The sequence below is a fragment of the Pseudomonas macauensis genome (genome assembly GCF_047902425.1).
Taxonomy (GTDB): domain Bacteria; phylum Pseudomonadota; class Gammaproteobacteria; order Pseudomonadales; family Pseudomonadaceae; genus Pseudomonas.
On record NZ_CP138377.1, the window covers coordinates 5,484,001 to 5,847,500 of the forward strand.

Below are 363,500 nucleotides of genomic sequence, written 5' to 3' on the forward strand. Positions count from 1 at the left end.
GCAGCGTCAGCGGGGGCTGCTCGGCGACCGGCGCCAGCGGCACGGCCGGTGCGTGACTATCGGCCCGCAGCGACTGCTGCCACTGGCCGATCCACTGTTCCTTGTTGCCCTGCCAGAGCGCCAGGTGCAGGCGCGACAGCGCAACCGGATCGCTCAGCAGCGCCAGGCGCAGGCTGCCGTCCAGTTGCTCGGGGCTGGCATCCAGCGCCCTCTGAACGCGCTCGGCGCGCATCGCCTCGATGGAATCGGCCTTGCCGTGGCGGGCCGTACCCATGGCGCAGGCCAGGGCGTTGAGCACCGGGTCGACGGCGGCGCGGACGAAACCGTCCTTCAGCGCCTGCCAGCGGTTCTGGTAGGTGTACTCGTCGGTAGCACGCAGTTCGCGCGGGGTGTCGTATTCCTCGGGGATGAGGAACAGCTTTTCATCGCGCGAGGCCAGGCCCAGCTTGACCCGGCTGCTGATCACCGAGACCGGGATCGACAGCATCAGAGCGCCGACGATGGGCGACAGCCACCACAGGAAACGCGGGTTGAGCCAGGCCACCAGCAGCGCCCAGCACAGGCCCAGCAGGGTCTGCAGGCCGTGACGGCGGATCGCCTCGCTCCACGGGGTGTCATCGTCGTCACGCTGCGGCGACTTCCACTGCGCTTCCCAGCCAAGGAACGCGGCCAGCACGAAGCGGGTGTGGAAGAGCATGCGTACCGGGGCGAGCAGCACGGAGAAGAGCATCTCCAGGAGCATGCTCAGGGTCACCTTGATCACGCCGCCGTAGCCCTTGGCGCCTTTGGCCCAGATCAGCATAACGCTGAGCAGCTTGGGCAGGAACAGCAGGGTCAGGGTGGTGGAGAACAGGGCGATGGCCTTTTCCGGGTGCCACTGCGGCCAGATCGGGAACAACTGGCGCGGCTCGAGGAAGTACTGCGGCTCCATCAACTGGTGCACCGCCAGCAGCGCGGTGGACAGCACCAGGAAGAAGAACCACAGCGGCGCCGACAGGTAGGACATCACGCCGGTGAGGAACACCGCACGGTGCACCGGGTGCATGCCCTTGACCAGGAACAGACGGAAGTTCATCAGGTTGCCGTGGCACCAGCGGCGGTCGCGCTTGAGCTCGTCCAGCAGGTTGGGCGGCAATTCCTCGTAGCTGCCTTCCAGGTCGTAGGCGATCCACACGCCCCAGCCGGCGCGGCGCATCAGCGCGGCTTCGACGAAGTCGTGGGAGAGGATCGCACCGGCGAATGAGCCCTTGCCCGGCAACGGCGCCAGGGCGCAGTGCTCGATGAAGGGCTTCATGCGGATGATCGCGTTGTGGCCCCAGTAGTGCGACTCGCCCAACTGCCAGAAGTGCAGGCCGGCGGTGAACAGCGGGCCGTACACGCGGGTGGCGAACTGCTGCATGCGCGCATACAGGGTGTCCATGCCCGACGCCTTGGGCGCGGTCTGGATGATGCCCGCCTCGGGGTTGGCCTCCATCAGGCGCACCAGCTTGGTCAGGCAGTCGCCGCTCATCACGCTGTCGGCGTCCATGACGACCATGTACTTGTACTGGCCGCCCCAGCGACGGCAGAAGTCGTCGATGTTGCCGCTCTTGCGCTTCACCCGGCGCCGCCGGCGGCGGTAGAAGATGCGACCGAAGCCCTTGGCCTCGTTGCACAGCTCGATCCAGGCCTTTTCCTCGGCCACCGCGATGTCCGGCTGGTTGGTGTCGCTGAGCACGAAGAAGTCGAAGCGGTCCAGCTCGCCGCTGGCGGCCACCGACTCGAAGGTCGCGCGCAGGCCAGCGAAGACCCGCGGAACGTCCTCGTTGCAGATCGGCATGACGATCGCGGTACGCGCTTCCGGGGCGATCGGCTCGTTGCCGGCGCTGCTGCCGGAAATCCGGTAGCGGTCACGGCCGGTAAGCAGTTCCCAGAAGCCCATCAGGGCGGTCCAGAAGCCGGCGGACACCCAGCAGAAGAGGATGGCGAACAGCGTCAGCACGCCGAACTGGATCAGGTACGGCAGCACCTGCTCCAGGGTCTGCAGCCAGGTCTGGCGGTTGATCTCTTCCAGATCGACGAACGCCCAACCCTGGTACGGCAGGATGCCCTTCATGTAATAGGTGGCGACGCTGGTCTGGCCCAGCATCAGCAGCACCAGGATGAAACGGCGCCAGGAGCCGACCCGCTGCCAGCGCGCCTTGGGCAGGTCGCGAACCGGTCTGGACGGGTTGCTGCGCCCGGTGAGGCGACGCCAGCCGCGAATCAGCGGGTTGGTGCGCCAGGGTTCGGGGATGACCTTGGTGCGCTGGATCGGCGGCGCGGCCTTGAGGTAGGTACGGCCGTTGTCGTCCATACCCAGCATCCGGGCGTCGTCCAGCTCCTGGCCGTAGCCGTGGCGCAGGCGCGCCCCGACCGAGGCCAGCGCGACGTCGTCGCTCTGGGAATCATCGCCAGCGAGCTGCTCGTGCAGCTCGCTGAAGGACCCGGCCCGGGCCAGACGCTCACGCTCGGCCGCCGAAAGCGGCAGGTGCGCGAGGTAGTCGGCCACCGGCGCGGTGGTAGCGGTGGAGTTATTCATCGGCAGGCAGCTGGTAGCTCCAGGTTTCGGAAATGGTCTGGCCGCCATTCACCAGCGCGGCGCGCATTTCCGTCGGCTTCTTCGGATCCTTGACCTTGATCCGCAAGGTCAGACGCCAGCCTTGGGTCACCGGGTTGTAGCGCAGGTTGTTCTCCTTGACCTCGGCATTGTCGTCCGTGCTTACCTGAGTGCTCACCGGCGCATCACCGGCCAGCGCCTTCAGGGTCGGGCCGACGAAGTCGACGACCAGAGCGGTGCTGCCGTCCGGCTGGCGGATCAGGTTCTTCTGCTTCACGTCACCCACGGAACGCAGGGTCTGCATGACCCAGGAGGATTTCGGATCGTGCAGCGCCTCTTCGTCCCTGGTCCAGCGCATGCGGTAGGCGAAGTCCAGCGGCTCGCCGGCTTCGGGACGCTTCTCGGGGTTCCAGAAGGCGACGATATTGTCGTTGGTTTCGTCCGGAGTGGGGATCTCCACCAGCTCGACGGTGCCCTTGCCCCAGTCACCCTGCGGTTCCACCCAGGCGGACGGGCGCAGGTCGTAGCGGTCATCCAGGTCCTCGTAGCGGGAGAACTCGCGGCCGCGCTGCAGCAGGCCAAAGCCTTTCGGGCTCTCGACGCTGTAGGCGCTGACGGACAGGTGTTTGGGGTTGTTCAGAGGACGCCAGATCCACTCGTCGTTGCCGGCGTGGATCTGCAGGCCGGTGGAGTCATGCAGCTCCGGACGGAAGTTGTGCTCGGCGGACGGCTGGTTGGAGCCGAACAGGAACATGCTGGTCAGCGGCGCCAGGCCCAGTTTGGACACCTTGTCGCGCAGGAAGACGCGCGCCTTCACATCGACCACGGTGTCGTTGCCCGGGCGGATGATGAAGCGATACGCACCGGTGGCACGCGGCGAATCCAGCAGGGCGAAGATCACCAGATGCTTGTCGGTGGGCTTGGGATGCTCGATCCAGAACTCGCGGAAGCGCGGGAACTCCTCGCCGGACGGCAGCGCGGTGTCCATCGCCAGGCCACGGGCGGACAGGCCCCACCACTGGTCCTTGCCGATGATGCGGAAGTAGCTGGCGCCCAGGAAGGTGCCGATCTCGTCCTGCTTTTCCGGGGAATTGATCGGATAGAGGATGCGGAAGCCGGCGTAACCCAGGTCCTTGGTGGCATTGGCGTCGAATTTCAGCGTACCGAAGTCGAAACGCGAGGGATCGTACTTGATCTCCTTGACGCTGGTGGAGGTCACTTCGTTGATCTTCACCGGCGTGTCGAAATGCATGCCCTGGTGATAGAAGCTGATCTTGAAGGGAGTCTTGTCGCCAGCCCAGTAAGCCTTCTCGTTGCGGAAGCGGATCTGCTGGTAGTCAGCGAACTTCATTTCGCTGAATTCCGATGGCAGGTTGCTGGTCGGTGCGCTGTACTTTTCGCCCGCCAGCGACTTGGCGCGCTCGGCCACGTCGTCAAGATTGAAAGCCCACGCCTGGCTGGTGCTCAACGCCACAAGAGCGGAACCGACCAGCACGCGCAGGAAGCTAAGAGGTTGTTGAACGGAACGGAAAATCACGAGTCCCCCTCGTCCGTGAACACAAAACTAATAAGGCCAGCAAAGGCGATGCCAATTTGCCGGCGATTGAATTCCGACCCCGGTGAGCCTGAATGATTCCCCGTTATTTTCCACGGGTACTTACGACTCCCGGAGACGCATTGTTCTAGATGCATATGCCCTAACCATCATCCCACGGCGTTATGACAAGCTGCCGCGCGTTCAAGCCTCCAGAAGAAAGGTCACCGGCCCGTCATTGACCAGGTGGACCTGCATGTTGGCGCCGAAACGACCCGTGGCGACCAGCGGATGACGGGCTCGTGCCTGTTCCACGAGTAGATCGAACAACGCGGCGCCCCTTTCGGGTGGCGCCGCGCTGGAAAAGCTTGGCCGAAGCCCCTTGCGGGTGTCCGCGGCCAGGGTGAACTGCGAAACCAGCAACAAACCGCCACCGACATCGCTCAACGAAAGGTTCATTTTACCTTCATCGTCGCCAAACACTCGATAGTTAAGCAGCTTGTGCAACAAACGATTTACCGACTCCTCGCTGTCCTGCGGCTCGACGCCCACCAGGACCAGCAGGCCGTGATCGATGGAACCGACCACTTCACCCTCGACTTCGACGCGGGCGCCACGCACCCGCTGGATCAAACCCTTCATTCAGCCTCCGGCGGGAGGTTCAGCAGGCGGCGGCCGATTTCATTGGTCGCACGCACCAGCGCATCGGTGATTCCCGCCTCGCTCGCCGCGTGGCCGGCGTCGCGGACGATCTGCAGTTCGCTGTTGGGCCAGGCCTTGTGCAGCGCCCAGGCATTGTCCAGCGGACAGACCACGTCGTAGCGGCCGTGGACGATCACGCCCGGCAGGTGGGCGATCTTGTGCATGTCGCGCAGCAGCTGGTCCGGCTCCAGGAAGCCGCGGTTGACGAAGTAGTGGTTCTCGATGCGGGCGATGGACAGCGCGCGATGCGGGTCGGAGAAACGATCGACCACCGCCGGGTTCGGCCGCAGCGTGGCGGTGCGCCCTTCCCAGGTAGACCAGGCACGGGCGGCGTGCATCTGGGCGATCTGGTCGGGGCCGGTCAGGCGGCGATGGAAGGCGTTCACCAGGTCGTCCTGCTCGTCCGCCGGGATCGGGGCCAGGTAGTCCTCCCAGTAATCGGGGAACAGGCGGCTCGCGCCTTCCTGGTAGAACCAGTGGATTTCCTGCGGGCGGCACAGGAAGATGCCGCGCACGATCAGCGCCAGCACGCGCTCGGGATGGCTCTGGGCATAGGCCAGTGACAGGGTCGAGCCCCAGGAGCCGCCGAACAGCACCCACTTGTCGATGCCCAGGTGCTCGCGGATGCGCTCGATGTCCTGCACCAGGTGCCAGGTGGTGTTGTTCTCCAGGCTCGCGTAGGGCGTGGAGCGACCGCAGCCACGCTGGTCGAAGGTGACGATGCGGTAGATGTTGGGATCGAAGAAGCGGCGCGACATGGCATCACACCCGGAGCCCGGGCCGCCATGGATGAACAGAACCGGCAATCCATCGGGCATACCGCTTTCATCTACATAAAGGACGTGCGGCTCCTCGACGGCCAGTTCATGGCGGGCGTAAGGCTTGATTTCCGGATACAAAGATTGCATGGCTCGCTCCTGGATCAGTGCATACGGTCGCTCCCGGGCCATTAACCATCCTAGGGCCTGCACCGACTTGTCGAAAGTCGCATTGCCGTAGCGCGATCTCTATCAAAGGTCTTCGGCGTCCACGGTGTCGGGCATGATACTCGGGCCAGCGAAAAACCCATAAGGGAGTTAGTGCGCCATGCCACGGAAGTTGTTTCTTTCTCTGATATTGCTGCTGGTGGCGTTGACCGGTTGCGGTCACGACGACCCACGGGTGCAACTCGACGCCGCCGTCAAGCAATTGCAGGACAACCTGGAAGCCAAGAATAGCGGGGCGGTGATGGATCAGCTGCATGCCGACTTCCGCGCCAACGGCGAGTTCGACCGCGACTGGGCGCGGCGCACCATGACGCTGATGTTCCTGCGCCACCAGCAGGTAAAGGTGATCGTCCTCTCCAGCGACAGCCAGCTCGACCCGACCTACTCCAGCCGCGGCCACACCCAGGCCCAGGTCGCCCTCACCGGCGCCGAGAACCTGATCCCCGACAGCGCCGCGCACTACAGTGTGAAACTGGAATGGTGGCGCGAAGGCTCCGACTGGAAACTGGCGAGGCTCGACTGGCAATGACTTCTCCCCTGCAACACCGCATTCGCGCCGCCGGCCTGCTGGTGCGCGACGAACACATCCTGCTGGTGCGCCACGAGGTGGCCGGGGACGTGTACTGGATCCCACCGGGCGGCGGCTTCGAGTCGGACAAGGACGAATCCACCCGCGACACGGTGCGCCGCGAGTGCCGGGAGGAAACCGGGCTGGCGGTGGAGGTTGGCCCGCTGGTGTACGTGCGCGAGTTCGCCGAACCGGTGGCCGGGCGCTTCCACATGGAGCTGTTCTACCGCGTCGATGCCTGGGACGGCCGGGTCAGCCTGGACAACCTGCACGGTCTGGGTGGCGACGAGTTCGATATCCGCGAAGTCGCCTGGGTGCCGCGAGGGCAGCTGCCGCACCTGCCCTCCTTCTACCCCGCCGAATTGCTCGACGACGTCTGGGAACGCCTGGCCGAGGCGCAGCCGATGATCCGCCACCTCGGCCTGCAACGCTGACCAGGGTTACTGCACGGGCTCGCTGGTCGGCTTGGCGATGATCGCCTGGAGTTCGGCAGTCATGGGGAATTCCAGGTTGAGGTTCTTCGGCGGGATCGGCTGCTCGAACCAACGCTGATAGATGCCCTTGATCTCGCCGGAGGCGTAAAGATCGGCCAGCGTCTGGTTGACCAGGGCGAGGAACTGCGGATCGTCCTTGCGCACCATGCAGGCATAGATTTCCCGCGATTGCGGCTCACCCACCACCACCCACTGGTGCGGGTCACGGGCCTTGGCCTTCTCGCCGTAGAGCAAGGCGTCATCCATATAGAAGGCCACCGCACGGCCGGACTGCAGCATGAGGAAGGCTTCGCCGTGGTCCTTGGCGCTGACCACGTTCATGCCCAGGTTGTGTTCGGCGTTGTAGGCCTTGAGGTAGCGCTCGTTGGTGGTGCCGGCGGTGGTTACCACGTTCTTGCCCTTGAGGTCGGCAAAGTCGTGGATGCCGCTGTCCTTGGCGGTCAGCAACTGGCCCTTCACATAGATGAAGCCGTAGGAGAAGGCGACCTGCTTCATGCGCTCCGCGGTGACGCCGGTGGAGCCGCATTCCAGGTCCACGGTGCCGTTCTGCACCAGCGGGATGCGCGTCTGCGAGGTCACCAGGTTGTACTTCACCTTCAGGTCCGGTTTGTCCAGCTTCTGCTTCAGGCGCTCGACCACCTTGCCGGCCAGGTCCACCGAGTAGCCCATGGGCTGGCCACTGTTGTCGCCCAGGTAGGAGAACGGCACCGAGGCATCGCGATAACCCAGGGTTATCGTGCCGCGCTCAGCGACTTTCTTCAGCGTGCCGTCCAGTACCTCGTCGGCCTGCGCCAGCGCGCAGACCAGGCTGGACGCCGCCAGCATTCCCAGTGCAAATCGTTTCATGGGTTTGATCCTTCTTGTTGTTGTGAGTCAGGTTGAGGTTCAGGGCCTGGCGGCGATCACCGTGATTTCCACCAGAACCTGCGGCCGCGCCAGCAAGGCCTGCACCGTGGTGCGGGTCGGTGCGCAACCGGCTGGCAGCCAGTCCGACCACACGCCGTTCATGGCCTCGAAGTCGGTCGTGATGTCCTTGAGGTAGATGGTCGCGCTGAGAATATTCGCCTTGTCGGTGCCGGCCTCGGCCAGCAGCGCGTCGATCTTCGCCAGCACTTCCTCGGTTTGCCCCCGGATATCGGTGGCTTGGGCAGGCACCTGCCCGGAGAGGAACACCAGCGAGCCGAAGACCATAGCGCCGGAGAGGCGGTCGTTGGTGGCGATGCGGGTAAGTTGCATGGTCAATCTCCAGATTCGCGAAATCAGCTGGCCAGACGCTGGGGCGTCAGGCCCTGGGTATCGATGCCGGGGCGGCGCCCGGCGATTTGTGCGGCGATGAGCTGCGCGCTGCCGCAGGCCAGGGTGAAGCCGAGCGCACCGTGGCCAATATTCAGCCAAAGCCCGCGCGGCCCGCAGGCGCCCACCAGTGGCACACCCGTGGGCGTCGCCGGGCGCATGCCGGCCCATTCGATGGCGGCGCCGTAGTCGCAGGCGTCGGGCAGGGTATCCACCGCCTGCTGGCGGATCAGCGCCAGCCGCTTGGGCTCCAGGCGCGGATCGAAGCCGACGATATCGACCATGGCGGCAATGCGCAGGCGATCGCCGATACGTGCATAGACCACCTTGCGGTCGTAATCGGTGAGGCTCACGTCGGGCGCGCGGTCGCCGGCGCGGATCGGCGCGGTCAGGCTGTAGCCCTTGAGCGGATAGAGCGGCAGGCGCGGCCCGCCCGGCAGCAGGGCCGCGCTGCGATAGCCGGCGGCGAGCACGACGTGATCGGCCTCGAAGCTCTCCCCGCCCGCCTCGACACCCGCCACGGCACCATTACGCAGGAGCAGCCGCGAAGCCGGGTGGGCGTAGAGCAGACGGCAACGCCCGGACGCCTGAAGCCGCTCGGCCAGCCGCTGGCAGAACAGGAAGCAATCGGCGACCTCCTCGTCCGGCGTGTGGATGCCACCCACAAAGGGCGCACGCTCCAGTGCCGGGTCCAACTCACGGCACTGCTGCGCCGAGAGCACGAACTGCGCGGAGGGATCGGACAGGTTCTGCCGAGCGCTGCGGAAGCTGCCTGCGTCGCGAAAGGCCACCAGCTTGCCGTTACGCCGCCAATCGAAGCCGTCCAGACCGATTTCTCGCCACTGCGCCAGCGTCGCCTGGCTGAACAGCGCCAGGCGCAGCAGATGCTTGGCGTTGGCCTGGTTCACCGAACGCCGGCAGGCCGCCGTGAACTCCATCAGCCAGCGCCACTGCGCCGGGTCCAGGCGCGGGCGCAGGCGCAGCGGCGAGTCCCCGCGCAGCAGCCAACCCAGCGCCTGCTGCGGTACGCCGGCATCGGCCAGCGGCGCCACATAGCGGTAGGACAACTGGCCACCGTTGGCGAAGCTGGTTTCCAGCCCGGCCGCATCGCGCGCCTCCAGCACGGTGACGTCGAATCCTTCGAGGACCAGCGCCTGGGCGGTGGCCAGTCCGACCACGCCCGCGCCGATGATGCAAACCCGCTGTGCCATTTCCGCCCCACCACCCGAGAGATTCCAGGCCTCGACCTTAGGGCCGGATGACAGGCGGCGAACAATGAATAAAGATGGGCAACCCATAACCTTGCGTTATACACGTTCGTTATTCATACAAGGGGGAGACCCATGCGCCTGCGCCATATCGAAGTGTTCCAGGCCATCCGCGAGACCGGCTCGGTCAGCGGCGCCGCGCAGTTGCTGCACGTTTCCCAACCGGCGGTGACCAAGGTGCTGCAGCACGCCGAGCAGCAACTGGGCTTCCCGCTGTTCCTGCGCGTACGCGGAAAACTGCAGGCAACGCCCGAGGCGCTGGAACTGGAGCGCGAAGTGGCCAAGGTCAGCGAAAGCCTGCAGGGCGTGCGCCGTCTGGCGCAGAGCCTGCGCGGCCAGCCGGAGAACCGCCTGCGCGTGGGCGCCACGCCGGCCATGGCGCTGTCGCTACTGCCGCCGGTGATCCGCGAATGGACCGACCGCTATCCGCAAAGCAGTTGCGAGCTGGCCACCCAACATTCCCGCGAGCTGATCCAGAACCTGCTGATGCGCGAGCTCGACCTCGCCCTGACCCTGCAGCAGACCGACCACCCCGGCCTGCGCTCGCAGCCCATCGCCAGCGGCCCGCTGGTGGCCTTGGCGCCGAGCGGGCACTGGCCTGAGGAACGCCTGGGCAAACCCCTGACACTGGGCGAACTGGCGGGCGAACCGATGATCGGGCTGTCCACTTCCGATCCGCTGTCCGCCCGCCTGGAAGGCCACCTGGCGAATATCGAACCGCCGCCGCGTGTGCGTATCGCGGTGCAGACCTACGCACTGGCGCGCACGCTGGTGGAAGCCGGGACGGGATTGGCGCTGGTCGATCCCTTCACTGCGCTGGGCGCGGACGAGCGCCTGACGGTGCAACGCACCTTGTCGCCCACCGTGAAGGTGACCCTCTATGCCCTTACGCGCGCCGACGAAACGCCACCACACACCCAGGCGCTGCTCCTGGAGATGCTGGTGCGGCATGCCGAGGGACAACTGGCGCAGCACCGCTTCGAATAAAAGACAGCCCCCTGCCGCCCCGGGGAAACGCCGCCGGGATGCGTGGTCCAGCGGCGCCGCGCCGACAACCCCCGGGCGCGGCAGGAAGCTGCGTAAACTCAGCGCCCGTAGCGTTCGCGACCCCAGGCGATGAAGGTTTCCAGCATGCGCCGGAGCACCTGGGCGGTGGGCGCGGCGAGGTCTTCGCGGTAGCCGAAGGGCGCCTGCTCATCCATGTAGTTGCACTGCGCGAGCTCCAACTGCACCGCGTGCACGTTGTCCTGCGGCTGGCCATAGTGGCGGGTGATATGCCCGCCCTTGAAGCGGCCGTTGAGGATGTGGAGATAGGCAGGCGCGTCGGCGCAGACCGCTACCAGTCGCTCGGCCAGCTCCGCGTCACAGCTGGCGCCGCTGTTGGTGCCGATGTTGAAGTCCGGCAGCTTGCCGTCGAACAGGTGGGGGATCACCGAGGCGATCGAGTGGGCATCCCACAGCAGCGCGTAGCCGAATTCGGCCTTCAGGCGCGCCAGCTCGTCGGCCAGGGTCTGGTGATAAGGGGTCCAGACTTCGGCCAGGTAACGCGCGCGCTCCTCGGCGGACGGGACCTGGCCGTCCTTGAACAACGGGCGGCCATCGAACAGGGTGTCCGGGTACAGGCCGGTGGTGGCGGTGCTGTACAGCGGCTTGTCGTCGGCCGGGCGGTTGAGGTCGACGACGTAGCGCGAGTAGCCGGCGGCCAGGGTGCTGGCGCCCAGCTCTTCGGCGAAGGCGTAGAGCCTGGGAATGTGCCAGTCGGTATCGGCCAGTTCGCGGGCTTCGTCGACCAGGCCGGCTTCCACCGCCGGGGTCAGGCGGGTGCCGGGGTGCGGCATGCTGATCAGCAACGGCACGCGGCCGCGCTTGAATTCGAGAACGTTATCCATGGGTAACCTCTTCTCCATGACGAATGACGCGCTTGGGCAGGTCGCCGCCGAGCCAGTAGGCCAGTTCGGCGGGACGCTGGATGTCCCAGGCGATGAAGTCGGCGACCTTGCCCGCTTCCAGGCTGCCGTGGCTGTCGGCCATGCCCAGCGCCCGCGCGGCGTTGAGGGTGACGCCGGCCAGCGCTTCTTCCGGCGTCAGGCGGAAGGCGGTGCAGGCCATGTTCAGCATCAGGCGCAGGGACAGCGCCGGCGAGGTGCCGGGGTTGAGGTCGCTGGCGATGGCGATGTTCACGCCGTGCTTGCGCAGGGCGTCCATCGGCGGCAACCGGGTTTCACGCAGGACGAAGAAGGCGCCCGGCAGCAGCACGGCGACGGTGCCCGCCTCAGCCATGGCGATGGCGTCGCTTTCGTCCATGAATTCGAGGTGGTCGGCGGACAACGCGCCGTAGCGCGCGGCCAGGCTGGAGCCATGCAGCGACGACAGCTGCTCGGCGTGCAGTTTCACCGGCAGGCCCAGGCGCTGGGCGGCCTGGAACACGCGCTCGACCTGCGCCGGGGAGAACGCCAGGTGTTCGCAGAAGGCGTCCACCGCGTCCACCAGCCCTTCCTCGGCCAGTACCGGGAGGATGTGGGTGCAGATACGGTCGATGTACTCATCGGCGCGGCCGGCGTATTCCGGGGGTAGCGCATGGGCCGACAGGCAGGTGGTGCGCACGGTCACCGGCAGTTCCTGCTCCAGCCGGCGGGCCACGCGCAGCATGCGGCGCTCGCTTTCCAGATCCAGGCCGTAGCCGGATTTCACTTCCAGCACGGTCACGCCATCGGCCAGCAGTGGGCGGGCGCGCTTGATGGCGCTGGCCAGCAGCTCGTCCTCGCTGGCCTCGCGGGTGGCGCGTACGGTACTGGCGATACCGCCACCGGCGGCGGCGATCTCGGCGTAGCTGACGCCATTCAGGCGCTGCTCGAATTCGCCGCTGCGATCACCACCGAACACCAGGTGGGTATGGCAGTCGATGAGGCCAGGCGTGACCCAGGCGCCGCCCAGGTCGGTGCTCTGTGCGGGTCGCTCGGGCAGTTCGGCGCGCGGGCCGATCCAGGCGATGCGATCACCTTCGGTGATGATCGCAGCGTCCTCGATGATGGCGTAGCGACCGCCCTTCATGGTCGCCGCGTGACAGTGGTGCCAGAGGTGTTTCATTGCAGTCTCCCGATGCTCGCGCCGACGCCTTGCAGCGCCGCCGGGTCGGCCAGCAGCGCGGTGGCGCGGTCGATGTCCGGCGCCAGCCAGCGGTCGCTGTCGTAGGCCGGTACCTGTTCGCGCAGCAGGCTCCAGGCGCAGTCAGTGCCGGCGCCGAAGCGCTGCGGCTTGAGGAATTCGAAGGCCTGGGCGGCCAGCAGGTATTCGATGGCAAGGATACGTCGGGTATTGTCGATGGCCCGGCCCAGTTTGAGCGCAGCGCTGGTGCCCAAGCTCAGGTGGTCTTCCTGCAGGCCGGACGTGACGTAGTTGTCGACCACCGCCGGTTGCGCCAGCTGGCGGTTCTCGCCGGCCAGGGAGGCGGCGACGTACTGCACGATCATCATTCCCGAGTTGACGCCCGGCTGGCTGACCAGGAAGGCCGGCAGACCGCTGACCAGCGGGTTGATCAGGCGGTCCAGGCGGCGCTCGGCAACGCCGCCCAGCTCGGCCACCGCAATCGCCAGCAGGTCGGCGGCCATGGCCACGGATTCGCCGTGGGGGTTGGCCTGGGACACCACGCGGTAGTCGTCCGGCGTGCCCAGCACCAGCGGGTTGTCGGTGGCGGAATTGAGCTCGGTCTCGATCTGCTTCGCCGCGTGCTCCAACTGGTCGCGGCAGGCGCCATGGATCTGCGGCATGGAGCGAATGCTCAGGGCGTCCTGGGTGCGGATGCCCTTGCTGGCGGCGATCACTTCGCTGCCTTCGAGCAGCGCGCGCAGGTTGGCGCCGACCTTCTGCATGCCCGGGTGCGGCTTGAGCGCGATGATCTCGGCGTCGAAGGCGTCGATCTGCCCGCGCAGGGCTTCGAAGCTCATGGCGCCGATGACGTCGGCCCACTGGCTCAGGCGCGTCGCGTCGTCCAGGGCGAGGCAGCTCAGGCCGGTCATGCACGGCGTGCCGTTGACCAGGCAGAGCCCGTCCTTGGCGCCCAGTTGCACCGGCTCCAGGCCTTCAGCAGCCAGGGCGCGGGCCGCGGGAACGACTTCGCCGCGATAGCTCACGTCCCCGATACCCAGCAGCGCCACGCCAACGTGGGCCATGTGGGTCAGGTAACCCACCGAGCCCTGGGATGGCACGCGTGGGGTGATGCCGTGGTTGAGCAGCGCCAGCAGGGCTTCCACCACGCGGCGGTGCAGGCCGGACTTGCCGTGGCTGTAGTTGCCGATCGCGGCAGCGATGATCGCGCGGGTCTGCTCGTCCTTCAGCGGCTCGCCCACGCCGCAGGCATGGCTGAGCAAGGTGTTGCGCGACAGTTGCGCCAGTTGCTCGCCCTGCAGCACCACGTTGCACAGCGCGCCCAGCCCAGTGCTGATGCCATAGGCCCGCTCACCCCGGCTGACGATGCGTTCGACGATGCCGTGGGCGTTGTCGATGCGCGCCCAGGCCGCCGTCGACAGTTGCAGGCGCGCGCCGTGGCGCGCCACCGCGACCAGGTCCTGCCAGCGCAACGGGCCGTTGCCGAAGGTGATGGTGGAAGAGGACGACATGCGGAACTCCTGTAGGCGGGGAAGCCCCCTTCCCCGCCGGTAAATGGCGTTAGATCGCCGCGACGCGGCGCTGGACGAAGCGGTCGACGTACTCGTCGGCGGGCTTGTGCAGGATGTCGGTCGGCGCGCCGACCTGGATCAGCTGGCCGTCCTTGAGGATGGCGATGCGGTTGCCGATGCGCACGGCTTCATCGAGATCGTGGGTGATGAAGACGATGGTCTTGTGCAAGGTCTTCTGCAGCTCCAGCAGTTGGTCCTGCATGTCGGCGCGGATCAGCGGGTCGAGGGCGCTGAAGGCTTCGTCCATGAGGATGATGTCGGTGTCGGCGGCCAGTGCGCGGGCCAGGCCAACCCTTTGCCGCATGCCGCCGGAGAGCTGGTGCGGGTAGGACTTCTCGTAGCCCTTCAGGCCCACGGTGGCGATCCAGTGCAGCGCACGCTCCTGGCACAGCGCCTTGCTTTCGCCGCGGATCTTCAGGCCGTAGGCGACGTTGTCGAGCACGCTCTTGTGCGGCAGCAGGCCGAAGCTCTGGAACACCATGCTGATCTTGCGCCGACGGAAGTTCTCCAGGGCGGCGGCGTCGTAGGTGAGGATATCTTCGCCGTCCACCAGGATCTGCCCGCTGGTGGGGTCGATCAGGCGGTTGAAGTGGCGCACCAGGGTCGACTTGCCGGAACCGGACAGGCCCATGATGACGAAGATTTCCCCGGCCTCGATGGACAGCGAGAGATCGTTGACGCCAACCACGCAATCGGTGGCGGCCAGCACCTCGGCCTTGCTCTTGCCCTGGCGGATCATCCCCAGCGCAGCGTCGGCCTTGGCGCCGAAGATCTTGTAGACGTTCTTGACCTGGATCTTGCTCATTTGCTGGCCTCATGGTGGCGCGAGCGGCCGTAAGCCTGGGTGATGCGGTCGATGACCACGGCGAGGATGACGATGGCCAGACCCGCTTCCAGGCCCTTGCCGACGTTGAGGGTCTGGATGCCTACCAGCACGTCCTCGCCCAGGCCGCGGGCACCGATCATCGAGGCGATGACCACCATCGACAGGGCCATCATGGTGGTCTGGTTGATGCCGGCCATGATGCTCGGCAGCGCCAGCGGCAGCTGCACACCGAACAGTTGCTGGCGGCGGTTGGCGCCGAAGGCGGTGATGGCTTCCATCACTTCGCGGTCGACCTGGCGGATGCCCAGGTCGGTCAGGCGGATCAGCGGCGGTGCGGCGTAGATCACGGTGGCGAAGATCGCCGGTACCTTGCCCAGGCCGAACAGCATCAGCACCGGGATCAGGTACACGAAGCTGGGCATGGTCTGCATGATGTCCAGGAGCGGCAGCAGCACGGCGCGAAAGCGATCGCTACGCGCGGCAACGATGCCCAGCGGGATGCCGATCAGCACCGAGATGATCGTCGCGACCATCATCAGCGCAAGGGTCTGCATCAGCTTGTCCCACAGACCCACGGCGCCCACCAGGAACAGCAGTCCGACGATCACGACGGTCGGCAGGATGCGCCGGGTGGCGTGCCAGGCGATGCCGGCGACGATGGCCAGCATCAGCCACCAGGGAGTGGCCCGCAGCACGCCTTCCAGGTTGACGATGGCCCAAAGCAGGGTATCGGAGATGTGGCGAAACACGTCACCGTAATTGGTGACCAGGGCATCGACCCAACCGTTGACCCAGTCGGCGATGGAGAAGGTGAAGCGTTCGGGGAACATGGCACGTACTCGTCAGGAGTGGGCATCACCGGGGACCGTGCTAGCGGCCCCCGGATTCGGCGGCGTCAGAGCGCAGCCTGGACCTTCTTCGCAGCGTCCTCGCTGACCCAGGTGGTCCACACTTCCGGGTGCTCCTTGAGGAAGGACTTGGCCAGTTGCTCGGAGGTGAGTTTCTCCTTGGCCATCTTCGCCAGGTTCTGGTTCAACAGGTCGATCGGCAGATTGACCTTCTCCAGCACGGCCACCAGCTCCGGCGCCTGATCGTGGAAGGTCTTCGACAGACCGACCTGGATCTTCACGTCCTTGTTCACACCTGGTTCATCCAGCTTCACCAAGTCGGCCTGGCCCATCAGCGGCGTCGGCGACCAGTAGTAGAAGAGGATAGGCTCCTTGCGCTTGTAGCTCGACAGCACGGCGGCATCCAGGGCCGGGCCGGTGCCGGGACGGAAGTTGGTGTATTTGTTCTCGAGGCCGTATTTCTTCAGCATCTCGGAGTTCTCCAGCTCGCAGGTCCAGCCGGCCGGGCAGTTGTAGAAGCGGCCCTTGCCCGGCTCTTCCGGGTCGCGGAACAGCTCGGCGTACTGTCCAAGGTCGGTCACGGCCTTCAGGTTCGGTGCCTTGGCTTCGATGCCACGCGCCTTGTCGCCTTCGATCACGAAGCGCGGCACGTACCAGCCTTCGGTGGCGCCGACGATGGGGGCGCCCACGCCGACCACCTTGTTGGCGGCGGCGGCCTTGTTCCAGGCGTCGCTGCGGCCGATCCACTCTTCACCGAAGACCTGAATGTCGTTGTTGGCCAGGGCCTGTTCCATGGTGATGGAGTTGCCCGGCAGGCTGTCGGTTTCGCAGCCGTAGCCGTTCTTCAGGATGATCTGCATGACGTCGGTGAGCAACATGCCGCTCTCCCAGTTCAGTCCGGCGAATTTCACCGGCTTGCCACTTTCGCACCAGCCGGCAGCCTGGGCCGAAGCCATGGTGCCGCCCAGCAGACCGGCGGAAAGGAACAGTCCCAGCAGCGTCTTCTTGGTGTTGTTCATCTGATGCTCCTAAACGTGAATGAGGTTGGGCAGTGCAAGGGCCGCCTCCTTGCGCAGGCGGCCGGCCGGTCTGTTCAGGTGCGGGCCGGCAGGATCAGCCGGTCCGGTACTGCCCGCGTAACGCGCCGGGCGACCAGGTAATAGAGAACGGCCGGAACCACGAGGCCGATGATCCAGGAGATATCCACGCCACCGAGGGCGTCCACCAGCGGGCCGGTGTAGAACTTGGTGGAGATGAACGGCAGCTGCACCAGCACACCGATCACGTAGACGCTGATGCCGGGGATGTTCCAGCGACCGTAGCGGCCATCGGGGTCGGCCAGCGCCGGCACGTCGTAGTGCTCACGGGTGATGCAGTAGTAGTCCACCAGGTTGACCGCGCTCCACGGGGTGAAGAAGGCCAGCAGGAAGAGGATGAACGACTTGAACGCGCCGAGGAACGAGTGCTGGCCGAGCAGCGCGATCAGGGTCGCGGCGCCCACGATCAGCAGGACGAACACCAGTCGCTGCAGGCGCGACACTTCCAGGTGGCCACGGAAGCCGCTGATCACGGTGGCGATGCACATGAAGCTGCCGTAGGAGTTCAGCGTCGAGATGGTGATCTTGCCAAAGGCGATGCTGAAGTACAGCAGCGCGGCCACGGCGCCACTGCCGCTCAGGCCGACGATATAGGCCACTTCATGGCCGGCGAATTGCCCGTTGGCCCCGGCCGCAGCGAACACGCCGAAGATCATCGCCACTTGCGCACCGATCACAGAACCTGCGCCGACGGCGAGGAAGGTCTTCACCGACGACGTCTTGCTCGGCAGGTAACGCGAGTAGTCGGCGACGTAGGGGCCGAAGGCGATCTGCCAGGAGGCCGCCAGGGACACCGCGAGCAGGAAGCTGCTCCAGCTGAAGTGGCGGATTTCCAACAGCGCACTGATGTCGGTCTGGCTCATCAGGCGGCTGAACAGGTAGACGAAGGCGATCACGCCGATAACGCTGGCGATGCGGCCGATGACATGGATCACCCGGTAGCCGAGCACGGTCACCAGCACGATGACACTGGCGAACATCAGGATGCCGATGCTGTCGCTGACGCCGAACAGCTGGCCCAGCGCCTGGCCGGAAAGCACCGTGCCGGTGGCGGTGAAGCCCAGGTACATCAGGCATACCAGCACGATCGGGATGGCTGCGCCGTAGACACCGAACTGCACGCGGCTGGAGATCATCTGCGGCAGGCCGAGCTTCGGCCCCTGCGCCGCATGCAGCGCCATCACGCCACCACCCAGCAGTTGGCCGATCAGCAGGCCGATCAGCGACCAGAACACGTCGCCACCCAGCACCACGGCCAGGGCGCCGGTGACGATGGCGGTGATCTGCAGGTTGGCGCCCAGCCACAGGGTGAACTGGCTGTAGAGCTTGCCGTGGCGCTCGGCCTCGGGAATGTAGTTGATCGAGCGCACCTCGATCAGGGGGTTGGAGCTATCACTGGCTTGGGACATCGTTATTGTTCTCCCGAAGGGAATTCTTGTCGGTCGATGTACATCTCTACGGACCGGGCCGCCGCACCACGCCGTGCGGCGGCCCCCTCCCTGGTCCCGGCGGCGAACCGCCCTCTTATTACTTGCCAGTGATCATCGGCAGGTTCAGGCCCTGTTCCTTGGCGCAGTCGATGGCGATCTGGTAGCCGGCGTCGGCATGGCGCATCACGCCGGTGCCTGGGTCGTTGGTCAGTACGCGGGCGATGCGCGCGGCGGCCTCGTCGGTGCCGTCGCAGACGATCACCATGCCCGAGTGCTGGGAGAAGCCCATGCCCACGCCGCCGCCGTGGTGCAGCGAAACCCAGGTGGCGCCGCTGGCGGTGTTCAGCAGGGCGTTGAGCAGCGGCCAGTCGGACACGGCGTCGGAGCCGTCGCGCATGGCTTCGGTTTCGCGGTTCGGGCTGGACACCGAGCCGGAGTCGAGGTGGTCGCGGCCGATCACGATCGGGGCTTTCAACTCGCCGCGGCGCACCATTTCGTTGAACGCCAGGCCGAGCTTGGCGCGCTGGCCCAGGCCGACCCAGCAGATGCGCGCCGGCAGGCCCTGGAAGCTGATGCGCTCCTTGGCCATGTCCAGCCAGTTGTGCAGGTGGGCGTCGTCCGGGATCAGCTCCTTGACCTTGGCGTCGGTCTTGTAGATGTCCTCGGCATCGCCGGACAGCGCGGCCCAGCGGAACGGGCCGATGCCACGGCAGAACAGCGGGCGGATGTAGGCCGGAACGAAGCCGGGGAAGTCGAAGGCATTCTCGACGCCCTCTTCCTTGGCCATCTGGCGGATGTTGTTGCCGTAGTCGAAGGTCGGGATGCCCTGCTTCTGGAACTCCAGCATGGCGTTGACGTGCACGGCCATGGACTGCTTGGCGGCCTTCACCACGGCGGCCGGTTCGGTCTGCGCGCGGTCGCGGTACTGCTCCCAGGTCCAGCCGGCCGGCAGGTAGCCGTTGAGCGGGTCGTGGGCGGAAGTCTGGTCGGTGACCATGTCCGGGCGCACGCCGCGCTTGAGCAGTTCCGGGAGGATTTCCGCGGCGTTGCCCAGCAGGGCGATGGAGATGGCCTTGCCTTCGGCGGTGTATTGGGCGATGCGCGCCAGGGCGTCGTCGAGGTCCTTGGCCTGCTCGTCGACGTAACGGCTGGCGAGGCGGAAGTCGATGCGGCTCTGCTGGCATTCGATGTTCAGCGAGCAGGCGCCGGCCAGGGTCGCGGCCAGCGGCTGGGCGCCGCCCATGCCGCCCAGGCCGGCGGTGAGCACCCAGCGGCCCTTGAGGTTGCCGTCGTAGTGCTGGCGGCCGGCCTCGACGAAGGTTTCGTAGGTACCCTGGACGATGCCCTGGCTGCCAATGTAGATCCAGGAGCCGGCGGTCATCTGGCCGTACATGGCCAGGCCCTTGGCGTCCAGTTCGTTGAAGTGTTCCCAGTTGGCCCAGTGCGGCACCAGGTTGGAGTTGGCGATCAGCACGCGCGGGGCATTGGCGTGGGTCTTGAACACGCCGACCGGCTTGCCGGACTGCACCAGCAGGGTCTCGTCTTCATTCAGCGCTTTCAGGGTCTCGACGATCTTGTCGTAGCACTCCCAGTTGCGCGCGGCGCGGCCGATGCCGCCGTAGACCACCAGTTCCTTCGGGTTCTCCGCGACTTCCGGGTCGAGGTTGTTCATCAGCATGCGCAGCGGTGCTTCGGTCAGCCAGCTCTTGGCATTCAGTTGAGTGCCGCGCGGGGCACGGATTTCGACGTCGCGGAATTTGGTCACGGGAGACTCCTTCGGTAGCTCGGTTTCGGGAAGCTCAGGGGCAGCTTCGGGCGGTTCGTTCGAAGGTTCCGAGCTGTCAGGCGAATCGCTCAGAATCTTCATGTCTATGCTTGTATGTACAAGTATAAGCAAACGAAAGGCCAACCTCGCTTTAACCGGATCGAAGAGCGTCCAAATAAAGATTCAACTAATTGATTTATAAGAATTTATTTTTAATGATCAGCCAGACTCGAACGACTGACAGGCGTTTCGCAGCGAAGGCAAACGCACCAGGAAGAAGCTCATCTGCACCCTTTCGTGGCATTCGGTAACACCGCCCGTTACGAAGGAACGCAGGTTGTATAGACAAGCAACTCGCCGTTACCCCGCATGCCCGGCGATTCGCTTCCACTCCGCTTCGATCTTGCTGATCACCCGACCTGTGATCACTGCTACCGCCCCGATGAAAAAGCCGTTTCGGCGGAGCAAGGCCGTAACTGCAACAGCCGAAACATCCGTGCCAGCCCCGGAGCTCTTCAGGGAAGTTGTGGGGCATGTCACTCCCCCGGCGCCCGCAGCAGATCACGACCATCGGACTGGAAATGCCCCGGACGGCAACATTCACTTACTGGAGAACGGCCGCACGCAGCACCGACCGAGGCTGGCGCAAATCCGAGGCCATGGCACGGCGATTGCTATACCTGTATATACAGGATACGACCACGGTAACACTTCACCGATTCCAGGAAGCTGACATGTCCGAAACCCTGCTCCTAACGCCCGGCCAGTTCGACCTCGACCAGCTGCGCGCCATCTATCAACACCAACCCCCCCTGCAGCTCGCCGACGAGTGCCGCGAGACCATCCTGCGCAGCGCCCAGACGGTCAGCCAGATCATCGCCGACCAGCGCACCGTCTATGGCATCAATACCGGCTTCGGCCTGCTCGCCCGCACCTCGATTCCCGAGGACCAGTTGGCGACCCTGCAACGCAACCTGATCCTCTCCCACTGCACCGGCACCGGCCCCTTGCTGGACGACGCCAGCGTGGCGCTGATCATGGCGCTGAAGATCGGCTCCCTGGCGCGCGGTTTCTCCGGCGTCGGCCTGCCGGTGATCGAGACGCTGCTCAAGCTTTACCAGGCGCGGGTCTATCCTTGCATTCCGTCCCAGGGCTCGGTGGGCGCCTCGGGCGACCTGGCGCCGCTGGCGCACCTCTCCTCTGCACTGATCGGCGTCGGCCAGGTCCGCCACGAAGGACGCATCCTCGACGCGGTGGAGGGTCTGGCCCTTGCCGGCGCCACGCCACTGACCCTCGGTCCGAAGGAGGGCCTGGCGCTGATCAATGGCACCCAGGTCTCCACCGCCCTGGCGCTGCGCGGGCTGTTCGCGGCGGAGAAGCTGTTCATTTCGGCGGTGGTCGCCGGCAGCCTGAGCGTGGAAGCACTGAAAGGCTCGTTCGTCCCCTTCGACGCGCGCATCCAGGCCGTGCGCGGCCAGCCGGGACAGATCGCGGTCGCCGCGCTGTACCGCGAGCTGCTGCATGACAGCCCGATCAACCAGTCGCACATCGACTGCAAGCGCGTGCAGGACCCCTACTCCCTGCGCTGCCAACCGCAGGTGATGGGCGCCTGCCTCGACCACCTGCGTTTCGCCGCCGGGGTGTTCCTGCGCGAGGCCAATGCCGTCTCCGACAACCCGCTGGTGTTCAGCGCCGACGGCGACGTGCTCTCCGGCGGCAACTTCCACGCCGAGCCGGTGGCCATGGCGTCGGACGTGCTGGCGCTGGCGATCTCCGAGATCGGCGCACTGTCGGAGCGACGCATCGCCCAACTGGTGGACCCGGCGATGTCCGGCCTACCGGCCTTCCTGGTCAAGGAAGGCGGCCTGAACTCCGGCTTCATGATCGCCCAGGTCACCTCGGCGGCGCTGGCCTCGGAGAACAAGACCTGGGCGCACCCGGCCTCGGTGGACAGCCTGCCGACCTCGGCGAACCAGGAAGACCACGTGTCCATGGCCACCTTCGCCGCCCGTCGCCTGCTGGACATGGCCGGCAACAGCGCCGGGGTCGTCGCCATCGAACTGCTCGCCGCAGCGCAAGGCGTGGACTTCCACGCGCCACTGCAGAGCTCGCCGCAATTGCAGGAAGTGCGCACGCTGATCCGCAGCCAGGTGCCGCATTACGAGCAGGACCGCTACTTCGCCCCGGACATCGCTGCGGCGCGGGCCTGGGTCGAAGAGGGGGTGATGAGCCGCTGGATTGGCTACGAGCGGTTGTATTCGTAACCCACGATGTAGGGCGCATAACGCCTTTGGCGTTATCCGCCGCTCGGCCATGACGGCGGATAAAGCGTTCCGCTTCATGCGCCCTACGGATCAACATCCCACCAACAAAAAGGGCGCCTCCCGGCGCCCTTTTCTGTTCAGCGTGCTTCGAGTTCTATCACGCAGATACCCGCACTGCCCGCCACCGTCAGCCGCCACTCGTGCAGCATACCGTCGCCTTCGGCGATCAGCGTGTCGTGCAGTCCCAGCACGGCGCTGGCCTGGCCGTTCAGGCTGGCGTGAATCCCCTCGCCGGCACTGAATAGCAGCACCGTCGACGCGCTGCTGAAGAAGTGCGCGTCGCGGTCCAACCGCAGCCACTGCAAACGTGCCCGGTAGCGAGAGGGCGAATAGATCAGGTTGAAGTCGCGAATCGCGCCGCCCAGCAGGGTGCAATCCACCGCACTGGCGCCATCGAAGGCGAATGCATCGAGGACGTGCAGGTCACGGGAATCGATGCCATCTACGTTCAGGCGCATGCCCTCGCCTTCCAGGACGCTGATGACACGCTGGTAACCAGTGAAAGCCGAGAAAGGCCCTGGGGCGCCAACGTCGGCGATGGACACGCGCCAGCCGAAACCTTCCAGCCCGTCGCCAGCGTCGCGGACGATCTCACGGGTAGTGCCCGCGCCGTTCTTCCAGGGCATCGCCGGGTAGTCGGCGGCGCGCAAAAGCTTCACATCGGTCATGAGCTGAAACGTCCTTCCAGGCGGTAGCGCGACCCCGGATAGAGCAGGCGCGCGCTGGTCACGGTATTGCGTCCCGACCAGGTGCGCCGACGAATCAGCAGGCACGGCTCGTGGCGGTCGATGGACAGTAGCTTGCATTCCTCAGGGCTGGGCAGCACCGCCTCGACCACGTGCTCGCCCTCGCTCAGTGGCGCGACCTGGGTGAGGTAGGCGAACGGCGTCTGCCCGGTGAAATCCTGCTTCAGGTAATCCGGCGCCACGGCGGCGTTCACGTAGCGGTCCTCGATCTGCACCGGGATATCGTTCTCGTAGTGCACGATCACCGAGTGGAAGATGCGCTGGCCTTCGCGCACATCCAGCGCCAGGGCGCGCTCGGCACTGGCCAGCTCCTCCACCAGGCTGACCACCACCAGGTGATGCTTGTGCCCGCGGGCGGTGATTTCCTCGGCGATGTTCTGCACCTGGAACAGCGCCGACTGGCCCTTGGGCTCGGCGACGAAGGTCCCCACACCCTGCATGCGCACCAGCAGGCCGTCGGCGGTCAGCTCGCGCAGCGCGCGGTTGATGGTCATCCGGCTAACACCCAGTTCCGCCACCAGTTCGGCTTCCGATGGCACTCGGTGGTGAGGCGGCCAGGTGCCGGACTGGATCTGCTGGACGATCATCTGCTTGACCCGCGCGTACAGCGGCGCGGGAATTTCCCCCATCTGCGCGGCGAGCGACGAACCCTCGACGGGCGGGGTAGGCGTGGGCGATGCGGGCACGGGAAACTCCTTGTCGTGGCGACAGTACGGTGCAACTACGGTATGACTCCGGCATGTACCGGATTCGACTCGTGCAGACAAGTCCTCAGACCGTCGGGTTGCCACGCAGTTTACGGACTTGGCAAACGTCTGTATATGTATATACAAATTCCAAGAACCCTGCGAGGCCCCGCGCATGTCCGTCCTGTTCGCCGAATCCGCCCTGCTGCCCTCCGGCTGGGCGCGCAATGTCCGCTTCGAGATCGATGCCGACGGCTTGTTCACCGCGATCACTGCGGACGCCAGCGATGCAGGCGCCGAGCGTGTTGCCGGCCCGCTGCTCGCAGGCATGCCGAACCTCCACTCGCACGCATTCCAGCGCGCCATGGCGGGCCTGGCGGAGGTCGCCGGCAATCCCAACGACAGTTTCTGGACGTGGCGTGACTTGATGTACCGCCTGGTCGGCCGCCTGTCGCCCGAACAGGTCGGGGTGATCGCCCGCCAGCTCTACATCGAGATGCTCAAGGCCGGTTACACCGGCGTCGCCGAATTCCATTACGTGCACCACGACGTCGACGGCAAGCCCTACGCCAATCCGGCGGAGCTGGCCCTGCGCGTCAGTCAGGCCGCGGCCGACGCCGGCATCGGCCTGACCTTGCTGCCGGTGCTCTATTCCCACGCCGGCTTCGGTGGCCAGGCGCCAAGCGAAGGCCAGCGCCGCTTCATCAACAGCACCGAAGGCTACCTGAAGCTGATCGACGGCCTGCGGTCGCACCTGGCGACCCAGCCGCAGCAGAGCCTCGGCCTGTGTTTCCATTCCCTGCGCGCGGTCACTCCGCAGCAGATCGCCGAGGTGCTGGGAGCCGACTCCACCGGCTGCCCGGTGCACATCCACATCGCCGAGCAGCAGAAGGAAGTCGACGACTGCCTGGCCTGGAGCGGCCGCCGCCCGTTGCAGTGGCTGTACGAGAACGTCGATGTGGACGAGCGCTGGTGCCTGGTCCACGCCACCCATGCCGAGGCCGACGAAGTGACCTCGATGGCGCGCAGCGGCGCGGTAGCCGGCCTGTGTCTGACCACCGAAGCGAACCTGGGCGACGGCATTTTCCCGGCGGTGGACTACCTCGCCCAGGGCGGCCGCTACGGCATCGGTTCGGACAGCCACGTCTCCCTGAGCGTGGTCGAGGAACTGCGCTGGATGGAATACGGCCAGCGCCTGCGCGACCAGCGCCGCAACCGCCTGTATGGCGCCAACCAGCCGATGGTCGGACGCACCCTGTTCGACGGCGCCCTCGCCGGCGGCGCCCAGGCTCTTGGCCAACCCACTGGCGCACTGGCCGTCGGCAAGCGTGCCGACCTGCTGGTGCTCGATGGCAGCGATCCGTACCTGCAGACCGCCAGCGGCGACGCCATCCTCAACCGCTGGCTGTTCGCCGGCGGCGACCGCCAGGTGCGCGACGTGATGGTCGCCGGACAATGGCGGGTGCGCGAAGGCCGGCATGCTCTTGAGGAGCAAAGCACCCAGGCGTTCGCTGGCGTGCTGCGCGAACTGCTGGACTGACAGGCCCCTGTAGGAGCGAGCTTGCTCGCGAACAATCTCCGCAGCGGGGCTGGTTCGCGAGCAAGCTCGCTCCTACAAACAGCCCGCACAGGCAGTACCACCGGAATAGCCGCCACGAAAAAAACGCCCCTTGGGGCGTTTTTTCATTGGGCCGCTGAAGTGGAATCGGCTGCCCGCCAGATCAGGTCGTCAGTCTGATAACCCCGCGCGTGCGCCAGCTCCAGCATCTTGTCCCGCGTCGCATCCGGCACCACTGGCTTGCGCGAGAGCAGCCAGAGATACTCGCGGTTGGGGTTGCCCACCAGCGCCGTTTGGTAATCGTCGTCGACGTAGAGCACCCAGTAATCGCCCTTGGCGATACCGGGGAAAATCTTCGAGAAGGTGTTATCGAAGCGCACCCAGAGCTTGTCGGTTCGCCCCGGAACCTGCGCCTCGGCGCGACCCGTAGCCTGGTCCCATTCACCGTCCCTGGTCAGGCATCGGTTGGTTACGGCGAGGCTGGCGTCGTCCTGCAGGCGGTAGTGCGCTTCGGATTGGGTGCACTGCCGCTGGAAGAACATCGGCTTGCGCGCCAGCTCGTACCAAGTTCCCTCATAGCGCCTGAGATCGACCTGTACAGTCTGCGGCGGCTGCATGGAGCCCGCGCAACCGCTCAGAACAACGAGGCAGGCCAGCCAGGTGATGGATCGACGCATTCACTCCTCCTCGGCTGCCTGCCCTGCCTGGGCGATTACTTCAGGCCCTGGGCGGAGAACAGCAGCACCTTGTCACCGGCGTACTGGATGCTGATGAATGCCTTCTCATCACCCCAGGTGCAACTGGATACGCCCAGCGCGCCGGAGCATTCGGTCGGCTTGCCGAGCAGGCTCTCGACCTCGGCCTTGGTCATGCCGGTTTTGATCTTGGAATAGTTTTCCTGGTTGATCTTGCTGCAAGCGGCCAGGACGACACAGAACGCGACGAGCGCAAGGCGGCGGAAGGACATCGACAACTCCATTGTTTGAGGGACATGCCAACAAGCTTGGCACAGGGCGGCCGAATCGGCCGCCCTGTTGGAGTCAGAAACGCGAGCCGGGTTCCGTGAGGAACTGCGTTTCCTCGGCGCTGCACGGACGCCCGAGGATGGCGTTGCGGTGGGGGAAGCGACCGAAGCGGGCGATCACCGCCTGATGCTTGCGCGCATAGGCTAGGTAGCCGGCGAACAGGACCTTCTCGCTGTCGCTGGCTTCGGCCTGCAGCGCTTCGTACAGACGCACCGCCTCGTCCTGGCTGGCCAGGTCTTCGGCGTGCTCCAGCACGATGTAGACGAACACCCGCTCGATGCGCGGCAGCTGGCGGTCGAAACCGGCTTCCAGACCCTGGCGCACCAGTTGCTGGGCGCGGGCGTCACCGGCATAGGCGCGCGGGCTGTCGCGAAAGATCATGCGCGGCAACTGGTCCAGCAGCAGGATCAGCGCCAGCCAACCCTGCGGTGTCTCGGCCCAGTCCTCCAGGCCGCCGTCCAGGGCCTGGCGCACCAGGCCGCCGAAACGGTTCTCGGAGTCCACGTCCTGGCAGGCGCTCTTGCCGAACCACAGCGCATTGCGCTGGGCGGCCACCTCATTGGCATCCAGCGAGCTGCCGAACCACCAGTCCAGCAGTGCCTGCCAGTGCGACTCTGCGGCCATCAGCCTTCCTTGTGGTAGGCAGTGGCGCGCTCGACTTCTTCCTTGGAACCCAGGAACACCGCGACACGCTGGTGCAGGTTTTCCGGCTGGATCTCGAGGATGCGCTGGTAACCGTTGGTGGCGGCGCCGCCGGCCTGCTCGATGATGAAGGACATCGGGTTGGCTTCGTACATCAGGCGCAGCTTGCCGGGCTTCTCCGGCTCACGGGAGTCGCGCGGGTACATGAACACGCCGCCGCGGGTCAGGATGCGGTGCACGTCGGCCACCATGGAGGCGATCCAGCGCATGTTGTAGTTCTTGCCCAGCGGGCCTTCCTTGCCGGCCAGCAGTTCGCTGACGTAGCGCTTCACCGGGGCTTCCCAGTGACGCTCGTTGGACATGTTGATGGCGAACTCGGCGGTGCTGGTGGGAACGGTGATGTTCTCGTGGGTCAACACGAAGCTGCCCAGCTCGCGGTCCAGGGTGAAGCCCTTCACGCCGTTGCCCAGGGTCAGGATCAGCATGGTCTGCGGGCCGTAGATGGCGTAGCCGGCGGCGACCTGGGTGGTGCCCGGCTGGAGGAAGGCTTCTTCGCGCAGGCTGTCGTTCTGGCTCAGGTACTCATGGGGGCAGCGCAGCACGGAGAAGATGGTGCCGACCGAGACGTTGACGTCGATGTTGGAGGAGCCGTCCAGCGGATCGAAGACCAGCAGGTAGGCGCCTTTGGGGTACTTGCCGGGGATCTGGTAGGGATGGTCCATCTCCTCGGAGGCCATACCGGCCAGGTTACCTGCCCACTCGTTGGCTTCCAGCAGGATTTCGTTGGACATCACGTCCAGCTTCTTCTGCACTTCGCCCTGCACGTTCTCGGTGCCCATGCTGCCCAGCACGCCACCGAGAGCGCCCTTGGACACGGCATGGCTGATTTCCTTGCAGGCGCGCGCCACCACCTCGACGAGGAAGCGCAGGTCGGCCGGGGTGTTGTGACTGCGGGTCTGCTCGATCAGATAGCGGCTCAGGGTAACGCGGGACATGAAAGGCTCCAGGGGAGAAGGGGAAAAATCAGGGCGCATTCTAGCGTGGAATCGGGCGCGTTGCCTCCTGCACGGTGGCCGCGCCGATTGCTTGGAACCCGCCAGCCACGGGCAGTTCCCCGGCCCGAAGCGCGGCTGCGGCCTTCAGCCGCGTCCCAGCTCGCCGTTGAGCGAGGCCTGGACGATCTCGACCCAGTAACCATCGGGGTCGGCGATGAAAGCGACGTTCTTCATGCCGCGCTCCAGCGGCTTGACGAACGGTACGCCCAACGCCTCGAAGCGCGCACAGGCGGCGCGGATGTCCGGCACCGAGAAACAGATATGGCCGAAGCCGCGCGGCTCGCTGTTGCCGTTGTGGTACTGGCTGTCATCGGACTCGGTGCCCCAGTTGTGGGTCAGTTCCAGCACCGACTCGCGGCCGAATGTGTAGCGCTGGCGCTCGCCGGTGTTCTCCGGCACGTCATGTCCCTTGGTGTGAGCAAGGAAGTACAGGGAGAAGCGGCCTTCCTCGAAGTCCAGCCGGCGCAGCAGGCGCATGCCCAGCACGCGGGTGTAGAAGTCCAGCGACGGCTCCGGGTTCTTCACCCGCAGCATGGTGTGGTTGAACACGTAGTCCTGGGTGACGGCTTCCGGCTCGGCACAGACGCCGGGCTGCAGTTCGGTGGTGAAGGTCATGGCGGGTCCTCGAATAACGGACCGGCAGTCTAGCGACACGAGGATTTGGCGGGGTAACCGCGGGGTATTACGGGCGAGGGAGGCCCGGCGCGCGCCGGACTCCCTGCCCTCTCGACTCGTCAGAAATCCAGACTCAAAGCCAGGTTCACGCCCTGTGCCAGGTCATCGCTGCTGTGGTGCGCGCTATAGCCTCCACGCAGCGACAGCTCCGGCGTCAGCTTCTGCGAGAAGCCCAGCGACAAGCGCTGCATGTGGCTCTGCGGGGTGTAGCCCTCCAGGCTGAAGTCGTTGGCCGGCAGGCTGGTGAAGTTCATCCCGACGTTCTGGGTGTCATCGGCGTATTCGCGCTCCACCGCCACCTCGCCGAACAACTGGGTCTCGGCGGAGAGGTCGAGCTTGCCCTGCAAGCCGACGCCAAGACGCCGGGAGTAGCGATCCTGCTCGTCGAAGGCCAGCGAGGTGGAGTTGCCGCCATCCTCTTCGTAGCTGTCCACCTTCACCCGCGCCCAGTCGGCGCTGACGAAGGGCGACAGGTGCCAGTTCTCGCCGCCCTGGGCGATGTCGTAGCCGAGGCGGCCGCTGAAGGCCAGCAGGCTGCCGTTGGTGTCCCCCTTCTCCTCGACGGTGCGGTCAACGAGGGCGAACTTGCGGTTGGCCTCGTCGTAGTCGAGGTAGCCGCCGGTCACCGCGGCGTCGGCCCACCAGCGGTTCTGCTGGTACTGCGCGAACAGGCTGCCCAGGTAACTGTTGAGCTTGTAGTCGGAGTCCTCGGCACCCGCCTCCAGCTTCTGCCGGTAGAAGCCGGCGGCGGCGCCGATGCGCCAGGCGTCGTCCAGGCGGTAGCTGCCGCCCAGGGTCAGGTTGTAGCCGAAACCATCGCCACTGGCGGCGCTGTCCTGGTCGTCGTAGTCCAGGTGCTGGCCACCCCCGGAGATGAAGCCGCGCCACTGACCTGTGGCCTGCCAGTTCTCCCAGTCAGCCAGCCATTGGCTGTGCAGCGTGTCCTGGAAGCCGTTGTAGGTACCCAGCGCCATCTCCGGCAGCATGGTGGCCTCCCAGGGCGCGGCCAGTACTGAATAGGCGTAGTCGGCAATCAGGCGTTGGCCGGCGATGGTCGGGTGCACGCCGTCGTTGAAGATCAGCTTGGTCGGATCGGGGGTTGCGCTGTGGCGGCCGTAGAGCGGGTTTTCCGGGCAATTGTTGCCGCTGAAGCAGGTACCCACCAGGTTGGTACCGGTAGCCAGGCCGTAGGCACCCGGGTCGGCCAGGACTTCCTTGAGCAACCCCGGGATGTTCAGCGGGATGACATTGGCGTCGGACGCGGCGAGCTGGTTGACCAGCTCCTCGTTGAAGATGCCGGACAGCTGAGTGCCGAAGGACTGCAACGGAGTACCGTTGGTGGCCGGGGCCAGACCGAGATCGGGCAGCAGCCAGACCATGATGTAGCGCGCGCCGGCGTTGTGCAGCGCGTCAACACTGTCCACCAAGCGCCCGGCCGCCGCGCGCGCGGTGGGGTCGTTGGTGATACGCAGCTGGAGGAAGTCGTTGCCGCCACCAGTGAGGTAGTAGAGCGCGTTCGGGTCCGCCCGGCGCCCAACCAGGTAGCCGTCGCGGGTGCGGGTATTGCCCCCGGCGCTGACCACCGAGCCACCCGGCGCGGTGATGGAGTCGTAGATCTGGTCGGTGCGGTAGCCGCCCACCGCCCAGTTGTTGCCGTCCTGGGTGCCGCCGACCAGCGAGGTCGAGGGGTTGAGGTCGGACGAGGAGACGCCCAGCTTGCCGCCGAGGATCATCGGCGCGGTCGGCCCGAAGGCTTCGCCGTGGCCTTCCAGATAGCTCGGGCCGGTGCGGTTGGTGAAGCGCGTGGAGGCGCCTGCCGGGCCGCCGGCGTCGGGGAACTGACCCGAATCGCTGAGGCTGTCGCCAAACACCACCATGGTCGAATAGGGGGAAGGGGCTGCCGAGGCCTGCGAGGCAATCGCCAATACGCAGGCAGCCGCCAACGGGGTGAGCGCCTGTCTGATCATCCTGCTACTCCGTGCTTGTTTTTATTGGGCTGACAGAACGCCCTCACAGTAGCAGAGTTTTCCCAGGCGACACCCCTATCTCGCGGCTATCTCCGTGAACCTTGCTCAGTTTTGCGGGCGACTGCTACGCAACAGGCTCAGCGCCATCACCCCGAGCAGGCCGACGCCGGCCAGCAGCACGGCCCACAGGCCGTAGCGCTTCCAGCGGCCATCCGCCTTGGGTTGCACGCCCGGCGCCTCGACCACCGGGGTCTGCAGGTTGCCTTTGAGATGGGCCTCGCCCAGGGTGGACAAGCGCTTGGGCTCGAAGCCCGGCACCAGGGTGGACAGCGGCAGGCTGCCATCAGTGGCCGATGGGCTGCCGACCGCCAGTTGATAAGGCTCGCCACCGCGGGCGAGGAAAACGACTTCGGTGGCGCGCACGCCAATGCTCAGGTTCGCCGTCGAGCCGCCCAGGCCACCGCCCCGGGTATCCGGTTGCAGGCGCAATTGGCTGACCGCGCCCCCCGGCAGTTCCAGTTCCTCCTGGGTGATCTCGCCGCTCTCCCCCGGCAAGCGATACAGCACGCCACGCGCCAGCGGCGTCCACTGCACATTGCCGTCGTGGCGACCGGAGACCACCACCGGCGCCAGGGTATTGGCCTGTTCCAGCGGTATCCGTACCCGCTCCACCGGCAGCGCCAGCGGCAGGCTCCAGCTGAATTCGCCGTTGGCATCGGCCTTGGCCGCCAGCGGTACCGACCACAGCATGGGGATCGGCCCGCTGCTGTTGCGGCTGCCGCTCAGGGTGGCGCCGCTCAGCTGCGCAGCCTGCTCCGGCGACGCCCACCACAAGCGCAGGTAGCGCGCCGTTTCGCCGGGCAAGGCAATGTCGTTCTGTTCGATACGCTGGCCGTTGAAGTCCAGCCGCGCCAGCTGCCCTTCGCCGAGGGAACGCCAGTGCTCCAGGTCGTCGCTGGCCTCGATGCGCAGACGCTGGAAGCCATCGGTCGCGGCCGTCCAGTCCAGTTGCAGGCGGTCCAGCGGCAGGTCACCGCTGCCGGTTTCCAGCAGCCAGCCGCGCAGGACTGGTTGCGTGTCCTGAGCCGGCACGTTCGGGGTGATTTCCAGAATGGTACCCGTGGTGCTGCGCACGACTTTCACGCTGTCGGCGGCGGCGCTGCCGCTCTGCCCGCGCAGCGGGAAGATGCGCGCCTGCACCTCGCTGCGCACGCGGCTCTCGCTGGCGGCGCTGGTACGCAGGCTGTAGGGCAGCGCCTCACCTTCGGCGTTGAAGATACGCACATCGCGCAGGTCGCCATGGCGCGCTGCGAACAGCACCTCGATGGGCAGCTGGACGCGGTACCACGGGCCATTGCCGGACGTTTCCAGCGGCACACGCTGGGCAAAATCGGCCGGCGTCGGCGCGGCGCCGGCTGCGCCGCAGAACCCTGCTGCGGCGAGCAGGACGAGAGCTTTGAGCTTCATGCGGAAGGTTGCTCCTGTTGCGGTTGCTCGTCGGGCGCGGGCCGGCGCGGCGGCAGCGGCGCGAAGTAGCCGACGATCAGCATCAGCACGCCGACGCCGATGAAGGAAATGATGCGTTCCAGGCTGCCGCCGCTGGCGCGGTCGACCAGGAACAGCTTGACCACCACGACTACCAGCAGCGCCGCGCCGACCAACCAGAAATCGCGGCGACCACGCAGGTGCCCGGCGATCATCAGACCCAGCGCGATCAGCGCCCAGACGATGGACAGGCCTGCCTGCACCAGCATCGACTCGCGCAGGGCGAAGGCCTCGAACGGCACGCCGCCCCAGTGATGCGCGGTACGGCACACCGCCATGGTCAGCAGTGCGAACAGCGAGGCGCCCAGCACGGCTTGCACCGGCAGACGCAGCCTCGCTTCGGCGATCCCGAGTTGCGGCAGGCCCAGGCGCGTCCACTGGAACACCGCCGCCAGCACGATCAACATGCCCAGCTCCAGCGGGTTGAGCAGCGGCAGGTAAGGCAGCGGCTCCGCCGAACCGTCGCTGAACAGGTTAACCAGCCAGAACCAGCCCAGCAGCGCCACTGCTACCGGCACGGCGACAATCGCCCGGTATTCGCGCTCGAAGGCCGCCACCGGCCACGGCAGGCGCCGCACGCCGCCCATCAGGATCAGGTAGCAGCTCGGCACCAGCGCCCAGCCCAGCCAGCGCCAGGCGTTGTAGTGCTCGGCCAGGGCGAAGAACAGGTAACGCAGCTCCAGCGCCGCCACCGCGAGGATCAACCAGCAACCCAGCACGTGGGCCGCCCGCGCCGCCACGCGTGGCAGCAGCGCATCCAGCCGGCGCAGCGCGAAGAAATGCACCGCGAACAGCGCCAGCCAACCGAGCCAGCCCAGCTGCGCCAACGGGTGGTATTCCAGGTTCCAGGCACTGGCCAGCGCCACCACGCCCAGCGGCGACAGCGCCAGGCACAGCAACGCCAGCGCACGCCATTGATCGCGGCGCGCCAGCAGCGACCAGAGCGCCACGCTGACGGCGGCCACCAGCAGCGCCACGTGCTCGCGCATCGGCGCCGGCACGAAGCGGGCGATCTCCCACAGCGCGGTCAGCGCCCACCAGCCGGCGCCCCAGATCAACAGCAATTGCGACAGTTGCTCCAGGCCCAGCCCGCCCAGCGCCAGACGACGCTCGTGCGCGCTGGCCCGATGCAGGCGCCAGGCACCGACCAGCGCCGCCAGCGCCAGTACCGCCGGAGTCCAGAAGCCCATGTGCGCCAGCGGCTTCAGCCCCTCGCTGGGCAGGTCGCCGAACAGCGCCGGGCCACCGAGCAGGAAGGCTCCGGCACCGATCACCTGCAGCACCAGGCCGAAGACGAAGGCCGCGCGCTGCTGCAGTTGCAGGCTCAGCCAGAGGATCAGCAGGCCGCTGCCGGCCCAGACGGCGGCCGCCGTGCGCCACGGCAGCACGAACAGCACGGCGAGGTTGATGAAGGCCAGCCCCAGCAGCAGGACGACGCTCAGACCGAGCATCAGCCGGCGGTCGTCGCGCACCAGGGAATCCCGCGCGGCGATCAGCATGGCGGCAATCAGCGCAAGGCCGATCAACGAGGCGGTCACCAGTCCGCGCCAACCGGAGCCGAGCACGCCGCTCCCCGCCTCGGCTCCGCGCAGATGCAGGAGGAAGATCGCACCGCCCAGCAGTTGCACCGCGAAGGCGCAGGCCAGGAAGGTACGCGAACGCAGGCGCAGGCCGGCGAACAACGTCGCCAGCCCCGCCACCGCCCAGATCATCGCGGTGCCGTCGGCCCCCAGGCACAGCGGCGCGATCAGGTAGAGGAAGCCCAGGCCGAAGGTCGCCAGCAGCGGGCGGACGTTCGGCTCCCAGCTGCGCAGCGTCTGCGTATTGGCATTGCGCAGGTTCCAGAAGCTGAACAGCAGCGCCACACCGAGCATCAGTGCGCCCAGCGGCGCGCCCTCCAGCAGGTGCAGCGACAGAGGATCGGAACGCAGGTCGGCGAGGAACGCCAGCGCCGCGCCGATCTGCAACAGCAGCGCGAAGATACGCGCCAGCGGCCGCTGCTGACGCAGGCCGAGCCAGTAGATACCGGCGCCCTCCACCGCCCAGGCGGCGGAGGTCCAGCGTGCGTCCAGGCCCAGCGGAATGGCCAGGGTGCCGAACACCACACCCAGCGCCAGGCAGGTCTCCACCAGCAGCAATGCGCGGCCGGCGGTGCGCCCGGCCAGCAGGCGCGCCAGGATCATGTAGAACAGCCCCAGCGCCAGGGCACTGAATGCCGCGCCGAACTCCAGGTGCTGGATGACGCCGTATTGCAGGCCGAAGCCCACCAGCGGCGTGCCGAACAGCACGGTGCCATCGACATAGTCGGTCTGCCGCGCCGACCAGCGCAGCAAGGCGTCACGGGAGTCATCCTCCGGCGCCCCGGCGGCTTCGCGCAGGCGGCGGCGGGCGAACAGCAGGCCGATGGCGACATAGGTGAGGAAGAACAGGACCAGGAACGGCTCGGTGGTGGCGAACAGCTCGGGCTTGTAGGAGCGCAGCCCCCAGGCCAGGCCGATGCCGAAGGTACCGAAGAAGCCGATCAGGTTGAGCATGCGCCAGGCCTTGAACCAGGCGATGGCGAAGATGCCGGCGTTGAGCAGGGCGAAATAGCTGAACAGGGCGACGTGATTGCCGCCCCCGCTGGATGCCAGGATCGGCGCGGCGAAGCCGCCCAGCGCGGCAGCGGCGGCGAGGCCGAGGGCGTCCTGGAGGATGGCCAGGATCGCCGAGAACAGGGTGACCGCCACCAGCAACGCGAAGCCGGCCTGCGGGTCGATCAGTACCTCGCCGTGGTTCATGGCCGGGTACAGCTTGATACCGGCGAACACCGTCAGGTACAGCACGGCGACGCCGGTGCCCTGCAGGACCAGCGCGTAGGCCGGGCGCCGTTGACGCAGCCACCAGCCAAGGCCGAGCAGCGCCAGTGCCGCGAAAGCAGTGCCGATATAAGGGCCCTGGGGCGGCATGGTCATGCCTTCGGTGGCGTAACGCAGCAGGAAGGCCAGGCCGAGGAACAGCAGGACCACGCCGACGCGCAGCACGGTGTTGCCACCCAACAGCCAGTCGCGGGCAGCGCCGAAAGCCCGATCGAACAAGGACGGCGCCGGCGGCTTGGGCGGTGACGGCGGCACGGAGGGAGCGGCCTGGGGCCGGGGCGCCTCGGCGCGCGCCTGGGATTGGCTCGGGGAAGGCTGAGACGTTTCCAGCGGTTCGAGGGCCAGCTCGGACCATTCGATGGCCGGCTCGGCGGGAGCGGCGGCAGCGGGCGCCGGCGACGGCTCGGCGGCAGGCAGCTCGATATCCCATTCCAGCTCCGGCGCAGAGGTTTCGGCAACGGGCTGCACCGTTTCGGCTGCCGGCGCGGGTTCCACTGGAGCCTCGGGCTTCTCGGGAGTGACGAATTCGACGCTGGACAACGGCGTCTGCTCAGCGCGGCGCTCGACCTGCAGCAGCCGTTCATACAGCGCCTGGGTACCCTGCTCGAAGCGCTCGCCAAAGGCTTTCAGCTCGCGACGCAGGCCGGCGTTCTCCTGCCTCAGCCCCTGCAACGCGACGGCTTGCCCCAGGGCGAGGCCGGCGACCGCACCCAGTACAGCGCCGATGATCGACTCACCCGCAGCGGCGCCGATGACCAGACCGACCAGCATGAAAATCCATTGCATGCTTTCAAATCCTTGAAGTTCTGTACGAATCCATCCCGAGCCGGACGGCGATGTCCGGGAGGCTGAGTATATCGGTCCGAGTCCGTGACCGGTCTGCTACACACTCACAGCCTTGAACATTCAGACGTCGCGACACTGCCTTGCGGCCACGCGAAGGCGGTGGCTTTTCGTTGGACCGAGGGGCGCTGGGCCCCTGTTCACGCACAAAGCCCCGCGGCGGAGTCGGTTCGCGAGCAAGCTCGCTCCTACAAGGAGCGGCGGCGGTCGGGCCCGAATGCCGGGCAAAAAAAAGCCGGGCATAAGCCCGGCTCTTTCGTGTTGCTGGTCGATTTAGACCTTGCTGCGCTCGTAGCGCTTGCGGTCGTTCTCGTTCAGCATCTTCTTGCGCAGACGGATGGACTTCGGAGTCACTTCCACCAGCTCGTCGTCGTCGATGAATTCCAGGGCCTGTTCCAGGGTGAATTTCAGCGCCGGGGTCAGCTGGATGGTCTCGTCCTTGCCCGAAGCGCGCATGTTGTCGAGCTTCTTGGCCTTGGTGGGGTTAATCACCAGGTCGTTGTCGCGGCTGTGGATGCCAGCCAACTGGCCTTCGTAGACTTCGTCGCCCGGGGACAAGAACAGCTTGCCGCGGTCCTGCAGGGTTTCCAGGGAGTAGGTCAGCGCGGTGCCGGTGGCCATGGAGACCAGCACGCCGTTCAGGCGGTGAGCAACGTCGCCGGCCTTGATCGGACCGTAGTGGTCGAAGGTGGAGGTCAGGATGCCGGTGCCCGAGGTCATGGTCAGGAAGGCGTTACGGAAGCCGATCAGGCCGCGAGCCGGGATCACGTATTCCAGGCGGATACGGCCCTTGCCGTCGGGGATCATGTTGGTCATATCGCCCTTGCGCAGACCCATCTGCTCCATCACCGGACCCTGGTGCTGTTCCTCGATGTCGATGGTGACGTTCTCGTAAGGCTCCTGCTTCTCGCCGTCGGCCTTCTCGATGATCACCACTTCCGGGCGGCCCACGGCCAGCTCGAAGCCTTCACGGCGCATGGTTTCGATCAGAACCGACAGGTGCAGCTCGCCACGGCCGGAGACCTTGAACTTCTCCGGGGAGTCGCCTTGCTCGACGCGCAGGGCCACGTTGTGCAGCAGCTCCTTGTCCAGACGCTCCTTGATGTTGCGGCTGGTGACGAACTTGCCTTCGCGGCCGGCGAACGGCGAGTCGTTGACCTGGAAGGTCATGCTCACGGTCGGCTGGTCGACGGTCAGCGGCGGGCGGGCTTCGACGTTCTGCGGATCGCACAGGGTGTCGGAGATGAACAGCTCGTCCATACCCGATACGCAGACGATGTCACCGGCTTCGGCTTCGGCGACTTCAACGCGCTGCAGACCGGAGTGACCCATGATCTTCAGGATGCGGCCGTTGCGCTTGGTGCCGTCGTCGCTGATGGCGACCACCGGGGTGTTGGTCTTGACCTTGCCGCGGGCGATACGGCCGATGCCGATCACGCCGAGGAAGCTGTTGTAGTCCAGCTGGGAGATCTGCATCTGGAACGGGCCGTCGACGTCGACCTGGGGAACCGGAACGTGGTCGATGATCGCCTGGAACAGCGCGTCCATGTTGTCGTCCATCTTCTCGTGGTCGAGGCCGGCGATGCCGTTCAGGGCGCTGGCGTAGACGATCGGGAAGTCCAGTTGCTCGTCGGTGGCGCCCAGGTTGTCGAACAGGTCGAAGATCTGGTCGATGACCCAGTCAGGACGCGCGCCCGGACGGTCGATCTTGTTCACCACCACGATCGGACGCAGGCCGGCCTTGAAGGCCTTCTGGGTCACGAAGCGGGTCTGCGGCATGGGGCCGTCCTGGGCGTCGACCACCAGCAGTACGGAGTCCACCATGGACATCACGCGCTCTACCTCGCCACCGAAGTCGGCGTGGCCGGGGGTGTCCACGATGTTGATGTTGTAGTCATTCCATTTGATGGCGGTGTTCTTCGCCAGAATGGTAATGCCACGCTCTTTTTCCTGGTCGTTGGAGTCCATCACGCGCTCGTTTTCCGCTTCTTTGCGGTCGAGGGTGCCGGACAGCTTCAGCAGCTTGTCAACGAGGGTGGTCTTGCCATGGTCGACGTGGGCGATGATGGCGATATTGCGCAGTTTTTCGATCACAGTGTCAGTCTCGATAGTGAATCTTCGGCTGCCTCTCTGGCAGCGGGGCCGGGCCGTGGCGCGGCGGTGCAAAAGGTCAGGGCGTGAGCCTACGCACCGAATGTGTCGGGTGGTCGATGGCGGATGCTGCCGCCGAACAGTCCGGGCTGGCGGCGTTGGTCCGCGCCTTTATTGCGGACGGTAAACACGCACATTGGTGTGCCCTTCGTTGACCAGATGGTGGGCATGCAGGCGACTCATCACGCCCTTGTCGCAGTACAGGAGGTACTGGCGGTTGGGGTCCAGTTCCTTGAACTTGCTGTTGATGGCATAGAACGGCATGGCCAGGACTTCGATGCCTTCGAGCGCCAGCGGTTCATCTTCCTGGGCATCCGGGTGGCGGATGTCCACCACGATCTGGCCGGGCAGCACCTCGTCGACCATTTCCACCGGCAGGTCCTTGCCCAGCTCGTCGATCACGCGGTCGACGGTCATCTGGGTGGAGCGCTCCAGGGCGCGGTCGAGCACGGCCATGTCGAACTTGGTTTCTTCGTGGTCGACGCGGTAGGGCTTGGCCTGGGTGGTCGGGTTCACCGAGATCACGCCGCAGTACTCAGGCATGTGCTTGGCGAACTCGGCGGTGCCGATCTTCGTCGCGGTGTCGATGATGTCCTGCTTGTGGCTGACGATCAGCGGACGCAGCACCAGGGTGTCAGTCACCCGGTCGATCACCGAGAGGTTCGGCAGGGTCTGGCTGGACACCTGGGAAATCGCCTCGCCGGTCACCAGCGCGTCCAGCTCCAGGCGCTCGGCCACCCGGCTGGCGGCGCGCAGCATCATGCGCTTGAGGGTCACGCCCATGTAGCTGTCGTCGACCTTGGTGAGAATCTCGCCGACCACTTCCTCGAAGGGCACGCTGACGAACAGCACGCGCTGGGAACGGCCGAACTTCTCCCATAGATAGTGTGCAACTTCCATCACGCCCAGTTCATGGGCACGGCCACCGAGATTGAAGAACACGAAGTGGCTGATCATGCCGCGGCGCATCATCTGGTAGGCCGCCACGGTGGAGTCGAAGCCACCGGACATCAGCACCAGCACCTGCTCCAGCGCGCCCAGCGGGTAGCCGCCTAGGCCCTCGTGCTGGGCGTGGATCACGTACAGGCGGTCATAGCGGATTTCCACCCGCACCTGCACTTCCGGGTTCTTCAGCGAGACGCCCGCCGCGCCGCACTGCTGGCGCAGGCCGCCACCGACGTAGCGCTCGACGTCGATGGAGGTGAACGGATGCTTGCCGGCGCGCTTGCAGCGCATGGAGAAGATCTTGCCCGGCAGCTTGTCGGCGAAGTGCAGCTTGCACTTCTCCAGGATGTCGTCGAAGTCGCCCAGCGGGTACTCGTGCACTTCCAGGAAGTGGCCGATGCCCGGCGTGCAGGTCAGGCGCTCGATCATCTCGCGCAGGACCTTCGGGTCGGTGACCTGGGTCTCGACGTCCAGGTTGTCCCACTCGCCTTCCACCCGCAGCTCGGGGTCGAGGTCGCGGAGCACCGTGCGAATGTTCTTCGCCAGCTGGCGGATGAAGCGCTTGCGCACCGGCCGGCTCTTGATGGTGATTTCCTGGAAGACCTTGACGATGAGTTTCATGCGGACCGGGCGATTGCCATGGGACAGAAAAAAAGGGGCAAGATTATATCCGAAATTGCTCAAGACTTGAGCAGAATTCGGAGACTTTCTTTTAGGTGCACCAAAATGGACGGACGCACCATGATGAAGCACTAAAACGGTGCACAATTACCCTGCAATTCCCGGTTACGTTAGCCAAAGCCCCGGAAATCAGCGCTTCTGCACGATTGCGGGCACTGGCACGCAACTTGCTCTCTTGTGAGGCAGGTTGCCCTGGCGGACTATCCGGCCGGCATCACCCGATACTGGGGCACAGAAAGCTCCCAGCTCTAATCCCTCCTGGAGGACAGCATGTCGTACAAGTCGCAACAACTGATCAAAGATCATGACGTGAAGTGGGTAGACCTGCGCTTCACCGACACCAAAGGCAAGCAGCAACACGTCACCATGCCGGCTCGCGACGCGCTGGACGATGACTTCTTCGAAGCCGGCAAGATGTTCGACGGCTCCTCCATCGAAGGCTGGAAAGGCATCGAAGCCTCCGACATGATCCTGCTGCCGGACGACAGCACCGCCGTGCTCGACCCGTTCACCGAAGAGCCGACCCTGATCATCGTCTGCGACATCATCGAGCCGAGCACCATGCAAGGCTACGAGCGCGACCCGCGCAACATCGCCAAGCGCGCCGAGGAATACCTGAAGTCCACCGGTATCGGCGACACCGTATTCGTAGGTCCGGAGCCGGAGTTCTTCATCTTCGACGAAGTGAAGTTCAAGTCCGACATCTCCGGCTCGATGTTCAAGATCTTCTCCGAGCAGGCCTCCTGGAACACCGACGCCGACATCGAGTCGGGCAACAAGGGCCACCGTCCGGGCGTGAAAGGCGGCTACTTCCCGGTACCGCCGGTCGACCACGACCACGAAATCCGTACCGCCATGTGTAACGCCATGGAAGAGATGGGCCTGGTCATCGAGGTTCACCACCACGAAGTGGCGACTGCCGGCCAGAACGAAATCGGCGTGAAGTTCAACACCCTGGTTGCCAAGGCTGACGAAGTTCAGACCCTGAAGTACTGCATCCACAACGTGGCCGATGCCTACGGCAAGACCGTGACCTTCATGCCGAAGCCGCTGTACGGCGACAACGGCTCGGGCATGCACGTTCACATGTCCATCTCCAAGGATGGCAAGAACACCTTCGCTGGCGAAGGCTATGCCGGCCTGTCCGACACCGCCCTGTACTTCATCGGCGGCATCATCAAGCACGGCAAGGCCCTGAACGGCTTCACCAACCCGGCCACCAACTCCTACAAGCGTCTGGTTCCGGGCTTCGAAGCACCGGTCATGCTGGCCTACTCGGCCCGCAACCGCTCCGCCTCGATCCGTATTCCGTACGTATCCAGCCCGAAAGCCCGCCGTATCGAAGCGCGCTTCCCGGACCCGGCTGCCAACCCCTACCTGTGCTTCGCCGCTCTGCTGATGGCCGGCCTGGACGGCATCCAGAACAAGATTCACCCCGGCGATGCCGCCGACAAGAACCTGTACGACCTGCCGCCGGAAGAGGCGAAGGAAATCCCGCAGGTTTGCGGCAGCCTGAAAGAGGCGCTGGAAGAACTCGACAAGGGCCGTGCGTTCCTGACCAAGGGCGGCGTGTTCACCGACGAGTTCATCGATGCCTACATCGAGCTGAAGTCGGAAGAAGAAATCAAGGTGCGCACCTTCGTGCACCCGCTGGAATACGACCTGTACTACAGCGTCTGATCCACGAGTACCTATAAATAGCGTCAGTATTAAGGCCTCCTTCGGGAGGCCTTTTTTATGGGCGGATAAAACAGCGGCTCCAGGGAAACACCAGGGCCGTGCCTGCGAACGAACTCTCCGACCGGGTCCTACCCTACGCCATACAAGCAAGCACCACGGAGCGTAGGGCATATAACGTTCGACGTTATACGCCGTCTGACCTTGGCCCCAGACCACTCCGGGGCTGGCCACGGCTCCGACGACAGGGCGCGGTGAATCGGCGTACAACCGCGAACGGCTGTACGCCCTACGGATACCTCAGATCCCGCCGTCCGCCGGCGCGCCACGCCCGTCGTCATCGTCGCGCTGCGAAGTGCGCATCCGTGAAAGCTGCACGTTCAGGCGCGGCATCGCCAGCTCCAGGCCCGCCTTGTCCAGCTTCTGGCGCAGGCGCAGGTTGAAGGCGCGCTGCACTTCCCACTGTCGGATCGGCGCGGTCTTCAGGCGGAAGCGGAGGATCGCCTGGCCGTTGTCGAAGCTCTCCACACCCTGCATCTCCAGCGCCGACCACATGGCGCGGCTGATGGTGCGGTCGCCGCGCAGGTCGCGGGTCACCTCATGGACCAGTGTCACCGCATCGTCGATCGGCATGCTGGCGGGCACCGGCCAGCGGAACATCGCGTAGCCGAACTCCCGCGAGTAGTTCTTGATGCTCTTGATCTCGCTGAACGGGATGGTATGCACCACGCCGTCCAGGTCGCGCAAGCGCACGGTGCGGATGGTCAGGCCCTCGACGGTGCCGAGGTGGCCGCCGACATCCACGTAATCGTCGATGGACAGCGAGTCCTCGATGATGATGAATAGGCCGGTGATCAGGTCCGCCACCAGCGACTGCGCGCCGAAACCGATGGCCAGGCCAATGACGCCCGCGCCTGCCAGCAGCGGGGTGACGTTCATGCCCATGTTGGCCAGCGCGACGATCAGCGCAATCACCGCAATGGTCACGAAGAGCACGTTGCGGATCAGCGGCAGCATGGTCAGCGCGCGGGTGTTGCTGCGGTTCTTGCCGCCCAGGCCAAGGCTGTGCTGGACCGCTGTGTCGGCAAGAATCCACACCAGCCAGGCCACCAGCAGGGTGGTGCCGAAGCTGATCAGCTTGAGGCTGATCTCCGAGCCGTCGCCTTCGGTGAAGGCGATCAGCGACATGCCCCAGACGCGCAGGCCGATCTCCAGGAACACCAGCAGGTTGGCGATGTGCAGCAAGGTGTAGGCGAAATTCTGCAACTGCTCGACATAGGGCGCGCTGCGGCGGCTGCCATGGCGCGAGGAGCGCAGGTGGGCGCGACGGATCAGGCCGTTGACGGTCATCGCCACCACCGCGATCAGGGCGCACAACAACGCGCGGCGCAGGGCATAGGTACTGTCGCCGGCGGTGACCACGGTGGCGAACAGGGAAATCCCCACCAGCACCAGTACCGGCAGGAACCACAGCGAACCCACCAACTCGACCAGCTCGTGCAGGCCTCGGCGCTTGAGGCGGCGTTCCAGTGGCTGATTGCGGATCAGGTGGGCGATCGGCCGGCGGAACTGCAGGACGAACAGCGCGGTGAACAACGCCGCGAAGATGTTCGCCAGCGAGCCGACGCACAGCGCCGTGCTCGGACCGAGGCTGTCGGTGACGCGCGGGTCGTGCATCACCTCGCCCAGCGACGCCAGGCTGCCGATCAGCCACAAGGGGCGGAAGGCGCGCCGCCGCAGGATATCCAGCGCACGCATGCGGTGCGGGCCGCTGAGCAGCGACAGGGAAATCACGCACAGCGCGGAGAACAGCGTGCCGCACACCAACACATAGGCCATCACCATAGCCAGCAGCTTGCCCAGGGAGCTGGGCAGCACCACCGACAGGTAGAGGGTGATCAGGAACGCCACCAGCCAGGGGCCGAGCTTGCGCAGGGCGAACAGCAGCAGGTCGCGGGTCTTGGGATGCTGCGGAAGTTCGTTGGCCAGGCCGAAGCGCTCCTGCATGCGCCGCGCCACCCAGCGCAGCCCCACGGCCACGCAGGCCCAGAGCAAGGTCACCAGGAAGAAGTCGAAGAGCATCCCCGACCATTCCTGCCAGGATGGGATGCGGGTCTCCAACTCGTCGCGGGCCTGGGCGAACAGTGAACTCCAGCGCAGCACCGGGCTGTTGGCGCCTTCGAACTGCTTCTCCAGGCTGCCCAAGGTGTCGCCGATCAGGCCCAGTACGCCGCCCTGCTCGTCCGCGCTCTTCTTGCTCACATCGCGCAACTGCTTGAGCTTCTTCAGCAGGTCGGCCCGCTGCTGGTCGTTCTCCAGCGTCTTGATGACCTGGTCCAGCGACTGCTGCAACTGCGCATCGCTAACCTTGTCGCCGCCCCCCGCCACATTCGCCAGGGGCCCCGGCAACGCCGCCAGCGCGGGCCCTGCGAGCAGGCCGAGACTCAGGCAGCACAGCAGCAGGCACTGGCGGAAACAGGAACGGAACAGGTCGGTCACGGGCACACCCCAAGGCAAATAAAGGAACGCTCGCCGGCATCATACAGAGGACTCAGCCCGGCAATGGACTACCGAGCCATATGAAAAGGTCCGTCGGCGAGCGGCAGCGCACACTCTGAGCTGCCATGCTGAATCACAATAGGCAACTTGCCAGCCGTCGTCGGCAGTGCAAGGCTTGGCATGACCATCCGGAGATCGCCCATGCGCCTGATCCTCACCGCCCTGCTGCTCGCCGCCGCGTTGCCAGCCAGTGCGCAGATCTACAAGTACACCGATGCCAGCGGCAAGACGGTGTTCACCAACCAGCCGCCGAGCAATGTCGACGCGCAGCCGGTGCAGTTACCCCCGACCAACACCGTGGCCCCGCAGGCGCCGGTGAACACCGACAGCGGGAACGGCGCCGCCGAGGCCCAGAGCGCCTACACCATCCTGGCGCTGAGCAACCTGCCCAACGACGAAGCCCTGCGCGTCAACAACGGCACCTTCGTCGTCGAGGTGGTGGTGCAGCCGGCGCTGGCCATGGACCACCAGCTGCAACTGCTGCTCGACGGCCAGCCGTACGGCGCTCCGACCCAAGCCACCAGCATCACCATGCAGAACATCGACCGCGGCGAACACACCCTCGCCGTCGAGGTCGTGCAAGGCAGCCGGGTGATCCAGACCAGCGCGACGGCAAGCTTCACCCTGCAGCGCATCAGCACCAACAGCCCGCAACGGCCCCAGGTGGCTCCCAGGACGGGCGGCTGAACATGCGTCATCGGGTGACTCTCGTGCTGTCGGCCCTGCTGTCGGCGCTGGCCTGCTTCGCCGCCAACGCCGAGGTCTACACCTACATCGACAAGGACGGGAACCGCGTCTTCACCGACCAGCCGCAACGCGGCAACGCGCAGAAGCTGCAGCTCGCACCGCCCAACGCCATGCCGAACCAGCCCGGCGTACGCATGCCACCACCGCTCTACGCACCGGCCACGCCGGCACTGCCACCGGGCCCGCCCGCCTATCAGCTGCTGCGCATCCTCGTGCCGGAACCCGATACCACCATTCGCGCCAACGACGGCGCGCTGATCGTTTCCGCCACCAGCGACCCAGCCCTGCTGCCCGGTCATCTGTACCGCCTGCTGCTCGATGGCAAGCCAGTTGGCGAGCCCGGCCGCAGCCCGGTATTCCCGCTGCACAACGTCGACCGCGGCACGCACCAGCTGTCGGTGGAGATCATCGATACACTGGGTCGCACCATCGAACAGACGCCCAACCAGCCCTTCCACATGTTCCGCGTTTCGGTGGCCGAATCATCTGCCCTGGACGCCACCCAACCGCTCAGCGCCGCCAACCACTGACGGCGGCGTGCGCCCCGGCACAAATGCACCATATCGGTGCATTGGCCTGCACCACTTTCTATACTCTCCCCATTTCAGGTCACTCCCGCTGGCCGGATTGACTGTCCACGCCGCGCCAACCAGCGTCAGGCCGCGAAATACGCGGCCTTTCAGGGTCTGGTTTGTTTCTTGCATTTTCCCGCACAGTCTTGGGACATCTCTTACGCCATGCCTACAGAAACCCAGCTCCGCCTGTTGCTCGACAACCTCACCACGGCGGTCATCCTGCTCAATGCCGAGCTGCGCCTGGAGTACATGAACCCGGCGGCGGAAATGCTCCTGGCGGTCAGCGGGCAACGCAGCCACGGCCAGTTCATCAGCGAGCTGTTCACCGAGTCGCCCGAGGCGCTGAACTCGCTGCGCCAGGCGGTGGAAGAGGCGCACCCCTTCACCAAGCGTGAAGCGACGCTGACCTCGCTGACCGGCCAGAGCATCACCGTGGACTACGCAGTGACGCCGATCCTCAATCGCCGCGAGACCCTGCTGCTGCTGGAGGTCCACCCGCGCGACCGACTGATGCGGATCACCAAGGAAGAGGCGCAACTGTCCAAGCAGGAAACCACCAAGCTGCTGGTGCGCGGCCTGGCCCACGAGATCAAGAACCCGCTCGGAGGCATTCGCGGCGCGGCGCAGCTGCTCTCCCGCGAGCTGCCGGACGAGTCGCTCAAGGACTACACCAACGTCATCATCGAAGAGGCCGACCGTCTGCGGAACCTGGTGGACCGCATGCTCGGCTCGAACAAGCTGCCGCAGCTCTCGGTCACCAACATCCATGAAGTGCTGGAGCGCGTCTGCAGCCTGGTGGAGGCCGAGACCCAGGGCAGCATCCCGCTGGTGCGCGACTACGACCCGAGCATCCCCGACCTGCTGCTCGACCGCGAGCAGATGATCCAGGCGGTGCTCAACATCGTGCGCAACGCCATGCAGGCGATCGCCTCGCAGAACGAACTCAAGCTGGGCCGCATCACCCTGCGTACCCGCACCCTGCGCCAGTTCACCATCGGCCACACCCGCCATCGCCTGGTGTGCAAGGTGGAGATCATCGACAACGGCCCGGGCATCCCGGCCGAACTGCAGGACACCATCTTCTATCCCATGGTCAGCGGCCGTGCCGAAGGCACCGGCCTGGGCCTGGCCATCACCCAGAACATCATCAGCCAGCACCAGGGCTTGATCGAATGCGAGAGCCACCCCGGCCACACCGTGTTCAGTCTGTTCCTGCCCCTGGAACAAGGAGTCCATTGACCATGAGCCGATCTGAGACCGTCTGGATCGTCGACGACGACCGCTCCATCCGCTGGGTGCTGGAAAAAGCCCTGCAGCAGGAGGGCATGACCACCGTCAGCTTCGACAGCGCCGACAGCGTGATGAGCCGCCTCGGCCGCCAGCAACCGGACGTGATCATCTCCGACATCCGCATGCCCGGCACCAGCGGCCTGGACCTGCTGGCGCAGATCCGCGAGCTACACCCGCGCCTGCCGGTGATCATCATGACCGCCCATTCGGACCTGGACAGCGCGGTGGCGTCCTACCAGGGCGGCGCCTTCGAGTACCTGCCCAAGCCGTTCGACGTCGACGAGGCCGTCTCCCTGGTCAAGCGCGCCAACCAGCACGCCCAGGAGCAGCAAGGCCTGGAGGCACCGGCCAACCAGGCGCGAACCCCGGAGATCATCGGCGAGGCGCCGGCGATGCAGGAGGTGTTCCGCGCCATCGGCCGCCTCTCCCACTCCAACATCACCGTGCTGATCAACGGCGAATCGGGTACCGGTAAAGAACTGGTCGCCCACGCCCTGCACCGCCACAGCCCGCGCGCGGCCTCGCCGTTCATTGCGCTGAACATGGCGGCGATTCCGAAGGACCTGATGGAGTCCGAGCTGTTCGGCCACGAGAAGGGCGCCTTCACCGGCGCGGCCAACCAGCGGCGCGGCCGCTTCGAGCAGGCCGACGGCGGCACCCTGTTCCTCGATGAGATCGGCGACATGCCGGCCGACACCCAGACCCGCCTGCTGCGCGTGCTGGCGGACGGCGAGTTCTACCGCGTCGGCGGCCACACCCCGGTGAAGGTCGACGTGCGGATCATCGCCGCCACCCACCAGAACCTGGAAAACCTGGTGCGCGAAGGCAAGTTCCGTGAGGATCTGTTCCACCGCCTGAACGTCATCCGCATCCACATCCCGCGCCTGGCCGACCGCCGCGAGGACATCCCGGCGCTGGCCCGTCACTTCCTCGCCCGCGCCGCGCAGGAGCTGGCGGTGGAACCCAAGCTGCTCAAGCCGGAAACCGAGGACTACCTGCGGAACCTCGGCTGGCCGGGCAACGTGCGCCAACTGGAGAACACCTGCCGCTGGATCACCGTCATGGCGTCCGGCCGTGAAGTGCACATCGACGACCTGCCGCCCGAGTTGCTGACCCAGCCGCAGGACAACCTGCCCGCCGCCAACTGGGAACAGGCGCTACGGCATTGGGCCGACCAGGCATTGGGACGCGGCCAGTCCAGCCTGCTGGACACCGCCGTGCCGGCCTTCGAGCGGATCATGATCGAGACCGCCCTCAAGCACACCGCCGGCCGTCGCCGCGATGCCGCCGTGCTGCTGGGCTGGGGGCGCAACACCCTGACCCGCAAGATCAAGGAACTGGGCATGAAGATCGACGGCCCGGACGATGAGGGTGACGACTGAGGTGTTGTGATGACGAAGGGGCCGGAAGGCCCCTTTTTCATGCCCAGCCATTACCCGAAACGCGTTCTCCGCCGACGCCCCCTGTAGGAGCGAGCTTGCTCGCGAACGCCCCAACTTCCGTGCCGTCCGGTGATGCTGTTCGCGAGCAAGCTCGCTCCTACAAAGGCGGCTACCGAGCGACGGCCTGCTCCGTCACCTCCCCGCAGCATCTATCCCCAAAACCTGTGGATAACACTGTGAACGGAACGGGGAAGGAACGTGCTACAGCCCAGAGCACGCGCGGTCTGCGGGTTTGCGCGGTTTCTGTGCAGGAATTTCCGGTTTGCCCACAAGCGCTGTGCGCCCGGCTGTGGATAAGCTTGGGGCAAGCCGCTGTACTCCCCGCCCGGCGCGGCTTTGCGCGGATCGATCGAAAAACGCTCAGTCCATCGCAAAGCCGTGCTGACGCCAGGCCTCGTAGACGGTCACCGCCACGGTGTTGGACAGGTTCAGGCTGCGGCAGCCCGGACGCATCGGCAGGCGCACGCGCTGCTCCGGCGGCAGGGCTTCGCGCACCTCTTCCGGCAGGCCACGGCTTTCCGGACCGAACAGGAAGGCGTCACCGCGCTCGTAGGCCACCTCGTGGAACGGCTGCGAGCCCTTGGTGGTGAAGGCGAACAGGCGCGGATGACCGAGCTGTTCCAGGCACTCCTCCAGGGTCGCGTAGCGGCGCACGCTGGCGTATTCGTGATAATCCAGGCCGGCGCGGCGCAAGCGCTTGTCGTCCAGCTCGAAGCCCAGCGGCTCGATCAGGTGCAGGCTGCAGCCCGCATTGGCGCACAGCCTGATAATGTTGCCGGTGTTTGGGGGGATTTCCGGTTGAAAAAGGATCACGTGGAACATGCAGCGCTCCGAGCCTGAGAACGGCGGGCATTCTACTCCCGCGCAGGCGCAAATGCGGCCCAGGCCGTTGCTGAAGGTCTGGGTTTCGCTGTGCGTGCTGGGGCTGCTGGTGGGCCTGATGATCGGCCGCCTGGTGCATCCGCCGGTGGACGGGCCACCGCAGATCCTCGCCATAGAGCCGGCGGCAGACGGCCTGCTCGTTCGGCTGAATGCCCAGCCAGCGGTGCGCGCCGGCCAACTGGAGGGCGCCCTGGCCCTGCAGATCGATGCCCACGGCACTGCGCAGCAAGGCCAGCTGCGGCTCGGCGACGCGCCGGTGCGCTGGAAGCTGGAGCTGCAAGGACAAGGTGTGCTGCTGACGTTGCTGTCGACCCGACGACTGCAAGGCGCCTGGGACGGCGCCGAGGTGGAGGGCCAATGGCACCTGAACGTCAGGGTGCGGCCCGAATAAAAGCGGGGTTTTCCCGGCCTGCCTGGTCCGGGGCCCCGAAGCGGAGGGCAAGCCATCCACAAGGATGGCCGCCGGTATAAAAGGGGGGCTTACCCGGCCTGCCTGTACCAGGACCCCCAAACCGGTTGCGGCGGCCGCTGCTTCGAGCGGCGCACCCGCGAGGTGTAAAAGAGGGGTTCCCCAGCCTGCCTGTACCGAGGCCCCTGAAATCGCTGTTGTCAGGGGTATTGCAGAGGGCGTGCCAAGATCGCTCGCCGGACCTTTCGAGCGGACTCCCGCGCCTTCCTGAAATGGCTGAAAGCCTTGAAACCAGGGGCTTCCAGGATATCCGCATTTTTCCGAAACACACTGTGCCGGCGCCTGCGCCTGGCATTTCAGGGCGGTACCGCCGCGCCCGCCCCTGCGCCCTGCCAGTGCGCACGCACCAAACTTGAACGCTCTACCCCGCGGTTCATTACCCACAGCAACCTTGAGCAACCTACGGAACAGCCTGTGGATAAGCACCTCAGAGCGCGATCTGGCGTGGCCTGCAAACCATTGCTCAAATTTCGACCAGAACGTAGGGCGTACAACCGTTCGCGGTTGTACGCCGATACACCGCAAGCGCTCGCTGCTCCATGGCCACCCCGGAGTCCCCTGAAGCCCATGCCCAGGCCAATACAGAAGTGTCGGAAACCAAGGTCAATCGGCGGATAACGTCGAACGTTATTCGCCCTACGTTCAGCCCCGAGCCAAATCCCAGGCAAAGAAAAAGGCGCCCGAAGGCGCCTTTGTCATGCAGCGGCCAGGATCACTGAACCGCCGGGATCTCGCCGGAAGCCTGCATGCGGGCGATTTCCTGCGCGTACAGCGCATCGAAGTTCACCGGGGACAGCATCAGCGCCGGGAACGAGCCACGGACAACCAGGCTGTCCAGGGTCTCGCGGGCGTACGGGAAGAGGATGTTCGGGCAGAAGGCGCCGAGGGTGTGGCTCATGCTGGAAGCGTCCAGACCCTTGATCAGGAAGATACCGGCCTGCTGCACTTCAACGATGAAAGCGGTTTCTTCGTTGTTCTTCACGGTCACCGAAACGGTCAGCACCACTTCGTAGAAGTCGCCGTCGAGCTGCTTCTGGCGAGTGTTGAGGTCCATGGAAATGCTCGGCTGCCACTCCTGGCGGAAGATTTCCGGCGCCTTGGGCGCTTCGAAGGAGAGGTCGCGGATGTAGATGCGCTGCAGCGAGAACTGCGGATTGTTATCGTCTTGCTGGCCTGCGCCGTTGGCTTGTTCAGTCATTTCGGGACCTTCTTGTGCTTCGTTTCAGGATTGGGGATCACGCCGTGAGCAGCGTATCCAGCTTGCCCGCGCGTTCCAGCGCGTAGAGATCGTCGCAGCCGCCGACATGGACTTCGTCGATCCAGATCTGCGGCACCGAGGTGCGGCCGGCCTTGCTGGCCATCTCGGCGCGTACGCCCGGCTTGCCGTCCACCGAGATCTCCTCGTAGGCGACACCTTTGCGGTCCAGCAGGGCCTTGGCGCGGATGCAATAAGGGCACCATGCGCTGGTGTAGATCAAGATCGACGGCATCTCACTTCACCAGGGGCAGGTTGTCGCCACGCCAGCTACCGATACCACCGGACAGTTTGGCGGCAGTGAAGCCCGCCTTCTGCAGCACGCTGCACCAGGTGCCGGCGTGCTGGCCCATGCCGTCGACCACGATGATGGTCTTGGCCTTGTGCTTGTCCAGCTCGGAAAGGCGTGCGTTCAGTTTGTCCGCCGGAATGTTCAGCGCATCGACGATGTGGCCGGCGGAGAACTCCTTGGTCGGGCGGATATCGAGGACCACGGCCTGCTCGGCGTTCACCAGAGCAGTCAGCTCGCGGGTCGACAGGGCGCGGCCGCCCTTGCGCATTTCATGCAGGGCCAGCAGTACCAGCAGCACGACCAGGGCACCGACCAGCAGGTAGTGATGGGTGGCGAATTCGATCAGACGAGGGAGGAACGAGGACATGGCGCAGGACATCCAGACGTAAAAATGCCGGCCAGTATACACGCGCGTATCTGACGGCTGCACCCTGCGGATCATGGCGTCTGTCGGCACCAATCGGTAAAATGTGGGTCCTTTTCTGACCCCTATTCTCGGAAAGAGCCGTACCTATGACTGCAACGCCCAAACCGCTGGTCCTGATCATTCTGGACGGCTTCGGCCATAGCGATAGCCCGGAATACAACGCCATCTACGCCGCCAAAAAGCCCAACTGGGACCGTCTGCTGGCCAGCCAGCCCAACGGCCTGATCTCCGGCTCGGGCATGGACGTCGGCCTGCCCGACGGCCAGATGGGCAACTCCGAGGTTGGCCACATGAACCTGGGCGCCGGCCGCGTCGTGTACCAGGACTTCACCCGCGTGACCAAGGCCATCCGCGACGGCGAGTTCTTCCAGAACCCGGTGTTGACCGACGCTGTCGACAAGGCCGCCGGCGCTGGCAAGGCAGTGCATATTCTCGGCCTGCTGTCCGACGGCGGCGTGCACAGCCACCAGGATCACCTGGTCGCCATGGCCGAGCTGGCCGCCCAGCGCGGCGCCGAGAAAATCTACCTGCACGCCTTCCTCGACGGCCGCGACACACCGCCCAAGAGCGCCGAGCCGTCGCTCAAGCTGCTCGACGACGCCTTCGCCCGCCTCGGCAAGGGCCGCACCGCCAGCATCATCGGCCGCTACTTCGCCATGGACCGCGACAACCGCTGGGACCGCGTCGAAGCCGCCTACAACCTGATCACCGAAGGCGCCGCCGAATTCACCGCGGAAAACGCCGTGGGCGCGCTGAATGCCGCCTATGAGCGCGGCGAGAGCGACGAGTTCGTCAAGGCCACCCGCATTGGCGCACAGGTGCGCGTGGAAGACGGCGACGCCGTGGTCTTCATGAACTTCCGCGCCGACCGCGCCCGCGAGCTGTCGCGCGCCTTCGTCGAGCCGGGCTTCAAGGAATTCCCGCGCCAGCGCGAGCTGAAGCTGGCCAGCTACGTGATGCTGACCCAGTACGCGGCGAGCATCCCGGCGCCCAGCGCGTTCAAGCCCGAATCCCTGGACAACGTCCTGGGCGAGTACCTGGCCAAGAACGGCAAGACCCAGCTGCGCATCGCCGAGACCGAAAAGTACGCCCACGTAACCTTCTTCTTCTCCGGCGGCCGCGAAGAGCCGTTCGAAGGCGAAGAACGCATCCTCATCCCCTCGCCCAAGGTCGCCACCTATGACCTGCAGCCGGAAATGAGCGCGCCGGAAGTCACCGACAAGATCGTCGACGCCATCGAGAACCAGCGCTACGACGTGATCATCGTCAACTACGCCAACGGCGACATGGTCGGCCACACCGGCGTGTTCGAAGCTGCAGTGAAGGCCGTCGAGTGCCTGGATACCTGCGTCGGTCGGATCGTCGAGGCGCTGGACAAGGTCGGCGGCGAAGCCCTGATCACCGCCGACCACGGCAACGTCGAGCAGATGGAAGACGCCATGACCGGCCAGGCGCACACCGCGCACACCTGCGAGCCGGTGCCGTTCGTCTACGTCGGCAAGCGCAAGCTGAGCATCCGCGAAGGTGGCGTGCTGGCCGACGTGGCGCCGACCCTGCTGACCCTGATGGGTCTGGAGCAGCCCAAAGAGATGACCGGCAAGTCGATCGTCACCCTGCTTTGAGGGTGAGGATTTGACGGGAACGTGAGCCATCTCCCGTCGGTCAGAGCAAACGCCCCACGCCATGCGGCCTGGGGCGTTTTTTTTAGCGCCCGCCACGGGCATACTAGCCCGACCCAGAATTCAGGTTCCCGCCGCCCAATGCCTCGCGCCCTCCTCCCGCTGCTGCTGATCTGCCTCCTGAGCCCGCTTGCGGCCGGTGCCGACGAACGTGCCGACACCCAGCGCCAGCTGGAGCAGACGCAGAAAGACATCGCTGAGCTGAAAAAGAACCTGAAGAACATCCAGGAAGAAAAGTCCGGGGTGCAGAAGCAGCTCAAGTCCACGGAAACCCAGATGGGCGACCTGGAAAAGCAGATCCAGCAGATCCAGGACGAGATGAAGAAGAACGAGGAAGAGCTGCAGCGCCTCGATTCGGAGAAAAAAAAACTCCAGGGCGCGCGCCTTGAGCAGCAGCGTCTGATCGCCATCCAGGCCCGCGCCGCCTACCAGAGCGGTCGCGAGGAATACCTGAAGCTGCTGCTGAACCAGGAACATCCCGAGAAGTTCAGCCGCACCCTCACCTACTACGAGTACATCAACAAGGCCCGCCTGGATCAGCTCAGCGCGTTCAACGAGACCCTGAGCCAGCTCAACGCCGTCGAGCAGGACATCACCGCGCAGAAGAACCAGCAGCTGGAGCAGCAGAGCGCGCTGGAATCACGCCGCCAGGAACTGGCCGAGGCCCGCAAGGCGCGCCAGGAGGCCCTGGCCAAGCTCGACAGCGACCTCAAGGACAGCAATAGCAAACTCAAGAACCGCGAGCAGAGCCAGGAAGACCTGAACAAGGTCCTCAAGACCATCGAGGAAACCCTGGCCCGCCAGGCCCGCGAAGCCGAGGAAGCGCGCCAGCGCGCCCTGGCCGCCGAGCGCGAACGCGCCAAACGTGAACGCGAACTGGCCGAACGCGGTGAAAAGCCCGAACCCCCGAGCAAACCCCGCGCCGACTACAGCGGCCCGCTGGTCTCCAGTGGCGCAGGCTTTGGCGGTTCCTTCGACGCCGCGCGCGGCAAGCTGCCCTGGCCGGTCAACGGCCGCGTGCTGGCGCGCTTCGGCAGCCCGCGCGGCGACGATCCCCGCGCCACCTGGGACGGCGTGCTGATCGGCGCCTCCGCCGGCAGCACGGTACGCGCCGTACACGGCGGCCGCGTGGTGTTCGCCGACTGGCTGCGCGGCGCCGGCCTGCTGGTCATTCTCGACCACGGTGGTGGCTACCTCAGCCTTTATGGGCATAATCAAAGTCTTCTGAAGGACGCCGGCGACACCGTCAAAGCAGGCGACCCCATCGCGACCGTAGGTGCCAGCGGTGGGCAGAGCACCCCGGCGGTCTATTTTGCCATTCGCCATCAGGGCCGCCCGGCGGACCCATCTACCTGGTGTCGCACGCAGGGATAAGCGGCGAACACGCCTTAGGAGCCCCAAACATGTCGCAAGCTTTCCGTCTCACCACCCTGGCCCTGGCCCTGCTGCTCGGCGTCGGTGCGGCACAGGCCGCCGACGCACCGGCCGCAGCCGCCCCTGCGGCCAACGGCAAGGAGGCTCCGCTGCCGCTCGATGAGCTGCGCACCTTCGCCGAGGTCCTGGACCGGGTGAAGGCCGCCTACGTCGAGCCGGTGGACGACAAGACCCTGCTGGAGAACGCCATCAAGGGCATGCTCAGCAATCTCGACCCGCACTCGGCCTACCTCGGCCCGGAAGAGTTCGCCGAGCTGCAGGAAAGCACCAGCGGCGAGTTCGGCGGCCTGGGCATCGAGGTCGGCAGCGAAGACGGCTTCGTCAAGGTGATCTCGCCGATCGACGACACCCCCGCGGCCAAGGCCGGCATCCAGCCGGGCGACCTGATCGTCAAGATCGACGGCAAGCCGACCAAGGGCCAGTCGATGAACGAGGCAGTGGACAGCATGCGCGGCAAGGCCGGCTCGCCGATCACCTTGACCATCGTGCGCGGCGGCGGCAAGCCGTTCGACGTCGAACTCAAGCGCGCCATCATCAAGGTCAAGAGCGTGCGCAGCCAGATGCTCGAACCGGGCTACGGCTACCTGCGCATCACCCAGTTCCAGGTCAACACCGGCGAGGAAACCGTCAAGGCGCTGACCAGCCTGCGCAAGGAGAACAACGGCCGGCTCAAGGGCGTGGTGCTGGACCTGCGCAACAACCCCGGCGGCGTGCTGCAGTCGGCGGTGGAAGTGGCCGACGCCTTCCTCACCAAGGGGCTGATCGTCTATACCAAGGGCCGCATCCCGAACTCCGAGCTACGCTTCTCGGCCGATCCGTCCGACCCGTCCGACGCCGTACCGCTGGTGGTACTGATCAACGGCGGCAGCGCCTCGGCGGCGGAAATCGTCGCCGGCGCCCTGCAGGACCAGAAGCGCGCGATCCTCATGGGTACCGACAGCTTCGGCAAGGGCTCGGTACAGACCGTGCTGCCGCTGAACAACGACCGCGCCCTGAAGCTCACCACCGCGCTGTACTACACCCCCAACGGCCGCTCCATCCAGGCCCAGGGCATCACCCCGGACATCGAGGTGGAACGCGCCAAGGTCACCCGCGAGCAGAGCGAGTTCGACGGTTTCAAGGAAGCCGACCTGCAGGGTCACCTGGCCAACGGCAACGGCGGCAAGGACCGCCCCACCGCTGCTGGCAAGCGCCCGGAAGACCGTCCGCAGGAAAGCGACTACCAGCTCGGCCAGGCCCTCAGCCTGCTGAAAGGACTCAGCGTCAGCCGCGGCAACAACTGAGCCATGCGCTGGGCCCGGCTGCTGCTCGGCCTCGGCCTTGGCGCGCTGCTGTACCAGCCGGTGCTGGCGGCGCCGCCACCGCCGGCTGGCGCCAGGCCGCTGGTCAGTATCGTCATCGACGACCTCGGGCAGAACCTGGCGCGCGATCGCCAGGTGCTCGAACTTTCCCCCGCCATCGCACTGGCGATCATCCCCGGTACGCCCCACGCCGCCGAACTGGCCCGCGAAGCGCACAAGCTGGGGCGCACCGTGATGCTGCACATGCCCATGGACCCGGCCGGCGGCGAGTTCGCCTGGCGTCCGGAACTGAGCCAGGAGGAACGCGCCCGCCGGCTCGACGCAGCGCTGGCGCGGGTGCCCTACGCCCAAGGCCTGAACAACCATGAAGGCAGCCGCATGACCGCCGACCGCCCGGCCATGGCCTGGCTGGCCGCGGAGCTGCAGCGGCGCCACCTGTTCCTGCTCGACAGCCGCACCAGCGCCGCCACCGTGGCCGCCGCCGAGGCGCAGAAGATCGGCCTCGCCAGCCTGTCGCGGGACGTGTTCCTGGATGACGATCCGAGCGAAGCGGCGGTGATGGAGCAGATGCAGCGCGGCCTGAAGCTGGCGCGCAAGCAGGGCACGGTAGTGATGATCGGCCACCCGAAGCCGGCGACCCTGGCGGTGCTCAGGCGGGTGCTGCCCGGCCTCAAGGCACAGGGCTTCGAGCTGGTGCAGCCGTCGCTGATGATCGGCGAGCGCGCCAACCGCGCCATGCAGGGGCATGGGCGGGATGGGGTTTACCGGTAGGGCGTACAACCGTTCGCGGCTGTACGCCGATACACCTCACACCACCACAGCTTCGTGGTCGAGGTCGGAGCACCCGGAGGCCAAGGTCAAACGGCGTATAACGTCGAACGTTATACGCCCTACGGTCCCGGCGACTTCCGCTTATAGATAGTTGTTGGTGGCCTGCTCGATGAAGCCATCCGCGCGCATCTCGTCCAGCGCCTTCTGCAGCTTCGCCACCACCTCGTCCGGCGTGTCCTTGTTGATCGCCAGGTACAACTGCGCCTCGTTGAAGCGCAGCACGGTCTGCAGGCCGGATACGCCTTCCTGCTTGGCCAGGTAGCGGCCAACCGGATCGGTGGTGGCCCACAGATCGATCTCGCCGGTGGTCAGCTTCTTCACGTTTTCCTGATCGCGCAGCGCGTTGACCACCGGGATGCCCTGGCTCTCCAGGTTCTGGCTGACGGCGTCATTCTTGTAGGCACCGAGCTTGTACTTGGCGGCGTCCTTGAGGTCCTTGACCTTGATCGAGCTGCCCTGCGGCGCCAGCAGCACCCAGCTGGTCTTGGCGATCGGCCCGACCCACTTGAACAGCGGTACGCGCTCGGGGGTGTAAGTGGTGGAGAACAGCCCATAGTCGGGCTTGTCCAGGGCCAGCTTGTACAGTCGATCCCAGGGAAAACGCAGGCTCAGGCTGTACTGGATGCCAGCGCGCTTGAACATCTCGCGGACGATATCGGCGCTGATACCGTCGATGCCTTCGTCGCGGGCAAAGTTCTTGTCGTCCACCGCCATATTGAAAGGCGGGAAGTTCTCGGTGAGCAGCACCATCTTGTAATCGGCGGGCAACTCGGCGCGGGCCGTGGCGGCCCCCAACAGCAGACCCAGGGTCAGGGTCTTGATCAGGATTTTCAGCATGGTCATACCGCTCGCTTGGTTATCATTATTGGGCTTGCGGCATCCCTGCAGAGGGGACGGAATACTTCGCTCGTCTGCCTTCCGTGGCAAAACCGGCGCCAAGGGATGTCGGCGCCAAACGCAAAGGCCGGCGAGTGGCCGGCCTTCGGGTGTTACAGGTAACTGTTGAGCACGTCGTCGACGAAGCCTTCGGCGCGCATCTTGTCCAGCGCGGCTTGCAGCTTCTGCACCACCTCATCCGGTGTCTCGCGATTCAGCGCCAGGAACAGCTGGTCGCTGTTGAAACGCAGCACCGTCTTCAGACCGGAAATCCCCACCTGCTTGGCCAGGTAGCGCCCCGCAGGATCCCCGCTCGCCCACAGGTCGATCTGGCCTTCCTGCAGCTTGCCGGCGTTCTCCTGGTCGCGCAGCGCCAGCACCGGTTCGAAACCATGCTTGGCCAGGTACTCGGCCATGGCGTCGCCCTTGTAGGCGCCGACGCGGTACTTCTTGGCCTCTTCCAGGTTGTTCAGGGTGATCTGGCTGTCGCCCTTGGCCAGCAGGACCCAGTCGTCCGGGCCGATCGGACCGACCCACTTGAACAGGTTCTCCCGCTCGGGCAGGCGAGCCGTGACGAATACCCCGTAGCCGGGCTTCTCCAGCGCCAGCTTATAGATACGGTCCCAGGGGAAGCGCAGGGTCAGGCTGTAGGAGACGCCGGCACGCTTGTACATCTCCTTGACGATGTCGACGGCGATCCCGTCGATGTTGTCTTCCTGGGCGAAGTTCTTGCCGTTGATGGCCATGTTGTACGGCGGGAAGTTCTCGGTCAGCAGCACCATGCTGTAGCCGGAGCCATCCGTTTCCGCCTTTGCCGCGCTGGCCAGCAGCAGGCCGCAGCCAATCCATGCAAGCAGAATGCGCTTCAGCATCTGGTAATTCCTGAGTGGGACAATTCTGAGAAGGCGCAGAGCTTACTCGGAGTATTGACGCCAAGAAACCCTACACAGATGGCAATCACACATCCAAACGCCATCACCTCGACCAGCGGTATCGAACACTCGGGATTCGGTGGCGAAAGGGCCTGCGACGACAGGACGCAGGCCCTCGAGGGCCGGGAGAGCCCCGGCCCGGAAGGGATCAGCGAACGACGATGCCGCGGCTGGCCAGATAGGCCTTGGCCTCCGGCACGCTGTACTCGCCGAAGTGGAAGATGCTGGCGGCCAGCACCGCATCCGCCTTGCCTTCGATGATGCCGTCGGCCAGGTGCTGCAGGTTGCCGACACCGCCGGAAGCGATCACCGGAACGTTCACCGCCTCGCTGATGGCGCGGGTCACGCCCAGGTCGTAGCCGCTTTTCACGCCGTCCTGGTCCATGCTGGTCAGGAGGATTTCACCGGCGCCCAGGCCTTCCATCTTCTTCGCCCACTCCACCGCATCGAGCCCGGTGGGCTTGCGGCCGCCGTGGGTGAAGATTTCCCAGCGCGGGGCTTCGCCTGGCGCCGAGACCTTCTTGGCGTCGATGGCGACCACGATGCACTGCGAGCCGAAGCGCGCGGCGGCTTCGCCGACGAACTCCGGGGTGAACACTGCGGCGGTGTTGATCGAGACCTTGTCCGCACCGGCATTGAGCAGGTTACGGATGTCCTGCACGGTACGCACGCCACCGCCCACGGTCAGCGGGATGAACACCTGGCTGGCCATGCGCTCGACGGTGTGCAGGGTGGTGTCGCGGCCATCGACGCTGGCGGTGATGTCGAGGAAGGTGATTTCGTCCGCGCCCTGCTCGTCGTAGCGGCGGGCGATTTCCACCGGGTCGCCGGCGTCGCGGATGTTCTCGAACTTGACGCCCTTCACCACGCGGCCGTTGTCCACGTCGAGGCAGGGGATGATGCGTTTAGCCAGTGCCATATCAGGGTTCCCCGTGGTTCAACTCAGCCCTTGAAGGCGTCGCACAGTGCCTGGGCCTCGGCGACGTCCAGGGTGCCTTCGTAGATCGCGCGGCCAGTGATGGCGCCGACGATGCCCGGCGTGCGGGCGTCCAGCAGCTTCTGGATGTCGCCCAGGTTGTGGATGCCGCCCGAAGCGATCACCGGAATGCGCGTGGCGTTGGCCAGGGCGGCGGTGGCTTCGACGTTGCAGCCCTGCATCATGCCGTCCTTGGAGATGTCGGTGTAGACGATGGCGGAGACGCCGTCGGCCTCGAAGCGCTTGGCCAGGTCGATCACCTGCACTTCGCTCACCTCGGCCCAGCCGTCGGTGGCGACGAAGCCGTCCTTCGCGTCGAGGCCGACGATCACTTTGCCCGGGAAGGCGCGGCAGGCTTCGCCGACGAACTCCGGCTGCTTGACCGCCTTGGTACCGATGATCACGTAGCTGACGCCTGCACGCACGTAGTGCTCGATGGTTTCCAGCGAGCGGATGCCGCCGCCGATCTGGATCGGCAGGTTCGGGTAGCGCTTGGCGATGGCGGTGACCACTTCACCGTTGACCGGCTTGCCCTCGAAGGCGCCGTTCAGGTCCACCAGGTGCAGGCGACGGCAGCCGCCCTCCACCCATTTGGCGGCCATGGATACCGGGTCGTCGGAGAACACCGTGGCGTCTTCCATCAGGCCCTGGCGCAGGCGCACGCAGGCGCCGTCTTTCAGATCGATTGCGGGGATGATCAGCATGGGTTGAACCTGCTCGAATCCAAAGATGAATGGGGTCGGGGTCAGCTCTTCTCGAGCGCCCACAAGTCGCTTTCGATGCTCTCGAACCGGTCTTTCAGGTGAGATTGCACGTCGAAGATCGCCTTGTTGTAGAACAGCGGGCCGAACTCGCGCATGAAGAAATCCAGCGCTTCTTCGGCCTCGAAGGAGCCCACGTCCAGCTCGAAGCGGTCTTCGAGAAAACGCTGGATGGCCCGCGCCGCGCTCTGGCGCTGGGCGCCATCGAGTTCGAGGATCGCGGGCTTGTCCTTCTGGCGGGCCATGGCTTACCAGCGCCCGTCCCAGGCGGCGAAGTTCTGCAGCAGCTGCAGGCCGTGGGTGTGGCTCTTCTCCGGGTGGAACTGCACGGCGAAGCGCGAACCGTCAGCCAACGCGGCAGCGAAATCACGCCCGTAATGGCCGCGACCGACCACCTGGCGCGGGTTGCCCGCCTCGATGTAGTAGCTGTGCACGAAATAGAAGCGCGCGTTGTTCGGGATGTCGTGCCACAACGGGTGGTCGACGCTCTGCGCCACTTCGTTCCAGCCCATGTGCGGCACCTTCAGGTGCTCGCCGTCCTCGTGCAGGTCCTTGCCGAAGAAGCGCACCTTGCCGGGGAACAGGCCGATGCAGTCGACGCCGTCGTTCTCTTCGCTGTGCTCCAGCAGCGCCTGCATGCCGACGCAGATGCCGAGGAACGGACGGTCCTGGCTGACTTCACGCACCAGGCTGTCGAAGCCCAGGCGCTTGATCTCGGCCATGCAGTCGCGGATCGCGCCGACGCCGGGGAAGACCACACGGTCGGCCTCGCGGATCACATTGGCGTCGCTGGTCACCAGCACGCGCCCGGCACCCACGCGCTCCAGCGCCTTGGACACCGAGTGCAGGTTGCCCATGCCGTAGTCGATGACGGCTACCGTCTGCATCACAGGCACCCTTTGGTGGACGGCATCTGGCCGGCCATGCGCTCGTCCAGCTCGATGGCCATGCGCAGCGCGCGGCCGAAGGCCTTGAACACGGTCTCGATCTGGTGGTGGGTGTTGTGCCCGCGCAGGTTGTCGATGTGCAGGGTCACCTGGGCGTGGTTGACGAAGCCCTGGAAGAACTCCATGAACAGGTCGACGTCGAAGCCACCGACGCTGGCGCGGGTGAACGGCACGTGCATCTGCAGCCCCGGGCGGCCGGAGAAGTCGATGACCACGCGCGACAGCGCCTCGTCCAGCGGCACGTAGGCATGGCCGTAGCGGCGGATGCCCTTCTTGTCGCCGATGGCCTTGGCAAAGGCCTGGCCGAGGGTGATGCCGATGTCCTCGACGGTATGATGGTCGTCGATATGCAGGTCGCCCTTGCACTCGATGTCCAGGTCGATCAGGCCGTGGCGGGCTATCTGGTCCATCATGTGCTCGAGGAAGGGAACCCCGGTATCGAAGCGGGCCTTGCCCGTTCCATCCAGGTCGATGGAAACCTTGATCTGGGTTTCCAGGGTGTCGCGCGCGACGGATGCCTTGCGTTCGGCCATCACCAGCTCCACAGCTAACACTGCACGTAATTATAAGAAGGGGCAGCATTATAGGCGCGCCAGGCCCGGCGCGGCTATGGGCGGTGGTCGGCACTGGCCGATCGACAGCACTTTTCCCTACACTGCCGGACCGCCACCGAGGAATCGCCCATGCCCGTCATCGTCCAGCACCTGACCCAGCCCAGCGACCAGGACCGCCAGGATCTGCTGAAGATCTACGCCGACGCCCCGGACTGGCTGCTGGCGCCCTTCGCCAACGCCGAGGAGCTGGTGGATCACGGCCTGCGCGAAGGCCTGCTGCAGACCGGCCGCTTCAACGACCGCCTGCTGGGCGCCGCCTGGATCGAGCGCAACGCCGACACCTGGAACCTCTCACGCCTGTGCGTACGCAAGGTTACCCGCAGACGCGGCGTGGCCCGCCGCCTGCTGGAAGAAGCCCAGCGCCTGGCCATCCTGCAGGGCGCCGCGCTGCGCTTGAGCGCGCCGGCCGATCAAGCGGACGCCGCCGCCTTCGCCGAACGTCTCGGGCTGACCCTGCTGCCGGCCTGAGCCGGGCGAGCCCCATTACTGCGACCGGTTCGGCAGCAGCGACACTCCGGGGAACCGTGCGCCGACCGTCCGCTCAAACCTGGAAGCTCCTGCATCTTTTCCCCCATCTGAGGCGCGGGTGTGACGTTGATATACTTTTCCGTTACCCCACCCGCCGCCTGAACAAGGACCCGTCATGAAAGCGTTCGGCAAAATCCTCGGCATCGTTGTGCTGGGCCTGCTGTTGCTCCTCGTCGCAGCTGGCTTCGTGCTGACCCACTTCTTCAACCCGAACGACTACAAGGACGAAATCCGCCAACTGGCCCGCGACAAGGCCAACGTCGAGCTGAACCTCAAGGGCGACATCGGCTGGAGCCTGTTCCCCTGGCTGGGCCTGGAACTGCACGACACCAGCGTCGCCACCCTGCAGGCCCCCAACCAGCCCTTCGCCGACGTGCAACTGCTGGGCATGTCGGTGCGGGTGTTGCCGCTGCTGCGCAAGGAACTGCAGATGAGCGACATCCGCGTCGAAGGCCTGAACCTGAGCCTGAACCGCGACAAGAACGGCGCCGGCAACTGGGAAAACATCGGCAAGCCCCTCCAGCCGGCCGGCGGCACACCCGCCACCGCGCAGCCGGCGCCCGCGCCCAGCGAACCGGCCAAGCCGGCCGCCGCCGAAACGCACCAGGCGATGAAGCTCGACATCGACAGCCTGACGGTGAAGAACGCGCGCATCGACTACGCCGACGCGCAGAGCGGCAAGAACTACACGGCCGAGGGCATCGAGCTGACCACTGGCGCCATCCGCGAGGGCAGCAACATCCCGGTCAAGTTCAGCGCCTACCTGGGCAGTAACCAGCCGGTGATCCGCGCCCGCACCGAACTGACCGGCAACCTGCGCTTCGACCGCGCCCTCAAGCGCTATCAACTGGAAGACACCAAGCTGTCCGGCGAAGTCTCCGGTGATCCGCTGCAGGGCAAGACCGCCAACTACAGCGCCCAGGGCCAGTTGATCCTCGACCAGGCCGCCCAGATCGCCGAGTGGAACGGTCTGAAGATCACCGTCAATCAGCTGCGCGCCCTCGGCGAGCTCAAGGCCCGCGAGCTGGACAAGGAGCCCAAGTTCGATGGCGGCCTGTCGCTGGCGCCGTTCAACCTGCGCGAATTCCTCAATGGTATTGGCCAGACCCTGCCGGAAATGGCCGACGCCAACACCCTGACCAAGCTGGAGCTGTCCACCCGCGTGGCCGGCACCCGCAACAGCCTGAATCTGGGTGACATCAAGCTGAAGCTCGACGACAGCAACTTCAGCGGCAACCTCGGCATCGCCGATTTCAGCAAGCAGGCCATCCGCGCCCAGCTGAACGGCGACCGCCTGGACCTCGACCGCTACCTGCCGGGCAAGGCTGCCAAGGCCCAGGAAGCCACCAGCGCCGCGCGCAAGGCTGAGGTCGAGGCCACCACCAGCAACGCCATCCAGGGCGACAGCCCGCTGCCCAACGCGCCAACCCAGCAGGCCTGGAGCGACGCCCCCATGCTGCCGGTCGCCAAACTGCGCACCCTCGACCTGGACGTCGCGCTCCAGCTTGCTCAGCTGACCCTCGACAAGCTGCCAATCGAGAACGCCAACCTCAAGCTGCGCGGCCAGGACGGCCTGCTCAACCTCGACGACATGCGCGGCGAACTCTACGACGGCAAGTTCAACGCCACCGCAAGCCTCGACGTACGCCAGGACGTGCCGCTGCTCAAGGCGCAGAAGCACATCGCTGACGTACCGGTGGACCGCCTGCTCGAATCCCAGGGCCAGAAGCCGCCGGTGAAAGGCCTGCTCGACCTGGACGCCGACATCACCACCCAGGGCCTCAGCCAGAAGGCCTGGATCGATAACCTCAACGGCACCGCGCACTTCGTCCTGACCCAAGGCGTGCTGCTCAACGCCAACCTGGAGCAGCAGCTGTGCCAGGGCATCGCCACCCTCAACCGCAAGGCGCTCGAAGGGCAACATGGCGGCAAGGACACACCGTTCCGCGAGCTACAGGGCAACCTGACCTTCCGCAATGGCGTGGCCAGCAACCCGGACCTGAAGGCGAGCATCCCCGGCCTGACCGTCAAGGGTGACGGCGACATCGACCTGCGCGTGCTGGGCATGGATTACCGCGTCGGTGTGATCATCGAAGGCGACAAGAGCGACATGCCCGACCCGGCCTGCCAGGTGAACAAGCGCTACGTCGGCATCGAATGGCCGCTGCGCTGCCGCGGCCCGCTGGAGCTGGGCGCCAAGGCCTGCCGCCTGGACAAGGACGGCCTCGGCAAGATCGCCGGACAACTGGCCGGGGAACGGCTGAACGAAAAACTCGAAGAGAAGTTCGGCGACAAGGTCAGTCCCGAGCTCAAAGACGCACTCAAAGGGCTGCTCAAGAAGAAATGACCCCGGAACGCTTCAACTCGGCGGTGCTCGACTGGTTCGACCGCCATGGCCGCCATGACCTGCCCTGGCAACAGGGCATCACGCCCTACCGGGTGTGGGTCTCGGAAATCATGCTGCAGCAGACCCAGGTCGCCACCGTGATGGGCTACTTCGACCGCTTCATGAACGCCCTGCCGACGGTGGCGGACCTCGCTGCTGCGCCGGAAGACGAAGTGCTGCACCTGTGGACGGGCCTGGGCTACTACACCCGCGCCCGCAACCTGCACAAGACCGCGAAAATAGTGATGGCACGGCACGGCGGCGAATTCCCCCGCGACGCCGAGCAGCTCGCCGAGCTGCCGGGCATCGGCCGCTCCACCGCCGGCGCCATCGCCAGTATTTCCATGGGCCTGCGCGCCCCGATCCTCGACGGCAACGTCAAGCGCGTGCTGGCGCGCTACCTGGCCTGCGACGGCTATCCGGGCGAGCCGAAGGTAGCCAGGCAACTGTGGGACGCCGCCGAGCGCTTCACGCCGCATGCGCGGGTCAACCACTACACCCAGGCGATGATGGACCTGGGCGCCACCCTCTGCACTCGCAGCAAACCCAGCTGCCTGCTCTGCCCGCTGCGCGAGGGCTGCCGCGCGCACCTGCTGGGCCGCGAGGCCGACTTCCCGGTGCCCAAGCCGCGCAAGGAGCTGCCGCGCAAGCGCACGCTGATGCCGATCCTGGCCAATCGCGAAGGCGGCATCCTGCTCTACCGCCGTCCTTCGACCGGTCTCTGGGGCGGGCTGTGGAGCTTCCCCGAACTGGACGACCTGGCCGCCCTCGACCCACTAGCCCAACGCCACGCCCTGCGCCTGGGCGATCGCCGCGAGTTGCCCGGCCTCACCCACACCTTCAGCCATTTCCAGCTGGCCATCGAGCCCTGGCTGGTGCGCGTCGAGGACGCAGCCCCCGCCGTGGCCGAGGGCGACTGGCTCTGGTATAACCTCGCCACCCCGCCGCGGCTCGGCCTTGCCGCCCCGGTGAAGAAGCTGCTCAAACGAGCCGCCGACGTGTTGAATGCAGGAGAAATGTCATGACCCGACTGGTGATGTGCCGCAAGTACAAAGAAGAGCTGCCCGGCCTCGATCGCGCGCCCTACCCCGGAGCCAAGGGCCAGGACATCTACGAGCACGTCTCGAAGAAAGCCTGGGACGAATGGCAGAAGCACCAGACCATGCTGATCAACGAGCGCCGCCTGAACATGATGAACGCCGAGGATCGCAAGTTCCTCACCGCAGAGATGGACAAGTTCCTCAGTGGCGAGGAATACGCGCAGGCCGAGGGCTACGTCCCGCCCAGCGCGTAAGTTTCGGTATTATTTGAAAAATTTTTTCGCGGCACGCTTGACACCCTTTCCGAAAACCCTTTTAATGCGCGCCACGTTGCCCAGGTAGCTCAGTTGGTAGAGCAGGGGATTGAAAATCCCCGTGTCGGCGGTTCGATTCCGTCCCTGGGCACCAAGCCTTCCGAAAGCCCCTGAAATCGCGAGATTTCAGGGGCTTTTTCGTTTCCGCCCGCAAAAGTTCCTCCCAGCCCTGGCAGCGCCGCACGAATCGTGTCGAATGTTTGCCGATCTACACTGTCTACTGGCACGTAGCACGTTGTTCTTTCAGAATCATGACGAACCGGACGACTCCTGCCTTTTTGGCGAGATACCCTCCGGGAGTCCGATGTTTCATAGCGGAGTCACTGTGCGCGCACTCATTCGCTGGTGGAATTCACGGGGCAACCTGGCCACCCTGTCTGCCCTTTTCCTGCTGATCCCCCTGATTGGCCGCTACAGCCTTGGCTGGGGCACGCCGCAGGGCTATCTCTCCGACCTTGCGCTCGGCACGCTGCTGGTCGTGGCGCTGCACAGCCGACGACTGTTCATCGCCATTCCAGTGATGCTGGTCTGGGCACTGTCGGTGATAGGCACTGCCGAGCTGGTCAGCGCCGTGGGCCGCATGCCCGCGCCGGAAGACCTGCACTTCCTCGCCGATCCCACCTTCGTCGCCAACTCCACCGAAGGCGGCGGCCTGAATCACCAGCACCTGGCGATCGCCATCGGCATCGGCATCCTGCTCTGCGCCCTGCTCTGGCGCCGTCGCGAGCAGCCGCTGCCGCGCTACGCCTATGCGCTGCCGGCCGCACTGCTGGCCGGCCACTTCGGCCTGCAGTACTTCCAGCCCAGCGACGCGGAGATGTGGAAGCAGTTCAACCTGCCGCACCAACTGGTTTCCCGCGCCATCACCGGCGGCGAAATCGCCTACGAGGACTGGCGCGACCGCGACCTGCCGGAAGTCAGACCCGACGTCACCGGCCTGACCCAGCACGACCTCAATGGCACACCGCTGCTGACCGGCCGCGGCCAGGCGAAGAACGTACTGATCATCGCCATGGAAGGTATCCCCGGCGCCTATGTCGCCACCAACCGCGCCGCGCTGAGCAGCAGCTACGAAGAATCGATGATGCCCAAGCTCAGCACCTGGGCCGAGCGAGCGATGACCACCCCGGATTACGTGGTGCACAGCCACCAGACCATTCGCGGCCTCTACGCCATGCTCTGCGGCGACTACAGCAAGCTGGACAACGGCACGCCCAAGGGCGTCGAACTGCTGGGCAACCCGACCCGAGCCGCCGAATGCCTGCCGGCGCAGATGCACCAGGCCGGCTTCAGCACCCACTTCCTGCAGGGCGCCGGGCTGCGCTTCATGGCCAAGGACAAGGTCATGCCAGCCATGGGCTTCGACAAGACGCTGGGCCGCGACTGGTTCAAGAAGAAACCGTACCTGGAATTCGCCTGGGGCATGGACGACAAGGCCTTCTTCGAGGGTGCGCTGGACTACGTCGGCCAGCTGCGCCAGAAGAAGCAGCCATGGATGCTCACCCTGCTGACCGTCGGCACCCACCAGCCCTATTCGGCCACCCCGGAATACCTGGCCAAGTACCCGACCCCGCGCCAGGCCGCCATTGCCTATCTGGATGACGCCGTGGATGCCTTCCTCAAGGGTCTGGAAGAGAAGGGCGTGCTCAAGGACACCCTGGTGATCGTCACCTCCGACGAGTCCCACGGCATCGACAATGTGCGTCTCGCCTCGGCCTGGGGCCTGAACCTGGTGTTCGCACCTGAGCAGGCCGCGCTGCCACCGGTGAAGGACGGTGTTTATGGCCATGTGGACCTGGAGTCGTCGGTCCTCGATTACTTCGCCATCAAGGCGCCGCAGGATATCGCCGGCCGCTCGCTGTTCCGCGAGTACGAGACAGGGCGGGAGATGGTCTCCTTCACCAATGGCATGCAGCGCTATCACGACGGCAAGAGCACCTTCACCGAGTGCGACTTCCAGCAGGTCTGCCGGCGCTACAAGAGCGATGGATTCATCGCCGACAGCGCCAAGTTCGAAGGCCGCTTCAGTGGCCGCGATGCCCGCCTGATGACCGCCCGCGCCGACATCCTCGACCAGTCGGTGGTCAACGCCCAGTCGACCCGCGAATACCAGTTCGCGACCAAGGAACGCATTCGCCTGAAGCCGCAGATCGACAATGAGTACACCGACAACCTGATTGGCGCCCAGTACCTGGAGTTCCCGGCCAACTCGCGCACCACGGTGAGCCTGAAGATTCGCGCCATCCAGATGGACGCCAACGGCGCCAAGGTCACGCTCAAGACTCGTTCCTTCGAGAAACCGGTCCCCATCCAGATGCCGGAATTCCCTCTGGTGAAGCGCAACGAACCATTGGCGGTCAGCTTCTCTTTCGACAACGAGGAGGCACGCAAGGCGTTCTCCTTCCACCTGCTGGCCGAAGGCAAGGGCATCATCGAGATCACCGACTTCCACGTCACGACGCAACCACGCAAGTCGCCGATCAACGCCAGCGAGCCGGGCGCAACAGGTCTGGCTGACGGCAAGGTGCTGCCGATTCCCCGCCTCTCCGGTCACCCGAACCTGATGGCCAGCCAGCCCCAGGAATCCGAGGATGACGTGACGCCGGCCGAGGTCATCAGCGATCCGTCACCGCAACTGCGCCAGCTGATGCAATGATCGAGACCGGCGGCCTCCAGGCCGCCGGTCTTTTCCGCCTCAGCGGAAGCTGGCACTATCGCGCCCCCGCGACGCAGTGCCCTCCCCCCGCGAGTTCAGCCCAAGCGACAACACACTGTGGCAATGCGACAACTTGCCGCTATCCCGAGGAACGGCGAGGGAAGAGCGCTTGGCGCCCCCTGGGACGCGTGTTAGCTTCCCCCTCGCCAGGATGGCCCCGATTCTGCAGTACCCCGCTGCGAGAGCGTCCTAATAACAATAGAGGAGCCCCCTATGGCCGAGGCCATACCCGCACTGGAAATCCGTAATCTGCACAAGCGTTACGGTGACCTGGAAGTGCTGAAAGGCATTTCCCTGACTGCCCGCGACGGCGATGTGATTTCCATCCTCGGCTCCTCCGGTTCCGGCAAATCCACATTCCTGCGCTGCATCAACCTGCTGGAGAACCCGCACCAGGGTCAGATCCTGGTCGCCGGTGAAGAACTCAAGCTGAAGAAGGCCAAGGACGGATCGCTGGTCGCCGCCGACGGCAAGCAGATCAACCGCCTGCGCAGCGAACTGGGTTTCGTCTTCCAGAACTTCAATCTCTGGCCGCACATGAGCATCCTCGACAACATCATCGAGGCCCCGCGCCGCGTGCTGGGCAAGACCCGCGCCGAAGCCACCGAGATCGCCGAGGCGCTGCTGGCCAAGGTCGGCATCGCCGACAAGCGCCACAGCTTCCCGTCCCAGCTTTCCGGCGGTCAGCAGCAGCGCGCCGCCATCGCCCGCACCCTGGCGATGCAGCCCAAGGTCATCCTCTTCGACGAGCCGACTTCCGCACTCGACCCGGAAATGGTCCAGGAAGTACTCAACGTGATCCGCGCGCTCGCCGAGGAAGGCCGCACCATGCTGCTGGTCACCCACGAAATGAACTTTGCCCGCCAGGTTTCCAGCGAGGTGGTGTTCCTCCACCAAGGCCTGGTAGAAGAGCAGGGACCGCCGCAGCAGGTATTCGAAAACCCGCAATCGGCACGCTGCAAACAATTCATGTCCAGCCACCGCTAACGGAGCATCACTGCATGAACAACTATAAGAAGATCATCCTGGCTGTCGCGGCCACTCTGGCCATCGGGGGCAACGCCATCGCCGCGGAGAAGCTGCGCATCGGTACCGAAGGCGCCTACCCGCCCTTCAACGGCATCGACGCCAGCGGCCAGGTTATCGGCTTCGACGTCGACATCGCCAAGGCCCTGTGCGCCAAGATGAAGACCGAGTGCGACGTCGTGACCTCCGACTGGGACGGCATCATCCCCGCCCTGAACGCCAAGAAGTTCGACTTCATCGTCGCTTCCATGTCGATCACCGACGAGCGCAAGCAGGCAGTGGACTTCACCAGCCCGTACTACACCAACAAGCTGCAGTTCGTGGCACCCAAGTCGACCGACTTCAAGACCGACAAGGGCTACCTGAAAGGCAAGGTGATCGGTGCCCAGCGCGCGACCGTTGCCGGTACCTGGCTTGAGGACAACATGTCCGACACCGTCACCATCAAGCTGTACGACACCCAGGAAAACGCCTACCTCGACCTCTCCTCGGGCCGCCTCGACGGCGTACTGGCCGACAAGTTCGTGCAGTACGACTGGCTCAAGAGCGACGCCGGCAAGGACTTCGAGTTCAAGGGCGAGCCGGTGTTCGACAACGACAAGATCGGCATCGCCGTGCGCAAGGGTGATCCGCTGCGCGACAAGCTGAATGCCGCTCTGAAGGAAATCGTCGACGACGGTACCTACAAGAAGATCAACGAAAAGTACTTCCCCTTCAGCATCTATTGATGCACGTGCCGCGCCGCCCGGACTCGGGCGGCGCGCGCCCTCAGGCGTGATTCCCCATGATTTTCGACCTGCACGGCTTTGGCGATCAGCTGATCGCCGGCACCTGGATGACGCTCAAGCTCTCGCTTTCCGCAGTCTGCGTCGGACTGATCCTCGGTCTGCTGGGCGCGGTAGCCAAGACGTCCAAGAACAATTTCCTGCGCATGCTCGGCGGCTTCTACACCACCGTGGTGCGTGGCGTACCCGAGACCCTCTGGGTACTGATGATCTACTTCGGCACCGTGACCGGACTGAACGCCCTGGGTGACCTGTTCGGCCACCCCGAGTTCGCCCTGTCGCCCTTCGCCGCCGGTACCTGTGCACTGGGCCTGTGCTTCGGCGCGTATGCCACCGAGGTGTTCCGTGGCGCGCTACTGGCAATCCCCAAGGGACATCGCGAGGCCGGCCAGGCGCTGGGGCTTTCCGCGCCGCGCATCTTCTGGCGCGTGGTGCTGCCGCAGGTGTGGCGCGTGGCATTGCCGGGCCTGGGCAACCTGTATCTGATCCTGCTGAAGGATACCGCCCTGGTTTCGCTGATCAGCCTCGACGAAATCATGCGCAAGGCCAGCGTCGCATCCAACGCGACCAAGGAGCCCTTCACCTTCTACATGGTGGCCGCACTGATCTACCTGGGTCTGACCATCTTCGTGATGGCCGCCCTGCATTATCTTGAGCGCCGCGCCGGCCGTGGCTTCGTGAGGAACGAGCTATGACCGACTTCGAGCTGATCATCAAGTGGATGCCGAAGATGCTCCTGGGTGTGCAACTGACCCTGGAGCTGCTGGCCATCGCCGTGGTCGCCGGCCTGTGCCTGGCAATACCGCTGGGCATCGCCCGCGCCTCGCGACACTGGTACGTGCGCGCAGTGCCCTATGCCTACGTCTTCTTCTTCCGCGGCACACCGCTGCTGCTGCAACTGGCCCTGGTCTACTACGGCCTCGCGCAGTTCGATGCGGTGCGCAAGAGCAGTCTCTGGCCCTATCTGCGCGATCCCTACTGGTGCGCGCTGTTGACCATGACCCTGCACACGGCGGCCTACATCGCGGAAATCCTCCGCGGCGCCATCCACGCCATCCCGTTCGGTGAAGTGGAAGCGGCCCGTGCGCTGGGCATGTCGCGGCGTCAGGCGCTGTTCCACATCATCCTTCCGCGTGCGGCGCGTATCGCCCTGCCGGCCTACAGCAACGAGGTGATCCTCATGCTCAAGGCCAGCGCCGTGGTGTACACCGTGACTCTGTTCGACATCATGGGCATGACCCGCACCATCATCGCGCGCACCTATGAGGCCATGCTGTTCTTCTGCCTGGCCGGCGCGTTCTATCTGCTGATCACCCTGCTGCTGACCCGTATCTTCCGCCTGGTCGAGCACTGGCTGCGCGTCGACATGATGCAAGGCCGCTGATCGGCACGCCCAGCGAGGCACGGGGCCGCTATACTGCGCGCCCCGTGATCTTGCCCGCCGTGCACCGTGCACCCGAACGACACTCCCCTGACCGGCCCCGACCTGCTCCAGCGCTTTCTGCAGCTGGACGAGTTTCTGTTGCAGCACCAGACGCTCTGGCGGCCGAAGCCGTTCACCGTGCTCGAACTGCCGTGGGAGCGCGAACACCCGGAGCTGGCCGGCTGGCTGCGTAGCCGCAGCCTGGAAGAGGCCGATGCGGACCACCACCTCACCGCGCAGCTGCACGCTCCCGCACCCTTTCCCGAACTGGCAGCCCGTGCCGCACAGCTGTCCGCCGTCGGGGAATTGCCAGCAGTCGCGCTCGGTCAGTTGCCCACAGCCCTGACCGTCGATGTGCCCGGCCGCAAGTGGCAACAGATCGAGGCATTCGCCAGCCGCCTGGGCTTCGCCCAGTCACCTCGCCAGTGGCTCGACTGGTGCGCTGGAAAAGGCCATCTCGGCCGTTTGCTGGCACGCGATGGCAATCCGCTGCTCAGCCTGGAATACGACGCCGCCCTGGTGGAGGACGGGCAGCGCCTGAGCGATCGACTGAAGCTGCAGGCCACCCACCGCCAGCAGGATGTGCTTGCCGCCAATGCCGCCGAGCACCTGGAAAGCGAGCAGACAGCGGTGGCCCTGCACGCCTGCGGCGACCTGCACGTTCGGCTGCTGCAACTGGCCAGCGAACGCGGCTGCCGCCAATTGGCCGTCGCGCCCTGCTGTTATAACCGCATCGACAGCGACAACTACCAGCCCCTCTCTGGCGCTGCACAAGGCTCGACGCTGCTGCTGTCGCGAGACGACCTGCGCCTGCCGCTGGCCGAAACCGTCACCGCCGGCGCGCGCGTGCGCCGACAGCGCGACCGCTCGATGGCGCGCCGCCTGGCCTTCGACCTGCTGCAACGGGATCTGCGGGGGACCGACGACTACTTGCCGGTCCCCTCGGTCCCACCGACCTGGCTCGACAAGCCGTTCTCAGACTACTGCCGCGACCTGGCCGCGCTGAAAGGCCTGCCCTCCCCCGCCGAGCGCGACTGGTCGGACCTGGAGGCGCAGGGCTGGAAGCGCCTGGCCGTGGTGCGCAACCTGGAACTGGTGCGCGGACTATTCCGTCGTCCACTGGAGCTATGGCTACTGCTGGATCGAGCGCTCTTTCTTCAGGAGCGTGGTTATAAGGTCACCCTCGGAGGCTTCTGCGAGCCCCGTATGACACCCCGCAATCTGCTCCTGCTCGCGGAACGCTTCTGAGACGGGCGTTCCAGCCATCCATCCACAGCTGCTGTGGATAACTCTGTTGAAATCACCGAGAAAAATAGCGCTCAAGCCCAGCCCAGCGGGCACCGGGGCTCTTTGGCCATTTTCCGAACTTTTTCTTAAATCCTTTAAAAACAATCGATTAGAAAAAGCCGTGATGGACCTCACAATGAATATTCAATTTCTTCAGCAAAACGCCGGGCACTGTGCATAAGGCCCCGGCTACGCATCCCGTCCTCACAGAACTTGTTGCTCCACGCACATCAATTTCGATTCATGGAATTGATTGTTCCCCCGTGGCGACAATCCCCTCTTGTCAATCCCTGCCTAAGCAGTAATATTTCGAAATATATCCCTGCCTAGACAGCTATTAGTCTTGCCATGAATCACTACGACGTCGCGGATTTTCCCTTCAAGGGCTCCATCGGCCACCTCCTGGGGGCCAGCGCGCTCCTCAAGGACCGCCTGCTGGACAAGCACCTGGCACACCTGGACATCACCGCGGCCCAGTTCAAGGTGCTGTTCTTCATCGGCCACGACCGCGCCAACACTCCGGCCGAGCTGTGCCGCGAACTGTCCATCGACAGCGGCTCGATGACGCGGATGCTCGATCGCCTGGCGCGCAAGGACCTGCTGGTCCGCCAGCCCTGCCAGAACGATCGGCGCAGCGTACGCCTGCACCTCAGCGCGGCCGGCCAGGCAGTGCACGCCCAGTCCCCACAGATCGCCGCGGCGGCGATGAACGAGTTGGTCGGCAGTCTTTCCCGCGAAGAACTGCACACCCTGACCAGCCTGCTCGACAAGATCCTGCATGCCCACGGCGTGCTACCCATCGATCCGGCGCAGGAGAACAGAACATGACGCCCTTGCGCATCGCCCGCCTACCGGCCTGCATGCTGGGCGCGGCGCTGAGCCTTGCGGGCTGCGTCAGCTCCTCGGGCTTGCTGCCCAGCGGCCAGGCCACCGACCCCGCCAGCCTGAAAGCCGGTACTACCCTCAATGGCACAACCCTGTCCCCCGCCTCCTGGCCCAGCCAGCGCTGGTGGACCAGCTTGGGCGATCCGCAACTGGACCACCTGATCGACGAAGCCCTGCGCGGTACGCCGGACCTGGACATCGCCAGCGCCCGCGCGCGCCAGGCCATCGCCGCCGCCCAGGCGCAGGACGCCGACCGCCTGCCCAGCGTGAAGGGCACCGCCAGCTACGCCGGCATCCGCGCCCCCGAAAGCGTGCTTCCCGCCCCGATGGGGGGGCGTTATTCGGCAGTGAAGTACCTGTCGCTGAGCTTCAGCTATGACCTGGACCTCTGGGGCGGTAAGCGCGCCGCCTGGGAAGCGGCCCTGGGCCAGGCCAACGCCGCCGAAGTCGACCGCCAGGCCGCGTCGATCACCCTTTCCACCAACGTCGCCCGCGCCTACAGCAACCTGGCCCATGCCTTTGTCGTCCGCGACCTGGCCCGTGACGAGTTGGAGCGCTCGCAGCACCTCTACCAGCTCAGCCAGAAACGCATGGACGCTGGCCTGGATAGCAAGGTCCAGCTGCAGCAGACGCAGACCCAGGTCGCCAGCGCGAAGCAACAACTGGCGGCTGCGGAACAGGAAATCGCCAGCGATCGCATCGCCCTGGCCGTGCTGCTGGGCCAGGGCCCGGACCGCGGGCAGAGCCTGCAGCGCCCGCAGGTACTAAAGCCTGGCGCTCTGGCACTGCCCTCGAACCTGCCTGCCGAACTGCTCGGGCGCCGCCCGGACATCGTCGCAGCACGCTGGCGCGTCGAGGCGAGCGCCAAGGACATCCAGTCGGCCAAGACCGAGTTCTATCCGAACCTCAACCTGGGGGCGATGGTCGGCCTGGCCGCGATGCACACCGAGGACGTACTGAAGGCGCCGAGCCGCTTCTTCCAGATCGCCCCGGCGATTTCCCTGCCGATCTTCGACGGCGGCCGCCTGCGCGCAAACCTCGCCGGGAAAGACGCCGACTACGACCTGGCCGTCGCCCAGTACAACAAGACCCTGGTCAACGCCCTCGGCGAAGTCACCGACGACCTCGGCCGGCTGCGCTCGCTGGAGCAGCAGATCAACGACCAGCGCGAAGCACGGGATATCGCCAAGTCCAACTTCGACCTGGCCATGCGCCGCTACGGCGAAGGGGTCGGCAACTACCTCGACGCCCTCAGCGTGCAGCAGCAGCTGCTGGTCGCCGAGCGCCAACTGGCCAACCTCGACGCCGAGCGCATCGACCTCTCGGTCCAGCTCGTCCAGGCCCTGGGCGGCGGCTACCAGCCCGATACCACCTCCACTCCCGCCCCGCTCGCCCAGGCGAATGCGGCCGCCGCGCATTGAACGAGGCACCCGACATGAGCACCCCCACTCAAGAAATCCCGAACGGCAATCCCAAGCGCAAGCGCTGGCTGCTGATCCTGCTCGCCGTCGTCGTACTGGCCGGCCTCGCCAGCGTGGCCTGGCAGATCATTTACGGCCGCTGGCACGAAGACACCGAAGACGCCTACGTGAACGGCAACGTCGTACAGATCACCCCGCAGATCACCGGCACCGTGGTCAGCATCGGCGCCGATGACGGCGACCTGGTGCAGAAGGGCCAGGTACTGGTGAAGTTCGACCCGAGCGACGCCGACATCGCCCTGCAGCAGGCCGAAGCCAACCTCGCGCGCACCGTGCGCCAAGTTCGCGGCCTGTTCAGCAACGTCGACGGCTACAAGGCCGACGTGGCGGCGAAGAAGGTCGCCCTGGCCAAGGCCGAAGCGGACTTCAAGCGCCGGCAGAATCTCGCCAACGACGGCGCCATTTCCCAGGAGGAGCTGGCCCACGCCCGCGACGCCCTGGACACCGCGCGCAGCTCGCTGACCAGCGCCGAACAACAGCTGGACACCAACCGCGCGCTGATCGACGACACCGTCATCGCCTCCCATCCGGACGTCAAGGCTGCCGCCGCCAAGCTGCGCCAGGCCTACCTGGACGACGCTCGCGCAGTGATCATCGCGCCGGTCACCGGCTACGTCGCCAAGCGCACCGTGCAGGTCGGCCAGCGCGTGCAGCCGGGCGCCGCGCTGATGGCGGTGATTCCCCTGGACCAGGTGTGGATCGACGCCAACTTCAAGGAAACCCAGCTCAAGCACATGCGCATCGGCCAACCGGTGGAAATTCGCTCCGACCTCTATGGCAGCGAAGTGAAGTACTCCGGCACCGTCGACAGCCTCGGCGTCGGCACCGGCAGCGCCTTCTCCCTGCTGCCGGCGCAGAACGCCACCGGCAACTGGATCAAGATCGTCCAGCGCGTACCCGTGCGCATCCGCATCAGCCCGGACGAGCTGGCCAAGCACCCACTGCGCATCGGCCTGTCGATGAGCGTCAACGTCAACCTGCACGACCAGAGCGGCCCAGCCCTGGCCCAGCAGTCACCGCGCGAAGCGCTGTTCTCCACTGACGTCTATCAGCAGCAGCTGGCCTCCGCCGACCAACTGATCGAACAGCTGATCCACGCCAACCTGGCCGACGCCACCCACCGCACCGCGCAGCGCTGATGCCCCCGACACCATGAGCCAGAACAGCAGCTTCTCCCCGCCCAGCCTGGTGATGGCCACCATCGGCCTGTCGCTGGCGACCTTCATGCAGGTGCTGGACACCACGATCGCCAACGTGGCGCTGCCGACCATCTCCGGCAACCTGGGCGTCAGCTCCGAACAGGGCACCTGGGTGATCACCTCCTTCGCGGTGAGCAACGCCATCGCCCTGCCGCTGACCGGTTGGCTCAGCCGGAAAGTCGGGGAGGTACGGCTGTTCATCGCCGCCACCCTGCTCTTCGTGATCGCCTCCTTCCTTTGCGGCGTTGCACAGCAGATGGGCATGCTGGTGGGCTTTCGCGCCCTGCAGGGCTTCGTCGCCGGGCCGCTCTACCCGATCACCCAGACCCTGCTGATCTCCATCTACCCTCCCGCCAAACGCGGGATGGCACTGGCGCTACTGGCCATGGTGACGGTGGTCGCGCCCATCGCCGGACCGATCCTCGGCGGCTGGATCACCGACAGCTACAGCTGGCCGTGGATCTTCTTCATCAACGTGCCCATCGGCCTGTTCGCCGCCATGGTGGTTTACCAGCAGCTACGCGAGCGACCGGTAGTGATCAAGCACGCACCAATGGACTACATGGGGCTGGCGATGCTGGTGCTGGGCGTCGGCGCCCTGCAGATCGTGCTCGACAAGGGCAATGATCTGGACTGGTTCGAGTCCAACTTCATCATCGGCGGCACGGTGGTCGCAGTGATCGCCCTGGCCGTGTTCGTGATCTGGGAACTGACCGACCGCCACCCGATCGTCAATCTGCGACTATTCGTGCACCGCAACTTCACCGTCGGAACCCTGGCCCTGGTCGGCGGCTACGCCGGCTTCTTCGGCATGGGGCTGCTGCTGCCGTTGTGGCTGCAGACGCAGATGGGCTACACCGCCACCTGGGCGGGCCTGGCGGCGGCGCCGATCGGCGTCCTGCCGATCTTCCTGTCACCGATCGTCGGACGCTACGCACAGAGCTTCGACCTGCGCGTGGTCGCCGGCCTGGCCTTCCTGACGATGGCCGGGACCTGCTTCATGCGCGCCAACTTCACCACCGAAGTCGATTACACCCACGTCGCCTTGGTGCAGATGTTTATGGGCTTCGGCGTGGCGTTCTTCTTCATGCCGATCCTCAGCATCCTGCTCTCGGACCTGCCGCCGGAGCAGATCGCCGACGGCTCGGGCCTGGCCACCTTCCTGCGCACCCTGGCCGGCAGCTTCGCCGCCTCCCTGACCACCTGGCTGTGGAACCGCCGCGCCACCATGCACCACGCCTACCTGACCGAAAACCTCAGCCCATACGATCCGGCTACCCAAGCGACCGTCGATCAGCTCGGCGGCCCCGGCCAACACAGCGCTTCGCTGCTGGAGCGCATGGTGGAGAGCCAGGCCTACATGATGTCGACCATCGACTACTTCACCCTGCTCGGCTGGCTGTTCCTCGCCATGCTGGTAGTCATCTGCCTGGCCAAGCCCCCCTTCGGCGCCAAACCCGGCGCGGCTACCGCGGGCGGACACTGACCTGGGACTGCATCACACTGCAAAATCAGTGGTTTACACCCCTGCCCGCGCCGCTATAATGGCGGCCCTCCTTGCCGGTATAGCTCAGCTGGTAGAGCAACTGACTTGTAATCAGTAGGTCCCGGGTTCGATTCCTGGTGCCGGCACCATTTCCTGAAGCCTCGTCCGTCGACGAGGCTTTTTTCTTGGCAAAGGAACCTCCCGAGGCAGCTAGTGTCGTAGTTTTCTATTTCTGCCCGCGTTGCTCTGTCGGTTTACTCCTTCGCCTTGATGAATATAATCGCCAGCAATCTCAAGTCTTCAGTAGAGTCTTGCGCTCCCAGTGCAGGTTGTCCGCCGCAGACTGAAGGTTCATATGACTTCAGGACGACTACGCCAGGGGGGGCACGTTGACCTACAAACCTCAACCAGCGCCGTGCCCAGCAAGGAAGCAGGAGCAAGGCCAGCACGTTGCCATCCTGATGTCGACTTTCAACGGCGAGTCGTTCCTTCAGGAGCAGCTTGACTCACTGTATCAGCAGACCCATACAAACTGGACTATCCATGCATCGGACGATGGCTCCAGTGATGGCACACTCGACGTTCTCCGACAGAATCGGCAGCAGATCGGTGCTGAACGGCTGAGCGTACGTCTAGGTCCGGCTAGAGGATTCTCAGAAAACTTCCTGTCGCTGCTCCGCGCCGACGACATCGGTGCACAGTACTTCGCCTTTTGCGATCAGGACGACATCTGGGCCCCGCGAAAGCTGGAGTACGCGCTAAAGTGGCTGTCATCCGCTCCTGAAGCGACTCCCGCGCTATATTGCTCTCGCACTCGCTTGGTGGATGAGAGCAGCAATCCTATTGGATTCTCTCCGCTGTTTCGACGCCCTCCCTCCTTCAGCAATGCGCTGGTTCAGAGCATCGCGGGCGGGAACACCATGGTGATGAATGAAGCAGCCAGAAAACTACTAGGCAGAACCCCCCCGCATACAACCATCATCTCTCATGACTGGTGGGCATACCTGTTGGTCACCGGCTGCGGTGGCGCCGTCTTTTACGAGAGCACTCCTCAAGTAGACTATCGCCAGCATGGCCAGAACCTGATGGGTTCCAACACTCGCCTACGAGATCGACTCGCGCGACTGAACAAGATGTTCGACGGCACTTTCAAAGCCTGGAACAGCGCAAACATTGAAGCGCTGGCGTCGTTCGAGAACGAACTGACTCCATCCAGCCGGGCCAGCCTGCTAACGTTCCGCAATGCGAGAGGGGCCTGCTTGAGCTCGCGACTGGCCGGGTTCCGACGAGCCGGCGTCCACCGCCAATCCGCGATTGAGAATGTCGGTCTGACTGCCGCCATGTTGATCAATCGCGTATGAAGGCCATGCATCAGTACAGCCCCCCCCTATCCAAGAAATTCTATAAGGCAGGCTGTACGCACGTAGCGTCGCCACTTTCCTTTTCCTTGGACCGAATCGCCCACCGGCGAACTCGTCTCCAGACCACAGCGTGAGATCTGAATATTATGCAACTGATTCCCACCATTCTGTGCGGCGGAGCAGGCTCCAGGTTGTGGCCCGTATCCCGTGAGCAACACCCAAAGCCATTCATCAAGCTGGCCGACGGCCTCAGCCTGCTACAAAAGGCCTTCACACGCGCAAGTGTCCTTCCTGATGTTGCAGAGATTCTGACCGTCACCAACAGAGAACTGCTGTTCAAGACGAAGGATGAATACGCCGCGCAAAATCAGGGGGCGCTGAAAACCTCGTTCATTCTCGAGCCCTTCGGTCGCAATACCGCAGGTGCTATTGCATTAGCCGCTCAATTCGTTCTAGACACCTATGGCGACGACGCCCAGCTGCTCGTGCTACCCGCCGACCATCTGATCCTCGACGAAGCAGCATTTACCTCTGCAGTCGGCAAGGCCATGGAACTAGCTGCCAAAGGGCAAATCGTAACGTTCGGCATCACACCCGAAAGCGCGGAAACCGGATACGGCTACATCCAGGCGACAGGCCACAAAGTTGACCGATTCATTGAGAAACCCAACAAGGCCAAAGCCGAGGAGTACCTGACGGCCGGGAACTACTACTGGAACTCTGGCATGTTCTGCTTTGCCGCAAAGACCATGCTGCAAGAGCTCTTGAAACACTCTCCAGAGATTTTACGGTCCGCCAATCTCTGCTTGGATAGCGCTGTTCGCACCGAGGGCAATAACTATCGGCAGATCGAGCTCGACCAAGAGAAATTCCAAGGGATGCCAGAAGACTCGATCGACTACGCGATCATAGAAAAGTCCGATCAGGTTTCTGTTGTTCCCTGCACCATTGGCTGGCGCGACATTGGTTCGTGGAGCGCAATGGGCGACTTGGTTTCCTCCGACGACAATGGCAATCGCGTCGAAGGCGAAGCGCTTCTGCACGACACCAAGGACTGTTACATCCGTAGCTCCAATCGACTAATCGGAGCGGTTGGCGTTCAGAACCTGATCATCATTGACACCAGTGACGCACTGCTGATCGCTGAGCGCGACCACGCGCAATCCGTCAAGGAAATATACAACCGACTGAAAAACAGCGGCCACGATGCACACAAGCTGCACAGCAGCGTTGCCCGCCCCTGGGGCACCTACACAGTTCTGGAACAGGGCTCCCACTTCAAAATCAAACGTATCGTCGTGAAGCCGCAAGCCAGCTTGAGCCTACAAATGCACCACCACCGCAGCGAACACTGGATCGTTGTTAGCGGGATGGCGAAAGTGGTGAACGGTGACAAAGAGTTCCTAGTAAATACCAATGAGTCCACCTTTATTCCTGCCGGCCATAAACATCGGCTGGAAAACCCTGGGCTGATTGACTTGGTGATGATCGAAGTCCAAAGCGGGGAGTACTTAGGAGAGGATGACATTGTTCGTTTCGAAGATATTTACGGCCGAGCCTAGAACATCGGTCACTGAGCAAGGGAAACGAGATGTCAGAACGACTCAAGATCAAGCTCAAGCGCTTCCTGCTTCGACGCTCCAGCTATTACGTGCTCGCAGCTGCCAAGTATTACATTGCCAACAACTGGATAGCGCGCTGTCCGAACGAGCGACTGCGCAACGCATATTACCGCCGAGTCCTCGGGATCAGCATAGGTAGCGATACACATCTGAGCATGCGTTTATTCTTTACCGGATACCACAGTCGGTGCCAGGTCAGTATTGGCGACAACTGCGTCATCAATCGCGAGATATATATCGACGGCCGGACAGGGGTAGAAATCGGAAACAACGTTAACGTTTCCTTTCAGGTGTGCCTCCTCAGCCTGCATCACGATCATAACGCCCCCGACTTTTCAGCCATTGGCGCCCCTGTAATCATCAAGGACCATGCCTGGATCGGAGCACGAGCCACGCTGCTGCCCGGAGTCACCGTAGGAGAGGGTGCGGTCGTAGCCGCGGGAGCAGTGGTGACCAGATCGGTCCCCGATTACACAGTGGTAGGCGGAGTACCAGCCAAAGTCATTGGCGAGCGCAATCGTAACCTGACTTACAAGACAAAGTTCTCGCCCTATTTTGACACCGATATTTTTAATGAGTCACATGAATAAGATCACCAAGAAAAACCTTCTTATCTTCACGCTGTCTCCGCCGCTGCCGGCAAACTCTGGTGCGCCGATTTATGTCACCAACACTCTCCTTCCGCTGGCCAACAAGTACAATCTGCACCTGTACACCATCGGTGGAGAGGCGGAAGTAGCCCACATCCGGAAGCACAAGGAGGAATACGATCGCTATTTCTCCAGCGTGCACGTCGAACCCCGCGCCCAGATGCCGTCGGAGAAGAAGACGCTAGGGCGAATCCTGCATACTTTGGAGCACATTCTCCATGGTCTGCCGTTCATGGATGCCAGCTACTACAGCAGAGCAGCCGTGAGGAATGCACGACGCATAGTCAAAGAACGAAAGATTGACGCCATGGAGATCCACTCCAGCCACTTGGCGTTCTTCAAGAAATTCCTGCCCAAGACGCCGGCTCTCCTAGTGAGCCACAATATCGAATCCGATATCTTCCCATTCTGGATACCTCAACATCTTGCCGGGTGGAAGAAGTCCGCCATTGAGTTCGCGGCGAAGATCAGCAGGCAGAACGCTCACCAGGTTGAATGCGATAACAAGTGGAACTTCGAGGCCATGACCTTCATTTCGATGAATGACATGAGCCGAGTGACCGCTCCAGTCGAAAAGCACTACATCCCGCTCTGCCTCCCGGTAAAAGATATCGATTACAACGAGAAGCCGGAAAGTCCCATCAACCTGCTCTGGATGGGTGGTTTCTGGTGGTACCCCAACGCAGAGGGCGCCCTGTGGTTCGTCCGAGAAATCCTGCCACTCATGCGCCACAGACTTGCCGAGCACAATATCCAGATTCACTTCCTGGGCGCAGCTCCGCCAGATGAGCTCAAGGCGGCAGATGACGGCAAGCATGTGCTGGTCCACGGCTTTGTCGAATCACTAAGCGATGTATTAGCACAGACTCACCTGCTGTTCGTGCCTCTGCTTTCAGGCGGTGGCGTACGAGTGAAGATCCTTGAGGCCATGAGCAACGGCATACCAGTCATCAGCACCAGCAAAGGCTGCGAAGGGCTTGGAGCATCCGACGGCAAGGACATCATCATTCGCGACACTCCCGAGGCGTTTGCCCAAAGCCTGATCGAGCTGGCCATGGACCCGGAGCTCAGGAATCGCCTATCGATAGCATGCAGGGAACTCCTGGATAATAAATACAATCTGCAACAATGCATCACTGTCAAAGATATCTTGTACAAGAAGCTTACAGCCTCGACATGATGCATAAAATCTTCAAGGCACAGGCATTATGATTAGGACATTGATTTTCGGAATCCAGAGTTTCCGAAAGAATCATGAACTGATATGGCAACTTTCTAGACGAGAGATCAGCCTACGTTACAGTGGTTCTTTTCTCGGAATAATCTGGTCATTTATTAACCCGCTTGCCATGTTGATGGTCTACAGCTTTGTCTTCGGCACTGTATTCAAGGCACGCTGGGGCGTAGTCGCCACGGACAGCCATAACTACACCGTCCTCTTGTTTGTTGGGATGCTGTGCCATGGCCTCTTCGCCGAATGTTTGAGCAAGTCTGCAACATTGATTGTTGGAAACAGCAATTATGTCAAGAAAGTCATATTTCCGCTGGACATTCTGCCATGGACTGTCATTGGCGCAGCCCTTTTCCATTTCTTCACCGGATTGATTGTACTGAGCGGCCTCCAACTGGCCCTGACCAAGGAGCTGAGTTGGACGATGATTTACCTTCCACTCATCCTGATTCCATTCATTTTATTCCTGGCAGGACTTTCGTGGCTGGTTTCCGCTCTCGGCGTATATTTCCGGGATATAAGCCAACTAGTAGGAATGCTTACCGCGATCATGATGTTCCTGTCGCCGGTTTTCTACTCTATTGACTCGATCCCTGAAAAATTCAGACCTTACATGCTCGCAAATCCCCTGACCCTGGTCATCGAGCAAGCACGACAGGTTCTCATCTATGGCTCCGCGCCATCCCCTGATGCGCTGTTGAACATCAGCGCCATTGGCCTGCTCAGCGCCTTGTTGGGGCTGTGGTTCTTCAACAAGACTCGCCGGGGGTTCAGCGATGTCCTCTAAGACGCTGATCGACGTTCAGAACCTCTCCAAGTGCTTCCATATATACGACAGTCCTGCACACCGCTTCCTGCAGTTCATAGTCCCTCGATTGCAGCGTCTCCTCGGAGCAAAGCCACGTAGCTACGCCCACGATTTCTGGGCGCTCAAGGACGTTTCCTTCCAGATCCATCGAGGAGAAACTGTTGGCATCATCGGGCGTAACGGCTCCGGGAAGTCCACGCTTCTTCAGATTATCTGCGGAACGCTGAATGCAACCAGCGGCATGTCCGTCACCAATGGACGAATTGCCGCCCTGCTCGAACTCGGTGCGGGGTTCAACCCCGAATTCACGGGCCGGGACAACGTATTTCTGGCAGGAAGCATTGCCGGAATATCTCAAGATGAGATGCGGAAACGATTCTCCGATATCGAAGCTTTCGCCGATATTGGTGAGTTCATCGACCAACCGGTCAAGACCTACTCTTCTGGAATGTTCGTACGACTCGCCTTCTCAACGGCGATCCATACGTCCCCAGAACTGCTCGTCGTCGACGAAGCACTGGCCGTCGGCGACACCGCCTTCCAGACAAAATGCCTGACCCGGATTCGCGAACTGCAAAAGGCCGGCACAACGATATTGCTCGTCACGCACTCCACCAATACCTTGATCGAGTATTGTGATCGCGCCATTTACCTCAAGCGCGGCGTTCTGATCGAAGACGGCCCGTGTCGCGAGGTTGTAAAACATTATGCCAACGACCTGGTCGAGGAAGAAGGCGGGATTGCCGTTTCCGCCCCTCCCACAGAGCCTGTATCCGACGCTTCGGAAACCACTATCCAGCAGGAGCAACCGGAAACCGTCGCGCGGCTGAGCATCCTCAATGTCGCAATTACGGACATGGCGGGAAATCAGCGCAGCGTTTTCTCATATAACGAAGAATTTCTTGTTCGGGTAGACATCCGGAATACATCTTCCATTCAGTCCCCCTGTTTCGGAATGCAAATAAAGAGCACTGACGATATCGTGCTCTGGAGCGCAACCACTCAGCAGTTGGGCTTTAGCTCCGATTATCTCGAGATTGGCGTCCATCAGTTGGTGTGGCGTTGTAAAGCGAGCTTTTCTGGTAATCGTTATGTTCTGGCAATTGGTGCCGGCGATATCGAGAGTGGAGAGTACAAACGACACGCAAGGCTCGCCTATGCAGGGCATATAGACATATTGCCGCAAGAGCACGGCGGATCTGGCTGGTTGGCGCCTTGTCCAGTTGTGACCATTTCGCAAGCTCGAGCGCAAGGGTGATTCAGATGACTGGTAAATCCAAAATTGTTCTGTGTGGCTGGTATGGTGCCAGCAATATTGGAGATGAGTTGCTGCTCGGCGCCATTGTTGACTGGATTAAAGAGCTGGGCGGCCAACCTACCATCATAAGCCTGAACCCCGCGCATACCGAGCAAATCTACGGCGTACCGGCCGTGGACTTTCACAATCTAGGAGAGATCGGGCGGGCACTGGCCGATAGCGATCTATTCCTTATGGGGGGAGGCGGAATCTTCCAGGATCACCACCCTTTCAATGCTTGTGCGCTCTACGCCCCCTTGATGTCGGATATCGCTCAGTACGCACGCCCGTTCTACATGGCCCAGCAGTTCGGGCTCAAGACGATGATCCTGGCGCACGGCGTTGGGCCACTGCGAAGCCAGCAGGCTCGGGCCATCGCACGGGACGTGTTCTCCAAAGCCGATGTCGTCACCATTCGCGATGAGCAAAGCACGGAGCTGCTGAGAAGCATTGGCGTCACTCGCCCCATCGTCACGGCTCCCGACCCGGGCTGGCACGCTGCAAACCAAGTCATACACAAGCTTGCCCCCGAGGTGAGCGCCTCCCGTCATGACTCGAAGAAGACGCTGGGTCTGATTATCCGGGAGTGGCCTAAGGAGGAAGGCTGGAGTGACAAGCTGGTCATTGCGATCAATGCGCAACTGCCCGAGAACTGGAGATGTGTCTGGCTTGCCTTCCAGCACTCGCTGGATGAACAACGCGCAGCTTCGGATCGCCCGTACCTGGAGCAACTTTCCGATGCCCTCGCGGATCACATTGAAGACCAGATCGTTGACTGCATTGAAGTAGAAGCGATGACGGCCGAACTGGCCCGGTGCGACGCCCTGGTTTCGATGCGTCTGCACGGCAGTATTCTCGCTATTGCCCTGGGCAAACCCTGCGTCTTCCTCGAGTACGACGACAAGATGGTCAAGGCGCATGAAATGGCGGGGGTGCCGGAGAAGCTGCGCATGGGGCTCAGCGCTCCACTTGAGAGTTACAAGGAACTGATCAGAACCGCAACGCAGCCGAACGGACAACCCCCAGCGTGGATCATTGCCCCCAGTACCCACGAAGCGCTTCAGCAGGCGACGCTTGCGCACCGGGACGAACTGGCCGGCCTGCTGGAAAGCCTGAGCGTCGAAGAACGAGGAGGGCGCTGGGGAAGTGACAAGGGCTTCGATTGGCTGAGCGCCTGGCTGCAGGATCTCATCTGGCAGAACAGAGAAATCCAGCGTGCCAGTGATCGTGCTCATGCACTGCTGCGCTACAAGGAGTCACTGCTTCACCAACAGACAGCCCAGGCAGAGAGTCTGGAGAAAATCTCTCAGGAGCTGTCCCTGCAGTTCGACGATCTTCAACAAGAAGCCCAACAGCTCCATGACTCCATCGAGGAGAGGTCTCTCGAGGTCAAGCACCTCCAGGACGCCATCCAGGAGCGGATCCTCGAAGCCAAGCATCTACATGATCGCATTGAGGGGAAAACCCTCGAAACACTACAACTCCAGGAAACTATCAACAGCATCAAGGCAGAAAATGACAGCAAGACTGCCTATATCCTGGAAAAAGAAATGCATGTTGCCATGCTAGAACAGTTCATTCAGCAAAAAAGCAAATCCCTAGGAAGCAAGATGGCAGGAGCATTGAGAGTGCTAAATCCGAAAATCCAGCGTGCAATTTATCTCCTGCAGAATGGCGGCCCTAGCGCTCTACTCTCTGCCCTGAAAAGACGCCGTCAAATGCAGGCAGCACTCAATGAAGAGCCTATCGCATCGATTCCGGCGTACCCGGACAATCTCCCGGATGCCTACTTCAATGCATCGGCGCAGCTTCGCAATGAAGAAATCGTCATCTTTGCCAATCATGGATTCTCCGCTTTCGGAGAACAGCACCGTGGCGCTCAACTAGCGCGAACCGCTCTATCTGCCGGGCATCGCGTCATCTACATTGCCCCAACTCCCGAGCACGAACCCCGCCATGTCGCCGGGATGTTGAATCTTGCACTTTCCGAGATAACCAGAAGCGACCTGTTCAAGAAGCTTTCTGAGCACTCGATCATTATCTACCTGAACGGCAGCGCAGATGTCATTCCCTTCGCAAAGTATGCCAAGGATCGAGGACTGATTACCGTTCTCGACACATCACACTACGAACTGTCTTTCAATGGCCTTGCTGATTCTGTAGACCAGCAACTTGCAGAGCTTTCGGACCGGATATGCATCACCCTTCCGGAGACTGCCAGTCACTTCGATAGCTCTCTATCGAATAAAGTCATGAGCCTCCCACAAGCCGCAAGCCATACCTATTTCGACATTTATAAGCAATATCAGAAGCCTTCTGAGTGGCAAATTGAAAGTCGCGAGAAGGGGCTTCTTCTTGTGACCGATGGCGCCGATAGTTGGGTCGACTGGAGCTATATGAAGCGCTGTGCGGAGCAAAATGACCACATGGCGTTCTACGTCCTGGGGACAGAGCCTGTTCCAGAGATGCCACACAACGTTGGATTCCTCCCGGCTCACTGCCTGGAACGGGCCAATTGTTTCGTGGCTCACGCAGACTTCATCTTGGCCCCTGTAAAAGACTCCGTCGAGTCTACAGGGCACGCAATGGCGAGCATCCTGTCCGGACTTTTTCTCAACAAGCCCGTCATATGCTCGAAAGAAGTGAACCTGATCGAATCTCAGAACGTGTTGCACTACCCCGCGCCGGCACCGCTGGATCTCAGCGGCGCTAGTGCCTCGACGCAGAAGAACAATGACCTGCTCGTAGCTGGAAACTCCTGGCTCAGCCGTCTGGAACAATTGATTCCAGAAAGACCGCGCCATGACGTCAGCGTAGTAATCTTGATCCACAATAACGCTAAGATCATCGGTCGTTGCCTGCAGACACTGTTGCAACACTGCTCCGCTTATATCAGCGAGGTCATCGTTGTCGACAATGCCAGCAGCGACGACGGAGCGGCCATCGTCGAACGGGACTTCCCCAGCGTAAAACTGGTACGAAACCCCGAAAACGGATGTTCTTCCGGCCGAAACCTAGGCGTCGAGCATGCCAACGGTAAGTACATTGCATTCTTCGACAGTGATCAGTGGTTTACCGGCTCATCCGGCTTCGCCGAAGCACTGGCCATCCTTGAAGCGAACGCAAACGTGGGCGTTATCGGCTGGAACGCCGGATGGTTCGATGCAACTCGCACTGATCTCGGAGGAATGATCGCCGACTACTGCCCCAACCGTGCAATGAATGCACAGGCAATCCGTGACGGCTATCGCTCCGATATCGGCTTCCTGGGGACGAGTGGTTTCTTCATGCGCCGGGCTACCTTTGATGCCATCGATGGGTTCGATACCTTCTACGACCCCACCTGCTTTGAGGATACTGATCTGTGCTTCCAGATCCGGGCGCTCGATATGGAAGTGTCGTTCAGGGATCTTTCAGGCATCCGCCATCAGCCACACCAGACGACTGGCGCAGATAGCGGTAGCGACCGTTATAAAAAACTTTTCCTACGCAACTCGAATTACTTCAAAGAAAAGTGGCATGCGCATCCGGAGTATTTCCTCGACTATACCCCGTGACCGCCATGTGAAGTCAGCCTGTCACTCCGGTGACTGGCTTCGAGCAATCCTCACAGAGTACTGAAGGCGCTACTTTTTTCTCATGAAAACGCTCTCGAAGAAAATTATCTGCATCGTAGGCACGCGCCCGGAGGCCATAAAAATGGCTCCGGTCATACTGGCACTGCGCGAGCGGCCCTGGGCAGAAGTCAAAGTTCTGGTCACGGCACAGCATCGAGGCATGCTTGACCAGATACTTCGAGAGTTCTCGATCGTCCCGGATTTCGACCTGAATGTGATGCAGCCAAATCAGTCGCTGAGCGCGCTGACTGGCAGGCTGCTGATTGATCTGGAAAAGGTACTGAAGGCTGAAATGCCGGATGTCGTACTGGCTCAAGGTGATACAACAACTGTGTTGGCCGCCGCAATGACCTGCTTTTATGCAGGCATTGCCTTTGGCCATGTAGAAGCAGGCTTGCGCACGGGGAATATGCACAATCCGTTCCCAGAGGAGTTCAACCGAGTTGTTGTTGGGAGACTCGCGAAGTGGCACTTCACCCCGACCCCTCTCTCCGCGCAAAACCTGCTTGCGGAAGGAACTCCCGAGCCCCAGATACACATCACTGGCAATACAGTCATCGATGCACTGCAATACATTGCGGCGAAAGACTCCCTACCCCCCGAAGAACATGAGCGAAAGGTCATCCTGGTGACAGCGCATAGAAGAGAGAACTTCGGCGAGGCCTTTCGCAACATATGCACTGCCATTCGTACGCTCGCAATACGCAACCCCAATATCGATGTCATTTTCCCTGTACACCCGAATCCAAACGTCAAAGCCACGGCCCACGAACTGCTTTCTGGCATTCAGAACATAAACCTTATCGAGCCACTGGGGTATAGAGAGTTCATCCACACGATGAACAGGTGCCACTTGATACTCAGTGATTCGGGTGGTGTTCAGGAGGAAGCGCCTGCACTAGGAAAACCAGTCCTTGTGCTCCGGAATTCTACCGAACGGCCGGAAGCGGTAGAAGCTGGCTGTGTTCGCTTGGTTGGGAGCAATACTGAGAATATTGTCAGGGAAACTGAGCTGCTACTCAACGACAGTCTAGCGTATCGGGAAATGGCGAAAGGCACTTCTCCCTATGGCGATGGAAATGCCGCCTCTAGAATAATTGGTATTCTGCAGGAGCATTTCTCTTGAATCGCCTGGTTTATTTGTCTCCGGTTCCATGGAACAGCTTTGCGCAACGCCCCCATAAATTCGTGGAGTGGTTTCATGCAGCTACCCACGGCGAAGTGCTTTGGATCGACCCCTATCCAACCCGTTTCCCGAATCTGTCGGACTTCAGGAAACTATCCAACAAGTCGCATACCCCGCTGCCCCCCCGAACAGAGAAGTGGCTTAAGGTTTTGCCGGTTCGCTCACTCCCGATAGAGCCCATACCCGGCTCGGGGCTGGTCAACACTTTTCTGTGGCGAGACTTGCTCCGCGAGATCGATGAGTTCAGCAAGACCAGGGAAACATTACTGGTAGCAGGAAAACCATCAGAACTGGCCATATACCTGCTGACGCATGGTACTTTTTCCAGCACGGCCTATGATGCGATGGATGACTTCCCAGCCTTCTATTCGGGCATCTCGAAGTGGGCAATGCAGCATCGAGAGTCAGTTGTGGCCGAGAAGGTACAACACATCCTTGCATCCTCGACCGCCTTGCTGGAGCGTTTTTCCAATGCAGGAAGCGCAAAACTATGTATGAACGCCTGCGCTCTCGAGACACTTCCATCAGTTATTGATCTCCCAGATCGACCACATCAAAGAATCCTTGGCTATGTTGGAACTATCGGACCTTGGTTTGATTGGACAATGATCCATAAAATTGCCAAATGCAATAAAGTCAAAATAAAGTTAATTGGCCCCATGTTCAGCCCGCCCCAAGGAACTCTACCGCAAAACGTAGAGATCCATCCTCAATGCACTCATACTGAAGCTATTGCCGCAATACAGGGATTCGACATAGGGCTCATTCCCTTCAAGCAGACAGAACTCACTGACTCCGTGGACCCGATAAAATATTACGAATACCGAGCATTGGGTCTTCCGGTATTATCATCTCATTTCGGAGAGATGCGAAACCATGCCCACAAAGCAGGGGTTTTCATTCTCAGAGAAAACGATGACGCAATAAATGTTTCAAGCACAGTAGACTCTGCGCTGGACTATGTCAGCAGCACCAAAGAAATCATATCTTTCCGCAAGGAAAACTCTTGGTCCTCTCGATTCAATAATACCCATCTAATCTAGGCTCTGGGCGTTCGATGCAGGATCGAATCGAGGCTTGTGAAAGCGTAGCGCGCCTTCCTATGGCAAACCATATGAAACGGGGAAAGATTCTAGCAGGCTCCCTGAAAAACCCCTCTTAATGTTGTTCCGCCAAGAATTAAGCATCAGAACAGCCTACAAGAGATTTTTCTGGAGTTGGTAGATGGCCTTCACCGAAGCCAAGTATTCCGGCAAGCGCAAGCAAACCCGCAAGGAGTTGCTCTTGATCGAGATGGATCAGGTGGTACCGTGGAAGGTTCTGGTTACCCTGATCGAGTCGCATTACCCGAAGTGTGAAGCGGTCGTCCGGCGTATCCGCTGATGGCGATGCTACTAATGCTGAATTGATCCGGCTACAGCATCCGGCAACGAAGGAAGCGCTGTATAAGACCACTATACTACGCCAATTTGCCGCGAGGATTAGCCAAGAATGCCGTGCAAATGGTGGCGCCGTTCACCTTGTCGAATCTTTGGATGGCCCGCCGACAAATAGAGAGGTGCACCTGCAACGTGGGAATAGCCGCCGCGAGGTGATCGCAGCGGCTAATAGCGCCGAAATGAGCGGCTGGTCTGATCGTTTTTGATAGACTATCCACTTTCAAAATCGGCGAAAGCGAAGTCGATCAGCAATATCCGGCTACTTCAGACCTTCCTTGGGAAAATTCACTGCCATTCATTTCATGATTCTTCCAGCAACCTGTCAAAGAACCTACCCAGGATGAAATTAGGCATGAGGGGTTTTACAGAAGCCCCTTCTTTGGTCTTCTATATTTTTCCCGCCGAATGATAACAAATAAACTCCTCATAAACGGCACTACAAACAAGATCTGATTTATTCGATTCTTCAGATGAAGTCCATTCTATGCCGGCGCGACTAAAGAAAGACTCCAAATGAAATTTTTTCATATCCCACACCAGAACTCCGGTCGGAGATCTTTTGGATAATTCAATAATTGATCCAATAACTTGATCTTTTACCCCATCAGCGTATCTACTCATGGAATTATAGATCAGCATCGAGTTCAGGATAAGCAACATAGCAAGAGCGCTCGATATTATCCTCCTCCCATTATCAAACATTAGAATTAGCAAAAACAAGGCAAATGTATGAAGTTGCGGATTGAACCTTGCCCACCATGACTCGGGATTTACGATCGAAATGGCAAGCAGAGTCAATGTAACCCAGCAGAGATCCCTCTTGCCCTTACCACCTAAAGCAAAAACCATCCCTATAAGCAAAACCCCACTAAAAAGAGGCCCCCAGCCTGCGGCCCGAACATCTATCGCCTTAAATGCATCAATCTCACCAGGGTATATCGCAAATGGTATTTTTGCTGGAGGTAATGCTGTTGGCGCCCACGGACCATGATCCGAAGATTCAGAAAAAACACTTAAAACCAACCTTGTCCAGCGATCAAGAGAGTAAAACTCTATTCGCGTTTGCCCACTAATCAGATCATCAATCTTCTCCGCCCCAAGTGCCGGGTGAAAGATATGACGGCCATCAATAATATTATTTAAATATGGATTAACAACTAGAATCAGCGCAAATAATGAAACCATCAAACATAAACCCAGCGTCCTGCCAGCCATGTTTTTATATGAATACACAAGTGAGGCAGTGTTTTTCTCAAGAAATACCTGGAAAAGGCACCAGATTATGAAAGAAAGAAATATCACGCCCGAAAATACAAAGCCTGTAAACTTGAGTGTTGAAGCCCCCGCAATCCCTACAAGCACCAGAGGAAGCCCCTTATTAAAATCCGAGCTTATTAATTTATAAAGACCAAAAATTGATATAATCAGAAAGCCGCCAAGAGCGCCATCAACGTAGTTTGAGTAAACTTGACTAACTGCAATCGGATTCAGAGCAAGAGCTATACTAAAAATCATACGCGCAACTAGGGAGAACGGGATAACTGACAACCCGATCAAGAAAGTCGCAGCAATTATTAATGTATTCAAAGATTTTGAATACACAATATCGCCAGTCAACTCGGTAATGCCAGCCCCATAAAACCACGACAACTTCGGATAGTAACTGGTAAGATGCGAGTACTTCCCCGGAATATAGTTATTTATTAACGAGAACTCCCCCTTTATTAAATTAAGCATCGCATCTTGATGATAAGTAATTCCATCGTAATAAATATCTAATGCAGATTTTTGAAGAAAAATTGACCCGATTATTAGCACAAGCGCGGATGAAATCGATAAGATCGAGGCCCGAATGAAAAATCCCGCACCGATCGTTAGGATCAAAGCAATTATTGGAGAGTATTGTGCCAAAGAAGCCAGGCTGACTTTTGTTATCAAGAAAGAAAATGCTGTTGATAGTAAAAAAACAACCACCAACAACCCCGTCTCGTAACAGTACTCATGAGAATCGGCCGATTTGCTAAGCATATTAATCTTCATGACGGACACTTTAAGACTCATTTAAACTCTCAGGCGAAATTTTCAGACCATCAAAGATCGCACAGGACAAACATTAAATTATGCCATAATAAATAGCTATTTTCTCGCGAACACACCAGAAACCTTCCAGTTTCAATCGCGCCCAAAACCTACTTTGCTACGCTCTCTAAAAAGGCCAGATTCGCCCTCCTATCCTTGAGGTAAGCCGTCACAGGGAAATCGGTTGGCCCCGGCATTACCTGTACCACCTTGACTCCGGCACCCACAAAACTGCACAGAGAGCCATGGGCGTAGCGAGTAACCAGCCCTTGACCACACCGTAAACGCACCTGGATTTGCGATGGCGATTGCCAGCTGAGCCGATAAGGACAATGGCGCCATGGATAGTTTTTGTCGTCTGTTTGGCGAGAGCCTTAGCATAGAGCATCGGCGTTCACCATTGACCTCAAGCGCTTCACAACATGCCTGAGGTCATCTTAACAGTCGACTTGCTCGGATAGTGAGCCGTAGCCTCATCAACAACAGTATATCCGTCGACATACATCGAGGACGGATGCTTATGCCTTCTTCAATTTATTGACCAGCCCAGAGTTGTTCGAACGTGTAGAGGCAATGTTGCTACCCCATCGGGAGCGCCTGTTCCCGCCCACGGAGATGCGGTCCATGTTTATGGCACAGGCATTGAGCACTGATCGCTCCTGTCAAAAGGTAGTCAATGACATGGCCGTCATGCAATTGTTTGGCGGTTTGAGGCCGTGTAGCACGCACTGGTGGTTACTATCGCCTTCGTCAGCGGCTATTCAGCCAAGGCGGGCAGTGGATGGGACGGCCTGTTCGGCCGGTGGATGGCACGACGGTGTCAATGCCGGATACGGCAGCCAATCAAGCGGCCTATCCGCATTTGCTCGAACGGAGACACAACGGCATGGTCATCCCCAAAGGGTTAAGTGCCATTCGTCCCCATCCATTGTCCACCAATACCCTGTCGGAGTCCGCGAACGGTAGGTGGTAAGTGGCTCTATGCCAATGCTACCGGGTTACCGGAGCAGCACTTGCCGAGAATTCCTCGTGGCTTGGTATAGTCATCAACAGCAAGGCTCAAAGGTGATCCCCTCCCCCTCCAGACTTGGCTATCACTGCCATGAGAAGTATCCTGACACTCTCAAGCTTCGGCCTTTAGCTCGCCCGCCATCGACGGAGACTCAACTGAACGTCTCGCTACTGGGGCGATGTGACTCAGGAAAAACCTCCACCCCAAGCACCACCGACCAGCGAGATCAGCGTATCCACGAGTTCGTCAAAGCTCACTCCTCGTGCTATTGCACCGAATGCTCAGGCTGATTAATCCATCGGATGAACACCGACAGACGCGTTTGGGCATCCTAGGATTAGTTATCGCAACGGTCATTCAGAGGCTGTGACACCATGACGATTCTAGTTACCGGCAGTGCCGGCTTCATCGGCTCAAACTTCGTACTGGACTGGTTCGCCGGGCATGACGAACCAGTCGTCAGCCTGGACAAGTTGACCTACGCCGGCAATCGGGCGAACCTGGGCAGCCTTGATGGCGACGAACGACACACTTTCGTGCATGGTGACATCGGTGACAGCCCATTGGTTGCCGGGCTCCTGAAGCAGCATCAACCCCGGGCGGTACTGAACTTCGCAGCCGAATCCCATGTAGATCGGTCCATTCTCGGTCCCGAAGACTTTATCCAAACCAACGTGGTCGGAACTTTTCACCTACTTGAGGCTGTCCGCGCTTACTGGTGCACTCTGGACACCCCACACAAGGTCGAATTCCGCTTCCTGCACGTCTCCACTGACGAAGTCTATGGCTCGCTGGCACCTGACGCGCCTGCCTTTACCGAGAACAATCCTTATCAGCCCAACAGCCCGTACTCGGCGTCCAAGGCCGCATCCGATCACCTGGTCCGAGCCTATCACCACACCTACGGGCTACCAGTTCTGACCACTAACTGCTCGAATAACTATGGCCCCTATCACTTCCCGGAAAAACTGATCCCGCTGGTCATCCGCAATGCACTGGCCGGCGAAGCTCTGCCTATCTATGGGGATGGACAGCAGATTCGCGATTGGCTGTACGTCAAGGACCACTGCAGCGCCATTCGCCGCGTGCTGGAAGCCGGGAATGTTGGAGAAACCTATAATGTCGGCGGCTGGAACGAGAAAGCCAACCTGGAAGTGGTGCATCACATCTGCGATACCCTCGATCAAGAGGCACCCCGCAGCGACGGCCATAGTTATCGGGAGCAGATCAACTTCGTCAAAGATCGTCCCGGCCATGACCGCCGCTATGCCATCGATGCGACCCGACTGGAACGTGAGCTGGGCTGGAAGCCCGCGGAAACTTTCGAGACAGGCATTGCCAAGACCGTCCGCTGGTATCTGGACAACCAGGGATGGGTCGAGAACGTGGTTAGTGGGGCCTACCGGGAATGGCTGAGCAGACAGTACTCATGAGCAATATCCTGCTTCTCGGCGCCAACGGCCAAGTTGGCTGGGAGTTGCAACGGTCCCTAGCGCCCTTGGGCAGACTGATCATCTGTGATCGCAAGCGTGGTGATCTGGAAGACCTAGCAGGCCTACGCGCTCTGGTAAGCACCGAGCGACCCTCGATCATCGTGAACGCGGCCGCCTATACGGCTGTCGACAAGGCGGAAGCCGACGTCGACCGGGCGCGCCGAGTGAATGCCGAGGCCGTGGGACTGCTGGCAGAACTCGCCGCCGGGCTTGAAGCATGGTTTGTGCACTACTCCTCTGACTATGTGTTCGACGGCAGCGGAGAGCTCCCATTTTCCGAGGATTCGCCCACGGGACCATTGAATATCTACGGTCGAACCAAACTGGATGGCGAGCAAGCCATCCTGCACAGTGGATGCCGTCACCTGATATTCCGTACGAGCTGGGTCTACGCCGCACGCGGAGCGAACTTCGCCAAGACCATTCTACGTCTGGCGACAGATCGCGACGAGTTGCGAGTCATTGCGGACCAGATTGGAGCCCCGACCAGTGCCGAGCTGATTGCCGACATTACTGCCCAGGTACTCGCCCAGCTACGCCATCGTCCTGATGCCCAATCACTTTCCGGCATCTACCACTTGGCCGCTCAAGGTGCGACCAGCTGGCACGGCTATGCCCGTTTCGTCATCGAGCAAGCGACTCGCCTAGGACTGCCACTACGTACCTCTCCAGAACGGGTGCTACCGATCCACACTCAAGAGTACCCGCTGCCGGCGCCTCGCCCACTCAATTCCCGACTCGATACCCGCAAACTGCAGGCAGCCTTCGACTTGACCTTGCCTGCCTGGGAAACTCACGTTAAGCGGATGCTGGTCGAGCTGACAGGAGAAAAACTCGCATGAAGCGCAAAGGCATCATCCTTGCTGGTGGCGCAGGAACACGATTACACCCGGCCACGCTTTCCGTGTCCAAGCAGTTGCTGCCGGTGTACGACAAACCGATGATCTATTACCCGCTGAGCACACTGATGCTGGCGGGCATCCGCGACATTTTGATCATCTCTACGCTTCAGGACACTCCGCGCTTTGAGCAACTGCTCGGCGACGGCAACCAATGGGGCCTGAACCTGCAGTATGCCGTGCAACCCTCGCCGGACGGCCTGGCCCAGGCGCTCCTGATCGGCAAGGAGTTCATCGGTAACGACCTTTGCGCTCTGGTGCTGGGCGATAACATCTACCACGGCCACCACCTGCAGGAGCTCCTGGCCAGCGCCATGCAGCAGAAAAGCGGCGCCACCGTCTTTGCATACCACGTGCATGACCCCGAACGGTACGGCGTTGTGGAGTTCGACGCAGGCGGTAAGGCCATCAGTCTGGAAGAAAAACCCACGCAGCCAAAATCCAGCTATGCCGTGACAGGGCTGTATTTCTACGACCAGCGTGTCGTCGAAATCGCCAAGAGCCTCCGCCCTTCCGCGCGCGGCGAGTTGGAGATCACCGACGTCAATCGCCACTATCTAGAGCAGGGCGAACTGTCGGTAGAAATCATGGGCCGCGGCTACGCCTGGCTGGACACCGGCACCCATGAGTCGCTGCTAGATGCCAGCCAATTCATCGCCACCCTGGAGAACCGGCAGGGACTCAAGGTAGCGTGCCCCGAGGAGATTGCCTTCCGCCAGGGCTGGATCAGTCCCGAAGACCTACAACGCCTGGCTATACCGCTGTCCAAAAGCGGCTACGGTCTGTATCTCCAACACCTTTTGACGCAAACGGTCTACTGATGAAAGTCACCCCACTGGCCATCCCGGATGTTCTAGTGATCGAACCTCAAGTCTTCGGCGACAGCCGCGGCTTCTTCCTCGAAAGCTACAACCGGCAGAAGTTCGAACAGGCGATTGCTCGCGAGGTCGATTTCGTCCAGGACAACCACTCCCGCTCATCCCGAGGCGTGCTACGCGGGCTGCACTACCAGATCCGCCAGCCCCAGGGAAAACTGGTTCGCGTCGTCCGGGGCGAGGTATTCGACGTCGCCGTGGACCTCCGCCGCAGCTCATCAACTTTCGGTCAGTGGGTCGGTCAGCTCCTCAGCGAAGAGAACAAATTGCAGATGTGGATTCCCGAGGGTTTCGCCCACGGCTTCCTGGTGCTCAGCGAAAGCGCCGAGTTCCTCTACAAGACCACGAACTTCTGGGCGCCGGCGCATGAGCGTTGTATCGCATGGGACGATCCGGATTTGGCCATCGAGTGGCCCCTTGACAGGGAACCTGCACTGTCCTGGAAGGATCGCGAAGGCTGTCGGCTGGCGGACGCCGAGCTCTTCGACTGAAAGTCCCTGAGACGTAGCCCCATAGCTACCCGAGCGCCTGCCCCATCATCCGAAGGTCACTGCCCCACTAAGGACAGATCGGTGTAGCATCCACAGTGGATACGATCCCACGCGATGTATGCCGCCTTGAACCATCACCTCACCCGCTGGCGCTCCCTGGCCTTCCTCACACTTCTGCTGGCACCGCTGCTCTGGCCGCTGCACCACCTCGCCGACCGCTACTACAGCGAACAGATTGCCCAGCAAAACCAGCAAACCCTTGATCTCTACGTCGCCAACCTGCTCGGTACACTTCGCCGTTACGAAGATCTGCCGCCGATCCTCGGCGAGCTGCCCACCCTGCGAGCAGCATTGCAGTCTCCCGGCAACCTGGCCCAGCAGAATGCCGCCAACCTGGAGCTGGCCCGCATCCGCGGCCGTACCGGCGCCGACGTCATCTACCTGATGCGTCCAAACGGGATCACCCAAGCCGCTTCCAACTGGGACCAGCCCGACAGCTTCGTCGGCCGCAATTTCTCGTTCCGCCCCTACTATAAGGAAGCGATGCAGGGGCGCCCGGCACGCTTCTTCGGCCTGGGCACTACCTCCAAGCGCCGCGGCTACTTCTTCGCCAGCGAGGTGCGTGATGGGGAAACGCTGCTGGGCGTACTGGTGGTGAAGGTCGACCTGGAGCACATGGAGCAACTGTGGGGCAATACGCCCGACCAGTTGCTGGTGATGGACAGCGACGGCGTGGTCATCCTGTCCTCCAACAAGGCCTGGCGCTTCCATTCCAGCCGGGAACTGTCGCCTGCCAAACAGCGCGAAATCGCCGAGAACATCCCTTATCCTGTGTTGCACCCTGCGCCGCTGAAGATCGACCAGCGCCGCTGGATCAGCCAGAGCCGCGAACTGCCGGAGACCAACTGGACCGTCAGCATCTACACCCCCCGCACTCAGGTGGACGGCCCGGTGCGCAGTGTCGTGCTGATCGGCGCTGCCACCCTTGTCGCGCTGCTCCTGCTGCTGTCGCTGCTGACCATCAGCCGCCGCCACTATCTGGAGCGCATCGAGCTCGAAGAACAGGCCAAGCACGAACTGGAGCTGCGCGTACAGGAGCGCACCCAGGAGTTGGAAGACGCCAACAGCCGCCTGCAGGAGGAAGTCAGCAACCGCGAGCAGGCGCAGCGCGAGCTGATGCACGCCCAGGATGAAGTGGTGCAGGCCGGCAAGCTCACCGCCCTGGGCACCATGTCCGCCAGCATCAGCCATGAACTCAACCAGCCGCTGGCAGCGATCCGCAGCTACGCCGACAACGCCCGTGTACTGCTCGACCACGAGCGCTACGACGACGCACGCGGCAATCTCGAGCAGATCGGCGAACTGACCGGGCGCATGGCCTCGATCATCGGCCACCTCAAGGCCTACGCCCGCGGGGCCCGGCGCGCGCCAGAGAACGTCGCCTTGCAACCGGCGATCAACGATGCCCTGGCGCTGGTCGCGCCGCGCCGCCAATCGATGAACGTGGAACTGCTGCGTGACCTGCCGGATGCGGCGATCTGGGTTCAGGCCGGCGAGACCCGGCTGCGGCAGGTTCTCTCCAACCTGTTGTCCAACGCCCTCGACGCGCTCACCGAGAAAGCGCCACCGCGGCGCATCTGGCTGACCGCCGAGCAGACGCCCGAGCGCATCATCCTGTCCCTGCGCGACAACGGCCCCGGCTTCTCCGAGCAGGCGCTGGCCCATGCTCGCGAACCTTTCTTCACCACCAAGACCAGTGCCAAGGGCCTCGGTCTCGGGCTGGCCATCTGCGACACCCTGTTACGCACTCTCGGCGGACACCTGGAGTTGGGGAATCACCCCGAAGGCGGCGCTCTCGTACAATTGCACCTGTTGCCGGGCATCCCCGGCGTGACTTCGACGCCGCAGGAGGAAACCCGCGCATGAGTTCGGCCGCGCCCTTCGATTCCACCACCCAGGTGCTCCTGATCGACGACGATCCGCATCTGCGCCAGGCACTGTGCCAGACCCTCGACCTGGCTGGCTTCAAGGTCGTCTCCCTGGCCGACGCGCACCAGCTCGATACGCAGCAGGCGCGTGACTGGCCCGGGGTGATCGTCAGCGATATCCGCATGCCCGGCATCGACGGCCTGCAGTTGCTGGAGCAGTTGCACGCCCAGGATGCTGAGCTGCCGGTGATCCTGGTCACCGGCCACGGCGACGTGCCGCTGGCGGTCAAGGCCATGCGCTCGGGCGCCTACGATTTCCTGGAAAAGCCCTTCCCCAGCGATGCACTGCTCGACAGCGTGCGCCGCGCCCTCGATGTGCGCCGCCTGGTGCTGGAGAACCGCAGCCTGCGCCTGGCGCTTTCCGAACAGAAGGAATTGCGCGGCCGCCTGGTCGGTCAGTCCGCCCCGATGCAACGCCTGCAGCAGCAAGTCGCCTCGCTGTCGGCGATCCAGGCCGACGTGCTGATCCTCGGTGAGACCGGCTCCGGCAAGGAGGTGGTCGCCCGCGCCCTGCATGACCTGTCCAGCCGTCGCAACGGTCCCTTCGTCGCCATCAACGCCGGCGCACTGGCCGAGTCGGTGGTGGAAAGCGAGCTGTTCGGTCATGAGCAAGGCGCCTTCACCGGCGCGCAGAAGCGGCGCATCGGCAAATTCGAATACGCCAATGGCGGCACGCTGTTCCTCGACGAAATCGAAAGCATGAGCCTGGATGTGCAGGTCAAGCTGCTGCGCCTACTACAGGAGCGCACGGTAGAACGCCTGGGCTCCAACCAGCTCATTCCGCTGGATATCCGCATCATCGCGGCAACCAAGGAAGACCTGCGCCTGGCTGCTGACGAAGGTCGTTTCCGCGCCGATCTTTATTACCGCCTGAACGTCGCCAGCCTGCGCATACCTCCGCTGCGCGAGCGCGGCGACGACATTCTTCTATTGTTCCAGCACTTCGCCGAGCGCGGCGCACAGCGACATGGCCTGACACCGCGTCCCCTCGACTCCGCCCAACGCGCACAACTGTTGGCCCACGGTTGGCCGGGCAATGTCCGCGAGCTGCAGAACGCCGCGGAACGCTATGCGCTGGGGCTGGATCTGGGGCTCGACGAGAGCGGCGCCCATACGAGCCCGGCCTCTGCCGGCACGGGTCTGAACGAACAGGTCGAGGCCTTCGAGCGCTCGTTGATTGCCGCCGAGATGAGCCGTCCGCACAACTCGCTGCGCAGCCTCGCCGAAGCCCTCGGGGTGCCGCGCAAGACGCTGCACGACAAGCTGCGCAAGCACGGGTTATTGCTTAACTCAGGCGAGAGCGACGACCGAGAAGGCTAGCTGACAGCACCACATCGGATAACGTCTTTTTCTATAAGGCTTCTGGCGTTACCATCCGCAAGCTATATAGAACACCGCTCCACCGCATCGGACTCTTGTTCTTTCATACGGACTTGTCGAGGTAGTTGTACGTGTCAACCCCTTTGGTCATCGATCTTGATGGCACCCTTATACACAGCGACCTACTACTCGAATCCGGCCTGAGCTTTCTCAAGCGCCACCCGCTGAAGGCTCTCTCGCCGCTGCGCTGGCTGGCGCAAGGGAAAGCCAATCTGAAAAGCCGCCTGGCTCATTCCGCACCTGTCGACGTCTCCGTGTTGCCGTATAACAAAGACGTGCTGGAGTTGATCCACAGAGAAAAGCAGCAGGGTCGCCGGATCGTTCTAGCAACGGCTAGCCATCACAGTTACGCGCGGGAGATCGCCGATCACCTTGGAGTTTTCGATCAGGTTCTGGCCTCCGATGAGCAGACCAACCTCTCCGCAGAACGTAAACGCGATGCGCTGGTTGCCGAATTCGGCGTGCAGGGCTTCGATTACGCAGGCAACTCTGGCGACGACCTTCCGGTCTGGAAAGCAGCGCGGCGTGCCTATGTTGTGAACTCCAACGGCAAGATCAGCCGCCGCGCGCACGACCATGGAAATGTAGAAAGCGAAATCAAGCGTGAAGCCCAAGTCGCCCGCACATGGTTCAAGGCCCTGAGGATCCATCAATGGGCCAAGAACGCGCTGATTTTCGTGCCCTTGCTTGCCAGTCACCGTATATTCGAGCCACAGCTTCTGCTCAACGGCCTGCTGGCTTTCCTATTCTTCGGCCTCTGCGCGTCCAGCGTTTATGTGCTGAACGATTTGCTCGATCTAGAAGATGATCGACACCACTCCAGCAAGTGTCGTCGTCCCTTCGCCAGCGGAGCTCTGTCGATCCAGAGTGGGTTGCTCGCTTTTCCAATATTGCTACTTGTTGGCTTTCTGGGCTCTGCATGGCTCTTGCCATGGAAGTTCAGCCTGGCTCTGGCCGCCTACTACCTACTCACACTGGCGTACTCCTTCTGGCTAAAACGCAGAATGGCGGTTGACGTCATCGTGCTGGCGATGCTGTATACCTCACGCATCATTGCAGGCACCTTTGCGTTCGGCGTGAAGCTGACATTCTGGATGCTGGCCTTCTCAATGTTCATATTCCTCAGCCTTGCGCTGGTAAAACGCTATGCCGAGCTGCGTGAAGCAAGGATGAAAGGCAAGAGCCAGAAAACCCGTGGCCGCGGCTACTACCCAGACGACCTGGAGATGGTGGCGTCACTGGGCGCGGCATCCGGCTATCTGTCTGTCATGGTCCTGGCCCTCTATATCCAAGATGCAGCTACCGCAGCGATGTACCACTATCCACAACTGATCTGGCTGGCTTGCCCACTTCTGCTGTTCTGGATCACTCGTGTCTGGATGCTTACCCATCGAGGTTTGATGCATGACGACCCAGTCGTCTTCGCCATCAAGGACCGAGCCAGCCTGGTGATTGGCGCAGCCTTCTCTCTCATTTTCTGGGTAGCGGCCTGATGGCTCGGGAGTTGGCGTCCTGGGGACGCTATCCTTACTTTCCCCAAGAACGGCACCCTTGCGCCTGGCAAAGCGAATTGCCGACGCTCTTACGCCGACTGGCAGAAAACCCGCAAGGTACCCTGCCCTATGGCAACGGTAGAAGCTACGGAGATAGCTGCTTGGCGCTGAGTGGCGAATTGCTCCAGACCCGGCAGTTGGATCGATTAATAGCCGCCGACTGGGACACCGGAGTAGTTCGCGCCGAAGCCGGCGTTACCTTGGCTGAAATTCTGGCCGTAGCCATTCCTCGCGGCTGGTTTCTGCCCGTCACCCCAGGTACCAAGTTTGTCACCCTGGGTGGCGCGCTGGCCAATGATGTGCACGGCAAGAATCACCATCTCCGCGGGACCTTTGGCCGCCATGTGCGGCGCTTCAGCCTCCTGCGCTCTGATCAGCAAGAGCCGCAGATCTGCTCAACGCAGGAAAATTCCGAGCTGTTTCGCGCGACCATCGGCGGCCTGGGACTGACCGGCGTGATCACCTGGATCGAATTGCAACTGATGCGAGTCGCCTCAAGCCAAATAGACAGCATCACCGTGCGTTTCGACTCCCTCAGCGAGTTCTTCGCCCTATCTGAAGAGTTCGACAGGACGCACGAGTACACCGTGGCCTGGATCGACTGCCTAGCCAAGGGTAACTCTGCCGGCCGAGGTGTATTCTCCGTGGGCAACCATGCTCGTGACGGACAGCTTCAGTTCGATGGACGGACACGCCTGAGCGTTCCACTGACTCCGCCCCTCAGCCTGATGAACGGCCTTAGTCTGAAACTATTCAATAATGCTTACTTTCACCTACACAAACCTGGGCGCCACAGCTCCCGGGGTAGCTATGATCCGTTCTTCTACCCCCTGGATAGCATCCTGCACTGGAATCGCATCTATGGCCGCAAGGGCTTCCAGCAGTATCAGTGCGTGATTCCCGATCCGGCGGCCGAAACCGTCATGACCGAGATACTCGCCAGCATCTCGTCCAGCAGTAGCGGTTCGTTCCTCGCCGTTATGAAGCGTTGCGGCAACGTGCCCTCCCCAGGCCTGATGTCCTTCCCCATGCCTGGAGTTTCCCTGGCACTGGACTTCCCGCAACGACAGCACCTAGAGGCAGGGCTGTTCCAACGTCTTGACCAGATCGTCAGGACAGCAGGCGGACGCCTCTATCCGGCCAAGGACGCTCACATGTCTGCCGATGACTTCCGCGCCTTCTACCCTGCCTGGCAGCAGGTCGACGCTCTGCGCGACCCCGCCCTTCTATCTCAATTCTGGAAACGCGTGACCCAAGCATGAAAAACATCCTGATCATCGGAGCCACCTCCACTATTGCCAACGCTTGTGCACGTTCCTGGGCCGCCCAACAAGCTCGCTTCTTCCTGGTCGGTAGAAACACCGAACGACTCGCTCAGGTTGCCGACGACCTGCGTGCCCGCGGCGCTAAAGAAGTGCTGACCTATCCCTTGGACATGAACGATTTGCCGGCCCACGAAGCCATGCTTGGCAGCGCCTTTTCCAGCCTCGGCACCCTGGATATCAGCTTGATCGCCCACGGCACCCTGCCCGACCAATCAGCCTGCCAGCAGGATGTTGAACTGGCCCTGCGCGAATTTTCCAGTAATGGCATCAGCGTAATTGCCCTGCTTACCCGGCTGGCCAACCGCTTTGAGCAACAGCGCAGTGGCACCATTGCGGTGATTTCCTCGGTAGCGGGTGACCGCGGTCGCCCCTCCAACTATCTCTACGGCACAGCCAAAGCTGCGGTCTCAACTTTCTGTGAAGGACTGCGTGCGCGCCTCTTCAAATCTGGCGTGCATGTACTGACGATCAAGCCTGGCTTTGTCGACACCCCGATGACCCAAGGCCTACCGCTGCCCAAGGCGCTGGTCGCGACACCAGAACGAGTAGCCAAGGATATCGTCAGTGCCATCGAGAATAAGAAAGGCAGTATTTATACACCAAACTTCTGGGCGCTAATAATGCTCATAATCCGAAGCATCCCACAATTCATCTTCAAGCGCATTTCACTTTGATGAAAACACTAAAAATGCCGACCACCAATACAAGACAACGAAATCACAACACCAATTGAAACCAAAGCCACACAGCAAAATCCTATTAATTTAATTACTGCGCTCGCCAATCAAAAATCCCAGCAGCCATAAATGACCACATCAACAAGAATCGCAACTCTCTATATACTTTTCGCCATGATAGCGACAATCATCAACATTGGCGCACAAGATTTATGCACTCGATTTTATACTGGCCCTTTTAGCATTTTGCTTTCCATAACCATAGGAACAGCCGCAGGCCTGGTCACAAAATATATACTTGACAAACACTACATCTTCCGATTTGAAACTCGAGACACCCTGCATGATAGCAAGCTCTTTGCCTTGTACAGCCTCATGGGCCTAGCTACCACAGCAATTTTCTGGGGTTTTGAATTTACTTTTCAGCACATATTTGAAAGTAAGGAAATGCGCTATCTTGGGGGCATTATCGGATTAGCCATAGGATACATTACGAAATATCACCTTGATAAAAAATTTGTTTTCTACACAGACAAAGAGCAATCAACCCAGCCACAAACTAGCCGCCCATAAAACTGGCTCACTGTGCCCCACGCGGAAGACAGATTTGACTTTCAGGAAGATCAGGCTCAATCCCGGAAATCGTAGAGCAAACGCTTGATCACGTTGATGTGGTGACTCACTTCTGGCGGCAGACTGATTTGCATGATGAAGCCGCCGCCCTCACAGCAGAAGCTATCCGACCGATAGTTCCTACTGCTAAAGGAGAAGAGCAACGTCGCATCAAACAGGGCCGTCTTGATATCGCCCCTCTGGCGACTACTCACAGAGCTCCAATGCCCGAGAGTGGTTTACAGAGCGTTTTTCTGACGCTTTGAGAACCTGCTCGTCGCCCCTTGATATCAAACCCGCGCAAGACCCTGCACGACAAGCTGCGCAAACACGGCCTGCTCTTCTCCGGTGGCGGGAATCCCGCCGACGATGTCGACGGCTGAGCAAGAATCCGCCTATTCGACGGGCTATTTCCCCCAGGCAAAGCCCGGAAACCGGGGCTTGGCGGACTGGCACACCCCTTGCTCTTCACTCGCCGATGCGCCTTGCGCATCGCTTCGTGCTGCACCTGCTTGCAGCACGCCCTCCGGGCCACGAACCCGGCGGTGTCCTTCGGCCTCCATGCCATCCAGCGCCTTCGGCGCTTCGCCGGGAGCAGCGATCCTGCCCCGGCCAATCCCCCCTCTTTTGCGTAACGCTGGCCCCATCCTGGGGCCTTCACTTGTATCCGATTGTTCCAGCCGCCCTACGTCGCCTCCTCCGTGCCGGAACGCCAGCGCCCGCCGCCAGCACGCCCCTGCCTGAATGACCCGCGCCCAGACCTGCCACGAAGCGGTCACAATAACGCGATCAAATTTTCACGAAATCCTCTCTAAATCGGGCGTTATCAGAAAATTCCTTCTATCTTGTCTGCGGGGTGAGCGGGGCTGGACTACCGCTCAATACATTGGATAGCAAGCTATTGACCTACATCAGGGAGTGTCCCTGACAGACGGCGCCTAATAGCTACACTCTCCAACTTCCTATAGGGAGATTCTTAAATGTCGCAAGAAAGCAGCCAAAAATTAAAACTCGGCGCGCTGACTGCCCTGGTCGTCGGTTCCATGATTGGCGGGGGTATCTTCTCCCTCCCGCAAAACATGGCCGCCAGTGCTGACGTCGGCGCCATCCTCATCGGTTGGGCCATTACCGCGGTCGGGATGCTGACCCTGGCATTCGTCTTCCAGACCCTGGCCAACCGCAAACCTGAACTCGACGGCGGTGTGTACGCCTACGCCAAGGCCGGCTTCGGCGACTACATGGGTTTCTCCTCAGCCTGGGGCTACTGGATCAGCGCCTGGCTCGGCAACGTCGGTTACTTCCTCCTTCTATTCAGCACCCTGGGCTACTTCTTCCCGATCTTCGGCAAGGGCGACACCCTACCGGCAGTGATCTGCGCGTCGGTGTTGCTGTGGGCCCTGCACTTCCTGGTGCTGCGCGGGATCAAGGAGGCGGCGTTCATCAACACCATCACGACCGTCGCCAAGATCGTGCCGCTGTTCCTGTTCATCCTGATCTGCCTGTTCGCCTTCAAGCTGGACATCTTCACCGCTGACATCTGGGGCGCGAGCAATCCGGAACTGGGCAGCGTGATGAACCAGGTGCGCAACATGATGCTGGTCACCGTCTGGGTGTTCATCGGTATCGAAGGCGCGAGCATCTTCTCCTCCCGTGCGGAAAAACGTTCCGACGTCGGTAAGGCCACTGTGATCGGCTTCATCACCGTACTGCTCCTGCTGGTGCTGGTGAACGTGCTGTCCATGGGCGTGATGACCCAACCGGAACTGGCCAAGCTGCAGAACCCGTCGATGGCCCTGGTACTGGAGCACGTCGTCGGTCACTGGGGTGCGGTGCTGATCAGCGTCGGTCTGCTGATTTCCCTGCTGGGTGCCCTGCTCTCCTGGGTGCTGCTGTGCGCCGAGATCATGTTCGCCGCGGCCAAGGACCACACCATGCCGGAGTTCCTCCGTCGGGAGAACGCCAACCAGGTGCCGGCCAACGCCCTGTGGCTGACCAACATCTGCGTGCAGATCTTCCTGGTGGTGACCTTCTTCTCCTCGGGCAGCTCCGACGGGATGGACCCGTACACCAAGATGCTGCTGCTGGCCACCTCGATGATCCTCATCCCGTACTTCTGGTCCGCGGCCTACGCCCTGCTGCTGGCAGTCAAAGGCGAGACCTATGACAAGGACCCGGGTGACCGCACCAAGGACCTGATCATCGCGGCTATCTCGGTCATCTATGCCATCTGGCTGATCTACGCCGGTGGCCTGAAATACCTGCTGCTGTCGGCGCTGCTGTACGCGCCGGGCGTCATCCTCTTCGCTAAAGCGAAACATGAAGTGGGCCAACCCATCTTCACCAATGTCGAGAAGCTGATCTTCGCAGGCGTCGTCATCGGCGCACTGATTGCGGCCTACGGCCTCTACGACGGCTTCCTCACTCTGTAACTCCTGGAGACATCTCATGAGCACGGAAAAAACCAAACTTGGCGTTCATTCTGAAGCTGGCAAATTGCGCAAAGTGATGGTCTGCTCGCCTGGACTCGCCCACCAACGCCTGACCCCGAGCAACTGCGACGAGTTGCTGTTCGACGACGTAATCTGGGTAAACCAGGCCAAGCGCGACCATTTCGACTTCGTCACCAAGATGCGTGAGCGTGGCATCGACGTCCTTGAAATGCACAACCTGCTGACCGAGACCGTCCAGAACCCCGAGGCCCTGAAGTGGATCCTCGACCGCAAGATCACCAACGACAGCGTTGGTGTAGGTCTGACCCAGGAACTGCGTGGCTGGCTGGAAAGCCTGGAGCCGCGCAAGCTGGCCGAATTCCTCATCGGTGGCGTGGCCGCTGACGACATCCCCGACAGCGAAGGCGCCAAGGCGCTGAAGATGTACCGCCAGTACCTGGGCCACTCCAGCTTCCTGCTGCCGCCGCTGCCCAACACCCAGTTCACCCGCGACACCACCTGCTGGATCTACGGCGGCGTGACCCTGAACCCGATGTACTGGCCGGCGCGACGTCAGGAAACCCTGCTGACCACCGCCATCTACAAGTTCCACCCGGAATTCACCAACGCCGAATTCGAAGTCTGGTACGGCGATCCGGACAAGGACCACGGCATGTCCACCCTGGAAGGTGGCGACGTGATGCCGATCGGCAACGGCGTCGTCCTGATCGGCATGGGTGAGCGTTCCTCCCGCCAGGCCATCGGCCAGGTAGCCCAGAGCCTGTTCGCCAAGGGCGCTGCCGAGAAAGTCATCGTCGCCGGGCTGCCCAAGTCCCGCGCCGCCATGCACCTGGACACCGTCTTCACCTTCTGCGACCGCGACCTCGTCACCGTCTTCCCGGAAGTGGTCAAGGAAATCGTGCCCTTCATCCTGCGTCCGGACGAGAAGAGCCCCTACGGCATCAACGTCCAGCGCGAAGAGAAGGACTTCATCACCGTCGTCGCCGAGTCGCTGGGCCTGAAGAAACTGCGCGTCGTGGAAACCGGCGGCAACAGCTTCGCCGCCGAGCGCGAGCAGTGGGACGACGGCAACAACGTGGTGTGCCTGGAGCCGGGCGTGGTAGTCGGCTATGACCGCAACACCTACACCAACACCCTGCTGCGCAAGGCCGGTGTGGAAGTCGTCACCATCAGCGCCGGCGAACTGGGCCGGGGCCGTGGCGGCGGTCACTGCATGACCTGCCCGATCATTCGTGACCCGATCGATTACTGATTCCAACAGAGCGCACACACCCTGCCAGGCGGCCCGAACAGGGCCGCCCACCTCGCCAACCGCTAAGCCCGACGGCGAGGCCGAGAATTCCATCCAAGGAGAAAGATCATGGCTTTCAACATGCACAACCGTAACCTGCTCAGCCTGATGCACCACAGCACCCGCGAGCTGCGCTATCTCCTCGACCTGTCCCGCGACCTCAAGCGCGCCAAGTACACCGGCACCGAGCAGCAACACCTCAAAGGCAACAACATCGCCCTGATCTTCGAAAAAACCTCGACCCGCACCCGTTGCGCCTTCGAAGTGGCCGCCTATGACCAGGGCGCCAACGTCACCTACATCGACCCGAACTCCTCGCAGATCGGCCACAAAGAGAGCATGAAGGACACCGCCCGCGTGCTCGGCCGCATGTACGACGCCATCGAATACCGTGGCTTCAAGCAGGAGATCGTCGAGGAACTGGCCAAGTACGCCGGCGTGCCGGTATTCAACGGCCTGACCGACGAATATCACCCGACCCAGATGCTGGCCGACGTGCTGACCATGCGCGAGCACAGCGACAAGCCGCTGCACGACATCGCTTACGCCTACCTGGGCGACGCCCGCAACAACATGGGTAACTCCCTGCTGCTGATCGGCGCCAAGCTGGGCATGGACGTACGCATCGCCGCGCCCAAGGAACTCTGGCCGACCGACGAACACGTCGCCGCCTGCAAGAAGTTCGCTGAAGAAAGCGGCGCCCGCATCACCATCACCGAAGACCCGAAAGTGGCGGTCAAGGGCGTGGACTTCATCCACACCGACGTGTGGGTCTCCATGGGTGAGCCGGTGGAAGCCTGGGGCGAGCGCATCAAGGAACTGCTGCCCTACCAGGTCAACATGGACATGATGAAGGCCGCCGGCAACCCGCGCGTGAAGTTCATGCACTGCCTGCCCGCCTTCCACAACAGCGAAACCAAGGTCGGCAAGCAGATCGCCGAGCAGTACCCGAACCTGAAGAACGGCATCGAAGTCACCGAAGACGTCTTCGAGTCCCCGTACAACATTGCCTTCGAGCAGGCGGAAAACCGCATGCACACCATCAAGGCAATCCTCGTTTCGACCCTCGCCGACATGTAATGCCGGGCCGTCCCCGGACCGCGACGCCGTCGCCGGTCCGGGGGCGTTTCCACTCTTTCGGAGGTAATGAATATGCGTATCGTCGTCGCATTGGGCGGCAACGCCCTGCTGCGTCGTGGCGAGCCCATGACTGCCGACAACCAGCGCGCCAACGTGAAGATCGCCGCCGAGCAGATCGCCAAGGTCGCTCCGGGCAACGAACTGGTGATCGCTCACGGCAACGGCCCGCAGGTTGGCCTTCTGGCCCTGCAGGGCGCGGCCTATGAAAAGGTCTCCCCGTATCCGCTGGACGTCCTGGGTGCCGAGACCGAAGGCATGATCGGCTACATGATCGAACAGGAAATGGGCAACCTGCTGCCGTTCGAAGTGCCGTTCGCCACCATCCTCACCCAGGTCGAAGTCGACGCCAAGGACCCGGCCTTCCAGAACCCGACCAAGCCGATCGGCCCGGTCTACTCCAAGGAAGAAGCCGAAGCCCTGGCCAAGGCGAAAGGCTGGAGCATCGCGCCCGACGGCGACAAGTTCCGTCGTGTGGTCGCCAGCCCACGCCCGAAGCGCATCTTCGAGATCCGCCCGGTCAAGTGGCTGCTGGAGAAAGGCACCATCGTCATCTGTGCGGGCGGCGGCGGCATCCCGACCATGTACGACGAAGCCGGCAAGAAGCTCTCCGGCGTCGAAGCGGTGATCGACAAGGACCTGTGCTCCTCGCTGCTGGCCCAGGAACTGTCGGCTGACATCCTGATCATCGCCACCGACGTGGACGCGGCCTACATCGACTGGGGCAAACCGACCCAGAAGGCCATCGCCCAGGCCCACCCGGACGAACTGGAACGCCTCGGCTTCGCCGCAGGCTCCATGGGTCCGAAGGTCATGGCGGCCATCGAGTTCGCCCGCAACACCGGCAAGGACGCGGTGATCGGCTCGCTGGAAAACATCGTGGCCATCACCGAAGGCAAGTCCGGCACCCGCGTCAGCACCAAGAAAGCTGGCATCGAGTACCGCTGAGCAATACCCGCAGTATCCCCGGGAGCCCATCGTGGCTCCCGGTTCTCCCCTCCTTCCGTAGTCCTCGCTCCATCTGTACGGAAATTCGTCGTCTTCTTCCGCCAAATCCTGGCGTTAGCGTGACTCGACGGTCATCATCCTCGTCAGCTAAAGCATTCGAATCACTCTAGCCACCGCTGGCTTTGTGCCATCGGGCCGCCCCGCCTTGGGCAACTACCGCCCGAACGCACAAGATGGACTTGCTGAAGGAGTTTCCGAGAGATGTCTCGACTACCGGTCATCGTTGGTTTTGGTGGGTATAACGCTGCGGGCCGCAGCTCGTTCCACCATGGGTTCCGCCGCACCGTCCTCGAATCCATGGAGAGCGCCGCTCGCCAGGAAACCCTCGCCGGCCTCGCTGTCATGATGAAGCTGGTGAAGTTCGACGCCGGGCACTACCGCGACGCCGAGGGCCAAACCCTCACCCTCGCCGAAATCGAACAGCGCTTCGCCGACCAGATCCGCCAGTCCACCCTGATCCGCCGCATCGAGCTGCAATACCTCGACGTCGATGCCGCCCACTGCCACAAGAGCATCACCCTCGGTGCCGCTGGCAGCCCGGTCACCTTCAGCACCCAGCGCAAGCAACTGCCCGAGCCGCTGCCGGCCAACTGGTCGGTGGAAGAACTCGAAGGCGGTGAAGTCCGCGTCACCCTGCACGACAGCTGCGAATTCAAGGTCGACAGCTACCGCGCGCTGCCGGTGAAGTCCGCCGGCCAGTTGCCCACCGGCTTCGAGCCGAGCGAACTGTACAACTCGCGCTTCCACCCGCGCGGCCTGCAGATGTCCGTGGTTGCCGCCACCGACGCGGTGCGCTCCGTCGGCATCGACTGGCAGACCATCTGCGACAAGGTGCAGCCCGACGAAATCGCCGTGTTCTCCAGCAGCATCATGAGCCAGCTGGACGAAAACGGTTACGGCGGCCTGCTGCAATCGCGCCTGCGCGGCCACCGCGTGTCGGCCAAGCAGCTGCCGCTGGGCTTCAACAGCATGCCCACCGACTTCATCAATGCCTACGTGCTGGGCAGCGTCGGCATGACCGGCAGCATCACCGGCGCCTGCGCCACTTTCCTCTATAACCTGCAGAAAGGCATCGACGTCATCACCACCGGCCAGGCCCGCGTGGCCATCGTCGGCAACGCCGAAGCGCCGATCACCTCCGAGATCATCGAGGGCTATGCCGCCATGGGCGCGCTGGCCACCGAGGAAGGCCTGCGCCACATCGAAGGCCGCGACAGTGTCGACTTCCGCCGCGCCAGCCGCCCGTTCGGCGAAAACTGCGGCTTCACCCTGGCCGAATCCGCGCAGTACGTGGTGCTGATGGATGACGAACTGGCCCTGGAGCTGGGCGCCGAAATCCACGGCTCGGTGCCGGACGTGTTCATCAATGCCGACGGCTTCAAGAAGTCCATCTCCGCCCCCGGCCCGGGCAACTACCTGACCATGGCCAAGGCCGTGGCCGCCGCCGCGCAGATCGTCGGCGAAAAGAGCGTGCGCCAGCACAGCTTCGTCCATGCCCACGGCTCCAGCACCCCGGCCAACCGCGTCACCGAATCGGAAATCCTCGACCGCGTCGCCACCGCCTTCGGCATCAGCGAATGGCCCGTCACCGCGGTAAAAGCCTTCGTCGGCCACTCCCTGGCCACCGCCAGCGCCGACCAGCTGATCTCCGCCCTGGGCACCTTCCGCTACGGCGTGATCCCCGGCATCAAGACCGTGGACAAGTTCGCCGACGACGTCTTCAAGGACCATATCGCCCTGTCCAACACCGATGTGCGCCGCGACGACCTGGAAGTCTGCTTCATCAACTCCAAGGGCTTCGGCGGCAACAACGCCACCGGCGTGCTGTTGTCCCCGGCCGTCACCGAGAAGATGCTGCGCAAGCGCCATGGCGATGCCGCCTTCGCCGACTACCAGGCCCGCCGCGAAGCCACCCGCGCCGCCGCCCGCCAGTACGACGAAGCCGCGACCCAGGGCCGTTTCGACATCATCTACAACTTCGGCAACGACATGATCGACGAGCAGGCCATCGAGATCAGCGACAAGGGCGTACAGGTACCGGGCTTCAGCCAGGCCATCGCCTACAAGAAGGACGAGCGCTTCCGCGACATGCTCGACTGATCGCCGCCGCTCCACGAAAAAGCCGGGCAGATGCCCGGCTTTTTCATTTCTGACGCGATAGGCTCGGACCGTAGGATGGCGTGGAGCGCAGCGATAGCCATCAGACCGTGCCCCGACAGTATGGGTATCGCCTAGGCGCGTAGGGCGTATAACGTTCGACGTTATGCGCCGCTTGACCTGGGTCCCAGGCACTTCGGATTCAGCCCAGGCGCCAGCTATGAAGCGCGGTATAACGGCGTACAACCGCGAACGGTTGTACGCCCTACCCCATGCCACGAAGTCAGTACGTTCCCTGCCCCACACCCAGCTCGAGAATGCTGGCCTTGAGATTCTCGAAGTCGTACTCCGACAGCCCTACGTAATCCAGCACCTTGGCGCGGATGCTCTCCCACTCGTGATCTTCCGGCTGGTTGCCCAGCACGCGGTGCGAGCCGCAGATGTGCTCGGCCATCTTGAGGATCGCCAGCAGGTTCTTCAGCTGGGTATCGCGGGCGCTGTCATCGCTGAAGATCGACAACGCGTTGTGATGATTGGCGATGGCCTCGCACACGTGCTCCGGCAGGCGCCACGAGCGCGCGGTGAAGTAGCCGACCACCGCATGGTTGGTGTTCAGCACGCGGTTCTCGGTGTCCACCACCCGACGCTCGTCACTGGCGCTGGCATAGGCCTCCTCCAGCACCGCCATGTAGTGCGGGAAGCGCTTGAGCATCAGCGGAATGCCGCAGTTGTGGAACAGCCCCAGCGCATAAGCCTCGTCCACCGACTCATAGCCGATGCGCTTGGCCAGGTTCAGGCAGCTCATGGCCACGTCCTGCGCGGTATCCCAGAAGCGATTGAGGGTAACGATGGTGTCGTCGCTCATCTCGCCCTTGATCGACTGCGCATTGATCAGGTTGATCACCGAACGGCTGCCCAGCAGGTTCACCGCGCGCTGGATCGAGGTGATGCGGTTGGCCAGCCCGAAGAACGGCGAGTTCACCAGCTTCAACAGCGCGCCAGACAGCCCCGGGTCCTGGCTGATCAGCTTGGCGATCGCCTTCAGGTCCGGGTTGGGCATGAACTGCTCCATCTGCAGATCGACCATGATCTGCGGCTGCGGCGGCACACTGATGCCCTGCAAGGCCTGGCGGATCTGTTCAGCGGAAAGTTCTTGGGACATGAGAAGGCGGCAGGATGAATGTTGATGGGCCGCACAGTTTACCCAGAGCGCAAGGTTCTGGAACCGGCGTTTTAGACTGAACTTTCATCGGCGGCAGTGTCGGAATCTTTACACCCAAAAGGACCACACGGGAGATTCGCCATGACCCAGACACTCAACGGCAAGACTGTCGCCATCCTGGTTACCGACGGCTTCGAGCAGGTGGAGCTGACCGGACCGCGCAATGCCCTGGAACAGGCCGGGGCCAAGGTACGTATTCTTTCCGACAACAAAGACAAGGTCCGCGGCTGGAACCATGACAAGCCCGGCGACAGCTTCAAGGTGGACGGCACCTTCGAGACGGCGCACATCGACGAATACGACGCCGTGCTGCTCCCCGGCGGCGTGATCAACTCCGACCAGATCCGCAGCCTGCCCAAGGCCCAGGAACTGGTGCGCCGCGCCGACCACGCCGGCAAGCCCATCGCGGTGATCTGCCACGGCGCCTGGCTGCTGGTTTCCGCCGGACTGGTGAATGGCCGAACCCTGACCAGCTGGAACTCTCTCAAGGACGACATCAACAACGCCGGCGGCCATTGGGTCGACCGTCCGGTGGTCAAGGACGGCCATCTGATCAGCAGCCGCAAGCCCGACGACATCCCAGTCTTCAGCAAGCAGCTGATCGAAACCCTCGCCGCCTGACCACCCCCGGAATCGACCAAAAGCGCACGCGCCCGGCTCCGGCGGCGCGTGCCGCTGCGCTATAATCGCGCTCTTTTGCCGGAGCCTTTCCCCATGACCCTGCCCAGCCTGCGTCTGAAAGCCAACGCCGAGCGCCGCCTGCGCGCCGGCCACCTGTGGGTCTACAGCAACGAGGTGGACGTCGCCGCCACCCCGCTGAACGGTTTCGGCGCCGGCGAACAGGCCATCCTCGAAATGGCCAACGGCAAGCCGCTGGGCATCGTCGCGATGAGCCCGAACAACCTCATCTGCGCCCGCCTGATTTCCCGCGATACCAAGCACGTTCTCGACAAATCCCTGCTGGTTCACCGCCTGAACGTCGCACTGAGCTTGCGCGACCGCCTCTTCGACAAGCCCTTCTACCGCCTGGTCTACGGCGACTCCGACCTGCTGCCGGGCCTGGTGGTGGACCGCTTCGGCGACGTGCTGGTGGTCCAGCTCGCCTCGGCGACCATGGAAAAGCACCGCGACGATGTCCTCGCCGCCCTCCTGCAGGTGCTCAAGCCCAGCGCCGTGCTGTGGAAGAACGACTCCAGCGCCCGTGACGCCGAAGGCCTGGAGCGCTATGTGGCGAACGCCTACGGCGAAGTCCCGGAATGGGTCGCCCTGGAAGAGAACGGCGTGAAGTTCGAGGCCCCGGTGCTGGCCGGCCAGAAAACCGGCTGGTTCTACGACCACCGCATGAACCGCGCGCGCCTGCAGCCCTATGTGCAGGGCAAGCGCGTGCTTGACCTGTTCAGCTACATCGGCGGCTGGGGCATCCAGGCCGCGGCCTTCGGCGCCAGCGAAGTGATGTGCGTGGACGCCTCCGGCTTCGCCCTGGACGGCGTGGAGCGCAACGCCGCGCTCAACGGCGTGGCCGAGAAGGTCGCCTGCGTCGAAGGCGACGTATTCGAGGCCCTGCGCGAGCTGAAGGCCGCCGACGAGCGCTTCGACGTGATCGTTGCCGACCCGCCCGCCTTCATCAAGCGCAAGAAGGACCTGAAGAACGGCGAGGCCGCCTACCGCCGCCTCAACGAACAGGCCATGCGCCTGCTCTCCAAGGACGGCGTGCTGGTCAGCGCCTCCTGCTCGATGCACCTGCCCGAGGACGACCTGCAGAACATCCTGCTGGGCAGCGCCCGCCACCTGGACCGCAACATCCAGCTGCTCGAGCGCGGCGGCCAGGGCCCGGACCACCCGGTGCACCCGGCGATCCACGAGACCCGCTACATCAAGAGCCTGACCGTCCGCCTGCTGCCCAACGGCTGAGGCACTGCGGCACGGAAAACGGGGCGCTTCCTGGCGGGAGCGCCCCGTTTTTATTTCGGCGACGGAGGGCGCATGAAGCGGAACGCTTTATCCGCCATTACCGTATCCCGAGTACGCGTCCTTATTTCATCGGCATCAGCGAATCCGCTTCGCTGAGCACCGCCTTGCCAGTCTTGCGCTCAAACAGGCACAGCTCGCGGCCCGGTTTGCCCTTCATGTGCTTCTGCGAATAGGTCCCACCAATCATCAGCGCCGTGTAGCCCACGCTGTCATCGAACAGCACCGGCGCGCCCAGCACCTTCTTGTCCTGCAGATGACTCAGCGCCAGGCAGGTCTCGCGCTGCAGCTTGTCCTGCGCCTGCCAGGCCTGGTCGGACGAGGCCTGCACGCTGCCGACGAAGAACGCGGCGAGCAGGGCAATGCGGTTGACTTTCATGGGGTTGCTCCTTCAACGAATGGGGCGAGAAAAGCGTCACTGGCCATTCAGACCACGTCCACGCAGCGAAAGTCTATGCCGCGGCCGACCGCCAGCCTTTCCCTGGCGGCAAGGCCCGGCGTAGAATCCGGGCATTCCTGCCATCTATCCCCCGGCGGGCCTGTGAGCCCCGGCCGAGCAGGCGGTGACCCCGCCACGCCCCGCGCCGACCTCGCCCATGCAAGGCCATCTGCTGTTTGCATCCGGTGCGTACCGCGCTCACGATACGAAATCAGAGTCCGCTCAAGGTCTCGCCGGCCAGCCCTACCCGCTGCACGCCGCCGCACGAAAGACCCGGATCGGCTCCCACCGTGACCTGATGCGCAGGAACCCGTCATGCCCGATTACCGCTCGAAAACCTCCACCCACGGCCGCAACATGGCCGGCGCCCGCGCCCTCTGGCGCGCCACCGGGATGAAGGACGAAGACTTCAAGAAGCCGATCATCGCCATCGCCAACTCCTTCACCCAGTTCGTGCCCGGCCACGTACACCTGAAGGACCTGGGTCAGTTGGTCGCCCGCGAGATCGAGAAAGCCGGCGGCGTGGCCAAGGAATTCAACACCATCGCCGTGGACGACGGCATCGCCATGGGCCATGACGGCATGCTCTATTCCCTGCCGTCGCGCGAGATCATCGCCGACTCCGTGGAATACATGGTCAATGCCCACTGCGCCGACGCCATCGTCTGCATCTCCAACTGCGACAAGATCACCCCCGGCATGCTGATGGCCGCCCTGCGCCTGAACATCCCGGTGGTGTTCGTCTCCGGCGGCCCGATGGAAGCCGGCAAGACCAAGCTGGCCAACCACGGCCTGGACCTGGTGGACGCCATGGTCGTCGCCGCCGACGACTCCTGCTCCGACGAGAAGGTCGCCGAGTACGAGCGCAGCGCCTGCCCGACCTGCGGCTCCTGCTCCGGCATGTTCACCGCCAACTCGATGAACTGCCTGACCGAGGCCCTGGGCCTGTCCCTGCCGGGCAACGGTTCCACCCTGGCCACCCACTCCGACCGCGAGCAGTTGTTCCTGCGCGCCGGCCGTCTGGCCGTCGAGCTCTGCCAGCGCTACTACGGCGAAGGCGACGACAGCGTGCTGCCGCGCAACATCGCCAACTTCAAGGCGTTCGAGAACGCCATGACCCTCGACATCGCCATGGGCGGCTCGACCAACACCATCCTGCACCTGCTGGCCGCAGCGCAGGAGGCGGAGATCGCCTTCGACCTGCGCGACATCGATCGCCTGTCGCGCAAGGTGCCGCAGCTGTGCAAGGTGGCGCCGAACATCCAGAAGTACCACATGGAAGACGTGCACCGCGCCGGCGGTATCTTCTCCATCCTCGGCGAGCTGGCCCGTGGAGGCCTGCTGCACACCGACGTGCCGACCGTGCACAGCCCGAGCATGGCCGACGCCATCGCCGAGTGGGACATCACCCAGACCCAGGACGAGAAGGTCCACACCTTCTTCAAGGCCGGCCCCGCTGGTATCCCGACCCAAGTCGCGTTCAGCCAGAGCACCCGCTGGCCGACCCTCGACGCTGACCGCGCCGAAGGCTGCATCCGCAGCGTCGAGCACGCCTACTCGCAAGAAGGCGGCCTCGCCGTGTTGTACGGAAACATTGCCCTGGATGGCTGCGTGGTGAAGACCGCTGGCGTGGACGAATCCATCCACGTCTTCGAAGGCCGCGCGAAGATCTTCGAGAGCCAGGACGGCGCCGTGAAGGGCATCCTCGCCGACGAAGTGAAGCCGGGCGACATCGTGATCATCCGCTACGAAGGCCCGAAAGGCGGCCCGGGCATGCAGGAAATGCTGTACCCGACCAGCTACCTGAAGTCCAAGGGCCTGGGCAAGGCCTGCGCCCTGCTCACCGACGGCCGCTTCTCTGGCGGCACCTCGGGCCTGTCCATCGGCCACGCCTCGCCGGAAGCTGCCGCTGGCGGCGCCATCGGCCTGGTGCAGGACGGCGACAAGGTGCTGATCGACATCCCCAATCGCAGCATCAACCTGCTGGTCAGCGATGAAGAACTGGCCGCCCGCCGCATCGAACAGGACAAGAAGGGCTGGAAGCCGGCTCAGCCGCGTGCTCGTAAAGTGAGTACCGCACTGAAGGCCTACGCCCTGCTGGCCACCAGCGCCGACAAGGGCGCGGTGCGCAACAAGGCGCTGCTGGAAGGCTGAGCCTCGCAGCGCTAAGAAAAAGCCCGGCGAATGCCGGGCTTTTTCGTTTCGGTTGCGATGCTTTTCGCTTTTCGTAGGAACGAGCTTGCTCGCGAACCCGATCAGCCTCGGCGTCACAGGTGAGCTCTGTTCGCGAGCAAGCTCGCTCCTACAGGTTCATGTAACTCCACTACCTGATGGCCGGTTGCGGATTTCGTCAGACCTCACGAGTCGGTTTTCTGCGTCTTCGGGCAGTCGCCATACCCCGGCTTCATGCCACGCTCCGCATTGCAGATCGAACCTTGCTCCTCCCAGACAATATTGCCGGTCTTGCTGTCCTTCACGGGCGTCAACTTGATGGTCAGCGCATCGCCGTCAGCATTAGTAGCGCCGGTTTTCGCCTCAATGACACCATCGGTCACCGAATAGCCTTCGGTCACGTTCGATGTATAGGTGACGCTCCCAGGGATACCGAATGCCCCGGCAACACACTCCGATGATTTGGCTTCCGACAGACAAAGGCTGACCGCTGTCTTCACACCAGACAGCTCACTCTTGGCCGCCGCCGCGCGCGAACGCGAGGAGTAATCCGAGTACAAGGGCAAGGAAACCGAAGCCAGGATGCCGATGATCGCTACCACAATCATCAATTCGATCAGGGTGAAGCCGTTCTGCACTTTCTTCATCTTCAATTCCGTCCTCTGGATAGCTCCGGAAACCTGGATGGCTCCGGATGCAGTCCAGTGAAGTCGCGGAATCAGGGGGCGAACATTCAGACGCGTCCGCGCAAGCGGTTGAAAATTCTCCTCTTTTCGCGGAGCTGAAAGCCTCCGTGGTACTCCTTGCAAGGCATGCCGTAGGAAATCTGGTTCCTCCGCTCATCCCTCCTTGCCTTATGGCACTGTGCGATCCCGCCCCAGGCCAGTAAAATCGCGCTCTTTTTTCCGGACCGCCCCCATGAGCTCCTTCGAGAACCCGTCCGCCGCCAAGGATCAGCCCGATCTGGTCTACGGCCTGGAAGACCGCCCGTCCCTGCCGATCGCCTTGCTCGCCGCGCTGCAGCACCTGCTGGCGATCATCGTGCCGATCGTCACCCCCGGCCTGCTGATCTGCCAGGCGCTGGGTGTATCGCCGCGCGATACCAACCTGATCGTATCGATGTCGCTGGTGATCTCCGGCATCGCCACCTTCGTCCAGTGCAAGCGCTTCGGGCCGTTCGGCGCGGGGCTGCTGATCGTCCAGGGCACCAGCTTCAACTTCGTCGGCCCGTTGATCGCCGGCGGTGCGTTGATGGTGAAGAACGGCACGCCGGTGGAAGCGGTGATGGCGGCGATCTTCGGCGTGGTCATGGCCGGCTCCTTCGTGGAGATGGGCGTGTCGCGCATCCTGCCGTTCGTGAAGCGCCTGATCACCCCGCTGGTCACCGGCATCGTGGTGCTGATGATCGGCCTCACCCTGATCAAGGTCGGCCTGATCAGCATGGGCGGCGGCTTCTCGGCGATGAGCAACGGCACCTTCGCCAATGGCGAGAACCTGATGCTGTCGGGCCTGGTACTGGCCATCATCGTCATCCTCAACCGCATCCCCGTGGTGTGGATGCGCAGTGGCGCCATCGTCATCGCCCTGGCCGTGGGCTACGCGCTGGCCGGCTACCTGGGCCGCCTGGATTTCACCGGCATGCACGAGGCTCCGGCCTTCCAGGTGCCGGTGCCGCTGCACTTCGGCCTGGGCTTCTCCTGGAGCCTGTTCATCCCGATGCTGGTGATCTACCTGGTGACCTCGCTGGAAGCCATCGGTGACGTCACCGCCACCAGCAAGATCTCCAAGCAGCCGGTCGAAGGCCCGCTGTGGATGCAGCGCATCAAGGGCGGCGTGCTGGTGAATGGCGCCAACTCGCTGCTGGCCGGCCTGTTCAACACCTTCCCCAGCTCCGTGTTCGCACAGAACAATGGCGTGATCCAGCTGACCGGCGTCGCCAGCCGCCACGTCGGCCTGTGGATCGCCGCGATGCTGATCGTGCTGGGTCTGTTCCCCAGCGTGGCCGGGGTGATCCAGGCCGTGCCGGAGCCCGTGCTGGGCGGCGCGGCCATGGTGATGTTCGGTGCGGTCGCCGCCTCGGGCATCAACATCCTCGCCGGCATCCACCTGGATCGCCGCGCCCTGCTGATCATCGCCGTCAGCCTGGCGCTGGGCCTGGGTGTTTCGCAGGTGCCGGAGTTCCTCGCGCACATGCCCCACGCGATCCGCAACGTGCTGGAGTCCGGCGTTGCCACCGGCGGCATCTGCGCCCTGCTGCTGAACTGGTTCCTGCCCGAGTCCGACGCTGCCAAGGCCTCGCACAACGGCTGATCCGCCACGACGCCACCCTCGGGTGGCGTCGTCGTTTATGCTCCCTGGCATGACCACTTCCCTGCGCATCGGCGTCATCGCCGACACCCACGGCCTGCTGCGCCCAGAAGCGCTGGCGGCGCTGCAAGGCTGCGCGCGCATCCTGCACCTGGGCGATATCGGCCCCGCCTCACTGCTCGACCAGCTCCGCGAACTGGCGCCGCTGGAGGTGGTGCGTGGCAACAACGACACTGACGGCTGGGCCGCCGCGCTGCCGGAAACCTTGCTGCTGGAGCTGGGTGGGCTGCGGCTTTACCTGATCCATGACCTCAAGCAGTTGGCCGTCGATCCGGCGGCCGAGGGCATCGACGTGGTGCTCGCGGGGCATTCGCACAAGCCGCTGAATGAAGTGCGCAATGGGGTGCTGTACCTGAACCCGGGGAGCGCGGGGCCGAGGCGGTTCAAGTTGCCGATTGGGTTGGCGATTCTGGAGATTGTCGACGGGCAGCCGAGGGTGGAGATGGTCACGCTCGTCTAAGAGCGTTCGCGAGCAAGCTCGCTCCTACATGTGCACGGCTCTTCGTAGGGGCGAGCTTGCTCGCGAACCGCCCCGGCATCGCGGTCATGGCACCAGCAGTTGCGCCGCCAACTGCGCCACCGCCTCCTGCCGCTCGGTCTTTTCGCTGCGGCGGCCGCCATTGAGGGCGGACCACTCCGGGTGTGCCCGCGCCTTGCGAAGGGCCTCGGGGAGCTTGCCCTCGCGCCACTGCTTGTCTTCGGGCGACTGCACGTGGATCGCCTCCACCGCCGCATGCCCGCGCGTCTGCAACGCCGCCAGCAATTGCCGCTGACGCAGCGCCAGCAGGCGCAGAACGCTGTCGTCCACGGACAGCTCGCGGCTGCCCTTGAGCTTGCCCAGCAGGCGCTGCCCGTAATGGCCGACGGTCTGCCAGGCTCCCCCGGCGATGGCGCCCAGCGCGGTGGCCGCGCCCAAGGTAAGGCCGCCCACCAGCAGGTCGATCCCCGCCCCCGCCGCCGCGCCGGCCGCGACACCGCCGCCCAGGCGGATGCCCAGTTGGCGCAGGGTTTCCGGGTTGAACAGGTCATCGCCCCAGCGACCATCCAGCAGCGGCAGGTCGGCCGCGCGGGCGTCGTCCTTGCGGAAGGCGTAGAGGCTGAGCAGCGCCTTCACGCAGGTGTCTTCGCGTTTGCGCACCTGATTGCGCAGCGTCTCGGTGGCGGCTTGCACGGCGGCATCGCCGGCGGGCACCAGCTGGCGGCAGGCGGCGACATCCACCAGCAGTTCGGCGATCAGCCGCGCACCGGCCTCGCGGCGGGCCACGGCCTGGGCTTCGTGATCGGCCACCAGCCGGTCCAGCTGCGAACGCGCGCGTTCCAGCATGAGTGCAAGGCTTTCGTAGAGGCGGCGCTCGCCATCCAGCGGCGGCGCCACGCTGTCGAAGCGCACCAGCGCGTGCAAGCCGAGACGGGACAAGGCCTCGCGCCACTGTTCCTCGCGGTGCTGCGGGCTGGCGACGAAGTTGAGCACCGGCAGCAGCGGCCGGGCGCAGGCGGCGAGCACGGCCAGTTCGTCGCGGTACTTGGCCAGCACCGGCTCGCGGGCGTCGATCACATAGAGGCCGGCGTCGGAAGCGAGCAGTTGGCGCAGCACCTTGGCCTCCTGTTCGAAACGGCCACGGGCTTCGCTGCCGTCGAGGAAGCGGCGCAGTTTCTCCGGGCCGTCCAGGCGTTCGCCCGGGCGCTCCAGGCCGTCGAGGAAGTCGCGCAGGGCGATGGCGTCTTCCAGGCCGGGCGTGTCGTACAGCTCCAGCAACGGCTCGCCGTCCACCGAGAGACGCGCTCCCTCTACATGCCGCGTGGTGCTGGGGCGGTGGGAGACCTCGCCAAAGCCCACGTCTCGGGTCAGGGTGCGGAGCAGCGAGGTCTTGCCGACGTTGGTGTGGCCGACCACGGCCAGTTTCAGCGCATCAGTCATGTCCGCTCTCCAGCCAGCCCAGGGGCGATGCCGAGGTGTGCGGTAATTGCAGGCGGTCGATGGCCGTGTGCCAGTCGCCCAGGCGCTCGGCGTCCAGCGCTTCACCCGGCGGCGCTTGCAGCAGCCAGATGCGGGTAGCGGCGGCGCAGCGCGAGAGTTCGGCGATCAGCGCCAGGGTGCCGCGATCCGGTGAGCGGCGCGGGTCGCAGGCGATCACCAGGCGTGCCGGCGGATAACGGGTGAGTTGTTCCAGCAGACGGCGGCGCTGGGCGCCATCGTCGAGGTCGCCGGCGTTGGCGATGCTTTCCGGCAGCTTCGGCGGCCAGTTCGGCCGGTCGAGCAGTTCGATGGAGACCAACAGTGCGCCGTCGGCAGTGGACGCCGGGGCCTGCGCTCGCGGCTCGACCAGTTCATCCGGCGCCGCATCGCTCACACCCAGGCGCTCGCTGGCGGGCATCAGGCGTTCGCGCAGCAGCGCATAGCCGGGCAGCGAAACGTCCAGCGCCAGCTGCGCGCGGCCGCGCTTCCAGCGCCACAGGCACAGCAGCCAAAGCGCGCCGCGCAGCAGCACGCCGTAGACCAGCAGGATGCCGACCAGCCAACCGGCCCAGGCATGGCGCGCATTTTCGCTGGCCACCAGGGCATCGCCGCTGGCGCGCACCAGTTCCGAATCCGGCTGCGGGAAGCCGAGCAGCGAGGGCAGCGCGCCGAGGCCGTGGGTCAGCGCGATGAAGGTATCGCCGCCGAGGATGGTGGTCTCCCAGACGAAGCCATAGCGCCGCGTCGCCAGCAGCGCCAGCATCACGCCCAGGGCGCTGGTCAGCGCTACCAGCCAGAGGCCGTGGACCAGCAGGCCCAGGGCCCAACGGGTGAGGCGCTGGCGGTCCAGCAGCACCAGCAGGGCCGGCGCGAGCTGCGCGGCCTGGGCATCGCGGGCCAGCTTGCCGCTCAGCCACAACCACAGGCGGCCGAGCGCGCCGGTCGCCTCGCCGCTGGCGGAGAAGGCCAGAAGCCAGCCGATCAGGGTAATCAGGTGCAGGCCGAGCAGGCTGGCCAGGGCCCAGAACACGTTGACCGGGCGCACACCGTCTCCCAGCGCTGCGAGCGCCAGGCCGCCGCCGGTGAACAGGGCCAGCGCCAGCAGGACATAAATCGCCAGCCGCGCGCCCTGGGTCCAGGTACGCAGGGCGGCACGCTGGCCGTCGCGTTCGGCCAGCAGCAGCGCACGGTTTTGCAGGCGCCGGGCCAGGTCGCCGCCGCCGACGATGGCGCGGCGATTGGCTTCGCTGTCTTCCAGGGGACCGGCCTGCTCCTCGCGCAGGCGCACGGCCTCGCACAGCCACAGGGATTGGAGGGGGGACTCGCTCACAGGGTCTCCGACAATCGGTATTCGCCAGCAAGGATAACCGCTGCTCGCCGCTACGTCCCGGCACCGCCGGTAACACCCCTTGGCATCAACCAAACCAAGGAGGGGCTCCCGGCGTGAGCGGGCAGGCTCAGACTCAGCGGATAACGCTGCCCCTATAAAAACAACAATGAGGCCTCGCCATGCTGCGCTCGCTGCTCAGTGCCTTGCCCCTGCTGCTCGCCGCCGCCAGCGCGTCGGCCGTGGAAACGCCCCCGGTGCGGCCCTCCGACTGGGGCCCGGACACCCCGCTGATGCAGGCCGTACCGCCTCGCGTGCTGGATGCCAGCGTCAGCGCCCGGCAGTCCGCCAGCAACACCTCGCAACTGTGGATCAGCCAGACTGACTTCCGCCTGCACGACGACATCGGCTTCTTCATCCGCAAGATGCTGATCCAGATGAGCCCGGTAGCCGGCGCCGGTACGCCGCTGATGCTGGACGACCCGAAGTCCATGGTCGCGCGTATCCAGGCCGGAGACATCTTCGTCGCCGACGCCACCCTCGCCACGCTGCTCAACGAGGAGCTGCGTAACGCCAACGCCCCCGTGCGCAATCTGAAGCTCAGCACTCGCGCCGATGGCCAGGAAGTCCACGGCGAACTGCTGCGCAAGGGCCGCTGGCGGCCGCTGCGGATGGTCACCGGGATCGAGCAGGCCGGGCCACTGAAGGTGGCGCTGGTGCCGCAGCGGATCTTCGTCGACGGTGTGGACGTCACGCCTTCACTGACCGCCGCGTCCATCGAGATGTCCGAGGTGCTGCAGCTGCACACCGCACACATGCAGCTGATCGGCAACCGTATCCTGGTCGACCTCGACGGCCTGTTCCCGCCGCCGCGCCTGGACTTCACCGTACGCAGCCTGAAGCTCGCGGACGGCGGCATGGACCTGCTGCTGGGCGGCGACCTGGCCGAGCTGAAATGGCCGCAGCTCAAGGCGCCGAAGAGCTACATGTTCATCGAGGGCGGCGACATCAAGATGGCGCGGACCATCCTGGTGAAGGCCTACGCGTTGTTCACCAGCCTCAGTCCCGATGCGCCGCTGCTGTTCAATCTCTACGACTACCGCCGCCAGCTGCAGTACGGCGAAATCCGCCTGCGCGAGGACGGCATGGTGCACATCGCGGTATCTCCCATAAAAGCGCCGGCCCCGGAGGAGAAAGCCCTATGAGAACCCTCCTCGCTTCCCTGCTCCTGCTGGCGTTTGCCGGCAACGCCGTCGCCGAGAGCGCCATCGACAAGCAGCAGCGTGAACTGGGCGTACTGCGCCAGGGCTGGTTCCAACAGACGCCGCCGGCGCCGGAATTCAAGGCCAGCCGACCCGGCGGCCTGCGCGACTCCGGCCAGGACGGAGTGGGCATCCTGCTCAACAACGTGGACATGTACTTCCAGGGCGGCGTCGGCTTCCACAGCCCGCAGCTCAAGGGCTGGCTGGTGCCGCTCAAGGCCGGCGAGCCGATCGACTTCGACCGCCCGCAGGACATGCGCATCGAAGTGTCCGAGGGCGAGGTGATCCTCAGCCCCGAGCAGCTCGCCAACCTGTTCAACCAGCACATCCTCGCCTACCCGGAAACCATGCTGCGCGACTTCCAATTCAGCGTCGAAGGCGACCGCCTGCTGGTCTCCGGCGAGGTGCGGCCACTGGGCGTCGGCCCCTGGCTGCCGCTGCGGCTCTCCGGCACGGTGAAGCTCGACGGCGACAACCTCGACTACCAGCCCGACAGCGTGAAGGTGCTCGGCGTGCCCAGCTACGGCGCCATGAGCGTGGCGGGCCTGCACCTGGATTCGCTGGTAACGCTGGAGCGCCCCGGTGCGCTGTTGCAGGGCAACGTGCTGCACCTGAACTACCACCAGGTCTTTCCCCTGGTGGGCATTGGCGGCCGGGTCGAATCCAGCTGGCTGGACGCCGAGGGCCTGCACCTGAAGTTCGTGCCCAAACCGGGAGCCGCGTCGCTGGCCTTCGAACCGCCGCGCCAGGCGGGACCGTCCTATATCTGGCTGCAGTCGGGCGACTTGAAGATCTTCGAGATCCTCATCACCTACTCGCAAGTGCTGCTCAAGGCCGAACGACCGGACCAGACCCTGGCCTTCAACCTCAAGGACTATCGCAAGGTGCTCTCCACCGGCGTCACCCAGGTCAACGAAGACGGCACCTTCTTCATGCGCGTTCCGCCCTCCGGTCCCACCGGGGAGGTGCGACTGGTATCCTCTGGCAACGGGAGTTCCCGCTGATGTTCACCACTGGAGTCACGATGTCCGAAGTCCTGCCCCTGGCGATGATCGCCGCCCTTGCCGAGAACCGCGTGATCGGCGTCGACAACCGCCTGCCCTGGCACCTGCCGCAGGACCTCAAGCACTTCAAGGCCATGACCCTGGGCAAGCCGGTGATCATGGGCCGCAAGACCTGGGATTCGCTGGGCCGTCCGCTGCCGGGCCGCCTCAACATCGTGGTCACTCGCCAGACGGGCCTGAAGCTCGAAGGCGCGGAAGTCTTCACCAGCCTCGATGCCGCGCTGGAACGCGCCGCGCAGTGGGCCAGGGAGGAGGACGCCGAGGAACTGATGCTGATCGGCGGAGCGCAGCTTTACGGTGAAGCCCTGGGCCGCGCCGAACGCCTGTACCTGACCCGCGTGGGCCTGAGCCCGGCGGGCGATGCGCATTTTCCCGAGGTGAACGAGGGGCAGTGGCGCCTGGCGTCGAGCATCGAGCATGACGCGGAAGGCGAGACGCCGGCCTATGCGTTCGAGGTTTGGGAGCGGGCTTGAGCGAATCAAGAGCCCCTCACCCTAACCCTCTCCCGGAGGGAGAGGGGACCGACCGGCACGTATTGAAAGCTCTGCGTTAGCCGAGCGTATCAGCGAAGGCAGGACTCATCTCGGCACATACGGCCCCCTCTCCCCCTGGGAGAGGGCTGGGGTGAGGGACCGCCCAGCACCGAACCTTCAAAGAAAAACGCCGCCCCGGTCCCGGCGCGGCGTTTTTCTTTACCTCAAGCCATCAGAACGCGAAGTGCTCCGCGTCCAACCCCATCAGGCAGTCCGCACCGCCCAGCAGGGCCTCGCGGTGCATGCTGGCGCGCGGCAGGATGCGTTTGACGTAGAACTCCGCGCTGGCGAGCTTGGCGCGGTAGAAGTCCGCATCGCCCTCGCCGGCGGCGAGTTTCGCCTGCGCCACGCCAGCGGCCTGAACCCAGAGCCCCGCGAGCAGCGCGTAGGAGCAGTACTGCAGGAAGTCCACCGAGGTGGCGCCGATTTCCTGCGGGTCGCGCTGGCAGGCGGCGATCACGTCGTCGGTCAGGCTGCGCCACTCTTGCAGGCGCTGGCGGACGGTTTCCGCCAAACCGCCAAGCTCGGCATGGGCGCCCGCGGTTTCGCAGGCGGCGGCCAGCTCGCCGATCAGCGCATTGAGCTCCGCGCCACCGTCACCCAGCAGCTTGCGGCGGATCAGGTCGAGCGCCTGGATGCCGTTGGTGCCTTCGTAGATCTGCGTGATACGGCTGTCACGCATCAGCTGTTCCATGCCCCACTCGCGGATGTAGCCGTGGCCGCCGTATACCTGCACGCCGAGGCTGGACACCTCCTGGCCGACGTCGGTGAAGAAGGACTTCACGATGGGGATCAGCAGCGCCGCGCGCTTGCTCGCGGCCTTGCGCGCATCGGCCTCGGGGTGCCCGTGCTCCAGGTCCAGTTCGCGGGCGCAGAGCGCGGCGATCATCCGGCAGCCTTCGGTGAGGGTCTTCTGGGTCAGCAGCATGCGCCGCACGTCCGGGTGGACGATGATCGGATCGGCGGCCTTGGACGGCTCCGCCGGGCCGGTCAGCGCGCGCGATTGCAGGCGCTCGCGGGCGTAGGCCAACGCGCCCTGGCAGGAACGCTCGGCGATGCCCAGGCCCTGCAGGCCGACCTGGAAGCGCGCGTCGTTCATCATGGTGAACATGCACGCCAGCCCCTGGTTGGCCTGGCCGATCAGCCAGCCGGTGGCGCCGTCGAAGTTCATCACGCAGGTGGAGGCGCCCTTGATGCCCATCTTGTGCTCGATGGCGCCGCAGCCCAGCGAATTGCGCGCGCCCGGCGTGCCGTCGGCCTTGGCGATGAACTTGGGCACGAGGAACAGGCTGATGCCCTTCACCCCGGCCGGTGCGTCCGGTAGCCGCGCCAGCACCAGATGGACAATGTTCTCGGAGAGGTCCTGCTCGCCACCGCTGATGAATATCTTGCTGCCGCTGATGCGGTAGGAACCGTCAGCCTGCGGTTCGGCGCGGCTACGCAGCAGCGCGAGGTCGGTGCCGGCCTGCGGTTCGGTGAGGCACATGGTGCCGGTCCACACGCCGCTGACCATCTTGCCCAGGTAGTCGCGCTTCAGGTCCTCGCTGCCGTGCTTGTACAGCGCCAGCACCGCGCCCTCGGTCAGGCCGGAGTAGACACGGAAGGACAGCGACGCGGCCATCAGCATCTCGTGGAAGTTCGCCGCGACCATCTGCGGGAAGCCCTGGCCGCCGAACTCGGTCGGCCCGGTCATGCTTGCCCAGCCGTTGTCGCAGTACTGCCGGTAGGCCTCGCGGAAGCCGTCCGGGGTTGTGACTTCGCCATTGAGCAGGGTCGCGCCCTGCTCGTCGCTGTTGCGGTTCAGCGGCGCGACCACTTCGCCGGTGTAGCGCGCGCCCTCTTCCAGCACGCCGTCGATCAGCTCGCGGTCGAGGCCGTTGCCCAGCAGCTCGCAATGGGCGCTGACGTCGAACAGCTCATGAAGGACGAAGCGCATGTCGCGCAGGGGTGCCTGGTAACTCATGCGAAGGGCTCCTGTTTCACGTCGGCGAAGCGGCCATTGGCGGCGGCCAGGCGCTCGATCAGCGCGGCCGGCTGCCAGTGCGCGCCGTGGGCACCGGCCAGGTCACGCAGGCGCGCCAGCACGCTCTGCAGCCCCTGGGCATCGGCCCAGGCCATGGGGCCGGACTTGTCCTTGGGGAAGCCATAACCATTGAGGTAAACGGTGTCGATGTCGCCGCTGGTGGAAGCGATGCCTTCGTCGAGGATCTTCGCGCCTTCGTTGACCAGGGCCAGCAGGCAGCGCTCGAGGATTTCCTCGTCGCCGATGTCGCGGCGCGCGTAACCCAGGCGTTCGGATTCGCGCAGCACCAGGGCGTCGACTTCCGGGTCGTGCTCGGCCTGACGGCTGCCGGGTTCGTAGTGATAGAAGCCATTGCCGGTCTTCTGGCCGAAGCGGCCCATCTCGCACAGGCGGTTGTCCACCTGCACGGTCGGCGCGTCCTGGCCTTTGCCGGCCAGCTCGCGGGCGCGCCACTCGAGGTCGATGCCGACCACGTCGAACATGCGGAACGGGCCCATGGCGAAGCCGAAGCCCTGGATCGCAGCGTCCACCCGGTGCGGCAGCGAGCCTTCGAGGATCAGCCGGCGCGATTCCTGGACGTACTTCTCCAGCATGCGGTTGCCGATGAAGCCGTGGCAGTTGCCGGCTACCACACTGACCTTGCCCATGCGCTCGCCCAGCTCCAGCGCGGCTTGCAGCACGGCGGGAGCGGTCTTCGCGCCACGCACGATTTCCAGCAGCTTCATGATGTGCGCCGGGCTGAAGAAGTGCAGGCCGAGCACCTGGGACGGCCGCGAGGTCACTGCGGCGATGGCGTCGACGTCGAGGTAGGAGGTGTTGGAAGCCAGGATGGCCGAGGGTTTCAGCGCTGCGTCCAGCTCGCGGAAGATCGATTGCTTGAGTTCGAGGTTTTCGTACACCGCCTCGATCACCAGGTCCACTTCGCGGATGGCCGCGTAGTTCGCCACCTGGGAGATGCGTGCGCGGCGGCGGGCGGCTTCGGCCTCGTCGATGCGGCCCTGGCGCACGTTGTGGGCGTAGGTGTCGGCTACGGCGCCGAGGGCCTGGGTCAGCATCTGCGGGTTGTTGTCCAGCCACAGGACCTGCACACCGGCGTTCGCCAGGCACATGGCAATGCCCCGGCCCATGGTGCCGGCGCCGATGACGGCGGCGCTGGCGATGCGGATGTTCTGGCTCATGTTGTTCCTCTTGTCAGCCGGAAACGCTCGTTTGAAGACCACTCACCTTAGGGAAGGCGCTACTATTTTTGAAATTTTGAGTTGTGATAAGTGGCATTCACTCAATGAATATGAACACCTTCGACCTCAACCTGCTGCGGGTACTGGATGCGCTGCTGCGCGAGCGCAATGTCTCCCGCGCGGCGGAGCGCCTGTCGCTGAGCCAGCCGGCGGTGAGCAACGCGCTGAACCGCCTGCGCGAGCTTCTCGATGATCCGCTGCTGGTGCGCGTCGGCCGGGCGATGCAGCCGACGCCCCGGGCGCTGGAGCTGGAAGCGCCGATTCGCGATGCGCTGCAGCGCATCGGCCAGAGCCTGGCCGGCGGTGACATCTTCGACCCGGCGCGCAGCCGCCAGCGCTTCACCCTGGCTCTGACCGACTATGTCGAGGCGCTGTGCATGCCGCACCTGCTCGAAAGTCTGGGCAGGACGGCGCCGGGCATCGGCCTGGCTATCCAGCACCTGACGCCGACGCTGCCGGCCGAGGCGCTGGACAAGGGCAACCTCGACCTGGTGCTGGGGCGCTTCGAGGAGCTGCCGGCGCGCTTCCTGCGCCGCCCCTGGGCCAGCGAGACGCTGCGCCTGCTGGCCCGGCGCGGGCATCCGCAGGTCGATGGGAGAATCAATCTGCAGACCTTTCTCCAGCAGCGGCACCTGTGGGTTTCCGGCGGGCAGACCAAGGGCATGGTCGATCAGTGGCTGGCCAGCCAGGGCCTGAAGCGGCAGATCGCCTACACCACGCCCAACTACCTGCAGGCGGCGCATCTGGTGGCGACCACGGATTTGCTGACGGTGCTGCCGACGCGGCTGGCGGCCTATTTCTCGGAGTTGCTGCCGTTGCAGGTGCTGGAGCTGCCGTTCGACGTAGGCCATTTCGACCTGGAGCTGGTGTACCTCGCCCAGCGCGAGCGGGATACGGCGTTGCAGTGGTTGATCGAGCGGATTGTCGAAGCGGCGCCGGAGTGAGTGACGTAGCCAGGCCCAAGTTGTAGGGGCGAGCTTGCTCGCGAACAGACGTCCCCCAAAACACTGGTGTTGGGCTGGTTCGCGAGCAAGCTCGCTCCTACGAAAAGCAAAACGCGCCCGGAGGCGCGTTTCGTGGGGATCAGAACCGATCGCGAATGATCGTCTCTTCCACCGGCAGCCGGCCGATGCGCGGTTTGGCTTCCACCGCCTGCTTGCCCACGGCGACCATCAGGCCGATCACGTGGTTGTCCGGCAGGTTGATCAGCTGGCCCACGGCGTCGAAGTCGAAGCCGTCCATCGGCACGCTGTCCAGGCCGCGGCCACGGGCGGCGAGCATCAGGGTCTGGGCCACCAGGCCGCAGCTGCGCATGGTTTCGTCGCGCTGGGTCTGCGGCTTGTCGCGGTAGTAGCCGTCGATGGCGTTGGTCATGAAGTTCTGCACTTCCGCCGGGGCGCCGTCCCAGACGCGGCTGGCGTTGGCTTCCCAGCTGTCGGTGCGGGCGCAGATCACCACCAGCATCGAGGCCTCGGTCATCTGCGCCTGGTCCCAGCCCACTTCGCGGATGTGCGCGCGCAATTGCGGGTCGCTGACTTCCACCAGGCGCACGTGCTGCAGATTGAAGGCGGTGGGCGCGAGCAGCGCCAGTTGCAGCAGCTCGTCCTTCTCCTCGCGGCTCATCACGTAGGAAGTGTCGAAACCACGGATGGAACGGCGGCTGCGGATGGCGTCATCGATATGCATGAAATTTCCTCTGGCCTGCATGATTGCGGATGGCGCGCATGGTAAGCCGAGCGGAGGGATCGTTGCAGAGTGGCGTATCGATAATGTCTATCCAGCACTTCGATGGAACGGCGCCCGCCACGGCAGGCGGGCGCCGGCGGGGGGGGTCAGCCCTCCAGCGCCTCCACCGGCGCCGCCGTGGCCTGGCGCTGCCGGGGCGAGGTGAAGGCGAGATAGCCGTCCTCGACCTTGCCGAAACGCAGCAGGGCCAGGTCCAGCGCGTAGTTCTGGTAGAGCTTCCACGGCGTGCGGTCGCCCTGCTTGGGCATGCGGTCGGCGGCGCGCTGGATATAGCCGGAGTTGAGGTTGAGGAAGGGTTCTTCCTTCACCGATCCATCGGTCTGGCGCGGCGTGCACTGGCGCATGCCGATGGCGTCGAGGTGGTTGATCAGGCGGCAGAAGTATTCGCTGGAGAGGTCCGCCTTGAGCGTCCAGCTGGCGTTGGTGTAGCCGACGATGGCGGCGAGGTTGGGCAGGTCACGCAGCATGATGCCGCGGTAGCCCATGCTCTGGGTGACGTCGAAGGGCTTGCCGTCGATGGCCAGCTCGGCGCCGCCGAACATCACCAGGTCCAGTCCGGTGGCGGTGACGATCACGTCCGCTTCGAGCAGTTGCCCGGATTTGAGCAGGATGCCTTTCTCGGTGAAACGCTCGATGTGGTCGGTCACCACCGAGGCCCGGCCCTGGCGCAGCGCCTTGAACAGGTCACCATCCGGCACGCAGCACACGCGCTCGTCCCACGGTTTGTAGCGCGGGCTGAAGTGGCGCATGTCGAAGTCCTTGCCCAGCTGCAAGCTGGCCAGCTTGAGCATGAGTTTGCGCACCGCGCCGGGGAACGCCTTGGATGCCATGAAGAAGACCATCTGCATGGTCACGTTGCGCGCCCTCGCCTGGCGGTACACCCACTTCTCCGGCAGGAAGTTGCGCAGGAAATTGGAGATCGGGTCCTTCGCCGGCAGCGTGATCACGTAGGACGGCGAGCGCTGAAGCATGGTGACGTGGGCGGCCTTGTCGGTCAGCGAGGGGATCAGCGTGACGGCGGTGGCGCCGCTGCCGATCACCACGATGCGCTTGCCGCTGTAGTCGAAGTTTTCCGGCCACAGCTGCGGGTGGATGACCTGCCCGGCGAAGCTCTCGCGCCCCGGGAAGTCTGGTGTGTAGCCGGCGTCATAGCGGTAGTAGCCAGTGCACATGAAGAGGAACTGCGCGCTCATGCGCACCGGTTCCTGCTCGTCGCCGCGCTGCACGGTGAGATTCCAGCGCGCGCTGGCGCTATCCCAGTCGGCCTTGAGCACACGGTGGCGGTAGCGAATCTTGTCCTCGACCCGATACTCGTGGGCGGTCTCGCGGATGTAGTTGAGAATCGACGGGCCGTCGGCGATGGCCTTGGGGTCGGTCCAGGGTTTGAAGTTGTAGCCCAGGGTGTACATGTCCGAGTCGGAGCGGATGCCGGGGTAGCGGAACAGGTCCCAGGTGCCGCCCATGGCCTCGCGGCCTTCGAGGATGGCGTAGGACTTGCCGGGGCACTGCTTCTGCAGGTGGCAGGCAGCGCCGATGCCGGACAGGCCGGCGCCGATGATCAGTACATCCAGGTGCTCGACGGACATGCGGGGTTCCTCTTGCGACGCCCTTGTGAGTCTAGGCAGGAATGCCTCCCCACACCCTACAAGGGAGCCCGGCGGCGCCACGCCGACCTTTAGTCGTGCGTGGCGTCTGGCCTGTTACAGCTGCGCCTGCACCCAGTTGCGCACGCGGGCGTAGGGGTAATCCTCCAGCGTCGCGTAGCCCGGCAAGGTGCGGGCGCGCATGCGGGTAAAGGCCGGCACGCTGATGCCGCAGAGGAAGCGCGTCAAGCAGTCGGCGCTCGGCGCCATCCCTCGCGCGCTGCGGTATTTCTCCAGGAAGGCGGCGCAGCGGTTGTGCAGGGATTGGCCGTCCAGCGGCGGCAGCGCAGGTGGCTCCGGCAGATGGGCGACGCGGCCGGCGCACACCGAGCAATGGCCACACTGCCGGGGCGCCTGTTCGTCACCGAAGTAATGCGCCAGGCGCCAGCTCAGGCACTCCTCGCTGGCCAGCAGGTCGAGCATGGCGCCGATGCGGGCGATCTCGCTCTCCTCATGCCGCTTGAAGTAGCGGTGCAGCTCGTCACTCAACTTATCCACATCGAACTGGGCATCGCGTACTGCGTAGACCTCGGTCATCTGCTTGCTTTCCAGCTCGACCCAACCGCGCTCCTGGAAGTAATCCAGCGCCTTCACCACCCGCGCGCGCTCGGCACCATGGCGGCTGTAGAGGGTGTCGAAATCCAGGGTCGCCCAGGTCCGCGCACGCGCCGAGGTGTTGAGGATGGCTTCGACGAACTGCCGCCGCTCACCCTCGAAGTGGCCGAGCAATACGGCAGAATCGATGAGCAGTTTGTAGCGATATTCGGCGAAATAGGCGAAACGCGGCGCGATGATGCCGCGTAGCTCCAACTGCACCAGCAGCGTCTTGAGCGGCAACTGGCGGATATTGGACTGGTCCGACAGCGGCACCAGCATGGTCTCCCACTGGCCATTCGGCGCCTGGCGGATGTCCTCCAGCACATTGCGGATGCCCTCGCGCTCGGGGGTGTCGCCGTAGACGAAGTTTTCCAGCACGTTGAGGCTGTCGCGGTTGGCCAGCACCAGGCATTCCGAGCGCTGGCCGTCGCGCCCGGCGCGGCCGATTTCCTGGCTGTAGTTCTCCAGGGACTTGGGCAGGTCATAGTGCACCACCTGGCGGATATCGCTCTTGTCGATGCCCATGCCGAAGGCGATGGTGGCGACGATGCAGTTCAGCTGGCCATCCATGAAGCGGCGCTGGATGCCTTCGCGCTCGGGGTGCTCCATCCCGGCGTGGTAGGCGCACGCGGGAATGCCGCGTTCGGCCAGGTACGCGGCGATGTCCTCGGCGGTCTTCTGCTGGGTGACGTAGACGATGGCCGGTTTGCCTGGCCGCTCCCGCAGCCACTCCACCAGCCGCGCCCGGCGGGCGGCGCTGGAGATGGGCTCCACCTGCAGGTCGAGGTTGGCGCGGTAGAAGCCGGTGGTGACCACATCGCTTTCGCTGATGGCGAACTTGGCGCGCATGTCGGCGATCACCGCCGGCGTGGCCGTGGCGGTGAGCAGCAGCACCTGGGGAATGCGGAATTGCTTCTGGTAGTCCGGCAGCTTCAGGTAATCGGGGCGAAAGTTGTGGCCCCATTCCGAGATGCAGTGCGCTTCATCCACCACCAGCAGGGAAATGGGCACCTCGCTGATGAAGTTACGGAAGCGCTCGTTCTTCAGCCGTTCCACCGAAATCATCAGCACTTTCAGCTCGCCGCTACGCGCGCGGGCCATGGTCTGCGCGGTCTGCTCGCGGCTCTGCGCCGAATCGATGCTGGCGGCGGCGATGCCGTGGCGGGTGAGGAAGGCCAGTTGGTCCTGCATCAGCGCCAGCAGCGGCGACACCACCAGCGTCAGGTGCGGCATCAGCAGCGCCGGCAACTGGTAGCACAGCGACTTGCCCGAGCCGGTGGGAAAGATCGCCGCCGCCGAGCGCCCGGCGAGCACGGCGCTGACCGCCGCCTCCTGGCCGGGGCGGAACTGGCGAAAGCCGAAGACGCGTTCGAGGGTGTCGTGCATGGGAGTACTCCGTTACGTGGGCATCCACCCAGCCTAGAAAGCGTCATTGTAGGAGCGAGCTTGCTCGCGAACCGGAGCTGGGCTGTTCGCGAGCAAGCTCGCTCCTACGAAGAGCGCAATGGCGTAGGACCGTTCCCAGGCGCCAATGAAAAAGCCGCCCGAAGGCGGCTCTTTCGAAGAACGGGCTCGCTTACAGCTGCGGGCCGGCGTTCTTGATGGCGTCGCTCACGTCGAACTTCTTGAAGTTCTCGATGAACTTGCTGGCCAGGCCCTTGGCGGCTTCGTCGTAGGCGGCCTTGTCAGCCCAGGTGTTGCGCGGGTTGAGCAGGACGGTCTCGACGCCCGGAACGGCCTTGGGCACGTCCAGGTTGATGATGTCCAGGTGCTCGGTCTCGGCACCGACCAGAGCGCCGCTCTGGATTGCAGCGATCACGCCACGGGTGGTCGGGATGTTGAAGCGCTTGCCAACGCCGTAGCCACCACCGGTCCAGCCGGTGTTGACCAGGTAGACCTTGGAGCCGAAGGCCTTGATGCGCTTGATCAGCAGCTCGGCGTAGACGCCGGCCGGACGCGGGAAGAAGGGTGCGCCGAAGCAGGTGGAGAAGGTCGACTTGATGCCGCCGCCCGAACCCATTTCGGTGGAACCCACCAGCGCGGTGTAGCCGGACAGGAAGTGGTAGGCCGCCTGCTCGTTGTTCAGGATCGACACGGGCGGCAGAACGCCGGTCAGGTCGCAGGTCAGGAAGATCACGGCGTTGGGTTCGCCGCCGAGGTTCTTCTCGGAACGCTTCTCGACGTGTTCCAGCGGGTAGGCTGCGCGGGAGTTCTGGGTCAGGCTGTCATCGGCGTAATCCGGGGTGCGGTTTTCGTCGAGGACGACGTTTTCCAGCACAGCACCGAACTTGATGGCTTTCCAGATCACCGGCTCGTTCTTCTCGGACAGGTCGATGCACTTGGCATAGCAACCGCCTTCGATGTTGAAGACGACGCCTTCGCCCCAGCCGTGCTCGTCGTCGCCAATCAGGTAGCGGCTTTCGTCAGCGGACAGGGTGGTCTTGCCGGTGCCCGACAGACCGAAGAACAGGGTGACGTCGCCGGCTTCGCCGATGTTGGCGGCGCAATGCATCGGCAGCACGTCTTTTTCCGGCAGCAGGTAGTTCTGCACGCCGAACATGGCCTTCTTCATCTCACCGGCGTAGCGCATGCCGGCGATCAGCACTTTCTTCTGGGCGAAGTTGAGGATCACGCAGCCATCGGAGTTGGTGCCGTCACGCTCGGGCACGCACTCGAAGTTGGCGACGTTGAGGACCTGCCACTCTTCGCGGCCAGCCGGGTTGTACTGCTCAGGCTCGATGAACAGCGCACGGCCGAACAGGTTCTGCCAGGCGGTGCCGGTGGTCATCTTTACGGCCAGGTAGTGGTCGTGGGCCGAACCTACATGGACGTGGGAAACGAAGTGGTCCTGGGCGTTGTTGAAGGCCTCGACACGGTCCCACAGGGCATCGAACTTGTCAGCCGGGAACGGACGGTTGATGGCACCCCAGGCGATGGAATCCTTGCTGCCCGGCTCTTCGACGATGAAACGGTCGGCAGGCGAGCGGCCGGTGCGGTGGCCGGTACGTACGACCAGCGCGCCGTTGTCGGCGAGTTCGCCTTCGCCGCGGCGAATGGCTTCTTCGACCAATTGGGCAACGCTGATGTCGGTGTAAACGGCTTTATTGGCTTGCGTCATGTGGGTCCCCGTCGGCCGAAGCCGAGTCCTCCAAACATTGCGTAGTGACTTCTAATTCCCACTACCGCGGAAAAAAGTCGCGGGATTATGCCAGAAAAGAACTGTTTTCGTGCAGCCTCTGATCTGGCAAGAGCGCCATTGGTGCGGCTATCGGACGGATAGAAGCGGTCAGTGGCGGGTTTCCGAGGGCGTTTTGCTACCACCGCCGGAGAACAGTTGGGCAACGTCCGAACCGTCGAAACGGTAACGCTGGTTGCAGAACTGGCAGTCGATCACGACTTCGCCGCCCTGCTCGGCGAGCAGGCGCTCGGCGTCCTCGTGCCCAAGACTGACCAGCGCGTTGGCCGAGCGTTCCCGCGAGCAGCTGCAACGGAAGACCAGCGGTTGCGGGTCGAACAGGCGTACGTCGTCCTCGTGGTACAGGCGGTGCAGCACGGTGGCGTTGTCCAGGCCCAACAGCTCCTCGGCGGTGAGGGTGTCGGCCAGGGTGGTGACGTGCTGCCAGCTGGCTTCCCGCGACTCTGCGTCGCGCTGGCGGTCGGCCGGTAGCTGTTGCAGCAGCAGGCCACGGGCGCGGCGGCTGTCGGCGTTGAGCCAGAAGCGGGTCGGCAACTGCTCGGAGGTGGCGAAGTAGGTCGACAGGCAATCGGCCAGGGTCACGCCCTCCAGCGGCACGATGCCCTGGTAGCGCTTGCCCTTCTTCGGATCGACGGTGAGGGTCAGCACGCCGTGGGGCATCAGGTCGGCGAGCCCGGCGGCATCGCCGATGGCGTCCGCTTCGTAGCGGGCCAGGCCGCGCACTTCGCGGTCGCTGGAACACTCCACCATCAGCAGCGGTACCGCGCCATTGGAGCGCGCCTGCAGCACCAGCAGGCCGTCGAACTTGAGGGTGCCGCACAGCAGCGCGGCAGCGGCTAGCATTTCCCCCAGCAGCTGGGCGACCGGCTGCGGGTAGGGGTGCTTGGCCAGCACTTCGGCGTAGCTGCGGTCGAGCTCCACCAGTTCACCGCGAACATCGGTGTTGTCGAACAGGAAACGCTGACTTTGATCGATCTGGGACATGCTGGACACAACGCTGCGATAGGCACAAATAAATGACAAGTTGATGGCAAAGGCCTATAAAGCGCGCTTTGCAGCACCCACCCGCATTCGGGTGGTTCCGTAAGGGGGAATCGATTTTATGGATAAAGCCAATCCGTTCCAAGCCACCTGGTCCTGGAAGCCCTTCATCGCCTGTCACCTGTTCGCGCTCGCGTTGCTCCTGCTGTGGCTCTGGGAGCCTGCCCGAGAGGCGATGAACCTGTTCGACTTCAGCCTGTTCAGCCTTCTGAACGAACCACTGGCGACCAATGATGCCTGGCGGCTGACCTGGGCAGTGGCCAGTACCCGCCCGTTCGACCTGCTGGTCGGCGTGATCCTGCTGCTCCTGTTGATCCGGGGCGACTGGATCTTCAAGGCCACCCAAGCCCGCGCAGCCACCTTCGGCTTCCTCTGCGCCGCCGTAGTACTGGTGGTGGTGCGCATCCTCTACGCCAAGATCGCCCATCACTTCGGCTGGCAGCACGCGAGCATCTCCACCGTTGTGCCGGACGCCGTGCGCCTGGAGCAGTACTTCCCGAGCTGGGAAGACACCGCCTTCGAGATCAAGGATGAGTCTGCCCGCAGCTTCCCCGGCGACCACGCCTCGGTGCTGCTGATCTGGGCACTGTTCCTCACCCTGTTCGCCCGCAGCGCCCTGCAGTGGGTGGTGATCTGGGGCCTGGCGCTGCTGTTCATGCTGCCGCGCCTGGTGGCCGGCGCGCACTGGGGCCAGGACGACTACATCGGCGGCGTGCAGATGGCGCTGGTGGCCCTGGCCTGGAGCTGCTTCACCCCGTTCGCCGCCAAGGTCAGCGCCGCACTGGTGCGCTGGACCGAGCCGCTGTTCAACCTGCTGACGAAAATCCCGCTGCTCAATCGCCTGAGCGTCGTCGCGGCCTGAGTGGACTGTCGATCAGGGCGAGGCGCCTTCGGCCCTCGCCCCTGGATCACTCCTGACCGCGGAAGCTGAACAACTGGCGGCGCTGCTTCTTGGTCGGCCGCCCGTCGGTCTGCAGGCCCAGCGCACCGGCCTTGCGCATCGCGGCCGCGTCCTCGCGACGCTTCGCGCTGTCGGCGGTTTCTTCATACAGCAGCTGCGCCTCCGGCGCGCCGCGACGCACCATCGATAGCGCCTTGACCACCACGGTGCGCTCGTCGAAGCCGGTGCGGATCACATATTCCTCGCCGATCTTCGGCTCCTTGCCCGGCTTGCAGCGCTCGCCCCGGCAATGCACCTTGCCACCCTCGATGGCCTCTTTGGCCAGCGAGCGGGTCTTGTAGAAGCGCGCCGCCCACAGCCACTTGTCCAGGCGGACCTTGTCGTCGTCTTTCTCGCTCACTTCATAACCTCGTCATGCGGGTCTGCGAGTGTACCGCGCGCCCCGCTGGCGGGGCACAACCGGCCTGACTAGAATGCCGGCAAACGCCGGGGACGCCTGCCTTGAAGACATTCGACCAGTTGTCGGTAATCGGTTTGCGCGAATGGATCGCCCTGCCCGAACTGGGCATGGTCGGCCTGCGCGCGAAGATCGACACCGGCGCCAGTACCTCCAGCCTGCATGCCAGCGAGATCGTGCCGTTCAAGCGCAACGGCCAGAGCTGGGTGCGCTTCGTCGCCCACCTCGGCACCCAGGTGCAGCGCCGCCACCGCTGCGAAGCACCGGTGGTGACGATGAAGACCATCAAGAGCTCCAACGGCCAGGCCCAGACCCGTTACGTGATCCGCACCCTGCTGGCCCTGGGCGACCGCGCCTGGCCGGTGGAATTCACCCTGGCCTGCCGCAAGACCATGCGCTACCGCGTGCTGCTAGGCTCCAAGGCCTTGGTCCACGGCCAACTGGTGGTCAATCCGGGCCTGACCTACGTCCAGGACAAACCCCTCATCATGGTTTCCTCCACCCCTTCAGGTGATCAATGAAAATTGCTGTGCTGTCGCGCAATCCGCGCCTGTATTCCACCCGTCGGCTGGTGGAGGCCGGGCAGCAACGCGGCCATGAGATGGTGGTGATCGACACCCTCCGCGCCTACATGAACATTGCCAGCCACAAGCCACAGATCCACTATCGCGGACAGCCCCTGGAAGGCTTCGACGCAGTGATCCCCCGTATCGGCGCATCGGTGACCTTCTACGGCTGCGCCGTGCTGCGGCAGTTCGAGATGATGGGGGTGTTCCCGCTCAACGAATCGGTGGCCATCGCCCGCTCCCGCGACAAGCTGCGCTCCCTGCAGTTGCTCTCGCGCAAGGGCATCGGCCTGCCGATCACTGGCTTCGCCCACTCCCCCGACGACGTGCCGGACCTGATCGAGATGGTCGGCGGCGCGCCGCTGGTGATCAAGCTGCTGGAAGGCACCCAAGGCATCGGCGTGGTGCTCTGCGAGACGGAGAAGGCCGCCGAGTCCGTGCTGGAGGCCTTCATGGGGCTCAAGCACAACATCATGGTGCAGGAATACATCAAGGAGGCCGGCGGCGCCGACATCCGCTGCTTCGTGGTGGGAGACAAGGTGATCGCCTCGATGAAGCGCCAGGCCGCGCCCGGCGAATTCCGCTCCAACCTGCACCGCGGCGGCAGCGCCAGCCTGATCAAGATCACCCCGGAAGAACGCATGACCGCCATCCGCGCCGCGCGGATCATGGGGCTGAAGGTCGCCGGCGTCGACATCCTGCGCTCCCACCATGGCCCGCTGGTGATGGAAGTGAACTCCTCGCCAGGCCTGGAGGGCATCGAGACCACCACCGGCAAGGACATCGCCGGGGTGATCATCGAGTACCTGGAGAAGAATGGCGGGCCGCATCTGGCCAGAACCAAGGGCAAAGGGTGAGCCGGGGCTTTCGTGACGCATGCGTCACGCCGGCGAACGCCAGGCCATGGATGGCCTGGCAGGGGGCTCAGAGAAGCACGTAGTCACGACAGGGATGTCAGGAACGAACTTTCATGAAGCACCCTTAAGCCCTGCACGGGGTCTTGCCCTCACCCCAGCTATCTCCCAGAGGGCTGGGGTGAGGGAAGTGCACGGCAACCAAGCCAACAGAAAGCGCCGAACTCAACCCATCATTGCCCCACGGAACCCTTCGCGAGCAAGCTCGCTCCTACAGGTTCGCCCCGCCGCTACTGGATGTACCCATGCCGTCTTCCCGCTCCAACGCCGAACTCAAGTGGTCCCCCATCGAAGGCCGCGTCGCCCTGGTCGCGCCGGCCTCGGCCATTGCCGAAGAAGTGCTGGAAGCAACCCTGCGCCAGCTGGAAGTGCTGGGCGTGGATTACCGCCTGGGCGAGCACGCCGATGCGCGCTACCGCTACCTGGCCGGCACGCCGCAGCAGCGCCTGGAAGATTTCCACGCCGCCTTCGAGCTGGAGGGCGTCAGCGCCGTCTGGTGTCTGCGCGGCGGCTACGGCTGTGGACAACTGGTCCCGCGACTGGACTGGAAGCGCCTGCAGGCCGCCTCGCCGCGCCCGCTGATCGGCTTCTCGGACATCTCCATCCTGCTCAGCGCCTTCCACCGCCATGGCCTGCCGGCGATCCATGGGCCGGTGGCCACCGCCCTCGGCCTGCAACCGCTCAGCGCACCCAGCGAGCAGCGCGAGCGCCTGGCTTCGCTGGCCTCGGTCAGCCATGTGCTGGCGGGAAATCCAGGCAAGCTCCCGGTGCAGCACCTGGCAGGGCCGAAGCATTCCGTGGAGGGCGAACTGATCGGCGGCAACCTCACCGCACTGGCCTGCATGGCCGGCACCGAAGGCGCGCTGCACGTGCCGGACGGCGCGATCCTGATCCTCGAAGACGTCGGCGAGCCCTACTACCGCCTCGAACGCAGCCTCTGGCAGCTGCTCAACAGCCGCGGCGGGGCACGCCTGGGCGCGGTGTGCCTGGGCGGCTTCACCGACTGCCCGCGCAAGGGCGTGGCGCACAGCCTGGAAGAGATCATCAGCGAGTACGTCGCCAGCCTGGACGTGCCGCTCTATCACGGCCTACCCAGCGGCCACGGCGCGCACAATCGCGCCTGGCCCTACGGACGCCGGGCGCTGCTGGAAGGCAAATCCCTGCGCTGGGATTAGTGGGCGTTGCGCGGCAGCAGCAGCCCCAGCGGCAGGCAGACCCGCGCCTCCACCCCGCCACCCTCACGGTTGCGCAGCTCGATGCTGCCACCGTGCTGCTCGGCGATGCGCTTGACGATGGCCAGCCCCAGGCCGGTGCCCTTGCCGCCACGCGCCTTGTCGCCGCGAATGAAGGGATTGAAGATGCTGCTCAGCTCCTGCGGGTCGATACCGGCGCCGCGATCGAGCACGCTGAGCACCACATAGGGCGCCGCACCGCCACCGGCTACGTGCGCCGCGACTTCCACCTTGCCGCCGCCGTGATTGAGCGCGTTCTCGATCAGGTTGCCGAGCATGCGCTTGATCGACACACGGCGGAAACGGAACGGTGGCAGCGGCTCCAGGCACAGGCGCACGCGCTCTTCCGTCTGGTTGAAGGCATCGGCCGTCTCGCACACCAGGCCGTACAGGTCGCCCTCTTCCACTGGCTCGTCGCGGCCGTCGCGGATGAAGGCGAGGAACTGGTCGAGGATGGCGTCCATGTCTTCGATGTCGCGGACCATGTCCTCGACCATCTCCCGATCGCTCTCGGGCATCAGCTCAAGCGACAGGCGCAGGCGCGTCAGCGGTGTGCGCAGGTCGTGGGACACGCCGGCCAGCATCAGCTCGCGCTCGCGCCCGGCCTGCTCGACGTCGTCGGCCATCTGGTTGAAGGCGCGGTATACCTCGGCCATCTCGCTGGGCGTTTCCGGCCCCAGGGGCAGGCGCACGCTGCGGCCCTTGCCGAACTCGCGGGAAGCGAACACCAGGCGCTTGAGCGGCTGGCTGAGCAGGCGCACGAAGATCCACGCGGCAGCCGTAGACAGCAAACCAATGCCGAGGAACCAGCCCAGCACGCTCCAGATCTGCTGGCCGCGCAGCGGGTGCGGGTAGAGCGGAACGCCGATCCAACCCTCACCCAGGGTCGGCGCGCGTACCCAGAGCATCGACGGATGGTGGATGCGCAGGCGTGTCTCGGTGTCGATGCCCAGCTCCATGCGCATCTGCCGCTGGAAGATGTCGGTGTACGGCCAATGCACCTCTTCCGGCTGCCCCTGCTCGTGGGGCGCCCACTTCAGCCCGGCGGACTGGGCGATGGCCTCGCGCGACTTCTCGTCCGCCGCCCAGTAGGCGCGCACGGTCAGCGCCGCGCCGTGGCTGTACTGGCGGTCGACCAGCATGTCCTCGTTCATCAGCAGGTAGACCAGGGTCAGCGCCTTGGAAAACAGCACGACGATGAGCACCAGCCAGAGGGTGCGGGCGAAGAAGCTTTGCGGGAACCAGAGGGGTGTTTTCAAGAGGGCGTTACCAGGAAGCACGAACTGTAGGAGTGAGCTTGCTCGCGAATGAACCCACGCACCGAGGCGGGTTCGCGAGCAAGCCCGCTCCTACCAAAGAAACATCACTTGCGGGCGGCACCATCCGGTACGAACACATAGCCCACGCCCCAGACGGTCTGGATATAGCGCGGTTTGGACGGATCGGGCTCGATCAGCCGGCGCAGGCGGGAAATCTGCACGTCGATGGAGCGTTCCAGGGCGTCCCACTCGCGACCGCGGGCCAGGTTCATCAGCTTGTCGCGGGTCAGTGGCTCGCGGGCGTGCTGCACCAGGGCCTTGAGCACGGCGAACTCACCGGTGGTGAGCATGTGCACCTCCTCGCCCTTCTTCAGCTCGCGGGTGGCCAGGTGCAGCTCGTAGTCGCCGAAGGTGACGATCTCGTCCTCGCCCGCCGGCGCGCCCGGCACCAGCGGCGCCTGGCGGCGCAGCACGGCCTTGATCCGTGCCAGCAGCTCGCGCGGGTTGAACGGCTTGGCCAGGTAGTCGTCGGCGCCCTGTTCCAGGCCGGAGATGCGGCTGGACTCGTCGCCCTTGGCGGTGAGCATGATGATCGGGATCTGGTTGTTCGACTCGCGCAGACGCTTGCACGCGGAGAGTCCGTCCTCGCCGGGCATCATCAGGTCGAGCACCACCAGCTGGAACAGCTCACGGGCCAGCAGGCGGTCCATCTGCTCGGTATTCTCGACGGCGCGGACGCGGTAACCCTGCTCATCGAGGAAGCGTTCCAGCAGACGGCGCAGGCGCGCATCGTCATCGACCACGAGGATCTTTTCGCCTTCCGGCAGGGTGGCAGCGTTGCTCATGGAGACTCCCAGAATCTGATTCGGCGGGCATTATCGCCCAGCCGCCGCACATCACGGCTTGTCCATTGTTAGCAGATTTTTCCCCGACCAGCCGCCCACCCCGCGAAATTGTCGTGGGTATAATGCGGCGCTTTTGCGGCGGGGCGTTGTCACAGAGCCTGTCCGAAGGCCGGGGTCTCCGGTCCGGGCGCTCTGTTATGAGCCTGCTTCATGATCTCGCGAGCTAGAGCAGAACAAGGCGAGGGCAGCTGAAAAATGCTCATTGACTGCAGTCAACTCCGCTTTTTCAGCTGCCCTCAACGCAGTTATGCCGACGCGCAGCAGATCAGGCGCCCCGTATTTCGATTGTTTTGTCAGGTGGATTTATGGACAGCATCAACACCCGTATCGCCGAAGAGCTTTCCGCACTGCCCTCCGGCCGCGTTCAACCGCAGCAAGTCGCCGCTGCCGTCGCCCTGCTCGATGAAGGCTCCACCGTCCCCTTCATCGCCCGTTACCGGAAAGAAGTCACCGGCAGCCTGGACGACACCCAGCTGCGCATGCTCGAAGAGCGCCTGCGTTACCTGCGCGAACTGGAAGACCGCCGTGGCGCGATCCTCGCCAGCATCGAGGAACAGGGCAAGCTGACCCCGGAACTGGCCCGCGAGATCAAGCTCGCCGACACCAAGACCCGCCTCGAAGACCTTTACCTGCCCTATAAGCAGAAGCGCCGCACCAAGGGCCAGATCGCCCTGGAAGCCGGCCTGGGCGAGCTGGCCGACGCGCTGTTCGCCGACCCGACCCTGCCCCCGGAAACCGAAGCCGCGCGCTTCGTCGATGCCGAGAAAGGCTTCGCCGATACCCGCGCCGTGCTCGAAGGCGCCAAGTACATCCTCATGGAGCGCTTCGCCGAGGACGCCACCCTGCTGGACCGCCTGCGCGGCTTCCTCAAGGACAACGCCACCCTCACCGCGCGCATGGTGCCGGGCAAGGAAACCGAAGGCGCCAAGTTCAGCGACTACTTCGAGCACGACGAGCCGCTGAAGAACGCCCCGTCGCACCGCGCCCTGGCGATCTTCCGCGGCCGCAACGAAGGCGTGCTGAGCGTCGCCCTGAAGGTCGGCGAGGAGCTGCCGGGCACCGCGCATCCGTGCGAAACCATGATCGGCGAGCGCTTCGGCATCAGTAACCAAGGCCGCGCCGCCGACAAGTGGCTGTCCGAAGTGGTGCGCTGGACCTGGAAGGTCAAGCTCTACACCCACCTGGAAACCGACCTGCTGGGCGAGCTGCGCGAAGGCGCCGACGCCGAGGCGATCAACGTCTTCGCCCGCAACCTGCACGACCTGCTGCTGGCCGCCCCGGCCGGCCCGCGCGCCACCCTGGGCCTGGACCCGGGCCTGCGCACCGGCGTGAAGGTCGCCGTGGTCGATGCCACCGGCAAGCTGCTGGACACCGCCACCGTCTACCCGCACGCGCCGAAGAACCAGTGGGATCAGACCATCGCCGTGCTCGCCGCGCTGTGCGCCAAACACCAGGTGGAGCTGATCGCCATCGGCAACGGTACCGCCAGCCGCGAGACCGACAAGCTGGCCGCCGAGCTGATCAAGAAATACCCAGCGCTCAAGTGCACCAAGATCATGGTCAGCGAGGCCGGTGCCTCGGTGTACTCCGCATCGGAGCTGGCTGCGAAGGAATTCCCGGAACTGGACGTGTCGCTGCGCGGCGCCGTTTCCATCGCCCGCCGCCTGCAGGACCCGCTGGCGGAGCTGGTGAAGATCGAGCCGAAGTCCATCGGTGTCGGCCAGTACCAGCACGACGTGTCCCAGCTGCAGCTCGCGCGCAGCCTGGACGCGGTAGTGGAAGACTGCGTGAACGCCGTGGGCGTGGACGTCAACACCGCTTCCGCCGCCCTGCTGGCGCGCATCTCCGGCCTCAACAGCACCCTGGCGCAGAACATCGTCGCGCACCGCGACGCCAACGGAGCCTTCCGCACCCGTGACGACCTGCGCAAGGTCAGCCGCCTGGGCGACAAGACCTTCGAGCAGGCCGCCGGCTTTCTCCGCGTGATGAACGGCGACAACCCGCTGGACGCCTCCGCGGTGCACCCGGAAACCTACCCGCTGGTGCAGCGCATTGCCGCCGACACCGGCCGCGACGTGCGCTCGCTGATCGGCGACTCGGCCTTCCTCAAGCGCCTGGACCCGAAGAAGTTCACCGACGAACAGTTCGGCCTGCCCACCGTCACCGACATCCTCAAGGAACTCGACAAGCCCGGCCGCGACCCGCGTCCGGAGTTCAAGACCGCCGAGTTCCAGGAGGGCGTCGAAAGCCTCAAGGACCTGAAGCCCGGCATGGTGCTCGAAGGCGTGGTGACCAACGTCACCAACTTCGGCGCCTTCGTCGACATCGGCGTCCACCAGGACGGCCTGGTGCACATCTCCGCGCTGTCGGAGAAGTTCGTCAAGGACCCGTACGAAGTGGTCAAGGCCGGTGACATCGTCAAGGTGAAGGTCATGGAAGTGGACATCCCGCGTAACCGCGTCGGCCTGTCCATGCGCATGAGCGACACCCCCGGCGAGAAGGTCGAAGGTCCGCGCGGCGGCGGTCGTCCGCAGGGCGGCCAGCGTCCCGATCGTGGCGCCCCGCGCCAGCAGGAGAAGGCCCCGGCGAACAACGCCATGGCCTCGCTGTTCGCCAACGCCAAGCAACTGAAGAAGAAGTAAGGAAGGTCCATGAGCGAGATGCCCGCCCGCGAGCTGATGATCAGCCGCTTCAGCGAAACCATCGGCGTGCAGCCGGTGCGCGTCGCCGACGGCGAAGCCGAGGTGCTGCTGCCGATGGCCGAGCACCTGCGCAATCGCGGCAACGTCATGCACGGCGGCGCACTCTTCACGCTGATGGACATGACCATGGGCCTGGCCTGCTCCAGCGCCCATGGGTTCGACCGGCAGAGCGTCACCCTGGAATGCAAGATCAACTACATCCGCGCGGTCGCCGAGGGCGAGGTGCGCTGTGTGGCGAAGGTCCTGCACGCCGGGCGGCGCTCGCTGGTGGTCGAGGCCGACATCCACCAGGGCGACAAGCTGGTCGCCAAGGGACAAGGCACCTTCGCCCAGCTGTAACTGGCACCGCGACATCTGACCTATGCTGGACGCCGGAGCCCGGAATCACGGGCGCCGGCGCTGCGTCTGTACAAGCCAGGCGACAACGCCGGTTGTGTTCTCCCCTTGTAGACCGCCCAGTCCACCCCCATAGTGGGGCGACTGCCGTGTGAAGGACTTCCAACTTGAGCGACCAACTCTCCCGCCGCCTGGCTCTGCTCGGCGATGCTGACAACCTGTCCCTGCTCACCCAGTGCCTGCACGGTATCGAGCGCGAATGCCTGCGCGTCGACGAGCACGGCAAGCTGGCGCTGACCCCGCATCCGCGCACCCTGGGCTCGGCCCTGACCAACCCGCAGATCACCACCGACTACTCCGAGTCGCTGCTGGAGTTCATCACGCCGACCGCCAGCAGCGTCGAACAGACCCTGGACGATCTGGGCGAAATCCACCGCTTCGCCTACCAGAAGCTCGACGGCGAATACCTGTGGAGCCCGTCGATGCCCTGCGAGCTGCCGGATGAAGAGACCATCCCGATCGCCCGCTACGGCAGCTCCCACATCGGCCGCCTGAAGTACGTCTACCGCAAGGGCCTGGCCCTGCGCTACGGCAAGACCATGCAGTGCATCGCCGGCATCCACTACAACTTCTCCCTGCCCGAAGGGCTGTGGGAAGTGCTGCGCGAGGAAGAAGGCAGCGAGAAGAGCGTGCGTGACTACCAGTCGCACCGCTACATCGCGATGATCCGCAACTTCCGCCGCTACAGCTGGCTGCTGATGTACCTGTTCGGCGCCTCCCCGGCCCTGGACGCCGGCTTCCTGCGCGGCCGCCCGCACGGCCTGGAGTCCTTCGACGAGCACACGCTCTACCTGCCCTACGCCACCAGCCTGCGCATGAGCGACCTGGGCTATCAGAACAACGCCCAGGCGGGCCTGACGCCCTGCTACAACGACCTGGACAGCTACATCGACAGCCTGCGCCGCGCGGTCAGCACGCCCTACGCGCCGTACGAGAAGGTCGGCACCAAGGTCAATGGCGAGTGGGTGCAGCTCAATACCAACATCCTGCAGATCGAGAACGAGTACTACTCGAGCATCCGCCCCAAACGCGTCACCTACACCGGCGAACGCCCGATCCAGGCGCTGATGGCCCGTGGCGTGCAGTACGTCGAGGCACGCTGCCTGGACATCAACCCCTTCCTGCCGCTGGGCATCGACCTCGCCGAAGCGCGCTTCCTCGACGCCTTCCTGCTTTTCTGCGCCCTCTCCGACAGCCCGCCGCTGGGCGGCTGCGAGTGCGGCGCGGCCACCAGCAACTTCCTCAAGGTGGTCAAGGAAGGCCGTCGCCCCGGCCTGAAACTGGAGCGCGGCGGCCAGCAGGTGGAGATGAAGGAGTGGGCCAACGGTCTGCTCGACGCCATCGCGCCGATCATCGAACTGCTCGACCGCGCCCGCGGTGGCAGCCTGCACGCGCAGAGCCTGGCCGAACAGCGCGCCAAGGTTGCCGACGCCTGCCTGACGCCCTCGGCGAAGGTGCTGGCGGAAATGCGCGAACGCGGCGAGAGCTTCGAAGCCTTCGCCCTGCGCTACAGCCGCCAGCACGCCGCGACCCTGCGCGCGCAGCCGCTGTCCGCCGAGGAGCAGGCACGCTTCGAGGATATGGCCAGCCAGTCGTTGCAGGAACAGGCGGAACTGGAAGCGCAACCCGAGGGCGACTTCGACACCTTCGTCGCCGCCTACCAGGCGAGCATCCTGGGGCTGCTCAGCGTCTGATCTGAGTGCACAGCCGCGCAGAACGAAAAAGAGGCCCTCGGGCCTCTTTTTCATTTCCGCGCCACAGCGCCCTACGAAAAGCGCCTTACAGGCTCTTCTCGAAGACCTGCGAATTGCGCTGGTAGTTGTACAGCGAAGCGCGCGCCGCCGGCAGGCGCTCAACGCTGCTGGGCTGGAAGCCGCGCTCGCGGAACCAGTGAGCGGTGCGGGTGGTGAGTACGTAGAGGGTTTTCAGGCCCAGGTTGCGCGCGCGCTGCTCGATGCGCTCGAGCAGGTCGTCGCCGCGTCCGCCGTGGCGGTATTCCGGATTCACCGCCAGGCACGCCAACTCGCCGGCGTCGGAATCGGCGATCGGGTAGAGCGCCGCGCAGGCGATGATCAGCCCTTCGCGCTCGACGATGCTGAACTGCTCGATCTCGCGCTCCAGCACTTCGCGGGAGCGGCGCACCAGGATGCCTTGTTCTTCCAGTGGGCGGATCAGCTCAAGCAGGCCGCCGACATCCTCGATGCCCGCCTCGCGCAGCTGCTCGAATTGCTCCTGGGCCACCAGGGTACCGTTGCCGGTGCGGGTGAAGAGTTCGCTGAGCAGCGAACCATCCTCGGTGTAACTGACGATGTGGCTGCGGCGCACGCCGGCCCGGCAGGCCTGGGCGGCGGCGTCGAGCAGCTCGCCCTGGTAGCTCGCGCCGAGGCGTTCCAGATGCGCCGGCACCTGCTGCGGGCGCAGTTCGCGCACCAGTTTGCCGTCGTTATCCAGCAGGCCGCGTTCGGCTCCGTAGAGGATCAGCTTGTCCGCGCCGAGGTCGATGGCCGCGCGCATGGCCACGTCCTCGCAGGCGAGGTTGAAGATTTCCCCGGTGGGCGAGTAGCCCAGGGGCGAAAGCAGCACGATGCTGCGTTCGTCGAGCTGGCGGTTGATGCCCTTGCGGTCGATCCGGCGGACTTCGCCGGTGTGGTGGTAGTCGATGCCATCGACCACACCGATGGGACGCGCAGTGACGAAGTTGCCGGAGGTCACGCGCATGCGCGAGCCCTGCATGGGCGAGGCGGCCATGTCCATGGACAGGCGCGCTTCGATGGCGATGCGCAGGCTGCCCACCGCGTCGATCACGCAGCCCAGGGTCGGCGCGTCGGTGACCCGCAGGCCACGGTGGAAGCGCGGTGCCAGTCCATGGGAAGCCAGGCGTGCCTCGATCTGCGGGCGCGAGCCGTGCACCAGTACCAGGCGCACGCCCAGGCTGTGCAGCAGCACCAGGTCATGGACGATATTGCCGAAGTTGGGGTCTTCGACGCCTTCACCGGGGAGCATCACCACGAAGGTGCAGTCCCGGTGCGAGTTGATGTAGGGCGAAGCGTGGCGCAGCCAGTTGACGTAGTCGTGCATTGCTTGAAAAGCCTGTCGTGCGAGTGGGCGGAAAGCTGTCGAGTGCGGCCGGGATTCGGCCAGGGCGGCGCGGTTATCGTCGTCGCATGTACATCGACAGGTTTCTCCTCTTGGGTACGTTGGGCCCGTTATCCGGGCGCTCTACAGGCAAGTTTCACAAACAATAGTGACGGATCAGGCCGCGCAGCAATTCCACGGTCGGCTCGATGCGTTCGAGGGCAAGGTGCTCGTCCGGCTGGTGGGCGCAGGCGATGTCGCCGGGGCCGAGCACCAGGGTCTGGCAGCCGAGCTGCTGAAGATACGGTGCTTCGGTGCCGAAGGCTACCGCTTCCGCCGAATGTCCGGTGAGACTTTCGGCGATACGCACCAACTCGCTGTCGGCGGCTTCCTCGAAGGGCGGCACGGCCGGGAACAGCGGGCGGTAGTCGAGCTGCACCGCATGGCGCTCGGCAACCGGCCGCAGGCGCTCGCGAATGGCCTGGCGCAGGGCTTCGGGCTGCATGCCGGGCAGCGGGCGCAGGTCGAACTCCAGGGCGCATTGGCCGCAGATGCGGTTGGGGTTGTCGCCGCCGTGGATGCAGCCGAGGTTGAGCGTCGGCTGCGGCACGCTGAACTGCGGGTTGGCGAACTCGCGCTGCCACTCGCCGCGCAGCGCCAGCAGTTCGCCGATGGCGACGTGCATGGCCTCCAGCGCGCTGCGGCCCAGGCTCGGGTCGGAGGAATGGCCACTCTGTCCGACGATGTCGATGCGTTCCATCATCACGCCCTTGTGCAGGCGGATCGGCTTGAGACCGGTCGGCTCGCCAATCACCGCGGCCCGTCCCAGCGGCTGGCCGGCGGCCGCCAGCGCGCGGGCGCCGGCCATGGAGCTTTCCTCGTCGCAAGTGGCGAGCAGGATCAGCGGTTGCTTGAGCGGCTGTTTCCGGGTGTGGTCCAGCAGGGGCAGAACGGCCTCGATGGCCAGGGCGAAGAAACCCTTCATGTCGCAGGCGCCCAGGCCGAACCAGCGCCCATCGCGCTCGTCCAGGCGCAGCGGGTCGCTGCTCCACAAGGCTTCGTCATAGGGCACGGTGTCGGTATGCCCAGCCAGCACCAGCCCGCCGGAGCCGCTGCCCAGCACGGCAATCAGGTTGAACTTGCCCGGCGAGACTTCCCGCAGCTCGCAGGCGAACCCCAGCTCGTCGAGCCAGCCGGCCAGGCGCTCGACCACCGGCCGGTTCGACTGGTCCAGCGCGGCCTGGGTGCAGCTCACCGACGGCAGCGCGATCAGCTCGGCAAAGCGTTGTTTCAGGGGCGGCAACGACATGGTGGTCTCCAAAGGCTTTGTTCCCACTATGGACCATGCCGGCCTGCGGTAAAACCTCGCGCCGCCCGGCAGGCACACCGAACTCCCTGTAAACTGCACACCTTTGACGTCTTTTCCGCGCCCGTCCTCAGGCTTTTCGCCAGACGGACGCAACCGCCCTGACCCGGACATCGCCATGCAGAAAGAAACCGAAATCAAATTGCGCGCCAGCCGCGAAACCCTCGACGCCCTGCGCGATCACCCGGCACTGAAGAAGCGCAACAAGTCCGGCTGGGAACCCCGCGAGCTGTTCAACCAGTACTACGACACGCCAACCCGCGAGCTGGCCCGCGCCCGCGTAGCCCTGCGCATGCGCCGCGACGGCGAGCAGTTCATCCAGACCCTGAAGACCCGCGGCCAGAGCGTTGCCGGACTGTCCGAGCGCAACGAGTGGGACTGGTACCTGGAGAAGAACAAGCTCGACCTGAAGAAACTCGACGACCAGTGCTGGCCTGCTGCCCTGGCCGACCTGGACAAGAAGCAGCTCAAGCCGATCTTCAGCACCGACTTCACCCGCCAACGCGCCGAGATCGCCTGGGGTCGCGGCAAGACCAAGGTGGTCATCGAGGCCGCGCTGGACCTGGGCAAGGTGGTCGCCGGCAAGCAGGAAGAGGAAATCTGCGAGCTGGAGCTGGAACTGCGCCAGGGCGAACCCGCCGCGCTGCTGGAACTGGCGCTGGAGCTGGCCGCCGACCTGCCGCTGATGCCCTGCGACATCAGCAAGGCCGAGCGCGGCTACCGGCTGTTCGACCCGGCCAGCTACAGCATCCAGCCCGACACCCAGAAGCTGCTGGCGGAAACCCCGCTCGACGGCGCCTTCGCCGCGCTCGCCTGGGCGCTGCTGGGCAGCAGCCAGCGCCTGGCCGAGCAATACCGCTTCAACGGCCACTGGCGCCTGCTGGAAGACTGGCTGCGCCAGCTGATGGACCTGCGTGCGCTGCTCGGCAGCCTCGGCCAGGCCGTACCCCGCGCCACCACCCGTGAGCTGCGCGCCGCCCTCGACGCGCTGATCGCCGACTGGCTGCCGCGCATCGAGCAGGGTCGCGATGACGAAAGCGTGCGCCAGCAGATGCCGGAAGCCTTCCGCGAGGAACTGGCCAACACCCGCTGGGGCCAGTTCTCCCTGAGCACCTCCAGCTGGCTGTTGGCCAAGGCCTGGACTGCCGGGCGCAACGAGCGCGCCAACCGCCTGGGCGGTGCCGCGGTCGGCAAGTGGCTGCAGCGCACCCTGGCAGAAGAGGCCCAGGCCATGCCCCTGCAACGCGCCCTGCAACAGCCTGAAGTACTCGCCGACCAACTGCCGCGCCTGCAGCGCATGCTGGTCTGGCTGCGCCCGGCGCGCGGCGTGCTGGAGCTACCGGAAACCGACCGCCTGTACGGCGAGCTGGCCAAGCTGGAAGAGCTGCTGGCCGGCCCGGACGCCGAGGGTCGCCTGGATGCCCTGGCGGCCCAGGCCCATACTGTGCTGACCCTCAAGCCGTGGAAGGCGCTTTTGAAATAAGCTTCAGACGAGCTGCGTGCCCGGCCCGTAGCTCTCACCACGACCAACAGGAGTTCCGATGTCCGCCTATGCCCCATCCGCCCAGGACCGTTTGCTCGATCTGGGCGACATCCTGCGCGAACTGGTGAGCCAGGGCCGCGTGGCCCAGGATGACGCCGAGCAGTGCCTGGCGATCCGCCGCAGCGCGGTGAACAACCAGCAGCACCCGCTGGAGTTCCTCGCCGCGCAGCAGATCGAGGATCGCCAGCGCTGCGGGCGCAAGCTCGACCTCGACGCCCTGGTGCACTGGCTGGCGGACTACAGCGGACAACCCTACCTGCGCATCGACCCGCTGAAGATCGACGTCGCCGCAGTCACCCCGCTGATGTCCTACGCCTTCGCCCAGCGCCACCAGATCCTCGCGGTGGCCGTCGCGCCGGACGAAGTCACCATCGCCAGCGCGCAGCCCTTCGTGCAGGCCTGGGAAAGCAACCTCATCCACGTGCTCAAGCGCCCGATCAAGCGCGTGGTCGCCAGCCCCACCGACATCCAGCGCTTCACCGTGGAGTTCTACCGGCTGGCCAAATCGGTCAGCGGGGCGACCGCCAAGGACCAGAAGATCAGCGGCGTGGGCAACTTCGAGCAGTTGCTCAACCTGGGCGCGGCGGACCAGGAACCCGATGCCAACGACGCGCACATCGTCACCATCGTCGACTGGCTGTTCCAGTACGCCTTCCAGCAGCGCGCCAGCGATATCCACATCGAGCCGCGCCGTGAACAGGGCACGGTGCGCTTCCGCATCGACGGCGTGCTGCACAACGTCTACCAGTTCCCGCCACAGGTCACCATGGCGGTGGTCAGCCGCCTGAAATCCCTGGGCCGCATGAACGTCGCCGAGAAGCGCAAGCCGCAGGACGGCCGGGTGAAGACCAAGACCCCGGACGGCGCCGAGGTGGAGCTGCGCCTGTCGACGCTGCCCACGGCCTTCGGCGAGAAGATGGTGATGCGTATCTTCGACCCCGAGGTGCTGCTCAAGACCTTCGACCAGCTCGGCTTCTCGCCGGACGACCTGCGCCGCTGGCAGAGCATGACCAGCCAGCCCAACGGCATCATCCTGGTCACCGGCCCGACCGGCTCGGGCAAGACCACCACGCTCTACACCACGCTCAAGCAACTGGCCACCGACGAGGTGAACGTCTGCACCATCGAGGACCCGATCGAGATGATCGAGCCCTCGTTCAACCAGATGCAGGTGCAGCACAACATCGAGCTGACCTTCGCCAGCGGCGTGCGCGCCCTGCTGCGCCAGGACCCGGACATCATCATGGTCGGCGAGATCCGCGACCTGGAGACCGCCGAGATGGCGATCCAGGCGGCGCTCACCGGCCACCTGGTGCTCTCCACCCTGCACACCAACGACTCGCCCACCGCCATCACCCGTCTGCTCGAACTGGGCGTGCCCTACTACCTGATCCGCGCCACCGTGCTCGGGGTCATGGCCCAGCGTCTGGTGCGCACCCTCTGCCCGCACTGCAAGGCGCCGATGGAGCTGAACGAGGCGGACTGGCAGGAACTGACCCGGCCGTGGAACGCCCCGCTGCCGACCAACGCCCATCGCGCCGTCGGCTGCCTGGAGTGCCGCGACACCGGCTACCGCGGCCGCGCCGGGGTCTACGAGATCATGCTGCTGAGCGAAACCGTGAAGGAGCAGATCAGCGCGGATACCGACCTGATCCCGCTGCGCCGCCAGGCCTTCAAGGAAGGCATGCGCAGCCTGCGCCTGTCCGGCGCGCAGAAGGTCGCCGCCGGACTGACCACCATCGAGGAAGTGCTCCGCGTCACGCCGCAGAGCGAACAGAAGTGAGCCCGCCCCGGCTGCGCGACGAGGCGCGCGGGTTGCCGTAGGGCGTACAACCGTTCGCGGTTGTACGCCGATACACAGGCCCCTGTCGCGGCTCCGGGGCCGATCTCGGAGCGCGCTGAAACCCAGGCCAATCGGCGTATCACGCGGAGCGTCATACGCCCTACGAAAAGCAAAAAGCCGCCCGAGGGCGGCTTTTTCATTCAGGCGAAGCTCAGTTCGCCGCCGGCTGCGCCGGTGCACGGCGGTAGGCCCAGACCATCAGCGCGATGCCACCGAGGACCATCGGCACGCACAGCACCTGGCCCATGGTCAGCCAGCCCCAGGCCAGGTAGCCCAGCTGGGCGTCCGGCACGCGGACGAACTCGACGATGAAGCGGAAGATGCCGTAGCACAGCACGAACAGGCCGGAGACCGACGCGGTCGGGCGCGGCTTGCGGGTGAACAGCCAGAGAATGACGAACAGCGCCACGCCTTCCAGGGCGAACTGGTACAGCTGCGACGGATGGCGCGGCTCCGGGCCGCCGGTGGGGAAGACCATCGCCCACGGCACGTCGGTCACCTTGCCCCACAGCTCGCCGTTGATGAAGTTGCCGATACGTCCGGCACCCAGGCCGATCGGCACCAGCGGCGCGATCAGGTCCATCAGCTGGAAGAAGCTCTTGTTGTTGCGCTTGCCGAACCACCAGGTCGCCAGCATCACGCCGATCAGCCCGCCGTGGAACGACATGCCGCCCTTCCACACCTCGAAGATCAGCGTCGGATTGGCGATGTACTCGTCCAGGTTGTAGAACAGCACGTAGCCCAGGCGTCCCCCCAGGACCACGCCGCAGGCCACCCAGAACACCAGGTCGGAGAGCTTCTCCTTGGTCCAGGTCGGGTCGAACTGGTGGAGCTTGCGCGACGCCAGCAGCCAGGCACCACCGATACCGATCAGGTACATCAGGCCGTACCAGTGGATTTTCAGCGGCCCGAGCGCGACGGCAACCGGGTCGATCTGTGGATAAGGCAGCATCCGCTTCTCCTAGCAGGAATCAGATCAGGAAACTCAGCCCTACGCTGAACAGCAGCAGGGCGAACAGGCGCTTCAGGACTTTCGCCGGCAGGCGGTGCGCCAGCCGCGCCCCGATGCGCGCGAAGAACATGCTGGCCAGGGCAATGCCCACCAGCGCCGGCAGGTAGACGAAACCGACGCTCATTTCCGGCAGCTTGGCGTTGTGCCAGCCGACGACGATGAACGATATCGCACCGGCAATGGCAATCGGCAGCCCGCAGGCGGACGAAGTCGCAACCGCCTGTTGCATGGAGACGCCGCGCCAGGACAGGAAAGGCACGGTCAGCGAGCCGCCGCCGATGCCGAAGATCGCCGAAGCCCAGCCGATCAGCCCGCCGGCGACGCCCAGGCCGACGCGTCCTGGCAGCTCGCCGCCGCCCCTGGGTTGCAGGCCCAGCGCCATCTGGATCGACACCAGGATGGCGAAGACCCCGATGATCTTCTGCAGCACGTGCCCCTGGATCTTCGACGCGGTGAGCGCTCCCAGGGCGCTGCCCACCAGGATGCCCACGGTCATCCAGAAGAACAGCCGCCAGCGCACCGCACCGCGGCGGTGATGCTCGAGGACCGAGTTGGTCGAGGTGAAGATGATGGTCGCCAGCGACGTGCCGACCGCCATCTGCGTCAGCACATCGGCCGAGAAACCGTGGGCGCTGAAGCTGTACACCAGCACCGGAACGATGATCAGCCCGCCGCCGACCCCGAAAAGGCCGGCCAGCACACCGGCACAGGCGCCTAGCACCAGGTAGAGCACGAACTCCATGGGGCAACCTTCGTGAGCAAAACGGGCATGGTAGCCGATGCCTCCGGGGCGCTCCAGCCACTCCGGGACATCGGTGGAGTTGATAGACTGCCGACACACTACGGAGTTCGACCCATGTGCCTGATCGTCTTCGCCTGGCGCCCCGACCACGCCACGCCGCTGATCGTCGCGGCCAACCGCGACGAGTTCTACGCCCGCCCCACCCTGCCGCTGGCGGCATGGGAGGATTTCCCCGGCCTGTACGCGGGCCGCGACCTGGAAGCGGGCGGTACCTGGATGGGCATCGCCCCGGGCGGCCGCTTCGCGGCGCTGACCAACGTCCGTGATCCGGGCCAGCCGCTGGGGCCGCGCTCGCGCGGCGAGCTGGTCGCCGCCTTCCTGCAGGGCAAGCAGGCGCCGCTGGAATACCTGCAGCAGGTCGCGCGCCGCGCCAGCGACTACAGCGGTTTCAACCTGCTGGTCGGCGACGCCGGGCAGCTCTGCTACTTCAACCCGCGCATCGGCCCGCCGACGGCGGTGGCGCCCGGCGTGCACGGGCTGTCCAACGCCGCGCTGGATACGCCCTGGCCCAAGCTGCTCCGCGCCCGTTCAGCGCTGGAAACACAGCTCGAACAACCGGAGGCCGAATCGCTCGTCGCCCTGCTGGCCGACGAGCGCCAGGCCAGCGACGCAGAACTGCCCGAGACCGGCGTGGGCCTGGCCACCGAAAAGCTGTTGTCGAGCGTGTTCATCGCCAGCGCGAACTACGGCACCCGCGCCAGCACGGCGCTGATCGTTCACGCCGACGGTCGCCGCGAACTGCTGGAACGCAGCTTCGGCCCCAGCGGCGCGCGCCTGGGCGACGTACGCCTGAGCCTCTAACAGGTCACGATGCAGTCGCGCTGCTGCTTGGCGCGGTAGAGCCCATCGTTCAGCCGGCGCATCAGGGCCATCAAGTCCTCACCCGGGTGCATCGCGGTGATCGAGAAGCTGGCGGTCAATTGCACCGATAGCGAAGTGTCGGCCCGGCGCACGCTCAGGCGCAGCCGCTCAGCCAGCTCCCGTGCCGCGTCGCGGCTGGTTTCCGGCAGCAACACGATGAACTCCTCGCCACCCCAGCGGGCGAAGCAGTCCTCCTCGCGCAACTGCTGCCGCACCACGTCCGCCACCGCCACCAGTACGCGGTCGCCCGTCTGATGTCCCAGGCGATCGTTGACCCGCTTGAAATGATCGAGGTCGAACATCATCAGCGCGCAGGCGTGGCCATGGCGCTGCAGGCGCTGCCATTCGGCATGCATCTGTTGCTCGAAACGGCGGCGGTTGGCGATCTGCGTCAGCGGATCGATCTCGGCGAGGCGCAGGGCCTCTGCCGCCTGCTCGACCAGCGCCTCGTTGGCCCGGCGCAACGCTTCGGTGCGCGCTTCGACCAGCGCTTCGAGCTGCTGGTTGAGCTGCTGCAATTCGAGATTCTTCTGCTGCAAGGCCAGTTCGGCCAGCTTGCGTTCGTGGATATTGCGATGGGCGCCGATCATCCGGGTCGCCTTCCCCGTCTCGTCGAACTCGACGAAGCGGCCGTGATCGCTGACCCACAGGTAGCTGCCATCGCGGCAGCGGCAGCGGTATTCCTCGGCATACTGCTCGCTGCGCCCCTCGACGTAGGCGTTGAAGCCGCGCATCACCTGCTCGAAGTCGTCCGGGTGGATCACCTCATGCCAGGTCGCGACGTTCTCCGGCAGGCTGTCCGTGTCGTAGCCGAGCATGCTGTACCAGCCGGGGCTGCGGCTGACGTGATTGGTGCGGATGTGCCAGTCCCAGATGCCATCGCTGACGATCTTCAGAGCCAGGCGCAGGGTCAGGGCACTGTCGTGGGAGTCCGTGCCGGGACTGACGTCGAGCTCATCCATAAGCTTCGCCTTGGCCGGTGACCGGCCTCACCGTCTGGGTACCTCCCGCATCCGGGAGGGCATGGGGCCCGGCGTCAGGCCTGGATGGTCGCCGCCGGGTTGATCACGCGGCCGAGGCCGAGGTTGCGCAACGCCAGGTGCAGCGAGCTGTGGATGACCTGCGGGTTGTCGAAGGTCATCAGCTGGCCGAGCAGCTCGCGGGACTTGGACAGGGTCATCTGCCGCAGCAACCACTTCACTTTAGGCAGGTTGGTGGCGTTCATCGACAACGAATCGAAGCCCATGGCCATCAGCAGCACGGCGGCCGCCGGATCGCCGGCCATTTCGCCGCAGATGCTCACCGGCTTGCCTTCGGCGTGGGAGTCGTCGACCACCTTCTTCAACGCCTGCAGCACGGCCGGGTGCAGGTAGTCGTAGAGGTCGGCGACGCGCGGGTTGTTGCGGTCCACCGCCAGCAGGTACTGGGTCAGGTCGTTGGAGCCGACCGAGAGGAAGTCCACCTGACGCGCCAGTTCGCGGGTCTGGTACACCGCCGCGGGGATCTCCACCATCATGCCGATCGGTGGCATGGGAATGTCCACGCCCTCGTCGCGCACCTCGCCCCAGGCGCGGTGGATCAGGTGCAGCGCCTCTTCCAGTTCGTGGGTGCCGGAAATCATCGGCAGCAGGATGCGCAGGTTGTCCAGGCCTTCACTGGCCTTGAGCATGGCGCGGGTCTGCACCAGGAAGATTTCCGGGTGATCGAGGGTGACGCGGATGCCGCGCCAGCCGAGGAAGGGGTTGTCTTCCTTGATCGGGAAGTAGGACAGCGCCTTGTCGCCGCCGATGTCCAGGGTACGCATGGTCACCGGCAGCGGGTGGAAGGCAGAAAGCTGCTCGCGGTAGATGGCGAGCTGTTCCTTCTCACTGGGGAAGCGGTCGTTGATCATGAACGGCACTTCGGTGCGGTACAGGCCTACACCTTCGGCGCCGCGCTCCTGGGCGCGCGCCACGTCCGCCAGCAGGCCGGTGTTGACCCACAGCGGCATGCGATGGCCGTCCAGCGTCTCGCAGGGCAGTTCGCGCAGCGCGGCAAGGCCCTTGCTCAGCTCTTTCTCTTCGGCGACCACTTCGCCGTACTGCTTGACCAGCTGCGGCGACGGGTTGGTGTAGATCTCGCCGTGGTAGCCGTCGACGATCAGGTCGATGCCGTCGACCTTGGAATACGGCAGGTCGACCGCGCCCATGACCGTGGGAATACCCATGGCGCGGGCGAGGATGGCAACGTGGGAGTTGCCCGAGCCGAGCACCGACACCAGGCCCACCAGCTTGCCCTCGGGCACCTCGCCGAGCATGGCCGGCGACAGCTCCTCGCTGACGATGATGGTCTGGTCCGGGTAGGTCAGCGACTGCTGACGCTCTTCCTGAAGGTAGGCGAGGATGCGGCGGCCGATGTCCTTGACGTCCGAGGCGCGCTCACGCAGGTAGGCGTCGTCCATCAGTTCGAAGCGCTGCACATGCTCCATCACCACCTGGCGCAGGGCGCCCTGGGCCCACTGGCCGGAGCGGATGATGCGTTTGACCTCGAGGCCGATGGAGGCGTCGTCGAGCATCATCAGGTAGACGTCGAACAGGGCGCGCTCTTCCTTGCGCAGCTGGGTAGCCAGCTTGCTGGAGAGGTTGCGCATGTCCTCGCGGACGGATTCCAGGGCCTGCTTGAACAGCTCGACCTCAGCCTCGACGTCGTCGATGGGCTTGTCCGGGACCACTTCCAGGTCGGCCGGCGGCAGCACCACCACGGCCTTGCCCACGGCCACGCCGGGAGCGCCGGGGACGCCGACGAACTTGGCTTCGCTGATGCCCTTGCCGAGCTTGCCCAGGCCGCGGATCGAGCCGGTGGCTTCCGCGTGGGCGATTACGCCGGCGAGCTGCGCGCTCATGGTGACGAGGAAGGCTTCCTCGCCTTCGTCGAACTGGCGCTTCTCCTTCTGCTGCACCACCAGAACGCCCATCACCCGGCGGTGGTGGATGATCGGCGCGCCGAGGAAGGAGGCGTAGCGTTCCTCGCCGGTCTCGGCGAAGTAGCGGTAACGGGGGTGTTCGGAGGCGTTCTCGAGGTTGAGCGGCTCCTCGCGGGTGCCGACCAGGCCGACCAGGCCCTCGTTCGGCGCCATGCTGACCTTGCCGATGGAGCGCTTGTTCAGGCCCTCGGTAGCCATCAGCACGAAGCGGTTGGTCTCGGCGTCCAGCAGATAGACCGAGCAGACCTGGGTACCCATGGCCTCCTTCACGCGCTGCACGATGATGCCCAGCGCCGCCTTGAGGTCCTTGGCGGAGTTCACTTCCTGGACGATCTTACGCAGCGTGTTGAGCATGGCGTGGGGGTCTAACTCCTTGAACTTGCGTGCTAGTCGCGCGCCAGGAGGCGCGGTGCCAATTCCTTCAGGGCCCGGCGGTAGACCTCGCGCTTGAAGGTCACGACCTGGCCCAGCGGGTACCAGTAGCTGACCCAACGCCAGCCATCGAATTCCGGTTTGCCGGTCACATCCATGCGCACCCGGCTTTCCTCGCCGGTCAGGCGCAGGAGGAACCATTTCTGTTTCTGCCCGATGCACAGCGGTTGGCTGTTGGTCCGCACCAGGCGTTGCGGCAGGCGGTAACGCAGCCAGCCACGGGTACAGGCAAGAATCCGTACGTCCTGTTCTTCCAGGCCGACTTCTTCATTCAATTCGCGGAACAGCGCTTCCTCAGGGGTTTCGCGGGCATTGATGCCGCCCTGGGGAAATTGCCAGGCTTCCTGGTTGATACGCCGTGCCCACAATACTTGTCCGACATCGTTGGAAAGGATGATGCCGACATTAGGGCGAAAACCATCGGGATCGATCACGGCGGTACATCCTCGAAATCGCGTGTGCCCGCATTGTTCCACAAAGCTTGTGACAGCGGCAACGCGAGGCGCGGCGTCATGTGCAGGGCCGACAAAAGCCGTTACTCTAGGCGACTTTTCAGCATAGGCAACCATTGGTAATTCGACGTGCGATTGGCTCTCTTCGATCTCGACAACACTCTCCTGGCCGGTGACAGTGACCACAGCTGGGGCGAATGGCTGTGCCAGCGTGGCCTGGTCGACGCCGGCGAGTACCAGGCGCGCAACGACGCCTTCTATGCCGACTACGTGGCTGGCACCCTGGACGTGTTCGCCTACCAGGCCTTCACCCAGGCCATCCTGGGCCGCAACAGCCTGGAACAGCTGGCGATCTGGCACCGCCAGTTCATGGACGAGGTCATCGAGCCGATCATCCTGGCCAAGGGCGAGGCCCTGCTGGCCGAGCACCGCGCCGCCGGCGACAAGCTGGTGATCATCACCGCCACCAACCGCTTCGTGACCGGCCCCATCGCCGAGCGCCTGGGCGTGGAAACGCTGATCGCCACCGAATGCGAAATGAAGGACGGTCTCTACACCGGCCGCACCTTCGACGTGCCCTGTTTCCAGGGCGGCAAGGTGACCCGCCTGCAACGCTGGCTCGACGAGACCGGCCTGAAGCTGGACGACGCGTACTTCTACAGCGACTCGCGCAACGACCTGCCGCTGCTGGAACGGGTGGCCAATCCGGTCGCCGTCGACCCGGACGACACCCTGCGCGCCACTGCCCTCTCGCGCGGCTGGCCGGTGATAAGCTTGCGCGACTGAGCCACCTCAGAGCGTCTTGTTCACCATCAGATGGAAAATCGCCAGGAAGGCCAGAAACGCCGGCCACCCCAGGGCGAACCACCAGCGCATATAGAGAAAGGCTTGCGGCGGTAGCGCCGCACCTTCCCGGTGCGCCGTCTCGGCCATGTCCCGCACGCGGATCTGCAGCCAGACCACCGGCAGCCAGCAGGCGCCGGCAAACACATACAGCAACAGGCTCCACAGCAGCCAGCCCGAATCCAGCGGCCAGCCGGCGAGATGCGCCATGGCCATGCCACTCAGCGGCTGGAATACCGCCGTGGTGGCGATGAACAGCCAGTCGGCGGTGACCAGGTGGCGGAAGGTGACCCGGATCGCCTCCAGGCTGCCGCTGCGCCACGCGCGCCAGGCGTAGTAGGCCGAGCCCAGGCCGGTGCCGAACAGCAGCGTGGAAGAGAGGATGTGCAGGGTCTTGAGCAGCAGGTAGACGCTCACGGAGTGCGCGTCAGACCGGCTTGCTGATCATCAGCACCAGGATGGCGATCACGCACAGCAGCGCGAGCACGAAGAACACCAGGCCGAACTTCCACTGCCGTGCCGCGCCAGCGGCAATCGGCTCGCCGCTGCCCTGGGCGGCCAGGGCCAGCCCACGGATGCGCCACAGACGGGTGGTGAACAGCAGCCAGAACAGCGTGGCGACGATCAGCAGGCAGGCGCTGCCCAGCAGCCAGGTCTGCCCCAGCGGCAGGCCCGCGCCGTGCACCATCTGCCAGCCGGTGACCGGCAGGCTGGCGATGCTGCCGGCGACCAGCACCCAGCCGGCCAGGCCGATACGTTGCAGCGCCGTGGCGATCTTCCCGGCGTCGCCACCGCGCCAGCTGCGCCAGCCGTACCAGGCCAGGCCGATGATCGCGAGAAACGGCAGCACCGCCGCGACACCGTGGAGGATTCGGAAGGTCTGGTAGCTTTCCATGGTCATGCGTTCCTGTGAACAATCCTGCGTTCAGCGAAGACTAGCACCCGCCGCGGCGGCCCTGCTCCCCGGCGTCAGCCGAGGAACAGGCGATAGGCCGGGTTGTCGCTTTCATCCCAGTACGGGTAGCCGATCTCTTCCAGCGCTGCGGCCACCAGGTGCTGCTCATCGTCCGGCACCTGCAGGCCAGCGACCACGCGACCGTCCGCCGCGCCGTGGTTGCGGTAGTGGAACATGGTGATGTTCCAGCGCCCGCCCAGGCGGTTGAGGAAGTTGAACAGCGCGCCCGGCCGCTCGGGGAACTCGAAGCGGAACACCTGCTCGCCGCTGACCCGCGGCGAGTGGCCGCCGACCATGTGGCGAATGTGCAGCTTGGCCAGCTCGTTGTCGGTCAGGTCCAGCACCGGGAAGCCCTGGCCACGCAGCTGCTCCACCAGCGCCTCGCGCGGGTCGTTGTCGGGGTGGGTCTGTACGCCGACGAAGATGTGCGCTTCCTGGTTGGTGTTGTAGCGGTAGTTGAACTCGGTGATCTGGCGCTTGCCGATGGCTTCGCAGAAAGCCTTGAAGCTACCCGGACGCTCAGGGATGGTCACCGCGATGATCGCTTCGCGCTTCTCGCCCAGTTCGGCACGCTCGGCCACATGGCGCAGGCGGTCGAAGTTGATGTTGGCGCCCGAATCGATGGCCACCAGGGTCTGGCCGCTGGCGCTCTCGCGCTGCACGTACTTCTTGATGCCCGCCACCGCCAGCGCGCCGGCCGGTTCGGTGATCGAGCGGGTATCGTCGTAGATGTCCTTGATCGCCGCGCAGATCTCGTCGGTGCTGACGGTGATCACTTCATCGACGTAGTCCTTGCACAGGTCGAAGGTGTGCTGGCCGATCTGCGCCACGGCCACGCCGTCGGCGAACAGCCCGACCTGCCCCAGCACCACGCGCTCGCCGGCGGCCATGGCGGCTTGCAGGCAGTTGGAGTCATCCGGCTCGACGCCGATCACCTTGACGTCCGGGCGCAGGTATTTGACGTAGGCAGCGATGCCGGCGATCAGGCCGCCGCCGCCAACCGGGACGAAGATCGCGTCCAGCCGGCCCGGATGCTGACGGAGGATTTCCATCGCCACGGTGCCTTGCCCGGCGATCACTTCCGGATCGTCGTAGGGGTGGATGTAGACGTAGCCCTTCTCTTCCACCAGCTTCAGCGAATGCGCCAGCGCGTCGGGGAAAGCATCGCCGTGCAGCACGGCCTTGCCGCCGCGGGCGCGCACGCCCTGCACCTTCAGCTCCGGCGTGGTGCGCGGCATCACGATGGTCGCCTTGATTCCCAGCTCACGGGCCGCCAGCGCCACGCCCTGGGCATGGTTGCCCGCCGAGGCGGTGACCACGCCGCGCGCCAGTTCTTCCGGGGTCAGCTGCGCCAGCTTATTGTAGGCGCCGCGAATCTTGAAGGAGAACACCGGCTGCAGGTCTTCGCGCTTGAGCAGAATCTGGTTGCCCAGGCGCTCGGAGAGCTGGCGGGCGGGCTGCAGGGGCGTTTCCACGGCAACGTCGTAGACACGCGAGGTGAGGATCTTCTTGACGTATTGTTCGAGCATCGGAAGGGCACATTCGGCGGCATTTTCGAGGAGTTGCGAGTCTACTCCAGCCGGCGCCGGGCGGGCCACCGAACAATCCGCGCGGGAAAGACCGGAACAGTTGTCCGGCGGCGCAACACCCAGGCGCTCGCGGCCGCTATAATCCGACCCTTCGTACCTTCCCGGGCGCCCGGCGCGCCGACCATCCAGAAGACAGTCCGCCATGAACCAGGATCAGCTCAAGCAGGCAGTGGCCCAAGCCGCCGTCGACCACATTCTTCCGCACCTCGACAGCAAGAGCATCGTGGGCGTGGGCACCGGCTCCACCGCCAACTTCTTCATCGATCTGCTGGCCAGGCACAAGGCCGAGTTCGACGGCGCCGTGGCCAGTTCCGAAGCCACCGCCGCGCGCCTGAAGGGCCACGGCATTCCGGTCTATGACCTGAACACCGTCAGCGAGCTGGAGTTCTACGTCGACGGCGCCGACGAGACCAACGAGCGCCTGGAACTGATCAAGGGCGGCGGCGCCGCGCTGACCCGCGAGAAGATCGTCGCCGCGGTGGCCAAGCAGTTCATCTGCATCGCCGACGCCAGCAAGCTGGTACCGATCCTCGGCGCCTTCCCGCTGCCGGTGGAAGTCATCCCCATGGCCCGCAGCCACGTGGCCCGCCAGTTGGTCAAGCTGGGCGGCGACCCGGTGTACCGCGAGGGCGTTCTGACCGACAACGGCAACATCATCCTCGACGTGCACAACCTGCGCATCGACAGCCCGGTACAGCTGGAAGAGGCGATCAACAACATCGTCGGCGTGGTCACCAATGGCCTGTTCGCCGCGCGTCCGGCCGACCTGCTGCTGCTCGGCACCGCCGAAGGTGTGAAGACCCTCAAGGTCTGAGCCCGAGGGGCGCCATCCAGCCGATGGCGCTCCTTTCCGCGCGCAGCCGTCTACGCTGGGGGATACCTTCCACCCAACGGAGAAAACGGCATGGCCGGCAAGTACCATCTCAAGAAGGCCAGTGATGGCCAGTTCCACTTCAACCTGCACGCCAGCAACGGCGAGATCGTGCTGACCAGCGAGCTGTACAAGGCCAAGGCCTCGGCCCAGGACGGCATCGAGTCGGTGCGCAAGAACTCCCAGCGCGAAGGCGCCTTCGAAGTGAAGACTGCCTCCAACGGCAAGCACTACTTCGTGCTCAAGGCCACCAACGGCCAGGTCGTCGGCCAGAGCCAGATGTACGCAAGCCAGGCCAACGCCGAGAACGGCGTGGCCGCGGTGAAGCGCTACGCGCCCGAGGCGCCGGTCAGCGACGAAACCTGAGGCGCCCCCTTTCGGGGAGTATCGAATACCCCCGCCCGGACACGGCTGGCCAGCAGGCCGGCCGTGTATCACCATTGTTACAGTGACGCGACACTCTCTATCACTCAGGCGTCAATTTCCAAGCATCTTCGGCGAAACGGCGCACATCCTGCTTTCCTCCGGCGCACGCATCAAGACCGATGCGATTCCAATCGACACAGAGGAAAGTGCCGTGTTCAAACCCTTAGCCGTTGCGGTCAGCCTGGGATGCGCCGCGTTTTCGATCGATGCCAGCGCCTACGAGTACGGGGACTACGCCGGGGATACCCTCGACACCCTGATCAACGACTACCCCGGCCGTTACCGCGGCACCGCCAGCTTCGCCGGCGCCACCGCGCTGATGCAGTCGCGCCTGGGCTTCGGCTACCAGACGCAGGTGCAGGACTTCACCTGGGCCGGTAGCCGCAGCTCGCAGAACGTCATCGCCAGCGCTCCGGGCAGCAGCGGCCGGTACGTGGTGCTGGGCGCCCACTACGACACCTACTACGGCCGGCCGACCCTGCAGGGTCTGGACGACAACGGTTCCGGCGCCGCGGTGCTGACCGAAATCGCCCGCAACCTGGGCGGCATCGAGCTGGAGAACGGCCTGGAAGTGGTCGGCTTCGGCGCCGAAGAGGAAGGTCTGCGCGGCTCCCGAGCCTACGTCGCCTCCCTGAGCGACGAGCAGCGCAGCAACCTGCTGGGGATGATCAACCTCGACAGCCTGATCACCGGCGACAAGATGTACGCCCACGCCGGCTTCAACAGCGTGGACAATCCAGCGCTGGGCGCCTACCGCGACCAGCTCCTGCGCATCGCCCAGGAACTGAAGATCCCGCTGTTCACCAACCCCGGCCTGAACGAGGAATACCCCGCCGGCACCGGCTGCTGCAGCGACGGCGAAAGCTTCGAGGGCCTGAACGTCCCGGTGCTGTTCATCGAGGCGACCAACTGGGAACTGGGCGAGCTGGACGGCTACGAGCAGACCGACAACCCGGCCATCCCCGGCGGCGCCACCTGGCACAACCCGGCGCTGGACAACGAGCAGGTGCTCACCGGCGCCTTCGGCCAGGAACGCATCGACCAGCGTCTGCGCGACTTCTCCCGCCTGCTCACGCGCCTGGTGCTGGAACTGACCAATGCCGACCTGCTGGCCTCCACCACTTCCGGCGGCGCGATGGCGCGGCAGATGGAAGACCAGCTGCAGCGCCAGCACCTGGCCCTGACCCGTATGCACGACCGCCGCTGGCTGACGCTGCTGGGCAGCCCGCGCACCGTGGGCAGCTTCGATGGTGAGGTCGGCGTGGAAGGCGAGACCACCCCGGAAAGCGGCTTCGACATGCCCGGCGACCCGCGCTCGCACCGCGCCGGCGTGCACCTGCTGGGTGACTACCGTGCCAGCGAAGCGCTGACCCTCGGCGGCAGCCTGAGCTTCCAGCGCAGCCGCGACAACCTGGACCACAGCGCCCGCCTGGAAGCGGAAACCTGGCAACTGGGACTCTACGGCCTGCTCAACGACGGCGGCCCGGCCTGGCTCGGCGGCGAGCTGAGCACCGGCTACAGCGACCTCGACAGCAAGCGTGCAGTCTATCTGCAGGCCAAGGGCGGGCCGGTGCTGCTCGACCAGCGCATCGACGGCGATACCAACGCCTGGTTCTGGGGCGCCCGCGTCGACGGCGGCTACGACTTCGATATCGCCGGCATCAAGACCGGTCCGCAGGGCGGACTGGACTACGTGCACTACCGCATCGATGACTTCGACGAAGACGACGACCTGCGCACCGCGCTGGGCTTCGAGGAGCAGGACTACGACTCGCTGGAAGCCAGCCTCGGCTGGGGCCTGCGCGGCGGACTGGCGCTGGGTAAGCGGATGGCCGTGAAACCCTACGCCAGCGTGCGCTGGGTGAAGGAGCTGGCGGACGGCCGCCTGGACGATATCGCGCTGACCGCCCTGGGCGATGGCCGCACCCGTGTCGCCGATCTGGGCGATGTGGACAAGGACTTCGGCCGGGCCCAGGCCGGCGCACTGCTGGCGGTCACCGAGCAGTTGGGCGTGTTCGCCGAGGCCAATACGCGCTTCGCCCACAGCGAAGGCAGCCAGGCGTCCTATTCGCTCGGGGTGCAGTGGCAGTTCTGACCGAGGCAAGGCGAGGCGCCCTGGGGCGCCTCGTTTCTTTCGCTAAGTGCCGGAAGCGTCGAGCGAAGCAGCCTGCGCGGCTTCCACGGCGGGAATAATCCGCAGGCGGAAGGGCTCCGAATCGATTCGCAGACGCCGCGGATGGGCTGCCGCTGGCGGAGTTCTGTTTTGCAGTGTCGCCAGGCAGGTCTGCGGATCATCCAGCGGCAGTTCGCCCAGGACATCCAGCGGCAACTCCCACCAGTGGCTGGCCAGCAGACCCTCGATCACTTCGGGCTCGAAGCGATAGCGGATCACCCGCGCCGGGGTGCCGGCGACTATGGCGTAGGGCGGCACATCGGCGTTGACCAGCGACTGAGCACCGATGATGGCACCGGTGCCGATCTTGACCCCATCCAGGATCAACACATCGCGACCGATCCACACATCGTGCCCGATCACCGCGGGGTGGTAGGGATGCTCGCGCTTGATCGGACGTTTGATCAGCTTGGGGTTGGAGGCGAAGTGATGGGTGGTCAGCCAGTCGATGGGATGGGACTGGCGCGCCTGGCCGATGACCACCGCGGTAGCGATGGAGCAGTAACGGCCGATCTGCGAGACATGGCGGAACTCGCTGCCGCTGACGATATCGCTGTAGGCCCCGATGGCCAGCCTGGGCGAAAAGATCTTCGTCTTGCCGATCTTCACCCCCGGCTCGAGGATGAGCTGGGCGCCATCGCGCAGGGACTTGATGCCGCCGGCCAGGCGGCACTGGTGGCTGTCGAGTGATTTTTTCAAGCGCCGGTTGATCAGCGCTTCCTGGAAGATATTCATGGCCGATCCTGGCAAAACGCCATACTTCGTATCGGAAAGCAGCACTGTAACGACTTCATTACCGTGGCTCCATTGGCATGGGCTTTCTGAACACATAGAAGAGGTTGGGCTCGCTGACCAGGTACAGCGTGCCCTGGTCATCCATGGCGATACCCTCGGCCTGCGGCACGCTGCGGCGCAGGCCACTCATGCCGCGCAGCAGCGACAGCGAGCTGATCGGCTCGCCCTCGGCGCTCAGCTCCAGCACCAGCCGCGATTCGTCGGACAGCGCCAGCAGGTGCCCACTGCGCTCGTCGTACTGCAGGCTGGAAAGGTCGCGGACGAACAGGTTGCGGTTGTGCTCGAGATCTTCCACCACGTGCACCGCGAAGGGCTCCTGCGATTGCTCGTAGGGGAAGCCGCGCACCTCATAGATATGCACCGGATTGCGCTCCTTGGCGACGAACAGGCGCTTGCCCAGCGAATCGTAGGCCAGCCCCTCGAAGCCGCTGTTGCCGCCGCGCCCCAGCGCCAGGGCCAGCTGCTGTGCGTCTTCGGCGCGCAGTTGCGTCGTGTCGTCGCGCAATTCGACGCGGAGCAGCCGCTGGTGGGTTTCGTCGCTGATCACGTAGACGTTGCGGCTGATGTACTCGATGGCCTCGGTATCGCCGAAGCCGTGCAGCGCGATCCTGCGCAGCACCTCGCCCTCCAGCGACAGCTCGATCAGCTCGTTGCGCTTGTTGGTGACGGTGAACAGGGTCTGCCGGTCCGGGTCGTAGGTCAGCGCCGAGACGTTATCCGCCAGCCCCTCGATGGGTTGCGCCTCGATCAGCACTCGATAGCCGGGCAGCCAGATCGACTGATCCTGCCAGTGCGCCGCATGCCGCCATTCGTTGAACTTGAACCAGATGCGCTCGTAGACGCGCAAGCTCTGGCACAGCGCGAGCAGGGCGGCCAGGGCCAGCAGCCCCAGTAGCGGAAGCAGGCGACGGGGTTTGAGCAGGCGGCGCATGGGGGACTCGATGTTCTCGGAAAGGCCGCGCAGCTTCGCAGCCTGGGCTGAAGCCAAACTTAAAGGCGGCAGGGGAAATGCCCGCAGGCTAGAGTCAGGTTAGCGCAAGACCGATCGATCATCCCCGAAGGTGTACCGATGGCCGTGTCCCTGCTTCCCGAACAACGCCAGCAAGCCACCCTGCACACCGTGGTACTCGCCACCGAAGTGCTGCATCATGCGGGCATACCGCGCCAGCGGCTGCTGGAGGGCAGCGGCATCGACGAAGCGGACCTGCTGACCCCGCACAAGCTGATCACCCACGCCCAGGAACTGCGGGTCTTCGCCAACGCCCTGAGCTGTCACCACGATCCGGCCCTGGGCCTCTACCTCGGCCTGCGCATGCATGTCTCGGCCTACGGCATCCTCGGCTACAGCATGCTCGCCAGCCGCACCCTGCGCGACGCGCTGCAACTGGCGCTGTCCTTTCCCGACCTGCTTGGTACCTACTTCCGCCTGGCCCTGGTGCCACGGGACGATGAGGTGCACCTGAGCGCCGATGGCTACCGCTACGCGCCGGAACTGACGGTATTCAACACCGAACTGTGCCTGACCTCGATGCTCACGGTGATCCGCGACCTGCTCGGCGAATCGGTGCGCCCGCGTCGCCTGCTGCTGGCCTACCGCCCGCCGCTGCACGCGGCAACCTACACCGAACGCCTGGGCTGCCCGGTGGAGTTCGGCGCGCCAACCAGCGCCCTGTGCTTCAGCCCGGCGCTGCTGGACCGCCTGCTGCCGCTGGCCGACCCGGTGAGCTGCCACAACGGCGTGCAGCAATGCCTGCGCATGAGCGCGACACTCAGCAGCCGTGGCGATGTGATCGAGCAATTGCGCCAGCACCTGGCCAGCCACCTGCAGGACACCGCCAACCTGGGCACCGTGGCGCGCCACCTGCACCGCTCCACCCGCACCCTGCGCCGCCATCTGCAACAGCAGAACACCAGTTATCAACAGGTGCTCGACGAGGTGCGCTTCGACCGCGCGCGGCAGTTGCTCAAGGACACCGACCTGCCGATCTACCTGATCGCCGAGCAGCTTGGTTACAGCGAGACGGCCAGCTTCCGCCATGCCTTCCAGCGTTGGAGCGGGTCGAGTCCGAGCTTGTATCGGGGGTGAATCGGGAACGGTACCTATCTGGCGTTGCAACGCGCGCCGAACGGCCCTCTCTCCCTTCGGAGCGGGGCGCGCAGCCAGGGTTAGGGTGAGGGATGGCATTCGCACACAGGGTCGGAATCGCAAGGATCGCGAGCAAGCTCGCTCCTACAAAAGCCCCCGAACGACACGTCTCTGACGCCTGGATTCCCACGTTCCAGAGGCTATTTCCAACTTGGCCTGATTTATCCCTTATTGGCCTGATCTATCGTTCTGCGCATCGGGCTGCTTGGTCATTATCAATCCGCAGCTAGGTGAAACGGTCTCAGAAACCGTAAAACCTCAACAATAACAACTGCTTAACTGCATGGTACCAGCATGACCAGCGCGATCACCATCGAGCGGATATGCATGGAGTTCGGTACACCCGGACAAGGCCTCAAAGCCCTGGACGACGTGTCACTGGAAATCCGCGCCAACGAGTTCTTCACCCTCCTCGGGCCTTCGGGCTGCGGCAAGACTACCTTGCTGCGACTGATCGCCGGATTCGAACAACCCTCCTCCGGCAGCATCCGCCTCTACGGCGATGCGATGGAAGGCCTCCCGCCCTTCCGCCGCCCGGTCAACACCGTCTTCCAGAGCTACGCCCTGTTCCCCCACATGACGGTGGCCCAGAACATCGCCTTCGGCCTGGAAATGCAGGGCAAGAGCCGCGCCGACATCGACGCCACCGTGCAGAAGATGCTCGACCTGGTCCGCCTGCCGGATGTCGGCTCACGCCGCGCCGACCAGCTCTCCGGCGGCCAGCAGCAGCGCATCGCCCTGGCCCGCGCCCTGGCCAGCCGGCCCAAGGTGCTGCTGCTCGACGAATCGCTCTCCGCGCTGGACCTCAAGCTGCGCAAGGAAATGCAGATCGAGCTCAAGCGCCTGCAGCACGAGACCGGCATCACCTTCATCTTCGTCACCCACGACCAGGAAGAAGCCCTGACCATGTCCGACCGCATCGCGGTGATGAGTCGCGGCAAGGTCATGCAGATCGGCACGCCGACGGAAATCTACGAAGCGCCGGTCAACCGCCTGGTGGCCGACTTCATCGGCGAGACCAACTTCCTCGAAGGCGAATCCAGCGGCGACAGCGTGCGTCTGCCCGACGGCCAGTTGCTGCCGGCGGCGACCACCCTGCCGGGCAAGGTCACCCTGGCGATCCGCCCGGAGCGCACTGAGCTCGCGCAGGACGGGCAGCTCGAGGGCGTGGTGGAAAACATCGTCTACGTCGGCACCGACACCGTGTACCACCTCAATGTCGCCGGTCAGGGCGGCTTCCGCGTACGTCAGCAGAACCGCGACGGCGCCCATTCCACCCACGCCCCGGGCGCACGGGTACGGGTCCGCGTGCCCGCCACCGCCATCCGGGTGCTGGCCGAATGAGCACACTGCGCGCACAAGCGGAACGCAAATCGCTGTTCAATCGCCTGGCCCTGACCAGCCCGGCGATGATCATGCTGGTGGTGTTCCTCGTCCTGCCACTGGGCATCATGTTCGCCGTGTCGATCCAGGCACCGGGGGACTACGGCGGCGTGAAGTGGGGCCAGCACACCGTCGAGGCCTACATCAACTTCCTCTGGGAGCGCGACCTGGACGACAGCCTGGCGTTCAACGCCGACTACCTGGGTATCTTCCAGCGCTCCTTCTGGCTGTCGATCCTGACCACCCTGGGCTGCCTGCTGATCGGCTTCCCCACCGCGCTGTACCTGGCGCTGCAGGACGAACGCCGGCGCAACCTGCTGATGTTCCTGGTCACGGTGCCGTTCTGGACCAACCTGCTGGTGCGGGTCTACGCCTGGATCCTGCTGCTGCGCAACGGCGGACTGATCGACGAGGGGCTGCACGGGCTGGGCTTCACCGACGCCTCCATTGGCCTGCTCTACACCGACAACGCGGTGATCATCGGCCTGCTCTACACCTACCTGCCGTTCATGGTGCTGCCCATCTACACCAGCCTGGAAAAGATGGACTGGCGCCTGGTGGAAGCCGCCTTCGACCTGGGCGCCAACCGCTGGAAGGCGCTCAAGCGGATCATCATCCCGCTGGCCATGCCCGGCATCGTCGCCGGCAGCATTCTGGTGTTCATCCCCTCGCTGGGCAGCTACATCATTCCCGAGCTGCTGGGGGGCGGTAAGTCGCTGATGATCGGCAACCTGATCCAGCTGCAGTTCGGCACGGCGCACAACTGGCCGTTCGGCGCGGCGCTGTCCTTTGCCCTGCTGGCCTTCGTACTGCTGGCAATGATGATCTACAGCATGCGCTTCAAGCAGGGCACCGCGGGAGGTCATCCATGAAGTCGGCCAATCCGCTCTGGCGTTTCACCGGCGTACGGCCCGCGGCCTGGCTGTTCTTCGCCTTCCTCTACGTCCCGATCTTCGTGCTGGTGGTGCTGAGCTTCAACAGCGGTCAGTCGGCGACGCTGTGGGAGAGCTTCAGCCTGAAGTGGTACGCGGTGGTGGCGGACGACCCGGAGATTCTCCGCGCGGCGAAGAACTCGCTGATCGTCGCCAGCCTCGCCACGATCATCTCCACCACGCTGGCCACCCTCGCCGCCCTGGGCATGCGCGGCCGGACCTTCCGCGGCCAGGGTCTGATGAGCGGCGTGCTGGGCCTGCCGCTGCTGGTGCCGGAGATCGTCACCGCCGTGGCGACCCTGATGTTCTTCGCCTTCATCGGCCTGAAGCTGTCGCTGTTCACCATCCTGCTGGCGCACGTGGTGTTCTGCATCCCCTTCGCCTACCTGCCGATCCGTGCCCGCCTCGAAGGCATGGACCCGCGCCTGGCCGAAGCGGCAGCGGACCTCTACGCCTCGCCCTGGAAGACCTTCTGGAAGGTGACCTTCCCGCTGCTGATGCCGGGCATCCTCTCCGGGGCGATGCTGGCGTTCATCATCTCGATGGACGACTTCGTCATCACCTACTTCGTCGCCGGCGCCGGGGCCACTACCTTGCCGGTGTATATATTCAGCTCCATCCGCATGGGGATTTCCCCGAAGATCAACGCCATTTCTTCAATAATACTGTTGATTTCCATCGCGTTCGTTGCGTTGTCGTACTACGTCGGCCAGCGTCGCCGCTGACCTCCTGCCGCCAAAACAAAACAACATTGCAAGGAGCTTCACCGATGAAATTCCGCCGTACCCCCATCGCCCGCACGCTCGTCGCCGCCAGCCTGTTGCTGGCCGGCAGCGCCCACGCCGAAGGCACCCTGCACTTCGCCAACTGGTCGGACTACTTCCCGCCGGAGCTGCTGAAGAAGTTCGAAAAGGACACCGGCATCCACGCCACCCTCGACTCCTACGACAGCAACGAAACCCTGCTGGCCAAGCTCAAGGCCGGTGGCGGCGCCTATGACGTGGTGGTGCCCTCGGACAGCTTCATCGAGATCTTCGTCAAGGAAGACCTGCTGCAGAAGCTCGACAAGGCGCAGCTGCCGAACCTGGCCAACCTGAAAGACAAGTTCAAGACCCTGACCTACGATCCGGGCCACGACTACACCGTGCCCTACCTGTGGGGCACCACCGGCTACAGCTACGACAGCGCCAAGGTCCCCGGCGGCAAGCTGGAGGAAAGCTGGAAGCCCTTCTTCGAGCCGCCGGCCGAGCTGAAAGGCAAGGTGGTGGCGCTCAACTCCATCGAGGAGCTTTACGCCCCGGCGTCCTACTACCTGGGCATCAACGAGTGCACCGAAGACCCGAAAGAGGCGGCGAAGATCCAGGAGCTGCTGCTCAAGCAGAAGCCGATGCTGGCGATGTACAACAGCGACGGCACCATCGAGCGCATGGCCGCCGGCGAAGTTTCCATGCACCAGCAGTGGAACGGAGCCTTCCACCGCGCCCACGCCCAGCGCGCCAGCCTGGTCTACGTCTATCCGAAGGAAGGCATCCGCCTGTTCATCGACAACCTGGCCATTCCCAAGGACGCCACCAACATCAAGGAAGCCCACGCTTTCCTGAACTGGATGATGCAGCCGGAAAACATCGCCGCCGCCTCCAACTTCGCCAAGTACAACAACGCCATCGCAGGCTCGGACAAGTACATGGAGAAGGAGCTGTTCGACGACCCGGCGATCAACACCCCGGCCGACAAGCTGGACCGCCTGAAGCCCTTCCAGCTGTGCTCGCCCAAGGCGCTGCAACTGCGCTCCAAGGTGTGGACCAAGCTGAAGAAATAACCGCAAGCCACCCGGCGCGGCGGTGCGCGCCGGGTGACCCTGACAGTCAGTTTGGCCATTTCGATCCCTTTTTGACCCTTTGCAGGGTTCTGCCCGGCCACCTCGGTTGCTAGAGTCGGGCCGCTCGCGCAGGGAGCGGCAGGAAAGGCGGCCAGCTCCGGCGCCACATTCAGTGGTGCGGGAATATCCCAAGGGAACGCGAGCGCGTTATCCACAAGAACAAAGTCCCCGAGAACGCCCATGACCAGCTTTTGCGTCACCCTGCAGCACAGCCCTTCATTCCTCGCCCGTCGTCGCTGCTGCGGCTGATCCGTAGCCGACGACAACCCGGACGGCCACCGAACGCCGTCCCATCGCGCCCTATACAAGAGCCAGAACAATCGCGAGGAATCCCCCATGGCCAGCCAACACAGCGCCAGCACTGCACACACCACCCAGGGTAACGCGGCCTCCGCCGACGCCCGCCTGAAACGCGTACTGGGGCTGCCCGCCCTGGTCTTCTTCGGCCTGGTCTACATGGTCCCGCTGACCATGTTCACCACCTACGGCGTGGTCACCGAGATGACCGGCGGCCGCACCGCCACCGCCTACCTGATCACCCTGCTGGCGATGCTGTTCACCGCCGCCTCCTACAGCTTCATGGTGCGCAAGTACCCGATTTCCGGATCGGCCTACTCCTACACCAGCCTGAGCTTCGGCCCGGGGGTCGGCTTCCTGTCCGGCTGGTCGCTGCTGCTCGACTACCTGTTCCTGCCGATGATCAACTACCTGCTCATCGGCCTGTTCATGAACATCGCCTTCCCGGAAATCCCGGCCTGGGTGTTCGTGGTCGCCTCCATCGCCCTGGTCACCGTGCTCAACGTGGTCGGCATCAGCCAGGTGGCCGGCATGAGCAACATCATCGTCGGCGCCCAGCTGGTGTTCATCGTGGTGTTCGTGGTGATGTCGATCAAGAGCCTGGCCGGCGGCGCGCCGATCGACTTCAGCCTGCCCTTCGTCGGTGACGGCAGCAAACCCGGCTTCGCCCCGCTGATGGCCGGCGCCGCGGTGCTGTGCCTGTCGTTCCTGGGCTTCGACGCGGTCTCGACCATGGCCGAGGAAACCCGTGACGCCCGCCGCGACATCCCGCGCGCGATCATCATCACCACCGTGATCGCCGGCCTGATGTTCACCCTGCTGGCGGTGATCAGCCAGCTGGTGTTCCCCGGCAGCGTGTTCCAGAACGCCGACTCGGCGGCCAACGAAGTGATGCTCAAGGCCGGCGGGCAGTTCCTGACCAACTTCTTCACCGCCGCCTATATCGCCGGCTGCATCGGCTCGGCGCTGGCGTCCCAGGCCTCGGTGTCGCGCATCATCTTCACCATGGGTCGTGACGGCATCCTCCCGCGCAGCCTGTTCGGCGTGCTGCACGCACGCTTCCAGACCCCGGTGCTGGCGATCCTGGTGGTCTCCGCGATCTCCCTGCTGGCCATCGTGCTGGACCTGACCACCCTGGCCTCGATGATCAGCTTCGGCGCGCTGGTGGCCTTCTCCGTGGTCAACCTGGCGGTGATCCGCACCTACCTGGGCGTCGAGCGCCGTCGTGGCGCCGCCAACCTGCTCAAGTACGGGCTGATCCCCTTCGTCGGCCTGTGCCTGACCCTGTGGCTGTGGACCAGCCTGTCACAGCTGACCCTGATCGTCGGCCTGAGCTGGTTCGCCGTTGGCTTCACCTACCTGGCGGTGCACACCGGCGGTTTCCGCCGCAAGGCACCGAGCGTGAACTTCGAGGAAAACGCATGACGGTGTGCTCGGCGCCGACCCGCTCCGCGCGGGCCGGACGCTGAGCACGCCCTGACAATCAGAAACCAGGCGCCGCCAGGCGCCATGAGGAGCGCGTGATGTTGACGATCTACACCGACGACCATCGCTTGCACCACGGTCAGCACGAGCTGATCGGCGGCCAGTTCACCCCCTGCTTCGAGAAGCCCAGTCGCGCCGACATGGTGCTGGACCGGGTCAAGGCGGTGAAACTCGGCGACATCCAGGCCCCGCGCGACTTCGGGCTGGAGCCGATCCTGCGGGTGCATGACGAGGGCTTCGTGCGCTTCCTGCAACACGCCTGGCGCGACTGGCTGGCCACCGGCCGGACCCACGACATGCTGCCGATCGCCTGGCCCACCCGGCGCCTGCGGCAGAAGGAGCCCGACAGCATCGACGGCCGCCTGGGCTACTACTCCTTCGATGCCGGCGCGCCGATCACCGCCGGCACCTGGCAGGCGATCACCAGCTCGGTGAACGTCGCCATGACCGGCCAGGCCGAACTGGCCAAGGGCGCGCGCTCGGTGTTCTCCCTCTGCCGCCCGCCGGGCCACCACGCCTCGGCGGACTTCATGGGCGGCTACTGCTTCCTCAACAACGCCGCCATCGCCGCCCAGTCGATCCTCGACCAGGGCGCCAGCCGCGTGGCGATCCTCGACGTGGACTACCACCACGGCAACGGTACCCAGGACATCTTCTACGACCGCGCCGACGTGCTGTTCACCTCGATCCACGGCGACCCGCGCTTTGAGTACCCCTACTTCCTCGGCTACGCCGACGAGAAGGGCCAGGGCGTGGGCGAAGGCTTCAACTTCAACTACCCGCTGGCCTCGGGCAGCGATTGGTCGGTGTGGAGCCTGGCGCTGCAGGCGGCGATCCGGCAGATCTCGGCCTACAAGCCGGACGTGCTGATCGTGTCGCTGGGCGTAGACACCTTCAAGGAAGACCCGATCTCCCAGTTCAAGCTGGACAGCCCGGACTACCTGCGCATGGGCGAAGCCATCGGCAAGCTCGGCCTGCCGACCCTGTTCGTCATGGAGGGCGGCTACGCGGTGGAAGAGATCGGCATCAACGCCGTGAACGTGCTGCAAGGCTTCGACAGCATCGGCTGACACCCGGCCTGCTTTTGTAGGAGCGAGCACGAAAAAGCCGCGCGGGGATTACTCCCAGCGCGGCTTTTTCGTTGGTTTCGCGGCCGTACTACTGCAGGATCTCGACGCGATCCACGTCGATATCGGTGGCCTTCATCTTGTGGTGATCGACCTCGCCCGTCAGGCGCACCTTGGTGTTCTCGGAAACCCCGGCGCCCGCCGGCCAATCGTCGTTGTCGATCTCGACCTGGATGCTGCCGGTAGCGTCCTTGAACTCGTAGTGCTCACCGCCGATGCGTTTGGTAATGGTGCCCTCCAGCACGGCCGGGGTGTCGTCGGCGGCGGACTGGGCCTGCTTGACGGTGGTGACCTGGGAGGCAGCGGCCGGCTTGGCGGCATCGCTGCCCGGACCGGTGTAGCCGGCGGCCAGGGTGAGGGTGGAGAACAGGCCGGCGGCAGCGATCAGGGGGAGATGACTCAGTTTCATGGAAGTGCCTCCTGGGGCGTTTTCGATGGGGTCAGCTTAGTGCCGGTGGCTGAAACCAGCCTGAATCCGGGCTTAACCCAAACTTAAGCGCCCCAGACGCCCCTCCCCGGCCAGGATCAATCCGCCTTGGCCGGCGCAACCTCGCGCTTGAACACGTAGAACAGGTCGGGCTCGCTGACCATGTAGATGGTGCCCTGCTCGTCGATGGCCACGCCCTCGGCGCGCGGAATCCGGTCGTGCAGGCCATTGAGGCCGCCGAGCAGGCTGATGAAGCTCACCGGTTCGCCCTTTTCGTCCAGTTCCAGCAGCAGGTGCGATTCCGCCGACAGCACCAGGGTGTGCCCGGTGCGCGGGTCGATGCTCAGGGCGGAGACGTTGGTCATCAACAGGTCGCCGGCCAGCGGCTGCAGGGCGCCACTCACGCTCGGGCCACCGTTGCTGGGCAGGCTGAACAGCGCCAGCGGATCACGCTCCTGCCCCAGGACCAGGCGGTGCTGGCGTGGGTCCCAGGCGATGCCCTCGATGCCCTTGTTCTTCTTGCCGCGCGGGCCGAGGTCGAAACTGGCGAGCTTCTCGGTGCTCAGTTCGCGGGTCTGCGGGTCGACATGGAAGATGGTCAGCGAATTCCTGCGCTCGTCAGTCACGGCGATATTGCCGTTCTCCAGCACCGCCACGCCCTCGGGGTTGGACATGCCCAGCAGGGGGATCACCCGCAGCACATCGCCGGAGAGCGACAGCTCGGCGAGCAGCGGCTTCTTGCCGGTCACGGTGAACAGGGTACGGGTCACCGGGTTATAGGCCAGATCGGAGGCTTCCTGGCCTTCCAGGCCGCCGGTCAGTTGCTTGGCCTGGATCACGGCGCGGTAACCGGGCAGCCAGACGCTCTCGGCGCGCTCCTGTGTACCGGTGTCCTGCTCACGCAGCCAGAGACGGGCGCGATCGTCCCAATGGAAGCGGACGGTCAGAGCGGCCAGCACGATCAGCAGGAGCAGCAGTGCCAGCAGCAGCCAGCGCGGACGAAGCAGGGAAATGGTCATGGCGACTCTTGTTGGTAGGCACGAACGAGGTATCCCGCAACAAACGAAGGCCGCACAAACGGCGGCCTTCGGCGGAACAACGGGTTAAAGCACGCGGCTTTCGAATCGGCTGGCGCCGGGAAGTTCCAGCACCAGGGCATTGCCGCTCTGCAGAGGCCCGACGCCGACCGGCGTGCCGGTGGACACCACGTCGCCCGGCTGCAGCGAGAAGTGCCCGCAGATGTGCTGGATCAGCGGCACGATGGGGTTGAGCATGTCGCGGCTGTTGCCGTCCTGGCGGACTTCACCGTCGATGGTGAGGCGGATGCCAATGTCGGTCGGGTCCGGGAAGTGGTCGGCGCTGACGAAGGGCGCGAGCACAAAGGCACCGTCGAAGGACTTGGCCAGCTCCCAGGGCAGGCCCTTTTCCTTCAGCTTGGCCTGCACGTCGCGCAGGGTCAGGTCCAGCGCCGGTGCGTAGCCGGAGATGGCATCCAGCACCTCTTCAGCGCTGGGCTTGCGCGACAGCGGCTTGCCGATCAGCACGGCGATCTCCGCTTCGTAGTGCACCGCGCCGCGATCCTCGGGAATGGCGAAGCCGCCGGCCGGCGACACGGTGCAGGAACCGGGCTTGATGAACAGCAGCGGCTCGGTCGGCACCGGGTTGTTCAGCTCCTTGGCATGTTCCGCATAGTTGCGGCCGACGCACACCACCTTGCCCAGGGTGAAATGGATCGGGGTGCCATCGACATACTGATGCTGGTAACTCATGACCGACTCCTGAACGGGTGGGTGGAAGAGGCTCGCCAGGAGCCCGTGCTCCCGCGCGAGGCGCCGCGCCCGATGGCGCAAACGTGCGAAGGGCCGGCCCCTCTATCCAAAGAGCCGGCCCTTCTGGATAACTCGACTTATTCGGCGAAGATCTTGCCGGGGTTCATGATCCCGTTCGGATCGAACACCGCCTTGACCGCCTTCATGTAGCCGATTTCAGCCTCGGAGCGAGAGTACCCCAGGTAATCGCGCTTGGTCATGCCCACACCGTGCTCGGCGGAGATCGAGCCGTTGTATTTCTGAACCGTTTCGAAAACCCACTTGTTGACGGTCGCGCACTTGGCGAAGAACTCGTCCTTGGTCAGGTTCTCGGGCTTGAGGATATTCAGGTGCAGGTTGCCGTCGCCGATGTGGCCGAACCACACGACCTCGAAGTCCGGGTAGTTGGCCTCGACGATGGCGTCGATGTCCTTGAGGAAGGCCGGAACCTTGCTGACGGTCACCGAGATGTCGTTCTTGTACGGGGTCCAGTGCGAGATGGTCTCGGAGATGTACTCGCGCAGCTTCCACAGGTTCTGCAACTGCTGCTCGCTCTGGCTCATCACGCCGTCCAGCACCCAGCCCTGCTCTACACAATGTTCGAAAGTCGCCAGCGCCTCGTTGGCCACTTCCTCGGTAGTCGCCTCGAATTCCAGCAGGGCGTAGAACGGGCAGTCGGTCTCGAAGGCCGGCGGTACGTCGCCACGGGCCATGACCTTGGCCAGGGCCTTGTCGGAGAAGAATTCGAAGGCGGTCAGGTCCAGCTTGCTCTGGAAGGCGTGCAGCACCGGCATGATCGAGTCGAAGTCCGGGGTGCCCAGGACCATTGCGGTGAGGTTCTTCGGCTGGCGCTCCAGGCGCATGCTGGCCTCGACCACGAAGCCCAGGGTGCCTTCGGCGCCGATGAACAGCTGGCGCAGGTCATAGCCGGTGGCGTTCTTGATCAGGTCCTTGTTCAGCTCCAGCAGGTCGCCCTTGCCGGTGACGACCTTCAGGCCAGCCACCCAGTTGCGGGTCATACCGTAGCGAATGACTTTGATCCCGCCGGCATTAGTGCCGATATTGCCGCCAATCTGGCTGGAACCGGAGGATGCGAAGTCCACCGGGTAGTACAGGCCGTTTTCCTCGGCGAACAGCTGCAGCTGTTTGGTCACCACGCCCGGCTGGCACACCGCGGTGCGGTCGAAGGCGTTGAAGTCGAGGATCTTGTTCATGTAGTCGAAGGCCACGACCACCTCGCCATTGGCGGCGACGGCGGCAGCGGAAAGCCCGGTGCGGCCGCCCGAGGGGACCAGCGCGACCTTGTGCTCATTGGCCCAGCGAACGATGGCCTGGACCTGCTCGGTGCTCTTGGGGAAGGCGATGGCCAGCGGCGCCGGGGCGAAATGCTTGGTCCAGTCCTTGCCGTAGGTCTCGAGGGAATCGGCGTCAGTCAGCAGCTTGCCGGGCTCCAGCAGGGGCTTGAGCGATTCGATCAGGGCTTCGCGGGTCATGGGAGGAACTCTCAAAGGATTCATGGTCGTCCTGAGAACAGCTCAGGTCGTAACCGGGCAAGGAAAAGGGAGAACATGCTAGCATACGCACCCCACGCAGATCGCCACTTGGCGCCAAGTGTGGTATCGGCCGGTTCGGCCAGAGCTGTTCATTTTCTCGCCACATCCCGGGACTACAGGTTCAAAGCAGATGAGCAAGACTTCTCTCGACAAGAGCAAGATCAAATTCCTTCTCCTTGAAGGCGTGCACCAGAATGCCGTCGACACCCTCAAGGCCGCCGGCTACTCCAACATCGAGTACCTCAAGGGCGCGCTGTCCGGCGAGGAACTGAAGGAAAAGATCGCCGATGTGCACTTCATCGGTATCCGCTCCCGCACCCAGCTCACCGAAGAAGTCTTCGATGCCGCCAAGAAGCTGATCGCCGTAGGCTGTTTCTGCATCGGTACCAACCAGGTCAACCTGGACGCCGCCCGCGAGCGCGGCATCGCGGTGTTCAACGCGCCCTACTCCAACACCCGTTCGGTGGCCGAACTGGTGCTGGCCGAAGCCATCCTGCTGCTGCGCGGCATCCCGGAGAAGAACGCCTCCTGCCACCGTGGCGGCTGGATCAAGTCGGCGGCCAACTCCTTCGAGATCCGCGGCAAGAAGCTGGGCATCGTCGGCTACGGCTCCATCGGCACCCAGCTCTCGGTCCTCGCCGAAGCCCTGGGCATGCAAGTGTTCTTCTATGACACCGTGACCAAGCTGCCGCTGGGTAACGCCCAGCAGATCGGCAACCTGCACGAGCTGCTCGGCATGTCCGACATCGTCTCGCTGCACGTGCCGGAACTGCCGTCCACCCAGTGGATGATCGGCGAGAAGGAAATCCGCGCCATCAAGAAGGGCGGCATCCTGATCAACGCCGCGCGCGGCACCGTCGTCGAGCTGGACCACCTGGCCGAAGCGATCAAGGACGAGCACCTGATCGGCGCTGCCATCGACGTGTTCCCGGTCGAGCCCAAGTCCAACGACGAAGAGTTCGAAAGCCCGCTGCGCGGCCTGGACCGCGTGATCCTGACCCCGCACATCGGTGGCTCCACCGCCGAAGCCCAGGCCAACATCGGCCTGGAAGTGGCCGAGAAGCTGGTCAAGTACAGTGACAACGGTACTTCGGTGTCCTCGGTCAACTTCCCGGAAGTGGCCCTGCCGTCGCACCCGGGCAAGCACCGTCTGCTGCACATCCACGCCAACATCCCGGGCGTGATGAGCGAGATCAACAAGGTGTTCGCCGACAACGGCATCAACATCTCCGGCCAGTACCTGCAGACCAACGACAAGGTCGGCTACGTGGTGATCGACGTCGACGCCGAGTACTCGGACCTGGCGCTGGAGAAGCTGCAGCACGTGAACGGCACCATCCGTAGCCGCGTGCTGTTCTAAGCGCCGCTAGATGGTAAGAAAAAAGGAGGCCCTTGGGCCTCCTTTTTTTGTTTCTATACCGGGCGTTTCGGTACCAGGACATGCCCTGTAGGAGCGAGCTTGCTCGCGAACAACCCCACAACGAAGCGGTTCGCGAGCAATCTCGCTCCTACGAAAAGCATCAGCCTTCTGGAGTCACTTCACGTTGACAGTGATCTTCTGCGACTCCACCGGCGGGTCGAACGGCACGTGGTTCTTGTCGCCCACCAGCAGTTGCAGGGTGTGCTTGCCCGGCGGCAAGGTCACTTCGGTCTCGGTCTGGCCCTTGCCGAAGTGCTTGATGGTGTCGTTCATCGGCAGCGGCATGTTCATCGCCGGCTGCTCCTTCAGGTCGATCAGCAGGTGGTGGTGGCCGGTGGCCGGCGAATCCACGCCGGCGGGCGCTACGCCCATGCCCTTGAGGCCGAACTTGACGGTGAAGGTCTTGCCGACGGTGGCGCCGTCGGCCGGCTCGATGAAGTACACCTTGGCGCCTTCCGGGGCCGGGGTGCGCGGCATGTCGGCGGCAATCGCGGAAGACGCGGCGAGCAGCGCAGCGAGACCGAGGCAAGGCAACATGGTTCTCATGGGTTTCTCCTTCTTCACGGGATTCGGGGGAACGCGCCTAACATCAGCTATTCACCCGCATGGAACCCACAAGCATAGGTGGCTCCCCCGCACCCTCAAGAAAAAGAATGCATCTTCAAATGTCTTCGAGCGCTCTAGCCTCCGGCTTCCAGCCCGGCCAGGCAGACGGCGGCGGCGTCCAGCTCTTCCTCGCTGAACACCAGCACGCCCATGCGCTTGAGCGCGGCGGCGGTGACGCCCTCGCCGGCGACCTTGCGGCCAGTGAAGCTGCCGTCGTAGTTCTCGCGGTGACCACAGGACGGGCTGCGCGCCTTCAGTATGGCCAGGCGGATATCGTGATGCCGCACCAGCTTCACCGCCGCATCGGCGCCCGCCAGGAACGCCTGGCTGACGTCCTCCCCATCCACCGTGACCACTGGCCTGACCCGCTCCAGCACGGCCATGCCCTGGCCACCGGGAATTTCCGCCGGCGCGCGCGGCGTCGGCAGGCCGCCGGCCACTTCCGGGCACAGCGGCACCACGCGCCCCTGGGCTAGCCAGCGCGCCAGCAGGTCGAACGGGCCGTGGGCACCACCGTCGTAGCGAACGTGATGTCCGAGCAGGCAACGGCTGACGAGAACCTTCTGCATGGGCCAATCACTCCAAATCGAATGCCACAGACTAGCCGCTCGATTTCATCGGGTCACGCGGGGTAACAGGACATTCATCGGCGATCCGTTTCGAAGGATTTCGCACCCGCCAAAAGTCGGGGCGCACGGGCTTCTACCGACCGTCGGCGCGGTGACCGGGCATAACCTTTGGCGGGATTCGCCGTCCGGCACTGGCCGCCTGGGCGGCGCCTGACCAGACTGACGCATCGGCCAATCCCCTCGGAGCCCCCAGCATGTCCCGCCTGTTCGCCCTGTCCGCAGCCGCTGCGGCGCTGCTCCACCTGTCGGTCAGCCAGGCCGCCCTCGAAGCGCTCGACAACGCGAGCCTCGGCGCGGTCAGCGGCCAGGACGGCATCAGCATCCGCGCCGACGTACTGGCGCACATCGGCAGCGCCGCCTGGAATGATGGCGGCGGCAGCGTCTCGTTGCGCAACGTTTCCATCGATAACGGCTGCGTGAGCGCCAGTGCCTGCCCCAACGGCCGCGGCGGCAGCTTGCCGTATGGCGCCGCGCAACTGGGACTGACCCTGCCGATCTTCGGCATCGAGCTACCGACCCTGCAGGTGGACGTGGTGCAGAATGCCAACGGCAAGCAACAGCTCGCCCTGACGCTGCCGAACCTCACCAGCATCAACCAGCAACTCAACGCCAGCGGCCTGCCGGCGCAGACCATCCGCGTGCGGATGATCGGCGACCTCTATGTCGGCAACGGGCGCCTGGGCACGCTGGAAGTCCGCGATATCCAGGACATCAGCGGGACCCTGAAGGTATGGGGACACTGAGCCGGACGGCTCAGAAAGACGAATCACCGCGCCGGCGGAACCAGCCGGTCAGCGACAGGCGTTCATGGCTGGCCGGCAGCACTTCGTGGGGGAACTCGCTGGAGAGGAACACCACCAGCCGTCCGCCGATCGGCGCCAGGTCCAGCGTCTGCTCGTCGGGCAGGTACATCCGCAGCGCGCCGCCCTGCGCTTCCCGCCAGTCGGGATTGAGGTAGAACACCGCCGAGAGGGTGCGGCGATCATCGTCGCGGAAGCGGTCCAGGTGCTTCTGGTAGAACGCACCCGGCGGATAGAGGGCGAAGTGTCCCTCGAAGTCTTCCAGGCCGAGGTAGAGCGAGCGATTGATCAGCCGGCGCAACTCGTCCAGCGCCCGCAGATAGAGATCGCAGGCTTCGGACTGGCCGGGTTCTATCCACTGGATGCGGTCGCCACGGATGCCTTCGCGCACCGTCTGCCCCTCACCCCGGCCGATGGCAGCAGCGGCCAGCTTGCCGGACGCATCACGGGCACGGCACTCCGTCGCCAATTGGGCGATCAAGGCATCGGGAAGGAAGGCGTCCTGCTGCGACCAGCCCTTGTCGGCGAGGTCGTCGACGATGCGCTGCAGCAGGGAAGAATCGGTGTCGAAATCCATGGCGCATTGTAACGTCCGACGCCAGTGGCTCGACAAGCGGGGCAAGCCTTGCCGACAATAGCCCCCGGCGAGCGAACCCTGCCGCCCACAAGGAGTTGCAATGCGCGTACTGCTGGCCCTCACTCTTCTGGTACTGGGCATGCCCGCCCTGGCTGACAATTACCAGCGCCTCTACCAGGCCGCCGGTTGGCCCGAGCAGCGCGCACACTTCAATGACGCCCTGCACGCCGCGCAGAAGCGCTACCAGGGCAACTTGCCCCCGGCGCTCTACCAGGCCCTGGTGGACAACAGCAACCGCCGCTTCGCCGCTGCCGACATCGACCAGCGCGCCCTCTCCAGCCTGCGCCAGAACCTGCCGGACAGCACACCGGCACTGACCTTCTTCGAATCCCCCCTGGGCCGCAAGGTCGCCACCGCCGAAACCTTCGCCACCCGCAGCGACCAGTTGCTCAAGTACGCCAACGGCCTGCCGCGCCAGCAGGCCAGCGAGGCACGGCGCCAGCTGGTGCAGCGCCTGGGCAAGGTGCTGCCGGCCCGCGAAGCCGGCGCGGAAGTCAGCCTGGCGCTGGCCAGCGTCGCCGCCGACAGCCTCAGCCAGATGCTCCCCGGCCTGCTCGGCGCCGGCCAGGCGCAAGGCATGCTCGACGGCCAACGGCAGAAGCTGATGGGGCAGATCGGCGCCGATCTGGATAACACCTTGCTCTATGTCTATCGAGGGCTGGACGATGCCGAGCTGGGCCAGTTCGCTGCGTTCAGCGAGTCCCCGGCCGGGCGCACCTACTATCGTGCCGCCCTGGCCGCCCTGCGCGCCGGGTTGTCCGTTTCATCCGACGGTCAGTGATCGGACTTTACCTACCGCACCTGGGGACCACTCCGAGGAACCGCCCGCCTAGAATCGCTCCCGCTGTAGCGGGGGTGGCGCCTGAGGAAGATGGCGCAAGGAGTGAAGGACACACCCCCACTCGTCCGGACTCCCTCCCTACCCCAATCTCTCGCTGAGAAATTCGAAGTAGCGCTGGCGCAAGACCTCGCTCTCGTTCGCCAGATGGTGCCGCGCGCCGGTGAGCAGCAGACACTCGATTTTCTCGAACTTGTCCTCCAGCACCCTCAGGTTGTACCGCCAGTCCACTGTCTCGTCGGCGTCGCCCTGCACCACCAGCAGACTCTGCGCGCCCGGAGAGGCGGCCTCGATACGTGGAATCCAGCGCGCCAACGCGCCCACCCAGGCGGTCGGCAGGGTGCGCGGCTGCAGGGGATCGCGATCCCGCAGGAAGGCCAGGAATTCGGGGTCGGTGGAGTTTTCGGTGAAACGTCGCGGAATCGAATCCACGAAGGGCCGCAACACCTGGTAGCTCAACTTCGACCAGCCCCAGGCGCGCGGGCGGACCAGCGGCGCCAGCAGGATGGTTCGCCCCAGCTCCGGCCGCATCTCGCCGGTGAGCAGATAGTCCAGCAGGATCGCCCCACCGGTACTCTGCCCGCACAGATGCCACGGCTGCGGCAGATCCAGCGCCTGGGCCTGGCCGAGCAGGCCGGTCAGTACCGTCTGGTACTCGGAGAAATCGCCGATGCTCGCCGCCTTGCCTTCCGACAGGCCGTGCCCCGGCAGGTCGAAGGCCAGCACCGCGAAGCCCATGCCCACCGCCCAGTCGATCACATGGCGGTACAGACCCATGTGGTCGTAGTAACCATGCAGCAGCAGCAGGGTGCCGCGCGCCAGCGCCGGCCGCCAGAGTTGCGCGGCGATGCGATATCCGCCTGCCTCGAACGTGCCCAGGCGGCTGTGCAGGCCGGGGTAGCGCCCGCCCAGGTCGAGCCCGTAGAAACGCTGATACAGGGCGATGCCACCCTCCGTCGTCGCTGCGGTCAGTGGTCGCAGGAGCGGACGCAGCAGATCGGGCTGGAAGGCTTCAGACATGGGCGATTCGCTTATCGGCAGGAAGTGAAAGGGAGCTGTGCGCTGCTGGGATATTCAGCCGCGGCCGTCATCATGGCAAGCTTGACGGCTATCTTACTGGCCGCCGTCCGCGAGAGATGCCATGTCCACCCGCCGCAAAACGCTTATCGGCTGGCTGATCGCCGCCCTCTGCCTCGCCGGCCTGCTCAGTACCTACGCCTGGTACGAGAAGCGCTACATCCGGCCCTTCAGCCAGCAGCCGCAACTATTCTCCGGCGACCACCTGATGCTGCCGGCGCAGCTGGCCGGCCCGGGGCGCATCCGCCTGGTGCATTTCTGGGACCCGGCCTGCCCGTGCAACGTCGGCAACCAGCAGCACCTCGCCGAGCTGATCGCCCGCTTCGCCCCGCAAGGCGTGGACTTCTACGCCGTGCAGAAGGCCGGCAGTCACGGGCAACTGCCCGACACCCTCAAGTCCATGCGCCCGCTGCCCACCCTGCCCGGCGCCGAACAACTGCCCGCCACGCCTGCCGTGGCGATCTGGGACGCCCAGGGCAATCTCGCCTACGTCGGTCCCTACAGCGAAGGCGCGGTGTGCACCTCCAGCAACAGCTTCATCGAACCGATCCTCGAGGCGCTGGTGCAGGGCCGGCGCGTACAGGCGACCCATACCCTGGCGGTTGGCTGCTATTGCCCCTGGACCGGCACCGCGAAGAAGTAGTGACGCAACACCGGAAACGATCACCAATCCATGGCTACACTTGCAGCGCTGGCCCATGAAGGGCCACTTGCTACCAAGGAGTTCATATGCGTCTTCATTCCGCCCTCGCTTTCTGTGCCGTTCTCGCCCTGCCGCTGGCCGCTCACGCGGACGACACGCCCAGCAGCAGCCAGGTGATGGCCCAGCACAAGGAGGCCATCAACAACCGCCTCGCTGACATCGACTACAAGCGCAAGCGCATCGTCGAAGCGAACATGAAGCTCAACCCGCAGGAAGGCGAGAAGTTCTGGCCGATCTACAACAGCTACCGTACCGAGGCCGACAAGCTGAGCAAGAAGACGCTGTCGATCATCATCGACTACGCCGGCGCCTATAACACCGGCGCGGTCAGCAATGATGACGCCAGCAAGCTGCAGAAGCAGGTGCTGGAGCTGCAGGACGACAAGCAGGACCTGAAGGAGAAGTACGTCAAGCGCATCGCCAAGGAAGTTTCGGCCACCCGCGCCCTGCGCTTCCTGCAGATCGAGGACCAGCTCGACGCCATGGCCCTGCTCGAAGTGACCCGCGAGATTCCGCTGGCCGACTGATCGCGCTCAGGACTCGGCACCGCCCTCGCGCAGCCATTGTCGGTAGCGCTCCGGCGGCGCCGAGTACCAACGTCGGAACGCCCGGTAGAAGGGCGACAACTCGGCGAAGCCGCAGGCGCGAGCCACGTCGCGGATCGCCATCCCCTGATCCAGCATCTGCGCGGCACGCTGCCGGCGCACCTCCTCTCGTACATCCCTGAAGGTCTGCGCCCTGGCCGCCAGGCTGCGCTGCAGCAGCCCAGGACGCACGCCCAGCTCGCCCGCGCAACTGCGCAGCGAGCACTCCCCAGCACCCAGCCGCACGCCGATCAGATAGCGCAGGCGGTTGAGCAGGTCATTCTCGTCGAACGTCCCCAACTGCTCGCGAGCGTGGGCGCTAAGCAGGCGGTGCAAGTCCGGGTTGGCGGTGCGCGAAGGACGCGAGAGCAACGCACGATCGAACAGCACGGCATCGTGTGGCTCTCCGAATAGCGGGGTGAGCCCATACAGCCGCCGATGCTCGGTCAGGCGGCGCGGCGCGGTATGGCGGAACTCGATCGCGCTGACGCGAAATTCACCGTCGGTGATCAACGCCAGCAGCTTGAGGAACAGCAGCATCAGGCATTCCATCTGCTGGCGCAGGCTCGGCACGCCCAGGTAGTTGAGGTCGAGGATCAGCCGTACCTGCTCGCCCTCCTCCTGCATCTGCGCGGCGAAGCCCCCGGAAAGGATGTGCTGGAAACGCAGGAAGCTCGCCAGCGCCTCGCGCAGGTCAGCGCTGGCCATCAACAGGTAGCCAACCACGTCCAGCAGGCGCGGCTTCATCACCTCGCCCAGGTGCAGGCCGATGTCGCGGTCGCCGGTGATCTCGTCAAGCGTGCTCCAGAACAGCGGCGCGTCGTCATGCACCAGGCGGCCGCTCTGGGCCGGCGCCGGCAGGCGGACCTTCTGCAGGGCCTGGCGATAGATGTCGGTCGGGTCGAAGCCCAGGTCGGCGAGCGATTCATACAACAGTCGCCGCAGTGTGGCGGACTGGGTCAGCGCGGGGGTGGCCGGGAAATTCAGCTCGGGGATGGACACGGCGTCTCGTTGCTCGATCACAGCAGTTTGACCAAAGAATTCCAGCCCAGAGACATTCGGTCAATGAACGGCAACGTCCTTCCTTTGCAGAATCCCTCGCATAACAACAAGGAGTTGCCGCATGAAACGCACTTTGACTGTCCTCGCTGTCGTCGTGGCCGCCGCCGCGGCGGGTGCCGGCTGGTACCTGCACGGCAAGCAACCGCAACGTGACGGGCAGCTGCCCCTGGCCGGCCTGCACAGCGAGGTCACGGTTCGCTACGACGAGCGCGGCGTGCCGCACATCAAGGCCGGCAGCGAGGATGACCTGTACCGGGCCATCGGCTACGTCCACGCCCAGGACCGCCTGTTCCAGATGGAAATGCTGCGGCGCCTGTCGCGCGGCGAGCTGGCCGAGGTGCTGGGGCCCAAGCTGGTGGACACCGACCGCATGTTCCGCAGCCTGCGCATTCGCGACAAGGCCGCCGACTATGTGGCGCGCCAGGACAAGAACTCCCCGGCCTGGAAGGCGCTGGTGGCCTATCTGGATGGCGTCAACCAGTTCCAGGACAGCCATCCGCGCCCGCTGGAGTTCGACATCCTCGGCATCCCCAAGCGACCGTTCACCCCCGAGGATACGGTCAGCGTCGTCGGCTACATGGCCTACAGCTTCGCCGCCGCCTTCCGCACCGAGCCGGTGCTTACCTACGTACGCGACCAGCTGGGGACGGACTACCTGAAGGTCTTCGACCTGGCCTGGCATCCGGAGGGCGTGCTCAAGCCGAGCCCGCTGGCCGCCGCCGACTGGCAGGACCTCAGCGCCATCGCGCGGATCAGCCACGCGGCACTGGAAGAGGCCGGCCTGCCGCAGTTCGAGGGCAGCAACGCCTGGGCCATCTCCGGTAGCCGCACCAGGAGCGGCAAGCCACTGCTGGCGGGCGACCCGCACATCCGCTTTGCAGTGCCGGCGGTGTGGTACGAGATCCAGACCAGCGCCCCGGGCTTCGAGCTCTACGGGCACTACCAGGCGCTCAACCCGTTCGCCTCGCTCGGGCACAACGAGCAGTTCGGCTGGAGCCTGACCATGTTCCAGAACGACGACGTCGACCTGATCGCCGAGAAGGTCAATCCGGACAACCCCAACCAGGTCTGGTACCAGGGGCAGTGGGTCGACCTGAAGAGCGAGGAGCAAAGCATCGCGGTCAAGGGCCAGGCACCGGTGAAGATCACCCTGCGCAGCTCGCCCCACGGCCCACTGGTCAACGATGCCCTGGGCACTGCCTCGGGCAAGACCCCGGTGGCGATGTGGTGGGCCTTCCTCGAAACCCAGAACCCGCTCCTCGACGCCTTCTACCAACTCGACCGCGCCGACACCCTGGACAAGGCCCGCGCCGCGGCCTCGAAAATCCACTCGCCGGGCCTCAACGTGATCTGGGCCAACGCCCGTGGCGACATCGGCTGGTGGGCTTCGGCGCAACTGCCGGTGCGCCCGGACGGGGTGGTGCCCTACTTCCTGCTCGACGGCAGCACGGGCCAGGCCGACAAGAGCGGCTTCTATCCCTTCAGCGAAAACCCGCAGGAAGAGAATCCGGCGCGCGGCTACATCGTGTCCGCCAACTTCCAGCCGGTCCCGGCCAATGGCCGACCGATCCCCGGCTACTACAACCTGCCCGATCGCGGCCAGCGCCTGAACGAACGCCTGGCCGACACCTCGGTGAAATGGGACCTGCAGAACAGCCAGGCGCTGCAACTGGACACCGCCACCGGCTACGGGCCGCGGGTCCTCAAGCCGTTGCTGCCGCTGCTGCGCGAGGCGGCTTCGACGACCGAGGAGAAGGCGCTGGTCGAGCAACTGGCCGCCTGGCAGGGCGATCACCCGGTCGACTCGGTCACCGCCACCCTGTTCAACCAGTTGCTGTACCAGATCGCCGAGGGCGCGATGCGCGACGAGATGGGCGATGCCTTCTTCGACAACCTGCTGTCGACCCGCGTGCTGGACGTCGCCCTGCCGCGCCTGGTGGCCGATGACAGCTCGCCCTGGTGGGACAACCGCAAGACAGAACAGAAGGAAACCCGCGCAGATATCGTCAAGGCTGCCTGGAAGGCCAGCCTGGACCACCTGCGCGCGACGCTGGGCCAGGATTCGGCGCAATGGCAGTGGGGCAAGGAGCACACCCTGACCCACGGCCACCCCCTGGGACAGCAGAAGCCGCTTGACCGAATCTTCAACGTCGGCCCCTTCGCCGCGCCCGGCGGACACGAGACGCCGAACAACCTGTCGCACCGCGTCGGCCCGGCGCCCTGGCAGGTGGTGTACGGCCCGTCCACCCGCCGTCTGATCGACTTCGCCGACCCCGCCCACAGCCTGGGCATCAACCCGGTCGGCCAGAGCGGCGTGCCCTTCGACAAGCACTATGACGATCAGGCGCAGGCCTACATCGAAGGCCAGTACCTGCCCCAGCACTTCGAGGAGGCCGAGGTGAAGGCCAACACCCAGGGCCTGCTCAGGCTGGTGCCAGTGAAGCGCTGATCCACCGCTGCAAAAACAAAACCCCGCGAAAGCGGGGTTTTGTTTTGGAGCTTGAAAGAGAGTGCTGCGGGAGATGCCGAAGCTCCCTGGCGCGTTATTTCCCCTAGGGATAACACTCGGGGTGTTGTATTGGGCGCCCTCTCCCGCACGTGTGCCAATGGTTTCACTGGAAGTTGCCGCTGACGCTGCCGGCCCTGGTTCGGGGGAGGCCGGTAAACGCCACCGAACGAGTTAAATATTAGTTGGCGATTTCGCCGGAGTAGGGCTTTGTACTTACAGATTTTTCCGATAAACCCAGGAAATCCAGACACTTCGGAATAACGTGCGCGCAAAAAACACGGGCCACCCGAAGGTGGCCCGTGGTTCGACAATCGCCGGAAGCAACCGGCCGACAAGACGGTGTCAGGCGGTGGCTGTCGAACCCTTTTGCTGCCAGTCGGTCGCGTTGGACTCCATGGCTTCCTGGATCGCGCGCTTGCGACGCTCTTCGGCCTGACGGGTGAAGTACCAGGCGAAGAAGGTGAACAGCGAAACGGTCAGCAGGATCAGGCTGGCAACGGCGTTGATCTCCGGCTTCACACCCAGGCGCACGGCGGAGAACACTTCCATCGGCAGGGTGGTGGAACCAGGACCGGACACGAAGCTGGCCAGAACCAGGTCGTCCAGCGACAGGGCGAAGGACATCATGCCGCCCGCCGCCAGCGACGGGGCGATCATTGGGATGGTGATCAGCAGGAACACTTTCCAGGGCTTGGCGCCCAGGTCCATGGCTGCTTCTTCGATCGACAGGTCCAGCTCACGCAGGCGCGCCGACACCACTACCGCCACGTAGGACGAGCAGAAACTGGTGTGGGCGATCCAGATAGTGACGATGCCGCGCTCCTGCGGCCAGCCGATCAGCTGGGCCATGGCCACGAACAGCAGCAGCAGCGACAGACCGGTGATCACCTCGGGCATGACCAGCGGCGCGGTGACCATGCCGCCGAACAGCGTACGGCCACGGAAGCGCGGGATGCGGGTCAGCACGAAGGCGGCCAGGGTGCCCAGCGCCACGGAGGAGAACGCGGTGTAGACGGCGATTTCCAGCGAGCGGAACACCGAACCGATCAGTTGCTGGTTGTCGAGCAGGCCGACGTACCACTTGACCGACCAGCCACCCCAGACGGTCACCAGTTTCGAGCCGTTGAAGGAGTAGATGACCAGGATGATCATCGGCACGTAGATGAAGAGCAGGCCCAACACCAGCATGATGTTGGAGAACGACCAGCGCTTGTTCATACCTTGCCCTCCAGCTCTTTAGCCTGGTTCTTGTTAAAGAGAATGATGGGCACGATCAGGATCGCCAGCATCACGACGGCAAGGGCAGACGCCACCGGCCAGTCACGGTTGTTGAAGAATTCCTGCCACAGCACCTTACCGATCATCAGCGTCTCGGGGCCGCCGAGCAGTTCCGGGATCACGAACTCGCCCACCGCCGGGATGAACACCAGCATGCAGCCGGCGATGATGCCGTTCTTGGACAGCGGCACGGTGATCTTCCAGAAGCGGGTGAAGTTGCGCGCACCGAGGTCGGACGCGGCTTCCAGCAGGCTCATGTCGTGCTTCACCAGGTTGGCGTAGAGCGGCATGACCATGAAGGGCAGGTACGAGTAGACGATACCGATGTACACCGCGAAGTTGGTGTTGAGGATCGTCAGCGGCTCGTTGATCACGCCCAGCCACATCAGGAAGCCGTTGAGCAGGCCGTTGTTGGACAGGATGCCCATCCAGGCGTACACGCGGATCAGGATCGCCGTCCAGGTCGGCATCATGATCAGCAGCAGCAGCACGGTCTGCATCTCCTTGCTGGCGCGGGCGATGGCGTAGGCCATCGGGTAGCCGATCAGCAGGCAGAGGAAGGTACTGATCGCCGCCATCTTCAGCGAGCCGAGATAGGCGTCGATGTACAGCGGGTCGTCCGTCAGCATCAGGTAGTTGCCGAGGTTCATCACCACCTGCAACGTCTGGTCGGCGTACTGGAACACCTCGGTGTACGGCGGGATGGCCACGTCAGCGGCCGCCAAGCTGATCTTCAGCACGATGGCGAAGGGCAGCAGGAAGAACAGGAACAGCCAGAAGAACGGTATGCCGATGACGGCATGCCGCCCCCGTGGCATACGTTTCAGGATCGATGCGCCAATGTTCATGCTTGCAGTACCACGCCGCTGTCGTCATACCAGCTGATGTACACCGGCTGGTCCCAGGTCGGGCGGGCCACGTGACGCTCGGCGTTGGCCATGAAGGCCTGCACGATCATGCCGGAGGCCAGCTTGATGTAGTACACCGAGTGGCCGCCCAGGTAGGCGATGTCATAGACGGTGCCCTGGGCCCAGTTGCAGCCTTCGTGCTCCAGGTTCTCGGGCTTCTGCGCGCTGACCATGACCTTTTCCGGACGCAGCGCGTAGGTGATGCGCTTGTTCTCGGCACGGGTGCTGATGCCGTGGCCGATGTAGATCGGGTTTTCCAGCTTCGGACAGGCGATCACCGCGTGGTCCTGCAGGTCTTCCACGATATCGCCGTCGAACAGGTTGACGTTGCCGATGAACTCGCAGACCAGGCGGCTGGCCGGGGTCTCGTAGATGTCCATGGGGCTGCCGATCTGCTCGATGCAACCCAGGTGCATGATGGCGATGCGCTGGGCCATAGTCATGGCCTCTTCCTGGTCGTGGGTCACCATCACGCAGGTCACGCCCACGCGCTCGATGATCTCTACCAGTTCCAGCTGCATCTGCGAACGCAGCTTCTTGTCCAGGGCGCCCATCGGCTCGTCGAGCAGCAGCAGCTTCGGACGCTTGGCCAGCGAGCGGGCCAGGGCCACGCGCTGACGCTGGCCACCGGAGAGCTGGTGCGGCTTGCGCTTGGCGTACTGGGTCATCTGCACGAGCTTGAGCATCTCGTCGACGATCTTGTCGATCTCGTCCTTGGGCAGGCCGTCCTGCTTGAGGCCGAAGGCGATGTTCTGCGCCACGCTCATGTGGGGGAACAGGGCGTAGGACTGGAACATCATGTTGATCGGCCGCTCATAGGGCGGCAGGTCGGTAATGTCCTGGCCATCGAGGAAGATGCGACCTTCAGTGGGACGCTCGAAACCAGCCAGCATACGCAGCAGGGTCGACTTGCCCGAACCCGAACCACCGAGCAGGGCGAAGATCTCACCCTTCTTGATATCCAGGGACACGCTGTCCACAGCCAACGTTTCGTCGAACTGCTTGCTGACCCGGTCGATTTTTACCAGAACCTCTTTAGGTTTCTGGTCGCCGCTGAGGGCTTTCTTGTAGGCACCGGAGGCTATTGCCATTACCACAACTCCCAAATCATAGAGGCCCGGCCCCCGCGGCCGGGCATGCTTGGATAACTACAGGCTGGCGCAGTTTACGTGCGCCAAATGGGCATTCCGAGATCGCTCCGACGCACCGTGCCCGCACGGATGGAACTCGGAAGGACCCGGGTTTACTTGCCCGACTTGATCTTGGTCCAGGAACGGGTCATTAGGCGCAGGGTCTTCGGCGGCAGCTCATGCTGCACGAAGAGTTTGTCGAGAACCTCCTGGGGGGGGTACACCTCAGGATTGTTGCGCACGGACTCATCCATGAAATCGCCAGCCTTGGGGTTCGGGTTGGCGTAACCGACGTAATCGCTGACCTTGGCGATCACTTCGGGCTTGAGCAGGTAGTTGATGAACGCATGGGCGGCCTTGGGGTTGGAGGCATCCTTCGGAATGGCGAGGATGTCGAACCACAGGTTGGCGCCTTCCTTGGGAATGGCGTAGGCGATGTTCACGCCCTTGCCGGCTTCCTTGGCGCGGTTGGCGGCCTGGAATACGTCACCGGAGAAACCGGCCGCTACGCAGATGTTGCCGTTGGCCAGGTCGGAAATGTACTTCGAGGAATGGAAGTAGGTGACGTACGGACGCACCGCCATCAGCTTCTCTTCCACCTTCTTGTAGTCGTCCGGGTTGGTACTGTTGGGGTCCAGACCCAGGTACTTGAGCACAGCCGGCATCATCTCGTCGCCCGAATCGAGGAAGGCGACGCCGCACTGGCTGAGCTTTTTCATGTTCTCGGGCTCGAACAGGACAGCCCACGAATCGATCTTGTCGACACCCAGAACGGCCTTGACCTTGTCGACGTTGTAGCCGATGCCGTTGGTGCCCCACAGGTACGGCACGCCGTACTGGTTGCCCGGGTCATTCGCCTCGAGCTGTTTCATCAGGTGCGGGTCGAGGTTCGACCAGTTCGGCAGCTGGCTCTTGTCCAGCTTCTGGAACGCGCCCGCCTTGATCTGGCGGCCGAGGAAGTGGTTGGACGGCACGACCACGTCATAGCCGGTGCGGCCGGCCAGCAGCTTGCCTTCCAGGGTCTCGTTGGAGTCGAAGACGTCGTACACCGGCTTGATACCGGTTTCCTTCTCGAAATCGGCCAGGGTGGTCTCGCCGATGTAGTCCGACCAGTTGTAGATATGGACGGTCTGCCCCGCCTGGGCCAGCGAGGCCAGGCCGAATACGGAGACTGCGGCGATCAGGGTTCTGCGGAAGGGAATGCGCACACGTGAGTCCTCTCGTTGTCTTAACTTCTTCTGTCGGTTGGCGGCGACGGCCATTCCGTGGATAGCGCCGAAGCCTTCAGGTGCGCGAGAGCGCCTCGACTTGCGCAGCCATTCCACTGATGGAAGCTACGGAGTTCCTGCCGGGAGAACGGGGGAGCGAACTCCCCCGCCACCTACCCGGTACATCGGCCGGCGTGCAAACGCGCCGGCGACTACCCGATTACTTGCCGGACTTGATGGTGGTCCAGCTGCGGGTCATTGCACGCTGGGTCTTCGCCGGCAGGTCCGGGAAGGCGTACAGCTTCTTCATCACCTCGTCGGTCGGATAGATACCCGGGTCCTTGCGGATGGCTTCGCTCACCAGCGGAGTCGCGGCGGAGTTGCCGTTCGGGTAGGAAACGGTATCGCTGATCTCGGCGATCACTTTCGGCTCGAGCAGATAGTTGATCCACTTCAGAGCGCCTTCCGGGTTCTCGGCGTCCTTCGGGATAGCCACGGTGTCGAAGAACGCACCCGCGCCTTCCTTCGGAATGTTGTAGGCGACCTTCACGCCGTTCTTGGCTTCTTCGGCGCGGGACTTGGCCTGGTAGACGTCGCCCGAGTAACCGATGGCCACGCAGATGTTGCCGTTGGCGATGTCGGAGATGTACTTCGAGGAGTGGAAGTAGGAGATGTACGGACGGATCTTCAGGAACAGCGCCTCGGCTTCCTTCAGCTCTTTCGGGTCCTGGCTATCGGACTTGTAGCCCAGGTAATGCAGAGCAGCCGGCAGCATTTCGGTCGGCGAGTCGAGGAAGCTCACGCCGCACTGCTTCAGCTTCTGGATGTTTTCCGGCTTGAACACCAGGTCCCAGGAGTCGACCGGAGCGTTGTCGCCCAGTACGGCCTTGACCTTGTCCGGGTTGTAGCCGATGCCGATGGTGCCCCACAGGTACGGAATCGCGAACTTGTTGCCCGGGTCGCTGATTTCCAGGGTCTTCATCAGGTCGGGGTTGAGGTTCTTCCAGTTCGGCAGCTTGGACTTGTCCAGCGGCTGGTAGACGCCAGCCTTGATCTGCTTGGCGAGGAAGGAGTTGGACGGAACCACGATGTCATAACCCGACTTGCCGGCCAGCAGTTTGGCTTCCAGCACTTCGTTGCTGTCGTAGACGTCGTAGACGACCTTGATCCCGCTTGCCTTGGTGAAGTTATCGGCCGTATCCGGCGCGATATAGTCCGACCAGTTGTAAACGTGCAGCACTTTGTCATCTGCCTGCGCCATACCGGCCACAGCGCCCGCCAGAGTCACAGCGAGCAGGGATTTGCCGAGGGTGTTGAACATGCGGGTAGCTCCGTTTGTTTTTTTGATGTTCCGGGTGGCGTGGTCAGTTCGACCGTCACCACCCGGTGAGCCTGGCCAACGCACAGGCGCAGTCTGTCAAAGGTCCGGTGAAAGACTCAAGACAGAACGGCTGCGGCGGTTTGATCGAGGCACTTGCGCGCCAGGGTGATCAGGTCGTCGATCTGCGATTTCTCGATCACCAGGGGTGGCGAAATAATCATAGTGTCTCCGACCGCACGCATGATCAGGCCGTTGCGGAAGCAGTGCTCGCGGCACACCATCCCCACGCCCTTCTCGAAGCGTTCACGCGTCTTCTTGTTCTTCACCAGCTCCAGTGCTGCCACCAGACCGACACCGCGCGCTTCACCCACCAGCGGGTGGTCGGCCAGCTCCTGCCAGCGTTTTTGCAAATACGGTGCCGTTTCGGCCTTCACTCGCTCGACGATCTTCTCTTCCCGCAGGATGCGGATGTTCTCCAGCGCGACAGCCGCCGCAACCGGGTGACCAGAGTAAGTGAAGCCGTGGTAGAACTCCCCACCCTCATTCAGGGTATGGACGATTTCGTCGCGAACGATCACGCCGCCCATGGGGATGTAGCCGGAGGTCAGGCCCTTGGCGATCGGCATCAGGTCCGGGGCGTTGCCGTAGTACTGGCTGCCGAACCACTCGCCGGTACGGCCGAAGCCGCAGATCACTTCGTCGGCGATGAACAGGATGTCGTACTTGGCGAGGATCTCGCGGATCTTCGGCCAGTAGGTTTCCGGCGGAACGATCACGCCGCCCGCGCCCTGGATGGGCTCGGCGATGAAAGCGGCGACCTTGTCTTCGCCCACTTCCAGAATCTTCTTCTCCAGCTGCTCGGCAGCCCAGACGCCGAACTCTTCCGGCGACATGTCGCCGCCCTCGCCGTACCAGTAGGGCTGCGGGATGTGCACGATGCCCGGAATCGGCAGGTCGCCCTGTTCGTGCAGCGCTTTCATGCCACCCAGGCTGACGCCGGCGACGGTGGAGCCGTGGTAGCCGTTCCAGCGGCCGATGACCACTTTCTTCTGCGGCTGGCCCTTGATGGTCCAGTAGTGGCGGACCATGCGCAGCACGGTGTCGTTCGACTCGGAGCCCGAACCGGTGAAGAACACGTGGTTCATGCCTTCGGGGGCGATGTCGGCGATGGCCTTGGCCAGTTCCAGCGCCGGCGGGTGGGCGGTCTGGAAGAACAGGTTGTAGTAGGGCAGTTCCTGCATCTGCTTGTAGGCGGCTTCAGCAAGTTCCTTGCGACCGTAGCCAACGTTCACGCACCACAGGCCGGCCATGCCATCGAGGATCTTGTTGCCCTCGCTGTCCCACAGGTAGATACCTTCGGCCTTGGTGATGATGCGAGCGCCCTTCTCGTTCAGCTGCTTGTAGTCGGTGAACGGAGCCAGGTGGTGTTCGCGGCTGAGCGCCTGCCAATGCTGGGTCTTGGCGCTGGTCTGGATAGTCATCTCGTAAAAACCTCTCTCTAAGTAACACAGGGCCCGGACGGGGTTCCGGGCCCCACGCCGATCAGACGGAAAGCAGGAGGAACTCGCGCTCCCAGGAGCTGATCACCCGTTTGAAGTTCTCGTGCTCGGCGCGCTTGACCGCGACGTAACCGCGAATGAACTTGTCGCCCAGGTAACTCTCCAGGGTTTTGCTGCCTTCCATGCGTTCCAGCGCCGCCTCGATGGTCAGGGGCAGACGCAGGTTACGCCGTTCATAGCCACGGCCCTTGACCTGGGCACTGGGTTTGATGCCTTCGACCATGCCGATGTAACCGCACAGCAGGCTGGCGGCCAGGGCCAGGTAGGGGTTGGCATCCGCGCCGGCCAGGCGGTTTTCCACACGACGGTTCTCCGGGTTGGAGTCCGGCACGCGCAGGCCGACGGTACGGTTTTCTTCACCCCATTCCACGTTCACCGGCGCCGAGGTATCGGGCAGGAAGCGGCGGAACGAGTTGACGTTCGGGGCAAACAGCGGCAGGGCTTCGGGAATGAATTTCTGCAGGCCACCGACATGGTGCAGGAACAGCTCGCTCATGCTGCCGTCAGCATTGGAGAAGATGTTCTTGCCGGTCTTGAGATCGACGATGCTCTGGTGCAGGTGCATGGCGCTGCCCGGCTCGCCGGTCATCGGCTTGGCCATGAAGGTCGCCGCCACGTTGTGCTTGAGCGCCGCCTCGCGCATGGTGCGCTTGAACACCACGATCTGGTCGGCAAGGTCCAGGGCATCGCCATGACGGAAGTTGATCTCCATCTGCGCGGTGCCTTCCTCATGGATCAGGGTGTCCAGATCCAGGCCCTGCAGTTCGCACCAGTCGTACATGTCTTCGAACAGCGGGTCGAATTCGTTCGCCGCGTCGATGGAGAAGGACTGGCGACCGGTCTCCTGGCGGCCGGAACGGCCCACCGGAGCCTGCAGCGGGTAATCGGGGTCGTCGCTGCGCTTGGTCAGGTAGAACTCCATCTCCGGCGCGACGATCGGCTTCCAGCCCTTGTCGGAATAGAGCTGGAGTACACGCTTGAGCACGTTGCGCGGCGACAGCTCGATGGGGTTACCCATCTTGTCGTAGGTATCGTGGATCACCATCGCGGTCGGCTCGATGGCCCACGGGACGAGGAACACGGCATTCTCGTCCGGGCGGCAGACCATATCGATGTCGGCCGGGTCCAGCAGGTCGTAATAGATGTCGTCCTCGACGTAATCACCGGTCACGGTCTGCAGGAGAACACTCTCCGGCAGGCGCATGCCCTTCTCATTGAGGAATTTTGCAGTCGGCGCGATCTTGCCCCGGGCAATCCCGGTCAGGTCGGCGATCATGCATTCCACCTCGGTGATCTTGCGTTCCTTCAGCCAGCTGCTGAGCTGGTCTAACTTGCTAGTCATAAAGACCTCAGGGGGTTGAGAGCCGGGCACCAACGCCAGGCTCAACGGTTCCCCGCCCTCTTGCTGCAGGCCTTGCCGAAGGCCTGGAAGATAGCGAGATAGTTGGGGTTCGTTTCGACCTGCCACTCCGGGTGCCACTGCACACCGACGGCAAAGTCCACACCTTCGACGGAGAAGGCTTCAACCAACCCGTCAGGCGCCAGAGCTTCTACACGAAGGCCAGGCGCCAGACGTTCAACGCCCTGGCCGTGAATGGAGTTGACCTGGAACTGCGAGGGTAGACCGATACCGGCGAAGACGCCGCCCGGCTGCACGCTCACCGCGTGCCGCAGTCCGTATTGAACCTCGAGCGGCTGGTCGGCCGGCTCGCGGTGGTCCATGAAGCCTTCGACCTGATGCACTTTCTGGTGCAGCGTGCCGCCGAAGGCCACGTTCATTTCCTGGAATCCGCGGCAGATGCCCAGCACCGGAATCCCGGCCGCGACGGCGCGGCGAATCAGCGGCAGCGTGGTGCTGTCGCGCGCGGGATCATGAAGAGTGCCGGCTTCGCTCGCGGAGCCACTATAATGATGAGGTTCGACGTTCGACGCCGAACCTGTGAACAGCAGGCCGTCGAGTGCGGCCAACATGGCTTCCTGGTCGATGGCATCGCCCAGGGAGGGAATGATCACCGGAATGCCCGAGGCCCCGGAGATCACAGCTCTGAGGTATTTGTCGCCAGTGACGTGGTAGGGTTTCGAACCGATCTGCTTCAGGCAGGCGGACACGCCGATTAGCGGCAGGCGAGACATGGGGCACCCGTGTTTGTATGTGTTATGGGCTTGAGGCCGAGCTTAGCCTTGTTCATTTTTTTACACAATAGGAATGTAAAAAATCAAACACGCCCCACTGAACAGCCCGTCAGCCAAGGCTCTCCGCTCACCCGAAGCGACCTGTAACGCCCCAAAAACGGCCTACTGCGAATGCAACGCCCTATTTTGGTGCGACATTGACAACCCTTGCCAATTCGGATTGACTCACACCTCAGCCCTCGAATGATTGAAATTTTTAACAATAAAGGTGTTGCATCATGTCGGTACCCCAGAGTGCCGTTTCGCTTGAAGAAGCGAGTGAGTTCCTGAAGGAACACCCCGAGGTCCAGTTCGTCGACCTCCTTATTGCAGATATGAACGGTGTGGTTCGCGGCAAGCGCATCGAACGCACCAGCCTGCCCAAAGTCTATGAGAAGGGCATCAACCTCCCCGCCTCTCTCTTCGCTCTCGACATCACCGGCTCCACTGTAGAAAGCACTGGCCTCGGCCTGGACATTGGCGACGCGGACCGCGTCTGCTTCCCTATCCCTGACACCCTGTCCATGGAACCCTGGCAGAAGCGCCCGACCGCGCAGTTGCTGATGACCATGCACGAGATGGAAGAGCGCCAGCCGTTCTTCGCCGACCCCCGTGAAGTGCTGCGCCAGGTGGTGCAGAGGTTCACCGACATCGGCCTGACCATCGTCGCGGCCTTCGAGCTCGAGTTCTACCTGATCGACCAGGAAAACGTGAACGGCCGTCCGCAGCCGCCGCGTTCGCCGATCTCCGGCAAGCGTCCGCAATCGGTCCAGGTCTACTCCATCGACGACCTCGACGAGTACGCCGACTGCCTGCAGGACATCATCGACGGCGCCCGCGCCCAGGGCATTCCGGCCGACGCCATCGTCAAGGAAAGCGCCCCGGCACAGTTCGAAGTCAACCTGCACCACGTTGACGACGCCCTGAAGGCCTGCGACTACGCAGTCCTGCTCAAGCGCCTGATCAAGAACGTCGCGTACGACCACGAGATGGATTCGACCTTCATGGCCAAGCCCTACCCGGGCCAGGCTGGCAACGGTCTGCACGTCCACGTCTCGCTGCTCGACAAGGACGGCAAGAACATCTTCACCAGCGAGGATCCCGAGCAGAACGCCGCGTTGCGCCACGCGATCGGCGGTGTGCTCGAGACCCTGCCGGCGTCGATGGCCTTCCTCTGCCCGAACGTCAACTCCTACCGCCGCTTCGGTTCGGCCTTCTTCGTGCCGAACGCACCGAGCTGGGGTCTGGACAACCGCACCGTCGCCCTGCGCGTTCCGACCGGCGCACCGGAAGCGGTTCGCCTGGAGCACCGTGTCGCCGGCGCCGACGCCAACCCGTACCTGCTGCTGTCCGCCGTGCTGGCGGGCATCCACCACGGCCTGACCAACCAGGTCGAGCCCGGTGCACCGATCGAAGGCAACGCCTACGAGCAGCTGGAACAGAGCCTGCCGAACAACCTGCGCGATGCACTGCGCGAGCTGGACGACAGCGATGTGATGAACAAGTACATCAGCCCCGAGTACATCGACATCTTCGTCGCGTGCAAGGAACACGAGATGCAGGAGTTCGAATATTCGATCTCCGACCTCGAGTACAACTGGTATCTGCATACCGTATAAGTGGTAACGAAACGCCGGCCCTCGCGCCGGCGTTTCTTTGTGCCTCTGGCACATCCCGGGGACTGCAACATCGCAACGGCGAGAGGGGCGCCGCGGCGACCCATACCTGCATCTCCCTTCTGCTCGCGATGCCTCCATCCGCCCACTCGGGCGTCCGTCGCGTCTGTCGTGCTTTGCTGTTGCGCCATCAGCGGCTCAGGCCGCACCCGCTGACATGTGGTCAAATCAGGGAGATCGCCAATGCCACGCCTGTACGTCTTGCTGCTGTTGCTGCTGTGCCCGTTGTCCGGATGGGCCGACCAGGTCATCCGCGTCTACAACTGGAACGACTACATCGCCCCCGAAGTGCTCAAGGACTTCGAGAAGGACACCGGCGTTCGCGTCGAATACCACACCTACAGCACCGACGAGGAACTGCTCAAGGCACTGGAGCAGGGTGAACACATCGACGTTGCGGTGCCCTCCCACAACGACCTGCCGGCACTGATTCGCAAGAAGCTGATTCGCCCCCTGGATTTCGCCAAACTCCCCAACCGTGGCCACCTGGATAGCCAACTGCTGAGCAAACTGGCCGCGGTAGACCTGAACAACCAGCATGCCGTGCCCTACCTCTGGGGCGCCGTGGGCCTGGCGATCAACGAGCCGGAAGCCGAGAAGGCCTTCGGCGGCAAACTGCCCGACAGCTGGAGCCTGCTGTTCGACCCGCAGCAGAGCCAGCGCCTGAAGAACTGCGGCATGAGCCTGCTGGACGCGCCGGACGAAGCCTTCTCGGTGCTGATGAACTACCAGGGCCGCAACTTCGCCCGCAGCGCCCCGTCGCAGATCCGCCGCGCCGGCGAAGTGCTCACCCAACTGCGCCCGAACCTGCGCTACATCGACAGTGAGCGCTACATCCAGGACCTCAACAGCGGCAAGCTGTGCGTCGCCATGGCCTGGGTCGGCGACGCGCTGAACGCCGCCAACGCCGGCCAGCCGGTGCGCTTCGTGGTGCCGCAGGAGGGCTCGGTGCTGTTCATCGACAACCTGGTGATCCCGACTTCGGCCGAACAGCCCGACCTCGCGCACAAGTTCATCGACTACCTGATGCAACCCAAGGTCGCCGCGCAGATCACCGCCGCCACGCTCTACCCCAACGGCAACAAGGACTCCGCGCAGTTCCTCGACGCCGCCCTGCGGGCCCAGCCCGGCCTCTATCCCGACCAGGAGACCAAGCGCCGCCTGTTCGCCCTGGAAACCGCGCCGGAGAAGACCGCACCGGTGATCACCGAGCTGTGGAGCAAACTCCGCGCCGGCGGCAGCTGACTTGCCGAGCGCCCCGGAGCTGGCGTCCAATAACCGCCCAGCTCCGGAGGTCGACATGCCCGCACACGCCCCCACTCGCAAGCCCCGCGCCAGCAGCCAGGCGCGCATCGCCGTGATCCTCGACGCCGCCCGCGCGCTGCTGGCCGAGAGCGGCGCGGCGAGCCTGTCGATCTACGCGGTGGCCGAGCGCGCCCAGATACCGCCCTCCTCCGTCTACCACTTCTTCCCCAGCGTGCCGGCCCTGCTCCAGGGGCTCACCAGCGATGTCCACGCCGCCTTCCGCGCCTGCCTGGAACAGCCCGTCGACCACGCCGCCCTGCGCGACTGGCGCGATCTCGCGCACCAGGTCGAGCAACGCACGCTGGCGGTGTACGCGGGCGACGCCGCGGCGCGCCAGCTGATCCTCGCCAGCCACGGCCTGGCCGAGGTCACCCAGGCCGACAGCCAGCACGACGTGCAACTGGGCGCCGCGATGCGCCAACTGTTCGAACGGCACTTCGAACTACCGCCGCTGCCGCAGGACCTTGAAGTCTTCAGCCTGGCCATCGAACTGGGCGACCGCGTCTACGCCCTTTCCGTGCAGCGTCACGGGCAGATCACCGAGCGCTTGGCCGAGGAAGGCATGCGGGTGATCGATGCCTACCTGTCGCTGTACCTGCCGCCCTGCCTGCCGAAACGTCCCGCCCCACTGCCATAAATCGATTTTTATCCGACAAACATCCGGACAGACGGGCCCAATATTTCTCAAACGCCCTTCATAAATCGATTTTTATCGGCTATAAATTCTCCCATTTAGGGAGAAGCTCGACGCGACGCCGCAACCGCCGACCTATACTGGCCCCTTGCGACTCTCGACGGCGACGCCCTCTCGAATGACATAACCCACTGCGCAGGATGGGTGGAGCGCGGAGATACTCATCGATAAGTATCCGCCTTGCGCCCATCCTTCGAAGCCCTCACCAAGGATCGCCCCATGACCACTCTGACCAGCACTCCCCGCGCCGATGGCTTCCGCATGCCGGCGGAATGGGAACCCCATACCCAGACCTGGATGGTCTGGCCCGAGCGTCCGGACAACTGGCGCCTGGGCGGCAAGCCCGCGCAAGCCGCCTTCAGCGCCGTGGCCCGCGCCATCGCCCGCTTCGAGCCGGTAACCGTCGGCGTCTCCGCCGGCCAGTACGAGAACGCCCGCGCCCAGTTGGCCGACGCGACCAACATCCGCGTGGTGGAAATCAGCAACGACGACGCCTGGGTACGCGACACCGGCCCGACCTTCGTCACCGACGACAAGGGCGAAGTGCGCGGCGTGGACTGGACCTTCAACGCCTGGGGCGGCCTGGAAGGCGGACTGTACTTCCCCTGGCACCGCGACGACCAGGTGGCGAGCAAGATCCTCGGCATCGAGTGCTGCGCCGGCTACCGCACCGAAGGCTTCGTGCTCGAAGGCGGCTCGATCCACGTGGACGGCGAAGGCACCCTGATTACCACCGAGGAATGCCTGCTCAACCACAACCGCAACCCGCACCTGAGCCGCGAAGAGATCGAAGCCAACCTGCGCGATCACCTGGCCATCGATACCGTGATCTGGCTGCCGGACGGCCTGTTCAACGACGAAACCGACGGCCATGTGGACAACTTCTGCTGCTACGTGCGCCCGGGCGAAGTCCTGCTGGCCTGGACCGACGACGTCAACGACCCGAACTACGAGCGCTGCCAGGCCGCCATGCGCGTGCTGGAAAGCGCCCGCGACGCCAAGGGTCGCCAGCTGACCGTGCACAAGATCGTCATCCCCGGCCCGATCCACGCCACCGAAGCCGAGTGCGAAGGCATCGACCTGGTGATCGGCACTCAGCCGCGCGATCCGTCGATCCGCCTGGCCGGTTCCTACGTCAACTTCCTGATCGTCAACGGCGGCATCATCGCCCCGCGCTTCAACGACCCGGCGGACGCCGAGGCCGAAGCCACCCTCAAGCGCATCTTCCCCGAGCACGAAGTGGTAATGGTGCCCGGCCGCGAGATCCTCCTGGGCGGCGGCAACATCCACTGCATCACCCAGCAGCAGCCGGCGCCGCAGAAGCGCTGATTCGCGGTCATTGAAAAGGCCGTCGCCCCGTAAGGAGCGACGGCCTTTTCATTTTGCGGAAGACCATCCCTGTAGGACCGCGGGGGATGCCCGGTCCTTGCTCGCGAACAAGCCCCGCTGCCGAGGCATTCGCGAGCAAGCTCGCTCCTACAAAAGCCGGCGAGGCTTACAGCAGCGGGATGGTGTAGCTGACGATCAGGCGGTTCTCGTCCTGGTCACGCTGGGTCGCGGTGCCCTTGCCCTCGTAAGGCAGGCCACTGCGCAGGGCAGCGTTCTTCCAGGTGAAGCCCAGGCCCTTGAAGGCGCCGTCCGGGATCACGTAGGCCAGGGAGATGTCGCGCTCCCACTCGCTCTTGTCGCCGTACTTGGTGTCGATGTTGTCGCCGTGCAGGTACAGGGTCTGGAAGGTCAGACCCGGCAGGCCGGCCTGGGCGAAGTCGTAACCGTAGCGGACCTGCCAGGTGCGCTCGCCGGCACGCAGGAACTTGCCGATCTGCACGTCGGTGATCAGGTAGGCGGTGGCGCCGTCACCGTTGTTGATGAACGGGAAGTCGCTGTCGCCGCTGAGCTGCTGGTAGCCGGCGCCGAAGCTGTGGCCGCTCAGGGTGTAGGTGAACAGGCCGCTCCAGGCGCGGTTGTCGACCTCGCCCTTGGTCACGCCGTTACCGTAGTAGCCGTTGGTGTAGAACGCCTTGTCGTGGCCGTTCTTGCCGTCGTCGCTGCTGTTGAAGTAGCGCAGGTCGGACTTCAGCACGCCCGGGCCGATCGCCCAGTTGTGCTGCAGGCCGAGGAAGTGCTGTTTGTAGAAGTCCTGCAGGTTGCCGTAGTAGTACTGCAGCGTCAGGTCCTTGGTCAGCTTGTAGTCGGCGCCGCCGTAGTAGAACTTGTTGACGAACTCGCCAGTGCGGGCGTTGTTGGCGCCGGCGATGGACAGCCCCTCGTTGTTGCTGGAGCTGCGGCCCTTCATGTGCTCCAACTGGCCGCCGATCAGGGTCAGGTCCTTGAACTCGTTGGAGGTGACCTGGCCGCCATCGAAGGTCTGCGGCAGCAGGCGGCCGTCGTTGTAGGTGACCACCGGCAGCTTCGGCAGCAGGGTGCCGTAGCGCAGCTCGGTAGCGGACACCTTCACCTTGCCGGTGGCGCCCAGGTGGGAGAAATCGTCCACCGCGCGGCCATCGCTATCGGTGGGGAATACAGTCCCGGAAAAGTTCGAGCTGGTCGGGTTGTAATGTGTGCCCTTGCCGCTGTCGAGACGAACCCCGAGCAGGCCCAGCGCATCGACGCCAACGCCCACGGTGCCTTCGGTGTAGCCGGAGGTGTAGTTGAGCAGGAAGCCCTGGCCCCACTCTTCCTGCTTGCTCGGTGCGGAGGGGCCGTTGCGGTTGTCGGTGTTGATATAGAAGTTGCGCAGGGTGAGGTTGGCCTTGCTGTCTTCGATGAACCCACCGGCGACGGCCGACTGGGCCAGGCCCGCGGCAGCGATGGCGAGCGCCAGGCTCGATTGCGTGAGAGTGCGGCTTTTCATTGGATTTTCCCCATTTATTGATCTTGGAAAACAGGCCATTCAGCGCGACAACCAGCTCCCCCGGAGCCCGACCGAACGGCAAGCAGAAGCCACGGCGCGTACGTGCGGACACGCGCGGCAACGGTTATTCAGTGGTGATGCAACGCTCCCCTAGGCAGGGGTGATGCGCAGGCAAGCAGGCGGGAAGGCAGCAGCTGAAAGGGACGGCATGGGTCTGTTCTCGTGTCTTGTTGTCGTGGCGATGCGCGGGGCATGCACCACTGGCTAGGCAATCCCCAGGCCAACCGGCCTTGCCTGCCCGACTCCCCGCCAAATCTGCCTTTCAGACTTGTCAGCGAATCTTTTCCTCCAGACCACTAAGCGGGAAACCGCCACGAACATCGCCCTTGCTGGCGGGAAACCGCCACCCCAACCGCACTTGCCAACCGTCCTCACGACAGCGCTGGGGGCAACGATAAAAGAAGCTCTATAAATCAAAAAAGAATTAATTATTACAATGTAATTTCTTTATGGAATATATGATATCACGCCCAAACCTCGCCGGACTGCACCTCTGACGAGGTACCCCGGTTGATCGAGGAGACCGACTGTGGTTTTCCAGGGGCGGAAAAAAAAGAAACCCGCCCGTGCTGCAACACGGGCGGGTTATGGGCATTGCTAGGGGATGCCCAAGAAAACGCAGAATGACGGTGCCGAGCTCTGCTGGTCCGAAAGAGCGTGCACAGCCCTGTACAGCCCGGCGGATAGTCGCCAGTCGGATTGCCGCTCGCCCCTGTGACCAGTCCGATTGCCAGGTACGAGTTCTCCTTTCGTTGTATGGCGTGCCCCGGTTACTTATGACCGACCGTAGCGCTGGTCCCGATGAAGGAGGCCGACGGCAGCAGTTGGCTGATGAAGCGGTTCCACCGGGTAATGTTGGCCGGGCCGATGAACACCACGTCCTGGGGCTGCATGGCGAAATCACGGGCCAGGGCGAAGGCCGTGGGCTTCTTCGCCTCCAGGTGGAAGACCTTCGCCGTGAGGGCGCTCTGGGAACCATTGGCGTCCGGTTGCAGGTCACCGGCGCGGATCACGTAGACGGCGTCGGCATCGGAGGTTTCCTGGCTGAGGCCCCCCGCGTTGCCCAGCACTTCCAGCAGGCTCAGGCCAGTGGTGCGATAGGTCACCACGGTCGGCTGGTGCACTTCACCCACGATGTAGACTTTCTTGCGGTCGTTGTAAGGCAGGTGGATCTGGTCGCCGTTCTTCAGGTAGACGCCGCTCAAGGCGGAGCCGCTGCGATTGAGCGCATCGACGTCGATCAGGTACTCACGTCCGTCGCGCTTGAGGGTCAGCCCCGATAGGTCCGCGTCGCCGGCCACCACGCCGGCCTTGCTCACCGCCTGCACCAGCGTCGTCGGCGTATTGTTCAGTTCCACCTGGCCGCCGTTCTGGAAGGCCCCGGACATCACGATGTGCTGGCTGGCATAGCGCAGCACGGTCACGTCCACCTGCGGGTCGACAATGCCCTTCTTGGCCAGTCGACTGGCCAGTTGTCCCCGCAGTTGGGTCGGCGTCTTGCCAGCCGCCGCCACGGTACCGGCGTAGGGGAAGAACATGTTGCCGTCGGCACCGACCACACGACCGTTGGCCTCCATCTGCTGCGTCGAGCCGGGGCTGGTCAGTTCCGGGTGGTCCCAGACAGTGACCAGCAGCACGTCCCCTGCGCCGATCACGTATTCACCCTGCTGCGGCTTGTAGTTGAGCAGCTCCGCCGGCAGCTGCTGGTTGGCACGGGCCATGTCCTGGCTTTGCAGCACCTGCGGGGTGATGGGGACGAGGGTGATGCGCATGCCTTGGTCCCGCGCCTCTTTCTCGATATCGGAGTCCGTCATGTGCTGACCGGGGGAAAATACACAGCCTTGTAGCGTCAGACTGCCGACAACAAGACCGATCACGAACAGAGTTTTCATGGCGATCATTCCTTGAAGCAGGGTGTTGGTAGGGGGGACTGCCTCAGAACGCGTTGTGGTTGACGAAGCCCTTGAAGAGGGTCAACCCAACGATCTTCAGGTCCCACCAGACGGACCAGTTCTCGATGTAGTCCAGGTCGAACTCGATGCGTTTCTGCATCTTTTCCAGGGTGTCGGTTTCACCACGCCAGCCGTTGACCTGGGCCCACCCGGTAATGCCGGGCTTGACCTTGTGTCTGAGCATGTAGTGGCTGACCTGACGGCGGTACTGCTCGTTGTGCGCGACCGCATGGGGCCGGGGCCCCACCACCGACATGTCACCGCGCAGGACGTTGAGGAACTGCGGCAGTTCATCCAGCGAGGTCCGTCGCAGGAACGCGCCAAGGCGAGTGACGCGGCAGTCGTTGCGCGAGGCCTGGATCACCTGCGCTCCGTCTTCCATGACGGTCATGCTGCGGAACTTCCACACGCGGATCGGTCGGCCATCCATCCCGTAACGGGTCTGGCGGAACAGGACCGGGCCGCGCGAGGTGAGTTTCACCGCCACGGCAATCAGCAGCATCGGCACCGACACCAGCAGCAGGATCAGCGAGGCGAGGACCACGTCCTCGATGCGCTTGAGCACTGCGTTGGGCCCGTCCATGGGGGTATCGAAGATGCTGATGGTTTCCAGGCCGTTGATGCTCTCGCTGCGCGCGTGCAGCAGGTCGAACATGAACAGGTCGGGAATCAGGTAGACCGACACGGTGGTGTCGGAAAGTTCGCGAATCAGTTCGTTGAGCAATGGCTCGCGGGACAGCGGCAGGGTCAGGTAGACCTTGTCGATCTGTCCGCTGCGCGCCGCCTCGATCAGCGCCAGGCGCCCGCCCATGACCGGCACCCGCTCTTCCAGCGCCATCTGCTGCGGGCGGTCGTCGTAGAAGCCGACCAGGCGCAGGCCCATCCAGGGGGCGTCGAGGATGGTCGAGGCCAGGTGCGCGCCGACTTCCCCGGTGCCGTAGATGGCCACGTTGCGGCTGTTGAAGCCATGCCGGCGCGCCAGGCGCAGGAGCAGGCGCAGGAGCAGTCGGTAAGCGCACATCACCAGCAGTGCACCAGCGAACCAGGCGAAGCGGCGTTCGTCGATGACGATGCCATGGCGCAGCGCCGCATCCAGCAGCAGCACGGCGAAGAACGTCAGGGACCAGTAGCTGGTGACCAGCAGCGACTCGCGCAACATGGATTCACCGCGCCAGGAGCCATACAGCCGATTCAGCTCGCCCAGCCAGTGGAACAGCATCACGCACAGCAGGACCGTCACCCAGACGCGGGCATCCGGCATACCGCTGCCGTCACTCAGGAGAATCGCCCCGGAAAGGACGATGACCAGCAGATCGAGCAAACGGTGCGCCACCGCCAGGAGGGACTGGTTCGCCCGCAGTATTCCCTTCGATCGAATGGACATGGAAAACCTCACCACACTCGGCGCTCATCCTGGCGCCACTGCCTCTCACGGCAGATGGATCACTGACGCACCGCCACGGCCAATCGGCCAGACGTTTCAGGGACGGGCATCGCGCAGCAATTGCTGCAGGTAGCGGCCATAACAGGTCTTGCCCAGGCGCTCGGCCTGCAGGGCCAAGCCCTCGGTGGAAAGCCAGCCCTGCTGGAAGGCGATTTCCTCCAGGCAGGCGACCTTCAGCCCCTGCCGCGCCTCGATGGTTTGGACGAAGTGACCGGCCTCCATCAGCGATTCGTGGGTGCCGGTGTCCAGCCAGGCGAAGCCGCGCCCCAGGAGGCTCACGCGCAACTCGCCAAGTTCGAGGTAGAGGTTGTTGATGTCGGTGATTTCCAGCTCGCCGCGCGCCGAGGGGCGAATCTGCCGGGCCATTTCAACCACCCGGTTGTCGTAGAAATACAGCCCCGTCACGGCGTAGTTGGAGCGCGGCACCCGGGGTTTTTCCTCGATGGAAAGCACGTTGCCGTCGGCGTCGAACTCCACCACGCCGAAGCGCGCGGGGTCGGCCACCTGATAGCCGAACACGGTGGCGCCGCGTTCGCGCGAGGCGGCCTCGCGCAGGGTCGCGGTGAAGCTCTGGCCGTAGAAGATGTTGTCGCCCAGCACCAGGCACACCGAATCACTGCCGATGAATTCCTCGCCGATCAGGAAGGCCTGGGCCAGGCCGTCCGGCGAGGGCTGCACTGCATAGTGCAGGTGCAGGCCGAACTGCTCGCCGTCGCCGAGCAGCGCGCGGAAGTTGGGCAGGTCGGCGGGGGTGCAGATCAGCAGGATCTCGTCGATGCCGGCGAGCATCAGCACCGACAGCGGGTAGTACACCATCGGCTTGTCGAAGATCGGCAGCAATTGCTTGGAGACCCCGAGGGTGATGGGGTGCAGGCGGGTGCCGGAGCCGCCGGCGAGAATGATGCCTTTCATGGCAATGCCTCCTTGGCGCGGTAGCCGGGAACCGGGCTACTCGAGCGGTTTGAAGCGCGGCAGATAGTCCGCGCGTTCGGCTAGAAAGGAGTCGATCAGGGTGGAGAGACGCAGGGCGGAAAGGTCCCAGGAGAAGCGCAGGACATTCTCCAACCCGGCATTGCGCAGGCTGGTGCGCAGCTTCCCATCCCGCAGCACGCGGCGCATCGCCGTAGCCAGGGCCTGGGTATCGGCGGGGTCGAAGTACAGCGCCGAGGTGCCCAGCACTTCGGGGACCGAGGCACTGCGAGCAGCGATCACCGGGCAACCGCAGGCCTGCGCCTCCAGCGGCGGTATGCCGAACCCTTCGTAGAGCGACGGGAAAACGAAGGCTGCCGCGCCGCGGTACTCCTCGATCAGCTGCTGGTCGTCGATGCGTCCCAGCCAGCGCACGCGTTCGTGTTGCCCGCTGGACTGCAAGCGGTAATCGACGAAGGCACGGGCGGCCGAGCCGACGATATGCAGGTCGACGTCCAGATCGTGCAGCAGGTCGAACGCCTCGATCATCCGTGCGAAGTTCTTGTGCGCGGCCGGCGAGGACACCGCCAGCAGATAGGGTCGCCCGCCCGAGACCACGGGACCGGGGCAGAACGCGGAGGACACCGCGTTGGCGATCACGTGGATGCGCTCGCTGGGAAAGTGGTAGTGCGAGGCGATCTCCTGGCGGGAGAACTCGCTGACGCTGACCAGCGCCAGCACCCGCCGCAGCATCAGCGGGGTCAACGTCCGGTACAGCGCGCGAAAGCGCCAGGAAAAGCTCTCGGGATGCCGCACGTAGGCGATGTCGTGGTGCGTCGCCAATTGCGGGCCATAGGCCAATGGTGCGGTATTGCACAGCGACACCAGTAGCGGCCGTCCGTTGCGCAACAGCCACAGCGGCAGGTCGACCTGCTCCCACAGGTGCCCGTGGTTGCGCCCGATGCGCTCGACGTGCAGGCGCTGGGCGACCTCCTCCCGCTGCAGCGGGCCGGGTGGCGCAACGAAATGCACGTCGCCACGCAAGCGCGCCAGCGACAGCGAGATCTGCTCGGCGAAGCGCTGCACGCCACTGATTTCCTGGGACAGGAAACGCGCGTTGATAACGATCATGGAAGCCCTCTCGGCGAGTCGTCGCGCCGTATTCAGCGCAGTGACAGCTGATAGCCCGGAGCGCTGCGCAGCAGCGTCGGAGCGTTGTCGATACGGATGTCGGCCTGGCACGGCCCTCCACCCGCGGGGCAGTTCCAGGGCACCTTTTCGCCCGGATTGGCGCTGACGCCATCGAAGTCCCGCAGGCGCCAGAGGAGATCGGAGCTGCCCGGCTGGCTGGTGATCTTCAGGCTCTGTTCGCGGCCCAGGGTCCAGGCCACCAGGATTTCGTCGCCGGCCTTGGCAAAACGCAGCAGGTAGACGTTCGGGTCGTCGTTGGGCACCCGGCCGGCGAAGTGGTACTGCCCGATGATCGCCGCCACGCTGGTCATCGCGTGGTAGGCCGGCTTGGGCTTGCCGTCGGCGGTGAGCAGGCCGAAGTTGTGCTCCATCTCGCGGCGGTCGATGCCGTCGTCCACCAGGTCGTACCACCAGGAGCCCTTCACGTTCGGCAAGCTGCGCAGCAGGAAGTAGGCACGCGCCAGGTAGGCCGCCTGGCGTTCGCGGCTGAGTCCGCAGCCGCCTTCGTTGGCCGGCCAGCTGAACTCGGTGAAGTACAACGGCACCGGCTTGCCGGCGGCCCGTTCGAGCTGCTGGTTGACGCCCGTGAACCACCCCAGCCAGTTTTCCGGTGTCGCCAGGTCGCCCTCGCAGTACACCGACGGGTGCAGCGACAGACCGTCCGTGACGTCCAGCAAGCCACCGGCAACCAGGCGCTCGGCGAAGCCCTCGCGGATACCGCGCAGCGTCACGGCGCCGGCGATGATCCTGGCCTGTGGGTCTTCCTCGCGGATCACCTTCGCCGTGGCACGGACCAGAACCAGGTACTCGTCGCTGAAAGCCTTGTCGGTGGGGTTCTCCACATCCCATTCGTTCCAGATCTCGTAGATCGCCACCTGGCCCTTGAAGCTGCGCACCACATAGCGCACATAGCGCAGGTAGGCGGCACGGGAAGCCTCGTCACGGGGCTTGGCGTTGCCGTGGAACTGGTTCTCCACCCCCAGGATCAGCAAGGTGCTGATGCCCAGGCTGCGGGTACTGCGCAGCTGAGTGCGCCAACTGTCGTAGATGGACAGCACATTGGGTTCGCGCTCGACGCTGGACCAGAAGGCATCGTCGCGGAACGACTGGATGCCGGCCTGTTGTGCCAGGCGATTGATGCCGTCGCGGTTGCCCGGGCGGCTGTTCTGATGGGTACTGACGCCGACGATGAAATCCGGCGCAACCGACCCGGCCACCGGCGCCTCGTTGGCCAGTGCGCGGGGCGCCTGCCCTGCTCCGGCGAACAGCAGCGCGCCACACAGCAGCAGGCCGAGCAGCCCGCCCTTGCCCTGCAGACGCCAGGCCTGCGGCGCCGGCGGCGTGACCAGCTCCTCCGGCAAGCGCAACGCACGGCCGATGGCCAGGCCCAGGAACAGGCTCGGCACCTGCGCTTCCAGTACGTCGCTGGTCCAGCCCATCAGCAGGATGCAGTAGGTGATGCCCAGCAGCGCACGGGCCTCGCTTCCCGGCTGGCGCTGTAGACGCATCAGCAGCGGGATCGCCAGGACGTAGAGCCCAATACCTGCGACACCGAACAGCAGCCAGAGGTACAACAGCGTATTGTCCGCCACCGCCAACTGCTCGATGCCGAACACCGGGTAGGCTGCGTAGGCGCTGCCGGTCATGCCCAGTCCGGCGCCGGTGTAGGCCCAACCGTTGTAGGTCATCACCTTGACCAGGTCCGGCCAGGTGTGGACCAGGCGCTCCACCATCGAGCCGAGCAGATTGTCGCTGCTGGAACTGGCCAGGTACGGCTCGACATCCACGATCAAGCCGTAGAGCGGTAGCGCCAGCGCGCCGAACACCACCACCAGCGTGGCCAGCAGGAATATCAGACGGTACCCGGCAGTATTCATCACCAGCAGGACGATGACGAAGGCGACGGCGGAGGTCTTGTTGGTGGTCAGGACGATGCCCACCAGTGCCACCAGGTAGATCAGCCAGCGCAGCAGCAGCGACAGGCGGAACGAGCCCAGGTACAGGCTGAAGATCGACAACATGAAAGCCAGGCTCGCTGACATCCGCGAGAAGCCGGCGATGCGGTCCAGTCCGTAGGCGCTCCAGGCGCGGTTGCCGCTGATCACGACACCGGCCATGGCGTAGGTGTATCCCTTCCAGGGCACGTTGCCGAGCATGTCCAGCGCAATGCCCGCCAGCGAGGCGACGAAGCAGAAGAAGACGACCCAGCCCAGCATCTTGCGGTGCATCTCCAGATAGGTTCCGCAGAGCAGGCCGAATAGCAGCGGCGCATAGATGAAAATGCTGAAGGCCCCGGCCAGCGAGTTCGCGCCATGCAGCAGGCCGAGCATCAGCGAGGCCGCCGCCAGGATCAGCAGCATCCACAGGCCGCGCTGCTGCGGCCGGGTGAACAGCTCCCAGGCCACCGCGATCACGCAGCCCACCTTCGGCACGTAGACCAGCGCCGACAGGCCGACCTGGTCGGCGTAGAAGCGCAACGCCCCGTTGAAGGTCTCCACCAGCAGCACCGCCACCACTACCCACAGAACCAGCAGCGAGCGGTCGAAAGTGATGCCACGGGAGGGCTCAAAGCGTGGATACGGCGATTGCAGATCCATGGCGGGCTCCACGGCTGAGCAGGGTGCGGTTCAGGACGGCTTCGTACTCGTCGAGCATCCGCTCGACGCTGAGCATCGACGCCACGCTATCGCGGGCGTGGGAGGCCAGGCGCTGGCGTAGCGACGCGTCCTCGCTGAGGCGGCGCAGCGCTTCGCCCAGCGAGTCGGGGCGCTCCGGCGAGCAGTGCAGACCGTTGACTCCGTCCCGGACGATCTCGACGAGGCCGCCACGGGTCGAAACGATCACCGGCAAGTGATGGGCGCAGGCTTCCAGCGCCACCAGGCCGAAGGATTCCGTGCCGATACTGGGCACCACGGCCACGTCGATCTCGGCGAAGAATCCGCAGGAATTGCGATAGCCAACGAAGTGCACGTGCTGCGGGCCGGCGAGGGATTTCAGCGTGTTCACATAATCCGCCTCACCACGTCCTGCGATCAGCAGCGAAGCATCCAGCGCCTGCTTCTGGAACTGCTCGATCAGCCACTCCACGCCCTTGTTCGGGGTGAGCGCGCCGATGAAGCCGAAACGCAGCGGACGGCGTGGCGTGACCTCGGCCGGCGCCTCCTGCCAGGGTATGAACGGCGCGCAGTTGTAGATGACATAGCGCTGGCTGTGGGCGAAGTAGCCCGCATCGACCAGGGCAGACAGTTGGTAGCGGCTGACGCCGACCACCGTGTCGACCCGTGCCGACGCCTGCGCATGGGAGCGCCGCAGCAGCGCGCAGGAGACGCATTGCTGCTGGCAGTGCTTGCCCTTGTGGAAACGCATCCCGCGCGGGCAGGTGAGGTACTGGTCGTGCAGGACCTGCACGATGGGCATCCCGGCATCGCGGATCGCATCCCAGGCGGCGATCGACCAGCCCGCCAGGTTATGGCATACCACGAGGTCCGGCCGGTTCTGCGCCAGCACCTGCGCCAGCACATCGCGCATGCCCCGGTTGTAGCGGTCCAGCGCATGCCAGGCGAGCCGCCGCAGCGGGCCGGGGCGCTGGCCGGCGAACGGCCAGTAGAGGTTGCGCAGGCCGGCGCGCAACACCGGCACGCCATTGTGCAATTCGCCGTGCACGCCGGCGTCGGGGCCCGTGCTCAGCACCTGCACCGCATGGCCGCGCCCCTGCAGGCCCTCGACCATGGCTTGCACCATCAGCTCCGCGCCGCCGCCGATGTGCGGGGCATAGAGGGTGTTGAGGAACAGGAGTTTCATAGCGGATAGGTCCGGCTCATGCCCAGTGCGCCGGACTCGCCGTCGCGGATCGCACGCAGCAGCAGTTGCAGGCGCCCTTCGCGGCCATGCCGGCGGGCGAAGAAGTGCAACAGGCGCAGGAATACCCAGCGGTTGAAGCGGTACATCAGCGGTGAGGTGACCCACAGGTTCTTGTCGAACCAGGCCTGGTTGCGCGCGGCGTAGTAGGCGCGCAGGTCCGAGCTGCCGAGCAGGTAGGTCTCGTAGATGTTGGAGGTGCGCTGCTTGAGGTTCCAGGAGCGCTCCAGGTCATCCAGCCCGGCATCGGGTACCAGGTAGAGATGGCCGCCGCAGGCGCTGATGCGAAAGGTGTATTCGGTGTCGTCGGCATAGAGCACCAGCTCGCGGCGCGGCAGGCCGATGCGCTCGATCAGCCGGCGGTGCGCCAGCAGCCCGCCGTAGTAGGCGAATGGCAGCTCCAGCAAAGGCTCCAGTGGGTGCGGGTGGGGCTTGCCCCAGGGCGTGCGGCGCCAGAGCTTGTAGGGCAGTTGGTGCACGTGGAAGCCGAAGTAGCTGGAGCGCGGCGGCGCGATGAAGCGTCTCGGCACGCCAGCGACGACGTCCGCCTGGTGCTCCGCGCGAAAGCCCAGCACCGCAGTCTGGTCCGCCCCGTGGCGTTCCACGCAGTCGAGCAGGCGCTGCTTGAGCAGGGGGAAGGCGCCCGGCATCGGCGCGTTGTCGTCATCCATCAGCCAGATGTAATCGCAGCCGGTGTTCAACGCCGCCGCGATGCCCACGCAATAGCCGTTGGCCGAGCCAGTGTTGCTGCTGAGCTCGATCACCTGGACGCGGTTGGGCCAGAGCTTGAACAAGTGGTCCAGTTCGGCCACCGAGGCGTTGCTGACGACGATCGCACGGGCTATGTCCGGCTCGCGCAAGGCCCTGGCGAGCAGTTCCTCCAGGTACGCCAGGCGATCGCCATAGGTCAGCGTCACCAGTACGGTCGATCCACTCATGATGGCGCGTCTCCTTCGTCGCTCAGCGGGCACTCAGGCCCGCCCTCTTTTTTTCCCCGCCGGCCGCCGAGAGCTGGCTCAGCGGCACCCGCACGCGCTGTTCGCGCTGCAACAGGTTGAGCAGGATCAGCGCCCGCTCGGCGCCGTCGTCGCAGAGGAAGATCGCTTCCACCTCGCAGTTGCCGGCGCAGTGCAGGTGCACCACCTGGCCCTGCTGGAAGTGCCCGGACGCGCGCTCCGGCATCGCCTGGGAACGCTGGCGGATGTCCTCCACCAGCTCATCGGCCACCGGCAGCGGTTGCGGACCGAAGCTGACGATGCGCGCCACGCCGCGGGTCGAGCGAATCGGGAACCAGTTGTCGTGCTGCTGATCCAGGTGGATGAACAGGTAACCGGGGAACAGGGGTTGCGGGCGCGGACCCTGCCCGACCACTGGCCGGTAGCAGCAGAAGCCCTGGCGCGTCAGGTTTTCCTCGGCGCGCAGCTCCTGGTGTGGTTTGGTCTGGATCAGGTACCAGCGATGAAGGGGTTCAGCGTGACTCATGATGCGTATGCCTCGACGCCGGGGCAGGCGATGAGTGAGGACGGGGCCAGGCATGCCGTGGAACGGCGGCCCCGTAGGCAGTGATGGTTGCCCGGCGGTTCCAGCCCCGGCCCGTCATGAGTGGCGGGCCGGGCAGAAAGGTGCCGGACGTCGTGGCCTCAGTTGCGGTTGTCGTAGCGGTAGGCGTAGGCGCCGTAGTCGTAGGCGGCGGTCGAGGCCTTGCGCCTGACTCCGTTGAGGATCGCGCCCTGCAGATGGATGCCGTTCTGGCCCAGGCGGCGGCGGGCGGTATCGATTTCGCTGGTGGGGCTCTGGCCGAAGCGGGTCACCAGCAGGCTGATGCCGCACAGCCGGCCGATCAGCGACGCGTCGGTCACCGCCAGCACCGGCGGCGTGTCGATGATGACCAGGTCGTACATCGCCGAAGCGTCGCGCAGCAGTTGGGCGAAGCTTTCATTCATCAGCAGTTCCGAGGGGTTCGGCGCGGCGAAACCACAGGAGATGAAGTCCAGGTCCGACACCTCGGTCGGCAGGATCACCTCGCTCAGCGGGCGACGGGAACTCAGCGCATCGGACAGGCCATGCCGCGGGGTCAGGCCGAACACGCGGTGCAGGTAGCCCTTGCGCATGTCGCCGTCGATCAGCAGGGTGCGCAGGCCGGACTGGGCAATGATCGCCGCCAGGTTGCAGGAGACGAACGACTTGCCGGCGCCCGGCGCCGGGCTGGTGAGCATCACCACGTTGTTGCGTGCCTCCAGCAGGGCGAAGTGCAGGTTGGTGCGCAGGCTGCGCAACGCCTCGTTGGCCAGGTCGCCCGGATTGGAAGCGGCCAGCAGCATGGGCGCATGCGCGGTGATATTCCCCTTGCGCTCCCTTTCCAGACGCTCCTGCTGACGGGAGTACGGCACCGCCGCGAGCACCGAGAGGCCGAGCTGTTCGATCGCCTCGGGATTCTCCACGCCCCGGTAGAAGGCCTGGCGCAGGAACAGGATGCCCATCGAGACACAGAAGCCGAGCAGGGTGGCGAGCAGCACGATGATCTTGCGCATCGGCTTGGCCGGTTTTTCCACGTCAGCCTGGGCGGTGTCGATCACCCGCACGTTGCCGATGGTGCCGGCGCGCAGGATGTCCTGCTCCTGGGCCTTGTCCAGCACGGTGGTATAGGTCTGCTGGGTAACGCGCATGTCACGGGAGAGACGCAGCAGTTCCTGCTGGGTGGAAGGCAGGGCCTGGATACGCCCCTGCAACGCCTGCTTGCGGGCCTCCAGGCTCGCCACCTGCTTGAGCAGCGCCTGGTAGGTCGGGTGACTGGGGGCGTACAGGCGGTCGTACTCGGCGCGCTTGAGCTTGAGGTCGGAGAGCTGGTTGTCGATGCCGACGACCTGGTCCAGCACGCCACGGGTCTCGACGCTGATGTCGGCGGACTTGGCGCTGGTCTGGTAGGCGTTGTAGGCGGCCTCGGCGCGCTCCAGCTCCATGCGTACCATCGGCAGCTGCGAGCGCAGGAACTGCAGGCGCTGGGAGGCTTCGGCGGAACTGCGCTCGACGTTCTGCAGCACGTAGAGATGGCTGATCTTGTCGAGGATGAGGTCGGCCTGCCCGGCGTTGGGGTCCTCCAGGGTCATGTAGATGATTCCGGAATCCTTGCCGGCCTCGACCACCTTGAGCGCCTTCTGATACTCCAGGGTGGTGGTCAGCAGGCGGTTGCGGGTGAGGATGAACTCGGTGCCCGGATGTGCCACCAGCGCGTCCACCTCGATGGTGAAGCCCTTCTCGATGACGGTCTTGTTCACCTCGCCGCGCAGCAGCTGTTCCCCGTCGGCATTGAGCAGGACATAGGCGCCGCCATTCTCGGTGACCAGGGTCAGCGGTTCGCCGAGATACTCTTCGGGCACTTCCAGCTGGTACACCTTGATCTGCTCGCCGCCCCAGGCGAAGGCGCCCATGCCGAACAGCGGCGAGGCCAGCGGCTGGGCCGGGGTCGGCTTGAAGTGCCGCGCCATGTAATCGCCCAGCAGCGGCATGTGCCGGGGCTTGGCAACGATATAGAGCTTGAGCAGCTCCACCGCCTTGCCGAGCACCGCACGGGATTTCAACAGCTCGATCTCGGTGGCGGCCAGGGACACCGAGTCGGGGCGGTTGATCACCTCGGGAGTGCCGTTGAGGCCGTTCTTCTTCTGCTCGACCTGGATCATCGCGCCCGAGACGTAGATCGGCGTGGCGATCAGCGCATAGACCAGTCCCAGGGTGGCGAACAGCCCGGTGACGATGAGGATCATTCGCTTGTGGTCAAAGAGCAGGCGTAGCAGGCCGGCCACGTCGATTCGGGTGTCCTGGACATTCTCCAGGGACGAGTGGGGCATGATACTCATGGACTTCCATCCTCCGGTGACGTGACGCGGCTCAGCGCGCGTGGATCGGGTTCAGCCGCTTGAGCAGGTTCAGGCTGTGATTGCCGATCAGCAGCAGGAACGCCTCGATCTTGCGCGGCAGGGGAATCGCGGCCATCGACAGGCGGCAGACCTGGACCAGGAAGTACTCGTGCAGCGCCTGGTCGCCGATGCGCTGGTAGTAGCGCGACAGGCAGTAGTAGGTGTGCAGCGTCATCCGTTGCTGCACGCGGTCCGCCTGCATGGAGAAGATCCCGCCCTTGTGCCGGCGGTACGCGGCCGGGCCGATCTGTTCGAGGAACTTGCCCTTGCCATAGGCCCCCAGCAGCGACCACCAGCACAGGTCCACCATGCGGGTGGTGCGCAGCTCCTCGGGCATCTCGCCCAGGACATTGCGGAAGCAGGCAGTCAGGGTGGAAATCGCACGTCCCTGTTGCAGTTCCCGGCGGCTGGCATCACGGCGGAAGCGCCCGGTGAGCTGCCGCGGCTTGATGACGCCGTTCTCGTCGAAGACATAGGCATCGTGATAGGTGATCACGTAGTCCGGATGGCGCTCGAGGAAATCGACCTGGATCTGCAGCTTGTGCGGATCGGTCCAGAAGTCGTCGCCCTCGCAATAGGCGATGTAGCGGCCACGCGCCTTGCGGAAGGTCGGCATGCCGTGGGAGACGCCCTTGGAGTACTGGTTTTCCTTGTGGAAGATCGGCTTGATGATGTGCGGGTAGCGCGCGGCGTAGTCGGCGATCAGCTCGGCGGTGCCATCGGTGGAGGCGTCGTCGTTGATCACCACCTCGAAGCGGAAGTCGGTGATCTGTTCGAGGAAACTGTCCAGCGTGCGACCGATGTAGTTCACCTGGTTGTAGGCCAGGCACACGATACTCAGCAGCGGTTCAGGGGCTTCCGGCCAATTGGACAGAATCTGCAGCTCGGAGCGGATATCCATGTCTAGGCACTCGGCTTCTGGAACGGTTTGAACAGACGCAGCAACGCGGCAGCGCAGCCCACGCCCACCAGGGTCAGGGTGATCAGCCCGCAGGCGGCCAACGCCAGCAGCAGGGACAGGCGCTCGCCGGTACGAGCCAGCAACGCGTAGACGGGTTCGCTGAGCAGCAGCCCGGCACCGCTCAGCGCGGCGATCTGCAGGGTGTCGCGCAGCCAGGGCCAGTGCAGGTCATCGCCAAAGCGGCGATGCACGATCGGCGGCCAGATCAGGAAGGACGCCAGGCGCAGGCCGAACCAGCACAGCGCCACGCCGAGCACGCCGTACAGGTAAGCGCTGGCCACCACCAGCGGAATGCTCACCAGCGCCGACACCACGCTGTACCAGACGTGCAGGTGCAGCTGGCCGTGGGCGTACTGCAGGTAGAACTGGAAACTGCTCACCGCCATCAGGCCGGCGCCGAGCACATACCAGACCAGTACCGGCTGGCACCATCTGGCGGCCTCGGGATCGCCGCTCCAGGCCAGGATCAGGTCGTGACCATGAGCGGCGATCACCGCGACCATCGGGAGCAGCAGCACACAGACGAAACGGTTCGCCTTCAGGTAGAGCTGCTGCATGTCATCGTGACGCCCCTCGGCGATCAGCATGGTCATGCGCGGCAGCAGCGACTGCGCCAACGGGTTGACCAGACTGAGGATGCCGCCGCTGACCAGCGCCACCAGGGAGAAATAGCCGTAGTCTCGCAACGGCATGAGGCTCGACAGCAACACCTTGTCGAGTTGGGTGAGGATGATCCACAGCCCGGAGGTGAAGCTCATCCCCAGAGCGAAGGGAATCACCGGCCGCAACGTGTTCCAGCAGAACCGCGTGAACAGCCGCACCTCCATCCACAGGTAAGCCTTGGCGCCGAGCATCAGGGTTTCGAGCAGCGACACCGCCACCTGGAATTCGAAGAACACCAGCGGGTCCTGGCTGACCTTGACCACCAGCAACAGGCCGCCGAAGTAACGCAGGGTGGTGATGAAGACGTTGATCCCGTTGATCCAGCCGTGCAGCTCCAGCCCCTGCAGCGCGCTGCGGTAAAGCGTGCCGTACAGGCGCAGGGCGACCAGCAGGCCCATCAGGCTGATGCACTGCGCCACCAGCGCCGGGCTCAGCACGTGGACGTTCAGCCAGCGCCCGGCGATCCAGGAACTGCCGGCATACACCGCCAGCGAACTGAGCAGGGTCAGCGGCAGCAGGATCAGCTCGAAGGAGCGCAGCAGGCTCGCCTGGCCATAGGACTCGCCCTCGGTACCGCGGACGTGGGCCACCTCCCGCACCAGGGCTGGCGAGAGCCCGACATCCAGCAGCAGCAGCCAGGACTGCAGGACCGCGAAGAAACCGATCAGACCATAGGCCTCGGCGCCCAGATGGCCGAGATAGAACGGCTGGATCAGGATGCCGATGACGATCGCATAAGCCTGCCCCACGTAGTTCAGCAGGGTATTGCGGATCATCGACAGCGAGCGCTTGGCCGACATGACCGATTCCTCAGACCGCCACGGCCACCCGGCCGACGTCCATCTGCAGCACCTCGATCACCGCGTGCTGCACATCCTGCGGCAGCCCCGGATACAGCGGCAGGCAGAGAATGCGCTGGCTCAACTCCCGCGAGATGGCTTGCGGCTGCTGCGGCGCGAGGTAGTCGAGGGTGTCCAGCGAGGGGTAGAAGTAGCGCCGTGGGTTGACCCCGATGGCATTCAGCCCGCTGCGCACGCGCAGCACCTGCTCCTCGTCGCGCAGGCCGATCGGGTAGTAGCTGTTGTTCTGCCGGGCGCCGGCCTGGACGGTCTGCAGGTCGTAGTAGCCACTCAGGGCAGCGGTGTAGCGGGCAGCGATTTCCTCGCGCTGGGAGAGGATGCTGTCGATGTCATCGAGCAGGCACAGCCCCATGGCGGCGGAGAACTCATTGAGCTTGGCGTTGATCCCGGGGCCGGTAATCTTGTCCACGCCGGCGATGCCGAAGTTGCACAGCAGGCGGATCTGCCGGGCGAGCTCGTCATCGGCGGTCACGATGGCGCCGCCCTCGATGGTGTGGAACAGCTTGGTGGCGTGGAAGCTCAGGGTGCTCAGGTCACCCCAGGCCAGCACCGAGCGGTCGCGGTAGCGCGAACCGAAGGCGTGGGCGCCGTCGTAGATCACCTTCAAGCGATTGCGCTGGGCCACCGCCTGGATCTCTTCCACCGCGCAGGGGTTGCCGAACACGTGGGTGGCGACGATGGCCGTGGTGTCCGGCGCCAGGCTCGCCTCGATCAGTTGCGGATCGAGGTTCCAGGTGCGCGCGTCGATATCGGCGAAGCGCGGGCGGATGTGCTCCCACTCCAGCGTGCTGCTGGTGGCGACGAAGCTGAACGGCGTGGTCACCGCGCTACCGGTCACGCCCAACGCGCGGTACGCCACCTGCAGGGCGATGGTGCCATTGCAGGTGAGGATCACATTGCGCACCCCCAGGTAGTCCTGCAGACGCTCCTCCAGCGCGGTGGCGAAGGGGCCGTGGTTGGTCAGCCAGCCCGTGGCGTATATCTGCTCCACGTAGCGCTTGAACTTGTCCAGGTCGCCCAGATACGTCTTGGTCACATTGATCACAATCGCATCCCTCTGATGGATGAAAAGTGCCTCTGCCACTCAACCCAGCGCGGACAGCACGAAAGGCGTGCCGTCGAGCGGGGTTTCCAGTGACGGCTCGGGTGCTTGCGGGGCGTGGCCGGCCAGGTGTTCCTGAAGGGCTTCGATGACCCTGCCGCTGGCGTCGTGGTGGAACTGCCAGACGCCATAGATGCGGCTGTCGAAGGAGCGCTCGCTGCCGAGCATCGGGTTGGCCGCCAGCCCCGATCCGAGACCAAAGCTGTACAGCCCGGGGATCGGCTGGCCGTTGATATCGCGCAGGCAACCGGCGGCGTCAGAGTCCAGCCCGCCCTTGCTCTCGCGCACCTGCAGCGGCTCGCCGTTGGCGTGGCGCATTGCCGGCAGGCAGGGCTGATAACCGATGGCCTGGACCATCACACCCGGCTCGCTGCAACACCGTTCCAGGCGTTCGCGGGTAGCCGGCGAGCGGTCCTCCAGACGCAGCAGTTCGACCTTCACCCGGGTACCACTGACATGGCCGTTGGCGAGCACATCGGTACCCACCTGGTGGGCGCGGTAGCGCAGCCCGCCGGAGCGATTGACCCGGCCGGACACCGGGCAGACATCCATGCTCTCGTCCACCTGGTAACCGGCGGCCAGCGCCTCCTCGACACTCTCGAAGAACAGGCGGATCGGCGCGCGGTGCAGCAGGGTCAGCCGTTCCAGGCCGAGACAGTCGAGGGCGCAGGCCAGGTTGTCGAGCACCGAGAAGGCGCTGTGGGAGCCGCCGACCACGGTGAAATGGCTGTCCGGCGTCACCCGATCGCTGAACAGTTCCACCAGTTCGGCGGGACTCAGGCTGAGCAGCGCGTCGGAGGAATAGACGATGGGGCCGTCGGCGCTCAGGTGCAGGTCCTGCTCGGCCAGGCTCCAGTGCAGGTACTCGCGGGTCTGCCGGCCGCCGAGGTTGAGCACCAGGCCGCCCGCCTCCACCTGCCAGGAGCAGGAGCCGCTGCGCAGGGCCAGCTGGAAGCTGCCGTCGCCGTGGGCGGTGACCTTCTCGATGCGGGTACCCAGGGCGACATCGACACCCAGGTGCTGGGTGACGTAGCGCATGAACAGCGTCGAGGCGTGCGCCAACAACTCGCCCACTTGCGTGAGCATCGGCGCGCCGTGGGGATCGTCGCGCAGCCGGCGGAAGGCTGCCGAATGTTCCAGCGGCGCAAAGATCGGCAGCAGTGCCGGATCACGCAGGCAGTCGAGGAACACATCGCCCACCGAGTTGGCGGTGATGTGGTAGTCCCCCAGGCGGCCACGGCCGACCGCCAGCGCGGCATCCACGACCAACAGGCCGGAGCGCGCCAGGCTGGCGAGCGCTCCGGTCTTGTAGGCATTGAACAGAAACCCCATGCCGGCTGGGCCGGCACCACCGACCACACAGGCATAACTGGAACGAAAGGATTGCTCGGTCATCAGCCTGACTCCCTAGCGAGCTCGGGCACATGGCCCTCGTCGTGACGCCGGCACGACCGGCCGGCAAGGGGCGCGCGTTCGCGCCGAAATTCCGTCGCACACTGCAGGGGCTCGATCAGAGCGCAGAGCGGGGACGGATGCGTGAACGGCACATCGCGAACGAGTGCCGGAGAAAGCACTTCGAAAACCCGCCGAAGTTGCACTTTCTGCGATAAGGGAAATAGCGTTCGGTGCTTTTGAAGTTCGACAGGAAGTTCAAAAACAGCGAAGCCTGGAAGAAAGGGATAAATACGATTGGCGATATATCAGAAGGTCGTATAAAACTTCTTCCGGGACTTGAAACTATTAATGCTTACTTTTCCGGCAAACCTGCCGGAGGTGCATTCCTGCGTAACCAGATGGGGTTCCCGCTTGACTCGGCAGCCCCTGGGGCCTCACCTGCCGCCCTGCTTTCTTCGCTCATCCACGGTAGTGGCTCCGCCAGCGGAAATCGCTGCGCATCGGGCTCCTGGAAAAATTCGAAGACAAAGCTACCGCCCGAGTTCGAATGACCCGATTCCATCAACGATTGATCAGCTGCTTGTCCCTGCCGTGGCCGTTACGTTCCGCCGGGCAAAGCTACCGCCCCTCGGCCAACTCCGAAAATCTGGAAACGACAGCAAAAAAGCCTCGCTTCCGTTGCGGCGAGCGCCACGGAAGTGCGTGAGCTGAGGACAGGAGGTGGTGGGAAGACAGGGGATGGATCAAATCTTCCGTGACACGCCGCTCGTGAGATAACTCCCCTGGTGTCTCATCCAGACACCATTCGATATTGCTATGTGATTAGTAATAGAGGGGGGGCTGGAGGTATGTCAATCAACGAAGTCCCGAACCGCCAATAATCCGACAAAAGGCAACAGCGAACTTGTAGCTTATTGATTATTAAGCCGCCAATATAATGACATTATCAAACTGGCAACGGCAGTTATTCTCCACGATGAAACAATGGTATTAGCCGAAAAGTATTAGCTCCGCCACCTGATCCGAGGAGTGGTGTTTCATCCTTGAACTATGCGGTCCTTGCCGGTGCGCTTGGCCTGATACAGCGCAGCATCGGCGCGACTGTAAAGTGCCGACAGGTTCTGATCGTCCGGTTGCAGCAAGGTCAGCCCCTGGCTGATGGTCACGCTGAAGACCTGCTCGGCTTCGTTGAAGCGCAGGCGCTGGACTTCCCGTTGCAGGCGCTCGCCGATCTGCCGCGCCATCGTCTCGTTACATCCAGGCAACAGCACGGCGAATTCCTCGCCACCGATGCGGCCGAACAGGTCGCCACGGCGCAATGCGCCCGCCCCACTCTGGGCAATCCGTTGCAACACCACGTCGCCCACCTGGTGGCCGTAGGCATCGTTGATCTTCTTGAAGTCGTCCACGTCCAGCAGCAGGAAGGCCAGGGGCGTGGAAGTCGCCTTGCAGTCGAGGAAGGCCTGCTCGGCGCTGTCGAAGAAGTAGCGGCGGTTGCTGCTCTGGGTCAGCACGTCGGTGGTGGCCAGGCGGTGTAGCTCGGTCTCCATGTGCTTCTTGTCGGTGATGTCCTCGGCGATACCGACGATCATCTGCGGCACGCCGGCGTCGTTGTGCTGGCTGACGAAGCACTTGTCGCTCAGCCAGCGCACCTGCCCGTCGGCTCGCAGGATGCGGTACTCGCGCTGCTCGATGGCGCCGCGTTCGAGCACCTCCAGCAGGCTGCTCTGGGCGTAGTCCAGGTCATCGGGATAGATGCAGTTCTGCCATTCGCCGTAGTCCGCCAGCAGCAGCGCCGCGGAACGGCCGAAGATGCGCTCGTAGGCCGGGCTCACATAGACCATGCGCTGGGCTTGCCAGTCGAAGGCCCAGAGGACTGAGTTGATACTGGCAAGCAGCACGCTGAAGAGCTGTTCGCGCTCCTTCAGCCGCTGTACCTCGGCGCGGCTGTGCAGCAACGCCAGCAGGGCTTCGTCCTGATCCGCAGGCATCTTGTTCTGTTCATCCATGTATTGGCGCCTCCCGCTCATCGACCGGGGCTATGACCGCAAACTACGCCAGGCGGTTGCAAAATAAACGAAAAGCCCGCCGAACGGCGGGCTTTTCTTGCGACCGGCCTCACATCGTCCTAGGACGATGGAGTCGGCTACACGGCGGGGCGCAGCGAATAGGTCTTGAGCTGCTCGGCGAACTCCTTCAGCGACTGGATGCCACTGGCTTCCGCCTCCTGCACCCACTGCTTGATCGCGGCGAGCATGTCGTGGCCGTTGGCGCTGGTCTTCACCCAGATCTGCTGCAGCGCCAGACGCTTCTCGTAGATCACCTGCAGGGACTGGCTCTGCGCCAGCAGGTCCTGGATGCGCGCGTGGTGGCGCTCTTCCAGCAGGCTGGTTTCCCGCGACAGCAGACGCTTGGCGCGGCGGAACAGGTGGCGTACCGACGCGTCGGCCTTGGCCAGTTCCTGCTTGACCAGCGGGCCGATCACCAGCTTGCGGTACTGGGCCATGATCTGGAAGCGGTTGTTGAGGATGGCCATGGCGGTATCCATGTCCAGGCTGCCCTTGCCTTCGACGCGGTGGGCAATCGGCGCCACGCGGGCCACCTTGGCCAGGCGCAGGAAGCTGAAGACCTTGATCCAGGCCCAGCCCAGGTCGAATTCCCACTTCTTCACCGACAGCTTGGCCGAGTTCGGGTAGGTGTGGTGGTTGTTGTGCAGCTCTTCACCGCCGATCAAGATGCCCCAGGGCACCAGGTTGGTGGCAGCGTCGCGGCACTCGAAGTTGCGGTAGCCGACCGCATGGCCCAGGCCGTTGATCACCCCGGCGGCCCACACCGGAATCCACGCCATCTGCACGGCCCAGACGGTCAGGCCGAGGGCACCGAACAGGGCGACGTCGATCAGGAACATCAGAACGATGCCGCCCAGCGGGTAGCGGCTGTAGACATTGCGCTCCAGCCAGTCGTCCGGGCAGTTCTTGCCGTAGATGCGCAGGGTGTCCTCGTTCTTCGCCTCTTCGCGATAGAGCTCGGCGCCACGCCGCAGGACGGTGCCCAGGCCCTTGAACACCGGGCTGTGCGGATCGTCGGCGGTTTCGCACTTGGCGTGGTGCTTGCGGTGGATGGCGGTCCACTCGCGGGTGTTCATGCCCGTGGTCATCCACAGCCAGAAACGGAAGAAGTGTTGCAGCACGGGGTGCAGTTCGAGGGCGCGGTGCGCGGAATAGCGGTGTAAATAAACGGTGACACTGACGATGGTGATATGCGTCAGGACCAGGGTGACCGCCACCAGTTGCCACGGCGACAGGTCAAGAAAACCGTTGTACCACATGGTCGACAATGAACCTCGGAAGTGGTGTGAAAGAGCGACTTTGTCGGACAAAGCCAGCTCGCATTATCACCAAGCGGGTGCGGAAAACCATCCGGTCTTTTAGATAAGAACGACCGTCGGCGGGCATCCTTTATACTGCCTGGCCAATATCTCCACCTTGCCGCCGCATGAACCCTCGACTTAGCGCCCTTCGCATCAGCCTGCTGTACCTGGTGTTCGCCGCCCTCTGGATGGTGCTGGGTGACCATTGGTTACAAATGGTCTTCACCGAGCCGACCCAGCTCCTGCGTTGGATGATCGCCAAGAAGTACGTGTTCCTGGGTGTCAGCGCACTGCTGTTGTACCTGCTGCTGACCCGACACCTCTGCCGCCAGCAGACGACCGTGAGCGCCCTGGCCGACCGCGAGAATCGCCTGAGCCGCGCGCTGAACGTGGTCGAGGACGGGGTCTGGGACTGGGACCTGCGCACCCAGCGCGTCTATTACTCGCCAGGCTACGCCAACCTGATCGGCCTGCCCTGCGAGCGCCTGAGCGACGACTTCCTGCTCTGGGAAAACCGCCTGCACCCCGACGACCGCGACACAGCCCTCGCGGCCTACCAGGACCACATCGATGGGCTGAGCGAACAGCTCGACTGCGTCTATCGCATCCTCCACAGCGACGGCGGCTATCGCTGGATTCACGCCCGCGGCCGGGTCGAGCGCAGCGCCACGGGCGATGCGCTGCGCATGACCGGCATCAGCCGCGACGTCACCCGCCAGCGCAGCAACGAGGAACATCTGCGCCAGGCCGCAGCGGTATTCGAGGCGACCCAGGAAGGCCTGCTGGTCACCGACAGCCGCGGCATCATCGTGCACACCAATCCGTCGTTCTCGCGCATCACCGGCTACACGGCCGAAGAGGTGCTCGGCGGCCAACCGTCGCTGCTCAAGTCCGGCCGGCAGAACGCCGCCTTTTACCAGCACATGTGGGAAGCCCTGCTGCGCGACGGCGTGTGGAGCGGCGAAATCTGGAACCGCCGCAAGAGTGGCGAGGTGTACCCGCAGTGGCAGCACATCCGCGCGGTGCGCAACGACCAGGGCCAGCTGACCCACTACGTGGCGGTGTTTTCCGACCTGAGCAGCCTCAAGCGCTCGCAGCATGAGCTGGACTTCCTCGCCCACCACGACCCGCTCACCGGCCTGCCCAACCGCCTGCTGCTGCGCGAGCGCATCGAGCAGGCCCTGGCCCGCGCCGAGCGTGAACAGGGCGGCGGCGCCCTGCTGGTGATCGATCTCGACCACTTCAAGCACATCAACGACAGCCTCGGACACAGCACTGGCGACCAGTTGCTCAAGGCCATCGCCGAACGCATGCAAACCTGCCTCGACGAGCGCTGCTCCCTGGCGCGGCTGGGTGGCGACGAGTTCGCGGTGATCCTCGAAAGCCCGCAGCAACAGCACGCCAGCAGCCTCGCCCAGCGCCTGCTGGAAGCGATGAACGCGCCGTTCGCGGTCGACGGACAGACCATCTACATGTCCGTCAGCCTCGGCGTGAGCCTGTTCCCCGAGGACGCACGCAACGTCGACCACCTGATGCAGCACGCCGACGCCGCGCTGTTCCAGGCCAAGGCGAGCGGCCGCAGCCTGTACGCCTTCTACACCCCGGAACTGACCGCCCGCGCGCGCTCCCATGTGCAGGTGGAAGCCGCGCTGCGCCACGCGCTGGACCACGACGAACTACGCATCTACTTCCAGCCGGTGCACGACCTGGCCAGCGGGCGCATGGTCGGTGTCGAGTCGCTGGTGCGCTGGCAGCATCCGCAGCGCGGCCTGGTGCCGCCCAGCGAGTTCATTCCCGTGGCCGAGGAAACCGGACTGATCACCGCGCTCGACGCCTGGATGCTCGACCAGGCCTGTCGGCAGATGCGCGCCTGGCTCGATGCCGGCATCACCCTGGACTTCATCGCAGTGAACGTCTCCAGCCGGCTCTTCGGGCGCGGCGGCCTCGAAGAACGCGTCGCCCTGGCGCTGGAACAGAGCGGCCTGGAACCCCACTACCTGGAACTGGAAGTCACCGAAAGCGCGGTGATGCAGAACTTCGACCAAGGCCTGGAGCTGCTCTGCCAGCTGCGCCTGCTGGGCGTGCACCTGGCCATCGACGACTTCGGCACCGGTTATTCCTCGCTGATGCGCTTGAAGCGCATGCCGGTGCACAAGCTGAAGATCGACCAGGGCTTCGTCGCCGGCCTGCCCGACGACGCCGAGGATGCCGCCATCGCCTGCGCGGTGATCGCCCTGGGCCAGAGCATGGGTCTGCAGGTGGTCGCCGAAGGAATCGAACGCCCCGACCAGGCCGCTTTCCTCCTCACCCACGCCTGCGACTTCGGCCAGGGCTACTGGTACGACAAGCCGCAGCCCGCGCAGGCCCTGCTGGCGAAACTGCCGCGCCAGACCAGCTAACTGGCGCTAAAAACTTTCTGATATATAAAAATTCTTAAACAGTATTTTTAAGAATATACAGCTCCTGCCTAAGATGCGCTCACACCGCACGCGCCGCCAGTGAAACGGCCGGTGGTCAACTCACTAGGAGCAGATACCCATGAGCGCAACCCTCCGTAGCCTGGACGGCCAGGACGAAGCCAACATCCTGCGCGAAGTGCAGAGCGCCCTGCGTGGCCTGCGTTTCGGCGCCGTCGAGATCACCGTGCACAACGGCCAGGTCGTGCAGATCGAGCGCAAGGAAAAATTCCGCCTGCAGCAGAGCCCCGGCAAGCAAGCCTGAGCCTGAGGCGCGCCTCATAACGCGTGACATGACTGGACAACCGGAGCGTCGCCATGACCGCCCTACCCCACCTGTACTGCAGCAGCCAGCCGCGAATGCGCGGCTGATATAGCCCTCCGAAAGACCCTGCCAAACAAACACAAAGAACTGCATTTTTTTCAGGAGCTGCACATGTCCATCCGTCGTTTCGCCCTGGCCGCCCTCGCCAGCGCCCTCATTGCCGGCCCGGTTTCCGCCGCCACCCAACTGCTGAACGTTTCCTACGACCCAACCCGCGAGCTGTACCAGGCCTACAACGCCGCCTTCATCAAGCACTGGAAGGCCCAGGGCGGTGACGACCTGACCGTGCAGCAATCCCACGGTGGCTCGGGCAAGCAGGCCCGCGCCGTGATCGACGGCCTGAAGGCCGACGTGGTGACCCTGGCCCTGGCCGGCGACATCGACGAGCTGAACAAACTGGGCCAACTGCTGCCCGCCGACTGGCAGGCGCGCCTGCCGGATAACAGCACCCCCTACACCTCGACCATCGTGTTCCTGGTGCGCAAGGGCAACCCCAAGGGCATCAAGGACTGGGGCGACCTGACCAAGCAGGGTGTGGAAGTCATCACCCCGAACCCGAAAACCTCCGGCGGCGCCCGCTGGAACTTCCTGGCCGCCTGGGCCTGGGCGAAGAAAGAGTTCGGTAGCGACGAGAAAGCCCAGGAATACGTGAAGAACCTGTACAAGCACGTCCCGGTTCTGGACACTGGCGCCCGCGGTTCGACCATCACCTTCGTCAACAACAACATCGGCGACGTGCTGCTGGCGTGGGAGAACGAAGCCTTCCTGGCCAAGAAGGAACAGGGCGGCGAGAACTTCGAGATCGTCGTACCGTCGGTTTCCATCCTGGCCGAGCCGCCGGTGGCCGTGGTCGACAAGACCGTCGACAAGAAGGGCACCCGCAAGGTCGCCGAGGAATACCTGAAGTACCTGTACAGCGAAGAAGGCCAGCGCATCGCCGCGCAGAACTTCTACCGTCCGCGTAACGCGAAGGTCGCTGCCGAGTTCGCCAACCAGTTCCCGAAACTCAACCTGGTGACCATCGACAAGGACTTCGGTGGCTGGAAGGTCGCGCAGCCCAAGTTCTTCAACGACGGCGGCATCTTCGACAAGATCTACCAGGCGCAGTGATGCGCCACCCGCCCGGCCTCGCGCCGGGCGACCCGATCCGCGCGAGCCGGTGCACAGCTCGCGAGGAAGGAAAAACCCCCGCCCCATGGCGGGGGCTCAACGCGTTAGAGAGAAAGGACAGCCAATGTCACGACGCATTTCCCCGGTCATACCCGGCTTCGGGCTGACTCTGGGCTACACCCTGGTGTATCTCAGCCTGTTGGTGCTGATTCCGCTGGGGGCCATGTTCCTCAAGACGACCCAACTCTCCTGGGATCAGTTCTGGACCATCATCACCGCGCCGCGCGTCATCGCCGCGCTCAAGCTGAGCTTCGGCACCGCGCTGATCGCCGCCCTGATCAACGGCGTGATCGGCACCCTGCTGGCCTGGGTGCTGGTGCGCTACCGCTTCCCGGGGCGCAAGATCATCGACGCGATGATCGACCTGCCCTTCGCCCTGCCCACCGCCGTGGCCGGTATCGCGCTCACTGCGCTGTACGCACCCAACGGCCTGGTCGGCCGCTTCGCCACCGAGATCGGCCTGAAGATCGCCTACACCCCGCTGGGCATCACCCTGGCGCTGACCTTCGTGGTCCTGCCCTTCGTCGTACGTACGGTACAGCCGGTGCTGGCGGACATTCCGCGTGAAGTCGAGGAAGCTGCCGCCTGCCTGGGCGCCAAGCCTTTGCAGGTGTTCCGCCACGTGCTGCTGCCGGCACTGCTCCCCGCCTGGCTGACCGGTTTCGCCCTGGCCTTCGCCCGCGGCGTCGGCGAGTACGGCTCGGTGATCTTCATCGCCGGCAACATGCCGATGAAGACCGAAATCCTGCCGCTGCTGATCATGGTCAAGCTGGACCAGTACGACTACACCGGCGCCACCGCCATCGGCGTGCTGATGCTGGTCGTCGCCTTCGTCCTGCTGCTGCTGATCAACCTGCTGCAACGCCGCATCGAAACGCCTTGAGGAGCGCGCCATGAGTACCGCAAGCCTTTCCGCCGCGGCCGCTGCCAATGCTGCTCGCCGGGGTAATGTCTGGGGCCGCCGCGCCCTGATCGCGCTGGCCTGGCTGGCCTTCGCGCTGTTCCTGCTGCTGCCGCTGTTCGTGGTGCTGAGCGAGGCGCTGAAGCAGGGCTTTGGCACCTTCTTCGATGCCATCCTGGAGCCCGACGCACTGTCCGCGCTGAAGCTGACGCTGATCGCCGTGGGCATCTCGGTGCCGCTGAACCTGGTGTTCGGCGTCGCCGCCGCTTGGTGCGTGACCAAGTTCGAGTTCCCCGGCAAGAGCATCCTGGTGACCCTGATCGACCTGCCGTTCTCGGTCTCCCCGGTGATCGCCGGTCTGATCTACGTGCTGCTGTTCGGCGCCCAGGGCTACTTCGGACAATGGCTGTCGGAGCGCGACATCCAGATCGTCTTCGCCGTGCCCGGTATCGTCCTGGCCACCATCTTCGTCACCTTCCCCTTCGTCGCCCGCGAACTGATCCCGCTGATGCAGGAACAGGGCACCCAGGAAGAGGAAGCCGCGCGCCTGCTAGGCGCCAATGGCTGGCAGATGTTCTGGCACGTGACCCTGCCGAACATCAAATGGGGCCTGATCTACGGCGTGGTGCTGTGCACCGCGCGGGCCATGGGCGAGTTCGGCGCGGTGTCGGTGGTCTCCGGGCACATCCGCGGCGTCACCAACACCCTGCCGCTGCACGTCGAAATCCTCTACAACGAGTACAACCACGTCGCCGCTTTCAGCGTCGCCACCCTGCTGCTGCTGATGGCCCTGGTCATCCTGCTGCTCAAGCAGTGGAGCGAATCGCGCCTGACCCGCGCCAAAGTCAAAGCTGACGAAGAGTGAGAGCCACACCATGAGCATCGAGATCCGTAACGTCAGCAAGAACTTCAACGCCTTCAAGGCGCTGAACGACATCAACCTGGATATCCACAGCGGCGAACTGGTGGCCCTGCTCGGCCCGTCGGGCTGCGGCAAGACCACCTTGCTGCGCATCATCGCCGGCCTGGAAACCCCGGACGCCGGCAACATCGTGTTCCACGGCGAGGACGTCTCGCAGCACGACGTGCGCGATCGCAACGTCGGCTTCGTGTTCCAGCACTACGCGCTGTTCCGCCACATGACGGTGTTCGACAACGTCGCCTTCGGCCTGCGCATGAAGCCGAAGAAGGAACGCCCGAGCGAATCTCGCATCGCCGAGAAAGTCCACGAACTGCTGAACATGGTGCAGCTGGACTGGCTGGCCGACCGCTACCCGGAACAGCTCTCCGGCGGCCAGCGCCAGCGTATCGCCCTGGCCCGCGCCCTGGCGGTGGAGCCGAAGATTCTGCTGCTGGACGAACCCTTCGGCGCCCTCGACGCCAAGGTGCGCAAGGAGCTGCGCCGCTGGCTGGCGCGCCTGCACGAGGAGATCAACCTGACCTCGGTGTTCGTCACCCACGACCAGGAAGAAGCGATGGAAGTCGCCGACCGCATCGTGGTGATGAACAAAGGCGTGATCGAGCAGATCGGCTCGCCGGGCGAGGTCTACGAGAACCCGGCCAGCGATTTCGTCTACCACTTCCTCGGCGACTCCAACCGCCTGCACATCGGCGGTGACGAGCACGTGCTGTTCCGTCCGCACGAGATCTCGCTGTCACGCTCCGAAGTGGCCGAGCACCGCGCCGCCGAAGTCCGCGACATCCGTCCGCTGGGTGCGATCACCCGGGTGACGCTGAAAGTGGAAGGCCAGGACGAGTTGATCGAGGCCGAAGTGGTGAAGGACCACGACAGCCTGACCGGCCTCGCCCGTGGCGAGACGCTGTACTTCAAGCCGAAGGCGTATCAGCCGGTGGCGAATATCTGATCGCGCCCCGTGCCGGGGCAATGGCGCTTTTCGTAGGAGCGAGCTTGCTCGCGAACCAGGCCCTGCAGCGGGTTTTGTTCGCGAGCAAGCTCGCTCCTACGCGGTTGAGCCCTGCGACTTCTCGTCCAGGTGACGCGACAGGAAATCCCGACTCGACTCGACGATCGCCTTCTGCACCTTCTCGCTCGCCGCCATCCGCGCCAGCATGAGTGCGCCGACGCACTGCGCCAGCAGCGCCCAGGCATCTTCCTGCGAACCCAACACCTCGGCCCAGGCCTGCTGCAATTCCACCAACGCATCCTCTGCGCTCTGTCGCACGGATACGTCGGCACGGGCGATCTCCGCCCCCAACGCCGGAATCGCACAACCGGCAGCCGCGTCCTGCACATGGGCGACATTCAGATAACGCTTGAGCCCACGCTCAAGACGGGCGCGATCCAGCACCTTGCCTTTCGCCGCAAGCCGCTCGACGCTCTGCTGCAACTCGCGCTCGACGATGGCCGCGAACAGCTCGTCCTTGGAGCCGAAGTGGTTGTAGAACGCCCCGCCGGACAAGCCCACCGCCTTCATCAGCCCGTCCACGCCGGTGGTGGCGAAGCCGCCCTGCTTGGCAATCGCGCCGCTGCTGTCGATCAGGCGCTGGCGGGTTTCTTCCTTGTGGGTGGCTGAGTAGCGCATCGGGCGACTCCGGAAAGCGTGTTGACGGTCCGCCGGAGAATAGCATAACGTTCGTTTACCTAACGACCGTTTACCAAAGAGGAAAACGAGGATGTCGCAGAACAAGAAAGTCGTACTGGTGATCGGCGCCGGCGACGCCACCGGTGGCGCCATCGCCCGCCGCTTCGCCCGAGAAGGCTATGTCGCCTGCGTCACCCGCCGTTCGGCGGACAAGCTGCAGCCGCTGGTGGACACCATCCGCGCCGAAGGCGGCGAGGCCCACGGTTTCGCCTCCGACGCGCGCAAGGAGGAGGCAGTGATCGAGCTGGTGGAAACCATCGAGCGCGACATCGGCCCCATCGAAGCCTTCGTCTTCAACATCGGCGCCAATGTGCCCTGCAGCATCCTCGAAGAGACCGCGCGCAAATACTTCAAGATCTGGGAGATGGCCTGCTTCTCCGGCTTCCTCACCGGCCGCGAAGTGGCCAAGCGCATGGTCAAGCGCCAGCGCGGCACGATCCTCTTCACCGGCGCCACCGCCGGCCTGCGCGGCGCCTCGGGCTTCGCCGCCTTCGCCGGGGCCAAGCACGGCATCCGCGCCCTGGCCCAGAGCATGGCCCGCGAGCTGGGGCCGATGGGTCTGCACGTCGCCCACGTGGTGGTGGACGGCGCCATCGACACCGAGTTCATCCGCGAGACCTTCCCCGAGCGCTACAAGCTCAAGGACCAGGACGGCATCCTCGACCCCGAGCACATCGCCGACAGCTATTGGTATCTGCACTCCCAACCCAGGGATGCTTGGACTTTCGAACTGGATCTGCGCCCGTGGATCGAGCGCTGGTGATCCACCCATAACGACAACAACAAAGAGAGCCACTCATGAGCAAGAGCGTCGAGTTCTACTTCGACTTCGGCAGCCCGACTTCCTATCTGGCCTACACCCAACTGCCGAAGATCTGCGCCGAAACCGGCGCCGAGCTGGTCTATCGTCCGGTATTGCTGGGCGGCGTATTCCAGGCCACCGGCAACGCCTCGCCCATCGCCATCCCGGCCAAGGGCCGCTACACCCTGATCGACATGCTGCGCTTCGCCCGCCGCTACGGCGTGCCGCTGGAGATGAACCCGCATTTTCCGATCAACACCCTCACCCTGATGCGCGCCGCCACCGGCATCCAGATGCGCCAGCCGGAACGCTTCGAGGCGCTGCTGGCCTGCGTGTTCAAGGGCATGTGGGTGGACGCGCTGAACCTGGGCGACCCGGCCGTGCTCGGGCCACTGCTTGCCGAGGCGGGCTTCGATCCGCAGGCGCTGCTGGCACTGACCGCCGAGCAAGAAGTGAAGGATGCGCTCAAGGCCAACACCGAGGCGGCGATCAAGCGCGGGATGTTCGGCGCACCGACGATGTTCGTCAGTGACGAGATGTTCTTCGGCCAGGATCGCCTCGACTTCGTTCGCGAAGCCCTGGCGTAAAGCGGTTCGCGAGCAAGCTCGCTCCTACGAAGAGCGCACCCTGTAGGAGCGAGCTTGCTCGCGAACCCAAGGCCAGAACGGAAGCGAAACAACACCGTAGGGCGCTTAACCTGGAACAGGTTATCCGCCGGCTCCGGTCCGGCGGATAACGCTGGCGCGTTATGCGCCCTACTTTTGTTGCATTCACAGCGCCAGCACAGCCGACCGGCGCAGGCCGAAGAACTCCAGCTCGGCGAACAGCAGGACCACCAGCGCCTGCCCAATCACGAAGGCGTAACCCAAAGTGGTCGGCTGCACATAGCCGGTCACCAGCAAGGCTACGCTCTCCACCACCCACAGGCCGTTCAGCGCGATCACCGCCCAGACGCCGGTGCGGGACAGCGCCGGCTGGTTGCTCATCCAGTAGAGCACCAGCGCCAGCGGCAACAGCACGATGCCCGCCACCATCAGCAGGACGAAAGGCAGGTCAAACAGCTCGCCAAGCGGCTGCGCGGCCAGGGCCATCAGCAGGCCCATGGCGCCACCGGCGAGGGCGTCGATCTTCAAGGTAAGGCGAAGCAGCGGGGACGGTTGCAGCAGAGTCATGGCGAAGCTCCTTCAAGTGTCGCCACCGGTTGGCGGCGTGTGGCTGCAGAATCCGCCCGAGCCTGCCGCGCGTCGATTACCTGCCAGGTAATGGCCGTAATGAAGTGCAAGGTCTATCGTTCGATGCCATGAACAGTCCAGCCCAGAACAGCCCAACCCACCCCGTCGGCGCCCTGCTCCGCCAATGGCGCCAGCGCCGCCGACTCAGCCAGCTCGACCTCGCCTGCGACGCGGAGATTTCCACGCGCCACCTGAGCTTCGTCGAAACCGGACGCGCCCTGCCCAGCCGCGAGATGCTCCTGCATCTGGCCGAACAGCTGGACATTCCCCTGCGCGAACGCAACCGCCTGCTCAGCGCCGCCGGCTACGCCCCGGTGTATTCGGAAAAAGGCCTGGACGACCCGGCGCTGACAGTGGCGAAACAGGCCATCGACCAGTTGCTCAAGGCCCACGAGCCGAACCCGGCGATGGTGGTCGACCGCCACTGGAACCTGCTGGCGTCCAACCGCACGGTGGATATCTTCCTGATCGGCGTCGATCCGGAGCTGCTGCAACCGCCGATCAACGTGCTGCGCATGAGCCTCCACCCCAAGGGCCTGGCGCCGCGCATCCTCAATCTCGGAGCGTGGAAGGCGCACGTGGTGGAGCGCCTGCAGCACGACTTCGAGGCCAGCGGCGACCCGGCATTGGCGGCGTTGCGCGACGAAGTGGCGGCCTACCCGGCGCCGCCCTACGACGAGACGGCCAGCGGCGACATGGTGCTGATTCCGGTACAGTTGCAGACCGAACTGGGCGTGTGCAGCCTGATCGGCACCATCACGGTGTTCGGCACACCGGTGGACGTGACACTGTCGGAGCTGGCGCTGGAAACCTTCTTCCCCGCCGACCCCGACAGCGCGCGCATCCTGCGCCAGCTCAGCGGCACAGAATGAGCTGAATCAGGCGGTCGCCTTCTTTTCGCGGATGCAGGTGGGGCCGGCGCGCTCTTCCACGGCATGCCGCACGTCATCGCGCAGCCCCAGCAGGAAAGCCGCCTCGGCGGCGACGAACAGCGGGCCGACGATCAGCCCGGTGAGGTCATCGACGAACGCCGGTTTGCGGCCTTCGTACCAGTGGCCGACGAACTGGATGATCCAGCCGACCACGAACAGGCCGATGCCCCAGGCCAGCCAGGATGCGGTGGAGCCCGCGGCGAAGGCGGCCCCGCCCCAGAGCGAAAGCCCCAGCAACGCCGCCATCAGCACGCCGAAGCGCAGATCCAGGCGCAGGTAGAACACCACCGAGACCAGCGCCAGCAGTGTGGCGGGCGCAAGCGTCAGGCCGGCCAGCTCGAGGCCGGGGCGCGACAGCAGGGTGGCGATGGACAGGACGATCATCGGAATACCGATGAAGTGGCTGACGATATTCCGCCGGTCACGGTGGTAGGCGGCATATTGGGCAAGGTGATCGACGAGCGTTTTCATTGTTGTTCTCCCGCAAGGTGCTGGCATGATGGCGTTTGCGCGCTTTCCACCTCTGTCAGTTAGCCGACAAAGCCCATGACCGACGCCAAACCCTTCCTCCCCCGCCTCAACGAAGGCCGCTGGTTCCAGGCCCTGCCCGAAAGCCTGCGCCACGCGCTGTGCGCCGCCGCCCTGGTGCGCCGCCTACCGGCCGGGCAGCGGCTGTTCGCCCGTGGCGATGCGCCCTGCGGTCTGTATTGCGTGGTGGAAGGCGCGATCCGTGTCAGTGTGGTCGGCGAGAGCGGCAAGGAAGCGCTGCTGGCCCTGGTCGAGCCGCCCAACTGGTTCGGCGAGATCTGCCTGTTCGACGGCCAGCCGCGCACCCACGACGCCTACGCCGAGGGCGCCACCGTCCTCCTGCAGGTGCCCCTGGCGCCGCTGCAGGCCTTGCTGGCGCAACACCCGGAGTACTGGCGCGACTTCGCCCTGCTGATGAGCCACAAGCTGCGCATCACCTTTGCCGTGCTGGAGGAGCTGTCACTGCTGCCGGCCGCGCCGCGCCTGGCCCGGCGCCTGCTGATGATCGCCGAGGGCTACGGCGAGTCGGCCACCGCCAAGCGCGAGCTGCACCTGCCCCAGGACCAATTGGCGGCCATGCTGTCGCTGTCGCGGCAGACCACCAACCAGATCCTCAAGGAGCTGGAAGCTCAGGGCATCCTGCGCCTGAGCTATGGCGGCATCGAGATTCTCGACCGCGAGCGCCTGCGCCACGCCGCACATGCCTAAGCCTGCATCCTGACGAATCCTCCTTTTGGATGGTTGCAGAGGCACCGTTCAGCGCTAGCCTTGGAGTAGCTGCGACTCTGGCGCCAAGATGCCCACACCCCGACGCCTGGCGCGGCACACAATAACAACAAGGAAACGCCCGCCATGCTCCGAAAGCTCGATGTGCTTCGCGGTATTCTGCTGTGCTGTTTCGGACTCCTCGCTCTCACCGCCCAGGCCAACCTGCCCAGCGACGAACTGCAGCTGCAGACCTTGCAGGTCTACACCTGCCGCTCGATCAACAGCCTGCTGTTGCTGCGCGGCGAAGGCTTCCAGGAAGAACACGCCGCCCAACTGGAGAAAGACCTCGCCACGCTGGACCAGGCGGTCAAGACCTACCCCAAATCCGATGAGGCGCTGAAAAAAGCCCACGCCGCCTTCGTTACACAAATACGCAATGGCGTTTCCTACGGCCCCAAGGAAGAAGACCTGCCCTGGCGCTACAACCAGGAACTCAGCCGCGCCGTGCGCGACTTGTTGAGCCAGATCGAACGCTTCGTCCCCGCCAGCGCCGACGCCAGCCAGATTCCGCTATGGCAGTTGCCGGTACGGGTCGAATTCCTCGCCACCCAGTACCTGGGCCGCGCCTACCTGAGCGGGCTGGAACTGGCGCGCGAACAATCCCAGGAGTACCTGGGCCAGGACGAGCGCGTGCTGGTGCCGCTGCTGTCGCAGCGCATCGAGCAACTGCCGGACAGCGACGCGACCAAGAAGCTGCGCACCCGCTGGGAGTACCTGAGCAAGGCGCTGCAGGACATGAACAGCAGGAGCAACACCGTGGTCAGCGCCTCCGGCCGGCCCTGGGCGCCGATCATCGTCGAACGCAACGCCCGGGCGGTGTCCGGCCAGTTGATGCAGCTCAGCCAGCAATAAGGACTCAGGCCGGGACCGGCTCCGCCACGGGGGCCGGTACCAGGCGTTCCAGTTCGTCACGGTCCAGCTCGGCGGCCCGGCCGACCAGAAGCTCGTCCGGGGCGTGGGCGATCCTCGGGTCCTTGCCGGGATAGTCCAGCGAATGCAGGAAGTGGCGCAGGCAGTTCAGCCGCGCGCGCTTCTTGTCATCAGACTTGATCACCACCCAGGGCGCATCGGCGGTGTCGGTGTGGAAGAACATCGCCTCCTTGGCCTGGGTGTACTCGTCCCAGCGGTCCAGCGACTGGATGTCGATGGGCGACAGCTTCCAGTGCTTGAGCGGATCGTCGCGGCGCGAGACGAAGCGGCGCAGTTGCTCCTCGCGGCTCACCGAGAACCAGAACTTGAACAGGTGGATGCCGTTGCGTACCAGCATGCGCTCCAGCTCCGGGGTCTGCTGCATGAACTCCAGGTACTGGCGCGGCGAGCAGAAGCCCATGACCCGCTCGACGCCAGCGCGGTTGTACCAGGAGCGGTCGAAGAAGACGATCTCGCCAGCGGTGGGCAAATGCTGGACGTAGCGCTGGAAGTACCATTGCCCGCGTTCGGCGTCGCTGGGTTTCTCCAGCGCCACGACGCGGGCGCCGCGCGGGTTCAAGTGCTCCATGAAACGCTTGATGGTGCCGCCCTTGCCGGCGGCGTCGCGGCCCTCGAAGAGCACGACGATGCGCTGGCCGGTTTCCTTCACCCAGCTCTGCACCTTCAGCAGTTCGACCTGCAGCTGCGCCTTCTGCTTCTCGTAGGCCTTGCGCTGCAGGCGGGTGCGGTAGGGGTAGCCGGCGGGCAGCTCGGCGGACGTGGAGTCCTCGTTGCTGCCGCGCGGAGCCATGGCCACGGTCAGCGCCACCGGTCCGTGGCTTTGCGCGCGGATGTCCTCGCCACCGGCGGTGGGGGTATGGGCGGGAAGGGGCTTGTTGGCGTCGGGCTGCGGCATGGTCTCCTCCTGTGAGACGGGGTCGGCCCTCCACTGTGCAATCCGCATCGCGGGCCCTCGTTGACCCGCATCAACGCCTTACAACCAGCCTTTGTACTTGAACCAGTAGTACGGAATGATCGCCGAGACCACCATCGCCACCAGCGCCATCGGGTAGCCGGCCATCCAGGCCAGCTCCGGCATGTGCTGGAAGTTCATGCCGTACACGGTGCCCACCAGCGTCGGCGGCAGGAACAGCACGGCGGCGATGGAGAACACCTTGATGATGCTGTTCTGCTCGATGTTGATCAGGCCGAGGGTGGAATCGAGCAGGAAGGTGATCTCCGCCGACATCTTCGACTGGTACTCGCTCAGCGAGCGCACGTCGCGCTCCACCGACTTCATGCCCAGCTTGGTCTCCTCGCTGATCCAGCCGTTGCTGCCCTGGCGGAAGTAGGACAGCGGCCGGCTGATGCTCAGCAGGCTTTCGTTGAGTTTGGAGAGCAGCGAGTTGCCCCGCCCCAGCTGCTTGACGATGCCCTGCAGGTCCGTCTTGCCGCCACTGGCCTGGCCTTCCTGGAAAATGCCGTTGGACAGCGAATCGAGTTGTTGCTGTACCGTCTCCAGCACGTCGGCGATGCGGTCCACCACGCTGTCCATCAGGGTCACGAACAACTGGTCGCTCTTGCCCTGGCAGCCGCCGCGCTGGGTGCGCGCCTCGAATGTGCGGAAGGCCAGCAGGTCGGTGTAGCGCACCGTCACCAGCCAGTGCGGGGTCAGCACGCAGGTGACTTCCGAGGTACTCGGCTTGTGCTCGCGGATGCCGCCGACCACGGTGGTGGTCATATACAGCGCGCCGTTGCTCTCGTAGAAACGTGAAGAGTCCTCGATCTCGGCCATTTCCTCGCGGGTCGGCACATCCACCGCGATGATCGACTCCAACAGCTGCTCCTCTTCCAGCGTGGGCTGGAACAGGTCGATCCACAGGGTGTCCTTGGGCATGCCGTGGCATTCGCTGCCGTTGTGGCGCACCAGGCGGTCGCCGACGAGGGTGTAATAGGTGATCATGTCGCCCGACAGTCCTTCTACAAGCCGAAGTTGCCCGCAGGTTGGCCAACTTCCCGCCGCTTCACAAGCCCATCGGAGAGCAACGTGATGACCGACCACGACGATGGCGAAGAGTCCTTCGCCGAAGACACCCTGATCCAGGCCATCGAAAACCAGATCGAGAGCGAGAGCCCGCCGGCCGCCCGCGCGGTGTTCAACAAGCTCACCCTGGTCGGCTACGAGCGCGAGGATGCGCTGCACCTGATGGCCCTGGTGCTCGCCCACGAAATCGAGGCCATGCTGGCCGACGACCGCGCCTTCGACGGCGCGTGGTACGAGCAGGCCCTGCGCGCGCTGCCGACCCTGCCCGACGGTACCGAGGCATAAGAGCGCTTGCCGAACCGGTCGGACTTGAGACTAAACTGAGGCCTCACTGACCATTGGGAGTTGCGCGTATGGCTTTCACCAAAGATATGGTTGCGGAACTGGATCTGCTGGCACTCTTCGATCTGGAGAACAGCCAGGCGGGATTGAAAGTCCACCACGACGCCTCGCGGGACACCGTCGCGGCCGCCGAACGCCTGCACGCCAAGGGGCTGATCGACAAACCCGACGGCGGCTACCTGACCAGCCTGGGTCTCGACGCCGCCGAGCATGCCCAAGTCCTGCTGGGCATCCTGCGCAGCTGATCTCAAGATTCGCCATGAGCGGGCGATAACCTGGCAAATTTCCGGGCGCCGCACACCCTGATGCGGCGCCGTTGGCCAGGCCGTAGTACGCCATGACGCTCACCCCCGAGATTCGCCCGGACATCGACGACGGCATCGACCGCAAGGTATTGGCGCAGTTGCGCCAGCGCTTCCTGAAGGTCAATGCCGGCCGCCTGCGGCGCGCCAGCGAAGCGCTGTCCACCCGCCAGCAACTGGTGTTGAAGCTGCTGCCGCTGCTGCTGGACGTGAACCATCCACTGCTGCCCGGCTATGTGTCGGCGGCAACGCCGGCGGGCCTGTCCAACTTCGTCCCGGACGACGAGTTGCTCGCCGAAGCCCAGCGCCTGACCCGCTCCTTCAGCTACAAGCCGCGCCGCGGCGACCCGCCGTTGCCGATCCACGGCCTGTTCCTGATGGGCAGCCTGGGCACCGTCGCCCAGGCCGAGCAGAGCGACCTGGACCTGTGGGTCTGCCACGCCTCCGATCTTTCCCCGCAGGAACTGAGCGAACTGCGCCGCAAGTGCGACCTGCTGGAACAGTGGGCCGCGACCCAGGGCGCCGAGGTTCACTGCTTCTTCATCGAGCCGCAGCGCTTCACCCAGGGCGCGCGCGATACCCGCCTGACCTCCGACGACTGCGGCACCAGCCAGCACTACCTGCTGCTCGACGAGTTCTACCGCACCGCCATCTGGCTCGGCGGGCGCACGCCGTTGTGGTGGCTGGTGCCGGTCTATGACGAAGGCCGCTACGCGCAGTACTGCCAGACGCTGCTGAGCAAGCGTTTCATCCGCGCCGAAGATGTCCTCGACCTCGGCCACCTGGCGCGCATCCCGCCCGGCGAGTTCATCGGCGCGGGCATGTGGCAGCTGTTCAAGGGCATCGAGTCGCCCTACAAGTCGGTGCTCAAGCTGCTGCTCACCGAGGTCTACGCCAGCGAGCACCCGAACGGCGCCTGTCTGAGCCTGCGCTACAAGCAGGCGATCTACGCCGGGCGGCTCGATGAGGACGAGCTCGATCCCTACGTGATGCTCTACCGGCGCCTGGAGGAATACCTTTCGGCGCGCGGCGAGCGGGAGCGCCTGGAGCTGATCCGCCGCTGCCTTTACCTGAAGGTCGGCAAGAAACTCAGCCGCCCGCCGCGCCAGGGCCACAAGAGCTGGCAGCGCAAGCTGATGGAGCGCCTGTCCGCCGAGTGGAACTGGGACAGCCGCACCTACGGGCTGCTCGACAGCCGCAGCCAGTGGAAGGTCCGCCAGGTGCTGCTGGAGCGCCGCGCGCTGGTCAACGAGCTGACCCACAGCTACCGCTTCCTCTCCCAGTTCGCCCGCCTGCAGCAGGCCGCCAGCGGCATCGACCCGCGCGACCTGAGCGTGCTCGGCCGGCGCCTGTACGCCGCCTTCGAGCGCAAGGCCGGCAAGGTCGAGTTCATCAACCCGGGCATTGCCCCGGACGTCGCCGAAGACATCCTCACCCTCGCCCAGCTGCCCGCCGAAGCCAGCAAGCCGCCGTACTGGGCGCTGTTCAGCGGCAGCCTGTCACTGCAGGAAATGGCCGACTTCGCCCCGCTGCGCCGCGCCCGCGACCTGATGGAGCTGCTGGCCTGGAGTCATCGCAATGGCGTGATCGACGCCACCACGCGCCTGTCCCTGCAACCGGGCGCCAGCGACCTCAGCGAATTCGAACTGCAGAACCTGCTGGGCTGCCTGCAGCAGGCCTTCCCGCTGCCGCTCGCCGACGTGCCGGAAAGCGCCCTGCTGCGCAGCAGCGTGCCGGCGCAGACGCTGATCCTGGTGAACGTCGGCCTCGACCCGTTGCGCCAGCACAGCCAGATGAACGTGCACATGACCACCGAGCGCACCGACTCCCTCGGCTACTCCGGCGTGCGCGACAACCTGGTGCTGACCCTCGACCAGATCACCCTGAACAGCTGGAACGAGCTGGTGGTCAGTCGCTTCGCCGGTCCCCACGCGTTGCTCGACTGCCTGCGCGACATCCTCAACGGCCTGCCGACCGACGCCCCGCCGCCGCGCCTGCTGGTGCGCTGCTTCTGCCGCAACCGCGCCGTCGCCATCGCCCAGCGCGTGGAAGACCTGATCCGCGATGCCCACGGACAACTCGCCAGCGGGCGCGGCGGACGCTTCCTGCTGCAGGTGCGGCAGCACTTCCACCTGCTGCAACTGACCCCGGGCGACGTCAGCCACCGGGTGGTGGAAGGGATGTCGGCGCTGATCGAACACCTGGGCGACACCCAGCAAGACAACGGCGTCCTGCAACTGGACCGGCATGCGCTGGAAGGCGAGGACCTGGCGCTGATCCTGCCGCTGGGCCGGGCCAACTGCGTGCAGGTGTTCTATCGCCTGGACGAAGGGACCGCCGAGATCAGCGTCCTCGACGAACGCAATGCGCTCTGGCGCCGTCGTCAGGCCTACGACAACGAGGAAAGCCTGCTGCTACCGCTGCAACGCTTCCTGCAATCGGTGCAGTACCGGCGCAATGCGCTGCTGCCGCTGGTCGAAGGCCAACGCACGGTGGGCGCGGAGATACTCTTCTACGAGGTCCTGCCCAACGGCCACCAGCGCGCGCAGCGGATCGAGCGGCGCACCGCCCCGCAGGCACTGGAAGCGATGCCGTACTACAACGTGCAGGCGATCATCGAGCCAGGCGACGGGCAACGCGCCCGCACCACGCTGTACTGCAACCACCGCGAATTCTCCGAGTTGGAGTACGGCGACGGGCTGTTCCAGGCGGTGGCCCGGCACATCCTCAGCCAGCGCAGCGGCCAGGAGCGCTACCCCTGCTACATCACCGACCTCGACCTGACGGCGATGCAGGAAGGCGGCGAGCTACAGACGGTGCATTTCCTGCGTTACAAGCAGAGCCTGGAGCTGGCTCTGAACCGGGCGTTGGCCGAGGCCTGAGTGGCCGCGGCGCGAAACGCCCGGAGGCGGGGTCTTCAGAGACTGAACGCTCAGCGGTCGAAATCGCCGGCAGCCTCGGGCTGGTATTCCACTTCCAGCAGGGTCAGATTCAGGGTCTTGCCGCTGGGCGCCGGCCAATCGATGCTCTGGCCGGTGGTCAGGCCCAGCAGCGCGGTGCCCACCGGGGCGAGGATCGATACCTTGCCTTCGCCGCCGGCGTCGGCCGGGTAAACCAGGGTCAGGTGGTATTCCTTGCCGCTGCCTTCCTCGCGGCAGCGCACGGTGGAGTTCATCGTGACCACGCCCGGCGGTACCTCGTCGTGGCCGACGACCGTGGCACGGGCCAGTTCAGCCTCCAGCGCCTCGGCAGCGGGACCGTACTCATCCAGGCTGTCGAGCAGGCGCTCCAGACGTTGCAGGTCGAGTCGGGTAACGGTGATGGGTGTCGTGGTCATGATGGTTGGCAGTCTCCTTACAGGAGAGCCCCGGACGCTCGCGCGCTCGGGGCCCTGGTTCTCTGGTATCGAAAGCTAGTGACTACTGAAAGCGTTCTGGAATTCGAAAAATGAAAAACCCCGCCCTAAGGCGGGGTTTTTCCGGACACTAACACAGCACAGAAAATAAGCAACACCGACCAGTCACCACTTCGGTGCGGGGTTGTTTCGGCGCTTTTCGCAGTCCGCCAGGATCGTCCGGCGCCGCTCGTTGTCCGCTGCGCCCCACTCCAGGATCTCGCCCAGAGTGCGGCCGCAGCCCAGGCAGATGTCCGCCTCGTCCAGGCAACAGCGCCGGCAGCAGGGCGAGGCGACCCTCGCCTGCGGCTCAGATTCCGGGGAAGTCGACATCCTCGCCCGCCTGCTCCAGCGTGGCGCGGTTGAGCAGCGCACCCAGCGGCTCGCGGGTGCTGTCGCTGATCCACAGCGAGCCGGATTCGTCGTAGTCGAAGTGGAAGCCACCGGAGCGCGCCGCCACCCACAGCTGGCGCAGCGCCGGCTGGCGGCTGAGGATCAGCTGGGTGCCGTTCTCGAAGCGCACGGTCAGCACGCCGCTGGAGTTCTCCAGGTCCACGTCCAGGTCGCTGTCGTCGAAGGCGTCCTCCACCGTCACCTGTACGGCATCCACCAGGTCATGGAAGCGGGCTTCGCTCAAAGTGCTCATGCATCGTCCTCGGGATCGGTCAAAGGCACCAGTTTACGCCGGTATTGGCCCAGACTCTGCCCCGTCCAGCGCCGGAATGCGCGAGCGAGCGAGCCGGCCTCGCTGAAACCCAGCAGATAGGCGAGGTCGGCGCTGTCCAGCGCCGGGTCGCGCAGGTAGTGCAGCACCAATTGCTGGCGGGTTTCGTCCACCAGCTGGCTGAATGACAGGCCAGTATCGCGCAGCCGCCGCTGCAGCGTGCGGGGGCTCAGCGCCAGTGTCTGCGACAGGCGCTCGAGGTCCGCGCCCTGCTCCGGCAACTGGCGCGCCAGCTCCAGGCGAGCGCGGTCGAGCACGCTGTCGCCCTTGTTGATCTCCGCCAGCAGGCGCTCGGCGTAGGCGTCCAGGGTGCGCCGCACCTCGGCGTCGGCCTGGCCCAGCGGCAGCGCCAGCAGGCGTTTGGGGAAGACCAGGGCGTTGTCCGGCTGATCGAACAGCACCGGGCAGCGGAAGATGCGCTGATGCTCGCGGGTGTCGGCCGGCGCGCCGTGGCGGAAGCGCACCTCGAAGGGCGCCTCGTCCACACCGCTGACCCAATGGCCGAAGCTGACCCAGCCGGCCAGGGTCTCCTCGCTCATCTGTCGCTGCTGTTGCGGCAGCAGCGGCTCCCAGCTGTGCTTTACCAGGGCTTCGCAGCCCGCGCGCGGCGGTTCGTCGGCCAGTTCCACGCGACCCAGGTTGCCCACCAGCGCGGCGTAGCGAGCCTGGCGATGCAACGCATCGGCGAGGGTCGCGCAACTCATGATCAGGTAGCCCAGCACCCCGTAGTAGCCCGGGCGCACCGCCTCGCCCAGGTGCAGGCCGAGGTTGTCGTCGCCGCTGAGCCGCACGCCAGCGCCGACCAGTTCCAGGTACGCGCTGGCAGCGATGCGCTGATCGCGCTGGGCGAGGATCGAAGGCTCCAGGTGCACCGTCGCCAGCAGCTGCGCAGGCTCTACGCCCTGGCGCTGCAGATGCTCCACGAGGCCCTGCAGGTAGGCCACCGATACCGAACTGGGCAGGGGATCGCGATAGTCCATCGAGCTTTCCGTTTTTTGCCCGCATCATAGGGCCAGTTGCCCGCCCGGCGCGACCCGCAAGCCCCGCCGGGCGGGAGCCCGCTCGAATAGGCAAGCCGGCGGGGGGTCGGTATACTCCGGTCCAATTGACGCTTTATTACAAGGATTCCGCCATGAAGCGACTGCTGCTTCCCTTCGTCGCGCTGGCCGTGCTGACCGCCGCGCTGGCCGGCTGCGGCCAGAAAGGCCCGCTGTACCTGCCGGACGACGAGAAGGCCAAGAGCGAACACAGCAAGGACCGCTACGGTCTCTGAGGGTAGCTCCCATGGACGCCTTCTCCGTCCGCGACGGGCAACTGTTCGCGGAGGACGTGCCGTTGTCGGCGATCGCCGAGCGCTTCGGCACGCCGACCTACGTCTATTCCCGCGCGCACCTGACGCAGCAATACCGCGCCTACGCTGACGCCCTGGCGGGCGTGCCGCATCTGGTGTGCTTCGCGGTCAAGGCCAACTCCAACCTCGCCGTGCTGAACGTGCTGGCGCGCCTGGGCGCGGGCTTCGACATCGTCTCCCGTGGCGAACTGGAGCGCGTGCTGGCCGCCGGTGGCGATCCGGCGAAAGTGGTGTTCTCCGGTGTCGGCAAGACCCGCGAGGACATGCGCCGAGCCCTGCAGGTCGGCGTGCACTGCTTCAATGTCGAATCCGAGGTGGAGCTGGAACGCCTGCAGGCGGTTGCCGCCGAACTGGGCGTGAAGGCGCCGGTGTCCCTGCGGGTCAACCCGGACGTCGACGCGCAGACCCACCCGTACATCGCCACGGGCCTGAAGGAAAACAAGTTCGGCATCGCCATCGACGCCGCCGAGGCGGTCTACGCCCGCGCCGCGCAGCTGCCGAACCTGGACGTGATCGGCGTCGATTGCCACATCGGCTCGCAGCTGACCAGCCTGGAACCCTTCCTCGACGCCCTCGACCGCCTGCTGGCGCTGGTGGATCGCCTCGCCGCGCGCGGCATCGCCATCCGCCACCTGGACCTGGGTGGCGGCCTCGGCGTGCGCTACCGCGATGAAACGCCGCCTGCGCCTGCCGAGTACATCCGCGCCCTGCGCGAGCGCCTGGGCAACCGCCCGCTGGCGCTGGTGTTCGAGCCGGGCCGCAACATCGCCGCCAACGCCGGCGTGCTGCTGACCCGCGTCGAGTACCTGAAACACACCCAAGACAAAGACTTCGCCATCGTCGATGCGGCGATGAACGACCTGATCCGCCCGGCGCTGTACCAGGCCTGGATGGACGTGACCCCGGTCGTCGCCCGTGACGGCGAAGCACGCACCTACGACCTGGTCGGGCCGATCTGCGAAACCGGCGACTTCCTCGCCAAGGACCGCAGCCTCGCCCTGGAAGAAGGTGACCTGCTGGCCGTTCGTTCGGCCGGCGCCTATGGTTTCGTGATGAGTTCCAACTACAACACCCGGGGCCGCGCCGCCGAGGTGCTGGTGGATGGCTCGGCCGCGCACGAAGTGCGTCGCCGCGAGACACTACAAGAGCTGTTCGCCGGCGAAAGCCTGCTGCCGGACTGAGGCCGAGACGACGATGCTTCTGCGCTTTACCAAGATGCATGGGCTGGGCAATGACTTCATGGTCCTGGACCTGGTCAGCCAGCACGCCCATGTGCAACCACGCCACGTGAAACAGTGGGGCGACCGCAATTTCGGGGTCGGTTTCGATCAGTTGCTGATCGTTGAGCCGCCGAGCACGCCGGAGGCGGATTTCCGCTACCGCATCTTCAACTGCGACGGCACCGAGGTCGAACAGTGCGGCAACGGCGCGCGCTGCTTTGCCCGCTTCGTGGTCGACAAGCGCCTGACGGTGAAGAAGACCATCCGCGTGGAAACCAAGGGCGGGATGATCGAACTGACCATCACCAACGATGGCCAGGTCACCGTGAACATGGGCGCGCCGCGCCTGGCGCCCGAGCAGGTGCCGTTCCAGGCCGACGCCGAGGCGCTGAGCTACGGCGTCGAAGTGGACGGCCAGAGTTACCAGCTGGCGGCGATCTCCATGGGCAACCCGCACGGCGTGCTGCGCGTGGATGACGTGGACAGCGCCCCGGTGCGCACGCTGGGGCCGAAACTCGAAATCCATGAAAGCTTCCCGCAGAAGGCCAACATCGGCTTCCTGCAGGTGGTCGACCCGCACCAGGCGCGCCTGCGCGTCTGGGAGCGCGGCGTCGGCGAGACCCTCGCCTGCGGCACCGGCGCCTGCGCGGCGGCGGTCGCCGGAATCCGCCAGGGCTGGCTGCAATCGCCGGTACAGATCGAGCTTCCCGGCGGACGGTTGTCCATCGAGTGGGCAGGACCGGGTCAGCCCGTTATGATGACCGGGCCCGCGGTGCGGGTGTTCGAAGGCCAGGTACGTCTATAAGGCCTGTTTCCAACGCCGCATGAACAGGCGCAGGCAATAAACCGGGACGCTTATGACCGATACTCCGCAGGAACCCACCGTTACCCTCGAAGCCGACCAGGTCGCCGACTATCTTCGTCGGCACCCGGAATTCTTCGTCGACCATGACGAGCTGATCCCGGAGATGCGCATTCCGCACCAGCCGGGCGATGCCGTGTCGCTGGTGGAACGCCAGGTGCGCCTGCTGCGCGAGCGCAACATCGAGATGCGCCATCGCCTGTCGCAGCTGATGGACGTGGCCCGCGACAACGACCGGCTGTTCGACAAGACCCGCCGCCTGGTGCTCGACCTGCTCGACGCCACCAGCCTGGAAGACATCGTCAGCACCGTGGAAGACAGCCTGCGCCACGAATTCCAGGTGCCCTACGTCAGCCTGATCCTGTTCAGCGACAACAACCTGCCGGTGGGCCGCTCGGTGAGCAGCGCCGAGGCGCACCAGGCCATCGGCGGCCTGCTGTCGGGCGGCAAGACCGTCTGCGGCGTGCTGCGCCCCCACGAGCTGGCCTTCCTGTTCTGCGAAGACGAACGCGAGCAGGTCGGCTCCGCCGCCGTGGTGCCGCTGACCTTCCAGGGTCTGCACGGCGTGCTGGCGATCGGCAGCCCCGACCCGCAGCACTACAAGAGTTCGCTGGGCACCCTGTTCCTCGGCTACGTCGCCGAAGTCCTCGCGCGCACCCTGCCGCGCTTTTCCACGCCGCTGCGGTCGGTTCGATAACAGCAGCGGCACGCCTCACGCTGTAAGCTGCAAGAGGACAGCCTGTACTTGGAGCTGACGCTTGAAGCTTGAAGCCGACATCGACGCCTACCTGGAACACCTGCGCAGCGAGCGCCAGGTGTCCTCCCACACGCTCGACGGTTACCGCCGCGACCTGACGCGCCTGGCATCCCTCTGCGAAAAAGCCTCGCTCAGCGACTGGCCGGCACTTCAGGTGCGGGACCTGCGCCTGTTCGTCGCCCGCCTGCACCAGCAAGGCCTCGCCAGCCGCAGCCTGGCGCGCCTGCTGTCGGCCACCCGCGGGCTGTTCCAGTACCTGATTCGTGAAGGCCGCTGCCGGCACAATCCCGCCGACGGCCTGTCCGCGCCCAAGGGCGCGCGCAAGCTGCCGCGCACCCTCGATACCGACCGCACTGCACAACTGCTCGACGGTGGTGTCGAGGACGACTTCATCGCCCGCCGCGACCAGGCCGTGCTGGAGCTGTTCTATTCCTCCGGCCTGCGCCTGTCCGAGCTGGTCGGCCTGGACCTGGAGTGGCTCGACCTCAAGGAAGGCCTGGTGCGCGTGCACGGCAAGGGCAACAAGGTGCGCGAACTGCCCGTGGGCCGCGCCGCGCGACAGGCCATCGAAGCCTGGCTGCCGTTGCGGGCGCTGGCCTCGCCGCAGGACAACGCGGTGTTCATCGGCCGCAGCGGCAAGCGCCTGACCCCACGCGCCATCCAGCTGCGAGTGCGCGAAGCCGGCGTGCGCGAGCTGGGCCAGCACCTGCATCCACACATGCTGCGACACTCCTTCGCCAGCCATATGCTGGAGTCGTCCCAGGACCTGCGTGCCGTACAGGAGCTGCTCGGCCACGCCGACATTGCCACCACGCAGATCTACACCCACCTGGATTTCCAACACCTCGCCACGGTCTACGACCAGGCGCACCCACGGGCGCGCCGCAAGCACGATGGCGAGCCGGGAGCTGAAGAATGAGTATCCGTCTGGTCACCTTCGACCTCGATGACACGCTGTGGGACGTCGCCCCGGTGATGAACAGCGCGGAAGCCACCCTGCGCGAATGGCTGGCGGTGAACGCCGCACAACTGGGCCCGGTGCCCATCGAACACCTGTGGGCGATCCGCTCGCGCCTGCAGGGCGAAGACCCGATGCTCAAGCACCGCCTGAGCGAACTGCGTCGGCGCATCCTGTTCCACGCGCTGCTCGACGCCGGTTATCCACAGGCCGAGGCGGGTGACCTGGCCGAAGCCGGCTTCCAGACCTTCCTCCACGCGCGGCACCAGGTGGCGCTGTTCCCCGAGGTGCATCCGACGCTGGAGCGGCTGGCCAACCAGTTCATCCTAGGCGTGCTCACCAACGGCAATGCCGACGTGCGCCGCCTGGGCCTGGCCGACTACTTCCAGTTCGCCCTGTGCGCAGAGGAGCTGGGGGTTGGCAAGCCGGACCCGCATCCGTTCCAGGAAGCGCTCAAGCGCGGTGGCGTGGCGGCGGAGCAGGCCGTGCACATCGGCGACCATCCCAGCGATGACATCGCCGGGGCGCGGCGCGCCGGCATGAAGGCGGTCTGGTTCAATCCGGGGCGCAAGGACTGGGATGGCGAAGAGGCGCCCAGCGCGATCATCCACAACCTGGCGGAGCTGCCGGGGGTGCTCGCGAAGCTGTAAGGCCGTCACGCGACCGTAGGGCGTACAACCGTTCGCGGTTGTACGCCGATACACCCTGATTGCCAGCTGGCGGGTGGGTTGAGTTCGAAGCGCTCGGTAAGAGACTTCCGGGCTGGAGTCCGCGCGGCCGGAAACCAAGGTCAAACGGCGTATAACGTCGAACGTTATACGCCCTACGCTCCTGACGGCGACAACTCTACGAGTTCCATGAAAAAGCCCCGCCACTCCCTCTCGGGAATGGCGGGGCTTTTTCATGTCGCGTCAGATATCAGATAGGGCGGCTGCCGTATTTGCTATCCGGCTTCTTGGGCGGATCGGCGACCACGTTGGGTTCGATCTCCTGCACCTTGCCACCGCGATTGAGGAACTCCTCCATCGCCTTGGCCAGGGCATCGCGTTCCTTCTGCTTGGCTTCGACCGAGGGCAGTTCCTCTTCCTCTACCGCGGCCTTGGCTTTCTTGCCGCCACCGGAAGAAGAAGGGGCTTCATCCCCATCGTTGCCTTCGGCTTCACCATCGTCAGCCGCGGCGAGTTCCTCGCCATCGTCCTCATCGGCGCCGTCCAGCTCGTCCTGTTCCAGTTCTTCGTCGCTCATTGTTCAACCTCTGTGGTGCTGCAAAGCACGTTAGTTATAGCCCAGCTGCGCGCTTTGACGAACGCAGCTGGAAAAAATTCACACAAGCTCGCCCTGCCAGGTCGCCAGTATCCTGCGCGGGCCCCCGTGGTCACGGTGCTCGCCGAGATAGATACCTTGCCAGACGCCCATTGCCAAGTGGCCATCCTGTATCGGCAGGGTCAGCTGGCAGCCCAGCAGGCTGGCCTTGAAGTGCGCCGGCAGATCGTCCGGGCCTTCGTAGTCATGTTCGTAACCGCCCTCGCCCTGCGGCACCAGGCGATTGAAGAATCGCTCGAAGTCGCGGCGCACCGAGGGATCGGCATTCTCGTTCACCGTCAGCGACGCCGAGGTGTGCTGCAACAGCAGGTGCAGCAGGCCGACACGGCACTTCGCAAGCTCCGGCAACGCGGCCAGGACCTCGTCAGTGACCAGGTGGAAACCTCGCGAACGAGGGCGCAGGGTGATGGATTTCTGCTGCCACATGGCGGGCTCTCCTCCGTCGGGAACGGTGATGCGCGCGCATTCTAGCGTGATGCTCAAAAAAACAAAGGGCGCCCGTAGGCGCCCTTCGTCGAACTTGCGCGAACCCTTACAGGTTGTAGCCGCGCTCGTTGTGCAGGGAGAGGTCCAGACCCATGGTTTCCTCTTCCTCGCTGACGCGCAGGCCCATGAGCAGGTCCAGCACCTTGAGGATCACGAAGCTGACGATCGCGGTGTAGACGATGGTGAAGGCCACACCCTTGAACTGGATGAACAGCTGGGCGCCGATGTCGGTCACGGTGCCGAAGCCGCCCAGGGCAGGCGCGGCGAACACACCGGTGAGCAGGGCGCCGACGATGCCGCCGACCGCATGCACGCCGAAGGCGTCCAGGGAATCGTCGTAGCCGATGGCGCGCTTGAGGCTGGTGGCGGCGAAGAAGCAGATCACGCCGGCAGCCAGGCCGATCACGATGGCGCCCATCGGGCCGCAGGTACCGGCGGCCGGGGTAACGGCGACCAGGCCGGCAACCACGCCGGAGGCGATGCCCAGGGCGCTCGGCTTACCGTGGGTGATCCACTCGGCGAACATCCAGCCCAGGGCAGCGGCGGCGGTGGCGATCTGGGTGACCAGCATGGCCATGCCGGCAGTGCCGTTGGCGGCAGCAGCGGAACCGGCGTTGAAGCCGAACCAGCCCACCCACAGCAGCGCCGCGCCGACCAGGGTGTAGCCCAGGTTGTGCGGTGCCATGGCGGCATTCGGGTAGCCCTTGCGCTTGCCCATCACCAGAGCGGCGACCAGGCCCGCGACACCGGCGTTGATGTGCACCACGGTGCCACCGGCGAAGTCCAGCACGCCCCAGTCCCACAGCAGACCGCCGTCACCGCTCCACACCATGTGGGCGATCGGCGCGTAGACCAGGGTGAACCACAGCGCGGTGAAGATCAGCAGGGCGGAGAACTTCATGCGCTCGGCGAAGGCACCGACGATCAGCGCCGGGGTGATGATCGCGAAGGTCATCTGGAACATCACGAACACGCTTTCGGGGAACAGCGCGGCGGCGGACGTCAGACCGGTGTTGGTCAGGCCGCTGAGGAAGGCCTTGTCCAGGCCACCGACGAAGGAGGCGAAGTTGACCACGCCCTTTTCCATGCCGACGGTGTCGAAGGCCAGGCTGTAGCCGTAGACGACCCAGAGGATGCTGATCAGCGCGGTGATCGCGAAGCACTGCATCATGATCGACAGGACGTTCTTGGCGCGCACCATGCCGCCGTAGAACAGGGCCAGACCGGGGATGGTCATCAGCAGCACCAGCGCGCTGGAAATCAGCATCCAGGCGGTGTCACCGCTGTTCAGGACGGGGGCCGCGGCTTCGTCAGCCAGGGCCAGTCCGGGCATTGCGAGAGGCAATAGGGCGCCTAGCCCTGCGTATTTGCGCAGAGTCATTGTTGTTTCTCCTGGGGCGTGGGGTTCGGTGTGGGCTTGGCTTAGATCGCGTCGGTGCCGGTTTCGCCGGTACGGATACGAATGGCCTGTTCCAGGTTTACGACAAAGATCTTGCCGTCACCGATTTTCCCGGTGTTGGCGGCCTTGGTGATGGCTTCGATAACACGATCCAGTTGGTCATCGGCGATGGCGACGTCGATCTTCACCTTGGGCAGGAAGTCGACGACGTATTCCGCGCCACGGTACAGCTCGGTGTGGCCCTTCTGCCGGCCGAAGCCCTTGACTTCGGTCACAGTGATGCCCTGCACGCCGATCTCGGACAGCGACTCACGAACGTCGTCCAGCTTGAACGGCTTGATGATGGCTGTGACTAGCTTCATGTAACTCTCTCCCGTGTTTTGGTGGACCCGCCCCAGGAAGAACGAACCCGGGGACAAGTCTAAGCGCAGTGTCTGGCTTTTGTAATGCGCCGGCCGCCCTACCTCAGCACTCCGACTGCCTTGATCGAAGCAATCCACCGCCTCGCCTGCAGCACCGGAACTGCATCGGTGCACGCCATGCATGCCCCAAAGCATGAACCTTGCCAGCTCGGTGAAATGCCCGTGCTTTCAGCCACTTGCTGGAAGTCCGGGGCTTCTGGCCAATCGCCAGTGGCCATCGGGCGCACCGAAAGCGCGCACGCGCAGCGGGCATACTGCTCAAAAAGCGTGCAATCCCCCGCCCCGCTGCCAGTGCTGGCTGCGTGATAGACTGCGCTCTGATTCAATCCGGAACCCATGAACCATGCTGCCGCCCAAAGCCTTCCTCGATGCCATCAGCCAACAAGCCGGACGCCTGTTCGGCGGCGAATCGCCCCTGCCGAAGGCCGAGCTGGAAGCCCAGTTCAAGGTTCTGATGCAGAGCGCCTTCAGCAAGCTCGACCTGGTCAGCCGTGACGAGTTCGACAGCCAGATGGTGGTACTCGCCCGCACCCGCGCCCGCCTCGAAGCACTGGAAGCCAAGGTCGCGGAAATGGAAGCCAAGCTCTCGCCGCCCGCCGAGGCCCCGGCCGAACACGCCGAATAAGCCCCACCGGCGGGGCGGCATGTGATCAAGGAGTGATCCATGTCCCTCGCCATCGTCCACAGCCGCGCCCAGGTCGGCGTCGAAGCGCCCGGCGTTACCGTCGAGGCGCACCTGGCCAACGGCCTGCCGTCGCTGACCCTGGTCGGCCTGCCCGAAGGCGCGGTGAAAGAGAGCAAGGACCGCGTGCGCAGCGCCCTGCTCAACTCAGGTTTCGACTTCCCCGCCCGCCGTATCACCCTCAATCTTGCCCCGGCTGATCTGCCGAAAGATGGCGGGCGCTTCGACCTGGCCATCGCCCTGGGCATCCTCGCCGCCAGCGGACAGCTCGCCGATGCCGGTGGCCTGGATGACCTGGAATGCCTGGGCGAACTGGCGCTCTCCGGCACCCTGCGTCCGGTGCCGGGCGTGTTGCCCGCCGCCCTGGCCGCCCGCGCCGCCGGGCGGGCGCTGGTGGTGCCGAAGGAGAATGCCGAGGAAGCCAGCCTCGCCAGTGGGCTGACGGTCTATGCGGTCGGCCATCTGCTGGAGCTGGCCGCGCACTTCAGCGGCCAGGAACGCCTGCGGCCCTACGAGGCGAACGGCCTGCTGCGCAGCACGCCGCCCTACCCCGACCTGGCCGACGTACAGGGCCAGACAGCCGCCAAGCGCGCCCTGCTGGTGGCTGCAGCCGGCGCGCACAACCTGTTGCTCAGCGGCCCGCCCGGCACCGGCAAGACACTGCTGGCCAGCCGCCTGCCCGGCCTGATGCCGCCGCTGGATGAAGACGAGGCCTTGCAGGTGGCGGCGATCCATTCCGTGGCCGGTCGCGGGCCGCTGACCCACTGGCCGCAGCGGCCCTTCCGCCAACCGCACCATACGGCGTCAGCGCCAGCGCTGGTCGGTGGCGGCTGAGGCAACAAGAAATAATTGGGAAAATAAAGAATATTCTGAGACAGATTTAGCACTATCTCGCCCGACTAAAACACTTCCGTTGGCGCGCCGTCCCCTCGTATGATTTGAGAGAGCCTTTTCCTTCGCAGTGGCCCTAGCACAGGGAATCCGCGGTGCCGCACGTACTCAAGCGCGTCAAATACTACCCCTCTCCATCTCGGAGCAGGACCTACGAGCTGGACCTTGAATTACCTCCTGGCGACTGGCTTGTCTGGTGGTACAGCTCACTGGTTCGCAACACGAGCGACAACACAGTCCCGCTGGTGAACGTCATTTTTCGGCGTCTCGACGGTGACACCCTCACTGACACGTTCGATAAGCGTGAAATCGCGCTGAGCCGCCTGTGTTTCTATCAACCTGGCCTGATATTGGTTGATAACAAAGTGGCTGAAAGAGTCGTCTACGAGACCGCTTGGTTTGATGTGAGCTTTTCCTTCGAGGGGTCTCACTGGAGCTTCCGGACTGCGAAGGACTTGGGGCTATGCCAGGAGAACAGCCCTTACCCCCTGCCTCCCAAGTGTCATGGCGACTGGGCTATCGAATTCTCGATGGGCAAGAAACGCCTGCAATTGAACTGCATAGAACTCCTCGTCCGGGGTTACTCCAGGGGGTCAGAAATTCCGAGGATCCTCACCACTTACGGTTGGTCTGAGGCAAAAGCCCGGCTTTTCTCAAAGGACACACCTCCTGACGAGCTCATTCCCAAGAAAAAGCCACTAACTGGCAACGAAAAGTGGATCGTTTACCCCCACAAGGACATGAAGAAGGACGACGACCTCCTTCTAGCCCATCTGGCAAACGATGAGCCGTATGGGGCGACTTCGGCGCGACTCCTACATGCCCAGCTCAATAACGACAAATTCAAGTCGGGCTACTCCCAACAACTGCAGGTTCGCCCCTGGTTTAACAGCGCGACGAAGCTGAGATGCCGCGGCTTTTGGAACAGCGATGGCAAAAGCTTCCTGTGCACCGAATTGGTGGGGATGCAGATGCCATCGGGACTCCCGATTGAGGTCAGGAGAGATAAGGCTGAGCAGGTCGAAGGAGCCACTGAAGATCTGCTGGCGGGGGAAGGCAGCCGTTTGACTCCAGATGAGCTCGATTCGCTAGCTCTTACGGATCGGTCACAGCCGCGAAGCTCCTATCCACGCGAAGAAATCGAAGACGACTCCTTCGAAGTTTTGGGCGACAGATGCGTGGAGAGGGTCAAGGTCGCGAAGCCATACGAGCGACGGAAGTCGACTCCCAAGGATGAGGTACCGCCAGAGAAATACAGCACCGGAGATCCTCAGGGCCAACGCGACCAGACGACAGGAAAGGTTGTCATGGCCACAAGAGAGCTCGGCGTTAACTCACAAGGCGTTCTGCAGGAGATGTGGAAGTCCTTCAAGCGCCTGCAGGAGGCTAAGCAGATCGAAACGGTAGGATGGTTCCTACCTCCCGAGCACATTCGCCGCACCGACCCGCCAACATGTGTCTTGTTTTCTGATGAAGGCAGGACTTCCGACCAGACGAAATGGTTGAGCTTGAAGGACGGTAGCGCCAGGGGAATGCTTGCGCTGATTGTTATCGTCGCCGGAGATAAATACTTGGTCGTAGAAATCCAGCGCGACCAGCAGCAGAGAAAAGGACGACTAGTGGAAGAGTCGTTCTGCGGCTTCATTTGCCCCATTGCAGACTCAAACGAGGCAGGCGAAACCATCGCCTTCCTCGATGCAGAGCTTCCCCGCTGCGAAGGAAAATCCTCACGCCTCGAGAACATCCTTCCCCCCGACATACGCACTTTTGAGCACCGTCCATCCAGTGACAAGGAGGCGTGGTACGACGCAACTGCAGTCCTGGCTCTCCAGAAAGTGGGAGTAAAGGTGAAGCGCCACCCTCGAAGAGAGCAGGCGACTCGTTGCACCACAATAGTGCAACCCTAAATGCGGAATTGCACTCCACCTGACCATCCGCTTGCATTCGACCTGACCGGTCATTTTCATGCGCTCTGACCACAAATTGCATCGGATATGACCAGCATGCTTTGTAAACATGATGGGTAGAGAACGGCCAAAAGGGCTCATAACTATCTAGAAAGTTTGGACGATGTAAACGGCAGGCCTCGGAATGGCTGTAGCCTTGATCTAGCGCCAAGGCTACAGCCTCGCGTTTGAAATCCGAGAAAAACGCACGCCGTTGTTTGCTCCTCAGGCAACCTTGGGTAGCGAGAGCTTGCTCCTGAATCAGCGTTCGGCATCAGTAGATTAATGCAATTCGGCATGACATGATTGTCAATCTCCGCCAGAAATTTTCTGCTCCAATTTCCAGAAAACGTGACTCACGACCAAACTTAAATTTTATGCAAACAAGGAAAGTTCATGGAATATAAAAATCTTAACCACAGCGCTTTCTCTGAGCGCGAGCTTAAATCTTATGAAAAGCGGGCTCCTGATTTCTCCGGTCGATTTGTCAGATGGTTTTTAGAGAACATTTATCGTCTGGATGAGGTTAGCGCCGATGATTCCTGCGTGGATGCCAAGCATGATAAAGGCGTGGATGCCATTTATGTTGACGATGTCGCCGAGACCGTATACATAATTCAAGCGAAAACTAAAATTAAGGATAATGCAGAGTTCGGCGACACAGAGCTTAAGGAGTTCTACGGCACCCTCCAGCAATTCGATAGCAAAAAGAAGATAGACGAGATTTTTTCCGAAACGAAGAATGACAGACTGAAGCAGACCATTTTGAGGGCGGACCTTGCCGCCAAGGTGGATAGCGGGTATGACGTACTTGGTATATTCATAAGTAATGCGCGAGCAAACGGCGATGCAAAAGCAGTTCTCGCAAAACTTCCAAAGATCGAACTCTACGACGCTATTGCGATAGCCAATGATTACGTCGATTTAGATGTAGATGGCGGAATCAAGGACACCTACTACTTCGATGTTTCTGACTCTGATGTCATCAAATATGACGCCGGCGGTGCGACTGCCCGACTTTTTTTGGCGCCAGCCCTGAACCTTCTCAAGATGGACGGAATTGCGGATGGGCGTCTCTTTGAGCAGAACGTCCGATTGGCCTTGGGTAACACTAAAGTCAATAAAGGACTCCGAGAAAGTATCAGGGCAAGGGGGGAGCACAAGAATTTTCCGCTCTATCACAACGGAATCAATGTACTATGCAGAAAGATTGTTACTGAGTCAGAAGAGCGGATAGAGGTCGAGGATTACGTAGTAGTTAACGGCGCACAAAGCCTCACGTCGTTGATCGCCGAAAAGTCGAAGATTACAGACGATCTCAAAATATTGGTAAAACTGATTGAGACGAAAGATGACACAGTTCTGTCTCAGCGCATTACTACGAACAGTAACAACCAGAATGCAATCAAGGCACGCGACTTAAAGTCCAACCATAACATTCAGCAGCGACTAAAGGCTGAAGTCAGCGTCATCAGCAAGAATGTTGCATATGAAATCAAACAAGGCGAAGACAACAAGGGCAAGACTGTTGTATCAAACGAGCAGGCAGGACTGATCCTGCTCGCAATGGATCTTGCGCAGCCCTGGAGTTGTCACCAGAAATATAAGGTAATGGATGAGCTTCATTCAGACATCTTCGGCAGGCCTGACGTTACGGGCGAGAGGATTTTGGGTTATTGGGAGTGCTTCAAGTCGGTTGCTTCAGCGCTTGATGCGATCGAGGACAAGCATTTTGCTTACTATAACCTTACGAAGTATTTCTTGGCCTATGCAGTTGTAAGTCTTATCCGCACCGAGCCGACTGGTGCGGCAATGTTAAAGAACATGAAAGGAATTCTCTCGTCTGGACGGCAGGTAGAATTGATCGAGCTCTTTGGGAGCTTGGCCAAGTCGCTCGCGTTAGATCTGAACGCTGAAGTTGTCGGCGAGGCCTCTGAAACATTTGACTACAAAAACGAGCTTAAAAGTCCGACCTGGTGCAAGAAAGTTTCAGCGAGGCTGGTCGCACAATACTCAAAAGACGTAATACGGAAGAAGGCTGACTCCATTGACGCTCTTTGTTCGGACCTTTCTGTCGCAAAGTGAGGCACGTCCTTCGTCTGTATGACCACTTTTGGCCGGTTTCTGCTCATCACGACCAGCAGAAACCGGCCAAAAGCAACCGCTGATTAGATTACCCATTATCCTTGGCGTCCTCGCGGATACCGCGCGTCAATTGCTGTACCAGAGTTAATGCTTCCGCCACTGCCTCACGCTTGATCACCAATCGCTGCCCAGACTTATACCGCGTGTCACCGGTTTTCCTGATGTAATCATCATCGACGACGCCCTGAGTGTGGGCGAGCAGGTGACGCTGCTGGAAGACTGTCGTCAGCTGCTCCATCTCGACGGCCGTAAGGTGCTTATCGTAACCGTGCCCTATGGCGGCAACCCAAAGAGCTGAACCCTCTGCAAGGTTCTGAAATGCGTTGCGCCGAATCTTGGTTTTCGGCGCAACACGCGCGTGAAGCGCCTCTGCACTCCGCTGGAATGCCGTTACCGCGTTTTGCAAAGCGCTCTCGACGATCAGACGGCACGTATTCTCTGCAGTGTCCGCATCTGGAATGGCGGCTCTGATGGCGTCAACGGCTTCGAGCGACTGCCGGATGCCCTGGGCCGTGAGATCGAGGACAAGCTCCGCGGCATTTGCTCCACAAGACGGACAGAAATACGCCGCACCGACAACGGCATATCGACACCCGCATTCACCACAAGTGATTTTGAGTCGCATGGGCGCTGCCGCGGCATAGGGAATCGGTACATGCTGAGGCCGGCTATCCACCTTCATGCTCATCGATATGAAACCGCCCTTGGGCTGTCTCTGGTTGAATTTCTGCGCGTCACGACGAAGCGCACCACCGATTGCCCCCTGAATATTCGCCAGCGCAACGTTCCGAGCGTGATTAAGTTGTTCCTGCGTCCACCACTTCTGGGCATCAGCGGTGTGGCCGCAAAATGGACAAAAGACCTCCTCGTCCCTGACTTTGTCCGTCCAGTCGGCCATCAACACCTTAAACTGAGCTAAGCATTCAGGCGCGGGGCACTCCCGATCGAAGTAGTTGTCATCGTCTGCTGAGATGGAGACAGTAGATTTTTCGTCGCCAAGCTTTTTCAGTGCGCGGATTGTTTCTTCAAACATCGCCGGTCTCATCCTCCGAGCTATTTTCCTAGCCGCCTCTATATGCTTTGGCAGCGTTGATGCGCAGCAGGGAATCGCTTTCGCCACCACAGACCTCAGTCCGCAATGGCTTTCGCCGGCTATCCCTGGAGAAGCTTTTGCCTAAACCAGGCGTGCTCCACCCCGAAGTAAAACGCCTTGTGAGCCTCACGCATAAAGGCTGCCGGCGTTGATGCCTTCCCGACGTACCGATAGAAAGCCAGGCCGTAGAGGTGCTCGACTAAGGAATCTTCGCTGTCCTCCGAAGACTCATCGAAGGGATACCCGTCAGCTTCGTCTTCTTCACGCCAGTACTTGAAGAGGTGAGGGCGAATTGACGAGACCAAGCTACCTTCCCAGCTCGTCCCCATCAGCTCTGTCCGTTTCCAGTTCGACTCGTCCTCAAGCAGCACGTCTTGCTTGGGATCCACCGCTACCAATCCTATGGAGTCCATCAATACCTTCAGGTTGGTCTTCTTCCAATGATGGCGTGTACGCTCCAGCCAGCGCCCTAGCGTAAGCTCCAGGTTCGCCAGCCTGCCGAGAAGGAGCGAACAGGGAACACACGGCGCATAACCTTCCTCGATCCACCGACGCAAATTCTGGAGAAGACTCAAGACCCTCCGTTCCTCAGCTGGAGCCAAGAACGCTCGAGACCTGTAGTTTCGAGTTGCCTTGAAGTAGACCTCGCTTGCCACTTCAGCGCTGTCGGATTCGGCCGCTAGCCAGCCTGCTAAGGTGGTTCGGACGACGTCCAACCGCTTCCGCATACTTGGCTGTTCAGGGAGAAGCTGCTCGATCGAATGCAGGCTTTCAGCCAGCCAACGGTGCTGATCTTGAGGTAGGGGATGAGCCGGTCTACTCGCCTGCTTTATTGGCGCCCCACCGGATAGTGGGGCGGCTTTGTTCGTTTCCAGCAACTCAGCAGGCTGATCCACCCATCGCAACACGTGTGAATCGAATCGGGCGGGCCCAGGTTGCGCCCACTCGGACATTCCCGCGAAGGATATGACGATGCGGTGAGAACTGCCGAGCTGAGCATGCGCCTGCAGCCCGGCCAGAGCGTAGCCGACGAATGATTTGAAGCTGGGATGCTCCAGCACCGATTCGGGCCGATTTCCTAAGCACCTGATCAGCGACATCGAGTGCAACGCATGTAGGTAAGTCAGCACTCTAGTACGGACAAGCTCCGGTGTTAGCGGGGCACGCTCGCGAGGAAACGTGGAAGGCGCGGTCGGATCGATCAGCGCGGCAGCCAGTGACTGCAGCTTCATTCGACCGATTGCAATCTGGTCTTCCGCGTCTTCCAGCAGCAACACCGGGCGGAACCACAGCTTGGCATTATCGGTTCGGTTCAGATGCTCCGGAGCGTGGATATGCTCATACAAACGCAGGTACACAAGGCGCTTCGCAACGTTTTCGACATGCTGGGCCTCGCGGGGCATGTAGCGGATACCGACACGGTCATCCGCGGCATAGGGATACCCAACGGTGGCACGGAGCTGCACTGCAAAATGTGCGATTTCCTGAGGAAGAGACGACTCACATTCACGGATCCTCGCGTCCGCCCAAGCCATATGCTGGCGGGCCTGCTTCCAGCCTGTGAAGCCAAAGTCGATAGCGACGCGGTCTAGTGCTTGTTGATTGGTGAGCTCGCCAGCCTGCCGAAGCTTTCGAGCCTGGTTCTTGAGGTGGCGGTCCAATCGAGACGAATAGCTGCTCATACGAGTTCCTCGACGTTACGCAGCCGAGCGGCATCATCCGCAAATACCGACGAGGCTGCAGACAGCATCAAGTCGTCGTATGAAAAACAGAGGAATGCAGTCCCTATAAGGGTTCGCTGTAGCGGATGGCAGGCCTCTGCAGAAGGCCTCGTGCGGATCTAACCACGGTTGCGTGATTTCATCAATTGCCTTGGCAGAGCGGGCAAGAGACGAACGTCGGGGAGTTCAGCTGTCAGGCAACACCCGTCACCGCTTGAGCAAGCGCCCATTTCGAAACCAGTCCTTGGTGAAGGATCCACGCGTCGAGGTGGATGAAAATTGCCCACAGATGCCCTTTCCCGAGGTTCATAGCTTCCAGGCTGAAACCCAGCGCGCTAACCCTAAATCCCCACCCTTTCATTGCAGACAGCTCCATTCCAGTTACGAAGGACAGCTCCAAGGCGCTCCCAGAGCTGCGTTGTTCGGGCAATAGTGCGGCGCTTGCTGACAAATCATCTGGTGAAGTGCTTCAGTACCGCCGCCCGAACTCCATCATTCCTATGAGCAAGAACGCTGTGGCGCTTTTTCCCGCACGAGTTGCGACGAAAAAACGTTTAAAGAGCTCGAAATTCGCCCGCTGTCGGTGAAAGTTGACACTGGATTTCTTGTCATCCGTTCCAGCCGAAACTCTCAACAGGCGCTGACTGAAGAGTTTTCTCATCAATTCCTGGAGTTCTACAGGAATGGCTGGATGGAGCATCAGTAACGCTGCCCTTGGTTGCATACCGATAGGCTGGTCAAGTGGTGAGCAATTCCGCAGGGCTACTCCCTACTCCAGACGTCCAGAGATTGCCAGGATGGCGGGGTTTGCGAACTAGTGGAGCGAATTACTTCGTGAAGGCCTAAAGGCTGCTGGCGACGCCAGTGCGAAGGAGAGAGGGGGCTCTGGCTACGACCAAGAGCTCCCACAGACTTACCCTCTGTTTTGCAAGCGAGCCGCAGCCCGCAGCTGCTCCCTTTCTTCAACCTGCTGCTGAATCAGGGCCTGGATCTGGGTGTAGAGCTTTGCGTTCTCGTTTTCCCGGTCCGCCACGGTGACCACCAACGCGTAAGGCTCCTTGTCCAGCACATCAGGATGGCTCCATTCGCGATCCTGCCTGATCACCACCACGTACCATTTTTCATGTGGCTTGCGCTGCTTAAAGGTCCAACGCGAGGACTGAACTGTTCCGCGGCTGCGCGCCTGAGCTGCGATGTCACGACTGGTAGTCGCGTCATCGTTTCGCGTCTCGGTTTCAGCCTTCTTCAGCTGGTTGAAGTATTTCTGAACGTCATCCAGCGACGTGCCTTTCACCAAGCGATAGCTGATCTGCGTAGCCACGTAGTCGATCCTGGTGGTGCGGACTGCAGGCGAATAAGCCAGTGTCACGGAGAGTTCCCGTGTCGCGCGGGCGGAACGCAAGTATTCGGCCGGCAGCGGCAGCTCAAAGAACTGGCAGGAATCATTCTCGATGCTTTCCTCCGACATCAAAACGACGACGTTGTCGGAGGACCTGAAGAGATCGCTTTCGCTTACGACTCCATAGCCGGCCACATCCCGCGCGACCTCACGGTTGTAGGTGCTCTTGTCCTCCTTGTAGGCCTTTCTGAACTCATCCGAGAAGGTGGAGAGGACCTGCTCCGGCAAATAGGCCTGATTGACCAACATGGCACGAAGGAGGTTGGCAGATGCCGCTGGATACTCGTTCAGCAAACGTCCAGCCAGATGCGTAATGTAGGGAGCCGCGAAGCTGGTACCACTCACCTCTTTGAACAGCGTGTTTCCGATCACCTGGTGATTGAGGGTAAGCACACCCAACCCACGCATATCTGGGCGCCACTGCCCGTTGTTCTGCCGCATGGGACTCGCGAGATTACCACCCGCGGCAACGAGCTCTGGCTTGAATGCGCCTTTCACCGAGGGACCGTGACGGGTGAAGGGAGATGGCTGGTTTTCCGAAGCCGGTGAGAGCTGTTGGATCTCAGGGAACCGCTGGGCGTCGTAGGTAGCGTTGTGCCGAGAAATGCTCCCTACCGTCAGCACCGTCATAGCAGGCGCAGGGTCGATGATGGCGCTCTGTTCTGCCAGCAAGTACTCGGGGTACTCATCTCGCCAGCTGTTGATGGGTGTCGGTGGGTTTTCGGATCCGCAGAAGTTGCCCGTCGACACCACGAAGAGGACGTTGTGGCGCCTGGAAAGGACATCCAGGATGTAGGCAAGGCCACGGACATGGGCCCCATCATAGGGAGCGTGGCTATTGCCCAGCGATAGATTGAAGATCCGGCAGCCGAGGTCCACGAAGTACTCGACGGCCTTGGTCAGGGAGGCCTCAAGCGAGTGCTCGTCGTAGACCGCATTTCCAGTGTGCGGACATTTCTTCATCACCTTGCCGTTGTAGAGCCAGAACTCGGGCCGCCAGAAATTCGAGTTGTCACAGGCCTCCACATCACCATAGAGAGCGACGCCGGCTACAGCCGTACCATGACCGACCTCATCGGCGTCCCCCTCTTCATCGATGAAAGAGGCGCTCTCTGCCATGGCTGGCTTCAACAGCGGGTGGTTCCCATTGATCCCACTGTCCAAGATGCAGACCCGTGCTGCATCAGCAGGTGGGGAAGGAATGTTGCGGGGGAGCTCGTTGATGTCACGGTTCAACTGGCGAATGCTGATCCCGGTGGCAGGAAGAAGGTCAACTAACCGCACATCGCGATGATCCAGCAGGAGTTCCGCCTGGCCTGCAGTGACCTCTACCCGGTACATCAGCAGACTATCCAGATTGACCTTGTCGATCCTCCGGATCTTCTGGCTTTCCAGCCAGCCTTCGAAGGCGGTCGTCAGCCGGATGCGGCTGGGGTGGTTCGCTACGTCAACAGGCCAGAGCTCGACGTCAAGTTTGAAGCTAGGAGTATCGGGAAGGCCGACATTCTTAAGCGCCCAGCTCTTGCGATCCTCCGCCGACCACGCCTCGATCCCTTCGATCGCCTCCAGGATCTGGCGGTAGGTCAAGCTGGTACCGAGGACACCCAGCTTTTTCAGGTGGTCGGCGAACATGGCCAAGCCAGCCTCTGTCGCAAAGACCACGCAGAGCTGTTTGTCTTCCTGGCTGATGAACTCCAACCCGTGGTGTGACAGGTTGGCGAACGTAAGAGCGCCCTCGTATTTCAGTTTGAGGACATAGGGGGAGCTCGCTGTGGAGCCGATTTGCTTTCTAGCCTGACCTTCAGCCGTGGCGAAGTAGGCATTGAGCTTTTGGCCATGCCCGCGGAGATCTCCGCGGGTCACGAAAAGGGGAGGATTCTTGGTCCGGCGCTGGTTATCCAGCACCTCTCGCGCAATGCTCAGGTGCTTGTAGGTAGCCACTACTTCGTCCTTGAAGGCTGATGGTTAGGACTTCCTGAGGTCCTCCCGAACAAGGGCGTTCTTCAGCTCCTTGATGGTCAGAAACTCTTGCTCCCGCAGGATCATCCGTTTCGCTGCACGGCGTACGACGCGCTCGACGTCCGCTCCGCTCTTACCCTTAAACTCCTTCAATACTTCTTTGTCGTCAATCTCAAATTGACGACGGATACCTCGCAGCTTCAGATGCAAAATCTCTTTCAGCTGCTTCTCATCCGGGAGGGGGAATTCAATGGACTCATCGAATCTTCTCCAAATAGCCGAGTCCAGGATCCTCTCATGGTTCGTAGCGGCGAGAATCAAACTGCTACCTTCGTATGAGTCCATCATCTGAAGGACAGCGTTTACCACTCGGCGCAGCTCGCCGTGATCACTGCTATTGTCCCGCTCTTTACCGATAGCATCGAATTCGTCGAACAGAACTACAAATGGATGTTGGGCAATAAAATCGAAAACTTTCCGAAGGTTGGCGGCAGTCTCGCCTAAGAATGAAGAAACCAAGGCATCCAGGCGGACGATGGCCAGCGGCCGGTCAAGCTCGAATGCCACGACCTCTGCTGCCAGCGTCTTTCCGCAACCCGGAGGGCCAAAAAATATGACCTTCCCGGCAGGCTTCATTCCGTAGCTGCGCAGGACATCCGCACGCCTGTTCTCCTCGAGGATCTCCTCAAGGGCGGCTGAACTGCTCAGGGGAAGAATTACTTCATCGAGTGAACGCTTGGGCGTCCTGATATCCAGCAGCGGTAGACCTCGTTCCTTATCTACAGGAACATCATACTGAGTGCGTTGCGTGCTACCAGATGCCCGTAAATTTAAGTCGCCGCCGTAAAGGATCTGTTCAAGATCATTTGCGAGTAGATGGTGCTGCTTTTGCCGCTCCTCTTCGATAACAGCTTTCGACGCAAGGCGAAATGCATCTGCATCGCCTGCTGTACCTGCCCTGAAGAGCTGCCGAAGAATCTTCCCGTTCGCCATTTTACACCACCCTTTGGTTTATTGCTTACTCACCACTTAGTTAGTCATCGACTGAATCTATCGCGGCTAACCAGTTTGCAATAACCCGTCTCGCACTTTGGCCTTCATAATTAAGGACTCCATTCCTAATCAACTTTAAATCTACACGCGAAGCTCGCACGTCGTAACAGGGCAGCCGGCATGGCGGCGTAGCCTAGTTCACTTCCAGCATGCCTTAAACAAGATTCCGCCGAACTGCAGCCGGTCAAACCACCTCACGGCCTATGGCCTGAGCCATCCAGGACGGCAAGAGGTACCTTGCTGAACTCAACGCCTGCCAGTCGGCCGTCGATAGATTCTCCCGCAGCTTCACCATCACCTGGCTGACATGCGCCTCTCCCAACCACGCCAAGGCCCGAATAACACTACCCGCAGTCGAAGCCCCAAGCGATAGCATCCACTTGGGTGCATGGCGCAACTCTACTGTCACGCCACCCACTTTAAGCGTGCGAGCCCGGCCGCTGGTGAGAAACACGTATCCAACCGCACCTTGCGTTGGGAGGTCGAGCATTTTCGCGGATTGCGCCCCATCGGCTGCAATGACTTCCTGGGTTTTGGAGGCCAGAGAACTGACAACCTTTTCCACCGCGGGTGCTTCACGCCCGTGCAGCCCCGCCTTGGGCGCAACGTAGAGCCCGCGAGTAACCCGCAAGAGCAGACCACTCTTCGCTAACCGCGAAAAAGCCTGATCGACTGCTGCCCGGCTCCCCAGATGCAAGAACTCCTTCGCCGTAAGCATGTCTCCTTCGGGCAAGAGCTTGCTGCGATCTATGATCGCTTCAGGAAGAGTCGTCATAAGGCCTCGAGCACGGTTTAAACTGAATGTCAGAAATATTAATCAATTTCTGACATTGATCAAGCGCTTAGCAATTGCCGCCGGTGCGCGGCCTCTTCCGCACGTGCGAGCAGGGGATCCTTCGACTGACTAGTTTGGGCCCCTGCCTGGCTGTCCGGTGAGCGGACCCGCAAGGAGACGGGCTGGCCTATTCAGATTTTTCCAGGCATTTAAAGCCGTCTATGACGCAGATTCCCAGGCGAAATTCGGCAATTTCATTCACATTTCTTTTCCCATTTTTCGGTGACAGGAGTCCCGTTCGATGGGGTGTCGCAGAGGCACGCCCGCCCTGCATTCGAAAATTATGGAATTCCGCATAATTCCGCATAATTCCACCGGTCCCCCCGTCGTACGGATCGTCCAGGGAGATGCTTAACTCCTCCCAGACTACATCTCCGCCCGAAGCATTGGGGCCACTCATGCCAAAAGCCTTCTCACTGCGGCTACCCGATAAGCAAGAGGCTGCTGCCGCTGTCGAATCGCTTCTCAAGATGAAGGAGCTTCTTTCCTCGAGAGCAGGGATCCACCGTTTGACACTGGTTTCGGAATCCGGAGACGAGCAGATCCTGCAAGTGCCGGCACTCGCCCTACGCCTATTCGGAGAAATCCTTAGCGAAATTGCCGTAGGCCATGCGGTGAGAGTGGTCGCCATCCATGCAGAGCTGAGCACTCAGGAAGCCGCTGACCTTCTCAACGTATCGCGGCCATCTCTTGTGAAACTGCTGGACGCAGGAGTGATGCCGCACACGAAAGCCGGCAGCCATCGTCGAGTCAAACTCACGGATCTGGTGGCCTACACGGAGCAGCGCGATGCTGCTAGCCGCGCAGCCATGGATGAAATTGCGGCTCAGGCTCAAAAGCTGAGGATGGGATATAGAGAAGGCAAATAATTCTTTGTGTTAATGGATAAAAAGCCACTTAAAGCAAAAAATTGTTTGTGTTACGAGGAGGGCATCGACGTACTGTCCTTCCCATTTTGGGCGAGCAATTGGCCACTGGCGTGCTGGGAAAGCCCTCGTTGATCGAGGGCTTGATGCAGAACCAGGTCTGCTCGTTCGATACGACTAGGTTAGGTGGTGGCGCCTACGACACCTTCCGCCGCAGCTTCAAGTAGCGCGAGCAGTTCGCGCCGCGGCTTGCACTCACCATACCCTGAACGAAGTGTGCTAACGACCGATTCGATTGCGCCTAATGCCTGTTGCGGACTTGAATAACCGTCAACCGCAGCCCCGTAATAGAGCCTCTCCTCGACCTCGCGAGTAATAGCTGCCTTGTGCTCAATGAACACCCAATCTTCAAGGCGGGAACGCACAGCGTTGATCTTGCCGTAGGTCCGCGCCGTGATGCCGGTGGACTTGGCGGAACTGCAGCAAAGCTTATGCAGCATTGGCCCCACCCGCATGTGAAGCTCCAGCGACATGGCCGTTGCCGGCCTCCAGTCAGAGGGCATTCCAGGTGCGCCGCCGTAAGGCGTCGCACCCATACGGTCACCGTATGATGGATGAGGTCGAGGCCTTCTCGTCTTGCCACTGGCAACCCGTGATGGGCTGACGAAGTTGGAGAAGTATTTATCCGAGATGAGAAAGCCTTGGGCCGGGGGACGCTTCTGCAGCGCCTCAACTTGGATCTTAACCCTTGAGAGCACTTCATCACTGGGCGAAAGCAGGAAGGGATGGCACTGCCCTGGATTGTAGAGTCCATCCCACAGAGGCTCTGCGAGCTTCAGCCCGTGCTCATGCGCCCATTCATATCGCTCTTTATGAGCGCGAGGGCCATACGGCTCGTCAAGTGACAGCCATGCTTTAGTATGCGGCTCGATCCACCAGGACTCGTGATCCCTGCCTGGGACCCTGCTGGCAATCCTCATGGCATTGAAGTGCGCCTGGGTATGCGCCGGAATCAACCCCGTCGCATCTAGGAAGTGCAGTGCGTCCCTTGCACTATACAAAGCTATCAGCGCGCTCTCCCGGCTGTAGCTGTCGAGCACTTTTTCAAGGTGGTCTTCGGCCTCCCACTTGAAACCCTTCAGGTTGCGACCGCGGCCCAACTGGTGACGGGTAATGATGTCTCCAAGCTTGCGCGACAAAGTGACTTCCAGGGTTTCACGCCCCGCACGTCGAGGGCTACCTTCGCGATCGAGCCAATACGCCGTCAGGTAGACGGCATGCCTCTCCTGAACCAGCGCCCTGTTCAACACATGTTTGGCATGCACGAAGTTCTGAAAGCCTGCCTGCTGCGAGGCCGCTTCGAGGGCTTTTTGATGGGGGATTTGCTGAGCGCGCTTGATGCGGATGGCAAGGCGCTTAATTCCGTCAATGGTGGACGGAGGAGTTACGATGGTAACCATGACTTGCTCCCGGCCCATTACGCAGCGTCACCCGTCTCCGCTACTTAGGACCGAACAAAGTCATAGTCGGTCGTAAAGATCAAAGCAGTGCCGTTGCCAGCTTGAAGGACGGGTGTCGTACGCCTGCCATGCGCGCACTCATCGTAGCAATCGTTTCTGCGGCCACGCAACACCAAGTACACCGATCATCCTCAAGACTGCTGCCCCATAGCGGACGTTCAGCCGGCGATGTCCGGGTAGGCGGCTATCCACTGTTTGCCCGAGTGGCGGGTACTGGCTTGAGGGAAAATGCCCAAAGTCACGAAGCCACTATGCAGCCTCCTCCGGCACCTCTTGATGTAGCAGCATCTCGCCACTACCTTCGTTCGACCATTACGGCTCCTGTTCGGAATCCAAATGACCATCGCGCGCTGCAAGCAAAACCTACTTCAGACCTTGGAAGATCCATCTAACCGAGTCATAGCGCTCTCGGGAAATTGGGGTACCGGCAAGACTCACCTGTGGAAGGAGGTCCGACAGCAGTCGCCTGATCCGGCCATCAAGACTGCAGCCTCGGTATCGCTGTTCGGCGTCAGTAGCATCACCGATCTCAAGATGAAAATGGCTCAGGAGCTTCTTCCCAAGCTCGAAAATGACAGCGCTCTAAAAGCCCATGTCACCAACGCATTGTCTGCAGCCAAGAAAGTCGCCCAGTCTTTGCACCGTGGTTTCGCCGCACTTGATGATCTCGCTCTGCTCGCCATACCTACCTTGCTGAAGGGCAAGTTCCTCATCATTGACGATATCGAGCGCAAGCACGACAAGCTCAGCATCGATGAGATTCTGGGCTTCATTGATGAGTGTGTGCAGTGCTACGGCTGTCGGATCCTGGTCGTTTTAAACGACGACAAGCTCAAGGATAAGGAAATCTGGGAGCAATTTAGAGAGAAGGTCATCGACCAAGAACTGCGCTTGGACACTTCGCCGCGCGAAGCATTTGAGATAGCGCATGGGCTTGTAACCACGAGGTGGAGCGCTCAGCTACAGGAGGCCACCGCAGCTTGTGAGATCACGAACATACGCATCCTCTGTAGAATTATTCGTGTGGCGAACCGTCTCCTTGAGGGCCACGGTGAGCTTTCTCCTAACGTAATCGACCGCACGGTGCCGTCAATCGCCTTGCTGAGTGCCATTTACTACAAGGGGCTCTCTGATGGCCCGACCTTCGATTACGTGCTGGATCGAGACTTCGTGCATGCAGCGACAGTCCGGGCAATGAAAACCCAGCTCGAAGGCGGGGAGCAAAGCGAAGAAGACACGCTGCATGAACGCTGGGACTCTCTACTGAACGAGGTAGGTATCCGAAATAGTGGCGAGTTTGAGCATCTCGTCGTTGAGGTGCTGCAGACTGGGCTACTGGATACACAGGCGATTAGCAGTCACATCGAGCGCTATCAGATGGATGGCCAGATCCTGAACGTCCAGAAGAAGGTCTCGGAGTTTTTCGATCACTACAACTGGCACCCGGATATTGCCGCTGGCGCACTGATCGAAGAGCTACGCGCGCTCATTCCGGGAGTGCTTCACATCGAACCACCCTCGCTGAGCTATCTGATTGTCCTTGCTGACGAGCTTACGGGGAATCAAACGCTCGGCCAGGAGTTCATAGCGCGCTGGACAGCTGCATTGAATGAGGCGTTTCCCGCCGGTTTTGAGCGCTCACCCTGGCCAAGCGCAAAACCAATTCACCCGGACATCGACGCAGTGCTGAATGCTGCCTATTCGAGACATTCAGGTGCGACAACCCTGGTTCAAGCTTGCCGGAAAATCCGCGAAACCAAGGCCTGGGGTGAGGCCGAAGAGATCCTGTTGAAGAACATCAGCGCGGCCGAGTACGAAGACGAAATACGTAAGGCAAGCGGCCAAGATCTGCAGAACATTCTTTTCCCAAGCATGATGTTCGTCCGCCACAAGACTTCCTATGAACCGAGCTTTGGGGATGTCGCTGAGCGGTTCGTCGCTGCCTGCAAGAGTATCGTGGCAGCGGATCCAACTTCTCGGCTTGCCACAATCATCGTCAGATTCTTCAAGAGCCGCGGAGAAGAAGCGCAGTTGTAGCTTCGCGTCGGAAGGCCTCGCTGGTTCGACGCCCTTTGGTCCACCAAGGAGATAGCGATGACCAAATTCGTGTGCATTCAATGCATCCTTGACCCATACCTGCAGAGACGTTTTGAGTGGCACAACACGGACGAATGCAGCTACTGCGGGGAAATAGCTCCCGCTGTAATGCTGGAGGAGCTCGTTGACTGCTGTGAAAGCACAATTTGCTCGTCGTTCAGTTACGTCACCCAGCCCGCCGCAGCGATCCACTACGGATACCCTCCTTACGGAATGTCAGTCGCCGATGTATTGAGCGTGTTGCTGGCCAAAAGCGATACCAGCCTGCTTGAAGACATTGAGTACGAGCTGAGAGTCCGGTGGGCCGAGTGGGAGGATGGCGATCCATATTTTGAGGACAGGCCGGACTCCTCGCCTCAAATGGCAGCTGACTGGCGATCAATGCAGGAAAGCCTGCTGTACGAATCCAGATTGGTAAATACGTCGGTAGCGGAGGTGCTGGAAAAGGTCTTCGGAGACATTGAGCAGCTGACAGCCTCGGGTGGGAGCTCTGCCATCGTGAGTGCAGGTCCCGAGCATTCCATACGCGCATTTCACCGGGCACGGTCATTCGAATCTGAAGCCGGGTTGGCTCATGCGCTTAGTCATCCCGAGCTGAACCTTGGACCAACCCCCAAGGGCATCGCCTCCGCAGGCAGGATGAACGCCAAGGGTATTTCGGTCTTCTATGGATCAACGGACGAACAAACGGCAATCGCGGAGGTGCGTCCCCCAGTAGGAGGTTTTGTCGCTACTGCCGTCTTTGATCTCACCCGACCACTTCGGCTGTTGAGTCTCGCCGATCTATCGAGCGTTCGTCCGAGGGCTGACCGGAGTTACTTTGATCCGGACCGGCAAGAGCAAGCTGAGCGTTGTGCGTTTCTTCAGCGGCTCAAGGACCGAATGCTGATACCTGTGATGCCGAACGCGGCAGACCAGGACTATCTCATCACTCAGGCGATCGCCGACTTCCTAGCAACGCATCCAAAGCTGAACCTCGATGGGATACTTTTCCCTTCGGTTCAAGCACCGGAGGACAGCGCTCCTGGACAGAATGTGGTGCTATTTCACAAAGCGAGTGGTGTCGAACGAACCGGGACGGATGATGCCCTTGAGCATGTCGAACTCTGGGAGTCCGATGAAAACGACTGGCGTTTCGCTCCTGAGATATTTGAGGCAAAACCACAGCCGCAAAATGTCGTCTTTAGCCGAGGCCAACTCTCGAGCCGGGTCACGACCTTGCGACTAGACCGAAGCCGCATCGCGGTTCACAAAATCAAAGCTGTTTCGTTCGGCTACGAGACTGACCCAGTTCGCCATGTGCCATGGGATGAAAACCGCGATGTGTATGGTCGCCGTTAACCCTGGGTAGGCAACGATCCTGACGAGGATTTCATCTGTTGGTTGTCGGGGATCCTTGGAACCCAATATTCCGCATCCCGGTAGCTGACACTGAACCCTGGGCAGCCGTTTACTTCATCCAACTGATACTGAAAGGCCCTCATACCGACACGGCGCAGCTGATGGAAATGGGACAAGGCTGCGCTGATCCACCTGCGATCAAACGCTTCTCCTTGGCCCCCCTCATCGTACAACCCGAGTAGGTTCCTCTCCCTCAATGCTCGAGTTGCTTTCGAAACCCATTCGGCGTCCACCTTCGTGGTCATCTGGCAAGAGAAGAGGCGATTCAGATATCCCACGAAGCCCGCGAGCGAAGCCATGAGACCAGGACGCGAACGAAGTAGTTTGAGAAGCGCATCCTGATTTGGAAGCTTTTGCCCAGATGGGGCGGCACTATGAAGCAACCTCACGGCGGCTCCCAACGCGAGCCTGATCGAGCGCAAATTTGTTCTGCCTTCCTTCATGTGGGTTAGCAGCAGCTGGTGATATCCATGCAGCGCTCCCGAGCCTGGCTGTCCGGGAACAAAGGTCAGTAACTTGGCGATCCTTCGACGCTCACTTGCCTCTTCTCGGGTAGACGAATTGATCACAAGTTGATGGGCGTCCTCCAACCAATAAACCGCCAGCCGTACCCGCCTGAGCCCCTCAGCAGATGTGTGCTCCACCAATTCTGCGTAAGTCGGAATGTGATCCCAACGAGTGTGCAGTTCATGCAAGAACGGCAAGAAACGGTTCAGATTCAGGGACGCGAACTGAGCACCTCGCCGATTTTTCAACCATGAGGAGAAATCCAACACCGCGGTTCGCTCTCGTGGGTTGGTGGTGTATTCAGTAGCCAGCCTAACCCGTTTGCTCAGCGACTTATCCCACGCACATGCCTCGCAAGCTTTTCCCCGTCCAGCCGGCATTAGGATCGCGCACACAGGGCAAGGCACCTCGCCGTTGGCGAAGCACTTCTTACACAGCGCTGGTCCCTGGACGGTGACGATGACTCTTGGGCGCCGACAGGCAGAGCAGCACGAGGTTTTTAGCCTTGAACGGCAACTTGAACAGCATTTCAACAGGTGGCCGTCTACAGACGTCCGGACCAAGCTGGTCGATGGCCTCGAACAGCGCTCGCACGGTCGAGACTCTCGGAAATATGGGGCACAGGAGGCGCATGCTGGGCCCTCGGCAGTGAGCTTGCCAACGGGGCGCCCCGAGCGCTTGCAACGCACGCAAGGCGCCAGCAGCTCGCACTTCCTGCAAACATCGTTAGGACGAAACTTCGGTAGTCTGGCGAAATTGCCGCAACCAGGGCAGAGAGCACGCTTGAAGAGCCGGGCATAGCAGGTCTCACAGTACTTCGCACCGCGGTGTACTTTCTTGGCTTTACTCATATACCGGCCGCATTTACTGCACTCGCAAGCCGCATCGAGCTGCGAGGCCGCCACCACTTCATTGCTCAATCTGTTCCTCCAACATAGATAACTTTATCGAACCATCCCGCACCGATGCGCTTTGCGTTGGAACCGCAGCCAACTCCGCAGCACCGAGCGCTTCGAACGGGGTTTGTCGCGCCTCTTGTTTCCTGGCGTGTGCGCTTTGGGAGGGGAGTGAGGAAGGAGCACACCCAAGCAGGAATGCTCTTGTCCAACAGCGGCCAGGTAGTAGGAATGACAGAGAGACGTAGCCTGTGCAGCCCTAGAGAAACGCTCGGCTCCGGCTTGCAGAATGGCGTTCACCACGGCCAGGTATGCGACACGATCCGAGACAGAGAGACATTCCAGCGGCAGTCCGAGACCGATGTCCGGCAATACGTCCAGATCCACATCAAGCCGGGAAAGGAAATCCCGCACACCTTCAGTTCGCTGCCTGGATAGCGCTCTGACCAACTGATGCAACCCTCGTATAAGAACAAACCACTCATCGGCCGGCATGATCAGGCCACCGAAGCCGACCTCATTTCCCCAAACGACTGAATCAGCGAAAGACTCCAGCTCACTCGCCCCTGAGTCGCATGACTCCAAATCCGTTTCAGCAAGCCGGCCGTGGCAAGCATGGCAACACGACAGATCCGAGGCCATGTAATCCAATCGATGCGGGGAAATGATCGCCTGGCAATGCGGGCACCGATCCCTCAATCGCACTTGGTGAATTGGGCAGCTCGTGTACCACGCAAGGCGCCATTGAAGGCGATAAAAGGGCTTGGGCTCAGCGAAGCAGACGGGGCAATACTGCAATCCCCCAGCACGGCTGATGTTCCTAGTGCCAATGCTCAGCACCCAAGGAGTGATAGCGCGGGAGCTGCTATCTAAGCGAAGCAATTGGCAGACAGGATCTAGGGTGGAAGCCCGAAGCTCTTTATCCGAGATGCCAGCGTTTCGCGCGAGGTTATCCATGGAGAGCGTACAGACCCTTCGGTCGCAGTCCCTTGTCCAGAGACGGCGTCCAGGCCAAAGCAAATGAGCGATTTCCAAAGGATCGCAAGCGTGGCAGAGCGAGCATCGAATCAGCCAGGACGAAAAGAGCTCGTCCTCCCGTAGCGCAGGGACCAACGGCCATCGCTGGTTTACAGGGCGACTTCCCGAGTGCCAAAGGTATCTGTCGACCATTTCTTCTGGCTCAGTAGCTCTTGGTCAATGCACTCCTTACCGGTGATGATTGCCTGTCGAGCACAGCCAAGCAGCACCTCCTCGACCCTGGATGTGTTTCCTCCGGTCATCTCATAGATCAGCGCTGCCATCTGCTTCGTTGAGAGCCTGGAGGGCAGCCTGAGGGGCAGAAACGACTCGAATCCCTTCAACAGTCCCCTGAAGCCGGCCATCGACCATTCAGGTACCGTCACGGTCACGAATCGGTTGGCATACTGTTCATCCGTTGCAAGTAGTCGGCGGGCAGATTTCACCCCCACACCAACGATCGCGATGCCGGTCTTGTTGCTGAGGCGCTTGATCAGCCGCGCCATAGCGGTGACCTCTCGAGCTGTGCCCTGGGTTAGGGAATGCACCTCATCGATGATCAACATCTTCGTTCTGCACTCACGAAGCATGTTCATGACCTGGAAGAAGAGTTTCTCGACAGTCGAGTCCGGGTTGTAGGGGGAGATGGAGGTGTCCAAAATCTCAATAAGAAATTGCTTTGGACTCGGATGATCCACTTCGATAAGCAGAACAGGCTTTTCTCTGTAGCCTTCCTGATTGATATATTCCGGCGCATGAACCTCGATGAATCGTTTGATCATAGTTGTCTTGCCCATGCGGGAATCGCCAAGCAAGAAAATATCCGGCTGATCTCGATGGCCAGACAGCTTGGCATAGAGCATGGCATGGACCTTATCGGCAAACTCGTAGTCAACCCAGCGCGATTGAATTGAAGCAAGCCGATCAGCGTCAGAAAGTTCCATCAAAGGGCGAAACTGAGGAAGTATATGCAAATATTCGGTCATGCTACACCTCCGTAAAGCTCCGCCTCTTCCTCGTCATCCAAGTCGCCAAGCTCCGGAAATACGGGATTAGCCTTATTGAGATCCATATCGTCTTCGCCTTCCATGTACACTGCCGCCGGAGTAGTTTTTTCCGGTTGATTCTTGCTCTTCTGCTGCGCTCGCCTGGCGCTTTTGGATTTGGCTGACTCCTCTTCTATTAGCGCCACCTGGAAAGCAGTAAGCTTACGAATTTGCTGATCATCTTGAAGGCTCAGCCCATACTTCTTAACCTTCAGCTTGGCCTTTTTATAAGCTTCTACTCCGACCCCAGGATAAGGCCCTGTTGTTATAGGTATTTTGTGGTATTTTTTCTCCACAGGCTCATAGAACCAAATAAAGTTAATATCTCTAGGATCGCGCCGGAATAAGAATTTCTTCGTATCCTTTGTGCCAGGATCTTTATGCCCAATCCAGGGCCGTAGGACTTCGGCATAATAAAACGCATCCCACTCGACACCATAGGTCTGCACGGTCCGCATTTTGGAGGGAAGAAAGTCAATCTCCAGCGTTAGTGGGTCTGCCGGAATGGGGGGCAAGCCACAGATTGGCTTGCAGAGTGCGCTTCCAAAAAAGGCTTCATGCCATTTCGCAACGGGTGGCATGGAACCTATAGCGGAGTGAGAGGTGTTATTGTATTTGATGATTTGGGCGATGAACCATCTTTCAAATGCGGAGAACGAAATTACGGCCTTGCCCTCGGGGTTTACATCACCTCTTTCATCGATGTTACGAGCTGTCGCTCCGGGTAAAGTCGCAAAGGCCCTCGCTTTAGTATTCATAAGAAATTCGATTTTTCCGCCCCACTTGGGATTATCCTTAGGGCGAAACTCACGTTCTATGCCGTGCGCAGTGCAAGAGGCGATCAAACTACGAGTTTTAAAATCTGGGCCATTATCCGAATGAATTTCGTAAGGCTTACCCCAAGCAGCCCACTCGGCATCAACACCATGCAAATTAAGCCATTTATGCTTCGGTAGCATTGTATGCACCAAGCACATAGCGACCGATACGGCTGAAGGTGCATCAAGCGATAGGAAATAGCCCACGATCATCCGCGTATACATATCGATTGCCAAAGTTACCCAAGGCCGACCGATAGGGAGGCGATACCTGTCATCGACCAGGATTACATCTCCTGGAGTGTGGTCTATTTGTATCCTATGAAGAGGGTAGTCAGCGTCGAAGGTATTCGGAGATGGCTCGTGTCGCTGAGCCAACTTCCCATAGCCTCGTGACTGCAGGACCACTTTTTGTGGGATTTTTTTGATCCGTTTTGTCACAGCAGGTATTGACGGACTCAGTAACCCTTGGGCCTCACAGACCCTCTTTACTTCATTAAAAACATCAAGCTGCGTGCCGCGAGTTGTGGATAGATAGACACTCCTGATTGTTTCGGCAATGATCTTTTCAATTTCCTCGGACACCCTGCTATTCCCGGATTTCCAACCCCGCTTCTCCGGAATCAGACTGAGGAATTGATCGCCTTCGGTATACGCCGACAACCACCGATAGACGCTAGATTTGCCGACTCCACACTCTTTCGCCCGAGCTTCGACTGCTCCTTTAACGAACATCTCACCTTGGAGTAAGGGTTGGATGATCGCCATGCGTCGCTCAGCCTCGAGCCAACTTTTGTCGGCAATGTCATCCAGGGAGTAGTTGGCGTATGGGCCTTTAACACGCCCCAATGACGCGCGCGTGAGCTCTGCAATCGGCAGGATCCTTGAAGTGCCAATGACGACGTCGACGCCTAGCACGTGGGCAAAGTCGACGGTTGCGGTCAAACGGTACGTCGATTGCCGATGGCCAACATATGCCCCAATCTCCAGCGATACAGTTGCCCGATTCAGGGCATGGCCTTCTGTCTCAACGCCCTTCATGGCGCATCCTCAGAATCGAATGATCATCCAGCTCAAGCTCGAGATCCGTATGTACCTGCTCAGTGGCTATCAGATGCAGCAGGTGCGAGCGTCCGATAGCCTCGTTTCCGGTGAAGTGCAGAGCCAGAAGATGGTGGAAGGGCGCCGCCTTCATAAGAGCAAGCGTGTTCAGGACCTTGGACGTAAACGCGGGATCGAAATCAAGGTTCCGGTAACGCTGGAGGTACTCGACATTCTGAAGGACCGGGCCACGAATCCTAGTCTCGTCGTAAACCCGAAACTGCCAACCGCGCTCCCGTGCGTAGCGATAGGCAGCTTTCCACTTGGGCAGCCACTCTCGCCAGTTCGCCGTCCACTGCTCGCGCATTTTCACTTCCACCAGCAGAGGCTTTCGGCCGGTTCGCTCGTCGAAGTGAACAAAGAAATCGGGGGGGTAGATGTAGTCCCGTCCGTTGAGAGCAGTGAAGGGGATCTGCGCCGGCTGAGCGACAATAGCTACCACGTCCGAATCCAGCATCCAAATGCGGATAAAGTCCCGCTCCAGACCCGATTCGTAATAGATCCCTTGGCCACGGAATGGGATGACTCCGGAGAGGCTCCGCGTCATTGATCTGGCTCGCCTGGTCTGCGAGATCAGTTGGCCTTTATAGACGGTAGAGGACATAGGGCACCCTTTGGCTTACATGCCAGGGATGTTACCCAGTGCTCTGCGGCTGACCGGCCCAATCCGACCCCCTCAGAGGGACAGAACTCCTCCGGACTGTACATCTGGTCCTTGTCGCAGCTTCAGCCTGGGTCCAATTGCTGAATCCAGCAATGGACTGCTCAAAAACGGTACTCCTCCTTCATTACCGCAGCGTGACGAAGGATTCCGCTACGAGCCGAAAACCTTTCTCAGCTATTGCTTTGGTTTTTGGACCCAATCTCAGCTATTTGGTGGATTTTGTCCCAATAATTACCTACTAAATCGACGTAGCAATGGGCCTTTCAGGGGTAAAACGTCTCACCTATTTCGTGTTGCCTCAGCGGCAGCCGCCCGCAGCCGGGTGAAATCACCCTGGCTCACGAAGGCGTGCTGTTCCTCGATGAGCTTCCGGAGTTCGACAGGAAGGTGCTTGAGGTGCTTCGAGAGCCCCTGGAAGGCGGCGAAATCGTCATCGCCCGCGCCAGCGGCCGGGTGCGCTTCCCGGCGCGTTTCCAACTGGTGGCGGCGATGAACCCCTGCCCCTGTGGATATCTCGGCGACCCCAGCGGCCGCTGCCGCTGCACGCCGGAGCAGGTCCAGCGCTACCGCGCCAAGCTGTCCGGGCCGCTATTGGACCGTATCGACCTGCACCTGACGGTCAGCCGCGAAAGCACCAGCCTGGCGCCCAGCGGCCCCAGCACCAGCAGCGCCGAACTGGCCGTGCAGGTCGCCGCCGCACGCCAGCGCCAGTTGGACCGGCAAGGTTGCGCGAACGCCTTCCTCGACCTGAAGAAGATGCACCAATTCTGTGCACTGAGCGCCGAGGACCAGGCCTGGCTGGAGAAGGCCGGCGAGCGCCTGAACCTGTCGTTGCGCGCCCTGCACCGGATTCTCAAGGTGGCCCGCACCCTCGCCGACCTGCAGCAGGCGCAAGCCATCGGCCGGACGCATCTGGCCGAAGCGCTGCAATACCGCACCGGTCATTAGCAGCGCCAGAACGGCCGCATCGCCTCCAGCCGCGCCTGTTCGCGGCTGATGCCGATATCGCGCAGTTGCTCGTCGCTGAGTTCCAGTAGCTGCTTGCGGGTGCGCAGCCGGCGCCAGAACTGCTGCCAGCGGTTTTCCCGGGGGCCACCCGGTATCACGCGGGCCTCGGGAAGGCCCAGCAGTTCCTGTTGATACAGGGTCAGGCGTACATCGCTCATGCCGGTCATGTCGTCGCTCCTCCACGTTCGGGTTCACCGGATGTGGGATTAGCCTGACGAATTAGCAAAAAGCATTACAGATTCAACACTTCTGAATTTTCTCCATACAGAAAGGCGCTAAAAGCCTCTGAATGGCGTATTTTTGTTCGATCTGTACTGCTTTCAGCCAGCCACGACCGGCTTGGGAGATCTGTCATGAAGCGCTATGCACAGCTCGCCGCCACCCTCGGCGAACGTATCGAGCAGGGGCTGTACCGTCCCGGCGACCGCCTGCCCTCGGTGCGCGCGCTGAGCGAAGAACACGGCGTCAGCATCAGCACGGTGCAGCAGGCCTACCGCGTGCTGGAGGACTCCGGGCTGGTGGAGCCACGGCCGAAATCCGGCTACTTCGTGCCCGAACGCCGCCACCTGCCGCCGCTGCCGGCGATGACCCGGCCGGCGCAACGGCCGGTGGACGTGTCGCAATGGGACCAGGTGCTGGAACAGGTGCGCTACGCACCCGGCAGCGACTTCGTCCAACTCGGGCGCGGCACGCCGGATGTCACCAGCCCCTCGCTCAAGCCGCTGCAGCGCGCCATGGTGCATGCCGCTCGACGCACCGACGTACACAGCCTCGGCTACGAGGGCATCCAGGGTTCGCTGGCGCTGCGCGAGCAGATCGCCCGGCTGATGCTCGACTCCGGCTGCCAGGTGCCGCCCAGTGAGATCGTCATCACCACCGGGTGCCAGGAGGCGCTGGCGATCACCCTGCGCGCCATCTGCCAGCCGGGGGACATTGTCGCCATCGACTCGCCGAGCTTCCACGGCGCCATGCAGGCACTGAAGGCCTATGGGCTCAAGGCACTGGAAATCCCCACCGACCCGATCAATGGCGTCAGCCTGGAGGCACTGGAGCTGGCCATGGAGCAGTGGCCGGTGAAGCTGATCCTGCTCACCCCCAACTGCAACAACCCGTTGGGCTACATCATGCCCGACGCGCGCAAGCGCGCCTTGCTGTGCCTGGCGGCGCGCTATGACGTGCCGATCCTGGAAGACGATGTCTATGGCGAGCTGGCCTATGCCTTCCCGCGGCCACGCAGCATCAAATCCTTCGACGCCGACGATCGCGTGCTGCTGGCCAGCTCCTTCTCCAAGACCGTGGCGCCGGGCCTGCGCACCGGCTGGGTGGTGCCGGGGCGTTACCTGGACCGCATCCTGCACTTCAAGTACATCGCCAGCGGCACCTGCGCGCCGCAGCCGCAGATGGCCCTGGCCGAGTTCGTCGGCGGCGGCCACTACGAGCCGCACATCCGCCGCATGCGCGCGCAGTATCAGCGCCACCGCGACCTGATGACCGAATGGATCGGCCGCTACTTCCCTGAAGGCACCCTGGCCAGCCGGCCGCGTGGCGGCTTCATGCTCTGGGTGGAGATGGACGAGCAGTTCGACAGCGTGCGGCTCAACCACGAGCTGCGCCGCGACAACGTGCAGGTGGCGGCGGGCAACATCTTTTCCGCCTCGGGCAAGTACCGCAATTGCATCCGGATGAACTACTCCAGCCGCGACCTGGCGCGGATCGAGGACGCCGTGCGCAAGGTCGGCGCCTGCGCCACGCGGCTGACCGCCGAGCGCCGCGCGCAGGACGAGGAACTGCTGCCGGCCTGACGGGAAACATTTATCCACAGCCTGGCGCTGCCGTGCGGCGCCGGGCTGCTGTACCTTCCGCCTTTCCGCAAGGCACTCTCGATTCAAGGCGCTCGCGTTGACCAGTCTCACCCTCGGCTCCCTGGCCATTCCCCTGCCCCACGTGCTGCTCTACCTCGGCTTCTTCGCCGCGCTCTTCGCCGGCTGGCTGGCCGGGCGCAAACGCGGCGCCAACCCCGAGGGCGCGCTGTTCAGCATGCTCGTCGGGGGCCTGCTGGTGGCGCGGCTGGCCTTCGTCGCGCGCTACGCCGAGCAGTATGCCGCCACGCCACTGGGCATCGTGGATATCCGCGACGGCGGCTTCCTCGCCCTGCCGGGCATCCTCGCGGCGGTGGTGGTCGGTGGCCTGCTGGCCTGGCGCAAGGCCGCACTGCGCCGGCCGCTGGCGGTGGCCGCGCTGGTGGGGGCCTGCGTCTGGGGTGGAGGCAATGCCGTGGTTTCGGCGCTGGACCGCAGCCAGCAGATTCCCGCGCTGACGGTGCTGGACCTGCGTGGCCAGCCGGTCGACCTGCGCGCCCTGGATGGCCGGCCACTGGTGGTCAACCTCTGGGCCAGCTGGTGTCCGCCCTGCCGACGCGAAATGCCGGTGCTGGAAGCCGCGCAGCAACAACGCAGCGACGTGCGCTTCCTGCTGGTCAACCAGGGCGAATCCGCCGAAGCCGTGCAGCGCTTCCTCCGCGACCAGGGCCTGAGCGATGCGGCGGTGCTGCTCGACAGCGGCAACCGCCTGGGCCAGGCCACCGGCGCCTACGGCATGCCCACCACGCTGTTCTACGACGCCCAGGGGCGCCTGAGACACAGCCAGATGGGCGAACTCTCCGCCGCCAGCCTGGAATATGGGCTGGGCCGGCTCAAGGGCGCCGACTGACGTCACCTCCCGGCACAGCCGTTCGACAGGCTGCTTCTACCGAGGTCTTGAGCAAGGGAAAGTCACGGCTGGCACTCAACCTGAACACAACCTCGAGAATGTTCGAGATCAGCCTTGAAATACCAAAAAGCTATCGACTAACAGCATTCAGATCAAAGAAAGCTATCAATTTGTGCTAGAATGTTGCGTCTTCCGCCCTCAGGGTGGCAATCCGATAACAAGGAGAGCTAGCTCAAGATGGAGACACCTTCCCGCCCCCGGAGCACCTTGAACCCTCCGGTTTTCTATACCTCCGCCGTACTCATCCTCGCCCTCGTCGCCTTCGCGACGCTGCTGCCGGAGCAAGCCCAGTCGCTGTTCGGCCTGGTGCAGAAATGGATCATCAGCAACGCCAGCTGGTTCTATGTCCTCGCCGTGGCGCTGGTGCTGATCAGCGTGGTCTTCCTCGCCGTCAGCCGTTACGGCGACATCCGGCTCGGCCCCGACCACAGCCGCCCCGACTACCGCAACACCACCTGGTTCGCCATGCTGTTTTCCGCCGGCATGGGCATCGGCCTGATGTTCTTCGGCGTCGCCGAACCCGTCATGCACTTCATCGCGCCACCTGTCGGTGAGCCGCACACCGTGGAAGCGGCGCGCGAAGCGATGAAGCTGACCTTCTTCCACTGGGGCCTGCACGCTTGGGCGATCTACGCCATCGTCGCGCTGATCCTGGCCTTCTTCAGCTTCCGCCACGGCTTGCCGCTGACCCTGCGCTCGGCGCTCTACCCGCTGATCGGCGAACGTATCTACGGCCCCATCGGCCACGCGGTGGATATCTTCGCGATCATCGGCACGGTATTCGGCGTGGCGACCTCGCTGGGCTACGGCGTGCTGCAGATCAACAGCGGCCTGCACTTCCTGTTCGGCTGGCCGGTGAACCAGACGGTGCAGGTGATCCTGATCGCCGTGACCTGCGGCCTGGCCACCCTCTCGGTCGCCAGCGGCCTCGACCGCGGCATCCGGATCCTCTCCGAGTTGAACCTGGGGCTGGCGGTCATCCTGCTGCTCTTCGTGCTGGTCCTCGGCCCCACCGTGTTCCTGCTGCAGACCTACGTGCAGAACACCGGGGCCTACCTCTCGGAAATCGTCAACAAGACCTTCAACCTGTACGCCTACCAGCCCACCGACTGGATCGGCGGCTGGACCCTGCTCTACTGGGGCTGGTGGTTGTCGTGGTCGCCCTTCGTCGGGCTGTTCATCGCACGCATCTCGCGCGGGCGGACCATTCGCGAGTTCGTCTGCGGCGTGCTCTTCGTCCCTGCCGGCTTCACCCTGCTGTGGATGACCGTGTTCGGCGACAGCGCGATCCACATGATCCTCCAGGACGGCTTCACCCAACTGGCGGACGTGGTGAACCAGGACAGCTCGGTGGCGCTGTTCGCCTTCCTCGAACACTTCCCGCTGGGCAGCCTGATCTCGCTGGTCGCGGTGGCGATGGTGGTGGTGTTCTTCGTCACCTCGGCCGACTCCGGCGCGCTGGTGGTCGATATGCTCGCCTCCTCCGGCCACGACCACTCGCCGCTGTGGCAGCGCATCTTCTGGTCGGTGCTGATGGGCGTGGTGGCCATCGCCCTGCTGCTGACCGACGGGCTGAAAGCGTTGCAGACGGCGACCATCGCCAGTGCGCTGCCCTTCGCGATCATCCTGCTCGCCTCGATCTGGGGGCTGTTCAAGGCCCTGCACCTGGACGCCACCAAGCGCGGCATCCGCCACCAGGCGCTGAACTTCTCCCCCGCCCGCAGCCGCAGCAGCGAGGGCTGGCAGCGCCGCCTGCGCAACATCGCCATGTTCCCGCGGCGCAGCCATGTCAACCGCTTCATCGATGAGGTGGCGCGCCCGGCCTGCGAAGATGTCGCGGCCGAACTGCGCAAGCAGGGCTACGATGCCACCGTGACGACGGGCGACGACCGCCGGGTGCGGCTGGAGGTCGGGCATGGCACCGAGGTCGACTTCATCTACGAAGTCCGCCCGCGCGCCTTCACCACTCCCAGTTTCGTCATGCGCGATACCGAGGACACCAGCGAGTCGCGCAAGTACTTCCGCGCCGAGGTGCACCTCAAGGAGGGCGGCCAGGACTACGACATCATGGGCTGGGGCCGCGACGGGGTGATCAGCGACATCCTCGACCAGTACGAACGCCACCTGCACTTCCTGCACGTGGTGCGCTGAATGAAAGAGGCCGGCAAATGCCGGCCTCTTCGTTTCGGGCTTACTGGATCTCTTCGGGCTTCACGATCACCCAGTTCTTGTCGGCGGTGACCGTCTGGCCCAGCTTGGCCTGGGCCTCGGCGTTCTTCTTGATCATGCCGTTGAGCTGGTCCATGTACTTGGGCTTGCGGTTGACCCACAGGTGGATGCCGTTGTCGGCGGTGCCGTTGAACAGCATGTAGCCATCGCTGCTGGGGGTGTCGCCGCCGACCAGGATCGGGCGCTTCCACTGGTCGATGTAGGTAAGGATCGCGGCCTGCTTGCCAGCCATCCAGGTCGCCGGGGTCCACAGGTAGGGGGTGACTTCCAGGTCCAGGTTGGCCTTGGGATCGTACTTGCCGGCGGTGATCTGCTTGCGCGCAGTGGTCAGCTCGCCGCTCTTGCGGTCCTTGAGCAAGGTGGTGACGCCGATGACGTTCTCCGGCTTCACGTTGTAGCCGTACTTCGGATCGGAGGCGACCATCCGCACCAGCTCTTCGTGGGCGGCGGTCATCACGTAGACCTCGATGCCGTTCTCCATCAGCTTGTTGTACAGCTCGGTCTGGCCGGTGAAGACCTTGGGCGGGTTGATCTCGATGGGCTTGACCGCATCGCCTTCGTAGTAGGTGCTGGGGATCGGCTTGCCGTACGCCATCAGCTCGTCGACGTAGCCCTTGAGCTCCTTGAGGGTGAAGCCGGAGAACACCTGGGCGACCCAGGGGTAGCAGACCATGTCGTCGATTTCGCAGAGCCGGTAGTAGTAGCTGTTGAGGCTCTCCTTGTGGCCGTTCACGTCCTTGAACGGAATCAGCTTGAGCGAGGGATCGAGCTTCTCGCGGGTCAGCACGCCCTTCATTTCCAGGAAGGGCAGCAGCGATTCTTCCAGGTCGTAGCGGTAGCTGGTGTTGTCCATGTCGAAGACCGCGAAGGCGCCCTTGTTGGCGTTGGCGGCGATCAGGGCGTCGAGCTGTTTCGCGGCCGGCTCCGGCCAGTGCTTGAGCTCCGTGGCGGCGTTAGCGGTGGCGGCAACGGCGGTGCTGGCGAGAAGCAGGCTGGCGAGCAGAGTACGCATGGGCTTCATGGGGTTCCCCCGAGGTGGTCTTTTGGGTTGGAAAGAGCCCGTTGCGGGCTCCTCCCTGGACTAGTCCACCCATGACGCTAGCAAAGCTCTGTTTCAACTCGACTACTGAAGCCGACCTGGAACATCGTGTCCGCGCCAGGACGTGTCTGCCTGCGGCAGCGCTATTCGAGCAGTTCGACCGGCGGCAGCTGCATGGCCTGGACTTCGGCCTGGAGGAAGTCGCGCAACCGGCGCAGGCGCTCCTGCTGCCGGCGCGCCCGCGGCCAGACCAGGTAGTAGCTTTCGCCGCTGGCCACCGCGCTCGGCCAGGGCAGCGCCAGCCGGCCCTGGTTGGCGTCTTCGGCGACCATCACCAGGTCGCCGATGGACACGCCATAGCCCCGCGCCGCAGCGACTATGCCCAGTTCCAAGGTGTCGAAGACCTGCCCGCCCTTGAGCGAAACCTGCTCGCTCAGGTCCATGCGCTGCAGCCAGCGGCGCCAGTCGCGGCGGTCCGGCGTGGGGTGCAGCAGCTCGGCGCGGGCCAGGCGCTCGACGTCCCACGGACCGTCGTCGAGCAGCGCCGGCGAACCCACCGGAATCAGCCACTCGGGGAACAGCAGGGTGCCTTCCCAGTCCGGCGGGAAGTGCCCGGCGCTGAGCAGCACCGCGCAGTCGAAGGGCTCGTTGACGAAGTCCACCTGATCCACGTCCATCCAGGCGCTGGTCAACTGCACCTCGATATCGCTGTTGCGCATGCGGAAGTTGCTCAAGCGCGACAGCAGCCAGCGCATGGTCAGGGTCGAAGGCGCCTTCAGGCGCAGCACGCCCTCCTCCGCCCGCAGGCTGGAACAGGCGCGCTCCAGTGCGTCGAAGCCATCGCGCAGGCCGGGCAGCAGCAGGCGCGCCGGTTCGGTCAGTTCCAGTTTTCGGCCACGGCGCTGGAACAGACGGCAGGCGAAGTGCTCTTCCAGGGTCCTGATGTGACGGCTCACGGCGCTCTGGGTGATCGCCAGCTCCTCCGCGGCGCGGGTGAAGGACGCATGCCGGGCGGCGGCCTCGAAGGCGCGCAGGGCATAGAGGGGCGGCAATTGGCGGTTCATCGCGGGCTCCAGGGCGCAACCAGGCATGAGTATGACTCATGAATGGCATCGTTTTTTTCCTTTTGTGCCCGCCCGTACACACGCCAGAGAATGAGGCACTTTCCATTCGGAAGGCCCCACTGCGGGCCACCGCTGACTGAGCCTGACTCATGAAACGCCTGTACCGTGACGAACTCGCCGCCATACTGCGCCTGGCCGGCCCGCTGATCGCCGCCCAGCTGGCCTACGTGGCCATGGTGTTCACCGACACCGTGATGATGGGCAAGCTCGGCCGCGAGGCGCTGGCCAGTGGCGGCCTGGGCGCGTCCAGCTACGCGCTGGTCTCGACCTTCTGCGTCGGCGTGGTGGCGGCCACCGGCAACCTGGTCGCCATTCGCCACGGCGCGCGGGACACTTCTGGAGTAGTCCAGGCAACCCAGGCCGGCCTGTGGATCGGCCTCGCGCTGTCGCTGCTGGCGGGACTGCTGCTGTGGAACCTGGGGCCGATCCTGCTGACCTTCGGCCAGGCGCCGGAAACCGTCGCCGGCACGATGAGCTTCCTGCGCAGCATCGTCTTCGCCCTGCCCGGCTACATGGTCTTCATGGTGCTGCGCGGCTTCACCAGCGCCATCGAGCGCACCGGCCCGGTGATGGCGATCAGCGTGCTCGGCGCGCTGGCCAACTTCGCCCTGAACTATGCCTTCATCGAGGGCCTGTTCGGCCTGCCGCGCCTGGGGCTGGCAGGGATCGGCCTGGTCACCGCGGTGGTGATGAACGCCCTGCCGGTGATACTCGCGCTGTACCTGCGCTGGCACCCCGCCTACCGCGACTACCCGCTGCTGCGCGGGCTGTCGCGGCCGGACTTCAAGGTGATCGGCGAATCCCTGCGCCTGGGCCTTTCCATTGGCGGCACTTACGCGGTGGAGTCAGGGATGTTCACCGTGGCCACGCTGTGCATGGGCGCCATCGGCAGCACCGCGCTGGCCGCACACCAGATCGCCATCCAGTCGGTGTACGTGGCCTTCATGGTGCCGGTGGGGATTTCCTATGCGGTGACCTTCCGTATCGGCCAACACTACGGCGCCGGCCGGCTGGTCGAGGCGCGCCGCGCCGGACGCCTGGGAATCGGCTTCGGCGCCGCCTGCATGTTCGCCTTCGCCGCGCTGTTCTGGCTGGCCCCGGAGCTGGTCATCGGCCTGTTCCTCGACCACGACAATCCGGCCAACCAGGAGGTGGTGCAACTGGCCGTCAGCCTGCTGGCGATCGCCGCCTGGTTCGAGCTGTTCGACGGCACCCAGAGCATCGCCATGGGCGCGATCCGGGGCCTGAAAGATGCGCGCACCACCTTCCTGGTCGGGCTGGCGGGTTACTGGCTGGTCGGGGTGCCGATGGCCTTGCTGCTGGCCTTCCCGCTCGGCTGGGGACCCAGCGGCGTATGGTGGGGCCTGGCATCGGGGCTGGCTTGTGCGGCGATCGGCCTGTGCCTGGCGTTCGAAGCCAAGACCGCCCGACTGCTGCGGCCGCAGGCGACGGGCAGCGTCCTCGGCACTTGCTAGCTGTTGATCGAGTCCTGCAGGCGTAGCGCGCGGGTTCCGCCGAACACCAGGAAGCGCGCCAGCTCCGCCAGGGGCAGCGGCCGGCTGATCCCGTAGCCCTGGACCTGGTCGCAACCGAACTGGTTCAGCTGTTCCTGCTGTTCGACGGTCTCGACGCCCTCAGCCACCACCTCGAGGTTGAGGTTGTGCGCCAGGTTGATCATCGCCCGCACCAGTTGCAGGTTTTCTGGACGCTCCTGCATGTCGCCGACGAAGCTCTTGTCGATCTTCAGCAGGGTGATCGGCAGGCTGCTGAGGTGTACGAAGGATGAGAAGCCGGTGCCGAAGTCATCCAGGGAGAAGCGCACGCCCAGCCGGCCGAGGACCTGCATGGTCTGCAGCACCTTGTCGCTGCGACGCATCACGGCGGTTTCGGTGAGCTCGAACTCCAGCCAGCGGGCATCCACGCCGCGCAGGCGGATCAGGCGCTCCAGGGTCGGCAGCAACTGGCCGTCCTGGAACTGGCGGAACGACAGGTTGATCGCCATGTGCAGCGGCGGCAGGCCTCGCCCGCGCAGCCATTGCATGTCGCGCAGGGCGCGGGAGATCACCCAGTAGCCGAGCGGCACGATCAGCCCGCTTTCCTCCGCCAGCGGCACGAAGTCCCCCGGCATCAGCAGGCCGCGTTCGGGATGACGCCAGCGCACCAGCGCTTCCAGGCCGACGATGTGGCCATCCTTAAGGTCCAGGCGCGGCTGGTAGTGCAGTTCCAGCTCGTCGCGGCGCAAGGCACGGCGCAGTTCGCTCTCCAGATCGGCGAGGCTGCGCGCGCCACGGTTGATGCGCTCGTCGAACACATGGAAGGTGCAGCCCTGGCGGGCCTTGGCCTGCTGCATGGCGATGTGCGCGTGCCACATCAGCGGGTCGGCGCCATCGCCGGCGTGAGCGTGGGCCATGCCCAGGCTGCAACCCAAGAGCAGGCTTTCCCCCTCCACCCGGTAGGGCTCGCCGAGGACCTCGACGATGCGTTCGGCGACCCATTCCACCCGCTCCGGATCGTGGCGGGTATCCAGCAGCAGGGCGAATTCGTCACTGCCCAGACGGGCGATGAGATCACCGTTGTCCAGTTGGGCCTTGAGTCGGTCGACCACCTGCAGGATCAGCCGGTCCCCGGACTGGTGACCGAGGGCATCGTTGACGTGGCGGAAGTTGTCCAGGTCCAGGTGCCCCAGCGCCAGGCCGCGGCCACCGCACTCGCTCAGGCGGGCGGCGAGCAGGGTCTGGAAGCCCTGGCGGTTGGCAATGCCGGTAAGCGGATCCTGTTCGGCCAGGTTCTGCAGGGTGTTCTGCAGCGAGGCGCGTTCGCGCACGTAGCGCAGGCAGCGGCGTAGCACTTCGACGCTGAGGCTTTCCGCGGCCAGCCAGTCGGCAACGCCCACCGGCTCCTGTGTGGGCTCGCGTTCGAGCAGCAGGACCATCGGCAGGTGGCATTGCTGGGAGGATGGCAGCTTGCCAGGCGTGGCCAGGACCAGGCCGACCTGGCCTTCATCGAACAGGCTGCTGGCGGCCTGCCAGGACGGTGCTGTGATCAGGGAATAGCCCTGCCCCAACGCGGCCAGATATCCGCGAAGTAGCTGGGCCCACTGCGGCGCTTCCGCCAGCAGGAGCAGGCGCGCTGGTTCGACCGACGCTGCCACGCGACCCCCGTCATGCGATGGGAAGAAACCTGGCGCCGTCCCTGTGCCCGTCCTTCCGGTTTTGAAGCCTCCGCCGCCTCCGGCTCCCCGGATACAAACGAGACTTCAGAGAAACTCTTAAGAGTTTTCTTCAAGTATTGCTCACACAAGCCTAATACATGTACGGATTTATCCAAAATAAGGAAGTACGATCCCGTCACAGATCGCCGCTATTCCGAGCGGCACCCCGACGCCCGGCACGGCCTGCTAGAATACGCGCCCGCTCCACTACAGACCCCCGCCCTTCATGTCCCGACTCAATCCCCGGCAGCAAGAGGCCGTGAACTACGTCGGCGGCCCGCTCCTGGTGCTGGCCGGCGCCGGCTCCGGCAAGACCAGCGTGATCACCCGCAAGATCGCGTACCTCGTGCAGCAATGCGGCATCCGCGCCCAGTACATCGTCGCCGTGACCTTCACCAACAAGGCCGCCCGCGAGATGAAAGAGCGCGTCAGCACCCTGTTGCGCCCGGGCGAGGGCAAGGGCCTGACCGTCTCCACCTTCCACAACCTGGGCCTGAACATCATCCGCAAGGAGCACGCGGCCCTGGGCTACAAGCCCGGCTTCTCGATCTTCGACGAGAGCGATGTGAAGGCGCTGATGACCGACATCATGCAGAAGGAGTATTCCGGCGATGACGGTCTGGACGAGATCAAGAACCTGATCGGTGGCTGGAAAAACGACCTGATCCTTCCGGAAGAAGCGCTGGAAAAGGCGCGCAATCCCAAGGAACAGACCGCCGCGATGGTCTACCTGCATTACCAGCGCACGCTCAAAGCCTACAACGCGGTGGACTTCGACGACCTGATCCTGCAGCCGGTGAAGCTGTTCCAGGAGCACCCGGAAATCCTCGATAAGTGGCGCAACCGCGTGCGCTACATGCTGGTGGACGAGTACCAGGACACCAACGCCAGCCAGTACCTGCTGGTGAAGATGCTGGTGCAGCAGCGCGCGCACTTCACCGTGGTGGGCGACGACGACCAGTCGATCTACGCCTGGCGGGGCGCGCGCCCGGAAAACCTGATGCAGCTGAAGGAAGACTTCCCCTCGCTGAAGGTGGTGATGCTGGAGCAGAACTACCGTTCCACCAGCCGCATCCTGAAGTGCGCGAACATCCTGATCGCCAACAACCCCCACGTGTTCGAGAAACAGCTGTGGAGCGAGATGGGCGAAGGCGACCCGATCCGGGTGATCCGCTGCCGCAACGAGGAAGCCGAGGCCGAGCGGGTGGCCGTGGAAATCCTCACCATCCACCTGAAGACGCAGCGGCCCTACAGCGAATTCGCCATCCTCTACCGGGGCAACTATCAGGCGAAGCTGATCGAGCTGAAACTTCAGCACCACCAGATTCCCTATCGTCTGTCGGGCGGCACCAGCTTTTTCGGACGCCAGGAAGTGAAGGACCTGATGTCCTACTTCCGCCTGCTGGTGAACCCGGACGATGACAACGCCTTCCTCCGCGTGATCAACGTGCCGCGCCGGGAAATCGGCTCCGCGACCCTGGAGAAGCTCGGCAACTATGCCACCGAGCGCGGTTGCTCGATGTTCAACGCCGCCGGGGAGCTGGGCCTGTCCGAACACCTGGACGCCCGCTACATCGAGCGCCTGCAACGCTTCAAGCGCTTCATCGACAAGGTCCGCGAGCAGTGCGCCGGCAACGACCCGATCGGCGCGCTGCGCAGCATGGTGATGGATATCGACTACGAGAACTGGCTGCGGCAGAACGCTTCCAGCGACAAGGTCGCCGATTTCCGCATGGGCAACGTCTGGTTCCTCATCGATGCGCTGAAGAACACCCTGGAGCGCGACGAAGAAGGCGACATGACCATCGAACAGGCCATCGCCAAGCTGGTGCTGCGCGACATGCTGGAACGCCAGCAGGAAGAGGAAGAAGGCGCCGAGGGCGTGCAGATGATGACCCTGCATGCGTCCAAGGGCCTGGAATTCCCCTACGTGTTCATTCTCGGCGTAGAAGAAGAAATCCTTCCGCACCGCTCCAGCATCGAGGCCGACACCATCGAGGAAGAGCGGCGCCTGGCCTACGTGGGCATCACCCGGGCGAAGAAGAACCTGGCCATGACCTTCGCCGCCAAGCGCAAGCAGTACGGCGAGATCATCGACTGCTCGCCCAGCCGCTTCCTCGACGAGCTGCCGCCGGAGGACCTGGTCTGGGAAGGCCAGGAGGACGCGCCGGTGGAGGTCAAGGTGGCCAAGGGCAACTCCGCGCTGGCGGATATCCGGGCGATGCTCAAGCGCTGATCCCCGTAGGGCGTATGACGCTCCGCGTCATACGCCGACTGACCTCGGTCTCACGGCACTCCGAAATTGGCTACGGAGTTGGCGGTGAGGTCGGTGTATCGGCGTACAACCGCGAACGGTTGTACGCCCTACGATGGCCAGCAGTCTCCCTCCCTCGAAAAACTGTCCACCTGATCAGCAATTGCATTGGTCGGAACGTCGCGCAGAACCCCACTGGCGTTGTAGAATTACGCGCTTCATCAGCGGCAGCCGCTCCGGAAGCACCCCCGTGAACACTCTCAAAGACAAAATTCGCAGCGAAGGCATCGTTCTTTCCGAACAGGTCCTCAAGGTAGACGCCTTCCTCAACCACCAGATCGACCCGGCGCTGATGAAGCAGATCGGCCACGAGTTCGCCGAACGCTTCAAGAACCAGGGCATCACCAAGATCGTCACCATCGAGGCCTCGGGCATCGCCCCGGCGGTCATGGCCGGCCTCGAGCTGGGCATTCCGGTGATCTTCGCCCGCAAGTTCCAGTCGTTGACGCTGAAGAATGACCTGCTGATCTCCAAGGTCTTCTCCTTCACCAAGCAGACCGAAAGCACCATCGCCATTTCCGCCAAGCACCTGACTGCTGCCGACCACGTGCTGGTGGTGGACGACTTCCTCGCCAACGGCCACGCCGCCAAGGCGCTGATCGACCTGATCCAGCAGGCGGGCGCGAGCATCGCCGGCCTGGGCATCGTCATCGAGAAGTCCTTCCAGGAAGGCCGCGCCCTGCTGGAAAGCGAAGGCTATCGGGTGGAATCCCTGGCCCGGGTGAAGTCCCTGGCGAGCGGCAAGGTCGAGTTCCTCGAGGACTGATCCACCGCTCAACGAAAAAGGCGGGCGCCGCAAGGGCCCGCCTTTTTTCAGGCCTGCATTCCGGTTTTCCGTAGGAGCGGATCCTATCCGCAATCCGCCGGCAGGCGGCCGTACAGCCTGGAAGACTTGCGGACAAGGTCCGCTCCTACAGACGGTCGACGGGGTTACTGGTCCGGCTCGGCGCTGGCCTTCAGACCGACCAAAACCAACCGCTGGTAAAGCTCCTCGCGTATCCCCTCCGGGCTCGCCAGCCCCATGCGCTCCAGATGCGCCGCATAGTCTTCCGGCTCCGGCGCATCCAGCGTCGCCTTGCCCAGCTCAAGTATTTCGCTCAGACGCAGCTTGCTCTTCAACCACTCCAGCGCCCGCAGCAGATCGCGCTCTTCCCCGGTGAAGTCGCAACCCAGCGGGAATTCCGGCAGCAGTCGGTGCAACCCGCGCGTCGCTTCGCGCAGGCGCTCGGGAGTATTGTCGCGGTAGCGCGCATCCAGCTCGAAATCCTCCGGCAGCTTGCCGGCCGCCTTGGCCTGGGCGATCAGCCCGTCCTGGAAGCGCGAGTCGGCGATCGACAGCATCGCCGCGATCACCTCGGCGTCATTCCTGCCGCGCAGGTCGGCGATGCCGTACTCGGTCACCACCATGTCGCGCAGGTGACGCGGGATGGTGGTGTGGCCGTAGCTCCAGACGATGTTGGAACTCAGCTCGCCCTCCGACTCGCGCCAGCTGCGCAACATCAGGATGGAGCGCGCGCCCTCCAGCTCATGGGCCTGGGCGACGAAGTCATATTGTCCGCCGACACCGCTGAGCACCCGGCCGTCCTCCAGTTGGTCGGCCACGCCGGCCCCCAGCAGGGTGGCGGTGAAGGCGCTGTTGATGAAACGCGCGTCGCAACGCTGCTCGCGCTTGAGCTCCCCGTCGCGGTGCAGGTTGTTGACGAAGCCGATGCCGGTCATGCCGATACCGGCCCGCTCTTCGTGGGACATCTCGCGCAGGCGCTGGTAGAAGGCCTGCGGGCCGAGGAAAAAACCGCCATGCAGCCACACGCCCGGTTCGCCCGGCGCGGCACCAGGCCGCGCGGCCACCCGCCGGCTGAGTACCCCGGCTTCGGCCAATGCCAGCAGGCCAGGCACGAACATTTCGCTGCAGCCATACAGACCCTTCACGAACGCGCCAGTGCCACCCTCCCGCTCGATCAGCTCGGCATACCGTGCATCGACATCGATTCGCCGCAGCAGCTCGCGGTACGAGGCGTTATCGCGATGGCGGGTGAGCAGTGCCGAGGTCAGTGCATCACCCATGATGCCAATGCCGATCTGCAACGTGCCGCCATCGCGTACCAGGCTGCTCGCATGCAGACCGATGCAGTGATCCTGCAGCCCCACCGGCAGGTTGGGCGTGGAGAACAGCGTGCTGCTGTCGCCCGGGGCATCGACCAGCAGGTCGAAGAAATCCTCCTCCACCTCCGCGTCGCCGGGCATGTAGGGCAATTGCTCGTGGACCACACCCACGGTGACGATGGTCTCACCCGTTGCACGGCGACGCTGCAGCATCGGCAACAGGTCGAGGGTGACGTCGGGGTTGCAGGCCAGGCTAAGCTTGCCCGGCCGCGCCGGGTCACGGGCCACCAGCTGGGCAACGGCGTTGATACCCTTGGCATTGATGTCCCGCGCCACATGGCTGTAGTTGCAGCTGATGTAGTTCTGTTGGGCCGGCGCGCTGTCCAGCAGGCTGCCGGGTTGCAGGTAGAACTCCTCGACACGGATGTTCTCCGGCAACGTGCCGTTGCGCAGATCGTGCAGGTAGTCCAGTTCGGGGTAGTCGCCGTAGACGCGCTCGACGAAGGGCTCCAGGAAACGCTGCTGCAACTCGCCTGCGGCCTGCGGGCGGCCCAGGGAAAGCGCGGTATAGAGTGTCAGGCGGCGCCGGGGATTCTCGCGTATGTGTCGGTACAGCGCATTGGCCAGCTGGTTGGGCTTGCCCAGTCCGATTGGCAGGCCGAGACGGATGTGCCCATCCAGACGCCGGAGCAATTGTTCGACGGCGGTATCAAGTGAGCAGGATTGCACCGGATTTCCCTCCTGATTCGCGTCAGTGACAGGAGTTTGGACCGGTCCTGGCGCACAATGCTCCGCAAATCGCGGGCATGAAAAAGCCGCCCGGAGGCGGCTCTTTCGGCACAGGTCAGCGATTACAGGCCGGACATGTGATGAATCGCGGCTTTCAGCTCGTCATCCGAGCAGTCGGCGCAGGTGCCCTTCGGCGGCATGGCGTTGATGCCGGAGATGGCCTTGGCCAGCAGGCCGTCGATACCACCCTGTTCCTTCGCACGCTTGCCCCAGTCGGCCTTGTCGCCGATCTTCGGCGCGCCCAGCAGGCCGCTGCCGTGGCAGTTGGTGCAGACCTTGCCGACGATCTCTTCGCCCGAACGCGGAGCGCCACCGCCACCGGCCGAAGCCACGGCGCCAACGCCTGCGCATTCCTGACCCTGCACGCAGACTTTCCCCACTGGTTCCAGACGCTTGGCAATGGCGTCATCGTTGGTCGCGGCCTGAGCGCTTACAGCCCACAGGGCCAGCACGGCAGCTTGGGCTGCCAGCATTTTTTTAATCAGGTTCACCCTTTCACCCTCATCGTGGCTTATCACACCCGGGCGCGGTAGCAGTCATCACAGTCTCGGGCCGCGCGGGCGGGCGCAAGTATAACGGCAAAGCCGACAAGCTCGAAACAATTGCTCTGCCTTGCCGGGCCTTGCGGCATTAGGTCGCAGCTGGTCTGGCCGGTCCTACCGGCTGTTCAAAAATTTGCCGGTGTGGTGGCGCTGATCAGCCGCGCCGGGGCATCGAACGGATTGCGGAAACGGTGGGGCTTGGTGCTGTCGAAATAGTAGCTGTCGCCACGTTCCAGGACGAAAGTCTCGTCGCCGACGGTCAGCTCCAGACGGCCTTCAACCAGTACGCCGGTCTCTTCGCCTTCGTGGGCATACATGTCGTCGCCGGTGTCGGAGCCCGGCGGATAGGTCTCGTCGAGCAGGGTGATGGCGCGGCTGGGATAGTCCTTGCCAACCAGCTTCATGATGATCGAGCCACTGGACAGGTCGCTGAGTTCGTCTGCCTTGTAGACCACCGGAGTGTTGCTGTTCTGCTCCAGGTCCAGGGAGAAGAACTCGACCAGGGACATCGGAATACCACCCAGCACTTTCTTCAGCGAGCTGATGGAGGGGCTGACGCTGTTCTTCTCGATCATCGAGATCGTGCTGTTGGTCACACCCGCCCGTTTGGCGAGTTCGCGCTGGGACAAACCTTTGAGCTTACGGATGGCTTGCAGACGAGCACCGACGTCCAAGGGTGGGGTCCTCCTTATTCTTGTGTTCAGGCAGGCGCTGAAAGGCAGAACCCGCCAACGGCTTGAGCCGAGCGGGTTCCAAGTGCCACGTATCATGGCAACACCGTTCAGTATTTACAACAGATCGGCTGTCGATCCTGCGCAAACTTTACGGACGGTATCCGTCACTCGCCGCTATAGACCCGCGGCACGCGCTTGAGGTTGCAGAACAGCTGGTAGGGAATGCTGCCGCAGAGCGCGGCGAGCTGGCTGGCGGGGACGTTCGGCCCCCAGAGTTCGACGCGGCTGCCCAGGCCGGCTTGCGGCAGGTCGGTCAGGTCCACGGTGAGCATGTCCATGGACACGCGGCCGATGATGCGGCTGGGCTTGCCGTCGATGAACACCGGCGTGCCGTCCGGCGCATGGCGCGGATAGCCGTCGGCATAGCCCATGGCGACCACGCCGACGCGTACCGGGCGATCGGCGACGAAGCGCGCGCCGTAGCCCACCGGCTCACCGGCGGGCAGTTCGCGGAGGCTGATGACCTTGGATTCCAGGGTCATCACCGGGCGCAGTTGATCGGCCAGCGGGTGCGCCTGTTCGAACGGAGTGGCGCCGTAGAGCATGATGCCGGGGCGCACCCAGTCGCTGGGCACGTCGGGCCAGCCGAGGATGCCGGGAGAGTTGCGCAGGCTGACCTCATGGCCCTGACCGGCGGCTTCGCGCACGGCCTGGAAGGCGGCGACCTGCTCCTCGGTGCGCGGGCAATCCAGCTCGTCGGCACGGGAGAAGTGACTCATCAGCACGACCTTGGCCACGTGGGGCAGCGCCTTCAGGCGAGCCAGCGCGGCGGCATAGTCCTGCGGGAAGAAGCCGACGCGGTGCATGCCCGAGTCCATCTTCAGCCACACGGTGAGCGGCTTGCTCGGACGGGCGCGCTCGATGGCATCCAGCTGCCAGGCCGAGTGCACCACGCACCAGAAATCATGGGCGTCGATCAGTTCCAGCTCGCTGGCCTCGAAGAAACCTTCCAGCAGCAGGATCGGCGCGCGGATGCCGGCTTCACGCAGCTCCAGTGCTTCCTCGATGCAGGCCACAGCAAAACCATCGGCCTCGCCCTCCAGGGCACGGGCACAGACCACGGCGCCATGGCCGTAGGCATCGGCCTTGACCACCGCCAGCGCTCGGGCGCCGCTGACTTCACGGGCCAGACGGTAATTGTGGCGCAGGGCGGCAAGATCGATCAGGGCACGGGCGGGACGCATGGCGAGACTCTCTTTTTAGGTTGAAACAGACGCGAAGAAAACGAGCGAAAAAAACCCGGCGCTACGGCCGGGCCACGCAAAAAACAATCAGGGCAGTGCGGCGACGATGGAGATCTCGACGAGGATCTCCGGGTAGCACAGCGCCGCCTGGACGGTGGCGCGGGCCGGGGCACAGCCCTGCGGGACCCACTGGTCCCAGACGCCATTCATGCCGGCGAAGTCGGCCGCGACGTCCTTCAGGTAGATGGTCGCCGAAAGGATCCGCGACTTGTCGGTGCCGGCCTCGTCGAGCAGGCGCTCGATGCTGGCCAGGACCTCGCGGGTCTGCTGTTCGACGCCAACGGAGAGATCGTCCGCCACCTGGCCGGCGAGGTACACCGTGCCGTTGTGGGTGACGACCTGGCTCATCCGCTGATTAGTGTGCAGGCGCAGGATGGCCATTCTGGGCCTCCGAGGCATCGCCGTAGCGGGAAATGTCCAGACCTTCGGTGCTGATCTGCGGGCGCTTCTTCGCCATCAGGTCGGCGAGGTAGCGACCCGAGCCGCACGCCATGGTCCAGCCCAGGGTGCCGTGGCCGGTGTTCAGGAACAGGTTGCGGTAGCGGGTGGCACCGACGATCGGGGTGCCATCCGGGGTCGCCGGGCGCAGGCCGGTCCAGAACTCGGCCTTGCTGACGTCACCGCCTTCCGGGTACAGATCGGTGGTGATCATTTCCAGGGTGGCGCGGCGACGCGGGTTCAGCGACAGGTCGAAGCCGGCGATTTCCGCCATGCCGCCGACGCGGATGCGCTGGTCGAAACGGGTGATCGCGACCTTGTAGGTCTCGTCGAGGATGGTCGAGGTCGGCGCCATGTCCGGGTTGGTGATCGGTACGGTCAGCGAGTAGCCCTTGAGCGGGTAGACCGGGGCGTTGATGCCCAGCGGCTTGAGCATCTGCGGCGAGTAGCTGCCCAGTGCCAGCACGTAGCGGTCGGCGGTGACCAGCTGACCATCGACCCAGACGCCGTTGATGCGGTCGCCGGCGAAGTCCAGGCGCTGGATGTCCTGGCCGAAGCGGAATTCCACGCCCAGGGCTTTGGCCATCTCAGCCAGCTTGGTGGTGAACATCTGGCAGTCGCCGGTCTGGTCGTTCGGCAGTCGCAGGGCGCCGACCAGCTTGTCGGCCACCTTGCCCAGGGCCGGCTCGACGCGGGCGATGCCGGCGCGATCCAGCACTTCATAGGGAACGCCGGTGCTTTCCAGGACCGAGATGTCCTTGGCGGCGGCGTCGAGCTGCTCCTGGGTGCGGAACAGCTGGGTGGTGCCCAGGGAGCGGCCTTCGTAGGAAATGCCGGTCTCGGCGCGCAGTTCGTCGAGGCAGTCGCGGCTGTACTCGGACAGGCGCACCATGCGCTCCTTGTTCACCGCGTAGCTCTTGGCGTTGCAGTTGCGCAGCATCTGCCACATCCAGGCGTACTGGCTCGGGTCGCCGGTCAGCTTGATAGCCAGGGGCGCGTGGGTCTGCATCAGCCACTTCATGGCTTTCAGCGGGATGCCCGGGGCGGCCCAAGGCGAAGCGTAGCCAGGGGAGACCTGGCCGGCGTTGGCAAAGCTGGTTTCCAGGGCCGGACCAGGCTGGCGGTCGACGACGACCACTTCGAAGCCGGCACGGGCGAGATAGTAAGCACTGGCGGTACCGATCACACCGCTGCCAAGCACCAGAACACGCATTTTTGCCTCCCACGCCGCGTCAGGGACACGGACGTTTTTTATTCTGAACGTAGATGCGCGCAGTATAGGAAGTCCCGCTCAGCGATATTCACTGTTTGCGATGCGGTATTTGACGAAAAATCCTGGCAAAACTCGGTTTAGCGGAGGGACATCCACCAGGATAAGGGTGTTTTCACCCGAGACCGAATGGTCGAGGATCTGGCGAAAATTTCACCAGAACAGGAAGAAATATCGAACGACTATCAATCTGCCGGAATTTCTCTCGCGCAAGATTCCGTCAGCACGATTTACCTGCTTCCGCCGGCCATCCCCCTGCTTGTCGCCGCAAGCGGTGACAAGCAGGGAAATTCCCTTGGGATGCCTACTTGCGCACCCACTGGCCGTTGACCTGCACGTACTGCCCGGACGGCGTACGCTCGATGGCCTTCTTGCCGGCCAGGCTTTCCACGTCCTTGAGCGTGGCGCCGCTCTGGCTGGCGACCTTCTGGTACTCGGCGCGGCGCGCGGCGTTGATCTGCGCGGCGATGTCGGCAGCCTGTCCGCTGTTGCTGACGACGCCCAGGTAGCCGTCGGCCTGCTCGCCGACCAGGCCCTGGGACTTGGCGCCACCGAGGGCGGACATGGCCTGCTCCAGGCTCATCGCCATGACAGGCAGGCTGAGGCAGAGGGCGATCAGCGCGGTGCCCAGTTTGCGGTGCAATCTCATGAAAAGGCTCCTTCTCAGAACAGGCCGCTGTTCTCGTTGATGATGCCGTCGAGCGCCTTGTCGACCTTGATGTAGATCTCGTGCTCGATCTTCACGTTGAGGTTGATATTGATCGGCTCCTTGGGCGCCGCCAGTTGCACGGTGGGCGTGCAGCCCTGGACGAGGCCCGCCAGGAGCAGGAAAGGAAGTAAGGCGCGGAGGCGCATCGGGGTTCTCCTTGCGGTCATGGCGCGGCGGCCGGGTCATTGCGCAGGCGTTCCTGCACGCGCTTGCGGATGGTGTCGCTGACCCGGTCGCTCAGTTGCAGGCTGGTGAGCAGCTTGGGCACGTTCTCCTCCAGGTTGACGTTGAGGTTGATCGGCCGGCCCTGTTCCAGTGCGGGGTTGCTCCCGCTCAGGCTCAGGGCGAGCAGCAGCTTGCCGGTGTCATCATAATCCACCGTGCTGGAGAGCTTGTCGTAGCGGAAATCGTCGATAGCGGTCGCCAGCAACTGCATGGCCGGGTTGCTCTGGCCCAGCGAGCGGATCTTCTCCGAGCGGAACTGCAACACACCCGGCTCGCGCGCCGCGACCTGCCCGCCGTGAACATTCAATTTACCCTTCTCCAGGCGCAACGGCAGGGTGCCGTCGAGGGTCCCGGTGCCGGTCAACCCTTCGGCGGGATAGGCCTTGAGGATTGCCTCCAGCGACAGGCCTTCCAGCCTGAGCATCTGACCCTGGCCCGGCGCGGAAAGATCCACCGCGCCCGCCGGTAGCCAGGCGCGGCCATTGAACAGCGCCAGTTCCGCCTGCTGCCAATCGACACGGCCGGCCATCGGGGCCTTCAGCGATGCCTTGTAGCTGCCCTGCAGCGACAGCGGCCCCAGGGTCACGCCGGGGTTGAGCGCAGCGACCTTCAGTTGCGGTAATTGCAGCTCCAGCTGCGAGCCTTTCAGGTCGACCTTCGCCTGCAGGTCCAGCCCGTGGACTTCGCTGCGGTCGTAGACGCCTTCGAGCCCCTGCCCGCGCAGGTTCAGGTCGAGGCTCTGCGGCGCGCTGCCCGGCGACAGGCGCCAGTTCAGGTCCAGACTCGCCTTGCCGCTGTTCAGACTGAGCAGCGGCGGCCAGTCGGCCAGTGACTTTTCCAGCGGGTTGCCGGTGCGCAGGAAAAATTCCGGCAGACGCGCGCCCAGGCTCAGGCCCTTGCCGGCGGCGTTGGTCAGGTCGACCGTTGCGTCAAGTCCGCCGCCGTTCTGCAGCTGACCCTTGAACTGCTGGGCATCAAGGCTGACGGACAGGTCACCCTTGGCGTTCCAGGCCAGAGGTTTGAGGTGCGCCTGGCGCAGCTCGCCCAACGCCAGTTGCAGCGGCGCGGCCAGTTGCAGACCCAGCGGTGTGTCAGCGGGGTACGCCAGGTTGAAGGCACCTTTGCCGAGGGTCGCACTGAACTTGCTGATCCTGAGCCCTTGCGGCCCGTTCAGGCTGCCGATCTGCAGTTGCGGGCCGGCGGCGAAGGCCAGGGTCGCCGACTGCTCATCCACGCGACCATCGAAACTCAGATCGACGCGGCTGTTGTCCGCGCGCACGCCGGCCAGTTCCAGATGCGGGACCTTGCCCTCCAGCCGTGCCTCATTCAATTGCAGCGCCAACGGCGTGGCTTCCAGCAAAGCCACACGTGAGCGCAGGCGCAGATCGGCGGCACCCACGGCGCGCAGATCTGCCCGCACGCTGCCGGCTTCATCGTCCACGCCGGGCTCCAGGTGCAGCGTCAGGCGCGCCGGGCGAAGTCCGACCGGCAGCGCCTGCAGCCAGTCGCCATAGAGATCGGACAAGCGCAGATCGCCGCCAACCACCGAGGGCCGCCAACCTTTTTCACCGGCGTTGGCGACTAGCCGCAGGTCCCCCTGCAGGTTGCCCAGGCCGGGCAGCGGCCACGGCTGGGAGAGCTGCAAGGCAAGATCGACGTTACCCCGGCCATCACGCAGCCCCGGCCAGTCCGGCCAGGCGGCATCACCAGCCAGGGTAGTGTCCCAGTTCAGGCGCAGGCGCCCGGCTTCGGGTATCGGCAGCGGCAGGTTGGGGGTCGGCAGCCAAATGCCCAGCCAGTTGCGCACCGCCTGGATCGGCGGCACGGCCGGGCTGGCCAGGGTTCCGGACAACTGGCGGCTGGCCGGTGCCCAGCTGGACTGCAGGGACAGCAGCGGCTGGTTATCCAGAAAACTGTCCAGCTGCAGGCGCCATTGCCCCTCGCCGGGCTGCAGCAGTCCGTTGAAAGCCAACTGCTGGCCGCCCTGGCGCAGCTCCCCGCCCAGGGCGGCGGCGCCACCCTGCAGTTGCTCCCAATGCGCGCTGCCGTTCAGCGTGCAGCGCTGTTGGCGAGCACAGGGCAGCTCGACGCTCACCCGCTCCAGGGCCAGACGGCCAGGCAGCAGCGCCAGCCAGCGCGCCAGTTGTTCCGGCGCGGGCAACGCACCGTCGCTCCCTGTCGCCACCGCGTCCGGCCACTGCCGCACGTCGACGCTTTCGACCGAGACCTCCGCCAGCCGCCAGCGGTCGTCCGCATGCTGCGGCCAGCCCAGTTTCAGTTGCTCCAGGCGCACCGCGATCCGCCCGCCCTCCGGGGTCTGCCGCTGCAACGCCAGGTGCTCCAGCAGCAACCCCGCGCGCGAAATACCCAAGCCCTGCCACTGCTCGATACTCACGCCGGCGCCAGCCAGCAACCGCGGCACGGCCAGCCACAAGCCGCCCGCAGCCAGCGCCAGGATCAGCAACAGCAGCAGAAGGACAGTGCGCAGGCGCGGTAGCGACATGCCAGGCTCCGGGAAAACGTCTGGCTCCGCGCCTTGCGGCGGGAGTAATAGGTGTACAGGCTGGCCAACGAGCGGCGGAAGTTCAAGCGTTGCCAGTGATATTCCCTGCGCAACCGACTATATTGCCGATATTCCCCCAAGGCCGACCTCCGAGTCATTCCGATGAGAACCCAGCATCAAAGCCGCCGCGAACTGGACAAGATCGATCGCAACATCCTGCGCATCCTGCAGGAGGAGGGTCGCATCTCCTTCACCGAACTGGGCGAGCGGGTCGGCCTCTCCACCACACCGTGCACCGAGCGGGTGCGGCGACTGGAACGCGAGGGGATCATCATGGGCTACAACGCCCGCCTCAACCCGCAGTACCTCAAGGCCAGCCTGCTGGTGTTCGTCGAGATCAGCCTGGACTACAAGTCCGGCGATACCTTCGAGGACTTCCGCCGCTCGGTGCTCAAGCTGCCCCACGTGCTGGAGTGCCACCTCGTGTCGGGCCACTTCGACTACCTGGTGAAAGCGCGCATCTCGGAAATGGCCTCCTACCGCAAGCTGCTGGGCGACATCCTGCTCAAGCTGCCGCACGTGCGCGAATCCAAGAGCTACATCGTCATGGAAGAGGTAAAAGAAAGCCTGACTCTGCCGATTCCGGATTGAATTCTGGCTGATCGCGGCAATCTGCCGAACTTTTACAACATTCAGGCTCTTTTTACGGCTCCAGCTCTTGGCGTGGCGGGAAGTCGGCGTTTATCCTGCGTAAAATTTTAACAACACAAAAATCAGGATATCGCACATGAACGCCCGCGTTCACCAGCCGGTGCACACCGACCAGCACGCCCCTTCCTACTACGCCGCGAGCGCCAACCGACGCATCGAAGTGCCGCCCCTGGCCGGCGAGGAAAAGGCCGACGTGTGCATCATCGGCGGTGGCTTCTCCGGGCTGAACACCGCCATCGAGCTGGCCGAGCGCGGTCTCTCGGTGGTGCTGCTGGAGGCCCACCAGATCGGCTGGGGCGCCAGCGGGCGTAATGGCGGGCAACTGATCCGCGGTGTCGGCCACGGCGTCGAGCAGTTCGAACCGGTAATTGGCGCCGACGGCGTGCGCCAACTCAAGCTGATGGGCCTGGAAGCGGTAGAAATCGTCCGCCGCCGCGTCGAGCAATACGGCATCGACTGCGACCTGACCTGGGGCTACTGCGACCTCGCCAACAAGCCTTCCGACGTCGAAGGCTTCCAGGAAGACTTCGATGAACTGAAGGGCCTCGGCTACCGCCACGAACTGCGCATGGTCCCGAAAGAGGAAATGCGCTCCATCGTCGGCTCCGACCTCTACGTCGGCGGCATGGTAGACATGGGCTCAGGCCATCTGCACCCCCTCAACCTCGCCCTGGGCGAGGCCGCCGTGGCGCAGAGCCTGGGCGTGCGCCTGTTCGAGAACTCCAAGGTGATCACGATCGACTACGGCCGCGAAGTGCGCGTGCGCACCGCCGGTGGCAGCGTGCTCGCCAAGACCCTGGTGATCGCCTGCAACGCCTACCAGAACGGCCTGAACCCCTACCTCGACGGCAAGGTGCTGCCCGCCGGCAGCTACGTGATCGCCACCGAGCCACTCTCCGCCGAGCAGGCCCATGCCCTGCTGCCGCAGAACATGGCGGTGTGCGACCAGCGTGTGGCGCTGGACTACTACCGCCTCTCGGCCGACAACCGCCTGCTGTTCGGCGGCGCCTGCCACTATTCGGGCCGCGACCCGGCGGACATCGCGGCCTACATGCGGCCGAAGATGCTCAAGGTGTTCCCGCACCTGGCCAACGTGCGCATCGACTACCAGTGGGGCGGCATGATCGGCATCGGCGCCAACCGCCTGCCGCAGATCGGCCGCCTGCCCGACCAGCCCAACGTGTACTTCGCCCAGGCCTATGCCGGCCACGGGGTGAACGCCACGCACCTGGCCGGCCGGCTACTCGCCGAAGCCATCGCCGGCCAGCACAGCAACGGTTTCGAGCTGTTCGCCAAGGTTCCACACATCACCTTCCCCGGCGGCAAGCTGCTGCGTTCGCCGCTGCTGGCACTGGGCATGGCCTGGTATCGCTTCAAGGAAGCGCTCTCCAGCTGACCACCTGCAGCGAGCAACGGCTAGAATCTCCGGCAGTCCGCCCCGGGCGGCCTGTCGGAGACCCTTTCTTGCTTTCACGCCTGTTGCTGCTGGCCTTGCTGCTCCTTGGTGGTTGCGCCAGCGCGCCGCCGCCCACCCCGTCGCACACCCTCCCCGCGCAAGGGACCGCGCTGGACAGCGCAGTGCGCGAGCGCGCCGCCGCGCATCCGGGTGAGTCGGGATTCCACCTGCTGGCCTCCAGCATCGACGCCTTCCTCGCCCGCGCCGAGCTGATCCGCAAGGCCCAGCGCAGCCTCGACATCCAGTACTACATCGTCCACGACGGCCTCACCACCCGCGCGCTGATCCGCGAGCTGCTGCACGCCGCCGACCGGGGCGTGCGCGTGCGCGTGCTGATCGACGACACCAGCAGCGACGGCTGGGACTACGAGCTGGGCACCCTCGCCGCCCACCCGAACATCCAGATCCGCCTGTTCAACCCGCTGCACCTGGGCCGCAGCACCGGTATCACCCGTAACATGGGGCGCCTGCTCAATCTCTCCGAGCAGCACCGGCGCATGCACAACAAGCTGTGGCTGGCGGACGACAGCGTGGCCATCGTCGGCGGCCGCAACCTGGGGGATGAGTACTTCGACGCCAAGGCCGAGATGAACTTCAGCGACCTCGACCTGCTCGGTGTCGGGCCGATCGCTCAGTCGCTCGGGCTGAGCTTCGACCAGTACTGGAACAGCGCCCTGAGCCGGCCCATCGATGACTACCTGTGGGACCGGCCGGACAAGGTCGAGCTGGACCGCATGAGGCGCCGGCTCGACCGCTACCTGGAGCGCGCACGGGTCAAGCGTTCGGGCTATATCGCGCGGCTCAACCGCAACAGCAACCGGCCACACCTGGACAACTGGCTGGACGACCTGGTGTGGGCGCCGTCCCGCGCCATCTGGGACGACCCGCTGAAGGTGCTCAACCAGAACGAGCCCAGGCCCGGCCAGATGCTGAGCACCCAGCTCGAACCGCTGTTCGACGGGGTGTCCCACGAGCTGATCCTGGTCTCGGCGTACTTCGTGCCCACCCGCGCCGGTCTCGACTACCTGACCCGCCGCGCCGACCAGGGCGTCAGCGTGCGCCTGCTGACCAACTCGCTGGAAGCTACCGACGTACCCGCCGTGCATGCCGGTTATGCGCCGTATCGCATGGCCCTGCTGGAACACGGGGTGAAGCTCTACGAGCTGCGCGCCCAACCGGACCGGCGCATCGATGGCGCGCCCTGGATGGTGCGCGGCTCCAGCAGCGCCAGCCTGCACAGCAAGGCGGCGGTTTTCGATCGCCGGCAGGTGTTCGTCGGCTCGCTGAATTTCGACCCGCGCTCGGTACTGTGGAACACCGAGGTCGGGGTCATCGTCGACAGTCCGGAGCTGGCCGAACAGGTGCGTAGCCTGGCGCTGGCCGGCATGTCGCCGAACGTCAGCTACCAGGTGAAGATCGACCGCAACAGCAGTCCGCCCCGCCTGGTCTGGGTCAACGAGCGCGACGGCGAGCGCCATACCCGGCACCACGAGCCGGGCAGCCTGTGGCGCCGCTTCAATGCCTGGATCGCCGGCGCCATCGGGCTGGAGAAGATGCTCTAGGAGCGCTCCTGCTGCAGCTCGGCGTCGGTCGCCTGCATCACCGGCGGCAGGCCGCGGAAGGACACCAGCACGACGAAACCCGCCGCCCCCAGCGCCATCACCATCGGCAGCGCATGACCGCTGATCCACTGGCTGGCGGCGCCCGTGGCCAGCGGGCCGATCAGGCAGCCGATGCCCCAGAGCTGGGCGATGTGGGCATTGGCGCGCACCAGGGCGTCGTCCCGGTAGCGCTCGCCGATGAGGATCAGCGACAGGGTGAACAGACCGCCCGCACTGGCGCCGAACAATACCAGCACCGGCCAGATCGCCGGGCTGTGCAGCAGCAGCGGAATGCCCAGGCTGCTGGCCAGCAGCACCGTGCCGCAGCCCTTGAACAGCGTCTGCCGGGAGATGCGGTCGGCCAGCCAGCCAATCGGCAATTGCAACAGCGCATCGCCGACCACCACCGTGCTGACCATCGCCAGCGCCACCGCCTGGGTGAAGCCCTGTTGCACGCCGTAGACCGGCAGCAGAGTGAGGATCATCGCCTCGAAGCCGGCGAACAGCACCACCGCCCAGGCGATCGCCGGCAGCTTGGCGCAGAAGCCGAACAGCCCGCGCCCGGAGGCACTGTGCGGGTCGACCTTGGGCGCGCCGCCACGACCCAGCAACAGCAGGGAACCGCCGACCAGCAGGCACACGGCGAACCAGAAGCCGCGGTCGTCGTCGGTACCGATGAAGGTCAGCAGCACCGGACCGGACAGCTGGCTCAGCGCATAGCCAGTGCCATACAGGGCGACCAGGCGACCGCGCCATTTCTCGACGGCCAGCTGATTGATCCAGCTCTCGCCGAGGATGAACACCACGGTCAGTTGCACACCGATCAGCAGGCGCAGGACCAGCCAGATCGGATAGCTCTGCAGCAGCGCCAGCAGGCCGACCGAGAAGGCACCCGAAATCAGGCACAGCTGCATCAGCCGCGGCGTACCGAAACGCGCCGCGAGCCGGCCGGCGAGCATGGCGCCGAGCAGCACACCGGCGGCGGGCGTCGCCGCCATCACGCCGATGGCGAAGCTGCCGTAGCCCCATCCATCGAGGCGCAGCGATACCAGTGGCATGGTCAATCCGAGGGCCAGGCCGATGCTGATGACCGACAGGCAGACCGCAGAATAAGCACCCCAACGCATTGTCTTTCTCCTGTTCCATCCGGAGCGCACTCCGGGCTAGTGAAGATGCCCGATGCGCAATGCAAAACGGCCGGGCTTCCCAAAGGAAACCCGGCCGCAGGTTTGGCTCTTGTCAGAGCGGCCCGAGCGGGGCCGACCTAAAAACATTTGAATCGCGAAGTTCGCCACGGAGGGCGCGAGCTAGAGCCAGGCAAGACGAGAGCGAATTTTGGTGCGGAGTTTACTTCTGTAAATGAGCAGCCAAAATTCGTTCTCAACGCAGCATGGCCGACGCGCAGCCCCTACGAACCGTCCTTAGAGTTTGATCCAGGTGGCCTTGAGTTCAGTGTACTTGTCGAACGCGTGCAGCGACTTGTCGCGGCCGTTGCCGGACTGCTTGAAGCCACCGAACGGAGCGGTCATGTCGCCACCGTCGTACTGGTTCACCCACACGCTGCCGGCGCGCAGCGCCTTGGCGGTCAGGTGCGCCTTGGACAGGTCGCTGGTCCATACCGCAGCGGCCAGGCCGTACGGAGTGTCGTTGGCGATGCGTACGGCTTCCTCGGCATCGGTGAACTCGATGACCGACAGCACCGGGCCGAAGATCTCTTCACGGGCGATGCGCATGGCGTTGGTCACGCCGTCGAAGATGGTCGGCTCGACGTAGGTGCCGCCGGTCTCTTCCAGGGTGCGCTTGCCGCCGGCCACCAGCTTGGCGCCGTCGTCGTGGCCCGCCTGGATGTAGCTCAGCACGTTGTTCATCTGGGTGGTGTCGACCAGCGCACCGACGTTGGTTTCCGGGTCCAGCGGGTTGCCCGGCTTCCAGGCCTTGATGGCTTCGACGACCATCGGCACGAACTCGGCCTTGATCGACTTTTCCACCAGCAGGCGGGAGCCGGCGGTGCAGACTTCGCCCTGGTTGAAGGCGATGGCGCTGGCGGCGGCTTCGGCGGCGGCCTTCAGGTCCGGCGCGTCAGCGAAGACGATGTTCGGGCTCTTGCCGCCGGCTTCCAGCCAGACACGCTTCATGTTCGATTCGCCGGCGTAGACCATCAGCTGCTTGGCGATCTTGGTCGAACCGGTGAACACCAGGGTGTCGACGTCCATGTGCAGGGCCAGGGCCTTGCCCACGGTGTGGCCGAAGCCCGGCAGGACGTTGAACACGCCTTTCGGGATACCGGCCTCGATGGCCAACTGGGCGATGCGGATGCCGGTCAGCGGGGACTTCTCGGAGGGCTTGAGGATCACCGAGTTACCGGTGGACAGCGCCGGGCCGAGTTTCCAGCAGGTCATCAGCAGGGGGAAGTTCCACGGCACGATGGCGGCAACCACGCCCACCGGCTCGCGGGTCACCAGACCCAGTTCGTTGTGGGCGGTGGCGGCGACTTCGTCGTAGATCTTGTCGATCGCTTCACCGCTCCAGCGCAGGCTGTTGGCGGCGCTGTTCACGTCGATGCTCAGCGAGTCGCTGATCGGCTTGCCCATGTCCAGGGTTTCCAGCAGGGCGAGTTCTTCGGCGTTCGCAAGCAGCAGCTCGGAGAAGCGGATCATCACCTTCTTGCGCTGGGCCGGCGCCATGCGCGACCACACGCCGGAGTCGAAGGCGGCACGGGCAACCTGCACGGCACGTTCGGCATCGGCGAGGTCACAGCTGGCGACCTTGGTCAGGAAGCGGCCGTCTACCGGGCTGATGCAATCGAAGGTGTCGCCGGAGACGGCGGCGACGTATTCACCGTTGACGAAGGCGCGGCCTTCGATCTTCAGATCCTTGGCGCGAGCTTCCCAATCGGCGCGAGTGAGGGTACCCATGACAACGTGTCCTCTTATTAATGTACTTATCTAAGGTCCAGGCGCCCGATGCGGGCGCGCTGTCAAATATTCCGCAAGGCGGAGCAAACGCATGCTGTCCGCCACCCTAAACCGGAGGGCGGCAATTTTCAATATTTTTTACACTAGACGGCAAAACAGCCTTGTCACGTTCGTTTTATTAAACATAGACTCCCCTCTGATCGGTGCTGGAAGGTCTTTCATAGTCGGCACCGAACGGAATATCCAACGGCGCCCACCGTGCAGGCGCCCCGCTCGCCAACAACACACAAGAATCGAGACCGTCATGAAAGTCGATCAGATCGTCGATTTCGCCCAGGCCACCACCGCCCCGGAACACTACCGCCCCGCTCCCGAGCGCATCATCAAGGGCGATCCGGCGCAGAACGTGCGCAACCACTACGCCAGCCCCTGCGGCCAGTTCAACGTCGGCATCTGGGAAGGTGAGCCGGGCCACTGGAACGTCAGCTACACCGAGCACGAATACTGCGAGATCCTCCAGGGCGTGTCGGTGATCCGCGACGCCGACGGCGGCGCCAAGACCGTGCGCGTGGGCGACCGCTTCGTCATTCCGGCCGGCTTCAGCGGCACCTGGGAAGTGCTGGAGCCCTGCCGCAAGGTCTACGTGATCTTCGAGCAGAAGGCCTGATCGGCCAGATGTGAAAAAGCCCGCCAATCGGCGGGCTTTTTTGTGCCCGCCGCCCGGATGGGCAAACTGCGGGCAAGAAAAAACCCGCCACGAGGGGCGGGTTTCTTCACAAGGGCGAAGATCAATTACTTGATCTTGGCTTCCTTGTAGATCACGTGCTTGCGAACAACCGGATCGTATTTCTTGATCTCGATTTTCTCAGGCTTGGTACGCTTGTTCTTGTCGGTGGTGTAGAAGTGGCCGGTACCGGCGCTGGACACCAGACGGATCAGTTCGCGCATGACGGTGCTCCTTAGAATTTTTCGCCGCGGGCGCGCAGGTCGTTCAGAACGGCCTCGATGCCACGCTTGTCGATGATACGCATGCCTTTGGCGGAAACGCGCAGACGCACGAAGCGCTTCTCGGACTCAACCCAGAAACGGTGGTGCTGCAGGTTCGGCAGGAAACGGCGGCGGGTTTTGTTGTGTGCGTGGGAAATGTTGTTCCCGGTAACCGGACCCTTACCGGTCACTTGGCAAACTCTCGACATGGCTCAGCCCTCTGTAAACCACATGCCAAACCCGGCATGGGTTGGCTGCTTAACTCAATTGGATTCTCAGTTTCACCGGGGTCTTAACTGCCACATCGCCGCGATCGGGTCGCAAGATCAGAGCAGGGCCCCAGAAAAGAGCGCAGCTTTATATCAGAAAGACACTTCGCGCTGCAAGGGCGAGCACCACTCCGGGAAGCGGACGCCAGCCCCCGTGGGGCATGGCACTGCTGCCGTTCGTCGCCTGTCATCGTTGTGACGGGCGGCGGCTTGGTCTAGGGTAGCTCCTTCGAGGCTGCCATCAGCCTTGCATGACCCGCCCAGCCTCGCGGATGGGCATCTTGCCAGCTCACACGGAGTCCGTCATGCGTCTCGCCCTGCTTGCCCTGCTGATTGCCCCGGCCTTTGCCAGCGCCGCCTCGCTGAGCGTCTGCACCGAAGCCAGCCCCGAAGGTTTCGATGTGGTCCAGTACAACTCGCTGACCACCACCAACGCCTCGGCCGACGTGCTGATGAACCGCCTGGTGGACTTCGACGCCCGCCGCGGCGAACTGGTCCCGAGCCTGGCCGAGCGCTGGACGGTCTCCGCCGATGGCCTGACCTATGACTTCCAGCTGCGCGACGCGGTGACGTTCCATCACACCGACTACTTCAAGCCCAGCCGCGCGCTGGATGCCGACGACGTGGTGTTCAGCTTCCAGCGCATGCTCGACCCCACGCAGCCCTGGCACAAGGTGGCGCAAAGCGGCTTCCCCCACGCCCAGTCGATGCAACTGCCAAGCCTGGTGAAAGCGGTGGAGAAGGTCGACGCCCACCACGTGCGCTTCACCCTGAACCACCCGGATGCCACCTTCCTGCCGATGCTGAGCATGGGGTTCGCCTCTATTTATTCCGCCGAGTACGCCGACCAGTTGATGAAGGCCGGCACGCCGGAGAAGCTCAACGCCCAGCCGATCGGCACCGGCCCCTTCGTCTTCAAGCGCTTCCAGAAGGACGCCGTGGTGCGTTACGCCGCCAACGCCGAATACTTCGGCGGCAAGCCGGCGGTGGATAACCTGGTGTTCGCCATCACCCCGGACGCCGCCGTGCGCATCCAGAAACTCAAGCAGGGCGAATGCCAGATCGCCCTGTCGCCCAAGCCGGTGGACGTCGAGGCGGCCGCCAAGACCGCTGACCTGAAGGTGGTGCAGACCCCGGCCTTCATGACCGCCTTCGTCGGCATCAACAGCCAGCATGCGCCGCTGGATAACTCCAAGGTCCGCCAGGCGATCAACCTCGCCTTCGACAAGCGCAGCTACCTGCAGGCAGTCTTCGCCGGCAGCGCCACCCCCGCCGACGGCGTCTACCCGCCGAACACCTGGAGCTACGCCAAGGACATCCCCGGCTACCCGTACGCTCCGGACCAGGCCCGTGCCCTGCTGGCCGAGGCCGGGCTGAAGGACGGCTTCAAGACCACGATCTGGACCCGCCCCTCTGGCAGCCTGCTCAACCCCAACCCCAGCACCGGTGCGCAACTGCTGCAGTCGGACCTGGCGAAGGTCGGCATCCAGGCGGAAATCCGCGTGATCGAATGGGGCGAGCTGATCCGCCGCGCCAAGGCCGGCGAGCATGACCTGCTGTTCATGGGCTGGGCCGGTGACAATGGCGACCCGGACAACTTCCTCACCCCGCAATTCTCCTGCGCCAGCGTCAAGTCCGGGCTCAATTTCGCCCGTTACTGCGACGAGAAGCTCGACGGCCTGATCAGCCAGGGCAAGACGCTGGCCGACCAGGCCAAGCGCAGCGAGCTGTATCACCAGGCGCAGCAGATCATCCACGACCAGGCGCTGTGGCTGCCGCTGGCCCACCCGACGGCCTCGGCGATCATCCGCAAGGACGTGAAGGGTTATGCGGTGAGCCCGTTCGGCCGCCAGGACTACTCCAGGATCACCTTCTGACCACTTGAGTCGAGTACGGCGGGCTACAGCCAACCGTACTCGGCCATCGACAGCGGCTCACCATCGCCGACGATGAAGTGATCGAGCACGCGCACGTCGATCAGCGCCAGCGCATCGATGATGCGCCGGGTCAGCAGGCGGTCGGACTGGCTCGGCTCGCAGATGCCCGAAGGATGGTTGTGGGTGAGGATCAGCGCAGCCGCATTGTGCGCCAACGCGCGCTTCACGATCTGCCGCGGATAGACGCTGGCGCTGTCGATGGAGCCATGGAACAGCACCTCGAAACTCAGCACCCGGTGCCGGTTGTCCATGAACAGGCAGGCGAACACCTCATGGGGCTCGTGGCGTAACCGCGCCTTGAGGAAATCGCGTACCGCCTGCGGGCTTTCCAGCGCCGACTCTCGGCTCAGCTGCTCGGCGAGGTGGCGCCGGGCGATTTCCAGCACGGCCTGCAACTGCACGAACTTGGCGACGCCCAGGCCCAAGTGGCTGCAGAACGACTCAAGATCGGCCTCCAGCAGCGCGCGCAGGCTGCCGAACTCACCCAGCAGCCGCCGCGCCAGGTCGACGGCGCTGCACCCGGCCACGCCGGTACGCAGGAAGATGGCCAACAGCTCGGCGTCGCTCAGGCTCGCCGCCCCTCGTTCGAGGAGTTTCTCCCGCGGGCGCTCCGCCGCGGGCCAATCACGAATGCTCACTAGACCTCCCAGTCACGCCAGCCCGCTGTTCCCATGCGGGCGCTGTGATATCTTACCCCCCTCGCTTCGCGCAGCCGGGGGCCTGGGGAGGCGTCGCCGGCTTCAGCGCGCGTCATCCATTTCCGTAAATCAAGGCTGACCTATGCAGCGGCTCTATCGTAAACGCATCGTCCTGGGCGTCGGCGGCGGCATCGCTGCCTACAAGAGCGCCGAACTGGTTCGCCGCCTGCGCGATCAGGGCGCCGAGGTGCGTGTCGTGATGACCCAGGGCGGCCGCGAGTTCATCACCCCGCTCACCCTCCAGGCGCTGTCCGGCCATCCGGTGCACCTGGACCTGCTCGACCCCGCAGCAGAAGCGGCCATGGGCCATATCGAGCTGGCCCGCTGGGCCGACCTGGTGCTGATCGCCCCGGCCACCGCCGACCTGATGGCGCGCCTGGCCCAGGGCATCGCCAACGACCTGCTGACCACCCTGGTGCTCGCCACCGACGCGCAGATCGCCCTCGCCCCGGCCATGAACCAGGCCATGTGGCGCGACCCAGCCACCCAGGTGAATGCCGAACTGCTGCGCTCGCGCGGTCTGCACTTCTTCGGCCCCGCCGCCGGCAGCCAGGCCTGCGGCGATGTCGGCCCCGGCCGCATGCTGGAAGCCGAAGAGCTGGCGCAACGCGCCGCCGACTGCTTCGAATTCAAGGACCTGACCGGCCAGCACGTACTGATCACCGCAGGCCCCACCCAGGAAAACATCGACCCGGTGCGCTACATCACCAACCACAGCTCCGGAAAGATGGGCTTCGCCCTGGCCGAAGCCGCGGCCGAAGCCGGTGCCCGCGTGACCCTGGTGACCGGTCCGGTGCACCTGCCCACGCCCGACCGGGTCAACCGCGTCGACGTGGTCAGCGCCCGCGACATGCTCGCCGCCTGCGAGGCCGCGATGCCGGCGGACATCCTGATCGCCGCCGCCGCCGTGGCCGACTACCGCCCGGAAGTGGTCGCGTCGCAGAAGCTCAAGAAAGACCCCACCAAAGGCGACGGCCTGCTGTTGCAGCTGGTACGCAACCCGGACATCCTCGCCACCCTCGCGCAGCGCAGCGACCGCCCGTTCAGCGTCGGCTTCGCCGCCGAGACCGAGAACCTGCTCGAGTACGCCTCGCGCAAGCTCAAGGACAAGAATCTCGACCTGATTGTGGCCAACGACGTGGCGAATCCGTCGATCGGCTTCAACAGTGAAGAGAACGCCATCACGGTCATCGACCGCGGGCTGCACGAAACTGCGTTCGCCCAGACCAGCAAGGGCAAGATCGCCCGCCAGCTGATCGCCTTCATCGCTGACCGCACCAAACGACACTGAGAACTCAATGCACTCTCTGCAAGCCAAGATCCTCGACCCCCGCCTGGGCAACGAATTCCCGTTGCCGCAGTACGCCACCCCGGGTTCCGCCGGCCTCGACCTGCGCGCCATGCTCAAGGAAGACCTGGTCCTCGAACCGGGCCAGACCGTGCTGATCCCCACCGGCCTGTCGATCTACATCGCCGATCCGGGCCTGGCCGCGATGATCCTGCCGCGCTCGGGCCTGGGCCATAAGCACGGCATCGTGCTGGGTAACCTGGTCGGACTGATCGATTCGGACTACCAGGGCGAGCTGATGGTCTCCTGCTGGAACCGCGGCCAGAGCGCCTTCAACATCGCCGTGGGCGAGCGCATCGCGCAACTGGTGCTGGTGCCGGTGGTGCAGGCGCACTTCGAGCTGGTCGAAACCTTCGACGAAACCCAGCGCGGCGCCGGCGGTTTCGGACATTCGGGCAGCCACTGATCGCTCACTTCAGGATGAATCGCCGAGGAGACGTTGCATGAAACTTTTCCAACGCACCGCCAAGGACGCAGGTGACCTGCCGGAGATCGTACCGGCAGGCAAGGCCAGCAAGCGCGCGCCCGCCGCCGCAAAGGTCGATCTGAAGCCCCTGGTGCCCGCGATAGGCGCCGCCGCTGCCGGTGTCGCCGCCGCTGGCGCCCTGCTCTGGTTCAGCCTGTTCGGCAGTGCCGAGCAGGTTCATCGCCAGCAACTGGCCAGCGCCTGGTCGGAAAACCAGGCCGGCGCCCTGCGCCAATCGCTGAATCAGCTGGCCGCCGACAGTCGCACCATCGCCGGCAACCCGGAGCTGCTGCCGACGCTGCAGAGCAATGACCCCACCCGCATCGCCGCGCTGGAAAAAGCCCTCGCACAATGGCGTCTGGACGGCCTGGTGGACGTCCACCTGAACGCCAACGGCCAGGCCGCGCAGGACAGCCAGCGCCCCGGCCCGCTCAACTACGCGGTGCTGGACATGCTGCACCGCGTCGAAACTGGCCAGGTGGTCGCCCCGGAGGCCTACAAGGTCGGTCAGCGCTGGCTCCTCTACAGCGCCACCGCACTGCGCGCCGCGGACAACTCGATCCAGGGCAGCCTGCTGCTGGTGTTCGATCTGCAACGCCTGCTCAATGGCCTGCCATCGATGCCCGCCGATGTCGGCCAACTGCAACTGGCCCAGCAATTCGGCAATTCGCCGGCGCAAGTGCTGCTGCAGTCCGGCCAGGCCGCCGACGCTCCAGCGCAACCGCTCAGTAGCGGCAATCCGAACTGGAAGCTCAGCTTCACCGCAGGCCCGGCCCTGGTCGCACCGCTCTACTCCCCCGTCCTGCTCGGTCTCGCCGCCCTGCTCGCCCTGGCCGGCTCGCTGCTCGGCGCCTATCTCGCGCAGAGCGGCCTGCAGCGCCGTGTGAACAAGGACGCCCAGACCCTCGGCCAGTTCGCTCAGGAACTCGCCGGCCAACGCACTGCCAAAGTTCCTGAGCTGAGCCTGCCAAGTCTGCAGGCCGTAGCTCAGGCGCTGGCCCGCCAACCACGTCGCAAAGCCGAAACCCCCGGTGCCAGCAGCGCCGACGCTCCCGCCCAACCGGCCCCCGTGGCCACCCCGGCGCGCGCCCCGGCTGCTGCCACCGAGACGCCATTGGTCGACCCGCAATTCCAGAGCACCGACATTCTGGATATCGACATACTTGATGAAGACCAGGACCTCCTGGGATTGGAGCAAACCACCGCTATGAGCACGCCTAAAGCCCCGCAACTGCCCGCCAGTATCTTCCGCGCCTACGACATCCGTGGCGTGGTCGGCGATACCCTGACCGCCGAGACCGCCTACTGGGTGGGTCGAGCCATCGGCTCCGAGAGCCTGGCGCGCGGCGAACCGAACGTCAGCGTCGGCCGCGATGGCCGCCTGTCCGGTCCCGAGCTGGTGCAGCAACTGATCCAGGGCCTGCTCGATTGCGGCTGCAACGTCACCGACATCGGCATGGTACCGACCCCGGTGCTTTACTACGCGGCCAACGTCCTGGAAGGCAAGTCGGGCGTGATGCTCACCGGCAGCCACAACCCGCCGAACTACAACGGCTTCAAGATCGTCGTCGCTGGCGAAACCCTGGCCAACGAGCAGATCCAGGCCCTGCGCGAGCGCATCGAGAACAACGACCTGGCCACCGGCGTGGGCAGCGTTCAGCAGCTCGACATCCTGCCGCGCTACTTCCAGCAGATTCGCGATGACATCGCCGTGGCCAAGCCGCTGAAAGTGGTGGTGGACTGCGGCAACGGCGTGGCCGGCGTGATCGCCCCGCAGCTGATCGAAGCCCTGGGCTGCACCGTGATCCCGCTGTACTGCGACGTCGACGGCACCTTCCCCAACCACCACCCGGACCCGGGCAAGCCCGAAAACCTGGAAGACCTGATCGCCAAGGTCAAGGAAACCGGCGCCGACATCGGCCTGGCCTTCGACGGCGACGGCGACCGTGTGGGCGTGGTGACCAACGAAGGCACCATCATCTACCCGGACCGCCTGCTGATGCTGTTCGCCAAGGACGTGGTCTCGCGCAACCCGGGCGCCGACATCATCTTCGACGTGAAATGCACCCGTCGCCTGATCTCGCTGATCAGCGGCTACGGCGGCCGTCCGGTGATGTGGAAGACCGGTCACTCGCTGATCAAGAAGAAGATGAAGGAAACCGGCGCCCTGCTCGCCGGCGAGATGAGCGGCCACATCTTCTTCAAGGAGCGCTGGTTCGGCTTCGACGACGGCATCTACAGCGCCGCGCGCCTGCTGGAAATCATCAGCCAGGACAAGCGTGACGCCGAGCGCGTGTTCTCCGCCTTCCCGCTGGACATCTCCACCCCGGAAATCAACATCACCGTCACCGACGAGGGCAAGTTCGCCCTGATCGAGGCGCTGCAGGCCCGCGGCCAGTGGGGCGAAGCCAACCTCACCACCCTCGACGGCGTGCGCGTGGATTACCCCAAAGGCTGGGGCCTGGTACGCGCTTCCAACACCACGCCGGTGCTGGTGCTGCGCTTCGAGGCGGACACCCAGGACGAACTGGAACGCATCAAGGACGTGTTCCGCACCCAGCTGAAAGCGGTCGACCCCGCCCTCAGCCTGCCCTTTTGACCTATTTGCCGGAGCCCACCATGACCCAGAGCCGCGATGACGCCGCCCAGGTTGCCCGCGTCCTTGCCGAAGCCCTGCCCTATATCCGCCGGTTCGTCGGCAAGACGCTGGTGATCAAGTACGGCGGCAACGCCATGGAAACGGACGAGCTGAAGAACAGCTTCGCCCGCGACGTGGTGCTGATGAAAGCCGTCGGCATCAACCCGGTGGTGGTTCATGGTGGCGGGCCGCAGATCGGTGACCTGCTCAGCCGCCTGTCGATCGAGAGCCACTTCATCGATGGCATGCGCGTCACCGACGCGCAGACCATGGACGTGGTGGAGATGGTCCTCGGCGGCCAGGTGAACAAGGACATCGTCAACCTGATCAACCGTCATGGCGGCAGCGCCATCGGCCTGACCGGCAAGGACGCCGAGCTGATCCGCGCGAAGAAGCTCACCGTCACCCGCCAGACGCCGGAAATGACCACGCCGGAAATCATCGACATCGGCCACGTGGGCGAAGTCACCGGGGTCAACGTCGACCTGCTGAACATGCTGGTGCAGGGCGACTTCATCCCGGTCATCGCGCCGATCGGCGTCGGCGCCAACGGCGAGTCCTACAACATCAACGCTGACCTGGTGGCCGGCAAGGTGGCCGAGGCGCTGAAGGCCGAGAAGCTGATGCTGCTCACCAACATCGCCGGTCTGATGGACAAGCAGGGCCAGGTGCTCACCGGCCTGACCACCGAGCAGGTCAACGCGCTGATCGCCGACGGCACCATCTACGGCGGCATGCTGCCGAAGATCCGCTGTGCCCTGGAAGCGGTGCAGGGCGGCGTGACCAGCGCGCACATCATCGATGGCCGCGTGCCCAACGCCGTGCTGCTGGAGATTTTCACCGACAGCGGCGTCGGCACCCTGATCACCAACCGCAAGCACCACTGATCAAGACACCCGCCAGGAGCGATCCTCGCGGGTGTTTTTCTGCCTGTTCGAGGCCTCATCAGACGCCATGAATACCCAGCCTCGAACAGGTCTTCAGGAGTTTGTCTGACATGGCCGCGTCTCCCGTTTCACGCAACGATTTCAGCTTCTTCCACGGCCTGCGCGTGCGCTGGTCGGAGGTCGACCCGCAAGGGATCGTCTTCAACGGCAACTACCTGACCTACGCCGACGTCGCCACCACCGAGTACTACCGCCACCTGGGCGTGAGCTACCCGGCCGACCTGCTGCGCGGCGGCGGCGATCTGTTCGCGGTGAAAACCACCCTGGAATACCTGGCGCCGGCGCACTTCGACGACTGGCTGGAGCTGGGTGTGCGAGTGAGCCGCCTGGGCCGCAGCAGCCTGACTTTCCAGCTAGGAATCTGGTGCGACGAGCAGCTGCTGACGCTGGGTGAACTGATCTACGCCTATGCCGGCGAGGACCGCACCAGCCAGCCCTTGCCGGACTGGTTGCGCGGGAAGATCAACGAATTCGAACGGTGTACGCCGCAGCAGTGAGCCGCAAGGCTCAGTGGGAAGCGCCGAGCAATTGCGCCACCCGCGCGCGGTCGGCGGCAAAGCTGGCGATAGCCTGTTCGCGCAGTTGCTGATAGCGGTTGATGTCCTGCTCCAGGCGCTTTTCCTCATCGCGCAGGTCGGACAACTGGGCCTCCAGCTCGGCCGGCACCTGGCGGCCGGCACGCTCCTGGTCGGCGGCCCGCGCCTGCAGGGTGGCATGCTGCGACTTGAGCGCCTGCAGGTTGCCCTTGGACACGCTGGACAAGGCGTCCAGCTCCGTCAGTTTGCGGTCACGGGCGAGATCCACATCCTTCACGCTGGTGTACAGACGCAGCAGCTGCGCGTCGGAATTGGCGCGCGCGGCATCGGCCTTGCGCTGCTGGATCTCGGCGGGCGTCGGCGCCGGCGGTACCACACGGATCACGCGGCCCTGATCGTTGAGCACCTCGTAGCCCTTGCCAATGTATTCCGACGGCACGCCCTGGCGGTCGATGACAATCCCGCCCTTGTCGTCGACGTAGCGATACAGCTCGACCGAAGAGCCCTTGGGCTCCACGGCCAGCGCCTGGGTCGCAAGCATGGCTCCCAGAAGTCCGATCAATACCCTCAAAGCACCCTGCTCGGCCATGCCCGACACCTTGTTCCGGTTAGATACCGTACTGCGCGCGATACGCCTCGACAGCAGCCAGGTGCTGTTTCAGCTGTGCATCACCTGCAAGATATTCCAGCACTTGCTCCAGCGACACAATGCTGACGACCGGGATGGAGAAGTCGCGCTCGACCTCCTGGATCGCCGACAGCTCGCCCTTGCCGCGTTCCTGGCGGTTCAGCGCGATCAGTACGCCGGCCGCCTGGGCGCCCTGTGCGTCGATGATCTGCATGACCTCGCGGATGGCGGTGCCAGCGGTGATCACGTCATCGATGATCAGCGCGCGGCCGGTCAGCGGAGCGCCGACCAGGGTGCCGCCCTCGCCGTGATCCTTGGCTTCCTTGCGGTTGAAGCACCAGGGCAGGTCGCGGCCGTGCTGTTCGGCCAGGGCGATGGCGGTTGCGGCCGCCAGCGGGATGCCTTTATAGGCCGGACCGAACAGCACATCGAAGGAGATGCCGCTGTCGACCACCGCGCTGGCGTAGAAACGCCCCAGCTGGGCCAGCGCCACGCCCGTGTTGAACAGGCCGGCGTTGAAGAAATAGGGACTGGTGCGCCCGGATTTGAGGGTGAATTCGCCGAAGCGCAGTACGCCGCGCTCGATGGCGAAGCGGATGAAATCGCGTTGATATGCCTGCATAGGAGAGAACCGGCCGGTATGAATTTAGCTAAACCGTTTGAGCTCGGGTATCATACACACACGTGATTTTGGGGGCCATTTATGCGGATCATCAGTGTGAACGTGAATGGTATTCAGGCTGCAGCCGAGCGTGGATTGCTCAGTTGGCTGCAAGCCCAGAATGCCGACGTGATCTGCTTGCAGGATACCCGCGCCTCCGCTTTCGATCTGGATGACCCGTCCTATCAACTGGACGGCTACTTCCTGTACGCCTGCGATGCCGAAGTGCCCAGTCAGGGTGGCGTCGCAATCTATAGCCGTCTGCAACCCAAGGCCGTCATAAGCGGGCTGGGTTTCGAGATGGCCGATCGTTACGGGCGCTACCTGCAAGCCGATTTCGATAAGGTGAGTATTGCCACTCTCCTGCTGCCTACCGGGCAGGAAGGGGACGAGAACCTGAACCACAAGTTCAAGTTCATGGACGATTTCGCCCAGTACCTGAACAAGCAGCGCCGCAAGCGCCGCGAATACATCTACTGCGGCTCGCTGTACGTCGCGCACCAGAAGCTGGACGTGAAGAACTGGCGCGAATGCCAGCAGATGCCCGGCTTCATGGCGCCGGAGCGTGGCTGGATGGATGAAGTGTTCGGCACCATGGGCTATGTCGATGCCCTGCGCGAGGTCAATCGCGAAGGCGACCAGTACAGCTGGTGGCCGGACAGCGAGCAGGCCGAGATGCTCAACCTGGGCTGGCGCTTCGACTACCAGGTGCTGACCCCGGGCCTGCGCCGCTTCGTGCGCAGCGCCAAGCTGCCGCGCCAGCCGCGCTTCTCCCAGCATGCGCCGCTGATCGTGGACTACGACTGGGCGCTCAGCATCTGACGCCCATTTCGTACGCTGCATCCGATGCAGCCAGAAAAAAGCCGGCTCCGAGCCGGCTTTTTCATGTCCGCGGGGCGGTTACTTGATCGGACGCCAGGTGAAGGGGTAGCGGTACTCGACCCCTTCATTGGCCTTGATCCCGGCAATGATGGTCAGGACCAGCGCACCGACGCTGACCAGGCCCAGCAGGAAGAAGCCGACCACCACCAGCATCAGCAGGCAACTGACCACGATCGCCAGGCTCACGGTGATCTGGAAGTTCATTGCCTCCTTGCCCTGACGGTCCACGAACGGGTCCGACTCACGCTTGATCTGCCAGACGATCAGCGGCCCGATCAGGTTGCCGAAGGGAAAGACCAGGCACAGGAAGGCAGCGAAATGGCAGAACATCGCCCATTGCCGGGCTTCGCGGCCCGGTTCGCTGTGTTGTACCGGCAGTTCTTCGCTCATCCTCTCACTCCTTGCACGTGAAGATCGGGCGGGTACGCCGTTCGTCGGCTCAGTCGGCTCAGTCGGCCAGTGCGGCGCGCTGCAGTTCGAACAGTTCGCGCAGGCCCTGCTGCGCCAGTTCCAGCATGGCATTCAGCTCAGCCGGCTGGAAGGGCACGCCTTCCGCGGTACCCTGAACTTCGATGAAACCGCCGGCATCGGTCATGACCACGTTCAGGTCGGTCTCGGCGGCGGAGTCTTCCAGGTAGTCCAGGTCCAGCACCGGCTCGCCCTGGTACATGCCCACGGATACGGCGGCGACCATCTGCTTGAGCGGGTTGCCCTTGAGCGCGCCACGCTTCTTCAGCACGGCCAGCGCGTCGATCAGCGCCACGGTGGCGCCGGTGATCGAGGCAGTGCGGGTGCCGCCGTCGGCCTGGATCACATCGCAGTCGATGTACAGGGTGTTCTCGCCCAGCTTGGTCAGGTCCAGCGCGGCGCGCAGGGAGCGGCCGATCAGGCGCTGGATTTCCAGGGTGCGGCCACCCTGCTTGCCACGCGAGGCTTCGCGCTGGTTACGCTCGCCAGTGGAGCGCGGCAGCATGCCGTATTCGGCGGTCAGCCAACCCTGGCCCTGGCCCTTGAGGAAGCGCGGCACACCGGATTCGGCGCTGACGGTGCAGATCACCTTGGTATCGCCGAACTCGACCAGCACGGAGCCCTCGGCGTGCTTGGTGTAATGGCGGGTGATACGGATCGGGCGCAGTTGGTCGGCGGCGCGGCCACTGGGACGGTTCATGGAGGCATCCTGTACAGAGTTGCTGGCGGGGGAATGACCGCCATTATAGAGGCCAGCGGACGGACGCAACCACCGCCGGCGTGCGGCTGTGCGCCACGCTGGGGTACAATTACCGGTTTCCGACGACCTGTCGGCCCATTTTCTTCGGACTGCAAGCGTCAGATTTCCAGTCACGAACAGCCAGAGAGGTAGCCCCATGGTGCACAGCATGACCGCCTTCGCCCGCGTAGAGCGAGCCGGGACCCATGGGACGCTCAGTTGGGAGCTGCGCTCGGTCAACCACCGCTACCTCGAACCCAACCTGCGCCTGCCCGAGGCCTTCCGCGACCTCGAAGGCACGGTGCGTGAAGCCCTGCGCCAGGGCCTGTCGCGCGGCAAGGTCGAATGCACGCTGCGCTTCATCGAGGAAAACGCCAGCAAGACGCTGCAGGTGGACCGCGAGCGTGCCGCGCAACTGGTCGCCGCCGCCGAGACCGTGGCCGGCCTGATCCAGCAACCCGCCCCGCTCGATCCGCTGGCCGTGCTGGCCTGGCCGGGCGTGCTGGTGGCCGACGTCGCCGATCCGCAGGCGCTCAACGCCGCCGCCATGGCCGCGTTCAACCAGGCCCTCGACGACCTCAAGGCCGGCCGCGCCCGCGAAGGCGCCGAACTGGCGAAGATCATCGACGAGCGTCTGGCCGCGATGCTGGAAGAGGTGACCAACCTGCGCCAGCTGGTACCGGAAATGCTGGCCAACCAGCGCCAGAAGATCCTCGACCGCTTCACCGAGATGAAGGCCGAACTCGACCCGCAGCGTCTGGAACAGGAAATGGTCCTGCTGGCGCAGAAGAGCGATGTCGCCGAAGAACTCGACCGCCTGACCACCCACGTCACCGAGGTACGCCGCGTGCTCAAGGCCGGCGGCGCCGCCGGCCGTCGCCTGGACTTCCTGATGCAGGAACTCAACCGCGAGGCCAACACTCTGGGGTCGAAGGCCTTCGACCCGCGCTCCACCCAGGCCGCCGTCAACCTCAAGGTTCTGATCGAGCAGATGCGCGAGCAGGTCCAGAATATCGAGTAAACCGGGCACTTCCCGGCTACCACCGTCAACCGCAACTCCAGGAAAGCGCCATGTCCGGCACTCTGTACATCGTTTCCGCCCCGTCCGGCGCCGGCAAGACCAGCCTGGTCAAGGCGCTGCTCGACGCCATGCCCGCCGTGCGCGTCTCCGTCTCCCACACCACCCGTGGCATGCGTCCGGGCGAAGTGGACGGCGTGAACTACCACTTCGTCGGTCGCGACACCTTCACCGCAATGCTCGAACGGGACGAGTTCCTGGAACACGCGGAAGTCTTCGGCAACCTGTACGGCACCTCGCAGCGCTGGGTGGAAAAGACCCTGAAGGAAGGTTTCGACCTGATCCTCGAGATCGACTGGCAGGGCGCGCAGCAGGTGCGCCGGCTGATGCCCCAGGCGCAATCGATCTTCATCCTGCCGCCGAGCCAGGAAGCCCTGCGCCAGCGCCTGACCAACCGTGGCCAGGACAGCGAGGACGTAATCGAGCGACGCATGCAGGAAGCTGTCAGCGAGATGAGCCACTACGTCGAGTACGATCACCTGGTGATCAACGACGATTTCGCCCATGCGCTGGAAGACCTCAAGGCGATCTTCCGCGCTCGCCAGCTGCGCCAGGACGCCCAGCAGCAGCGGCACACCGAACTGCTGCAACGATTGCTGGCCTGAACGGGAAGCGCGAAGGCTCTTCCATAAAGATTGGCGATTTTTTAGACTATTCAGTCCGCCCGGTATTTCCGGGCATCCATTTTCGTAACGAGGAACACCATGGCCCGCGTCACCGTTGAAGACTGCCTGGACAACGTCGATAACCGTTTCGAGCTGGTCATGCTCGCCACCAAGCGCGCTCGCCAGCTGGCCACCGGCGGCAAGGAGCCGAAGGTAGCCTGGGAAAACGACAAGCCCACCGTCGTCGCTCTGCGCGAAATCGCCTCGGGCCTCGTGGATGCTGAGATCGTTCAGCAGGAGGACGTGGTTGAAGAAGAGCCGCTGTTCGCTGCATTCGAAGACGAGGCCAACAACGAGGCCCTGTAAGTCGATGTCGGGCCGACGAAAAGGCGCGCCGCGACGTGCTGCTCGGCAGGGGGTGATCCCATGCCGGGCATAGATGCATTCGCCGACCGACTGTCGAGTTACCTAGGCCCGGACCAGGTCAACCTGGTCCGCCGCGCCTACTACTACGCCGAGCAGGCCCATGACGGGCAGCGCCGCCGCAGCGGCGAGGCCTACGTCACCCACCCGCTCGCCGTCGCCAACATCCTTGCCGACATGCACATGGACCATCAGAGCCTGATGGCGGCCATGCTGCACGACGTGATCGAGGACACCGGCATCGCCAAGGAAGCGCTCACCGCGCAGTTCGGCGAAACCGTCTCGGAACTGGTGGACGGGGTCAGCAAGCTGACCCAGATGAACTTCGAGTCCAAGGCCGAGGCGCAGGCCGAGAACTTCCAGAAGATGGCCATGGCCATGGCGCGCGACATCCGCGTGATCCTGGTCAAGCTGGCCGACCGCCTGCACAACATGCGCACCCTGGAAGTGCTGTCGGGCGAGAAGCGCCGCCGCATCGCCAAGGAAACCCTGGAAATCTACGCCCCCATCGCCAACCGGCTGGGCATGCACAGCATGCGCGTGGAATTCGAGGACCTGGGCTTCAAGGCCATGCACCCGATGCGCTCCGAGCGCATCCGCCAGGCGGTGAAGAAGGCCCGTGGCAACCGCCGCGAGATCGTCGGCAAGATCCAGGAATCGCTGGTCAACTGCCTCGCCCGCGAAGGCATGGAAGGTCAGGTCCTGGGCCGCGAGAAGCACCTGTTCAGCATCTACAAGAAGATGCGCGGCAAGCGCAAGGCGTTCAACGAGATCATGGACGTCTACGCCTTCCGCATCATCGTCGACAAGGTCGACACCTGCTACCGCGTGCTCGGCGCCGTGCACAACCTGTACAAGCCGTTCCCCGGTCGCTTCAAGGATTACATCGCGATTCCCAAGGCCAACGGCTACCAGTCGTTGCACACCACGCTGTTCGGCATGCACGGCGTACCCATCGAAATCCAGATCCGCACCCGTGAGATGGAAGAGATGGCCAACCACGGGATCGCCGCGCACTGGCTGTACAAGTCCAGCGAGGACGAGTCGCCCAAGGGCACCCATGCCCGCGCCCGACAGTGGGTGAAGGGCATCCTCGAATTGCAGCAGCGCGCCGGCAACTCGCTGGAATTCATCGAGAACGTGAAGATCGACCTGTTCCCGGACGAGGTCTACGTCTTCACGCCCAAGGGCCGCATCATGGAGCTGCCCAAGGGCTCCACGGCCGTCGACTTCGCCTACGCGGTGCACACCGACGTCGGTAACAGCTGCATCGCCTGCCGCATCAACCGTCGTCTGGCGCCGCTGTCCGAACCGCTGCAAAGCGGCGCGACAGTGGAGATCGTCACCGCGCCGGGCACCCGGCCGAACCCGGCCTGGCTCAACTTCGTGGTCACCGGCAAGGCACGTACGCACATCCGCCACGCGCTCAAACTGCAGCGCCGCTCCGAGTCGATCAACCTTGGCGAGCGCCTGCTGAACAAGACCCTGGCCGGCTTCGAGAGCCACCTGGAGAAGATTCCCCAGGAGCGCATCCAGGGCGTGCTCGCCGAATACCGCATGGAAGTCTTCGAGGACCTGCTCGAAGAGATCGGCCTGGGCAACCGCATGGCCTACGTGGTCGCGCGCCGCCTGCTGTCCAGCGAAGGCGAGGCCGCCGCACCGAGCAGCGAAGGGCCGCTGGCGATCCGCGGTACCGAGGGCCTGGTGCTCAGCTACGCCAAGTGCTGTACGCCGATCCCGGGCGACCCGATCGTCGGCCACCTTTCCGCCGGCAAGGGCATGGTGGTGCACCTGGAGAGCTGCAAGAACATCAGCGAGATTCGCCACAACCCGGAAAAATGCATTCAGCTCAGCTGGGCCAAGGATGTCACCGGCGAATTCAACGTCGAACTGCGCGTCGAACTGGAGCACCAGCGCGGCCTGATCGCCCTGCTCGCCACCAGCGTCAACGCCGCCGACGGCAATATCGAAAAGATCAGCATGGACGAACGCGATGGCCGCATCAGCGTGGTCCAGCTGGTCGTCAGCGTGCACGACCGCGTGCACCTGGCCCGCGTCATCAAGAAGCTGCGCGCGCTCAAGGGCGTGATCCGCATCACCCGCATGCGCAGCTGATCCCACCCTAAGGAGTCGACATGACCAAGACCGTTATCCACACCGACAAAGCCCCGGCCGCCATTGGCACCTACTCCCAGGCGATCAAGGCTGGCAACACCGTGTATGTCTCCGGTCAGATCCCGCTGAACCCGCAGACCATGGAACTGGTCGAGGGCTTCGAAGAGCAGACCGTCCAGGTCTTCGAGAACCTCAAGGCCGTGATCGAAGCGTCCGGCGGCTACCTGCACGACGTGGCCAAGCTGAACATCTTCCTCACCGACCTGTCGCACTTCGCCAAGGTCAACGAGATCATGGGCAAGTACTTCACCCAGCCCTACCCGGCCCGCGCTGCCATCGGCGTTGCCGCCCTGCCGAAGGGCGCCCAGGTCGAGATGGACGCCATCGTCGTCCTGGAATAAGCGGTACGTAATTCCCACGGGGCCCTAGCGGCCCCGTTCTCTTGTCTGCAAGGAGCAAACATGCGTCGCGCCCTGATCCTGAGCGCCCTGATCGGCCTGCTCACCGGCTGCGCCGGCACCCCGTCCGACCCTTCCGGTGTCTGGGTCAACCAGGCCGCCATCGACGCCGCCGGCAAGGGTGGCAAGCTGCGCGAGGCGCTGCTGGCCTACGGTCCGAACCTGGAGTGGAAGCTGGACACCAAGGCCCAGCAGGCCACCTTCAGCAACGGCTTCGAGCTGGGCGAAGGCCAACTGACCGCCGAAGACCCCAAGCACTACCGTGTCGACTTCTACGGCAGCAACCAGGAAGCCCTGCAGCTGGACGGCAAGGAGCTGGTGCAGGTGGGCAGCGACAACTGGCCCGAGCAGCGCTTCGTCCGCCCCGAGCAGCAGCCCTCCGCCCAGAGCCCGGCCGGCAGCACCTTCCAGAACGCCCTGTACGACGCCTACCTCAAGGGCACCTGGGTGATCGAAGAAGGCCAGGGCAAGGGCAGCAAGGTGAAGTTCCTGCCCAACGGCGGTCTCGAAGGCATGCCCGGCGCCGATCGCTACGCGCTGTGCCTGGCCGGCGACTGCGCGGCCATGAGCGGCGACAACGACAGCATCTGGCTGCAACAGGGCCAGCAGGGCCGCGAGTACCTGTTCGAACGGGACGGCGACAAGCTGGAGCTGTTCGAAGCGGTGAACCGCGCCCAGGCCGACGAGATGCCGCAGTACGCGCCAGGCAACAAGGTCTGGACGCTGGAGCGCGACTGATCCGGGCGAGCGGGCAGCCTCAGCGCCTGCTTACGATCTCGCGAGCTAGCGCTGGAGTAGGCGGAAAGTGCCCGAAGAGCGGAGTTTACGGCTGTAAATGAGCATCTGAGGGCACTTTCCAACGCCCTCCGCCGACGCGCAGCAGATCGTATGCAGGCGCTCAGCGCAGGCCGCTCCATAGCAACCACCCCCCCAGCGCCAGCAGCAGGCCGCCGCACAAGCGGTCCAGCGCCGTCACCCGACGCTTCAGCCAGCCGCGCCAGCGCGGCCGATCCAGCAGGCGCACCAGCAACATATCCCACAGCAGCACCACCGCGCCCATCCACAACACGCAGACACCCAGTGCCCAACCGGGCAGATGGAACTGTCCGAGCACGCCGAACAACCCGGTGTAGAAGATCGGCAGCTTCGGATTCAGGCTGCTGGCCAGAAAGCCCTCGCGTACCCCGCGCAGAAATCCTCCGGCCCGCTGCTGGCCAAGCTCCGTAGGAATTTCCAGCTCCCGCCGCGCCAGCAGCGCTTGTGCACCGAGCCAGACGAAGTAGGCGCCGCCCAGCAGCTGCACCACCCGCAGCCCGTGGCTCGCCACGTTCGGCAACAGGCCAAGGACGAACAGCACCAGCAGCATGCTCGCCAGATTGGCCAGGGCGATTCCGGCTGCACAGCCATCCGCATGACGGCGCCCGCGCAACAGCCCGGCGCGGATCAGCAGGAAGAAATCCGGCCCCGGCGACAGCAGGGCGGCGAAGTGAGTGCTGGCGACCAGCGCGAAGGCAGCGAACATGGCGATCTCCCGAATGCGGCGTCGCGCAGTCTGGAAGGGCCAGCCTCGGGCAGTCTTGGAAGAAACTCAGGTGCGCGTGGAGCGCAGGAAGCGTCCGGGAGTGACGCCGGTGAAGCGGCGGAAGGTGCCGGAGAAGTGCGCCTGGTCGTAGAAGCCCAGCGCCAGCGCGACGTCCAGCGGCTTCTCGCCGGCCACCAGCAGGCGCTTGGCCTCACGGATGCGTCGCTGCAGCAGGTAGGTGTGCGGCGGCACGCCATAGGCATTGCGAAAGGCTTCGATCAGATGGCGCGGATGGCGCTGCAGCAGTTCGGCCAGCGTTTCGAGGCTGACCGCGTCGCGGTAATGCGCCTCCAGGTAATCGCGCAGCTTCGCCGTCACACTGCCGTCGCGAGCCGCCGAAGCAGTCGGACGCATGCCGCCGTGGCGGACGAATACCAGCTCCAGCAACGCCAGCAATTCGCTTTCCAGCGCCAGCGCGTCGTTGCGCTCGAACTCCGTCGCCACGCGTCGCAGCGCCTCTGCCACTTGCCCGTCGTCGTTCGGGTTGAGCGTCTGGAAACCGCGCGGCAACTGCTTGCGTCCGAGCAGCGGCAGCAGGCGCGACTCCTCGATGTAGAGCATGCGGTAAACCAGCCGCTCGGACTCGGCATTGCCGGTGTGCGGCTCCTCCGGGTTCATCAGCGACAGGGTGCCGGCGGGCAGCACATGGTGCGCACCGCGGCACTGGTAGCCGCCGGCGCCCTGCAGGATGGCGCCGATGGCGAAGGCATCGTGGCTGTGGCGGCCGAACGGCTGCCCGGAGAAGTCCGCATGGAACAACTCCACCCCCGGCAACCAGGGGCGCGCCAGCAGCCGGTTGGCGTCCATCTCAGTCCTGCTTGCCGGCCAGGATGGCCGCGTAGCCTTCGCGGAAGCTCGGGTAGCGTGGCTCCCAGCCCAGTGCACGGGCGCGGGCGTTGCTGCAGCGCTTGCTGCCGGCACGGCGCACGGCTTGCTCTTCGGACCACTGGGTCACGCCCAGTTGCTCGCGCAGCCAGGCGACCACCTCGTGCAGCGCAGCGGGATCGTTGTCGACGCCGAGGTAGCAGTCTTCCAGCGCCACGCCGCTGCGGTCGGCCTCCAGGAGATGAGCCAGCAGGCCGGCGGCATCTTCGGCGTGAATACGGTTGGCATACAGCGGCGGTTCGCTAGCCACCCGGTAACCCTCGCGCACCTGCTTGAGCAGCCATTCGCGGCCGGGACCGTAGATGCCGGTCAGGCGCACGACGCTGGCGGGGATACCGCTCTGAAGCGCCAGCCGCTCGGCTTCGAGCATCACGCTGCCGGAGTAGCTCTGCGCTTCGGCCGGGGAGTTCTCGTCGATCCACTCGCCCTCGCGCTGGGCGTACACGCCACTGCTGGAGACGAACAGCAGGCGTCTGGGCAATTGCCCGCGCTGCCGCAGCCAGCCGAGGGTGTTGCGCAGGCCTTCGACGTAGGCGGCGCGGTAGCCGGCTTCATCATGCTGGGTCGCGGCGGCGCAGAACACCAGGTAATCCAGCTTGCCCACCGGCCAGGTGTCCGGGCATTCGAGCTGGGCCAGATCGCCGGACACCGGCAGCACCTCGAAGGGCAATGCGGCGATGTTGCGGCGCAGACCATGGACGCGCCAGTCGCGCGCGGCCAGTTGGCGTCCCAGACGGCTGCCGACGTCGCCGCAACCGACGATCATCAGGCTTGGGAAGGTGTTCGTGCTCATGCTGGGCTCCGTGAATCGGGTCTGGGAGTTTAGCGCGGTTGGTTCGCGGCGGTGCAGCCGCTATGCTTGGGCCACCTCAACGGATTCAATGCCATGACCCTTACCGAACTGCGCTACATCGTCACGCTTGCCCAGGAGCAACATTTCGGCCGCGCCGCCGAGCGCTGCCACGTCAGCCAGCCGACCCTGTCGGTGGGCGTGAAGAAGCTGGAAGACGAGCTCGGCGTGCTGATCTTCGAACGCAGCAAGAGCGCGGTGCGCCTGACTCCGGTCGGTGAAGGCATCGTGGCGCAGGCGCAGAAGGTGCTGGAGCAGGCCCAGGGTATCCGTGAACTGGCCCAGGCCGGCAAGAACCAGCTGACCTCGCCGCTGAAGGTCGGGGCCATCTACACCATCGGCCCGTACCTGTTCCCGCACTTGATTCCGCAGCTGCACCGGGTCGCCCCGCAGATGCCGCTGTACATCGAGGAAAACTTCACCCACATCCTGCGCGACAAGCTGCGCACCGGCGAACTGGACGCGATCATCATCGCCCTGCCGTTCCAGGAAGCCGACGTGCTGACCCTGCCGCTGTTCGACGAACCGTTCTACGTACTGATGCCCGCCGACCACGCCTGGACGGCGAAAAAATCCATCGACGCCGAACTGCTCAACGACAAGAGCCTGTTGCTGCTCGGCGAGGGCCACTGCTTCCGCGACCAGGTGCTGGAAGCCTGCCCGACCACCCGCAAGGGCGACGAGAACAAGCACACCACGGTGGAATCCAGTTCGCTGGAAACCATTCGCCACATGGTCGCCTCGGGCCTGGGCGTGTCGGTGCTGCCGTTCTCCGCCGTGGACAGCCACCACTACGCGCCCGGCGTGATCGAAGTTCGCCCGTTCACCGCGCCGGTCCCCTTCCGTACCGTCGCCATCGCCTGGCGCGCCAGCTTCCCGCGGCCGCGCGCCATCGAGGTGCTGGCGGACTCGATCCGCCTGTGTTCGGTCGCCAAGCCGACCGTCAAGGGTGAAGCCGAGCCGGCATGACCGAGCTGTCGAACGTCCCGGTCACCGCGCTCAAGGGCGTGGGCGCCGCGCTGGAAGAGAAGCTGGCGAAGGTCGGCCTGGAGAACCTCCAGGACATCCTTTTCCACCTGCCGCTGCGCTACCAGGACCGTACCCGTATCACGCCCATTGGTGCGCTGCGTCCGGGGCAGGATGCGGTGGTCGAAGGCGTGGTCTCCGGCGCTGACGTGGTGATGGGCAAGCGCCGCAGCCTGCTGGTGCGTCTGCAGGACGGCACCGGCACCCTGAGCCTGCGCTTCTACCACTTCAGCCAGGCGCAGAAGGAAAACCTCAAGCGTGGCACGCACCTGCGCTGCTACGGGGAAGCGCGCCCCGGCGCCTCGGGCCTGGAGATTTACCACCCCGAATACCGCTCGCTCACCGATACCGTCGCCGCGCCGGTGGAGCAGACGCTGACGCCGATCTACCCGACCACCGAAGGCCTCACCCAACAGCGCCTGCGCCAGCTCAGCGAGCAGACACTGCAGCGCCTGGGGCCCTCAAGTCTGCCGGACTGGCTGCCGGCGGAGCTGGCCCGCGACTACCGCCTGGGCCCGCTGGACGAAGCCATCCGCTACCTGCACCGGCCGCCGCCGGACGCTGACCTGGAAGAGCTCGCCGAAGGCCGTCACTGGGCCCAGCACCGCCTCGCCTTTGAGGAGCTGCTGACCCATCAGCTGTCGCTGCAACGCCTGCGCGAAAGCGTGCGCTCCCAGGCGGCACCGCAGCTGCCGCCGGCCAAGCGCCTGCCGGCGCTGTACCTGAAGAATCTCGGCTTCAAGCCCACCGGCGCGCAGCAACGGGTCGGCGCGGAAATCGCTTACGACCTCGCCCAACCCGAACCCATGCTGCGCCTCGTGCAGGGTGATGTGGGCGCCGGCAAGACCGTGGTCGCTGCCCTTGCGGCCCTGCAGGCGCTGGAGGCCGGCTACCAGGTGGCGCTGATGGCGCCGACCGAAATTCTCGCCGAGCAGCACTTCCTCAACTTCAGCAAGTGGCTGCAGCCGCTGGGCATCGAGGTCGCATGGCTGGCCGGCAAGCTCAAGGGCAAGGCCCGCGCCAGCGCGCTGGAGCAGATCGCCAGCGGCGTACCGATGATCGTCGGCACCCATGCGCTGTTCCAGGACGAAGTGAAGTTCAAGCGCCTGGCCCTGGTGATCATCGACGAACAGCACCGCTTCGGCGTGCAGCAGCGCCTCGCCCTGCGCCAGAAGGGCGTGGACGGCCGGCTCTGCCCGCACCAGTTGATCATGACCGCCACGCCCATCCCGCGGACCCTGGCGATGAGCGCTTACGCCGACCTGGATACCTCGATCCTCGACGAGCTGCCGCCCGGCCGCACACCGGTGAATACCGTGCTGGTGGCCGACAGCCGCCGCATCGAAGTGATCGAGCGGGTCCGCGCCGCCTGCCAGGAAGGCCGCCAAGCCTACTGGGTGTGCACGCTGATCGAGGAGTCCGAAGAGCTGACCTGCCAGGCGGCTGAAACCACCTACGAGGAACTCTCCTCGGCGCTGGGCGAGCTGCGCGTCGGCCTGATCCACGGGCGCATGAAGCCGGCAGACAAGGCCGTGGTGATGGAAGCCTTCAAGGAAGGCATGCTGCAACTGCTGGTCGCCACCACCGTGATCGAGGTCGGCGTGGACGTGCCCAACGCCAGCCTGATGATCATCGAGAACCCCGAGCGCCTCGGCCTGGCCCAGCTCCACCAGCTGCGCGGCCGCGTCGGCCGGGGCAGCGCGGCGAGCCACTGCGTGCTGCTCTACCACCCGCCGCTGTCACAGATCGGCCGCGAGCGCCTGGGGATCATGCGCGAGACCTGCGACGGCTTCGTCATCGCCGAGAAGGACCTGGAACTGCGCGGCCCCGGTGAAATGCTCGGCACCCGCCAGACAGGCCTGCTGCAATTCAAGGTCGCCGACCTGATGCGCGACGCCGACCTGCTGCCGGCCGTGCGCGACGCGGCGCAGGCGCTGCTGGCGCACTGGCCGCAATCGGTCAGCCCCTTGCTGGCGCGCTGGCTGCGCCACGGCCAGCAATACGGGCAAGTGTGATCCAGTTCACTCTCGCCGGTCGGCTGACTGCGCGGTCACGCTGACTGGCTGGTTATACTCCGACCCAGCCGTTGATAACCGGATCACATTCATGAGCGACGCCGCACGCGCCACTTCCGCCTCATCGCGGGCCCCCGAGGTCATCCTGCAGCAGCTCGACAAGCTGGGGATTGCCTATCGCGAGGTCAGCGACGTCCCGTCCCTGTCCAGCACTCGACGCATCCAGGCAGGCCTGCTGGAAGACAGCGTCGGCACGCTGCTGGTGTTGTTCCCGCAGAGCCAACTGCTCGACCTCAATCGCCTGGCCGAGTTGACCGGTCGCAAGCTGGTGGCGGTCAAGCCCGAACGCATGGAGCGCATGCTCGGCAAACACCAGCTCAGCCGCCTGCCGGCGCTGCCGCCGCTGACCAGCTCGCCCTGCCTGTATGACGACCGCCTGCTGCAGGAACCGCAGCTGCTGATCGAATCCGGCACCGCCGGCGTCCTGCTGGAGATCGCCACCCCGGCCTTCCGCGGCCTGCTGGAGAAGGCCAGCGCCGCACGCTTCGGCGTTCCGCTGGAGGCCATCCGGCCGAACCTCGACCGCCCGGACGACGACCGCGACGAAATCACCCAGGCCGTGCAGGCCTTCACCGCCCGGCGCATCCAGCAGCGCCTCGAGGAAACCATCGAGATTCCGCCGCTGCCGGAAACCGCACAGAAGATCATCAAGCTGCGCGTCGATCCCAACGCCACGGTGGACGACATCACCGGCGTGGTGGAAACCGACCCGGCGCTGGCCGCCCAGGTGGTCAGCTGGGCCGCCTCGCCCTACTACGCCGCCCCCGGCAAGATCCGCTCGGTGGAAGACGCCATCGTCCGCGTGCTGGGCTTTGACCTGGTGATCAACCTGGCCCTGGGCCTCGCCCTGGGCAAGACCCTGAGCCTGCCCAAGGACCAGCCGCAGCACGCCACGCCCTACTGGCACCAGGCGATCTACACCGCCGCGGTGATCGAGGGCCTGACCCGTGCCATCCCGCGCACCGAGCGCCCGGAGGCCGGCCTGACCTACCTCGGCGGGCTGCTGCACAGCATCGGCTACCTGGTGCTGGCGCACATCTTCCCGCCGCATTTCTCGCTGATCTGCCGCCACCTGGAAGTGAACCCGCACGTCGAACACAACCTGGTCGAGCAGCACCTGCTGGGCATTACCCGCGAACAGATCGGCGCCTGGCTGATGCGCACCTGGGACATGCCGGAAGAGATCTACACCGCCCTGCGCTTCCAGCACGACCCCAGCTACGCTGGCGACTGCGCGACCTACGCCAACCTGGTGTGCCTGGCGACCCGCCTGCTGCGCAACAATGGCATCGGCGGCGGCCCGGAGACAGGCATTCCGCAGGACCTGCTGGAGCGCCTGAACATCAGCCGCGACAAGGCCGAGGACGCGGTGCGCAAGGTGCTGGACGCCGAAGCCGCGTTGCGCGAGCTGGCCAGCCAGTTCAACGCGCCGCACTGAGCGCAGCTGAAATGAAAAAGGCCCCATCCGGGGCCTTTTTTCATGGTGCGAAATGGCTCAGGCGGCCTTCTTATCGCTGGCCGGTGCCGCTTTCTTCTTTGGCTTGAGGTACTTCACCAGTCCCTGGAACCAGATCACCAGGCCCGGGTTGCCCTGGATCTGGATGTCCTTGTTCTGGATGCCCTGCATGAACGCCAGCTGCGGGTTCTTCGAGGTCATGGTTGCGAAGCCGTAGGCGCCATCCCTGAAGCCGAGGGCGAAGGCCGGCTGCGGATGGGTACCGCGACGGGCACTGACGCGCAGGTCCTTGACGATGTAGTGGCGGGCAACCTTGCCGTCGAGGGTGTGCAGTTGGAACACCAGGTCCTTGCCTTCCAGTTGCTTCTGGAATGCCGGATTCTCGCGGCTGGCCTTGGCCATCATGCGCCCGAGCAACCACAGCAGAAGACGAAATTTCATGCACAAACCTCGATTTTCGAGACAAAAGTCTGCGCATTGTAGCCACTGTGAAAAGGGACTACATCCGATCTTTTGGTGGGTTTATGTAACCGGAGGGGCGACCCGGAGCCGCTCTGGCTCCGGGCTGCGAGCGATCAGTTGACTGCGTCTTTGAGTGCCTTGCCGGGTTTGAAGGCAACGGTGTTGCTGGCTTTGATCTTTACCGGTTGGCCGGTTTGCGGATTCTTGCCGGTACGGGCGCCACGGTGGCGCTGGATGAAGGTACCAAAACCGACAAGGGTAACGCTGTCCTTGCGGTTGAGCGCGCCAGTGATTTCATCCAGCAGCGCATTCAGCACCTTGTTGGCTTGTTCTTTGGTGAGGTCGGCCTTTTCGGCGATGGCGGCGGCCAGTTCTGGTTTACGCATAGATATAGATGCCTCTTTGACGGTTTGTTGTTGTTGTGTCCGTGCTGTCTTCCCAACAGCGCCCAAGGCACCGCAGGCTTGCCGTACAGGCTCTAGGCTGCGGCAGACGGGGGGAGAATGGCACGCCGCACGCAGGCGCGCCAGTATCGTCTGACAATTTTGGAGCACATTCCCACAGTAAAACCGTCGCCAAAGAGGGCTTTTACGCCAACAGGGCCGGCAACTCTTTGTTAAGCGAGAGCTTTTCGCCGACAGCCGCCCCGGTCAGGGCATAACCGAGCAAACGACCGGCGGTATCCCGATAAAGCACCTTGAGGTCCGCGCCAGAGCCTTCCACCTGCCATTCGCCCTCGCTGCCGCGCGGCGGCGGCGACACCACCAGCGGGCACACCGGAGTCTTCACAGTCACCGGCATCGGGCCATAGGCCACGGTGGTCGACTTGCCCGCCAGGGTCTGCGCCAGCGCACGGGCGCAGGACATCAGCGGCATCACGTAGAGCAGGTTCAGGCCATCGACCTCGGCGCAGTCGCCCAGGGCATAGATGTTGGCGTGGGAGGTACGCAGCTCGCGGTTGACCATCACGCCGCGATTGACGTCCAGCCCTGCGGCGGCGGCCAGGTCGATGCGCGGACGCAGGCCCACGGCGGAAACCACCAGGTCGCAGGCAATCACGCTGCCGTCGGACAGGTGCGCTTCCAGGGCATCGCCCGCGCGCACCAGGCGATTCAGCACCGGTCCGAGGTGGAAGCGTACGCCGAGGCTTTCCAGCCCTTGCTGCACCGCCTGGGCGGCGGCTGGGTGGAGCAGGCCGGGCATCACCTGCTCGCAGGGCGCCACCACCTCGATCTGGAAACCGCCACTGGAGAGGTCGTTGGCGAACTCGCAGCCGATCAGCCCGGCACCCAGCAGCAGCACACGGCGCTTGCCGGCCACCGCGCTGCGGAAGCGCGCGTAGTCTTCCAGGTCGTTGATCGGGAAGATCAGGTCCTGGGCGTCACCTTCCACCGGCACGCGAATGGTGTCCGCCCCCCAGGCCAGCACCAGGTCGCGGTAGCGGATTTCCTCTTCGCCGATCCAGATGCGCCGGTGGCCCGGATCGATACCGGTGACGCGAGTGTGGGTGAGGATGCGCGCCTTGAGCTGGTCGGCCATGGCGCCCGGTTCGGCCATGGCCAGGCCGTCGGCGTCCTTGTCCTTGGAGAACCCGGTGGAGAGCATCGGCTTGGAGTAGGAGCGGCCGTCGTCGGCAGTGATCAGCAACAGCGGCGTCTCGCCATCGAGCTTGCGCCACTCGCGCGCCAGGTTGTAGCCGGCCAGGCCCGTACCGATGATCACCAGCGGTGCGTTGTCACTCATTGCTCTCTCCACCTCGTAAAGACGCCACGGCGGTCAAGGCCGTCGCAAGTTGGTTTCCGATATCAAGAATCCATTCAGGACCTGGCGAGCTGGAGCAGAACAAGGCGGAAACGAGCGAGGGAGCGGAATGTACTTCAGTACATGAGCATCTCGAGGTCGTTTCCAACGCAGTTATGCCGACGCGCAACCAGGTCATGGATGGGTTCTCAGGAGATCTCGATCATCTCGAAATCGATCTTGCCCGTGCCGCAGTCCGGACACACCCAGTCCGCGGGAATGTCTTCCCAGCGGGTACCCGGCGCGATGCCCTCGTCCGGCAGCCCCAGCGCCTCGTCATAGATGAAGCCACAGATCACGCATTGCCATTTGCGCATCGGCCAAGCCCTCCTGCGATTGCCCGGTGAAGCTAACGAATTTGCGCGCACTGGCCAACGGCGGCAGCGCCGCCGGGGGTCGTCAGCTGGGCCAACCCGGCGCTTTTCCAGTTTACGCCGCCAGGCACGGCCCTGCCGGAGCCACAAACGCAGACGGCGACCCGAAGGCCGCCGTCGCGGGAATCCATCCAGATGGGATCAGCCGATTTCGATCATCTCGAAGTCCAGCTTGCCCACGCCGCAATCCGGGCACAGCCAGTCTTCCGGCACGTCTTCCCAGCGGGTACCGGCGGCGATGCCCTCTTCCGGCCAGCCCTTGGTTTCGTCATAGATCAGGCCACACACCACACACTGCCACTTCTTCATCGGCTCTCACCCTCGTGTTCTTGTCGCTTGGACGTCAGTGCATCCAATGTCCGGCTTTGTACTGGCGATGGGGCCGGCGCGCAAGTACCGACCGACCGGCCAAACCTTTGGTGGGGTATGGCGTAAAGCACTCTTGCAGAGAACACAATCGGCCGCGCAAAGCCGCCATGTTAAGCTGCCGCGTCCCTGGTCACCCGCAGTCATCACCGTGCCCGACGCAGCCCTGTCCCACCCGCCCCGCTGGCTCTCCGCCGCCCAGTTGCATCCCGCGCCTTCCGCCCAGGTTCTGGACTGGCTGTTCGACGAGGGTTCGCTGACGCGCCGGCTGACCGCACTGTCCGACGGCGGCTTCGCAGTGCAACCGCTGGCCGAGGGCTGGCACCGGATGCGCGCGGACGAATGCACCGCCCTGGGCGTAGCCGACGGCAGCCTGGGCTGGGTTCGTGAGGTGTACCTCAAGGGCCACGGCCAGCCCTGGGTGTTCGCCCGCAGCGTCGCCGCGCACCACGCGCTGGAAGGCTCCGGCTTCGACCTGCGCCTGCTCGGCAGCCGCTCCCTGGGCGAACTGCTGTTCAGCGACCGCGCCTTCCACCGCGGCCCCATCGAAGTGTGCCGCTATCCGGCCGCCTGCCTGCCCGCCGACGTGCGCGTCGAGCGTCCCTGGGGGCGCCGCTCGCTGTTCAGCCGCGACGGCCTCGGCGTACTGGTCGCCGAAGTATTCCTGCCCACGCTCTGGCACCGGCTGGAAGAACAGTCCGTATAATCCCCGGATCGTTTCCGGAGGCCGCCATGTTCGTCGCCCTGATCAAACCCCTCGCCCGCCTGCACCCCCGCGCCTGGGACTTCCTCCAGCTGACGCGCATGGACAAGCCGATCGGCATCTACCTGCTGCTGTGGCCCACCCTGTGGGCGCTGTGGATGGCCAGCGGCGGCGTGCCCAGCGCGAAGAACCTGCTGATCTTCGTCGTCGGCACCGTGCTGATGCGCGCCGCCGGCTGCGTGATCAACGACTTCGCCGACCGCAAGCTCGACGGCCATGTCGAGCGCACCAAGGCCCGCCCGCTGGCCACCGGCAAGATCACCGTGCGCGAAGCCTGGATCACCTTCTTCGTACTGCTGGGTTTGAGCTTCCTGCTGGTGCTGTGCACCAACGCGCAGACCATCTGGCTGTCCTTCGGCGGCGCGGCGATCGCAGCGCTCTACCCGTTCATGAAGCGCTACACCTACTACCCGCAGGTGGTGCTGGGCGCGGCCTTCTCCTGGGGCATCCCCATGGCCTTCACCGCGGCGGGCGGCACGCTGCCGGCGGCGGCCTGGCTGCTGTTCTTCGCCAATGTGCTGTGGACTGTGGCCTACGACACCTACTACGCGATGACCGACCGCGAGGACGACCTGAAGATGGGCATGAAGTCCACGGCGATCCTCTTCGGCGACGCCGACCGGGCGATCAACCTGACCCTGCAGGGCCTGATGCTCCTGCTGTTGATCCTGGCCGGCAACAAGCTGGCGATGCACCTGTATTACTACCTGGGCCTGGCCGTGGCGGCGGGCTGCTTCGCCTGGCAGTTCCACTCCACCCGGGACCGCGAGCCGATGAAATGCTTCAAGGCCTTCCTGCACAACCACTGGGCGGGGCTGGCGATCTTCCTCAGTACGGTACTGGATTACGCGCTGCGCTGAGGCCAGCCCTGCGCAGGAGCGAGCCTGCTCGCGAATGAACCCCGGCAACGGGACATGGGTTCGCGAGCAAGCTCGCTCCTACAAGAGCTCTCTACCGAGCGGCTGGAGCTACTGCGGCTTGGCCATGTGCCAGACGCCCATCTTCCCTTCGCCGTTCATGTCGCCCGGCTTCTTGTCCTGAATGAAGGTGTACAGCGGCTTGCCGTAGTACGCCCACTGCATGCTGCCATCATCGCGCTTGACCAGCGTCCAGTCGTCCATGGCCTTGGCGTCGGCGGCGGCCTTCAGCGGCGGCCAGTTCTGCGCGCAGCCACCGTTGCACATCGACTTGCCACCGCTGTCCTGGTCGAAGGTGTACAGCGTCATGCCTTTGGCATCGACCATCATGCCGTTCTTTTCCATCGCCGGCTCGGCCGCCAGCACGGCCATCGCCGGGAGGGCCAGCCCAAAGGCAAGGGCCGGGAGCAACCTCTTCATCGCGTGTCTCCTCTGGTGAGGTGGAACGGCGCGGGTGTTATCGCAAGGGCGACGTCGACTACGCACTCGCAACCGTCATCGCGGCATGCCGGCGCCGCAGCGCCAGCCGCACCGCCGACCGGGCCGGTGCATTGCCTGCCGGCCGCAAGCGGAAATCGCGGCCGCTGATTCAGCATAGACGAGCGCTCTACGACGAGGCCCGGCTAACATTCCCATGTCACATCCCTGAAATAATTCCGTTATCTAATGCGGCGCAATACGAAAATTCCTGAGGCACCAGCATGGTTGGCAAGACAATCCTCATCGTCGATGACGAAGCTCCGATCCGGGAAATGATCGCCGTGGCCCTGGAGATGGCCGGCTACGAATGCCTTGAGGCCGACAGTGCCCAGCAGGCCCACGCGGTGATCGTCGACCGCAAGCCGGACCTGATCCTGCTCGACTGGATGCTGCCGGGCACTTCCGGCATCGAACTGGCCCGCCGCCTCAAGCGCGACGAGCTGACTTCGGGTATCCCGATCATCATGCTCACCGCCAAGGGCGAAGAGGACAACAAGATCCAGGGCCTGGAAGTCGGCGCCGACGACTACATCACCAAGCCCTTCTCCCCGCGCGAGCTGGTGGCCCGACTGAAAGCCGTGCTGCGCCGCACCGGCGCCGGCGACAGCGAGACGCCGATCGAAGTCGGCGGCCTGATGCTCGACCCGATCAGCCATCGCGTGACCATCGACGGCAAGCCGGCCGAGATGGGCCCGACCGAATACCGCCTGCTGCAGTTCTTCATGACCCACCAGGAGCGCGCCTACACCCGCGGCCAACTGCTGGACCAGGTCTGGGGCGGCAACGTCTACGTGGAAGAACGTACCGTCGACGTGCACATCCGCCGCCTGCGCAAGGCCCTGGGCGAGGTCTACGAAAATCTAGTTCAGACCGTGCGCGGCACCGGCTATCGTTTCTCGACCAAAAGCTGATCAGGCCCAGAGGGTCTGATGACGCAGCAACGCGGCTCGCGGCGAAGCGTCATCAGCCCCTCAAAGACGGGTACAAGGAACGGAATTTCGTGACCCAGAACTGGAGTGGCGTGCTGATTCGCCACCTGTTGTTAGTCGTCGGCGGCGGCCTGCTGGTCGGACTGATCTCCGGCCAATGGGGCTGGGCCCTGGCAGCGGCCCTGGCTGCCTACCTCGGCTGGACCCTCTGGCAGCTGCTGCGCCTCTACCAGTGGCTGAAGACCCACCAGAGCGATGAGGCCCCACCCGACGGCTACGGCCTGTGGGGCGAGGTGTTCGACAGCATCTATCACCTGCAGCGGCGCAACCAGAAGGCGCGCGGCCGGCTGCAGGCAGTGATCGACCGCATGCAGGAGTCCACCGCGGCCCTGCGCGACGGCATGATCCTGCTCGACCGCGACGGCAACCTGGAGTGGTGGAACCAGTCCGCCGAACGCCTGCTCGGCCTCAAGAGCCCGCAGGACGGTGGCCAGCCGGTGACCAACCTGGTCCGCCATCCGCGCTTCAAGGAATACTTCGCCCACGAGGACTACCGCGAGCCGCTGGAGCTCACCTCGCCGATCAACGACAACCTGCGCCTGCAGTTCCACATCACCATCTACGGGGCCGGCGAGCACCTGATGCTGGTGCGCGATGTGACCCGCGTCCATCAGCTGGAACAGATGCGCAAGGACTTCGTCGCCAACGTCTCCCACGAGCTGCGTACCCCGCTGACGGTGATCGCCGGCTACCTGGAGACGCTGCTGGACAACGTCGAGGACGTGAACCCGCGCTGGACCCGCGCGCTGCAGCAGATGCAGCAGCAGGCGGGGCGCATGCAGAACCTGCTCAACGATCTGCTCCTGCTGGCCAAGCTGGAAGCCACGGACTACCCGGGCGACAACAAGCCGGTGGCGATCGACCTGCTGCTGCTGTCGATCCGTAACGATGCCCAGGCGCTCTCCGGCGTGCGCAACCACCGCATCAGCCTGGAGGCCGACGCCAAGGTGAAGCTCAAGGGCAGCGAGACCGAGCTGCGCAGCGCCTTCTCCAACCTGGTGTTCAACGCCGTGAAATACACCCCCGAGGAAGGCGAGATCCGCATTCGCTGGTGGGCCGACGACCAGGGCGCACACCTGGCGGTGCAGGACAGCGGCATCGGCATCGATCCGAAGCACCTGCCGCGCCTGACCGAACGCTTCTACCGCGTCGACTCCAGCCGCAACGCCAGTACCGGCGGCACCGGCCTGGGGCTGGCCATCGTCAAGCACGTGCTGCTGCGCCATCGCGGCACCCTGGATATCAGCAGCGTGCCGGGCAAGGGCAGCAGCTTCACCTGCCACTTCCCGCCGCAACAAGTCGAGCGTCGCGCCTGAGGGCGCTCGTACACATGAGTTTGCAATCAGCGGGCTTGCCAGTGGCGTCCGTGAACCGCATTCTTGTCCGTCCATTCCTTATCCAACAGAACCATGGACCCTTCCCCTAGTAGCAACTTCCTGACCTACTTCGCCGATTTCGGCCTGATTCTCTTCGCTCTCTTCCTCGTCGTGCTCAACGGTTTCTTCGTGGCCGCCGAGTTCGCCATGGTCAAGCTGCGCTCCACCCGCGTGGAGACCATCGCCAAGCAGCACGGCTGGCGGGGCACCATCCTGCGCAAGGTGCACAACCAGCTCGACGCCTACCTCTCCGCCTGCCAGCTCGGCATCACCCTGGCCTCCCTGGGCCTGGGCTGGGTCGGCGAGCCGGCCTTCGCCGAACTACTCGAGCCGCTGCTGGGCGCGGTCGGCGTGCACTCCGAGGAAGTCATCCGCGGCGTGTCGTTCTTCACCGCGTTCTTCATCATTTCCTACCTGCACATCGTGGTCGGCGAGCTGGCGCCCAAGTCCTGGGCCATCCGCAAGCCCGAGCTGCTGTCGCTGTGGACCGCTGTGCCGCTGTACCTGTTCTACTGGCTGATGTACCCGGCGATCTGGCTGCTCAATGCCAGTGCCAACACCATCCTGAAGATCGCCGGCCAGGGTGAACCGGGCCCGCACCACGAACATCACTACAGCCGTGACGAGCTCAAGCTGATCCTGCACTCCAGCCGCGCCCACGACCCCAGCGACCAGGGCATGCGCGTACTGGCCTCCGCAGTCGAACTGGGCGAACTGGAAGTCGTGGACTGGGCCAACTCCCGCGAGGATCTGGTCTACCTGGAACGCAGCGCGCCGCTGGACGACATCCTCGCCACCATCCGCCGCCACAAGTACAGCCGCTACCCGGTGTACGACAGCGGCAAGGGCGAGTTCATCGGCCTGCTGCACATCAAGGACCTGCTGCTGGCCCTGACCACGCTGGAAAGCCTGCCGGAGTCCTTCGACCTCGACGAGCTGACCCATCCGCTGGAAATGGTGACCAAGCACATGCCGCTGGCGCGCCTGCTGGAGCAGTTCCGCCAGGGCGGCTCGCACTTCGCCCTGGTGGAGGAAGCCGACCACAAGGTGATCGGCTACCTGACCATGGAAGACGTGCTGGAAGTGCTGGTCGGCGATATCCAGGACGAACACCGCAAGGCCGAGCGCGGAATCGTCGCCTACCAGCCCGGCAAGCTGCTGGTGCGTGGTGACACGCCGCTGTTCAAGCTGGAGCGCCTGCTGGGCCTGGACCTCGACCACGTCGAGGCGGATACCCTCGCCGGCCTGGTCTACGACACGCTCAAACGCGTGCCGGAAGAAGAGGAAGTGCTCGATACCGAAGGCCTGCGCATCATCGTGAAGAAGATGAAAGGCCCGAAGATCGTCCTCGCCAAGGTGGTGAAGCTGGACTGACGGCTACGCCCATGAACGAAAAAGGCTGCCCTCGGGCAGCCTTTTTTATTGGCCATGTACGCCCTCGTAGGAGCGGAGCTTCTCCGCGGTCCGGCTTTTTCGCGCACAGCGAAAGCCGCAGACCTGGCATTGATTGTAGGGGATTACGTCTCAGTTTTCCTTCACCACCGCGAAGTTTGGCAGGGTGTCCACCGGCTGGGCGAAGTTGTAGGGAATCGATACCAGATCCAGGCCGACGTTGCGCTGCACCACGAAGTGCAGATGCGGGCCGCTGCTGTTGCCGGTGTTACCCGAGCGCGCCAGGGAGGTGCCCGTGGCGACGCGCTGCCCCTCGTGGACCAGCACCGAGCCACGCATCAGGTGCAGGTACACCCCCATGGTGCCGTCGTCATGCAGAATGCGCACGAAGTTGCCGGACGGGTTCTTGCCGCGCCCGTCCTGGCCGTTCTCGATCTTCACCACCATGCCGCCACGGGCCGCGATGATGGGCGTCCCCACCGGCATGGCGATGTCCATGGCGTAGCGCCCCTTGGGCGTAAAATGGCTGTAGCGGCCATTGGCGCCCTGAGTCAGGCGGAACGGGCCGCCCACCCAGGGCAACGCGTACTGGTAAGCCAGCGGTTGCGGACGCGGATCGCCCAAGGCATAGCGCAGCTTGGGTTTGTACAGCATGGGCTTGCCGGGCTCGCGCGGAGTGAGCGTTGCCAGGCGGATGGCGCTGCGCGGCGGCAGCACCCAGCGGATCGGCCGCTCCGGTACGCCAATGGCGTTCTGCGCACCGGTCACGCTCAGCTCCACTTCCACTGGCGCGTACAGGTCGTTGCGCACCTGCAGCGTCTCGCCGCCGGCGTGCTTCTTGGTCTCAAGCTTCACCTGCTGCTCCAGGTGCTCGACCATGCGGTCGCGGAAGACGAACACCGCCGCACCCGGCACGGCCTTGTCCGTGTAGGTGACCACGCCATTGGCGTCGGTGTACTTGTAGATGGTCACGGCCGAAGCCGTCCCTGATGCGGCCAAAAGACCGCACAGGAAGATACTGCGCCCTAGCATGTCGACTCTGGTTATAGGTATGGCGACAACCGCAAGACTAGCAGCGCGGCAGACCCGGAGCGACCTGCCGACAGCCGGCGTGTGAAGCAGTGCCGCCCACCGGTCGGCGCGCAATCAGGCGCCGGGCACGTAGTGCTTCTGGGAGCTACCACGGGCGATCAGGCGCGACAGGTAGTCGAGCTTCTGCGGATCGCGGTCGACGAAGCGGAACGTGAGCTGCAGCCACTCGCTGTCGGGTTTGGGCTCCAGCGCTGCCACGGCGTGCAGGTAGCCATTGAGCCGCGCCACATCGCTGTCTTCCTCCAAGTCCAGCACGGCGCTTTCCAGCACCTGTGGCAGCGGCGAACCGCGTTTCACCACCAGCAACGCTTCCTTCAGGCTCAAGGCCTTGATCACACACGGCAGGCTGGCCTGGGGCAGACGCAACTGGCCCTGCTGCCCCTTCGCGGCGGGACGCGCGGCAGGCGCAGCGGCAGCCGGGGTAGCAGCAGGAGTAGCAGGACGTGGCGCTGGGGCCGGACGCACCACATCAGCCTTGCCACCGGTCAGCGCACTGAGCGAATCATTGGGCATGGAACCGACGAGGCTGCGCTGCGGCGCCTGGGCGGCCAGTGCCTCGAGCTTGCCGGCGCGGGACAGCGCCTTCTTCACCTTGCTCACCAACTGGTCATTGGAGAACGGCTTGCCGATGAAGTCGGAGACGCCGGCCTGGATGGCCTGCACCACATTGTCCTTGTCGCCACGACTGGTAACCATGATGAACGGCGTGGTCTTCAGGCCGTCCTGCTCACGGCACCAGGTAAGCAGCTCGATACCCGACAACTCGGGCATCTCCCAGTCGCAGAGGATCAGGTCGACGCTCTGGCGCGCGAGGAACTGCTGCGCCTTGCGGCCGTTCACCGCCTCCTCGATCTGCAGGCCGGGGAAATGGTCCCGCAGCCCCTTTTTCACCAGATCCCGGATGAACGGGGCGTCATCCACCACCAGCACACTGACCTTGCCCATCGGCAGCTCCTTCGAACGATAGGGCGAAGAATAGCCTCGCTAAGTGGCGACATGCCATCGGCGCGGAACCGGTCGGCCATAAAATGACGAACCCGGCGCCTGGCCGGGTTCGTCGGTGCCGCTGGCGCAAGCCTTATTCGGGCTTGTTGCCGTTACCGGTGCCCTGCACTTCTTCCTTCATGCGGGTCAGGCCCAGGTGACGAACGTCGGTGCCGCGCACCAGGTAGATCACCAGTTCGGCGATGTTGCGTGCGTGGTCGCCGATGCGCTCCAGCGAACGCAGGGCCCAGATGACGTTGAGCACGCGGGAAATGGCGCGCGGGTCTTCCATCATGTAGGTGACCAGTTCGCGCAGGGCGGTCTTGTACTCGCGGTCGACGGTCTTGTCGTACTGCGCCACAGACAGCGCCAGGTCTGCGTCGAAGCGGGCGAAGGCATCCAGCGCCTCCTGCACCATCTTGCGCACCTGGTTGCCGATGTGGCGCACCTCGACGTAGCCGCGCGGCGACTCGCCTTCCTCGCACAGCTGGATGGCGCGGCGGGCGATCTTCGAGGCTTCGTCGCCGATGCGCTCGAGGTCGATCACCGACTTGGAGATGCTGATGATCAGGCGCAGGTCGGAGGCGGCCGGCTGGCGGCGGGCGAGGATGCGCAGGCATTCCTCGTCGATGTTGCGCTCCATCTGGTTGATCTGGTCGTCGATCTCGCGCACCTGCTGGGCCAGGCCCGAGTCGGCGTCGATCAGCGCGTTGACCGCGTCGTTGACCTGCTTCTCCACCAGACCACCCATGGCCAGCAGGTGGCTGCGCACATCTTCAAGCTCGGCGTTGAACTGCTGCGAGATGTGGTGGGTCAGGCTTTCTTTGTTGATCATGTTCGCTCCGCGAAAGCCGCTGGCTCCGGGCCGCTGGCTTGTGATGTTCTCCGGGAAGTTCTACCGCGCACGCAATACCGCGAAACTAGCCGTAACGACCGGTGATGTAGTCCTCGGTCTGCTTCTTGGCCGGGTTGGTGAACAGGGTATCGGTGTCGCCGAACTCGATCAGCTTGCCCATGTACATGAACGCCGTGTAGTCGGAGACGCGCGCGGCCTGCTGCATGTTGTGGGTCACGATGACGATGGTGAACTTGGATTTGAGTTCGTAGATCAGCTCTTCGATCTTCAGCGTGGAGATCGGGTCCAGTGCCGAGCAGGGTTCGTCGAGCAGCAGGACTTCCGGCTCCACGGCGATGGTGCGGGCGATGACCAGACGCTGCTGCTGACCGCCGGACAGGCCGAGGGCGGACTCGTGCAGGCGGTCCTTCACTTCGTCCCACAGGGCCGCGCCTTTCAGCGCCCACTCAACGGCTTCGTCGAGCACGCGCTTCTTGTTGATGCCCTGGATGCGCAGGCCATACACCACGTTCTCGTAGATGCTCTTGGGGAACGGGTTGGGCTTCTGGAACACCATGCCGACGCGGCGGCGCAGTTCGGCGACGTCCACGTTCTTGGCGAAGATGTTGTGGCCGTCCAGAAGGATCTCGCCCTTCACGTTGCAGCCATCGACCAAGTCGTTCATGCGATTGAAGCAGCGCAGCAGGGTCGACTTGCCGCAGCCGGACGGGCCGATGAAGGCGGTCACGCGCTGCTTGGGGATGTTCATGCTGACGTCGAACAACGCTTGCTTCTCGCCGTAGAACAGGCTCAGGCCGGGTACTTCGAGAGCGACGGTCTCGCTCTCCAGGTTCATGCCCTGGCGGTCGCCGCGGCCGAGCGCGCCGATGTCGATGCCGTGGGTAGCGGTTTCTTGTTGCATCTTCAGTCTCCCTTGGAGGCTTGGCGGCGGGCCTGGCCCGCCGCCGGCAGAATCAGTTTTCCAGCGCCTTGTACTTTTCGCGCAGGCGGTTACGGATGGCGATGGCCGAGAAGTTCAGCAGGGCGATGACCATCACCAGCAGCAGCGCGGTGGCGTACACCAGCGGGCGCGCGGCCTCGACGTTCGGGCTCTGGAAGCCGACGTCATAGATGTGGAAGCCCAGGTGCATGATCTTCTGGTCCAGGTGCACGTACGGGTAGTTGCCGTCCACCGGCAGCGCCGGGGCCAGCTTCACCACGCCCACCAGCATCAGCGGCGCCACTTCACCGGCGGCACGGGCCACGGCGAGGATCAGGCCGGTCATCATGGCCGGGCTGGCCATCGGCAGGACCACTTTCCATAGGGTCTCGGCCTTGGTCGCGCCCAGGGCCAGGGAACCTTCGCGGGTGGCACGCGGAATACGCGCCAAGCCTTCCTCGGTGGCCACGATCACCACCGGTACGGCGAGGATCGCCAGGGTCAGCGAAGCCCAGAACAGGCCCGGCGTGCCGAAGGTCGGCGCCGGCAGGGCTTCGGGGAAGAACATCCGGTCGATTGAGCCACCCAGCACATAGACGAAGAAGCCCAGGCCGAACACGCCGTAGACGATCGCCGGGACGCCCGCGAGGTTGTTCACCGCGATGCGGATGATGCGGGTCAGCAGGCCCTGGCGGGCGTACTCGCGCAGGTAGACCGCGGCGATCACACCGAACGGGGTGACGATCACGGCCATTACCAGGGTCATCATCACGGTGCCGAAGATGGCCGGGAAGATGCCGCCCTCGGTGTTGGCTTCACGCGGGTCGTCGCTGAGGAATTCCCACAGCTTCTGGAAGTAGAAGCTCAGCTTGGCGCCGATGCCCATGGCATTGGGCTGGTAAGCGTGCACCAGCTTGCCCAGGGTGATCTCGGTTTCCTTGCCGGTAGCATCGCGCATGGCGATGCTGTCGCGGTTGAATTCCTGGTGCAGGGCATTGAGCTGCTCTTCCAGCACCTTGTACTGGGCGTTCAGCTCGGCACGGCTGGCGGCGATATCGGCTTCGGCGGCGGCGTCCAGCTTGCCGTTGAGCTGCAGGCCGCGCTCTTTCAGGCGCAGGCGCTCGAGGCCGTGGTTGATGCCGCCGATGTCCTTCTTCTCCAGCTGGTACAGCTTGGCGTAGAGCTCGTCGACGCGCTTCAGACGGGTCTGCAGCTCGGCAATGGCGGCCGGACCTTCGGCGACCACCTTGCCGTTTTCCTTCACGTTCAGCAGATAGCCATAGAAGTTGCCCCACTCGCGGCGCTCCAGGGTCACCAGATCGGCCGGGTGACGCTTGTCGCCCAGCCACTCACCGATCACCCAGGAGAAGTCGCTGCCGTAGAGGTCGCGGTTGCCCAGCTTGAGCAGCTCGCGGGTCATGAACTCCGGGCCGTTGTCCGGCACCGGCAGACCGGCACCGCGCAGACGCTCACGCGGTACCTGCTCGACCTGCACCTCTTCGCCGATCAGGGTCTTGGGCGCTTCACCGGGAACGGTGTAGGTCGCCTCGATCACGTCCGCCGGCCAGAAGTGGCCGAGACCGCGCACGGCGATCACGGCGAGCAGGCCGATGGTCATGATCACGGCGATGGACACCGCGCCGGCGTTCATCCACACCCAGGGAGTACCGCTGGCGAACCACGCTTTGACGGATTCCTGTTTCTGTTTCACGGAACTAGCCTCGTCGGGCGTCGCTTAGAGCGACGCGTATTTCTTGCGCAGGCGCTGACGGATCAGCTCTGCCAGGGTGTTCATCACGAAGGTGAAGGACAGCAGCACCAGTGCCGAGAGGAACAGCACGCGGTAGTGAGTCCCACCCACCTCCGACTCGGGCATTTCCACCGCGACGTTCGCCGCTAGGGTGCGCATGCCCTGGAAGATGTTCACATCCATCACCGGGGTGTTGCCGGTGGCCATTAGCACGATCATGGTCTCACCCACCGCACGACCCAGGCCGATCATCAGGGCGGAGAAGATGCCGGGGCTGGCGGTCAGGATCACCACGCGGGTCAGCGTCTGCCAGGGCGTGGCGCCCAGGGCCAGGGAGCCGTAGGTCAGGCTCTTGGGCACGCTGAAGATGGCGTCTTCGGCGATGGAGAAAATGTTCGGGATCACCGCGAAGCCCATGGCCAGGCCCACTACCAGGGCGTTGCGCTGGTCGTAGGTGATACCCAGGTCGTGACTGATCCACAGGCGCATGTCGCCGCCGAAGAACATGGTCTCCAGGTGCGGGCTCATCCACAGGGCAAAGGCGCCGGTGGCGAGGACCACGGGGATCAGGATCGCCGCTTCCCAGCCGGCCGGCAGGCTCAGGCGGATGCGTTCGGGCAGGCGGCTCCAGATCAGGCCGGCGAGCAGGATGCCCAGCGGCGTAAGCAGCAGCAGACTGAAGATGCCCGGCAGGTGGCCTTCGACGTAAGGCGCGAGGAACAGGCCGGCGAAGAAGCCGAGGATCACGGTCGGCAGCGCTTCCATCAGCTCGATGACCGGCTTGACCTTGCGGCGCATGCCCGGAGCCATGAAGTAGGCGGTGTAGACGGCGGCGGCGATGGCCAGCGGCGCTGCGAGGATCATCGCGTAGAACGCGGCCTTCAGGGTGCCGAAGGTCAGCGGCGACAGGCTCAGCTTGGGCTCGAAGTCAGTGGTTGCGGCGGTGGACTGCCAGACGTAGCTGGGTTTGTCGTAGCTCTCGTACCAGACCTTGCCCCACAGCGCGCTCCAGGACACTTCCGGGTGCGGGTTGCTGAGGCTGAAGCGGCGCAGTTCACCGCCCTGCTCGACGATCAGGCGGTTGGCGCGCGGCGACAGAGCCATCAGGCCGGCCGACGGGGCAACGTTTTCCACCAGCAGGGTGCGATGCGCAGTACTGTGGAAGATGCCGAGGTTGCCCTGCTTGTCGAGCGCCAGGAAGCCTTTGCGGCGCTGCTCGGGAGCAATTTCGGTCACCGGCTGGTCGCCCAGCTTGAAGTCGCGCACATGGGACAGGCGCGGTTCGCCGTCTTCGCCACGGGCCATGAACCACTGGCCGATGCCGCCCTTGGAGTCGCCGACCATCAGCGAGATGCCTCCCAGCAGCTGGCTGCTGGCGGTCACTTCGGCGGAGGCGTCATCCAGCAGCTTGTAGCGGCCGTTGAGCTGGTGGGTGCCGAGGTTGAACACGTCGGCTTGCGCGCGGCCATTGATCACATAGAGCCACTGCTTGCGCGGGTCCATGTAGATCGCCTTCACCGGCTCGGCAATCTGCGGCAGGTCGATACGTTCTTCTTCCAGCGAGGTCTCGCCGGTCAGCATGTTTTCCTGACTGGTCAGGCTGAGCAGGAGCATCTGACTGCCAGTGGAGGCGGCCAGCAGCAGGCCTTCATCACCCGAGACGATCGCTACGTGCTCCAGCGGGCGGCCCTGGGTATCCAGGTTGATCGCGGTCTCACCATAGGGGTAGCTGATCTGCGGGGTGATGGTTTTCTTGTTGTCCGGGTAGGTGACCTTATAGGTGTGCTTGAACACCAGCGCCTGTCCGTTGGACAGGCCCAGAGCCACGGTCGGTTGACCCGGCTGGTCTTCGGCGATGGAGGTCACGCTGGTGCCCGCAGGCAGCTTGAGCGCGACGCGGTCCATCTCGTCACCTTTCTTCGCGTCGAAGAACACCACCTCGCCGTTGGCGGCGACGCGCATGCCCACCATGTTCTGCTCTTCGATGCTCAGCAGCAGCGGCGCTTGCGCCGTCTTCAGCCAGGCCGGAGCCAGGGGGTCGCGCGCCTCCAGCGTGGCGCCACGGAACAGCGGCAGCACCACATAGGCGAGGTAGAAGAAAATCAGGGTAATGGCAGCCAGGACGGCGAGACCGCCGACCAGCACGTACCAGCGGGTGAGTCGATCCTTGAGCGCACGCATGCGGCGCTTGCGCTGCAGCGCAGGCGTATTGAAATCGATCCGCTCGGGGAGAGAAGAAGTCATCGGGGAGTTGGCCAGGTCGTTCATGCAGTGACACCCTAGCGGCTCTGTGTGACAGAAAGATGACATGGAGGTGACGCGACAAAGCCCACCAGCAGAGCCATGCTGGCGGGCCCGGTCGGGAAGGCGTCAGCCCATGCCGGGCGGCACTGGCCGCCCGGTTGGCGGGCTGATTACAGACCCAGGTCCTTGATCGCTTTTTCGGCGACTTTCGACGGCAGCGGGATGTAGCCGTCTTTCACCACGACCTGCTGGCCGGTCTTGGACAGCACCATCTTCAGGAACTGGGCTTCCAGCGGGTTCAGCGGCTTGTTCGGAGCCTTGTTGACGTAGACGTACAGGAAGCGAGACAGCGGGTAGCTACCGTTCAGGGCGTTGGTTTCGTTGTCTTCGATGAACTCGCCGCCTTCCTTCTTGGCCAGGGCAACGGTCTTCACGCTAGCGGTCTTGTAACCGATACCGGAGTAGCCAACGCCGTTCAGGGACTGGCTGACCGACTGAACCACGGAAGCCGAACCCGGCTGCTCGTTCACGTTCGGCTTGTAGTCGCCTTTGCACAGGGCTTCTTCCTTGAAGTAGCCGTAGGTGCCGGATACGGAGTTACGACCGAACAGCTGCACGGGCTTGTTGGCCCAATCGCCGGTCAGGCCCAGATCACCCCAGGTCTTCACTTCCGACTTGCCGCCGCACAGACGGGTGGAGGAGAAGATGGCGTCGACCTGTTGCATGGTCAGGCCTTTGATGGGGTTGTCCTTGTGCACGAAGATCGCCAGGGCGTCCACGGCAACCGGAACAGCGGTCGGCTTGTAGCCGTACTTCTGTTCGAAGGCCTGCAGCTCGACGTCCTTCATCTTGCGGCTCATTGGGCCCAGGTTGGCGGTGCCTTCGGTCAGAGCCGGCGGCGCGGTGGAGGAACCGGCGGCCTGGATCTGCACGTTCACGTTCGGGTACAGGCGCTTGTACTCTTCGGCCCACATGGTCATCAGGTTGGCCAGGGTATCGGAGCCAACGCTCGACAGGTTGCCCGACACACCGCTGGCTTTTTGGTATTCCGGCAGGGCCGGATCAATTGCGGCGACCGCACTGGCGGTGCCTACGCCCGCGGCGACAAAGGTCAGGGCCGCCATCAAACGCTTGAGTTTCATGCCTTGCTCCTTGAGGAGAATGGGGTTGGATGGAACGGGGGCCAGTATCGTCAGGCCGCATGAAGACTCTATGACGCGAATGTGACAGTTGGATGAAATGCCATCAGCCGATTGCACGAACGGCATGGCAGGGCAAAACAGTCGTGGGGAAATGGCGAAAGGTGTGCTCCAGAGCCGCGGAAGGGCCCTGTATGCCCTTGTAGGAGCGAGCTTGCTCGAGAGCCTTAACAGACAGCCACACCGTCATAATCGATGAAATGACGCCACAGCACGCAGCGTCGCATGCGCTCCGATCTGGACATTGCACCCGCAGGAGCGGACTCCGTCCGCGATGGCCACCGTCTCAGCGCGCACTACAGGTTCGGGGTAGGGTGGAGGGCTGCACCCAGCCCAACTTTTCCGCGCGCAAAAGCAAAGCCCCCGGCCAGCTTTCGCTAACCAGGGGCTTTGGGATAGGAGCTTGACGATGACCTACTCTCACATGGGGAAACCCCACACTACCATCGGCGATGCGTCGTTTCACTGCTGAGTTCGGGATGGGATCAGGTGGTTCCAACGCTCTATGGTCGTCAAGCAATTCTTTAGGACGCTCGTGGCATTCGCACACGCTCATCCAGATTCGGGTATGTGACAGTCTTTGCGGTTCACACGAACTTTCGGTTCGTCGACTTCACCATCGAACACACAAATTGTTTGGGTGTTATATGGTCAAGCCTCACGGGCAATTAGTATCGGTTAGCTCAACGCCTCACAGCGCTTACACACCCGACCTATCAACGTCGTAGTCTTCGACGGCCCTTCAGGGGAATCAAGTTCCCAGTGAGATCTCATCTTGAGGCTAGTTTCCCGCTTAGATGCTTTCAGCGGTTATCTATTCCGAACATAGCTACCCGGCAATGCCACTGGCGTGACAACCGGAACACCAGAGGTTCGTCCACTCCGGTCCTCTCGTACTAGGAGCAGCCCCTCTCAAATCTCAAACGTCCACGGCAGATAGGGACCGAACTGTCTCACGACGTTCTAAACCCAGCTCGCGTACCACTTTAAATGGCGAACAGCCATACCCTTGGGACCGGCTTCAGCCCCAGGATGTGATGAGCCGACATCGAGGTGCCAAACACCGCCGTCGATATGAACTCTTGGGCGGTATCAGCCTGTTATCCCCGGAGTACCTTTTATCCGTTGAGCGATGGCCCTTCCATACAGAACCACCGGATCACTAAGACCTACTTTCGTACCTGCTCGACGTGTCTGTCTCGCAGTCAAGCGCGCTTTTGCCTTTATACTCTGCGACCGATTTCCGACCGGTCTGAGCGCACCTTCGTACTCCTCCGTTACTCTTTAGGAGGAGACCGCCCCAGTCAAACTGCCCACCATACACTGTCCTCGATCCGGATGACGGACCAGAGTTAGAACCTCAAGCATGCCAGGGTGGTATTTCAAGGTTGGCTCCACGCAGACTGGCGTCCACGCTTCAAAGCCTCCCACCTATCCTACACAAGCAGGCTCAAAGTCCAGTGCAAAGCTACAGTAAAGGTTCACGGGGTCTTTCCGTCTAGCCGCGGATACACTGCATCTTCACAGCGATTTCAATTTCACTGAGTCTCGGGTGGAGACAGCGCCGCCATCGTTACGCCATTCGTGCAGGTCGGAACTTACCCGACAAGGAATTTCGCTACCTTAGGACCGTTATAGTTACGGCCGCCGTTTACCGGGGCTTCGATCAAGAGCTTCGCTTTCGCTAACCCCATCAATTAACCTTCCGGCACCGGGCAGGCGTCACACCCTATACGTCCACTTTCGTGTTTGCAGAGTGCTGTGTTTTTAATAAACAGTCGCAGCGGCCTGGTATCTTCGACCGACATGGGCTTACGCAGTAAATGCTTCACCCTCATCGGCGCACCTTCTCCCGAAGTTACGGTGCCATTTTGCCTAGTTCCTTCACCCGAGTTCTCTCAAGCGCCTTGGTATTCTCTACCCGACCACCTGTGTCGGTTTGGGGTACGGTTCCTAGTTACCTGAAGCTTAGAAGCTTTTCCTGGAAGCATGGCATCAACCACTTCATCATCTAAAAGACGACTCGTCATCAGCTCTCGGCCTTGAACACCCGGATTTGCCTAAGTGTTCGGCCTACCACCTTAAACTTGGACAACCAACGCCAAGCTGGCCTAGCCTTCTCCGTCCCTCCATCGCAGTAACTAGAAGTACAGGAATATTAACCTGTTTCCCATCGACTACGCTCTTCAGCCTCGCCTTAGGGACCGACTAACCCTGCGTCGATTAACGTTGCGCAGGAACCCTTGGTCTTTCGGCGTGGATGTTTTTCACACCCATTGTCGTTACTCATGTCAGCATTC

At 63.9% G+C, this 363,500-nt stretch carries 312 protein-coding genes, 2 tRNA genes, 2 rRNA genes and 5 pseudogenes (2 of these 321 only partly in view); 158 read left to right on the forward strand and 163 right to left on the reverse strand.

Translation table 11 applies throughout. The features are described 5' to 3' along the window. The 4 genes from mdoH to pip form a co-directional block, all read right to left on the reverse strand. Positions 1-2,560: the 5' portion of a glucans biosynthesis glucosyltransferase MdoH gene (gene mdoH / locus SD196_RS25115; protein WP_275609022.1), read on the reverse strand. 17 nt of this gene lie to the left of the window's left edge; only the first 2,560 of its 2,577 coding nucleotides appear in the window; the start codon lies at positions 2,558-2,560; its stop codon lies beyond the left edge, outside the window. Further along, positions 2,553-4,115: a glucan biosynthesis protein G gene (locus SD196_RS25120; RefSeq protein WP_370600199.1), complete on the reverse strand. Its 1,563-nt coding sequence runs from the start codon at positions 4,113-4,115 to the stop codon at positions 2,553-2,555. Before SD196_RS25120 ends, mdoH begins: the two co-directional genes overlap by 8 nt. Positions 4,116-4,316: 201 nt before the next feature. Then, complete coding sequence (dtd, locus tag SD196_RS25125; protein ID WP_207882060.1) at positions 4,317-4,754, reverse strand: D-aminoacyl-tRNA deacylase; 438 nt, start codon at positions 4,752-4,754, stop codon at positions 4,317-4,319. Continuing rightward, positions 4,751-5,722, reverse strand: coding sequence for a prolyl aminopeptidase (pip, locus tag SD196_RS25130; protein WP_275609023.1), 972 nt, complete (start codon positions 5,720-5,722; stop codon positions 4,751-4,753). The genes dtd and pip overlap by 4 nt, the downstream gene beginning before the upstream one ends. 178 nt (positions 5,723-5,900) lie before the next feature. Between pip and SD196_RS25135 the strand changes: the two genes are divergently transcribed. Together SD196_RS25135 and SD196_RS25140 are read left to right on the forward strand one after the other, a co-directional pair. Beyond that, complete coding sequence (locus SD196_RS25135; protein ID WP_331317933.1) at positions 5,901-6,329, forward strand: hypothetical protein; 429 nt, start codon at positions 5,901-5,903, stop codon at positions 6,327-6,329. After that, the gene (locus SD196_RS25140) at positions 6,326-6,802 is read left to right on the forward strand and encodes an NUDIX domain-containing protein (RefSeq protein WP_275609025.1); all 477 of its coding nucleotides are present in this window, start codon (positions 6,326-6,328) and stop codon (positions 6,800-6,802) included. The genes SD196_RS25135 and SD196_RS25140 overlap by 4 nt, the downstream gene beginning before the upstream one ends. Positions 6,803-6,808: 6 nt before the next feature. Here SD196_RS25140 and SD196_RS25145 read toward each other — a convergent pair whose 3' ends face one another. From SD196_RS25145 to SD196_RS25155, 3 genes are read right to left on the reverse strand one after another with little or no spacing between them, the layout of a single operon-like run. Continuing rightward, a complete protein-coding gene (locus tag SD196_RS25145) occupies positions 6,809-7,708 on the reverse strand; it encodes a transporter substrate-binding domain-containing protein (protein ID WP_370600200.1) in 900 nt (299 codons plus the stop codon). Between the two features lie 39 nt (positions 7,709-7,747). Then, the gene (locus SD196_RS25150; RefSeq protein WP_275609026.1) at positions 7,748-8,098 is read right to left on the reverse strand and encodes a RidA family protein; all 351 of its coding nucleotides are present in this window, start codon (positions 8,096-8,098) and stop codon (positions 7,748-7,750) included. Between the two features lie 23 nt (positions 8,099-8,121). Continuing rightward, positions 8,122-9,366, reverse strand: coding sequence for a D-amino acid dehydrogenase (locus SD196_RS25155; protein WP_275609027.1), 1,245 nt, complete (start codon positions 9,364-9,366; stop codon positions 8,122-8,124). Positions 9,367-9,498: 132 nt separating this feature from the next. Here SD196_RS25155 and SD196_RS25160 point away from each other — a divergent pair, with 132 nt between their 5' ends. Next, entirely contained in the window at positions 9,499-10,410 is a 912-nt protein-coding gene (locus SD196_RS25160; protein WP_275609028.1) for a LysR family transcriptional regulator, read from the forward strand. A 98-nt stretch (positions 10,411-10,508) separates the two neighbouring features. On the opposite strand, the gene hutG is transcribed toward SD196_RS25160, so the two are convergent. From hutG to hutU, 8 genes are all read right to left on the reverse strand, one after another. After that, positions 10,509-11,312 (reverse strand): N-formylglutamate deformylase, encoded by an 804-nt coding sequence (gene hutG / locus SD196_RS25165; RefSeq protein WP_416310798.1) that lies wholly within the window; start codon positions 11,310-11,312, stop codon positions 10,509-10,511. Beyond that, on the reverse strand, positions 11,305-12,510 hold the full coding sequence (gene hutI, locus SD196_RS25170) for an imidazolonepropionase (RefSeq protein WP_416310799.1): 1,206 nt from the start codon (positions 12,508-12,510) through the stop codon (positions 11,305-11,307). The genes hutG and hutI overlap by 8 nt, the downstream gene beginning before the upstream one ends. Further along, positions 12,507-14,039, reverse strand: coding sequence for a histidine ammonia-lyase (hutH, locus tag SD196_RS25175; protein WP_416310800.1), 1,533 nt, complete (start codon positions 14,037-14,039; stop codon positions 12,507-12,509). Before hutH (SD196_RS25175) ends, hutI begins: the two co-directional genes overlap by 4 nt. A 49-nt stretch (positions 14,040-14,088) precedes the next feature. Next, on the reverse strand, positions 14,089-14,904 hold the full coding sequence (locus SD196_RS25180; RefSeq protein ID WP_275609032.1) for a quaternary amine ABC transporter ATP-binding protein: 816 nt from the start codon (positions 14,902-14,904) through the stop codon (positions 14,089-14,091). Continuing rightward, on the reverse strand, positions 14,901-15,755 hold the full coding sequence (locus SD196_RS25185) for an ABC transporter permease (protein ID WP_275609033.1): 855 nt from the start codon (positions 15,753-15,755) through the stop codon (positions 14,901-14,903). The genes SD196_RS25180 and SD196_RS25185 overlap by 4 nt, the downstream gene beginning before the upstream one ends. A gap of 65 nt (positions 15,756-15,820) precedes the next feature. Next, positions 15,821-16,729: an ABC transporter substrate-binding protein gene (locus tag SD196_RS25190; RefSeq protein ID WP_416311779.1), complete on the reverse strand. Its 909-nt coding sequence runs from the start codon at positions 16,727-16,729 to the stop codon at positions 15,821-15,823. 137 nt (positions 16,730-16,866) lie between these two features. Further along, a complete protein-coding gene (locus SD196_RS25195) occupies positions 16,867-18,279 on the reverse strand; it encodes a cytosine permease (RefSeq protein ID WP_343576543.1) in 1,413 nt (470 codons plus the stop codon). Positions 18,280-18,397: 118 nt separating this feature from the next. Further along, positions 18,398-20,065, reverse strand: coding sequence for a urocanate hydratase (gene hutU, locus SD196_RS25200; RefSeq protein WP_370600209.1), 1,668 nt, complete (start codon positions 20,063-20,065; stop codon positions 18,398-18,400). A gap of 734 nt (positions 20,066-20,799) precedes the next feature. Here hutU and hutH (SD196_RS25205) point away from each other — a divergent pair. Next, the gene (hutH, locus tag SD196_RS25205) at positions 20,800-22,329 is read left to right on the forward strand and encodes a histidine ammonia-lyase (protein WP_343578291.1); all 1,530 of its coding nucleotides are present in this window, start codon (positions 20,800-20,802) and stop codon (positions 22,327-22,329) included. A 137-nt stretch (positions 22,330-22,466) separates the two neighbouring features. Here the strand turns inward: hutH (SD196_RS25205) and SD196_RS25210 are convergent, their stop codons facing one another. Together SD196_RS25210 and hutC are read right to left on the reverse strand one after the other, a co-directional pair. Continuing rightward, the gene (locus SD196_RS25210; RefSeq protein ID WP_343578293.1) at positions 22,467-23,057 is read right to left on the reverse strand and encodes a HutD family protein; all 591 of its coding nucleotides are present in this window, start codon (positions 23,055-23,057) and stop codon (positions 22,467-22,469) included. Beyond that, positions 23,054-23,764: a histidine utilization repressor gene (gene hutC, locus SD196_RS25215; RefSeq protein ID WP_275612027.1), complete on the reverse strand. Its 711-nt coding sequence runs from the start codon at positions 23,762-23,764 to the stop codon at positions 23,054-23,056. The genes SD196_RS25210 and hutC overlap by 4 nt, the downstream gene beginning before the upstream one ends. A 232-nt stretch (positions 23,765-23,996) precedes the next feature. On the opposite strand from hutC, the gene SD196_RS25220 reads away from it, so the two are divergent. Then, entirely contained in the window at positions 23,997-25,361 is a 1,365-nt protein-coding gene (locus tag SD196_RS25220) for a formimidoylglutamate deiminase (protein WP_343578294.1), read from the forward strand. 143 nt (positions 25,362-25,504) lie between these two features. On the opposite strand, the gene SD196_RS25225 is transcribed toward SD196_RS25220, so the two are convergent. The 10 genes from SD196_RS25225 to thiI all read right to left on the reverse strand — a co-directional run bounded on the left by SD196_RS25225 (position 25,505) and on the right by thiI (position 39,706). Then, a complete protein-coding gene (locus SD196_RS25225) occupies positions 25,505-26,056 on the reverse strand; it encodes a lipocalin family protein (RefSeq protein ID WP_275609040.1) in 552 nt (183 codons plus the stop codon). 35 nt (positions 26,057-26,091) lie between these two features. Continuing rightward, positions 26,092-26,346 (reverse strand): outer membrane protein assembly factor BamE domain-containing protein, encoded by a 255-nt coding sequence (bamE, locus tag SD196_RS25230; RefSeq protein ID WP_243804161.1) that lies wholly within the window; start codon positions 26,344-26,346, stop codon positions 26,092-26,094. Between the two features lie 73 nt (positions 26,347-26,419). Beyond that, positions 26,420-27,028, reverse strand: coding sequence for a DUF924 family protein (locus SD196_RS25235; protein ID WP_343578296.1), 609 nt, complete (start codon positions 27,026-27,028; stop codon positions 26,420-26,422). After that, positions 27,028-28,041: a class 1 fructose-bisphosphatase gene (locus SD196_RS25240; protein ID WP_275609042.1), complete on the reverse strand. Its 1,014-nt coding sequence runs from the start codon at positions 28,039-28,041 to the stop codon at positions 27,028-27,030. Before SD196_RS25240 ends, SD196_RS25235 begins: the two co-directional genes overlap by 1 nt. A gap of 144 nt (positions 28,042-28,185) precedes the next feature. Continuing rightward, positions 28,186-28,716 carry a lactoylglutathione lyase gene (gloA, locus tag SD196_RS25245; RefSeq protein ID WP_343578297.1) on the reverse strand — a complete coding sequence of 177 codons (531 nt, stop codon included), beginning with the start codon at positions 28,714-28,716 and terminating at the stop codon, positions 28,186-28,188. A gap of 119 nt (positions 28,717-28,835) precedes the next feature. Beyond that, positions 28,836-30,743, reverse strand: a complete 1,908-nt coding sequence (estP, locus tag SD196_RS25250; RefSeq protein ID WP_343578298.1) for an esterase EstP — start codon at positions 30,741-30,743, stop codon at positions 28,836-28,838. A gap of 105 nt (positions 30,744-30,848) precedes the next feature. Beyond that, the gene (locus tag SD196_RS25255) at positions 30,849-32,210 is read right to left on the reverse strand and encodes a DUF3999 domain-containing protein (protein WP_416310801.1); all 1,362 of its coding nucleotides are present in this window, start codon (positions 32,208-32,210) and stop codon (positions 30,849-30,851) included. Then, complete coding sequence (locus SD196_RS25260) at positions 32,207-35,932, reverse strand: DUF2339 domain-containing protein (protein WP_343578300.1); 3,726 nt, start codon at positions 35,930-35,932, stop codon at positions 32,207-32,209. The genes SD196_RS25255 and SD196_RS25260 overlap by 4 nt, the downstream gene beginning before the upstream one ends. A 330-nt stretch (positions 35,933-36,262) precedes the next feature. After that, positions 36,263-38,083, reverse strand: a complete 1,821-nt coding sequence (gene typA / locus SD196_RS25265) for a translational GTPase TypA (RefSeq protein ID WP_275609047.1) — start codon at positions 38,081-38,083, stop codon at positions 36,263-36,265. 168 nt (positions 38,084-38,251) lie between these two features. Further along, complete coding sequence (gene thiI / locus SD196_RS25270) at positions 38,252-39,706, reverse strand: tRNA uracil 4-sulfurtransferase ThiI (protein ID WP_343578024.1); 1,455 nt, start codon at positions 39,704-39,706, stop codon at positions 38,252-38,254. A 330-nt stretch (positions 39,707-40,036) separates the two neighbouring features. Between thiI and glnA the strand changes: the two genes are divergently transcribed. Further along, positions 40,037-41,446: a glutamate--ammonia ligase gene (gene glnA, locus SD196_RS25275; protein ID WP_207886279.1), complete on the forward strand. Its 1,410-nt coding sequence runs from the start codon at positions 40,037-40,039 to the stop codon at positions 41,444-41,446. A gap of 297 nt (positions 41,447-41,743) precedes the next feature. On the opposite strand, the gene SD196_RS25280 is transcribed toward glnA, so the two are convergent. Beyond that, entirely contained in the window at positions 41,744-43,948 is a 2,205-nt protein-coding gene (locus SD196_RS25280) for a mechanosensitive ion channel family protein (RefSeq protein WP_370600215.1), read from the reverse strand. A gap of 195 nt (positions 43,949-44,143) precedes the next feature. On the opposite strand from SD196_RS25280, the gene SD196_RS25285 reads away from it, so the two are divergent. The 4 genes from SD196_RS25285 to ntrC all read left to right on the forward strand — a co-directional run bounded on the left by SD196_RS25285 (position 44,144) and on the right by ntrC (position 47,996). After that, complete coding sequence (locus tag SD196_RS25285) at positions 44,144-44,689, forward strand: DUF4124 domain-containing protein (RefSeq protein ID WP_343578025.1); 546 nt, start codon at positions 44,144-44,146, stop codon at positions 44,687-44,689. Between the two features lie 2 nt (positions 44,690-44,691). Continuing rightward, entirely contained in the window at positions 44,692-45,279 is a 588-nt protein-coding gene (locus tag SD196_RS25290; RefSeq protein ID WP_343578026.1) for a DUF4124 domain-containing protein, read from the forward strand. A 207-nt stretch (positions 45,280-45,486) separates the two neighbouring features. Next, positions 45,487-46,563: a nitrogen regulation protein NR(II) gene (gene glnL, locus SD196_RS25295; protein WP_343578027.1), complete on the forward strand. Its 1,077-nt coding sequence runs from the start codon at positions 45,487-45,489 to the stop codon at positions 46,561-46,563. A 2-nt stretch (positions 46,564-46,565) separates the two neighbouring features. Further along, entirely contained in the window at positions 46,566-47,996 is a 1,431-nt protein-coding gene (gene ntrC / locus SD196_RS25300) for a two-component system response regulator NtrC (protein WP_343578028.1), read from the forward strand. A 420-nt stretch (positions 47,997-48,416) separates the two neighbouring features. Here ntrC and trmL read toward each other — a convergent pair whose 3' ends face one another. Next, complete coding sequence (gene trmL / locus SD196_RS25305; protein ID WP_331319697.1) at positions 48,417-48,878, reverse strand: tRNA (uridine(34)/cytosine(34)/5-carboxymethylaminomethyluridine(34)-2'-O)-methyltransferase TrmL; 462 nt, start codon at positions 48,876-48,878, stop codon at positions 48,417-48,419. Between trmL and SD196_RS25310 the strand changes: the two genes are divergently transcribed. Then, entirely contained in the window at positions 48,877-49,329 is a 453-nt protein-coding gene (locus SD196_RS25310; protein WP_275609054.1) for a hypothetical protein, read from the forward strand. The genes trmL and SD196_RS25310 overlap by 2 nt on opposite strands. A 790-nt stretch (positions 49,330-50,119) precedes the next feature. Here SD196_RS25310 and secB read toward each other — a convergent pair. From secB to SD196_RS25325, 3 genes are read right to left on the reverse strand one after another with little or no spacing between them, the layout of a single operon-like run. Further along, a complete protein-coding gene (gene secB / locus SD196_RS25315) occupies positions 50,120-50,605 on the reverse strand; it encodes a protein-export chaperone SecB (protein ID WP_275609055.1) in 486 nt (161 codons plus the stop codon). Between the two features lie 37 nt (positions 50,606-50,642). Further along, entirely contained in the window at positions 50,643-50,897 is a 255-nt protein-coding gene (gene grxC, locus SD196_RS25320; protein WP_275609056.1) for a glutaredoxin 3, read from the reverse strand. 1 nt (position 50,898) lies between these two features. Continuing rightward, positions 50,899-51,321 (reverse strand): rhodanese-like domain-containing protein, encoded by a 423-nt coding sequence (locus tag SD196_RS25325; protein ID WP_331319695.1) that lies wholly within the window; start codon positions 51,319-51,321, stop codon positions 50,899-50,901. Between the two features lie 146 nt (positions 51,322-51,467). Between SD196_RS25325 and gpmI the strand changes: the two genes are divergently transcribed. The 4 genes from gpmI to SD196_RS25345 all read left to right on the forward strand — a co-directional run bounded on the left by gpmI (position 51,468) and on the right by SD196_RS25345 (position 56,566). After that, positions 51,468-53,003: a 2,3-bisphosphoglycerate-independent phosphoglycerate mutase gene (gene gpmI, locus SD196_RS25330; RefSeq protein WP_275609058.1), complete on the forward strand. Its 1,536-nt coding sequence runs from the start codon at positions 51,468-51,470 to the stop codon at positions 53,001-53,003. Positions 53,004-53,141: 138 nt separating this feature from the next. Then, positions 53,142-54,434 (forward strand): murein hydrolase activator EnvC family protein, encoded by a 1,293-nt coding sequence (locus SD196_RS25335; RefSeq protein ID WP_275609059.1) that lies wholly within the window; start codon positions 53,142-53,144, stop codon positions 54,432-54,434. A gap of 29 nt (positions 54,435-54,463) precedes the next feature. Then, on the forward strand, positions 54,464-55,777 hold the full coding sequence (locus SD196_RS25340) for a S41 family peptidase (protein WP_275609060.1): 1,314 nt from the start codon (positions 54,464-54,466) through the stop codon (positions 55,775-55,777). Positions 55,778-55,780: 3 nt separating this feature from the next. Further along, positions 55,781-56,566 (forward strand): divergent polysaccharide deacetylase family protein, encoded by a 786-nt coding sequence (locus SD196_RS25345; protein ID WP_343578029.1) that lies wholly within the window; start codon positions 55,781-55,783, stop codon positions 56,564-56,566. Between the two features lie 141 nt (positions 56,567-56,707). Here the strand turns inward: SD196_RS25345 and SD196_RS25350 are convergent, their stop codons facing one another. The 7 genes from SD196_RS25350 to hisB all read right to left on the reverse strand — a co-directional run bounded on the left by SD196_RS25350 (position 56,708) and on the right by hisB (position 61,651). Beyond that, positions 56,708-57,463 (reverse strand): substrate-binding periplasmic protein, encoded by a 756-nt coding sequence (locus tag SD196_RS25350; RefSeq protein WP_331319712.1) that lies wholly within the window; start codon positions 57,461-57,463, stop codon positions 56,708-56,710. Positions 57,464-57,615: 152 nt separating this feature from the next. Continuing rightward, positions 57,616-58,374 carry a substrate-binding periplasmic protein gene (locus SD196_RS25355; protein WP_370600219.1) on the reverse strand — a complete coding sequence of 253 codons (759 nt, stop codon included), beginning with the start codon at positions 58,372-58,374 and terminating at the stop codon, positions 57,616-57,618. Between the two features lie 208 nt (positions 58,375-58,582). Further along, positions 58,583-59,353: an imidazole glycerol phosphate synthase subunit HisF gene (gene hisF, locus SD196_RS25360; RefSeq protein WP_207886296.1), complete on the reverse strand. Its 771-nt coding sequence runs from the start codon at positions 59,351-59,353 to the stop codon at positions 58,583-58,585. A 23-nt stretch (positions 59,354-59,376) separates the two neighbouring features. Next, positions 59,377-60,114: a 1-(5-phosphoribosyl)-5-[(5-phosphoribosylamino)methylideneamino]imidazole-4-carboxamide isomerase gene (hisA, locus tag SD196_RS25365; protein ID WP_043256078.1), complete on the reverse strand. Its 738-nt coding sequence runs from the start codon at positions 60,112-60,114 to the stop codon at positions 59,377-59,379. 41 nt (positions 60,115-60,155) lie between these two features. Further along, positions 60,156-60,416, reverse strand: coding sequence for a DUF2164 domain-containing protein (locus SD196_RS25370; protein WP_015479328.1), 261 nt, complete (start codon positions 60,414-60,416; stop codon positions 60,156-60,158). A gap of 3 nt (positions 60,417-60,419) precedes the next feature. Beyond that, positions 60,420-61,058 carry an imidazole glycerol phosphate synthase subunit HisH gene (gene hisH, locus SD196_RS25375; RefSeq protein ID WP_275609064.1) on the reverse strand — a complete coding sequence of 213 codons (639 nt, stop codon included), beginning with the start codon at positions 61,056-61,058 and terminating at the stop codon, positions 60,420-60,422. After that, positions 61,058-61,651: an imidazoleglycerol-phosphate dehydratase HisB gene (gene hisB, locus SD196_RS25380; protein ID WP_152226950.1), complete on the reverse strand. Its 594-nt coding sequence runs from the start codon at positions 61,649-61,651 to the stop codon at positions 61,058-61,060. Before hisB ends, hisH begins: the two co-directional genes overlap by 1 nt. A 150-nt stretch (positions 61,652-61,801) precedes the next feature. On the opposite strand from hisB, the gene SD196_RS25385 reads away from it, so the two are divergent. The 26 genes and pseudogenes from SD196_RS25385 to SD196_RS25510 form a co-directional block, all read left to right on the forward strand. After that, positions 61,802-62,200 (forward strand): acetyl-CoA sensor PanZ family protein, encoded by a 399-nt coding sequence (locus SD196_RS25385; RefSeq protein ID WP_343578030.1) that lies wholly within the window; start codon positions 61,802-61,804, stop codon positions 62,198-62,200. 175 nt (positions 62,201-62,375) lie between these two features. Beyond that, complete coding sequence (locus SD196_RS25390; protein WP_416310802.1) at positions 62,376-64,607, forward strand: AsmA family protein; 2,232 nt, start codon at positions 62,376-62,378, stop codon at positions 64,605-64,607. Next, a complete protein-coding gene (mutY, locus tag SD196_RS25395; protein WP_416310803.1) occupies positions 64,604-65,671 on the forward strand; it encodes an A/G-specific adenine glycosylase in 1,068 nt (355 codons plus the stop codon). The genes SD196_RS25390 and mutY overlap by 4 nt, the downstream gene beginning before the upstream one ends. Beyond that, positions 65,668-65,940: an oxidative damage protection protein gene (locus tag SD196_RS25400; protein WP_015479334.1), complete on the forward strand. Its 273-nt coding sequence runs from the start codon at positions 65,668-65,670 to the stop codon at positions 65,938-65,940. The genes mutY and SD196_RS25400 overlap by 4 nt, the downstream gene beginning before the upstream one ends. Positions 65,941-66,018: 78 nt before the next feature. Next, positions 66,019-66,094, forward strand: a tRNA-Phe gene (locus SD196_RS25405). A gap of 231 nt (positions 66,095-66,325) precedes the next feature. Then, positions 66,326-68,656, forward strand: a complete 2,331-nt coding sequence (locus SD196_RS25410) for an LTA synthase family protein (RefSeq protein ID WP_343578032.1) — start codon at positions 66,326-66,328, stop codon at positions 68,654-68,656. 273 nt (positions 68,657-68,929) lie between these two features. After that, on the forward strand, positions 68,930-69,703 hold the full coding sequence (locus SD196_RS25415; protein WP_207886302.1) for an ABC transporter ATP-binding protein: 774 nt from the start codon (positions 68,930-68,932) through the stop codon (positions 69,701-69,703). A gap of 14 nt (positions 69,704-69,717) precedes the next feature. After that, the gene (locus tag SD196_RS25420; RefSeq protein ID WP_331319686.1) at positions 69,718-70,470 is read left to right on the forward strand and encodes an ABC transporter substrate-binding protein; all 753 of its coding nucleotides are present in this window, start codon (positions 69,718-69,720) and stop codon (positions 70,468-70,470) included. 56 nt (positions 70,471-70,526) lie between these two features. After that, positions 70,527-71,222, forward strand: coding sequence for an ABC transporter permease (locus tag SD196_RS25425; protein WP_275609070.1), 696 nt, complete (start codon positions 70,527-70,529; stop codon positions 71,220-71,222). Then, complete coding sequence (locus SD196_RS25430; protein WP_275609071.1) at positions 71,219-71,911, forward strand: ABC transporter permease; 693 nt, start codon at positions 71,219-71,221, stop codon at positions 71,909-71,911. Before SD196_RS25425 ends, SD196_RS25430 begins: the two co-directional genes overlap by 4 nt. A gap of 66 nt (positions 71,912-71,977) precedes the next feature. Beyond that, positions 71,978-73,198, forward strand: coding sequence for a methyltransferase (locus SD196_RS25435; protein ID WP_416310804.1), 1,221 nt, complete (start codon positions 71,978-71,980; stop codon positions 73,196-73,198). A 387-nt stretch (positions 73,199-73,585) separates the two neighbouring features. Next, positions 73,586-74,065, forward strand: coding sequence for a MarR family winged helix-turn-helix transcriptional regulator (locus SD196_RS25440; protein WP_416310805.1), 480 nt, complete (start codon positions 73,586-73,588; stop codon positions 74,063-74,065). Next, positions 74,062-75,543: an efflux transporter outer membrane subunit gene (locus tag SD196_RS25445; RefSeq protein ID WP_416310806.1), complete on the forward strand. Its 1,482-nt coding sequence runs from the start codon at positions 74,062-74,064 to the stop codon at positions 75,541-75,543. Before SD196_RS25440 ends, SD196_RS25445 begins: the two co-directional genes overlap by 4 nt. A gap of 14 nt (positions 75,544-75,557) precedes the next feature. Further along, a complete protein-coding gene (locus SD196_RS25450) occupies positions 75,558-76,742 on the forward strand; it encodes an efflux RND transporter periplasmic adaptor subunit (RefSeq protein ID WP_331319682.1) in 1,185 nt (394 codons plus the stop codon). A 13-nt stretch (positions 76,743-76,755) separates the two neighbouring features. Next, a complete protein-coding gene (locus tag SD196_RS25455; RefSeq protein ID WP_416310807.1) occupies positions 76,756-78,288 on the forward strand; it encodes a DHA2 family efflux MFS transporter permease subunit in 1,533 nt (510 codons plus the stop codon). A 73-nt stretch (positions 78,289-78,361) separates the two neighbouring features. Then, positions 78,362-78,437 (forward strand) — tRNA-Thr (locus SD196_RS25460). Positions 78,438-78,677: 240 nt separating this feature from the next. Next, positions 78,678-79,649, forward strand: a complete 972-nt coding sequence (locus SD196_RS25465) for a glycosyltransferase family 2 protein (protein ID WP_343578039.1) — start codon at positions 78,678-78,680, stop codon at positions 79,647-79,649. 146 nt (positions 79,650-79,795) lie between these two features. Then, positions 79,796-81,211: a mannose-1-phosphate guanylyltransferase/mannose-6-phosphate isomerase gene (locus SD196_RS25470; protein ID WP_416310808.1), complete on the forward strand. Its 1,416-nt coding sequence runs from the start codon at positions 79,796-79,798 to the stop codon at positions 81,209-81,211. Between the two features lie 29 nt (positions 81,212-81,240). Then, a complete protein-coding gene (locus tag SD196_RS25475; RefSeq protein WP_343578040.1) occupies positions 81,241-81,861 on the forward strand; it encodes an acyltransferase in 621 nt (206 codons plus the stop codon). Continuing rightward, a complete protein-coding gene (locus tag SD196_RS25480; RefSeq protein ID WP_343578041.1) occupies positions 81,854-83,101 on the forward strand; it encodes a glycosyltransferase in 1,248 nt (415 codons plus the stop codon). The genes SD196_RS25475 and SD196_RS25480 overlap by 8 nt, the downstream gene beginning before the upstream one ends. A 28-nt stretch (positions 83,102-83,129) precedes the next feature. Continuing rightward, complete coding sequence (locus SD196_RS25485; RefSeq protein ID WP_343578042.1) at positions 83,130-83,939, forward strand: ABC transporter permease; 810 nt, start codon at positions 83,130-83,132, stop codon at positions 83,937-83,939. Beyond that, complete coding sequence (locus SD196_RS25490; RefSeq protein WP_343578043.1) at positions 83,929-85,218, forward strand: ABC transporter ATP-binding protein; 1,290 nt, start codon at positions 83,929-83,931, stop codon at positions 85,216-85,218. Before SD196_RS25485 ends, SD196_RS25490 begins: the two co-directional genes overlap by 11 nt. Before the next feature lie 5 nt (positions 85,219-85,223). Continuing rightward, on the forward strand, positions 85,224-88,814 hold the full coding sequence (locus SD196_RS25495; RefSeq protein ID WP_416310809.1) for a polysaccharide pyruvyl transferase family protein: 3,591 nt from the start codon (positions 85,224-85,226) through the stop codon (positions 88,812-88,814). An 82-nt stretch (positions 88,815-88,896) separates the two neighbouring features. Next, a complete protein-coding gene (gene wecB, locus SD196_RS25500) occupies positions 88,897-90,000 on the forward strand; it encodes a non-hydrolyzing UDP-N-acetylglucosamine 2-epimerase (RefSeq protein ID WP_416310810.1) in 1,104 nt (367 codons plus the stop codon). Continuing rightward, the gene (locus tag SD196_RS25505; protein ID WP_416310811.1) at positions 89,997-91,103 is read left to right on the forward strand and encodes a glycosyl transferase; all 1,107 of its coding nucleotides are present in this window, start codon (positions 89,997-89,999) and stop codon (positions 91,101-91,103) included. The genes wecB and SD196_RS25505 overlap by 4 nt, the downstream gene beginning before the upstream one ends. A gap of 181 nt (positions 91,104-91,284) precedes the next feature. Further along, positions 91,285-91,534, forward strand: a pseudogene (locus SD196_RS25510) (IS5/IS1182 family transposase); the annotation flags it as partial. A 352-nt stretch (positions 91,535-91,886) separates the two neighbouring features. On the opposite strand, the gene SD196_RS25515 reads toward SD196_RS25510, so the two are convergent. Then, positions 91,887-93,548 (reverse strand): hypothetical protein, encoded by a 1,662-nt coding sequence (locus tag SD196_RS25515; protein WP_416310812.1) that lies wholly within the window; start codon positions 93,546-93,548, stop codon positions 91,887-91,889. Positions 93,549-94,067: 519 nt separating this feature from the next. Between SD196_RS25515 and SD196_RS25520 the strand changes: the two are divergent. The 17 genes and pseudogenes from SD196_RS25520 to SD196_RS25600 form a co-directional block, all read left to right on the forward strand. Then, positions 94,068-94,437: pseudogene (locus SD196_RS25520) on the forward strand (IS4 family transposase); the annotation flags it as partial. 527 nt (positions 94,438-94,964) lie between these two features. Then, positions 94,965-96,023, forward strand: a complete 1,059-nt coding sequence (gene rfbB / locus SD196_RS25525) for a dTDP-glucose 4,6-dehydratase (protein WP_416310813.1) — start codon at positions 94,965-94,967, stop codon at positions 96,021-96,023. Continuing rightward, the gene (rfbD, locus tag SD196_RS25530) at positions 96,020-96,925 is read left to right on the forward strand and encodes a dTDP-4-dehydrorhamnose reductase (RefSeq protein ID WP_343578051.1); all 906 of its coding nucleotides are present in this window, start codon (positions 96,020-96,022) and stop codon (positions 96,923-96,925) included. The genes rfbB and rfbD overlap by 4 nt, the downstream gene beginning before the upstream one ends. After that, a complete protein-coding gene (gene rfbA / locus SD196_RS25535; protein WP_416310814.1) occupies positions 96,922-97,803 on the forward strand; it encodes a glucose-1-phosphate thymidylyltransferase RfbA in 882 nt (293 codons plus the stop codon). Before rfbD ends, rfbA (SD196_RS25535) begins: the two co-directional genes overlap by 4 nt. Next, positions 97,803-98,348: a dTDP-4-dehydrorhamnose 3,5-epimerase gene (gene rfbC / locus SD196_RS25540; RefSeq protein ID WP_343578053.1), complete on the forward strand. Its 546-nt coding sequence runs from the start codon at positions 97,803-97,805 to the stop codon at positions 98,346-98,348. Before rfbA (SD196_RS25535) ends, rfbC begins: the two co-directional genes overlap by 1 nt. Before the next feature lie 114 nt (positions 98,349-98,462). Next, complete coding sequence (locus tag SD196_RS25545; protein WP_343578054.1) at positions 98,463-100,274, forward strand: sensor histidine kinase; 1,812 nt, start codon at positions 98,463-98,465, stop codon at positions 100,272-100,274. Then, complete coding sequence (dctD, locus tag SD196_RS25550; RefSeq protein WP_343578055.1) at positions 100,271-101,656, forward strand: two-component system response regulator DctD; 1,386 nt, start codon at positions 100,271-100,273, stop codon at positions 101,654-101,656. The genes SD196_RS25545 and dctD overlap by 4 nt, the downstream gene beginning before the upstream one ends. Before the next feature lie 131 nt (positions 101,657-101,787). Beyond that, on the forward strand, positions 101,788-103,209 hold the full coding sequence (locus SD196_RS25555; RefSeq protein WP_343578056.1) for a UbiA family prenyltransferase: 1,422 nt from the start codon (positions 101,788-101,790) through the stop codon (positions 103,207-103,209). Then, positions 103,209-104,531 carry an FAD-binding oxidoreductase gene (locus SD196_RS25560; RefSeq protein ID WP_343578057.1) on the forward strand — a complete coding sequence of 441 codons (1,323 nt, stop codon included), beginning with the start codon at positions 103,209-103,211 and terminating at the stop codon, positions 104,529-104,531. Before SD196_RS25555 ends, SD196_RS25560 begins: the two co-directional genes overlap by 1 nt. Continuing rightward, positions 104,528-105,268, forward strand: a complete 741-nt coding sequence (locus SD196_RS25565) for an SDR family oxidoreductase (RefSeq protein WP_343578058.1) — start codon at positions 104,528-104,530, stop codon at positions 105,266-105,268. The genes SD196_RS25560 and SD196_RS25565 overlap by 4 nt, the downstream gene beginning before the upstream one ends. A gap of 132 nt (positions 105,269-105,400) precedes the next feature. Continuing rightward, a complete protein-coding gene (locus SD196_RS25570) occupies positions 105,401-105,844 on the forward strand; it encodes a GtrA family protein (protein ID WP_343578059.1) in 444 nt (147 codons plus the stop codon). A gap of 335 nt (positions 105,845-106,179) precedes the next feature. Next, positions 106,180-106,266, forward strand: a pseudogene (locus SD196_RS25575) (hypothetical protein); the annotation flags it as partial. Between the two features lie 597 nt (positions 106,267-106,863). Beyond that, positions 106,864-108,312 (forward strand): arginine-ornithine antiporter, encoded by a 1,449-nt coding sequence (gene arcD, locus SD196_RS25580; RefSeq protein ID WP_331319648.1) that lies wholly within the window; start codon positions 106,864-106,866, stop codon positions 108,310-108,312. Between the two features lie 16 nt (positions 108,313-108,328). Beyond that, positions 108,329-109,585, forward strand: coding sequence for an arginine deiminase (arcA, locus tag SD196_RS25585; protein WP_416310815.1), 1,257 nt, complete (start codon positions 108,329-108,331; stop codon positions 109,583-109,585). Between the two features lie 108 nt (positions 109,586-109,693). Beyond that, a complete protein-coding gene (locus SD196_RS25590; RefSeq protein WP_416310816.1) occupies positions 109,694-110,704 on the forward strand; it encodes an ornithine carbamoyltransferase in 1,011 nt (336 codons plus the stop codon). A gap of 72 nt (positions 110,705-110,776) precedes the next feature. Further along, entirely contained in the window at positions 110,777-111,709 is a 933-nt protein-coding gene (gene arcC, locus SD196_RS25595; RefSeq protein WP_275609097.1) for a carbamate kinase, read from the forward strand. Positions 111,710-111,970: 261 nt separating this feature from the next. After that, the gene (locus tag SD196_RS25600) at positions 111,971-113,869 is read left to right on the forward strand and encodes a beta-ketoacyl synthase (protein ID WP_275609098.1); all 1,899 of its coding nucleotides are present in this window, start codon (positions 111,971-111,973) and stop codon (positions 113,867-113,869) included. Between the two features lie 280 nt (positions 113,870-114,149). Here SD196_RS25600 and SD196_RS25605 read toward each other — a convergent pair whose 3' ends face one another. Continuing rightward, positions 114,150-114,974 carry an HDOD domain-containing protein gene (locus SD196_RS25605; RefSeq protein WP_275612031.1) on the reverse strand — a complete coding sequence of 275 codons (825 nt, stop codon included), beginning with the start codon at positions 114,972-114,974 and terminating at the stop codon, positions 114,150-114,152. A gap of 195 nt (positions 114,975-115,169) precedes the next feature. Here SD196_RS25605 and SD196_RS25610 point away from each other — a divergent pair, with 195 nt between their 5' ends. Together SD196_RS25610 and SD196_RS25615 are read left to right on the forward strand one after the other, a co-directional pair. Next, on the forward strand, positions 115,170-115,709 hold the full coding sequence (locus SD196_RS25610) for a type 1 glutamine amidotransferase domain-containing protein (protein WP_275609099.1): 540 nt from the start codon (positions 115,170-115,172) through the stop codon (positions 115,707-115,709). 93 nt (positions 115,710-115,802) lie between these two features. Next, positions 115,803-116,999, forward strand: coding sequence for a class I SAM-dependent rRNA methyltransferase (locus SD196_RS25615; RefSeq protein ID WP_275609100.1), 1,197 nt, complete (start codon positions 115,803-115,805; stop codon positions 116,997-116,999). Positions 117,000-117,120: 121 nt separating this feature from the next. On the opposite strand, the gene SD196_RS25620 is transcribed toward SD196_RS25615, so the two are convergent. After that, the gene (locus tag SD196_RS25620; RefSeq protein WP_343578060.1) at positions 117,121-117,435 is read right to left on the reverse strand and encodes a hypothetical protein; all 315 of its coding nucleotides are present in this window, start codon (positions 117,433-117,435) and stop codon (positions 117,121-117,123) included. Between the two features lie 375 nt (positions 117,436-117,810). On the opposite strand from SD196_RS25620, the gene ilvD reads away from it, so the two are divergent. Beyond that, a complete protein-coding gene (gene ilvD, locus SD196_RS25625) occupies positions 117,811-119,649 on the forward strand; it encodes a dihydroxy-acid dehydratase (RefSeq protein WP_275609102.1) in 1,839 nt (612 codons plus the stop codon). Positions 119,650-119,852: 203 nt separating this feature from the next. Here the strand turns inward: ilvD and SD196_RS25630 are convergent, their stop codons facing one another. Beyond that, a complete protein-coding gene (locus SD196_RS25630) occupies positions 119,853-120,314 on the reverse strand; it encodes a pilin (RefSeq protein WP_331319645.1) in 462 nt (153 codons plus the stop codon). A gap of 271 nt (positions 120,315-120,585) precedes the next feature. Here SD196_RS25630 and SD196_RS25635 point away from each other — a divergent pair, with 271 nt between their 5' ends. Together SD196_RS25635 and SD196_RS25640 are read left to right on the forward strand one after the other, a co-directional pair. Further along, positions 120,586-121,977, forward strand: a complete 1,392-nt coding sequence (locus SD196_RS25635; RefSeq protein ID WP_416310817.1) for a nucleobase:cation symporter-2 family protein — start codon at positions 120,586-120,588, stop codon at positions 121,975-121,977. 49 nt (positions 121,978-122,026) lie between these two features. After that, a complete protein-coding gene (locus tag SD196_RS25640) occupies positions 122,027-122,494 on the forward strand; it encodes a metallophosphoesterase family protein (protein ID WP_416310818.1) in 468 nt (155 codons plus the stop codon). An 84-nt stretch (positions 122,495-122,578) separates the two neighbouring features. Here SD196_RS25640 and SD196_RS25645 read toward each other — a convergent pair whose 3' ends face one another. After that, on the reverse strand, positions 122,579-123,952 hold the full coding sequence (locus SD196_RS25645) for a GTPase/DUF3482 domain-containing protein (protein WP_416310819.1): 1,374 nt from the start codon (positions 123,950-123,952) through the stop codon (positions 122,579-122,581). After that, on the reverse strand, positions 123,945-125,321 hold the full coding sequence (locus SD196_RS25650; protein ID WP_416310820.1) for a DUF2868 domain-containing protein: 1,377 nt from the start codon (positions 125,319-125,321) through the stop codon (positions 123,945-123,947). The genes SD196_RS25645 and SD196_RS25650 overlap by 8 nt, the downstream gene beginning before the upstream one ends. A 179-nt stretch (positions 125,322-125,500) precedes the next feature. On the opposite strand from SD196_RS25650, the gene SD196_RS25655 reads away from it, so the two are divergent. From SD196_RS25655 to SD196_RS25665, 3 genes are read left to right on the forward strand one after another with little or no spacing between them, the layout of a single operon-like run. After that, entirely contained in the window at positions 125,501-126,523 is a 1,023-nt protein-coding gene (locus SD196_RS25655; RefSeq protein ID WP_416310821.1) for a hypothetical protein, read from the forward strand. Beyond that, complete coding sequence (locus SD196_RS25660; RefSeq protein WP_416310822.1) at positions 126,520-127,584, forward strand: hypothetical protein; 1,065 nt, start codon at positions 126,520-126,522, stop codon at positions 127,582-127,584. The genes SD196_RS25655 and SD196_RS25660 overlap by 4 nt, the downstream gene beginning before the upstream one ends. A 20-nt stretch (positions 127,585-127,604) precedes the next feature. Continuing rightward, on the forward strand, positions 127,605-128,117 hold the full coding sequence (locus tag SD196_RS25665) for a dihydrofolate reductase (RefSeq protein WP_416310823.1): 513 nt from the start codon (positions 127,605-127,607) through the stop codon (positions 128,115-128,117). A 232-nt stretch (positions 128,118-128,349) separates the two neighbouring features. Here the strand turns inward: SD196_RS25665 and SD196_RS25670 are convergent, their stop codons facing one another. Both SD196_RS25670 and SD196_RS25675 read right to left on the reverse strand, forming a co-directional pair. Then, positions 128,350-130,140: an acyl-CoA dehydrogenase C-terminal domain-containing protein gene (locus SD196_RS25670; protein WP_416310824.1), complete on the reverse strand. Its 1,791-nt coding sequence runs from the start codon at positions 130,138-130,140 to the stop codon at positions 128,350-128,352. After that, on the reverse strand, positions 130,137-131,378 hold the full coding sequence (locus SD196_RS25675) for a 3-hydroxyacyl-CoA dehydrogenase (protein WP_370600246.1): 1,242 nt from the start codon (positions 131,376-131,378) through the stop codon (positions 130,137-130,139). Before SD196_RS25675 ends, SD196_RS25670 begins: the two co-directional genes overlap by 4 nt. 104 nt (positions 131,379-131,482) lie before the next feature. Here SD196_RS25675 and SD196_RS25680 point away from each other — a divergent pair, with 104 nt between their 5' ends. Then, the gene (locus SD196_RS25680) at positions 131,483-132,382 is read left to right on the forward strand and encodes a LysR family transcriptional regulator (RefSeq protein ID WP_416310825.1); all 900 of its coding nucleotides are present in this window, start codon (positions 131,483-131,485) and stop codon (positions 132,380-132,382) included. Between the two features lie 139 nt (positions 132,383-132,521). Here SD196_RS25680 and SD196_RS25685 read toward each other — a convergent pair whose 3' ends face one another. The 5 genes from SD196_RS25685 to hslO form a co-directional block, all read right to left on the reverse strand. After that, a complete protein-coding gene (locus SD196_RS25685; RefSeq protein ID WP_416310826.1) occupies positions 132,522-133,124 on the reverse strand; it encodes a nitroreductase family protein in 603 nt (200 codons plus the stop codon). A 146-nt stretch (positions 133,125-133,270) separates the two neighbouring features. After that, positions 133,271-134,770 carry a flavin-containing monooxygenase gene (locus SD196_RS25690; RefSeq protein WP_416310827.1) on the reverse strand — a complete coding sequence of 500 codons (1,500 nt, stop codon included), beginning with the start codon at positions 134,768-134,770 and terminating at the stop codon, positions 133,271-133,273. 114 nt (positions 134,771-134,884) lie between these two features. Then, entirely contained in the window at positions 134,885-136,810 is a 1,926-nt protein-coding gene (locus tag SD196_RS25695) for an ATP-dependent DNA helicase RecQ (RefSeq protein ID WP_416310828.1), read from the reverse strand. A gap of 190 nt (positions 136,811-137,000) precedes the next feature. After that, positions 137,001-138,542, reverse strand: coding sequence for a phosphoenolpyruvate carboxykinase (locus SD196_RS25700; RefSeq protein ID WP_275609117.1), 1,542 nt, complete (start codon positions 138,540-138,542; stop codon positions 137,001-137,003). Positions 138,543-138,710: 168 nt separating this feature from the next. Further along, positions 138,711-139,604, reverse strand: coding sequence for an Hsp33 family molecular chaperone HslO (gene hslO, locus SD196_RS25705; RefSeq protein ID WP_275609118.1), 894 nt, complete (start codon positions 139,602-139,604; stop codon positions 138,711-138,713). Positions 139,605-139,722: 118 nt separating this feature from the next. On the opposite strand from hslO, the gene SD196_RS25710 reads away from it, so the two are divergent. Then, entirely contained in the window at positions 139,723-140,523 is an 801-nt protein-coding gene (locus tag SD196_RS25710; RefSeq protein ID WP_275609119.1) for a phosphatase PAP2 family protein, read from the forward strand. A gap of 46 nt (positions 140,524-140,569) precedes the next feature. Here SD196_RS25710 and SD196_RS25715 read toward each other — a convergent pair whose 3' ends face one another. Beyond that, a complete protein-coding gene (locus SD196_RS25715) occupies positions 140,570-140,962 on the reverse strand; it encodes an RNA-binding S4 domain-containing protein (protein ID WP_416310829.1) in 393 nt (130 codons plus the stop codon). Positions 140,963-141,129: 167 nt separating this feature from the next. Between SD196_RS25715 and SD196_RS25720 the strand changes: the two genes are divergently transcribed. The 3 genes from SD196_RS25720 to SD196_RS25730 all read left to right on the forward strand — a co-directional run bounded on the left by SD196_RS25720 (position 141,130) and on the right by SD196_RS25730 (position 143,674). Further along, positions 141,130-141,540 (forward strand): ATP-dependent zinc protease, encoded by a 411-nt coding sequence (locus SD196_RS25720; protein WP_236620561.1) that lies wholly within the window; start codon positions 141,130-141,132, stop codon positions 141,538-141,540. Beyond that, positions 141,537-142,442 (forward strand): 30S ribosomal protein S6--L-glutamate ligase, encoded by a 906-nt coding sequence (rimK, locus tag SD196_RS25725; protein WP_015479406.1) that lies wholly within the window; start codon positions 141,537-141,539, stop codon positions 142,440-142,442. Before SD196_RS25720 ends, rimK begins: the two co-directional genes overlap by 4 nt. Before the next feature lie 302 nt (positions 142,443-142,744). Then, a complete protein-coding gene (locus tag SD196_RS25730; RefSeq protein WP_416310830.1) occupies positions 142,745-143,674 on the forward strand; it encodes a S66 peptidase family protein in 930 nt (309 codons plus the stop codon). Here the strand turns inward: SD196_RS25730 and SD196_RS25735 are convergent. Beyond that, entirely contained in the window at positions 143,671-144,990 is a 1,320-nt protein-coding gene (locus SD196_RS25735) for an ATP-binding protein (protein ID WP_275609122.1), read from the reverse strand. The genes SD196_RS25730 and SD196_RS25735 overlap by 4 nt on opposite strands. 104 nt (positions 144,991-145,094) lie before the next feature. Beyond that, on the reverse strand, positions 145,095-145,835 hold the full coding sequence (gene ompR / locus SD196_RS25740; protein ID WP_024762186.1) for a two-component system response regulator OmpR: 741 nt from the start codon (positions 145,833-145,835) through the stop codon (positions 145,095-145,097). 365 nt (positions 145,836-146,200) lie between these two features. Between ompR and SD196_RS25745 the strand changes: the two genes are divergently transcribed. The 3 genes from SD196_RS25745 (at position 146,201) to gshA (ending at position 150,687) form a co-directional block, all read left to right on the forward strand. Further along, the gene (locus tag SD196_RS25745; RefSeq protein ID WP_416310831.1) at positions 146,201-148,537 is read left to right on the forward strand and encodes a Tex family protein; all 2,337 of its coding nucleotides are present in this window, start codon (positions 146,201-146,203) and stop codon (positions 148,535-148,537) included. 36 nt (positions 148,538-148,573) lie between these two features. Continuing rightward, complete coding sequence (locus tag SD196_RS25750) at positions 148,574-148,936, forward strand: PaaI family thioesterase (RefSeq protein WP_370601720.1); 363 nt, start codon at positions 148,574-148,576, stop codon at positions 148,934-148,936. A gap of 164 nt (positions 148,937-149,100) precedes the next feature. Further along, positions 149,101-150,687, forward strand: coding sequence for a glutamate--cysteine ligase (gene gshA / locus SD196_RS25755; RefSeq protein ID WP_416310832.1), 1,587 nt, complete (start codon positions 149,101-149,103; stop codon positions 150,685-150,687). Between the two features lie 85 nt (positions 150,688-150,772). On the opposite strand, the gene argA is transcribed toward gshA, so the two are convergent. Both argA and argE read right to left on the reverse strand, forming a co-directional pair. Beyond that, entirely contained in the window at positions 150,773-152,071 is a 1,299-nt protein-coding gene (argA, locus tag SD196_RS25760) for an amino-acid N-acetyltransferase (RefSeq protein ID WP_371231586.1), read from the reverse strand. 154 nt (positions 152,072-152,225) lie between these two features. Then, entirely contained in the window at positions 152,226-153,377 is a 1,152-nt protein-coding gene (gene argE / locus SD196_RS25765; RefSeq protein ID WP_416310833.1) for an acetylornithine deacetylase, read from the reverse strand. A 175-nt stretch (positions 153,378-153,552) separates the two neighbouring features. Here argE and SD196_RS25770 point away from each other — a divergent pair, with 175 nt between their 5' ends. After that, a complete protein-coding gene (locus SD196_RS25770) occupies positions 153,553-154,917 on the forward strand; it encodes an inorganic triphosphatase (protein ID WP_343578075.1) in 1,365 nt (454 codons plus the stop codon). 58 nt (positions 154,918-154,975) lie between these two features. Next, the gene (locus SD196_RS25775) at positions 154,976-156,760 is read left to right on the forward strand and encodes a GspE/PulE family protein (protein WP_416310834.1); all 1,785 of its coding nucleotides are present in this window, start codon (positions 154,976-154,978) and stop codon (positions 156,758-156,760) included. Between the two features lie 211 nt (positions 156,761-156,971). Here the strand turns inward: SD196_RS25775 and lgt are convergent, their stop codons facing one another. After that, on the reverse strand, positions 156,972-157,772 hold the full coding sequence (gene lgt, locus SD196_RS25780; RefSeq protein WP_275609130.1) for a prolipoprotein diacylglyceryl transferase: 801 nt from the start codon (positions 157,770-157,772) through the stop codon (positions 156,972-156,974). A gap of 19 nt (positions 157,773-157,791) precedes the next feature. Beyond that, the gene (locus SD196_RS25785; RefSeq protein WP_416310835.1) at positions 157,792-158,574 is read right to left on the reverse strand and encodes a sulfite exporter TauE/SafE family protein; all 783 of its coding nucleotides are present in this window, start codon (positions 158,572-158,574) and stop codon (positions 157,792-157,794) included. Between the two features lie 114 nt (positions 158,575-158,688). Here SD196_RS25785 and SD196_RS25790 point away from each other — a divergent pair, with 114 nt between their 5' ends. Next, positions 158,689-159,435 carry an NRDE family protein gene (locus SD196_RS25790; protein ID WP_275609151.1) on the forward strand — a complete coding sequence of 249 codons (747 nt, stop codon included), beginning with the start codon at positions 158,689-158,691 and terminating at the stop codon, positions 159,433-159,435. On the opposite strand, the gene SD196_RS25795 is transcribed toward SD196_RS25790, so the two are convergent. The 3 genes from SD196_RS25795 to SD196_RS25805 all read right to left on the reverse strand — a co-directional run bounded on the left by SD196_RS25795 (position 159,432) and on the right by SD196_RS25805 (position 163,323). Beyond that, positions 159,432-160,457 (reverse strand): sensor domain-containing diguanylate cyclase, encoded by a 1,026-nt coding sequence (locus SD196_RS25795; RefSeq protein ID WP_416310836.1) that lies wholly within the window; start codon positions 160,455-160,457, stop codon positions 159,432-159,434. The two genes, SD196_RS25790 and SD196_RS25795, sit on opposite strands and share 4 nt — an antisense overlap. 74 nt (positions 160,458-160,531) lie before the next feature. Then, the gene (gene ptsP, locus SD196_RS25800) at positions 160,532-162,811 is read right to left on the reverse strand and encodes a phosphoenolpyruvate--protein phosphotransferase (RefSeq protein WP_275609153.1); all 2,280 of its coding nucleotides are present in this window, start codon (positions 162,809-162,811) and stop codon (positions 160,532-160,534) included. 32 nt (positions 162,812-162,843) lie between these two features. Continuing rightward, positions 162,844-163,323, reverse strand: coding sequence for an RNA pyrophosphohydrolase (locus SD196_RS25805; protein WP_152227102.1), 480 nt, complete (start codon positions 163,321-163,323; stop codon positions 162,844-162,846). 147 nt (positions 163,324-163,470) lie between these two features. Between SD196_RS25805 and SD196_RS25810 the strand changes: the two genes are divergently transcribed. Next, the gene (locus SD196_RS25810; protein ID WP_275609154.1) at positions 163,471-164,127 is read left to right on the forward strand and encodes an HAD family hydrolase; all 657 of its coding nucleotides are present in this window, start codon (positions 163,471-163,473) and stop codon (positions 164,125-164,127) included. A 6-nt stretch (positions 164,128-164,133) separates the two neighbouring features. Here the strand turns inward: SD196_RS25810 and SD196_RS25815 are convergent, their stop codons facing one another. The 3 genes from SD196_RS25815 to ilvA form a co-directional block, all read right to left on the reverse strand. Beyond that, positions 164,134-164,601, reverse strand: a complete 468-nt coding sequence (locus tag SD196_RS25815) for a DUF2269 family protein (protein WP_275609155.1) — start codon at positions 164,599-164,601, stop codon at positions 164,134-164,136. Positions 164,602-164,611: 10 nt separating this feature from the next. Continuing rightward, the gene (locus SD196_RS25820; protein WP_275609156.1) at positions 164,612-165,079 is read right to left on the reverse strand and encodes a DUF2269 domain-containing protein; all 468 of its coding nucleotides are present in this window, start codon (positions 165,077-165,079) and stop codon (positions 164,612-164,614) included. A 74-nt stretch (positions 165,080-165,153) separates the two neighbouring features. Further along, positions 165,154-166,668, reverse strand: coding sequence for a threonine ammonia-lyase, biosynthetic (gene ilvA, locus SD196_RS25825; RefSeq protein WP_275609157.1), 1,515 nt, complete (start codon positions 166,666-166,668; stop codon positions 165,154-165,156). Between the two features lie 202 nt (positions 166,669-166,870). Here ilvA and rpiA point away from each other — a divergent pair, with 202 nt between their 5' ends. The 3 genes from rpiA (at position 166,871) to SD196_RS25840 (ending at position 170,120) form a co-directional block, all read left to right on the forward strand. Next, a complete protein-coding gene (rpiA, locus tag SD196_RS25830; protein WP_275609158.1) occupies positions 166,871-167,542 on the forward strand; it encodes a ribose-5-phosphate isomerase RpiA in 672 nt (223 codons plus the stop codon). 90 nt (positions 167,543-167,632) lie between these two features. After that, positions 167,633-167,965, forward strand: a complete 333-nt coding sequence (locus SD196_RS25835; protein WP_275609159.1) for a YegP family protein — start codon at positions 167,633-167,635, stop codon at positions 167,963-167,965. A 211-nt stretch (positions 167,966-168,176) separates the two neighbouring features. Next, entirely contained in the window at positions 168,177-170,120 is a 1,944-nt protein-coding gene (locus tag SD196_RS25840) for an autotransporter domain-containing protein (RefSeq protein WP_416310837.1), read from the forward strand. Positions 170,121-170,162: 42 nt separating this feature from the next. On the opposite strand, the gene SD196_RS25845 is transcribed toward SD196_RS25840, so the two are convergent. Together SD196_RS25845 and SD196_RS25850 are read right to left on the reverse strand one after the other, a co-directional pair. Continuing rightward, positions 170,163-170,933 (reverse strand): CatB-related O-acetyltransferase, encoded by a 771-nt coding sequence (locus SD196_RS25845; RefSeq protein WP_275609161.1) that lies wholly within the window; start codon positions 170,931-170,933, stop codon positions 170,163-170,165. 58 nt (positions 170,934-170,991) lie between these two features. Then, a complete protein-coding gene (locus SD196_RS25850; protein ID WP_343578080.1) occupies positions 170,992-171,924 on the reverse strand; it encodes an SdiA-regulated domain-containing protein in 933 nt (310 codons plus the stop codon). Between the two features lie 138 nt (positions 171,925-172,062). Between SD196_RS25850 and SD196_RS25855 the strand changes: the two genes are divergently transcribed. From SD196_RS25855 to SD196_RS25885, 7 genes are all read left to right on the forward strand, one after another. Next, entirely contained in the window at positions 172,063-173,079 is a 1,017-nt protein-coding gene (locus SD196_RS25855; protein WP_343578081.1) for an AraC family transcriptional regulator, read from the forward strand. A gap of 354 nt (positions 173,080-173,433) precedes the next feature. After that, a complete protein-coding gene (locus SD196_RS25860; protein ID WP_275609164.1) occupies positions 173,434-174,483 on the forward strand; it encodes an ABC transporter ATP-binding protein in 1,050 nt (349 codons plus the stop codon). Next, positions 174,480-175,394: an ABC transporter permease gene (locus tag SD196_RS25865; protein WP_275609165.1), complete on the forward strand. Its 915-nt coding sequence runs from the start codon at positions 174,480-174,482 to the stop codon at positions 175,392-175,394. The genes SD196_RS25860 and SD196_RS25865 overlap by 4 nt, the downstream gene beginning before the upstream one ends. Next, the gene (locus tag SD196_RS25870; protein ID WP_275609166.1) at positions 175,391-176,179 is read left to right on the forward strand and encodes an ABC transporter permease; all 789 of its coding nucleotides are present in this window, start codon (positions 175,391-175,393) and stop codon (positions 176,177-176,179) included. The genes SD196_RS25865 and SD196_RS25870 overlap by 4 nt, the downstream gene beginning before the upstream one ends. A gap of 44 nt (positions 176,180-176,223) precedes the next feature. Further along, a complete protein-coding gene (locus SD196_RS25875; protein WP_275609167.1) occupies positions 176,224-177,273 on the forward strand; it encodes an extracellular solute-binding protein in 1,050 nt (349 codons plus the stop codon). Between the two features lie 396 nt (positions 177,274-177,669). After that, positions 177,670-179,055 (forward strand): APC family permease, encoded by a 1,386-nt coding sequence (locus tag SD196_RS25880; protein ID WP_275609168.1) that lies wholly within the window; start codon positions 177,670-177,672, stop codon positions 179,053-179,055. Positions 179,056-179,153: 98 nt separating this feature from the next. Beyond that, positions 179,154-180,185: a histone deacetylase family protein gene (locus SD196_RS25885; RefSeq protein ID WP_275609169.1), complete on the forward strand. Its 1,032-nt coding sequence runs from the start codon at positions 179,154-179,156 to the stop codon at positions 180,183-180,185. An 88-nt stretch (positions 180,186-180,273) separates the two neighbouring features. Here the strand turns inward: SD196_RS25885 and SD196_RS25890 are convergent, their stop codons facing one another. From SD196_RS25890 to SD196_RS25905, 4 genes are all read right to left on the reverse strand, one after another. Continuing rightward, positions 180,274-180,651, reverse strand: coding sequence for a NirD/YgiW/YdeI family stress tolerance protein (locus SD196_RS25890; RefSeq protein ID WP_416310838.1), 378 nt, complete (start codon positions 180,649-180,651; stop codon positions 180,274-180,276). Between the two features lie 116 nt (positions 180,652-180,767). Beyond that, entirely contained in the window at positions 180,768-181,688 is a 921-nt protein-coding gene (locus SD196_RS25895; RefSeq protein WP_331319615.1) for an SdiA-regulated domain-containing protein, read from the reverse strand. Between the two features lie 84 nt (positions 181,689-181,772). Beyond that, positions 181,773-182,438 (reverse strand): fumarylacetoacetate hydrolase family protein, encoded by a 666-nt coding sequence (locus SD196_RS25900; RefSeq protein WP_275609172.1) that lies wholly within the window; start codon positions 182,436-182,438, stop codon positions 181,773-181,775. A gap of 137 nt (positions 182,439-182,575) precedes the next feature. Then, the gene (locus SD196_RS25905; protein ID WP_331319614.1) at positions 182,576-183,970 is read right to left on the reverse strand and encodes an FAD-binding oxidoreductase; all 1,395 of its coding nucleotides are present in this window, start codon (positions 183,968-183,970) and stop codon (positions 182,576-182,578) included. A 190-nt stretch (positions 183,971-184,160) separates the two neighbouring features. Here SD196_RS25905 and serA point away from each other — a divergent pair, with 190 nt between their 5' ends. Further along, positions 184,161-185,390 (forward strand): phosphoglycerate dehydrogenase, encoded by a 1,230-nt coding sequence (gene serA, locus SD196_RS25910; protein WP_275609174.1) that lies wholly within the window; start codon positions 184,161-184,163, stop codon positions 185,388-185,390. A gap of 174 nt (positions 185,391-185,564) precedes the next feature. On the opposite strand, the gene SD196_RS25915 is transcribed toward serA, so the two are convergent. Both SD196_RS25915 and SD196_RS25920 read right to left on the reverse strand, forming a co-directional pair. Continuing rightward, the gene (locus tag SD196_RS25915; protein ID WP_275609175.1) at positions 185,565-185,996 is read right to left on the reverse strand and encodes a DUF4399 domain-containing protein; all 432 of its coding nucleotides are present in this window, start codon (positions 185,994-185,996) and stop codon (positions 185,565-185,567) included. Positions 185,997-186,130: 134 nt separating this feature from the next. Next, on the reverse strand, positions 186,131-186,625 hold the full coding sequence (locus SD196_RS25920) for a DUF523 domain-containing protein (RefSeq protein ID WP_416310839.1): 495 nt from the start codon (positions 186,623-186,625) through the stop codon (positions 186,131-186,133). Positions 186,626-186,879: 254 nt separating this feature from the next. On the opposite strand from SD196_RS25920, the gene SD196_RS25925 reads away from it, so the two are divergent. Continuing rightward, positions 186,880-187,428, forward strand: a complete 549-nt coding sequence (locus tag SD196_RS25925; RefSeq protein ID WP_275609177.1) for a DUF6160 family protein — start codon at positions 186,880-186,882, stop codon at positions 187,426-187,428. A 10-nt stretch (positions 187,429-187,438) separates the two neighbouring features. Here SD196_RS25925 and SD196_RS25930 read toward each other — a convergent pair whose 3' ends face one another. Beyond that, the gene (locus SD196_RS25930; RefSeq protein WP_343578084.1) at positions 187,439-188,062 is read right to left on the reverse strand and encodes a 2OG-Fe(II) oxygenase; all 624 of its coding nucleotides are present in this window, start codon (positions 188,060-188,062) and stop codon (positions 187,439-187,441) included. Between the two features lie 100 nt (positions 188,063-188,162). Here SD196_RS25930 and SD196_RS25935 point away from each other — a divergent pair, with 100 nt between their 5' ends. After that, positions 188,163-188,903 (forward strand): hypothetical protein, encoded by a 741-nt coding sequence (locus SD196_RS25935; RefSeq protein ID WP_275609179.1) that lies wholly within the window; start codon positions 188,163-188,165, stop codon positions 188,901-188,903. 138 nt (positions 188,904-189,041) lie between these two features. Here the strand turns inward: SD196_RS25935 and SD196_RS25940 are convergent, their stop codons facing one another. Then, complete coding sequence (locus tag SD196_RS25940) at positions 189,042-189,980, reverse strand: alpha/beta hydrolase (protein WP_343578085.1); 939 nt, start codon at positions 189,978-189,980, stop codon at positions 189,042-189,044. A gap of 121 nt (positions 189,981-190,101) precedes the next feature. Between SD196_RS25940 and SD196_RS25945 the strand changes: the two genes are divergently transcribed. Together SD196_RS25945 and SD196_RS25950 are read left to right on the forward strand one after the other, a co-directional pair. After that, the gene (locus tag SD196_RS25945; protein ID WP_343578086.1) at positions 190,102-190,680 is read left to right on the forward strand and encodes a DUF6436 domain-containing protein; all 579 of its coding nucleotides are present in this window, start codon (positions 190,102-190,104) and stop codon (positions 190,678-190,680) included. 86 nt (positions 190,681-190,766) lie between these two features. Beyond that, positions 190,767-191,267, forward strand: a complete 501-nt coding sequence (locus tag SD196_RS25950; protein ID WP_275609182.1) for a transcriptional regulator — start codon at positions 190,767-190,769, stop codon at positions 191,265-191,267. 6 nt (positions 191,268-191,273) lie between these two features. Here the strand turns inward: SD196_RS25950 and SD196_RS25955 are convergent, their stop codons facing one another. Further along, positions 191,274-192,326: an AraC family transcriptional regulator gene (locus SD196_RS25955; protein WP_343578087.1), complete on the reverse strand. Its 1,053-nt coding sequence runs from the start codon at positions 192,324-192,326 to the stop codon at positions 191,274-191,276. Positions 192,327-192,447: 121 nt separating this feature from the next. Between SD196_RS25955 and SD196_RS25960 the strand changes: the two genes are divergently transcribed. Next, positions 192,448-194,835, forward strand: coding sequence for a penicillin acylase family protein (locus SD196_RS25960; RefSeq protein ID WP_343578088.1), 2,388 nt, complete (start codon positions 192,448-192,450; stop codon positions 194,833-194,835). Positions 194,836-195,237: 402 nt separating this feature from the next. On the opposite strand, the gene SD196_RS25965 is transcribed toward SD196_RS25960, so the two are convergent. The 8 genes from SD196_RS25965 to SD196_RS26000 all read right to left on the reverse strand — a co-directional run bounded on the left by SD196_RS25965 (position 195,238) and on the right by SD196_RS26000 (position 204,432). Further along, positions 195,238-196,113: an ABC transporter permease subunit gene (locus SD196_RS25965; RefSeq protein WP_275609185.1), complete on the reverse strand. Its 876-nt coding sequence runs from the start codon at positions 196,111-196,113 to the stop codon at positions 195,238-195,240. After that, positions 196,110-196,991: an ABC transporter permease subunit gene (locus SD196_RS25970; RefSeq protein WP_275612032.1), complete on the reverse strand. Its 882-nt coding sequence runs from the start codon at positions 196,989-196,991 to the stop codon at positions 196,110-196,112. Before SD196_RS25970 ends, SD196_RS25965 begins: the two co-directional genes overlap by 4 nt. A gap of 26 nt (positions 196,992-197,017) precedes the next feature. Further along, entirely contained in the window at positions 197,018-198,172 is a 1,155-nt protein-coding gene (locus SD196_RS25975) for an ABC transporter ATP-binding protein (protein WP_275609186.1), read from the reverse strand. Positions 198,173-198,324: 152 nt separating this feature from the next. Beyond that, the gene (locus tag SD196_RS25980) at positions 198,325-199,413 is read right to left on the reverse strand and encodes a polyamine ABC transporter substrate-binding protein (RefSeq protein ID WP_416311780.1); all 1,089 of its coding nucleotides are present in this window, start codon (positions 199,411-199,413) and stop codon (positions 198,325-198,327) included. A 226-nt stretch (positions 199,414-199,639) separates the two neighbouring features. Beyond that, a complete protein-coding gene (locus tag SD196_RS25985) occupies positions 199,640-200,740 on the reverse strand; it encodes a polyamine ABC transporter substrate-binding protein (RefSeq protein ID WP_370600272.1) in 1,101 nt (366 codons plus the stop codon). A 116-nt stretch (positions 200,741-200,856) separates the two neighbouring features. After that, on the reverse strand, positions 200,857-202,221 hold the full coding sequence (locus SD196_RS25990) for an aspartate aminotransferase family protein (protein WP_275609188.1): 1,365 nt from the start codon (positions 202,219-202,221) through the stop codon (positions 200,857-200,859). A 61-nt stretch (positions 202,222-202,282) separates the two neighbouring features. Next, a complete protein-coding gene (locus tag SD196_RS25995) occupies positions 202,283-203,641 on the reverse strand; it encodes a glutamine synthetase family protein (RefSeq protein ID WP_275609189.1) in 1,359 nt (452 codons plus the stop codon). A 41-nt stretch (positions 203,642-203,682) separates the two neighbouring features. After that, positions 203,683-204,432, reverse strand: a complete 750-nt coding sequence (locus SD196_RS26000) for a gamma-glutamyl-gamma-aminobutyrate hydrolase family protein (protein WP_275609190.1) — start codon at positions 204,430-204,432, stop codon at positions 203,683-203,685. 278 nt (positions 204,433-204,710) lie between these two features. Between SD196_RS26000 and SD196_RS26005 the strand changes: the two genes are divergently transcribed. From SD196_RS26005 to aguA, 4 genes are all read left to right on the forward strand, one after another. Beyond that, positions 204,711-206,090, forward strand: coding sequence for a glutamine synthetase family protein (locus tag SD196_RS26005; RefSeq protein WP_275609191.1), 1,380 nt, complete (start codon positions 204,711-204,713; stop codon positions 206,088-206,090). A 240-nt stretch (positions 206,091-206,330) separates the two neighbouring features. Beyond that, complete coding sequence (locus SD196_RS26010; RefSeq protein WP_416310840.1) at positions 206,331-207,392, forward strand: polyamine ABC transporter substrate-binding protein; 1,062 nt, start codon at positions 206,331-206,333, stop codon at positions 207,390-207,392. 55 nt (positions 207,393-207,447) lie between these two features. After that, positions 207,448-208,089: a TetR/AcrR family transcriptional regulator gene (locus tag SD196_RS26015; protein WP_275609193.1), complete on the forward strand. Its 642-nt coding sequence runs from the start codon at positions 207,448-207,450 to the stop codon at positions 208,087-208,089. Between the two features lie 276 nt (positions 208,090-208,365). Beyond that, entirely contained in the window at positions 208,366-209,475 is a 1,110-nt protein-coding gene (gene aguA, locus SD196_RS26020) for an agmatine deiminase (RefSeq protein WP_416310841.1), read from the forward strand. Between the two features lie 166 nt (positions 209,476-209,641). Here aguA and SD196_RS26025 read toward each other — a convergent pair whose 3' ends face one another. The 14 genes from SD196_RS26025 to SD196_RS26090 all read right to left on the reverse strand — a co-directional run bounded on the left by SD196_RS26025 (position 209,642) and on the right by SD196_RS26090 (position 229,309). Beyond that, positions 209,642-211,000, reverse strand: a complete 1,359-nt coding sequence (locus SD196_RS26025) for an OprD family porin (protein ID WP_331319604.1) — start codon at positions 210,998-211,000, stop codon at positions 209,642-209,644. Positions 211,001-211,830: 830 nt separating this feature from the next. After that, positions 211,831-212,952 (reverse strand): polysaccharide biosynthesis/export family protein, encoded by a 1,122-nt coding sequence (locus SD196_RS26030; RefSeq protein WP_275609196.1) that lies wholly within the window; start codon positions 212,950-212,952, stop codon positions 211,831-211,833. A 43-nt stretch (positions 212,953-212,995) separates the two neighbouring features. Continuing rightward, positions 212,996-214,396, reverse strand: coding sequence for an undecaprenyl-phosphate glucose phosphotransferase (locus SD196_RS26035; RefSeq protein WP_275609197.1), 1,401 nt, complete (start codon positions 214,394-214,396; stop codon positions 212,996-212,998). A 96-nt stretch (positions 214,397-214,492) separates the two neighbouring features. Then, the gene (rfbA, locus tag SD196_RS26040; RefSeq protein WP_331319603.1) at positions 214,493-215,368 is read right to left on the reverse strand and encodes a glucose-1-phosphate thymidylyltransferase RfbA; all 876 of its coding nucleotides are present in this window, start codon (positions 215,366-215,368) and stop codon (positions 214,493-214,495) included. Between the two features lie 36 nt (positions 215,369-215,404). Then, entirely contained in the window at positions 215,405-216,496 is a 1,092-nt protein-coding gene (locus SD196_RS26045; RefSeq protein ID WP_275609199.1) for a glycosyltransferase family 4 protein, read from the reverse strand. Between the two features lie 32 nt (positions 216,497-216,528). Beyond that, positions 216,529-219,153 carry a hypothetical protein gene (locus tag SD196_RS26050; RefSeq protein WP_416310842.1) on the reverse strand — a complete coding sequence of 875 codons (2,625 nt, stop codon included), beginning with the start codon at positions 219,151-219,153 and terminating at the stop codon, positions 216,529-216,531. Then, the gene (locus tag SD196_RS26055) at positions 219,122-220,357 is read right to left on the reverse strand and encodes a glycosyltransferase family 4 protein (protein ID WP_343578091.1); all 1,236 of its coding nucleotides are present in this window, start codon (positions 220,355-220,357) and stop codon (positions 219,122-219,124) included. Before SD196_RS26055 ends, SD196_RS26050 begins: the two co-directional genes overlap by 32 nt. After that, positions 220,354-221,352, reverse strand: coding sequence for a glycosyltransferase (locus tag SD196_RS26060; RefSeq protein ID WP_275609202.1), 999 nt, complete (start codon positions 221,350-221,352; stop codon positions 220,354-220,356). The genes SD196_RS26055 and SD196_RS26060 overlap by 4 nt, the downstream gene beginning before the upstream one ends. A 22-nt stretch (positions 221,353-221,374) precedes the next feature. After that, positions 221,375-221,896, reverse strand: coding sequence for a transcription/translation regulatory transformer protein RfaH (gene rfaH / locus SD196_RS26065; protein ID WP_416310843.1), 522 nt, complete (start codon positions 221,894-221,896; stop codon positions 221,375-221,377). Between the two features lie 158 nt (positions 221,897-222,054). Then, positions 222,055-224,268, reverse strand: a complete 2,214-nt coding sequence (locus SD196_RS26070; protein WP_416310844.1) for a polysaccharide biosynthesis tyrosine autokinase — start codon at positions 224,266-224,268, stop codon at positions 222,055-222,057. A 31-nt stretch (positions 224,269-224,299) separates the two neighbouring features. Beyond that, positions 224,300-225,229: a glycosyltransferase family 2 protein gene (locus SD196_RS26075; RefSeq protein WP_275609205.1), complete on the reverse strand. Its 930-nt coding sequence runs from the start codon at positions 225,227-225,229 to the stop codon at positions 224,300-224,302. 2 nt (positions 225,230-225,231) lie between these two features. Further along, a complete protein-coding gene (locus tag SD196_RS26080) occupies positions 225,232-226,752 on the reverse strand; it encodes a lipopolysaccharide biosynthesis protein (RefSeq protein ID WP_275609206.1) in 1,521 nt (506 codons plus the stop codon). 10 nt (positions 226,753-226,762) lie between these two features. Continuing rightward, the gene (locus SD196_RS26085) at positions 226,763-227,857 is read right to left on the reverse strand and encodes a DegT/DnrJ/EryC1/StrS family aminotransferase (RefSeq protein WP_275609207.1); all 1,095 of its coding nucleotides are present in this window, start codon (positions 227,855-227,857) and stop codon (positions 226,763-226,765) included. A gap of 39 nt (positions 227,858-227,896) precedes the next feature. Then, a complete protein-coding gene (locus SD196_RS26090) occupies positions 227,897-229,309 on the reverse strand; it encodes a hypothetical protein (RefSeq protein WP_275609208.1) in 1,413 nt (470 codons plus the stop codon). A 230-nt stretch (positions 229,310-229,539) separates the two neighbouring features. On the opposite strand from SD196_RS26090, the gene SD196_RS26095 reads away from it, so the two are divergent. Next, positions 229,540-229,860 carry a hypothetical protein gene (locus tag SD196_RS26095; RefSeq protein WP_416310845.1) on the forward strand — a complete coding sequence of 107 codons (321 nt, stop codon included), beginning with the start codon at positions 229,540-229,542 and terminating at the stop codon, positions 229,858-229,860. 486 nt (positions 229,861-230,346) lie between these two features. On the opposite strand, the gene SD196_RS26100 is transcribed toward SD196_RS26095, so the two are convergent. Together SD196_RS26100 and desA are read right to left on the reverse strand one after the other, a co-directional pair. Then, positions 230,347-231,318, reverse strand: coding sequence for a GGDEF domain-containing protein (locus SD196_RS26100; protein WP_275609210.1), 972 nt, complete (start codon positions 231,316-231,318; stop codon positions 230,347-230,349). A 137-nt stretch (positions 231,319-231,455) separates the two neighbouring features. Then, on the reverse strand, positions 231,456-232,637 hold the full coding sequence (gene desA / locus SD196_RS26105; protein ID WP_331319596.1) for a delta-9 fatty acid desaturase DesA: 1,182 nt from the start codon (positions 232,635-232,637) through the stop codon (positions 231,456-231,458). Positions 232,638-232,804: 167 nt separating this feature from the next. Here desA and SD196_RS26110 point away from each other — a divergent pair, with 167 nt between their 5' ends. The 6 genes from SD196_RS26110 (at position 232,805) to SD196_RS26135 (ending at position 239,396) form a co-directional block, all read left to right on the forward strand. Beyond that, positions 232,805-235,078, forward strand: coding sequence for a putative bifunctional diguanylate cyclase/phosphodiesterase (locus SD196_RS26110; protein ID WP_416310846.1), 2,274 nt, complete (start codon positions 232,805-232,807; stop codon positions 235,076-235,078). A 139-nt stretch (positions 235,079-235,217) separates the two neighbouring features. Continuing rightward, positions 235,218-235,400, forward strand: coding sequence for a sulfur starvation response protein OscA (gene oscA, locus SD196_RS26115; protein WP_275609213.1), 183 nt, complete (start codon positions 235,218-235,220; stop codon positions 235,398-235,400). A gap of 171 nt (positions 235,401-235,571) precedes the next feature. Continuing rightward, a complete protein-coding gene (locus SD196_RS26120; RefSeq protein ID WP_275609214.1) occupies positions 235,572-236,570 on the forward strand; it encodes a sulfate ABC transporter substrate-binding protein in 999 nt (332 codons plus the stop codon). 124 nt (positions 236,571-236,694) lie between these two features. Further along, entirely contained in the window at positions 236,695-237,513 is an 819-nt protein-coding gene (gene cysT, locus SD196_RS26125; RefSeq protein ID WP_017520777.1) for a sulfate ABC transporter permease subunit CysT, read from the forward strand. Between the two features lie 10 nt (positions 237,514-237,523). Further along, on the forward strand, positions 237,524-238,396 hold the full coding sequence (gene cysW / locus SD196_RS26130) for a sulfate ABC transporter permease subunit CysW (RefSeq protein WP_343578093.1): 873 nt from the start codon (positions 237,524-237,526) through the stop codon (positions 238,394-238,396). A gap of 10 nt (positions 238,397-238,406) precedes the next feature. Beyond that, on the forward strand, positions 238,407-239,396 hold the full coding sequence (locus tag SD196_RS26135; protein WP_275609216.1) for a sulfate/molybdate ABC transporter ATP-binding protein: 990 nt from the start codon (positions 238,407-238,409) through the stop codon (positions 239,394-239,396). A 96-nt stretch (positions 239,397-239,492) separates the two neighbouring features. Here the strand turns inward: SD196_RS26135 and SD196_RS26140 are convergent, their stop codons facing one another. Continuing rightward, the gene (locus tag SD196_RS26140) at positions 239,493-240,074 is read right to left on the reverse strand and encodes a TetR/AcrR family transcriptional regulator (protein ID WP_343578094.1); all 582 of its coding nucleotides are present in this window, start codon (positions 240,072-240,074) and stop codon (positions 239,493-239,495) included. Positions 240,075-240,165: 91 nt separating this feature from the next. Between SD196_RS26140 and SD196_RS26145 the strand changes: the two genes are divergently transcribed. After that, complete coding sequence (locus SD196_RS26145) at positions 240,166-240,897, forward strand: SDR family oxidoreductase (RefSeq protein WP_343578095.1); 732 nt, start codon at positions 240,166-240,168, stop codon at positions 240,895-240,897. 35 nt (positions 240,898-240,932) lie between these two features. Continuing rightward, positions 240,933-241,523, forward strand: a complete 591-nt coding sequence (locus SD196_RS26150) for a 2-hydroxychromene-2-carboxylate isomerase (protein WP_343578096.1) — start codon at positions 240,933-240,935, stop codon at positions 241,521-241,523. A 183-nt stretch (positions 241,524-241,706) separates the two neighbouring features. On the opposite strand, the gene SD196_RS26155 is transcribed toward SD196_RS26150, so the two are convergent. Continuing rightward, the gene (locus SD196_RS26155) at positions 241,707-242,108 is read right to left on the reverse strand and encodes a hypothetical protein (protein WP_275609220.1); all 402 of its coding nucleotides are present in this window, start codon (positions 242,106-242,108) and stop codon (positions 241,707-241,709) included. Between the two features lie 128 nt (positions 242,109-242,236). On the opposite strand from SD196_RS26155, the gene SD196_RS26160 reads away from it, so the two are divergent. Beyond that, positions 242,237-243,040 (forward strand): helix-turn-helix domain-containing protein, encoded by an 804-nt coding sequence (locus SD196_RS26160; protein WP_275609221.1) that lies wholly within the window; start codon positions 242,237-242,239, stop codon positions 243,038-243,040. A gap of 6 nt (positions 243,041-243,046) precedes the next feature. On the opposite strand, the gene SD196_RS26165 is transcribed toward SD196_RS26160, so the two are convergent. After that, positions 243,047-243,571, reverse strand: a complete 525-nt coding sequence (locus SD196_RS26165) for a DUF962 domain-containing protein (RefSeq protein ID WP_343578097.1) — start codon at positions 243,569-243,571, stop codon at positions 243,047-243,049. Between the two features lie 75 nt (positions 243,572-243,646). Between SD196_RS26165 and SD196_RS26170 the strand changes: the two genes are divergently transcribed. Both SD196_RS26170 and SD196_RS26175 read left to right on the forward strand, forming a co-directional pair. Then, on the forward strand, positions 243,647-244,336 hold the full coding sequence (locus SD196_RS26170) for a Crp/Fnr family transcriptional regulator (RefSeq protein WP_343578098.1): 690 nt from the start codon (positions 243,647-243,649) through the stop codon (positions 244,334-244,336). A 144-nt stretch (positions 244,337-244,480) separates the two neighbouring features. Then, positions 244,481-245,248 (forward strand): hypothetical protein, encoded by a 768-nt coding sequence (locus SD196_RS26175; protein ID WP_275609224.1) that lies wholly within the window; start codon positions 244,481-244,483, stop codon positions 245,246-245,248. Between the two features lie 4 nt (positions 245,249-245,252). Here SD196_RS26175 and ppk2 read toward each other — a convergent pair whose 3' ends face one another. Continuing rightward, positions 245,253-246,134, reverse strand: a complete 882-nt coding sequence (gene ppk2 / locus SD196_RS26180; RefSeq protein WP_275612034.1) for a polyphosphate kinase 2 — start codon at positions 246,132-246,134, stop codon at positions 245,253-245,255. 165 nt (positions 246,135-246,299) lie between these two features. Next, entirely contained in the window at positions 246,300-247,268 is a 969-nt protein-coding gene (locus tag SD196_RS26185; RefSeq protein WP_275609225.1) for a magnesium transporter CorA family protein, read from the reverse strand. A gap of 87 nt (positions 247,269-247,355) precedes the next feature. On the opposite strand from SD196_RS26185, the gene SD196_RS26190 reads away from it, so the two are divergent. The 3 genes from SD196_RS26190 to SD196_RS26200 all read left to right on the forward strand — a co-directional run bounded on the left by SD196_RS26190 (position 247,356) and on the right by SD196_RS26200 (position 250,875). Then, a complete protein-coding gene (locus tag SD196_RS26190; RefSeq protein ID WP_275609226.1) occupies positions 247,356-247,634 on the forward strand; it encodes a hypothetical protein in 279 nt (92 codons plus the stop codon). A gap of 68 nt (positions 247,635-247,702) precedes the next feature. Next, complete coding sequence (locus tag SD196_RS26195) at positions 247,703-247,936, forward strand: TIGR02647 family protein (protein WP_207886723.1); 234 nt, start codon at positions 247,703-247,705, stop codon at positions 247,934-247,936. Positions 247,937-248,028: 92 nt separating this feature from the next. Continuing rightward, positions 248,029-250,875, forward strand: a complete 2,847-nt coding sequence (locus SD196_RS26200; protein WP_343578100.1) for a class I adenylate cyclase — start codon at positions 248,029-248,031, stop codon at positions 250,873-250,875. 50 nt (positions 250,876-250,925) lie between these two features. Here the strand turns inward: SD196_RS26200 and rnk are convergent, their stop codons facing one another. The 4 genes from rnk to SD196_RS26220 form a co-directional block, all read right to left on the reverse strand. Further along, positions 250,926-251,330 (reverse strand): nucleoside diphosphate kinase regulator, encoded by a 405-nt coding sequence (gene rnk, locus SD196_RS26205; RefSeq protein ID WP_343578101.1) that lies wholly within the window; start codon positions 251,328-251,330, stop codon positions 250,926-250,928. Positions 251,331-251,513: 183 nt separating this feature from the next. Next, entirely contained in the window at positions 251,514-251,720 is a 207-nt protein-coding gene (locus tag SD196_RS26210) for a DUF1289 domain-containing protein (RefSeq protein ID WP_343578102.1), read from the reverse strand. Beyond that, entirely contained in the window at positions 251,698-252,033 is a 336-nt protein-coding gene (gene cyaY, locus SD196_RS26215) for an iron donor protein CyaY (RefSeq protein WP_015479506.1), read from the reverse strand. Before cyaY ends, SD196_RS26210 begins: the two co-directional genes overlap by 23 nt. After that, entirely contained in the window at positions 252,030-253,091 is a 1,062-nt protein-coding gene (locus tag SD196_RS26220; protein WP_331319585.1) for an AraC family transcriptional regulator, read from the reverse strand. Before SD196_RS26220 ends, cyaY begins: the two co-directional genes overlap by 4 nt. 152 nt (positions 253,092-253,243) lie before the next feature. On the opposite strand from SD196_RS26220, the gene lptM reads away from it, so the two are divergent. The 6 genes from lptM to SD196_RS26250 all read left to right on the forward strand — a co-directional run bounded on the left by lptM (position 253,244) and on the right by SD196_RS26250 (position 257,909). Continuing rightward, positions 253,244-253,384: an LPS translocon maturation chaperone LptM gene (lptM, locus tag SD196_RS26225; protein ID WP_015479508.1), complete on the forward strand. Its 141-nt coding sequence runs from the start codon at positions 253,244-253,246 to the stop codon at positions 253,382-253,384. Between the two features lie 11 nt (positions 253,385-253,395). Next, entirely contained in the window at positions 253,396-254,643 is a 1,248-nt protein-coding gene (gene lysA / locus SD196_RS26230) for a diaminopimelate decarboxylase (RefSeq protein ID WP_331319584.1), read from the forward strand. Positions 254,644-254,656: 13 nt separating this feature from the next. Further along, on the forward strand, positions 254,657-255,487 hold the full coding sequence (gene dapF / locus SD196_RS26235) for a diaminopimelate epimerase (protein WP_343578103.1): 831 nt from the start codon (positions 254,657-254,659) through the stop codon (positions 255,485-255,487). A 52-nt stretch (positions 255,488-255,539) separates the two neighbouring features. Next, a complete protein-coding gene (locus tag SD196_RS26240) occupies positions 255,540-256,241 on the forward strand; it encodes a DUF484 family protein (protein WP_275609233.1) in 702 nt (233 codons plus the stop codon). A gap of 61 nt (positions 256,242-256,302) precedes the next feature. Then, on the forward strand, positions 256,303-257,220 hold the full coding sequence (gene xerC / locus SD196_RS26245; RefSeq protein ID WP_275609234.1) for a tyrosine recombinase XerC: 918 nt from the start codon (positions 256,303-256,305) through the stop codon (positions 257,218-257,220). Next, positions 257,217-257,909, forward strand: a complete 693-nt coding sequence (locus SD196_RS26250; RefSeq protein ID WP_416310847.1) for an HAD family hydrolase — start codon at positions 257,217-257,219, stop codon at positions 257,907-257,909. The genes xerC and SD196_RS26250 overlap by 4 nt, the downstream gene beginning before the upstream one ends. Positions 257,910-258,177: 268 nt before the next feature. Here SD196_RS26250 and sutA read toward each other — a convergent pair whose 3' ends face one another. The 4 genes from sutA to glnK all read right to left on the reverse strand — a co-directional run bounded on the left by sutA (position 258,178) and on the right by glnK (position 260,829). After that, the gene (gene sutA / locus SD196_RS26255; RefSeq protein WP_275609236.1) at positions 258,178-258,504 is read right to left on the reverse strand and encodes a transcriptional regulator SutA; all 327 of its coding nucleotides are present in this window, start codon (positions 258,502-258,504) and stop codon (positions 258,178-258,180) included. Positions 258,505-258,582: 78 nt separating this feature from the next. After that, the gene (locus SD196_RS26260; RefSeq protein ID WP_275609237.1) at positions 258,583-259,008 is read right to left on the reverse strand and encodes a secondary thiamine-phosphate synthase enzyme YjbQ; all 426 of its coding nucleotides are present in this window, start codon (positions 259,006-259,008) and stop codon (positions 258,583-258,585) included. A 106-nt stretch (positions 259,009-259,114) separates the two neighbouring features. Then, the gene (locus SD196_RS26265) at positions 259,115-260,449 is read right to left on the reverse strand and encodes an ammonium transporter (RefSeq protein ID WP_343578105.1); all 1,335 of its coding nucleotides are present in this window, start codon (positions 260,447-260,449) and stop codon (positions 259,115-259,117) included. A gap of 41 nt (positions 260,450-260,490) precedes the next feature. Continuing rightward, positions 260,491-260,829: a P-II family nitrogen regulator gene (gene glnK, locus SD196_RS26270; RefSeq protein ID WP_003457590.1), complete on the reverse strand. Its 339-nt coding sequence runs from the start codon at positions 260,827-260,829 to the stop codon at positions 260,491-260,493. Positions 260,830-261,232: 403 nt separating this feature from the next. Between glnK and SD196_RS26275 the strand changes: the two genes are divergently transcribed. From SD196_RS26275 to SD196_RS26290, 4 genes and pseudogenes are all read left to right on the forward strand, one after another. Then, complete coding sequence (locus SD196_RS26275) at positions 261,233-261,514, forward strand: accessory factor UbiK family protein (RefSeq protein WP_275609239.1); 282 nt, start codon at positions 261,233-261,235, stop codon at positions 261,512-261,514. A 39-nt stretch (positions 261,515-261,553) separates the two neighbouring features. Then, a pseudogene (locus tag SD196_RS26280) lies at positions 261,554-262,402 on the forward strand (YifB family Mg chelatase-like AAA ATPase); the annotation flags it as partial. 155 nt (positions 262,403-262,557) lie between these two features. Beyond that, positions 262,558-264,369, forward strand: a complete 1,812-nt coding sequence (locus SD196_RS26285) for a hypothetical protein (RefSeq protein ID WP_416310848.1) — start codon at positions 262,558-262,560, stop codon at positions 264,367-264,369. A 435-nt stretch (positions 264,370-264,804) separates the two neighbouring features. Beyond that, a complete protein-coding gene (locus SD196_RS26290; RefSeq protein WP_416310849.1) occupies positions 264,805-266,493 on the forward strand; it encodes an AIPR family protein in 1,689 nt (562 codons plus the stop codon). Between the two features lie 88 nt (positions 266,494-266,581). Here the strand turns inward: SD196_RS26290 and SD196_RS26295 are convergent, their stop codons facing one another. The 5 genes from SD196_RS26295 to SD196_RS26315 form a co-directional block, all read right to left on the reverse strand. Then, entirely contained in the window at positions 266,582-267,586 is a 1,005-nt protein-coding gene (locus SD196_RS26295) for a hypothetical protein (protein ID WP_416310850.1), read from the reverse strand. 119 nt (positions 267,587-267,705) lie between these two features. Beyond that, positions 267,706-269,328, reverse strand: coding sequence for a DUF5623 domain-containing protein (locus SD196_RS26300; protein WP_416310851.1), 1,623 nt, complete (start codon positions 269,326-269,328; stop codon positions 267,706-267,708). Between the two features lie 952 nt (positions 269,329-270,280). Then, positions 270,281-272,707 (reverse strand): S8 family peptidase, encoded by a 2,427-nt coding sequence (locus SD196_RS26305; RefSeq protein WP_416310852.1) that lies wholly within the window; start codon positions 272,705-272,707, stop codon positions 270,281-270,283. A 24-nt stretch (positions 272,708-272,731) separates the two neighbouring features. After that, entirely contained in the window at positions 272,732-273,718 is a 987-nt protein-coding gene (locus tag SD196_RS26310) for an AAA family ATPase (RefSeq protein ID WP_416310853.1), read from the reverse strand. Positions 273,719-273,962: 244 nt separating this feature from the next. Next, a complete protein-coding gene (locus SD196_RS26315; RefSeq protein WP_416310854.1) occupies positions 273,963-274,553 on the reverse strand; it encodes a DUF6088 family protein in 591 nt (196 codons plus the stop codon). Positions 274,554-275,011: 458 nt separating this feature from the next. Here SD196_RS26315 and SD196_RS26320 point away from each other — a divergent pair, with 458 nt between their 5' ends. Then, positions 275,012-275,482, forward strand: a complete 471-nt coding sequence (locus SD196_RS26320; RefSeq protein WP_416310855.1) for a helix-turn-helix domain-containing protein — start codon at positions 275,012-275,014, stop codon at positions 275,480-275,482. A gap of 179 nt (positions 275,483-275,661) precedes the next feature. Here the strand turns inward: SD196_RS26320 and SD196_RS26325 are convergent, their stop codons facing one another. Continuing rightward, entirely contained in the window at positions 275,662-276,939 is a 1,278-nt protein-coding gene (locus SD196_RS26325) for a DUF5623 domain-containing protein (RefSeq protein ID WP_416310856.1), read from the reverse strand. A gap of 396 nt (positions 276,940-277,335) precedes the next feature. Between SD196_RS26325 and SD196_RS26330 the strand changes: the two genes are divergently transcribed. Continuing rightward, positions 277,336-279,036, forward strand: a complete 1,701-nt coding sequence (locus SD196_RS26330; RefSeq protein WP_416310857.1) for a P-loop NTPase fold protein — start codon at positions 277,336-277,338, stop codon at positions 279,034-279,036. A gap of 57 nt (positions 279,037-279,093) precedes the next feature. Continuing rightward, the gene (locus tag SD196_RS26335) at positions 279,094-280,437 is read left to right on the forward strand and encodes an RES family NAD+ phosphorylase (protein ID WP_416310858.1); all 1,344 of its coding nucleotides are present in this window, start codon (positions 279,094-279,096) and stop codon (positions 280,435-280,437) included. 1,511 nt (positions 280,438-281,948) lie between these two features. Here the strand turns inward: SD196_RS26335 and SD196_RS26340 are convergent. Genes SD196_RS26340 through SD196_RS26355 form a run of 4 tightly spaced genes read right to left on the reverse strand, consistent with a single transcriptional unit; the run spans position 281,949 to position 286,486 of the window. Then, positions 281,949-283,070, reverse strand: a complete 1,122-nt coding sequence (locus SD196_RS26340) for a TniQ family protein (RefSeq protein WP_416310859.1) — start codon at positions 283,068-283,070, stop codon at positions 281,949-281,951. Continuing rightward, positions 283,028-283,903, reverse strand: a complete 876-nt coding sequence (locus SD196_RS26345) for a TniB family NTP-binding protein (RefSeq protein ID WP_416310860.1) — start codon at positions 283,901-283,903, stop codon at positions 283,028-283,030. Before SD196_RS26345 ends, SD196_RS26340 begins: the two co-directional genes overlap by 43 nt. Beyond that, positions 283,900-285,822, reverse strand: coding sequence for a Mu transposase C-terminal domain-containing protein (locus SD196_RS26350; protein ID WP_416310861.1), 1,923 nt, complete (start codon positions 285,820-285,822; stop codon positions 283,900-283,902). The genes SD196_RS26345 and SD196_RS26350 overlap by 4 nt, the downstream gene beginning before the upstream one ends. Continuing rightward, complete coding sequence (locus tag SD196_RS26355) at positions 285,809-286,486, reverse strand: TnsA endonuclease N-terminal domain-containing protein (RefSeq protein WP_416310862.1); 678 nt, start codon at positions 286,484-286,486, stop codon at positions 285,809-285,811. The genes SD196_RS26350 and SD196_RS26355 overlap by 14 nt, the downstream gene beginning before the upstream one ends. 363 nt (positions 286,487-286,849) lie before the next feature. On the opposite strand from SD196_RS26355, the pseudogene SD196_RS26360 reads away from it, so the two are divergent. Then, a pseudogene (locus SD196_RS26360) lies at positions 286,850-287,494 on the forward strand (ATP-binding protein); the annotation flags it as partial. Here the strand turns inward: SD196_RS26360 and SD196_RS26365 are convergent. Beyond that, the gene (locus SD196_RS26365; protein ID WP_275609241.1) at positions 287,491-287,721 is read right to left on the reverse strand and encodes a DUF1127 domain-containing protein; all 231 of its coding nucleotides are present in this window, start codon (positions 287,719-287,721) and stop codon (positions 287,491-287,493) included. The pseudogene SD196_RS26360 and the gene SD196_RS26365 sit on opposite strands and share 4 nt — an antisense overlap. Before the next feature lie 186 nt (positions 287,722-287,907). Here SD196_RS26365 and SD196_RS26370 point away from each other — a divergent pair, with 186 nt between their 5' ends. The 3 genes from SD196_RS26370 (at position 287,908) to betT (ending at position 292,474) form a co-directional block, all read left to right on the forward strand. Further along, complete coding sequence (locus tag SD196_RS26370; RefSeq protein ID WP_275609242.1) at positions 287,908-289,356, forward strand: PLP-dependent aminotransferase family protein; 1,449 nt, start codon at positions 287,908-287,910, stop codon at positions 289,354-289,356. Positions 289,357-289,453: 97 nt separating this feature from the next. Continuing rightward, on the forward strand, positions 289,454-290,263 hold the full coding sequence (locus tag SD196_RS26375) for a TlpA disulfide reductase family protein (protein ID WP_343578107.1): 810 nt from the start codon (positions 289,454-289,456) through the stop codon (positions 290,261-290,263). 237 nt (positions 290,264-290,500) lie between these two features. Then, complete coding sequence (betT, locus tag SD196_RS26380; RefSeq protein WP_343578108.1) at positions 290,501-292,474, forward strand: choline BCCT transporter BetT; 1,974 nt, start codon at positions 290,501-290,503, stop codon at positions 292,472-292,474. 40 nt (positions 292,475-292,514) lie between these two features. On the opposite strand, the gene SD196_RS26385 is transcribed toward betT, so the two are convergent. Next, positions 292,515-293,573 carry a haloacid dehalogenase-like hydrolase gene (locus SD196_RS26385; RefSeq protein ID WP_331319579.1) on the reverse strand — a complete coding sequence of 353 codons (1,059 nt, stop codon included), beginning with the start codon at positions 293,571-293,573 and terminating at the stop codon, positions 292,515-292,517. A 161-nt stretch (positions 293,574-293,734) separates the two neighbouring features. After that, positions 293,735-294,655 (reverse strand): LysR substrate-binding domain-containing protein, encoded by a 921-nt coding sequence (locus tag SD196_RS26390; protein WP_275609246.1) that lies wholly within the window; start codon positions 294,653-294,655, stop codon positions 293,735-293,737. A 149-nt stretch (positions 294,656-294,804) separates the two neighbouring features. On the opposite strand from SD196_RS26390, the gene SD196_RS26395 reads away from it, so the two are divergent. Further along, positions 294,805-296,190 carry a NorM family multidrug efflux MATE transporter gene (locus SD196_RS26395; protein WP_343578109.1) on the forward strand — a complete coding sequence of 462 codons (1,386 nt, stop codon included), beginning with the start codon at positions 294,805-294,807 and terminating at the stop codon, positions 296,188-296,190. On the opposite strand, the gene SD196_RS26400 is transcribed toward SD196_RS26395, so the two are convergent. Continuing rightward, a complete protein-coding gene (locus SD196_RS26400; protein WP_343578110.1) occupies positions 296,187-297,866 on the reverse strand; it encodes a bifunctional diguanylate cyclase/phosphodiesterase in 1,680 nt (559 codons plus the stop codon). The two genes, SD196_RS26395 and SD196_RS26400, sit on opposite strands and share 4 nt — an antisense overlap. Positions 297,867-298,152: 286 nt before the next feature. On the opposite strand from SD196_RS26400, the gene rep reads away from it, so the two are divergent. After that, positions 298,153-300,162, forward strand: a complete 2,010-nt coding sequence (gene rep / locus SD196_RS26405; RefSeq protein WP_331319576.1) for a DNA helicase Rep — start codon at positions 298,153-298,155, stop codon at positions 300,160-300,162. A 268-nt stretch (positions 300,163-300,430) separates the two neighbouring features. Then, positions 300,431-301,006: a xanthine phosphoribosyltransferase gene (locus SD196_RS26410; protein ID WP_275609250.1), complete on the forward strand. Its 576-nt coding sequence runs from the start codon at positions 300,431-300,433 to the stop codon at positions 301,004-301,006. A gap of 164 nt (positions 301,007-301,170) precedes the next feature. Here the strand turns inward: SD196_RS26410 and SD196_RS26415 are convergent, their stop codons facing one another. The 9 genes from SD196_RS26415 to SD196_RS26455 all read right to left on the reverse strand — a co-directional run bounded on the left by SD196_RS26415 (position 301,171) and on the right by SD196_RS26455 (position 310,797). Beyond that, positions 301,171-303,012 (reverse strand): acetyl-CoA hydrolase/transferase C-terminal domain-containing protein, encoded by a 1,842-nt coding sequence (locus SD196_RS26415; RefSeq protein WP_416311781.1) that lies wholly within the window; start codon positions 303,010-303,012, stop codon positions 301,171-301,173. Between the two features lie 182 nt (positions 303,013-303,194). Next, positions 303,195-303,623 (reverse strand): c-type cytochrome, encoded by a 429-nt coding sequence (locus SD196_RS26420; protein ID WP_331319575.1) that lies wholly within the window; start codon positions 303,621-303,623, stop codon positions 303,195-303,197. A gap of 176 nt (positions 303,624-303,799) precedes the next feature. Beyond that, entirely contained in the window at positions 303,800-304,348 is a 549-nt protein-coding gene (locus tag SD196_RS26425) for a cupin domain-containing protein (RefSeq protein WP_207886750.1), read from the reverse strand. Between the two features lie 164 nt (positions 304,349-304,512). Beyond that, the gene (gene alr, locus SD196_RS26430) at positions 304,513-305,592 is read right to left on the reverse strand and encodes an alanine racemase (RefSeq protein WP_416310863.1); all 1,080 of its coding nucleotides are present in this window, start codon (positions 305,590-305,592) and stop codon (positions 304,513-304,515) included. 87 nt (positions 305,593-305,679) lie between these two features. Beyond that, positions 305,680-306,033 (reverse strand): RidA family protein, encoded by a 354-nt coding sequence (locus SD196_RS26435; protein WP_275609253.1) that lies wholly within the window; start codon positions 306,031-306,033, stop codon positions 305,680-305,682. Continuing rightward, positions 306,008-307,303, reverse strand: a complete 1,296-nt coding sequence (gene dadA / locus SD196_RS26440) for a D-amino acid dehydrogenase (RefSeq protein WP_275609254.1) — start codon at positions 307,301-307,303, stop codon at positions 306,008-306,010. The genes SD196_RS26435 and dadA overlap by 26 nt, the downstream gene beginning before the upstream one ends. 361 nt (positions 307,304-307,664) lie before the next feature. Then, positions 307,665-308,009 (reverse strand): YdbL family protein, encoded by a 345-nt coding sequence (locus SD196_RS26445; protein WP_331319571.1) that lies wholly within the window; start codon positions 308,007-308,009, stop codon positions 307,665-307,667. 14 nt (positions 308,010-308,023) lie between these two features. Continuing rightward, positions 308,024-308,215, reverse strand: coding sequence for a YnbE family lipoprotein (locus SD196_RS26450; RefSeq protein ID WP_275609256.1), 192 nt, complete (start codon positions 308,213-308,215; stop codon positions 308,024-308,026). Positions 308,216-308,232: 17 nt separating this feature from the next. Further along, positions 308,233-310,797, reverse strand: a complete 2,565-nt coding sequence (locus SD196_RS26455) for an intermembrane phospholipid transport protein YdbH family protein (RefSeq protein WP_416310864.1) — start codon at positions 310,795-310,797, stop codon at positions 308,233-308,235. A gap of 162 nt (positions 310,798-310,959) precedes the next feature. Between SD196_RS26455 and dadR the strand changes: the two genes are divergently transcribed. From dadR to SD196_RS26470, 3 genes are all read left to right on the forward strand, one after another. Then, a complete protein-coding gene (gene dadR / locus SD196_RS26460; protein ID WP_015479539.1) occupies positions 310,960-311,448 on the forward strand; it encodes a transcriptional regulator DadR in 489 nt (162 codons plus the stop codon). Between the two features lie 136 nt (positions 311,449-311,584). Beyond that, on the forward strand, positions 311,585-312,904 hold the full coding sequence (locus SD196_RS26465; RefSeq protein ID WP_416310865.1) for an NAD(P)/FAD-dependent oxidoreductase: 1,320 nt from the start codon (positions 311,585-311,587) through the stop codon (positions 312,902-312,904). 68 nt (positions 312,905-312,972) lie between these two features. Further along, the gene (locus SD196_RS26470) at positions 312,973-314,526 is read left to right on the forward strand and encodes a phospholipase D family protein (protein WP_275609259.1); all 1,554 of its coding nucleotides are present in this window, start codon (positions 312,973-312,975) and stop codon (positions 314,524-314,526) included. Here the strand turns inward: SD196_RS26470 and SD196_RS26475 are convergent. Then, the gene (locus SD196_RS26475) at positions 314,523-315,692 is read right to left on the reverse strand and encodes an MFS transporter (RefSeq protein WP_331319568.1); all 1,170 of its coding nucleotides are present in this window, start codon (positions 315,690-315,692) and stop codon (positions 314,523-314,525) included. The two genes, SD196_RS26470 and SD196_RS26475, sit on opposite strands and share 4 nt — an antisense overlap. Positions 315,693-315,986: 294 nt before the next feature. Further along, entirely contained in the window at positions 315,987-317,480 is a 1,494-nt protein-coding gene (locus SD196_RS26480) for an aldehyde dehydrogenase (protein ID WP_370600299.1), read from the reverse strand. 304 nt (positions 317,481-317,784) lie between these two features. Here SD196_RS26480 and SD196_RS26485 point away from each other — a divergent pair, with 304 nt between their 5' ends. Further along, on the forward strand, positions 317,785-318,147 hold the full coding sequence (locus SD196_RS26485) for a cupin domain-containing protein (RefSeq protein ID WP_152227320.1): 363 nt from the start codon (positions 317,785-317,787) through the stop codon (positions 318,145-318,147). A 125-nt stretch (positions 318,148-318,272) separates the two neighbouring features. Here SD196_RS26485 and rpmG read toward each other — a convergent pair whose 3' ends face one another. Together rpmG and rpmB are read right to left on the reverse strand one after the other, a co-directional pair. Then, the gene (gene rpmG, locus SD196_RS26490; RefSeq protein ID WP_017520721.1) at positions 318,273-318,428 is read right to left on the reverse strand and encodes a 50S ribosomal protein L33; all 156 of its coding nucleotides are present in this window, start codon (positions 318,426-318,428) and stop codon (positions 318,273-318,275) included. 11 nt (positions 318,429-318,439) lie between these two features. Continuing rightward, complete coding sequence (rpmB, locus tag SD196_RS26495; RefSeq protein WP_009614118.1) at positions 318,440-318,676, reverse strand: 50S ribosomal protein L28; 237 nt, start codon at positions 318,674-318,676, stop codon at positions 318,440-318,442. A 365-nt stretch (positions 318,677-319,041) separates the two neighbouring features. Between rpmB and SD196_RS26500 the strand changes: the two genes are divergently transcribed. Next, positions 319,042-320,613, forward strand: a complete 1,572-nt coding sequence (locus SD196_RS26500) for an ABC transporter substrate-binding protein (RefSeq protein WP_275609262.1) — start codon at positions 319,042-319,044, stop codon at positions 320,611-320,613. A 23-nt stretch (positions 320,614-320,636) separates the two neighbouring features. Here the strand turns inward: SD196_RS26500 and radC are convergent, their stop codons facing one another. Then, positions 320,637-321,311, reverse strand: a complete 675-nt coding sequence (gene radC, locus SD196_RS26505; RefSeq protein WP_343578117.1) for a RadC family protein — start codon at positions 321,309-321,311, stop codon at positions 320,637-320,639. A gap of 142 nt (positions 321,312-321,453) precedes the next feature. On the opposite strand from radC, the gene coaBC reads away from it, so the two are divergent. The 5 genes from coaBC to SD196_RS26530 all read left to right on the forward strand — a co-directional run bounded on the left by coaBC (position 321,454) and on the right by SD196_RS26530 (position 327,267). Further along, entirely contained in the window at positions 321,454-322,662 is a 1,209-nt protein-coding gene (coaBC, locus tag SD196_RS26510; RefSeq protein ID WP_275609264.1) for a bifunctional phosphopantothenoylcysteine decarboxylase/phosphopantothenate--cysteine ligase CoaBC, read from the forward strand. 7 nt (positions 322,663-322,669) lie between these two features. Beyond that, positions 322,670-323,125 (forward strand): dUTP diphosphatase, encoded by a 456-nt coding sequence (gene dut, locus SD196_RS26515; RefSeq protein ID WP_331319564.1) that lies wholly within the window; start codon positions 322,670-322,672, stop codon positions 323,123-323,125. Positions 323,126-323,162: 37 nt separating this feature from the next. Continuing rightward, on the forward strand, positions 323,163-325,784 hold the full coding sequence (locus SD196_RS26520) for a phosphomannomutase/phosphoglucomutase (protein WP_331319563.1): 2,622 nt from the start codon (positions 323,163-323,165) through the stop codon (positions 325,782-325,784). A gap of 20 nt (positions 325,785-325,804) precedes the next feature. Further along, positions 325,805-326,710, forward strand: a complete 906-nt coding sequence (gene argB / locus SD196_RS26525) for an acetylglutamate kinase (RefSeq protein ID WP_275609267.1) — start codon at positions 325,805-325,807, stop codon at positions 326,708-326,710. A 110-nt stretch (positions 326,711-326,820) separates the two neighbouring features. Beyond that, positions 326,821-327,267, forward strand: a complete 447-nt coding sequence (locus tag SD196_RS26530) for an acyl-CoA thioesterase (protein ID WP_275609268.1) — start codon at positions 326,821-326,823, stop codon at positions 327,265-327,267. A 10-nt stretch (positions 327,268-327,277) separates the two neighbouring features. Here the strand turns inward: SD196_RS26530 and SD196_RS26535 are convergent, their stop codons facing one another. Both SD196_RS26535 and pyrE read right to left on the reverse strand, forming a co-directional pair. Beyond that, entirely contained in the window at positions 327,278-327,847 is a 570-nt protein-coding gene (locus SD196_RS26535) for a DUF4124 domain-containing protein (RefSeq protein WP_275609269.1), read from the reverse strand. 67 nt (positions 327,848-327,914) lie between these two features. Further along, complete coding sequence (gene pyrE / locus SD196_RS26540; protein WP_275609270.1) at positions 327,915-328,556, reverse strand: orotate phosphoribosyltransferase; 642 nt, start codon at positions 328,554-328,556, stop codon at positions 327,915-327,917. Positions 328,557-328,637: 81 nt separating this feature from the next. Between pyrE and SD196_RS26545 the strand changes: the two genes are divergently transcribed. Then, a complete protein-coding gene (locus tag SD196_RS26545; RefSeq protein WP_275609271.1) occupies positions 328,638-329,417 on the forward strand; it encodes an exodeoxyribonuclease III in 780 nt (259 codons plus the stop codon). A 78-nt stretch (positions 329,418-329,495) separates the two neighbouring features. On the opposite strand, the gene SD196_RS26550 is transcribed toward SD196_RS26545, so the two are convergent. Together SD196_RS26550 and rph are read right to left on the reverse strand one after the other, a co-directional pair. Continuing rightward, positions 329,496-329,867 carry a DUF4870 domain-containing protein gene (locus SD196_RS26550; protein WP_275609272.1) on the reverse strand — a complete coding sequence of 124 codons (372 nt, stop codon included), beginning with the start codon at positions 329,865-329,867 and terminating at the stop codon, positions 329,496-329,498. Positions 329,868-329,925: 58 nt separating this feature from the next. Further along, positions 329,926-330,645 carry a ribonuclease PH gene (rph, locus tag SD196_RS26555; RefSeq protein ID WP_275609273.1) on the reverse strand — a complete coding sequence of 240 codons (720 nt, stop codon included), beginning with the start codon at positions 330,643-330,645 and terminating at the stop codon, positions 329,926-329,928. Positions 330,646-330,841: 196 nt separating this feature from the next. Here rph and SD196_RS26560 point away from each other — a divergent pair, with 196 nt between their 5' ends. The 6 genes from SD196_RS26560 to SD196_RS26585 all read left to right on the forward strand — a co-directional run bounded on the left by SD196_RS26560 (position 330,842) and on the right by SD196_RS26585 (position 336,101). After that, complete coding sequence (locus SD196_RS26560) at positions 330,842-331,705, forward strand: YicC/YloC family endoribonuclease (protein WP_275609274.1); 864 nt, start codon at positions 330,842-330,844, stop codon at positions 331,703-331,705. A gap of 50 nt (positions 331,706-331,755) precedes the next feature. After that, complete coding sequence (gene gmk, locus SD196_RS26565) at positions 331,756-332,367, forward strand: guanylate kinase (protein ID WP_275609275.1); 612 nt, start codon at positions 331,756-331,758, stop codon at positions 332,365-332,367. Between the two features lie 99 nt (positions 332,368-332,466). Continuing rightward, the gene (rpoZ, locus tag SD196_RS26570; RefSeq protein ID WP_043256481.1) at positions 332,467-332,733 is read left to right on the forward strand and encodes a DNA-directed RNA polymerase subunit omega; all 267 of its coding nucleotides are present in this window, start codon (positions 332,467-332,469) and stop codon (positions 332,731-332,733) included. Between the two features lie 60 nt (positions 332,734-332,793). Continuing rightward, on the forward strand, positions 332,794-334,905 hold the full coding sequence (spoT, locus tag SD196_RS26575) for a bifunctional GTP diphosphokinase/guanosine-3',5'-bis pyrophosphate 3'-pyrophosphohydrolase (RefSeq protein WP_275609276.1): 2,112 nt from the start codon (positions 332,794-332,796) through the stop codon (positions 334,903-334,905). A gap of 20 nt (positions 334,906-334,925) precedes the next feature. Beyond that, on the forward strand, positions 334,926-335,306 hold the full coding sequence (locus SD196_RS26580; protein WP_152227352.1) for a RidA family protein: 381 nt from the start codon (positions 334,926-334,928) through the stop codon (positions 335,304-335,306). A 60-nt stretch (positions 335,307-335,366) separates the two neighbouring features. After that, positions 335,367-336,101 (forward strand): hypothetical protein, encoded by a 735-nt coding sequence (locus SD196_RS26585; protein WP_343578118.1) that lies wholly within the window; start codon positions 335,367-335,369, stop codon positions 336,099-336,101. A gap of 160 nt (positions 336,102-336,261) precedes the next feature. Here SD196_RS26585 and SD196_RS26590 read toward each other — a convergent pair whose 3' ends face one another. From SD196_RS26590 to SD196_RS26600, 3 genes are all read right to left on the reverse strand, one after another. Further along, the gene (locus SD196_RS26590) at positions 336,262-336,885 is read right to left on the reverse strand and encodes a LysE family translocator (RefSeq protein ID WP_343578119.1); all 624 of its coding nucleotides are present in this window, start codon (positions 336,883-336,885) and stop codon (positions 336,262-336,264) included. Between the two features lie 66 nt (positions 336,886-336,951). Further along, positions 336,952-337,752: an AraC family transcriptional regulator gene (locus SD196_RS26595; protein ID WP_343578120.1), complete on the reverse strand. Its 801-nt coding sequence runs from the start codon at positions 337,750-337,752 to the stop codon at positions 336,952-336,954. A gap of 1 nt (position 337,753) precedes the next feature. Then, on the reverse strand, positions 337,754-338,623 hold the full coding sequence (locus tag SD196_RS26600) for an NAD-dependent epimerase/dehydratase family protein (RefSeq protein ID WP_331319558.1): 870 nt from the start codon (positions 338,621-338,623) through the stop codon (positions 337,754-337,756). Positions 338,624-338,716: 93 nt separating this feature from the next. On the opposite strand from SD196_RS26600, the gene oxyR reads away from it, so the two are divergent. The 3 genes from oxyR to SD196_RS26615 all read left to right on the forward strand — a co-directional run bounded on the left by oxyR (position 338,717) and on the right by SD196_RS26615 (position 343,219). Beyond that, positions 338,717-339,649 (forward strand): oxidative stress transcriptional regulator OxyR, encoded by a 933-nt coding sequence (gene oxyR / locus SD196_RS26605; RefSeq protein ID WP_275609281.1) that lies wholly within the window; start codon positions 338,717-338,719, stop codon positions 339,647-339,649. Continuing rightward, positions 339,646-341,721: an ATP-dependent DNA helicase RecG gene (gene recG, locus SD196_RS26610; protein WP_275609282.1), complete on the forward strand. Its 2,076-nt coding sequence runs from the start codon at positions 339,646-339,648 to the stop codon at positions 341,719-341,721. Before oxyR ends, recG begins: the two co-directional genes overlap by 4 nt. Positions 341,722-341,812: 91 nt before the next feature. Continuing rightward, entirely contained in the window at positions 341,813-343,219 is a 1,407-nt protein-coding gene (locus SD196_RS26615; protein ID WP_343578121.1) for an aminoacyl-tRNA deacylase and HDOD domain-containing protein, read from the forward strand. Between the two features lie 57 nt (positions 343,220-343,276). On the opposite strand, the gene SD196_RS26620 is transcribed toward SD196_RS26615, so the two are convergent. From SD196_RS26620 to SD196_RS26640, 5 genes are all read right to left on the reverse strand, one after another. Continuing rightward, on the reverse strand, positions 343,277-343,678 hold the full coding sequence (locus SD196_RS26620; protein WP_343578122.1) for a helicase: 402 nt from the start codon (positions 343,676-343,678) through the stop codon (positions 343,277-343,279). 134 nt (positions 343,679-343,812) lie between these two features. Beyond that, a complete protein-coding gene (locus tag SD196_RS26625; protein WP_009614168.1) occupies positions 343,813-344,085 on the reverse strand; it encodes an HU family DNA-binding protein in 273 nt (90 codons plus the stop codon). 202 nt (positions 344,086-344,287) lie between these two features. Further along, positions 344,288-345,442, reverse strand: a complete 1,155-nt coding sequence (locus SD196_RS26630) for an NAD(P)/FAD-dependent oxidoreductase (protein ID WP_331319556.1) — start codon at positions 345,440-345,442, stop codon at positions 344,288-344,290. Positions 345,443-345,648: 206 nt separating this feature from the next. Continuing rightward, positions 345,649-345,816 (reverse strand): rubredoxin, encoded by a 168-nt coding sequence (locus SD196_RS26635; RefSeq protein WP_275609286.1) that lies wholly within the window; start codon positions 345,814-345,816, stop codon positions 345,649-345,651. Between the two features lie 198 nt (positions 345,817-346,014). Beyond that, entirely contained in the window at positions 346,015-346,182 is a 168-nt protein-coding gene (locus SD196_RS26640; protein WP_015479573.1) for a rubredoxin, read from the reverse strand. Between the two features lie 208 nt (positions 346,183-346,390). On the opposite strand from SD196_RS26640, the gene SD196_RS26645 reads away from it, so the two are divergent. Further along, entirely contained in the window at positions 346,391-346,945 is a 555-nt protein-coding gene (locus SD196_RS26645) for a chorismate--pyruvate lyase family protein (RefSeq protein WP_275609287.1), read from the forward strand. A 26-nt stretch (positions 346,946-346,971) separates the two neighbouring features. Then, the gene (gene ubiA, locus SD196_RS26650) at positions 346,972-347,862 is read left to right on the forward strand and encodes a 4-hydroxybenzoate octaprenyltransferase (protein WP_343578123.1); all 891 of its coding nucleotides are present in this window, start codon (positions 346,972-346,974) and stop codon (positions 347,860-347,862) included. A gap of 108 nt (positions 347,863-347,970) precedes the next feature. Here the strand turns inward: ubiA and SD196_RS26655 are convergent, their stop codons facing one another. Then, a complete protein-coding gene (locus tag SD196_RS26655) occupies positions 347,971-348,339 on the reverse strand; it encodes a hypothetical protein (RefSeq protein ID WP_275609289.1) in 369 nt (122 codons plus the stop codon). A gap of 281 nt (positions 348,340-348,620) precedes the next feature. Here SD196_RS26655 and phoB point away from each other — a divergent pair, with 281 nt between their 5' ends. The 3 genes from phoB (at position 348,621) to SD196_RS26670 (ending at position 352,138) form a co-directional block, all read left to right on the forward strand. After that, positions 348,621-349,310, forward strand: coding sequence for a phosphate regulon transcriptional regulator PhoB (gene phoB / locus SD196_RS26660; protein ID WP_275609290.1), 690 nt, complete (start codon positions 348,621-348,623; stop codon positions 349,308-349,310). Positions 349,311-349,399: 89 nt separating this feature from the next. Then, positions 349,400-350,704, forward strand: a complete 1,305-nt coding sequence (phoR, locus tag SD196_RS26665) for a phosphate regulon sensor histidine kinase PhoR (protein ID WP_343578124.1) — start codon at positions 349,400-349,402, stop codon at positions 350,702-350,704. A gap of 93 nt (positions 350,705-350,797) precedes the next feature. Further along, a complete protein-coding gene (locus tag SD196_RS26670; protein ID WP_343578125.1) occupies positions 350,798-352,138 on the forward strand; it encodes a hemolysin family protein in 1,341 nt (446 codons plus the stop codon). 150 nt (positions 352,139-352,288) lie between these two features. On the opposite strand, the gene SD196_RS26675 is transcribed toward SD196_RS26670, so the two are convergent. The 9 genes from SD196_RS26675 to SD196_RS26715 all read right to left on the reverse strand — a co-directional run. After that, positions 352,289-353,188, reverse strand: a complete 900-nt coding sequence (locus SD196_RS26675) for a peptidoglycan DD-metalloendopeptidase family protein (protein WP_275609293.1) — start codon at positions 353,186-353,188, stop codon at positions 352,289-352,291. Between the two features lie 114 nt (positions 353,189-353,302). Then, complete coding sequence (locus SD196_RS26680; protein WP_275609294.1) at positions 353,303-354,193, reverse strand: response regulator; 891 nt, start codon at positions 354,191-354,193, stop codon at positions 353,303-353,305. A 133-nt stretch (positions 354,194-354,326) separates the two neighbouring features. After that, a complete protein-coding gene (gene phoU / locus SD196_RS26685; protein WP_275609295.1) occupies positions 354,327-355,067 on the reverse strand; it encodes a phosphate signaling complex protein PhoU in 741 nt (246 codons plus the stop codon). A gap of 85 nt (positions 355,068-355,152) precedes the next feature. Beyond that, positions 355,153-355,989, reverse strand: a complete 837-nt coding sequence (gene pstB, locus SD196_RS26690) for a phosphate ABC transporter ATP-binding protein PstB (RefSeq protein ID WP_331319551.1) — start codon at positions 355,987-355,989, stop codon at positions 355,153-355,155. 52 nt (positions 355,990-356,041) lie between these two features. Further along, positions 356,042-357,718 carry a phosphate ABC transporter permease PstA gene (pstA, locus tag SD196_RS26695; RefSeq protein ID WP_275609296.1) on the reverse strand — a complete coding sequence of 559 codons (1,677 nt, stop codon included), beginning with the start codon at positions 357,716-357,718 and terminating at the stop codon, positions 356,042-356,044. Between the two features lie 24 nt (positions 357,719-357,742). Continuing rightward, complete coding sequence (locus tag SD196_RS26700) at positions 357,743-359,776, reverse strand: ABC transporter permease subunit (protein ID WP_275612035.1); 2,034 nt, start codon at positions 359,774-359,776, stop codon at positions 357,743-357,745. Positions 359,777-360,171: 395 nt separating this feature from the next. Next, positions 360,172-361,143, reverse strand: a complete 972-nt coding sequence (gene pstS, locus SD196_RS26705) for a phosphate ABC transporter substrate-binding protein PstS (protein WP_243803870.1) — start codon at positions 361,141-361,143, stop codon at positions 360,172-360,174. Between the two features lie 458 nt (positions 361,144-361,601). Beyond that, positions 361,602-361,717, reverse strand: a 5S ribosomal RNA gene (gene rrf / locus SD196_RS26710). A 130-nt stretch (positions 361,718-361,847) separates the two neighbouring features. Continuing rightward, positions 361,848-363,500: ribosomal RNA gene (locus SD196_RS26715) — 23S ribosomal RNA — on the reverse strand (it continues 1,239 nt past the right edge of the window).

What these genes read in the sequence shown, in the direction of transcription:
- SD196_RS25930 (WP_343578084.1), bottom strand. Translation starts at nt 188,062, where the DNA reads ATGGATTTCGACACCGATTCTTCCCTGCTGCAGCGCATCGTCGACGAC.
- rfbB (WP_416310813.1), top strand. Translation starts at nt 94,965, where the DNA reads ATGACGATTCTAGTTACCGGCAGTGCCGGCTTCATCGGCTCAAACTTC.
- SD196_RS25730 (WP_416310830.1), top strand. Translation starts at nt 142,745, where the DNA reads ATGCCGTCTTCCCGCTCCAACGCCGAACTCAAGTGGTCCCCCATCGAA.
- pstB (WP_331319551.1), bottom strand. Translation starts at nt 355,989, where the DNA reads ATGCAACAAGAAACCGCTACCCACGGCATCGACATCGGCGCGCTCGGC.
- SD196_RS25795 (WP_416310836.1), bottom strand. Translation starts at nt 160,457, where the DNA reads ATGGATGAGCTCGACGTCAGTCCCGGCACGGACTCCCACGACAGTGCC.
- glnA (WP_207886279.1), top strand. Translation starts at nt 40,037, where the DNA reads ATGTCGTACAAGTCGCAACAACTGATCAAAGATCATGACGTGAAGTGG.
- grxC (WP_275609056.1), bottom strand. Translation starts at nt 50,897, where the DNA reads ATGCCGTCGATCTTGATCTACACCAGCGCATGGTGCCCTTATTGCATC.
- bamE (WP_243804161.1), bottom strand. Translation starts at nt 26,346, where the DNA reads ATGTCCTTCCGCCGCCTTGCGCTCGTCGCGTTCTGTGTCGTCCTGGCC.
- SD196_RS25850 (WP_343578080.1), bottom strand. Translation starts at nt 171,924, where the DNA reads ATGCGCCGCCTGCTCAAACCCCGTCGCCTGCTTCCGCTACTGGGGCTG.
- SD196_RS25965 (WP_275609185.1), bottom strand. Translation starts at nt 196,113, where the DNA reads ATGAACAAGCGCTGGTCGTTCTCCAACATCATGCTGGTGTTGGGCCTG.
- SD196_RS25210 (WP_343578293.1), bottom strand. Translation starts at nt 23,057, where the DNA reads ATGACCGATGTGAAGCTTTTGCGCGCCGCCGACTACCCGGCGATGCCC.
- SD196_RS26580 (WP_152227352.1), top strand. Translation starts at nt 334,926, where the DNA reads ATGACCAAGACCGTTATCCACACCGACAAAGCCCCGGCCGCCATTGGC.
- SD196_RS26350 (WP_416310861.1), bottom strand. Translation starts at nt 285,822, where the DNA reads ATGAAGGGCGTTGAGACAGAAGGCCATGCCCTGAATCGGGCAACTGTA.
- arcA (WP_416310815.1), top strand. Translation starts at nt 108,329, where the DNA reads ATGAGCACGGAAAAAACCAAACTTGGCGTTCATTCTGAAGCTGGCAAA.
- SD196_RS26670 (WP_343578125.1), top strand. Translation starts at nt 350,798, where the DNA reads ATGGACCCTTCCCCTAGTAGCAACTTCCTGACCTACTTCGCCGATTTC.
- cyaY (WP_015479506.1), bottom strand. Translation starts at nt 252,033, where the DNA reads ATGAGCACTTTGAGCGAAGCCCGCTTCCATGACCTGGTGGATGCCGTA.
- gpmI (WP_275609058.1), top strand. Translation starts at nt 51,468, where the DNA reads ATGACTGCAACGCCCAAACCGCTGGTCCTGATCATTCTGGACGGCTTC.
- SD196_RS26445 (WP_331319571.1), bottom strand. Translation starts at nt 308,009, where the DNA reads ATGAGATTGCACCGCAAACTGGGCACCGCGCTGATCGCCCTCTGCCTC.
- SD196_RS26325 (WP_416310856.1), bottom strand. Translation starts at nt 276,939, where the DNA reads ATGGTTACCATCGTAACTCCTCCGTCCACCATTGACGGAATTAAGCGC.
- SD196_RS26200 (WP_343578100.1), top strand. Translation starts at nt 248,029, where the DNA reads ATGACGCTCACCCCCGAGATTCGCCCGGACATCGACGACGGCATCGAC.
- hisF (WP_207886296.1), bottom strand. Translation starts at nt 59,353, where the DNA reads ATGGCACTGGCTAAACGCATCATCCCCTGCCTCGACGTGGACAACGGC.
- SD196_RS25670 (WP_416310824.1), bottom strand. Translation starts at nt 130,140, where the DNA reads ATGAGTTACCAGGCACCCCTGCGCGACATGCGCTTCGTCCTTCATGAG.
- thiI (WP_343578024.1), bottom strand. Translation starts at nt 39,706, where the DNA reads ATGAAACTCATCGTCAAGGTCTTCCAGGAAATCACCATCAAGAGCCGG.
- SD196_RS26315 (WP_416310854.1), bottom strand. Translation starts at nt 274,553, where the DNA reads ATGACGACTCTTCCTGAAGCGATCATAGATCGCAGCAAGCTCTTGCCC.
- SD196_RS25600 (WP_275609098.1), top strand. Translation starts at nt 111,971, where the DNA reads ATGTCTCGACTACCGGTCATCGTTGGTTTTGGTGGGTATAACGCTGCG.
- SD196_RS26300 (WP_416310851.1), bottom strand. Translation starts at nt 269,328, where the DNA reads ATGAGCAGCTATTCGTCTCGATTGGACCGCCACCTCAAGAACCAGGCT.
- SD196_RS25470 (WP_416310808.1), top strand. Translation starts at nt 79,796, where the DNA reads ATGCAACTGATTCCCACCATTCTGTGCGGCGGAGCAGGCTCCAGGTTG.
- SD196_RS25345 (WP_343578029.1), top strand. Translation starts at nt 55,781, where the DNA reads ATGCGCTGGGCCCGGCTGCTGCTCGGCCTCGGCCTTGGCGCGCTGCTG.
- SD196_RS26530 (WP_275609268.1), top strand. Translation starts at nt 326,821, where the DNA reads ATGGCCGCGTCTCCCGTTTCACGCAACGATTTCAGCTTCTTCCACGGC.
- SD196_RS26240 (WP_275609233.1), top strand. Translation starts at nt 255,540, where the DNA reads ATGACCGATACTCCGCAGGAACCCACCGTTACCCTCGAAGCCGACCAG.
- SD196_RS25855 (WP_343578081.1), top strand. Translation starts at nt 172,063, where the DNA reads ATGGCCGTGTCCCTGCTTCCCGAACAACGCCAGCAAGCCACCCTGCAC.
- SD196_RS26625 (WP_009614168.1), bottom strand. Translation starts at nt 344,085, where the DNA reads ATGCGTAAACCAGAACTGGCCGCCGCCATCGCCGAAAAGGCCGACCTC.
- SD196_RS26110 (WP_416310846.1), top strand. Translation starts at nt 232,805, where the DNA reads ATGAACCCTCGACTTAGCGCCCTTCGCATCAGCCTGCTGTACCTGGTG.
- argE (WP_416310833.1), bottom strand. Translation starts at nt 153,377, where the DNA reads ATGTCGTTGCCGCCCCTGAAACAACGCTTTGCCGAGCTGATCGCGCTG.
- SD196_RS26220 (WP_331319585.1), bottom strand. Translation starts at nt 253,091, where the DNA reads ATGGACTATCGCGATCCCCTGCCCAGTTCGGTATCGGTGGCCTACCTG.
- SD196_RS25880 (WP_275609168.1), top strand. Translation starts at nt 177,670, where the DNA reads ATGGCCAGCCAACACAGCGCCAGCACTGCACACACCACCCAGGGTAAC.
- SD196_RS25925 (WP_275609177.1), top strand. Translation starts at nt 186,880, where the DNA reads ATGTCCCGCCTGTTCGCCCTGTCCGCAGCCGCTGCGGCGCTGCTCCAC.
- glnL (WP_343578027.1), top strand. Translation starts at nt 45,487, where the DNA reads ATGCCTACAGAAACCCAGCTCCGCCTGTTGCTCGACAACCTCACCACG.
- pip (WP_275609023.1), bottom strand. Translation starts at nt 5,722, where the DNA reads ATGCAATCTTTGTATCCGGAAATCAAGCCTTACGCCCGCCATGAACTG.
- SD196_RS26310 (WP_416310853.1), bottom strand. Translation starts at nt 273,718, where the DNA reads ATGGCGAACGGGAAGATTCTTCGGCAGCTCTTCAGGGCAGGTACAGCA.
- hutH (WP_416310800.1), bottom strand. Translation starts at nt 14,039, where the DNA reads ATGTCGTCCTCTTCCACCATCACCTTCGGCAACGGCCCGTTGCGCTGG.
- dut (WP_331319564.1), top strand. Translation starts at nt 322,670, where the DNA reads ATGCACTCTCTGCAAGCCAAGATCCTCGACCCCCGCCTGGGCAACGAA.
- SD196_RS25355 (WP_370600219.1), bottom strand. Translation starts at nt 58,374, where the DNA reads ATGCTGAAGCGCATTCTGCTTGCATGGATTGGCTGCGGCCTGCTGCTG.
- SD196_RS25490 (WP_343578043.1), top strand. Translation starts at nt 83,929, where the DNA reads ATGTCCTCTAAGACGCTGATCGACGTTCAGAACCTCTCCAAGTGCTTC.
- aguA (WP_416310841.1), top strand. Translation starts at nt 208,366, where the DNA reads ATGACCACTCTGACCAGCACTCCCCGCGCCGATGGCTTCCGCATGCCG.
- SD196_RS26090 (WP_275609208.1), bottom strand. Translation starts at nt 229,309, where the DNA reads ATGACCGAGCAATCCTTTCGTTCCAGTTATGCCTGTGTGGTCGGTGGT.
- SD196_RS25900 (WP_275609172.1), bottom strand. Translation starts at nt 182,438, where the DNA reads ATGAGTTACCAGCATCAGTATGTCGATGGCACCCCGATCCATTTCACC.
- SD196_RS25950 (WP_275609182.1), top strand. Translation starts at nt 190,767, where the DNA reads ATGCGTCTTCATTCCGCCCTCGCTTTCTGTGCCGTTCTCGCCCTGCCG.
- SD196_RS26185 (WP_275609225.1), bottom strand. Translation starts at nt 247,268, where the DNA reads ATGATCACCTATTACACCCTCGTCGGCGACCGCCTGGTGCGCCACAAC.
- SD196_RS25545 (WP_343578054.1), top strand. Translation starts at nt 98,463, where the DNA reads ATGTATGCCGCCTTGAACCATCACCTCACCCGCTGGCGCTCCCTGGCC.
- SD196_RS25790 (WP_275609151.1), top strand. Translation starts at nt 158,689, where the DNA reads ATGTGCCTGATCGTCTTCGCCTGGCGCCCCGACCACGCCACGCCGCTG.
- SD196_RS26100 (WP_275609210.1), bottom strand. Translation starts at nt 231,318, where the DNA reads ATGGATGAACAGAACAAGATGCCTGCGGATCAGGACGAAGCCCTGCTG.
- SD196_RS26120 (WP_275609214.1), top strand. Translation starts at nt 235,572, where the DNA reads ATGTCCATCCGTCGTTTCGCCCTGGCCGCCCTCGCCAGCGCCCTCATT.
- SD196_RS25885 (WP_275609169.1), top strand. Translation starts at nt 179,154, where the DNA reads ATGTTGACGATCTACACCGACGACCATCGCTTGCACCACGGTCAGCAC.
- SD196_RS25905 (WP_331319614.1), bottom strand. Translation starts at nt 183,970, where the DNA reads ATGACCCGCGAAGCCCTGATCGAATCGCTCAAGCCCCTGCTGGAGCCC.
- SD196_RS25870 (WP_275609166.1), top strand. Translation starts at nt 175,391, where the DNA reads ATGAAGTCGGCCAATCCGCTCTGGCGTTTCACCGGCGTACGGCCCGCG.
- trmL (WP_331319697.1), bottom strand. Translation starts at nt 48,878, where the DNA reads ATGTTCCACGTGATCCTTTTTCAACCGGAAATCCCCCCAAACACCGGC.
- SD196_RS25235 (WP_343578296.1), bottom strand. Translation starts at nt 27,028, where the DNA reads ATGGCCGCAGAGTCGCACTGGCAGGCACTGCTGGACTGGTGGTTCGGC.
- SD196_RS25835 (WP_275609159.1), top strand. Translation starts at nt 167,633, where the DNA reads ATGGCCGGCAAGTACCATCTCAAGAAGGCCAGTGATGGCCAGTTCCAC.
- SD196_RS25220 (WP_343578294.1), top strand. Translation starts at nt 23,997, where the DNA reads ATGTCCGTCCTGTTCGCCGAATCCGCCCTGCTGCCCTCCGGCTGGGCG.
- SD196_RS26160 (WP_275609221.1), top strand. Translation starts at nt 242,237, where the DNA reads ATGAACAGTCCAGCCCAGAACAGCCCAACCCACCCCGTCGGCGCCCTG.
- SD196_RS26195 (WP_207886723.1), top strand. Translation starts at nt 247,703, where the DNA reads ATGGCTTTCACCAAAGATATGGTTGCGGAACTGGATCTGCTGGCACTC.
- ilvD (WP_275609102.1), top strand. Translation starts at nt 117,811, where the DNA reads ATGCCCGATTACCGCTCGAAAACCTCCACCCACGGCCGCAACATGGCC.
- SD196_RS25990 (WP_275609188.1), bottom strand. Translation starts at nt 202,221, where the DNA reads ATGACTATCCAGACCAGCGCCAAGACCCAGCATTGGCAGGCGCTCAGC.
- wecB (WP_416310810.1), top strand. Translation starts at nt 88,897, where the DNA reads ATGAAAACGCTCTCGAAGAAAATTATCTGCATCGTAGGCACGCGCCCG.
- SD196_RS26015 (WP_275609193.1), top strand. Translation starts at nt 207,448, where the DNA reads ATGCCCGCACACGCCCCCACTCGCAAGCCCCGCGCCAGCAGCCAGGCG.
- SD196_RS25695 (WP_416310828.1), bottom strand. Translation starts at nt 136,810, where the DNA reads ATGCACGACACCCTCGAACGCGTCTTCGGCTTTCGCCAGTTCCGCCCC.
- SD196_RS25195 (WP_343576543.1), bottom strand. Translation starts at nt 18,279, where the DNA reads ATGTCCCAAGCCAGTGATAGCTCCAACCCCCTGATCGAGGTGCGCTCG.
- SD196_RS26145 (WP_343578095.1), top strand. Translation starts at nt 240,166, where the DNA reads ATGTCGCAGAACAAGAAAGTCGTACTGGTGATCGGCGCCGGCGACGCC.
- SD196_RS26265 (WP_343578105.1), bottom strand. Translation starts at nt 260,449, where the DNA reads ATGACTCTGCGCAAATACGCAGGGCTAGGCGCCCTATTGCCTCTCGCA.
- SD196_RS26385 (WP_331319579.1), bottom strand. Translation starts at nt 293,573, where the DNA reads ATGAAGCCCATGCGTACTCTGCTCGCCAGCCTGCTTCTCGCCAGCACC.
- SD196_RS26655 (WP_275609289.1), bottom strand. Translation starts at nt 348,339, where the DNA reads ATGAAGAGGTTGCTCCCGGCCCTTGCCTTTGGGCTGGCCCTCCCGGCG.
- SD196_RS25920 (WP_416310839.1), bottom strand. Translation starts at nt 186,625, where the DNA reads ATGCAGAAGGTTCTCGTCAGCCGTTGCCTGCTCGGACATCACGTTCGC.
- SD196_RS26335 (WP_416310858.1), top strand. Translation starts at nt 279,094, where the DNA reads ATGACCAAATTCGTGTGCATTCAATGCATCCTTGACCCATACCTGCAG.
- SD196_RS25150 (WP_275609026.1), bottom strand. Translation starts at nt 8,098, where the DNA reads ATGCAACTTACCCGCATCGCCACCAACGACCGCCTCTCCGGCGCTATG.
- ntrC (WP_343578028.1), top strand. Translation starts at nt 46,566, where the DNA reads ATGAGCCGATCTGAGACCGTCTGGATCGTCGACGACGACCGCTCCATC.
- SD196_RS26150 (WP_343578096.1), top strand. Translation starts at nt 240,933, where the DNA reads ATGAGCAAGAGCGTCGAGTTCTACTTCGACTTCGGCAGCCCGACTTCC.
- SD196_RS25420 (WP_331319686.1), top strand. Translation starts at nt 69,718, where the DNA reads ATGAACAACTATAAGAAGATCATCCTGGCTGTCGCGGCCACTCTGGCC.
- SD196_RS25440 (WP_416310805.1), top strand. Translation starts at nt 73,586, where the DNA reads ATGAATCACTACGACGTCGCGGATTTTCCCTTCAAGGGCTCCATCGGC.
- SD196_RS25225 (WP_275609040.1), bottom strand. Translation starts at nt 26,056, where the DNA reads ATGCGTCGATCCATCACCTGGCTGGCCTGCCTCGTTGTTCTGAGCGGT.
- SD196_RS26340 (WP_416310859.1), bottom strand. Translation starts at nt 283,070, where the DNA reads ATGGTCGACAGATACCTTTGGCACTCGGGAAGTCGCCCTGTAAACCAG.
- hisA (WP_043256078.1), bottom strand. Translation starts at nt 60,114, where the DNA reads ATGCTGATCATCCCCGCAATCGATCTGAAAGACGGCGCCTGCGTGCGC.
- SD196_RS25415 (WP_207886302.1), top strand. Translation starts at nt 68,930, where the DNA reads ATGGCCGAGGCCATACCCGCACTGGAAATCCGTAATCTGCACAAGCGT.
- SD196_RS25660 (WP_416310822.1), top strand. Translation starts at nt 126,520, where the DNA reads ATGAGAACCCTCCTCGCTTCCCTGCTCCTGCTGGCGTTTGCCGGCAAC.
- dctD (WP_343578055.1), top strand. Translation starts at nt 100,271, where the DNA reads ATGAGTTCGGCCGCGCCCTTCGATTCCACCACCCAGGTGCTCCTGATC.
- SD196_RS26075 (WP_275609205.1), bottom strand. Translation starts at nt 225,229, where the DNA reads ATGGATATCCGCTCCGAGCTGCAGATTCTGTCCAATTGGCCGGAAGCC.
- SD196_RS25570 (WP_343578059.1), top strand. Translation starts at nt 105,401, where the DNA reads ATGACCACATCAACAAGAATCGCAACTCTCTATATACTTTTCGCCATG.
- oxyR (WP_275609281.1), top strand. Translation starts at nt 338,717, where the DNA reads ATGACCCTTACCGAACTGCGCTACATCGTCACGCTTGCCCAGGAGCAA.
- SD196_RS25720 (WP_236620561.1), top strand. Translation starts at nt 141,130, where the DNA reads ATGGTCGGCCTGCGCGCGAAGATCGACACCGGCGCCAGTACCTCCAGC.
- gmk (WP_275609275.1), top strand. Translation starts at nt 331,756, where the DNA reads ATGTCCGGCACTCTGTACATCGTTTCCGCCCCGTCCGGCGCCGGCAAG.
- coaBC (WP_275609264.1), top strand. Translation starts at nt 321,454, where the DNA reads ATGCAGCGGCTCTATCGTAAACGCATCGTCCTGGGCGTCGGCGGCGGC.
- secB (WP_275609055.1), bottom strand. Translation starts at nt 50,605, where the DNA reads ATGACTGAACAAGCCAACGGCGCAGGCCAGCAAGACGATAACAATCCG.
- SD196_RS26080 (WP_275609206.1), bottom strand. Translation starts at nt 226,752, where the DNA reads ATGTCGGCCAAGCGCTCGCTGTCGATGATCCGCAATACCCTGCTGAAC.
- SD196_RS26370 (WP_275609242.1), top strand. Translation starts at nt 287,908, where the DNA reads ATGAAGCGCTATGCACAGCTCGCCGCCACCCTCGGCGAACGTATCGAG.
- SD196_RS25935 (WP_275609179.1), top strand. Translation starts at nt 188,163, where the DNA reads ATGCGCGTACTGCTGGCCCTCACTCTTCTGGTACTGGGCATGCCCGCC.
- SD196_RS25140 (WP_275609025.1), top strand. Translation starts at nt 6,326, where the DNA reads ATGACTTCTCCCCTGCAACACCGCATTCGCGCCGCCGGCCTGCTGGTG.
- hutC (WP_275612027.1), bottom strand. Translation starts at nt 23,764, where the DNA reads ATGGGGGAAATTCCCGCGCCGCTGTACGCGCGGGTCAAGCAGATGATC.
- SD196_RS26260 (WP_275609237.1), bottom strand. Translation starts at nt 259,008, where the DNA reads ATGTGGCAGCAGAAATCCATCACCCTGCGCCCTCGTTCGCGAGGTTTC.
- SD196_RS26345 (WP_416310860.1), bottom strand. Translation starts at nt 283,903, where the DNA reads ATGACCGAATATTTGCATATACTTCCTCAGTTTCGCCCTTTGATGGAA.
- SD196_RS26675 (WP_275609293.1), bottom strand. Translation starts at nt 353,188, where the DNA reads ATGCTAGGGCGCAGTATCTTCCTGTGCGGTCTTTTGGCCGCATCAGGG.
- SD196_RS25890 (WP_416310838.1), bottom strand. Translation starts at nt 180,651, where the DNA reads ATGAAACTGAGTCATCTCCCCCTGATCGCTGCCGCCGGCCTGTTCTCC.
- SD196_RS25675 (WP_370600246.1), bottom strand. Translation starts at nt 131,378, where the DNA reads ATGAGCCAGAACATCCGCATCGCCAGCGCCGCCGTCATCGGCGCCGGC.
- SD196_RS25450 (WP_331319682.1), top strand. Translation starts at nt 75,558, where the DNA reads ATGAGCACCCCCACTCAAGAAATCCCGAACGGCAATCCCAAGCGCAAG.
- SD196_RS26135 (WP_275609216.1), top strand. Translation starts at nt 238,407, where the DNA reads ATGAGCATCGAGATCCGTAACGTCAGCAAGAACTTCAACGCCTTCAAG.
- glnK (WP_003457590.1), bottom strand. Translation starts at nt 260,829, where the DNA reads ATGAAGCTAGTCACAGCCATCATCAAGCCGTTCAAGCTGGACGACGTT.
- SD196_RS25370 (WP_015479328.1), bottom strand. Translation starts at nt 60,416, where the DNA reads ATGGCCCGCCAGAAGGACAAGCCCGCGATCCTCGAACTCGATGGCGCC.
- oscA (WP_275609213.1), top strand. Translation starts at nt 235,218, where the DNA reads ATGAGCGCAACCCTCCGTAGCCTGGACGGCCAGGACGAAGCCAACATC.
- phoU (WP_275609295.1), bottom strand. Translation starts at nt 355,067, where the DNA reads ATGATCAACAAAGAAAGCCTGACCCACCACATCTCGCAGCAGTTCAAC.
- SD196_RS26640 (WP_015479573.1), bottom strand. Translation starts at nt 346,182, where the DNA reads ATGAAGAAGTGGCAGTGTGTGGTGTGTGGCCTGATCTATGACGAAACC.
- SD196_RS25610 (WP_275609099.1), top strand. Translation starts at nt 115,170, where the DNA reads ATGACCCAGACACTCAACGGCAAGACTGTCGCCATCCTGGTTACCGAC.
- SD196_RS25310 (WP_275609054.1), top strand. Translation starts at nt 48,877, where the DNA reads ATGCAGCGCTCCGAGCCTGAGAACGGCGGGCATTCTACTCCCGCGCAG.
- SD196_RS25865 (WP_275609165.1), top strand. Translation starts at nt 174,480, where the DNA reads ATGAGCACACTGCGCGCACAAGCGGAACGCAAATCGCTGTTCAATCGC.
- SD196_RS26630 (WP_331319556.1), bottom strand. Translation starts at nt 345,442, where the DNA reads ATGAGTGACAACGCACCGCTGGTGATCATCGGTACGGGCCTGGCCGGC.
- SD196_RS25565 (WP_343578058.1), top strand. Translation starts at nt 104,528, where the DNA reads ATGAAAAACATCCTGATCATCGGAGCCACCTCCACTATTGCCAACGCT.
- SD196_RS25145 (WP_370600200.1), bottom strand. Translation starts at nt 7,708, where the DNA reads ATGAAACGATTTGCACTGGGAATGCTGGCGGCGTCCAGCCTGGTCTGC.
- SD196_RS25970 (WP_275612032.1), bottom strand. Translation starts at nt 196,991, where the DNA reads ATGCCACGGGGGCGGCATGCCGTCATCGGCATACCGTTCTTCTGGCTG.
- SD196_RS25325 (WP_331319695.1), bottom strand. Translation starts at nt 51,321, where the DNA reads ATGTCCTCGTTCCTCCCTCGTCTGATCGAATTCGCCACCCATCACTAC.
- SD196_RS25255 (WP_416310801.1), bottom strand. Translation starts at nt 32,210, where the DNA reads ATGAAGCTCAAAGCTCTCGTCCTGCTCGCCGCAGCAGGGTTCTGCGGC.
- serA (WP_275609174.1), top strand. Translation starts at nt 184,161, where the DNA reads ATGAGCAAGACTTCTCTCGACAAGAGCAAGATCAAATTCCTTCTCCTT.
- recG (WP_275609282.1), top strand. Translation starts at nt 339,646, where the DNA reads ATGACCGAGCTGTCGAACGTCCCGGTCACCGCGCTCAAGGGCGTGGGC.
- SD196_RS26275 (WP_275609239.1), top strand. Translation starts at nt 261,233, where the DNA reads ATGCTGCCGCCCAAAGCCTTCCTCGATGCCATCAGCCAACAAGCCGGA.
- dtd (WP_207882060.1), bottom strand. Translation starts at nt 4,754, where the DNA reads ATGAAGGGTTTGATCCAGCGGGTGCGTGGCGCCCGCGTCGAAGTCGAG.
- SD196_RS26055 (WP_343578091.1), bottom strand. Translation starts at nt 220,357, where the DNA reads ATGAAACTCCTGTTCCTCAACACCCTCTATGCCCCGCACATCGGCGGC.
- rpmG (WP_017520721.1), bottom strand. Translation starts at nt 318,428, where the DNA reads ATGCGCGAACTGATCCGTCTGGTGTCCAGCGCCGGTACCGGCCACTTC.
- SD196_RS26025 (WP_331319604.1), bottom strand. Translation starts at nt 211,000, where the DNA reads ATGAAAAGCCGCACTCTCACGCAATCGAGCCTGGCGCTCGCCATCGCT.
- SD196_RS25745 (WP_416310831.1), top strand. Translation starts at nt 146,201, where the DNA reads ATGGACAGCATCAACACCCGTATCGCCGAAGAGCTTTCCGCACTGCCC.
- SD196_RS26480 (WP_370600299.1), bottom strand. Translation starts at nt 317,480, where the DNA reads ATGGGTACCCTCACTCGCGCCGATTGGGAAGCTCGCGCCAAGGATCTG.
- SD196_RS26000 (WP_275609190.1), bottom strand. Translation starts at nt 204,432, where the DNA reads ATGTCTCGCCTGCCGCTAATCGGCGTGTCCGCCTGCCTGAAGCAGATC.
- dadA (WP_275609254.1), bottom strand. Translation starts at nt 307,303, where the DNA reads ATGCGTGTTCTGGTGCTTGGCAGCGGTGTGATCGGTACCGCCAGTGCT.
- SD196_RS25995 (WP_275609189.1), bottom strand. Translation starts at nt 203,641, where the DNA reads ATGACTAGCAAGTTAGACCAGCTCAGCAGCTGGCTGAAGGAACGCAAG.
- argB (WP_275609267.1), top strand. Translation starts at nt 325,805, where the DNA reads ATGACCCAGAGCCGCGATGACGCCGCCCAGGTTGCCCGCGTCCTTGCC.
- sutA (WP_275609236.1), bottom strand. Translation starts at nt 258,504, where the DNA reads ATGAGCGACGAAGAACTGGAACAGGACGAGCTGGACGGCGCCGATGAG.
- SD196_RS26035 (WP_275609197.1), bottom strand. Translation starts at nt 214,396, where the DNA reads ATGTCCATTCGATCGAAGGGAATACTGCGGGCGAACCAGTCCCTCCTG.
- SD196_RS26175 (WP_275609224.1), top strand. Translation starts at nt 244,481, where the DNA reads ATGCTCCGAAAGCTCGATGTGCTTCGCGGTATTCTGCTGTGCTGTTTC.
- SD196_RS26060 (WP_275609202.1), bottom strand. Translation starts at nt 221,352, where the DNA reads ATGAGTGGATCGACCGTACTGGTGACGCTGACCTATGGCGATCGCCTG.
- SD196_RS26140 (WP_343578094.1), bottom strand. Translation starts at nt 240,074, where the DNA reads ATGCGCTACTCAGCCACCCACAAGGAAGAAACCCGCCAGCGCCTGATC.
- SD196_RS26560 (WP_275609274.1), top strand. Translation starts at nt 330,842, where the DNA reads ATGGTGCACAGCATGACCGCCTTCGCCCGCGTAGAGCGAGCCGGGACC.
- SD196_RS26545 (WP_275609271.1), top strand. Translation starts at nt 328,638, where the DNA reads ATGCGGATCATCAGTGTGAACGTGAATGGTATTCAGGCTGCAGCCGAG.
- SD196_RS25135 (WP_331317933.1), top strand. Translation starts at nt 5,901, where the DNA reads ATGCCACGGAAGTTGTTTCTTTCTCTGATATTGCTGCTGGTGGCGTTG.
- SD196_RS26395 (WP_343578109.1), top strand. Translation starts at nt 294,805, where the DNA reads ATGAAACGCCTGTACCGTGACGAACTCGCCGCCATACTGCGCCTGGCC.
- SD196_RS25775 (WP_416310834.1), top strand. Translation starts at nt 154,976, where the DNA reads ATGTCCGCCTATGCCCCATCCGCCCAGGACCGTTTGCTCGATCTGGGC.
- SD196_RS26030 (WP_275609196.1), bottom strand. Translation starts at nt 212,952, where the DNA reads ATGAAAACTCTGTTCGTGATCGGTCTTGTTGTCGGCAGTCTGACGCTA.
- rpmB (WP_009614118.1), bottom strand. Translation starts at nt 318,676, where the DNA reads ATGTCGAGAGTTTGCCAAGTGACCGGTAAGGGTCCGGTTACCGGGAAC.
- argA (WP_371231586.1), bottom strand. Translation starts at nt 152,071, where the DNA reads ATGCACGACTACGTCAACTGGCTGCGCCACGCTTCGCCCTACATCAAC.
- SD196_RS26455 (WP_416310864.1), bottom strand. Translation starts at nt 310,797, where the DNA reads ATGTCGCTACCGCGCCTGCGCACTGTCCTTCTGCTGCTGTTGCTGATC.
- SD196_RS25640 (WP_416310818.1), top strand. Translation starts at nt 122,027, where the DNA reads ATGACCACTTCCCTGCGCATCGGCGTCATCGCCGACACCCACGGCCTG.
- SD196_RS26485 (WP_152227320.1), top strand. Translation starts at nt 317,785, where the DNA reads ATGAAAGTCGATCAGATCGTCGATTTCGCCCAGGCCACCACCGCCCCG.
- SD196_RS25560 (WP_343578057.1), top strand. Translation starts at nt 103,209, where the DNA reads ATGGCTCGGGAGTTGGCGTCCTGGGGACGCTATCCTTACTTTCCCCAA.
- SD196_RS26355 (WP_416310862.1), bottom strand. Translation starts at nt 286,486, where the DNA reads ATGTCCTCTACCGTCTATAAAGGCCAACTGATCTCGCAGACCAGGCGA.
- SD196_RS26435 (WP_275609253.1), bottom strand. Translation starts at nt 306,033, where the DNA reads ATGGCCATCCTGCGCCTGCACACTAATCAGCGGATGAGCCAGGTCGTC.
- SD196_RS26070 (WP_416310844.1), bottom strand. Translation starts at nt 224,268, where the DNA reads ATGAGTATCATGCCCCACTCGTCCCTGGAGAATGTCCAGGACACCCGA.
- rfbA (WP_331319603.1), bottom strand. Translation starts at nt 215,368, where the DNA reads ATGAAAGGCATCATTCTCGCCGGCGGCTCCGGCACCCGCCTGCACCCC.
- arcC (WP_275609097.1), top strand. Translation starts at nt 110,777, where the DNA reads ATGCGTATCGTCGTCGCATTGGGCGGCAACGCCCTGCTGCGTCGTGGC.
- SD196_RS26535 (WP_275609269.1), bottom strand. Translation starts at nt 327,847, where the DNA reads ATGCTTGCGACCCAGGCGCTGGCCGTGGAGCCCAAGGGCTCTTCGGTC.
- rpiA (WP_275609158.1), top strand. Translation starts at nt 166,871, where the DNA reads ATGAACCAGGATCAGCTCAAGCAGGCAGTGGCCCAAGCCGCCGTCGAC.
- SD196_RS25845 (WP_275609161.1), bottom strand. Translation starts at nt 170,933, where the DNA reads ATGAATATCTTCCAGGAAGCGCTGATCAACCGGCGCTTGAAAAAATCA.
- ompR (WP_024762186.1), bottom strand. Translation starts at nt 145,835, where the DNA reads ATGAGCAACGCTGCCACCCTGCCGGAAGGCGAAAAGATCCTCGTGGTC.
- SD196_RS25340 (WP_275609060.1), top strand. Translation starts at nt 54,464, where the DNA reads ATGTCGCAAGCTTTCCGTCTCACCACCCTGGCCCTGGCCCTGCTGCTC.
- SD196_RS25400 (WP_015479334.1), top strand. Translation starts at nt 65,668, where the DNA reads ATGACCCGACTGGTGATGTGCCGCAAGTACAAAGAAGAGCTGCCCGGC.
- SD196_RS25680 (WP_416310825.1), top strand. Translation starts at nt 131,483, where the DNA reads ATGAATATGAACACCTTCGACCTCAACCTGCTGCGGGTACTGGATGCG.
- SD196_RS26210 (WP_343578102.1), bottom strand. Translation starts at nt 251,720, where the DNA reads ATGTCGACTTCCCCGGAATCTGAGCCGCAGGCGAGGGTCGCCTCGCCC.
- betT (WP_343578108.1), top strand. Translation starts at nt 290,501, where the DNA reads ATGGAGACACCTTCCCGCCCCCGGAGCACCTTGAACCCTCCGGTTTTC.
- SD196_RS25350 (WP_331319712.1), bottom strand. Translation starts at nt 57,463, where the DNA reads ATGCTGAAAATCCTGATCAAGACCCTGACCCTGGGTCTGCTGTTGGGG.
- ubiA (WP_343578123.1), top strand. Translation starts at nt 346,972, where the DNA reads ATGTTCGTCGCCCTGATCAAACCCCTCGCCCGCCTGCACCCCCGCGCC.
- SD196_RS25785 (WP_416310835.1), bottom strand. Translation starts at nt 158,574, where the DNA reads ATGGAGTTCGTGCTCTACCTGGTGCTAGGCGCCTGTGCCGGTGTGCTG.
- SD196_RS26250 (WP_416310847.1), top strand. Translation starts at nt 257,217, where the DNA reads ATGAGTATCCGTCTGGTCACCTTCGACCTCGATGACACGCTGTGGGAC.
- SD196_RS26165 (WP_343578097.1), bottom strand. Translation starts at nt 243,571, where the DNA reads ATGAAAACGCTCGTCGATCACCTTGCCCAATATGCCGCCTACCACCGT.
- SD196_RS26500 (WP_275609262.1), top strand. Translation starts at nt 319,042, where the DNA reads ATGCGTCTCGCCCTGCTTGCCCTGCTGATTGCCCCGGCCTTTGCCAGC.
- SD196_RS25975 (WP_275609186.1), bottom strand. Translation starts at nt 198,172, where the DNA reads ATGGCAATAGCCTCCGGTGCCTACAAGAAAGCCCTCAGCGGCGACCAG.
- estP (WP_343578298.1), bottom strand. Translation starts at nt 30,743, where the DNA reads ATGATCAGACAGGCGCTCACCCCGTTGGCGGCTGCCTGCGTATTGGCG.
- SD196_RS26190 (WP_275609226.1), top strand. Translation starts at nt 247,356, where the DNA reads ATGACCGACCACGACGATGGCGAAGAGTCCTTCGCCGAAGACACCCTG.
- SD196_RS26010 (WP_416310840.1), top strand. Translation starts at nt 206,331, where the DNA reads ATGCCACGCCTGTACGTCTTGCTGCTGTTGCTGCTGTGCCCGTTGTCC.
- SD196_RS26155 (WP_275609220.1), bottom strand. Translation starts at nt 242,108, where the DNA reads ATGACTCTGCTGCAACCGTCCCCGCTGCTTCGCCTTACCTTGAAGATC.
- ilvA (WP_275609157.1), bottom strand. Translation starts at nt 166,668, where the DNA reads ATGCTCGAACAATACGTCAAGAAGATCCTCACCTCGCGTGTCTACGAC.
- dapF (WP_343578103.1), top strand. Translation starts at nt 254,657, where the DNA reads ATGCTTCTGCGCTTTACCAAGATGCATGGGCTGGGCAATGACTTCATG.
- SD196_RS25335 (WP_275609059.1), top strand. Translation starts at nt 53,142, where the DNA reads ATGCCTCGCGCCCTCCTCCCGCTGCTGCTGATCTGCCTCCTGAGCCCG.
- SD196_RS26520 (WP_331319563.1), top strand. Translation starts at nt 323,163, where the DNA reads ATGAAACTTTTCCAACGCACCGCCAAGGACGCAGGTGACCTGCCGGAG.
- lptM (WP_015479508.1), top strand. Translation starts at nt 253,244, where the DNA reads ATGAAGCGACTGCTGCTTCCCTTCGTCGCGCTGGCCGTGCTGACCGCC.
- SD196_RS25385 (WP_343578030.1), top strand. Translation starts at nt 61,802, where the DNA reads ATGCCCGTCATCGTCCAGCACCTGACCCAGCCCAGCGACCAGGACCGC.
- SD196_RS26595 (WP_343578120.1), bottom strand. Translation starts at nt 337,752, where the DNA reads ATGGACGCCAACCGGCTGCTGGCGCGCCCCTGGTTGCCGGGGGTGGAG.
- SD196_RS26390 (WP_275609246.1), bottom strand. Translation starts at nt 294,655, where the DNA reads ATGAACCGCCAATTGCCGCCCCTCTATGCCCTGCGCGCCTTCGAGGCC.
- arcD (WP_331319648.1), top strand. Translation starts at nt 106,864, where the DNA reads ATGTCGCAAGAAAGCAGCCAAAAATTAAAACTCGGCGCGCTGACTGCC.
- SD196_RS25430 (WP_275609071.1), top strand. Translation starts at nt 71,219, where the DNA reads ATGACCGACTTCGAGCTGATCATCAAGTGGATGCCGAAGATGCTCCTG.
- SD196_RS25685 (WP_416310826.1), bottom strand. Translation starts at nt 133,124, where the DNA reads ATGCATATCGATGACGCCATCCGCAGCCGCCGTTCCATCCGTGGTTTC.
- rpoZ (WP_043256481.1), top strand. Translation starts at nt 332,467, where the DNA reads ATGGCCCGCGTCACCGTTGAAGACTGCCTGGACAACGTCGATAACCGT.
- SD196_RS26295 (WP_416310850.1), bottom strand. Translation starts at nt 267,586, where the DNA reads ATGTTTGAAGAAACAATCCGCGCACTGAAAAAGCTTGGCGACGAAAAA.
- rph (WP_275609273.1), bottom strand. Translation starts at nt 330,645, where the DNA reads ATGAACCGTCCCAGTGGCCGCGCCGCCGACCAACTGCGCCCGATCCGT.
- ptsP (WP_275609153.1), bottom strand. Translation starts at nt 162,811, where the DNA reads ATGCTCAACACGCTGCGTAAGATCGTCCAGGAAGTGAACTCCGCCAAG.
- phoB (WP_275609290.1), top strand. Translation starts at nt 348,621, where the DNA reads ATGGTTGGCAAGACAATCCTCATCGTCGATGACGAAGCTCCGATCCGG.
- SD196_RS25190 (WP_416311779.1), bottom strand. Translation starts at nt 16,729, where the DNA reads ATGGCTTCGGCCCAGGCTGCCGGCTGGTGCGAAAGTGGCAAGCCGGTG.
- SD196_RS25635 (WP_416310817.1), top strand. Translation starts at nt 120,586, where the DNA reads ATGAGCTCCTTCGAGAACCCGTCCGCCGCCAAGGATCAGCCCGATCTG.
- SD196_RS26465 (WP_416310865.1), top strand. Translation starts at nt 311,585, where the DNA reads ATGAACGCCCGCGTTCACCAGCCGGTGCACACCGACCAGCACGCCCCT.
- SD196_RS25180 (WP_275609032.1), bottom strand. Translation starts at nt 14,904, where the DNA reads ATGAGCAAGATCCAGGTCAAGAACGTCTACAAGATCTTCGGCGCCAAG.
- rfaH (WP_416310843.1), bottom strand. Translation starts at nt 221,896, where the DNA reads ATGAGTCACGCTGAACCCCTTCATCGCTGGTACCTGATCCAGACCAAA.
- hisB (WP_152226950.1), bottom strand. Translation starts at nt 61,651, where the DNA reads ATGGCCGAACGCAAGGCATCCGTCGCGCGCGACACCCTGGAAACCCAG.
- SD196_RS25615 (WP_275609100.1), top strand. Translation starts at nt 115,803, where the DNA reads ATGACCCTGCCCAGCCTGCGTCTGAAAGCCAACGCCGAGCGCCGCCTG.
- SD196_RS25160 (WP_275609028.1), top strand. Translation starts at nt 9,499, where the DNA reads ATGCGCCTGCGCCATATCGAAGTGTTCCAGGCCATCCGCGAGACCGGC.
- SD196_RS25185 (WP_275609033.1), bottom strand. Translation starts at nt 15,755, where the DNA reads ATGTTCCCCGAACGCTTCACCTTCTCCATCGCCGACTGGGTCAACGGT.
- SD196_RS26045 (WP_275609199.1), bottom strand. Translation starts at nt 216,496, where the DNA reads ATGATCGTTATCAACGCGCGTTTCCTGTCCCAGGAAATCAGTGGCGTG.
- SD196_RS26550 (WP_275609272.1), bottom strand. Translation starts at nt 329,867, where the DNA reads ATGAGCGAAGAACTGCCGGTACAACACAGCGAACCGGGCCGCGAAGCC.
- dadR (WP_015479539.1), top strand. Translation starts at nt 310,960, where the DNA reads ATGAGAACCCAGCATCAAAGCCGCCGCGAACTGGACAAGATCGATCGC.
- SD196_RS25690 (WP_416310827.1), bottom strand. Translation starts at nt 134,770, where the DNA reads ATGTCCGTCGAGCACCTGGATGTACTGATCATCGGCGCCGGCCTGTCC.
- SD196_RS26585 (WP_343578118.1), top strand. Translation starts at nt 335,367, where the DNA reads ATGCGTCGCGCCCTGATCCTGAGCGCCCTGATCGGCCTGCTCACCGGC.
- pyrE (WP_275609270.1), bottom strand. Translation starts at nt 328,556, where the DNA reads ATGCAGGCATATCAACGCGATTTCATCCGCTTCGCCATCGAGCGCGGC.
- SD196_RS25425 (WP_275609070.1), top strand. Translation starts at nt 70,527, where the DNA reads ATGATTTTCGACCTGCACGGCTTTGGCGATCAGCTGATCGCCGGCACC.
- SD196_RS25260 (WP_343578300.1), bottom strand. Translation starts at nt 35,932, where the DNA reads ATGCAATGGATTTTCATGCTGGTCGGTCTGGTCATCGGCGCCGCTGCG.
- SD196_RS25960 (WP_343578088.1), top strand. Translation starts at nt 192,448, where the DNA reads ATGAAACGCACTTTGACTGTCCTCGCTGTCGTCGTGGCCGCCGCCGCG.
- SD196_RS26635 (WP_275609286.1), bottom strand. Translation starts at nt 345,816, where the DNA reads ATGCGCAAATGGCAATGCGTGATCTGTGGCTTCATCTATGACGAGGCG.
- SD196_RS25455 (WP_416310807.1), top strand. Translation starts at nt 76,756, where the DNA reads ATGAGCCAGAACAGCAGCTTCTCCCCGCCCAGCCTGGTGATGGCCACC.
- SD196_RS25985 (WP_370600272.1), bottom strand. Translation starts at nt 200,740, where the DNA reads ATGTTCAACACCCTCGGCAAATCCCTGCTCGCTGTGACTCTGGCGGGC.
- rfbA (WP_416310814.1), top strand. Translation starts at nt 96,922, where the DNA reads ATGAAGCGCAAAGGCATCATCCTTGCTGGTGGCGCAGGAACACGATTA.
- rimK (WP_015479406.1), top strand. Translation starts at nt 141,537, where the DNA reads ATGAAAATTGCTGTGCTGTCGCGCAATCCGCGCCTGTATTCCACCCGT.
- SD196_RS26590 (WP_343578119.1), bottom strand. Translation starts at nt 336,885, where the DNA reads ATGTTCGCTGCCTTCGCGCTGGTCGCCAGCACTCACTTCGCCGCCCTG.
- SD196_RS25940 (WP_343578085.1), bottom strand. Translation starts at nt 189,980, where the DNA reads ATGTCTGAAGCCTTCCAGCCCGATCTGCTGCGTCCGCTCCTGCGACCA.
- hutH (WP_343578291.1), top strand. Translation starts at nt 20,800, where the DNA reads ATGTCCGAAACCCTGCTCCTAACGCCCGGCCAGTTCGACCTCGACCAG.
- SD196_RS26320 (WP_416310855.1), top strand. Translation starts at nt 275,012, where the DNA reads ATGCCAAAAGCCTTCTCACTGCGGCTACCCGATAAGCAAGAGGCTGCT.
- mutY (WP_416310803.1), top strand. Translation starts at nt 64,604, where the DNA reads ATGACCCCGGAACGCTTCAACTCGGCGGTGCTCGACTGGTTCGACCGC.
- SD196_RS25290 (WP_343578026.1), top strand. Translation starts at nt 44,692, where the DNA reads ATGCGTCATCGGGTGACTCTCGTGCTGTCGGCCCTGCTGTCGGCGCTG.
- SD196_RS26600 (WP_331319558.1), bottom strand. Translation starts at nt 338,623, where the DNA reads ATGAGCACGAACACCTTCCCAAGCCTGATGATCGTCGGTTGCGGCGAC.
- SD196_RS25895 (WP_331319615.1), bottom strand. Translation starts at nt 181,688, where the DNA reads ATGACCATTTCCCTGCTTCGTCCGCGCTGGCTGCTGCTGGCACTGCTG.
- SD196_RS25820 (WP_275609156.1), bottom strand. Translation starts at nt 165,079, where the DNA reads ATGGAAAGCTACCAGACCTTCCGAATCCTCCACGGTGTCGCGGCGGTG.
- rfbC (WP_343578053.1), top strand. Translation starts at nt 97,803, where the DNA reads ATGAAAGTCACCCCACTGGCCATCCCGGATGTTCTAGTGATCGAACCT.
- SD196_RS25390 (WP_416310802.1), top strand. Translation starts at nt 62,376, where the DNA reads ATGAAAGCGTTCGGCAAAATCCTCGGCATCGTTGTGCTGGGCCTGCTG.
- hisH (WP_275609064.1), bottom strand. Translation starts at nt 61,058, where the DNA reads ATGCAGACGGTAGCCGTCATCGACTACGGCATGGGCAACCTGCACTCG.
- SD196_RS26620 (WP_343578122.1), bottom strand. Translation starts at nt 343,678, where the DNA reads ATGAAATTTCGTCTTCTGCTGTGGTTGCTCGGGCGCATGATGGCCAAG.
- SD196_RS25485 (WP_343578042.1), top strand. Translation starts at nt 83,130, where the DNA reads ATGATTAGGACATTGATTTTCGGAATCCAGAGTTTCCGAAAGAATCAT.
- SD196_RS25700 (WP_275609117.1), bottom strand. Translation starts at nt 138,542, where the DNA reads ATGACGCAAGCCAATAAAGCCGTTTACACCGACATCAGCGTTGCCCAA.
- SD196_RS26050 (WP_416310842.1), bottom strand. Translation starts at nt 219,153, where the DNA reads ATGGATCTGCAATCGCCGTATCCACGCTTTGAGCCCTCCCGTGGCATC.
- SD196_RS25860 (WP_275609164.1), top strand. Translation starts at nt 173,434, where the DNA reads ATGACCAGCGCGATCACCATCGAGCGGATATGCATGGAGTTCGGTACA.
- desA (WP_331319596.1), bottom strand. Translation starts at nt 232,637, where the DNA reads ATGTGGTACAACGGTTTTCTTGACCTGTCGCCGTGGCAACTGGTGGCG.
- rep (WP_331319576.1), top strand. Translation starts at nt 298,153, where the DNA reads ATGTCCCGACTCAATCCCCGGCAGCAAGAGGCCGTGAACTACGTCGGC.
- SD196_RS25475 (WP_343578040.1), top strand. Translation starts at nt 81,241, where the DNA reads ATGTCAGAACGACTCAAGATCAAGCTCAAGCGCTTCCTGCTTCGACGC.
- rnk (WP_343578101.1), bottom strand. Translation starts at nt 251,330, where the DNA reads ATGACCACGACACCCATCACCGTTACCCGACTCGACCTGCAACGTCTG.
- SD196_RS26615 (WP_343578121.1), top strand. Translation starts at nt 341,813, where the DNA reads ATGAGCGACGCCGCACGCGCCACTTCCGCCTCATCGCGGGCCCCCGAG.
- SD196_RS26005 (WP_275609191.1), top strand. Translation starts at nt 204,711, where the DNA reads ATGTCGGTACCCCAGAGTGCCGTTTCGCTTGAAGAAGCGAGTGAGTTC.
- SD196_RS25480 (WP_343578041.1), top strand. Translation starts at nt 81,854, where the DNA reads ATGAATAAGATCACCAAGAAAAACCTTCTTATCTTCACGCTGTCTCCG.
- alr (WP_416310863.1), bottom strand. Translation starts at nt 305,592, where the DNA reads ATGCGTCCCGCCCGTGCCCTGATCGATCTTGCCGCCCTGCGCCACAAT.
- hslO (WP_275609118.1), bottom strand. Translation starts at nt 139,604, where the DNA reads ATGTCCCAGATCGATCAAAGTCAGCGTTTCCTGTTCGACAACACCGAT.
- SD196_RS26475 (WP_331319568.1), bottom strand. Translation starts at nt 315,692, where the DNA reads ATGCGTTGGGGTGCTTATTCTGCGGTCTGCCTGTCGGTCATCAGCATC.
- SD196_RS25240 (WP_275609042.1), bottom strand. Translation starts at nt 28,041, where the DNA reads ATGTCCCGCGTTACCCTGAGCCGCTATCTGATCGAGCAGACCCGCAGT.
- SD196_RS25665 (WP_416310823.1), top strand. Translation starts at nt 127,605, where the DNA reads ATGTCCGAAGTCCTGCCCCTGGCGATGATCGCCGCCCTTGCCGAGAAC.
- lgt (WP_275609130.1), bottom strand. Translation starts at nt 157,772, where the DNA reads ATGCTGCCTTATCCACAGATCGACCCGGTTGCCGTCGCGCTCGGGCCG.
- SD196_RS25875 (WP_275609167.1), top strand. Translation starts at nt 176,224, where the DNA reads ATGAAATTCCGCCGTACCCCCATCGCCCGCACGCTCGTCGCCGCCAGC.
- SD196_RS25630 (WP_331319645.1), bottom strand. Translation starts at nt 120,314, where the DNA reads ATGAAGAAAGTGCAGAACGGCTTCACCCTGATCGAATTGATGATTGTG.
- SD196_RS25620 (WP_343578060.1), bottom strand. Translation starts at nt 117,435, where the DNA reads ATGAAAGTCAACCGCATTGCCCTGCTCGCCGCGTTCTTCGTCGGCAGC.
- hutI (WP_416310799.1), bottom strand. Translation starts at nt 12,510, where the DNA reads ATGAAACACCTCTGGCACCACTGTCACGCGGCGACCATGAAGGGCGGT.
- SD196_RS25710 (WP_275609119.1), top strand. Translation starts at nt 139,723, where the DNA reads ATGGATAAAGCCAATCCGTTCCAAGCCACCTGGTCCTGGAAGCCCTTC.
- SD196_RS25495 (WP_416310809.1), top strand. Translation starts at nt 85,224, where the DNA reads ATGACTGGTAAATCCAAAATTGTTCTGTGTGGCTGGTATGGTGCCAGC.
- SD196_RS25770 (WP_343578075.1), top strand. Translation starts at nt 153,553, where the DNA reads ATGCAGAAAGAAACCGAAATCAAATTGCGCGCCAGCCGCGAAACCCTC.
- SD196_RS26450 (WP_275609256.1), bottom strand. Translation starts at nt 308,215, where the DNA reads ATGCGCCTCCGCGCCTTACTTCCTTTCCTGCTCCTGGCGGGCCTCGTC.
- SD196_RS25445 (WP_416310806.1), top strand. Translation starts at nt 74,062, where the DNA reads ATGACGCCCTTGCGCATCGCCCGCCTACCGGCCTGCATGCTGGGCGCG.
- SD196_RS26330 (WP_416310857.1), top strand. Translation starts at nt 277,336, where the DNA reads ATGACCATCGCGCGCTGCAAGCAAAACCTACTTCAGACCTTGGAAGAT.
- cysW (WP_343578093.1), top strand. Translation starts at nt 237,524, where the DNA reads ATGAGTACCGCAAGCCTTTCCGCCGCGGCCGCTGCCAATGCTGCTCGC.
- rfbD (WP_343578051.1), top strand. Translation starts at nt 96,020, where the DNA reads ATGAGCAATATCCTGCTTCTCGGCGCCAACGGCCAAGTTGGCTGGGAG.
- lysA (WP_331319584.1), top strand. Translation starts at nt 253,396, where the DNA reads ATGGACGCCTTCTCCGTCCGCGACGGGCAACTGTTCGCGGAGGACGTG.
- SD196_RS26680 (WP_275609294.1), bottom strand. Translation starts at nt 354,193, where the DNA reads ATGGGCAAGGTCAGTGTGCTGGTGGTGGATGACGCCCCGTTCATCCGG.
- SD196_RS25655 (WP_416310821.1), top strand. Translation starts at nt 125,501, where the DNA reads ATGCTGCGCTCGCTGCTCAGTGCCTTGCCCCTGCTGCTCGCCGCCGCC.
- hutG (WP_416310798.1), bottom strand. Translation starts at nt 11,312, where the DNA reads ATGGATAACGTTCTCGAATTCAAGCGCGGCCGCGTGCCGTTGCTGATC.
- SD196_RS26170 (WP_343578098.1), top strand. Translation starts at nt 243,647, where the DNA reads ATGACCGACGCCAAACCCTTCCTCCCCCGCCTCAACGAAGGCCGCTGG.
- cysT (WP_017520777.1), top strand. Translation starts at nt 236,695, where the DNA reads ATGTCACGACGCATTTCCCCGGTCATACCCGGCTTCGGGCTGACTCTG.
- SD196_RS25915 (WP_275609175.1), bottom strand. Translation starts at nt 185,996, where the DNA reads ATGAGAACCATGTTGCCTTGCCTCGGTCTCGCTGCGCTGCTCGCCGCG.
- SD196_RS25590 (WP_416310816.1), top strand. Translation starts at nt 109,694, where the DNA reads ATGGCTTTCAACATGCACAACCGTAACCTGCTCAGCCTGATGCACCAC.
- SD196_RS26365 (WP_275609241.1), bottom strand. Translation starts at nt 287,721, where the DNA reads ATGACCGGCATGAGCGATGTACGCCTGACCCTGTATCAACAGGAACTG.
- SD196_RS25285 (WP_343578025.1), top strand. Translation starts at nt 44,144, where the DNA reads ATGCGCCTGATCCTCACCGCCCTGCTGCTCGCCGCCGCGTTGCCAGCC.
- SD196_RS25645 (WP_416310819.1), bottom strand. Translation starts at nt 123,952, where the DNA reads ATGACTGATGCGCTGAAACTGGCCGTGGTCGGCCACACCAACGTCGGC.
- SD196_RS25945 (WP_343578086.1), top strand. Translation starts at nt 190,102, where the DNA reads ATGTCCACCCGCCGCAAAACGCTTATCGGCTGGCTGATCGCCGCCCTC.
- gloA (WP_343578297.1), bottom strand. Translation starts at nt 28,716, where the DNA reads ATGACCTTCACCACCGAACTGCAGCCCGGCGTCTGTGCCGAGCCGGAA.
- SD196_RS25750 (WP_370601720.1), top strand. Translation starts at nt 148,574, where the DNA reads ATGATCAGCCGCTTCAGCGAAACCATCGGCGTGCAGCCGGTGCGCGTC.
- spoT (WP_275609276.1), top strand. Translation starts at nt 332,794, where the DNA reads ATGCCGGGCATAGATGCATTCGCCGACCGACTGTCGAGTTACCTAGGC.
- SD196_RS26290 (WP_416310849.1), top strand. Translation starts at nt 264,805, where the DNA reads ATGGAATATAAAAATCTTAACCACAGCGCTTTCTCTGAGCGCGAGCTT.
- SD196_RS25155 (WP_275609027.1), bottom strand. Translation starts at nt 9,366, where the DNA reads ATGGCACAGCGGGTTTGCATCATCGGCGCGGGCGTGGTCGGACTGGCC.
- pstS (WP_243803870.1), bottom strand. Translation starts at nt 361,143, where the DNA reads ATGAAACTCAAGCGTTTGATGGCGGCCCTGACCTTTGTCGCCGCGGGC.